The organism is Peribacillus sp. NPDC101480, assembly GCF_050277335.1.
Lineage (GTDB): Bacteria > Bacillota > Bacilli > Bacillales > DSM-1321 > Peribacillus.
Genome location: NZ_JBNNSB010000001.1, coordinates 1 through 431812 on the forward strand (window position 1 = coordinate 1; position 431812 = coordinate 431812).

At 39.3% G+C, this 431812-nt stretch carries 418 protein-coding genes, 16 tRNA genes, 2 rRNA genes, 12 pseudogenes, 6 riboswitches and 4 other annotated features; of the genes and pseudogenes, 338 read left to right on the plus strand and 110 right to left on the minus strand.

The features are described 5' to 3' along the window. The 22 genes from ACQKMF_RS00005 to ACQKMF_RS00110 all read left to right on the plus strand — a co-directional run. Positions 1 to 89 (plus strand): 23S ribosomal RNA (locus ACQKMF_RS00005); the annotation flags it as partial. A 117-nt stretch (positions 90 to 206) separates the two neighbouring features. Further along, positions 207 to 322: ribosomal RNA gene (gene rrf / locus ACQKMF_RS00010) — 5S ribosomal RNA — on the plus strand. 9 nt (positions 323 to 331) lie between these two features. After that, a tRNA-Asn gene (locus ACQKMF_RS00015) sits at positions 332 to 406 on the plus strand. A 5-nt stretch (positions 407 to 411) separates the two neighbouring features. Beyond that, positions 412 to 503 (plus strand) — tRNA-Ser (locus tag ACQKMF_RS00020). Between the two features lie 9 nt (positions 504 to 512). Beyond that, a tRNA-Glu gene (locus ACQKMF_RS00025) sits at positions 513 to 587 on the plus strand. A 15-nt stretch (positions 588 to 602) separates the two neighbouring features. After that, positions 603 to 678, plus strand: a tRNA-Val gene (locus ACQKMF_RS00030). A gap of 105 nt (positions 679 to 783) precedes the next feature. Continuing rightward, a tRNA-Met gene (locus ACQKMF_RS00035) sits at positions 784 to 857 on the plus strand. A 5-nt stretch (positions 858 to 862) separates the two neighbouring features. Further along, positions 863 to 938, plus strand: a tRNA-Asp gene (locus tag ACQKMF_RS00040). Between the two features lie 12 nt (positions 939 to 950). After that, a tRNA-Phe gene (locus ACQKMF_RS00045) sits at positions 951 to 1026 on the plus strand. Between the two features lie 7 nt (positions 1027 to 1033). Continuing rightward, positions 1034 to 1109: transfer RNA gene (locus ACQKMF_RS00050), tRNA-Thr, on the plus strand. Between the two features lie 16 nt (positions 1110 to 1125). Continuing rightward, positions 1126 to 1209, plus strand: a tRNA-Tyr gene (locus tag ACQKMF_RS00055). 10 nt (positions 1210 to 1219) lie between these two features. Next, positions 1220 to 1293: transfer RNA gene (locus tag ACQKMF_RS00060), tRNA-Trp, on the plus strand. A 17-nt stretch (positions 1294 to 1310) separates the two neighbouring features. After that, a tRNA-His gene (locus ACQKMF_RS00065) sits at positions 1311 to 1386 on the plus strand. A gap of 35 nt (positions 1387 to 1421) precedes the next feature. Continuing rightward, positions 1422 to 1496, plus strand: a tRNA-Gln gene (locus tag ACQKMF_RS00070). 3 nt (positions 1497 to 1499) lie between these two features. Further along, positions 1500 to 1574 (plus strand) — tRNA-Gly (locus tag ACQKMF_RS00075). Between the two features lie 8 nt (positions 1575 to 1582). Next, a tRNA-Cys gene (locus ACQKMF_RS00080) sits at positions 1583 to 1656 on the plus strand. A gap of 8 nt (positions 1657 to 1664) precedes the next feature. Continuing rightward, positions 1665 to 1745, plus strand: a tRNA-Leu gene (locus ACQKMF_RS00085). Positions 1746 to 1874: 129 nt separating this feature from the next. After that, positions 1875 to 2804 (plus strand): site-specific integrase, encoded by a 930-nt coding sequence (locus ACQKMF_RS00090; RefSeq protein ID WP_427571214.1) that lies wholly within the window; start codon positions 1875 to 1877, stop codon positions 2802 to 2804. A 169-nt stretch (positions 2805 to 2973) separates the two neighbouring features. Continuing rightward, entirely contained in the window at positions 2974 to 3825 is an 852-nt protein-coding gene (locus ACQKMF_RS00095; RefSeq protein ID WP_427571216.1) for a hypothetical protein, read from the plus strand. 83 nt (positions 3826 to 3908) lie between these two features. Then, a complete protein-coding gene (locus tag ACQKMF_RS00100; RefSeq protein ID WP_427571218.1) occupies positions 3909 to 4358 on the plus strand; it encodes a hypothetical protein in 450 nt (149 codons plus the stop codon). Between the two features lie 145 nt (positions 4359 to 4503). Beyond that, positions 4504 to 4728 carry a hypothetical protein gene (locus ACQKMF_RS00105; protein WP_427571220.1) on the plus strand — a complete coding sequence of 75 codons (225 nt, stop codon included), beginning with the start codon at positions 4504 to 4506 and terminating at the stop codon, positions 4726 to 4728. 234 nt (positions 4729 to 4962) lie between these two features. Then, the gene (locus ACQKMF_RS00110) at positions 4963 to 5637 is read left to right on the plus strand and encodes a hypothetical protein (protein WP_427571222.1); all 675 of its coding nucleotides are present in this window, start codon (positions 4963 to 4965) and stop codon (positions 5635 to 5637) included. Positions 5638 to 5761: 124 nt separating this feature from the next. Here ACQKMF_RS00110 and ACQKMF_RS00115 read toward each other — a convergent pair whose 3' ends face one another. Beyond that, on the minus strand, positions 5762 to 6469 hold the full coding sequence (locus tag ACQKMF_RS00115) for a hypothetical protein (protein WP_427571225.1): 708 nt from the start codon (positions 6467 to 6469) through the stop codon (positions 5762 to 5764). Positions 6470 to 6977: 508 nt separating this feature from the next. Between ACQKMF_RS00115 and ACQKMF_RS00120 the strand changes: the two genes are divergently transcribed. The 13 genes from ACQKMF_RS00120 (at position 6978) to ACQKMF_RS00180 (ending at position 16911) form a co-directional block, all read left to right on the plus strand. Next, a complete protein-coding gene (locus tag ACQKMF_RS00120; RefSeq protein ID WP_427571226.1) occupies positions 6978 to 7706 on the plus strand; it encodes a hypothetical protein in 729 nt (242 codons plus the stop codon). 853 nt (positions 7707 to 8559) lie between these two features. Beyond that, positions 8560 to 9276 (plus strand): HK97 family phage prohead protease, encoded by a 717-nt coding sequence (locus ACQKMF_RS00125; RefSeq protein WP_427571228.1) that lies wholly within the window; start codon positions 8560 to 8562, stop codon positions 9274 to 9276. Positions 9277 to 9320: 44 nt separating this feature from the next. Further along, positions 9321 to 10202, plus strand: a complete 882-nt coding sequence (locus ACQKMF_RS00130; RefSeq protein WP_427571230.1) for a phage major capsid protein — start codon at positions 9321 to 9323, stop codon at positions 10200 to 10202. Between the two features lie 79 nt (positions 10203 to 10281). Next, a complete protein-coding gene (locus ACQKMF_RS00135) occupies positions 10282 to 10404 on the plus strand; it encodes a hypothetical protein (protein WP_427571232.1) in 123 nt (40 codons plus the stop codon). A gap of 173 nt (positions 10405 to 10577) precedes the next feature. Then, a complete protein-coding gene (locus ACQKMF_RS00140; protein ID WP_427571234.1) occupies positions 10578 to 10934 on the plus strand; it encodes a hypothetical protein in 357 nt (118 codons plus the stop codon). 18 nt (positions 10935 to 10952) lie between these two features. Next, on the plus strand, positions 10953 to 11177 hold the full coding sequence (locus ACQKMF_RS00145; RefSeq protein WP_427571236.1) for a hypothetical protein: 225 nt from the start codon (positions 10953 to 10955) through the stop codon (positions 11175 to 11177). 450 nt (positions 11178 to 11627) lie between these two features. After that, a complete protein-coding gene (locus tag ACQKMF_RS00150; protein WP_427571238.1) occupies positions 11628 to 12035 on the plus strand; it encodes an HNH endonuclease in 408 nt (135 codons plus the stop codon). A gap of 199 nt (positions 12036 to 12234) precedes the next feature. Further along, positions 12235 to 13212, plus strand: a complete 978-nt coding sequence (locus ACQKMF_RS00155) for an ABC-three component system protein (protein WP_427571240.1) — start codon at positions 12235 to 12237, stop codon at positions 13210 to 13212. Next, positions 13199 to 13426 carry an ABC-three component system middle component 6 gene (locus ACQKMF_RS00160; protein WP_427571242.1) on the plus strand — a complete coding sequence of 76 codons (228 nt, stop codon included), beginning with the start codon at positions 13199 to 13201 and terminating at the stop codon, positions 13424 to 13426. Before ACQKMF_RS00155 ends, ACQKMF_RS00160 begins: the two co-directional genes overlap by 14 nt. After that, entirely contained in the window at positions 13417 to 15144 is a 1728-nt protein-coding gene (locus ACQKMF_RS00165; protein ID WP_427571244.1) for a DUF2326 domain-containing protein, read from the plus strand. The genes ACQKMF_RS00160 and ACQKMF_RS00165 overlap by 10 nt, the downstream gene beginning before the upstream one ends. Before the next feature lie 207 nt (positions 15145 to 15351). After that, positions 15352 to 16008, plus strand: a complete 657-nt coding sequence (locus ACQKMF_RS00170) for a Panacea domain-containing protein (protein WP_427571246.1) — start codon at positions 15352 to 15354, stop codon at positions 16006 to 16008. Beyond that, positions 16009 to 16404, plus strand: coding sequence for a hypothetical protein (locus ACQKMF_RS00175; RefSeq protein ID WP_427571248.1), 396 nt, complete (start codon positions 16009 to 16011; stop codon positions 16402 to 16404). It abuts the gene before it with no gap. Positions 16405 to 16500: 96 nt separating this feature from the next. After that, the gene (locus tag ACQKMF_RS00180) at positions 16501 to 16911 is read left to right on the plus strand and encodes a hypothetical protein (RefSeq protein WP_427571250.1); all 411 of its coding nucleotides are present in this window, start codon (positions 16501 to 16503) and stop codon (positions 16909 to 16911) included. Between the two features lie 484 nt (positions 16912 to 17395). Here ACQKMF_RS00180 and ACQKMF_RS00185 read toward each other — a convergent pair whose 3' ends face one another. From ACQKMF_RS00185 to ACQKMF_RS00195, 3 genes are all read right to left on the minus strand, one after another. Next, positions 17396 to 17686, minus strand: a complete 291-nt coding sequence (locus tag ACQKMF_RS00185; protein WP_402940034.1) for a hypothetical protein — start codon at positions 17684 to 17686, stop codon at positions 17396 to 17398. A 277-nt stretch (positions 17687 to 17963) separates the two neighbouring features. Further along, positions 17964 to 18170, minus strand: coding sequence for a hypothetical protein (locus ACQKMF_RS00190; protein ID WP_427571252.1), 207 nt, complete (start codon positions 18168 to 18170; stop codon positions 17964 to 17966). A gap of 772 nt (positions 18171 to 18942) precedes the next feature. Continuing rightward, a complete protein-coding gene (locus ACQKMF_RS00195) occupies positions 18943 to 19485 on the minus strand; it encodes a DUF6241 domain-containing protein (protein WP_427571254.1) in 543 nt (180 codons plus the stop codon). A 693-nt stretch (positions 19486 to 20178) separates the two neighbouring features. Here ACQKMF_RS00195 and ACQKMF_RS00200 point away from each other — a divergent pair. From ACQKMF_RS00200 to glsA, 4 genes are all read left to right on the plus strand, one after another. Beyond that, entirely contained in the window at positions 20179 to 21030 is an 852-nt protein-coding gene (locus tag ACQKMF_RS00200; protein ID WP_427571256.1) for a S8 family serine peptidase, read from the plus strand. A gap of 13 nt (positions 21031 to 21043) precedes the next feature. Then, positions 21044 to 21904 carry a hypothetical protein gene (locus tag ACQKMF_RS00205; RefSeq protein ID WP_427571258.1) on the plus strand — a complete coding sequence of 287 codons (861 nt, stop codon included), beginning with the start codon at positions 21044 to 21046 and terminating at the stop codon, positions 21902 to 21904. Between the two features lie 43 nt (positions 21905 to 21947). Beyond that, positions 21948 to 22403 (plus strand): stage III sporulation protein AH, encoded by a 456-nt coding sequence (locus ACQKMF_RS00210; RefSeq protein ID WP_101223432.1) that lies wholly within the window; start codon positions 21948 to 21950, stop codon positions 22401 to 22403. A 375-nt stretch (positions 22404 to 22778) separates the two neighbouring features. After that, positions 22779 to 23720 carry a glutaminase A gene (gene glsA / locus ACQKMF_RS00215; protein WP_427572375.1) on the plus strand — a complete coding sequence of 314 codons (942 nt, stop codon included), beginning with the start codon at positions 22779 to 22781 and terminating at the stop codon, positions 23718 to 23720. A gap of 270 nt (positions 23721 to 23990) precedes the next feature. Here glsA and ACQKMF_RS00220 read toward each other — a convergent pair whose 3' ends face one another. Together ACQKMF_RS00220 and ACQKMF_RS00225 are read right to left on the minus strand one after the other, a co-directional pair. After that, positions 23991 to 24185, minus strand: a complete 195-nt coding sequence (locus tag ACQKMF_RS00220; protein ID WP_053533812.1) for a hypothetical protein — start codon at positions 24183 to 24185, stop codon at positions 23991 to 23993. After that, positions 24172 to 24693, minus strand: a complete 522-nt coding sequence (locus tag ACQKMF_RS00225; protein ID WP_402940186.1) for a tyrosine-type recombinase/integrase — start codon at positions 24691 to 24693, stop codon at positions 24172 to 24174. The genes ACQKMF_RS00220 and ACQKMF_RS00225 overlap by 14 nt, the downstream gene beginning before the upstream one ends. 357 nt (positions 24694 to 25050) lie before the next feature. Between ACQKMF_RS00225 and ACQKMF_RS00230 the strand changes: the two genes are divergently transcribed. From ACQKMF_RS00230 to ACQKMF_RS00245, 4 genes are all read left to right on the plus strand, one after another. Next, complete coding sequence (locus ACQKMF_RS00230) at positions 25051 to 25383, plus strand: hypothetical protein (protein WP_402940018.1); 333 nt, start codon at positions 25051 to 25053, stop codon at positions 25381 to 25383. Positions 25384 to 25830: 447 nt separating this feature from the next. After that, on the plus strand, positions 25831 to 26538 hold the full coding sequence (locus ACQKMF_RS00235; protein WP_402940015.1) for a sigma-70 family RNA polymerase sigma factor: 708 nt from the start codon (positions 25831 to 25833) through the stop codon (positions 26536 to 26538). Between the two features lie 30 nt (positions 26539 to 26568). Continuing rightward, the gene (gene clpP, locus ACQKMF_RS00240; RefSeq protein ID WP_402940012.1) at positions 26569 to 27153 is read left to right on the plus strand and encodes an ATP-dependent Clp endopeptidase proteolytic subunit ClpP; all 585 of its coding nucleotides are present in this window, start codon (positions 26569 to 26571) and stop codon (positions 27151 to 27153) included. Between the two features lie 429 nt (positions 27154 to 27582). Further along, positions 27583 to 28170: a DUF6241 domain-containing protein gene (locus ACQKMF_RS00245; protein ID WP_101223428.1), complete on the plus strand. Its 588-nt coding sequence runs from the start codon at positions 27583 to 27585 to the stop codon at positions 28168 to 28170. 136 nt (positions 28171 to 28306) lie between these two features. Here the strand turns inward: ACQKMF_RS00245 and ACQKMF_RS00250 are convergent, their stop codons facing one another. Both ACQKMF_RS00250 and ACQKMF_RS00255 read right to left on the minus strand, forming a co-directional pair. Next, a complete protein-coding gene (locus tag ACQKMF_RS00250) occupies positions 28307 to 29200 on the minus strand; it encodes a TauD/TfdA dioxygenase family protein (RefSeq protein WP_427571262.1) in 894 nt (297 codons plus the stop codon). Positions 29201 to 29230: 30 nt separating this feature from the next. Then, the gene (locus tag ACQKMF_RS00255; protein ID WP_427571264.1) at positions 29231 to 30220 is read right to left on the minus strand and encodes an ABC transporter substrate-binding protein; all 990 of its coding nucleotides are present in this window, start codon (positions 30218 to 30220) and stop codon (positions 29231 to 29233) included. Positions 30221 to 30604: 384 nt separating this feature from the next. Between ACQKMF_RS00255 and ACQKMF_RS00260 the strand changes: the two genes are divergently transcribed. Continuing rightward, the gene (locus ACQKMF_RS00260) at positions 30605 to 31372 is read left to right on the plus strand and encodes an ABC transporter ATP-binding protein (RefSeq protein WP_427571266.1); all 768 of its coding nucleotides are present in this window, start codon (positions 30605 to 30607) and stop codon (positions 31370 to 31372) included. 23 nt (positions 31373 to 31395) lie between these two features. Further along, a complete protein-coding gene (locus ACQKMF_RS00265; RefSeq protein WP_427571268.1) occupies positions 31396 to 32229 on the plus strand; it encodes an ABC transporter permease in 834 nt (277 codons plus the stop codon). A gap of 61 nt (positions 32230 to 32290) precedes the next feature. On the opposite strand, the gene ACQKMF_RS00270 is transcribed toward ACQKMF_RS00265, so the two are convergent. Further along, positions 32291 to 33517 (minus strand): sensor histidine kinase, encoded by a 1227-nt coding sequence (locus tag ACQKMF_RS00270; protein ID WP_101223424.1) that lies wholly within the window; start codon positions 33515 to 33517, stop codon positions 32291 to 32293. Positions 33518 to 33970: 453 nt separating this feature from the next. On the opposite strand from ACQKMF_RS00270, the gene ACQKMF_RS00275 reads away from it, so the two are divergent. The 6 genes from ACQKMF_RS00275 to thiC all read left to right on the plus strand — a co-directional run bounded on the left by ACQKMF_RS00275 (position 33971) and on the right by thiC (position 40806). After that, entirely contained in the window at positions 33971 to 34891 is a 921-nt protein-coding gene (locus ACQKMF_RS00275; RefSeq protein WP_427571270.1) for a glycerophosphodiester phosphodiesterase, read from the plus strand. Between the two features lie 153 nt (positions 34892 to 35044). Further along, the gene (locus ACQKMF_RS00280; RefSeq protein WP_427571272.1) at positions 35045 to 36184 is read left to right on the plus strand and encodes a zinc-dependent alcohol dehydrogenase; all 1140 of its coding nucleotides are present in this window, start codon (positions 35045 to 35047) and stop codon (positions 36182 to 36184) included. A gap of 341 nt (positions 36185 to 36525) precedes the next feature. Continuing rightward, the gene (locus tag ACQKMF_RS00285) at positions 36526 to 36978 is read left to right on the plus strand and encodes a hypothetical protein (protein WP_101223421.1); all 453 of its coding nucleotides are present in this window, start codon (positions 36526 to 36528) and stop codon (positions 36976 to 36978) included. A gap of 226 nt (positions 36979 to 37204) precedes the next feature. Next, entirely contained in the window at positions 37205 to 37738 is a 534-nt protein-coding gene (locus tag ACQKMF_RS00290; RefSeq protein WP_101223420.1) for a histidine phosphatase family protein, read from the plus strand. Between the two features lie 135 nt (positions 37739 to 37873). Continuing rightward, entirely contained in the window at positions 37874 to 38662 is a 789-nt protein-coding gene (locus ACQKMF_RS00295; RefSeq protein WP_402939993.1) for an HAD family hydrolase, read from the plus strand. 115 nt (positions 38663 to 38777) lie between these two features. After that, positions 38778 to 38892: riboswitch (TPP riboswitch) on the plus strand. Between the two features lie 135 nt (positions 38893 to 39027). Beyond that, complete coding sequence (gene thiC / locus ACQKMF_RS00300; protein ID WP_101223418.1) at positions 39028 to 40806, plus strand: phosphomethylpyrimidine synthase ThiC; 1779 nt, start codon at positions 39028 to 39030, stop codon at positions 40804 to 40806. A gap of 291 nt (positions 40807 to 41097) precedes the next feature. Here the strand turns inward: thiC and ACQKMF_RS00305 are convergent. Continuing rightward, positions 41098 to 41606, minus strand: a pseudogene (locus tag ACQKMF_RS00305) (DUF3231 family protein). Positions 41607 to 41708: 102 nt separating this feature from the next. Further along, positions 41709 to 41852 carry a hypothetical protein gene (locus ACQKMF_RS00310; protein WP_260359199.1) on the minus strand — a complete coding sequence of 48 codons (144 nt, stop codon included), beginning with the start codon at positions 41850 to 41852 and terminating at the stop codon, positions 41709 to 41711. 178 nt (positions 41853 to 42030) lie between these two features. Here ACQKMF_RS00310 and ACQKMF_RS00315 point away from each other — a divergent pair, with 178 nt between their 5' ends. After that, positions 42031 to 42669 (plus strand): spore coat protein, encoded by a 639-nt coding sequence (locus ACQKMF_RS00315; RefSeq protein WP_101223417.1) that lies wholly within the window; start codon positions 42031 to 42033, stop codon positions 42667 to 42669. Between the two features lie 57 nt (positions 42670 to 42726). Here the strand turns inward: ACQKMF_RS00315 and ACQKMF_RS00320 are convergent, their stop codons facing one another. The 3 genes from ACQKMF_RS00320 to ACQKMF_RS00330 form a co-directional block, all read right to left on the minus strand. Next, positions 42727 to 43092 (minus strand): carboxymuconolactone decarboxylase family protein, encoded by a 366-nt coding sequence (locus tag ACQKMF_RS00320; protein WP_101223416.1) that lies wholly within the window; start codon positions 43090 to 43092, stop codon positions 42727 to 42729. A 112-nt stretch (positions 43093 to 43204) separates the two neighbouring features. Beyond that, positions 43205 to 43987 carry a cytochrome c oxidase assembly protein gene (locus ACQKMF_RS00325; protein WP_230178011.1) on the minus strand — a complete coding sequence of 261 codons (783 nt, stop codon included), beginning with the start codon at positions 43985 to 43987 and terminating at the stop codon, positions 43205 to 43207. Beyond that, on the minus strand, positions 43977 to 44495 hold the full coding sequence (locus ACQKMF_RS00330) for a DUF2243 domain-containing protein (protein ID WP_101223414.1): 519 nt from the start codon (positions 44493 to 44495) through the stop codon (positions 43977 to 43979). Before ACQKMF_RS00330 ends, ACQKMF_RS00325 begins: the two co-directional genes overlap by 11 nt. Before the next feature lie 271 nt (positions 44496 to 44766). On the opposite strand from ACQKMF_RS00330, the gene ACQKMF_RS00335 reads away from it, so the two are divergent. From ACQKMF_RS00335 to ACQKMF_RS00370, 8 genes are all read left to right on the plus strand, one after another. Continuing rightward, positions 44767 to 45612, plus strand: coding sequence for a manganese catalase family protein (locus ACQKMF_RS00335; protein ID WP_101223413.1), 846 nt, complete (start codon positions 44767 to 44769; stop codon positions 45610 to 45612). A gap of 187 nt (positions 45613 to 45799) precedes the next feature. Beyond that, positions 45800 to 46198 carry an alcohol dehydrogenase catalytic domain-containing protein gene (locus ACQKMF_RS00340; RefSeq protein ID WP_427571278.1) on the plus strand — a complete coding sequence of 133 codons (399 nt, stop codon included), beginning with the start codon at positions 45800 to 45802 and terminating at the stop codon, positions 46196 to 46198. Between the two features lies 1 nt (position 46199). After that, positions 46200 to 46781, plus strand: coding sequence for a zinc-binding dehydrogenase (locus ACQKMF_RS00345; RefSeq protein ID WP_427571280.1), 582 nt, complete (start codon positions 46200 to 46202; stop codon positions 46779 to 46781). Between the two features lie 200 nt (positions 46782 to 46981). Beyond that, on the plus strand, positions 46982 to 47749 hold the full coding sequence (locus tag ACQKMF_RS00350; RefSeq protein ID WP_230178016.1) for an arylamine N-acetyltransferase family protein: 768 nt from the start codon (positions 46982 to 46984) through the stop codon (positions 47747 to 47749). 375 nt (positions 47750 to 48124) lie between these two features. Next, positions 48125 to 48742, plus strand: coding sequence for a hypothetical protein (locus ACQKMF_RS00355; RefSeq protein ID WP_427571282.1), 618 nt, complete (start codon positions 48125 to 48127; stop codon positions 48740 to 48742). A 382-nt stretch (positions 48743 to 49124) separates the two neighbouring features. Continuing rightward, positions 49125 to 49268 (plus strand): DNA-binding anti-repressor SinI, encoded by a 144-nt coding sequence (gene sinI / locus ACQKMF_RS00360; protein WP_157831045.1) that lies wholly within the window; start codon positions 49125 to 49127, stop codon positions 49266 to 49268. 133 nt (positions 49269 to 49401) lie between these two features. Then, a complete protein-coding gene (locus tag ACQKMF_RS00365) occupies positions 49402 to 49971 on the plus strand; it encodes a YdhK family protein (RefSeq protein WP_230178020.1) in 570 nt (189 codons plus the stop codon). Between the two features lie 277 nt (positions 49972 to 50248). After that, positions 50249 to 50731 (plus strand): GNAT family N-acetyltransferase, encoded by a 483-nt coding sequence (locus ACQKMF_RS00370; RefSeq protein ID WP_427571285.1) that lies wholly within the window; start codon positions 50249 to 50251, stop codon positions 50729 to 50731. A gap of 237 nt (positions 50732 to 50968) precedes the next feature. Here the strand turns inward: ACQKMF_RS00370 and ACQKMF_RS00375 are convergent, their stop codons facing one another. Next, on the minus strand, positions 50969 to 51805 hold the full coding sequence (locus tag ACQKMF_RS00375) for an RMD1 family protein (RefSeq protein WP_101223408.1): 837 nt from the start codon (positions 51803 to 51805) through the stop codon (positions 50969 to 50971). A gap of 206 nt (positions 51806 to 52011) precedes the next feature. Continuing rightward, on the minus strand, positions 52012 to 52866 hold the full coding sequence (locus ACQKMF_RS00380) for a DUF4915 domain-containing protein (RefSeq protein WP_427571288.1): 855 nt from the start codon (positions 52864 to 52866) through the stop codon (positions 52012 to 52014). Positions 52867 to 53292: 426 nt separating this feature from the next. On the opposite strand from ACQKMF_RS00380, the gene ACQKMF_RS00385 reads away from it, so the two are divergent. The 6 genes from ACQKMF_RS00385 to ACQKMF_RS00410 all read left to right on the plus strand — a co-directional run bounded on the left by ACQKMF_RS00385 (position 53293) and on the right by ACQKMF_RS00410 (position 58482). Beyond that, entirely contained in the window at positions 53293 to 54477 is a 1185-nt protein-coding gene (locus tag ACQKMF_RS00385) for a glycosyltransferase family 4 protein (protein WP_427571290.1), read from the plus strand. 20 nt (positions 54478 to 54497) lie between these two features. After that, entirely contained in the window at positions 54498 to 54821 is a 324-nt protein-coding gene (locus tag ACQKMF_RS00390; RefSeq protein ID WP_427571292.1) for a hypothetical protein, read from the plus strand. A gap of 37 nt (positions 54822 to 54858) precedes the next feature. Further along, positions 54859 to 56649: a hypothetical protein gene (locus ACQKMF_RS00395; protein ID WP_427571294.1), complete on the plus strand. Its 1791-nt coding sequence runs from the start codon at positions 54859 to 54861 to the stop codon at positions 56647 to 56649. 244 nt (positions 56650 to 56893) lie between these two features. Next, a complete protein-coding gene (locus ACQKMF_RS00400) occupies positions 56894 to 57379 on the plus strand; it encodes a PaaI family thioesterase (protein ID WP_101223403.1) in 486 nt (161 codons plus the stop codon). A 231-nt stretch (positions 57380 to 57610) separates the two neighbouring features. Further along, complete coding sequence (locus tag ACQKMF_RS00405; protein ID WP_101223402.1) at positions 57611 to 58066, plus strand: LytTR family DNA-binding domain-containing protein; 456 nt, start codon at positions 57611 to 57613, stop codon at positions 58064 to 58066. After that, the gene (locus ACQKMF_RS00410; RefSeq protein WP_260359192.1) at positions 58066 to 58482 is read left to right on the plus strand and encodes a DUF3021 domain-containing protein; all 417 of its coding nucleotides are present in this window, start codon (positions 58066 to 58068) and stop codon (positions 58480 to 58482) included. Before ACQKMF_RS00405 ends, ACQKMF_RS00410 begins: the two co-directional genes overlap by 1 nt. A 192-nt stretch (positions 58483 to 58674) precedes the next feature. Here the strand turns inward: ACQKMF_RS00410 and ACQKMF_RS00415 are convergent, their stop codons facing one another. Both ACQKMF_RS00415 and ACQKMF_RS00420 read right to left on the minus strand, forming a co-directional pair. Next, on the minus strand, positions 58675 to 60033 hold the full coding sequence (locus tag ACQKMF_RS00415; RefSeq protein WP_402939952.1) for an MFS transporter: 1359 nt from the start codon (positions 60031 to 60033) through the stop codon (positions 58675 to 58677). 328 nt (positions 60034 to 60361) lie between these two features. Beyond that, positions 60362 to 61156, minus strand: coding sequence for an IclR family transcriptional regulator (locus tag ACQKMF_RS00420; RefSeq protein ID WP_402939949.1), 795 nt, complete (start codon positions 61154 to 61156; stop codon positions 60362 to 60364). Positions 61157 to 61488: 332 nt separating this feature from the next. Here ACQKMF_RS00420 and ACQKMF_RS00425 point away from each other — a divergent pair, with 332 nt between their 5' ends. From ACQKMF_RS00425 to ACQKMF_RS00455, 7 genes and pseudogenes are all read left to right on the plus strand, one after another. Further along, positions 61489 to 62775: a lyase family protein gene (locus tag ACQKMF_RS00425; RefSeq protein WP_427572377.1), complete on the plus strand. Its 1287-nt coding sequence runs from the start codon at positions 61489 to 61491 to the stop codon at positions 62773 to 62775. A gap of 4 nt (positions 62776 to 62779) precedes the next feature. Beyond that, positions 62780 to 64300: an aldehyde dehydrogenase family protein gene (locus ACQKMF_RS00430; RefSeq protein ID WP_402939946.1), complete on the plus strand. Its 1521-nt coding sequence runs from the start codon at positions 62780 to 62782 to the stop codon at positions 64298 to 64300. A gap of 27 nt (positions 64301 to 64327) precedes the next feature. Further along, positions 64328 to 65443, plus strand: coding sequence for a Zn-dependent alcohol dehydrogenase (locus tag ACQKMF_RS00435; RefSeq protein ID WP_402939943.1), 1116 nt, complete (start codon positions 64328 to 64330; stop codon positions 65441 to 65443). A gap of 148 nt (positions 65444 to 65591) precedes the next feature. Continuing rightward, positions 65592 to 65870, plus strand: a complete 279-nt coding sequence (locus ACQKMF_RS00440) for a hypothetical protein (protein WP_402939940.1) — start codon at positions 65592 to 65594, stop codon at positions 65868 to 65870. Further along, a pseudogene (locus tag ACQKMF_RS00445) lies at positions 65861 to 66517 on the plus strand (lyase family protein); the annotation flags it as partial. The gene ACQKMF_RS00440 and the pseudogene ACQKMF_RS00445, both read left to right, overlap by 10 nt. 177 nt (positions 66518 to 66694) lie before the next feature. Continuing rightward, positions 66695 to 66976, plus strand: coding sequence for a hypothetical protein (locus ACQKMF_RS00450; protein ID WP_427572379.1), 282 nt, complete (start codon positions 66695 to 66697; stop codon positions 66974 to 66976). 79 nt (positions 66977 to 67055) lie between these two features. After that, positions 67056 to 67325: pseudogene (locus ACQKMF_RS00455) on the plus strand (DUF3021 domain-containing protein); the annotation flags it as partial. A 202-nt stretch (positions 67326 to 67527) separates the two neighbouring features. On the opposite strand, the gene ACQKMF_RS00460 reads toward ACQKMF_RS00455, so the two are convergent. Both ACQKMF_RS00460 and ACQKMF_RS00465 read right to left on the minus strand, forming a co-directional pair. After that, positions 67528 to 67722: a hypothetical protein gene (locus ACQKMF_RS00460; RefSeq protein WP_427571299.1), complete on the minus strand. Its 195-nt coding sequence runs from the start codon at positions 67720 to 67722 to the stop codon at positions 67528 to 67530. A gap of 86 nt (positions 67723 to 67808) precedes the next feature. Then, a complete protein-coding gene (locus ACQKMF_RS00465; protein WP_427571301.1) occupies positions 67809 to 69875 on the minus strand; it encodes a Na+/H+ antiporter in 2067 nt (688 codons plus the stop codon). Between the two features lie 435 nt (positions 69876 to 70310). Between ACQKMF_RS00465 and ACQKMF_RS00470 the strand changes: the two genes are divergently transcribed. The 10 genes from ACQKMF_RS00470 to ACQKMF_RS00515 all read left to right on the plus strand — a co-directional run bounded on the left by ACQKMF_RS00470 (position 70311) and on the right by ACQKMF_RS00515 (position 79666). Next, the gene (locus ACQKMF_RS00470; RefSeq protein WP_402940174.1) at positions 70311 to 71834 is read left to right on the plus strand and encodes a spore germination protein; all 1524 of its coding nucleotides are present in this window, start codon (positions 70311 to 70313) and stop codon (positions 71832 to 71834) included. 53 nt (positions 71835 to 71887) lie between these two features. Further along, a complete protein-coding gene (locus ACQKMF_RS00475; RefSeq protein ID WP_427571303.1) occupies positions 71888 to 73075 on the plus strand; it encodes a Ger(x)C family spore germination protein in 1188 nt (395 codons plus the stop codon). Then, positions 73072 to 73293 carry a hypothetical protein gene (locus tag ACQKMF_RS00480; RefSeq protein ID WP_402939928.1) on the plus strand — a complete coding sequence of 74 codons (222 nt, stop codon included), beginning with the start codon at positions 73072 to 73074 and terminating at the stop codon, positions 73291 to 73293. The genes ACQKMF_RS00475 and ACQKMF_RS00480 overlap by 4 nt, the downstream gene beginning before the upstream one ends. Positions 73294 to 73344: 51 nt before the next feature. Then, entirely contained in the window at positions 73345 to 74454 is a 1110-nt protein-coding gene (locus ACQKMF_RS00485; protein WP_427571305.1) for a GerAB/ArcD/ProY family transporter, read from the plus strand. Positions 74455 to 74554: 100 nt separating this feature from the next. Next, positions 74555 to 75667 (plus strand): GerAB/ArcD/ProY family transporter, encoded by a 1113-nt coding sequence (locus tag ACQKMF_RS00490; protein ID WP_402939922.1) that lies wholly within the window; start codon positions 74555 to 74557, stop codon positions 75665 to 75667. Positions 75668 to 76129: 462 nt separating this feature from the next. Next, positions 76130 to 76837, plus strand: a complete 708-nt coding sequence (locus tag ACQKMF_RS00495; protein WP_402940171.1) for an extracellular solute-binding protein — start codon at positions 76130 to 76132, stop codon at positions 76835 to 76837. Positions 76838 to 76858: 21 nt separating this feature from the next. Then, on the plus strand, positions 76859 to 77329 hold the full coding sequence (locus ACQKMF_RS00500) for a COG4315 family predicted lipoprotein (protein ID WP_402939919.1): 471 nt from the start codon (positions 76859 to 76861) through the stop codon (positions 77327 to 77329). A 77-nt stretch (positions 77330 to 77406) separates the two neighbouring features. Beyond that, positions 77407 to 77961: an RNA polymerase sigma factor gene (locus tag ACQKMF_RS00505; protein ID WP_101223393.1), complete on the plus strand. Its 555-nt coding sequence runs from the start codon at positions 77407 to 77409 to the stop codon at positions 77959 to 77961. After that, entirely contained in the window at positions 77962 to 78684 is a 723-nt protein-coding gene (locus tag ACQKMF_RS00510; protein WP_402939916.1) for an anti-sigma factor domain-containing protein, read from the plus strand. Between the two features lie 286 nt (positions 78685 to 78970). After that, a complete protein-coding gene (locus ACQKMF_RS00515) occupies positions 78971 to 79666 on the plus strand; it encodes a YjjG family noncanonical pyrimidine nucleotidase (RefSeq protein ID WP_427571308.1) in 696 nt (231 codons plus the stop codon). A gap of 90 nt (positions 79667 to 79756) precedes the next feature. Here ACQKMF_RS00515 and ACQKMF_RS00520 read toward each other — a convergent pair whose 3' ends face one another. After that, a complete protein-coding gene (locus tag ACQKMF_RS00520) occupies positions 79757 to 81055 on the minus strand; it encodes an MFS transporter (protein WP_402939911.1) in 1299 nt (432 codons plus the stop codon). Between the two features lie 430 nt (positions 81056 to 81485). Here ACQKMF_RS00520 and ACQKMF_RS00525 point away from each other — a divergent pair, with 430 nt between their 5' ends. From ACQKMF_RS00525 to ACQKMF_RS00535, 3 genes are all read left to right on the plus strand, one after another. Continuing rightward, entirely contained in the window at positions 81486 to 81665 is a 180-nt protein-coding gene (locus ACQKMF_RS00525) for an IDEAL domain-containing protein (RefSeq protein ID WP_137019900.1), read from the plus strand. Between the two features lie 286 nt (positions 81666 to 81951). Beyond that, positions 81952 to 82080 carry a hypothetical protein gene (locus ACQKMF_RS00530; protein WP_260359184.1) on the plus strand — a complete coding sequence of 43 codons (129 nt, stop codon included), beginning with the start codon at positions 81952 to 81954 and terminating at the stop codon, positions 82078 to 82080. Between the two features lie 177 nt (positions 82081 to 82257). Then, a complete protein-coding gene (locus tag ACQKMF_RS00535) occupies positions 82258 to 82578 on the plus strand; it encodes an antibiotic biosynthesis monooxygenase family protein (RefSeq protein ID WP_427571311.1) in 321 nt (106 codons plus the stop codon). 714 nt (positions 82579 to 83292) lie between these two features. Here ACQKMF_RS00535 and ACQKMF_RS00540 read toward each other — a convergent pair. Further along, positions 83293 to 84696 carry a sigma-54 interaction domain-containing protein gene (locus ACQKMF_RS00540; protein ID WP_230178038.1) on the minus strand — a complete coding sequence of 468 codons (1404 nt, stop codon included), beginning with the start codon at positions 84694 to 84696 and terminating at the stop codon, positions 83293 to 83295. Positions 84697 to 84999: 303 nt separating this feature from the next. On the opposite strand from ACQKMF_RS00540, the gene speB reads away from it, so the two are divergent. From speB to ACQKMF_RS00625, 17 genes are all read left to right on the plus strand, one after another. Then, positions 85000 to 85998, plus strand: coding sequence for an agmatinase (gene speB / locus ACQKMF_RS00545; protein WP_101223388.1), 999 nt, complete (start codon positions 85000 to 85002; stop codon positions 85996 to 85998). A gap of 99 nt (positions 85999 to 86097) precedes the next feature. After that, complete coding sequence (locus tag ACQKMF_RS00550; RefSeq protein WP_427571314.1) at positions 86098 to 87537, plus strand: sodium:solute symporter; 1440 nt, start codon at positions 86098 to 86100, stop codon at positions 87535 to 87537. 16 nt (positions 87538 to 87553) lie between these two features. Continuing rightward, positions 87554 to 88333, plus strand: a complete 780-nt coding sequence (locus ACQKMF_RS00555) for a class II aldolase/adducin family protein (protein WP_427572382.1) — start codon at positions 87554 to 87556, stop codon at positions 88331 to 88333. Between the two features lie 89 nt (positions 88334 to 88422). Continuing rightward, complete coding sequence (locus ACQKMF_RS00560; RefSeq protein ID WP_427571316.1) at positions 88423 to 89412, plus strand: D-2-hydroxyacid dehydrogenase; 990 nt, start codon at positions 88423 to 88425, stop codon at positions 89410 to 89412. Positions 89413 to 89721: 309 nt separating this feature from the next. Continuing rightward, positions 89722 to 90591 (plus strand): 5-oxoprolinase subunit B family protein, encoded by an 870-nt coding sequence (locus tag ACQKMF_RS00565; RefSeq protein ID WP_427571318.1) that lies wholly within the window; start codon positions 89722 to 89724, stop codon positions 90589 to 90591. Continuing rightward, positions 90588 to 91586, plus strand: coding sequence for a biotin-dependent carboxyltransferase family protein (locus ACQKMF_RS00570; RefSeq protein WP_427571320.1), 999 nt, complete (start codon positions 90588 to 90590; stop codon positions 91584 to 91586). The genes ACQKMF_RS00565 and ACQKMF_RS00570 overlap by 4 nt, the downstream gene beginning before the upstream one ends. Further along, positions 91579 to 91827 carry an acetyl-CoA carboxylase gene (locus ACQKMF_RS00575; RefSeq protein WP_323599577.1) on the plus strand — a complete coding sequence of 83 codons (249 nt, stop codon included), beginning with the start codon at positions 91579 to 91581 and terminating at the stop codon, positions 91825 to 91827. Before ACQKMF_RS00570 ends, ACQKMF_RS00575 begins: the two co-directional genes overlap by 8 nt. Positions 91828 to 91858: 31 nt before the next feature. Then, the gene (locus tag ACQKMF_RS00580) at positions 91859 to 93211 is read left to right on the plus strand and encodes an acetyl-CoA carboxylase biotin carboxylase subunit (RefSeq protein ID WP_402939886.1); all 1353 of its coding nucleotides are present in this window, start codon (positions 91859 to 91861) and stop codon (positions 93209 to 93211) included. A gap of 5 nt (positions 93212 to 93216) precedes the next feature. Further along, positions 93217 to 93981, plus strand: a complete 765-nt coding sequence (locus ACQKMF_RS00585; protein WP_340874632.1) for a LamB/YcsF family protein — start codon at positions 93217 to 93219, stop codon at positions 93979 to 93981. Between the two features lie 375 nt (positions 93982 to 94356). Continuing rightward, positions 94357 to 96396 (plus strand): sigma 54-interacting transcriptional regulator, encoded by a 2040-nt coding sequence (locus tag ACQKMF_RS00590; RefSeq protein WP_427571323.1) that lies wholly within the window; start codon positions 94357 to 94359, stop codon positions 96394 to 96396. An 18-nt stretch (positions 96397 to 96414) separates the two neighbouring features. Beyond that, positions 96415 to 97290: a 5-oxoprolinase subunit B family protein gene (locus ACQKMF_RS00595; protein WP_402939878.1), complete on the plus strand. Its 876-nt coding sequence runs from the start codon at positions 96415 to 96417 to the stop codon at positions 97288 to 97290. Beyond that, positions 97291 to 98268 (plus strand): biotin-dependent carboxyltransferase family protein, encoded by a 978-nt coding sequence (locus tag ACQKMF_RS00600; RefSeq protein ID WP_402939875.1) that lies wholly within the window; start codon positions 97291 to 97293, stop codon positions 98266 to 98268. It begins immediately after the preceding gene. Positions 98269 to 98606: 338 nt separating this feature from the next. Next, the gene (locus tag ACQKMF_RS00605; RefSeq protein WP_220126990.1) at positions 98607 to 98699 is read left to right on the plus strand and encodes a putative holin-like toxin; all 93 of its coding nucleotides are present in this window, start codon (positions 98607 to 98609) and stop codon (positions 98697 to 98699) included. A gap of 253 nt (positions 98700 to 98952) precedes the next feature. Beyond that, positions 98953 to 99525 carry a TetR/AcrR family transcriptional regulator gene (locus tag ACQKMF_RS00610; RefSeq protein WP_137019904.1) on the plus strand — a complete coding sequence of 191 codons (573 nt, stop codon included), beginning with the start codon at positions 98953 to 98955 and terminating at the stop codon, positions 99523 to 99525. Between the two features lie 61 nt (positions 99526 to 99586). Continuing rightward, on the plus strand, positions 99587 to 101014 hold the full coding sequence (locus tag ACQKMF_RS00615) for an MDR family MFS transporter (RefSeq protein WP_101223383.1): 1428 nt from the start codon (positions 99587 to 99589) through the stop codon (positions 101012 to 101014). A 207-nt stretch (positions 101015 to 101221) separates the two neighbouring features. Then, entirely contained in the window at positions 101222 to 102280 is a 1059-nt protein-coding gene (locus tag ACQKMF_RS00620) for an alkene reductase (protein WP_427571326.1), read from the plus strand. 142 nt (positions 102281 to 102422) lie between these two features. After that, positions 102423 to 102944, plus strand: a complete 522-nt coding sequence (locus tag ACQKMF_RS00625; protein WP_402939869.1) for a topology modulation protein — start codon at positions 102423 to 102425, stop codon at positions 102942 to 102944. A 183-nt stretch (positions 102945 to 103127) separates the two neighbouring features. On the opposite strand, the gene ACQKMF_RS00630 is transcribed toward ACQKMF_RS00625, so the two are convergent. The 3 genes from ACQKMF_RS00630 to ACQKMF_RS00640 form a co-directional block, all read right to left on the minus strand. Beyond that, positions 103128 to 104534: a M20 family metallopeptidase gene (locus ACQKMF_RS00630; RefSeq protein ID WP_402939867.1), complete on the minus strand. Its 1407-nt coding sequence runs from the start codon at positions 104532 to 104534 to the stop codon at positions 103128 to 103130. Positions 104535 to 104570: 36 nt separating this feature from the next. Next, complete coding sequence (locus ACQKMF_RS00635) at positions 104571 to 105830, minus strand: amidohydrolase (RefSeq protein WP_402939865.1); 1260 nt, start codon at positions 105828 to 105830, stop codon at positions 104571 to 104573. A gap of 118 nt (positions 105831 to 105948) precedes the next feature. Then, positions 105949 to 107493: an AbgT family transporter gene (locus ACQKMF_RS00640; RefSeq protein WP_402939862.1), complete on the minus strand. Its 1545-nt coding sequence runs from the start codon at positions 107491 to 107493 to the stop codon at positions 105949 to 105951. Between the two features lie 473 nt (positions 107494 to 107966). On the opposite strand from ACQKMF_RS00640, the gene ACQKMF_RS00645 reads away from it, so the two are divergent. The 5 genes from ACQKMF_RS00645 to ACQKMF_RS00665 all read left to right on the plus strand — a co-directional run bounded on the left by ACQKMF_RS00645 (position 107967) and on the right by ACQKMF_RS00665 (position 114240). Then, the gene (locus ACQKMF_RS00645; RefSeq protein WP_402939860.1) at positions 107967 to 109271 is read left to right on the plus strand and encodes a hypothetical protein; all 1305 of its coding nucleotides are present in this window, start codon (positions 107967 to 107969) and stop codon (positions 109269 to 109271) included. A gap of 598 nt (positions 109272 to 109869) precedes the next feature. Continuing rightward, positions 109870 to 111168: a hypothetical protein gene (locus ACQKMF_RS00650; RefSeq protein ID WP_427572384.1), complete on the plus strand. Its 1299-nt coding sequence runs from the start codon at positions 109870 to 109872 to the stop codon at positions 111166 to 111168. Between the two features lie 175 nt (positions 111169 to 111343). Then, positions 111344 to 112531 carry a M20 family metallopeptidase gene (locus ACQKMF_RS00655; protein ID WP_230178052.1) on the plus strand — a complete coding sequence of 396 codons (1188 nt, stop codon included), beginning with the start codon at positions 111344 to 111346 and terminating at the stop codon, positions 112529 to 112531. A 12-nt stretch (positions 112532 to 112543) separates the two neighbouring features. Further along, positions 112544 to 112744: a DUF3311 domain-containing protein gene (locus ACQKMF_RS00660; protein WP_053344651.1), complete on the plus strand. Its 201-nt coding sequence runs from the start codon at positions 112544 to 112546 to the stop codon at positions 112742 to 112744. Continuing rightward, on the plus strand, positions 112741 to 114240 hold the full coding sequence (locus tag ACQKMF_RS00665; protein WP_427571330.1) for a sodium:solute symporter family protein: 1500 nt from the start codon (positions 112741 to 112743) through the stop codon (positions 114238 to 114240). Before ACQKMF_RS00660 ends, ACQKMF_RS00665 begins: the two co-directional genes overlap by 4 nt. Positions 114241 to 114556: 316 nt before the next feature. On the opposite strand, the gene ACQKMF_RS00670 is transcribed toward ACQKMF_RS00665, so the two are convergent. Both ACQKMF_RS00670 and ACQKMF_RS00675 read right to left on the minus strand, forming a co-directional pair. Next, the gene (locus ACQKMF_RS00670) at positions 114557 to 114685 is read right to left on the minus strand and encodes a hypothetical protein (protein WP_290370132.1); all 129 of its coding nucleotides are present in this window, start codon (positions 114683 to 114685) and stop codon (positions 114557 to 114559) included. A gap of 1225 nt (positions 114686 to 115910) precedes the next feature. Beyond that, positions 115911 to 117158 (minus strand): alpha/beta hydrolase family protein, encoded by a 1248-nt coding sequence (locus ACQKMF_RS00675; RefSeq protein WP_402939850.1) that lies wholly within the window; start codon positions 117156 to 117158, stop codon positions 115911 to 115913. Positions 117159 to 117587: 429 nt separating this feature from the next. Further along, positions 117588 to 117753, plus strand: a riboswitch (M-box (ykoK) riboswitch). A 265-nt stretch (positions 117754 to 118018) separates the two neighbouring features. Between ACQKMF_RS00675 and mgtE the strand changes: the two genes are divergently transcribed. The 5 genes from mgtE (at position 118019) to ACQKMF_RS00700 (ending at position 123814) form a co-directional block, all read left to right on the plus strand. Then, positions 118019 to 119377, plus strand: coding sequence for a magnesium transporter (gene mgtE, locus ACQKMF_RS00680; RefSeq protein ID WP_402939847.1), 1359 nt, complete (start codon positions 118019 to 118021; stop codon positions 119375 to 119377). A 378-nt stretch (positions 119378 to 119755) separates the two neighbouring features. After that, positions 119756 to 120784, plus strand: a complete 1029-nt coding sequence (locus tag ACQKMF_RS00685) for an NADP-dependent oxidoreductase (protein ID WP_230178055.1) — start codon at positions 119756 to 119758, stop codon at positions 120782 to 120784. A 240-nt stretch (positions 120785 to 121024) separates the two neighbouring features. Beyond that, entirely contained in the window at positions 121025 to 122977 is a 1953-nt protein-coding gene (locus ACQKMF_RS00690; RefSeq protein ID WP_427571334.1) for an FUSC family protein, read from the plus strand. A gap of 159 nt (positions 122978 to 123136) precedes the next feature. Then, complete coding sequence (locus ACQKMF_RS00695; RefSeq protein WP_063235961.1) at positions 123137 to 123550, plus strand: YbjN domain-containing protein; 414 nt, start codon at positions 123137 to 123139, stop codon at positions 123548 to 123550. Between the two features lie 190 nt (positions 123551 to 123740). Beyond that, positions 123741 to 123814 (plus strand) — tRNA-Gly (locus ACQKMF_RS00700). A gap of 1060 nt (positions 123815 to 124874) precedes the next feature. On the opposite strand, the gene ACQKMF_RS00705 is transcribed toward ACQKMF_RS00700, so the two are convergent. Then, positions 124875 to 125543 carry a B3/B4 domain-containing protein gene (locus tag ACQKMF_RS00705; RefSeq protein WP_402939840.1) on the minus strand — a complete coding sequence of 223 codons (669 nt, stop codon included), beginning with the start codon at positions 125541 to 125543 and terminating at the stop codon, positions 124875 to 124877. Positions 125544 to 125649: 106 nt separating this feature from the next. On the opposite strand from ACQKMF_RS00705, the gene queG reads away from it, so the two are divergent. The 8 genes from queG (at position 125650) to ACQKMF_RS00745 (ending at position 133323) form a co-directional block, all read left to right on the plus strand. Further along, positions 125650 to 126789: a tRNA epoxyqueuosine(34) reductase QueG gene (gene queG, locus ACQKMF_RS00710; RefSeq protein ID WP_260359169.1), complete on the plus strand. Its 1140-nt coding sequence runs from the start codon at positions 125650 to 125652 to the stop codon at positions 126787 to 126789. Positions 126790 to 126989: 200 nt separating this feature from the next. Next, the gene (locus tag ACQKMF_RS00715) at positions 126990 to 127847 is read left to right on the plus strand and encodes an amidase domain-containing protein (RefSeq protein ID WP_101223367.1); all 858 of its coding nucleotides are present in this window, start codon (positions 126990 to 126992) and stop codon (positions 127845 to 127847) included. 67 nt (positions 127848 to 127914) lie between these two features. Further along, positions 127915 to 128403: a tRNA (uridine(34)/cytosine(34)/5-carboxymethylaminomethyluridine(34)-2'-O)-methyltransferase TrmL gene (trmL, locus tag ACQKMF_RS00720; RefSeq protein WP_427571337.1), complete on the plus strand. Its 489-nt coding sequence runs from the start codon at positions 127915 to 127917 to the stop codon at positions 128401 to 128403. 79 nt (positions 128404 to 128482) lie between these two features. Next, positions 128483 to 129232 (plus strand): oxygen-insensitive NADPH nitroreductase, encoded by a 750-nt coding sequence (nfsA, locus tag ACQKMF_RS00725; protein WP_101223365.1) that lies wholly within the window; start codon positions 128483 to 128485, stop codon positions 129230 to 129232. A 290-nt stretch (positions 129233 to 129522) separates the two neighbouring features. Next, positions 129523 to 130371: an ABC transporter ATP-binding protein gene (locus tag ACQKMF_RS00730; RefSeq protein ID WP_101223364.1), complete on the plus strand. Its 849-nt coding sequence runs from the start codon at positions 129523 to 129525 to the stop codon at positions 130369 to 130371. Then, positions 130322 to 131242: an iron-hydroxamate ABC transporter substrate-binding protein gene (locus tag ACQKMF_RS00735; protein ID WP_101223363.1), complete on the plus strand. Its 921-nt coding sequence runs from the start codon at positions 130322 to 130324 to the stop codon at positions 131240 to 131242. The genes ACQKMF_RS00730 and ACQKMF_RS00735 overlap by 50 nt, the downstream gene beginning before the upstream one ends. A 66-nt stretch (positions 131243 to 131308) precedes the next feature. Beyond that, positions 131309 to 132319, plus strand: a complete 1011-nt coding sequence (locus tag ACQKMF_RS00740) for a FecCD family ABC transporter permease (protein ID WP_101223362.1) — start codon at positions 131309 to 131311, stop codon at positions 132317 to 132319. Then, positions 132316 to 133323, plus strand: a complete 1008-nt coding sequence (locus ACQKMF_RS00745; protein WP_260359168.1) for a FecCD family ABC transporter permease — start codon at positions 132316 to 132318, stop codon at positions 133321 to 133323. Before ACQKMF_RS00740 ends, ACQKMF_RS00745 begins: the two co-directional genes overlap by 4 nt. A gap of 83 nt (positions 133324 to 133406) precedes the next feature. On the opposite strand, the gene ACQKMF_RS00750 is transcribed toward ACQKMF_RS00745, so the two are convergent. Beyond that, positions 133407 to 134354 carry a response regulator gene (locus ACQKMF_RS00750; RefSeq protein WP_101223360.1) on the minus strand — a complete coding sequence of 316 codons (948 nt, stop codon included), beginning with the start codon at positions 134352 to 134354 and terminating at the stop codon, positions 133407 to 133409. 4 nt (positions 134355 to 134358) lie between these two features. Continuing rightward, a complete protein-coding gene (locus tag ACQKMF_RS00755; RefSeq protein ID WP_427572386.1) occupies positions 134359 to 135621 on the minus strand; it encodes an ATP-binding protein in 1263 nt (420 codons plus the stop codon). A gap of 427 nt (positions 135622 to 136048) precedes the next feature. On the opposite strand from ACQKMF_RS00755, the gene ACQKMF_RS00760 reads away from it, so the two are divergent. The 3 genes from ACQKMF_RS00760 (at position 136049) to ACQKMF_RS00770 (ending at position 141235) form a co-directional block, all read left to right on the plus strand. Then, complete coding sequence (locus ACQKMF_RS00760; RefSeq protein WP_202190600.1) at positions 136049 to 137038, plus strand: glutaminase; 990 nt, start codon at positions 136049 to 136051, stop codon at positions 137036 to 137038. Between the two features lie 199 nt (positions 137039 to 137237). After that, positions 137238 to 138872: an APC family permease gene (locus ACQKMF_RS00765; protein ID WP_101223358.1), complete on the plus strand. Its 1635-nt coding sequence runs from the start codon at positions 137238 to 137240 to the stop codon at positions 138870 to 138872. A gap of 467 nt (positions 138873 to 139339) precedes the next feature. Beyond that, positions 139340 to 141235, plus strand: a complete 1896-nt coding sequence (locus ACQKMF_RS00770) for a PrkA family serine protein kinase (protein WP_101223357.1) — start codon at positions 139340 to 139342, stop codon at positions 141233 to 141235. A gap of 184 nt (positions 141236 to 141419) precedes the next feature. On the opposite strand, the gene ACQKMF_RS00775 is transcribed toward ACQKMF_RS00770, so the two are convergent. Further along, positions 141420 to 141629 carry a metal ABC transporter ATPase gene (locus tag ACQKMF_RS00775; RefSeq protein WP_034315156.1) on the minus strand — a complete coding sequence of 70 codons (210 nt, stop codon included), beginning with the start codon at positions 141627 to 141629 and terminating at the stop codon, positions 141420 to 141422. A gap of 118 nt (positions 141630 to 141747) precedes the next feature. On the opposite strand from ACQKMF_RS00775, the gene ACQKMF_RS00780 reads away from it, so the two are divergent. The 16 genes from ACQKMF_RS00780 (at position 141748) to ACQKMF_RS00855 (ending at position 160600) form a co-directional block, all read left to right on the plus strand. Beyond that, complete coding sequence (locus ACQKMF_RS00780) at positions 141748 to 141927, plus strand: hypothetical protein (RefSeq protein ID WP_098370934.1); 180 nt, start codon at positions 141748 to 141750, stop codon at positions 141925 to 141927. A gap of 455 nt (positions 141928 to 142382) precedes the next feature. After that, positions 142383 to 143552, plus strand: a complete 1170-nt coding sequence (gene yhbH / locus ACQKMF_RS00785; RefSeq protein WP_101223356.1) for a sporulation protein YhbH — start codon at positions 142383 to 142385, stop codon at positions 143550 to 143552. A 1502-nt stretch (positions 143553 to 145054) separates the two neighbouring features. After that, a complete protein-coding gene (locus ACQKMF_RS00790) occupies positions 145055 to 148264 on the plus strand; it encodes a toxin Cry1Ac domain D-VI-related protein (RefSeq protein WP_427571342.1) in 3210 nt (1069 codons plus the stop codon). A gap of 190 nt (positions 148265 to 148454) precedes the next feature. Next, positions 148455 to 148877: a hypothetical protein gene (locus ACQKMF_RS00795; protein WP_427571344.1), complete on the plus strand. Its 423-nt coding sequence runs from the start codon at positions 148455 to 148457 to the stop codon at positions 148875 to 148877. Between the two features lie 145 nt (positions 148878 to 149022). Continuing rightward, positions 149023 to 149148, plus strand: coding sequence for a hypothetical protein (locus ACQKMF_RS00800; RefSeq protein ID WP_402939819.1), 126 nt, complete (start codon positions 149023 to 149025; stop codon positions 149146 to 149148). Positions 149149 to 149598: 450 nt separating this feature from the next. Beyond that, positions 149599 to 150954, plus strand: a complete 1356-nt coding sequence (locus tag ACQKMF_RS00805; RefSeq protein ID WP_427571346.1) for a nucleotide sugar dehydrogenase — start codon at positions 149599 to 149601, stop codon at positions 150952 to 150954. 58 nt (positions 150955 to 151012) lie between these two features. Then, on the plus strand, positions 151013 to 151705 hold the full coding sequence (locus tag ACQKMF_RS00810) for a YveK family protein (protein ID WP_101223351.1): 693 nt from the start codon (positions 151013 to 151015) through the stop codon (positions 151703 to 151705). Positions 151706 to 151728: 23 nt separating this feature from the next. Next, the gene (locus ACQKMF_RS00815) at positions 151729 to 152436 is read left to right on the plus strand and encodes a CpsD/CapB family tyrosine-protein kinase (RefSeq protein ID WP_427571349.1); all 708 of its coding nucleotides are present in this window, start codon (positions 151729 to 151731) and stop codon (positions 152434 to 152436) included. A 61-nt stretch (positions 152437 to 152497) separates the two neighbouring features. Continuing rightward, positions 152498 to 153229 (plus strand): tyrosine-protein phosphatase, encoded by a 732-nt coding sequence (locus ACQKMF_RS00820; RefSeq protein ID WP_427571351.1) that lies wholly within the window; start codon positions 152498 to 152500, stop codon positions 153227 to 153229. Between the two features lie 26 nt (positions 153230 to 153255). Then, on the plus strand, positions 153256 to 155067 hold the full coding sequence (locus ACQKMF_RS00825; RefSeq protein ID WP_101223349.1) for a polysaccharide biosynthesis protein: 1812 nt from the start codon (positions 153256 to 153258) through the stop codon (positions 155065 to 155067). A 247-nt stretch (positions 155068 to 155314) separates the two neighbouring features. After that, positions 155315 to 155899: a sugar transferase gene (locus tag ACQKMF_RS00830; RefSeq protein WP_427571353.1), complete on the plus strand. Its 585-nt coding sequence runs from the start codon at positions 155315 to 155317 to the stop codon at positions 155897 to 155899. A gap of 82 nt (positions 155900 to 155981) precedes the next feature. Beyond that, positions 155982 to 156602, plus strand: coding sequence for an acetyltransferase (locus ACQKMF_RS00835; RefSeq protein WP_427571355.1), 621 nt, complete (start codon positions 155982 to 155984; stop codon positions 156600 to 156602). A gap of 17 nt (positions 156603 to 156619) precedes the next feature. Next, complete coding sequence (locus ACQKMF_RS00840; protein ID WP_427571357.1) at positions 156620 to 157780, plus strand: DegT/DnrJ/EryC1/StrS family aminotransferase; 1161 nt, start codon at positions 156620 to 156622, stop codon at positions 157778 to 157780. Positions 157781 to 157893: 113 nt separating this feature from the next. Next, a complete protein-coding gene (locus ACQKMF_RS00845) occupies positions 157894 to 158067 on the plus strand; it encodes a hypothetical protein (RefSeq protein WP_402939797.1) in 174 nt (57 codons plus the stop codon). An 84-nt stretch (positions 158068 to 158151) separates the two neighbouring features. Continuing rightward, positions 158152 to 158352 carry a hypothetical protein gene (locus tag ACQKMF_RS00850; protein ID WP_101223345.1) on the plus strand — a complete coding sequence of 67 codons (201 nt, stop codon included), beginning with the start codon at positions 158152 to 158154 and terminating at the stop codon, positions 158350 to 158352. Positions 158353 to 159103: 751 nt separating this feature from the next. Then, entirely contained in the window at positions 159104 to 160600 is a 1497-nt protein-coding gene (locus tag ACQKMF_RS00855; RefSeq protein ID WP_402939794.1) for a BglG family transcription antiterminator, read from the plus strand. A gap of 358 nt (positions 160601 to 160958) precedes the next feature. Here the strand turns inward: ACQKMF_RS00855 and ACQKMF_RS00860 are convergent, their stop codons facing one another. The 7 genes from ACQKMF_RS00860 to galU form a co-directional block, all read right to left on the minus strand. After that, complete coding sequence (locus tag ACQKMF_RS00860) at positions 160959 to 162185, minus strand: CynX/NimT family MFS transporter (RefSeq protein ID WP_427571360.1); 1227 nt, start codon at positions 162183 to 162185, stop codon at positions 160959 to 160961. A 14-nt stretch (positions 162186 to 162199) separates the two neighbouring features. Then, positions 162200 to 162877, minus strand: coding sequence for a FadR/GntR family transcriptional regulator (locus ACQKMF_RS00865; RefSeq protein WP_402939788.1), 678 nt, complete (start codon positions 162875 to 162877; stop codon positions 162200 to 162202). A 446-nt stretch (positions 162878 to 163323) separates the two neighbouring features. Then, positions 163324 to 164655 carry an amino acid permease gene (locus ACQKMF_RS00870; RefSeq protein ID WP_101223522.1) on the minus strand — a complete coding sequence of 444 codons (1332 nt, stop codon included), beginning with the start codon at positions 164653 to 164655 and terminating at the stop codon, positions 163324 to 163326. Between the two features lie 488 nt (positions 164656 to 165143). Continuing rightward, the gene (locus tag ACQKMF_RS00875) at positions 165144 to 165317 is read right to left on the minus strand and encodes a hypothetical protein (protein ID WP_402939785.1); all 174 of its coding nucleotides are present in this window, start codon (positions 165315 to 165317) and stop codon (positions 165144 to 165146) included. Positions 165318 to 165408: 91 nt separating this feature from the next. Next, a complete protein-coding gene (locus tag ACQKMF_RS00880; protein ID WP_427571362.1) occupies positions 165409 to 166803 on the minus strand; it encodes a cytochrome P450 in 1395 nt (464 codons plus the stop codon). Between the two features lie 197 nt (positions 166804 to 167000). Next, the gene (locus tag ACQKMF_RS00885; protein WP_230178076.1) at positions 167001 to 167141 is read right to left on the minus strand and encodes a hypothetical protein; all 141 of its coding nucleotides are present in this window, start codon (positions 167139 to 167141) and stop codon (positions 167001 to 167003) included. 222 nt (positions 167142 to 167363) lie between these two features. Next, positions 167364 to 168224 (minus strand): UTP--glucose-1-phosphate uridylyltransferase GalU, encoded by an 861-nt coding sequence (gene galU / locus ACQKMF_RS00890; RefSeq protein ID WP_101223339.1) that lies wholly within the window; start codon positions 168222 to 168224, stop codon positions 167364 to 167366. 168 nt (positions 168225 to 168392) lie between these two features. Here galU and ACQKMF_RS00895 point away from each other — a divergent pair, with 168 nt between their 5' ends. From ACQKMF_RS00895 to ACQKMF_RS00920, 6 genes are all read left to right on the plus strand, one after another. Then, positions 168393 to 170066 (plus strand): DUF6044 family protein, encoded by a 1674-nt coding sequence (locus tag ACQKMF_RS00895; RefSeq protein WP_427571365.1) that lies wholly within the window; start codon positions 168393 to 168395, stop codon positions 170064 to 170066. Between the two features lie 15 nt (positions 170067 to 170081). Next, complete coding sequence (locus ACQKMF_RS00900) at positions 170082 to 171104, plus strand: glycosyltransferase family 2 protein (protein WP_101223337.1); 1023 nt, start codon at positions 170082 to 170084, stop codon at positions 171102 to 171104. Continuing rightward, a complete protein-coding gene (locus ACQKMF_RS00905) occupies positions 171064 to 171519 on the plus strand; it encodes a GtrA family protein (protein ID WP_402939775.1) in 456 nt (151 codons plus the stop codon). Before ACQKMF_RS00900 ends, ACQKMF_RS00905 begins: the two co-directional genes overlap by 41 nt. A gap of 346 nt (positions 171520 to 171865) precedes the next feature. Beyond that, positions 171866 to 172012: riboswitch (cyclic di-AMP (ydaO/yuaA leader) on the plus strand. Positions 172013 to 172150: 138 nt separating this feature from the next. After that, a complete protein-coding gene (locus tag ACQKMF_RS00910) occupies positions 172151 to 173977 on the plus strand; it encodes an APC family permease (RefSeq protein WP_427572389.1) in 1827 nt (608 codons plus the stop codon). A gap of 265 nt (positions 173978 to 174242) precedes the next feature. Next, positions 174243 to 175097: a RhaT/GlcU family sugar-proton symporter gene (locus tag ACQKMF_RS00915; RefSeq protein ID WP_101223334.1), complete on the plus strand. Its 855-nt coding sequence runs from the start codon at positions 174243 to 174245 to the stop codon at positions 175095 to 175097. Positions 175098 to 175112: 15 nt separating this feature from the next. Then, the gene (locus ACQKMF_RS00920) at positions 175113 to 175898 is read left to right on the plus strand and encodes an SDR family oxidoreductase (protein ID WP_101223333.1); all 786 of its coding nucleotides are present in this window, start codon (positions 175113 to 175115) and stop codon (positions 175896 to 175898) included. Between the two features lie 66 nt (positions 175899 to 175964). On the opposite strand, the gene ACQKMF_RS00925 is transcribed toward ACQKMF_RS00920, so the two are convergent. Then, entirely contained in the window at positions 175965 to 176510 is a 546-nt protein-coding gene (locus ACQKMF_RS00925; protein ID WP_101223332.1) for an NADPH-dependent FMN reductase, read from the minus strand. Positions 176511 to 176933: 423 nt separating this feature from the next. On the opposite strand from ACQKMF_RS00925, the gene ACQKMF_RS00930 reads away from it, so the two are divergent. From ACQKMF_RS00930 to ACQKMF_RS00960, 7 genes are all read left to right on the plus strand, one after another. After that, positions 176934 to 177401 (plus strand): GNAT family N-acetyltransferase, encoded by a 468-nt coding sequence (locus tag ACQKMF_RS00930; protein WP_402939767.1) that lies wholly within the window; start codon positions 176934 to 176936, stop codon positions 177399 to 177401. A gap of 139 nt (positions 177402 to 177540) precedes the next feature. Then, a riboswitch (SAM riboswitch) is annotated at positions 177541 to 177652 on the plus strand. 256 nt (positions 177653 to 177908) lie between these two features. Further along, positions 177909 to 178931: a methionine ABC transporter ATP-binding protein gene (locus ACQKMF_RS00935; protein ID WP_427571369.1), complete on the plus strand. Its 1023-nt coding sequence runs from the start codon at positions 177909 to 177911 to the stop codon at positions 178929 to 178931. Between the two features lie 13 nt (positions 178932 to 178944). After that, positions 178945 to 179595 (plus strand): methionine ABC transporter permease, encoded by a 651-nt coding sequence (locus tag ACQKMF_RS00940; protein WP_053537357.1) that lies wholly within the window; start codon positions 178945 to 178947, stop codon positions 179593 to 179595. 21 nt (positions 179596 to 179616) lie between these two features. Continuing rightward, the gene (locus tag ACQKMF_RS00945) at positions 179617 to 180489 is read left to right on the plus strand and encodes a MetQ/NlpA family ABC transporter substrate-binding protein (protein ID WP_101223329.1); all 873 of its coding nucleotides are present in this window, start codon (positions 179617 to 179619) and stop codon (positions 180487 to 180489) included. Positions 180490 to 180576: 87 nt separating this feature from the next. Next, positions 180577 to 181779, plus strand: coding sequence for a M20 family metallopeptidase (locus tag ACQKMF_RS00950; RefSeq protein ID WP_427571372.1), 1203 nt, complete (start codon positions 180577 to 180579; stop codon positions 181777 to 181779). Positions 181780 to 181973: 194 nt separating this feature from the next. Further along, a complete protein-coding gene (locus ACQKMF_RS00955; protein WP_076372309.1) occupies positions 181974 to 182180 on the plus strand; it encodes a Fur-regulated basic protein FbpA in 207 nt (68 codons plus the stop codon). Positions 182181 to 182205: 25 nt separating this feature from the next. Continuing rightward, entirely contained in the window at positions 182206 to 182400 is a 195-nt protein-coding gene (locus ACQKMF_RS00960; protein WP_101223327.1) for a Fur-regulated basic protein FbpA, read from the plus strand. 15 nt (positions 182401 to 182415) lie between these two features. Here the strand turns inward: ACQKMF_RS00960 and ACQKMF_RS00965 are convergent, their stop codons facing one another. Next, positions 182416 to 183009, minus strand: coding sequence for a dienelactone hydrolase family protein (locus ACQKMF_RS00965; protein ID WP_427571375.1), 594 nt, complete (start codon positions 183007 to 183009; stop codon positions 182416 to 182418). Positions 183010 to 183140: 131 nt separating this feature from the next. After that, complete coding sequence (locus tag ACQKMF_RS00970; protein ID WP_427571377.1) at positions 183141 to 183536, minus strand: SRPBCC family protein; 396 nt, start codon at positions 183534 to 183536, stop codon at positions 183141 to 183143. 183 nt (positions 183537 to 183719) lie between these two features. Here ACQKMF_RS00970 and ACQKMF_RS00975 point away from each other — a divergent pair, with 183 nt between their 5' ends. The 3 genes from ACQKMF_RS00975 (at position 183720) to ACQKMF_RS00985 (ending at position 185294) form a co-directional block, all read left to right on the plus strand. After that, positions 183720 to 184334: an undecaprenyl-diphosphatase gene (locus tag ACQKMF_RS00975; protein WP_427571379.1), complete on the plus strand. Its 615-nt coding sequence runs from the start codon at positions 183720 to 183722 to the stop codon at positions 184332 to 184334. 112 nt (positions 184335 to 184446) lie between these two features. Then, complete coding sequence (gene fabZ, locus ACQKMF_RS00980) at positions 184447 to 184872, plus strand: 3-hydroxyacyl-ACP dehydratase FabZ (protein ID WP_427571381.1); 426 nt, start codon at positions 184447 to 184449, stop codon at positions 184870 to 184872. Then, a complete protein-coding gene (locus tag ACQKMF_RS00985; protein WP_427571383.1) occupies positions 184872 to 185294 on the plus strand; it encodes an NUDIX hydrolase in 423 nt (140 codons plus the stop codon). The genes fabZ and ACQKMF_RS00985 overlap by 1 nt, the downstream gene beginning before the upstream one ends. Positions 185295 to 185366: 72 nt before the next feature. Here the strand turns inward: ACQKMF_RS00985 and ACQKMF_RS00990 are convergent, their stop codons facing one another. Continuing rightward, entirely contained in the window at positions 185367 to 185948 is a 582-nt protein-coding gene (locus tag ACQKMF_RS00990) for a TIGR00730 family Rossman fold protein (protein WP_054399715.1), read from the minus strand. Between the two features lie 315 nt (positions 185949 to 186263). On the opposite strand from ACQKMF_RS00990, the gene ACQKMF_RS00995 reads away from it, so the two are divergent. Beyond that, positions 186264 to 186713, plus strand: a complete 450-nt coding sequence (locus tag ACQKMF_RS00995; RefSeq protein WP_101223321.1) for an NUDIX hydrolase — start codon at positions 186264 to 186266, stop codon at positions 186711 to 186713. Between the two features lie 57 nt (positions 186714 to 186770). On the opposite strand, the gene ACQKMF_RS01000 is transcribed toward ACQKMF_RS00995, so the two are convergent. Next, positions 186771 to 188174 (minus strand): NCS1 family transporter, encoded by a 1404-nt coding sequence (locus tag ACQKMF_RS01000; protein ID WP_427571385.1) that lies wholly within the window; start codon positions 188172 to 188174, stop codon positions 186771 to 186773. 391 nt (positions 188175 to 188565) lie between these two features. On the opposite strand from ACQKMF_RS01000, the gene ACQKMF_RS01005 reads away from it, so the two are divergent. The 3 genes from ACQKMF_RS01005 to ACQKMF_RS01015 all read left to right on the plus strand — a co-directional run bounded on the left by ACQKMF_RS01005 (position 188566) and on the right by ACQKMF_RS01015 (position 190194). Continuing rightward, positions 188566 to 189063: a hypothetical protein gene (locus ACQKMF_RS01005; RefSeq protein ID WP_427571387.1), complete on the plus strand. Its 498-nt coding sequence runs from the start codon at positions 188566 to 188568 to the stop codon at positions 189061 to 189063. 171 nt (positions 189064 to 189234) lie between these two features. Next, on the plus strand, positions 189235 to 189465 hold the full coding sequence (locus ACQKMF_RS01010) for a hypothetical protein (RefSeq protein WP_427571389.1): 231 nt from the start codon (positions 189235 to 189237) through the stop codon (positions 189463 to 189465). Positions 189466 to 189507: 42 nt separating this feature from the next. Continuing rightward, positions 189508 to 190194 (plus strand): MBL fold metallo-hydrolase, encoded by a 687-nt coding sequence (locus ACQKMF_RS01015; protein WP_427571391.1) that lies wholly within the window; start codon positions 189508 to 189510, stop codon positions 190192 to 190194. Positions 190195 to 190509: 315 nt separating this feature from the next. Here ACQKMF_RS01015 and ACQKMF_RS01020 read toward each other — a convergent pair whose 3' ends face one another. After that, the gene (locus ACQKMF_RS01020) at positions 190510 to 190980 is read right to left on the minus strand and encodes a hypothetical protein (RefSeq protein WP_402939733.1); all 471 of its coding nucleotides are present in this window, start codon (positions 190978 to 190980) and stop codon (positions 190510 to 190512) included. 305 nt (positions 190981 to 191285) lie between these two features. Between ACQKMF_RS01020 and ACQKMF_RS01025 the strand changes: the two are divergent. Beyond that, positions 191286 to 191393, plus strand: a pseudogene (locus tag ACQKMF_RS01025) (YjcZ family sporulation protein); the annotation flags it as partial. A 100-nt stretch (positions 191394 to 191493) separates the two neighbouring features. On the opposite strand, the gene ACQKMF_RS01030 reads toward ACQKMF_RS01025, so the two are convergent. Continuing rightward, entirely contained in the window at positions 191494 to 192882 is a 1389-nt protein-coding gene (locus tag ACQKMF_RS01030; protein WP_427571393.1) for a PLP-dependent aminotransferase family protein, read from the minus strand. A 184-nt stretch (positions 192883 to 193066) separates the two neighbouring features. On the opposite strand from ACQKMF_RS01030, the gene azlC reads away from it, so the two are divergent. The 7 genes from azlC to ACQKMF_RS01065 all read left to right on the plus strand — a co-directional run bounded on the left by azlC (position 193067) and on the right by ACQKMF_RS01065 (position 197748). Then, positions 193067 to 193822 (plus strand): azaleucine resistance protein AzlC, encoded by a 756-nt coding sequence (gene azlC / locus ACQKMF_RS01035; RefSeq protein WP_230178092.1) that lies wholly within the window; start codon positions 193067 to 193069, stop codon positions 193820 to 193822. Continuing rightward, the gene (locus ACQKMF_RS01040; protein ID WP_137020649.1) at positions 193819 to 194151 is read left to right on the plus strand and encodes a branched-chain amino acid transporter permease; all 333 of its coding nucleotides are present in this window, start codon (positions 193819 to 193821) and stop codon (positions 194149 to 194151) included. Before azlC ends, ACQKMF_RS01040 begins: the two co-directional genes overlap by 4 nt. Before the next feature lie 62 nt (positions 194152 to 194213). Then, positions 194214 to 194675, plus strand: coding sequence for a PaaI family thioesterase (locus tag ACQKMF_RS01045; protein WP_427571396.1), 462 nt, complete (start codon positions 194214 to 194216; stop codon positions 194673 to 194675). After that, entirely contained in the window at positions 194650 to 195078 is a 429-nt protein-coding gene (locus ACQKMF_RS01050) for a hypothetical protein (RefSeq protein WP_427571398.1), read from the plus strand. The genes ACQKMF_RS01045 and ACQKMF_RS01050 overlap by 26 nt, the downstream gene beginning before the upstream one ends. A 347-nt stretch (positions 195079 to 195425) precedes the next feature. Next, positions 195426 to 195839, plus strand: coding sequence for a YbaN family protein (locus ACQKMF_RS01055; RefSeq protein WP_402939720.1), 414 nt, complete (start codon positions 195426 to 195428; stop codon positions 195837 to 195839). Between the two features lie 271 nt (positions 195840 to 196110). After that, positions 196111 to 196818 (plus strand): DNA alkylation repair protein, encoded by a 708-nt coding sequence (locus ACQKMF_RS01060; RefSeq protein ID WP_402939717.1) that lies wholly within the window; start codon positions 196111 to 196113, stop codon positions 196816 to 196818. A gap of 240 nt (positions 196819 to 197058) precedes the next feature. Further along, complete coding sequence (locus tag ACQKMF_RS01065) at positions 197059 to 197748, plus strand: class I SAM-dependent methyltransferase (RefSeq protein ID WP_427571401.1); 690 nt, start codon at positions 197059 to 197061, stop codon at positions 197746 to 197748. 287 nt (positions 197749 to 198035) lie between these two features. Here the strand turns inward: ACQKMF_RS01065 and ACQKMF_RS01070 are convergent, their stop codons facing one another. Further along, a complete protein-coding gene (locus ACQKMF_RS01070) occupies positions 198036 to 198251 on the minus strand; it encodes a hypothetical protein (RefSeq protein WP_101223304.1) in 216 nt (71 codons plus the stop codon). Positions 198252 to 198624: 373 nt separating this feature from the next. Here ACQKMF_RS01070 and ACQKMF_RS01075 point away from each other — a divergent pair, with 373 nt between their 5' ends. From ACQKMF_RS01075 to ACQKMF_RS01135, 13 genes are all read left to right on the plus strand, one after another. Beyond that, positions 198625 to 199068, plus strand: coding sequence for a MarR family winged helix-turn-helix transcriptional regulator (locus tag ACQKMF_RS01075; RefSeq protein ID WP_230178107.1), 444 nt, complete (start codon positions 198625 to 198627; stop codon positions 199066 to 199068). A 1-nt stretch (position 199069) separates the two neighbouring features. Continuing rightward, positions 199070 to 200146, plus strand: a complete 1077-nt coding sequence (locus tag ACQKMF_RS01080; protein WP_101223302.1) for a threonine aldolase family protein — start codon at positions 199070 to 199072, stop codon at positions 200144 to 200146. Next, positions 200115 to 200834, plus strand: coding sequence for an alanyl-tRNA editing protein (locus tag ACQKMF_RS01085; protein ID WP_427571404.1), 720 nt, complete (start codon positions 200115 to 200117; stop codon positions 200832 to 200834). The genes ACQKMF_RS01080 and ACQKMF_RS01085 overlap by 32 nt, the downstream gene beginning before the upstream one ends. A gap of 161 nt (positions 200835 to 200995) precedes the next feature. Beyond that, on the plus strand, positions 200996 to 201811 hold the full coding sequence (locus ACQKMF_RS01090) for an STAS domain-containing protein (RefSeq protein ID WP_427571406.1): 816 nt from the start codon (positions 200996 to 200998) through the stop codon (positions 201809 to 201811). A gap of 252 nt (positions 201812 to 202063) precedes the next feature. Then, positions 202064 to 203335 (plus strand): MFS transporter, encoded by a 1272-nt coding sequence (locus tag ACQKMF_RS01095; protein WP_402939703.1) that lies wholly within the window; start codon positions 202064 to 202066, stop codon positions 203333 to 203335. A gap of 462 nt (positions 203336 to 203797) precedes the next feature. Then, the gene (locus tag ACQKMF_RS01100; RefSeq protein ID WP_402939700.1) at positions 203798 to 204598 is read left to right on the plus strand and encodes an ABC transporter ATP-binding protein; all 801 of its coding nucleotides are present in this window, start codon (positions 203798 to 203800) and stop codon (positions 204596 to 204598) included. 55 nt (positions 204599 to 204653) lie between these two features. After that, positions 204654 to 205643, plus strand: coding sequence for an ABC transporter substrate-binding protein (locus ACQKMF_RS01105; protein WP_402939697.1), 990 nt, complete (start codon positions 204654 to 204656; stop codon positions 205641 to 205643). Position 205644: 1 nt separating this feature from the next. Then, positions 205645 to 207624 carry a Fe(3+)-hydroxamate ABC transporter permease FhuB gene (fhuB, locus tag ACQKMF_RS01110; RefSeq protein WP_427571409.1) on the plus strand — a complete coding sequence of 660 codons (1980 nt, stop codon included), beginning with the start codon at positions 205645 to 205647 and terminating at the stop codon, positions 207622 to 207624. Positions 207625 to 208109: 485 nt separating this feature from the next. Further along, entirely contained in the window at positions 208110 to 208811 is a 702-nt protein-coding gene (locus tag ACQKMF_RS01115; RefSeq protein ID WP_101223295.1) for a response regulator transcription factor, read from the plus strand. Beyond that, complete coding sequence (locus ACQKMF_RS01120) at positions 208808 to 210151, plus strand: sensor histidine kinase (protein WP_427571412.1); 1344 nt, start codon at positions 208808 to 208810, stop codon at positions 210149 to 210151. Before ACQKMF_RS01115 ends, ACQKMF_RS01120 begins: the two co-directional genes overlap by 4 nt. Before the next feature lie 25 nt (positions 210152 to 210176). Further along, entirely contained in the window at positions 210177 to 210926 is a 750-nt protein-coding gene (locus ACQKMF_RS01125; RefSeq protein WP_427571414.1) for a PepSY domain-containing protein, read from the plus strand. 273 nt (positions 210927 to 211199) lie between these two features. Continuing rightward, positions 211200 to 211781, plus strand: a complete 582-nt coding sequence (locus ACQKMF_RS01130; RefSeq protein WP_427571416.1) for a beta-class carbonic anhydrase — start codon at positions 211200 to 211202, stop codon at positions 211779 to 211781. Between the two features lie 16 nt (positions 211782 to 211797). Further along, positions 211798 to 213555 (plus strand): SulP family inorganic anion transporter, encoded by a 1758-nt coding sequence (locus ACQKMF_RS01135; protein ID WP_260358583.1) that lies wholly within the window; start codon positions 211798 to 211800, stop codon positions 213553 to 213555. Between the two features lie 236 nt (positions 213556 to 213791). On the opposite strand, the gene ACQKMF_RS01140 is transcribed toward ACQKMF_RS01135, so the two are convergent. Next, a complete protein-coding gene (locus ACQKMF_RS01140; RefSeq protein ID WP_427571418.1) occupies positions 213792 to 214451 on the minus strand; it encodes a DUF1796 family putative cysteine peptidase in 660 nt (219 codons plus the stop codon). A 190-nt stretch (positions 214452 to 214641) separates the two neighbouring features. Further along, a complete protein-coding gene (gene blaOXA / locus ACQKMF_RS01145) occupies positions 214642 to 215433 on the minus strand; it encodes a class D beta-lactamase (protein WP_101223288.1) in 792 nt (263 codons plus the stop codon). A gap of 199 nt (positions 215434 to 215632) precedes the next feature. On the opposite strand from blaOXA, the gene ACQKMF_RS01150 reads away from it, so the two are divergent. From ACQKMF_RS01150 to ACQKMF_RS01160, 3 genes are all read left to right on the plus strand, one after another. Next, positions 215633 to 216277, plus strand: coding sequence for an alpha/beta hydrolase (locus tag ACQKMF_RS01150; protein WP_427571420.1), 645 nt, complete (start codon positions 215633 to 215635; stop codon positions 216275 to 216277). A gap of 94 nt (positions 216278 to 216371) precedes the next feature. Next, complete coding sequence (locus ACQKMF_RS01155; protein WP_427571422.1) at positions 216372 to 216758, plus strand: iron chaperone; 387 nt, start codon at positions 216372 to 216374, stop codon at positions 216756 to 216758. 80 nt (positions 216759 to 216838) lie between these two features. Then, a complete protein-coding gene (locus ACQKMF_RS01160; protein ID WP_101223285.1) occupies positions 216839 to 217330 on the plus strand; it encodes a PTS sugar transporter subunit IIA in 492 nt (163 codons plus the stop codon). 112 nt (positions 217331 to 217442) lie between these two features. Here the strand turns inward: ACQKMF_RS01160 and ACQKMF_RS01165 are convergent, their stop codons facing one another. After that, the gene (locus ACQKMF_RS01165) at positions 217443 to 218021 is read right to left on the minus strand and encodes a hypothetical protein (protein ID WP_427571425.1); all 579 of its coding nucleotides are present in this window, start codon (positions 218019 to 218021) and stop codon (positions 217443 to 217445) included. A 578-nt stretch (positions 218022 to 218599) separates the two neighbouring features. Between ACQKMF_RS01165 and ACQKMF_RS01170 the strand changes: the two genes are divergently transcribed. Continuing rightward, positions 218600 to 219016, plus strand: a complete 417-nt coding sequence (locus tag ACQKMF_RS01170) for a VOC family protein (RefSeq protein WP_101223282.1) — start codon at positions 218600 to 218602, stop codon at positions 219014 to 219016. 156 nt (positions 219017 to 219172) lie between these two features. Further along, entirely contained in the window at positions 219173 to 220189 is a 1017-nt protein-coding gene (locus tag ACQKMF_RS01175) for a LacI family DNA-binding transcriptional regulator (protein WP_260358577.1), read from the plus strand. Positions 220190 to 220241: 52 nt separating this feature from the next. Here the strand turns inward: ACQKMF_RS01175 and ACQKMF_RS01180 are convergent, their stop codons facing one another. Continuing rightward, complete coding sequence (locus ACQKMF_RS01180) at positions 220242 to 220757, minus strand: GNAT family N-acetyltransferase (protein ID WP_402939665.1); 516 nt, start codon at positions 220755 to 220757, stop codon at positions 220242 to 220244. 171 nt (positions 220758 to 220928) lie between these two features. Between ACQKMF_RS01180 and ACQKMF_RS01185 the strand changes: the two genes are divergently transcribed. From ACQKMF_RS01185 to ACQKMF_RS01230, 10 genes are all read left to right on the plus strand, one after another. Further along, positions 220929 to 221372 carry an ATP-dependent metallopeptidase FtsH/Yme1/Tma family protein gene (locus ACQKMF_RS01185; protein WP_427571428.1) on the plus strand — a complete coding sequence of 148 codons (444 nt, stop codon included), beginning with the start codon at positions 220929 to 220931 and terminating at the stop codon, positions 221370 to 221372. A 175-nt stretch (positions 221373 to 221547) separates the two neighbouring features. Next, positions 221548 to 222411: an amidohydrolase family protein gene (locus ACQKMF_RS01190; protein ID WP_260358574.1), complete on the plus strand. Its 864-nt coding sequence runs from the start codon at positions 221548 to 221550 to the stop codon at positions 222409 to 222411. Then, positions 222392 to 222721: a UxaA family hydrolase gene (locus ACQKMF_RS01195; protein WP_350300085.1), complete on the plus strand. Its 330-nt coding sequence runs from the start codon at positions 222392 to 222394 to the stop codon at positions 222719 to 222721. The genes ACQKMF_RS01190 and ACQKMF_RS01195 overlap by 20 nt, the downstream gene beginning before the upstream one ends. Continuing rightward, a complete protein-coding gene (locus ACQKMF_RS01200; RefSeq protein WP_427571430.1) occupies positions 222718 to 223881 on the plus strand; it encodes a UxaA family hydrolase in 1164 nt (387 codons plus the stop codon). The genes ACQKMF_RS01195 and ACQKMF_RS01200 overlap by 4 nt, the downstream gene beginning before the upstream one ends. Positions 223882 to 223911: 30 nt before the next feature. Continuing rightward, the gene (locus ACQKMF_RS01205) at positions 223912 to 224727 is read left to right on the plus strand and encodes an SDR family NAD(P)-dependent oxidoreductase (protein ID WP_260358571.1); all 816 of its coding nucleotides are present in this window, start codon (positions 223912 to 223914) and stop codon (positions 224725 to 224727) included. Then, complete coding sequence (locus ACQKMF_RS01210; RefSeq protein WP_427571433.1) at positions 224724 to 225497, plus strand: SDR family NAD(P)-dependent oxidoreductase; 774 nt, start codon at positions 224724 to 224726, stop codon at positions 225495 to 225497. The genes ACQKMF_RS01205 and ACQKMF_RS01210 overlap by 4 nt, the downstream gene beginning before the upstream one ends. A gap of 15 nt (positions 225498 to 225512) precedes the next feature. Then, positions 225513 to 226427 (plus strand): fumarylacetoacetate hydrolase family protein, encoded by a 915-nt coding sequence (locus tag ACQKMF_RS01215; RefSeq protein ID WP_427571435.1) that lies wholly within the window; start codon positions 225513 to 225515, stop codon positions 226425 to 226427. Beyond that, positions 226420 to 226845: an RbsD/FucU family protein gene (locus ACQKMF_RS01220; protein ID WP_427571437.1), complete on the plus strand. Its 426-nt coding sequence runs from the start codon at positions 226420 to 226422 to the stop codon at positions 226843 to 226845. The genes ACQKMF_RS01215 and ACQKMF_RS01220 overlap by 8 nt, the downstream gene beginning before the upstream one ends. A gap of 22 nt (positions 226846 to 226867) precedes the next feature. Further along, entirely contained in the window at positions 226868 to 228208 is a 1341-nt protein-coding gene (locus ACQKMF_RS01225; protein WP_427571439.1) for a sugar porter family MFS transporter, read from the plus strand. Between the two features lie 109 nt (positions 228209 to 228317). After that, a riboswitch (ZMP/ZTP riboswitch) is annotated at positions 228318 to 228396 on the plus strand. Positions 228397 to 228502: 106 nt separating this feature from the next. After that, positions 228503 to 229702: a phosphoglycerate dehydrogenase gene (locus ACQKMF_RS01230; protein WP_260358566.1), complete on the plus strand. Its 1200-nt coding sequence runs from the start codon at positions 228503 to 228505 to the stop codon at positions 229700 to 229702. A gap of 94 nt (positions 229703 to 229796) precedes the next feature. On the opposite strand, the gene ACQKMF_RS01235 is transcribed toward ACQKMF_RS01230, so the two are convergent. The 3 genes from ACQKMF_RS01235 to ACQKMF_RS01245 all read right to left on the minus strand — a co-directional run bounded on the left by ACQKMF_RS01235 (position 229797) and on the right by ACQKMF_RS01245 (position 230990). Next, complete coding sequence (locus ACQKMF_RS01235; protein ID WP_170971670.1) at positions 229797 to 229964, minus strand: hypothetical protein; 168 nt, start codon at positions 229962 to 229964, stop codon at positions 229797 to 229799. Then, positions 229961 to 230122 (minus strand): hypothetical protein, encoded by a 162-nt coding sequence (locus tag ACQKMF_RS01240; RefSeq protein WP_427571442.1) that lies wholly within the window; start codon positions 230120 to 230122, stop codon positions 229961 to 229963. Before ACQKMF_RS01240 ends, ACQKMF_RS01235 begins: the two co-directional genes overlap by 4 nt. A 400-nt stretch (positions 230123 to 230522) precedes the next feature. After that, the gene (locus ACQKMF_RS01245; RefSeq protein ID WP_101223278.1) at positions 230523 to 230990 is read right to left on the minus strand and encodes a hypothetical protein; all 468 of its coding nucleotides are present in this window, start codon (positions 230988 to 230990) and stop codon (positions 230523 to 230525) included. A 379-nt stretch (positions 230991 to 231369) separates the two neighbouring features. Here ACQKMF_RS01245 and ACQKMF_RS01250 point away from each other — a divergent pair, with 379 nt between their 5' ends. The 4 genes from ACQKMF_RS01250 to ACQKMF_RS01265 all read left to right on the plus strand — a co-directional run bounded on the left by ACQKMF_RS01250 (position 231370) and on the right by ACQKMF_RS01265 (position 234256). Further along, on the plus strand, positions 231370 to 232431 hold the full coding sequence (locus ACQKMF_RS01250; protein ID WP_427571444.1) for a M4 family metallopeptidase: 1062 nt from the start codon (positions 231370 to 231372) through the stop codon (positions 232429 to 232431). 32 nt (positions 232432 to 232463) lie between these two features. After that, positions 232464 to 232781 (plus strand): protealysin inhibitor emfourin, encoded by a 318-nt coding sequence (locus ACQKMF_RS01255; protein ID WP_101223277.1) that lies wholly within the window; start codon positions 232464 to 232466, stop codon positions 232779 to 232781. A gap of 482 nt (positions 232782 to 233263) precedes the next feature. Beyond that, on the plus strand, positions 233264 to 233818 hold the full coding sequence (locus tag ACQKMF_RS01260; protein ID WP_427571447.1) for a competence protein ComK: 555 nt from the start codon (positions 233264 to 233266) through the stop codon (positions 233816 to 233818). Between the two features lie 168 nt (positions 233819 to 233986). Then, positions 233987 to 234256 (plus strand): excalibur calcium-binding domain-containing protein, encoded by a 270-nt coding sequence (locus tag ACQKMF_RS01265; RefSeq protein ID WP_101223275.1) that lies wholly within the window; start codon positions 233987 to 233989, stop codon positions 234254 to 234256. A gap of 208 nt (positions 234257 to 234464) precedes the next feature. Here ACQKMF_RS01265 and ACQKMF_RS01270 read toward each other — a convergent pair whose 3' ends face one another. Then, positions 234465 to 234767 (minus strand): hypothetical protein, encoded by a 303-nt coding sequence (locus ACQKMF_RS01270; protein WP_427571449.1) that lies wholly within the window; start codon positions 234765 to 234767, stop codon positions 234465 to 234467. Between the two features lie 431 nt (positions 234768 to 235198). Here ACQKMF_RS01270 and ACQKMF_RS01275 point away from each other — a divergent pair, with 431 nt between their 5' ends. Together ACQKMF_RS01275 and ACQKMF_RS01280 are read left to right on the plus strand one after the other, a co-directional pair. Continuing rightward, positions 235199 to 236512 carry an Nramp family divalent metal transporter gene (locus tag ACQKMF_RS01275; protein ID WP_427571451.1) on the plus strand — a complete coding sequence of 438 codons (1314 nt, stop codon included), beginning with the start codon at positions 235199 to 235201 and terminating at the stop codon, positions 236510 to 236512. Positions 236513 to 236608: 96 nt separating this feature from the next. Further along, positions 236609 to 237586 (plus strand): 2-hydroxyacid dehydrogenase, encoded by a 978-nt coding sequence (locus ACQKMF_RS01280; protein WP_427571453.1) that lies wholly within the window; start codon positions 236609 to 236611, stop codon positions 237584 to 237586. Positions 237587 to 237923: 337 nt separating this feature from the next. Here the strand turns inward: ACQKMF_RS01280 and ACQKMF_RS01285 are convergent, their stop codons facing one another. Then, complete coding sequence (locus ACQKMF_RS01285; protein ID WP_230178133.1) at positions 237924 to 239195, minus strand: cation:dicarboxylate symporter family transporter; 1272 nt, start codon at positions 239193 to 239195, stop codon at positions 237924 to 237926. 195 nt (positions 239196 to 239390) lie between these two features. Between ACQKMF_RS01285 and ACQKMF_RS01290 the strand changes: the two genes are divergently transcribed. Together ACQKMF_RS01290 and ACQKMF_RS01295 are read left to right on the plus strand one after the other, a co-directional pair. Further along, a complete protein-coding gene (locus ACQKMF_RS01290) occupies positions 239391 to 240662 on the plus strand; it encodes a sensor histidine kinase (protein WP_402939629.1) in 1272 nt (423 codons plus the stop codon). Further along, positions 240659 to 241582, plus strand: coding sequence for a response regulator (locus tag ACQKMF_RS01295; RefSeq protein ID WP_137018319.1), 924 nt, complete (start codon positions 240659 to 240661; stop codon positions 241580 to 241582). The genes ACQKMF_RS01290 and ACQKMF_RS01295 overlap by 4 nt, the downstream gene beginning before the upstream one ends. 194 nt (positions 241583 to 241776) lie before the next feature. Here the strand turns inward: ACQKMF_RS01295 and ACQKMF_RS01300 are convergent, their stop codons facing one another. Further along, positions 241777 to 242034 (minus strand): zinc ribbon domain-containing protein, encoded by a 258-nt coding sequence (locus ACQKMF_RS01300; protein WP_230178137.1) that lies wholly within the window; start codon positions 242032 to 242034, stop codon positions 241777 to 241779. Positions 242035 to 242437: 403 nt separating this feature from the next. Between ACQKMF_RS01300 and helD the strand changes: the two genes are divergently transcribed. The 4 genes from helD (at position 242438) to ACQKMF_RS01320 (ending at position 248932) form a co-directional block, all read left to right on the plus strand. After that, positions 242438 to 244774 carry an RNA polymerase recycling motor HelD gene (gene helD / locus ACQKMF_RS01305; protein ID WP_427571457.1) on the plus strand — a complete coding sequence of 779 codons (2337 nt, stop codon included), beginning with the start codon at positions 242438 to 242440 and terminating at the stop codon, positions 244772 to 244774. Positions 244775 to 244900: 126 nt separating this feature from the next. After that, positions 244901 to 245116 carry a hypothetical protein gene (locus tag ACQKMF_RS01310; protein WP_402939620.1) on the plus strand — a complete coding sequence of 72 codons (216 nt, stop codon included), beginning with the start codon at positions 244901 to 244903 and terminating at the stop codon, positions 245114 to 245116. Positions 245117 to 245354: 238 nt separating this feature from the next. Then, the gene (sspL, locus tag ACQKMF_RS01315) at positions 245355 to 245486 is read left to right on the plus strand and encodes a small, acid-soluble spore protein L (protein WP_061464729.1); all 132 of its coding nucleotides are present in this window, start codon (positions 245355 to 245357) and stop codon (positions 245484 to 245486) included. 275 nt (positions 245487 to 245761) lie between these two features. Further along, entirely contained in the window at positions 245762 to 248932 is a 3171-nt protein-coding gene (locus ACQKMF_RS01320; protein WP_427571459.1) for an ATP-binding cassette domain-containing protein, read from the plus strand. 484 nt (positions 248933 to 249416) lie between these two features. Here ACQKMF_RS01320 and ACQKMF_RS01325 read toward each other — a convergent pair whose 3' ends face one another. Continuing rightward, on the minus strand, positions 249417 to 250685 hold the full coding sequence (locus ACQKMF_RS01325) for an ATP-binding protein (RefSeq protein WP_427571461.1): 1269 nt from the start codon (positions 250683 to 250685) through the stop codon (positions 249417 to 249419). Between the two features lie 214 nt (positions 250686 to 250899). Between ACQKMF_RS01325 and ACQKMF_RS01330 the strand changes: the two genes are divergently transcribed. From ACQKMF_RS01330 to ACQKMF_RS01340, 3 genes are all read left to right on the plus strand, one after another. Further along, the gene (locus tag ACQKMF_RS01330; protein ID WP_230178146.1) at positions 250900 to 251358 is read left to right on the plus strand and encodes an SRPBCC family protein; all 459 of its coding nucleotides are present in this window, start codon (positions 250900 to 250902) and stop codon (positions 251356 to 251358) included. A gap of 572 nt (positions 251359 to 251930) precedes the next feature. Further along, positions 251931 to 252608: a cell surface protein gene (locus ACQKMF_RS01335; protein WP_427571464.1), complete on the plus strand. Its 678-nt coding sequence runs from the start codon at positions 251931 to 251933 to the stop codon at positions 252606 to 252608. A gap of 378 nt (positions 252609 to 252986) precedes the next feature. Next, the gene (locus tag ACQKMF_RS01340; protein ID WP_427571466.1) at positions 252987 to 253523 is read left to right on the plus strand and encodes a hypothetical protein; all 537 of its coding nucleotides are present in this window, start codon (positions 252987 to 252989) and stop codon (positions 253521 to 253523) included. A 331-nt stretch (positions 253524 to 253854) separates the two neighbouring features. Here the strand turns inward: ACQKMF_RS01340 and ACQKMF_RS01345 are convergent, their stop codons facing one another. Both ACQKMF_RS01345 and ACQKMF_RS01350 read right to left on the minus strand, forming a co-directional pair. After that, the gene (locus ACQKMF_RS01345; protein WP_427571468.1) at positions 253855 to 254838 is read right to left on the minus strand and encodes an ornithine cyclodeaminase family protein; all 984 of its coding nucleotides are present in this window, start codon (positions 254836 to 254838) and stop codon (positions 253855 to 253857) included. A 33-nt stretch (positions 254839 to 254871) separates the two neighbouring features. Further along, entirely contained in the window at positions 254872 to 256170 is a 1299-nt protein-coding gene (locus tag ACQKMF_RS01350; RefSeq protein ID WP_427571470.1) for an MFS transporter, read from the minus strand. A gap of 164 nt (positions 256171 to 256334) precedes the next feature. On the opposite strand from ACQKMF_RS01350, the gene ACQKMF_RS01355 reads away from it, so the two are divergent. The 3 genes from ACQKMF_RS01355 (at position 256335) to ACQKMF_RS01365 (ending at position 257917) form a co-directional block, all read left to right on the plus strand. Further along, entirely contained in the window at positions 256335 to 256847 is a 513-nt protein-coding gene (locus ACQKMF_RS01355) for a helix-turn-helix domain-containing protein (protein ID WP_427571472.1), read from the plus strand. 560 nt (positions 256848 to 257407) lie between these two features. After that, positions 257408 to 257566, plus strand: a complete 159-nt coding sequence (locus ACQKMF_RS01360) for a DUF2599 domain-containing protein (RefSeq protein ID WP_427571474.1) — start codon at positions 257408 to 257410, stop codon at positions 257564 to 257566. Positions 257567 to 257590: 24 nt separating this feature from the next. Further along, positions 257591 to 257917 carry a hypothetical protein gene (locus tag ACQKMF_RS01365; protein WP_402939563.1) on the plus strand — a complete coding sequence of 109 codons (327 nt, stop codon included), beginning with the start codon at positions 257591 to 257593 and terminating at the stop codon, positions 257915 to 257917. A 205-nt stretch (positions 257918 to 258122) separates the two neighbouring features. On the opposite strand, the gene ACQKMF_RS01370 is transcribed toward ACQKMF_RS01365, so the two are convergent. Next, on the minus strand, positions 258123 to 259313 hold the full coding sequence (locus ACQKMF_RS01370) for an MFS transporter (protein ID WP_350300055.1): 1191 nt from the start codon (positions 259311 to 259313) through the stop codon (positions 258123 to 258125). 423 nt (positions 259314 to 259736) lie between these two features. Then, positions 259737 to 260531, minus strand: a complete 795-nt coding sequence (locus ACQKMF_RS01375; protein WP_427571477.1) for an alpha/beta hydrolase — start codon at positions 260529 to 260531, stop codon at positions 259737 to 259739. 297 nt (positions 260532 to 260828) lie between these two features. On the opposite strand from ACQKMF_RS01375, the gene ACQKMF_RS01380 reads away from it, so the two are divergent. From ACQKMF_RS01380 to ACQKMF_RS01410, 7 genes are all read left to right on the plus strand, one after another. Next, entirely contained in the window at positions 260829 to 261578 is a 750-nt protein-coding gene (locus ACQKMF_RS01380) for a methionine ABC transporter ATP-binding protein (protein WP_427571479.1), read from the plus strand. Beyond that, entirely contained in the window at positions 261571 to 262233 is a 663-nt protein-coding gene (locus ACQKMF_RS01385) for a methionine ABC transporter permease (protein ID WP_101223248.1), read from the plus strand. Before ACQKMF_RS01380 ends, ACQKMF_RS01385 begins: the two co-directional genes overlap by 8 nt. Before the next feature lie 18 nt (positions 262234 to 262251). Next, entirely contained in the window at positions 262252 to 263079 is an 828-nt protein-coding gene (locus tag ACQKMF_RS01390; protein WP_427571482.1) for a MetQ/NlpA family ABC transporter substrate-binding protein, read from the plus strand. A gap of 300 nt (positions 263080 to 263379) precedes the next feature. Next, positions 263380 to 265164: a ribonuclease YeeF family protein gene (locus tag ACQKMF_RS01395; RefSeq protein ID WP_427571484.1), complete on the plus strand. Its 1785-nt coding sequence runs from the start codon at positions 263380 to 263382 to the stop codon at positions 265162 to 265164. Between the two features lie 6 nt (positions 265165 to 265170). Beyond that, positions 265171 to 265608 (plus strand): SMI1/KNR4 family protein, encoded by a 438-nt coding sequence (locus ACQKMF_RS01400; protein WP_427571486.1) that lies wholly within the window; start codon positions 265171 to 265173, stop codon positions 265606 to 265608. A 163-nt stretch (positions 265609 to 265771) separates the two neighbouring features. Then, complete coding sequence (locus ACQKMF_RS01405) at positions 265772 to 266158, plus strand: immunity 22 family protein (RefSeq protein ID WP_427571488.1); 387 nt, start codon at positions 265772 to 265774, stop codon at positions 266156 to 266158. A gap of 178 nt (positions 266159 to 266336) precedes the next feature. Beyond that, positions 266337 to 266846: an ankyrin repeat domain-containing protein gene (locus ACQKMF_RS01410; protein ID WP_427571490.1), complete on the plus strand. Its 510-nt coding sequence runs from the start codon at positions 266337 to 266339 to the stop codon at positions 266844 to 266846. A 268-nt stretch (positions 266847 to 267114) separates the two neighbouring features. Here ACQKMF_RS01410 and ACQKMF_RS01415 read toward each other — a convergent pair whose 3' ends face one another. Continuing rightward, a complete protein-coding gene (locus ACQKMF_RS01415) occupies positions 267115 to 269211 on the minus strand; it encodes a GmrSD restriction endonuclease domain-containing protein (RefSeq protein WP_427571492.1) in 2097 nt (698 codons plus the stop codon). Between the two features lie 383 nt (positions 269212 to 269594). Here ACQKMF_RS01415 and ACQKMF_RS01420 point away from each other — a divergent pair, with 383 nt between their 5' ends. Then, positions 269595 to 272405 carry a DEAD/DEAH box helicase gene (locus ACQKMF_RS01420; protein ID WP_427571494.1) on the plus strand — a complete coding sequence of 937 codons (2811 nt, stop codon included), beginning with the start codon at positions 269595 to 269597 and terminating at the stop codon, positions 272403 to 272405. Between the two features lie 5 nt (positions 272406 to 272410). Here ACQKMF_RS01420 and ACQKMF_RS01425 read toward each other — a convergent pair whose 3' ends face one another. After that, positions 272411 to 272824 carry a (deoxy)nucleoside triphosphate pyrophosphohydrolase gene (locus ACQKMF_RS01425; RefSeq protein ID WP_427571496.1) on the minus strand — a complete coding sequence of 138 codons (414 nt, stop codon included), beginning with the start codon at positions 272822 to 272824 and terminating at the stop codon, positions 272411 to 272413. A 119-nt stretch (positions 272825 to 272943) separates the two neighbouring features. Here ACQKMF_RS01425 and ACQKMF_RS01430 point away from each other — a divergent pair, with 119 nt between their 5' ends. From ACQKMF_RS01430 to ACQKMF_RS01440, 3 genes and pseudogenes are all read left to right on the plus strand, one after another. Continuing rightward, a complete protein-coding gene (locus ACQKMF_RS01430) occupies positions 272944 to 273270 on the plus strand; it encodes a nucleoside triphosphate pyrophosphohydrolase (RefSeq protein WP_098937319.1) in 327 nt (108 codons plus the stop codon). Next, positions 273263 to 275680, plus strand: a complete 2418-nt coding sequence (locus tag ACQKMF_RS01435) for a DEAD/DEAH box helicase family protein (RefSeq protein WP_427571498.1) — start codon at positions 273263 to 273265, stop codon at positions 275678 to 275680. The genes ACQKMF_RS01430 and ACQKMF_RS01435 overlap by 8 nt, the downstream gene beginning before the upstream one ends. Further along, positions 275679 to 276293: pseudogene (locus tag ACQKMF_RS01440) on the plus strand (ATP-binding cassette domain-containing protein); the annotation flags it as partial. The gene ACQKMF_RS01435 and the pseudogene ACQKMF_RS01440, both read left to right, overlap by 2 nt. Positions 276294 to 276359: 66 nt before the next feature. Here the strand turns inward: ACQKMF_RS01440 and ACQKMF_RS01445 are convergent. Beyond that, complete coding sequence (locus ACQKMF_RS01445) at positions 276360 to 276854, minus strand: L,D-transpeptidase family protein (protein WP_101223517.1); 495 nt, start codon at positions 276852 to 276854, stop codon at positions 276360 to 276362. A gap of 205 nt (positions 276855 to 277059) precedes the next feature. Here ACQKMF_RS01445 and ACQKMF_RS01450 point away from each other — a divergent pair, with 205 nt between their 5' ends. The 3 genes from ACQKMF_RS01450 to ACQKMF_RS01460 all read left to right on the plus strand — a co-directional run bounded on the left by ACQKMF_RS01450 (position 277060) and on the right by ACQKMF_RS01460 (position 278816). Further along, positions 277060 to 277398 carry a hypothetical protein gene (locus tag ACQKMF_RS01450; protein ID WP_034309801.1) on the plus strand — a complete coding sequence of 113 codons (339 nt, stop codon included), beginning with the start codon at positions 277060 to 277062 and terminating at the stop codon, positions 277396 to 277398. 156 nt (positions 277399 to 277554) lie between these two features. Continuing rightward, a complete protein-coding gene (locus tag ACQKMF_RS01455; protein ID WP_101223227.1) occupies positions 277555 to 278280 on the plus strand; it encodes a ZIP family metal transporter in 726 nt (241 codons plus the stop codon). A 164-nt stretch (positions 278281 to 278444) separates the two neighbouring features. Further along, entirely contained in the window at positions 278445 to 278816 is a 372-nt protein-coding gene (locus ACQKMF_RS01460) for a hypothetical protein (RefSeq protein WP_101223516.1), read from the plus strand. 125 nt (positions 278817 to 278941) lie between these two features. Here ACQKMF_RS01460 and ACQKMF_RS01465 read toward each other — a convergent pair whose 3' ends face one another. The 3 genes from ACQKMF_RS01465 to ACQKMF_RS01475 form a co-directional block, all read right to left on the minus strand. Further along, positions 278942 to 279811 carry a 5'-methylthioadenosine/S-adenosylhomocysteine nucleosidase gene (locus tag ACQKMF_RS01465; protein WP_427571501.1) on the minus strand — a complete coding sequence of 290 codons (870 nt, stop codon included), beginning with the start codon at positions 279809 to 279811 and terminating at the stop codon, positions 278942 to 278944. Between the two features lie 177 nt (positions 279812 to 279988). Further along, positions 279989 to 280092, minus strand: a riboswitch (purine riboswitch). A gap of 375 nt (positions 280093 to 280467) precedes the next feature. Beyond that, on the minus strand, positions 280468 to 280935 hold the full coding sequence (locus ACQKMF_RS01470; protein WP_268937692.1) for a hypothetical protein: 468 nt from the start codon (positions 280933 to 280935) through the stop codon (positions 280468 to 280470). A gap of 260 nt (positions 280936 to 281195) precedes the next feature. Then, entirely contained in the window at positions 281196 to 282122 is a 927-nt protein-coding gene (locus ACQKMF_RS01475; protein ID WP_427571503.1) for an NAD(P)-dependent alcohol dehydrogenase, read from the minus strand. Positions 282123 to 282334: 212 nt separating this feature from the next. On the opposite strand from ACQKMF_RS01475, the pseudogene ACQKMF_RS01480 reads away from it, so the two are divergent. After that, positions 282335 to 282864: pseudogene (locus tag ACQKMF_RS01480) on the plus strand (dihydrofolate reductase family protein). A 201-nt stretch (positions 282865 to 283065) separates the two neighbouring features. Here ACQKMF_RS01480 and ACQKMF_RS01485 read toward each other — a convergent pair. The 6 genes and pseudogenes from ACQKMF_RS01485 to ACQKMF_RS01510 all read right to left on the minus strand — a co-directional run bounded on the left by ACQKMF_RS01485 (position 283066) and on the right by ACQKMF_RS01510 (position 287240). Further along, positions 283066 to 283698: an NAD(P)H-binding protein gene (locus ACQKMF_RS01485; protein ID WP_427571505.1), complete on the minus strand. Its 633-nt coding sequence runs from the start codon at positions 283696 to 283698 to the stop codon at positions 283066 to 283068. Positions 283699 to 283760: 62 nt separating this feature from the next. Next, entirely contained in the window at positions 283761 to 283994 is a 234-nt protein-coding gene (locus ACQKMF_RS01490) for a hypothetical protein (protein WP_427571507.1), read from the minus strand. Between the two features lie 15 nt (positions 283995 to 284009). Then, positions 284010 to 284084 (minus strand): annotated as a pseudogene (locus tag ACQKMF_RS01495) (MerR family transcriptional regulator); the annotation flags it as partial. Between the two features lie 95 nt (positions 284085 to 284179). Continuing rightward, complete coding sequence (locus ACQKMF_RS01500) at positions 284180 to 284926, minus strand: SDR family oxidoreductase (RefSeq protein ID WP_427571509.1); 747 nt, start codon at positions 284924 to 284926, stop codon at positions 284180 to 284182. Between the two features lie 18 nt (positions 284927 to 284944). After that, entirely contained in the window at positions 284945 to 285796 is an 852-nt protein-coding gene (locus ACQKMF_RS01505) for an aldo/keto reductase (protein ID WP_427571511.1), read from the minus strand. Between the two features lie 73 nt (positions 285797 to 285869). Beyond that, entirely contained in the window at positions 285870 to 287240 is a 1371-nt protein-coding gene (locus ACQKMF_RS01510) for an MFS transporter (protein WP_427571513.1), read from the minus strand. A 796-nt stretch (positions 287241 to 288036) separates the two neighbouring features. Between ACQKMF_RS01510 and ACQKMF_RS01515 the strand changes: the two are divergent. The 3 genes and pseudogenes from ACQKMF_RS01515 to ACQKMF_RS01525 all read left to right on the plus strand — a co-directional run bounded on the left by ACQKMF_RS01515 (position 288037) and on the right by ACQKMF_RS01525 (position 289028). Next, positions 288037 to 288439, plus strand: a pseudogene (locus tag ACQKMF_RS01515) (DUF6773 family protein). Between the two features lie 28 nt (positions 288440 to 288467). Next, positions 288468 to 288665, plus strand: a complete 198-nt coding sequence (locus tag ACQKMF_RS01520) for a helix-turn-helix transcriptional regulator (RefSeq protein WP_034309784.1) — start codon at positions 288468 to 288470, stop codon at positions 288663 to 288665. 108 nt (positions 288666 to 288773) lie between these two features. After that, positions 288774 to 289028, plus strand: coding sequence for a sigma-G-dependent sporulation-specific acid-soluble spore protein CsgA (locus tag ACQKMF_RS01525; RefSeq protein WP_101223217.1), 255 nt, complete (start codon positions 288774 to 288776; stop codon positions 289026 to 289028). 43 nt (positions 289029 to 289071) lie between these two features. Here ACQKMF_RS01525 and ACQKMF_RS01530 read toward each other — a convergent pair whose 3' ends face one another. Both ACQKMF_RS01530 and ACQKMF_RS01535 read right to left on the minus strand, forming a co-directional pair. Further along, complete coding sequence (locus ACQKMF_RS01530) at positions 289072 to 289719, minus strand: hypothetical protein (protein WP_427571515.1); 648 nt, start codon at positions 289717 to 289719, stop codon at positions 289072 to 289074. A gap of 281 nt (positions 289720 to 290000) precedes the next feature. After that, complete coding sequence (locus ACQKMF_RS01535; protein WP_427571517.1) at positions 290001 to 290885, minus strand: LysR family transcriptional regulator; 885 nt, start codon at positions 290883 to 290885, stop codon at positions 290001 to 290003. A 206-nt stretch (positions 290886 to 291091) separates the two neighbouring features. Here ACQKMF_RS01535 and ACQKMF_RS01540 point away from each other — a divergent pair, with 206 nt between their 5' ends. From ACQKMF_RS01540 to ACQKMF_RS01570, 7 genes and pseudogenes are all read left to right on the plus strand, one after another. Then, positions 291092 to 291325, plus strand: coding sequence for a DUF2798 domain-containing protein (locus ACQKMF_RS01540; RefSeq protein WP_427572391.1), 234 nt, complete (start codon positions 291092 to 291094; stop codon positions 291323 to 291325). A 196-nt stretch (positions 291326 to 291521) separates the two neighbouring features. Further along, positions 291522 to 291740, plus strand: coding sequence for a DUF1659 domain-containing protein (locus tag ACQKMF_RS01545; protein ID WP_101223213.1), 219 nt, complete (start codon positions 291522 to 291524; stop codon positions 291738 to 291740). Positions 291741 to 291782: 42 nt separating this feature from the next. Beyond that, positions 291783 to 292001: a DUF2922 domain-containing protein gene (locus ACQKMF_RS01550; protein ID WP_230178192.1), complete on the plus strand. Its 219-nt coding sequence runs from the start codon at positions 291783 to 291785 to the stop codon at positions 291999 to 292001. 40 nt (positions 292002 to 292041) lie between these two features. Next, the gene (locus ACQKMF_RS01555; protein WP_101223211.1) at positions 292042 to 292191 is read left to right on the plus strand and encodes a YvrJ family protein; all 150 of its coding nucleotides are present in this window, start codon (positions 292042 to 292044) and stop codon (positions 292189 to 292191) included. Positions 292192 to 292334: 143 nt separating this feature from the next. After that, positions 292335 to 292532 (plus strand): annotated as a pseudogene (locus ACQKMF_RS01560) (KGG domain-containing protein); the annotation flags it as partial. Positions 292533 to 292709: 177 nt separating this feature from the next. Further along, positions 292710 to 293156: a glucose starvation-inducible protein GsiB gene (gene gsiB, locus ACQKMF_RS01565; protein ID WP_402939495.1), complete on the plus strand. Its 447-nt coding sequence runs from the start codon at positions 292710 to 292712 to the stop codon at positions 293154 to 293156. Positions 293157 to 293293: 137 nt separating this feature from the next. Further along, entirely contained in the window at positions 293294 to 294640 is a 1347-nt protein-coding gene (locus tag ACQKMF_RS01570; RefSeq protein WP_427571520.1) for a DUF3238 domain-containing protein, read from the plus strand. Positions 294641 to 294728: 88 nt separating this feature from the next. Here the strand turns inward: ACQKMF_RS01570 and ACQKMF_RS01575 are convergent, their stop codons facing one another. After that, positions 294729 to 295121 (minus strand): thiol-disulfide oxidoreductase DCC family protein, encoded by a 393-nt coding sequence (locus tag ACQKMF_RS01575; RefSeq protein ID WP_101223207.1) that lies wholly within the window; start codon positions 295119 to 295121, stop codon positions 294729 to 294731. Positions 295122 to 295495: 374 nt separating this feature from the next. Between ACQKMF_RS01575 and ACQKMF_RS01580 the strand changes: the two genes are divergently transcribed. The 3 genes from ACQKMF_RS01580 to ACQKMF_RS01590 all read left to right on the plus strand — a co-directional run bounded on the left by ACQKMF_RS01580 (position 295496) and on the right by ACQKMF_RS01590 (position 299275). Continuing rightward, complete coding sequence (locus ACQKMF_RS01580) at positions 295496 to 296467, plus strand: acyltransferase family protein (RefSeq protein WP_427571522.1); 972 nt, start codon at positions 295496 to 295498, stop codon at positions 296465 to 296467. Positions 296468 to 297371: 904 nt separating this feature from the next. Beyond that, positions 297372 to 298481 carry a D-alanyl-D-alanine carboxypeptidase family protein gene (locus ACQKMF_RS01585; protein ID WP_427571524.1) on the plus strand — a complete coding sequence of 370 codons (1110 nt, stop codon included), beginning with the start codon at positions 297372 to 297374 and terminating at the stop codon, positions 298479 to 298481. A gap of 281 nt (positions 298482 to 298762) precedes the next feature. Further along, positions 298763 to 299275, plus strand: coding sequence for a DUF3189 family protein (locus ACQKMF_RS01590; RefSeq protein ID WP_101223204.1), 513 nt, complete (start codon positions 298763 to 298765; stop codon positions 299273 to 299275). 215 nt (positions 299276 to 299490) lie between these two features. Here ACQKMF_RS01590 and ACQKMF_RS01595 read toward each other — a convergent pair whose 3' ends face one another. Further along, positions 299491 to 299670 carry a small acid-soluble spore protein H gene (locus tag ACQKMF_RS01595; protein WP_101223203.1) on the minus strand — a complete coding sequence of 60 codons (180 nt, stop codon included), beginning with the start codon at positions 299668 to 299670 and terminating at the stop codon, positions 299491 to 299493. 219 nt (positions 299671 to 299889) lie between these two features. Between ACQKMF_RS01595 and ACQKMF_RS01600 the strand changes: the two genes are divergently transcribed. The 5 genes from ACQKMF_RS01600 to ACQKMF_RS01620 all read left to right on the plus strand — a co-directional run bounded on the left by ACQKMF_RS01600 (position 299890) and on the right by ACQKMF_RS01620 (position 303800). Then, positions 299890 to 300336, plus strand: coding sequence for a GNAT family N-acetyltransferase (locus ACQKMF_RS01600; protein ID WP_101223202.1), 447 nt, complete (start codon positions 299890 to 299892; stop codon positions 300334 to 300336). A gap of 156 nt (positions 300337 to 300492) precedes the next feature. Further along, positions 300493 to 301143, plus strand: coding sequence for a hypothetical protein (locus ACQKMF_RS01605; RefSeq protein WP_427571527.1), 651 nt, complete (start codon positions 300493 to 300495; stop codon positions 301141 to 301143). 251 nt (positions 301144 to 301394) lie between these two features. After that, positions 301395 to 302267 carry an AraC family transcriptional regulator gene (locus ACQKMF_RS01610; RefSeq protein WP_427571529.1) on the plus strand — a complete coding sequence of 291 codons (873 nt, stop codon included), beginning with the start codon at positions 301395 to 301397 and terminating at the stop codon, positions 302265 to 302267. Positions 302268 to 302415: 148 nt separating this feature from the next. Then, complete coding sequence (locus ACQKMF_RS01615; RefSeq protein WP_427571531.1) at positions 302416 to 302871, plus strand: SRPBCC family protein; 456 nt, start codon at positions 302416 to 302418, stop codon at positions 302869 to 302871. A gap of 719 nt (positions 302872 to 303590) precedes the next feature. Next, the gene (locus ACQKMF_RS01620) at positions 303591 to 303800 is read left to right on the plus strand and encodes a DUF4083 domain-containing protein (RefSeq protein ID WP_427571533.1); all 210 of its coding nucleotides are present in this window, start codon (positions 303591 to 303593) and stop codon (positions 303798 to 303800) included. Between the two features lie 42 nt (positions 303801 to 303842). On the opposite strand, the gene ACQKMF_RS01625 is transcribed toward ACQKMF_RS01620, so the two are convergent. Next, positions 303843 to 304382: a hypothetical protein gene (locus ACQKMF_RS01625; protein ID WP_427571535.1), complete on the minus strand. Its 540-nt coding sequence runs from the start codon at positions 304380 to 304382 to the stop codon at positions 303843 to 303845. A gap of 326 nt (positions 304383 to 304708) precedes the next feature. Between ACQKMF_RS01625 and ACQKMF_RS01630 the strand changes: the two genes are divergently transcribed. Then, positions 304709 to 304894 (plus strand): YjcZ family sporulation protein, encoded by a 186-nt coding sequence (locus tag ACQKMF_RS01630; RefSeq protein ID WP_286141416.1) that lies wholly within the window; start codon positions 304709 to 304711, stop codon positions 304892 to 304894. A 59-nt stretch (positions 304895 to 304953) separates the two neighbouring features. On the opposite strand, the gene ACQKMF_RS01635 is transcribed toward ACQKMF_RS01630, so the two are convergent. After that, positions 304954 to 305796, minus strand: a complete 843-nt coding sequence (locus ACQKMF_RS01635; protein WP_427571537.1) for an alpha/beta fold hydrolase — start codon at positions 305794 to 305796, stop codon at positions 304954 to 304956. Positions 305797 to 306098: 302 nt separating this feature from the next. Further along, positions 306099 to 306875, minus strand: coding sequence for a 3-hydroxybutyrate dehydrogenase (locus ACQKMF_RS01640; RefSeq protein WP_101223195.1), 777 nt, complete (start codon positions 306873 to 306875; stop codon positions 306099 to 306101). Positions 306876 to 307132: 257 nt separating this feature from the next. Here ACQKMF_RS01640 and ACQKMF_RS01645 point away from each other — a divergent pair, with 257 nt between their 5' ends. The 7 genes from ACQKMF_RS01645 (at position 307133) to ACQKMF_RS01675 (ending at position 315983) form a co-directional block, all read left to right on the plus strand. Then, the gene (locus ACQKMF_RS01645) at positions 307133 to 308080 is read left to right on the plus strand and encodes a 3-hydroxyacyl-CoA dehydrogenase family protein (protein ID WP_427571539.1); all 948 of its coding nucleotides are present in this window, start codon (positions 307133 to 307135) and stop codon (positions 308078 to 308080) included. After that, entirely contained in the window at positions 308077 to 309252 is a 1176-nt protein-coding gene (locus ACQKMF_RS01650; RefSeq protein ID WP_402939463.1) for an acetyl-CoA C-acetyltransferase, read from the plus strand. The genes ACQKMF_RS01645 and ACQKMF_RS01650 overlap by 4 nt, the downstream gene beginning before the upstream one ends. Before the next feature lie 64 nt (positions 309253 to 309316). Further along, positions 309317 to 310987, plus strand: a complete 1671-nt coding sequence (locus tag ACQKMF_RS01655; protein WP_427571542.1) for a sigma-54 interaction domain-containing protein — start codon at positions 309317 to 309319, stop codon at positions 310985 to 310987. 557 nt (positions 310988 to 311544) lie between these two features. After that, the gene (locus ACQKMF_RS01660; RefSeq protein WP_402939459.1) at positions 311545 to 312930 is read left to right on the plus strand and encodes a GntP family permease; all 1386 of its coding nucleotides are present in this window, start codon (positions 311545 to 311547) and stop codon (positions 312928 to 312930) included. A gap of 32 nt (positions 312931 to 312962) precedes the next feature. Continuing rightward, positions 312963 to 313658 (plus strand): CoA transferase subunit A, encoded by a 696-nt coding sequence (locus tag ACQKMF_RS01665; RefSeq protein ID WP_034309718.1) that lies wholly within the window; start codon positions 312963 to 312965, stop codon positions 313656 to 313658. Between the two features lie 17 nt (positions 313659 to 313675). After that, entirely contained in the window at positions 313676 to 314323 is a 648-nt protein-coding gene (locus ACQKMF_RS01670) for a 3-oxoacid CoA-transferase subunit B (protein WP_427571544.1), read from the plus strand. Between the two features lie 742 nt (positions 314324 to 315065). After that, the gene (locus tag ACQKMF_RS01675; RefSeq protein WP_427571546.1) at positions 315066 to 315983 is read left to right on the plus strand and encodes a peptidoglycan-binding protein; all 918 of its coding nucleotides are present in this window, start codon (positions 315066 to 315068) and stop codon (positions 315981 to 315983) included. A 73-nt stretch (positions 315984 to 316056) separates the two neighbouring features. Here ACQKMF_RS01675 and ACQKMF_RS01680 read toward each other — a convergent pair whose 3' ends face one another. Then, entirely contained in the window at positions 316057 to 316902 is an 846-nt protein-coding gene (locus ACQKMF_RS01680; protein WP_427571548.1) for an HAD-IIB family hydrolase, read from the minus strand. Positions 316903 to 317042: 140 nt separating this feature from the next. On the opposite strand from ACQKMF_RS01680, the gene ACQKMF_RS01685 reads away from it, so the two are divergent. Further along, complete coding sequence (locus tag ACQKMF_RS01685; RefSeq protein WP_230178218.1) at positions 317043 to 318032, plus strand: LacI family DNA-binding transcriptional regulator; 990 nt, start codon at positions 317043 to 317045, stop codon at positions 318030 to 318032. 285 nt (positions 318033 to 318317) lie between these two features. Here the strand turns inward: ACQKMF_RS01685 and ACQKMF_RS01690 are convergent, their stop codons facing one another. Further along, on the minus strand, positions 318318 to 318830 hold the full coding sequence (locus tag ACQKMF_RS01690) for a GNAT family N-acetyltransferase (protein WP_427572393.1): 513 nt from the start codon (positions 318828 to 318830) through the stop codon (positions 318318 to 318320). Positions 318831 to 319002: 172 nt separating this feature from the next. On the opposite strand from ACQKMF_RS01690, the gene ACQKMF_RS01695 reads away from it, so the two are divergent. From ACQKMF_RS01695 to ACQKMF_RS01745, 11 genes are all read left to right on the plus strand, one after another. Then, positions 319003 to 320484 carry a sigma-54 interaction domain-containing protein gene (locus tag ACQKMF_RS01695; protein ID WP_230178220.1) on the plus strand — a complete coding sequence of 494 codons (1482 nt, stop codon included), beginning with the start codon at positions 319003 to 319005 and terminating at the stop codon, positions 320482 to 320484. A gap of 269 nt (positions 320485 to 320753) precedes the next feature. After that, the gene (gene ablA / locus ACQKMF_RS01700; RefSeq protein WP_214745095.1) at positions 320754 to 322190 is read left to right on the plus strand and encodes a lysine 2,3-aminomutase; all 1437 of its coding nucleotides are present in this window, start codon (positions 320754 to 320756) and stop codon (positions 322188 to 322190) included. Positions 322191 to 322192: 2 nt separating this feature from the next. Then, positions 322193 to 322459, plus strand: coding sequence for a YokU family protein (locus ACQKMF_RS01705; RefSeq protein WP_063232442.1), 267 nt, complete (start codon positions 322193 to 322195; stop codon positions 322457 to 322459). A gap of 65 nt (positions 322460 to 322524) precedes the next feature. After that, complete coding sequence (gene ablB, locus ACQKMF_RS01710) at positions 322525 to 323388, plus strand: putative beta-lysine N-acetyltransferase (RefSeq protein WP_427571551.1); 864 nt, start codon at positions 322525 to 322527, stop codon at positions 323386 to 323388. A 13-nt stretch (positions 323389 to 323401) separates the two neighbouring features. Next, the gene (locus tag ACQKMF_RS01715) at positions 323402 to 323641 is read left to right on the plus strand and encodes a ferredoxin (protein ID WP_328177501.1); all 240 of its coding nucleotides are present in this window, start codon (positions 323402 to 323404) and stop codon (positions 323639 to 323641) included. Positions 323642 to 323694: 53 nt separating this feature from the next. Next, a complete protein-coding gene (locus ACQKMF_RS01720) occupies positions 323695 to 325062 on the plus strand; it encodes an aspartate aminotransferase family protein (RefSeq protein WP_101223180.1) in 1368 nt (455 codons plus the stop codon). Between the two features lie 10 nt (positions 325063 to 325072). Next, on the plus strand, positions 325073 to 325771 hold the full coding sequence (locus tag ACQKMF_RS01725; RefSeq protein WP_402939436.1) for a CoA transferase subunit A: 699 nt from the start codon (positions 325073 to 325075) through the stop codon (positions 325769 to 325771). After that, a complete protein-coding gene (locus ACQKMF_RS01730) occupies positions 325756 to 326418 on the plus strand; it encodes a 3-oxoacid CoA-transferase subunit B (protein ID WP_427571554.1) in 663 nt (220 codons plus the stop codon). The genes ACQKMF_RS01725 and ACQKMF_RS01730 overlap by 16 nt, the downstream gene beginning before the upstream one ends. 27 nt (positions 326419 to 326445) lie before the next feature. Continuing rightward, positions 326446 to 327771 carry a peptidase gene (locus tag ACQKMF_RS01735; protein ID WP_427571556.1) on the plus strand — a complete coding sequence of 442 codons (1326 nt, stop codon included), beginning with the start codon at positions 326446 to 326448 and terminating at the stop codon, positions 327769 to 327771. Positions 327772 to 327873: 102 nt separating this feature from the next. Then, positions 327874 to 329337, plus strand: coding sequence for an amino acid permease (locus tag ACQKMF_RS01740; protein WP_402939427.1), 1464 nt, complete (start codon positions 327874 to 327876; stop codon positions 329335 to 329337). Positions 329338 to 329697: 360 nt separating this feature from the next. Continuing rightward, positions 329698 to 330297: a DUF7010 family protein gene (locus ACQKMF_RS01745; protein WP_427571558.1), complete on the plus strand. Its 600-nt coding sequence runs from the start codon at positions 329698 to 329700 to the stop codon at positions 330295 to 330297. 44 nt (positions 330298 to 330341) lie between these two features. Here ACQKMF_RS01745 and ACQKMF_RS01750 read toward each other — a convergent pair whose 3' ends face one another. After that, positions 330342 to 330617: a hypothetical protein gene (locus tag ACQKMF_RS01750; RefSeq protein WP_402939422.1), complete on the minus strand. Its 276-nt coding sequence runs from the start codon at positions 330615 to 330617 to the stop codon at positions 330342 to 330344. A gap of 122 nt (positions 330618 to 330739) precedes the next feature. Then, positions 330740 to 330960: a binding site (T-box leader), on the plus strand. Between the two features lie 30 nt (positions 330961 to 330990). After that, positions 330991 to 331212, plus strand: a binding site (T-box leader). A 31-nt stretch (positions 331213 to 331243) separates the two neighbouring features. Continuing rightward, positions 331244 to 331465 (plus strand) — a binding site (T-box leader). Between the two features lie 60 nt (positions 331466 to 331525). Between ACQKMF_RS01750 and thrS the strand changes: the two genes are divergently transcribed. Further along, positions 331526 to 333433 (plus strand): threonine--tRNA ligase, encoded by a 1908-nt coding sequence (gene thrS / locus ACQKMF_RS01755; protein ID WP_427572395.1) that lies wholly within the window; start codon positions 331526 to 331528, stop codon positions 333431 to 333433. 95 nt (positions 333434 to 333528) lie between these two features. Here the strand turns inward: thrS and ACQKMF_RS01760 are convergent, their stop codons facing one another. Then, on the minus strand, positions 333529 to 333972 hold the full coding sequence (locus ACQKMF_RS01760) for a hypothetical protein (protein ID WP_427571560.1): 444 nt from the start codon (positions 333970 to 333972) through the stop codon (positions 333529 to 333531). Positions 333973 to 334105: 133 nt separating this feature from the next. After that, positions 334106 to 334732 carry a LysE family transporter gene (locus ACQKMF_RS01765; RefSeq protein WP_101223172.1) on the minus strand — a complete coding sequence of 209 codons (627 nt, stop codon included), beginning with the start codon at positions 334730 to 334732 and terminating at the stop codon, positions 334106 to 334108. Positions 334733 to 335000: 268 nt separating this feature from the next. On the opposite strand from ACQKMF_RS01765, the gene asnA reads away from it, so the two are divergent. From asnA to ACQKMF_RS01785, 4 genes are all read left to right on the plus strand, one after another. Next, positions 335001 to 335996, plus strand: coding sequence for an aspartate--ammonia ligase (gene asnA, locus ACQKMF_RS01770; protein WP_427572397.1), 996 nt, complete (start codon positions 335001 to 335003; stop codon positions 335994 to 335996). Between the two features lie 473 nt (positions 335997 to 336469). Continuing rightward, positions 336470 to 337702, plus strand: coding sequence for an MFS transporter (locus ACQKMF_RS01775; RefSeq protein ID WP_230176604.1), 1233 nt, complete (start codon positions 336470 to 336472; stop codon positions 337700 to 337702). A gap of 152 nt (positions 337703 to 337854) precedes the next feature. Continuing rightward, entirely contained in the window at positions 337855 to 338487 is a 633-nt protein-coding gene (locus ACQKMF_RS01780; protein ID WP_402939411.1) for a LysE family transporter, read from the plus strand. Positions 338488 to 338678: 191 nt separating this feature from the next. Then, a complete protein-coding gene (locus ACQKMF_RS01785; RefSeq protein WP_427572399.1) occupies positions 338679 to 340016 on the plus strand; it encodes an amino acid permease in 1338 nt (445 codons plus the stop codon). 57 nt (positions 340017 to 340073) lie between these two features. On the opposite strand, the gene ACQKMF_RS01790 is transcribed toward ACQKMF_RS01785, so the two are convergent. Both ACQKMF_RS01790 and ACQKMF_RS01795 read right to left on the minus strand, forming a co-directional pair. Next, a complete protein-coding gene (locus ACQKMF_RS01790; RefSeq protein ID WP_101223168.1) occupies positions 340074 to 341747 on the minus strand; it encodes a ribonuclease J in 1674 nt (557 codons plus the stop codon). Positions 341748 to 341891: 144 nt separating this feature from the next. Continuing rightward, a complete protein-coding gene (locus tag ACQKMF_RS01795; RefSeq protein ID WP_260358477.1) occupies positions 341892 to 342788 on the minus strand; it encodes a TetR/AcrR family transcriptional regulator in 897 nt (298 codons plus the stop codon). A gap of 257 nt (positions 342789 to 343045) precedes the next feature. On the opposite strand from ACQKMF_RS01795, the gene ACQKMF_RS01800 reads away from it, so the two are divergent. Beyond that, positions 343046 to 344494: a DHA2 family efflux MFS transporter permease subunit gene (locus ACQKMF_RS01800; RefSeq protein WP_402940148.1), complete on the plus strand. Its 1449-nt coding sequence runs from the start codon at positions 343046 to 343048 to the stop codon at positions 344492 to 344494. A 475-nt stretch (positions 344495 to 344969) separates the two neighbouring features. Here ACQKMF_RS01800 and ACQKMF_RS01805 read toward each other — a convergent pair whose 3' ends face one another. Beyond that, positions 344970 to 346973, minus strand: a complete 2004-nt coding sequence (locus ACQKMF_RS01805) for a YhgE/Pip family protein (protein ID WP_402939406.1) — start codon at positions 346971 to 346973, stop codon at positions 344970 to 344972. 120 nt (positions 346974 to 347093) lie between these two features. Between ACQKMF_RS01805 and ACQKMF_RS01810 the strand changes: the two genes are divergently transcribed. Next, on the plus strand, positions 347094 to 347996 hold the full coding sequence (locus ACQKMF_RS01810; protein WP_402939403.1) for a LysR family transcriptional regulator: 903 nt from the start codon (positions 347094 to 347096) through the stop codon (positions 347994 to 347996). Positions 347997 to 348152: 156 nt separating this feature from the next. After that, positions 348153 to 348854 carry an alpha/beta fold hydrolase gene (locus ACQKMF_RS01815; protein ID WP_427571565.1) on the plus strand — a complete coding sequence of 234 codons (702 nt, stop codon included), beginning with the start codon at positions 348153 to 348155 and terminating at the stop codon, positions 348852 to 348854. A gap of 31 nt (positions 348855 to 348885) precedes the next feature. On the opposite strand, the gene ACQKMF_RS01820 is transcribed toward ACQKMF_RS01815, so the two are convergent. Then, positions 348886 to 349506 carry a TetR/AcrR family transcriptional regulator gene (locus ACQKMF_RS01820; RefSeq protein ID WP_402939397.1) on the minus strand — a complete coding sequence of 207 codons (621 nt, stop codon included), beginning with the start codon at positions 349504 to 349506 and terminating at the stop codon, positions 348886 to 348888. A gap of 191 nt (positions 349507 to 349697) precedes the next feature. On the opposite strand from ACQKMF_RS01820, the gene ACQKMF_RS01825 reads away from it, so the two are divergent. Continuing rightward, positions 349698 to 350456 carry an SDR family oxidoreductase gene (locus tag ACQKMF_RS01825; protein WP_101223162.1) on the plus strand — a complete coding sequence of 253 codons (759 nt, stop codon included), beginning with the start codon at positions 349698 to 349700 and terminating at the stop codon, positions 350454 to 350456. A gap of 390 nt (positions 350457 to 350846) precedes the next feature. Here ACQKMF_RS01825 and ACQKMF_RS01830 read toward each other — a convergent pair whose 3' ends face one another. From ACQKMF_RS01830 to ACQKMF_RS01840, 3 genes are all read right to left on the minus strand, one after another. Beyond that, on the minus strand, positions 350847 to 351548 hold the full coding sequence (locus tag ACQKMF_RS01830) for a FadR/GntR family transcriptional regulator (RefSeq protein ID WP_101223161.1): 702 nt from the start codon (positions 351546 to 351548) through the stop codon (positions 350847 to 350849). Positions 351549 to 351709: 161 nt separating this feature from the next. Next, the gene (gudD, locus tag ACQKMF_RS01835; RefSeq protein WP_230176611.1) at positions 351710 to 353068 is read right to left on the minus strand and encodes a glucarate dehydratase; all 1359 of its coding nucleotides are present in this window, start codon (positions 353066 to 353068) and stop codon (positions 351710 to 351712) included. A 31-nt stretch (positions 353069 to 353099) separates the two neighbouring features. After that, entirely contained in the window at positions 353100 to 354461 is a 1362-nt protein-coding gene (locus tag ACQKMF_RS01840; RefSeq protein WP_101223159.1) for an MFS transporter, read from the minus strand. A 318-nt stretch (positions 354462 to 354779) separates the two neighbouring features. Between ACQKMF_RS01840 and kdgD the strand changes: the two genes are divergently transcribed. From kdgD to ACQKMF_RS01885, 9 genes are all read left to right on the plus strand, one after another. After that, complete coding sequence (gene kdgD, locus ACQKMF_RS01845; protein WP_101223158.1) at positions 354780 to 355712, plus strand: 5-dehydro-4-deoxyglucarate dehydratase; 933 nt, start codon at positions 354780 to 354782, stop codon at positions 355710 to 355712. 19 nt (positions 355713 to 355731) lie between these two features. Next, positions 355732 to 357195 (plus strand): alpha-ketoglutaric semialdehyde dehydrogenase GucD, encoded by a 1464-nt coding sequence (gucD, locus tag ACQKMF_RS01850; RefSeq protein WP_101223157.1) that lies wholly within the window; start codon positions 355732 to 355734, stop codon positions 357193 to 357195. Between the two features lie 68 nt (positions 357196 to 357263). Further along, a complete protein-coding gene (gene garD / locus ACQKMF_RS01855) occupies positions 357264 to 358799 on the plus strand; it encodes a galactarate dehydratase (protein ID WP_427571569.1) in 1536 nt (511 codons plus the stop codon). A 152-nt stretch (positions 358800 to 358951) separates the two neighbouring features. Beyond that, positions 358952 to 359404 (plus strand): GNAT family N-acetyltransferase, encoded by a 453-nt coding sequence (locus ACQKMF_RS01860; protein WP_402939387.1) that lies wholly within the window; start codon positions 358952 to 358954, stop codon positions 359402 to 359404. Between the two features lie 121 nt (positions 359405 to 359525). After that, on the plus strand, positions 359526 to 359846 hold the full coding sequence (locus tag ACQKMF_RS01865) for a hypothetical protein (protein ID WP_101223154.1): 321 nt from the start codon (positions 359526 to 359528) through the stop codon (positions 359844 to 359846). Positions 359847 to 359958: 112 nt separating this feature from the next. Then, positions 359959 to 360408: an ASCH domain-containing protein gene (locus tag ACQKMF_RS01870; RefSeq protein WP_101223153.1), complete on the plus strand. Its 450-nt coding sequence runs from the start codon at positions 359959 to 359961 to the stop codon at positions 360406 to 360408. A gap of 90 nt (positions 360409 to 360498) precedes the next feature. Next, entirely contained in the window at positions 360499 to 361197 is a 699-nt protein-coding gene (locus ACQKMF_RS01875; protein ID WP_402939383.1) for a polysaccharide deacetylase family protein, read from the plus strand. Between the two features lie 710 nt (positions 361198 to 361907). After that, positions 361908 to 364943, plus strand: coding sequence for an efflux RND transporter permease subunit (locus ACQKMF_RS01880; protein ID WP_402939380.1), 3036 nt, complete (start codon positions 361908 to 361910; stop codon positions 364941 to 364943). 242 nt (positions 364944 to 365185) lie between these two features. Then, entirely contained in the window at positions 365186 to 365839 is a 654-nt protein-coding gene (locus tag ACQKMF_RS01885; protein WP_427571573.1) for a DsbA family oxidoreductase, read from the plus strand. Positions 365840 to 366014: 175 nt separating this feature from the next. Here the strand turns inward: ACQKMF_RS01885 and ACQKMF_RS01890 are convergent, their stop codons facing one another. After that, positions 366015 to 366650, minus strand: a complete 636-nt coding sequence (locus ACQKMF_RS01890; RefSeq protein WP_427571575.1) for a hypothetical protein — start codon at positions 366648 to 366650, stop codon at positions 366015 to 366017. A gap of 292 nt (positions 366651 to 366942) precedes the next feature. On the opposite strand from ACQKMF_RS01890, the gene ACQKMF_RS01895 reads away from it, so the two are divergent. The 5 genes from ACQKMF_RS01895 (at position 366943) to ACQKMF_RS01915 (ending at position 369420) form a co-directional block, all read left to right on the plus strand. Next, the gene (locus ACQKMF_RS01895) at positions 366943 to 367554 is read left to right on the plus strand and encodes a flavodoxin domain-containing protein (RefSeq protein ID WP_402939371.1); all 612 of its coding nucleotides are present in this window, start codon (positions 366943 to 366945) and stop codon (positions 367552 to 367554) included. Then, the gene (locus ACQKMF_RS01900; RefSeq protein ID WP_084786080.1) at positions 367475 to 367642 is read left to right on the plus strand and encodes a Fur-regulated basic protein FbpA; all 168 of its coding nucleotides are present in this window, start codon (positions 367475 to 367477) and stop codon (positions 367640 to 367642) included. The genes ACQKMF_RS01895 and ACQKMF_RS01900 overlap by 80 nt, the downstream gene beginning before the upstream one ends. Then, the gene (locus ACQKMF_RS01905) at positions 367635 to 367784 is read left to right on the plus strand and encodes an FbpB family small basic protein (RefSeq protein ID WP_098186234.1); all 150 of its coding nucleotides are present in this window, start codon (positions 367635 to 367637) and stop codon (positions 367782 to 367784) included. The genes ACQKMF_RS01900 and ACQKMF_RS01905 overlap by 8 nt, the downstream gene beginning before the upstream one ends. Before the next feature lie 440 nt (positions 367785 to 368224). Beyond that, positions 368225 to 368677: a DinB family protein gene (locus tag ACQKMF_RS01910; RefSeq protein WP_402939367.1), complete on the plus strand. Its 453-nt coding sequence runs from the start codon at positions 368225 to 368227 to the stop codon at positions 368675 to 368677. 182 nt (positions 368678 to 368859) lie between these two features. Next, positions 368860 to 369420, plus strand: a complete 561-nt coding sequence (locus ACQKMF_RS01915) for a peptidoglycan-binding domain-containing protein (RefSeq protein ID WP_402939365.1) — start codon at positions 368860 to 368862, stop codon at positions 369418 to 369420. Between the two features lie 508 nt (positions 369421 to 369928). On the opposite strand, the gene ACQKMF_RS01920 is transcribed toward ACQKMF_RS01915, so the two are convergent. After that, entirely contained in the window at positions 369929 to 370375 is a 447-nt protein-coding gene (locus ACQKMF_RS01920) for a hypothetical protein (RefSeq protein WP_260358463.1), read from the minus strand. Between the two features lie 220 nt (positions 370376 to 370595). Here ACQKMF_RS01920 and ACQKMF_RS01925 point away from each other — a divergent pair, with 220 nt between their 5' ends. After that, complete coding sequence (locus ACQKMF_RS01925; RefSeq protein WP_402939359.1) at positions 370596 to 372023, plus strand: phospholipase D-like domain-containing protein; 1428 nt, start codon at positions 370596 to 370598, stop codon at positions 372021 to 372023. 136 nt (positions 372024 to 372159) lie between these two features. Next, entirely contained in the window at positions 372160 to 373011 is an 852-nt protein-coding gene (locus tag ACQKMF_RS01930) for an MBL fold metallo-hydrolase (protein WP_402939356.1), read from the plus strand. A gap of 87 nt (positions 373012 to 373098) precedes the next feature. Here the strand turns inward: ACQKMF_RS01930 and ACQKMF_RS01935 are convergent, their stop codons facing one another. The 7 genes from ACQKMF_RS01935 to kynU all read right to left on the minus strand — a co-directional run bounded on the left by ACQKMF_RS01935 (position 373099) and on the right by kynU (position 379903). Beyond that, positions 373099 to 373443 (minus strand): hypothetical protein, encoded by a 345-nt coding sequence (locus ACQKMF_RS01935; protein ID WP_101223140.1) that lies wholly within the window; start codon positions 373441 to 373443, stop codon positions 373099 to 373101. A gap of 140 nt (positions 373444 to 373583) precedes the next feature. Then, complete coding sequence (locus ACQKMF_RS01940; protein ID WP_402939353.1) at positions 373584 to 374225, minus strand: hypothetical protein; 642 nt, start codon at positions 374223 to 374225, stop codon at positions 373584 to 373586. Positions 374226 to 374732: 507 nt separating this feature from the next. Next, complete coding sequence (locus ACQKMF_RS01945; RefSeq protein ID WP_402939349.1) at positions 374733 to 375365, minus strand: LysE family translocator; 633 nt, start codon at positions 375363 to 375365, stop codon at positions 374733 to 374735. Between the two features lie 165 nt (positions 375366 to 375530). Continuing rightward, positions 375531 to 376157 carry an arylformamidase gene (kynB, locus tag ACQKMF_RS01950; RefSeq protein WP_260358458.1) on the minus strand — a complete coding sequence of 209 codons (627 nt, stop codon included), beginning with the start codon at positions 376155 to 376157 and terminating at the stop codon, positions 375531 to 375533. A 51-nt stretch (positions 376158 to 376208) separates the two neighbouring features. After that, the gene (kynA, locus tag ACQKMF_RS01955; RefSeq protein WP_402939345.1) at positions 376209 to 377063 is read right to left on the minus strand and encodes a tryptophan 2,3-dioxygenase; all 855 of its coding nucleotides are present in this window, start codon (positions 377061 to 377063) and stop codon (positions 376209 to 376211) included. 51 nt (positions 377064 to 377114) lie between these two features. Continuing rightward, on the minus strand, positions 377115 to 378536 hold the full coding sequence (locus ACQKMF_RS01960) for an amino acid permease (RefSeq protein WP_230176625.1): 1422 nt from the start codon (positions 378534 to 378536) through the stop codon (positions 377115 to 377117). Positions 378537 to 378625: 89 nt separating this feature from the next. Further along, the gene (gene kynU / locus ACQKMF_RS01965) at positions 378626 to 379903 is read right to left on the minus strand and encodes a kynureninase (protein WP_402939341.1); all 1278 of its coding nucleotides are present in this window, start codon (positions 379901 to 379903) and stop codon (positions 378626 to 378628) included. 172 nt (positions 379904 to 380075) lie between these two features. On the opposite strand from kynU, the gene ACQKMF_RS01970 reads away from it, so the two are divergent. From ACQKMF_RS01970 to ACQKMF_RS01995, 6 genes are all read left to right on the plus strand, one after another. Then, complete coding sequence (locus ACQKMF_RS01970) at positions 380076 to 380690, plus strand: TetR/AcrR family transcriptional regulator (RefSeq protein ID WP_101223132.1); 615 nt, start codon at positions 380076 to 380078, stop codon at positions 380688 to 380690. 493 nt (positions 380691 to 381183) lie between these two features. Then, positions 381184 to 381531, plus strand: a complete 348-nt coding sequence (locus ACQKMF_RS01975; RefSeq protein WP_427571583.1) for a flagellar basal body rod protein — start codon at positions 381184 to 381186, stop codon at positions 381529 to 381531. 19 nt (positions 381532 to 381550) lie between these two features. Beyond that, complete coding sequence (locus ACQKMF_RS01980; RefSeq protein ID WP_427571585.1) at positions 381551 to 382186, plus strand: PspA/IM30 family protein; 636 nt, start codon at positions 381551 to 381553, stop codon at positions 382184 to 382186. A gap of 157 nt (positions 382187 to 382343) precedes the next feature. Next, positions 382344 to 383090 (plus strand): cell wall-active antibiotics response protein LiaF, encoded by a 747-nt coding sequence (gene liaF / locus ACQKMF_RS01985; RefSeq protein ID WP_427571587.1) that lies wholly within the window; start codon positions 382344 to 382346, stop codon positions 383088 to 383090. Then, the gene (locus tag ACQKMF_RS01990; RefSeq protein WP_427571589.1) at positions 383087 to 384133 is read left to right on the plus strand and encodes a sensor histidine kinase; all 1047 of its coding nucleotides are present in this window, start codon (positions 383087 to 383089) and stop codon (positions 384131 to 384133) included. Before liaF ends, ACQKMF_RS01990 begins: the two co-directional genes overlap by 4 nt. Further along, positions 384126 to 384767, plus strand: coding sequence for a response regulator transcription factor (locus ACQKMF_RS01995; RefSeq protein WP_214744755.1), 642 nt, complete (start codon positions 384126 to 384128; stop codon positions 384765 to 384767). The genes ACQKMF_RS01990 and ACQKMF_RS01995 overlap by 8 nt, the downstream gene beginning before the upstream one ends. A gap of 290 nt (positions 384768 to 385057) precedes the next feature. On the opposite strand, the gene ACQKMF_RS02000 is transcribed toward ACQKMF_RS01995, so the two are convergent. The 3 genes from ACQKMF_RS02000 to ACQKMF_RS02010 form a co-directional block, all read right to left on the minus strand. Beyond that, positions 385058 to 385231, minus strand: a complete 174-nt coding sequence (locus ACQKMF_RS02000; protein ID WP_402939330.1) for a hypothetical protein — start codon at positions 385229 to 385231, stop codon at positions 385058 to 385060. A gap of 17 nt (positions 385232 to 385248) precedes the next feature. Continuing rightward, positions 385249 to 385665: a hypothetical protein gene (locus ACQKMF_RS02005; RefSeq protein ID WP_402939327.1), complete on the minus strand. Its 417-nt coding sequence runs from the start codon at positions 385663 to 385665 to the stop codon at positions 385249 to 385251. A 322-nt stretch (positions 385666 to 385987) separates the two neighbouring features. Continuing rightward, complete coding sequence (locus ACQKMF_RS02010; RefSeq protein WP_427571592.1) at positions 385988 to 387148, minus strand: MFS transporter; 1161 nt, start codon at positions 387146 to 387148, stop codon at positions 385988 to 385990. Between the two features lie 209 nt (positions 387149 to 387357). Here ACQKMF_RS02010 and ACQKMF_RS02015 point away from each other — a divergent pair, with 209 nt between their 5' ends. Further along, positions 387358 to 387594, plus strand: coding sequence for a hypothetical protein (locus tag ACQKMF_RS02015; RefSeq protein WP_260358454.1), 237 nt, complete (start codon positions 387358 to 387360; stop codon positions 387592 to 387594). 380 nt (positions 387595 to 387974) lie between these two features. On the opposite strand, the gene ACQKMF_RS02020 is transcribed toward ACQKMF_RS02015, so the two are convergent. Next, on the minus strand, positions 387975 to 388352 hold the full coding sequence (locus ACQKMF_RS02020; protein WP_402939323.1) for a hypothetical protein: 378 nt from the start codon (positions 388350 to 388352) through the stop codon (positions 387975 to 387977). Between the two features lie 385 nt (positions 388353 to 388737). Further along, positions 388738 to 388974, plus strand: a binding site (T-box leader). Between the two features lie 59 nt (positions 388975 to 389033). On the opposite strand from ACQKMF_RS02020, the gene ACQKMF_RS02025 reads away from it, so the two are divergent. The 3 genes from ACQKMF_RS02025 (at position 389034) to ACQKMF_RS02035 (ending at position 392617) form a co-directional block, all read left to right on the plus strand. Beyond that, the gene (locus tag ACQKMF_RS02025) at positions 389034 to 390383 is read left to right on the plus strand and encodes an amino acid permease (RefSeq protein WP_427571594.1); all 1350 of its coding nucleotides are present in this window, start codon (positions 389034 to 389036) and stop codon (positions 390381 to 390383) included. A gap of 227 nt (positions 390384 to 390610) precedes the next feature. Further along, positions 390611 to 391267, plus strand: a complete 657-nt coding sequence (locus tag ACQKMF_RS02030; protein ID WP_427571596.1) for a phosphatase PAP2 family protein — start codon at positions 390611 to 390613, stop codon at positions 391265 to 391267. 147 nt (positions 391268 to 391414) lie between these two features. Further along, positions 391415 to 392617 carry a hypothetical protein gene (locus ACQKMF_RS02035; protein WP_427571598.1) on the plus strand — a complete coding sequence of 401 codons (1203 nt, stop codon included), beginning with the start codon at positions 391415 to 391417 and terminating at the stop codon, positions 392615 to 392617. Between the two features lie 135 nt (positions 392618 to 392752). On the opposite strand, the gene ACQKMF_RS02040 is transcribed toward ACQKMF_RS02035, so the two are convergent. Then, on the minus strand, positions 392753 to 394141 hold the full coding sequence (locus tag ACQKMF_RS02040; RefSeq protein ID WP_072273439.1) for an L-cystine transporter: 1389 nt from the start codon (positions 394139 to 394141) through the stop codon (positions 392753 to 392755). A gap of 298 nt (positions 394142 to 394439) precedes the next feature. Here ACQKMF_RS02040 and ACQKMF_RS02045 point away from each other — a divergent pair, with 298 nt between their 5' ends. From ACQKMF_RS02045 to ACQKMF_RS02075, 7 genes and pseudogenes are all read left to right on the plus strand, one after another. Continuing rightward, positions 394440 to 394949, plus strand: coding sequence for a GNAT family N-acetyltransferase (locus tag ACQKMF_RS02045; RefSeq protein WP_427571601.1), 510 nt, complete (start codon positions 394440 to 394442; stop codon positions 394947 to 394949). A 16-nt stretch (positions 394950 to 394965) separates the two neighbouring features. Next, positions 394966 to 395109, plus strand: a pseudogene (locus tag ACQKMF_RS02050) (ABC transporter substrate-binding protein); the annotation flags it as partial. Positions 395110 to 395284: 175 nt separating this feature from the next. Continuing rightward, positions 395285 to 395743: a VOC family protein gene (locus ACQKMF_RS02055; protein WP_402939310.1), complete on the plus strand. Its 459-nt coding sequence runs from the start codon at positions 395285 to 395287 to the stop codon at positions 395741 to 395743. Positions 395744 to 395870: 127 nt separating this feature from the next. Further along, positions 395871 to 397475 carry an ATP-binding protein gene (locus tag ACQKMF_RS02060; RefSeq protein WP_101223506.1) on the plus strand — a complete coding sequence of 535 codons (1605 nt, stop codon included), beginning with the start codon at positions 395871 to 395873 and terminating at the stop codon, positions 397473 to 397475. A gap of 2 nt (positions 397476 to 397477) precedes the next feature. Continuing rightward, the gene (locus ACQKMF_RS02065) at positions 397478 to 398182 is read left to right on the plus strand and encodes a response regulator (RefSeq protein ID WP_402939305.1); all 705 of its coding nucleotides are present in this window, start codon (positions 397478 to 397480) and stop codon (positions 398180 to 398182) included. A 173-nt stretch (positions 398183 to 398355) separates the two neighbouring features. Continuing rightward, entirely contained in the window at positions 398356 to 399666 is a 1311-nt protein-coding gene (locus ACQKMF_RS02070) for a CitMHS family transporter (RefSeq protein ID WP_101223119.1), read from the plus strand. A 57-nt stretch (positions 399667 to 399723) separates the two neighbouring features. Then, positions 399724 to 399870, plus strand: a complete 147-nt coding sequence (locus tag ACQKMF_RS02075; protein WP_230176639.1) for a hypothetical protein — start codon at positions 399724 to 399726, stop codon at positions 399868 to 399870. A gap of 174 nt (positions 399871 to 400044) precedes the next feature. Here the strand turns inward: ACQKMF_RS02075 and yyaC are convergent, their stop codons facing one another. Beyond that, positions 400045 to 400617, minus strand: a complete 573-nt coding sequence (yyaC, locus tag ACQKMF_RS02080; RefSeq protein WP_427571604.1) for a spore protease YyaC — start codon at positions 400615 to 400617, stop codon at positions 400045 to 400047. 264 nt (positions 400618 to 400881) lie between these two features. On the opposite strand from yyaC, the gene ACQKMF_RS02085 reads away from it, so the two are divergent. The 4 genes from ACQKMF_RS02085 to ACQKMF_RS02100 all read left to right on the plus strand — a co-directional run bounded on the left by ACQKMF_RS02085 (position 400882) and on the right by ACQKMF_RS02100 (position 404502). Continuing rightward, positions 400882 to 401730 carry a pentapeptide repeat-containing protein gene (locus tag ACQKMF_RS02085; RefSeq protein WP_402939290.1) on the plus strand — a complete coding sequence of 283 codons (849 nt, stop codon included), beginning with the start codon at positions 400882 to 400884 and terminating at the stop codon, positions 401728 to 401730. 486 nt (positions 401731 to 402216) lie between these two features. Next, the gene (locus ACQKMF_RS02090; RefSeq protein ID WP_230176642.1) at positions 402217 to 402954 is read left to right on the plus strand and encodes a MerR family transcriptional regulator; all 738 of its coding nucleotides are present in this window, start codon (positions 402217 to 402219) and stop codon (positions 402952 to 402954) included. A gap of 223 nt (positions 402955 to 403177) precedes the next feature. After that, complete coding sequence (locus ACQKMF_RS02095) at positions 403178 to 403960, plus strand: putative protein N(5)-glutamine methyltransferase (RefSeq protein WP_397315447.1); 783 nt, start codon at positions 403178 to 403180, stop codon at positions 403958 to 403960. A gap of 119 nt (positions 403961 to 404079) precedes the next feature. After that, a complete protein-coding gene (locus tag ACQKMF_RS02100; protein WP_402939286.1) occupies positions 404080 to 404502 on the plus strand; it encodes a UPF0715 family protein in 423 nt (140 codons plus the stop codon). 206 nt (positions 404503 to 404708) lie between these two features. Here ACQKMF_RS02100 and ACQKMF_RS02105 read toward each other — a convergent pair whose 3' ends face one another. Further along, the gene (locus ACQKMF_RS02105; RefSeq protein WP_402939283.1) at positions 404709 to 405389 is read right to left on the minus strand and encodes a copper homeostasis protein CutC; all 681 of its coding nucleotides are present in this window, start codon (positions 405387 to 405389) and stop codon (positions 404709 to 404711) included. A gap of 242 nt (positions 405390 to 405631) precedes the next feature. Between ACQKMF_RS02105 and ACQKMF_RS02110 the strand changes: the two genes are divergently transcribed. The 3 genes from ACQKMF_RS02110 to ACQKMF_RS02120 all read left to right on the plus strand — a co-directional run bounded on the left by ACQKMF_RS02110 (position 405632) and on the right by ACQKMF_RS02120 (position 407462). After that, positions 405632 to 405898, plus strand: a complete 267-nt coding sequence (locus ACQKMF_RS02110; RefSeq protein WP_230176643.1) for a transporter suffix domain-containing protein — start codon at positions 405632 to 405634, stop codon at positions 405896 to 405898. Positions 405899 to 406460: 562 nt separating this feature from the next. Next, positions 406461 to 406934 (plus strand): YjfA family protein, encoded by a 474-nt coding sequence (locus ACQKMF_RS02115; RefSeq protein ID WP_402939280.1) that lies wholly within the window; start codon positions 406461 to 406463, stop codon positions 406932 to 406934. 90 nt (positions 406935 to 407024) lie between these two features. Further along, on the plus strand, positions 407025 to 407462 hold the full coding sequence (locus ACQKMF_RS02120) for a DUF2690 domain-containing protein (protein ID WP_230176842.1): 438 nt from the start codon (positions 407025 to 407027) through the stop codon (positions 407460 to 407462). Positions 407463 to 407522: 60 nt separating this feature from the next. Here the strand turns inward: ACQKMF_RS02120 and ACQKMF_RS02125 are convergent, their stop codons facing one another. Together ACQKMF_RS02125 and ACQKMF_RS02130 are read right to left on the minus strand one after the other, a co-directional pair. After that, entirely contained in the window at positions 407523 to 408047 is a 525-nt protein-coding gene (locus ACQKMF_RS02125; protein WP_101223110.1) for a methylated-DNA--[protein]-cysteine S-methyltransferase, read from the minus strand. Then, positions 408037 to 408639 carry a bifunctional transcriptional activator/DNA repair enzyme AdaA gene (locus ACQKMF_RS02130; RefSeq protein ID WP_397315445.1) on the minus strand — a complete coding sequence of 201 codons (603 nt, stop codon included), beginning with the start codon at positions 408637 to 408639 and terminating at the stop codon, positions 408037 to 408039. Before ACQKMF_RS02130 ends, ACQKMF_RS02125 begins: the two co-directional genes overlap by 11 nt. Positions 408640 to 408808: 169 nt before the next feature. On the opposite strand from ACQKMF_RS02130, the gene ACQKMF_RS02135 reads away from it, so the two are divergent. The 22 genes and pseudogenes from ACQKMF_RS02135 to ACQKMF_RS02240 all read left to right on the plus strand — a co-directional run bounded on the left by ACQKMF_RS02135 (position 408809) and on the right by ACQKMF_RS02240 (position 431637). After that, on the plus strand, positions 408809 to 409735 hold the full coding sequence (locus ACQKMF_RS02135) for a DNA-3-methyladenine glycosylase family protein (RefSeq protein ID WP_427571609.1): 927 nt from the start codon (positions 408809 to 408811) through the stop codon (positions 409733 to 409735). Between the two features lie 368 nt (positions 409736 to 410103). Continuing rightward, positions 410104 to 410486: pseudogene (locus tag ACQKMF_RS02140) on the plus strand (collagen-like protein). A 435-nt stretch (positions 410487 to 410921) separates the two neighbouring features. Then, positions 410922 to 412526, plus strand: coding sequence for an ATP-binding protein (locus tag ACQKMF_RS02145; protein WP_260358440.1), 1605 nt, complete (start codon positions 410922 to 410924; stop codon positions 412524 to 412526). Continuing rightward, complete coding sequence (locus ACQKMF_RS02150; protein ID WP_063232519.1) at positions 412520 to 413209, plus strand: response regulator; 690 nt, start codon at positions 412520 to 412522, stop codon at positions 413207 to 413209. The genes ACQKMF_RS02145 and ACQKMF_RS02150 overlap by 7 nt, the downstream gene beginning before the upstream one ends. Before the next feature lie 350 nt (positions 413210 to 413559). Further along, positions 413560 to 414852, plus strand: coding sequence for a CitMHS family transporter (locus tag ACQKMF_RS02155; RefSeq protein WP_241589136.1), 1293 nt, complete (start codon positions 413560 to 413562; stop codon positions 414850 to 414852). A 201-nt stretch (positions 414853 to 415053) separates the two neighbouring features. Continuing rightward, entirely contained in the window at positions 415054 to 416997 is a 1944-nt protein-coding gene (locus ACQKMF_RS02160; protein ID WP_402939261.1) for a PTS mannitol transporter subunit IICBA, read from the plus strand. A gap of 87 nt (positions 416998 to 417084) precedes the next feature. Beyond that, positions 417085 to 419175, plus strand: coding sequence for a BglG family transcription antiterminator (locus ACQKMF_RS02165; protein ID WP_260358437.1), 2091 nt, complete (start codon positions 417085 to 417087; stop codon positions 419173 to 419175). A 5-nt stretch (positions 419176 to 419180) separates the two neighbouring features. After that, complete coding sequence (locus tag ACQKMF_RS02170; RefSeq protein WP_402939257.1) at positions 419181 to 420326, plus strand: mannitol-1-phosphate 5-dehydrogenase; 1146 nt, start codon at positions 419181 to 419183, stop codon at positions 420324 to 420326. A gap of 266 nt (positions 420327 to 420592) precedes the next feature. Continuing rightward, positions 420593 to 420712, plus strand: a pseudogene (locus tag ACQKMF_RS02175) (TetR/AcrR family transcriptional regulator); the annotation flags it as partial. A gap of 90 nt (positions 420713 to 420802) precedes the next feature. Further along, on the plus strand, positions 420803 to 421165 hold the full coding sequence (locus tag ACQKMF_RS02180; protein ID WP_402939254.1) for a hypothetical protein: 363 nt from the start codon (positions 420803 to 420805) through the stop codon (positions 421163 to 421165). A 16-nt stretch (positions 421166 to 421181) separates the two neighbouring features. Beyond that, positions 421182 to 422012, plus strand: a complete 831-nt coding sequence (locus ACQKMF_RS02185) for a transporter substrate-binding domain-containing protein (protein ID WP_402939251.1) — start codon at positions 421182 to 421184, stop codon at positions 422010 to 422012. 33 nt (positions 422013 to 422045) lie between these two features. Continuing rightward, positions 422046 to 422690 carry an amino acid ABC transporter permease gene (locus tag ACQKMF_RS02190; protein ID WP_214770723.1) on the plus strand — a complete coding sequence of 215 codons (645 nt, stop codon included), beginning with the start codon at positions 422046 to 422048 and terminating at the stop codon, positions 422688 to 422690. Positions 422691 to 422705: 15 nt separating this feature from the next. Continuing rightward, the gene (locus ACQKMF_RS02195) at positions 422706 to 423443 is read left to right on the plus strand and encodes an amino acid ABC transporter ATP-binding protein (RefSeq protein WP_427571614.1); all 738 of its coding nucleotides are present in this window, start codon (positions 422706 to 422708) and stop codon (positions 423441 to 423443) included. A gap of 29 nt (positions 423444 to 423472) precedes the next feature. Further along, complete coding sequence (locus ACQKMF_RS02200) at positions 423473 to 423919, plus strand: OsmC family protein (RefSeq protein WP_402939244.1); 447 nt, start codon at positions 423473 to 423475, stop codon at positions 423917 to 423919. A 587-nt stretch (positions 423920 to 424506) separates the two neighbouring features. Then, positions 424507 to 426033 carry a nickel ABC transporter substrate-binding protein gene (gene nikA, locus ACQKMF_RS02205; protein ID WP_402939241.1) on the plus strand — a complete coding sequence of 509 codons (1527 nt, stop codon included), beginning with the start codon at positions 424507 to 424509 and terminating at the stop codon, positions 426031 to 426033. Further along, positions 426034 to 426987, plus strand: coding sequence for a nickel ABC transporter permease (gene nikB / locus ACQKMF_RS02210; protein WP_427571617.1), 954 nt, complete (start codon positions 426034 to 426036; stop codon positions 426985 to 426987). After that, a complete protein-coding gene (gene nikC / locus ACQKMF_RS02215) occupies positions 426978 to 427817 on the plus strand; it encodes a nickel transporter permease (RefSeq protein WP_427571618.1) in 840 nt (279 codons plus the stop codon). The genes nikB and nikC overlap by 10 nt, the downstream gene beginning before the upstream one ends. Continuing rightward, positions 427814 to 428611 carry an ABC transporter ATP-binding protein gene (locus ACQKMF_RS02220; RefSeq protein ID WP_402939232.1) on the plus strand — a complete coding sequence of 266 codons (798 nt, stop codon included), beginning with the start codon at positions 427814 to 427816 and terminating at the stop codon, positions 428609 to 428611. Before nikC ends, ACQKMF_RS02220 begins: the two co-directional genes overlap by 4 nt. Beyond that, the gene (locus ACQKMF_RS02225) at positions 428608 to 429372 is read left to right on the plus strand and encodes an ABC transporter ATP-binding protein (protein WP_427571620.1); all 765 of its coding nucleotides are present in this window, start codon (positions 428608 to 428610) and stop codon (positions 429370 to 429372) included. The genes ACQKMF_RS02220 and ACQKMF_RS02225 overlap by 4 nt, the downstream gene beginning before the upstream one ends. A gap of 287 nt (positions 429373 to 429659) precedes the next feature. Continuing rightward, positions 429660 to 430064 (plus strand): DoxX family protein, encoded by a 405-nt coding sequence (locus ACQKMF_RS02230; RefSeq protein ID WP_260358432.1) that lies wholly within the window; start codon positions 429660 to 429662, stop codon positions 430062 to 430064. A gap of 4 nt (positions 430065 to 430068) precedes the next feature. Next, positions 430069 to 430917, plus strand: a complete 849-nt coding sequence (locus tag ACQKMF_RS02235) for a VOC family protein (RefSeq protein ID WP_402939227.1) — start codon at positions 430069 to 430071, stop codon at positions 430915 to 430917. Positions 430918 to 430950: 33 nt separating this feature from the next. Next, positions 430951 to 431637, plus strand: a complete 687-nt coding sequence (locus tag ACQKMF_RS02240) for an FMN-dependent NADH-azoreductase (protein WP_427571622.1) — start codon at positions 430951 to 430953, stop codon at positions 431635 to 431637. The last annotated feature ends 175 nt before the right edge of the window (positions 431638 to 431812 follow it).

A 431812-nucleotide genomic window follows, 5' to 3' on the forward strand; every position in this document is an offset into this window, starting at 1 on the left:
CCTGAAAGATGATCAGGTTGATAGGTCAGAGGTGGAAGCGTGGCGACATGTGGAGCTGACTGATACTAATAGATCGAGGACTTAACCAACGCTTTAAAAAATGAAATACCTTCTTATTATCTAGTTTTGAAGGAATGAAAATTTCTTCTTGCATTTTCTCGAAAAGACGTTATAATAATATATGTCTTGAAAAAATGTTAACATTGTTTGGTGACGATAGCGAAGAGGTCACACCCGTTCCCATTCCGAACACGGCAGTTAAGCTCTTCAGCGCCGATGGTAGTTGGGGGTTTCCCCCTGTGAGAGTAGGACGTCGCCAAGCTTATATTGTTCCGCAGTAGCTCAGTGGTAGAGCATTCGGCTGTTAACCGAACGGTCGTAGGTTCGAGTCCTACCTGCGGAGCCATTATTGGAGAGCTGTCCGAGTGGCCGAAGGAGCACGATTGGAAATCGTGTAGACGGGTAACCCTGTCTCAAGGGTTCAAATCCCTTGCTCTCCGCCATTTATACCTGGCCCGTTGGTCAAGCGGTTAAGACACCGCCCTTTCACGGCGGTAACACGGGTTCGAATCCCGTACGGGTCACCATTTAGACAACATATTGGAGGATTAGCTCAGCTGGGAGAGCATCTGCCTTACAAGCAGAGGGTCGGCGGTTCGATCCCGTCATCCTCCACCATTTTTCAATAACATCAAGTTGTTTCTGCATAAAGGATTGATCATTTCAGCCCATTGAAACGCTTAACACGAAAACTTGATGCATAAAAAGCAACATTATTACCGTCGCGGGGTGGAGCAGTCCGGTAGCTCGTCGGGCTCATAACCCGAAGGTCGCAGGTTCAAATCCTGTCCCCGCAATCTATGGTCCCGTGGTGTAGCGGTTAACATGCCTGCCTGTCACGCAGGAGATCGCGGGTTCGATTCCCGTCGGGACCGCCATTTTTATTGTTTGGCTCAGTAGCTCAGTCGGTAGAGCAAAGGACTGAAAATCCTTGTGTCGGCGGTTCGATTCCGTCCTGAGCCACCATAGTAGTGCCGGTGTAGCTCAACTGGTAGAGCAACTGACTTGTAATCAGTAGGTTGGGGGTTCAAGTCCTCTTGCCGGCACCATGTTTCATCCATATGCGGAGGGGTAGCGAAGTGGCTAAACGCGGCGGACTGTAAATCCGCTCCTTAGGGTTCGGCAGTTCGAATCTGCCCCCCTCCACCATCTTTATTACAGGGGTATAGTTTAAAGGTAGAACAGAGGTCTCCAAAACCTCCAGTGTGGGTTCGAGTCCTACTACCCCTGCCAATTTAAATCCTATAATGGCGATTGTGGCGAAGTGGTTAACGCACCTGATTGTGGTTCAGGCATTCGTGGGTTCGATTCCCATCAGTCGCCCCATTTAATAAAATATGATATAATGATTACAACGTTAATGGGCTATAGCCAAGCGGTAAGGCAACGGATTTTGATTCCGTCATGCGAAGGTTCGATCCCTTCTAGCCCAGCCATATGCGAAAGTAGTTCAGTGGTAGAATACAACCTTGCCAAGGTTGGGGTCGCGGGTTCGAATCCCGTCTTTCGCTCCAAAAACGTTGGCGGCATAGCCAAGCGGTAAGGCAGAGGTCTGCAAAACCTTTACCACCGGTTCGATTCCGGTTGCCGCCTCCAACAAACATGCCGGTGTGGCGGAATTGGCAGACGCGCACGACTCAAAATCGTGTTCCTCTGGAGTGCCGGTTCGACCCCGGCCACCGGTATCAAATGGTCGAAAAATGATTATAGAATCAAGGTCTCAACTTAATTGTTGGGGCCTTTTTTCTTTGTTTTAAATACGACAAAAATAATCCAAAATCGTGTGCGTCGAATCGTGTGCGTGGGAGGTTCTTGTGAAAAGGCGAAAAGAGCTATCAAAAGAAGAATTGAGAATTATTAAGAAGAAGATCTCAGATGAAGAAGCTTTTGAAGAATTTTTTAAGGACTGCTATTTGAGAAATTTACGTCCAGCAACAATGGAATATTATAAGAATGAGTTTCATGGTGCAAAGAAAATAATTAATAAGCATTTATTGGAGTGCGAACAAAGTGATATGGAACATTTAATTAAGCAAAGCAAACAGATAATGAAAGTGACATCAATCAATACTCGTTTACGAGCACTAAGAGCATTTTATAACTTTTTAGCCAAGAGGAAGCTTATCGAGACAAACCCCATGAAAAACGTTAAATTGCTCCGAGATAGACAGAAGACAATTGAGACATTAGATACCGAAGAGTTAGAGAAATTAATAAAAGTAATCCGTAAAGAAAAAACATTTGTATCTTTTAGAGATGAAGTAATTATTCTTGTTTTTCTTGATACTGGAGTTAGATTGTCAGAACTTGTAGGTATTAATGTAGAAGATGTAAGACAGAACCTTATCGTTATTAGAAAAACAAAAAACCTTTTCGAAAGAACTGTTTATTTATCAGAGACTACTCAAGAGCAGCTAAGCAGATATATAAAAATAAGAGGAGAACTTGAGGAAACAAACAAACTGTTTATAAGCCAAGATAATAGAGAATTAAATCCTCATAGCATTCAAACTAGGCTTACTAAGTATGGGAAGTTAGCTAAGATAAGTAAACGTGTTAGTCCTCATACATTTCGGCATACGATGGCAAAAAGGATGATCGTTTCTGGAGTCGATGCTTTCTCGCTAATGCACTTACTTGGTCATACAGATATAACTGTTACTAAACGGTATGTAAATTTATGGGGACAAAATTTAGAGCAAAAACATAAATTGCATGGGGCATTAAAAGGATTGAAAATATAGGTAAAATATACCAACTTATATTTTACGAACTAGTATTCGGTATATTATAATAATAAAAGAGATGGCAAATGAGTTTGGCGGCTCTACCATCTCTAAACAAAAAAACAGAAGAATTAACTTCTATTAAATTTTAGCAAGTTTCCTCTTCTGTGTCAAAAGGAGAAAAAACATGAAATTATTATCCATTCTTGGCGGTAATGCATTCGTTATGTTTAATAAAGAATTAGCACATGAAGTATCCGTAAACGGGGCGATAATATTTGGTCAGTTATGTTCCAGTTATGAAAGCTTTGGAAGTAAATATATGCTGACTGTTAAAAATGGAAAAGAATACTTCTACTTAACAAGTGAAGTCATTGAAGAAGAAACAGCTCTCACTTACAGACAACAAGCAAAAGCGATTAAAGACTTAGAAGGAGCAGGATACATTGAGTCTGTAATTATGGGTTCGCCAGCAAGGAAATACTTCCACGTTACTGATAAAATTATTCAACAGTTTCTACCGAAAGAAGACCTCAGCTCTGACAAAAATGCAGACCTAAATGAATCTATTGAACAAGAAAACTCAGAATCTGAGCCTTCTTCTGACTTCGTGAGCTTTCACAAAAGTGCAATCCAAGCATATACAAATGAGCAATCCTTGCCTGAACAAAAGGTACAGGCATATAAAGATATAAATAAAAAAGAACAAGATAAAAAAAATAATCTTAATTTCAATTGTAATTTCAAGGAACCTTTGACAAAAGATAAATTTAAAATCTTATTAACTACTTCCTGTAATGAGTTCTATACAAGATTCTCATTAGGCAGATACTCTAAAAAGCAATGGAATACATTAATAGAAAAATTCGTAAATGACACAATTGAAAGTGAACGTTACATAAATGTTCCAGAGGATAAGATTAAAGGCTTTGCTTACAAATGTCTCGAAAAAATTGCGAATCATAATGAGTATAAAAGGTCTGAAGAGTTCGCTGATTATGAAAATGTGATGTACGAACTAACTAATTTTAATTCCTAAAAAAGAAAAAGACTTCACCTTCTATAACTGGTTAGAGAACTGAATTATAATTCTTTTAACAAATTTTGGAGGTTGTGACTGTTATGGACATTTCTCATGATGTTTTTACCATGGCTAATTTGTTAGGTGTTAGTTCATCTACTGTGAAAAAGTATTATTTACTTTTTGAAGACAATAATTATCGTTTTAAGAGAAATGTGAAAGGAAAAGTAACTTTTACTAATGATGAGTCTAAATTGCTTCAGAGGCTAACTGTTCTAAAGAACGAGCCTGGAATGAACTTGAAAACAGCAGTAGAGCAACTTGTACAAGAAGCAGGGGTAAACCAGCTACAACAACAGGAGAATGTTATCAAACATGAATCAGTAATGAGTGAACGAGACCAACTATTTTTACAACTACATAGAGAAACAATAGAACTCTTAGCAGCTATAAAAGAGGGAGTTAGGTCTAATGAAGAAAGAATTGAAGAGTTGGAAGAGAATATAGATCAAAGGTTTAAAAGAGTCTTTAAAAATTTAAAAACTCGTTAAAGAAAATGAGAGCTCTGCGCTAACTAATAAGTTGCCCTAGAAGTCCATAATGGCTGTGTATGGAACTTTAATTTCTTATATGAAGATATATATAAGACTCCTTCAAAATTCAACACAGAGCAATTTAGAATAAGGAGAGGATTTAATGAAAGCAGAAGAGATATTAAAATTAATTGAAGGTATGGAAAATGGAGAACGTTGGAAGTTGTTGGATATGATGTATGATGAGTATTACAATACAAGAAGCAAACCAAAGTTGGAAGAACGACTTTCTAATCTTGAGAAAGACATCGAGTACATGTCTAAAAAAATTGGAATACATGATATGTACTTCAATCGAATTCATAAAGAAGATGAAGATCGAGCTTAATGTTTGGTCTTTTATTCGATTGTTCTTTATTAGGAACACTAAATGAATAATGTAAAGTTAATTCAACATAAAATTAAAAATTCTTAAATTAATTAAGACCTTTTATAATAAGGTTTTTATTTGGTATTGAAAAATATTTTAAACTTTTTTCTGATTTTGCTTTACGTTCTTAATAACGTCCATATAATTACTCTGTAAGATGAAGAAGAAAACACACTTATGGAGGTATTTATAATGACAACTACTATTCAAATTTCTATCTACGACTGGAGCATTATGGAGGAGCTTGTTTTCGAGGCTCAAATTAGCAGTATCGAAGAGTTTCTTGCTCTAACTTATCGCTTCGATAAAAAAGTAAAGTATAAAAAGGCAACTGATAAAAATTGGTATCATGCTAAAACAATGATTAAGCGACTATTTAAAAAGGATGTTGCTAAAAATCGGCCTGTAATAAAATTTGTGACCACCAACGACTTAAATAAAATTGGGGAAGAGAAACGAAAAGCTGAGGAAGAGAAACGTAAGGCTGAGGAAGAAGCCAGATTAAAGAAAGAGAAAGAAGAGCTAGAATGGGAGCAGTGGAGGAAGGCTAATCCAAAATTCACTATCGAACAAATCAAATCAATGTCTGAAGTTGAACTTACAAATCGATTAGTTGATTTATATATTGAAGACTACTATATTGGGAAAACTGATTACAATTCTTATAACGGACCTTTTAATACTTATCTTACTGAAATAGCTTATATTGAACTTCAGATATCTTCTGGATTAGCTGATCGCGCCCATTATCATGCTATGGAAGCTCTTTGTGGAGGCAAACTTACATATAAAACAAATCGACATCCAATGTCTGAAATCTTTAGACTTACCGACGACTTCGAACTTGTATCTTTAAATCGAGCTTAATGCTTGGTCTTTTTATTTTAAAATCAATATTTTATTAATCACAATAAAAGGACTTTTAGTCCCAAATATTTATAGAACTAAAGGTCCTGTATTAAAATCAATAGATTTATTAAGAGGGAACAAGTTATTGTCCACGATAATTAATATATATAAGATAATTATTCCATGGAACAAGATATACTAGAACTACTATGATTAGGATTAATGGTGAACCTATGGTTAGCCAAGGAATGTTTTCGAAGAAAAAAGATGTAAGATTAAAAATAAGGGCAATAATCACAAAGGCTGCCATAAAAATTTCCTTAGATCTACTTTGTTTGACTTTTGTAATTTCAGATACCCCTACTATTCTCGATGCTACTCTTAATTCATCCTTGTTAAAAGGAGTTTCATCTGAGGACTTGACTAATAACTTAATTATCATTTCTTCTTTACTATTTAGAAGTAAAGGCGAAACAACAACTAGGCCAGCACCTAAATTGTTTATAGATACGCGCAGATTTTTAGGGGTAGTTTCTTTTACTTCTGCAATAAGTATCTTGCTATTATTAGTCTCAATAGTTATGTCCTGATTAAAATCTTTTTCCTCAATTGGTACATTTCCCGTGTTAATAATTTTCAATAGTACTAAGAGAACATTTTCTTTTATTTCTTTATCCTCAAAGAAAATTTTAAACTTTTTACCTAATTCATCATGTTTCTTTAATAATGAAGTTGATGAAATTATATCGTAACTTAACGCCTTACGACTTCGTCCTTTTCTCCACAGTATTATTGAAACTGTAACACTTATCGCAGTTAAGATAATAGGAATTAATATTTTTAAATCCATCCACATTCTCCTTCGATTGATCCTTATGGGTTTAATTTACTAGTAATGTTTATTCTACCAAAATTCATGTAGTAACAAAACTAGAATATTAAGTTTTTCATTGATAGAGTAAAAGTAATAAATTTCTAATTTTATTACTCCTTAAAAAACCCTCATACCTATCTTCAGAAGCTCCAGATTGACCCATGTTGATTTTAAAATATCAAGATGGAGTTATTATATTAATCCACCCTAAAAGGTCTCAGAATTCATTCTCTAACTATCTATTCTTATTATTTATATGATGGTCAAAGGCGGAGCCTTTGCCATGCGACAAGCGAAGCTTGATCGCAATAAAAGTTCTAAATTCTTAGTAGCTAGTGAATGTAAAAATAAACCAGCGTTGATATTGTATATTAATAAATAGTATCAAGTGTGGTTTATTTTAAACGGTTTAATTTTTTGGTTTACGTTTTAAATCGAGCAGATAGAATACTTTTGTGAGTAAAAACAACGGAGGTATTTTATTATGATAGAACTAAAAACTTACACGGACAATGAACTTATTGAAGCTTTAGGAATAAGCCCCAACACTTTGAAAAAGAAACGGAAAGTTACAGAGCAACGTCTCTTAAAAGATTATGAATGGTCAAGAGAGAAAAAAATAAAACTGTATACTGTTCATTCTTATAAAGCTCAGACGATTGAAAAAGTTTTATGTGATACCTTTGAAACTATGATTTCTGAGTTCAGTTCAAAGAATGTCGCAATGAAAAACACTGAAAAAGCGTTGAGGATATTGATAGCATTGTACTTTACTAAAGAAAACAAACCCTCTAGGCTTTCTGAGATTACTAATGAAACAACTTTAGAAATATCAAGATACGTAAAGAAGTTGCAATATTTAGACATTTTAGTCTCCGAAGAATATGACTACTACTTGGTAGATAAAAAGACATTGGTCTGGAAATTGATTGATGATGCTGAACGAGAAAGCGTTAAAAAGTTCTGGACTCGAGAATTCTTCAGCTGGATCGATAAATTAAATGTTGAAGCAATCAACTCTGATATGGATAAAGTAAGAACTTGTAAGCAGAAAGCAAGCTTTGAGACTGTTAATGCTTTTGGCTTCTTAAGAAAAGTTAGCAAGAAAGATATGACTGATAAAGCAAGAGAATATTTTGGTCCATTCTTAAGATACTCAAATGAGCAGTTAAATATGATGTTCGAGGAAGAAATGGTTGTTACAGTAGATTGATTTTAAACCAAACCTGATACTATACCAAAAGTAATTCGAGACTCTATATCAAAAAAATAGTTATGCATTAGAGCTACCATTAAAGTCTATAAGTGGAAAGAAGTAACAAGTATGGCAGTTCAATAAGATTTAAGGCATCGAAAGATGTCTTGTTTTTTTGAGGAATTTTCAAATATCATTTACGTTTTATAATGAAAAACTTTTAGAGAAATTGTCTAGTAACTAGCATTCGTATATATATGAATTAGGGAGATAAAAAAAGCTTTAAAAGCAATTATTTTCCCAATATACGTACACAACTCGGTTGATTTATATATTTATAGTGCGAGGTGTTTCTCCTGCACCTCTTCTCTTTCTTCAATTTCTTTAATTTGTCGTCATCGGAAAGACGTTCTCTTTAAGGCTTTTAGATTCAAAATGATTTAAAGTTGAATGTTTAGTTAGCATCTTCTTTCAGACTCCTTTCTGTGAGGTTAGCTAGTCATTCAACCTCCTATTTTAAATTCAATAAGAGAGCAAGTCAGTTACTCCGATTATTGACTTATTCTCTTATTGAATTTATTAAATTTCTCAATTTCATCCGAAAAAGTCATAACGTTATGGCTTTTTTTTTACGATTTTTCAAGTTTGCTTTAAAAGCAAAATATTAATTCGAAGGAGTCATTTCATGTCGAACTTAAATCACGAAAATGCTTATAGATGGGTCAAAAACGAACGAATATATACCTTAGTAAATTCAGAAGGAAAAGTTCTTCATACAGCAGAAGACCGAACTTGCGATGGGAACTTTATCACAGATTCCATACTAGAAGATTTAGCTGCTGAATGAGGAACTAGAAGGGAAGTAGAAAATATGAAAATGGAACTGCGTGTTCAAGATTCCGAATTACGTGCTAATTCAGATGAAACATTAACTGTTTCTGGTTATGTAAATAAGACTGGTCAACTAAGTAATATCTTGGGTGTTACTAAAAGGTTCGTTGAAAAGATTGCTAAAGGTGCTTTCACTCGTGCAATTCAATCTTCTTCGAGAGATATTGAATTTCTCGCAGAACATAACAGCAAATTGATCCTGGCATCCACTCGCAATGACTCTTTGAAACGTACTGAAGACGAGCAAGGGTTGTATATGGAAGCAACAATCACCCCTACAACATGGGGAAAAGATTATTACGAGTTGATCAATTCTGGTATCCATCGAAACATGTCGTTTGGTTTCCGAACTATTAAGGACAGCTGGAAATTAATTGAGACTAACCTTTATGAACGTACTATCGAAGAGCTTGAACTTTTTGAAGTAAGCGTGGTTAAAAACCCTGCGTATAGCCAATCAACTATTGCTGCCCGTGGTATTGATCTTGTAGAAGACGTTGAAATTCCTGCTGAACCAGAAGTTGAAGTTCAAGAAAGTGAAGAAGTTCGAAAAGAACAAGACATAGACCTTCAAATTCGAAAAACTCAAATCGAAGTTGAAAAACAAAAAGCTAGTGTTTCTAGTGCTGAACGAATGGTTAAGTTGCTCGATACTAATAGTAGTAAGTCCTTTCTGAACGAACTAAGAAGGTATTAGAAGAAAAGAGAAATGAACTTTCCAAATTACAGGAGGAACAAAAAATGAGTAATGAAGAACGTGCACTACAAACAAAAACAACAGTAGGTACTTCAGCAAAACCAAAGCTAGTTGATAGTATTGTTGAAAGATTAGAAAGTACATCATCCGTATTTTCGAAATCTCGTAAGATTCCATTCAATGCAGAAGAAATGAAGATTCCTTATGAAACAACTTTAGATGATGCAGCGTTTGTTGATGAAGGTGGAAGCGCTCCGGAAATTGCATTAAACTTGTCTAACTTCGCTGTAATGAAGCAACGTCGAGTTGCAGTAGCTATTTCTATGTCTAAACAGTTCATGTTTGATTCTGGCGTTGATTTGTCTCAACATGCTAAAGACTTAGTAACTCGTCGAGTTATTAAAAGAATTGAGAAGTCTATCTTGGCTGGTACTGATCCAAACGAATTTAAAGGAATTGCTCCAGATACGAGTGTTACTTCTAAAGATATTTCTTTAGGCGCACCTACTCAGCTAGTCGATAATCTGCGGAGTGTATACCTTGCTGTTCATGAAGATTTCGTTGGAGCATCAGTTTGGTATATGTCTCGCCCATTCTTCGAAACAGTAGTGGACTTCAAAGACGCTAACAATAACTACTATGTAAAACAAATTGAATTAAAAGGAAAAATTGCTTATACGTTGTTTGGTGCTCCAATTGAAGTTTCTAATGCTTTATCAACTGGTGATACAATCGGACAAGTTCCAGTATTATTCGGTAGTATTAAAGATTGTTATACAGTCGGTGTTTCGAAAGAATTAGAAGTTAAAGATATTGTAGGTACTCCGAACGTTCTTGCCGGTACTGCTGGATTCCTCGCAGAGTTTTATGGTGATGGCCGAGTTCACAATTACCAAGCAATTGCTAAAGGAACAATTGTGGCATAATCGTTTATGTGAAAAATTTTACAGACTAAGAGACCAGATTAACTTCTGGCTCTTATAAAATTTTTAGGAGGTACTTAAAATGGAAGTACAAGAAAAAAGTCATATTCAAGTAACTGGTGGAAGATTTGTAATTTTTAATGGTGTTATTGAAAAAATCGATTACCACTTAGTGATATCGATAATTCAGTATTGGATGAAGTAGCAGGAAATATAACAGTTAACTTTAAATCTGGCTCTAAGTTTAACTTTGTTGGAGACAACAGCAAATTAGAAGAGATCCATAATCTGCTAGTGAAGTAAAGATTATAAGTTTTTGAAGTCAGGTTAATTCTGGCTTCTTTTTATTTTTTATAATTGAAAGAAGGTAAATATAGAATGGCAAAAAAATCAGGAATAAGATGCAAAGTATACATCCATAAAGCGGGAACAAATATAGCATTAGCTGCCCAACGAAATGCTACCTTAAGTCATTCAGTAGAAAGCACTGATACAGAAGTATTCTCAATAGCCTGTAATAAAGCATTCGTTACTGATAGTGAGGCATATGCAACATTAAGGGAAGAGCACGTTCAAGGAAATAATGTTGATGTATATATCGACCTACCATCTGGAATGAAGTACTTTGGTAACTGCACAATAATTACCTTTGATAATGATATTCCATATGATGAGTTAGGTACCTGGTCCATATCATTACAGGGTTTAAGAACTCAATTAGCAGTAGTTAAGTAAGAGAGGATGGTACATCAAATGAAAGAGAAACTAAATCATTTACAAATAGTACGAGGAATCATAGATGAAGATAAGTTTAGGTTAGCAGCTGCAACAATCTTAATTGATTACTACTTAGATGAGATGAAGAACAAAGGTAAGTATATGCCACGAACAAACCTATTGGATCGTGTGAACTTAGCCTTAAGGTCAATGGGGAATGCCGAAGTTTCTTATGGATTCATTAGAAGATGGTTTGAATAGAGAATTTATTTGGGATGAGGAGTACCGCCTAGGCGTTTTGAAAAAAACGCTAAAACTCTTTAAACCACGGGGAATATTTCATTTTTAATGACTGTCCCAATTGGCCCAAACCCCGTTGAAGCTTTATTTGCATTTTTTAAAAAAATTTACAACCAAAGAGCACATGAAATGACGAAGAATTTTACAATTTCCTTTTGGAAGGAAATCTTATCACAGTTGAAGAAAAATATGCTGAGATTGCTGAGCAGAGAGCTCATGATTTTTTAAAGGAACTAAAAGAAACACAGAAATAGTCTTGCTTCTACGGACTCCTCAGGCAAATCCACTAATACCAACTATCTTACTTCAACAATTTAATTTCAATACAGAGCTATTCTCAGCACGTGAATTCAAGGTGAAGTGAATATGAATTCACAGTGAAGCAATGTTCATACGACAGGAGGAATTAGCATGGCTAGTAAAAAGAAATTTTGTGGTGGCTGTGGCAAGAGAATAGACGTCAATTCAGTCTGTGAATGTCGGAAGAAGGCAGCAGCAGAAGGAAGTAAAAGGTCTAAAGATAAGTTCAAACAGAATCATCCAGAAGTTTATAAAGCTATCAATTCGAAAAGATGGCGAGACAAAAGACTGCACATTATTCGAAGAGACAAAGGTCATTGTCAAAGGTGCAAAATCCGGTTTAGCCTAATTAATACAGATAATTTAGAAGTTCATCATATCAAGGCAAAGACTCTGTTTCCTGAGAAAATATTTGAAGATTTGAATCTTATTACATTATGTAGAACTTGCAACTTGCAGCTTGGTCAAAATGGAATAGATTTTTATTGGAAGCCAGAAGAATATGAATATAATCTTTAACACTAGCGGTCATACTAATTCGGTAAGTTGAAAAATGTACTACCCACAAAGAAAAATCTAATTGCACCAACCCCAATTCTAGCAAAATTCCACTACAAATCATTAGAAATGTTACTAAGTTCATAATATTACCTGTAAAAAAAATAGTTTTGTAGTAAAATTAGGTAAAAATACTAGTTATTTCTCAAAGGAGAAGCCTATGAATAGGGATTTTTATTTTACTTATATATCTGAAAAAATTGAGCTCTTATGTTATAAAATAAAGAGTATGGGCAAATTGAATATATTAAATCTTAATATACATGCCGAGTTCTTTTATAGGGATTTATGTAATTTGATATATGGATTAACTTTAGAAAATGCAAATGTAGAAAAACAGAATATGGCTGCTATTGACTTAATTGATAAAAGTAATAAAATTATGATTCAAGTTTCTTCTACTTGCACTAAACAAAAGATTAACAGTACACTTTCAAAGAAACTATTATTGGAGTATAAAAACAAAGGTTATAGTTTAAAGTTCCTTTTCTTTTCAGATGCTAAGAATTTGAGGGATAAAGCATTTGAAAATAAGTATGATATTTCATTCAATCCTAGTGAAGATATTATGGACAAAGAAACCTTATTAAATAGTATATTGGAGTTTCAAGTTGACAAACAACGAGAAGTATATGAATTAGTTAAAGCGGAGCTTGGAGAAAAGCAAGATCCATCAAGAATTTCAACAAATTTGGCTGATTTAATACACTTACTTTCTGAAATAGACTTAGGCTCAACAGAAAAAGCAGATAATCTAAATGAATATAATATCGATTGCAAAATTAAATTTAATAATTTAAATAAAGTAAAGAATTTAATAACGCAATATAAAATATACAACCATAAACTAAATGGTATTTATAAAGAATTTGATATGCAAGGAAAAAATAAAAGCCTCTCGGTATTTAATAAACTCACACGTTTTTATACTGAGGAATTAATGAACGACGATTCAAATGAAAATCAAAAATTCTTCAATATAATTAATAAAACCCTCACGCATATTCAAGAAAGTAATAATTATAATGTATTACCCGCTGAAGAACTTGAACAGTGTGTTTCAATCATTGTTGTTGATGCGTTTATAAGGTGTAAAATATTTGAAAGTCCGGAGGGTTATAATCATGTTATTGCCTAGAGATATTAATCCTGAATTGAGCATATACTACAATGGATCATTAATTTTAAAACAACTCATTAAAGAAGATTATGTAGATATAATTAATTTATACAAGTTTGTAAAGAGTGAAAGCAACATGTCCTTGAATACTTATATGCTTTCATTAGATTGGCTCTTTCTATCAGATATTGCTGTTGTTACTGAAAGTGGTGAAGTTAAGTTGTGTTCATAAAATACTTAAGAATTGAAGATATAAATGGAATCGTTAGAAAAATTAAGTTCCATAAGGGAATAAATCTAATTGTTGATGAAACTGTGAATGTTACTGAAAAAGAAACAGGAAATAATGTTGGAAAAACCACTGTTCTTAAATTAATTGATTTTTGTCTTGGAGCAGATCCAAAAATCATCTATACAGATAATGAAAATAAGAAGGAAATCGATTTAGTTAAAAACTATTTAATTGATAATCATGTTTTAATAACACTAATAATGAGCCAAGATCTTAATGATGAAAAATCTCCGGAAATTGTAATTGAAAGAAATTTTTTAAGTCGAAATAAGAAAGTAATGCGCATTAATGGCGAGAATTTAACTAAAAATGATGGGAAAGATTTTGAAAATAAGCTGGATAAACTAATACTTGGCGGGAGACAAGAAACCAAACCATCCTTTAGGCAGATAATTTCACATAGCATTAGGTATGCTGACGAGCGTATTAATAATACCCTAAAAGTTTTATCTGCATTTACTTCTTACGCCGAATATGAAACTTTATACTTATACTTATTTGGAATCTCGATAGCGGACAGATCTAAAATACTTAGGAAGATAAAAACTGAAAAAGATTTTAAAAGGAGAATTGAAAAAAAACAAAGTAAGACTGAATTAGAACTATCTCTTGCAATGATAGATGATACAATCTCCGACCTTGAGCAAAAGAAAAAAACTTTAAATATTAACTATAACTACGATAAAGATTTAAGCAATTTAAATGAAACTAAATATCAAATTAGCAGTATTAGCTCTAGAATAAGTGAATTAAGCCTTAGGAAGAAAATAATAAGTGAAGCTGAAGAAGAGCTTTTGGAAAATAAATCAAATATTGATTTACAGCAATTAAAGAGAATTTATAGTCAAGCAAAAGACATGACTAAAATCCAAAAAACATTTGAGGATTTAGTTAATTACCACAATAATATGATAGTTGAGAAAATTAGATTTATTACTCAGGACATACCTGAAATCGAATCGGAGATTTCAAGTTTGGAGAGTAAATTAAAGAGATTCTTATCACAAGAAAAAGAGTTAGCAATTAAAATTGCAAAAAGCGACACTTTTAAAGATTTAGAAATTATTATTACTGAGCTAAATGAGGTTTATCAGCGGAAAGGAGAAATTGAAAATACACTTTCTCAAATTAAAGAAGTTGCTAATAAAATGACTTCTTTAGAAGAAGAACTTTCTGCAATTGATCAAGGATTATTTTCTGAAAAATTCCAAGAGAAATTAAAAAATCAGTTAATCAAGTTTAATAAGTATTACTTTTCTGAAGTATCTAATGAACTATATGGTGAGCAGTATGGTATTTCTTATGATGTTAAAGTCGAGAAGAAGACAGGCAAAAGTGTGTATGTATTTGATTCTTTTAATGCTAATAGTAGTTCGGGTAAAAAACAAGGAGAGATATTATGCTTTGATTTAGCATATATTTCATATGCAGATGATGAGGAAATTCCGGTATTGCACTTTATCCTAAATGATAAAAAAGAACTCATGCATGGGAATCAATTAATTAAAGTATCTGATTTTATTAAAGATAAGGACATCCAGCTGATTTTCTCGATATTAAAGGATAAACTTCCTGATGAATTGAATAATGAGGATAATATTATTTTAAGACTTTCTCAAAAGGATAAACTTTTCAGAATTGAAAATCGTAAAGGTTAAAACTGGCATAGCATAAGCTATGTCTTTTTTAGTATAAAATATCAATTTTATTAATGTTTGTTAATAAATCGGAAACCGACAGAATAAATGCTGCATAAAATGGATATATATAAGTAGTAAAACATCTGAAAATACAAATTTTGGTATTCAATTGAAGGACTTTGTGTTATATTTAGGGTAAATAATTTAAAAATAGGCGGTGATTCCGTGCCCCAAAATGTTATCGACATCAGTAAATGGTTTATCCAAAATAATTTTGATGTTTCAAGACGATCTTTTAATGGTCACGTAAAATTACAAAAATTACTTTACTATTCTCAAGCCATGAATCTTGCTGTAAAAGATGAAATTTTGTTTAACAACGAGATACAAGCTTGGGAGAATGGTCCTGTAGTAAATTCGATTTTTAGAGAGTATGAACATAATGACTTAATTGAAGACACTTTTAATAAACAAGAATTTGATTATTCTTCAGTTTTCGATGGAAAAACATTAAACATTCTTCAAACAGTAAATTATATTTATGGAAATCATACTGGAGATCAGCTAATTGAATTAACACATTCTGAAGATCCTTGGAAAGAATTAGAAGACGAAGCTAATATGAGATTAAATCCTGAAATAGAAGTAGACCGAATTAGGGATTATTATAGTGGGTTAAAAGATCTGTTTGATTTATATGAAGATTACGATTTCTCTAGTGATTCTAAGAAGGAAATAAACGGTAATGTTTTTGTATATAATCGTAATGAAACTATGTTAAGTCGCCAAGATATTGATTCTCTTCGTGAAATAGGAAATCAAATTAAGGGCGAAAAATATTTTGTTTCTAAAGATGAAGAGAATGAATTGGTGGTGTTCTAGTTGCACTATTATGAGGGAACAGTTATAAAGAAAAAAAATATACTTTTCAAAGGAACTGACAAAATTGATTTTAGGATGGGGGGCCATCCTATTTTGCTCCCTATTCCCTTTGATCATGATGATGAGTATATATATTATTTAACTTTGTCTAGCCAAGTGGAACGTTACCCTCATGATAAGGAACGATATGCTTTGGTAAAAAAAGTTCGTGGCAGTGGTTTAGATACTAACTCTATTGTGGATTTAAAATACGTATATAAATGTCCTAAAACTAACAACGTTCCAAAAGGATGTTTAGGTCCTGAGGCACTGCAAGAAGTAGTAACTAAGTTTTTAAATTACATCGGAGTTGTTAAAGATAGTGATTGTAACGAACTCCTTGCTCTAATTCCATAGTATACTCTAGCCTAATAGAACTTGAATCCTTTATAAAAGTTTAAAATAGATTTACATTTTTAATCACCAAGATATAAAAATATCGAGGTGATTTTTATGTTGCCAACAAAAGAGCAACTAATTCAACATTTATTAGATAAGATGACAAACCAAGACATTGCAATAATTTATGGGACAACTTTTCAAAAAATCATCCAATTAATAAAGAAAAATGATCTCAATCCAAATGAATTAAGAATGGTAAATAAATTTATTGTATATGAGCATTGGCTTAATGGGGAAATCATTTATGTAGGTAGTGGGCTATGGTACAGATGCAGAAGATATTCTAATAGAAGAAACTCGGAACATAGGGAGCTTATGCAAGAAGGAAAACTTGCTTATAAAATTATAGGAGAATTTGAAAATGAAGTAGATGCAAGAACATATGAAGCTGAACTAATTAAAAAATATAAGATAATAGGTCAGGTTAAATTTAACAAAAAAGTGGGAAAAGGATTGACTTAAAAGAAGCGTAAAGGCATAATTAACGGTAATCGTATTACTCGAAATTCAAGAAAGTACAACTAATCGTTGATACTTATGATTATACAATCGTTTTGTCATTTGTTGGGACTCAAAATCGTGTTCCTCTGGAGTGCCGGTTCGACCCCGGCCACCGGTATCACCAATAGCGAAGAATCGCTATTACATCAAGCTTCACACTTAATTGTGTGAAGCTTTTTTGTGTTCATGACGCATTATAGAATATGTACAAATAATGTGCGGAGGTAGTGTGCAATGGTTTTTAATCACTCTAGAATGAAGGAAATTGAAACCAAGGAACATACAAAATCGAATCAAACAGTTTGGCAGCTTATCGGAGTTTGAATGGTGATAGAATCTTATGCACAGAAATCGTTTATTTTATCAATGTTTGTTCTTACGATTAAAAATAAAAACGAATGGGTCAAAGAGTATTAACTCTACCATTCGTTTTAAAAAAATAAATTTAGATTTCAATATTCATAGCACTTAGGTCTGCTTCCGTATAGCCAGAAGAGGATAGTGCGATTTCAATTTTTTCAGCAGCCTTATAATCAAATAATTTAAATTTAGACATTAATGCGAAAGCATTTTGATTTTCAATTGCCAAGGCAACAGCTTCCACGTCTTGCAGTAATTTCAGGTCTTCAATGTAGAATTGGGCGGTTCTCATCGCTAAATACTCATTCATTGTAGTCGAACTGTAGAAAAGTCTTGTTAATGTGGCGATTGCGTTAGGAACGAAAACCTTATTCATAATTACCCCTCCACTATTCGTAATATTCTGTCATTTGAGTCACCACTAGTATGAGGCACACTAAAAACGTTGTCAATCTTTATCTTTCGAGCATTTTTACTCACCATTTGAATCTGTAATCAAATTAAATAAATAGAAAACAGACACTTTTCCAGAGGCAAAGTGATTGCACCAAAGTGCACTAAGTAAGCAAAAGAATGAATGTTGCTGAGTTACGAAACGAAGATCCTTTCTGTGTTCTAACAACATTTCAAAGGGCTTATGAAACAACAGGTCGTTATAAACTGTGAAGAAGGCGGGCTTCCACGTTATGCAGCTCTCCAGATGAAACACTATCAGCCACAATTATTTGCAATGTTCTCGTAGCTGTCATTCGTTTGTCTGGATGCTTCATTTGTAGATGCTGTTGTATCGCTCGGAAAAGTTCATTATTTTCTGGACGGTTGGCGTTATAAATTTCTTGTAAACTCTTCGATTTTCCCATGGCTTTTCCTACTTTCCATCAAATGTTAAATACATATGAAAGCTTATGCAATAATATATATTTCCGTCTAAGCGCTTCTAATTCCTTCTTTTTTTAAATTAAATCTTCTTTAAAGAACAGTGAAGTTGCTCCGTTTTTTACAAGGGGTGATTTTCCTCGTTTTCATCAAACTATGAGGACGAGCTCTGCCTAAATTGGCGGGGGGGGTGGTTGATATTGGTTTTGTATATTTATCTTTAAACATTTTAAATGAAAATCCCCCATTTAAACGTACTGACACGACGTTTTAATATCCTTCATGAGGGTTTATGTATCGAATGTGTTAAAACGCATTAGAACATAATAGCGCCAGCGGCCTTTCTAACGGAAAGCACTAATATGCTGCGTGACTTAGATAGGGAGTATATCAACAACAAAAGCCGATAATAGACGAGTTTCAATCCGAAAAATTCGACCAACGGATTTGCTATGCGATGGAATAAAACTATGCGGGGAAGATTACGAAGTGGAGCGCTTAAAGATATCGGAAATAATTGCGTTGTTCATGCAATGAAATAAATAAAACGATTAAAGCAACTCGCATGCCAACAAAGACATACTCGTGTGTATACGGAAGGGGCAGCCGGAGCATACCCGTATTACCCCAAGCTATCCGCCTAAATCCTCTCTTCTGCTGTACCAAAAATCCGCGAATCAAATTTTTACTGTTGGCGAAAATAGGCCATTGTTTTGATTAATAAAAATACTCGATGGCCTCGATTTTTAATGACTATTAAAAGTTATCTTTTACAAATTCTGCTTCTTGTTCAGGAGTAAGAACTCCGGTAGCTTTACCAACATTTCCATTTTGAGCACCCCAAAGGTAGTTGTGATCTTCCACTATATTGTCGAAGTTTCCTTCTTTCCAGTTTCCTGCGATTTTTAACAATTCTCTTTTAAGTGTGAAGCCGATGTCGCTGTCTTTAATAAATTCATAAACTGCACTGATGTTTTCAGGAGCCATCTCAAGGTTGTACCATTTTTCTTCAGAAATTACTTTTTGATGAGTCATACTATGCATAGTTTTCATAACGTCTTCTGCAGTTGAAGCTGGGCCAAGGCCTAATTCATATAGAATTTGTTCTTTTTCTGAAATTTGCTCTTCCAAATCTTTATCTTTCTTAATTTTCCCCGTAACATCCATAACAGAAATATCGGTATTTGGTTCATTATGCGTTGCTTCATACTTTTTGGCATTCTGCTGTAATGTTATTACCACTGCAAGAACTGCTGCAGCAACTATAATTGAAACCATTGACCATCTAAATTTATTCATGATAAGTTCCTCCGAGTCATAGTTCGATTATTCACTGATTTCGGTTACATCCTTTTATGGATAAGCTAACCATTATGATATTAACATAAAACATTAACAAATAATCTTAAACTATTAAGTAACCATATATAGATAAATTTTTTTTATTGGTAACCAATACAGAGTATCCTGAGACCACTGTTGACTCTATGAACAGGGGCATTGGCGATACCTCAGTGCAAGTAGAAAAGGCAACCGCAATTGGTCGCCTTTTTTCTATAATTCCACAAGAAGGTCAATCTGTAAAAACTGTTTAGCCCTATAATATGGACCAACCCCTTAGTTAAAGAAATAACCCTGCGTTTATTGGACTAATGATTCGATGTAATAAATATTTTAGATAAATTGATTTCAATATTAAATGCAACTATTTCAAATTAAAGAATATATAGTTTAAAAAAAGTCATAAATTCAGAAATTAATATTGATTCATGATGCATAAGTCACGTTTCTCCTGTTTTATGACTTATTATTGATGTGTTTTGATTCATAAAAGAAATTTATTAAAAAGAAATAAATGGTAAACTACGAATTATTCAATCTTTTTGATATCTCAAAGTTAAATAATAAAATTGTATGTTGATTAATTAATCTGTTTATTAAGAGAGGTGGTTGTAACTTAGATAAATGCAGTTGTTGATTTGAGGTGTAATCATGAAAAAATCTATTTATTACTTGATGATTATGTTTATTTTATCAGCATGCGATTCTAGTAATGAAGAAATTAAGATGAAATTTAATGAAGTGGAATGTCAAAAAAACTGGGCAATGTGTTTAGTATTTCCTGATAAAGAATATACAATTAATAGATTGGATAAACCTAAAAAAGTTGCAATTTTAGACAGCGGTATTAATGATAAACACCCTGCATTAAGAGGACAAATTGTTGCAAAATATAATGTAATCAATAAAAGTAAATATACAAAAGATAAATATGGTCATGGAACTTCAATTGCAGGCATAATTGCAGCAAAGCAAAATGATGAAACTGTGCAAGGAATTAACCCTTTAATAGAAATATACGATGTAAAAGTAATTGATGATCAAGGAGGGGGAGAAGTTTCTCATGTTATAGAAGGAATCAAATGGAGTATGGATAAAAAGGTAGATTTAATTAATATTAGTTTTGGATTTAAGCAAGATGTTCCTGAGTTGAGAAAAGTAGTTGATGAGGCCATAGAAAGAGGGATAATTATTATAGCTTCTGCAGGAAATAATTATGGACTAAACTTAGATTTTCCTGCCAGATATGAAAATGTTATCTCAGTTGGTAGTATAAATAAAAAATTAGAGTCTAGTTCATTTAATTCAATTGGGGAGATAGATATATTTGCACCAGGTGAAGGAATACTTGTATTTCAAAATGATAATAAGGCTGTTTTAGAAGATGGATCGTCACTAGCAACGGCCTATGTTACTGGAGTTTTATCACTTAATTCAATATTAAAACATAACAAACAAATCAAAAAAGAAAATAGAATTAATGTTATCACCTATTATAGATAGGAGGATTTTAGTTATGAATACAAATAAAAAAAAGAGTATGATAATTTTGTTTATTACAAGTTTAATTTTTTCTCTAATAGTACCTTATAATAATGTATACGGAGCTACGCAAAAAGGATCAATTACTTCTACTGAATTATATGAAGAACTGTTACTAGATGAAAATATTGATTTGGTTAATATTGATTATTCCGCGGATAATGTTGGTATAGAGGTTTCAGTGGATAGTGAAGTTGGGGAGATTAAGGACACAACGGTAGCAATTGATATTGATCCGGGGAATAATCAATTAAGTGTTGTTAGTGAAAATAGTGAAAATGAAATAGAAGAATATAAAGTCGTAATTGAAAAATTAGATGAGTACGGAATGCAAGCGACATATACGTCCATGGAAACTGGAGAGATATTTATTTATGATTCTTCTGTTGCTACACCAACTGTTCTGTTTGCTATACCTTGGGGAATAACATTATCTGCAAAAGCTATCTCAGTTTTATATGCTGCAGGTGCTGTACTCTTAGTAGGAACTGTTGCATATATTGAAGTTAATAATTTTATTAATAAAGAGAAAAAAAGATATAATCATTATGTTGCTACAGTAGATAAAAAATCTAAAAAGTTATTTATTGGATCAGGTCTTAGCAAAACCAGTGCAGTTAATAGACTAAAGAGTAAGAATAATACTTGGTCAACTTCTAAAACTAATGCACAGACAATCGCTAAAGAAGCAAGTCCAATTAAGAAAGTGACAGCTGCAGAAGTTTCAAATGGAAAGAACATGGTTTGGCACTATCATCCACTCTCTGGATACGATAGAAATGGTAAAGGTATTCGGATTGAGGGTGCACATGCGTTCTATGGCAGTGCAAAATAATCTCGTATTGTAATATGCTTGATTTATAAATAGGGGGGACAAGATGTTAAGCGTTGAAAGGGATCCAAAAAATAGAGTTTATCAGGAACTAATTGATTTATGCTTTGAAGTATGTGATGAATTTCATCTAGTTATTAGAACCGATATGGGTGCAATAAAAGACTTAGAGGAAATCATAAATAAGTTCAAAGCATCATTAAAAGAAATGAGAAGCGAATCAACATGGGCTAGTACAACTCTTGGTGATAATCAAACTGCAAATGTTTATTATTTTTATGCTGATGGGAATGCAAAATCAATAATAAAAATGATTGCAAAATCTCTTTTTCAGTGGGAAATGCCTAATTTGCCTGAGGATTTGTCTTTTTTTAAACAAGGAAAGGTCTGGCTGGCTACTTCTTCTCATGAAAAACAATGCTTCATTTTTCCTGAGAATGAAACCGAAGCTTCAAAAATTATGGGTATTGAAGGTTTAAGAGTTGAAGAATTGGATGATTAACCAATGATATGTCTTTGAATATATACACATAACAAAAAAAGATGAACCCTATTTGATTCCAACGCAGCATTAAAATCAAGATCTCAACGATTATGTGAGGTCTTTTTTCTTTAAACACGACGAAAATAATTCAGAACCGTATGCATTTAGATTAGGGGAGTATGGTTAGACCTTATAATGGGTGAATTAGTATCAGTAAGAAGCATATGAAAATTTCTTTAAAGAATTATTATTTAAGAAATCTAAAACCAGGAAAGTGCCGCTTCGTAGTTTTTTAAATAATATCGATGAAATATGGTAATAAATAATAAAACCACTATCTAAAAGAACACTTCACAAAACAAATTTTCTAAGGGGCGGAAAATTGTGAACAATATGGGATGTCAATGCAGTTCCAATGAAGAATTACAGCAACTGGTCGATGAGGCAAAAAAACATACAAATATGGGAACAGTGGCAGACTATATACCGGCTCTTGAGAAGGCGAATCCTGGGGATTTGTCTGTTGCAATTTACTATCCTGACGGAAAAGGATATTGTGCTGGGGATGTAAGAGGTAAAATGACCCTGCAAAGCATATCAAAAGTTTTGACACTTGCTTTGGTATTAATGGAAAAGGGAGAGGAATATGTCTTTTCCTATGTAGGAAAAGAACCTACCGGCGACCCTTTTAACTCGATTGCCAAGTTAGAGACAAACAAGCCATCCAAGCCGTTAAACCCGATGATCAATGCAGGAGCATTGACTGTGACCCATATGATTGCAGGTAACAGTGTAAATGAGCGATTTCAGCGTATTTTACATTTTATCCGGGAGTTGACGCAAAATCCTACTATCGGTTTTAATGAAGATGTTGCCCGGTCAGAATACAATACAGCAGACTTGAATAGGTCGTTAAGCTATTTTTTAAAGCAGCATAATGTAATAAATGAGGATGTGGAGGATTTAATTGAATTGTATTCGAAGCAGTGTGCCATTGAAATGGACAGTCAGGATTTAGCGAGGATAGGCTGTGTGCTTGCCATGAATGGGAAAGATTTGTTGACGGGAAAGCAAATCATCCCCGGGGACATTGCCCGTATTTGCAAGACATTCATGGTTACTTGCGGCATGTATAACGCATCAGGTGAATTTGCCATTAATGTTGGCATACCGGCTAAAAGCGGTGTGTCAGGGGGAATCATGGGAGCCGTCCCCGGAAAATGTGGGATTGGAATTTATGGTGCAGCGCTGGATGAGAAGGGGAACAGCGTTGCCGGGATAAAAATCTTGGAAATGATGGCGAAAAAGTATTCCTTAAGTATGTTTAATTTGTAAACATTGAAACCATTACCGAGTGTACCGGATGATATTAATTAACTTTTTTATTCGAAAGTTGTCTGGAATTAAATCTTAAGCATACGGCTTAGGAGAGTCAGAGAAGAGAGGGAATGAAGTTTGGAATAGAGCTTTTTCATTGTGTTATGTTGTGGTGTTACAGGAAGATGAAAAGTGCCTATCAGATGCATTATAAATGAGGTTCAGTTTAAAGCTTTAACTTTCTAGGAAAAAAAGACCTCTGCACATAAGGGCAAGGTCTTAAGCTGGTTATAACAAGTTGGAGAAAAGAGATACTTTTTTATATAAAGCATTTACCTCTTTATTTCGATGTTCCCCGATTTCATTTTTTAGCTGGCCTTCCATATCGGTCATTAGATCAGCTAACTTCAATGCCTTTTGTCTGTCGGAAATATTGCTGCGAATGATAGATTCATATTTTGCATTGTATTCAGTCAGTGACATTTCTTCCGTCCTCCCATAGTGTAAAGTCATTTAAGCTGCCCTCTGTTCCTTCTTCAGCAACCCCAATGTACTTAAGTGTAATTACAGGGTGTGAATGGTTAAGGATCATTTGTAACTCAGCGAGGTTCTTACTTCGTTTAAAGTGCCAGTACCCGAATGTTTTCCGCATGGTATGTGTACCGACGCCCTCGATGTCCACCATGTCAGCTGCTTTATTAAGCTGTCTGTAAGCTTGTATCTTACTTATTGGCTTATCGCCCTTGCGTGAGGGGAATAGCCATTCACCATCAATGGTGGCTATATAGGCGGCCAATTCATTACATATAGTATTAAGCTGTATCATTCTTGGCTTTTTTGCTTTCCCTTCCTTGATGATGACCTCCATCTTGCCTTTAATGTCCTTTATCTTCAGCGATAATAAATCAGTTACACGCAATCCGGTATTGATGCCTAACAAGAACAATATGTAGTCTCTCTCGCTGCAATGTCTTTTCAATGACCATTTCATATCATCTAATTTTTCCAATGATCTGATTGGTTGAACGTCTATTAAATGTTCTTTCGGCAAATGTGTTCACCCTTAATTCACACTAATGGAATCAGTATTTTGAATGTATACTTTTAAGAGTAACACTGAAAAAGGATGGAAGTCAATTTGAGGAGTATACTGATATTTTTTGGACTGTCCTTTTTATAGGGTTCGGAGTATTTTAGTTGTTTATTGAATAATAGCATAAAAAACTTCTGGAACTTGATATACTGAAAATAGTAATATTTTTCTAAACTAGTGTTATTGATGGATATTTAATAGATGAATTAATTCATTCTGAATTTATTATGCTTTAGTAGGATTGGGGAAACCGCCATGAAGAGAGTTTTAGCTATATTGAAAAAGGTACTGCCTTTAAGCTCAAGGTTGATTACTATGGCAATTATGATAGCCGTTTTTTACTGCATGTTCATGTTCGCAGACCTGGAGAATGAAAAGGTAGACAGAGAGCGTCATAACGAGCGATCGGTGAATTTTGAAGAGATGAGCGATCAAGAGTCTGAATCTGAAGATAATCCAGCAGGTTCTATGGTGAACTATTGTAAAGATAGCGCTAATGAAGGTCGCACTTCCAATTGGTTTGGTATCGAAGAAAACGACATGGAACCTAGCGAATACACGGTCGAATGCATTGAACACTTGGAATAGCAGCTGAGTTCCTATGGATCATCCGGAAATTTGAAATTCAGGATTCACTACAAGGACATCCGGGGAGGTCAGGGATATCGGAACAAGTTGAGAATTGGGAAAAGGTTTGGATATATACGAAACATTCCTGAAAGTCACTTCCAAAGATTTTGCTGGTTGGCTTAATGGCGTGTACGGAGAATAATAATTGGTTTGGTAAATAAGGTCTTCACTGAAATGCTTGGTGACGAACCGGGTACACAGCGGGGGAGGCCTTATTTGTTGCATACAGAACATTGACATTAGCCTGTTTGGAGCTTAACCAAACAGGTTTTTAGTATGAAAGGAAATCCAATGGAAAAAATGGAATAGGATATAAAGAAGAATGAAGGAAAATTTTTCACCCCCATATCTTTTTCTCTTTCTGAAACGTTTATAGGATAGAGGGTGTTGAAGGAGTGAGAAAAAATGATAAATAAGTTAAGGGAAGATATTTCTGAAGAAAATGATAACGATGCGATTTTGCGTGAAGTCTATCCTGAATTGCTGCGGTTTTGCCGATTCCTGACCCAAAATAATTGGGATGGGGATGATTTGGCACAGGAAACGATATTGAGGGCAATGCAGGGCTATGGAAAGAAAACGGAGATAACAACCGCTCTATTGAAGACGATTGCCCGCCATTCCTGGATTGATACGATTAGAAAAAGGAAAAAAGAATCCTTAGACGATCTGTTGGATACCGAACAGCAGGGGGCAGGAGGGGAAAATGTTTTTGAAACGGTTGAATATATAATTAAATCCCTTACCCCGAAACAAGCTGTAGTGTTCATATTAAAGGAAGGGTTCCTCTATCGGTCAAAAGAAATCTCAGATTATTTGAACACCACGGAAACAGCAGTAAAAGCCATCTTGAACCGTGTGAAAAAGCGTTTTGACAATGACGTTGATGAGCGTATGTTGTCTTGTGTGGAAGATTGGCAGGATGAGGAGGAACAGCGGCTCATGTCCCTGATGACACAGGCTTTAAAAGCCCAAAATCCTGATATCCTTATTAGAAACATCCCATCTTTCAAATCCCTGAACAGTGAATCGATGATTCCTAAACTGATGAATCGTCCGATTCTTTCTCAATCAAGCTTCACTCCTTCAAACACACTCTCAATGGCTGCATAGCCAATTATATTGTTAGGAGGAAGAAGAGATATGACCACCATTCCATATGTAATTGAGCAATCAAGCAAGGGTGAGCGCTCGTACGATATTTATTCCAGACTTCTAAAAGACCGTATCATCATGATTGGGGAAGAGATCACCGATCATTTAGCCAATAGCGTGGTTGCCCAATTGTTATTCTTGGCAGCGGATGCACCTGATAAAGAAATTACCATCTTCATAAACAGTCCAGGGGGATCGACCAGTGCCGGTTTCGCCATTTATGATACGATGCAATATATTAAGCCTGATGTCCGGACTGTATGTACGGGGATGGCTGCATCATTCGGTGCCATGCTTTTATTGGCGGGTACGAAAGGGAAAAGGTGCGCTTTGCCAAATAGTGAAATCATGCTTCATCAACCGCTTGGTGGGGCGAGGGGGCAAGCCACGGAGATTGAAATTTCTGCCCGAAGGATTTTAAAGCTAAAGGATCATATCAATCAAATCATCTCGGAAAGGACCGGTCAGCCTATCGAAAAGGTGGCGAGGGACACAGATCGTGATTATTTCTTAAGCGCAAATGAGGCGAAGGATTACGGTATAATCGATGAAATAATCGTTCAGGCTAATTAATCCTGATAAAACGCCATCAGTAAGCCCAAAAATTTGCTGGACGAAAACGAAAGGAAACTGCCGATTGCATATCGGCAGTTTCTTTTTACCCTCTTACATTAATCCATATATTTATCCACAAACCCCATACCTTGTTCCCATACTATTCCGGATCCACTACCTCAGCTTCACAATGCCCGGCACCCGGTATTATCAATTTTTCTTTGTCTACTTTTGCTGCATTAAATATGTCATCCAGCATGGAATAAGTGACGAATGAATCTTCTTGAAAAAATAGAAAGGTACCTTGGAGAAATATCGATATCTGAAACTACTGTAATTCTTCTTGAAGGGATGAGAAGGTTGGATGTCTACCTTTTCTGGATAGTACATCCATTTAATATGTTAAAATAAATATTATCTGACATTATCAATCTTGGAGGAAGTTTTATGAAGAAAACGCAAAAGGTTTTACTTGTTAGTGGAATCTCTGCTGTTGCATTATTCGGGGTGGGGGCTGCTTCCTTTAAAATCATGGAGAACTCCAATGAGTACGAAAAAGCTCAACTGGTAATTGAAGCCAGGGAAGCCAAAGAACAAATTGAAAGAGAAAGAGAAGATGAAAAAATCGAAGCCCAAAGGGAAGCAAAAGCGAAAGCTGCGGAACTTGAGGCCAAAACTGCGATATATGATGGGATCGAATTTGAAACAGGACTTGATGAAGGCTCAACCGAAATGGAAGTCATGGACGTCATGCATAAAATGACTCATCAAAAGGTTCGCTCGCAAGATAAATGGGGAGCTATACCGATGTCCCCTAAGATTATAGAAGAAGTTTATAAAATAGTGGATTCAAGTGATTTTCAGCATAGAGATAGATTGCTGGCCATCGCTGCCCGGTGGCGAGACTTTGATTTTAGCACGATCGTTCAGGACCATAACTTCTTTTGGGAAGACAAAGAAGGCACCGTTGGAAAAGCCCATGGAACATTAAGTCGGGCAGAAGAGGTTGAATTCATTGAAGTTAATTTTAAATGAGGGGATAGAAAGTACTGAAAATGCCAAAGGGCGAGTGGAAAGACCTGTTCAAAAAGAAAATACTCAAACCTCCTGCACTAAGGCCAGTTCCTCAGGAGGTTTGAGTATTTTCGAACCTTTCAATCGATACAGGGGTTTATTTTTTAATAATTAGTTTGCTTGACTCGTTCTCCTTGTTTACGGGAACGTCTTTACCTACAGTGACCCTGCGAACGACGCGATGCTGTTCCCCGTAATCGGCAATAGCATAATGCTGCGTGGCCAGGTTATCCCAAATGACCACGTCCCCTTCACTCCATTGCCAACGGACGGTATTTTCTAAGCGCGTGACGTATGAATCGAAGATACTTAATAATCTTTCAGATTCACTTGTTGTATATCCTTCCACTCTTCCAGCAAAGCCACCTAATAACAAATGCTTTTTTCCTGTTTCTGCGTGCACGTGAACGACTGGATGCCTTGTTTTATAAATGGTGGATTCGAATATATCACGATATTTCTTTTTAACCTCATCATCAATGTTTTCGGCTGGTTTGAATTGTGCATAATCATATTCATTTGTATGGATTGCCCATAGTCCGTCAGCTAATTTCTTCAATCCATCCGGCAGGTCCTCATATGCTTTATTGGTATTTGCCCAGACTGTATCGCCGCCAACATCAGGGATGGTTACACCTCTTAAAACAGAGTATTTGGGAACTTCTGGAACAAAAGTGACATCAGTATGCCAATGGTTTGCTTTAGCACCCCGTTCGGAATCAAGTTCGAAAATATAGTTAGTATTGTCTTTGACCGGTACTGTAGGATGTGCATAAGGCTCACCCAATAGTTTGGCAAATGCTTCTTGGCTGGCATCGTCCAAATGGTTTTGACCTTTGAAGAATACGACTTTATGATCATTTAACGCTTGTTTGATTTCACTGAAAATAGCTAAGTCCAAGTCTCCGCTTAATTGGACTCCTTGAATTTCCGCTCCAATCCTTCCTGCTACCGGTACCACTTTTAATTGTTGTATTTTAGTTTCCGTCATAATCAATCTCCTCCTGTAAAGTATGTTTTTTTATTTTTTAAAGGCTTCATCAATGTATTCATTGTGGATCTGATTTTTAAAATCAAATGATTTCTTGATATAACCCACACCAGCTAAAGTATCGATGGATTCTTGTTGTGCTTTGATGGCATCTTCGGTAAAGAAGATATTTGGTTCTTCGGCCGTTATTATTGTCTTGACCGTACCCACAGGCAATTTAGTTTCTTTGGAATAAATTTCAGATGCTTCATCTGGATTTTCAATTTGCCAGTCGGCAGCTTTTTTATAAACCTTTAAATATGCTTCTACAATTTCAGGATGCTCTTCGGCAAAGCCTTTACGTGCAATGATAGCTCCAGGTGCTAATATTTTTCCTTTTACTTTAAGCGCGACAGCATTCCCTTTTTCAATATTATTAAGGTAATAAGGGTTCCATATCGCCCAGGCGTCCAATTGTTTGGTTTCAAAAGCTGCTTGAGCATCATCCGGTTGTAAATTGATCAGTTTAATGTCATCAGTCGTTAAGCCATGGGCTTTCAATGCCTTGATTAAATACACATGACCCGTTGTCCCCGAGGCAACACCGACCGTTTTTCCTTTTAAGTCTTCAATCTTCTTTATGTTACCTTCTGCTTGAGCCAGGATCCGGACAGATGACTCACCCCGTCCTGTTTGTGCAATCACTTCGAATGGCAGATTCTTATCAATGCCGGCAATCAGTGCACCATCCCCTAAAAAAGACAGGTCAACCCGATTGGAAGCAAGGGATTCCAAAAGCGGGGGACCACTCGAGAATTCACTCCACTCGATTTGGGCATCCAGTTTAGAAAACTCTTCGTTGAACAATCTCTTTTCCTTTGCAATGACCAATGGTCCCATCTTGCCATTTAAGGCAATATGAACTTTCAGTGGATCACTTTTCCCGGAAGCTTTGCCGGCATCGGAATTACAGCCTGCCAATACAGCGATGCTAATGATGGCAAGTAGTAATGCGGTTAATTTGTTACGATATTCCTTCATGAATTCCCTCCTTCTCTAATACACTTACCACATCTGGATAGTCTGATTAATGACAAAAAAGAGATTCAACGAAGAGTATGCCGGGGTTACTCTTCATTGAATCTCCGGTAGTCCAGTTGATTCACATGACCTTTATTTAATTGGCTCCTGTGTGAAGCGGATTTGTGTATGAATGCATCTTAACAGCTGTTAGAATTATCTGTCAATTACTTTTTCACTATTAATCCGATAAAATAAATTGGTATTAGGTGTTGATTATAAATAATCGATAAGTTAATATAAAATGAAATATTGAATCGACTAGTTAACTAGAGATTCAGCAAAGGGACAATATGTGCCTTATTGCTGGATCTCTATTTTTTTATTTGAGAAAGGGTGAGGGTATTGGTTGCGACGTTAGAAATTAATCAAGTAAGCAAAACATTTAAGAATGAGAATGAAAGTGTCCATGTTTTGGATAATTTAAATCTGACCGTCAACAATGGTGAATTCGTCACCATCATTGGTCCGAGCGGCTGCGGGAAAAGCACATTATTAAAGTTGATCGCAGGACTTGATTCAGACTTTGACGGAGCAATCATGGCAGGTGATCATCCGGTTAGCGGCCCTTCTAAAGACCGTGGTTTCATTTTTCAGGAGCATCGCTTATTTCCATGGCTAAACGTGGAGAAGAATATTGCAGGTAACCTTCCATTAAAGAAACCGGACATTCGAAAAAGGGTGGATGATTTGATTTCACTTGTTAAACTAAAAGGATTTGAAACGGCGTATCCACGCCAATTATCCGGTGGAATGTCACAGCGTGTTGCCATTGCCAGGGCTTTATTACGTAATCCGGAAGTATTATTACTGGATGAGCCATTCGGGGCGTTGGATGCATTCACGCGAACGCATCTTCAAGAGGCTTTACTAGAAATATGGGAGAGGAATAAGACAACGATGGTGCTTGTCACCCATGATATAGATGAATCCATCTTTTTATCGAGGAAAGTGGTCGTCATGGATGCAAAGCCTGGACGGATTAAAGCTATCGTTCCAATTGATTTGCCATATCCAAGAACTCGAACAAGCAAAGCGTTTCAGGAATTCAGGTCCGTCATATTAACCCAACTTGATCATCATCAAGTAGAAGTGGAAGATTGGAGCATTTAATTAAATTTTTGAAAAAAGGAAGGATGAAAATTATGTCTACACAGACCGTTGCTCAAAACAAGCCGCTTGTCATTAGGGAAACGACAAAACAATCCAAACTCGCCAAATCGGCATTGCGGGGTTCGGTCCTTCCCGTTGTCGTGTTGATTGCATGGCAAACATTAGGATCGGTTGGCATCCTGCCTGCCCAATTATTCTCATCACCTTTATTGATCGTCACGACTTTCATTGATCTCGTTCAGTCGGGGGAAATGGGCATGCATTTACAAATCAGTTTAACGCGGGCTATTCTAGGCTTTGCATTAGGTGGTTTTTTAGGATTATTGTTTGGAGTCATCGTTGGCATGCAAAAAAAATCCGAGGAATATTTAAACCCGAGCATTCAAATGTTACGAACGGTCCCTTTACTTGCTATTACCCCTTTATTTATTATGTGGTTCGGATTTGGTGAACTATCCAAAGTGCTGCTTATCGCTTTAGGTGCTTTTTTTCCTTTATATTTACAAACTTTTTTGGGACTTCGGAATGTGGATAAAAAACTGTACGATGTTGCCCTAATATTGGAGTTTAGCCGACGGGAACAAATAACGAAGCTCATGATTCCTGCAGCTTTGCCAAACATATTACTTGGTATCCGTTTAGCCTTAAGTGCGGCTTGGATGTGCCTGGTCGTGGCTGAATTGCTGGGTGCGGATAGAGGAGTGGGCTTCATGATCCAGGATGCCCGTTCATTCATGCAAACGGACGTCGTATTCGTAGGCATCATCATTTTTGCCCTCGCTGGTAAAATCTCAGACTCGTTTGTCCGCTTTTTAGAAAATCATTTGCTGAAATGGCAAGATAGTTTTAAAGCCTAATTGAAAAAGGATGACCGCCCGGTGATGGGTGGTCATCCTTTTTCTTATTAGGGATATATATTTAATCTATTTTTTTATATAAGGGCAAATAAATGGTGAACGATGTTCCTCTGTTCACTTCGCTCTGTACCACGATTTTCCCTTTGTATTTTTGAACGATGGAATAACAAACGGTCAGGCCGATACCGGTTCCCCTATCTTTAAGTGAATAAAATGGGGTACCTAGAATTTCAAGCTGTTCTTTTGAGAGACCTATTCCTGTATCCGTTATTCGTATTTTTGCCATAGTGCGTTCCTGCTCTGTTTCCACCTTGATGAATCCAGGTTTGTTCATTGACTCAATTCCATTTTTCATGATATTGACCAGTATCTGTTTAAGTTCGATGGGATTCATGTTAATGTGCAGGTCGTCACGGAAGTCCAGGAGAAAGCCTATGTTACGATTATTGGCGAAACTGGTTAATAAATCGGAAATCTTTTGGATTTCATAATTTAAAGGTATGACCTGTACATTATCCGTATGCGGTTTTGCCAAAGACAAATAGTCATTGATTATCACTTGTGTATATTCAAGTTCCGTAAGCATGGTCTGTACATAAAATTTTTCCGTTTCATTCAGTTCCTTCTCTTGATCTAATAACTGGGCAAACCCTTTAACGACTGTAATCGGATTACGTATCTCATGTGCAATGGTGGCAGCTAGCTGTCCGACTGAGTTCAATTGTTTGGCCTGCTGTATTTCCTTGTGGAATGCATTAGTGGATTCCATCCTATTATTGGTGCCTATGAACACGAATACCAATATGATTTGAATGGCGATGAAATTAAGCGTGTTGCCGAAACTATCCAAAGCGACATATTCATAAGTGTATTGAAGATCCGTTTTTGAAATGATCATGATGGAAGCGGGACCTAATATGATATTTAAAGTGGCCACAACATAAAACCCGATTTTATCAAAGAGAAAAATGGGAAACAAGGGTGCTATAGCAAATAAAGAAAGCATGATTGCTGTATCTGGAAATATCAAAAATTTGCTATATAAATAAACAGTAATTAAGAAAATGAATAGGGTCTTATAAAAATTGACTTCTGTTTTTAAGAAAAATAACAGAGAAATTATCATCCCCGATATTAAAATGACCTGTAATGTCATCTCGTAGGGATTATCTTTCCAACTTATAGGTGATACAGAAATCCCAACTAATAGTAAAAAGGATATCATTGCCATGAATGCTTTCAGTATAAATCGGTGTTTGTTTTGATAATATTGATAATTTTTTAACATAATTCCCCTTAGGATTAATATTCTGTTTGTTTAATAGTAATATGATACTAGTTTTTTGTAAATCAGAAAAAGATAGATTTTGTATTGATAGTCTTTGTATCTATATTTTAGAAAAGACCATACTCCAGGCATGGGTCGGGTGGAATTCAGTACCTGAAGGTCAGGGCAAGGAGTTAAGGGGCAATTCTGTACAGGTCCTCTTGGTATGTCAACATTGGAATATCTGATCTAATATCTGGAATTTATCGGCTTTGAGTTTGATTTAATATGGGTCTGGAAGGCTTAAAGTGTCAATGAAACGGTTAATCAGGTAGAAAAAACTACATGAATGCCTTGTATTTGATAGGTTATTTTAACCATTTTAGATAATATATTATTTCTTTACATTATATTTGCTGTAAGTTCACAATCCCCTTCTAAAATGATGGTAATAGTAGGAGGGAGAGAGGGAAAATGAAAACGAATATAAAGAAATTCAGTTTTTGTATGATGAGTGCGGCTTTTATATGGCAGGCTACTTCCATCGGGACCCTAGCTGCAAATGGAAATCATACCAATTCATCTATTTATGAGAAGAAAATCGTGAATATTGCACATCGGGGAGCTTCTGGTTATGCACCTGAACATACCATTCCAGCTTATCAAATGGGAGAACAAATGAAAGGCGACTACATAGAAATCGATCTTCAAATGACCAAGGATGGTAGATTGATAGCAATGCATGATGAAAAGGTGGATCGTACAACGAATGGTACTGGTCTGGTGAAGGATTTAACGCTGACAGAAATCAAGAAACTGGATGCCGGTACATGGTTCAATGAAAAATATCCGCAATTGGCAAAAGAGGTATATGAAGGGTTAACGGTTCCCACTCTTGAAGAAGTCTTTAAGAAGTTCGGAAAGCAGGCCAATTACTATATCGAAACAAAGTCTCCTGAAGTATATCCGGGAATGGAAGAAGAACTTCTGCAGGTTCTGGAAGAATATAAAATGGTGGATTCAAAAGGCCGAACCAAGAATGTATTAATTCAATCGTTCAGTAAAGAAAGCCTTATGAAGGTTCATGACATGAATCCAAAGTTACCTCTTGTGCAACTTTTTTCTTATAAGAACCCAGCAACCATTTCCGATGAAGAATTGGAGTCCATTAAGGAATATGCAATTGGCGTTGGGCCGAACTTCAATAAGGTGGACGGACAATATGTGAAGATGGTTCGCGACCATGACCTCCAATTCCATCCATATACAGTAAATGAAAGAGCGGATATGAAAAAGGCTCTTGAATGGGGTGCAACGGGGCTGTTTACGAATTATCCCGATGTATTCAACGAGGTACTAAGTGAGTATAAGCACAATAATAATGTTCCTAAATAATGGTTTCATAGGTGAGTCCCGGTTTCCGGGGCTTTTTTTGTCATCCTGGTGCAGCATGATGAAGAGATTCTTGGGAAATTAGATGTTCATAGGCTTAGTAGCCTTTTTTGACGGGTATATCAAATGTATAAAGAATATTTTAGGAGGTTGAATATGAAGGCTGTAACTTTTCAAGGAGCAAAAGATATACAGGTAAAACAAGTTGAAAATCCGAAACTTCAGCAAAAGGATGATATCATCGTCCGAGTGACTTCAACGGCTATTTGCGGGTCCGACCTCCATATATATCAGGGTGCTTTGCCGACGCATAAAGATTATGTCATTGGCCATGAACCGATGGGCATCGTCGAAGAAGTGGGTCCGGAAGTAACAAAGGTGAAAAAAGGGGACAGGGTTGTCCTGCCTTTCAACATTTCTTGTGGGCACTGTTATTACTGTGAACATGATATGGAGAGTCAATGTGATAATTCCAACCCCAATGAAGCGGTGGATACAAGCGGGTACTTTGGTTTTACGGAACGATATGGGAACTATCCAGGCGGGCAGGCAGAATATTTAAGGGTCCCATATGGAAACTTCATGCCGTTTGTCATCCCAGAGTCATGTGAACTTGAAGATGAAGCGCTTTTGTTCATGTCCGATGTGCTGCCAACCGCATATTGGAGTGTAGAGAACGCTGGCGTCAAGAAAGATGATACGGTAGTGGTATTGGGCTGTGGGCCGATTGGGTTGATGGCTCAGAAGTTCGCTTGGATGAAAGGAGCAAAAAGGGTCATTGCCATCGACAATCTTCCTTATAGACTCAATAAGGCTAAACAGATGAATAAGGTTGAGGCGTATAACTTCGATGAATATAACGATATGGGCAGCTACATTAAGGAAATCACTTCTGGCGGGGCAGATGTGGTCATAGATTGTGTAGGAATGGACGGCAAGAAATCAACGATAGAAGCGATTGAGCAAAAGCTGAAACTTCAGGGTGGAACGTTAAGTGCGATCGAGATTGCACTTAACGCCGTACGTAAATTCGGCACGATCCAACTGACTGGCGTATACGGATCCAAATATAATATGTTCCCATTAGGCAATTTATTTGAGCGGAACATTAATCTTAAAATGGGACAAGCACCGGTCATTCACTACATGCCCAAGCTTTTTGATAAGATCACGGCTGGAGAGTTCGACCCCACGGAAATCATATCCCATAAAGTCCCTCTAGAAAAAGCGAGTGAGGCTTATCAAATCTTTAACGATCACGAGGATGAATGTATTAAGGTGGTGCTAAAGCCATAATGTGAAGCTTATAAAAAGTCCAATGTCCTGAGCGGCATTGGACTTTTTAGTTGAGTTCATAAATCGATCAAAATTAATGGTGTATTATCGATAAACGTATAAATGAGGTATGAAATATGAATTTATAATTATGCCCGTGAACTGAGAAAATCAGGATTCGTGGCTTTCGTATCAGGGAAATCCTCGAAATATGACGATTGACCCTTCAGTGATGAAGGAGCGTATGAATTGAAAAAGAGTCGCTATAAAAATAAGATGCAAGTGAACTTGAATAAGGGTTTTTGGTAATGAAATGTACTATTTTTATTATATAATGATAGTGTCAAAAGGAGGACGTACAGATGGTATATAATTCGGCAACAGAACTTTGTGAAGGGTTTGGGTATCCGCCTGTTCATGTTAAATTGACGATAGAGATCGTCGATAAGAGATTGGGACCTGTAAAGGCGGAAGCAGAGATTGCCATCAAGCCTGTTAAGTCAAAGGAATATCTGGAAGTATTGGTGGAGGAATTGGAATCGGATCATATCTTTGCTGATGAAAATGGCAGTATCTATGGCAGCTTCGGCATCGATCAAAGCATCCAGATATATGATGAAGTCCTGACTACCATTCCGTTCGATGAGTTGATCGGAAATGAAAATTGGAAAGAGACAGTTGAGGAATCCATCACTGTAGAGAAGCTTAGGGAACAACTGGGGAAATCTCTCAATGATTATCAATTCAGTGATTTGAGCGGGAAATATAAATTCAGGAAAAGATGTACGATAACAGAACTACAATTCATAGATTAAACGATAAATGGAGAAGGCGAGATGCTTTCTCTTTTTTCGATGCTATCATAATTAAACGCTGGATCTTTAAAAACTTTTAAATATATACACAGTGTCAAGGAGAGTTCAGTAAGGTTTTAATGGTTTTAACATACTTTTTTTTATAGTTTTACATAGGGTAATATATTGATAAGGGCTGTTTACAAGAAAAAGAAACGTATATTTTAAAAGATAAAAAGGAGAAGATATGAAAATTGGTTTGGTACGGCATTTTAAGGTGGCACATGAATTTCCTACTGGGAGATCAGTGACGGCGGATGATATGAAGCAATGGTTTAAGGACTATGATGCAGCGGATATTATTTATGGAACGACTTTATTTGGCGCGGAGGAATGGGAGGAGTGTTATTGCAGTGATATGTCGAGAGCTGTCAAGACAGCGGAACATATCTATCCAGGTCCGGTTCACCGGATGGAGGAGCTGCGGGAAATACCTTCCCCGCCTCTTAAAGGAAGGGTAAAGCTGCCATTCATCCTTTGGGCTATCTGGATTCGCTGCTGCTCGGTGTTAAACAAGCAGACAAGGGCGGAAATTAAGATCGCAGAGCGAAGGATCAATAAAGTATTGGATGAAGTCTTTGCAAAGGGGGAAAGGGATGTTTTGATCGTGAGTCATGCCGCCCTCATGGTATATATGAGGAAAGAGCTGATCCGACGGGGGTTCACCGGTCCCAAATTCAAGATTGCCAGTAATGGAAAGCTGTATGTATTTGAAAGATGATAAGTGGATAAGAGTTTCCCACTAGAAAAGGTAAGTCATTTTCCGAATAGTTATTCTTTTTTTATTGGTTGTGGTTTATTATTGTAATAGTGTAATTTTTACGAATTCAATAATAGGGAAAGAGGGGTGGACATTTTGCTGAAGGCAGTTTTTTTTGATTTAGATGATACATTACTATGGGATCAGAAAAGTGTAAAAGAGGCTTTTGTGGCCACATGTGAAGTGGCCAAGGAGAAATATGATCTGAATGTCGAGGATTTTGAAGAAGCTGTGCGAAAGGAAGCGCGTGAGCTTTATTCTTCTTACGATACATATGCATTCACCCAAATGATCGGAATCAACCCATTTGAGGGGCTATGGGGAAATTTTCAGGATGATCATGATGAATTCAGGAAGATGGCCGGGATTGCACCGGCTTATCGGAAAGAAGCGTGGACGAGAGGGTTATTGGCATTAGGGATCGATGACCCGGAATTTGGACTTGAACTGGCAGAACGTTTCCCTGCGGAGAGACGCAAAAAGCCATTTATCTATGAAGAAACATTCCGTGTTCTGGATGAATTAAAAGGGAAGTATAAGTTGCTATTGCTTACGAACGGATCTCCTGAGCTGCAAAATACGAAACTTGAAATTACGCCTGAACTGGTTCCTTATTTCGACCAAATCGTGATTTCAGGCGCATTTGGAAGAGGTAAACCGGATGCCTCCATTTTTGAGCATGCTTTGGGGATCATGGAGCTTGATAAGGATGAAGTATTGATGGTCGGCGATAATTTAATGACGGATATCCTTGGAGCATCACGGGTAGGCATAAAGTCGGTTTGGATAAATCGCCATGATAAGGAACGGAATGAAGTGATTCCAACCTATGAAATCAAGCATTTAGAGGAGCTTTACCCTATCCTTGAGAGCCTTGGAAATTAATTAACGGCTCTTCTTCAAATAATAAATTTTGATAGTTGTAATGAAAATATTAGGTCTTTCAAATTATTTACAGAATGAAAAGGGTGAGATATAGTTACCCTGTAATCAATTAAATTATTCAGACTAGGGGTGTCCAATAAAAGTTGGGCTGAGAGAGAAGCGCTTAAGCTTCTTAACCCTCAGGACCTGATCTGGTTCATACCAGCGTGGGGAAGTTAGAATCTACTAAACAATGACATTTCAATTGGTCATTTCTGTAGCCATACTAACGTTAGCCAGGTCTTAAATATGAGATCTGGCTTTTTCGTGCGAAATGGATTGGATTTTGTCCTTTTTAAATGAACTTAAAAAGGAGAAATGAAATCATGATGAGTAATTCAGTAAATGACATGAACGTTTCAATTATGTCCAGTTTTGCCGGGAGTAAAAAAGTGTATGTTGAGGGATCTAGACCCGATATTAGGGTGCCCATGCGTGAAATTAAGCTAAGTCCGACTACAGGTTCTTTCGGCGAAGAGGAGAATCCGCCTTTACGAGTATATGACACAAGCGGCTTTTATACGGATTCAGAATATCCCATTGATATTCATAAAGGTCTTGCCCCGATTAGACGCAGCTGGGTTCTGGAAAGGGAAGATGTTGAAGAGTATGAAGGGCGTGAAATAAAGCCCGAAGATAACGGGTATAAAAAAGAGTCACAAACGAAAGCAGAAATTTTTCCGGGATTGAAAAGAAAACCATTGCGTGCAGCGAAAGGGCAAAACGTAACCCAGCTCCATTATGCCCGAAAAGGTATCATAACTCCTGAGATGGAATTCATCTCGATCAGGGAAAATGTAGCCCCTGATTTTGTAAGAGATGAGGTAGCTAGCGGGAGGGCGATCATTCCGGCAAATATTAACCATCCTGAAAGTGAGCCCATGATCATTGGACGTAATTTTCATGTGAAAATAAATGCGAATATTGGAAATTCCGCTGTTAGTTCATCGATTGAAGCAGAAGTGGAGAAAATGACTTGGGCTACACGTTGGGGTGCAGACAACATAATGGATCTTTCCACCGGTAAGAATATTCACACGACCCGGGAATGGATTATCAGGAATTCTCCTGTGCCAGTTGGGACGGTTCCGATATATCAAGCATTGGAAAAAGTGAATGGAGTCGCGGAAGATTTAAATTGGGAAGTTTTCCGGGATACATTAATTGAGCAGGCTGAGCAAGGTGTGGATTACTTCACGATACACGCCGGAGTGCTTTTGCGATACATTCCCATGACAGCAAAGCGAGTTACGGGAATCGTTTCCCGGGGGGGCTCCATCATGGCACAATGGTGCTTGGCCCACCACCAAGAAAGTTTTCTCTATACTCACTTTGAAGAGATTTGTGAAATCATGAAGGCGTATGATGTCTCTTTCTCATTAGGTGACGGCCTCCGTCCTGGCTCCATTGCAGATGCAAACGATGAGGCTCAATTTGCTGAATTGGAAACACTTGGGGAACTGACGAAGATTGCTTGGAAGCACGATGTTCAAGTCATGGTGGAGGGACCCGGTCACGTACCGATGCATTTGATTAAAGAAAATATGGATAAGCAGCTGGAAGTCTGTCAAGAAGCACCATTCTATACCCTGGGACCATTGACAACGGATATAGCTCCTGGATACGATCATATCACTTCTGCGATTGGTGCTGCCATGATTGGATGGTTTGGAACGGCCATGCTTTGTTATGTGACACCGAAAGAGCATTTGGGGCTTCCGAATAAAGAGGATGTTCGTGTAGGGGTCATTACTTATAAAATTGCAGCCCACGCAGCTGATCTTGCTAAAGGCCATCCCCAGGCACGAAAACGGGATGATGCCCTTTCGAAGGCTAGATTCGAATTCCGTTGGAGAGATCAATTCAATCTTTCCCTCGATCCTGAAAGGGCAGTTGAATATCACGATGAAACACTACCGGCTGAAGGTGCCAAGACAGCCCATTTCTGTTCAATGTGCGGACCCAAATTCTGCAGTATGAGGATTTCTCAAGACATCCGTGATTTGGCGAAGGAAAAGGGTCTGGGCTTTGAGTCGGTAATCGATGAAGGTCTTAAAGAAAAAGCGAATGAATTTAGGAAAACGGACGGGGAAATCTATTTATGATTCCGATGAGAGGGAGAATTCGATGAATCGGGTAATCCAAATAAAAGTTGAAATGAAACAGTTGGAAACTCAATTGGAACAGCTGAAAAGGGAGCTGAACATTTTTCGCGAGAAGTGTAATCATGAATTTGTAAAAACTGATTATAGTCAACAATGCACAAAGTGCCACTTAATCGAAAGTCTGCAATGGTAATGATTCCTTAATCGTCCTTTCATTATCGGAATTAATCCCTTAATCATGTTGGGCATCCAATCACGATGTCAACATGATTAGGGGATATTTCATTATATTTACATTCTTGTTTTATTAATATGAAGAGGAGGAGGGACAAGCCAGTCCTTTCCTTATTCAATCTTAGGAAGTCAGCACCCAATGCAGCTTTATTCGTATGGAATTGTGCGAACATCTGTGCAATATCTTCTCTGATGCATTGACCCATGATTTGGCTGCAAGCAACTAATCCTGCATTAATATCGATTGATACTGAAGCAGAGATTTCAGGATCTTGAAAACGTGCCCCGACTGGAATATCCTCCAAATTAGCTTTAGGCGTTTCAGGTGGTGACGGAGGCAGTCCTACGTTATTTTCTTTTAATAATGATTCAAGTTGGTCATGTTCCTGTTTCCCTTGATTGATCACTTCAACAAGTAATTTATGCTGGCCCTTGTAGCCAGCATGATTAAGCATAGTTTGATGACAGGCAATCAGTCCTTTTGTAGTTGTTAGAAATGCCCATGTTCCAAATACCTCTCCGTAATGCATTGGCTCTTCTTTCGGATTACCGCTTAAAATTCCCATAACCATCCTCCTTGAAATTCACTATTTAACGGATTTAAGTTACCCTGAGTTCATCCAAGTATGCATTGTTGATGTTTGTGAAATGTTAGAGGGCTTTAACGCTTAACCTTTTATTCCTTGTAGCCATTCTTGATAACATTCATCACAGAGCATTTCATTTCTATCCGTGTCAGAAACTTGAAACGTTACCACATGGATTTTTTTTTCTTCCGTAACATCACTACAATAGAAGCATTGATGTGTCATTGGAAATCCTCCCATACATATAAAGTGTCTATAGTTTAAAACGCCACGTTTTTTTTATACAGAAAACATGATGCAGCAGCTTATTGGTCTTCTTGGAAGAGTTTAGATTGAATAATCCAGTTGGGGTTTAACATACTAAACTTGTTCGCATCATTGATAAAACGAGGAGGGAAATACAATGCAAAACCAATATCAACAAGGTCAAGTACACCAGAACATGCAAACGGGTGCCATTCCCCCACAAATGAATCACGGTGGTCACGAAGTATTCGATGTACATGAAGTGTTGTCGGGAACGATTGGTACTTTAAACACGTATACTCTTTTGCGTCAGCATATTCAGGATCAGGAATTACTTGATATTCTGGATCGTCAATATCAGTTCATCCAAGATGAATATAATATTTCACTGGAGTGCTTCCAATCGGGCCAGGATCCTTCTAAACGGACTGAGAGCTACAAAATGAATCAAGGTAACGATTTTATATATGGATTGACACCAACTCAGCCAAAGAAACCTTTGCAATCCGTATCGGAAATTACGGATGAATGCATTTCAGGTTTGATGCTTGGAGCTGTTAAGTCTGCTGCATCCATGAAAGCGATGGCAGCGCTTGAAATAACGAATCCGGTGGTTCGCCGCGTATTTGCAGATTCCGTTCCGAACTGCATTGAAATGGCATATGAGATTTCGATATATCAAAACAAACATCATTACTATCAAGTTCCGCAGCTTGCACAGCAGGATATGCAGCAAATGTTGAATTCATATGCACCAGCACAAGGAAATAACAATAACAACAACATGAGTCATTAAAAGCATTTGTCAACAACAGAAAGAAGGGATAGGACTATTTGTCCTATCCCTTCTTTCTTACTGTTTCATCTGATTTATATCTTGGATGCATTCCTGGACGAGTGTTACAGCCTGACTCATGGCGGCTCCTCCGCCAAATGCTGCGGTCACACCAATGGCTTCAAGAATTTCCTGTTCGGAACAGCCTTGATCAAGACATCCTTTTGTATGGTAGATAATACAGTATTCATCTTGTGAATATAAGCTTATTCCTAATGCGATAAGCTGTTTTTCTTTCTGGGATAATTGACCTTCTTTAAAGCACTCTTCCGTAAACGAATTGAATTTCTCTGCGAGAACAGGCATTTTATGCGTAAAGGCACCGATTCCAGCTTTATAATCACGAAGAGCATTTTCAGTAGAATTGTTAGCTTCAAATTCCATTTTCCATTCAGCTCCATCCTAAATTTTTTTCATCAAAAATTAGTATGAGCTAAATGTTGGACGATTAAACAGAAACATAGGAGTTTAACTAAGTAATAAGTAGCCTTCCTTCCTACAAGGCAAGTGATTCCTTAGGCCGGGTGGCTTTGAACCATTGATAGCAAAGGATGAAAATAAGTGCAACGTCAATGGCATCGCCGGCATAGTACATTAACATTCCTCCATTTTCCGCTTGTTCCTTTGTGACTCCGCTTGGAGGATGGGCAAAAATATACTTAGAAAGGATATCATGGCCGGCCAGTGAAATTGTAAATACGACAGCACGAAACATGAAGCTGAACCTGTGGGGCGTCGGGTCCATATAAATCATAGACGCAGTGAATAGATAGCCCGCCATGAACACGTGAAAATGCACTAATGCATGTAGAAGGGCATTCTGATGCATCAACCCATATAACTCAGTCGTATAAAGAATCCAAAGCCCCCCAATATTAAGCACAGAAGCAGTGATTGGATTGCTTATAATGCGCAGCGGCCAACTTTTCAACACCTTTGAAAGGCGTCTTGCTGATTGTACATCAAGTGTTCGCAGTGCAAGAGTAATAGGTGCGGTAAACACGAGTAGGATGGGTGCAATCATTCCAAGCAGTAAATGACCAACCATATGCGCCGTGAAATCCATATTCGCGCGATTGGCTATGGGACCTATAATTGCAGAGGCTGCACAGATGGTGCCAAGAATCCAAAAGAGCGTACGGTATAAGGGCCATTTTTTATAGCGGCGGTTTGAAATTACGGCAGCTGCGATATAAATCACTATCACAAGCGCCAGAAGAATCAATAAAATCGGTTCAAAACCAGCCCCATTATCATGAATATGTCCATTACTGTGCATTGCTGGTATCTTCTTTCATTTTAAGTACGCTGCGCCTTGTTTGAATGATAAGGATAATGCCGATCAAGATCATGATTGTGGCTGCAATGTTCCAAATCAAGTCGTATGGGAGAATATCGACATTGTAGCGGATTTGATGGAGACGCATGAGCTTGTGCTGGATGATCCCGTCATATAGCTGGAAAGAACCTGCCCCGAGCAAAACTCCCCCTATCCACCTTTTCAGCCATAATCCCTTTCGACGGCGAAGGTCAGCGTACATGAATAACGACCCGACCGTTGCGAACCAGCTAAGGGCATGAAATAAACCATCCGAGATAAGCCCAATATTGGATGTGGACTTGTCATAGAAATGGTGCCAATGCAATAGTTGATGAAAGATGGACTCATCAATGAATGCCACCAATCCGATCCCGAATAGAAAACCGGACCATAGATTACGAGCGGAATAAGTATAACGTAATTGTGAAATAGATTGATCTTTTTGATTTCGGGGCTTGAAATCCATTTTCCATCCTCCTTTTTAAATTTCCTATATATGGTTCTTTCTACTTTACCCTGTATTGTAAAGTTATAGACAGTAAATGGACCTTTTATAAATCTTATTTATTGAGCGATACATAGCCCAAAGATAGTCCTTGGCTTTTTAGTTCAGTAATCATTGTTAATGGCATGTAAATTTTTTCTAATTACTGTTCGTTATAACTGAATTCAGGTTTCAAGCATGGACAGGCGGGTAATAAAAAACCGTACATCATATAAAAAAAGGAGGAGTTAATATGTTTCGCCATCAAAAAGAATTGCAATTTGAAGTTAAGGTAGATCGACCAGATCCGATGCTTGCCCGTCAAATTCAGGAAGTGTTAGGTGGACAGTTTGGGGAAATGACTGTCATGATGCAATATCTTTTTCAGGGTTTTAACTGCCGTGGAGAAGAAAAATACAAAGATATGCTGATGGATATTGGTACAGAGGAAATTGGACATGTAGAGATGCTTTGTTCGCTCATTAGTCAATTGCTTGATGGCGCTTCTCCGGAAGATCAAGCAGAAGCCGCAAAAGATCCTGCTACAGCAGCCATCATGGGTGGAATCAATCCCCAGCATTTGCTCGTAAGCGGTCTTGGGGGACTGCCAACCAACTCGAATGGGGTGCCTTGGAACGGATCTTATATTGTAGCCAGCGGAAATCTATTAGCGGACATGCGATCGAATCTTCATGCTGAAAGCCAAGGACGCCTTCAAGTGGCCCGTTTATATCATATGACCAAAGATGAGGGGGTACGTGCCACCTTCCGTAAAATGTTAGCCCGTGATCGTTACCACCAATATCAATGGATGGCGGCCATTGCAGAACTTGAAGAAAAAAATGGCGTTGTCGTTCCCGCGTCATTTCCACCGGAAGCGGAAATGGAATCTCAACCGGAAGCGTACGAATTCTGGAACTTGTCAGAAGGTAATGAATCAGCAGACGGACTATGGGCAACAGGAAGCGCCCCAGATGGTACAGGAGATTTTGTTTATGTAGCTGAACCAGTTGCAAAAGGGCAGATTCCTAACCCTAAGGTTCCGGCAGCGCAATTGCATCATGACCTGGATAGAAGTCAAACGCTTAATAAAAGATAATAATAGGAAACTTTTCAAAAAAAGCTCGATGGCCCCTAATGGGACATCGGCTTTTTTTATTCTATCAACATGTTTACAAAACCTAATTATTTGCTTGTGGATATTTTTTGGAGTAGCATAGTTTCCATCTTCAAGACAAAACATTTTAAAAGTGTGGTCACTAATTTAATAGTAAGGAGTGGGACAAATGAAAGCAGTGGTAGTTAAAGAACCGGGTGGAGCAGAACAATTACTATTTAAGGATTTTTCCAAGCCCATCCCCGGAAAAGGGGAAATATTAATTAAGGTGAAAGCCTCTGCTATAAATAGAACGGATATTGTTTCACGAGAAGGGAAATCCGGTTATATGGCCAATCCAATATTGGGAATTGAAGTTTCTGGGGAAGTTGTGGAAACAGGGGAAGATGCAAATTTACAATTAGGGACAAGGGTGATGGGACTTGTAAACGGCGGCGGTTATGCTCAATATGCCTTGATGCCGGCTGATAGAGCAATGAAGATCCCGGATAACTTGTCATTTGAAGAAGCGGCTGCGATTCCTGAAGTATTCTTGACGGCGTACCAAACCTTGTTTTTGGTTAGGTGAATTGACGGATCAAGATACGGTATTGATTCATGCTGGCGGAAGCGGAGTAGGCACAGCAGCTATCCAACTGGCAAAAAAACTGACAAAAGCGAAGATCATCACTACAGCCGGCTCAAAGGAAAAATTGGATTTCTGTCACTCATTAGGGGCGGATATCTGTATCAATTATAAAGAACAATCTTTTGATGAGGAAGTAATGAAAGCTACAAATAATCAAGGAGTGGATGTTATCCTGGATTTCATCGGTGCTTCTTACTGGGAGAAAAACCTTAAAAGCATAAAAACTGATGGACGCTGGGTACTGATAGGGATTTTAGGAGGAACAGTAGTCGAGAAGGTGAACTTGATGGAACTTCTCTTAAAAAGAGTTCAATTAAAAGGAACTCTTTTAACTCCTCGGAGTGATGAATATAAAAAAGAGTTAACTGAAGAATTCATTACAAAAGCCATGCCGTTGTTCCTCCAACATGAAATCAAGGCAATCGTCGATCATGTCTTCCCTTTTGAAGAGGTACAAAGGGCGCATGAACATATGGAAGCAAATAAGAATTTGGGTAAAATCATTTTACAAGTAAATGAATGATTAAAGCAGCTTTGAAGCATGTTTGGAGACAGTTACCCAAAATTGCGACATTATTGGGCGGCCTATTTTTCATGGTGCTAGGTGGAATGTGGGTTTTGTTAATGGCATATCGTTGAAGAATGAAATATGGGCAAAGTATAATGAATATATACAAAGTCAAGATGCTCTTCATTGGTATCTGTTAAAATGGGGGAATCGTAATGAATGAACTGAATGCATTATTCAGGAAAAGAATAGGGCTCCAGGAAGATGTGAAACTGACATTTGGAAAATTAGATGAAATTCTGGATAAAACTGCGAAAACCATTCCGTTTGAAAACTTATCAATCATGGCCTCCCATCTAAGTGATATCAATAAAGCCAATATCATGAACAAAGTCCTCGTGAGGAATGAGGGTGGATTATGCTATGAATTGAATGCAGCTCTTTATTTTTTCCTGAAGGAAAATGACTTTGATGTATTCTTGGTTCGAGGTGTCATCTATAATCAGGGGTGGATGACCATAGGAAGGACCCATGTTACCATTCTATTGAACCATGTGGGCCAAACCTATCTGATCGATACGGGTTTTGGCGGGAATCTGCCTTTAAAACCAGTTCCGCTGAACGGAGAAACGGTCGTTTCCCAAAATGGTGAATTCCGAATAAAAAAAGAAAGTACCGACCATGGAGATCATGTCCTTGAATTAAAACTGAAACATAAAGATCGCGATTGGAGAATTGGGTATGCTTTCGATTCTTCAAAACCCGTAGGAAATGTAGCGGAACTTAATGAGGTCCAAACGATCATCAGGGAACATCCCCAATCGCCATTCAATAAGCATCCATTAATCACCCGTTTGACAAACAGCGGGAACATCACTTTAACTGATACATCCTTTACCCGGTGGGAAGATGGGGAAGTGACGAAAGAAGAAATAGATGGAACACGATTTAAAGAGTTAATGAAACAGCACTTCGATAGATAGTGGAAAAGGACTGAATATCAAAGGCGTCCATACCGAAAGACTGTCCATTCTTGACAGTCTTTTTATGAATAAAATGATTGTCGAGACCGCGCAGGTATACTGAGGTGAAGGAAGAAACAATTGAGAACGGTCGAATAAAGTGCGTTGAAGGTTGAATAAGTCCGAGAACGGTCGAATAAAGTGCGTTGAAGGTCGAATAAGTCCGAGAACGGTCGAATAAAGTGCGTTGAAGGTCGAATAAGTCCGAGAATGGCCGGATAAAGTGCTGTTAAGGACGAAAAAAATCGAGAACAGCCAAAAAAGGCTCCGGATGAAATCAACTGGATGTTTTTACTATTCACTAAATAGATATGAATTCAGTGGGGTGAGAAGGATATGGAGAGGAAGAATCGATTGGTTTTTACTAGATCGAATGCTGCTGCTAAACGAAAATTCGATGAAGCTATCACCATTTTGGAATATAGCATAATGCTCGTTGAGATCTTTGGATTAGAAGAGTTCAATAATATAATTGCCGGACAGTTAAGGCTGATTTTATGTGAAACGAAGAATACGCGCATAAAGCGGGAAAAGGTCACGATTGATCAATCCTTAATAAAGAAAATCAATCCTAACCCAAGATTGTATCCTATTAAGGACTCCATTCAAATGAGCAATGTTCATATTACGGAAGACATCTTCGATTATACTAAACAGAGGATTGAGTTAAAGCTTTGGAGAAATCAAATTATCTATAAAACCGATATCGAAGGTAAAATACAGGAAATTAAAATCATTGATTTTATTAAGGAAACAGCTAATAAGATTGGCGGTGCACAAGCTGAATCAAGTTTCCCTAATAAGTCCATTATTTCGGATGGTCATACCAAAATCATGTTAAGAGGAATAGCAAAAGGATTATTCAAATCCATAGGCAGGGATTATAAAAGACATGCCTCCATGAACCTTTCACATATCATGCAAAAAATCGAACAATCAGCTTTGGGAGAGTAAACATAAGAAGGACTTTTACCAAAGTCCTTCTTGCTTGGTTTCCAAGCAATATCCGTTTGGATTGAATACCCCTCATATAACCTCTATCAATAAACCATCTCTTTTTACTTCTGTTAAAACACTCCCGATAGCATGCTGTTCACTTTTATAATTAAAGGTATATAGAAGAATGGGGAATTCCTTGATTAGATAACAAACAAACATTGAGGCCTTATATGTAAATGTAAAGACTTATTAAATTTACACTAAAATCCAGCTATGGACGCTTGAGATAATTTATAATGATATTCCGAATATAGTTTCACGTGGAAAAATAGCCTCAATATTGAACCTTACCCCATACAGTTAAAATAACTAAAGATAAAAAGAAAGAGATGATGAAATGAAGGATTTTGATGAAAACCTTCCTGACGAATGGCTGGAACTAGTAATATTGGCAATGAAATCGGATGTTACAAAAGAGCAATTCAAAAAGTTTCTTCAAGAAAAATCGAATAGCAATAAAAGTAGCGATTGTGGTGGCTAATGAACGCTTAAATTGAGGCAGGACTATTCCTAAAAAAGTATGAGGCTTCATTTCTTTTGCCACGAGTGAACTCCATATTTTCTGCATATTTAATTGGTAAGATGGATGTAATCATAAGGGAGGTTTTATTAATATGAAAAAAAGAACAAAATTGCCTATCATCTTATCATTATTAGCAGCCCTGTTTTTAGTCCTTGGCGCATGTTCCAACAGCGATGATAAAAACAAAGAAGAAAAAAAAGAAAAGGAACATAGTGAAATGGACATGAACCATTCTAGCACGGGTGAAGTTCCAGAAGGATTAAAAGCTGCAGAAAATCCAACCTATGAAGTTGGAAGTCAAGCGATTATCGAATCAGGTCATATGGAAAGCATGAAGGGGGCGGAAGCAACAATAGTGGGTGCCTTTGATACGACTGCTTATGCAATTTCGTATACGCCTGCAACTGGCGGAGAAAAAGTTGAAAATCATAAATGGATCATTCACGAAGAAATCAAAGATGCAGGTGAGAAAGCATATGAACCCGGAGCGGAGGTCACAGTAAATGCTTCTCATATGGAAGGAATGAACGGGGCTGTCGCTGAAGTTGAATCTGCTGAAAAAACGACTGTTTATATGGTCGACTTCACACCGACTGCGGGAGGAGAAAAAGTGAAGAATCATAAATGGGTAACGGAAAGTGAATTATCAGCGTCTGAATGATTTAACATCTTCATGGTTATGAAACTCTTAATAGGTTGAAGAAATTTGCGATACACCTGCCGAATAACTGGTCTGCCAGTACCCCATAGCCGCTTCCTTTGATGAGGCTGGCAGACTGTCGGCGGAAAGGGAGTGGATTCTCGCCGCTTTATCTCAAGTTCGTCTACAGTCTGAAGGAATGGTAAACAAACCATTCCTTTTTTTATTTTGCAGTGAATTGTAAAACTTTAGTATCTGTTAATATGGATTTATAGAAATGTAAAAATGGGGTGCAAGTATGATGACTGGATTAACTATCAGACCTTTTATGGAAAATGACTATGAGGCGCTGAGCAATTATTGTTTACCTATAGAACAAGCAATCTATACTTCCTTACCTTTGAAAGTTATTGAAGACTTCAGGAAGGATAAATATAACTTCCCCATGGTCATTTATTTAGATAAGGATTTGATTGGTTGTTTTGCCTTATATACGGATAAAGCGGGAAATCAATATACAAGTAATGAGAATGCGATTCTTCTAAAATCATTCTCCTTGGATTTGCGCCATCAAAAAAAGGGTCTAGCTTTTGAGACTTTAAAAGTGTTGCCTGATATGATCAAACTAAGTCATCCAGATAAAGATGAGATTGTTCTAACAGTGCATCATACGAATGTTCCAGCGATAAATTTATATAAAAAAGCAGGATTCATTGATAAAGGATATAGATTCAATGGGGAAGAAGGGGAGGAATTAATTTTCCACTTTGCCCTGGATTAAACAAATGAAATACTTTGGGAAAGTAAGATAAAAGAAAAACAGGCACCCATGAGACGACCATCAGAAAACTTAGGAAATGAACAGTCCACGGAAAGGGAGCGGATTATTGAAATCAATGGGAACGTTTTTCAAAGAAAAAACTGTAGGCAAACCCGTTTTTCGAATTTGTCTACAGTCTGAAGCACTTAAACGATGCTTATTTTTTTGGAAGGTATTCCATACGATATGATTCAGAATTCATGGAATCCATCCTGCAATTTCTAATAACGTCAGAACGATCTCAAAGACAATGAGGATTACAATGATCCATTCAACGAATAGTCCCCTGATCGAATGGCTGATGTTAGAAAACCCATCCATAATGTTATATAAAATTTCGGTTTTACTTTTCAGGATTTTATACCGATCATTCAATTCAAAAAAATCAAGCATTCTGTCATAAAATTCGCCGGCAATGCTGCTTGTCCATGTAATATCAGGTTTGTCCAGAATCATGATGTACGCTAGGGTATTATACTCGTGACGTACGATTTTGGCAGTCGTCCTCGCTAGTTCCTTATTACCGATTCTCAGCTTGCCTTTTTCCAGTCGGTCTATCATGGCTTCGAGCTTGTCGTGGATTTTTCCTAGCTGTTCCTCAGTTTTTTCAAGTGCCACCGATTTTGCGAGAATGGTGGAAATTAATTCAGGGTAGAAAAATTCATATTTAGGTACAACTACATATTCGTCTGTCAAATTGATGCTTCCGGTTTCACTGAAGTGAAGGCTGTAATCGTCTGTATATCTATCTAAATTGTCGAGATCAATAACCGGCTCGAAAGAATGGATAAAGGATGAAAATTCCTTAATCTCATTTGCGTGTGAGTAATTGATGAAGACAATGCTGCCAAAGGAAAAAACCAGCACCTGCTGCGATTCGTCCACATTTTTATTTAGGATGGAACTTAGAAAATCGCCTTTAAGGATTAAAGGCTCTTCCCAGGTGAATTTTTTCGGTATGCCGCAATGAATGGCGATTTTATTCAAATCGATTTCATTAGTGATTGCAAATGCTTTAAAGGTAATTGGTTCCATCTATATCACTCTCTTCAGCAAATTGGTCTTTTTTCGATTCTATTCTATTCTTACAAAAACATGCTTGAATAATTCTTGAAGGTAGAAAAAAGTTCACTGACTGTTCAAGTGAATAAGGAAAGATATCCTTATGATCTGGTAACTAAACGAATAACTTACATAGGATAAAAAAATTTCAACAACTGAAAAATACGATTTCACTGTTTTTAAATAACCAATATTCCATAAATTTCTTCAGAAGGTATATGGATGAAAGATGAAAGTTTCGTAGAGATGTCATGAACATAAATCCCGCAATCCAGTAATATGTTCGTATGTTTTTTTAGTAAAACCGGTATGTGCCTACTCTCACTTTGACCAATGAACATCGTTTGATTTCTAACTGCTAAACCGCGAGTATAACCAAGGCATTTAAAAATATCTTCCTCATTTCTTTTTACTAGGAATTCACCTGAAACACAATAATACATCTTATTATCATAATGAAGTACGCTGTGAGGTTGAAGTAATTTATCATGACAAATCTTAACCACTTTTCTTTCCTGTAAAGAATATTCAAGGATCACACCTTTGTGGATTGTTTTATTAGGGAAATAACTTGCTAAAGAGAGGAAACTTTTCCTTGGAGGATATGAAAACATCGATACATATAACTTATCATTTGCTATATACAAATCGTTGACGTGGCAAACATCGTCATTTTTAGGTGAAAATCTAAGTTCATCAATTCTTTCCAAATCGTTTTCCAAATCATAAACACCAATTGAGTTAGTTTTGGTTTCAATAATATAAGCTTTATCTTTATCTACTGCTACACCATGTAAATCTAATTCTGTAGATAAAGCTTTATTCTTTATAACCTTTAAGCCTTCATCCAAAATGAAGATTCCATGAGAATTGGAAATTACGACAAAAGAGCTGCCGTATTTTGTAATGCCTGTGCATCCAACATTTAAAATCTTTTTTATTTCATGTTGTTGTTGTTTAAATTGGACTAAATATAGACCGCCTTTATGATTGCAGCATGAAATTAATAATTTACAATCATCTATGGGTATCATGTAAGATCGCACCTCTTTTTTAGACAATTCCTTTTCTTATATAATATGAATTTTTATTGTAATGGTGTAGACAAGTTATGGGGGGGAATAGTGGACACTTTATAACTGATTAATGCCGGAGGGCGTTTCCGCTAAATGGAACGCCCTCCTTCTCTATGTTGCTGTTTATTTGCCATCCACCTTCATGCTATTACTGATGCTCCCAGTCATGAGATTAATGAAGCTTCACAATAGCCTATAAAAGTTCATGAAAACTTTACTTTTATTTACAGAATTCTCATATTGATGTCAATATTCAGTAATACATGTTTGTTATAATCGGTTGACGGTTTTAAAGGTGATTGGAAAAGAGTCTCTTAAAAATCCTTCATTTACAGATAAGTAGCAGGCCGATTGAAGATGACTGAATAGTAGGAGTGAACAAAAATGGAGGAATATGTAAATCTATATGAGCTTACATTTAGTGAAAAAGATAGATATGTAATCATTACGAATGCTTATCCACATGAAAATCAGTTATATCGGAATGGGTTTATCCACCGAAGAGTCAAGGCCTATCTGGATGAGGGTTTGAAAGTTGATGTTTTTGTTTTGCATCCTGCCTATAAAAAAGCAGAAAAGTATACGTATGAAGATGTGCCTGTTTATCGTGGAACTGAACAGCATCTGCGCATTTTCTTAAATCATAAAGTACATAAAAAAGCGCTCATTCATTTTGTTAATCCAAAAATGGTACAAGCGATAAAAGAAACGAACACAGATTTACCGATTATTACCTGGATACATGGATTTGAAACGGAGGCATGGCATAGAAGGTGGTTTAATTTTCTTGAGAGCCCTGAAAGCTTGCGGAAGATACTTGAAATGTCCGACGACTATTATGTAGCTCAGCTTTCTTTCATGAATTGGTTTTATCAAACGAATGAGTTGGATACAACCTTTGTTCATATTTCCAAATGGTTCAAAGAACATATAGCGGAATGTGATGCAAGAGCAGAATCGAAAAATTCAGTAATCATTCCTAATGTAATAGATGACAATCTTTTTACCTTTATTGAAAAGCCAGTTGAAATGCGGACAAAAGTCCTTTCAATCAGGCCATACGCTTCGCGAAAATACGCCAATGATTTATCGGTGAAAGCAGTTATTGAACTATCGAAGCGACCATACTTCGATAAGTTGGAATTTGCATTTTATGGTGATGGAAAATTATTCGATCAAACCGTTGAGCCAATCAGGGATTTTGAGAATGTAACGATTCATAAAGGTTTCCTATCTCAGGATCAAATCGCTGCATTACATAAGGAGTATGGAATTTTCCTTTGCCCGACCCGTTTGGATTCTCAAGGGGTTTCAATGTGTGAGGCAATGTCGAGCGGGCTAGTGCCGATTTCAACAGATATTACGGCAATCCCGGAATTCGTTAAACATGACGTTTCTGGCCTTCTAACAAAACCTGAGTCTCCTATCGAAATTGCCGATGCAATAGAGCGCTTATATTACAATCCGGACGTATTTTTAAGAGTGTCAAAACAAGCTACTCAGTCGATTCGAGAAAAATGCGCAGTAGATGTTGTTATTAAAAGAGAATTGGAGATTATCCAAGGTTAATCGAAGGGAGTTTTTTCAATATGGAAGAACGAAACGAATATTGGAAAACTATGTACGAGGAACTCGAATTACAAATGAAAGACATGATGTCCATGACATTGGAGCTCATAGAGGGCAATGGCACTGAAAAACAAAAAATCATTGAGAACATTACAAAAGAAAATAATATACTGCGAGAAGAATTAGAAAAAAGTAAGATCGCACAAAAAGAAAATATTAAGCTTAACAAAGAAATACGAAGACTTAAGCTATTAGAACACAAATTCAACGTTACATATGCAGGAAAATTCACGTTAAAATATCTTGCGCTTAAATCATCTATTAAAGAACAAATAAAAAAATAAAGATTCATATCAGATTTCAGTCATTGGAGTGAAAACTTTGAATTCACATGAACTAGTTGAAAACAGAAAAATGAAGGTACTTCTATTTGGCTTTATTGACATGAATTCAATGGATGGATCTGCAGTATTTTTATCTTCCTTAGCATCGACCATTGCGCTAGATTCCAACATCGAAGTTGACTTACTTCTAGCTAGCCCGGTCAAACGTGATATCTTAATTCAGCCTCTTGAGAAATTTGATAATATAACCATTCTCAATCCTTTTGTTGATCCTTTTTTCAGTGCCACCGATGATGAATGGGTAAAAAAAGGTGTCATTGATTTTGATATAGCTGAAATGCTCATTACTCACTATTGGAGTCAAAAGGGATATGATTGGCTATTTGTTAGAAGCATTGAGACTGTTGAAAAAATAGCAAAGCATAAGCATATCATAAAGAATACTTTAGTTTATGCTACAGGATTGACTCACATAGGCCAGGATGTTGATGAAGAAAAATTTGAGAGCATCAAAAATATATATGATCAGTGTGCGTATTTCTTATGTCAAACAGAAGAGATGTGCGAATTTGTCATTGAGATTCTTAATTTGAATAAAGAAAAAAACAAAGTTTCCCTGCTTACCCCGATGATACCAAACATTGAATCAGCAGAAAGGCAGACCCGGTTAAAAAACAAACTTGTATATACAGGGAAGTTCGACCCTGATTGGAAGACCATTCCGATCATTACTGCTTTTAAAGAATTAAAGCGCGAAATTCCGAATCTTTCACTTGATGTTGCGGGGGATAAATTCAAATGGGTTAAGGATGATTCTCAGTTTAAGGAAGAAGCGGCATACCTTCTTAAAAATACAGAGGGTCTTACATGGTACGGTGCATTGACAAGGGAGAATGCCCAACAATTAATCGTGAACAGTGATATTGGGATAACCTGGAGAAGCGAGGAAATGGACAGCAGTCTTGAACTGTCTACAAAGCTATTGGAGTATGGGATTTTAAGGAAGGCTGTAATAATGAATCCAACCAAAATGCATATAAAGCTTTTTGGCGAAGATTACCCGTTATATGCTGTTACAGAGAAGGATTTTCGTGACGCTGTCAAATTAGCACTATGCAATAAGGATATATATGAGTTTGCGGCAAAACGAATGTATCAGGTCAGCAGGCAGTTTTTATTTTCGGAAGCCATAAAAAAACTGCAAGGACTATTGTGGAGCAAACGTATTACAGATTTTGTAGAGCAAAGCACAAATATGTTTTATGTTGATGTAGATGACTTTGATGAACTGACTAAGCATGCACCATCAAATAAAGTGAAAAAATTGCCTGCAGAGTTAAGTGCTGACGAAGTTTTCACCTATATCGTCAAAAACATACCTGAAGAAATAAAACGAGTCGAAAAACTGTTTAAACTGTCTGGATATGGGCAAATCATTTCAGCAGAAAAAGCCGGATGTTATTCATTTCTCCACATCCATAAAAGTTATGGAAACTTTGAACAAAATTTTCAAAATAACATGCCATATTTAAAAACTATAGGATTTGAAACCTATGGAAATCCTAAATTAAAGCCAAAAGATGTGGAAATTTCAATGAAGGGACGGGCAACTGCTGATAAAGAAAAATATGATATGAAAGGGAAAAATAAAGAATTAGCTAAAGAAGTAAAGCAATTAAAAAAACTGAACACGGTTCAACTGAAACAAATTACTAAGCTAGAAAAACAAAACCTGGCACTTGAACGTAAATATAATTCACTTTCGAAGTCGAAAATGGGTAAAATGACATTCAAGTATTGGGATTTAAGAAAAAGGCTTAACTTTTAAGAAGGTAAACCTGCAACAAAATAATAGATACACTTCTTAACTATATATATTTTCAAATGAAAGCCCCTGAATGCTGCTTGCTAACAGGGGCTTTTGTCATTTATCGAGAAAAGGAGCAAGGATTCTTGCAAACTTTTTATGTATGTTATCGATTTCTGCAGTATGTATAAAGCTGAAAGCTCAATAAACTTTCTGGGAATTCTCTTTAGTGATGTTATAATATTCTGAAAAAGGAGGAGAGATGATGGAGGAGATTGTGATAAAAGCGATTCAAGATGATTATCCAGATGCATTTGCATGGTGTTATGGATGCGGTCGTTTAAACGAAGAGGGTCATCACTTTCGAACCGGTTGGCAAGGCGAGCAAACAAGGACAATTTATACACCACGTCCAGAGCATATCGCAATTCCTGGATTTGTTTATGGAGGCTTGATTGCTTCTTTAATTGATTGTCATGGAACAGGCTCCGCTGCATTGGCAATGCATCGTAAAAATGGGCATGAAGTTGGAGATGGAGTGGAGCCTCCCAGGTTTGTGACTGCATCACTGAAAGTGGAATTCGTAAAGCCAACCCCAAATGATGTGCCATTAACAGCCGTTGGGACCATTCATGAGGTTCATCCAAAGAAATGGAGAATCGAAACAGAGGTATTTGCCATCGATAAACTTTGCGCTCGTGGAGAGGTAATCGCTGTGGTGATGCCAAGCACTTTTACAAGCAAAGAGTGATCCGGACCCTTGGAACAGGTCAATAGTAAGCTGATTGATAAAAACGGATTCAAAAGCAGAACAAGTTTTTTTGTATTAAAGGGCCGTCCAATTATTTGGACGGTTATTTAGTGTATCTGAGTATCCATTTCAAGCATGTTATCACTGTAAAGTTACATGTAACCGGAAATCACAAGCGAATTGTCAAAAATATCAATATACTTACATTATAAGCAAAGGGAGGTCGCAGAGTTGAAAATAAACGTAGAGATAGATAAGGAGATCAAGGCGATAGAGGTGCTTATCAGAAATCACGAATGGAATGAGGAAGTCCAGGAACTGATGGAGCGTTTGAAGGAAAAGAAAAGACCGTATTTTGTCGGCAGGAAAGAAGAAATGCAGCACGTATTTCGGGCAGAGGAAATTATCTGTTTATTTACAGAGCAAGATTCCATAATGGTGCGGACGAAACAGGGGACTTTCGAAATGAAAGAAAGGTTATATGAACTGGAAAGGGACCTTCCTGGTAATCAATTCGTGCGATTGTCCAAGTCAGTGATTGCCAATTTAGATGAGTTAAGCAGATTCGAGGCATCTTTCAACGGGACCTTATGTGTGTATTTCCGATCAGGGGAAAAAGAATATGTTTCTCGGCACTATGTTCAAGGAATCAAGAAAGCATTTCAATGGAAAAGGAAGGGATTATGATGAAAACACTATTATTCCGTAGCTTTGTTGGGATTTGCTTTGGGGCACTCGTGATGGTGCTGACGTGTTTTGGAGTGATCGCTTTTGGGGAGGTCACTGCATTAGACAGTGGAATATTTGTAAAAAACGCGATAGGCTGCATATTATGTGGCTGGTTCTTCAGCACGGCAACAATCTTCTTTGAAAATGAAAAATGGAGTTTGTTATCTCAAACCATTCTGCACTTCCTTACTGTCAGCATTCTTTACTTCCTATTATCTTTCTTTGTTGGTTGGATTCCATTCAGCTTAAAAGGATTGGCTATAGGAATTGGGATTTTCATACCTTTCTATATGTTCATCTGGACCGTATTCTATCTCTACTTTCGCTTCCAAGTGAAAATATTGAATGATGGACTTGATAAAAGAAGGAATTGATGGAGAATGGCCAGTAAGTTTTTAGGTAGGAGAAGTAGAGCGTTTCAGATGGCAAATGCATAGAAAATATTCTCAACGAAATGCCTCAAAATAGAGAATGAAGGAAAGGTGCAGTAGCTTAAATAGAAAGAATAAGAACCAGGCCCAGCGAAAAAATCAGCTGATGCCTGGTTGGAAAGGATGTTTATTTACTTATGAATTGGTCTTCCCACTATTACTTGCTTCACTAAGCGATAGTGATTTAGTTTCAGGGGCCCAAGCCATTGATACAATTGCTCCAATAATAAGTACACCTGTGAGACAAAGCATGGTAAATTGAATTCCAATACTTGCAATACCAATTGGAAGTAGGAACGTACCGATTGCTGATCCTAATCTGCTTATGGCTGTCGCAAGTCCAACGCCGGAAGATCGAATCTCTGTTGGAAAGCTTTCGGCTGGAAATACGCCGACCAAGTTGCTGACAGCAGACATAATCAAGGTGAAGATGGCAAAGGAAAGAATCATTAATACTGTTGCACTGCTAGGTAAAACACTTAAAAAAGTAAGAGTGACGATCAATATCATGAATGAGCTGATCAAAAATCCTCGGCGAGTAAATTTAACCGTAAACCAAATACCTAAAAGGGCACCTATAATGAGTAGCCCATTTAATAGAAAATCGGTTCCATAACCTTCACTCAGTCCAATTGCATCTAGAATGCTTGGCAAAAAGGTGTAAATGGCGAAGTAAGGGATAACGAGACAAACGAAAAATATACAATTGAAAGCCGTGCGTTTTCTTATATCTTTACGGAATAAAGTGGCAAAACTGCTATTCGTTTGTACAGGTTTTTCATCATCAAGCACTATATTGGGACCGACATGTTTCTTGACAATTTCCCTGGCTTCTTTAATCCTGCCTTTACTAATCAGCCATCTAGGTGACTCAGGTGTACCCATTCGCAAAATCAAAATGATGACAGCTGGAATCGCAGATGAAGCAAGCATCCACCGCCAAGCGTCTGGAGCGGAGTCAACCGCAAGAATACCGATCAAGTTTGCCACTACGTAGCCAAACGTCCAGACTACACTGAACGCTCCTAATAAAACACCTCGATGTTTACGCGGTGAAAATTCAGCTAACATCGTGTGTCCTACGCTATAGTCGCCTCCAAGGCCAATTCCAAGCAAAATTCTGTATAATACAAGCTCTGCAGGGCTGTCTGCGAAAAACTGTAAAATGGATGCAGCAGTAATGACAATGAAACTAAAGACAAATATTTTTTGCCTTCCAACATAATCAGAGACCCATCCTAATACCAAACTGCCTAGAAAAAGCCCTATTAAAGCAGAACTTCCGATTATCCCAATCCAAAATGGAGTTAAATCCATTTGCGGTGTCAGGAGGGATAGCGCAAATGCAATTATCCCTAAAATATATCCGTCAGTGAAATGCGCCCCGAATGTAAGTCCTGCAATTTTAATATGGAATTTATTTAATGGTGCATCATCTAGTTTAATTGTATGGCTACCGGCATTATCAGTAATTGCTACATTCTTATTTTCCATTGAATCTCCTCCTGATTGATGATGCTAGACCTCGACGGTTATTTGTAGATGTAAAAAAGGTGTATATGAAGCCGCTTATAGAGGGAAGCGTTTTCATTATGGAGAATAAAAAGTTCGTAATATGAACCCTAAGTACGTTATATGAATACACTTGAATTATAATTGCGTATTCGAGTTTTTGTCAAACTTTTATAATAAATTAAAAATCTTCAGTTTAAGGATTGAAATGAGAAAACCGAACAAAAAGAAAACGATGCAGCCATTTACAATCAGTAAATGGCTGCATCGTTTATTTTGTTTCAAATGCGATTGTTTAACCCCTTTTAGCTCAATCTAACTGCTCTTCAATTTTTTTAGCAGCTTCTAGCATTCGATCACTTAAAAGTAAGAGATCTTTTTCTGTTAGGCGAAAACTCGGACCGCCTAGCGTGATGAAAGCGACTAGATTCTTTTTCCTGTCAAAAATAGGAGCTGAAATGGCATTTTCATTTTCATCTAGTTCACCAATCGATGTTCCAACCATTTGAACGGAAATCTTATCAAGTTCTTTACGCAGCTCTACGGGATCCGTAATTGTATATTTGGAAAATGGTTTAAGAGTCTGCTCTAAAAAAATGTTCAACTCCTTCTTGGGTAGCATACTTAATAATATTTTTCCATTGGATGTGCAATGTAAAGGTGACATGGTATGGGTATAGTCGACTAATCTAACGCTATGGTCGGTATCTATTTGATCAATGGTAAGAGTCCCATCATGCTTAGGGACACTAAGTAGAACAGTTTCCCCCACTTCTTTTTTCAATTCTTCCAGCGTTCTTCTAGCTCTTCGTATAAGTGAACCATAAGGATCATTTTGTGAAGTTAAACGATAAAGGGCATATCCGAGCAGGTACCCTTTTGAAACAGGATCCTTTTCTACAAAGCCCTGATTTTCGAGTGTGCCAATCAAACGCCAGGCCGTGGTACGATTCAGGTCAGCTTGTTTGGCCAAATCACCGACTGAAATGGGTGAGGGGCTTTCTCCGATAAACTTCAAAAGCGATAAAGCACGTTCTACGGCCTGTACAGAAGAACTTTCTTTATTATTGGTTTGTTTAGTTGTGGTCTGATTATTATTTTCCATCTTTTTATTATAGCGTAAGAGAACAAAGGAATGTCAATCATTTCAATTTGAAAAGAAGGGCATTTAATTCACCCTAATCAAAAATATTTAGAAAAATTCATTAATTGTCATTGACTGATAAATTACCTGGTCATATAATAGCTATAAGTTCTCGATATGAATTTTATGTTCGTTATATGAACATAAATGGTGGTTATAGTCATCTTGTAGAATAGAGGCTGCAGCGATGACATCGCCTATAGAATAAAAGAAGTTTTGTAGGAGGGATTTCAATCAGTCAGAGTGACAAGTTTGAAAAACGGACAGAAAGAGATAACTTCGGCAAGGTAGATATTCCTAAAAATTCTTTATACGGCATCCAAACAATGAGAACAGTAAAGAACCTGTCTTTCTCGGGTCAATTATTAAAGGATTTTCCTGAATATATTGTGTCACTAGCCATGGTAAAGAAAGCGGCAACATTAGCTAATCTGGAGGCTGGCATTTTAGCTCCATCTATTGGAAGCGCAATTGTAAACGCTTGTAATCAATTAATTCAAGGGGATTATCATGACCACTTTATTGTAGATATTTTGCATGGAGGAGGTGGGATTGGTACGAATATGAATGTTAATGAAGTATTAGCTAATCTAGCAAATCAATCTTTAGAAGGATCTTTAGGTATATATACGCCAGTTCACCCTATAGAACATGTAAACGCTTCCCAGTCTACATCTGATATATGTCATACATCTATCCGGCTGGCAATCGTACGCGGATTTGAACGGTTGGATCAAGAATTAATAAAAATGCACGTTACGATGGATAAAAAATCAAAAGAGTTTATGGGGGTTACCACCATTTCACGAACTTGCCTACAGGATGCGATGCGTGTTCAGCTGGGCGAGGTTTTCAGTGGTTTTGCATCTGTCCTCAAAAGACGTCACCATTCTTTGAAAGAATCCGTCCTATCATTACTCACTGTTAACCTTGGAGCGACGGTTATTGGAAATGGTGTAGGAGCATCGGGGAAATATAAAGAAGTGGTAATCCGGAAATTGAATGAAGTCACAAATATGAATGTAAAACTGCGTGACAATCTATTTGATGCAGCGCAAAACATCGATGACTTGGCTCACATGTCGAAACAATTAAGTTTATTAGCAACATCTCTAATTAAAGTTGCCAAAGATTTAAGATTACTTTCATCTGGCCCGGAAGCGGGATTTTCAGAAATTACCTTACCATCTGTTCAGGCTGGTTCTTCCTTTTTTCCAGGAAAAGTGAATCCAGTCATCCCTGAAACGATGATTCAAAGCTGTTTTCAAGTCCTAGGGTGCGACCGTGTCGTTCAAGCAGCAATGGAACATGGTGAGCTTGATTTAAATATTTTTGAAGGAATGGCCGGTGCCAATATATTGAATGGGTTACAAATGCTGACGAAATCTGCTCATTCCTTTACGGAGCGATGCCTTAAGGACATAGCGTCTAATGAAGAAAGGTGTACAGAGCTTTCAAATACATTTATTCCCGTCATCACGGAATTGAAGGAGAGATTGGGATATTCGGCAGTTTCTAAATTAATGTTAGAGCATGATCGGGAATCTATTAAAAACTTACTAAAAAAAATGGAGGTCTAGACATATGATCCAAGAAAACAAACAGTTTGAAGGAATTGAAGGGCCTAAACTAGAGTGGGCATATGAGTGGCTTAAAACAACGAAAAAACTTTATATCAATGGAAAATGGATGGATAGCTCAGGCAATAAAGTGATTGAATCCATCAACCCGGCTAATGGAGAAATTTTAGGTAATTTTCAACAAGCAGAAGTACAGGATGTAGATACAGCTATACAAGCAGCTAAAGCAGCGTTAGAACAAGGTTCATGGAAAGAAATGAGCAGTAAGGAAAGAGGAAGGGCTTTACTTAAAATCTCAAAGCTTATTCATGAGCACCATGCAGAGCTTGCAACACTGGAAGCACTTGATAACGGAAAATTATATACAGAAGCTTATAACGATGATGTGCAAGAAGCAGCGGATTTATTTGAGTATTATGCAGGATGGACTGATAAGTATTATGGTGAAAATAATCCAGTAGAAGGTAATTTCCTAAGCGTCACTACGAGAGATCCAATCGGTGTATGCGGACAAATTGTACCATTTAACTTTCCAATTCAAATGGCTGTCTTAAAACTATCACCTGCCTTATCGATGGGTAATACGGTTATTTTAAAACCAGCCGATAAAACCTCTTATTCTGCTATTCGCTTGTTTGAGATTATTGATGAAGCAGGCGTATTACCAAAAGGAGTTATTAATCTAGTCCTTGGAGATGGTGAGGTTGGTTCATATATTAGCCGTCATATGGATATTGATAAACTTTCATTCACCGGCAGCACAAATATCGGGAAAAAGTTAATCCACGACTCAGCGGATAGCAATTTAAAACCAGTGACATTAGAACTTGGCGGTAAGTCACCAAACATCATTTTTAGTGATTTTCAAGATTTGGATGCAGCGATCGAGCGTTCTTTTTATGGGCTATTTACACATAAAGGGGAGAAATGTTCAGCACCAACCCGGTTATTTGCCCAACGTGAAATCTATGATGAAGTTGTGGGGAAAATTGCCGAATACGCTAAAAATTATAAATGTGGCGATCCTTTCGACCCAGCAAGTGATCAAGGTGCACAAGTGTCCGAACAGCATATGGAGTCCATATTAAATTACATTGAAAGCGGCAAGGAGCAAGGCGCACGAATTGTAGCTGGAGGAGAAAGGGATACAACCGGATCAAATGCGAAGGGCTATTTTATCAAACCAACTATTTTCGCTGATGTTGATAATAAAATGAAAATTGCACAGGAAGAGATTTTTGGACCTGTCCTTTGCATCATCCCATTTGAAACAGAAGAAGAAGTTGTCAAGAAAGCAAATGATACGATTTATGGACTTGGTGCAGGCCTCTGGACAGGTGATGTTTCCCGTGCGCATCGTGTAGCTAATCAGCTTGAAGCAGGTATGGTGTTCGTTAATAAATATGGATGCTATGACTTTGCAAGTCCATTTGGCGGGTTGAAGCAAAGTGGATGGGGCAAGGAATATGCCATTCATTCATTACAAGCATTTACAAAAACAAAAGCTATTTGGTTCGCATATTAAAAAATACACAAAAAGAGGGATACGACAATGAAAATTAAAGCAGCTATCATGACTGAAGTGGGCAAACCATTATCGATTCAACAAGTAGATCTAAGTGAACCAAAAGCGAATGAAGTTCTGGTGAAAATAAAAGCAACAGGGGTTTGCCATAGTGATTTAAATGCTCTAAATGATCATACGACCCCAACACCGACTATACTTGGGCATGAAGGTTCAGGAATTGTTGAAGCGGTTGGGTTTAATGTTACAAGTGTCAAAGCAGGTGATAAAGTAGCCTTGAGCTGGGTTCCGTATTGCGGGAAATGTGAGTTTTGTGTAACAGGAGATGTGCATTTATGTGAGTCGGCATTTGGCCCAATGTTCGAAGGAACGCTGCTTGACGGTACTTCAAGGCTTAGTAAAGATGGTGAGCAAGTATACCACAACTCTTTATTGTCAACGTTTGCAGAATATGCAGTTGTTCCCGAAATGGCATGTGTAAAGCTACCGGATGAAATGCCTTTGGCACAAGCCTCCTTAATCGGATGCGGAGTGGCGACAGGTTATGGAGCCGCTGTGAATGCAGCCCGTGTAACACCAGGTTCTACAGTCGCCATCTTCGGTATTGGCGGAGTAGGGGTAAATGCAATTCAAGGAGCGCATATAGCTGGTGCCTCTAAGATTATAGCCTGTGATGTAAAACCTGCCAATTTGGAAATTGCTAAACAGTTTGGTGCTACGCATACGATCAATTCAGCTGAAGTGGATGTAGAAGCAGCGCTAAAAGAACTGACAAAAGGTTTAGGGGTTCATTATGCTATTGATTGTTCGGGGCATACTGCTGCGACCGAAAGTGCTTGGAAGAGTACGAGAAAAGGCGGTACTGTCGTTGTCGTTGGCGCATTTAATCCTGAAAAAACTTTGAATCTTCCAGCGGGAGGTTTTCATAGAGTCGGGAAGATATTAAAAGGAAGTTTTTATGGAGACACGCAGCCATTCCGTGATTTCCCGTTGATTGCACAAATGTATTTGGATGGGAAATTTAAATTGGATGAGCTTGTGTTAGATCGTATTGAATTAGAAAATATCAATCAAGCTTTTGACTCTTTCCATGACTGCAGTTGTGTCAATGTGGGAAGAGCAGTGATCGAGTTTCACGATTAATTTTAATACTTAACTCCTTAATTAATTTCACAAAAGTGAAGGTTGTTTAAATTGCTGTCATGAATCAATTTAAACAACCTTCTTTTTTTCTAAAAGAAAAATGAGGTGATGTTGAAAAATGCGTGTAGAATAAGATTTAATGGGAGAAATGGAGATTGATGAGGATATTTATTATGGAATACAAACGGTTCGTGCTTGCCAAAACTTCTCAATTTCTGGTCGGTCGATTGAATCATATCCCCACTTAATTAGAAGTATGGCTTATATAAAAAAAGCGGCAGCGATTTCTAATCACAGTGTAGGGGTCCTTGATCAAGAAAAGAAAGACGTAATTTGCAAAACTGTAGATGAAATAGTGAATGGGGAAAGAAAAATCAATTTCCTGTCGATATTTATCAAGCTGATGGCGGAGTCTCCATTAATATGAACGTCAACGAAGTCATTGCTAACCGGGCAAATGAATTACTGACTGGTAATAAAGGGTATAATTTCGTCCATCCGAATGAACATGTTAACATGTCTCAATCTACGAACGATGTGCTTAAAGTGCAATGAAGATGGCTTGCTTTTCCTATATAGATGATTTATTAATCAGTTTAAATAAAATTGAATGCTCATTGGCGAATAAAACGAATGAATTTTCGAGCGTTGTAAAAAATGGCAAGAACATGCCTTCAAGATGCTGTACCCATTACTCTAGGTCAACAATTTAGCGGGTATCATACTTTTATCAAGAGACAGATAGAAGAAATGAAGAAACTTCAAAAAGATTGCTGGTCTATCGTAATTGGTGCAACGGCAGTGGGGACTGGTATTGTAGCTGCTCCTGGTTACACAGAGAAGATGTATGAATATTTGCCAGAGGTATCACATTTAGCTGTTATCAAAGAGGATAATTTCTTTGATGCCCTGCAAAATGCAGATTTTTATTAAAAAATATCTTCTTGCTTAAAAGGATTATCGAGTGGATTATCAAAAATGGCCAGCGATTTAAGATTACTTTCGTCAGGGACAAGGGCAGGATTTGCTGAAATCAATTTGCCAGCGGTACAGCCGGGTTCCTCCATTATGCCAGGTAAAATCAATCCATGTATACCCGAAATGATGATCCAGGTTTATTTTGATGTATATGGAAATGATCAAACGATTACTTTCGCTGTAGATCGAGGTGAACTGGATTTGAACATCTGGGAACCGATTATTTTGAAAAATATCTTTGACTCTTTTTCTATTTTAACAAATTGTATTACGATGTTTACTGAAAAGTGCCTAAACGGTATTGAAGCGAATAAGGCGGTTTGTTTGAAGAACGCAGAGAATTCGTTATCTTTGTCCGTCGTAATTTCTTCTAGATTCAGGTATAAAACAGCCAATAATATAGCCTTGGAAGCTTACGAAAAAAATATTACAGTAAAAGAAGTAGCGATAGCAAAAGGTTTATTAAATGAGGCGGGAGCGGCTGAATTGCTTAATCCTGAAAACTTAACTGATCCTGTAAAAATGAATCAAGTATTAAACTCAAGAACTCATTAGATGGATTATGACCACGGTTCTTGACCGGGCAAATTAAGACGAATAAGAGAGAGGTAGAGCAGCCAGTGGCTGCCTAGTATGCGGCTGGTTCTTCATCACGGCAACAATCTTCTTTGAAAATGAAAAATGGAGTTTGTTATCTCAAACCATTCTGCACTTCCTTACCGTCAGCATTCTTTACTTCCTATTATCTTTCTTTATTGGTTGGATTCCGTTCAGCTTAAAAGGATTAGCTATAGGAGTTTGGATTTTCATACCATTCTATATGATCATCTGGACCGCATTCTATCTCTATTTTCGCTTCCAAGTGAAAATATTGAATGAAGGAATTGATAAAATAAGGAATTGAGAAGGATCGGCACAGAGGATTGATCAATCAGAGTAAATTGGAAGGGGAATTCGGCTTCTACTGGCAAGTTTAGAGCGAATACTCGTGAGTTTGGCGCTTTTACTAGTGAGTTTGGGCAAATACTCGTGAATTCGGTGCTTTTACTCGTGAGTTTGGAGCAATTACTCGTGATACACAGAAACGAACATGCTTTTTATCTTTGTTATGTACGATGTATCTTGAATTCAAGGAAGAGTTCGTTGTATTGACCTGTCAGCTTCAAGATACTTGTATTAACTGATTTAGGTTCAATTGTAAAAGCTGCAAAACTGAGAGCCATAAAGAATAATGGGAACAGATGCCATGAATCCTCTGGAATTTCGACGAAAGCCCTTATACCTGCTCTATCTACGGTCATTTCATTTTTCCAGAGGTATACATCCTTGCTTTGGAATGTAAATAAAGAGACACCGCTCCCTGTCGTAACGGTGTCTCTAACATTTCTTAACTTTGTATCATTATCATTTCATCATAGATTAAGTTTTGTCTAAGCTCAGTTGCTGTTTGCATGGATATTTGATCATCTTCAACCATTTGTTGAATGATATCACGTTCGATTTGCATTGCAATCAACTGAAAATGACTCACCATCTCTTCAAAGCGATGTGCTTCTTTTTCACTTAATGTTCCGAATGGATTCAAATAACGATTATATCTTTGAATGACAAGCATCACTTCATGACGGTTTTCAGGTGTAGTTTGTTGTTTGAGCAATGAAATGGCTTCCTTTGAAGCTTCTTTTTGGGCTTTACGAAACTCCCGGATCAGGTCCGCATTTTTAACGATGGAGTCCTCTACTTTCGCTTCCCATTTCTTATCCCATTTGACATTGATCTTTTTCTTGAAAAGAATCGCCTGCAAATTGATCCAAGCCCTTTTCAGCGAAGATTTTTGCATATAATTTATGGTTCTTGAAAGATACACTTTATAAAGTTCTAAGGCTGTTTCAGATATAGTTCCTTTTTCGACTAATCCAGAAACGACTTCCAATTCCTTGTTGGTCCCTTGCTCCACTAAATCGCGTATTGTTCGATTATCGGGTCTGTTCGTGATTCCCCGTTCCAAATCAATCAGTTGTTCATTCAAATCTTCCATCACTTGATTGATAGCTTTCTGATTATCCATGGTTGCTTCTTTGCTTAGCTGATCGATCGTTTTATTTAAAACAATTTCATAAGCCTCCTCAGAGGTTAGGCGTTCATCTTTGAATTCAATCGGTGTCTTTACCAGTAATGGCAAGAGAACCGTAGCCAATGTGACGCTTAACAATATAACGCAAGCTGCGATGAACAAGACTGTATTACGCATCGGGAATAAAGTGTCATCTGGCATAAAATATGGTATGGATAAAGCTGTAGCTAATGTAATGGTTCCATGAATGCCGCTAACGGATGTCAAAAATGCAAATCGTGGTCTTGAAACATTCTCCTCATCAGTGTCCTCGCTATCTTCTGGGTGAACCCTGGACATAATGAATTGCTCTAATGGATTCACTCTGTTTTTCGTAAAAGTATCATGCAGGATGTATACCCATATAAAACGGATCACCAATAATAAAAGAACGATCAAGACACTTATCCCAAAAAGAATGCCCCTATTTAAGTTGGACTCAATTTCCTGATAAACACTCGGCAACATAAATCCTAACAAAGCAAATACAAGTCCATTCAAGACATAACCTAATACAGACCATGTATTAGATGATACAATTTGCAATTTAGTTGTGGAATTCTGAAGGCGATCCCGCTCGATGCCATGAATTACACCTGCGGCAACCACTGCCAAGATTCCGGAAACATGGAATTCTTCAGCTACCATATATATGACGAAAGGCGTAATTAGTTCAATGACAATGGACATTGGGATTTCTTCAAGTCCTTGAACCCGTAAAAATAATCGTAATTTAACGATTAAATAGCCCAATAGGATTCCTATAAAGATACCGCCTAATGCTACAAATATAAAATTAAGCGAAGCATCTTTTATAGAAAACACTCCAGTTAAGGCAGCTGCCAGGGCAACTTTAAAAGCGACGATTCCAGCAGCATCATTGAAAAGTGATTCACCCTCAAGGATGGGCATCATGTTTCCAGGCAATTTCAATCCTTTTGTAATCGATTGTACCGCTACCGCATCCGTAGGGGTAATGGTTGCTGCTAAAGCAAAAGCCACAGCCATCGGCATATCAGGTATTAACCAGTGAATGAAAAAGCCTCCTGCAAAAACCGTCACAAAGACTAACCCAAAGGCTAATAACAGAATGGGCTTACGCAATTCAAGCATTTCTTTACGAGACGTATTTTTTCCTTCTGTAAAAAGCAGCGGAGCAATGACACAGATCATAAATAATTCTGAATGAAAATCAAATGATAATTGAAATGGTAATAATGAGAACACTGCTCCCATGGATATCTGATATATCGGAAGTGGGATACGAGGCCATATAGCATTTAATATTGTAGCGATTATTGTGGACACCAATAATCCGAGCAATGTGATTAAGAATGACATAGAATCTCCCTTATCTTCTAATGTTTTAGTCTATTGCCCATGCAATGTATAAAAAAACAGAGGTGTTTAAAAAGCAATATCCATCCTTTAAAAAGTAACCCCTACTTTATGGTCCTGTGTAACTTATTCAAAATACAATACTTAGCCATAGACAGTGTTTTCGACTAATATATAGCCTCGGTTTTTGATATACCCCTTAGTCATTAATTACAAACAGGATATCACAAGAGTTTACGGTTTATTCAAAGCCAACTTATAACATAGCTTTTCCTTGAAAATTAGTTCATGTCGGAAACAGGATTTCCTGTATAAAATACCCTTAATGAAGAAACATAGAAAAATGGAGTTAGAGCGACCTGCAAAAAAATGGGGGTAACCAGCTTGATTCGTAATATAGGCAAATTATTAAAAAATAAGAAAGTAAAAAAATCCCTGATGCAAAATAATTACCTAGATTCCAAGCCTGCAGATGCACTTGATGTGAATTTTAGCCAAAATGTAGAAACACTTCGTTCAGTTTATGATAATTCCTCGGATGTCATGTTCCGCTCGTTCTTACTTTTCGGAAAGACGCGGGCGATGCTTATTTACATTGCGGGACTCTCGGACATCGAGGCAATAGAGCAATATGTGCTATCTCCACTCATGCAGGAGTCATCAAAAGAACCACAACCATTACATGAGTTTATTGAACATAAAATGCCTGTTCCTAAAGTGGTGAAAGTGAATATGTTGGCGGATTGCATTGAATCGATTTCCTCTGGAAACCCGATCCTTCTATATGAAGGGGAAAGTGATGGATTTTCTTTAGGATTGTCCAAATGGGAAAAGCGGGCCATTGAAGAACCTGTGGCAGAGGGGGGAGTTAGGGGGTCGCGAGAGGGATTTATTGAATCTCTAGAGGTAAATACGTCCCAATTGCGACGTATTATTAAAAGTCCTGCCCTTAAAATACAATCGATGAAGATTGGAACCCTTACCAGGACGAATGTTTCAATTGCTTATATTGATGGACTTGCGGATAAAACACTGATTGATGAGATTAAAACTCGGTTGGAACGAATTGAAATAGACGGTATTTTAGAAAGCGAGTACATCGAGGAAATGATCGAGGACAATCCGTTTTCACCTTTTCCTCAGATCATGTCGACAGAACGGCCGGATGTAGCCTGTGCTAGCTTGCTGGAGGGACGGGCTGTCATTCTTGTGGAAGGAACCCCTTTTACTTTAATTGCACCAATATCCTTCTTTTCTTTGATTCAATCACAAGAGGATTATGCTCAACGTTTTATGGCAGGCACTTTTATCCGTTGGTTACGATATTTTTTTATGGGATTATCTCTTTTGCTTCCTTCCCTTTATGTTGCTATTTTGACGTTCCATCATGAGGCGGTCCCGACCGCACTCCTGCTAAGCGTAGCAGCATCCCGGGAATCGGTCCCTTTTCCTGCAATAGTAGAGGCATTGGCTATGGAAATTACGTTTGAAGCACTAAGAGAGGCAGGGGTTCGCTTGCCGAAGCAGGTAGGTTCTGCCGTCAGCATTGTTGGAGCGCTGGTGATTGGTCAAGCTTCCGTACAAGCGGGCTTGGTGTCAGCCCCAATGGTCATTGTGGTTGCAATTACGGGAATTGCTTCTTTTATGATGCCTCGCTATATTGCCGGAATTGCTTTCCGGATGCTGCGTTTCCCGATGATGCTGCTTGCTGGTACTTTAGGACTGCTTGGCATCATGATGGGGATCATCGCCATAGTCATTCACTTATGCAGCTTGCGTTCTTTCGGTGTTCCCTACTTAACGCCACTGGCACCGTTAAAAGGTAAAGAGCTGAAAGATGTGCTGTGGAGAGCTCCTTGGTGGATGATGGATACACGCCCGCATCTAACAGGGGATTCTAATGCATACCGTCAAGCCCCGGAACAGAGTCCAAATCCAAAAAGGGGGAGTGAAGAGGAGTGAATAATGGCTGGAGGCGAAAAAGCATATTAGAGAAAGGAAAGAGGCGTCATTTCATGAAAAGCGTCCTTCTTTTGCTCGTTATTTGTGGAACCACGACTTTTCTAAGCGGTTGTTGGGATCGAATAGAAATCACTGACTTGGCGATTGTCACAGCCGCCGCCATCGATAAGAAGGGTAATGATCAAATCGAACTATCCGTCCAAGTCTTTATTCCAAGTTCAATAACTAGTGGAGGCGGTCAAGGAGGGAGCAGTCAGGGGGGGAGTGGGGCTACGACAATGGTGAGATATGAAAAAGGCGCCAATATTTCAGATGCATTGTCTAAGCTGCAAAGCAAGCTTCCGCGAAAAGTATTTTGGGGACATTGTAAAGTATTTGTATTCGGTGAAAAGTTAGCGAAGGAAGGAATTCAAGAGCAGCTTGATTTTTTGCTGCGCCATCCGCAGCCAAGAGAGAAAGCAAATGTGTATGTCAGCAAAGGGGATGCAAAGCCTATCCTTGAATCTTTGCCACCCCTGGAAAATTATTCAGGGGAAGTGCTGAGAGAACTATCTGATTTACATATTGGGATGCTGGTCACACTGCAGGATTTAGATGAAATGTTAACCGGTAGGCCTCAGGCGGCCGCAATTCCAATCGTTAAAATATTGCCGCCGGGGAAAGGGCAAACGAAATTACAGGGAATTCCTTACATTGTTGGGACAGCCGTGTTCAAAAAAGATAAAATGACTGGGACGATGACTGAAAAGGAAACCAGAGGGCTATTGTGGTTAAGGGATGAGGTGGAATCATACACCGTGACCTTCCAACCCAAAGGGGTGAAAGGGAAAATATCTTTAAGTCCAGTGTCAGCCAAAGTCAAGATCATTCCGCAAATCATCAACGAAAAATGGAAATTACTGGTTAAAATAAATACAGATGGAGCTGTTATACAAAATGGAACGAATTTGAACCTTTCAAATCCAAAGTCTCTAAAAGCTGCAGAACGAGCATATCAAACAGATATTGAAAAACGCATCGAGATGGCCTTTATGCATACTCAGGATAAGAAAGCGGACATTTTAGGATTGGGTAAAGATTTCTATAGGAAATATCCTAAACAGTTTAATAAGGTAGATAACCACTGGGATGAGATATTCGCGAAAATGGAAGTGGAAGTTGATGTTGCGGCCCATATTAGAAGACAGGGCTATATAAACAAACCGGCGGGGTTGTCAGAGAAAGAGGTGAAGGACAAGTGAGATGGGGTGCCTTTTTGTTTACAGCTGCGATTGTAACGCTAATCATTTTGTATGAATGGCCGAAAATGAAACAAAATCCTAAAAAAGATAAAGTGGCATTTCTTACATTGCTCCTCACTGGCTTGGCTATGTCCATGTTCAATCTCCCACAGATGTCAGGACCCACTGAATGGATTGAAGTTCTTTTCAGGCCATTTGGAGAGTTTATGGAAAAGTGAGTCTATCAGTCGGTTGCGTGATTTCAAATTATCACAGAAAGGAGGAAGCAGATGGAGAAAGGGAAAATTTCATCATTACAGATGGCATTCTTGATGTATCCGACGATTGTGGCAACGGCCATTCTCGGGGTTCCAAGCATCACAGCGAAATATGCCAAAACTGATTTATGGCTGTCCCCCATTTTTGCTGCGCTCATAGGGTATCTGACGGTGTATATCGCTTATAAACTGCACCAGCTTTATCCAAAACAAACGGTTTTCCAATTCACTGAAAAGATCATTGGTCGGATTCCGGGTAAAATTCTCGGTTTTTTACTCTTGTTTTTTTATATCCAGAACACGGGGCTACTCGTCAGAGGCTACGCAGATTTTCTTGTCGGCTCTTTTCTGGTACGTACCCCGATTGGTGTGATCATGGCATCGATGGTGCTTCTGTGTGCTTTCATTGTACGTGGGGGAATAGAAGTGTTGGGGAGAGCTGCTGAATTGTTTGTACCTGTTTTCATTTTTCCAATCTGTATCTTAATCATCTTGCTGATTCCTGATCTTGAATTCAAGAATATATTCCCGGTATTGGCGGATGGTATAATCCCTCCAATCAAGGGTGCGATTGTACCGGGTGGATGGTTCAGCGAGTTTTTCCTGATCATTTTTCTTCTTCCTTTTTTGAAGGATATGAAAAAAGGGATGAAATCCGGGATGATGACTGTGTTTGCCGTGATGATGACGTTGATTGTGGTGAATCTTACGGTTCTTTTTATACTCGGGGCAACCACATCCACAAAACTTTACCCACTGATGAGTGTATCTCGATACATCAGTTTTGCCGACTTTTTTGAACATGTAGAGTCCGCCGTCATGGCGGTATGGATTGTAGGGGCGTTTGTGAAAATTTCCGCTTTTTATTATGCATGTGCTTTAGGTACAGCGCAGTGGCTGAATCTCTCCGGCTATCGACCTATTGTATGGCCGGTTGGGATTTTTATTGTCATATTCAGTTTGTGGTCGTTGCCAAGCTCCATGGAAGTCAGTCGTAATGATGTCAACGTCTTTCCGTTACAAGGAATGTTGATGCAAACGATTATTCCTCTGTTATTGTTGGTGATTGCTGTTGTAAGGAAAAGAAATCGTAAAGGAACCGAAACCAGCCGAATGGATTGAAATTCTTTTTTAAGCCGATTGAAGAATTTATGAAAAAGTAAAACTATCAGTGGGCTTTGTGATTTCAAATTTTCATACTATCACGGAAAGGAGGAAGATGATGGAGAAAGGAAAAATTTCATCTTTACAGATGGCATTCATGATGTATCCAACGATTGTGGCAACGGCTGTTCTCGGTGTTCCAAGCATCACAGCGAAATATGCTAAAACTGATTTATGGCTTTCCCCCATTTTGGCGTCTCTCATCGGGTATGCGACGGTGTATATCGCTTATAAACTGCACAAACTTTATCCGAAACAAACGGTTATCCAATTCAGTGAACAGATCATTGGTCGGATTCCGGGGAAAATTCTCGGTTTTTTATTCTTGTTTTTTTATATCCCGATCACAGGGCAAATCCTAAGAAGTTACGGAGAATTCATTGTCGACTCTTTTCTGGTCAAAACCCCGATTAGCGTTATCATGGCATCGATGGTACTCCTTTGTGCCTTTATCGTACGCGGAGGGATAGAAGTGTTGGGGAGAGCTGCCCAATTGTTGGTTCCCGTTTTTATCTTTCCAATCCTAATTTTAATCGTCCTCCTAGGCCCTGATCTTGAGTTTAAGAATATATTCCCGATTTTGGGGAATGGAATTATGCCTCCAATCAAGGGCTCGATTGTACCGGGTGGATGGTTCAGCGAGTTTTTTCTGATGATTTTTCTCCTCCCTTTTTTAACCGATATGAAAAAAGGGATGAAATCCGGGATGATGTCTGTTTTTGCCGTGATGATTACGTTAATTGTGGTGAATCTTATGGTTCTTTTTATACTCGGGGCAACAACATCAACAAAGAATTATCCCGTGATGAATGTATCTCGGTACATCAGTTTGGCCGACTTTTTTGAACATTTGGAGTCCGCCATCATGGCTGTATGGATAGTAGGAGCGTTTGTCAAAATTTCCGTGTTTTATTATGCGTCTGCTTTAGGTACCGCGCAGTGGCTGAATCTCTCCGACTATCGTCCTGTTGTATGGCCGATAGGGATATTGATTGTAGAATTCAGCTTTTGGTCGTATCCTAGCTCTATGGCTGTCAGTCGATATGATGTCATCGCCTTCCCATTTCATGGAATTTTGATGCAAACGATTATTCCTCTGTTATTGTTGGTGATTGCTGTTGTAAGGAAAAGAAAAAGAAAAAGACAGAGAAAGGGAAGCAATTCAAGCTAACCTTTTCTGCCACTTGTTTTAAGAGACTTGAAAGAGTATGTGCATGAAATCTGGTAGAAAGAGCTCTATTTTAATTTTGAAACAAAGGTGATTTGAGCGGGTGTTCGAGACACCTGAGTGGGGAGGATCGCCCGTGGAAAGCAGGGCTCTACATTCCAAAACGTCAAATTTTTATAAGCCAAATAGTAGACAAACTCAATTACTAAGGAGTTTGTCCACAGTCTGCAACCATTCCGTTTTCGAATGGTTTTTTTGTTGAGAGAAAAAGTGAAAAACTAGAAATCATCAGTGTGCTTTGCTGCAAGTTATAAATAATTAACATTTTTTTCAAACCGTTTTGAAGTTTGTCCCGTTATCTATAGTACAAAGGCTTTTTAGAAGGGAGAGAGAAAAGACTTGAAAAAGGTTCTTATTGTCGGGTGGATATCATTGATGCTAGTACTGTTAGGATTTTCATCGGAAATGGGTGCGAAACGGGGGCAAGCTGTCAACGACGTCGTAAAAGTATATGGACCAGGTGGACCTCTTGGACCAATCAAGGAAGTGGCGGAACAATTCACCAAAGAAACCGGGATAAAAGTTGAAGTAACAGCGGGACCCGAAGAAAAATGGATTGATCAAGCCAAACGGGATGCGGATATCATTTACGGAGGGTCAGAGTATATGCTAACAGATTTTATGCATGATCATCCAGGTATCATTAATGAAAAGAGCCGCACTGAATTGTATACACGGTCAGCTGGCATCCTGGTTAGAAAAGGAAACCCAAAGAATATACAATCCCTGGAGGATTTATCGAAGAAGGGCGTAAAGATTGTGGATGTTAATGGAGCCGGGCAACTGGGGCTATGGGAAGATTTGGCTGGAAGGAAAGGATTGATTCCTGGAATTACCAGGAATATTGACATTTCAGTGAAGTCCAGTGCCGAAGCTATCGATCTATGGAAGGCAAATTCAAAATTGGACGCTTGGATCACATATGAATCCTGGCATTACCGTCTTGCGGATGTGACGGACCTGGTTCAGCTCCCTGAGGAAGACAAGCTCTATAGAGGAACCCCGATAAGCATAACGAGTAAGAGTGAAAACAAGAAAAAGGCAAAACAATTCATTGATTATCTTAAAACGGAAGAATCCCATCAAGTATTTCAAAAATGGGGATGGAAGTAAATTGACGAGGAGTGAGAGTATATGAAAAAGTGGATGGTATTTTCAGTTTTTATGATGGTTCTAGCTTTGGCGGCATGTGGAAATGAAGCTAATGATTCATCCCAAAATGATCAAGTGGTTAGTGGTACTGCCGATGAAAAAGCAGAAACCCTAAAACTAATGGAAAGTGAAACAACAGGCGAATACTTGGCTGATTCGAGGGGAATGTCACTTTACTTTTTCAAGAATGATAAATCAGGAAAAAGCAATTGCATCGGTGATTGTCTGAAAAAATGGCCACCGTTCATGGAAAGGGATTTTGCTGTTCCAAAAGGATTTGAGGAAAAAGACTTTGGAACCATTGAAAGGGAAGATACAGGGGAAGAGCAGGTAACGTACAAAGGTTTTCCGCTCTACTATTTTGTGAATGATAAGGCAGCGGGAGATGTCAATGGCGAAGGAGTGAAAAATGTTTGGTATATTGTAAATAACAAGACGGTTTTTCCAAAATAAGAAAAAGGGACGATCATTGATGGTCGTTCCTGTTACACGTTTTTTCCAAATTTACTGGTGAGGAGTTGCAGGTGCGATTGAAAGAAAAACTTGATAAGGAATTGATGGCATTAGTAATGAAAAAGCATCGTCCTGCTCTGGAAGAACTTTATGACAGGCATATTAAATTAATCTATGGTTTTATTTTTAAGTTCACAAATGGAAATCCTGATAAAACCAAAGAGATTGTGCAGTTGGTCTTTTTAAAGCTCTGGACCACAAAAAGCAGCTACAATTCCGAAAAGGGGCACTTTGTAAGCTGGCTTTTGACCGTTACACGAAATGTGTGTGTGGATTATGTCCGTAAAGACAGCGTTCATATTCGGAATAATAAACACATGGACATGAGTCGTCCAATTGACATAGAAGATCCGAATAATGATATAGAAAATGGGCTATTACACAGTGAAATTGCCAATGCAAAAAGTAAGTTAAGCAAGCCGCAAAAAAGACTGATTGATTTACTGTATTGGAAAGGGTACTCGTTAACCGAAATTGCCAAAATTGAAAATGAACCGATTGGTACCATCAAGAGCAGACTTCACCAGTCGCTTAAATTATTGAAAAAGCATTTGGAAGTAGGTGGTTTGTAAATGAATACAGAGTGCGCTAACCTGCTTTCATTTTTATCGGGTGAACTGGGTGAAAAAGAAAAAAAAGCATTCGCGGAACACTTAACACAATGCTCTGAATGCACTAGGGAGTATGAACAAATGACGGAAGCCTGGAAGTCATTGAAATGGGATTTCGAAGAAAAAGAACCCTCTTCTTCCCTGAAATCAGAGGTTATGAATTTTGTCTTTGAGACGGATGATGAAGTTCCGGTGAGAAGGGAAAAGAATTGGAGGCGTTTTTTCTTTAAGCAGTTTACACCAGTAACTTCAGGTCTTTTGTTGGCAGCGCTAGTTTTGGCGTTTGTGCTGTTATATTCCAATATTCAACTGAAAAAAGAACTTGCGGCCATCAATCTGCCAATGGAGGTTAAAACGTCGCTATCTTTGCAGCCTGTCGATAAGACGGCTGTAAATATGAATACGGACGGTGCTGCATACATTTTGCAGCAAGGAGAAGAAAGACGGTTAATCGTGCAAATTCAGAATTTGCCTAGCCTTCAAGAGTCCGAGGTGTATCAGGTTTGGTTGCTGAAAGATGGAAAGCGGACTAATGCAGGAACTTTCAAGCCTGATGATGCAGGCACAGGATCATTGACATACAAACTGTCCATTAATGATAAATTCAATCAAATTGGCATCACAAGAGAACCAGACTCAAATAGTACAAAGCCGAGAGGAGAGAAAATAGTTGGCTCTTCATAAAAATAAGAGACTTGCCCGCAAAGGGAAGTCTCTTATTTTCTGTTGGTATTTAAAATGATAGCTGTGCGTCATAGAATAAACGCCATGGTCATGACAGAGTAAATATGATAACAGTTTGCCATTAGGAGTCATCCTCCATAAAGAACCATACAAAAAAGGATAGCCTTTGAAGCTGTCCTTTTTGTAGTTTTCCAAGCTTGCAGTATTTATTTAGCATGTATCTAATAAGTTATACGTAATTAAAGGAAATGTGTTAAGTTGGACTAAAATGATAATGGAGGCAGCGATGAAATACGAGATTATCTTATTTGATGTTGATGATACATTGCTAGACTTTGGAATATCGGAAAAAAATGCACTGCATGAAGCTTTCTTAGAGTTCGGTTTGCCTACAGGGGCGGAGGATTATGCGGGATGCTATCAAGAAATCAGTGAGGTATTATGGAGAGATTTGGAACAGGGGCTTATAGATTTAACAAATCTGGGAAAGGAAAGGTTCAAGCGGTTGTTCCTGAAGCATGGGCTTGATATTGATGCGGATGCATTCAGCCGTAGGTACCTAGAACATTTGGGAAAGGAAATACATCTTCTGCCCGGGGCTTTGGAGGTTTGCGAGAAGCTTGGAGGATGCCGGCTGGCCATTATAACTAATGGCTTCACGACAGTGCAGACAGCAAGAATCGATGGGTCACCCCTTTGCAATACCTTTGAAACTTTAATAGTTTCCCAAGAGGCTGGGTTTCAGAAGCCTGATAGAGGGATTTTTGATTATGCATTTACGAAGTTAAAGATTACAGATAAATCGAAAGCGTTGATAGTGGGCGACTCCTTGACATCAGATATACAGGGCGGCTTGAATTATGGAATGGATACATGCTGGTACAATCCCCATCAAAAGGATAATAATCTGGGAATCAGCCCCACCTATGAAATCCGGACGTTGACCAATCTTTTGGAGATTGTGGGAATTAAGGAAGTTTAGACAGGCATGTGCTTTCTAAAAAACAGAGGCCGGTTGTCCAAGTGAAAGGACGTGCAGCCTCTGTTATTACTTATGCCTGGGATTTTAGAATCAGTTCAAATCCAGCTCTTGTGGATTGAGTGTTTGATCACTTTTGATCCTTCTGCTGAAATGCGGTGATAATATACAAAGCGCCAGGGAAATTGCGAGACCTGCCATCATGAATCCGCCAAATACCAGAGGGGATGGGCCATATGATTCCGCCATCGTGGTCCAGATCAGCGGGCCGAAACCTGCAATGGCTGCCGCGACCTGATAACCGACAGATAATCCAGTATAACGCACCTTGGCTGGAAAGAGCTCCGAGAATAACGTCCCTTGTGTAGAAAAAATGGCTCCCCAGATGACACCGAGTACAACTGCCTGCATAAAGTAGAACCAGCCGGCTCCTTGCCCGATCATTGTGAAATATGGGATGGCCAAGATGAAAAGGAGAATCAGGCCCCCAAAATAGATGATTTTTCGGTTGATAAAATCAGAAATGTAACCAATGACAGGAATGGTTACTAGCATTGTAGCGCAGCCAATCGTTAAACCGGTCAAGGCTGAATCTTGGGAATAACCAAAATACAGTGTAGTAAAGACGAGAACATAGGACATGATGAATACATTGAAGAACCCATCCCCAATTTTTAGTCCGATCACTTGCAGCACACTTCTCCAATCGTGTTTCAACGTTTCAATAATGGGAACTTTCGCAAGATCGCCGCTATCTTTCTGTTGTTGGAATTCCGGCGTTTCTTCAATGCCACTCCTTACCCAGATTGCCAATGCAATCAGTACACCGCTTAAAAGGAATGGAATCCGCCAACCCCAAGATAAAAATTGGGCATCGGTTGTCAAGGAACTGATAAGGGTCAGGCTGAACGAACCGGCAACCAAACCGATGGGGACCCCTAATTGGGGAATTGATCCATATAACCCACGGACACCCTTTGGAGCAGATTCCGTTGCCAATAGGATGGCTCCGCCCCATTCACCTCCCAAGGAAATCCCTTGAATCAATCTCAGCACCACCAAGATGGCGGGGGCTGCCAACCCAACCTGGGCATAAGTGGGCAGAACACCGATAAGCATTGAACTCCCTCCCATACCAATAAGGGTGAACATGAGTGCTGCCTTCCGTCCGATGCGATCACCCATATGACCGAATAGGATACTCCCGATTGGACGGGCTGCGTAACCAGCCCCGAAAGTGACAAAGGCGAGAAGAAGTGAAATGGCAGGGTCATGATTGGGGAAGAATAGAGTTGTAAAAACCAGGCCAGTAGCTGTCCCGTATAAATAGAAATCATACCACTCAATAACGGAACCGGCTAAACTTGCGAAAAGAACTCGACTTTTTTTCATGATAAATGCTCCTTTAATGCTAAGTTTTTCATCAAAATTGTTTTCAACAATAATAAAGCCGAAAAGAACAAAAATGATGGTTAATGAATATAAGTAAAAAACTGGATTATTTAGATTATTTTAGAGGGCTTATCCATACTGGTCAATATATTTCTGACTTTTCTGAAAAAATGAAGCGAATAACTTAGCTCCAATCACCTGTTATGGAATATAATTAATTCTAAAGTAATGGAAATAAACGATTCGATATTCCCGGATAAAATGAAAAGTTTTAAATTCAAATCATTTAGTATTTTTTATGTATGGAAGAGTGGCAAAGTGGAAATCATGTGGATAAGGAAATAAAAAAGAGGAAAGGAGAAGTTAATAAATAATAATAATCTCCAAGTTATTTAGTATAATAGAAAAAAGGTTAAGGAGTTGGTTTCGTATGGAGAAGCAATTGCCAGGAACATCGCTTGAACCTGAAGAGATGGCTGAAATGGTTTTGAAAAAGGCCCTTAGTGATTACCGGAAAGCACAAATCGAAAAAGAAATCGATCACTCATTAAGAAATCGTGATAAGGAAGAGTTCCTGCGATTAACTGAAATATTGAAGGGCATTTCATGAAATTTTATACACTGTGAACAAGACAAGTAGTAATTGATTAAGAAAGTGCACCTAAAAAGCCAGCATAGTTTAAAAATATAAATATGTAGCTTTATATAACTGGAACATTCTAATTAAATAGCAATCTTTAGTATTATAATATTTTACATTGTAAGCGCTTTCTTGTATAATCAAATAAAGAAAACAATGGAGAGAAGTTATGGATTTCGGCAAATGGCAGAATTCACTGGTATTAGTGCCCTGAAAAGGTTTAAGCACCGGGATAAAAACTAAAGGGGGAAAAGTTATGAAAAAGAATGGAGTGTCGTTAGTTGAATTTGTTCAGGAGGATCGTTTCGAACTCAGCTCCTACATTACTTCTTTATTTAATAAACTGAATGACTATGTTCCCAAAAGTCTTAAAGATAAAAGGTGAATGACAATAAAAGATGGATCAGGAAGATATGCCATAACTTCCTGATCCATTTTTTATTTTGTTTTTGGATTTGTAGTTTTAAGTAGTGCTCTTAAGTCAAAGTCTCAATAATTGACAATGAGAATCGTTATCGAATAAAATGATTCATTATAAGTATATCGATTGGAGTTGTTCAGATTGTTCGTCCAGTTGAGAAAAATGGTGGTAAAAGAAGGTAATGCCGAACAAGTAGTAAAACGGTTCAGTGGGGAAGGGATCATAGAAAAGCAGGAAGGGTTCATCGATTTAAGTGTAATGGTGAAAAAAGTGCGTCGCGGGGATGAAGAGGTCATCATTATGATCAATTGGGAGTCGGAGGCGCATTGGAAGCAGTGGGAAAAGAGTGAAGCCCATATCGCAGGCCATAAAGCGAACCTGGGGAAACCAAAGCCTGAATATATCGTCAGTTCGGAAGGATCATTATATGAAGTGAAAGCTAGAAAAAAGGCAGTGAAATAACCGACTATAAGCTAGCCTGTTTTAAATTCGATACAATAGAAAAGATATTCCTAAGTTACTGGGTGGAATATCCCATTTCTCAATCATCGTGTTAGCATAAGGATCCCGGAATGGTTACCGTTTACATATAATGGCTTACCTTCACTGAAAATTCAGGCTCCCATTATGGGTGCCTCTTTTTTTTATTCAATTCAAAATAGGATATATGTAATTCCAATTCTGTTGATATAGTAAAATATCTTTTATTTTCATTAAAATGGAGACAATCATGGAAATGTGAAGAAAAGGGAGCAGGAAGTAACAGGTGCAACCGTAGCAAAGGGAATAATGAGCTACTGGATCAACCGGTACAACAGGTGAAGTGGGGGCAATCGGTTTACGCTTCCAAGAAACCAAAATTCAGGTCATTCACAGTGAATGGAACCAACACTGTGTTTACCGTTGTGACTGATCGCTAACAGTTGGTAAGGGGCTTCACTGACGATCATCCGTTTGAATTAATGTGAGATGTAACTTTAATAATTTGGAAACGTGATATTTTAAATCCCATTCAACTTGAATGTGGATTTTTTTGAGGGGCTTTTTATTGGTATTATGGTCGATAATCTTCATAGTTTCACTTCGAATTGCTGTCATAAAACGCTTCAAAATGCACCCTTAGCTTTAATTAGCTAAGGGCCATTCATGGTTTACAGGGATTTTAGTAAGATGCATTTACAAATACTCTTTGTATTTCTTTAATTTATAGATGACTGTTGGCTGGCTGATGCCTAAATGTTCTGCCATTTCGTATGTGGTTTTACATTGTTTCCATGCTTTTGCAATCAGTTGCATTTCAACCTTTTCCAGTGTCTTCTTTAAATCGAAATTCTCTTCACATTCCTGTTCGATTGCCAGGAAGGTGGAATCTTCAGGCTGTTCTATTTGCCCTGTGATGGATTGGGGAAGGTGTTCGGGAAATATAATGGGCTCTTCGATGGTCAGGATTAGCCGTTCAATTAAGTTTTCTAATTCCCGTATATTTCCGGGCCAATGATAATGAGTCAAAATTTCATAAGTCGATGGATGGATTTTTTTGAATTTCTGGTATTTATCATTGGTTTTCTGTAAGTAATGCTGAATTAAGAGAGGGATATCTTCTTTACGTTCATGTAATGCCGGTATTTGGATGGGAATAACATTCAAACGATAAAATAGGTCCAATCTGAACTTACCTTGACTTACCATCTCCTTCAAATCTTGATTAGTTGCTGCAACCAGGCGGAAGTTAATATGGTTTTCTTTTTTTCCGCCGATGCGCTTTATCTTTTTTTCCTGTAATACTTTCAGTAATTTAGCTTGCATGGCAAGTGGGAGTTCCCCGATTTCATCTAAGAAAAGCGTCCCGCTGTCAGCCTGCTCAATCAGGCCTTGCCTCCCTTGTTTATTTGCCCCTGTAAATGATCCCGGCTCATAGCCGAATATTTCTGATTCAAACAAACTTTCAGGTATCGTGCTGCAATTCACTTCGATAAAAGGCTCTTTCTTTCGGTTGCTTTGGTCATGAACAGCACGGGCAAAAGTGCTTTTCCCTACACCGGAAGGTCCTAATAAGAGAATCGTGGCATCGGTTTTTGAAACATTATGGATCGTTTTTAAAATATGCTTCGTTTCATTACTTCTGGCAATCAAATAATGGTAATCCAGTTCCTTTTCTCTTAAATCCTCGACTTCCGTTTGATAGCCTTTTATTTTTCGTTGTAATTGCTCAAATTGATCCTGCAATTGCAAAATCTCGGTTTGATCCTGACCATAGCTGATTACCCTAACGAGAAGTCCTTCCTTATTAAAAATGGGATAGCCAGTCGACATGACAACATGACCCGTTTTCGTTTCTTGCATTATGCGCTTCGCTTTCTTTTCTTTTAAAACGATCGCATTGATGGAAGGCGTGAGAAGGCCTTCACTTTCTAATTGATAGACGGAGGTACCGATATAAGAGTCACTTTTCATACCATAAATCTCCCAAAGCTTTGGGTTGGAATATAAAATGATCCCATCTTGATCGGTAATGAGAATGTTATTATTCGATGTTTCAATAATCTTATTTAGTTCTTCCTCCAGCATATCATCGTACATAAGTTCCGCTCCTTTGGGTTTTGGGATGCTGTTTAATTAAAATATAAATCAAAAAGTCTAAATAATCAAAAAATAAATCAAAAAACAAGAAAATGATTAAGTTTTTAATCAGTTGAATGAAACAAAATGACGAAAAGCCCTATATTCCACAGCAAAATAGTTGGCCTGAATCTTGCTTATGTAATAGATAGAAATAGAATTTCCATAGCCATTCTATTAGAAAAGATGAAAGTTTGTAGGGCAGCTGCAATTGCAGTGGTGTGAAAAAAATTATGGCAGAATTAGAATTTAGGAGGATGTTACATGATGAAGTATCAACCGAAAGACTCATTCAAATCACCCCGTTTTTGTGGAGTGCGTACGTTTATGCGGCTCCCATTTGTTGAACGGGTAGATGAACATATGGATTTTGTCATTACGGGGATTCCTTTTGATTCCGGGCAATCATTTAGAACGGGTGCGAGATTCGGACCGGAGGCCATTCGCGATTTTTCAATCCTTTTACGTCCTTATAATCCAGAACAAGATATTAATATTTTTGACTATATATCAGGAATAGATTATGGGGATATCCCGATCATTCCGGGGTATATTTCTGAAACATATAAAAAAATCGAAGCAGAGCTTACCCCCGTCATTGAAAAAGGGATCATTCCCATTTCATTGGGAGGCGATCATTCCATTACACTAGGGGAGTTACGTGCGATCGTAAAAAAACATGGACCTGTTGCCCTGCTTCAATTCGATGCTCACTCTGATACCTGGGATAGTTATTTTGATCAAAAGTATAATCACGGAACCGTTTTTCGCCGTGCAATAGAAGAGGGGCTCATCGATGTATCGCGATCTCTTCAAATTGGTATGAGGGGCGGTCTGTACGGACCGGAAGATCTTCAAGATGCCCGGGATTTAGGTTTGGGCGTTTATACGACAAACGATTATAAACGTCTCGGGGTTGAAAAGATGCTGGGGGTCATTCATGAGCGTGTTGCGAATGGTCCGGTGTTTTTATCTTTTGACATTGATTTTTTAGATCCGGTCTATGCTCCGGGAACGGGGACCCCTGAAGTGTCCGGTGCCAGCATTGATGATGCCTTGGCTTTGGTGAGGGGCTTGACGAATATAGATTTTGTTGGATTCGACCTTGTTGAGGTTTTACCATCATACGATCACGGACAAATCACGGCTGCCGCAGCCGCTAATATTGTCTATGAATTCATCACACTCATCGCTCTTGCAAAAAAAGGGAAACTGGAGAAAAAAGAGAGAGTCGGAGATTTGGAGACCCAGCTTAACAATTAGTTCCTTCATCTAACTGTAAAGAAGGAAGGAATCGTTGAAGTCCTTTCTTCCCTCTTTACAAAGCGAAAGAACAATACAAGCCCAAAAGGAGATGTGTAAATGCATATTTTGGATATATCGATCATGATTCTATATTTTTCTGTTTTAATCATTGTGGGAGTAATCGGATCCAAACGGGCAAAAACAGCAGATGATTTCATTGTGGCAGGACGTAATCTTGGTCATTTTATGTATTTATCCTGTTTAGCTGCTGTGATATTAGGGGGGGCTTCTACTCTAGGAACAGCAAAGTTAGGTTATCAGTTTGGGATATCCGGTATTTGGCTAGTGGTGATGATCGGCCTCGGCATAATCGCTATCGGGTTATTTTTAACAAATAAGATATTTAATTTAAAAGTATTGACGATCAGTGAAATGCTTGAGAAGCGCTACAACTCTCAGACAAGATTGATCAGTGCACTTGTCTCTGTTATCTATACATTCATGCTGACTGTAACGCAAGTGATTGGGATGGGGACGATTTTACATGTTTTGGCTGGCTGGAATTTAACGGTTTCCATGATAGTCGGGGGTGGGATCGTATTATTTTATACAATATTAGGAGGTATGTGGTCAGTCACCATGACTGATGTCGTGCAATTCGTCATCATGACGATCGGCATTTTCTTTGTCATGCTTCCGATGAGCATCTCTAAGGCAGGAGGGTGGGGCTCGCTTAAAGAAAATCTCCCTGCCTCACATTTCGAGTTAGGCAACATTGGCGGAGAAACAATTTTTCAATATTTCCTACTATTTACTCTAGGGGTAGTTGTTGGCCAAGATATTTGGCAGCGTCTTTTTACCGCACGAACCAAAGCTGTTTCTCGTGGCGGAACGGTTGGAGCGGGAATATATAGTGTTTTTTATGCGATTGCAATCAGTATCATTGGAATGTGCGCTTTTATTATCCTTCCTGATTTAGGCGATCCCCAAAATGCATTTACCAGTATAGCGATGGAAACTTTACCTGCTGGCCTATTGGGGGTTGTCATTGCGAGTGTGGTTTCGGCCCTAATGTCCACAGCTTCAGGAACTTTGCTCGCTTCGTCAACTTTAGTTGTTAATGACATTATTAAAAAGTATATCGGTCCGGGAATGAATGAACGTCAATTTTTAAAAACATCCCGAATTACAACTTTAACGATTGGTGTATTGACCATAATCGTTTCGATATGGATTCAAGATATTTTAGTTGCATTGGATGTAGCTTACGCAATTTTATCCGGTGCTGTGTTCTTTCCGATCATCCTTGGCTTCTTTTGGAAAAGGGTCACGGCTACAGCGGCATTTTACTCGATTCTGGCCAGCATGATCGTTATTATTGTCGGATTGGTGATTAATGGACCTTCCTCCACTCAACCAATCCTGTACGGGCTCGCTACTAGTTTTATCGTCATTACTACGATCACTCTCCTAAGTCCGAATAATGATCACAGAAACAAAAGTGAAGTGAAGCAAGATATAAAGGGCAAAGCGGACATGGACACAATGGCTAATTGATGGTCCGGCAAAAAAACTGAGGAGGAAAGTAAAAATGACAAAGACAATTTCCCTGCAACCCGCAACATTCAATACATTGGAAGACGAGCGCATTCACAGGAAGGAACGGTTGGCAGCTTCTTTCCGTCTTTTTTCAAAGTTTGGTTTCGATGAAGGGATAGCCGGCCATATTACGGTCCGTGATCCTAAATATACAGACCATTTCTGGGTTAATCCGTTTGGGATGCATTTTAGTCAAATTTCCGTTTCGGATCTAATATTGGTCAATCATAAAGGTGATATTGTAGAGGGTGAACATTCTGTGAATGGTGCTGCCTTTGCCATTCATTCTGAAATTCATAAAGCGCGACCGGATGCCATTGCAGCTGCACATGCTCATTCAGTCTATGGAAAGACATGGTCTTCCTTAGGGAGATTGTTAGATCCGATTACGCAAGATGCCTGCCAATTTTACAGAGATCATGCATTATTTGATGATTTTACGGGTGTGGTTTACGCATCCGAAGAAGGGAAACGCATTGCTAAGGCTTTAGGTCAATGCAAAGCTGTCATCCTCCGTAACCATGGATTGTTAACTGTAGGCCAGTCTGTAGATTCAGCTGCGTGGTGGTTCATAACGATGGAACGTTCATGTCAAGCACAGATAATGGCTGAGTCTGTAGGTAAGCCTATTTTTATAGAAGAAGAGTATGCAAAGTTAACGGCAGAACAAACGGGAACGGAATATGAGGGATGGCTGAGTTTTCAGCCTCTTTGGGACAGAATCAGAAAAGAGCAGCCAGATTTCTTGAGGTGACCATAAAGCAGGCATGGTCTAATCTGCAACGGATTGTTTTCCCATAAAAGAGGGAAAAGGGTATCGTAGGTTCTTGAGGAGGTTTTATAATGTCCGATTCTAAGAAAACAGCACCTTCACTCTATATCAGGGTCGATATACCGGAAAAATACATCAATCAGTTTAAGGAGATTTGTTCAGAAGTTGTTGTCGAGCCATGGGAGTTCGGTGAACCTGAACCACAACCAACAGTTGATCTATCGAAGTTTGATGTCATTTATACGCTGGGGCTTCATGATAATCTTAACATTATAAAAAAAGCTCCAAATATTAAATGGGTCCATTCAGACACTGCTGGAGTGGAGGCCATGCTGAATGAAGATATACAAAACAGCGATGTCATCATCACCAATGTCAAAGGCTGCACATCTGTCCCAATAGCGGAGCATACCATTGCGATGCTGTCTTCATTAGCAAGAGGTGTACCGACAATGATCAGAAATCAAATAAACAAAACTTGGGTTGAAATTCCTGTGAAAGATCTCGAGAATGCGACAGTGGGGATAATTGGATATGGGGATATTGGCTATGAGATAGCAAAGAGATGTAAAGCACTTGGTATGACCGTTATTGGGTGCCGCCGGAATCCCTCCAAGAGGAACACGGAATATGAACCTGCTGATTTGATAATGGGAATGGATCAAGTGGATGAGGTCCTTTCCAGTTCCGACTTTGTCGTCTTGGCCCTTCCGTTTACAAAAGATACATCATACTTTTTTAATAAAGAACGCTTAAATAAAATGAAAAAAGGCAGCTATGTAATTAATGTCGGCCGAGGTAATACGATTGTTGATGAAGATTTAATTCATGCCTTGAGCAATGGGCACATAGCAGGAGCGGCTCTAGATGTGTTTGAAGTAGAACCTTTACCTAAGGACCATCCTTTCTGGCAGCTGGAAAATGTCATGGTTTCCCCACATAATGCTTACAACTCTTCCAAACACCTAGATCGTGTTATGGAATTATTCCTGAAAAATTTAAAGCTTTATTCTGACGGTAAACCCTTAATGAACGTTGTAGAAAAAAAACTTGGTTATTAGTAGTAATGGACTCTTTGTAAGAAAATACTTTATAGATAGTTTCATTATTGTTGATGAGGACATAAATTGAGAGACCGCAAAAGCCTAGAAAGCTTTGTGGTCTTTTTTATATTTTAGACATTATGAACTAGTAACCAGTTGATTTATTTCATTTTTGAAAGATTATATTTCATTTTTGAAATATTAATAAACGGATTTAGACGATTTGCCATTTAAATAGTCTGAATAATCAACAAATATTATCGTTTTCCGTTTTGGCATGAGAATTGCAATGGTTTAGTATAAATCCAATAAATGAGGTGAAGTCCATTGACCCGTTACGAATATGGCGGTGATGAGTTTATTTTTGTTGAATTAGCTGAGGCAATGAGTCTTGAAACAAATTTTCAAGCAATGGCCATTACTAAGGCGTTACGAAAAGAGAAAGTATCAGGAATTTTGGATATTTGTCCTTCCAATGCTTCCTATATGATTCGGTTTAATCCAGATCTCATTCATCCAGATGACTTAATTTCAAAATTGAAAGAACTTGGACAATCTGTTTCCTTGGAAAACTTTGAAATAACTGCACGTGCAGTAGATGTACCCATATTATTTGAAGATCCTTGGACACATGAGGCATTAATGCGTTTTAGAGATCGACATCAGGATCCAACATCGACAGATATTGAATATGTGGCACATACAAATGGCTTTCAAACAAAAGAAGATTTAATTAAATCAATTACGGATGCCCCTTATCTGGTTTCGATGATAGGCTTTGTACCGGGATTGCCATGGTGCTATCAAATGGTTCCAAACGAGCAGCAAATCGAAGCACCTAAATATGTCCGTCCTCGAACATATACGCCAGAGAGAGCATTCGGATTCGGCGGTTCATTTGCCGTTATATATCCGGTTCAAGGTGCAGGTGGTTATCAATTGTTTGGAACTGCTGCAGCACCGATTTTTCAAAAGGAGCAACGTTTACATGATTTTAAAGAGTCAATGACCTTCCCGAGACAGGGGGATGTTTTTCGATATCGAAGCATTTCCATGGAGGAGTACGAAGATATTCGAAAACAAGTTGAAAATGGGGAATTCCGTTATTTGACGAAGGATATTACCTTTAAACCTAAAGATGTTCTCGAAAATCCAAATGCGTTTTCAGAATCTGTGATTAGGAGGTTATATGCATGATTAAAGTTATTAACCCTGGCCTTCAAACGACTGTTCAAGATTATGGGAGAATAGGCTTTTATGAAGTGGGTATGCCGCCATCGGGAGCCATGGATAAATACTCCTTCAGGGCATGCAACTTTCTTGTTGGGAACGATGAAAATGCAGCTGTTCTCGAGATTACTTATATGGGGCCAATCTTAAAATTCCAACAAGATGTAACCATTGCTATTGCAGGAGGGGAAATACCACCAAAAATTAATGATCAGTATGTTCCAATGTGGGAAACATTAGAAGTTAAGGCTGGAGATGTTCTGTCCTTTGATTTTGTTAAACAAGGAGCCCGGGTGTATTTAGCGGTAGCTGGCGGAATTGAAGTGCCGCTTATTATGGAATCACGGTCCACATATACATTGTGCGGAATTGGAGGTTTCGAAGGAAGATCACTTCAAGCTGGGGACTTTTTGAAAATCGGTAATGCAAACCAATCAAAGATTGCAATCGGAACACGCATAAGTGATGAATTAATTCCGGTTTTCTCAAAAACGAATATAATACGTGTTGTTGTAGGATTGTGCAGTTATCGCCTTACTGAAGAAAGTAAAAGACGCTTTTTCTCCATCGATTGGACGGTTACACCGGAAGCAAACCGTGTTGGCTACCGTTTTAAAGGGGAGCGTTTGAATTTCGTAGAGCGTCAACAACCATTTGGAGCCGGCAGCAATCCTTCAAATGTTGTGGATTTAGGGTATCCTATCGGATCGATTCAAATACCAGATGGTGTCGAACCGATTGCTTTGTTAAACGATGCTGTGACAGGTGGAGGCTATGCGACGATTTGTACAATTATCAGTACGGATTTAGACAAAATGGCACAAATCAAAACAAATGAGAAGGTACGCTTTGTGGCTGTTGACATTAATGAAGCCCTCGAGGCAAGAAAGGAATACAAAGAAAAAATCAATCAAATGAAAAAACAAGTATTAGGACAAATAGGGGGAATCAATCATGGCTGAACAAAAAACAGTTCTATCACCAATTCCAGGAGTATTTTATCGCAAACCCGCTCCTGATAAGGACGTGTACGTAAAAGAAGGAGATACAGTTAAGACTGGTGACGTTCTTGCTATGGTGGAAGTCATGAAAAACTTCTATGAAATTAAAGCAGAAACAGATGGAGTTCTTGCACAATTCTTTGTAGAGGACGAGGACATTCTAGACGCAGGACAGGAAATAGCGGTAATCATTGAACAGTAATCAATTTTGAAGAAGGAAGGAGGAAAAGTAAATGGGCTATTTTAAAAAGGTGCTGATTGCAAACCGAGGGGAAATTGCTAGGAGAATTATTCGTACTTGTAAAAAGGAAGGTATTCAAACAGTCGCTGTCTATTCTGAAGCCGATGCAGAGGCTCCTTATGTCAGTGAGGCGACTGAAGCTGTATGCATCGGTCCTGCTCAAGCGAAAAAGAGTTATCTTGATATTGAAAAAGTGATTCAGGTAGCAAAAGAAACACATGCAGATGCTATTCACCCTGGGTATGGATTCTTATCTGAAAATGCGGAATTTGTACGCAAATGTGAGGAAGAAAATATTGTCTTTATCGGACCTTCTGCGGAAACGATACACATTATGGGCAGTAAGCTTGAAGCTCGTACCCAAATGCAAAAGGCGGGCGTAAGGGTTGTGCCAGGTACGGATAAAAGCATTGAGTCAGTTGACGAAGCATTGCTGATTGCGAACGATCTTGGCTATCCACTCATGTTGAAAGCTAGCGCCGGTGGTGGTGGTATTGGGATGCAGCTAATTCAAGATGATGATGAGTTAATAAAGGTGTTTGATGCGACGAAGCAACAAGCTAATTCATTTTTTAATGATGGTACCGTCTTTTTAGAAAAATGGATTTCAAAACCTCGGCATATAGAAGTGCAAATTGTCGCCGATACACACGGGAATGTCTTGCATTTATTTGAAAGGGAATGTTCGGTCCAGCGTCGAAATCAAAAGGTTATAGAAGAAAGCCCTTCGCCATTTCTAAATGATACCCTTCGAAAAGAATTGTTGGAAGCAGCCATTCGAGGTGTAAAACAAATCGATTATACAAATGTAGGCACAATGGAATTTATTTTTGATGAAAATGAAAATTTCTATTTTCTTGAAATGAATACTCGTCTGCAAGTGGAACACCCAGTAACTGAAGAAATAACGGGACTAGATTTAGTTGAACTACAGTTGAAAATAGCTGCGAAGGAAAAACTGACGATTACACAGGAAGAGATAAACAAAACAGGACACGCGATTGAAAGCAGACTTTATGCAGAAGATCCTAATACTTTCTTTCCTAGTCCTGGTGTAATTTCTAGGTTGAAATTACCCGAAAACGATGTAAGGTTGGATTTTGGCATCGTGGAAGGCAGTGCGGTGACCCCTTTTTATGATCCGATGATCGGTAAAATTATTGTTCACGGAATAACACGTGATCAAGCAATCACAAAAATGCAGAGAGTGCTTGAAGAAATTGAAGTACAGGGAGTTAAAACAAACCTCTTGCTTCTCAAACAAATCATGAAAAATAACCAGTTTATTAGTGGTAATTATACGACTCAATTTTTAGCAGAAAATAAAGTTCAAGTTGAGGGGTGAAAACTATGTATAAGGTAGATTTGAACTGTGATATGGGTGAGAGCTTCGGCCTTTATGAATTAGGCAATGATGAAGAATTAATGCAGCTTATTACCTCAGCTAATATTGCATGTGGTTTTCATGCCGGAGATCCCCATGTTATGAGAAAAACAGTGGAAATAGCAAAGAAATATGATGTAGGGATTGGTGCACATCCAGGTTTTCCAGATTTATTGGGTTTCGGTCGTCGCTTCATGACCTGTACTCCATCAGAAATAAAAGACTATGTGATGTATCAAGTAGGTGCCTTAAGAGAATTCAGTGCAGCAGCAGATGTCAAAATCCAGCATTGTAAACCACACGGAGCTTTATTTATGAAAGCAATGGAAGATAAGACTATAGCACGAGCAATATTAGAAACAATTCATGAAATCGATCCAAATATGATCATATTTGCGCTTAGCCAATCGGAAGTGATGGAAGAAGCGATAAAAATGGGTGTCCCAGTTGCAAAAGAAGCTTATGCTGACAGGGAGCATACTGAAAGCGGATCCATTTTGCTAACGAGAACAGGCGCACGAATCAATGATTATGAAGAAATGGCACAGCGAGTTGTTCGTATGGTCAAAGAAGGAAGAGTCATCACACACGATGGAAAAGACGTTTCCATTAAAGCAGAGACCATTTGTATTCATGGAGATACACCAGGAGCGCCGACTCTGGCTAAAAAAGTTGTAGAGGCTTTAAAAGGGAGTGGCGTCGAGATTGTCCCTATTAATAAGATCATCTAATAAGATACTTGTCCTAAAATGTATATTGGTATAGTAGTGGGGGTCTAATTAATGAACGATGCTCTTTTAAAAAGGACAGTCCTAAAAAAGGATTTATAGATAGTTGACTAGTAAATGACTCCGGTATTGTATGCCGGAGTCATTCTGTTTAGATCCCAATATAACGAATTGTATTGTAATCGCCCTCTAGACTCTCTTCAATTAATTTGTAAACTTCTCAAACTAAGCCGTAGTTATTTCACTAGTTGTTGAAAAAAATTATAGATATAGTTATCCAAATAATCAAAATTATTTTTATATTAAAATACTTCTAAATCCTTAACTGAAAAAAAGTATAATAAAATAAAGATTTCTTAATCGGGAGGGGTGAGTAAGTTGATTATTTGGAACGATATTCTTAAACCGATTTCAGTGTATGTTAATATACATTGCACTATTGGAGCCGTCATTCAAAAATTATCAAATCAAAAAGCGAATATTGTGTTTGTAAAGGATAAGGGGTCTTTAGTTGGCTATAGTACTATTGAGATTCTAATGAACCAAATTGCTCAAAATGAAGACTTATCAAAGCCAATTATCTATAAAAATGATATTTTAAAAGTCCCACAGTTTTCGCCTGTTGAATTTTTCCATAACGTTACTCTTATTATAGGGGAAGATGCCAATGGAGAAATTATCGGCTTCACTACAATTGAACATGCCCGAAATCAAATCAGTGAGCTGAATTTGAAGGATTTAAATATCCTTTTACATGGAGCTGGGGTAGGAATTGTCCGAACGAATATCGATTACCAAATAGAATATATTAATGAAACAGCAGAAAGTATTTTAGGTCTCCACCGCTCATTTTTACAGTTTCGAGACTATAAAGTGTTATTAAGTATCGATAAAAACCTTGATAAAGTAATGACTGGGGAAACTCTTATAAATGTGAACGCTTCTATTAATTTTAAATACACAGTTGGGAATTTTTACCCTTTAAAAATGGAAGATAAAATAAAAGGACTCATTCATATTTTTTTCTCGCGTGAAGTTTTCGAGGATTCTGTTAAAGAATTAGACTTTGTACGAAATCTGAATTCTGATTTACAAACGGTATATGCTTCTTCCCAGGAACAAATTCTCGTCATTGACGAAAGCGGAAAAATCATTCGAGTAGCGGGAATGTTTCTTAACGATTTTTGGAAAGTGGAAAATCCAGAAAACATAATTGGTAAGCATATAAGTGAGTTTACAAGAAAGAACATTTTTCAGCCTAATGTTTTTGAACTATGTCAAAAACAAAAGAAAAAGGTTACATCGATTCAGGATTCTATGGGAAAAAGTAGAGTCTGGTCTGTCGCTACCCCGGTGTACCATGAAGGGAAATTAGAAAAAGTAGTTGTACTTTCAAGGGATATTACACAAGAAAGTCCCTCAATTCATTATCAGTCGGACGAAAGTTCTCAAACTCTACAAGATCATGATGATTTTAACAATAAACAACTTGTTTATCGTTCGAAAACAATTGAGCGCTTAGTAGTAGAGATAAAGCGAGTAGCCCAATTTAATTCGACTATTCTACTGGAAGGTGAATCCGGTGTTGGGAAAGAAGTATTTGTCCACCAAATTCATTCAGCCAGTCCTCGGAGTAACCAGCAGCTAGTCCGGATTAACTGCGGTGCTATTCCAGAGAATCTAATTGAAAGTGAATTGTTCGGTTATGAAAAAGGGGCATTTACTGGTGCAGATAAAAATGGGAAAGCAGGGTTGTTTGAAATTGCTAATAACAGCACGCTTTTTCTCGATGAAATTGGTGAACTTCCTTTAAATATGCAAGTGAAGCTATTACGTGTGTTGCAGGAACGAGAAGTGACTAGAATTGGCGGGACCCATCCGAGACCTGTAGATGTTCGGATTATAACAGCAACCAATAAGGACTTACGAGAGTTGGTGAACCAAGGTGAATTCAGGGAGGATTTATACTACCGATTATATGTTATTCCATTCAGTATTCCGCCATTACGTGAACGAAAAGATGATATCTTTCCCCTCGCCATTTATTTTTTGGAACAATTTAAAAAAATGTATGATATCAAGAAAAGTTTCACCCCAGAAGCCATTGAAGTTCTAGAGACATATTCATGGCCGGGAAATGTAAGGGAGCTTCAAAATATAGTGGAGCGCTTAACATTATTGGGCGAGGGAGAATGGATTAAACGGGAGCATGCATTGAAATTTTTGTACGGGGAAGTTCAAAAAAGGAAAAAACAACTATTAGTTTTAGAATTAATGCCGCTTAAAGAAGCGGTAGAAGAATTAGAAACTCAACTTATTCAAAGAGGGATGCAAAAATACGGCACTGCCGATAAATTATCTAAGGTACTAGGTGTTAGTCCTGCGACAATAAGCAGGCGGATAAAAAAGCTGAAATAACAAAGGGGGCGACAATTATTGTTTAATTTACCTGAAACTCATTTTAATTTCGGAGGAGACGAATACATTTATGCTGAAATTTCTCGTGAAATGAGAATTGAGAGTAACTTTAAAGCAATTGCGGTGACTGAGGAGCTGAGAAAAAGAGAAATTCCAGGCATTATTGATATTGTTTCATCCAATGCCTCCTATTTAGTTCGTTATAATCCGGACATCGTCTCAGCAAGAGATTTATTGGACTATTTAAAAGAAATAGATTTAACGAAAAGTAATCCTGAAAAATTAAATTTATCAGTACGAATAGTAGAAATTCCAGCATGGTACGACGATCCAGTGTCAAGAGAATATTCCCTGCGTTTTAAGAGCAGACACCCGGCCCCTGACTTAACAGATTTTGAATATGTGATGAAAGTAAATGGGTTTACAGACAAAGAATCATTTATTAAAACACATTCAGATACACCCTATTTAATTACGATGGTTGGATTTCTGCCTGGAACGGGTTGGCATTTTCCGCTTGGATTAAAGCCAAATGAGATCATTCAAGCACCAAAATATAATAGTCCCCGTACAGAAACGCCGGAAAGAAGCATTGGTATAGGTGGTGCATTCAATGTGATTTATCCAGTCAATGGACCAGGCAGCTATCAACTAATAGGACGATCAGCTATCCCTTTAGTAGATAAAATAAACCCTTTAGAAGAGACTTCCTTTTTGGCAAGACCCGGAGATATATGGAAGTATCGTCCTGTTAAGGAATCTGAATATAATGAGATCGAAAGCAATGTAAGTACTGGAACGTATATTAATAAAGTAAAAGAAATTGATCTTTCGCCACTTGAATATGTACAAAAAGGAAAAAAGTATATCGATGAGCTCATGGAGGGTTTTTAAATGATAGAAATTAAGGAGCCTGGGTTATGGAACACGGTACAGGACATGGGACGCGTCGGAAAGTATCATCTGGGTGTACCGCCATCAGGAGCAGCTGATAAATATTCATTTATTATCGGAAACCTACTAGTAGGAAATCCAGCTGAATTTGCATCACTTGAGATGACATTATTAGGGGGAAAGTTTGAAATTCATAGAAATCTAATTATCGCCCTCACAGGTGCTCCAATGGAAGCATACTTAAATCACCATCGATTATCTTTCTGGGAAGCCCATAAAGTAAAAGAAGGAGACATCTTAACGATAAAAGCTTGCCAACAGGGGGTGAAAAGCTATTTAAGTATCTCTGGTGGCATAAAGGTTCAAGATGTTTTAGGTAGTAAATCAACCTATGAACTAAGCCAGATTGGGGGCTTTGATGGCAGAAAGTTAGCTGTAGGCGATAGAATACAGATTAATGAGCCACTGCCGGGAGCTTCAAAGCAGGTTGGTAAATCTGTTCCACTAGAATTCGTCCCAACCTTTAATGACTTTCAAGAATTACGTGTCACGATGGGGTTATCAGGTTACTTGTTGAGCGATCAGGGGTTAAAAACTTTTCTCAATTCGGAATGGATCGTTTCGCATGAATCCAACCGGGTCGCTTACCGATATACTGGCCCAAGTGTGACATTTACTGAGCAATACCCACCATTCGGTGCAGGAACTAGTTTTTCGAATGTAGTTGATTTTGCGTATCCTATAGGATCTGTTATGTTTACAAATGAGGAAGAACTGATTGTTTTACATAATGATGCAATGACAGGTGGTGGTTTTGTCACAATAGGCACCGTCATAAGCCAAGATTTAGATTTAATTTCTCAATCTAGACCTTTATCGAAATGTCACTTTATCACAGTTACCATTGATCAGGCCATCCAAGCGAGAGCAGAAAGAAGAAAAAATATGGAAAAGTTGTTCGGCCTTATTAAAAGGTAAGTAATGACTTAAACTTAAACTTTAACTTTGGACCAACATAATAAACTCATTCTATAACAGGAGCAAAGTGTATGAGTGTATATGATGTGGCTCAAAAAACACTCGATAACAGAAGCGGAAATCAAGAGCTTATTGTCAATAAAGAGTTTAGATTGAAGTCGTTCCAATAAATATGTACTTTTGATTCCAAGGAATATGATTACTACGTGAGCACCTCTTACTGGGGTTGCTCTTTTTTATTATTAATGCATATACCATTGAAAAGCCAGTACTTTATGTTTTCTTGTATAGGACAATCTCTGATCAGGAAAAGCTGGATATAAGGAGGCGATGTATGAATGGGTACTTTCGAAGTTATTTCCCTGATGCTAAGCTTTGGCATGTTTGTAATTGCTATTCTTGATTTCAAAAATCATGACAAGAATCCTTGAAGATATTGAGCCAGGACGATGTGTTTGATTAATAATGGAAGCGTTTTAAAAAATGCCGGGTTGTTTAAGAAGGTATTGATTTTCTCGATTTTTTAAACTTGCAGAGAACACCATTAGGAGGTGTTCTTTTTTGTTTTCAATGAGTTTTAATCGCATATTCAATGCATACATAAGTATCATCTTTGACAAAACAATGATATACAAGTATAGTCTCTAATAGACCGGTTGATATAATTCAAGGAGTGATCCAGCTATGGCAGAGAAACGAAACTCTAAAGACATTCTTATTGAAGCTGCTTCCCGACTTTTTCGAATACGTGGATATTATGGTGTAGGGCTTAAAGACATTATTGAGGAAAGTGGAATCCCAAAAGGTTCTCTGTATCATTATTTTCCGAAAGGCAAAGAAGAATTGGCGATAGAGGCGATAATTCATACTAAAGAATTCGTGATAGATGAAATTCAACGGGGCTTTGATGAAATCGATGACCCCATCAAAGCCATTCAGGCTCATATTTTTCAATTATCCGAGGTATTTGGGGATAGTGAAAATCTATTAGGACTGCCAATCGGAACGATTGCAGCGGAAACATATACGACGAGTGAGCAGATAAGAACGGCCTGCCAAGAAGCGATAGAAGATTGGCAATCCATATATGTGAAGAAATTACTCGAGGCGGAATTCAGTGAGAAACGGGCAAAAGAATTGAGTATCGTAATTAATGCTTTGATTGAAGGAGGTATCCTTTTATCCTTAACGGCCAAAAGCGGGGAACCTCTCCAAGCCATTGCCGAACAGATACCATTATTGCTGATAAATAAATAAGTCATGCGGAAAAATTATCTTAAGCTTAGGTCGAACAGTTAGTAATTGGAGGAAATATTTTATGTCTACAGATGCAACACAGCAACAAAAACCAGTCATTAGAACGACTCCCATTTTAATTGCATTTTTAATTGCAGGGTTCATTGGGTTATTCAGTGAGACGGCATTAAACATGGCTCTGGGTGATCTAATACAAGAGTTCAATGTTAGTCCTTCCACCGTGCAATGGCTGACAACGGGTTACCTATTAACATTGGGGATATTGGTTCCCGTTTCGGGACTCTTGATTCAGTGGTTCAATACTCGTCAATTATTCATTGCCTCAATGGTATTCTCCATCATTGGGACGCTCATTGCAGCAATTGCACCTGGGTTCGGCATCTTGATGCTAGCCCGTGTCATCCAGGCAATCGGAACGGGTCTTTTATTGCCTCTCATGTTCAATACCATTTTATTGATTTTCCCTATTCATAAAAGGGGAGCGACGATGGGATTGATGGGGCTGGTGATCATGTTTGCCCCAGCAATCGGGCCGACAGTTTCAGGTTTGATTATTGAAAACCTGAAGTGGAATTACATTTTCTGGGTGTCTTTGCCGTTCTTTGTGATCGCTTTACTATTCGGTCTCAAGTATATGCAAAACGTTTCAATAATCACCAAACCTAAAATTGACGTACCATCCATTATTTTATCAACCATTGGTTTTGGCGGAATTGTTTATGGCTTTAGCATTGTCGGAGAACAAGGATGGAGCAATGCGATAGTTCTTTCCTCTATCATTGTCGGACTTATAGCGCTCTTCCTGTTTGCTGTAAGACAATTCAACATGGATAAACCGATGATTGACTTGCGCGTTTTTAAATACCCGATGTTCACATTTGGTTTAATAACCGTCTTCATCACCTTCATGATCATCATGTCATCAATGATTCTCTTACCGCTATACCTGCAAACCGGGCTTGCATTAGCTGCATTTTCTGCTGGGCTGGTACTATTACCGGGTGGAGTGCTTAATGGTATCATGTCTCCGGTTACGGGGCGCATTTTTGATAAGTTCGGGCCAAGAGGGTTAGTGATCCCTGGCTTCATTATCATGATTGTCATGTTATGGACCTTGACGAACGTAACGACTGAAACGACGATCATTATGGTAGTCGTCATGCATTCCCTCCTTATGATTGGTGTTTCGATGGTCATGATGCCGGCCCAGACAAATGGGCTGAATCAACTGCCGAAAAATCTTTATCCGGATGGAACTGCTCTAATGAATACATTGCAACAAGTATCAGGGGCTATCGGTACAACCGTTGCCATTACAATCATGTCAGCATCCCAAAAAAATTATATGGCAAATGCAGAAGATCCGTTCGATCCATCTGCCATTAGCGGTTCATTGACTGCAGGCGTTCAAGATGCCTTTATTTTCGGTCTTGTCCTTGCAATCATTGGTTTGATCGTGTCTTTTTTTATCAGAAGAGCACGAGACTGATAAGATATTAATGAAGAAAAATAAATTAGCCAGCAGGGAAAGTAATTTTCTCTGTCTGGCTTTTTCATTGGTCTTTATTACCATATTTTATCAAAAGCGCTAAAATCAGAGTGAATTATTTGAAAATTAACCACTTATCGGATAATCTTACACAATGAAAGTTACTAAAATTTAGCTCAGGTAAAGCGGTTAACGGGAGGAACTTATATGAAAACAATAAAAACCAAAATGTTTGAACCTGTAACAATAGGTGCATGGAACTTAAAAACAAGAACGGCTATGGCTCCTATGACACGTTCGTTTGCCGATAACGAAACTGGTGTTGTGAATGACCTGACCGTAGAATATTACCGAAAACGGGCTCAAGATGGAATCGGACTTATCATTACTGAAGGTGTAGTGATTTCACCAAGAGCAAAGGGCAATCCTGGAGTTCCCGGTATATATACTCAAGAGCAAATCAACGGCTGGAAAAAAGTAACGGAAGCAGTACACGCTGAAGGCGGAACGATTATTGCGCAAATCTGGCATGTGGGCCGTGCAAGTCACCATGAAATTGCAGGAGGACTTCCTCCGCAGGCTCCGTCACCTATCGCTGCAGAAGGTAAGGTTTCACGATTCGGCAAACCTTTTGACACTCCTGAAGAAATGACAGAGACGGATATTGCAGAAGTTGTGAACCAATATAAACAAGCTGCAAAGAATGCAATGGTTGCTGGTTTTGACGGCGTTGAAATTCATGGTGCACATGGCTACTTAATAGACCAGTTCAATTCTGACACCTCCAATGAAAGGACCGATCGGTACGGTGGTGATTTAAAACAGCGTCTGACATTTATGAAGGAAGTGCTAAAAGCAGTTATTGATGCGATTGGAGTGGAACGTACCCTTATTCGTTTCTCGGCTTTGAAAATTGACCAGCCGTCTTACATGTGGGAAGACCCTGAAAAAGCGATCCAAACATTTATTGAAGCGTTCAATGAAACAGGAGTCAAAATGATTCACCCATCCACGATGGAATTTACCAAACCGATTGCAAGAGGATTGACCATGCATGAATTGGTACGCAGCCACTGGGATGGAATCATAGTCGGTGTGGGCGGGCTTGATCCTGAAACAGCAGAAGCAGCACTGGAAAAAGGCATCATTGACGTTGCGGCGATTGGCCGTCCGCTTATAGCCAACCCGGATTATCTGGCACGAATTAAGAAAGATGAAAAACTTGTTGATTACGAGGTAAAGAAACATTTAGGGCATCTGATTTAATAGAGATAAAATGTAAGGCTGGCTTGTTCTTTGACAGGACGCCGCAGCAACCATACTTCATTTTCTAAAACTGATGCGATTCTTCTTCAAGAAGGGTCGCCTTTTCTTATGAACATAAAAGGGGAGAGTGGATGGTATATCAATGGAACGTATCATGGTTATCGGAGTGTCCGCGGGTGTCGGAAAATCTACTTTTGCAAGAAGGCTTGGAGATCATTTGAATATCGAAGTATATCATTTGGATACATTCTACTGGAGGCCTGGCTGGGTGGAGGCTCCTTTAGAGGCTTTTATTTCTGCCCAGAAGAAGGTATTAAGTCATGACAAGTGGATAATGGAGGGCAACTATAGTAATTCTTTTAATTTACGTTCGGAGCTTGCCGATACGATTATTTATTTAGAACTTCCTCTCCGTGTTTGCCTTTACCGGGTTATAAAACGTTGGTTGTCTAATATAGGTAAAACAAGGCCGGATATGGGCAAAGGCTGCAATGAAAAATTAGACTGGCAGTTTATTAAATTTATCATGACCACCTATTTTCCTCGCAAGAAAGAAATGAAAGCCAGATTTGCCGATCTTCAAAAGAGTGACCCTGAAAAGCTAATAGTTATTTTAAAAAGCAAGCACGAAATTGAAGGATATCTGTTGAATGTGATGGAATAAGCTTTTTTACCACTTAATTTTAATGACACTTAGAGATGTTAGAAACTGCTCTTAACAAAAATTTGGAATTAATATAAAGACCAAACGGAAAAGGGATCTTCCAATCGAAGATCCCTTTTTATACCATGAACTAAATGGCCGTATATGCAAGGGGCGATTACGGTAACCCACTAATCTAGTCTATCATCTTTTAACTAAAGGCTTTACATCTTGCGGAATAGGGGAGATATAGCTTTTCCCTTGTAATCGTTCTTTTAGCTCCGTTTTTGCCTTTTCAACTAATTCTGGATTTTGAAGCACTTCTACTGCAGTTGCCGCAATAACCTTGCCAGCATGAAGCATTCCTTTATGGGCAATGGATGTTGATCCTAGTGTAACCCACTGCCAGCTATGCAAAGGTGACCCAAGAACAAAACAAGCTGTTGTGCATTGGGCAGTAGGAACAATCCAACTAACATCTCCCACATCCGAGGAACCTGTTAATGGCGCTTGGAGGCCCTCGATGGGTTCTAACCAATTTGCCAATGCATCATCTTGATTATCTTTAAAAGGATTGATTGTACTGTTCCTTTCTTGTTCGGTTAAGGTGGCGCGGACTTCTTTGGCAAGCTGTTTTTCCTTATCATCGTGTTGTGGAATACCTAATTCTTGAAAATTCTTGTACATGACGGATTCTAGCACATTGTTTTGGATAACATTGGAACAGGCTTTGTCGAAAACGATTTCTAATTCAGTTCCTGTCATAAGGGCAGCTCCTTTAGCAATATTACAAACTCTCAAGTAAATATCTTGAACTTGTGAAACTTCTGGAGCTCGTAATAAATAAAGAACTTCTGCATCTTGTTGGACAACATTAGGCGATAATCCACCTGAATTCGTTATTGCATAATGGACTCTTGCTTCTTGGATGATATGCTCTCTTAAATAGTTCACACCAACATTCATAAGTTCTACCGCATCTAAAGCACTCCGTCCCAAATGTGGTGATGCTGCTGCGTGGGAGCTTTTCCCTTTAAATTTATAATACACTTGGAAATTTGAAAGCGAATCCATCGACATAACGCCGTTAACATCCAGTGGATGCCAACAAAATGCAAAATCAACGTCATCGAACAAACCTTCTCTGACCATGAAGGTTTTGCCTGATCCGCCTTCTTCTCCAGGACATCCATAATAACGAACTGTCCCATTTATATGATTCTCTTTCATATAATCCTTCACTGCAACAGCTGCAGCTAAAGATCCCGTACCAAGTAAATTGTGGCCACATCCATGGCCATTTTCACCTTGTACTATTGGCTCTTGTTTAGCTGTAGCTTTTTTTTGACTCATTCCTGACAGCGCATCAAATTCCCCCATGATTGCCACAACGGGTTTACCAGTTCCAAAGCTGCCAATGAATGCCGTTTCTATGTTTCCAACACCTTTTTCAACAGAAAATCCTTCGTTCTCTAAGGTGCTGCATAGCAATTCAGCAGATTGATACTCTTCAAAGCGTGTTTCAGCAAAATTCCATATACGATCACTGACTTCAATGAATTTTTCTTTTTTTTGTTCAATGATTTCCGATAATCTATTTACATCTGTCATTTTACACTCTTTCCTTCCTATATATATTCTGAAGAATTATTTTAATAGGCGTCTTGCAATTAGATTCAAAAGTTCTGCACACCTTGGTAAAACCTCTTCTTGAATATCAAATTTAGGGTGGTGATGTGGTGCAGGAATATCAGTCCCGATAATCATATATGTCCCTTTTCCGCCATTATCCTGTACTCTTCGAATCATAAAACTTGCATCTTCGCTACCAGCAGAACCGGATTCCCTGCAAGCTTTTATTGTTGAAAAACCTTCTACATTCCTGGCTTCTTCCATGGCCAGTTCGATAAGTTCTTGATCACAACGAATCGTAATTGCTTGACCTATAATTTCAATTTCATGTTCAAGCTCATGCATACCTGCACTATGAGCCACGATATTTCGAACACGTTGCTCCACTTCAGCATTTGTTTCTTCGGATACAGAACGGGTTTCAATGATCATTTCTGCATGCGCTGGAATAATATTAGCGGCTGTTCCTCCATTAAGAACACCTACGTTCACGCGGGTAGAGCCTGAACTGAATCTTGGAATGGCATGAATATTTAACAATGCGGTGGCTGCTCCTAATAATGCATTTTTACCTTTTTCAGGAGAAGCACCTGCATGAGAAGATACCCCATGAAAATGGGCAGTCATTTTCGTACTTGCTAAAAAGCCGGAAGACCCACCGTGAAATTCTCCCAGAGGGACATCTGTGCCAAGGTGCAGACAATATATATGATCCACATCATCCAAAATTCCTTTTTGTACAATTGAATAGGCACCACGTACACCTTCTTCAGCTGGTTGAAAAATAAGCTTTACCGTTCCTGCGAAATTGCCATCCGCTAATTTTTCAGCAAGCCCTAAGCCAATTGCCGTATGGCCATCGTGTGCACAGGCATGCATATTGCCCTCATATTTGGAACGAAAACCGTTTATTTGTGGGAAGTGGTCAGAATCAGTACTTTCCGTAACAGGCAATGCATCCATATCAAATCGGAAAGCGACAGTTGGGCCATCAGTTTTACCTTTTAATATACCGATGACGGCAGTATATCCGCCCTCCATTTCTTGGAGGATTTTTGGATTGGCGCCATCTTGTAATGCTCTATTAAATGTTTCCTCTAATACTTCTATAGGGGGGACTCCACGGCGAGAATCACCATCTAAAGCATCTTTGCCAAATATCACGTTATATTTCAGAGAAGTTAGTGCTTCTACTACCTTTGAAGCAGTTCGAAATTCCGTAAAGCCAACTTCTGGATGTTGATGAAGATCACGTCTTAAAGAAATAATATCCAATTCGTTTCACTCCTAATTTATTTGATGATAATTCATATAATACGATTTGTTGTTTAGACCAAGCAGCACAGCCCCTCAAGTCGCTTAAGGGGCATGCGAGGCGCTTGAGATTTTTAAATTACGGTAATTTCGGATATACTCCGGGACCAATTGGGAGGCCAAGGAAATACCAAACAACTACCAATAGCGTCCAAATGATGAAGATGATAATCGGATAAGGCAATATAAGAGAATAATAAGTTCCTAGTTTTGCATCTTTTCGATACTCTTGTAAGAAACTTAAGAATAGTGGGACAAATGGAGATACAGGAGCCAATGGCAGTACAGATGAATCTGCTACCCTGAACAACATTTGGGCGAAGGCAGGATGATAGCCTAATACCATGAACATTGGGACAAAAACGGGTGCCAATATAGACCATATTGCAGATCCGCTGGCAATGAACATTGAAAGAAGTCCAGATAAGAACATTAGCCCAATTAGGACAGGTGCACCTTCTATGTTTAGCTGTTCCAAGAGATCTGTGATGGATAAAGCCAAAAATTTACCCATATTACTCCAGTTAAAGCAAGCGACAAACTGGGAAAGCGGGAAAACCATGATAATGAATCCGGCCATTCCTTTAATTGGGTCTACTAATAATTCCGGAATGTCATTTTGTTTCTTAATCGCTCCCACCTTAACTCCATAAGTAATAGAAACTGTAAAAAAGAAGAGTAAGATGATTGCGACAATTCCAGACATGAATGGCGAGGGGAGAATCGCTCCAGTTTCTGGATTTCGTAATAGAGCTCCTTCTGGAACGACTAGAACGGCCATAACAGCAATAAAAATCAATGCTGAAATACCTGTAGCCAGGAGTGCTTTGTTTTGTTGCTTCGTTAATTGCTCCAATTTCTTATGCTGACCGCTACCTTCATACTTTCCTAAGCGCGGCTCGACAAATTTATCTGTAATCAAGGATATAACTACCGTGAGTACGAGAACGGAAGTCGCCATAAAGAACCAGTTATCAGTAACATTAACGGTCAAATTTCCATTCATGCCTTTCGCTACTTCCGAACTAATTCCTGAAAGCAGGACATCTGTTGTGACGATTAATAAGTTGGCAGTGAAACCTGAACCAACCCCAGCGATGGCAGCAAGCAACCCAGCAACAGGGTGCCGTCCCACAGCAAGGAAAATTAGAGCACCAAGGGGAGGCATAATAACAAGCGCTGCATCAGAAGAAACATGACTAAAAAAGGCAACAAATACAACTAAATAACTAGCGTATTTCCCTGAGACTTTTAACGACATTTTCCGAATCAAAACTTCTAACAATCCAACTTTTTCTGCTAATCCTACTCCTAGCATAAGAGCTAAAATAGATCCCAGTGGTAAAAAGCCGGAAAAGTTTTTAATCATATTCGGCAAAATCCATTGGATGCCTTCACGGCTTAAGAGGTTTTGAACTTCCACTCTCTCTCCACTTATGGGATCCGATGCCGAAACATGGAAAACTGATAAGAGAGCGGTTACAACAAATAAAAAAGCAATCATATAAATAAATAAGATAAAGGGGTGGGGGATTTTGTTTCCTATTCGCTCTACTCGATTGAAAAAACCACCCGTTTTATGATTTTGAAGATTAGTTGTATCTTTAATTACTTTTTGTTCCATTACATTCTCCTCCTAAACCTTCTTCCATTTGTAGTTTGTGCGTTTTGCACCATTCCATTTATAAACTTTTTCTCTAAACATGCCTTAAACTCAAATTACCGTCTTTCATCCTTTGAGAACTTCATTAATTCCTTCCAATATACTGATTTTTAATTAACGAATATTTAACGCTATTTTCGTTAAATGTATTATATAATTAAGAATAATCTATTTCAATAAAATTTTCAGAAAAAAGAGAAATTATTTTCTGGTAATTATTGTTAAAGAAACGATAGGATTCGAAACCTTTGAGTCAAAAAGTCCTGCCACTCTTGAACTCACGATAGATAGGAAAGCATATTAAGCAGCACCGTTTATTAATGTCAAACGGTGCTTTACATGCTTTTATATTTGGCTCTCATTTTTATTCCCTGATAGGGGTGGTTATTTTGATATAATAAAACTAATAGTATGATGTAGGGGGTTAAATAAACTTGTATAAAATTGGGGTTGTAGGTCCACTTTCATCTATAAAGAAAATTCGGGATGTTACTAATGAATTTGAACATGAAATAGATTTTATTGATTTTCCATATGAAGATGCACGTGAGGTAACGGACATTATAAAGAAACACCAAAGTACAGTAAATGGTTGGTTTTTCTCTGGACCAGTTCCTTATAGAATAGCAAAAGGAATGTTGGATTCAGAGGCCAATTTTACATATTGTCCTCCCGTAGGATCTAGTTTATATAGATGTTTATTACAAATGTCTGCAGATCAAAAACATTTTTTCGATAAGTTATCCATCGATATGATTCGATTGGAAGACTTTTTTCTGCATGAGTCACTGCAAGAGCTAGGGATTTCCACCGAACATATTTATGTAAAAACATTTGATGAACAATATGATTATCAAGAAATTGTTCAATTTCATCTTCAGTTATGGAGGGAAGGGGAGATACATGCTGTCCTAACCGTTTTACAATCTGTATATGAGGCCTTGAAAAAAGAAAATGTTGCTGTCTACAAAATAAATATGACAAAGATGGAAATTCGGCAAGCGGTCAAGATTTTGATTGAAAAAGCAAAAAGCACCTATTTTAAAGATAGTCAGATAGGTGTAGAGATTATTGAAATTGATCAGTTTGATCAATTTGTGGACGAGGTTAATATTCGTTATCATCTTCAACATTTGGAGCTGAAAATTAAACAAACCTTGCTTTCATTTTGCGAAAAATTAGATGGATCACTCATAGAAAATGGAAACGGCCGCTATCAAATATTTAGTTCACGCAAGGCAATTGAACGGGAAATTGGCAGCTTGCAAAGTACTGTTCAATTACTGGCCCTTGAAATGGATGTCTCAGTTGCAGTGGGTATTGGTTTTGGCGAGACGGCTGCATCGGCAGAAATCAATGCCCGCAAGGCAATCCGTCATTCGAAGAAGCAAGACAGTTCCGGAATTGTTGTTATCCAAGAAGATGGTGTAATGATTGAATCCGTAGGTCAAGAAGAACAATTGGCATATACCTTCCGTTCTAATGATAAAGAACTGCTGGATAAATTGAATCAGGCTAACATTAGTATAAAAACGTATAAAAAGATAGAAGCATTGGTTGATCGTATGGGCTGGGACGGCTTCACCTCCTCAGACTTAGCTTCTCATTTATCCATGACCGTTCGAAATGCCCAGAGAATTATGAGTAGTTTGAGTGAAAGCGGTTTAGTGGAGTACAAAGGAGAAGAACTTCAATCACCTCGGGGAAGACCTCGTAAAATATATATGTTAAAGAAGTAACACCTCGACCTTCTTATTATCATGTAAATGCAATCGATTTATGGTGAAAGTTTTGAAGGGGATTCTCATTAGTAATGAGTTTGATTATCTGGATCTAGTCATTTAAACTTTATTTTAACCTAGAGAGCTGAAAATCAGCTCTTTTTCTTATGGTGCAATATCAAAAAGATGTTCCTCTATCATTCGTATATGTAAAAATACCAGAACAGTTATAAATGATAGTAATATCGTTATTCAATTTAGGGAAAGTAAACGTTGATTTGCAACGAACTATATAGAAAGCTGACTTGTAAACCTCTCATTAAAAGCTTATACAACGTATTTTTCCTTCATGTTGCATGATAAAATGATACATAAGAGAAAAAATTTGGCGTGGGTATGAATACAACTATATATTATACCATCGCTACCACTCTTTTCTTTTTTCTGCTGATATGATCAAGAGTAACAAAAGAAATAATAACCAGGGCTCATACAAATTGAGCAATATTTAGACAGCAGAAAAATTAGGATTACGATATCATGACTTGGATTAAACCAGGATATTCTAGAAAGAACAATGAATCTATTACAGATGGTAAAGGAAGTCGATTACTGGATGTATAAAATCGGACTTGTCGGTCTAAAAACTTCTATAGAACAAATTTTAGTTTTGGCAGAAGAATATAAACATGAGTTGGAATTCATCTCATTGCCCTATGTAAAGACCGAAGAGGTGGAGAATATTGTAAAGGAACATGAATCTCACGTACATGCATGGCTTTTTTCTGGTCCACTTCCCTATGAAATTGCAAAAAAAACATTAGGTACAGATAAAATGATGGTCCATGTTCCTGCCACGGAATCAGGTTTTTATAAATCTTTTTTAGAGATGATCTACGAACAAGGGAAAATCATTGAGCATCTAAGTATCGATACTATGTCCTCAAATAATATAAGTGAGGAAGCTTTGTCACAGTTGAATATAAAAACCAAAAAGATTTATACGAAAGTGTTTGAGACAGATGTTGATACGGATGAATTGGTACATTTTCACTTGGATTTATGGAATACGGGAAAGACAGAAGGAGCATTTTCTTGTTTTCCTTCCGTGTGTGAAGCTTTAAGGGAATATGGCATTCCAGCTTACCGAATGTCGATGAGTAAGATGGAAGTGAGGCAAACGCTTCGAATTCTTTCTGAAAAAGTAAAGACTTCCTACTTTAAGGATACACAAATCGGAGTTGAAATCATTGAAGTCGAATATTTTAACAAAGTTGCAGAGGAAATGAAAACTCCTTATCATTTACAATACTTGGAGCTACGGCTAAAAGAAATGTTGATTCAACTTGGAGAAAAAATAAATGGTTCCTTTTCAGAGAAAGGGAATGGAAGATACATGATTTTTAGTTCTCGCGGCGCAATTGAACGAGAAATCATTACCCTCGAAGATACCATTCAAAAATTGGCTTTTGAAGCAGATACAACCGTTGCCGTCGGAATTGGCTTCGGTGAGACTGCCTATTCGGCGGAAATCAATGCTTTTCGTGCTATTCAACATTCAAAAGAGATGAAGAAGCGAGAAATTGTGATTATTCAAGATGATGGAAAAATTATCGAATCACCAGGCAAAAAGAAAGAACTGCAATATGATACCCGTACCCACAATAAACCCCTTATAGAAAAGTTGAAAAACGGAAATATCAGTGTTAAAACGTATAAGAAGATATCGGCTCTTGTTCAAAGAATGGGCTGGAGTGATTTTACTACAAAGGACATAGCGACACATCTTGAGATGACAGAGCGGAATGTACGGCGTATTGTTGCGGATATGTGCGAAGTTGAGTTGGCACAATGCGTTGGTGAAGAGGCTAATGCCACCCGTGGAAGACCGAGTAAAATTTATCAATTATTATGAATTACAGGCACCCATAATTTGGGTGCTTTTTTAGTGTGAAAAAATAGTTTGGAATTTTCAAAAAATATTGTAATAAAGACCGTGTGAGATTATACTCTATTTAAGGAATTTTTTCCTTAAACTATCCTAAATTAAGAAATGTTATGTAAGTTTAATGAAAAAGGAGTTGTAGTGGATGTCTCAAACGATAATGATTCATGATTTGATCGAGGCTGTTAAAGATGAAGTGATTGCTTGGAGAAGATATTTACATAAGTATCCGGAGCTTTCTTTTCAGGAGGAAAAAACAGCACAATTTGTTTATGAAACGCTGCAAACTTTTGGTGAATTGGAAATTTCACGTCCGACAAAAACGAGTATTATGGCCCGTTTGATTGGTCAGCAGCCTGGGAAGGTTATTGCACTGCGGGCAGATATGGATGCGCTTCCAATTGTAGAAGAGAATGATTTTGACTTTGTGTCACAGAATTCAGGAGTTATGCATGCTTGCGGACATGATGGGCATACGGCGATGCTGCTTGGCACAGCAAAAATTCTTACACAGTTAAAGGATCAAATTAAAGGGGAGGTGCGCTTTTTATTTCAACATGCTGAGGAACTGCCGCCCGGTGGAGCTCAAGAAATGGTGAGAGCCGGTGTGCTGGATGGGGTGGATATGATCATTGGATCCCATCTCTTGTCGACTCTTCCTTTAGGGAAAATTAGTTTGGGTTACGGTCCAGTGATGGCTGGAGCTGATACTTTTAACATTACTGTGGTGGGTAAAGGGGGGCACGCCTCACAGCCTGAACTTACCGTCGATCCCATAGCAATTGGAACTCAGGTTGTATCAAATCTCCAGCACATTGTTTCGAGGTATCGAGATGCCCAGGAAGCCCTGGTGATTTCAGTGACTCAGTTCCATGCGGGAAGTGCGATTAATGTTATTCCAAGTAAGGTAAGCATTGGTGGATCAGTTCGCAGCTTCAATCCGGAACTGCGGGAAGAAATCCCGAATTTTATCGAACGGATAGTAAAAGGGATTACTGAAGCGCATGGAGCTACTTATGAATTCGATTATCAGTTTGGTTATGCTCCTACCATTAATGATGAAGAAGTTACCCGGTTGATGGACGAAACGGTCTGTGAAATATTTGGTGAAGAAAGTCGAGAAATTTCAAAGCCAATTATGGGAAGTGAAGACTTCTCTGCTTTTCAAAAAGTAGTTCCGGGATCTTATATTGGAATAGGAGCTCGTAATGAAGAAAAAGGGATTATATATCCTCACCATCATCCCAAATTTACAGTCGATGAACAGGCTCTACAAAATGGGGTGAAGTTATTTGTTCATGGGACTTTAAAAATGTTAAATCTAACTTACTAGGGGGTTAAGAGTTTGAAAAAAATATATTGGCTCGGAATTATCCCGTTTCTTGGCTTTATTGTGGGCGCTTTGTTTACAAATAAAGTAACTCCCTATGTTCTGGGTATGCCATTTTTTCATTTTTGGATTGTACTTTGGTCTGTGCTGACCACAGGTATAATGGGGATTATTTATCTACTCGATCCTGCTAATCAGAAGGGAGATTCAAGATGAACATTGCCGTTTTTTTCATCCTGTTTTTTTTCGTCATTTCCGTTTTGATTGGTATCCAGGCTAAAAAAGGGAAAGAAATGAACTTAGAACAATGGTCAGTTGGAGGTCGCGGAATGGGAGCCCTATTGATTTTCCTCTTATCCGCAGGTGAAATGTATACTACCTTTACCTTTTTAGGTGCAAGCGGATCAGCGTATGGGGACGGAGGTTCCATCTTTAGTATCGTATCATACGGCTGTCTGGCTACAGTCATCTCCTACTGGACATTTCCTGCTATCTGGAGGTATGCAAAGAAACACAAATTAGTTTCCCAATCTGATTTTTTTGTGAAAAAATATCAAAGTCCATATCTTGGTGTGCTTGTTGCTGTAATAGGTGTTATAGCTTGTACCTGCTACTTAGTCCTGCAATTGAAGGGTTTAGGATATATCGTTTCTGCAACATCCTATGGGGTCATTTCTTCTACAGCTGCCATTTGGGTTGGAGCAATTGGTGTTACCATTTTTGTAATGGTTTCCGGTATTCACGGTTCTGCCAGGACAGCTATTTTGAAGGATATTCTGATTCTTGGCGTTGTTGTATTTTTAGGAGTTTATTTCCCACTTCATTATTATGGCGGTCTTCAACCTATGTATGAGGCCGTTGAACAGGCAAAGCCGAACTATACCATACTCCCAGATCAGGGAATGAGCGTTTCATGGTATATTTCGACCGTTGTATTAAGCTCTATTGGATTTTATATGTGGCCGCACGGGTTTTCTCCTATTTATGCTGCCTCTAGCGAGAAAGCACTGCGAAAAAATGCAATCCTAATGCCAATGTACCAATTGATTTTATTGTTTGCTTTTTTTGTCGGGTTTGCAGCGATCTTACAGATGCCTGGATTAAAAGGCGGCGACGCCGACCTTATCTTGCTGCAGCTTTCTAAACAAGAATTTGATCCATGGTTTGTAGGCTTAATCGGTGGTACTGGCGTGTTAGCCGCTCTAGTCCCAAGTTCCATGCTGTTGATGTCTATATCAACATTGCTTGCGAAAAATGTATACAGCGTATTCACTCCATCTGCAACGGAAAATCAAATTGCAAAACTGGTAAAATATTTGGTTCCGCTTATTTCTCTAGTAGGGATTTACTTGACCTTTAAAGGTGGAAACACCCTCTTTAGTCTCGCTTTAATCGCCTATAATTTTATTACACAACTTGCTCCTGCCTTTTTCGCAAGTTTGATGAGAAAGAATTTTGTAACCAAACATGGAGCATTTGCAGGGATAATAACAGGAGGAGTACTAGTTTCCATCATGGAACTGGGGAATATAAAAATTGGACAACTGTTTCCTTATCTTCCTCAAGCAATAAAAGACCTGAATGTGGGTATTATCGCCCTATTTGTTAACATTGTTGTTTTAGTGGTGGTCAGTTTGATGACAAAAAACTTTACTTATACTCATCAAGATACTGATGATTTGGAGACATCAACACTAGAGCAGAAGATCTAATGCAAAAAGAATCAAATAGCTAACGCAACATGATTTTTTACATTCACTTCCGGTATAAATATGTACACGAATTCCTTCCAATTAAAACTTTCCTGGGGTCAGTTTTGCAGCACTCCATATACAGTTTGGAACGCTTTTAAAGAATTGGGCTTTTGGAATCAAAGTTGGTCCAGTGGACACAGGATAATTCAATGATCGCCCTTTTTTGAAGGGGACCTTTGAGAATTGTCCTTTTTAATCTCTTTCTGCCAAATAACTAAGAAGATTATCTGCAAAAAAACAACCGGTCTGAATATGACCGGTTTGTTTCATTTACTTACTCTGATTTAGAGCTCTGATCTTTATTTCTTTTATTTCCTTTGCTGTTGTCCCCGCTAATAGGAGTTTGTCCGTGTAATTGCGGTGAATTTTGGTTACCGCTGCCTTTATTGAACTTTTTTGTCATGTCTCACATCTCCTTTCTTTTTTCAAATACAGTTTGTCCCTTTTTGGTGAACTTATGTTTTTCACTTGTAAGGAACATCCTTATCAAGTGATCTTTTTCATTCACGGCTAGTAAGGTAGCTCGGTAGGAGGATAGATAGAACAATCATTGCCTGTTGAAAAAGGAGCTCAGCTGCATATCGATCTGCATTTCGCCCTTGAGGGATTTTACACAGACAAAGTGTGCAAACTGGCTGTTATGACTGTTGAAAGTTCTAATTATGAAGATGAAATAAAAAATGTTATGGAATGTTTGGGAACTAGAGGGTCTTTTTAACATAAGTTCATACAAGAGGGTTAAATTACATAGTTCTTACTTTATTTTTAATAAGCTTGCAGTAGTGGTTTGTAGCTCTGAAAAAAAGAACAGTATATACAGATAAATGATTTCAAGGATACATGTAGTATTCTTATTTAAAGCATGTATAAGCATCTTCATAGTGATCTTTCCTTTCTTATTGTAATTTCATCAATTATACTAATGATTTTATACAAAATCTTCCTCTTTGTTAGATTACCTGCCATTGTTTTTCTGGATGTAAGTTTTTATTGAAAAAGGATTGTTTACCAGGTGAACCTTCAGGTAAATGATTGAAGTCATTTCTATTACCTCGATAGAATATATTTCACGTGTATTTTAGGAATCCAATAACTGATTTTGGTATGTACTTTATGAAGGATCAGTCGAATATTTGCTTCACAGTTACTAGCGCTTGTACCATAAATTCGATATGAGGGAGCTTTTCTGGTTTCTGCGGGGCAGGGTAGCTCGGAGAAAATATAAAAAACAAAAGGCAGAATTATTCTGCCCTTTGTCTACAGTTTTTTTTTGATTTGTACAATTTGAACGTCGATTTCCTCTCCGGGCACTCGCTTTCCGCGGGCGGTCCGGGAGCCTCCTCGGCTTGCGCCTGCGGGGTCTCCCCTGGACGCGCTTTTCCCGCAGGAGTCTCGCACCTTCCGTTTCAATCTACTTTGTTTTAATTTTTAGATAGAACCCTTTTGTTTTTAACTCATCCAATAAACTATTCAATTCAAATTCTTAATGATCTTAATTTCTTTTAGTAATACAAACACATATGAGATACCCAGGGCTAAGATGATACAACCTAAAAAGAATATTCACCTTAATATTGGGGCACGAGGATCATTTGGGTGATCTTTGCAAACCCGGGGAGACACGACTCTTAATTGTTATTTTTACTGGTAAAGTCATTTTTGTTTAAAAATTCTATGATTCCATTAATTAAACCAGTGGATAGTGGTAGTTCAGGATTTGTATAGGTTGCTAAATTTCCCGCTCGATCTGCAGGGGCTTCTTTCAATACATGATTCATCTTTTCGAGTATAAGTAATTCAGAATCGCTTTTTTCCGTATGTAACGCTTTTGCGTTAGTTGCCGGCACTTGAATGTCTCTATTGCCGTTTACGATCAGAACAGGGATATTCAGTTCCTTTACTGATTCTATCGGGTTATATTGAATCCAAGAAATCATGTAAGGTTGAACAGAAGGGCGGAATACATTCTGCAAATCTGCACTGACAGTCTCGACTTGTTTTCCTTGTTTAAGCTTTGCCAGTATATCTTTCGATTCCGTTAATAACTTCGGTGTCAGTTGCTCTTCAAGCTGTTTGATGAGTACCTGGTCAATAGGTTCGCCTGGACCTGCCAATGAAATGAATATGTCTGTTTCTGTTTTCTTAGCTGCTTCCATTCCTATTAAAGAGCCTTCGCTATGGCCGATGATGCCGACTTTGGAAAAACGGCCATCCTTTTTGGCAAATTGAATCCAGGCAGCTGCATCATCAATATACTGTTCAAATCTCAGGTCCGCTTCTCTTCCTGCCAATTGCATATTTTCACCAATTCCGCGCTTATCATATCTAATGCTTGCGATACCTTTTTCTGCAAGACTCTCGGCTAACATTTTCAAACTATTATTTTTTCCCGGATTTCCAATGGTGTTACCATCTTTATCGGTCGGACCAGAACCCGCAATTAAAATCATCACAGGAAAAGGCCCTTCATTTTTTGGTGTTTCTAAAAGGCCTTTAATGGTTCCGTTCTTTAAGTCGGCCTGCACGATTTCACCTGATTCTTTTTCTTCAACTGCCTGATCGGAGTTCTTGACCAATTCAAAGGGGAACTTTTGCCCTTTTTGAACAAATGTTCCTGAAATCCTTTTCTGATCTACTTTACCATCAAACGTTATTTGCTGATTTTGGATCTTCATATCAAAAAACAAGTCTGATTTACTTAACTTTACACTTGTTAAGGGGAATTCGTTCAACCCTTGTACAGGAATACTTATGGTTCCACCTTTCTTCGTAAAATGAACAATGATTGGAAGTGGTTGATTTGGAATTTTAATATCTCCCTCCCATCTGCCTTCAATAGCTTTCAATGAGCTCACTTCCTTTGAATTCTCTTCCACCTGTACCGCCTCCTTGGTTCTGCAACCTACCATTAATACAAAAGTACTTACGAAAATACATATAATCGTCAAAAGTTTTTTCATTCGAGCGATTTCCTTTCTAAAGTAATTAGAGATAAAAACAATTTCATGTAACGTTTTTTTGTTTCAGACATTCATATCCGTCTTCATTATAAGTAAGTTTTAATATCAAATTCCAATATTTTCCCTTGTGGTTGCGTTTATTTTTCCATTGTCCCTTTTTAAATAAGGTGGCAATTGTGGAGGGATTTTTTAATTAAGAGAACAGACCGTCTTAATCGAGAGCGCCTAAGTCGGTGCTGTTTTCACGTTACCTTTTTAAATGTCGGGATATTAGGTCAAAATTAGAATTATTTGAATCAAACATTGACATCTAAAAGAAACTCTTTTAGAGTGGATGTGTAAATTAAATATCCTCGTTAGGTGAGGCTCCTGTGTAGGAGATACGCTACTGCCCAAAAATGTCGAAAGACGCCAATGGGTCAACAGAAACCATCGACATAAGGTGGTTTTTAATGTAGCTGGCTTTGTCCTATGCCACACAGTGCTAAAGCTCTACGAATGGAGGAACTGGATTTATGCTTGTATTTGTCATTCAGTCTTATACGACTGTTGTATTTGTCATCCAGACAATGTACGCATATATACCGTATTTAACACCTTCATTTGTAATGGAGGTTTTTTTATTTTTTTCCTGGGGGTGAGGAATTTGGATAACTATTCACGTCGACATACACGTGAATGAAAACAAGATTTTGGAAGGGGAATAAATATTTTTTTTACTCTTAGTATTTAAGGGAAATATTTTTTTGCTCCCCTAAAAAGGAGTGAGTGACAAGATGAAAAAAGTCCTGACCGAAGATCAAATGACTTTACAAATCATAAAAGTTTTAAAAGAAGGAAAAAAGAATGAATTTTTAGCAATATTAGAAGAACTCCAACCTTATGACATTGCGCGAATTTTTGAGGGGCTACCAGAAAAACACCATACACGTTTCCTGTTGTTACTTGATTCAGAACAAATCGCTGAACTGATTCAAGAAGTTGAGAAAGTGCATCAATTAAAAATCCTTAGTAAATTAGGAATAGAGAAATCCGGTCATGTAATGGATCTAATGGATAATGATGATCTAGCTTCATTGTTAGAGGACCTATCCCCTGAAAAAATTGAAGAACTTCTTTCAGGCATGAAACAAGAAGAATCAAAAATCGTTCAAAACATCATGAATTATCCCCCTGAAACGGCCGGGCGAATAATGACAAACCGTTTTGTCTGGATCCCCCAACATTATACAGTTCGTGAATCAGTTGAAAAACTGAAAATCTTTGCGGAGTTTTCGGAAACGATCAATTATCTTTATGTAATAGATAATGATAAAAAATTAGTAGGTGTTGTCTCATATCGGGATTTAATAATAAATGATGAATCTGAAAAAATTCAAGATATTATGTATAGCCGGGTTATCTCGGTTACTGCTTATGAAGACCAAGAAGAGGTAGCTCGTGTTATTGAGCGATATGATTTTTTAGCAATTCCTGTAGTTGAAAAAAATAATGAGTTATTAGGAATTGTAACCGTCGATGATATTATTGATGTTGTCATTAAGGAAGCGAATGAAGATATTGAAAAATTATCGGCATCCGGTAAAGCTATAGACTTTGATACGAAGGCGCACGTGGCCGCATATCGTCGGCTTCCCTGGCTTATTCTACTTTTATTTATCGGATTGGTGTCTGGAACCATTATAAGCGGTTTTGAAGAAACATTGTCCAAAGTTGTTGCACTTGCCTTCTTTATGCCGATGATCGCAGGGATGACTGGAAATACAGGTACACAATCTTTAGCTGTTGTTGTAAGGGGCCTAATCACTAGTGATACTGATAAAGGAGTCGTGACCAGACTTATTATACGGGAATTGAAAGTTGGATTGATAATAGGCGTTACCTGTGGAATATTGATTTCCATCATAGCTTATGTTTGGCAGGGAAATCCCGTTCTGGGATTAGTGGTTGGAAGTTCGTTAGTGATGACCCTAATTATCGGAACTTTAGCTGGGACCATTATTCCTTTGATATTATATAAATTCAACATCGATCCTGCAGTTGCTTCTGGTCCGCTAATTACAACACTAAATGATATCCTCTCGTTACTTATTTACTTTGGAATTGCCACGATGTTTATTTCAAAATTGATGTAGACTATCCATTAAGCTAGTAGTTTTTTCATGGGCGAACATAGTCTCAATGATTGCAGTACAAACTGTCCAGGCTGATTTTTTAAATCGGGATAGTGCGGAGGTTGATCATCTGCCAAGCAGACAATAAAAATAGAGTTTTAAGCTGCGGCCTTTTCTCGGTATCCAATCGGGGAAAGGCCGTTAAATTTTTCTGGGAGTGAACCGTATATTGAAATGAAAAACATGGGACATAATAGGCTGTAGCAAGTTTGGGGTTTATAGGAAAGACTACATAAGAGTGTTATGGAAGCAAAAACCAATCATATTCTTTGACCTATAAACTTCATCAGTGATACGCTTCTTTTCGAAATTACGTATTCAAACCAAGGAGGAACAATGATGACACAAACTAAACAACAAATAATCACCCTGGCAAACCGTCCAAAAGGTATGCCATCGAAAGGGGATTTCAACTTTGTTGAGAGTGAAGTTCCCACACCAAAGGATAATGAGATTTTAGTACGTACACTATATTTATCTGTCGATCCATATATGCGTGGCAGAATGCAAGATACCAAATCATATATTGCTCCATTTGAATTGAATAAGGTCATCACTGGCGGCGTTGTTGCTGAAGTTGTTGAGTCCAAATCGAATTCCTTCAAACAAGGGGATGTCGTTGTTGGGAATATCGACTGGGCAGAATACACAGTTGTCACCGAAAAAGAAATCCGCGTGATTGATCCCAAGGTGGCTCCGGTCACAACTCATTTAGGGATTCTTGGAATGACCGGTTTAACTGCTTACTTTGGTTTGCTTGATATTGGTAAACCTCAAGAAGGTGAAACGGTAGTCGTTTCAGGAGCGGCTGGAGCAGTTGGTTCAGTAGTCGGACAAATTGCTAAGATTAAAGGTGCGAAGGTTGTTGGCATCGCTGGTTCAGATGAAAAACTTGAGTATTTAACGAAAGAGCTGGGATTTGATGGAGCCGTAAATTATAAAAGTGATAGTTTTGCGACAGATTTAGCTAATGCTGTTCCCGATGGAGTCGATGTTTATTTCGATAATGTGGGCGGCGAGGTGTCCGATGCTGTTTTCACACTTTTGAATGCGAATGCCCGAATACCATTATGCGGAGCGATTTCCTCGTATAACGCAGAAGGAAAAGATCTAGGACCGCGTCTGCAATCGGCGATGATCAAAACGAGTGCACTAATGAAAGGTTTCACAGTTGGAAATTATGCCTCTAGATTCCAAGAGGGTGCTACGGATTTAGGTAAGTGGCTTCAAGAAGGAAAGCTGAAGTATGAAGAAACGATTATTGAAGGGTTCGAAAACACGCCTGATGCATTTTTAGGCTTGTTTAAAGGAACGAACCTCGGTAAGCAGCTTGTAAAAGTTGCGGAGCCTGAATTCGCTCAACTATAAGTTTTCTGGAAATAAAGCTGAGGAAGGTCCTTTGTTGGGATTTTTAAGCAGCTTATGACAAAAGCGGCCTTTTTTCGATTTAAATCGGGGAAAGGCCGTTTTCTTTCAAGTTATATGATCCTTCATTACCTTAAGTGGTATCTTTTGATCCATATGAAGGATATTAATTATGAGAAGTCACTTCATCAGACATAGCATTCACTACAGAGTTGGAATCTTTAATGAAAGGATAAATTGAAAATGAGTGAAAATAAGCAAAGGTCCTCTTCGGAATCTCTGAAATTGGATACGATACATACGACATTTAAACAGGCTTTTGAAATAAAAAAGATTCCATTTCCTTGGATAAAAGCACTAAGTGCAGGTATAGCTGCTGCACTACCTGTTTTCATTGGCTTATTATTCGGAAATTTATCGTACGGTTTACTTGCAGGGATAGGAGGTTTCGCTTATTTATACGTGTTTAACCAACCGTATCGCCAAAGAGCTAAAAAGATTTTCTTTGTGATGGTGGGTCTTGCTTTATCTGTTGTTTTAGGGACGCTTTTGGCTCCATACCAATTAGGAACAGCCATAATGATGGGTATCATCGGGGCCAGTGTTTTTTTTGTATTTGGTGCATTAAAGATAACCGGTCCTTCGGCGGTATTTTTCGTCTTGAGCTTTGCGCTTGCGACAGGTATGCCCGTTGAACAAAGTCTTGCCCCATTGCGTGGTGGCCTCGTTTTAATAGGTGGGGCACTATCATGGATAATCTGTATGTTAGGCTGGTTTTTCAACCCTCATGGACCAGAATCGCTTGCGGTAGAAAAGGTGTACAGAGAATTGGGGGCATTCTTTGATTCCATGGGCACCGAGACATTCAATAAAGCAAGACAAAGAACCGTATTGGCGATGAAACACGCTGAAGATACACTGTTAGCGGGGGTTTCAAACAGGCGAAGTCCAGATGAGTTGAAGCGATTATATCTATTGAATGAACATGCCAATGCCATATTCTTGGAGGCTCTGGAGATTACCTTGAACAAAAAGATCGTGATGCCGCCAGAATTAGGTCATTCCGTTCGTGCCTTGGCCGGTTCCATTGCATCTGGAAAAAAGAATAAAAAAAAGATCCTTCAACCTGACCAAATGACTGATGAGGTGGAAGCGTTATTCATGATGATATACAATGCAGATGCCATCATGAATGAACCTGTACAAAAAATCGATCAAGCAGCAACCATCTCCAAGCCTTCTTTAAAGACCATTTTTCTTGGGGCGTTCGATAAGAATTCCATTGTTTTCCTCTCTTCCATTCGATATGGAACAATCCTTACCATTGCGGCGATCATCGCCTATTCCGCCGATTTTAACCGTTCGTACTGGATTCCCTTATCCTGTGCTGCCGTTATGTCGGGTCCGACCATCATCTCCACATTCCATCGGGCGGTCCAAAGGACTTTCGGGACGGTCATCGGACTCCTGATAGCAAGTTTAATTCTAGCAGCCGTTCATAACGAGTTCATCATCGTTCTGATCATTTTATCTTTGACATTCATTACAGAGCTTTTCATCGTTCGGAATTATGGATTGGCGGCGATGTTTTTTACCCCTTCAGCATTGATCATGGCGGAATATTCATCTCAAAGCTATGATTTCGGTTTTTTTGCGACTGTAAGGATAACCGATATTGTCGTTGGTAGCTTGATAGGGCTTATTGGGACGCTGTTACTCGGAAGTCGTTCGGCATCCAGTCTTCTCAATCATTTAATAGCCAAAACGATTCGTAGCCAGGGGCAGCTATTATTGATGGCGTTCTCTGAAAAAGATAATGACCTTGCAATTGATGAAAGCAGTGAAAGGAACAAAATGCAAACAAATATGGTGAATCTATTAACCGTCTACAATGCATCCCTTGGTGAGATATTCAAAAACAAGGCTAGATTGGAATCTCTTTGGCCCGTTATATTTTCGATAGAACAGTTGGGATATTATCTAAATGCCAGCTTAAAATCCTCTGAACGGCCAATCCTTTCAGAGCGGGAGCTTGCTCAGTTGCTGTATGTTTTCGAAAACATGGCGATAGCGGCCGATAAAAGTCGATCACATACGAATAAAGAAGTGCCAGAAATAGAAGGATATTCAAAAATCCGTCAGGAAATTTTGGACCTACAAGATGCGCTTCAGTTTTCCGGAGAAGCAACTGGCTAATCAATCTATTGATCCGGGAGATCATATTTGAATCCCTTTCTTTAAATGAGTGATTCTTCGCCCCTATTAATAGGATGAAATTGGAAGGTTTATAGAAAAGTCTGTAAAAATGCCAGTTTTCATTATAAAATGTAATTACAAAGAGAAAGGTGATGAACCATGTCAAACGTTGCTAAATTTCGTGATTTTTTAACTAGTGAGAAAATCTATATGAATGAGTTGAATGAAGATGGCACCACCTTTTTTAGGGCTGAGCAAAAGTTAAAGGACGGCTGGAAGGTCCTTTTAGTATTTGCTTTCAATCAAGATGAAAATGTGGCGGACTTATTTTGCTTTAATGTCGCCGAGTTGAAGAATCCTGAAAAGAAACAGGATGTACATACACTGTTGAATGAATATAATGCTAATTTTAGGTATTCTAAGCTGTATGAGGAAAATGGGACCATTTCCATTCGGTATTCATACTCCATTGAGGGGGACATCGTACCGGATCTGGCGTTCAGGAAGTTAATCATGCTGCTTGAAACGGCACAGCAGGTTTATCCGCGGTTAATGGAAGTCATTTGGTCTTAGATCATCATATAGGATGAAAAAGTTCTCTGATTCAGAGGACTTTTTAACATTTTTACTAGAGTGAATGAATATATTAACGTTACAATACGTTAATTATTAATTTTTTTTAAAAGAACTATTGCATTTTTTCACATTAAACTATATAATTAATTTTGTTGATTGGTAATTCGACAAACTTCTACAAGAATATGCGGGTGTAGTTTAGTGGTAAAACCTCAGCCTTCCAAGCTGATGATGAGGGTTCGATTCCCTTCACCCGCTCCAATACATACTCATAACGTAGGGTTTCGTTACCTGGAGAACGAAGCTTTGCGTTTAAATATTATTACAAGAATTCTACTGTTTACAGTGGGATTTTTTTTATTGTTCAAATTGCCTGCAGTAAGTATGTTATGCCCGAAAAATTTTTATATTATCCTCCATCCTGGAGAGTGGGGATTTCGATTCAGCACTAACTTAGTCAATGTGATTAACTACGTAAGTAGAATCAGTTTGACTAAGTGTGTGCTTTTTTTTGTCCAAACTTGCAAGTTATGTAGTTTAGGTCTGTTTAGACACTGTTAATGGGGAAGAGCAAGGTGTGCGGATATGTAATAACCATTGTTATGGTTGCAGTTTGGCGACAAAAAGGGATTGGGAGTCGGAATAGTGAGGTGTAGGTTGAAACAAAAGTGCTCCGGCTGAAAACAGCAAAAACATTTTTTTGGATAAAATTGTAGGCAATCTCGCTCTTTGTTTTTTTATTGTTTTATGAAACCCTCACTGGTTCGAAGAAATTTGCGACACTCCTGCCGAATAACTGGCTAGTCGAGACCCCACAGGCGCTTGCTTTGATGAGGCTTGGCAGACAGTCGGCGGAAAGGGAGCGGGTTTCTGGAATCACTGGAATGTAATTTAAGAAAAGTCCGTAGGCTAGACTCATCCCGAACCAAGTTTAAGACTAGGTGATCCTTGATGTTGTTTTACTGTAATCCTTAATGGATGGAAGAAATTTGCGACACTCCTGCCGAATAACTGGCTAGTCGAGACCCCACAGGCGCTTGCGCCGAGGAGGCTTGGCAGACAGTCGGCGGAAAGGGAGCGGATTTCTGGAACCAACTGGAATGTAATTTAAGAAAAGTCCGTAGGCTAGACTCATCCCGAACCAAATTTAAGCTAGGTGATCCTTTATGCTCTTAAAATCCAGGAATCATTTTATCGCTTTTTTCAGGGTATGGATCGATCGGTTGAATAAAAGGATACTAGAGGACTGGTTTTATTAATTGGAAAAATCATAAAAACCCCTTCCGATTGTGGAAAGGGTTTAATTTCGTTCGAATTTTAATTATCCTTCTACAATCGAGTAAGTCCCTTCACCACCATGGATTTCAAGGAACATGTCCATCAGGGATTTCGTCAGCTGATCTGCTTCCGTGATTGGAGTATTGGGTTGTAAATAAATGATTTGGATAGCTTTTTTCGTTTCTTCGGTGACTTTCGTGCGTTCTGAATCAACGTAAGGACTTCCGAATGCGCCCACATGATCGGCAGATGTAATCATATTCTCCATGGAATTCAAGCGGCCGTTCAAACCTTCATAACCATCTGACTCCTCGCCGATCTTAATCGAGATGTCCCCTGATAATTTTTCCGCATCATAAATGCCAATCGGAACTTCATATAACAGCGAGAAGAAGTTATTTAAATCGATGGCTGAGTGAATGGGTGTCAAGTAATTCTGTTTTTTTACTCGACGGTAAAGGGCTTCCACGGAGGGGCGGTACCGTGACGGATTTGTTCCAGTAGCCTTGAAAATCTCCCGCCACACTTTAATGCCGGAAAAGTCGGCCAATTCCTTTTCTTCAAGATCGAAGAAAAGAGCTTCCTGAAATAATTGAAGTCTTCCTTTCACCATTTGCGGGGAGGGACCTACTTCGATGTTTTCATATGTAATGATCCCAACTTTGAATTGAGGGATTTTACTGCTAAGATTAGCTGATACGGTAATTTCCAACGGTTTCACCTCCAAAAATGATTGCAATTAGTTTATCATAGATAGCAATGGTTTGAAAAAGATTCAAGCTTTCAATGGGAATACTGAATGAACGTAGGTGATTAATATGGATATGAACACATTCAAGCAAGAAGTGATTATATATAGTAAGGAAATCGGCATCGATAAAATCGGCTTTACATCGGCCACGGCCTTTACCGAATTGAAAGGTCGGTTGATACGTCAACAGGAGCTGGATTATCAGTCAGGGTTTGAAGAAGCCGATATAGATAAAAGGGTAAGGCCTGAATTGATATTCGATAAACCGCAATCCATCATTTCGATTGCGCTTGCTTATCCTTCTAAATTGAAGGATGCTCCGCAAAGTACAAAAAGTGAGCGCCGGGGGATTTTTTGCCGGGCGTCTTGGGGAACGGATTATCATACCGTTCTTCGTAATAAATTGCAGTTACTTGAGGATTTCATCAGTGATAAGGTGCCAGGAGCAATGATGAAGTCCATGGTTGATACGGGCGAGTTATCTGATAGGGCAGTGGCTGAGCGTGCAGGTATTGGCTGGAGTGCAAAAAACAGTATGATCATCACACCGGAATTCGGGTCTTATGTATACTTGGGAGACATGATAACCAACCTGCCATTTGAACCGGATCAACCGATGGAAGATCAATGCGGGACATGCAATAAATGTGTCGATGTTTGCCCGACTGGAGCGCTCGTTCAGGGCGGGCAGCTAAATTCCAAGCGTTGCATTGCGTTCTTGACGCAGACAAAAGGTTTCCTTCCGGATGAGTTCAGGACGAAAATAGGCAATCGTTTGTATGGATGTGATACATGCCAGACCGTTTGTCCGAAAAACAAAGGAATGGATTTTCATTTTCATGAAGAGATGGAACCCGACCCGGAGCTGGCGAAACCTCTGTTAAAACCGCTGCTTACGATTTCGAATAGGGACTTCAAAGAGACATACGGCCATGTATCTGGCTCTTGGCGCGGTAAAAAACCAATCCAACGAAATGCCATTTTAGCATTGGCCCATTTCAAAGATGAAACGGCATTGCCTCAATTGATACAGGTCATGAAGGATGATCCGCGGCCTGTCATCAGGGGGACGGCGGCCTGGGCAGTTGGGAAAATTGGCCGGGAGCAGGCTGTTTCCGCATTGGAAGATGCAAGAATGAAGGAAACGGATGAAGAGGTATTGGCGGAAATTGAGAAAGGACTGCAGTTTACCTTGGAAACTAAATGATATCTAAAATGCAGCCGCCCGGTAAATATTAACGGGGCGGCTTTTTTGGCTTAGAATATTCCGTTACCTTCAAGGAAACCTTTTTAAAAGTATCATTATATATATATAAAGTTGAAACTCCCACATTTTATGAAATTGTGTTTTTGTCCATGCCCTCATACATACACATTAGCATAGATGGTAAGAAGGAGGGCATGAACTTGAGGGAACAATTGCAACGCCTTTTACAAGAAAGAGTGGAGTTTTATACTTCCGATGATCTGGAACGGGGTGAAAGGAAGTTACATTTGAAGAAGGAAATGATGAGAAACCGTGCTGCGGAAATTGTTCGGGTGAATGCGGCAGGCAAGGTACATTCAAAGAGAAAGGAAGACAATGATACAGTTCTGACATATCACGTGCACCTGCAATATTTATTGAAACAGGAGGATTCATTTTATATAGAAGAAGAAATGGAGGAAAGGGAGGCCCGGTTTCGAAATGGTTATATAGTGGATGAAAGTGAGCTGATTCCGAGCTTTGAAACCGAAGGGGCACCGCCAAAATGTGATCCAGGCGCAGAGCGTCTCGCATATAAATATGATCGGATGAAGGCTGTCCAATATGCCGAGCGTTGGTGGAACGAATTCAATCCCGCTTATCATAAATTCACTGATGATTGTACGAATTTCATTTCACAATGCTTACATGCAGGAGGAATACCGATGTGGGGGGCCCCAAATAAAAGTAAGGGCTGGTGGATAAGAGGGAAAAGCTGGAGTTATACATGGACGACGGCCCATTCTTTATATCATCTGCTTAAAGCCGGGAATGCCATCAGGACAAAGCAGGTCGAGTCGGCCAAGGAATTGAATTTGGGAGATATCCTTTGTATAGATTTCGAAGGGGACGGACGGTTTGATCATAACTTGATCGTAACGGCGAAGGATCAGGACGGGATGCCGCTAGTGAATGCACATACGATGAACAGCCGTCACCGGTATTGGACATATGAGGATTCAACGAGATACACACCGAACATCGTTTATAAATTTTTTGTGATTTTGGATGGAGGGTGATTGGTTTTTAGTCTTTTTTGTTTAATGCTATAATTAAGGTGAAGTTCAAACTAGAGGTGAAAATGAAGTGTCAATACATGTAGTTTTATATCAACCACAGATTCCAGCAAATACAGGAAATATCGCAAGAACATGTGCAGGGACGGATACGTCTTTACATCTCATTCGCCCGCTCGGTTTCTCGACGGATGACAAACAGCTCAAACGGGCCGGGCTCGATTACTGGGAGAATGTAAAGATCCATTATTATGATTCGTTAGAAGAGTTTTTTGAAAAAAATGCCGGCGGTGAATTTTATTACTTGACGAAATTCGGGGAGCAGCCGCATTCCTGCTTCGATTACAGTGATCAAGACAGTGAGATATTCTTCATTTTTGGCCGTGAAACGACGGGGCTCCCGAAGGATCTGATCCAAGAAAATATGGATCGGTGCCTGCGGATTCCAATGACGGATAAAGTACGTTCACTTAATCTGTCGAACACGGCTGCCATCTTGGTTTATGAAGCACTTAGACAGCAAAATTACCGTGAATTGGATTTGAAAACAAAAGGTTGAGTTTCATCATTACTGTCATCGGGGGCATTATTTCAGCCCCGATGATGGATACTTTACATATTCTTTAGGGGTGGGAGCATTGAATAACATTATTGAGAAGATTTTAGATCACCGTTCCATACGTTCTTTTGAGGACAAGTTATTGTCTGAGGAGCAAATCAATACGATTGTGGAATGTGCCCAAGCGGCATCGACTTCAAGTTATATTCAAGCGTATTCAATCATAGGGGTAACCGATCCGGAAAAGAAAGCCAAGCTTGCTGAACTTGCCGGACCACAATCATATGTAGAGAAGAATGGACATCTATTCGTCTTTTGCGCCGATTTATATCGTCATGATATGGTTTCCGAAATGGAAAACACTGACCTGTCCGAATCAATTGAAAGTACGGAGAAATTCATGGTTGCCTGTATTGATGCTGCTCTTGCGGCTCAAAATGCGGCATTGGCAGCAGAATCGATGGATCTTGGCATTTGCTATATAGGCGGGATCCGCAATAATCTCCCAGAAGTGTCAGCAATATTGAATATACCGCATCGCGTTATACCATTATTCGCTCTAGTGGTCGGATATCCGAAAAACCGTTCGGATAAAAAGCCGCGTTTGCCGCTGTCCAATATTTATCATGAAAATGGATATCAGGAGGATAAGCAAGAGTTCATCGGACAACTTGAAGAGTATAATGAAACGATTTCCAGTTATTACGAGCGTCGGACTGAAGGTAAACGAAAAGACACCTGGACCGAGCAAATGGCTGGAATGCTTGGAAAGAAAAGCAGGTTGTACATGAAAGATTATGTTGAGAAGCAAGGATTTAAGAAACATTGATTGATGGTAATGGCTTATTGCCCTTCCCATAAGGGACATCTTCCAAAGTCCTGAGTATGGACCTAGCAGTAAAGATCCCGGAAATATTTCCGGGATCTTTACTGTGTTCATTTGTCAGTCGGTAATATGGACCGGCCCAAAAAATCCTGTCAGAATTTCTTCTTATATGCCCATGAAATTACCATTGACAATATATTTAGATAGAATTATAGTAATTAAGTAGTGGATAATGATAATCATTTTCATTTGAGTTTTTACTTACCTATTTTTAAGTAAATGGAGGTTAAAAAATGGTTCGCCTATATACAGAGGATTTGAATATTGGTTATGGTGAACGTTTAATTGTAAAAGATCTCAGTGTGGAAATTCCAGATAAAAAAATCACGACGATCATCGGTTCAAATGGGTGTGGGAAATCGACACTTTTGAAAGCGATCACCAGAATCATTTCTAATCAATCAGGTACGGTTGTTTTAGATGGGGTGAATATTTCAAAAGAAAGCACTAAGATCCTTGCAAGAAAAATGGCCATACTTCCGCAGACACCCGAGAGTGCAAGCGGTTTGACGGTTGGGGAGCTCGTATCATATGGGCGCTTTCCCTATCAAAAAGGTTTTGGGCGCCTGACCCAAAAAGACTATGATGTGATTGATTGGGCACTTGAAGTGACCGGTACGAAAGACTTCAAGTTCCGTCCGGTGGATGCTCTATCAGGAGGTCAGCGCCAGCGTGTTTGGATTGCGATGGCACTTGCCCAGGAAACGGAAATCATCTTCCTTGATGAGCCGACCACCTATTTGGATATGGCGCATCAGCTGGAGGTTCTAGAATTATTACAAAAGCTGAATGTAGAACAGGGACGTACAATTGTCATGGTTCTTCATGATTTAAACCAAGCTGCTCGCTTTGCCGACTATATCATTGCCTTAAAGGACGGGGAAATAGTCAAAGCAGGAGATTGTGAAGAAGTCATCACTCATGAAGTGCTTAAGGAAGTATTCCATATTGATGCGGTAATCGGACGAGATCAACGAACAAACAAACCAATGTGCAGTACATACAATTTATTAAAAGGAGATTTGACAACAAATGAAAAAGATAATGATCCCGTTTATACTGCTGTTAGTGTTAATTATTAGTGCTTGTGGTAACGAGTCAACCGAAAAAGAAAAAAGCTCCGCTTCCAAAAAGGAAAAATCAGGTACCATCACATATCAATCTGAAAATGGTCCTGTTGAAGTTCCGGCAGATCCTCAACGTGTTTTAGTACTATCTTCATTCGCAGGTAACGTAATGGCTTTGGATGTTAACCTTGTAGGTGTCGATTCGTGGTCTAAAATGAACCCGAACTTTAAAGAGTTAAAAAATGTCGAGGAAGTCACGGACGAAAACCTGGAAAAAATCATTGAGTTGGATCCGGATTTAATCATTGGTTTATCAACGATTAAAAATGTCGATAAATTAAAGGAAATTGCTCCGACTGTAACGTATACATACGGAAAAGTGGACTATTTAACACAGCATGTAGAAATTGGTAAACTTTTGAATAAAGAAAAAGAAGCTCAAGCTTGGGTGGATGATTTCAAAAAACGGGCAAAAACAACCGGTGATGAAATTAAGGCTAAAATTGGAGAAGATGCTACCGTTTCCGTTTTCGAAAAGTTTGACAAACAGTTCTATGTATACGGCGATAATTGGGGCCGTGGAACGGAAATCCTTTATCAAGAAATGAAATTGGGCATGCCTGAAAAGGTAAAAGAAGTGGCATTGAAAGATGGTTACTTTGCCTTATCATTAGAAGTCCTGAAAGACTATGCCGGTGATTATGTGATTTTGAGCAATAACAAAGATCAGGACAATTCATTCCAACAAACAGATACGTTTAAAAACATACCTGCCGTTAAAAACAATCAGCTATATGAAGCTGATGCAAAAAAATTCTACTTCAATGATCCAATAACATTAGAATACCAATTAGACTTCTTTTCTAAAAGTTTTCTTGGAAAATAATACAGTGAGGGAGAGGGATTCCAATTCCTCTCCTTTTATTCTATAAAAAAGAGATGAGAGAGACAGATGACTAAAGAAAATCAACGTTTCATCCCATTTATATATAAACTGCTCATAGGGATTGCTGTATTCATAGGCATGTTCATTATTTCAATGGCATTTGGGGCGGCGGATGTTACTGTAAAAGATGTCTGGCAAGCACTGACATCAAATGCTGTCGGTGAAAAGCTTTCAATCATCCGGGAAATCCGTTTCCCTCGTGAAGTGGGCGCAATCTTTGTTGGTGCAGCACTTGCCGTTTCTGGTGCCATCATGCAGGGAATGACCAGGAATCCACTTGCCGATCCGGGGTTGCTTGGATTGACGGCAGGAGCCAATGCAGGTCTCGCCATTACTTTGGCATTTATTCCAAATGCTAATAATTTAGGGATCATGATTGCGTGTTTTATAGGTTCCGCTGTCGGGGCAACCATGGTTTTCGGAATTGGTGCGATCAAAAAGGGCGGATTTTCACCTTTGCGGATTGTATTGGCTGGTGCTGCAGTCTCTGCATTCCTATTTGCCGTTTCGCAAGGGGTAGGCATTTATTTCAAGGTATCAAAAGATGTATCGATGTGGACAGCTGGCGGGAATATCGGAACTTCATGGGAGCAGCTTCGGGTAATCGTCCCGTTCATTTTGATAGGCATCCTGATTTCCCTTATCTTTTCCAGACAGCTCACCATACTTAGCTTAAGTGAAGAAGTGGCAGTAGGCTTAGGGCAAAAGACAACACAAATAAAGGCGGTTCTTTTCGTAGTCATCATTCTCCTGGCAGGTGCTGCCGTTGCACTTGTTGGAAATATGGTGTTCATCGGCTTAATGGTCCCCCATATTGTTCGGGCTATCGTGGGTACGGATTATCGATTCATCCTTCCTATGTCTGCGATTTTGGGAGCCACTTTCATGCTGCTTGCCGATACAATCGGCCGTACCATCAATTCTCCATATGAAACACCTGTGGTAGCGGTTGTTGCGATGATCGGTTTACCTTTCTTCCTCCTAATCGTGCGTAAAGGGGGTAAAGCATTTTCATGATCCAGTCATCATTAGTCAAAAAACAGCGATGGATAATAGGTGCATTAACTGCACTCATCATCGTTACGATCATTATTGGGACGTGTTCGGGATATTCCAATCTTTCTTTAGGGCGACTGATTCCCACGCTTTTCGGGCAAGGGACGTTTAAAGAGGAATTCATTTTATTTTCCGTAAGGTTACCGCGAATCATCATCACCCTTTTAGCAGGCATGGCCCTTGCACTGTCGGGAGCCATTCTGCAAGGGATCACACGTAATGATTTAGCCGATCCCGGAATCATCGGGATCAACTCAGGAGCAGGTGTTGCCATTGCAGCTTTCTTTCTGTTTTTCCCGCTTGATGCTGGTTCTTTTGTTTACATGGTTCCGCTTGTCGGTTTTATCGGAGCGTTACTGACGGCCTGTTTAATATATATTCTCTCATTCAAGAGAAGGAGTGGCCTTGAACCCGTTCGGTTAGTGTTGATCGGCGTAGGTTTTTCAATGGCGCTTTCAGGCCTGATGATTGTCCTCATTTCATCAGCGGAACGAGAAAAGGTCGATTTCATCTCAAAATGGTTGGCGGGAAATATATGGGGCACGGATTGGCCTTTCGTTTGGGCGATTATTCCATGGTTAATCATCCTCATTCCATTCACTTTATATAAAGCGAATCGTTTGAATCTGCTTGGTTTAAGTGAACCGGTCGCAATTGGGGTCGGTGTATCGATTGAAAAGGAGCGGATCGTACTGCTAATCACGGCTGTAGCACTGGCAGCGGCTGCCGTTTCTGTTACAGGCGGAATTGCATTCATTGGACTTATGTCCCCGCATATAGCGAAATCCTTGGTAGGACCTCGAAATCAACTATTCATTCCGGTCGCCATTTTAATCGGTGGATGGCTATTGCTGCTTGCCGATACTATAGGCCGTAATATAATTGAACCCGAGGGGATTCCTGCAGGTATCATGGTTGCATTGATCGGTGCTCCTTATTTCATGTATTTATTGTTGAAAAAATAAGAACTTGCTAAAATCCCCTGAAATCCTTCAGGGGATTTTATGTTCCATTAAGTGCTTCCGTAGTTTTTTGTTTTAATCATTGATTATCTATATCTAATTATTTCATCAGGATTCAATCGTTTCGCTTCGAAATAAAATACTTGAATAAACTTTTTTGTATTTACCCGGGTAGGTGTAAGAACTATTGTTGAATCATTTTGCAATTCTTTCATTTTTTGGCGTACGACTGTGAAATCAAAAAATTTGGAAGCATAATTTTCAAACTTCGGATTTGAAAAATCCGTTAAACCGAGCGAGGCAAAATGATTTAAGGAATGGTTAATCGTTCTGCGTATTCGCTGTTCGGCAGCTTTTATTTCTCGATTGATATCAGCCTGCAAAGCTGATGTACCGAGCTTTTTTTTGGTGATTTCTACAAAGATATCTTTAAGGGTAGGGAAATGCTTTCCAAAAGTAAAAGTCCTTTCATACATAAATAAATATTGAAGCATCTCCATTAAATCTTTTGCGCCATTTTCTCCAACGATCCCTAATTCCGATAGTAGGAATTCACCTACCTCACTTATACTTTTTTCATTAAAACTATTGGATTTATCAACTTTTGGCTGTTCAAAATTCAATACACTATTCAAAGAAGCTTGGATATTTGTGATCGATCTTTCTAAATGAATCCGTTCCATAACTTTTCGGATAACTGTTAATATCTCAATACGATTGATTGGTTTGGTAATATAATAATCTATTCCAAGTGAGTATGCCTCACCAATCAGCTCCTTTGATTCAACCTGCGAAATCATTATTATTTTTCCGTTAAATGTACTTTTTATATGACGAAGTGTCTCAATGCCATCCCGGATGGGCATTAATAAATCAATGAATAATATATCAATTTGTTTTAAATTCAGAATATGGCCTTCTAATAGACTCCCATCCTCGGCTTCCTCCACCACTTCTCCTAAATCTTCGTTCTCTATAATTTGGCTTAAGTTCGAACGTATGGCACAATCATCATCTGTTATAAAAAAACGCATGGAATCATCCTTTCTGGATCAACTTATGAATGGGTAATTTTATTGAAAAAACAGCGCCGTTAAAACTATTCTCAAACAGGATATCGCCTCCCAGTTCTTTTACGACCTCTTTAACATATGAGAGACCAATCCCCGTTGAAGGTGTCCCGAAATGATCATATTTTGAAGTGAACCCAGGTTTGAATATGACAGTCTGATATTTTTGAGGAATTCCAGGTCCAGTATCAGCAACTTTAAATTCCACATTGTCATGGATTTCACACAAACTTAAACGGACGATTCCCTTATCTTTAATTGCTTCAACTGCATTTGCGACTAAATTATTGAAAAGAGATAACACGGTATACACATGATAATGTGAATCATTTTTTTGATCCAATGAGTATTCGAATTGTATATCCTTTCCTAGAGATAAGGCATATTTTTCATTAATTCGGATAATTAAATGAAAAAGTTCAGCAGCATTCATATAATCCTTAAAACTCTCATTGGAAATCAATTTGGAAAGACCGGCAAAAATTCGTTGATTATCTTTCTTGACTTCATGCATTTCACCCGCGATGCGCAATGCCTTTTGACTATATGGCTCTGTATGAACATGAGGTTGCTTTTCCCGTTTTTCCAGAGCTTTTAAATCTCGATACAAATCATACGATTTCTTTGTAATATTCTCAGCATTTTTTAATGTTTTTTTTAAATGAATCGTTTCCTCGTATAAGTTGGAAATGAGCATCAGCATATGTTCATTTTGTTTTCTGATTTGTCGTTCCCTTGATTGTGCTTCATAAAGCTTCATCATATTAAAAAAACTTAAAACAATAAAACTGTGGGCGAATGCGATCATGATCATCTCGTTCAGTGAACCTAGCGTAATTGTTGTTTCCAATACAATATATTGAAAGATTAATTCTACTGAGTCAGACAATATTTCGATAATGAGACCAATAAATCCAATAATCAAAGATCGGTTTTGAAAGCGATTGATTTTCACTAAATAAAAAAGAAAGCAGTAGGTGAAATAAAAGAAAAAACTTGGATAATGAACTTGGAAAGCGGAAGCCCAGGAAAAACTATCATGAATGAAAAAATCTATAAGAATACGAAATACCACAACCATTGTTCCTGTCAGGAAGCCCGAAAGAATGGCAGGTGTTTTCTGTAATAATAGTAAAAAGAAGAAAAGTACAGGTGGACCAAAACTTACCCGAAACGTTTCATTTAAAGGATAAAAACTCAATTCGCCTGCTAATGGGACTGTTAACAACATCAAAGCAAGGATATTGACCTCTTTTTTCATTAACGTACTCAGATTCAAGTCGTCACCTCCCAATTTGTTTAAAAAATCAGTATACAGTTTCATCAGCTTCAATACAACGCTTACTTTGTTCCTGAATGGAACGGCTTAAAACCAATTATCGCAAAACCAATCTGTTTTTCTATCCACAAAAAATGGTAACGGAACATGTGAGATGATTCCGTTTTTTTAGTGGATTTTTATTTTTTAGATTTTGTAGGTTTTCGTATGATTATGTAGTTCCCAATTTAAAATTAACGGTAGATAGAATTTTTTGAAAGCGCTTAACAATTATTAGAATATTCATTATGTTTTCATCTAATCTATTGCAGCATGATGGCATTCGGTAAAACGCTCATTTTGAATAATGATACAACAACTGAAGAGGTGGAAAAATGTGATTGAAGAATTGTCAAAAGAGTATGACATTCACGTTAGTAGTCAAAAGCAAGCCGACTTAGATGAATGGGTGGCACATTACAGACCCTATGCTACTGAAGGGCAAACCGCCAATTATATACCTGCATTGAGGAATGCACACTTATCGCAATTAGGCATTTGCATACTGGAGCCTGGTGGAACAATGATCAAGTCAGGGGATTGGGAAGTCCCATTCACGCTGCAAAGTATTTCAAAAGTGCTCAGCTTTATAGCCGCGTGCTTGGGTTGTGGCATTTCTTATGTGTTAGAGAGGGTCGATGTGGAACCAACTGGAGATGCTTTCAATTCAATTATTCGTTTAGAAATGCATAAGCCGGGAAAGCCATTCAATCCGATGATAAATGCAGGGGCGATTACCATAGCTTCGCTTCTCCCAGGTGATACTTCACGAAAGAAATTAGAATTTCTCTATACATTATTTGAAAATTTGTTAGGAAAGCGTCCGGCCATCAATGAAGCAGTGTATCAATCTGAGTGGCAAACCTCTCATAGAAATAGAGCCTTGGCTCACTATTTAAAAGAGACGAATTATTTAGAATCGGATGTAGAGGAAGCTTTAGAGGTTTACCTCAAACAATGTTCCATAGTAGTAACCACAGAAGACATAGCCCTGCTTGGGCTGATTCTTGCACAAGATGGATACCATCCCATCCGTAAAGAACAAGTACTCCCAAAAAAAGTGGCTAAGCTGGCCAAAGCATTAATGCTTACTTGTGGTATGTACAATGCTTCAGGTAAATTTGCGGCTTTTGTGGGGGTGCCTGCCAAAAGTGGAGTATCTGGCGGGATCATGGCACTTGTTCCTCCAAGTTCCAGAAGCGGGCTTCCCTTTCAAGATGGATGTGGCATTGGTATATACGGACCTGCCATTGATGAATATGGGAATAGCGTAACAGGTGGTATGTTATTGAAACAAATGGCACAGGAATGGGATCTTAGTATTTTCTAAAAGCAGAGAAAATCTGTTCATATTAAAAAAGCAATATAGGGTACATCCAAAATTTGCATTACAATTCACTAAACTTAGCAAGAGGTGATGCAATTCAGCAATCACTTCAAGAATCAATTGGACGAACTTGAAACAATTGATAAATCAGTTAAGAACGTCATTATAAAGAATGAAATTTGGAAAGCATGGTGATGAACATATGAATAATTTGCAGCGAAAGATGGGTACGTTTTCGTTAACGATGGTAGGACTCGGGTCAATTATTGGCTCAGGTTGGTTATTCGGAGCATGGAAAGCGGCACAAATCGCAGGACCGGCTGCCATTATCTCCTGGATTATCGGGATGGTTGTTATTTTATTTATCGCACTATCTTACAGTGAATTAGGGGCAATGTTTCCTGAAGCTGGGGGGATGGTAAAATATACGCAATACTCTCATGGCTCGTTTATAGGTTTTCTTGCAGGTTGGGCAAACTGGATCGCAATTGTTTCTGTAATTCCAGTCGAAGCGATTGCTTCTGTTCAATATATGAGCTCATGGCCATGGAAATGGGCGGAGTGGACACATGGTTTAGTAGAAAATGGGAGTCTAACTGGGGCAGGCTTGGCAATTGCTTCTGCATTATTGGTCGTCTATTTTTTATTGAATTACTGGACAGTTAGTTTGTTTTCAAAAGCAAATTCATTTATTACAGTCTTTAAGGTTATTATACCTGGACTGACGATCGGCTCACTTTTATTTGCCGGTTTTCATGGATCTAATTTTACCTCTGCAGGAAGTATCGCTCCTAATGGTTGGGCAAGTGTGCTTACTGCTGTAGCAACTTCTGGTATCATCTTTGCATTTAACGGTTTTCAAAGTCCGATTAACATGGCAGGTGAGGCAAAGAATCCTGGACGTTCGATTCCATTTGCAGTAATAGGCTCCATCTTAATTGCAACGGTTATCTACGTTTTATTACAGATTGCATTTATTGGGGCCGTTGATCCGTCCATGATTGTGAACGGATGGCAACATTTGAATTTCAATTCACCGTTTGCTGATTTAGCAATAGTCCTAGGTATAAACTGGTTAGTTATTTTACTATACGTTGATGCTTTTATTTCTCCTTCCGGGACGGGAATAACATACACGGCGACAACGTCAAGAATGCTTTATGGAATGGAAAAGAATAAATATTTGCCAAGCGTATTTGGAAAACTTCATCCACTTTATGGTATCCCTCGTCAAGCCATGTTTTTTAATCTAGGTGTATCCTTCTTATTTTTATTCATGTTTAGAGGCTGGGGAGTATTGGCAGAGGTTATTTCGGTTGCGACATTAGTTTCTTATATTACAGGTCCAGTTACTGTTATGACATTAAGGCGCACCGGTCAGAATTTATACAGACCATTACGTCTAAAAGGATTAAGTATCATTGCACCGCTTGGCTTTGTTTTTGCTTCTTTGGTTTTATATTGGGCAAGGTGGCCACTGACAGGACAAGTATTATTTATCATTATGATTGGTCTCCCAGTTTATTTCTATTATCAAGCAAAAATCAATTGGAAGGGATTCCGTCAAAACTTCTTGGCTGGGGTTTGGATGGTTGTTTACTTACTCTGTATGATGACCATTTCATACTTAGGCAGTGAAAAGTTTGGTGGACTAAACATAATCCCATTTGGTTGGGATATGGTCCTCATAACATGTTTATCTCTAGGGTTTTATAGTTGGGCAATAAAGAGCGGATTCCAAACAGAATATTTGGAACAAGGACAAAAAGTAAATGAAGACTTGAGATCGATGGAGAATAACATTGCCGCTCACACTGAAAAAAAGGACGCTGTATAAATGGTGTAGCCATTTCATTGATTGGCATGCTCTAACTATTAATATCGATGAGGGTGAAAAAAAGGGGGACGGCAAATTTAATTTGCTGTCCCCTTTTTGGATTTAAGAAAGGCTGTTATTTTTTTATTTCACACCTGGTTTATCATTATACCCGGCAGTGAAGATAGCGGCTAAAAATGTAATAGCAACCCCAACGATAATAACTGTGCCCATGCTGTGACCTCCCTTTACCCATATTGTCCCACTTAAGTATAGGCTTAGTATACCCTAATTTTTAGCAGGAGTGCACACAATTTTTCTTGTCAGCATAATTGTCCTCAATTCTTCAATGATTAAGCCTTTTTCGATACTGGAGAGCCAAGGGCTATTCGAAACAATGGCCGGCGACTTTTTAAAGTCTGACATGTTTGTCAGACTTGGAGCATAGATTTAAGTATTCTCTGAAAGTGACAGGGGGAGGTTCCTTAATGGATATTTTAAAGAAAATCGAAAAATTTAGAGAAGATGAACAGAAGCTGAAGTGGGAAGGCACCTTCGCAGAGTACTTAGAAATATTGAAAGAAACGCCTTTAGTTGCTCAATCTGCTCATTCACGTGTATACAACATGATCAGAGATGCAGGGATAGAGGAAGTAAATGGGACAAAGAAATACAATTTTTTCAGCGGTCAGTTGTTTGGCCTTGAAGATTCACTGGAAAGGCTCATCGAGGAATATTTCCATCCGGCGGCAAAGCGGCTCGATGTCCGTAAGCGGATATTGCTTCTAATGGGTCCTGTGTCAGGCGGGAAGTCCACACTCGTTTCTTTACTGAAGCGTGGACTTGAAAATTATTCATTAAAAGACACTGGTGCCATTTATGCAATAAAAGGATGCCCGATGCATGAAGATCCACTGCATCTCATTCCTCAATATTTACGGGATGATTTTTTTGAAGAATATGGAATAAGGATAGAAGGAAACCTATCGCCGCTGAATGTAATGAGGTTAGAACAGGAGTATGGAAGCAGGATTGAAGATGTGATGGTCGAGCGTATTTTCCTTTCGGAGGATAAGCGTGTTGGAATTGGAACGTTCAGTCCTTCAGACCCAAAATCACAGGATATCGCTGATTTGACGGGCAGCATCGATTTTTCGACCATTGCCGAATACGGATCCGAATCAGATCCGCGGGCCTATCGTTTTGATGGTGAGCTGAACAAGGCGAACCGCGGGATGATGGAGTTCCAGGAGATGCTGAAATGTGATGAGAAGTTCTTATGGCATTTGCTATCATTGACACAAGAGGGGAATTTTAAGGCAGGACGTTTTGCATTGATCAGTGCCGATGAACTCATTGTGGCCCATACGAATGAAACGGAGTATAAAGCGTTCATTTCCAATAAGAAAAATGAAGCATTGCATTCCCGTATCATTGTCATGCCGATTCCATATAATCTGAAGGTTACCGAAGAAGAAAAGATTTATGAAAAAATGATCCGTGAAAGTGATGTCTCGGATGTTCATATAGCTCCGCATACATTAAGGGTGGCGGCAATCTTCAGCATCATGACACGATTGAAGGATCCCAAAAAGGGCGATATCGATTTAGTGAAAAAGATGAGGCTTTATGATGGGGAAAATGTCGAAGGATTTAATTCCGCAGACATCAATGAATTGAAAAAAGAATATCAGGACGAAGGCATGAGCGGAATCGATCCGCGTTACGTAATTAACCGGATTTCCTCTACGATCATTCGTAAGGAAAACCCGTCCATTAATGCGTTGGATGTACTTATGTCATTAAAAGCAGGTCTTGACCAGCATCCGTCCATTACGAACGAACTTCGGGAGAGGTATTTGAATTTCATTTCACTGGCACGTAAAGAATACGATGCCATTGCAAAAAATGAAGTCCAAAAGGCATTTGTCTATTCATATGAAGAGTCGGCGAAGATCCTCATGGATAATTATCTGGACAATGTCGAAGCATACTGCAATAAATCAAGGCTGCGTGATCCATTGACTGGGGAAGAAATCAATCCAGATGAAAAACTGATGCGCTCGATTGAAGAGCAAATTGGAATTTCCGAGAATGCAAAAAAAGCATTCCGCGAAGAAATATTGATTCGCATTTCTGCATATGCGCGTAAAGGTAAGAGATTCGATTATAATTCCCATGATCGTTTACGGGAAGCAATCCAGAAAAAACTATTTGCTGATTTGAAGGATGTCGTAAAGATCACTACTTCAACGAAGACACCAGACGAAAGGCAACTGAAGAAAGTGAACGAGGTCATCACGAGACTTATCGACGAGCACGGTTATAATTCCACCTCAGCCAATGATTTGCTGCGCTATGTGGGAAGCTTGTTAAATCGGTAATCCATACTTTTTTGCCCCTGCCCCAATCGGGCAGGGGTTTATTGCCTTTTGCGGAAGGTAAATAAAAGAAAGGTGGACTTCTGAATCCCCTGAAATCATGCATCTTTTGTTAAAGGGTGATTATAGAAGGCAAAGATTAAAGCACCGGGCCCTTCTGAATGGAGGGAGTCCGGTGCTTTAATTTCTATTTAGTTACATTCAAACCATACTGTTCAATAAGTGTAATAAGTTGATTCGGTGATAGTTTTTCTTCGCTATGATCGATTTTAATTTCCCCATCATCAACATCGATGATCGCTCGTTCCACACCTTCCGTTTTCAAAAGTATGGACTCCAGATTTAAAATCGGACCTTCTGACGTTGCTTCCTTTACATAAAGGGTAGTTGTTTGCATACTTCTTGCACCTCCTTACATTAGCTCATAATGTCTTATCTATACCCCATATTTCCATTGGATATGTTACGTTTTGGATTTGGAAATATTGGGTATCAATAAGTAGAGGTGATGGCAAATGAGTAAAGAGGAATTGAAAAAAGAACATGTTCCGGAAAATAGCTCCATGGCTAAGGATTATGAAGAGATGAAAGAACTTGGAAAGCAGATGGAAAATCAAAGGACGAATGAAGAATTGAAAGAGTGGGATAAACGCCCAGGTACAGTTCAACATGAAATAGAGGAAGATGAAGATTGACGAATATCACAACCAGAATCCTTCTATCTGTGTAAAAGGGTGTCCAGAAAAACTGCTGGTGCACCCTTTTTGTTGTATTTCATTAATTACGCTGGCATTTTAATAATCCTATTATCCGAAAAATGAAACCCGCTTAAAGCGAACAGACCTGAAGATCATCAGGTCTGTTCGTTTTCTTGAAATATTTATTTTGCAGTGGCATTTTTAAAAAAACTTTAAAGGGCATCTAATGCCCATGTCAGGACTTGTCTAGTTCGTAGGTAAACGTCCATTATTGAATTTTGTTGTAAATTATCCAGCATCGCTGCATAAGATAGAGTAATACTTTTCTTTTAATCCGTTTTTTCGCACTGTATTTTTGATTGGAAAACCGGAATGATGTGGGCTTTCCCACACTAATTTATTATATGAAGGAATGATGAAAAGCGTGCAAACATTTTTAAGGGGGGAAGAGAATGTCGGAAGAGAGTAATCAACAGTATGTTATCTCACAGGAAAATTGGTCCCTCCATCGGAAAGGCTATGATGATCAACAACGTCATCAGGAAAAGGTGCAGGAAGCGATCAAGAATAATTTGCCTGATCTAATTTCAGAAGAAAGCATCGTGATGTCCAATGGCCGGGATGTTATCAAGATTCCCATTCGCTCCTTGGATGAATACAAAATTCGTTATAACTATGATAAAAACAAACATGTAGGGCAAGGCGATGGAGACAGTAAAGTGGGGGATGTAGTCGCGAGGGATGGCTCACCGTCCGATGCCGGGGCTGGTAAGGGCCAGGGTGCAGGTGACAAGGCTGGCGAGGATTATTATGAAGCCGAAGTATCGATGATGGAATTGGAGGAAGCCCTGTTCAGCCAATTGGAACTCCCTAATCTTCAGAAGAAAGAACACGCGGAGCACACGCTTGAACACATCGAATTCAACGATATCCGCAAGACAGGCCTAATGGGAAATATCGACAAAAAGAAAACAATGATATCGGCTTTCAAACGGAACGCTTTAAGGGGGGACCCAGGTTTTCATCCTATTTATAAGGAAGATTTTAAATTCAAAACTTGGAATGAGATTCAGAAACCTGATTCCAAAGCAGTTGTACTGGCAATGATGGATACTTCCGGAAGCATGGGGTTATGGGAAAAATATATGGCTCGAAGCTTTTTCTTTTGGATGAACCGCTTCTTGCGGACAAAATATGAAACGGTGGAAATCGAGTTTATAGCCCATCATACAGAAGCGAAAGTTGTTCCGGAAGAGGATTTCTTTTCAAAAGGGGAAAGCGGCGGTACGATTTGTTCGTCCGTATACCGAAAAGCATTAGAACTTATTGATCATAAATATGACCCCGCGAAGTTTAATATCTATCCGTTTCACTTTTCCGATGGTGATAACCTAACATCCGATAACGTCCGCTGCGTTAAGCTTGTTGAAGAACTCATGAAGGTTTCCAATATGTTCGGATACGGGGAAGTCAATCAATACAATCGTCATTCGACATTGATGACAGCTTATAAGAACATCGATAATGAAAAATTCAGGTACTATATCCTTAAACAAAAGGCTGACGTTTTCCATGCAATGAAGAGCTTTTTTAAAGACGAGGAAAGTAAGAAGTATGCTTAAAGAAATAAGTTAGCTTGTTCTGGATTGTAGGGAAGCGTCATTCTCTCTACAATCTTTTTTTATTTATCGATTAATCTGATTTAAAATCATTCAGTTCAAGTTGGTGACTAATCGAAGGATTCTAAAAAAATCTCCCTATGAGGCAGATGAATAGCATTCGCTCATTAATTCATGATATGAAGTTACGGTTTTCGTTCATGACACTCCGTTCCACCCCTTCTTCACCTGCTAAGATAACTTCTTACGGGAAGGCGCAATATAAAAAATGGTTTATCTCATTTCATTTTTGAAACGTTATGACTTGGAATATATTATAAAATAAAGTAGCAGTGAGGATCCTTCCCAAAAACCCCATTGCAGAAGACCCATACTCTGAGCGGTTCCAAAACATTGTGCCTTTGATAACCCCTCTGGCAGCCTGTTCCCTATGATCCCAGGGGGCAGGCTGGTTTTTTATGAGTAATTTTTTCGGTCCTTTAAGAAATAAAAAGTACAGGTGAATTGAATATTAGTAGGTCTGTTTTACTCAGTAGCCATTCGATTTTATTTGCTATGCCCACTCCTCCTTTTTATCCTTATGCCATTTAATCCAACGCTAGTTCTTCGGTAGTAAAATCAGCCGCCCCCTAATCTGCACCTGCTTTTTCGAAATCCAATGAAGAATGGACTGCATTTCTTTTCTGAACGAATGATTTTACTTTATGAAATACCGACACTAGCCTTTTTGTATATAATGATGCCAGAATCTAAATCTGGATAATATCAACATCATGATAAAGGAGAAAGATGATGTCGAAGCAATATAACTTTTTATTACTATGGGTGTCACAAACTTGGTTCACTCTATTGAAATACAGGATCTATTTTATTCAAGCCTTTTTAGTCTTACTTCTGATGTATCTTTTATTAAATAAACAGGAAATAAATACGCTGAAAATCACCCTCATTTTAATAACTTCACTATCCTTTCTTAAAAGTGCCCATGGAAAAAAGGGTGAATAAAAGTAAAAGTGGTATGTAAGGAGATTACGGTGAAAGGTTCTATGGCGTGTACCAAGTGCGTTAGGTGATATATATGTTCATGTAATCCGACGGAACGTTATGACAATGAGCTATAAGAAAAATAGAAGAAACTCTTCAGGGAATGTAAATGATAAATCCTTTCATGCGTAAATGTGATAAGACGGAACCGATGGTTTCTTTTATCACATTTTTTTAGTTATGTAACCATAATGATTGTAGCCCTAAAAGAATCATTAAATTTTATGGAATTTAAACGAGGAGATTTGATGAGAGGACCTGCTTTTATAAAATGCAGGATCATTTCACCCGATGGAACTCATCACCATAAATGAAAATAATCACATTAAAATTGACGTTTAATGCCCAAATGTGGTTCCTAAAATGATTTTTTATGGATCATTATTGGAACGAGGTACTTCTCGAAAAAAAGTATTATTGATCTTGTAAGTAAAATTTTTTTTTAGAGGAGCGTTTCTTTTATGAAGAAAAGTAAAATGTTAAAACCTATTAACGTTATGACAACATCATTTCTATTAGCAAGTTCTCTATTAATGCCAAGTGCAGGTTTTGCAGAAGAACTATCCACACCAAAGAATGAGGAAAGTTCGAATTCACAAGAGTCTGGGGTGAAAAATCAAGAAGCTCGTACACAAACAAACGAAACTCAATCTTCTGGGAAAGCAGCTTCAAAAATGATGGTAAATGAAGCAGTCGTCAATAATTTTCAAGAGTTGAAGGCAGCCTTAGAAACGGATAACGGAATTACTGCGATCCATCTTGGACAAAACATTGATATCAGCGGAGCGATTAAAATTCACCCGGCAAAATCGGAAATCGTGATCGAAGGTAATAACCATATAATAACGGAAACAGGGTCAACAGGATCAAAAGGCGGTATTTATGCCAACGGTAATATTTTAAGCAGTGTCCATGTAAAAAACGTAAATATTAAAGGGAAGAACTATTACGGTCTCATTACAATACATGATGTAACAAAAAATGTAGAGCAAATATTCGAAAATGTAAACTACAATGGGCCACAATTAATCTGGAACCGTAACGGGAAAGCTGTTTTCAAAGGAGTAAACGACATTTATATTCAGGATAATGCAGTATCAGGCTCATCCATAACGCACGAGATGGCGGAAACTGGAAGTGTGGAAATTGATGGTGAAACTCATATTAGCCATAATAGTGGCCATGCTCTTATTTGGTCGATTTCAAAAGAACCTCAATTTAAGATCGCACCAAATGCGAATGTGAAAATTTTTACAAGTAAGAGCGGGTATGGAATATTTTATGCAACAGGCGGTGATGCAGATTTTTCCATTGGGGCTAATGCAAAGCTAGAGATTGATGGAAAAAAAGGAGTTACCGAATCTGGGAAGTTTAAGTCATTTAACGTGGATGCCGGTGCAGATGTACAGATGAATAGATCTGGTACGGATTCATACCCAATGGTTTCGCTTTATGGACCGGCACAGATCAATAATCAAGCAAAACTCCATGTAACTACAGAAGACGGTCATGCTTTGGAAGTGGAAAATAAACCAACCACCATTGATTTTAATACTCCTGAGAATGTTGTCTTGTCCTCAGTGAAAAAACAAGCATTAAATAATTTAAGCACCTCCCTTACGATGAGTATGGATACAGGCATGTTAAAGCTCTGGACGAGTCCGACAGGCGATCCTGCAAATAGTCATGTGGGCAAATCCGGTGGCAATCTTACTTGGCAAGGTATATATAAATATAACGTAGCTCAATCAATTGGTGGCAATCCAGAGAATTTCAATATTGAATTTAGTAAAACAAAAAAGATTGAATTAGGAAAAGATGTAGATGGGCAGGCAGAAAAAGACCTAACCGATGCGAAGAACAAAGTGGAAGATCTGTTCACGGACGGTAAGTTCGATACATTGGAAGGAACGACAGATCAAGGGGCGATTGACGAAGCCCAAAAAGCGGTCAATAAGCTTCCTGAAGGTGCAGAAAAAGACCGTCTTCAAGACTTATTGAACAAAGCGCAAGATTTATTGAACAAAAAAGAACAAGCAGAAAAAGACCTAACCGATGCGAAGAACAAAGTGGAAGATCTGTTCACGGACGGTAAGTTCGATACATTGGAAGGAACGACAGATCAAGGGGCGATTGACGAAGCCCAAAAAGCGGTCAATAAGCTTCCTGAAGGTGCAGAAAAAGACCGTCTTCAAGACTTATTGAACAAAGCGCAAGATTTATTGAACAAAAAAGAACAAGCAGAAAAAGACCTAACCGATGCGAAGAATAAAGTGGAAGATCTGTTCACGGACGATAAGTTCGATACATTGGAAGACACGACGGATCAAGGGGCGATTGACGAAGCCCAAGAAGCGGTCAATAAGCTTCCTGAAGGTGCAGAAAAGGACCGTCTTCAAGACTTATTGAACAAAGCGAAAGATTTATTGAACAAAAAAGAACAAGCAGAAAAAGATCTAACCGATGCAAAGAACAAAGTGGAAGATCTGTTCACGGACGATAGGTTCGATACATTGGAAGGCACGACGGATCAAGGGGCGATTGACGAAGCCCAAAAAGCGGTCAATAAACTTCCGGAAGGTGCAGAAAAAGACCGTCTGCAAGACTTATTGAACAAAGCGCAAGATCTATTGAACAAAAAAGAACAAGCAGAAAAAGATCTAACCGATGCAAAGAACAAAGTGGAAGATCTGTTCACGGACGATAAGTTCGATACATTGGAAGACACGACGGATCAAGGGGCGATTGACGAAGCCCAAGAAGCGGTCAATAAGCTTCCTGATGGTGCAGAAAAAGACCGTCTTCAAGATTTATTGAACAAAGCGCAAGATTTATTGGATAAAGATATAACGGCTCCAGATGCACCGAAATTGAATGAGGTTACAACAAACAGTAAAGAGGTAACAGGAAGCGGTGAACCTGAAGCAAATGTGACCGTCACCATTAATTCCAAGAAATATACCGGAGTTGTAGGTCCTGAAGGGAAATTCAGGGTTGAGATTCCAAATCAACCAGTCCATACGGTTATTACTGTTACCCTTACCGACGCGGCTGGGAATGTCAGCGAGAGTTCATCTGTCAGGGTAGTACAGTTTATGCCAAGTGAACCTGTAAAGATCAATCCTGTGTACCCAATTGCAGAGGTTATAACTGGAACTGCTCCTGAAGGGGCAACTATCGTTCGCTTATTGGTAAATGGCGAAGCACTGCGTACGGCACCTGTCAATGAAGATGGAACATTCAGTATATACAGTAAGTATGTAGGAGTAGATGAGAATGGAAATAATAAAACCCTACAAGTAGGCGATATCGTAACGGTTGACTACGGTGTTCGGACTCCATCGAACCTACAGGCTCATACTACGGTAATCAAGGAAGCGGAGAAACTGCAGGTGAATCCTGTAGCTCCTAATGCCGATCATGTTACGGGCAAGGCATCGGAGGGAACTAAGAGTCTCCGTTTGCTAGTGAATGGAATAGCGCAGAGAACAGTGTCTCTAACTCAGACTGGGGCAGGATTCATTAATCCAGATGGAAGTTACCAAATTTACAGCCGGTTTATTGTGGATGAAAATGGGGTTACTCGAAGATTGCAAGCAGGAGATGTCATTGAAGTTGACAATGGACCTCTAGTAGTTGGGGGAGAAATAGCAAAAACAGTAGTGAAATAATCAATTCGATAATGATGTAAGAAGGCCTCTCCTATTGGAAGTGGGTCCTTCTTACATGTTTGAAAACGCTTCTTAAAGTGTTTGAGTATTTTTTCGTTACAAGGAAAGAAGTCCAATTTTTAAATGAGATAAAAGGTACTGAAGAATCTCTCTTTAAGAAGGGTTTATATTTTTTAAAAGGAGTGGAATCATGATATTGAAGAGAAGGTTCAGAAGTATTGGAATCTGTATATTTACATTAAGTATATTTTTGACAGGCTGCATGTCAGGAGAAAAGGAAGTCCAGAAAGAAATGCAAAAGCAAACGAATACTTCTACTAAGGACGAAACGGATAAAAAAGAAACAGGACAAGAGAAGACCGTATCTGGCGTAAGTATTGGGATTGAAGAAGCATTGCAGCTCGAGCATCCAGATCAAAAAGGAAAAAAAGTTTTACAGTTACAGCTGAAGGCAACTAATAAAACGGCAGAAGAAAAATTTGTAGACGTTTTTGAAATGTCGGTATGGAATCAAGAGGATAAAAAACTACGTATCTATCCAGGAGATAATCTAGGCACGAAACTGGCTCCTGGAAAAAGTGTAAAAGGTAATGGGTACTATGTGATTGAATGAAAGGGACCTTACAAGGTGCAGTATGAAAATACTGAAACGAAAGATAAGCAGGAATGGACTATTAACAAAGTGAAGGACATGACAGAGGACGAATCTGAAAAGTAGTATGTTATTTACATTTTGACTGAACATTGGAGTTCCCCCGATGAATGGCCCCCTGGTTAAAGGTCATCAATCGGGGGATTTGTATTTCCTGAACGATATGAAGAATGGAGTATGGATAGAAAAAGACTATGTTCGTTTTTATCAGCTGATTGCTAATTTATTTTGAGGGACGTCCATTATAAATGTGAAATGCGTGGGATTAAGTTTTGAATCAAAATGAGATATTTAATTATGAAAATAGGTGTTTTGGCTAAAAACAGAGTTTTACCCTAACCATGCACTTGTAACTCATGTCAAAAGAACAGGTGATTCTGGTTAAATAGGGTAGATGAATCAAAAACAGAACGCTTCATTCGAAATCTGGAACCAGCAACAAAAATAATTATGATAATTTATTAATGCTGACGATAAAAATTAACGGGAAACTTACAAGGCGACTTTTCAAGGCGGAACTCTAGGTATGTATTTCATTCATAAAAAATGATGTATCTGGTCAACTTTGCTGATTAAGAAAGATAGCGTTAGGAATTTGCTGGTTTTTTGTAGTGAATTTTCATTGTGGCCTAATAATTTAAATGTTCGTTATGTTCTGATAAGGAAATGGAGGAGTTGAATCATGATAACAGCGACAACGCAAGAAAGGCAGCAACAAAAAAATACTGCCCAATACTCGCACAAATCTGCTCTGCAAAGAGAATTAAAGAACAAGACCGCTAAAGTCGGAGTGATTGGATTGGGTTATGTTGGTCTCCCGACAGCTTGTCATTATGCATCTAAAGGTTATACGGTGACAGGATTCGATGTCTCTGAGACAAAAGTGGAAAGTTTAAATAGCGGAATCAACTATATCAATGATGTAGATAATGACGGGCTTAGAGATTTGATAAACCAAAAGCGGTTTACAGCGACGACGGATATGAAGCAGCTAGGAGACATGAATGTCCTTTTGATTTGTGTCCCGACCCCAGTTAATAAGTTGAAGGAACCTGATATCTCGTATGTGAGGGATGTAGGGAACATTGTCGCTGAACATGCGAATGAAGGTACAATGGTTATTTTGGAAAGTACAACATACCCAGGAACGACAGAAGAGTATATCTGTACACCATTGACAGATAGGGGATATGTGATAGGTGAGAACCTTTTTGTAGCTTATTCCCCGGAAAGAATAGATCCAGGAAATAAAAGTTTTAATATAAGCAACACGCCAAAAGTTATTGGGGGGATGACGGAAACCTGTACAGACCTAGCGTGCAAGTTCATCGGTTCGACAGCTCATCGTGTTAAGGGGGTTCGTGTTGCAGAATTAAGCAAAATCTTTGAGAACACTTTTCGATGGATTAACATGGCTTTGGTCAATGAAATGACGGTACTATGCAATGAGTTGGAAATTGATATATGGGAAACAATCAATGCGGCTTCTTCAAAACCATACGGGTTCATGAAATTCACCCCAGGCATTGGTGTCGGGGGACATTGCATTCCGGTAGATCCATACTACTTGCTCTATAAGGCAAAAGAACATGGTCATCGGACAAAAATGATTGAACTGGCAGGGGATATCAATGATGGAATGGTTCACTATTCATATAACCGCTTACTTGAATTGCTTGCAGCCAATGACAAGCTCATGAAACACTCACATATTGTGGTTTTAGGTGCAACTTACAAAAGTGATATTGGTGATTTAAGGGAAAGCCCGGTCGTCCGCTTACTTGAACGATTACAAAACAAGGTCCAGAATCTAACCGTAATCGAACCCTATGCAAAAGAAATCCGAATCAATGAACAGGTTCTACAGGTGGAAAAATACGATGCTGCCATTCTTCAAAAAGCCGATTTAGTTGTCATCGGAACACCACACAATTGTTTTGACTGGAAAAGTGTCCATGATCATGCTTCATTAATATTCGATTCCAAAAATGTGATGGAGGAAAATGGATTGCTTTCTGATAAGGTCATAAAATTATAGGCCGAGAACAAAAAAAGTGACAAACGAAAAGGTTTAAAGATGGATTGGAGTTGATTGAATGGCGGAGACACTCAATATAAAAGATCTTTTTCAAATGGTGAAAAAACGCATCGTGCTCATTATTATCATCACAACCTTATTAACGGCAATGACGGGAATCGTTAGCTTTTTCATTCTTTCACCTGTTTACCAAGCTTCTACACAAATCTTAGTCAATCAATCTAAAGAAAAGTCAGAACTTTACAATGTAGGTGAGATTCAAACCAATATTCAATTGATTGAAACGTACAGCGAAATCATAAAAAGTCCGATGATGTTAGAAAAAGTCAAAGAACGACTGAATCTTGATATATCAAATACAGCATTATCGGAACAAATCAAAATTGTAAGTAATGGGAATTCACAAATTTTCACCATTAAAGTTGAGGGTGCTGACCCTAAAATTACCGTTAGTGTCGCCAGTGCAATTACGGACATATTCCAAGATGAAATAAAAACGCTTATGAATGTGGACAATGTCAATGTCTTATCCAAAGCAACTATAGGAGATAATTCCTCACCTATAAAACCGAACCCGATCATGAATACGATCGTTGCATGTTTTGCAGGGTTAATCATAAGTTTATTTCTTACATTAATGATCGAATTTTTCGACAAAACAATCAAAGTTGAGTCTGATATTGAAGAACATTTAAAGATTCCGATGCTAGGCATCGTGAATTTAATGGAAAATAAAAAAAAACGGAAATGATAGTGTAATTACAACCTCAAGAGGTGAAAAGCTTGACACGCGATAAACGGCATAAAAAGACGGAGATTAAAAAAAGAAGCAGTATTTCCATGTTGAAATCGAAGTCACCTGTTGTGGAGCAATATAGGACAATTCGAACGAACCTTCAATTTTCCGCTGTGGAAAAAGACATAAAGACGATGATTTTCACCTCTGCAAATGCAGGTGAAGGAAAATCGACGACTTCAATCAATGTCGCAGCAGTTTTTGCTCAGCAAGGGAAACGCGTTCTCATCATAGATGCAGATTTGAGAAAGCCTAGTGTTCATACTAACTTTAATATGGAGAACTACTTGGGGTTAACGAATATCATATCAAAGCAAAAACAATTACTCGATGCTGTACAACCTTCCTTTTACCCTAATTTAGATGTGCTGACAAGTGGGCCAATCCCCCCAAACCCATCGGAGTTGCTTGGGTCTAACGGAATGGTGACAGTGCTGGATGAAGCAAAGCTAAATTATGATTTAGTAATTCTGGACACACCGCCTGTTAATGCAGTCACAGATGCTCAAGTATTAGCGAGTATGACAGACGGCGTGGTTTTGGTGGTGAGCAGCGGAAGCACTGAAATACAGCAAGCACAAAAAGCGAAGGAATTACTTGAGAATGCAAATGCAAAGCTTTTGGGTGCAATCCTAAATAAGAAAAAACAAAAATATCCTGACGAATACTACTACTATGGTAAATAAAATAAGTAGTTTGGAAGTTGTATAAGTTTAGCATTCGTGGTTAGGAAAAAGAGGGATAACGATGATTGATATTCATAGCCATATTTTACCGAAGATGGATGATGGTGCTGGAGATATCCATGAAAGTATAGAAATGGCGAGAAAAGCTGTAGAACAAGGAATTTCCAACATCATAGCAACCCCTCATTATAATAAGGGGATATATGAAAATGATAAGGAAATAGTCGTGAATGAAACAGCAAAATTAAACCTAGTGCTAGATGACCTGGATATCCCGCTAAAAGTATGGCCTGGGCAGGAAATAAGGATATCCGATGAACTTTCGGATGATTATGACAATAATGAAATCATGTGCTTGAATGGTTCGCAGTACATCCTTCTCGAACTGCCTTCAAACCATGTGCCAGTGTATACGGAACGATTAATTTATGATCTGCAAATGAAAAGGATGACACCGATCATTGCTCATCCAGAGCGGAATTTGGAAATAATAAAAAATCCGCAACTTCTAAAAGAACTGATTTGGAAGGGTGCTTATTCACAAATAACTGCAGGGAGCATCACGGGCAAATTCGGCTGGAGAACAAAAAGGTTTTCCAAATATTTAGTTCAATCAGGTCTTACTCATTTTATTGCATCAGATGCTCATAATGTTGGAAACAGAGGTTTTCAACTCAGGGAAGCACATAAGTTGATTGAGAAGAATTTCGGTCAAGAAATAGTCGATGCCTTTAATGAAAATGCCGAGAATGTTTTGTACGGGATGAAAGTTAAAGAACTCTTGTTTGACTAAAAATATTAATATGGGGAGAAGTAGATTTGACATATTATAACCGGCTTTTCACATTAGTCTTACTGGACGCTGTGATTGTTGTGACGGCTGTATTTTTAAGTTATTGGTTATTACATCCGTATAATGAAATATCGGCATTTATAATGACAATTACACTTATTTTGCTTATGTGTCATTATTTCTTCACTGCTTATTTAAAACTCTATAAAAAGGCTTGGGAATACGCCAGTATCAAGGAAATGTTCAATATATTCAAAGTAACGGCCTTTTCTATTACGATTACTGCCGCCTTTCAGCTATACTTTACCCATTTTCTATATATTAGAGAGCTTTTCATTACTTGTATTCTATATATTGCCATGATTGGGTGCTCACGTTTGGCATGGAGGATCTATTTTGAACGATACATTAAGCAATCACCCAATAAAAAAAGAACGTTGATCGTTGGAGCAGGGTCTGCAGGGACGATGATAACGAGTCGGTTGTTAAAATCCAGCAATATAGACTTAGTCCCGGTTGCATTCGTTGATGATGATAAAGCGAAGCTTAGTTTAGAAATCTTCAATATACCAGTTGTAGCAGCAACAAAAGATATTTCTCAAGTGGTTGAACAATACAAGATCGAACATATCGTGATTGCGATTCCTTCTTTGAAAAGAGAAGAAATAAATTCCATATTTTCGGAATGCACCAAAACTTACAAAAAGACTCAAATTGTCCCTAGCCTGGAAGCGATTGTTCAAGGCAAGGTTCCAATTAATCAATTGCAGGATATCCAGATGGAAGACTTATTGGGTCGCTTACCCGTTCAACTTGATGATAAAGGGATTTTAGAAAAGATTGTTGATAGCACTATTTTAGTAACCGGTGCCGGCGGTTCAATTGGATCGGAAATCTGTCGTCAGATCATGAAGTATAATCCAGCTAAAATTGTATTGCTCGGGCATGGTGAAAACAGCATTTATGCGATCGAGTTGGAATTGCGAGAGGCTTATGCAGATACAATTGAGATCGTGACCGAAATTGCAGACATTCAGGACCGCCGGAGGATGTTTCAGGTAATCGACCATCATCGGCCTAATATCGTCTACCATGCAGCCGCCCATAAACATGTACCGCTTATGGAGTCCAACCCTAAAGAAGCGGTGAAAAATAACATGATAGGCACGATGAATGTTGCCGAGGCATCAGAGGCTGGCATGGTTAATATTTTTGTCATGGTTTCGTCAGATAAAGCCGTAAATCCGACAAGTATAATGGGTGCCTCTAAATGTTTGGCCGAGATGATGATCTGGTATAAGAGTTTGTCTAGTCATACTAAATTTGTAACGGTCCGATTTGGAAATGTCCTTGGCAGCAATGGCAGCGTCATCCCACTCTTTAAAAAACAAATAAAAAAAGGGGGACCTTTGACAGTCACTCATCCGGATATGATTCGCTATTTCATGACAATTCCGGAAGCTTCAAGATTAGTCATCCAGGCAGGGGTCCTGGCCAAAGGAGGAGAGGTATTCGTACTTGATATGGGCGAACCGGTCAAAATTGTCGATTTCGCTAAAAAGCTTATCCAACTGTCAGGTTACAGCGTTGAAGAAATTGGAATAACTTATACTGGAATCCGGCCAGGTGAAAAATTATACGAAGAATTGCTTGGGGAAGACGAAGTTTACTTGAATCAGATTTACCCGCAAATCCATATTGGAAAACCAAGAGAAGTAAATTGGAAAGCGATAAAAGAGATTATCACAACATATGAAGACATGAGCGAAGAAACGTTAAAAGATAGAATGCTGAATTTGGCGAATTACAGGAAGAATAACAAAATTCCCATACCGTGAAAATGCCTCAAATCCGGGTGATGTTAGCAATTAACAGAAAAAGTAAAGCAAGTGTCACAATTTTGATGATTTGCGTTTTTCAATGAAGGAAATTGGGCAATATATTCACCTTTTAAAAAATGTTAAAGAGAAGTAAGAATAATAGATGCGAAGAAATTTTCAATTAATCACTAGAATTCTGTATAGCTATCTGAAGAATTCCTTCGTTACTTGATAACGATACACAATGATAATTTGGGAGGAAAAAATGAAACGGGCTTTTGAATTTTTGATATCTTGTCTGGCGCTTATATCCTGTTCACTTCTTATGCTGTTTATCGTCATCCTAATCCGTTTAAAATTAGGTTCACCTGTCATTTTTAAGCAGGAGCGGCCAGGATTTAATGGCAAACCATTTTATCTGTATAAGTTCAGAACGATGACAGATGAAAAAGATGAAAAAGGGGATTTGATTCCTGATGAGAAGAGATTAACTGATTTTGGGAAATTGCTTAGAAAATTAAGTTTAGATGAATTACCTCAATTATTTAATGTCATGAAAGGCGATGTGAGTTTTGTAGGCCCACGGCCATTATTAATGGAATATCTCCCATTATATACTTCCGAACAAGCAAGGAGGCATGATGTCCGGCCTGGAATGACGGGGTGGGCCCAAGTGAATGGGCGAAATGCAATCTCGTGGGAGAAAAAGTTTGAGCTTGATGTCTGGTACGTTGAAAATCAATCCTTTTTACTGGATATGAAGATCTTATACCATACCTTGATTAAGGTATGTAAACAAGAAGCCATTACCCAGGAAGGACATGTCACAACCCAAAAATTTGTTGGATAATGGGATGAATGATATTGATTTAAGGTTTACCATCTCGAGGAAACGGAAACCCCAAATTTGATGATGTGAGAAGTGATTTGAATTGAAGAAAATCGTAATAATCGGTGCGGGCGGGCACTCAAAAGTTGTTCAAGATATTGTTGAAGCAATGGGTGAATATCGGCTCATGGCTATTTTAGATGATCAATACGAAGTGCTGAAAAGAAAAGGAAATGTATATTTTGGCCCCATCTTAAGCTATAGAAGCTTATTTATTCATTTTGAATATAAGGTAATTATTGCGATAGGCAGGAACGATTTAAGATTAAAAATCGTAAACGAACTGAATTTAGATGTAATGGATTATGAGACAGTCATTCATCCAACTGCTATAGTGGGTAAAAATGTTTCGATAGGTAAAGGAACGGTCATTATGCCTAATGTCGTCTTGAACGCTGGCGCTAAAGTGGGGAATCACGTCATTGTTAATACGTCTTCAGTCATTGAGCATGATACCCATCTTGATGACTATATCCATATAGCACCAAGTGCTACCCTGACAGGAGCTGTCAAGGTAGGAACTGGTAGCTTGATAGGAGCTGGATCTACGGTCATACCAAGCATAACGATAGGGGAATGGTGTACGGTTGGTGCCGGGTCAACCGTTATTAAAGACATTTCTGATGCATCTACCGCTATGGGGTCCCCAGCTAGGATAATATAATAAGGAGTGTGTGTGGGATGGAGAATAAAAGATTGTATCTTTCGCCTCCTCATATGAGTGGGAATGAACAAATGTACATTAGACAAGCGTTCGAGACAAATTGGATAGCGCCACTAGGACCGAACGTAAAAGCTTTGGAAGACGAATTTGCCAAATATGCGGGCACTAAGGGAGCGTTGGCAGTAAGTTCAGGAACTGCGGCCATTCATTTGGCATTGCAAGTATTGGGAGTCACCACTGGTGATACTGTATTCTGTTCTTCATTAACTTTTATAGCCAGTGCAAATCCTATCATCTATCAAGGTGCGAAGCCTGTTTTTATAGATTCTGAATCTGATACATGGAATATGTCACCTAAGGCATTGGAACTGGCTTTGGAATATGCGAGGAAAAATCGGAGAATTCCAAAAGCTGTAATTTTGGTCCACCTATTTGGACAAAGTGCAAAGGTAGATGAGATCAAGAGCATTTGCGGGAAATATAAGGTTGCTTTAATAGAGGATGCGGCCGAATCCCTTGGTGGATCTTACAAGGGGAAGCAAACAGGAGCGTTTGGTGATATAGGGATTTATTCGTTTAATGGAAATAAAATCATAACAACTTCTGGAGGGGGCATGCTGGTTTCAAATAACGAGGAATACTTACATAAGGCTCTCTTCCTATCTACACAAGCACGTGATGCAGCGCTTCATTATCAGCATAGCTCGATTGGATATAACTATCGTTTAAGCAATGTTCTAGCTGGAATCGGCCGTGCCCAATTAGAAGTATTGGATGACCGTGTTAAAGTTCGGAGAGAAATTTTTGATCGTTATAAAAAATCTTTAGGGAACATTCCTGGCATTACCTTCATGCCTGAATTAAAAGATACGATGGGGAATCGCTGGCTTACCGCATTAACAATAGACGACAAAATCAATGGAGTACGATCCAGTGACGTGATTAATGCGTTAGAAGCAGAAAATATTGAGTCCAGACCAGTATGGAAACCATTACATTTACAGCCTGTCTTTAAAAATGCAGCATTTTTTACAGAAAGCGGCGATAAAAGCATTTCAAGTATGTTATTTGAACAAGGTTTATGTTTGCCGTCCGGTTCGGGTATGACATTTGAAGAACAAGAGCGGGTCGTGGAAATTGTAAAGGAAGTACTTGAACCGTCCAAATTAGCCCAATGATTCTTTAGTCGTGTGATACGAGTTAATTCATTAAAGGAACTGTTGCATGCAGTCACATTTAGCAGATATACCAAAGCCCGTTTTCTTACAATGAAAAGGAGGCAAACCAAAATATGAGAATTACATTTAAACAGATTTATCAAGATATCGACAATTTAGTATGTTTATCCAATAACCGAAATGGTTTGAATTTCAGAGAGATTGAGCTTATAAGAAAAAGACTGGTTGAAAATATAAAAGCGATAGAACTGCATACCATCATTTTAAAAAAGAAAGATCCTGGATGAAAATCCCCATATCATCCTTACGTTTTAAAAATGATTTCATTTTTTAGGAGCCTTTTTAAATCCACATTAGAAATGAGGGTGCTTATGAAGATTGGTGATAAAGTTATTTATAAATCAAGGGAATATAAAATTATTTACATCTATAGAAATGATTTAAAAGCCGAGCTTCTTTCCTTTGATGCTAAGCATGAGAAATTCGAATTAGCGCATATATCACATTTGATAAAGACTAACCCGGCTTATGTAGAGAATCTACAAAAGGTGTCCCCTTATGAAAATTGTTGAGGAGCGGTTGTTGAATAGAATGCAGATGACACACCACCCTGGCGTTTGGTCAGTCTGTCGAGCAATTCAACACTGTCTTTTTCTTGACTTATGCAATCAACTTATAAAGATGATGTATCTTCAATATTCTATTGAACCTTGTTGGGGTAGGTATTAAACCTATGAACAATTTTTTCTTCCTCAATATGGATGCCTTCTATGAATTTAACTTTTCATTTTCATAAACCTCTTTACTGACTTTTTACATGGGAGCACTGCTTTTGAGGCGTTGCTCATTTAAATAGTAAGCACTGCATTCTTTTAAGGTATATTCCCTTAAATCCTCTATAAAAGAATGAGGTGTTTTTTTTTGTCCGGAACAAATGAATGCTGTAAAGAAAACCATTATTGCTTAACGATTGATAAAGCAAAAGAAATTGTTTCTAAAATGAAATGCTTCATTGTTAATTTGGGTTATATTACTAACTGCATTTACATTTTAAACCTTACAACTATACATAGCTTGTTGATAGTATTCGACGGGTCATGCTTGTTACATCAAAGATAAGTTTCAATTATTGATTTTCACATACCACTTATGAAACGACGCAGGAATAAAATTATGGTAAATTTGGGTAGTAAGTAGTGTGTATTTTCTGTTATTTTTTAAAAAAGAGTGAGGGGATTTTTAATATTAGGTATTAATACTCAACTTATATATTAATAGTTTTAGTAAGAAAAGATATGAAAATCAAAAGTTAAAGGTGATTGTATGAATCGATTTACTGACCGCTATTCAAAACTGCTGTATCATTTATTTTATGAGGATAACTGGTGTAGTTTAACGGAGCTATCAAAAAAAACAGGTTATTCGAAAAGCACATTATGGCGGGATATATTGCATATGAGTTCAAATCTTCCACCTGAATGGAAAATTGATAAGAATGAAGTGCAGGGCGTAAGGTTAATGAAACCTAAAAACGGCACCTTGGAAGAGCTTTGGTTTCATCTTAAAAGTGAAAACACCTATTTTCAAACCTTGGAATTAATTCTTTTTAACAATGGAGTAACGATAAAATATATTACTCAAAAAGTGCATATTAGTCGCTCTTCAGTGTACCGACAGTTAGAAAAAATAGAAGAAGTATTAAAAAATGCCGAAGTTCATTTATCAAATAGTCCGTTTAAAATTGTTGGGGATGAAATAAAGATTAGAAGATTCATCATGCAGTATGTAGAGTATATGTCCGGCAATTTAAATGATTTTATTACTTCCTTTAATCTTAAGGAGTTTCAAGACACTTTATTGGAGCTATTGAAGGAACATTCAACTTCTTTACACATGGGTGCCATACAAAGACTAGCGATAATCCTTCATATCTCCAACATTCGAATAACCCATAATTGTTTTGTGACATTCCCAAAAGTGGTTATAGATGAAAATGAAACATCCACAGCATTCGAAATATCAAAGAAACTATTTAAATTCATGGTGAAATGTCCAAATAGGGAGAAACAGATTTCTGAAATTTTATTTTTTTCTTTATATTTTATGAGCGAAGAAATGTCTTTAAATCGTACCCAAGAACTTCGGTACATTCGTTCCAAATTTAATTCGGATAGCGGTAAGCCTTTAGGTCAATTTTTAAGTAATCTATCAAAGAAAATTGGGCTGGATGTTTCTCAGGATGATATTTTCATGTACGAATTTGCGCAAACTCTTCGTGGGATATCGTTTGACTTACAGTTAAAAACGGATACGAGAATAAATAATATTTTGCAATTCGTTCCTTATTTTGAGAATAATGAGTTATTTGTGATCATTGAAGAAATAGCAAAATACATATCGGATGAATTTGCTATTTCTTTTGAAAATATAGAAGTATTAGAGATATTCATGTTGGTCCAAGCTTCAATTTTAAGAAAACAAAACCAAATGGTTATAGAGACTGCATTAATTTGCCGATCATATGTAGAGAAAGATTATATTCGTGAGGTATTGAAACATCATTTCGGAAACAAGCTAAATATTTATGTTATGGATTTTTCCGATATAGACTCACTTTTCAGAAAAAATGGGTTTGATATCTTAATAACCACAGATTTAGGGCAGTTAATTAATATTGAACACATTCCTGTATATAAAGTTTCTTCATTTCCAACTCCCTCTGAATTAAAAGAAATTAAGATGTTCACTCGAAAGAATTTCATTGATCGGTATGGTTTAAATCCAAATATTTTATATCCATTTGAAGAAGACATTGATTGAGATCAGTCTTAAGGCATTTATTCACTTTGTACTTTACCCCACTGATAACGAACAGTAATATGCAGTAAATAATTTTACCTCTTCTAAGCCTAGGTCATTTCTTTTTTCTCCAAAAGGAGAAGGTGGAATTTACTTATCTGACAGAGTTTAAGGTTGATAATTTACTTAAGGTAAGGGATCCACGAAATTACCGAAGCGAGAACGCCATACATTCCTTCTCAATTTATACCACAGACCATTCTCTTTATTCGAAACTAAAATCACGAAATAGGAACCTGTCGTACTGCTATCAGTGGCTGGTATGTAAATGGCCCCGGTACAATACCGGGGCCATGGCCGTTTAGAACCTTTACTGGCTTTATTGAGTAGTTACATATTCATTATTTCCTGCACGCATTCCAACAATGAAAATAAGTGCCGATATTGCGGCCAACATCAATAAGGGAACTGTCCAGCTGTGTGTAATGTCATGAAGCAAGCCGAATAATACTGGTCCAATGGCAGCTAAGAGGTACCCGAATGATTGAGCCATTCCTGATAATTCCGTCGCCTCATGGGTGCTTTGTGTTCGAAGACTAAAGAACATCATCGATAAACTGAATATGGTTCCAACTCCAATCCCAATCAATATCATGCATACTGGTATGAAGAGAGTGCTTCCATATAATATGCCGAATATCCCTGCAATAAGGAAGACGACAGGCGGGACCACTAACTGACGCTGACTTTGTAAGCGTCCAGCTAAAATTGGCACAAGGAATGTTATTGGGATGACTGCAAGCTGCATGATGGATAGCATCCAACCAGCTTCATCAGCGTTCAGGCCTTTTTGCTCCAGGATTTCCGGCATCCAGGTAATTACTGTATAGAAAATAAACGATTGCAAACCCATGAAGAATGTTATCTGCCAAGCTAAACCAGAACGCCATAAGTTAATCTTTTTATCCTTTTGTGCCGTTTGTACATCCTTCCCTGACTTGGATGGCCGCCTTAATTGCGGCATCCATAAGAAAACTGTAATAAGCGATAAAATTCCCCAACATCCAAGGGCCCCAGCCCATCCCAATCCCGAGGAAGAAGCAAGGGGAATGCTGATCCCGGAACCTATTGCGCCAAATAAATTCATGGAAACAGCATAGGTTCCTGTCATCAAACCGATGTTCCTGGCAAAGTTATGTTTAATCAGACTTGGTAACAATACATTGCCGATTGCAATGGCTAACCCGATTAAAATGGTCCCAATGAACAATGTCGGCACTCCGCCAACTGAGCGTATTCCTATTCCGATTGTTAGTAATATCAAGGAAAGGAAAAGCGTAAGCCCCATTCCAAAACGCCGTGCTATCCTAGGTGCAAACGGTGATAATAAAGCAAAGGAAAGCAAAGGCAATGTCGTTAATGAACCTGATAATGTATTAGATATCCCCAAGTTATCACGGATCGAAGTGACAAGGGGGCCAACCGATGTTAAGGGGGCCCTCAGATTTGCTCCAAGAAGAATGATTCCGATGATGAGTAGTCCAACTCTGGGTTTAATATCCATTTTTGTTTGTTCTAGTTGATTTACCGCTTGATGAATGCCCATAGTCTCCTCCTTACTTACTCTATAGATTTTTTGAATTGTGCAATGTATTCATTCACTGTTTCGATTGCCCGGTTCACATCTTGTTCGATGATGGCATCTACAAGTTTGCAATGAATGTTCAAATGAAAGTTCTCATCAGAACTCATCTCTACTATCTGATGGATGGATTCATGCAGGGAGTGTTCCATATGTTCGTACAAATCAATCAATAAATCATTATGTGATGAAACCATAATCGATTTATGCAACTTTATATCGGCTTCTTCGTAAGCCTTGATATCCCTTGCTTCGGCAGCTTTACTGCATGCTGATATATGAAACCGCAATTGTTCTATATCTTCTTGATTACGTCTTAATGCCGCTAACTGAGCTCCCTCTCTTTCAAGGGCATGACGGACCTCTAACGTTTCTAATAAACTTGACTGCTGGATCCTTCTTTCAAATGCTGCCCCCAAGGCACTTGATGACCTTACGAATGTCCCCTTTCCTTGTTTCGTTACTAATAGCCCTGCATAAACAAGTGATCGTACAGCTTCCCTTAATGTATTTCTGCTTACATCGAACTGTTGGATCAAGTCCATTTCAGGGGGAATTTGATTTCCAATTTTCCATTCACCTGATTCGATTAACGATTCGATTTGGGAAACCACTTGCTCTACAAGTGATAAGCGATTTGTTTTAGATATAGACAAGATAACACCTCTAATTTGTAGGATGATTGGGTCATTGGCTATTTTAACATATGTATGTTGAAAATGGAGCAAACGAGTATTTTAAATCCAAATTTGTTTCCTTTTATTCTTCAGAAAAAAATTTCAGAAATCCGCTCCCTTTCAGCCGACTGCTTGCCATGCCTCATCAAAGCAAGCATCTAGCGGGGTCTCGACTAGCCAGTTATTCAAAATTCTTCAATCCAAGTGGGTTTCATCCAAAACTCGTAACCCAAGTTTGTTTAAAATCATTGTGAGGGGTGAGACCATTTCAATTGATGGAACCGCCAGTTGGTCCATAGTTTTAAAAAAACATTCCAATCGACGTTCAAATTGTACTAGCACTAAAAAGACTGAAGGCAAACTCGACTTTCTTCGAGTTTGCCTTCAGTCTGAAATCCCCATTAAAGTCAGGGAGGATAATATTTCTATTTTTTTTGTTTGACAATAAAGGAAAGAAGGATAAATATCACTAACGTGACAAGACATACTGTAGTCCCAATGATGTTTTGCTTATTAAAGATAAATGCCAAAAAGATAATGCTTAATGCCGTGATGGCTAATATAGTTGTATATGGGTACCATTTTACCCGGAAACCTGGTTTGCCAATGTATTGCTTACGCAGCTTCAATTGCGCTGAACAAATACTGATCCATAATAATAAAACTGTGAATCCAGGAATGGCCATAAGGTAGCTTAAAATCAGGTCGGGGTACAAATAGGATAAAAACACACCAGCCAATATGCATAATGTAGTTAAAAATATACCATTAAGCGGGATACCCTTTTTTGTTGTTTTTAAAAATGCCTTAGGCGCTTCCCCATTATGGGAAAGAGTGAACAGTGTCCTTGAAGTAGCGTATATACCTGAATTTGCAGCTGATAAGACAGCGGTTAAAAGAACGAAATTCATGATATCGGCGGCTCCGGGAAGACCCGATAAGCTGAAAACCTGAACGAAAGGACTTACCTCAGTGCTTACTTGGTTCCAAGGTATTACCCCGCAAATAATAAATATCGGCAAGACATAGAAAAGAATCACCCGCCATACTGTTCCTTTAATGATTTTTGGTATGACTCGCTGACTATCTTTTGTTTCCGTAACGGCTACACCAATTAATTCTGCGCCACCATATGAAAACATTACCACTAAAAGTGCACTTAACATTCCGTCAATTCCTTTTGGGAAAAAACCACCATGTTCCGTGTAATTAGAAAATGAAGCAGTACTAGGAAAAAGTCCTAGCATGATCAAAGCTCCTAAAATAATAAAGGCAATCAAGGTTATTATTTTAATTCCTGCGAACCAAAATTCGAGTTCTCCATAGTATTTTACTTGAAACAAATTAATTCCTATAATTACTGAAGCGCAAAGTATACTTAACAGCCATAATGGTACTGTAGGAAACCAATATTGTAGAAAGCTTCCGGCTGCGACTATCTCTACAATGATCACGATAATCCAGTTAAACCAATAGAGCCAACCGACTATGAAGGATAGTTGAAACCCAAAAGCTTTATTAATGAGATGCTGTACGTTCAAATTAGGAAAAGCGGTTGCCATCTCTCCTAATGCGGCCATTACAATAAATAACAATAGCCCCCCTATTAAATAGGCTATTACAACACTTGGACCTGCCATATTTAATGTATCGGAACTCCCCTTAAAAATCCCTGTTCCTATCATTCCGGCTAGAGCAATGAACTGGACATGCCTCGGCAATAGGCCCTTTTTTAAATCTTGATGAGTCTTCTCCATTTTATTCATGCCTTTCCTTTTAATAAAATAGTCTATAAGTAAAACTAGGAAGTTCTTCTTTTATTGAACGCTTTCACGTACTAAAGTACAATATCAATATATCATGAATCGGAAAAATGTCAATTTAGGCAGGTGAACTGGAATAGATTCCTAATCAGCAAAACAGGAATAGTTTTTATTATCTAAAAGTATTTGGATTCTATGAAATAAATCAAAGGAAAAATTAACAAATCGGCGTAAGGCACTATAATGAAATAAATACATATTGTAAAGAGAGAAAAATAATTCTGTTTAATCGCAGTATTTCTGACATTTTGTTGGTAGTGAATAAGATGATGTAATCAGTTCAAGTCCTTCCATAAATATGAGGTTGTGATGGCGGTTTTGGATTTGGGGTTATGGAACATACTGCTGAATAACAAAAAACCGACCTTGAATGGTCGGTTTTTCTTTTAATATAAGGTACGAAGCGGGAGAAGCTAACGAGACTATCCGTTTTCATTTAAAAAGGGGAGAAGGGGCGGCTGTAGGTGTTCGGTTTCTTGTATCGGGTCAATTTCGCTTAGAAATTCCAAATAACCGGAATATACCTGCGAGGCCATCCCTAAATAGTGCAATTCAGTGTGGATGATTCCCTTCCGTGGTGAATGGAGCATATACATTTTTTCATCCCTCCTTTCCAAAAGAATAGGCAAGCCTGTTATAGGCGGTAATCGAACCAATGAAATGTTATGTTTATATGAGATTTTCACTTTAAAAATTGGATGCGCCAGGTTCGAAGGCTTCTGAATCTCTTTCTTCTATCACCATGCGCAGTCCACTCTTAGGTCTGAGTGTAAGGGATGGAAGGGGGGTTACTTCATGATGATCATGTGCAAGCTTTATCCTATACCGCTTTGCAATGCAGGCCAGGACAAACACCGCTTCCATCATCGCAAAATGATTGCCGATACAAACCCGCGGCCCTCCGCCAAACGGAAAGTAAGCGAACGCAGGCAGGCTTTTCATGAAGTTATTTTCAAATCTTTCAGGAATAAATGATTCCGGTTGATCAAAATACTCTGGATCATGCTGCATCACATAAGAACTTATTAGAATCATATCGCCTTTTTTAAAGCGATATCCTCCTATTACGACATCCTCCGTCACATCACGGGATAGGATATACAGTGGCGGGTACAGGCGAAGTGTTTCATGAATGATATTTTGAGTGTATGGTAATTTCATGAAGTCTTCAGGCTTGGGTGTCCGGTGACCGATTATGCTATTCACTTCACTGAAAAGCTTGACTTGAATTTCTGGATGCTTCGAAATTGCGTACAGTGCCCAGGAAAGAGCATTTGCTGTCGTTTCATGACCAGCAAGGAAAATAGTCATCAATTCATCACGGACCTGATGGCTTGTCATACCCAATCCGTCGTCGGCATCACGTGCGTCCATCAGGATCCCAAGCATGTCTTCATGCTTTACTGTGTCGTTCTTCCGTTTTTCAATAATGCCGTAAATCACTTTATCAAGTCTTTGTATCGCCTTTTTATATTCACGGTTGATTTTGGTAGGTACCCATAATGGCATACGGAAAATCTTTCTCATCCTTTTGACTGTAATTCTCAAAGCGGTTTCCAGCGGTTTTCCAACAATTTCATACCCATCCTTGAATTCCATGCTGAACATCGTCTTGCTGATTATCCCGAGAGTGATGTCCATCATATCCTTCGTTATGATCCGTTCTTCATCATGTTGCCAAGTTGATATATAATCCATTGTGGTATCAATCATATCCTTGGCGTATTGGCTAATATGATTCTTTTTGAAAGAGGGTTGGATAAGCCTTCTCTGTCGCATATGAAAGTCTTTTTCGCTTGTAAGCAGACCTTCACCGATAAGCGGTTTTAAAACATTGAAGTCCTTGGATTTGATGAAGGATTTTTGTTTTGTTACGAGTATTTGTTTTATTAAATCAGGATTTAAAACGTGATAAACATTTTGGAATGGGCCCAAACGGAATTTAGCGACTTCTCCATATTCCTTGGCCAATCGGGTCAGAAAACCAATGGGATCTGCTTGAAACTCCTTTGTATGTCCGGAAATCACCCTTCCTTTTGGAACCTTTGGAGAAGTGCGGAAGACATCATCAGCGTGGCTCAATGTGGTTTTTCCCCTTTCTTTAAAATAATTACATGTAATCATTCTATGAGGATCAGTTAAATTGGTTTGGACAAGTCGTTAAAGAAAGGGCGGATAATTCTATGGGAGTAATAAGGTTATATAAGAAGCCATAAAAAAACTCTGGCTGAATAGAGCCAGAGTTTTTCATGAAAGCTTTAGATTTGATGATGTGGGATTTACCTTCTTTCTTCATCGTCCCTATGTTGGAAGCGATCATTTTTTTCTTTAATGGGCCCGCCAAATTCTGCATTGATTTCCTTTACCACTTGATCTAGGAATTCATCTGATATTATTGGATTATTAGTTTTTTTATGCATGTACAATCCTTTCTGGATATCGTTGTTTGGATAAATAATGAAGTATACGTTATCAACATAACCTCACTTTTAATAAATTATTCTTTCTTTGTCCAACATTTTCACTTGCATTTACATTTCACGGAAGCATTTATAAAAGACTGTTATATCTAGTTTAGTGATGATGGTATGTGGAAATAGCCCAATCACCTCTAGGTAATTGGGCGTGGGTTATATACTTGATTAAGGGAACAACTGCCTTAAATATGTTATTAGCTGATCACGAAGTTCAGGTCGTTTCATGGCGAAATCTATTGAAGCCTGAAGGAAGCCGAATTTATCGCCGACGTCATATCGATTTCCTTCGATGATATACGAATATAATGGTTCCTTTTCTAACAAAAGGTCTAAAGCTTCGGTAAGCTGGATCTCCCCCTTCCGGTCGGGCTGTACGGTTTCAAGGATTTCAAAAATCTCAGGTGATAAAATATATCGGCCAATAATCGCCTGTGTTGATGGTGCATCCTCCACTTTTGGCTTTTCCACTAAGTTTCTTACCAGAAATAAATCCTCATATCGTTCTTGGAAATTTACGATCCCATACTTGGAGACATCGGCAGGTGACACTTCCTTACATCCGATAATGCTCGCTTGAACCTTGTTATACCGTTCCATCAACTGCTTCAAAGCTGGAACCTGGCTATCCACGATATCATCCCCTAACAGGACGGCAAAAGGTTCGTTTCCGATAAAAGTTTTGGCACATAATACTGCATGCCCGAGACCTAAAGGTTCCTTTTGTCTTACATAGTGGATATCCACCATGTTGGAAATGTTCTCCACGATCTTAAGCAGCTCATTTTGACCTTTCATTTGCAGAAGCATTTCCAGTTCAATGGATTTATCGAAATGATCTTCAATTGCACGTTTGTTTTTACCCGTAACGATGATAATATCTGTAATCCCTGATTGAACCGCTTCCTCGATAATATATTGAATGGTCGGCTTATCGACAATCGGCAGCATTTCCTTTGGTTGAGCTTTCGTAGCAGGTAAAAATCGTGTTCCTAAACCGGCTGCTGGAATCACCGCTTTCTTTATCATAGCCCAGCCCCTTTTTAAGGTTCTTTTATATGCTTTTAGTTCTACCCTTCATTTTATGTGGCCATTGGTTGACCTATATCAAAATAGGTTAAAATAAATTCCTGAAAAAGAATAGATTTACCTTTGAAGCAAATATTATGGATATATGAATTTGGTCAAGAGGTGTATATGTTGCCAATTGAAAAACAAGAGAGAACACAAATCCTTTTTGCCTTACTCGTCATTGTTTTATATCTTTCTCCTTTATTCATCCTTGGAGAAAATGCGCATATTCGCGTACATGATAATTTGGACTCCAACATTGCCTGGTATAAAGTCCTTTCAGAAAGCGGTGAGTTATTCGGTGCGATAGACGCCAAAATTCCCCAGATCATGAATGGTCTGCCCCGAAATGCCTTTGGCAGTGAGTTCAGTATTATCGTGTGGCTTTACGCACTTTTTCCGACAATGGTTGCATATGCAATAAGCCAGGCATTAACAAGATTTATTGCATTATTTGGTATGTATATCTTATTAAAGAAACATTTGGTTACAGGAAGCCAATCAGGTTGGATCAGGGTTGGAACATCCTTGGCCTTTGCCCTTACCCCATTTTGGCCGTCGGGAATGCTCAGTACACTTGGGATGCCGCTTGCACTTTGGGCTTTTTTGAATATTCGCAGCAAGGATCATTCGTGGAAGAATTATTTGGTCCTTACACTTTTGCCGCTTTATTCAAGCATCGTGCTTGGTTTTTTCTTTTTCCTTGTTGCAATGGGCTTTCTTTGGTTAACGGATGTGATCAGGAGAAAAGGGTGGAATATAACGTTTCTTCTTTCGATCGTGTATATGACCTTCATTTTTGGTTTGGTGGAGTATCGTTTGGTGTCTTCATTCATTTTTGATTCGGAGCCAAATAGCAGAGATGAATATTTTCACGCAAGGCTGCCGCTTGATTGGGTCATCAAGCTCACTTTCAAAAATTTCGTTCTTGGACACACGCATGTCATGACTGTACATGCGCTTATTATCCTGCCGATTACAGTCTTTGCTCTTTATATCATTCTGACCAAAAAACTGTGGCGACAGGAAAAGGTATATGTATTTTTATTCGGCTTGAACTTTATACTCTCAGCATGGTACGCATTCTGGTTTTATAAAGGCTGGGTTCCTTTGACGGAAAGGTTTCACACCCTGGATACCTTTAATTTTGCCAGATTTCACTTTTTAAGGCCGATGGTGATTTATTTGGGCTTTGCCCTCGCGATAAAAATCATTTGGGAACACAGCGATTATGCTAAGAAAACCCTTTCCATTTTCATCGCCGTCCAAATTATGATCTTAATGGGCTTCAATGAAGAAATCACTTACAATAAAAAACCATCTTTTAAAGAGTTCTATTCAGAAAGCCTTTTCCAGGAAATAAAAGATCATATTGACCTTCCACAGGAAGAGTATCGTGTTGCTAGCATTGGGCTGCATCCTGCAATCGCACAATTTAATGGATTTTACACGCTCGATAGCTATAACAATTTCTATCCGCTTTCTTACAAACATCAATTTCGTCAAATAATTGAAAACGAATTGGCTAAGAATAAAAACATCAGAATCTACTTTGATGAATGGGGAGGACGTTGTTACCTATTTACCGATGAGCTTGGGAAGCATTATATGTTCAAGAAAGGCTCGAAGAAAGAGCTGGAAAATTTGGATCTTAATATGGATGCCTTTAAAGGATTAGGTGGCAAATATATATTTTCTGCCATCCCAATCAACAACGCGAAGGAGAACGGATTGGTGCTAGATGGGGTTTTCACAAAGAAGGGAAGCAAATGGAAAATTCATTTATACAGAGTCATGTGAAAAGGGGGGAATAGAATGAATTCACCGATAGTAACGATTGTTGTACCTTGTTATAACGAAGAAAGCGTTTTGCAGGATACCATTTCCCAGCTTTGTGGATTGATGAGGGGATTAGTCGAAGAAAACGTTGTTTCTGGTCAAAGTAAAGTCCTGCTGGTTGATGATGGAAGCAAAGATCAAACTTGGAAGATCATTTATAAGGAAACGATCAATAATGAATTGGTTCGCGGGCTAAAGCTTTCCCGGAATGCAGGACATCAAAATGCACTCCTGGCAGGATTGTTTACAGCCAAGGAAGCCTCGGATTGTGTGATTTCCATTGATGCAGATTTACAGGATGATATTCAAGTCATCCCTGAATTCATTCGGAAATTCAATGAAGGATGTGAAATCGTATATGGTGTCCGCCAGAAAAGGGACCTTGATTCATTTTTTAAACGGACATCTGCAACTGGTTTTTATAAATTGATGAACAAGATGGGGGTTAACCTTGTCTATAATCATGCCGATTTCAGGCTGATGAGCAGAAGGGCGATCGCGGAGTTGGAACGATTTGATGAAACGAATCTCTTTTTAAGGGGGATTGTCCCGCTTATTGGGTTTAAGACGGATTCTGTTTATTATGACCGAAAAGAAAGATTGGCTGGGGAAACGAAATATCCATTTAAGAAGATGGTTGCTTTTGCGCTTGATGGCATTACTTCCTTTTCAGTTACACCGATCCGGCTTGTATTATGGCTAGGATGTCTTTCCTTTTTCATTAGCTTACTCTTTGGGTCTTACTTTTTATGGTTAAAGTTTTATGGGCAGACCGAAACTGGTTGGACCTCATTAATCACCTCCATATGGTTGATCGGCGGACTGCAGTTGATTGCTGTCGGCTTGATTGGGGAATATATCGGAAAAATCTATAATGAATCCAAACGCCGGCCTAAATATATTGTTGATCTTGATTTATTTAATCCGCTCGATTTAAAAAAACGGGAGCAACTAGATAATGAACGGAACAGTATTGAGAAACTATCTAAAACACACTAACTCCTTTATCCGCTTTTTATTGGTTGGGATAGTCAATACAGCGGTTGGACTTTCCATCATGCTTTTTCTTATGAATGTTCTTGAATTATCTTACTGGGTCTCCACCTTTTTCGGCAATGGAACGGGAGCAGTAACGAGTTTTCTTTTGAACAGGACTTTTACCTTTAAAAGTGATATAGAATGGCGGCGAGGAGTTGCCCGTTTCTTATGCGTCATCCTGATTTGTTATTCCGCCGCTTATTCTATAGGCCAAGCCATTGCGGAATCACTGGAAGGATCCGTCCATTTATCCATACAACAAAATTTGGCTGTTCTCATAGGAACAATCTTTTATACCGTGCTTAACTATATTGGCCAGAAATACTTTGTCTTTAAAAAAAGCAATCTGAGACCAATTCAAGAAGGAAGGAACTAATTAGGTGAATCAGTGGAATAGTGCCCCTATTGGACGGGAATAAAAGCGGAATTTGATATTTAATGCAAGTTTACCCTTTTAATGACGATCCGAGCTGGGGCAGATCTGGTTAATTCATCGCATTCTTCATGAAGGTGATTTTTTTCCTTTTCGGACCACCTTTTGTTCATATGCCCCTGGATTTTGACCTTTACTTACCTCCTTTCCTACCTTCGAATCATGTCATTGCATGACTTATGTTATATAAGCCAAGAACAAAACCTCACTTACAAAGAATTATTTATTTTTGAGCAAAATTTTCATTTACATTTCCATTTCACGGGAGTATGATAATCAACAGTTTCATATTTCTAAATCGCTTAAACCTTATGGTGCGGGGGACCCGTTATTGGGATTGTTTACAATCCAAGGGGTGAATCCTTTTTAAAAAGGTAGGGCTACTCTTAGGTCCGAATCCGACAGCTAACCTCGTAAGCGTTATATGAGAAGGAAGGTGGAGCTTGTTAGACAAAAAAATTGATGTCTACAGGTCTATTTAGCTATGACTTGTAGGCATTTTTATGTTTCGTCTAGTTTTTTGCTACAGCTGGGTAACATAAACTTATAAATTAACTATGGTGGTGAAATCTTGATGTTATCTTCTATAAAGAGGTTCTTGATTGGGAGACCTTTAAAGTCAAATGCACTTGGTGAACAAAAGCTTAACAAAACAAAGGCTTTGGCGATATTATCTTCTGATGCTTTGTCTTCGGTTGCATATGGGCCGGAGCAAATATTGATCGTCCTGATCACGGTCGGTGCTGCAGCATTCTGGTATTCCATCCCTATCGCGATCGGAGTATTGATCCTCTTAACTGCTTTGATTTTGTCTTATAGACAAATCATTTTCGCTTATCCGCATGGCGGGGGGGCCTATGTGGTTTCAAAAAACAATTTAGGAGTCAATCCAGGGCTGATAGCTGGAGGATCTTTATTGGTAGATTATATATTAACTGTGGCTGTAAGTGTCTCTGCAGGTACAGATGCAATCACGTCCGCTTTTCCTGGCCTGCATTCCTATAATGTCGTCATTGCCATCATATTCGTGATTCTACTTACAATCCTGAACCTTCGGGGGGTTACGGAGTCAGCCTCTGTTTTGGCCTATCCGGTGTACCTATTCGTTTTAGCCTTGTTCATCTTGATCGGTGTTGGAATTTACAAGATTTTAACAGGAGGAGTTTCACCTGAATTGCACACATCAATCGGGACTCCGGTAGCGGGCATCAGTTTATTTATACTGCTAAGAGCATTTGCATCAGGAAGCTCCGCCTTGACAGGAGTAGAAGCAATTTCCAATGCAATCCCGAACTTTAAAGATCCAGCCCCGAATAATGCTGCGAAAACTTTAATAGCGATGGGTTCATTGCTAGCTGTATTATTTTCAGGAATCGTATTCTTAGGCTATTATTTAAGCATTGTTCCCAGCGCAGAGGTAACTGTCGTCTCCCAGATTGCTGAAGAGATCTTTGGACGGAATTTCATGTATTTCTTCATTCAAGGTACGACTGCCCTGATCTTGATACTTGCGGCCAATACTGGCTATTCGGCTTTCCCTCTGCTTGCGGTAAATCTTGCGAAGGATAAATTCATACCAAGGGCGTTTACGATCAGAGGGGACCGATTAGGGTATTCCAATGGAATCATCATACTGGGACTTGCATCCATCATCTTGATTGTCGCATTTGAAGGACATACTGAAAATCTCATTCCGCTTTATGCAGTAGGGGTATTCATTCCATTTACGTTGTCCCAGACTGGCATGATCGTTAAATGGGTTCGCGAAAAGCCAAAAGGCTGGAAGATGAAATTAACCATAAATTCAATTGGTGCCATAATTAGCTTTATCGTCACGATGATATTCTTTTTAACCAAATTTACTCAGGTTTGGCCTGTTTTGATTTTTTTACCTATCATCATTTTAATTTTTCATCGGATTAACAAGCATTATGAAGCAGTTGGTGACCAACTAAGGATTACAACATGCGAGCCGATCTTACCAATTGAAGGAAATATCATTATCGTACCTGTGGCAGGTATAACTCATGTGGTTGAGAACTCTTTAAATTATGCAAAATCGCTCTCAGCAAATCAGGTCATTGCCGTTTATGTTGCTTTTGAAAGAGAAGATGAAAAGAAATTCGGAGAAAAGTGGAAAAAGTGGCAGCCGGATGTCAGACTCGTTACACTGAATTCTTATTATAGAAGTATCATTCAGCCACTAACTAAATTTGTGGATACAGTTGAACATAAGGCGAGTGAATCCAATTATAAAGTTACGGTGGTCATCCCCCAATTCATTCCGAAGAAGGGCTGGCACAATATACTTCATAACCAATCAAGTTTACTGATTCGCGCCTACTTACTTTATAAAAGAAATGTGGTTGTAACGACAGTGCCATATCATTTGAAGAAATAAGTTCCATATCTATAACTGGAAGCAAACCTGCATAAGGTTTGCTTTTTTTATAATCTTATAAAGGGAAAGACCGCAGTACAGCTGTCTTTTCTCCAACTAAACGCTCCCGATATTATTAGCATCGGAAGCCTTCTTTGTGTTGAACACTATTTTTGCAAAAATACTTCATAAAATTACCAAGGGTCAATTCAAATAAAGCGAACATATTAAAAAGAAGACAAAATGAAATTTATTAGCTTTGAACTTACATATATGGGGGTTGAATATGGATATATTATTAGCTCTCTTGCCGGCACTATTCTGGGGAAGCATCGTTTTATTTAATGTGAAACTCGGGGGTGGGCCATATAGTCAAACACTGGGTACAACCATTGGCGCATTGATTTTTTCAATAGGTGTTTATATTTTTGCCGATATTAAGTTGTCATTTCTCGTGTTTGGAGTCGGGGTTGTCTCTGGATTGTTTTGGGCCGTTGGACAAGCTAATCAGCTTAAGAGCATTGATTTAATGGGAGTATCCAAAACGATGCCGATATCTACTGGAATGCAGCTCATTTCAACGACTTTATTCGGGGTCATCGTTTTTAACGAATGGTCCACAATGAAAGCGATCATTTTAGGCGTCTTGGCATTAGTTTTCATTATTATAGGAATCGTCTTGACCTCACTGGAGGATAAAGAATCAAAAGAGGGCAAATCGGGAAACTTGAAGAAAGGAATTGTTATTCTCCTCATCTCGACATTCGGTTATTTGGTTTATGTGGTCGTGGCCCGTCTTTTCGATGTTGATGGATGGTCAGCGTTGTTCCCTCAAGCGATAGGGATGGTGATAGGCGGTCTGTTATTGACTTTTAAACATAAACCGTTTAATAAATATACGATTCGCAATATCATTCCGGGATTGATATGGGCTGCAGGGAATATGTTTTTATTCATATCCCAGCCCCGTGTGGGAGTGGCCACTAGTTTTTCCCTTTCGCAAATGGGCATTGTCATCTCAACTCTCGGCGGGATCATCATTTTACGTGAAAAGAAAACGAAACGCCAACTAATTGGAATCATAATCGGAATTATCTTGATCATCATTGCTGGGATTATGCTCGGGATGGCAAAAAGTTAATTGGAGGGTGATTAAATGTATACAGATTTAGAAGGTAAGGTCGTTGTTATAACCGGTTCATCCACTGGTTTAGGGAAAGCGATGGCCATTCGCTTTGCCAAGGAAAAGGCAAAGGTCGTGGTTAATTATCGCACTAAATCAGAGGAAGCGGATAGTGTAATGGAGGAAATCAAAACAAATGGCGGGGAAGCAATTGCAGTAAAAGGCGATGTCACCGTTGAAGAAGATGTGATTAATCTTGTTCAATCAGCGATAAAGAATTTCGGGAAACTCGATATATTCATCAATAATGCAGGAATTGAAAATCCGGTTCCGTCTCACGAGATGCCGTTAAGCGACTGGAATAGGGTAATCAATACCAACTTAACGGGAAATTTCTTGGGCTGCCGTGAAGCTATCAAGTATTTTGTCGAGAACGACATTAAAGGGAATGTTATAAACATGTCCAGTGTACATGAGATGATTCCCTGGCCTTTATTCGTTCACTATGCAGCAAGCAAGGGCGGGGTGAAGCTGCTTACGGAGACACTGGCTCTTGAATATGCACCAAAGGGAATCCGTGTGAACAGCATTGGTCCTGGAGCCATCGCCACGCCAATTAATGCCGACAAGCTTGAAGATCCCGAAAAGAAAAAGGATCTTGAAAGCATGATTCCGATGGGGTATATCGGAAAGCCTGAAGAAATTGCTGCGGTTGCTGCATGGCTGGCATCTTCAGAGTCCAGTTATGTAACGGGCATCACTCTATTCGCTGACGGAGGAATGACGAAATACCCTGCATTCCAGGCGGGAAGAGGATGAATTTTGTTTAATGATGCAAAAAGACTCCCAGCAGGCTCAAACCTGCTGGGAGTCTTTTTTTAAGCATTAACGAGTATGATGATTATACCAGCTAATGAAATTATCGACGACCGTATCGATAAACTGGACAGTCGACTCATGTGTAAGCCTGCCTTCGTTATCGATTTTGTCATGCACTGCACCAACATATACTTCATTCCCTGGAAGGAGTGGGGAGGCGATGCCTATTGCGAATAAGATTTCACGCAAATGCAATTGAGCTTTAACCGTTCCTAATTGCCCCATTGAAGCACCCATGATCCATGATGGTTTGCCGATCAAGACTTTATCGACACGTGATAACCAATCGATTGCATTGCCCAATACACCTGGAATCGTACCGTTGTATTCAGGAGTTACCCACAAAACTGCATCTGCTTCGGCCACTTTGCTTTTAAATTCTTTTACAACTGATGGAGGGTCATTTTCAATATCTTGATCATAAAAAGGTAAATCCCGAATGTTCAATATTTCAAGATCGAACCGATCTTGATATCTAGATTGAATATATTTGGCAAGCTTAAGGTTGTAAGACTCTTTACGGATACTTCCCACTATTGCAACAACTTTCATCTTCAATACCTCCAATGATTTTTATAATGGATAATCATGTAAATGTATTCCACTTACCTATTATAATTGGAATGTAAATGAAAGGGAAAAAGGATGCTTGGGAAAAAGTTGAGTTAGAGCTTAATAAACAAATTCCTCTCGAACATTCATTCACTTAGGGTTACCCTGCAAAGTTAGACTCGAAAATTAAATAGATTTGTTTGTGCCAATCCAATCCCCATTACTAGAACTCACCAAACAATATTGCATTTGTTTTTAATTTAATATTATGGCCATTCCTATAGGGATTAAGGAAAAATCCTTTCAGAGAAAATGAAATAAGACGCTTGAAAAAGTAAATAATGAAATATCATGAAGACCGTAAGTGAAATGTGTTTTTTTTGCTTGAAAACTATTTCACTAAAATGACAGGAGAGGATGAAGTTGATCTTTCGTACCATTGATACGGACAAAGATAAAGATATTATCGTTAAATTCAGGAAAGATTCCTTTGTTGTAAGTTTTGGATCTGAGGCAGGTTTTGGAGATGAAAATACATATCTGCAACGAATGGAAGAAAGGGTCCGCAAATTCCCGGGGGGACAGGTGATCATTGAAAAGGACCAAGTACCGATTGGGCAAATGGAACTTCGAATTCGGGCGTATGAAGGAACTGAGATCGGCTATGTAGATTTATTTTATCTTATTCCCGGATACCGCAGTAAAGGCCTTGGCAAGGAATTGGTTCGCTATGCAGAAAACTTTTTCGGGCGATTTAATGTATCCGAATATCATTTAAGGGTTTCTCCGGATAATCAAAGGGCGATTCGCTTATATAAGAATTCAGGCATGATGAAGATAAGGGAAGAAAATGAAATATACCCAGTATGGAGAATGGGCAAATCATTATAGAATATAAAATTTAACTATATTAATATAATTAAAAAGCGTCAATCACTATACTGTGAAAATATTTTAACCGATGAAAAATAGGGTTGACTTTAGAGAAATTAGAATATATAGTGAAGGACATAATTAAATATAACGTTAATTCTTATCAAGAGATGTGGAGGGACTTGGCCCTATGATACCTCGGCAGCGGGTTTTTACTTTTGTAAAAATACTGTGCTAATTCCAACGGACGAAAGTTTGAAAGATAAGAAGGAGCTTTTCTTAGATAATTAATTTAAGAGTTTACTCTTTTTTATGTCTAAAGAGGCCTCTTCTGTCTGATGACGGAAGAGGCCTCTTTTGTTTATTCAAAATGTATATGGTTATTAGGAAATTTGGTGCAATTACTCATGAGTTTCGCAGATTTACTCGTGAGTTTCGAATTTAACCCTATCATTATGAAGCGTTGCAAAGCTCTTCTCTCTGGATAATGAATTCGTACAAATAAACAACATGGGGGGAGATTGGATGATTGAGTTTCAAAATGTTAAAAAGGTATATCAAACAAAGAAACAGACTGTCGAGGCTTTGAAGGGCATTAATTTGACAGTGGAAAAGGGGGATATATTCGGTGTAGTCGGTTATAGCGGGGCCGGGAAGAGTACGTTGATCAGGTTGGTCAATTTGCTTGAACATCCTTCAGATGGTTCGGTGATTGTTGGGGGCAAGGATTTAACCAAATTGAGCGCGAAGGAATTGCGGGCAGAAAAGAAAAAAATCGGGATGATCTTTCAGCATTTCAATTTGCTAAACTCAAAGACCGTTTTTGATAATATCGCCATGCCGCTGATTTTATCGGGAACCCCTGGTAAAGAAATCAAAAAGCGGGTAGGCGAGCTGTTGGAGTTCGTTGGCTTATCGTGCAAAGCAAAGAGTTATCCGGAACAATTATCCGGCGGTCAAAAGCAGCGGATCGGCATTGCGAGAGCATTGGCTACCAATCCATCGATCTTATTGTGTGATGAAGCTACCTCGGCATTGGATCCGCAAACAACGAGTGCTGTTCTGCAGCTCTTAAAGAAAATCAATAAAGAATACAATATTACCATTCTACTAATCACTCATGAGATGTCTGTCATTCGGGAAATTTGCAATAAGGTAGCGGTCATGGAGGGCGGATGCGTCGTTGAACAAGGTTCGGTTTTCGAAGTTTTTGCGAAGCCGCAAACGGATATTGCAAAAAACTTCGTGAGAACGGTCATACATGACGAAATTCCACAAAGTTTCCTAAAAAGCATAGGGTCCCATATCCCGATTATTTGGAAAATTAATTTTATTGGGACTACTTCGGGTACTCCTTTGCTTTCAACCATCTCGAAGAAATATGATGTTCATTTAAGTGTTTTATCAGCCAATATTTCTGAAATTCAGGAAACGCCTTTCGGGAATTTGATCATCGAAGTGACCGGGAATAAAAATGAGGTGGACAAGGCTTATCAGTATATTAAAGATGAGGGGATTCTCGTCCAGGAGGTGCAGATAAATGGGTAATACGCTTTGGGGAATGGAAATAACGGCAGATCAGCTGTCGACAGCTTTCGGTGACACACTTTATATGGTAGCCATCTCATTGGTATTTTCCGGATTGATTGGTCTTCCGCTTGGTATCCTGCTTGTCATTACAAGAAAGGGCCATATCCTGGAGAATAAATGGGTCTTTAATGTATTGAACCCGATCATCAATATATTGCGGTCGGTTCCTTTCATCATCTTGCTAGTAGCACTTATTCCGTTTACCAGAATGATTGTAGGCAGTGCGATCGGAACGAATGCGGCCATTGTTCCGCTAATCTTTTACGCGGCTCCTTATATCGCCCGGCTTGTGGAGAACTCCCTGTTGGAAGTGGACAAAGGGATCATCGAGGCAGCTCAGGCGATGGGGGCGACGACATGGCAAATCATTTATCGTTTTTTGATTCCTGAGGGACTTAGTTCGTTGATCCTTACATTTACAACAGCGACAATCGGGCTTGTTGGATCTACGGCCATGGCAGGTGCCGTCGGTGCAGGCGGGGTCGGAGATTTAGCTTTGGCTTACGGTTATCAAAGGTTTGATACGATGACGATGATCGTCACAGTGGCGGCGCTCGTGATCATCGTTCAATTACTGCAATCCACCGGGAATTTTGTTTCAAGAAAAATCAGAAGAAGATAAAAATAACAGGAGGTAGGAGAAATGAAGAAAATCTTATTAACGATCATAGTATTGGCATTGGCCATCTTGTCTGCAGCATGCGGGAAAGAAGAAGGTGCATCAGGCGGTTCGGATGATGTGAAAACAGTAAAAGTCGGTGTCAGCAGCGGGGATACAAGAACATGGGAATACATTGTCGACATAGCGAAAGAGGAAGGGCTTAATATTGAACTGGTCACTTTCAATGATTATATCCAACCGAACCTTGCTTTAAGTGAAGGTGAAATTGATGCCAATTCATTCCAAACGGTCGCATACTTCGATGAATTCGTTCAAGACCAAAATCTGAAATTAGAGGCCATCGGGTCGACTGTCATTGCTCCTATGGGCCTTTATTCGAAAAAACATAAAGATCTCAAGGATCTTCCGGATGGCGCTACGATTGCCGTTCCGAATGAAGCAACGAACTTTGGCCGTGCACTGCTTCTTCTTCAGGAAGCTGGATTGATTACATTGAAAGAGGAATTCAATGGATCGGGATCATTGGAAATCATTAAGGAAAATCCGAAAAACTTGAAAATCCAACCTGTTGCTGCCGGCAATACACCGCGTCTATTGGATGATGCCGATGCTTCAGCCATCAATAATAACTTTGCCGTCGAAGCAGGCCTTACTTTAAAAGATTCTTTATTCCATGAGAGTAAAACGGCGAAACCATATATTAATATCATTGCAGTTAAAAAGGGTAATGCCGATCGTCCTGAGCTGCAAAAATTAGTGGAGCTTTATCAATCGAAAAAAGTGGAAGCGTTCATTGAAAAAACGTTTAAAGGAAACACCATTCCTGCATATGTTTCTGTAGATGAATTAGTGAATTACCAGGATGCTTGGACAAAACCAGCTAATGAAAAATAATGATTCAGATTCAAAACGAGTGAAGGAATGCCGGATGGATTCAAGATGCCTATCCGGTTCCTTAAACCAAAAAGGGGAGATAAGAATATGGCGAGAGAATTAGTGCAGAAGCAGCATCAGCAGATCATTGAAGATCACATCGACTTTCATTCCAAATTATATATCGAAACGAGTCAAGCCATTCATGCTAAACCCGAAATTGGGAATCAAGAGTTTTTCGCTTCGGATACATTAACCGGAATACTTCGAAATGAAGGATTTGAAGTAACCCGCAATATTGCCGGGCATGAAACAGGGTTCATCGCCAAAAAAACCTCTTCAAAGAAAGGTCCCACAATTGCCTTTTTAGCCGAGTATGATGCATTGCCGGGTTTAGGCCATGCTTGCGGCCATAATATCATCGGCACAACGAGTGTTGCAGCGGGCATTTCCTTGGCTCAAGTGCTGGAGGAAACGGGCGGAGAGGTGATTGTTTTCGGAACACCGGCAGAAGAGGGCGGGCCGAATGGAAGCGCAAAAGGCAGCTTTGTGAAGCACGGTCTATTTGATGGGGTTGATGCGGCAATCCTTATCCATCCCGGCGGGCAAACGCGTGTCACAAGTCCATTTCTGGCAGTCGACCCCCTAGATTTTCATTTTTACGGGAAGTCAGCACATGCAGCAGCAGCACCTGAAGAAGGCGTGAATGCACTTGACGCGGTGATTCAGCTGTTCAATGGCATTAATGCTTTGCGTCAGCAGCTCCCGGCCGAGGTCAAAATTCACGGAATCATCACCAATGGCGGGGAAGCTCCTAACATCATTCCCGAATATGCTTCAGCCAGATTTTACATTAGAGCAACAACATGGAAACTTTGCCAAGAGGTATCCAATAAAATACGTGCTGTTGCCGAAGGGGCAGCACTTGCCACAGGAAGTACGGTTAAAGTTGAACGTTTCCAAAATGAAGTACTCGATTTTGTCATTAATCCAGTTCTGGATGAACTGTTAAAAGAAGAGCTCTCTCAATTAGGGGAAGCAGTGGGTCCTCGAAAAGAGAGTGGCTTTGGCTCGACGGATGCAGGTAATGTAAGCCATGTAGTGCCGACAGCACATCCTTATATAAAAATTGGCCATGATGAGCTGATTGCCCATACGAATGAATTCCGCGACTGTGCCAAATCTCCTGCTGGAGACAAAGCCATCCTGACCGGAGCAAAAGCGCTTGCACTTACAGGTTATAAACTGATTACGGATAAAGACCTGTTGGATAAAGTGAAAGCAGCATTTCATGAAGCGAAGCAAAAATAAATAAGATGTACGAAAAAAATTGTTGACTGCGGATCACAGAGTTAGTATTATAAAAACAATAATACCAAGTAATTTAATAAGGATTATAGGTTAATTGACCGGAAAACCGGAGACTTTTCTTTCATGTAAAGAGGTGTCTTCGGTTTTTTTTTGTGAATGGGCAAGTCGAAAGATTATCAAAAGGAGGATTTAGCATGGGGATATTATTACGTAAAGCCATTGAGAAAAAAAGAAACTTCCTGATAAACAAGTTGATTAACAAGGGAATTTATAAAAAGAATGACATCCATCTTTTTGAATTAACCTTAACCGATTTAGAGAATGAATATATTAAAATAAGCAAAATCGAAGAGAAGGAATCCGACGATCATTCCCCCTGTCTAAGGATACATTTCATATAATATCAGAATAAAAGGAGAGGGTGAAATGAGGAAGAGTGTGGAAGAAAGGCGGAAGGAATTAATCTTTAAACTTATGATCCATACTGTAAATAAGACTGTGGAACAGCTTATGAAGTTAACCTTAAAAGAATTGGAAACAGAATATAAAAAGGTTCAAAATGAATGTCATCCCCATAGTGATGCGGGTTCGATACAATGGATCAATACAAAACGGCATTAGGTTGAATGTGTAACCTCAATGTTGCATAAAAAATTTCATCATTTTGCTAACGGCAGCCTGGGCTGATTCTGCATGATATTTTGAATTGTAAGGATCACTGAATCCGTGTTCTCCGTTGAATTTATGAACCTCGACATTCGTTCTTTCTAAAACTGAAATTAACTCGTCCACATTAAATGATGGCTCTTCTAGTGGGAAAAATAGCAGTGCGGGGCATCGTGGCGCCAATTCTGCATAATTCCTAATACGCGAACCGTAGTATCCAACAATTCCATCGACACACTCTTCCTCACTGCACAGCCAAGCTACAGTTGCCCCTGCACTGAATCCAAGAATGAAAATCTTTTGGTATTCATCTTTTATATCCAATACTATATCCTTTATCTTATATGAAGCACCCGTGAAACCTACGTTCTCCATGAAATGTCGATAAGCAGCATCCTCTTGGGAATAATCAAATGGCATCTCGCGGTCTAACAAATCCGGACAGATCACATCAAAACCTTGTTTTGATAATAACTCACAATAACCCTGCATATGTTGATTCAGTCCATATATTTCGTGAATGACAATGACGACAGTATCGGACTTTTTCTGTATGTGCAGCATTTTTTACCTCCTTATGCGAATTTCTTCTATTATAAATACAGCCGTCTCCCTTCAGACGCTATATACGAAGGGGGATAGCACCGTTTTTTAATAAACATGGAAATGAACTAGGTTCTCTTTCAAATGAATGATTAGGTATAGGGAAGTTCTTTTCCTTCTAAACATGCTTTTAAGTTAGCCAAACTAAGTTCATATCCGTTCATGTTAATGGATACTCTAGTGCCTTCGGATTCTGGGAATATTTCAAAAGTGAAAACGAGTTTATCCGAATCCGAAGAATAAGAAAACCTTTCGCAAGGGATTATCTCTTGGATTGTAAAGCTCATTGGGATGCTTTCATTCTCTTTAAGATTGTTATGTGCACTAGGCATTAATACGAAGATTGCCTTCTCTCCAACCTGGAGCTTAGGAATATTCCATTTTGAACCCGGGGCATACCATTTTGAAATGATTTCATCATTCGTGATCGCATTCCAAACCGTATCTTGGTTTTCATGAATTAGAACAGAGTTCCTATCATTATTCATTTGACTAACCTCCGTATTTTTCTTGGATTATATAGAAAGTTCAGGAAATATACAAGACCCCACCAAGCTTCTTTAACCGGGTGACAATATTGTAAGACGGCAGCTTAAACTGTTAGGAAGAACGATGGCGATATATTTTCTTTCTCTTTAATATGTAAGAAAAAGAGGAAGGTTGGGTATGAAATGGACTTTTTTGAGTTGAATACCAATGTATTCAGAATGATCAATGACTTAGGGAAACAGTACGATTATTTAAACCCTTCTGCCATTTTCATTGCCGAGTACATGGTATTTTTATTAGCTTTGGCAGTCATCGTAATATGGTTCACTCGAAATGAACAGAGTAGGATGATGGTTGTTTGTGGGATGATTACGTTTGTAATAGCTGAAGTGATGGGGAAAATGGCAGGGAGATTACATCATAATAATCAGCCATTTGCCGAATTGGCCAATGTTAATCAGTTAATTGAAAAAGCAGTGGATAATTCATTTCCAAGCGACCATACCATCTTGTTTTTCTCGTTTTGTGTATCTTTTTGGCTTTTCAAAAGAGGATGGTGGTTGTTATGGATCATGCTGGCTTTCCTTGTTGGCATTTCCCGTATTTGGGTAGGTGTCCACTTTCCGGCGGATGTGCTGGCAGGAGCAATACTGAGCACCATTTCAGGATTGGCGGTTTACCTTGTTGTTCCTAAAATAAGCGTGATTCATAAACTATTAGGGGGATATGAGAGGTATGAACAAATGGTTCTATCCCCGTTAACTAAATCGAAGGAAAAAAAATCAAAGGATTTGTAAGCGAAAACAGGGTTGCTCAGGCAGCCTTTTTTTTATAATACAAAAATATCCATATGATGATTCTGATGGTAAAATTAAGTAAAAGCAATCCATCGCAATGGGGGACTTAATATTGATTAATATTCAAGAAATCAAAGACATTATCAGGCATCGCTATCCATTTCTTTTAGTTGATAGAGTTTTGGAACTGGAAGAAGGAAAGAGGGCGGTGGCCATTAAAAACGTAACGGCAAATGAAGAGTTTTTTTCTGGTCACTTTCCCGATTACCCAGTGATGCCAGGTGTGTTGATCGTGGAGGCATTAGCACAGGTAAGTGCTGTTGTCATGCTTACAAAAGAAGTAAATAAAGGGCGGATCGGGCTTTTGGCCGGGATCGATGGATGCCGTTTTAAAAGGCAAGTAAAACCAGGGGACCAATTACGTTTAGAAGTGGAGATTACTCGCTTGAAGGGTCCTATCGGTAAAGGAGTAGGAAGGGCTACTGTCGAGGGGGAAACTGTATGCGAGACAGAGCTCATTTTTGCTTTTGGTGATTGATGGTGATACCGATAAAAAAAGCTTACGGGTATGTGACAAGAATCAATAATGGAGAAATACAGGTATTGGTTTTTCAACATCCCATTAAGGAAGCGGGCATACAGATACCTAAGGGAACAGTGAAGCCCCAAGAAGATGCATACCAAGCAGTGATTAGGGAAATGAAAGAAGAAACAGGTCTGGAAAAATTTCATGTGGAGAAATTAATTGCAGTAGATTTTTGGGAGAACGCAGATGGTGCCATACATAATAGATATTTTTATCAAATAATTGTATCGAATGTTCCTGATGAATGGGACCATCAGCCGACGGGTGGAGGAGATGAAGAGGGACTGACATTCCACTTTTTCTGGATTTCATCCCAACATGAAGTCCAACTTATTAAAGGGCATGGAGATTATTTAAACCGGATATTTACCTAACCCTTTAGTGCGCAGCATCTTATCACAAGCGGCCAAGATCATTATTGATCTTGGCCGCTTGTTTTTTAATGATCAGGTTTGTTTTTCGGTAATGAAAGTTTTTACGGTTGGCGGTTCATATGTAATGAATTGATCAAGAAGTCCATTTGGTTCAACATCCACCAGCGCCATGGAACGGAACTTTTCATGCAGGAACTGTTCGTCGGACATGTGGTTGAATAAAGCGACCAAAGGATCATAATAGTGATTGATATTTAAGAGTCCGCAAGGTTTTTGATGAAGACCAAGCTGAGCCCAAGTGAAAATCTCAAAGAATTCTTCCAATGTTCCTGGCCCGCCTGGCAAGGCCATGAACCCATCTGCAAGCTCAGCCATTTTTGCTTTTCTTTCATGCATGGATTCCACGACGATCAGTTCGGTTAAATTCTTATGTGCTATTTCCTTTTTTTCTAGAAAATCTGGCATTACGCCAATTACATTTCCGCCTGCTTCCAAAACGGAATCTGCAACTGCACCCATGATCCCTACACTTGAGCCCCCATAGACAAGGGTAATCTTACGTTTTGCAAGTTCCGCACCCAGTTTTTTAGCCTCTTCTACATAGATAGCAGATGCACCTTTGCTCGATCCACAAAATACAGCTAGACTTTTCAAAATATCACATCTCCCATTTAGTAATCTTCCTTTCTTATCATACAAAATTCAAGGGGATTTGTTAAACTTGAATTATCTAACTCACGAGTAAATAGCGCAAACTCACGAGTAAACCAGTGAAACTCACAAGTAAATAGCTCGAACTCACGAGTAAATAGCGCAAATTCACGAGTAAAACAGTGAAATTCATGATTAAACAGCGCAAACTCACGTGTATATCGCGCAAACTCACGTGTATATGCTCAAACTCACAAATATTTCGCTCAAACCCATGAGTAAACAAGCACGAACTAACGATAAAGGGGTTCTTAATAAATGTTTAAGTATACAGTCTGTTTTGTAAAGAAGAATAATGAACTTCTCATGCTTAACCGGGAGAAAGCTCCAATTATGGGTGTTTGGAACGGGGTGGGAGGCAAAATCGAGAAAGGTGAAACGCCCGATATAGGTGCACAGCGTGAGGTATTTGAGGAAACTGGGATAGAGGTGGAGCCTTTTTTTTCTAAAGGAACGGTAACCTGGGAGACTCCAGAAGGTGAAGTGGATGGAATATATGTATATTTGTATATGGCGGATGAGGATTTAATATATGAAACACCGAAAAAAACGCGGGAAGGCATTCTTGATTGGAAATCCATTGATTGGATACTTCATCCACTTAATCTCGGAATTGCTGAGATGGTCGCACAGTACTTGCCGGTATTAATGAAAAAAGAAGGAGACTATACATTCACTTACAAAAATGGTCAAATATATAATTCCTGAAATCAACATTACTTAAAAAGGGATACTGCCATTTTGAGCAGTATCCCCTTCAATAAGTTAAAACTCATTCTCGAATATCGTCCCCTTTTTGAATCTTGAATCCTTAAAGGCGAACTTCATCAGAATAATATAGGCGATGCCTGCCACAATAACGCCGATGATCCAGGCAAGCTCGACTTTAATAAAGGCAGCGCCGGCACCGATAAGCATGGCGAGCAGTGCGCATGGATTATATCCTGCAAATGGCCCGTCTTCTCTGTACAAATCGGCAACATTCATTTTTTGCTTTCTTAATATATAGTATTCGACTAATAAAATCGAAACGATCGGACCTAAAAAAGCGGAATAAATCAGAATGAATAAACCAAGGCCCTTCGCCGAAGAATCCTGTACCAGCACCCAAGGGAATGAGCAAAAGGCAAGAACACCGGTTATGATAACGGCAACCTTATATTTCAACTTTGTAAGCAAAGTAATCACATATGTTGGCGGAATAATATTGGCAACCATATTTACCGCAATTGCACCTATGACGATAAATGCCGAAACGCCTACTGTGATATAAGGATTATCCACCACAATGGCAAACGCCTTAACTGGATTGGAAATGCCGGTAGCGGAAGCGAGCATTACACCGATTGTCAGTACGAAGCCGTATGCTAGTAAAATGGGCGAAAAATACAAAAATCCTCGTTTTGCATCACTGATGCCAGACTTAAGCTCTCTTGAATAGTCCCCTGCGCTTAAAAAGATAGCCGCATAGTTTCCTAAAAACATCATGATGAAAGCAAAGAACGGCAAGCCCCAAGAGCCTTCAGCGTGTACCCATTTTTCCGCGATGACCTCGCTATGTGATGTAAGAAGAATACCAAATACATAGACAAGCGCCAGCATGATAACAATGGATGCAAGCATTTCCACCCATTTGATGGCATGGAAGCCATATAGCGAAAGCAAAATTTGCACCAATTGAATCGCGACAAAGCAAATGACCGTATTATCAAAAGCACCACCCGTAATGATCTTTACGATTTCGTTTAAGGCAGTACCGCCAATCCAACTTTGAAAACCGTACCAGATTATGGCCGGAATACCACGCAAAAGTGATGATATGATGGAGCCTTTCATCCCGAAGGACATTCTGAGCTGAACAACATAGGGAATACCGGTCCTGTATCCAATCCTATCATTTAAAGCGAAAATCACGGAAATGATAGCGATGGCAATGGCAGCTGCGGTAAATGTCTGAAGAATATTCAACGTAGCGGTTCCCGCTACGACCAAGCTTGCCCCAAGTGTCATATTCCCTAAATTGACGCCGTCCCCGATCCACATGAACGTATAGGATATCGGGCCAACCGTCCTATCTTCTTTTGATCTCGGCTTCAGAGATTCATCCAAATCCGCAGCATGGTGGAACTCCGCCTCTTCTAAAGCATGGCTTTCTAGATATGTAGACAATTTACACTCAACTCCTATTCATAGTGTGTTATATGATATGACTATTGATGTGATAAAAACTAACATGAGAAAAGTATACAGGTTTCGCATTTAGGAATCATTAGAAGAAGTGTGAAATTTCAGATATTATTTTGTGCTTTTTAACTAAATGAAGGTCAAATGAACTCTTGTTCTGCTGTATCGTGATTTGTTTGCAGTAAGTAAGGTTGCTGCGGCAGCCCTTTTCGGGAAAAACGACGCAGCATAGGTAAGATTAAGCATTGAAATTCATTGAATAGAAGTGATAAAATTGTTATATCAGTGTGTAGAGATATTGGTCTTTTTTATTGACCAAAAATATATGTCTCACGATACGTCTGCCATCTGAAATATTTTTAATGGGGATGATCATATGCACGATGAAACAAGATTACCGCGAAATGGAAAAGACTTTGTATTATTTTTAGCGATTATATCAATACTTTCAGTCAACATTATTGCACCACTTATTATGGGATTTAAATTTGGATTCAGTAAAGAAGTGTATTTTGAAACCTTACGAGTAATTCCATTTGTATGGATTTGTGTCATTTTATTAGTAACACTTGTTGTAAATCCTCTGGTTAATAAACTCGTACAAAAGTTTATTGAACCTACGGACGGTTTTAATGCAAGAGTGTTATTCACGATATTATTCAGCGTAACCATCCTGTCCATTTTACTGACGGTTATCGGATCTTGGATTGGCATGAGAGAAATTAGTATGGAGCCGATTCAGACGTTCTTTTATGAGTGGCCACGTAACTTTTTCATCGCATTTTGGGTTGAAGTACTGATCGCACAGCCGATAGCAAGACTTGCAATGATAAAATTACATGCAAGTCAGGCCCGGAAAGCAGTAAATGCGTAACATTCAAATAAATTAAAAGCCCATATAGCCGACTGGTTTTATTAAAAACCAGTCGGCTTTTTCGTGCAGAAAAGCGGGGTAATTAATGAAGAAATTTCCATTTTTCACACAATGAAAAGCTGTCAAATGGTATGATTAAATAAAAAATTGTACTTAAGGGGAAATAATTTCTTGAAAATAGTTAAAATCATCTTAGCAATAATTGTAGTTGCTTTATATGCATATCAGCTAATTACTGGAAGTGTTGAGTTGATGCCATATTCTATGTTGTTTCTCGCGGTAATTATGTTAATAACAGGATTAGAGAAGCCTCAAAAAGATAGAAAAGGAGGTTTTTTGAGGTACGTTGTTGTCTCATTATTTCTTTTCTTGGTATCCATGCTGGGTTTCTTAATGAACTAAAACGTGAGCTACTATTACCTCTTTAGTAGGTGAGGAGGAAAAATGAAGATAATAGAACTGCCGATTGAATTTGAATTTAATGGACAAAAAAATCACATAAATCCTAGCTTGATTATTTTGAAGAATGAACTAACCTTGGTCGATACAGGGTATCCTGAATTTTTACCTTTAATTGAAAATGAAATTATAAAAAGTGGTTATGAAATGAAGAATTTAAAGAATATAATCATTACTCATTATGATATTGATCATATAGGCTCCTTATATGATTTTAAGGAAAAGTATCCTTTGATTAACATTATGGCAAGTAAAATTGAATCAAAATATATTAGTGGTGAAATGAAGTCAGAGAGATTGGTTCAAGCCGAAGAAATGCTGAGAAATATGCCAAATCAAGAAATCGAATTCGGAAAATGGTTTATACAACAATTAAAGAATTTGAAGCATGTTTCAATTGATGAAAAGGTACATGATGGTGATTTGATTTTAGATAACGAATGCAGGGTAGTAGCAACACCAGGTCATACTTCAGGGCATATTTCATTATATTTTCCAAGTTTAAAAAGTGTAATAGCAGGTGACGCAGCTGTTATAGAGAATCATGAATTGGTCATTGCTAATCCGCACTTTTGTTTAAATGTCGAGGAAGCAGAACAGTCCTTAAGAAAGATTAAAGATCTTGAAGCTGTAAATTACTATTGTTATCATGGTGGGACATTCACTTTATAATTGGGTTTTGCTTAAGATTGGGGCTGTCTTTAGGCAGCCTTTTCTTATGAGCTAAAGGGGCAGGATAGTTAAGGGCTAGAAATGAAACCCCCATCTAAACCAGGAAGGGGGTATATGTGTTGAAGTTTTAAAATTAAATAACTTATTGTAATCTTGACATTTCTTTATTGCGGGCGGTGACAGCTTCGCTGGTACTACCCATTTATACAGAAAAAACCGAACTTTTTACAGTTCGGTCAAGCAAAGGTGGGGGAATATATCCTTTGGAATCTATATTGTTTGCTAGTTTGAAGATTTTTGTAGAATCATAATATATTAATAATTCTGCTGTTCACTTCCAATAGGAAATGAAACCCCCATAGTTCGTAAAGCTTCTTTTGCTTGATTTAAATAGGATTCCGCTTGTTCTTGCCATTTGATAATCACTTTAATAAAGGCTATATATTCAGGTCCTGCGTTTTCCTCCATTACTTTTAATCCTTCATGTACTTTTTTATCTTGGGTTTCAGCGTTTATTATACAAGCTGTCATTGTTTCTACAATGGTTTGCTGTTGCTCGCCATTTTTTAGTCTTTGGGCTGACCCCACTGCGGTTACACGGTGATATGAAGCAGGGATTAGATGGTTATGCATCTCGCGACTTCCTTTTAAATCTTTGGTTTCGGGTATATGGAAAAGCTCACTGCTCATGGCACATACCATTTCTTCAGCATATAAACTTTGATGTAACACATATAAAATAGGTTCCCAGTTGTTTACTCGATAATAATAATCATTCGGATACAAAAAAACATCTCCTCTTTCAGTACATTTTATCGTTATAATTTAGGATTGAAATTAATGAAATTGTGTTTTCCATCATATGTTTATTAATGTTGTCCAGTTCAAATAATAATGCAAAGGTTAAACATGGATAACTTATTCCTAGATGTCAACTGAATATGTACCTTTGGCCTATATGAGAAAATACATATAAATCCAACATTTTATCCTCTGAACAGAGATGGAGACTATTGGTGTCATCTTCCTGATTAGAGCATAAGATGATATTACCCATTTATTCCTCCTTAAAAAAAAGGAGATGTTTCTATATGTCAGGTTGTGAACATGATTTTGACCGCGGTTTTGGATTTGGTGGAGGTTTCGCTTTTATAGTCGTTTTGTTTATACTCTTAATCATTGTTGGGTGTAGTTGTTTTTAAGGCGGGAAAGGGCGGCTTCTGCTAAAAAAGTATAAAAATGCCTGACCGTATTTGGTCAGGCTTTTTATATTTAATCTAAGTATCATCAATTTTTGAATCAGCCTAGATACTGCTTTAATATATCTAATCCTATTTTTAACTCATCGAATGAGTTTGTGGAAGAAAGTGCAATACGCAAATACATATCAGGGGTGGTCTGCCCGCTTTGAAAACGATTGGAATGGAATACCCGAATACCGCGCCTTTTCAAATCCGTTTCCAGCTGTAACGCATCGTTATGTCCTTTAATTGGAAGCCAACGATAAAGACTGAGAGGATGTCCAACATCCATTCTTAAAGGAAAATATTCCGAATAAATATCATTTGCAGTTTGTGCAAGCTGTTTCTTTTGGAAAACAATTTCATGAGCCTTTCCTGATAGGATTAACTCTGTGATAACCTCTGCATCAAAAGAAGAGGTCTTTACATTAATGTTGAAAATGGCTTGGGCAATTTTCTCGCGAAAGGCCTCCCCATAAACCATATAGGCAACTCTTAATCCAGAACATATTGACTTAGAGGTGCCGCAAATATAAACGCTCTGTTCCGGAAGCAAGTGGAACATCGGCTGCCGGTAGTCGGAGATAATGCCTGCAGTCAGAAATGCATGAATATCATCCTCAATCAAAATTAAACGATGCTTACGGATGATCGCAGCTAATTCCTGCTTTCGAAAATCTGACATCATGACTGTAGTTGGATTGTTGCAAGAGGGCATCAGGAAAATGCCGTCAATATTTGTTTGAGAACACTGCTTTTCAAGTTCATCTGGCAGCATTCCATAATGGTCTCCGGGAATGGGCACTAACTTAATATGAAACATCTTTGCCAGCTCGATAAAGTTTGAATATGTGTATAAGTCGGTTGCAATTCTATTACCAGGCTCAAACAAAGCTGCCAAGGCTATGGCCAATGCATTTTGGGCACCGGAAACGATTGCAATATGCTCTTGATCCGCGTGAATGCCGAAAGATTCCATCCAGTTTAGAGCAGCTGTTTTTTGATGTGGAATACCAGTCGGGTCGTTGTAATTCAGCAGATGCTCCAAATAACTTTTGTTCACAGTTTTTTGTAAAGTTTCTGAAACAATATCATTGGTTTGCTCAAAAGATGCCACAAAACCAAGATCAATGCTGTTTGCCGCTTTATCCGCGGAAATGGTTATGGAACGAGTGGCATTAGGAGCCACAAAGGTTCCGCTTCCCGTAACAGCATATATCAATCCCTTTACTTCACATATTTTGTAGGAACGAGTAATCGTGGTGAAGTTTAAGTCTAGAAAATCCGCCAATTCTCGTTGTGGGGGCAACTTGGTTCCAGGCGCTATAAAACCATTTGTTATATCTTGTTCAAGTAATGAAGCAAGAGATTTATAAAAAGGACGCTTTAATGCTTTCTTATCAGGTTTCCAAGACATTGGATAATTGTCAAATGAATTTACGGGCATAGTTCACCTCTACTATCATATTCCATACAATCATAACATTTTTTGTATGGAACTCTAATGGATTTGAGCTGGCTTTAAACGAATATAAGGTGATAAGCCTATCAGTCCGCCCGTTTTATGAAATGTGCGAATTTTATTTTAATTGTAATCCATACAATTAACTTGTTTTTTGTACGGATTTTGTATGTTAAGTTTAAATAAATTTAGTCATCAGGATGTGAATTATATGAAAAAAAGAACTCAAATGCTAACTGCATTTCGTGCGGCTTTTCCGTACACAGTGCCCATTTTGGCAGGCTTTTTATTTCTAGGCATCGCTTATGGAATCTTTATGAATTCATTAGGGTTCAGTGCGATTTACCCGATATTGATGAGTCTAACAATATTTGCAGGATCGATGGAGTTTATTGCAGCCAATTTATTGCTTGTCGCGTTCAATCCGATTAACGCCCTTTTTCTAACATTAATGGTGAATGCACGGCATTTGTTTTATGGCATATCAATGCTGGATAAGTATAGGGGGACCGGTAAGAAAAAGCTGTATCTGATTTTTGGGCTTTGCGATGAGTCTTTTTCCATCAATTGTACCGTTGATGTTCCGAAGAATGTAGACAAGGGCTGGTTTATGTTTTTCGTGACAATGCTCAATCATTGCTATTGGGTGATAGGATCAACGATTGGCGGTATTTTTGGCTCTTTTGTCAAATTCAACACAGAAGGACTCGATTTTGTTATGACGGCTCTCTTTGTAGTGATTTTCATTGAACAATGGATGAAAGAGAAAAAACATCATAGTGCTCTCGCTGGGCTTGGGCTGTCAGCTGTCTGCCTTATTATTTTTGGCGGAAGCAATTTCATCATCCCTGCCATGTTTGCCATTTTGGGGGTACTCACCTTACTTAGAAAGCCGTTAGAGAAAGTTGAGGTGAGAACCATATGACAATGACTTTAACGCAGCAAATCATTACAATCGCGATGGTTGTTTTAGGCACAATGCTTACAAGATTTCTTCCCTTTATCGTTTTCCCATCAGGTAAACCTACACCGAAGTATGTACAGTATCTTGGTAAAATGCTGCCATCTGCAGTAATTGGGCTTTTGGTCATTTATTGTTTAAAGGATGTGAGCTTACAATCCGGAAGTCACGGCATCCCTGAATTTATTGGGGTGGCTGTAGTTGCCCTGCTTCACCTTTGGAAGAAAATGATGCTCCTCTCCATAGCGGGGGGAACGATTGTCTACATGATGCTGGTTCAATTGGTTTTTTAAATTGATAATAATCAGCTCAACCAATTCATGTCACAATTATATGGTATTGGAAGGGGCAGGTAATGGTGAAGAAGCAAATTGATGAATATCAAATTTATGAAAAACACTATGAACAAATTCATGAGCAAGTGAAAAACGATCCGTATGCAAAGTCGTTAGGAATTCAGTTAACAAAATTCGAGGCAGGTTTTGCAGAAGCAACGTTAGAAGTGCAAAGCACTATGGTAAATGCATATGGAACTGTTCACGGGGCAGTTATTTATGCTGTAGCAGATCATGCTTTTTCCGCAGCCTGTAATGCCTATGGAAAAACATCATTAGGACTTTCGACAACCATCCAGTTTATTGAATCAGCTAAACCCGGAGACAATGTAGTAGCCCGTGCAACTGAAGTCAAACGAAACTATCGGACAGGATTTTATCGATTAGACGTCTTGCATGAGCAAAACCTGATCGCGACCATGGAGGCAGTGTCATACCGTAAGGACCATTATTTTATTGAACTTGATGATGAACAAGATTAATCAGTTTAATAGTTTACGAGCAGAGCTGTCTTTAAGACAGCTTTTTCTAATTGAGGTAAAGGGGCAGGGAAATCCGGTAACTTTATTTGGAAACTATGTTAAGATTGGGGTATTGATTTTTGAAAGGCGTTGGAATATGAGTCAAGACAATCCAAAAACAAAGATATACCTCTGGCTATCTGTTACGCTTTTACTCTGTGGAATTGTTTCTTGGATTCCTTATTTGGTCTTTAAAATTGAAGTATCTTACGGGATGCTAACATTTGTTCTTAACCCAATTGGAGTAATATTAGGTTCATTTTCAAACAATAGATTAATAGCCTTTAGCAATTTATTTATGGTCTTTAGTTTTATTCCTGTTATGATATTTGTATATCTAACAAAAGGGTACATTCCTATGTGATTGGCAGGGGGTTTTTTGACACTCCATCAAACGTTATATAGAAGTAATAGATGCAAGAGCAGTAAATCAGATCTGTCATCTATATAGGTTTAGTTATGTGAAAATGATACTCCATCTAAAAAATAATAAAGAAAAAGTTATTGTATCGCAGTTCGATAGAATTGTGGTAAAAAATAGGATGATAATTGTTCAACTAACAGGTGCTTCACTTCACTAAGAAAGGTTGCTGCGGCATCCTGTTTCATATGAAACTAACGGGGTCAGGTTAGTTCAAGAAGGTAAAGGGAAGATACTAATCAATTAGACTTCCTCTTTATGTAATAACGGAATAGAATATAAATAAAAAGGTGATTACAATTAAAAAAGTAAAAAGTATCCTATTTTTTCTTCTTGGATCCATATCTCTTTTGATTGGTATTGCAGGAACTGTGTTACCAGTTCTGCCGGGCGGTCCATTTTACTTATTTGCTGCTTTTTGCTTTGCTAAAAGTTCCAAGTCGATTGAAAACTGGTTCAAGAGCACCTCATTATATGAAAAATACGTTGAAGCATTCCTGCAAAAAAAAGGTATGACCCGAAGAGAGAAAATCAGAATCAATATAATTGCCGATTTCTTCATCGTAATTTCTGTATTTTATGTGGACATCCTATTAGTGAAAATCTTATTGGTCGTGCTAGCCCTCTACAAACATTATTATTTCATTAAAAAAATTAAGACAATTGACCGAAAAAGTACGGAAAAAAAGCTTTTTGAACCTTAATTAACGGAGTTGCTTCGGCAGCTCTTTTTTTATGGAGCTAAAGGGGCAGTATAGCTAAATAAAAACAAAGGGGAAATCCCCTGATCCCAAGCAAATGTAACAGAAGGCATTGATTCTTGCCATAAGTTAACAAAGTGCCAACATGCATTCCTGCGTAACACTCATGTGCTTAGACGGTGCTGACAAATGGCAGTCTGTTATAGGATAATGGTGATATATATTGATGGGCAAAATATTAGGGAAAACTCCATAAAAAAGGAAGTGCTAAACGATGAATTTAGAAATGGTCATGCAGGAGCTTGAAGCCCTTGGCAAGGAACGAACTAAAAAAATGTACATATCCAATGGGGCGCATGAGCCGCTTTTTGGCGTGGCTACAGGCGCCATGAAACCAATTGTAAGGAAAATAAAAATAAATCAGCGTTTAGCTGAAGAGCTTTATTCGACAGGTAACTATGATGCCATGTACTTTGCAGGCATAATTGCAGACCCAAAAGCCATGACTGAGTCTGATTATGATCGCTGGATGGATGCTGCGTATTTTTATATGCTGTCCGATTATGTAGTGGCTGTAACTTTATCAGAGTCAGATATTGCACAAGAAGTTTCCGATAAATGGATTGCAAGCGGTGAAGAGCTGAGAATGTCAGCGGGCTGGAGTTGCTATTGTTGGCTTTTAGGAAATCGAAAAGACGTTGAATTTTCAGAAAGCAAAATTTCCGATATGCTTGACCTTGTGAAAAATACGATTCACGATTCGCCAGAACGAACAAAATCCGCTATGAATAATTTTCTATACACCGTGGGGATTTCATATTTGCCGCTCCATGAAAAGGCAGTCGAGACCGCAAAGGCAATAGGAATCGTAGAAGTCAAACGGGACAAGAAAAAAAGCAGCTTTCTAAATGCTTACGAAAGTATTCAAAAGGAAGTCGGTAAAGGAAAGCTTGGTTTTAAGCGCAAGCATGTAAGATGTTAAAATTGGTTTTGCAAAATTGAAGTGTAATTTCAATAAAGGAGGTTGCTTAGGCAGCCTTTTTCTTTGTTGATGAACCAATACACAATAAATGTGGGGTGAATTATACTTGAAGTCATTTCAACTGAACGAAAAAACAAGATCTTTTTATCGGAATATCAATTATTTGAAGATGATTTGATACAACAAGTTCAGTTGCAGCACCGTTTGGAATTAGTATCGGCATTTGGGATTCATAAAGGAATGCGTGTATTGGAAATAGGTTGTGGTCAAGGGGATACAACCGTTGCTATAGCAGACGCAGTAGGGGAAAGCGGATCTGTTGTCGCAATAGATATTGCTAGTCCTGATTACGGCGCACCGTTAACATTAGGTCAAGCAGCAGAACGTATTAAGGAATCTTCATTAGGAGAGCATATTGACTTCCATTTTGAAATGAATTTTAATTTTTTTGAATCACCTATACCATTTGATGTGGCGGTATTATCCCATTGTTCATGGTATTTCAAGCAACCCGAAGATTTATTGAAATACTTTAAAAAAATTCGTAAATTGGCAGAACATATATGTTTTGCAGAATGGGACCTCGATTTTACCTGCATTTCTCAACGTCCCCATTTTTGTGCAGTTTCCATTTTGGCATTGTACTCAAACTTCGTAAAGAATGAAGGAAATATCCAAAACTTGTTTCATAAAACTCAAATTCACCAGCTACTCCAGCAGGCAAATTTTGAAGTGATAAAACAACTTACCGTAGATGCAGCATTTTTACAAGACGGTCAATGGGAAAAAAGTTATGCAAATAGTATCCGTGCACAATTTATTAAAGTTCCTTACATGATGCAAACGTTGATAACTGGTTATTATGAACAGATGAACAATTCGAATGAAAAGGAGAATTCATTAAATGGTTTCATTGTTTGTGCAAAGTAATGGGTTACTAATTTGCGACCGTCACAGCTCATTAAAGCTATAGTACCTTTTAGTTGAATTAATCAAATTTGATGTTTTTTCTCCTTTTTCAGCTTAAGCAAAAAGGAAAACAATTAGGCAGCTCTGATTTTGACCTCGTTTGTTGAAGTACCAAAAAGCATATCTTCAAATAATCAAACTGAATACTGAATCACAAGAAAATCCATTTTGATCATCTTTCTCAAAATGGATTTTTTTATTTACGCTCGTTAAAGAGGACATTTAGATTTATTTCAAAGCTACAGCAGTTAAAACATTTCATTAACTTCCCATGATTCGACTATTTGATGCGCCAACCTTGGATCATATCCTTTACCCATCAGATAGGCAATAGCTGCAATTTCCATCATTGCATGAGGGACAGATGTTTTTTGAGCTTCGTTTAAACCATACTGTACCCAAGGGCCAACCTGTGACAATGTCTCTTGTTTGAGCTGGTGTGGGTTAGTGTAAGAAGGATACACAATATTACATCCTTTCAAAAAATATAGTTAAATATCACAATTCCATTTTATGCACCTTAACTCATCCCGTGTTCGATAATCTCTAATTTTATAGATAAAAGTTATGGGTCAAAGGATGTCCTTCTTCAACAATGGAGGGAGGGGAGTTTAAGTTGGAAATTGCACAAGTGTTTCTAATTAAAGTATTGTAACTTCCTCGAGAAGAAACAATCAGCCTAAAGAATATAAACTAAATCAGGAAAAGTGAATTTTTTGAAATTGGTTAAACTAGGGGTATCTATTAATCATTCAAAGATTTATAAAAAATGTTGACAAAGTCCACAAATCACAATAAAGTATTAGTGGATAAAGTCCACTAAAAAGGAAGTCTATAATGAATATAAATAAAAATACCATTGCAGATATCCGGCAATTCAATAGATTTTATACGAATATACTTGGTGTATTGGATAAGCATATTTTGGATACCGGATATTCTTTCACTGAGGCACGGGTAATTTTAGAAATCGGTTTGATGGAGCAGTGTATAGCGAACAATTTAGTTGATAAACTGGAAATTGATCGCAGCTATATGAGCAGAATAATTAATAAGTTAAGCAAAGATGGACTGGTTATGAAGGAAAATTCGGCCTTGGACAACAGAACTAGTCTAATTCGGTTGACTCCTGAAGGGTTGACTCTTTTTGACCAGCTTAATGAAAGATCTGATGAACAATTAGTGAGGTTATTCCAAGGATTATCAGAAAACGAAATAAAAGAAATCCATGCTTCTATGATGTTCATTCAGAAGAAATTGGATAGTTTGGGGAGATTATAGGATGATACGTTTTGAAAATGATTATACAGAAGGTGCTCATAAGCGAATTCTGAAAAGGTTAATAGAAACCAATGAAGAACAAACACCTGGATATGGAGTGGATGAACACTGTGAAAAAGCGAGAGCCTACATTCGAAAAGAGTGTGATGCTGCAAATGCAGATATACACTTTTTAGTAGGAGGAACACAAACGAATACAACTATTATCGCTTCAATTTTGCGGCCGCATCAAGGTGCAGTTTCTGCAATTACCGGTCATATCGCGGTACATGAAACAGGGGCGATTGAAGCCACTGGTCATAAAGTGCTTACTCTGCCGAGTGATGATGGAAAAATTCAAGCTGGACAGGTGAAAGAATTATATGATGCTCACTGGAATGATGTTACTCATGAGCATATGGTACAGCCAGGCTTGGTTTACATTTCTAACCCTACAGAAAATGGAACGACTTATAGTAAAGCCGAATTGGAAGCATTGAGTGAAGTTTGCCGGGAATGTGGTTTGCCATTGGTATTGGATGGAGCTAGATTAGGGTATGGCTTGGCTTCGAAAGACAGCGATTTAACCTTGGCGGATGTTGCCAGGCTATGTGATGTGTTCTATATAGGGGGAACGAAAGTTGGTGCAATGTTTGGTGAAGCGGCAGTCATCATGAATGATGCCCTGAAAAAGGATTTCCGCTATTTCATCAAGCAAAAGGGAGGCATGCTGGCTAAAGGGAGACTTTTGGGGATCCAGTTTGAAACCCTATTTGAAGATGGCTTATATTATGAAGTTTCTAATCATGCCGTGGAAATGTCAATGATGATTCGAGAAGCATTTGTTGAAAATGGATTTTCATTACGTTATGACTCCACATCAAATCAGCAATTTCCCATCTTGCCCGAAGATGTAATTTTGGAATTGGGCAAAAAGTATTCATTCTCCTTCTGGGAAAAAGTCGATGCTACACACAGTGCTGTGAGATTTTGTACCAGTTGGGCTACGAAAAAAGAACATGTTGATATGCTCGTAGAGGATATTAACGCAATTAAAGGAGAAAAAAATGGCCACGATAGAGTTATATGTAGAGAATAGTTATCTAAAAGAATGTTCGGCAAATATTGTTTCCATACAAGACCGATTTGTTGTGTTCAATCAAACCATTTTTTATCCTGGCGGCGGTGGGCAGCCTTGTGACCGGGGGATCATTAAACAAGGTGATGAAAGCTATAATGTATTAGCAGTAAAAAAAGTAGATGGTGAAATTATTCATGAACTAGAACGTCCATTACAGGACATTGATCAAACAGTAGAAATGCAGATTGACTGGTCTTGGCGGTATCAGAATATGCAGTATCACACATTATTGCATGTCATTTCAGGTTATTTATATGAACATTACAATGCTTTAGCTACAAGCAGTCAAATTGAAAAAGAACATGCGAGATTAGAGCTGTCTTTTTCTCCTGAAATAATACAAGAAATACCATTCGATCAATTAGAACAAACGATAAAGAAGGTACTGGCCCAACCCCATAATGTTGACACGAATACAATTAGCAGAGCTGAAGCAGAGCAAAAAGAAGGGGTTATTAAAACGGTCATTAATTTACTTCCAGCTTCTATTAACGAAATTCGAATCGTTCAAATAAATGATATTGATGAGCAAGCATGTGGCGGAACCCACGTCAACAACACTAATGAAATTAAAGACTTTTCCATTATGAAAATTCAAAAAAAAGGTCCGACGAAAAAAAGGATCAAAATTCAACTATTGGATTAAATTTAATGAGGAATATAAATGGCAGAGATACGTCCTTGTAATTTGGTATTAAGCTAAGTCGGAAACATCGTCCGTGTTTTTTAATTCAATTGACTATCAATGATGTAAATGATTATTATTACTACAAGAGTTTATTCGCTTAAAGAAGGTGTTGGACTAATATGACCTGGGTTTTGAATGTTTCAAACCACCTAACCGATAATGCAGAATCTATAGCTGAAGAAATTGTTGAAGGTGTTCTGCATAGTATGGAATTAAATATTCCACTGTGGGAAAAAGAGCAAGCAATAAAAATGTATATGGAATTTATAAATTTTTTAGGTGAATCACTTTTGGTCATGGATGAGGGAGTGCCACAGACACTCATTGAATGGAGTAATAAGAACGCAGCTGGACAGGTATCTCCCGAAGGGGCAATTTCAGAGATAATTGTTCGTTATCCGCCAACGAGGGACATTTTTACCGACATTATTACGAAAATCAGCTTAGAGTTTCAGCTTTCATTAAAAGATCATTCCTTCATTATTAAGAGGATAAACAATATGTTGGACATAAGCCTTAATGAAACCATTTTTGCTTTCGAACGCCTTTCCGACGAATATAAGGAGAAAACGCAAAGAGAACTGGATGAGCTTTCAGCACCCATTGTAATGATTAAAGATGGTATTGCGGTACTCCCATTGATTGGTATTATAGATTCATATAGGGCGAATTACATTATGGAAAAAGTCGTACCAAAAATTTCTGAACTACGGTTAAACTATGTGATTGTTGACTTCTCAGGCATATTGAAAATAGATACAGATATTGCACGTCATCTTCATCAAATAGGACAAATGCTTGATTTGCTAGGAATACAAACCCTTACAACAGGGCTACGCCCTGAATTAGCCAAAACCGTTGTAAAAAGCGGAATTAATATGTCGGAAATTACTTCTTTCGCAAACGTTAAGCAAGCATTAGAAAGCATTAAATAAAACTATTATACCAGCAATATATCTGCTGGATTTTTTTATACAATGGATCGGTTAAAACAATTATGTTGAGTTTCTTCTTAGTCTAACGGGGCAGGTCAGTTCAACAAGCGATTTCTTATTGTCGTGTTGTTACTGTTTAATGTCAGTGGAGGCTGTTGAACTTCTAAGATCCGAAGGTGTTAATGCATTTCGTTTAGAGGAAGGTGTACATGATTGGAAGAAATTACAGAATTATAAATGAGGTCTTAACAAATGTCCAGTAAAGCTTTTCAAAAGAACCAGAGTTATGTAGATTCTCAAGAAAAACAAAAGATGTTATACAAACGCACATTAATTATTGTAAGTATTTCACAAATTTTTGGCGGTGCTGGGTTAGCGGCTGGAATTACGGTGGGGGCACTTCTTGCACAACAAATGCTTGGCACAGATGCATTTGCTGGACTTCCTTCTGGTTTATTTACTTTAGGGTCTGCAGGGGCTGCTTTAATCGTAGGTAGACTTTCTCAACGTTACGGTCGTCGTACAGGTCTAACAGCTGGTTTCATGATAGGGGGACTTGGAGCGCTAGGGGTCATAATCGCAGCTATAATAAATAGCGTTTTCCTTTTATTTGCTTCCCTTCTTATTTATGGTGCAGGAACAGCGACAAATTTACAAGCTCGTTACGCTGGTACGGACTTGGCAAACAATAAACAACGCGCTACTGCTATTAGTATTACTATGGTGTTTACAACATTTGGTGCAGTTGCAGGTCCGAATTTAGTGAATGTAATGGGGGATTTTGCTCTTTCCATTGGCGTTCCATCACTAGCTGGTCCTTTCATTTTATCAGCAGCAGCATTTATCTTAGCAGGTCTTGTACTTTTCATTATGCTTCGCCCAGACCCATTAGTTGTAGCAAGAACAATGGAAGCGTCCAACCAGGAAAGTAATCGAATTGAGTATTCGATTGATACTGAACGAATAGAAAACAAAAGAGGTATTATGGTTGGTGCGACAATTATGGTTCTTACTCAAATTGTAATGGTGGCTATTATGACAATGACACCAGTTCATATGAGACATCATGGACATAACTTGGGTGAAATAGGTCTCGTTATTGGTTTTCATGTAGCTGCAATGTATCTTCCTTCACTGGTTACAGGTGTCCTTGTTGATAAGTTTGGCCGTACTGCCATGGCTATTGCCTCTGGAGCTACGCTGCTTCTGGCAGGTTTAATATCAGCGATTGCACCAGGCGATTCTATGATTCTCCTAGTTATTGCCCTTTGTTTACTTGGATTAGGATGGAATTTTGGTTTAATAAGCGGGACTGCTCTTATTGTTGATTCAACTGACACTTCAAACCGGGCTAAAACTCAAGGTACAGTGGATGTTTTAATAGCCTTATCAGGAGCTTCTGGCGGTGCCTTATCAGGAATGATTGTGGCCGGTTCAAGTTATACAACATTATCATTTATTGGAGGTTCATTATCTTTATTATTGATTCCAGTGGTAATCTGGTCTCGGGGAAGTAAAAAATAAAAAACTGATTTCTCTACGAAATCAGTTTTTTTGTTGATCTAACAAGTGCTATACTTCATTGCCAGGAGCTGATCTGCAGCTCCTTTTCTTATGCAACAAACGTGGCATAATCCTTCCTCATATAGCAACATTTGTGGTACCCCAACCACCGTGTAATACTTGCCCCCTTATTTTCTTCAGTATCGACTTCAATCGTTCAATTTTGGAATTCACCTTCACTGTATATCCGTATTGCATATAAACCCGTTTTTCAATTCATATAAAAGGCTTGAAAGCGATTCTAGTTGCTATGCTGCCGTGCTTATTTTCATATATTAGGACAAGTCACCATGCAATGAAGGACTCTCCTTCATAACATATAACAACTTGAAAAAATGGGTAATGACAGGTTGTTAAAAGGACCATTCGAGTTCCTTTTTTATTTATTATATTAAGTTCGGAAGCCATACTAGGAGTGATAACATGCATTTGGAAGCAAGATCATTAACGTTAGCCTATGGAGAAACAATAATTATTGACCAACTAAATTTACAAATTCCAAATGGGGAAATCACGGTTTTTATAGGTAGTAATGGTTGTGGTAAATCAACCTTGCTTCGTTCTTTAGCACGTCTATTACGCCCTAAGGAAGGTTCTGTTATTCTCGATGGGAAAGATATTGAAAAATGGCCGACAAAAGAAATTGCCAAACATTTGGCTATTCTTCCACAGGGACCAATTGCTCCGGAAGGACTTTCTGTCACTCAATTGGTAAAGCAAGGGAGATACCCTTATCATAATTGGCTGAAGCAATGGTCGGAAGAAGATGAAATTATAGTGAATAAAGCATTGGAAGCTACAGGAATGAAATCTTTAGCAGATCGTTCGGTTGACTCCCTATCCGGGGGACAACGACAAAGAGCCTGGATTGCCATGACACTTGCGCAAGAAACAGACATCATTCTTTTAGACGAGCCAACCACGTATTTAGACATGACCCATCAAATCGAAATACTTGATTTGCTGTTTGAATTAAACGAGAAAGAACAGCGTACTATCGTGATGGTTCTTCATGATTTAAATCTAGCCTGTCGATATGCTCAACATATTGTAGCGATTCATAACCGAAACGTTTTTGCTCAAGGAAAACCAGAAGATATTGTAAATGCCGATATGGTTCGTTCGGTTTTTCAAATAGAATGTGAGATTACTGTCGATCCATTGTTTGGGACCCCTTTATGCATTCCATATGGCAAAGGGAGAAAAGTAAGTGATGGGAAGTAATATGCTATTCATTATTGGGTATCTACTATTCTTGAAAAAATCGGGGGAATGAATTATGAAGAAATTACTCAGGGTGCTGTTGTTAGTAACATTTGCAACTATCTTGGCAGCTTGTAACCAATCACAAATGGATGGGACAACTCCTGATGGGCAAACATCCAATGAAAATGAACCAGTAACGATTAAGCATGTATTAGGAAACACGGAACTACACGCAAAACCGAAAAAAATTGTTGTTTTAGAATGGACATACGTAGAAGACTTGTTAGCTCTTGATATACAGCCTGTTGGTGTTACAGATATAGAAGGGTATAACAAATGGGTACAAATCGATGAAGAGCTATCAACTGATGTAACAGATGTGGGCACCAGACAAGAACCGAATCTTGAGGCTATCGCTCAGTTGGAACCGGATCTAATTATTACAACAAAGTTTCGTCATGAGGGAATTAAAAAAGAGTTGGAATCAATTGCCCCTACTATATTCTTTGAACCTTATCCACAAGATGAATCCATTAGCCAATACGATGAAATGGTAACAACCTTCAAAACAATTGCAAAAGCAGTTCAAAAGGAAGATCAAGCTGATATCATTTTAAATGAATTAAATGAAAAATATAAAGAAACAAAAGAGAAAATCCAAGCAGAAAAATTAAAAACAAATCAATTTGTGTTAACTCAGGCTTATAGCTCGAATCAAGTACCTGTTCTTCGGGTATTTACACCAAACTCAATGGCATCAGTTATTTTGGAGAAGGTAGGGTTACAAAACGCTTATCAAAATGAAAACTTTGAAGTATATGGTTTCTCTACAGTCAATGTGGAGGCACTTCCTGCCTTAGAAGAAGCCAACTTCATTTATGTCGTTCAAGATAATGATAATATATTTGAAAACCAATTAAAGGATAATGACGTTTGGAAAAACATAGCGTTCGTTAAAGAAGATCGTACGTATTCATTAGGGGAAGATACTTGGTTATTCGGGGGCCCGCTATCTGCAAAAGTACTCGTAGATCAAATTGAAAACGCATTGGTGGAAGAATAAAATGGCAAGTTCAATAAAAAAGAGTTCCCCTTGGCTTTTCATTGGGGGCCTCCTTCTATTGTTTGTACTAAGTATCTTACATTTATATCAAGGCCAAGCAGATTATACGATACGAACATTGATGACAGAGGTTTGGTATGAAGGAAACGTTCAGAATATAGTACTAGGGCTAAGGCTTCCCAGGGTCATTATCGGTATACTTTCCGGGGGAGCATTAGCAGTTGCTGGTGTACTTTTACAAACATTAACGAAGAACCCTCTTGCTTCCCCCAGCACTTTAGGAATTAATTCGGGAGCCTACTTGCTCACTGTTATCGCTATGGTCTTTTTTCCACAATATATAGGGGATTATCCCTTTGTAATTTCCTTTCTCGGTGCAGGGTTATCTGCTGTTCTGTTGATAGCTTTAGTAGGAAGAGTTATGGAGCCAGTTCGTGTCGCTCTTACAGGTATGATTGTTGCCTTACTTTTTTCTTCTATTACAGGAGCTGTACAGCTCCTTTTTGAAAATGAAACAAATGGATTGTTTTTATGGGGATCTGGAACTCTTATACAACTAGATTGGTCTGGTGTGAAATTTTCAATATTTTTCATTTTGATTGGCTTTATTATAGCTTTAGTTCTAGGAAAGTCACTTGATCTCCTATCCCTTGGGGATGACTTGGCCACCTCGTTAGGACAATCGGTAAACCGTGTAAAGGCATTTGCCTGGTTCACGGCTATTTTACTTTCTGCTGTGACCGTTAGTGTTGTCGGTCCCATCGGCTTTATCGGTTTAATGGCACCACATTTAGTTCGGTTAATGGGGATACAAGGGCACAAGTTGTTAATACTTCATTCTTTCTTATGGGGAGCCAACCTTCTTGTAGCTGCAGATGTATTAGCAATGTGGATTCAACCCGGACAAGAAATTCCGGTTGGGGCCATGACGGCTTTAATTGGTGCCCCTTGGTTAATGTATTTAGCCTATAAAACTGGAAAAAGACAAACAAGGGGAGAAAGCCGTCTCGGCAGTTCACTTCTCCCGATATCATATCGCTGGATCTTGTTTGGATTATTTGGATTGACCATTATGATTATATTAGTTTCAGTTTCATATGGAGCAGGAAGTTTTTTTACATTTCAAGACTGGCTTGATAAGTCATTTAACTCACCGTTTGTTATGCAATTCCGTATTCCGCGGATATTGACTGCTTTTCTAGTTGGGATGCTATTAGCGACAAGTGGATTATTCATACAAGCTGTATTAAGAAATCCTCTAGCTGATCCTTCAGTTTTAGGGATCACTTCTGGTGGTGGAGCTGGGGCATTAATTTTCCTAGTGTTATTTCCTGCTGTTTATATACAATTTCTTCCTATTGCAGCTATGGTTGGTTCAAGTATTTCAATCACTATCATTTTAATTCTGTCATGGAAAACTCAATGGCAGCCGATCCTACTTGCGTTAATGGGGGTAGCGGTTTCTGCATTTGGTTCAGCCATTATACAAATATTGATTGTTAAAGCGAATATTGGCGTAGCCCCTGCCCTAGCATGGCTAGCGGGAAGCACCTATGCCAAGGGCTGGGAAGAATTGAAACTTGCTGGCATTGTCGCTCTCATTACGATTCCTTTGAGCATTTTATTAATTAAAACATTTGATGTGATTTCCTTTGGAGATGAAGTTGCTGAGGGACTGGGAGTAAATATTATTATGACGAGGCTTTTAGCTATTATGTTAGGAGTTTGTATGGGGGCAGTCAGTGTATCTATTGTAGGAACAGTCGGGTTTATAGGTTTACTAGCACCTCATGCAGCTAGGAGAATGGTTGGATTTGAACATGGAAAGGTTATTCCAGTCAGTCTTTTTCTTGGAGGAATCCTTTTAACCTCGGCTGATCTTATAGGAAGAATTGTTTTAGCCCCTAAAGAAATTCCTTCTGGACTTGTCGTTGCACTAATAGGCACTCCATATCTCTTATATTTACTGAGAAAAATATAGAATACGCCTCCTTTTTCTCTTGAATTTTTCTTTAATAACTTCGGTATACCTTATATAAATTTAGGTGAAGACTTGTAAATTAAGGGGTGGAAAATACTTAAAGTAAATAGGGCTTTTAACATGAGAGTTGCTCTGGCAGCTCTTTTTTTTATGGAGAAAACTGGGTCAATAGCGTCTTTATTTTTGAAATTTTACATGCAATAATTTGTACATTCGTAAAAATAACAAAAAAGTACACGAGGGGAAGTTTAATAGCCAAAGAGATTATTTTTCCGAAACTGCCTTTATCTTGTCTGATTCAAAAAATGATGGCGGCTATGTTGTTCGGATTTATACACCTGATGAAAGTTTCCTTTAAAGAAGGTTGCTGAGGCAGCCTTTTTCTTATTGAACGAACAGGTATACTTACCGATAATCCAATCCATTTAATTTGAAAATGAATGAAACAAAATGGGGACAGTCCCACCCAAAAGGAGGTCTTCCAAATGAGTAAAGAATCAATACTAATCGTAGAGGACGAAGAAAAAATCTTAAGATTGCTTGAATTGGAGCTTGAAATCGAAGGCTACCAAGTCGGAAAGGCAATGGACGGAAAGGAAGCCCTTGAAGCGTATCGATCACGAAAGTGGGATTTGATCTTATTGGATGTGATGCTTCCAGGCATAAGCGGGATTGAGCTGCTTCGGAAAATTCGTACGAAAAACAATTTCACCCCTGTCATCCTGTTAACTGCAAAGGGCTCGGTTGAAGATAAAGTTTCCGGTCTTGATCGCGGTGCGAATGACTACATCACTAAACCTTTCCAAATTGAGGAATTGCTTGCCCGAATTCGTGCGGTTTTAAGAATGCGGACTGCTGCACCTTCAATGGAAGATGAATACGATGGATGGCTGAATACTGCTGATTTAAAGGTGAATGTCAAAACACGTGAAGTCATTAGAGGTGAAAGCGAAATTGACCTAACGCCAAAGGAGTATGATTTACTTCTTTATTTACTGAAGAATAAGCGTCAAGTGCTAAACCGGGATCAAATTCTCGAAGCGGTTTGGGGGTATGATTTCTATGGAGAAACAAACGTGGTGGATGTGTATATCCGATATGTTCGCAAAAAGCTCGAATATGGCTTTGATACGCCGCTTATCCATACTGTAAGAGGCGTTGGCTACGTCCTGAAGGATGCAAAATGAGACTTCGCAAAAAAATAAATTTATATACAGCGGTGCTATTCATTTTCCTGCTCCTATTGATGAATGTTTCCATTTATTTTGTTTTCAGTAATCTGATGATGGTGAACGAACTTAATCGTGCGAAAGCGGAGACAGAGAAAATTGCCTTTGATGTTAGTGAAAATGTCAATAATATATCTCCAAGTGATTTACTTCGATCCTATCTGCCTATAGATGGCATGATTGGTATTGTAAAAGAGGGTCAACGAAAAGGCACAGCTGTTACATCCAATTCTGAAAAACAATTAAGCAATCGCAATAGCAGCTTTTATCCCGGTGAGAAGAGTGCGATCATCACTTATCATCAGAACAAGTATGTATTCGTTTCAAACCCGATCATTTGGGGGGATGGAAGTGTAGTTAATCTTCAAATCACCAAAAGCATTTCAGCAACCGAGGAAATGCTCGCTGTTCTGCGCATCGTATTAATCGCTGTAACCATCATTGCCATGATACCTGTTCTGATATCAAGCACTATTCTTAGTAACTTCATCGCCCGTCCGATTCGATCGATGATTGATACGATGAAGGAGATTCAAACAAGCGGCCAATTTAAGCGACTTAGCCTGGAAGAAAAGGCAAAAGATGAACTTGTGGAAATGGGGAAAACCTTTAATCACATGATTGATTTGCTGCAAGCTAACTTCGAAAAACAGGAGCAATTCGTATCAAATGCCTCACATGAATTAAAAACACCGCTAACTGTCATTGAAAGCTATGCAAGCCTTTTGAAAAGAAAAGGCTTGGAGCGCCCTGAGTTGTTTGATGAATCAATAGAGGCCATTCATTCTGAAGCCATTAGAATGAGAGAGATGACAGAGCAAATGCTCCTGCTAGCAAAGCATCAGGAAAAATGGAATATAGAGAAGGAAAACGTCAATCTGACCGATATCATGGCAGACTTAGCGAAAGTATATAAAAATGCGTACAATCGAACAGTGGAGATTTATAGTGGCGATGCAACTGAAGCACTTACGGACGTGCAAAAGTTAAAACAGCTATTGTTTATTTTTTTAGACAATGCAAGAAAGTATAGTGACGAGCAAATCTCAGTCTATATAGGACAAACTAGTAGAGAAGCATATATCCGCATCGAAGACAGAGGAGATGGGATTCCCCAGGCCGAATTGCCAAAAGTGTTCGATCGCTTTTATCGTGTAGATGAAGCAAGAAGCAGAAAGCAAGGCGGATCAGGTTTAGGGCTTTCCGTGGCAAAGGAAATTGCTGATGCAATTGATGTACGGATTGAAATGGATAGTCTTGAAGGCAGGGGAACGAACGTTACTCTTTTATTTAATTAAGCCAGAATGACGTTGGATGGGTGATATGATGAAGAATGGAAAAGTGCTGATAACAGCTGGATCAACTCTCGTTTTTGGTCTGCTATTATTCTTCGGATTTCAATGGGGGGCTCCATCGTTATCCGCGGAAAGCTTGACGGAAGAAGAAGTGAACCAGACAGCAAAGGATAAATATCCTGGAACCATTATAAAGACAACGAAAACTGAAGGTGAAGAATATCAGATTGAAATGCAGCTTGAAACCGGGGTATATCTTATTAGTATGGATGCGAAAAGCGGTGAAGTTCGTTCTATAAAAAAAGAAACCATAGGTCATGCAGCAGAAGAAACGGCAGAAAAAACGGCAGAAAAAACACCCCAAAAGCAACTAACCCAAAATGAAATAAAGGCGCGTATTTCCTCACAAGGCGATCTGGAACAAATTGATTTTGTGCAGGAGAAAGACAACTCCCATTATAAAGCAGTGGTAAATAAGAACAATGAAAAAATCACATTAATTCTCGACCCATATACAGGAGCTATAATTGACTCGACAATGGTAGCAGATAGTATCATTACAGAAAACGAAGCAATCGCGATTGCCGAAAAACATGTAAAAGGAACAGGTGACGATACAGAATTTTATCAACCATCAGATCAGACACCTTATTATTTGGTCGAAGTTGAATTAGAGGACGATCGAGACGCAGTCGTCCAAGTGGACGGCTACACAAAAGAAGTAAAAACAATCACATGGGAAGATGATGAAGTGGATGATAGAGATGGCCACGAATAATAATTGTATAAAACATAAAAAAGGGTGATGCATAGTTAACTATGCATCACCCTTTTTTTTAGTAAGAAAAATGCCAAAAAAAAGAGAAGGAACTGTAATAATTCTCACCATTTTCTAATCCTTCTATCATTTAACTCTAATTTAATATCTCTAACATGGAATAAAGCACCAAATGATAAAACAGAGCCAAATAAGACCGTTTATGAAAGGCATCTGGATTATTGTACATAGAACATATCCATCATATTTCAACACGAGAAAGGAGAATAAATAATGTCAGTCATTTCTAGCATTCTGGATTACAACCAGACGTTTGTCGAACAAAACAAATATAAAGAGTTTCAAACGACAAAGTATCCAGATAAAAAGATCGTCATCATAACATGCATGGACACCCGTCTGTTGGAATTGCTTCCAAAGGCGATGGGGTTAAGAAATGGAGATGCGAAAATCATTAAAAACGCTGGAGCTATTGTTTCTCATCCCTTTGGCAGCATTATGCGCAGTATCCTTGTCGCTGTTTATGAGCTAAAAGTGGAGGAAGTGTGTGTGATCGGACATCACGGATGCGGTATGGTGGGGCTTCAATCCACTTCACTTCTTGATGCTGCAAAGGAGAAGAAAGTCACTCAGGAGCAAATTGATATCCTAACAAACTCTGGTATTGATTTATCAAAGTGGCTGACGGGTTTTCAATGCGTTGAGGAGAGTGTAACGAATAGTGTCCGTTTGATCAAAAAGCATCCATTATTACCGGATTCCATCGCCGTTCACGGTATGGTCATCCATCCCGAAACGGGTAAATTGGATCGAATCATAGATGGATATAGCAAGGGTGAAATACAAATTCAATAAAAGAAGGAGCGATAAAATGATGAGTTCTAGCAGGCTTGAAGGGTATAACTTAGGCCATTTTCAGAAAGACCTGGTTGCAGGGGTCGTAGTTGGGATAGTAGCAATTCCTTTAGCGATGGCTTTTGCCATTGCTTCCGGAGTAAGACCGGAATATGGACTGTACACATCAATTATTGCAGGAATCATGGTCTCCCTTTTTGGTGGATCGAAATATCAAATTGCAGGTCCGACTGGGGCCTTTGTCCCGGTCTTGTTAGGTGTGGTCATGCAGTACGGATATGAAAAACTGTTAATCGCCGGCTTCCTGGCAGGTATCATGATATTTCTTATGGGTGTCCTCAAACTGGGAAGATTCATCAAGTTTATTCCCCGTCCAGTTACGATCGGCTTTACTGCTGGAATTGCTGTGATTATCTTCTCTGGCCAGATTGCCAATTTCTTTGGACTCAGTAACTTAAAAAAAGAAGAGGCCTTTCTTTTAAATATGAAGGAAATCTTATTGAACTTCAATACAGTGAATATCTATAGTGTACTGGTAGCTATCATAAGTTTAACTCTCGTCATATTAACTCCAAAATATTTACCGAAAATCCCTGGAGCATTGCTGGGATTGATTGTATCAACTCTAGTCGCCAGCTTATTCTTTCCAGGTCAGGTAGCGACAATTGGATCGGCCTATGGCGCCATTCCTAATGCATTGCCCCAGTTTCAGTTTCCCCAGATCACTGGCGGTTTGGTGATTGAACTCCTTCCGGCTGCTTTGGTCATTGCCATGCTAGGAGGAATTGAATCACTATTATCCGCTGTGGTTGCAGACGGCATGACCAACAGTAAACATAACAGCAATAAAGAGCTGATGGGACAAGGATTGACCAATATGATTACGCCTTTATTTGGAGGCATTCCGGCTACAGGTGCCATCGCCCGTACCGCAACGAATATTAAAAACGGTGCTGTCTCCCCCATATCAGGCGTGATTCATGGGCTGGTGGTATTGCTCGTGTTAGTCAGTTTGGCTCCTTATGCTTCGGCCATTCCTTTGGCCAGCATGGCCCCCATTCTTATGTTTGTCGCCTGGAACATGAGCGAACGCAAAGAATTTTCGCATATCTTAAAAGCAAAAACCATGGACTCGGTTGTATTGATCGTTACCTTCGTGTTAACCGTATTGATTGACCTGACAACAGGTGTAGGGATCGGATTACTATTAGCCATCCTGTCGTTCGTTAAACTGATGAGCGGTACATTGAAATTATCAAAGGTATTACCAGATCCAGCTGATAAATTAGTTAAACCAGAAATGGTGCAACAAGGTTCAAGCTGCCCGCAGATTAACATTTATACGATAGAAGGACCTTTATTCTTTGGTTCAATCGAAAGGCTGCAAGAAGAAATCGAAGATATGATGCGTTCTAAACCAAAAGTCCTTCTATTAAGAATGAGCAATGTGTCATTCATTGATACTTCGGGAGAAGCACTTCTCACAGACATTGTGAAGCGATTCAAGTCCCACAAACTACAAGTGTTGATTTCCGGTATTCAACAGGAACCTAAAGAAATGCTCGAAAAAACCGGTTTTACTAAACTGGTTGGTGAAGAGCAGTTCTTTTCCAGTACGGGTGATGCCATTAATATGGCTTTATCCAAACTGGATGAGAATCGTTGTAAAGGGTGTAAACAGTTTTCATTTGCTGAATGTACCGCACTCTCACAGCAAGTTCAAAAGCCAGCGTTATTAAAACAGAAAAGAAAACGGGAGATAGGATTAACTTGACTCCTAAAGAAGAGAAAGGCATCCGCTTTTGGCAGATGCCTTTCTCTTAAACCTTTTTAATTAATTCACCATCACCAAGGGCGATTAATGTGATTTATGATTGCCTAAACGATATTTGCTTAAAAAAACTAAATAAGGATGCGAAAAGGCGTTGATGACCCGATGAAAAATTTAAGACAATAACTAAAATCGTCCAATTTGAAATAGTTAATACATTAGCGTTATTAGCTCAGTGATTAATCAAGACTATTCAATTGTATGCCACTATAAACATGATCCCAAATGGCCTCATCCCAAATTTGGTTAGGAACTTCTAAAACACAAACATTTTCCAGGTTCCATTCTAATTCAGAAATACTTGTAGCATCATCCGAGGGGACTAATATTAATACATTAAATTCTTTTTCTTTTAACATGTCCTGCATTTCTTGGTGAAACAAATAGGCTTGGTCATATTTTGTTGACCATCTTACAAATAGGATTGAATCACTATTGTTAATCGTTTCATTGAATCTTGCAATTCTTTTATCTAAATTTTCTTTGAAATAAGGATATGTTTCAAACCATTCTTTATCAGGCAGGATGGGGAAATCGTGAACTGAAGTAACTTTATAATGGTTATCTCTGACCAAATAGGTATTTACAGCATTTATATCCACGTCATCATCAAAATAAGTACCGGAACCATCTACTAAAGTCAAATTCCTCAATTCCATATATTCCTTGAACTGATTTTTATATAGCCTGGCCACTTCTGCAAATGACTCAGTATAGACCCAGTCAAGAGGCAAAGAGAATCTTCTTAAACCAAGTCTTCTTAGGTTCAAAGTGGGAGTGCAAGCACTGCCACAAGGAATGATTACATCATAAGATTTCTTGATTTCGGTTAATTTCACTATTAATCCCCCTTTCTATATTATCAATACTATATTAGATGAAAATTTTCTTTTTTTTGATTGGACAAACCCAAAAAAGGCTTCAGAGCATTCAATCCAACTTGAATATTTGTAGGTATTAAAATGGTTTTAAATATCTTTTTAGACAAAGCAAAACGCATGCCCAAGAATTAAGAGCATGCGTGAACTTTTATTCTTCTATGATATCCAACTCTTTCAGGGCATCCAGCGTAATCGTTTTGGCTTTGCTTCCGCTGCCGTCGATGTTCGTTGCGAAGGCCCATTTTCCTTTGTCCGTTTCGATGTAACCCACATACCAGCCCAACCCCATATCAGAAAGGCGTGTCCCGGTTTTTCCATGGAGGACATATGAGTCTGCTTCTTCATTGATCATGATTCTCTTAACGGTTCTCATATGCTGCTTATCGATAGGCAGTTTTTCTTCTACAAGGTTTTCGATGAATTGGACTTGTTCCCGGGCAGAAATCCTAATGCTGCTGTCGAGCCAAAACTGGTCGATCCCCCCGGAGATATCATGATTCCCATAATCTATCAGGTTCACATATTGCTGCATATCTTCCGCCCCGATATCGCGGGCCATTGCTTGATAATACCAGATCACTGAATGCCTCATGGCTGAAGCCAGCGTATGATCTCTGTTCCAATCCTCAAATTCCCTGATTACACCATCCCACCGCTTCACTTCATATTCATCGCTTACCGCCTTTGTCTGTAAGCCGATTAATGCATTCGCCACTTTAAATGTCGATTCTGGAGTGTAGCGTACCTTACTTCTCTGTTTATCATAGATAAACACTTTATCATTTTTTAAGTTTTGGAGAACCATTGTACCTTCCGCACCATCGAAAGACTCCCCGATATCCAGTTTTTTCACCTTTTGATCGTTTGCACTTGCATGAATCGTACTCATGGAACCAGTGACTAGCAGGACAAGAATGAAACATAACGCTTTGATTTTCATTACACACTCTCCTTCAAGGCTGGATTGATCGATCATCAGAGTAATTTCCATAAAATAGGTTGATAGCTAAAGTATACCTATTCCTGATAACAAACGAAACCTAATTCTTGGAATCTATCTAGATAGTATCGATCAAGGAGGAATTCAGCAGGTAGCTAATGAATATAAAAAGCAAACGATAGAAGGGGAGGAATCTATCATGGAGGTTAACCAAAGAAAAATAAATAGTATTGAAAAAGAAATTACATACACACATATTGAAAATGGAAATCCAGCAGTTTGTTTTATGTTTTCAGGTGCGGGGTACACGTATGAGAAGCCGTTATTCTATTATTCGACGATGATCATGCTTCAAAATCAGTATGATGTCGTACATATTCATTACGCTTACGACCAGGATATTTTCAAGCATCCATTGGTAGATATCACAAAAGTGATCGTTAATGATATCAATCCCGTCATTACGGAAGTACTTCAAAATCATGAATATAAAGGAACAGTATTTCTAGGCAAATCACTTGGCACCATACCCATCATCAATGGAATCATAAAAAGTGAGCGGTTTATGAATGCCAAAGTGATACTGCTCACTCCGCTATTGAAGTTCGATTCGGTTTTTGAAGGATTATTGAGCAGTAATCATTCAGCACATATAGTTATAGGAGAAAAAGATCATCATTATATTCCAGCTAAAATTCAAGCGATTGAAAATAAAACGAATATAAGCATGGATAAAATCCCACATGCAAATCATTCATTGGATATTGAACCTTTCGATACCTCAAGGACGATTATCATGCTAGAAGGTGTAATGAATAGAATGGAAGAGTTTTTAAAAATATAGGTTAGCGAAATGCAAAAGGGATTCAATCCATGGATTGGTGGGGGAGAATGTTATAATAAGAGTATTGTAGTTTGGATTTAAGAAGGGAGAAAAGATGGAGGGTACCAATACATTTCATTCAATTGATGAATACATTATACAATTTCCCGAAGAAGTTCAGGAAATATTAAAAACGTTAAGAAAAGTCATAAAGGATGCAGCACCGGATGCAGAAGAAAAGATAAGCTATCAAATGCCTACCTTTGTTTTATATGGAAATCTGGTGCATTTCGCTGCCTATAAAAAACATATAGGATTCTATCCAACTCCAAGCGGGATCTCTGCTTTTGAATCTGCTTTATCTGAATATAAATGTTCAAAAGGGGCAGTTCAGTTTCCGCTAAACAAGCCAATTCCTTATGAATTAATAACCGAGATGGTTAAATTTAGAGTGGAACAGAATAAAAAGAAAGCAGAAGGGAAATTGAAAAAGAAAAAATAACAAAAACTATTATCGGAATTCACCAAATATTTAACTATTGATTGTGAGATTCAAGAACGAAAGGGAAAGGTGGAAATATTATGTTCAAAAAATTATTCGGTAAAAAAGAGAGTGTGGAACAACTGCTTGCTCCTATTAATGGACAAGTAATAAATATTGAGGATGTTCCAGATCCGGTGTTTTCCGGTAAAATGATGGGGGACGGAATAGCAATTCTTCCTGAGGAGGGGTTGGTTGTATCTCCAATCGATGCAGAAGTAATCCAGGTTTTTCATACTAAACATGCGCTAGGCCTACGCACAAAGCATGGCATAGAATTGTTGATTCATATTGGATTGGAAACAGTTAACCTTAATGGTGAGGGATTTGAAGTCCACGTTGCAGAAGGGCAAAATGTAAAAGCAGGAGACAAGCTAGTTACATTTGATATCGATTTTCTAAAATCAAAAGCTCCAAGCATCGTAACTCCGATCGTTATCACGAATGGCGAGCTAGTTGAAAAACTGGAAAAAACAAATAGTACCCAGGCAAAAATTAAAGAAACACAGATTATGAGTGTTTATTTGAAATAACAAGAAAAGGCCATTAGACTTCAGGTGCCTTCTAGTACATGAAAAGCAGTCCTTGCTGGCGAGTGCCGGCAAGGACTGTTTTAATATAGCTGCAAGACTTCAGCACAGTGTACTAATCCAATTGCACATGTCCTAAATCACTATTAAATGATTTAAGATCGTTAATTAACTGGTTAATATTTTGGCTTGGACCGCTATCATATAGAGCATTTCTAAATCTTAAGAACTTGGTTCCCTTTTCTATTAAATTATTCAATAACACATTTTCAGGGAATCTTATTGTGGATTTCTTAGGAATATCATTCCATTCTTTGTTAGCTAAACCATGGTACCATGTGAATAATATAGCAGGATTCTTTTCTTTTAGCCTGTGCATTTGCCAACCCATAGAGCGTTCAGAAAAGCCGAAGTTGCCAATATCGGTATTTAAACAATCATACATTGCCTGTAAAATTGAAAACCAAATACCATCAACCTCATCCCAATCATAAAAGCTCGAGAGAAATTGATTTTGATAAGATATAATGACTGTGCCGTATAAGGAAGTTCCTTTTGAAGTAAATAACTGTTGATTTCCCAGTTGGTTAGCGCTTGAGTGATGGATTGGGATAAAATCTTCGTTAGCAAATAAATGTTTATTAACAATGGCATCATAACTATTTTTTGATATATATGTTTGAATGGTAACCATTTATGAACCACCTATCCCATAGGGTAATGTTGTTTCCCATCTATTTTTTGAACTTGTATTGCATTTGCAAAACGAGGATTTGCGCTACTTGCATAATAGGGCATGGCTATTGGAGGACGAAATGATTGGGATCAATCTTGGTAAAACAACTGAAATCAGAAAATTTTCCGGATACTTCATGTTTTAATACTAATTTTCATATGCATGCCTCCTTAAGAGTAATTAATTTTAGTAAAGCATGGAATTATATAATTTTTATTTCAAAAAAGAGAAGAAGTGTTTTAGTTATGAAACCATCCGGTATACGAATTTCAATTTTTATGCACGATCCAATGTTGAAGTAGCAAGGGGAGAGGGATATACTTCTTAAAAGTTTCTTAAGGTAAACTCCCAGGTTGTTTTAAAATTGAATCAGCCTGTTTAATATTTGAAATACTTTAAGTAGGTGAATTAGAATGTTCCCCGTGACTAAGGTTGTATCTGTTCAATGTGAATGCAATCACTGCTGCAAGCAGGATAATCGAAAAATGCAGCGAATAGTAGGTGAGTGAACAAATAAATCAAGTGAGGGTGATTGGATGGGAGTTCAAGCAGAAAAGATCTTTGTAAACTTGCCTGTTAAAGATTTGGATGCCTCAGTAGAATTTTTCACAAAGGTCGGCTTTGAGTTTAACGAGCAAATGACCAATGAAAATGCGACATGCATGGTTATCAGCGAGTCCATATATGTCATGTTATTGGTGGAAGACTACTTTAAAACGTTTACCAAGAAGGAGATCCCGGATTCTGCAGCGAGTACCGAAGCCATCGTCGCCCTTTCCGTTAAAAGTAAGGAAGAAGTCGATGAGATCGTGAATAGGGCACTGGATGTTGGCGGAAAGCCTTTTAACGAAGCCATTGATCATGGTTTCATGTATGGTTGGAGTTTTCTGGATATCGACGGACATTCTTGGGAAGTATTTTACATGGACGAAAGCGGATTTAACCAAAATTAAACCAAAAGCAAGGCACAATCCTTCACGAAGGACTGTGCCTTTTTTGAAGTTCAATGCCGTATCCGGGTCAACATGATCTTCCAAGTGCTAAAGTATAAAATAACCATTTATACTTATGATACAATATAAGGGATAATGTAAAGGCGGGTACAAAAAGTGACGACAATTTACGATATTGCGAAAAAAGCGAATGTATCAACGATGACTGTATCGAGAGTTATTAATAATAAAGGAAATATCAGTGAAAAGACAAGGGAAAAAGTTGAAGCGGTCATTAAAGAGTTGAACTATATACCGAATTCCGCAGCCCAAAGTTTGAATATTAAAAGAACGAAGCTGCTTTCATTAATCATAACCGATATCACCAACCCTTTTTTCACCCAAGTAGCGAGAGGGGCCGCAGATAAGGCCAATCAAATGGGGTATCAGCTCATTTTATGCAATACCGATGAGGATTACGAAAAAGAGAGTGAATATATCGATGCATTGATTTCAAAACGGGTGGATGGCGTCATTATTGCCCCAACAGGCGATCAATCGACAAAAAATTTGAAGAAATTAATTAAAAACAGGATTCCATTTACATTGATAGATAGGCAAATTCAAGATGTTTCATGTGATCGGGTGCTTGGTGATAACTATGAAGGAACGAAAAAGCTTCTTCAGCATCTTATCGATTTTGGACACGAACGAATCGCGATGGTTCATGGTCCGCTAACGATTTCCACTTCGAAAGAGCGTTATCAGGCGTATATTGAAACGCTGAAAATAAATGATTTGAACATCGATCAGTCTTTCGTAATAGAGACTCATTACAAACAGGAAAAGCAATGGAACGGTATTGACGGATTGATGAATGTTCCGCCCTCTGAGCGTCCAACAGCAATTTTTGCCGCCAATAATTTCATTGCCATCAAAATTATAAAAAGTTTACGAGAAAAACAGATTAAAGTACCTGAAGACATTTCTGTCGTTTGCTTTGACGACTTAGAATTATTCTCGGATTTCGATCCCTTTTTAACCGTATCTTCACAGCCCGCTTACGACTTCGGATATTTAGGAACACAATTAGTGATCGAGCGAGTGGATGAAGTCGGTCCTGCCGACTATCGGACGATCAATTTAAAGCCAGAATTGGTAATCAGGAAATCATCTGGAGCTCCTATAAAATAATAGGAGTTTTTTTTTGGCCAAAGAATAAGTGGCCTCTCCAGTGGCATGTCGCTCATAACAATACTTGGCTAATATCCTTCCACACATAAACCAATAGATTCAATTCAGCACCAGCCATTTTGATTTTTTCGGTTTTAAGCAATTCAGCACCAAATGCCTCATAGAAGAATCGAGATTTATTGTCTTCAAGCACTTCAACGAATATTGTCTTAAATCCCAGTGCCTCGAATTTTAAAAATAACTCTTTGATGAGTTTCTTACCTATCCCCATTCTTTGAAAATTTTCGAGGATATATATAGCAGTTAAATCACCGGAATTCTCAACTTGATTCGTATCCCTTTTCCCGCCATCTATAAATCCAACTATTTTTCCTTTGTTATTTTCTGCGACATAAACATAATTACCATCTCTATTAATATTCTTTATCCATATGTCTTTCCTTTTCTCATAAGACAGATTATCTAAAAAATCACTCGGCATTATTTCTTTATAAGTAGTTCGCCAGCAATCCACGTGGACTATTGCAATACCTTCCGCATCTGCAACCGATGCCTGTCTTATTAGCATATTAGTTCCTCCTTTTTTAAGTTTGCTATATCCCCTATATTTTACTAATATTATCCATTTTGCAACTGATCGGCCTGATATATTCCAAGAGTATCCACAGTTTGATTTCTAATAATTAACTTTTTATGTTACTATTTCCTATAGTTTGTTTAATGTGGAAGAAGGTATGAGATGATGCGGAATTTCCCTAGTAAAGTATTTTATTTATTAATCTTCTTGGTTACCTTGGGGGTTGTGCTAGTTTTTTATAATGACGAAGAACCGACTGAGAAATTAACTGAGGATGAATTTTTTACAACTTTAGAGGATGGGAAAGTGACATTTTTAAAGGTGGAGTCACAAAATAGTGTTTATGAAATTAGAGGTCGGCTGGTAGGGTATGAAAAGGATCAATACTTTATCGCGTCTGTAACAAATAGTGAAATATCGCTAGACAGAATGAATAACGCCATAAGGGAACATGATATAGGGAAAATTGAGTTTATCCCAGACACAGAGACAAGCGGATGGGTCACCCTTTTAACAACGACCATTCCGTTCATGATCATTTTTATCCTGATTTTTGTTAGTTTTCTATTTCTATTTGTCATGAAAAGAATGAAACATTCTAAATGATTAAAAACTCGCCGTTCCAATTGGGAATGGCGAGTTTTCTTATTAACAAGAGTTGAAAATGGTAATTCCGTTTTAGATAGTTTAAAAGATTTCGTTTAATTTATTGACAATTTAAAATATTGCTGTTATTTTTATGTTACCGGTAACATAAAAATAACAAGAGGAGGTCAGCCTGATGATTGATGCACATCAGCATTTTTGGAGAATTGACCGAGGTGATTACTCTTGGCTTACAAATGATATGGGAGTCCTTTATCGGGATTATCTTCCCGACGATTTATCGCCCTTAATACATAAGAATGATATTTCGGGGACCGTCCTTGTACAAGCGGCTCCAACCTATGAAGAGACTTTATTTCTATTATCCTTGTATGACCGCCATGACTGGATATATGGTGTGGTGGGCTGGCTTGACTTATCTGCTCCATCATTCCCGGAGCAATTGGATTCTTTAATGACAAGACCGGGAATTGTTGGTTTACGTCCCATGTTGCAGGATCTGGAAGACAGTGCTTGGATTTTACAGGAACAAGTTGTGGAAAATTTGAAACAGCTTATTCGATATGATCTTCCGGTGGATTTGTTGATTAATCATAAACATATTTCATCTGTTTTAACATTGATGAAAACGCTTCCTAACCTAAAGGCCATCATCGACCATATGGCTAAACCGAATATATCAGCAGGGGAATTAAACAAATGGCAAGAAGAAATGAATACTTTGTCACAGTTTCCGAACATTTGGTGCAAACTGTCGGGTTTATTGACCCAAGCAGATCCTGCAATGTGGAAGGCGGAAGACTTTAAGCCATACATACAACATATTGTTCGGGCATTCGGGCCGGACCGTTTACTTTTCGGCAGCGATTGGCCTGTATGTTTATCAGCTGGAGGCTATGAAGACGCAGTGAGGGTCATTAAAGGGAATTTACCGGAAACTTTAACACAAGCTGAAGTGGATGGGATATTTTCTGGAAATGCTGAAGCCTTTTACAAACTAAAAGAAAGGGGAGAGCGAAATGGGCCAGTTAGCTTATGAACAGGACGTTACAAGCATCGTCATGTCTGATCAGGATAATGTAGCGACTTCATTGAAAGATGTAAAAGAAGGGGAAACATTACTCTATGTCATCAATGGACAAAAAATGGAAGTGGAAGCAAAGCGTTCGATTCCTTTTGGGCATAAAATCGCAATCAAACCGATTCAGCGATCGGCGACGGTCATCAAATATGGAGAAGTAATCGGTGCAGCCACGATGGATATCGAGCCTGGTGAACATGTCCACATACATAATATTGAGGGAATCAGAGGAAGAGGAGATAAGGCGGAAGGGGAGCAAACACAATGAGCAGGATAAAAGGGTATCGCCGTTCAAATGGCAAATTTGGAATCCGTAATCATCTATTGATCATCCCTACCGTCATTTGCGCCAATCATGTGGCCAACAGAATCCAGCAAGCTGTACCGCAATCAGTGGCCATTCCGCATCAGCATGGGTGCAGCCAGATTGGTGATGACAAAGAACGTACACATAAACTTCTTGGCGGAATGGGGAAAAACCCGAACGTTGGTGCGGTTCTGTTGATCAGCTTGGGCTGTGAGGTGATTGATGCCAAAGTATTGAAACGGGAAATCGAAGAAGAAACGGGAAAACCTGTGGAGTGGCTTGATATCCAAGATGCAGGCGGGACGATAAACGCGATTAAGAAGGGGACTGAAGTGGCGAAGGGTTTATTTCTGGAACTCGAAAAAGTGCCGCAAGTGGATGCCCCCATTTCAGAATTGATAGTAGGTGTGAAATGCGGCGGTTCCGATGCTACATCCGGTCTGTGCAGCAATCCCGCTTTAGGGAAAACCGCTGATCAGCTCTTGAAACAGGGCGGTACAATCGTAATGGGTGAAACCACGGAAATCATCGGAGCTGAACATATTGTTGCCCAAAAAGCAGTGAGTGAAGAAGTGGCCAATAAACTATATGCATATGTTGATAGATTCGAAAAAGAAGTGGAACGCATCGGGGCAGATATGCGTGGCGGAAACCCGAGCCCGGGCAATATTGAGGGAGGGCTCTCGACCATCGAGGAAAAATCGCTTGGCTGCATTAGTAAAGCAGGTACGGCCCCCTTGAACGATGTCTTATCATTTGCGGAAGAGATCCCGGGTAATGGCTATTACTTCATGGATTCCCCGGGGAATGATATCGAGTGTGTTTCAGGCATGGCGGCCGCGGGTGTACATATGGTCTGCTTTACGACAGGAAGAGGGACACCGACAGGAAACCCGATTATCCCGGTCATCAAAATAACGGGAAATGAACATACGGCAATCAAGATGATCGATAACATCGATATTGATACAAGCCCAGTCATGAAAGGGAAAGAAACGACGGAGGATGCAGGAAATCGCATTTTTGAAACGATTGCTAGAACAGCACAAGGTGAACTGACAAAGGCGGAAATTCTTGGACATCAGGAATTTAGCATCAGCCGGATCAGCATCAGCCTTTAGAAACAGATAGGAAAAGGGAGGAGAATTCATATGGGTAAATTGAATAATCGAACAGCACTTGTCACAGGAGGCAGCCGGGGAATCGGTGCAGCGATTGTCATGAGATTGGCTGAAGAGGGTGCCAATGTGGCGATCAACTATACATCGCCGGGGTCATTTGAAAAAGCGAATGCGTTAAAAGAAAAAGTAGAATCCGAATTTCATATCAAAGCGATCGTCGTGAAAGCGAACGTTGGGGTGAAGGAAGATGTCGATGCCATGATCAATGAAGTGGAAAAAGAGTTGGGAACGGTGGATATTCTAGTGAATAATGCTGGTATTGCACCGTTTGAGCCTTTTTTGAGCCTTTCGGAAGAGACATGGGATGATACGTACCGAACAAATGTGAAATCAATCTTTTTGACGACACAAAGAGTGGCGAAGCGAATGATTGAAAATAAATATGGCAAGATCATCAATATTACATCAACGGCTAGCGTCCTTGTCACGAGTCCGGTCATTCCCCACTATATTTCATCGAAAGCAGCTGCTTCGCATTTAACGAAGGCATTGGCGATTGAGCTAGGCAAATACAATATCAATGTGAATGCTGTCGGCCCAAGCACCGTTGCGACGGATATGTGTGAGGAATATTTGGAGGATCCGCAAATTCTCGCAAAAGAGATTGAAGCCAATCCGATGAAGAGACTTGGGACCGAAAAACAAATTGGCGACTCCGTCGTATTTTTGGCTTCCGATGAAGCCATGCAAATCAACGGGCATCTGTTAATGGTGGATGGCGGTTTAACGGTGAAAGCGGCGCAGCCTGAAGATCATATGAATCATGAGCAGGAGGTAACGTCATGAGACTGCAAAATAAAATCGCTGTCATCACTGGCGGTGGAAGCGGGATCGGGAAGGAATCAGCCCGTTTATTTGCTAGTGAAGGCGCATTTGTCATCATTACCGATATTCATGCTGAAAACGGGCAGGGCACCGTTTCTGAAATAGAGGAGGCTGGCGGGAAAGCGGCATTTTATGAGGTGGATGTAACGAATCCGGAAGCGGTTCAATCCGCAATCTCCCAGATAATCGAAACCTATAAGAAAATAGACATATTATTCAACAATGCCGGAATCTCAAACGTAGGCAGGGTGGACGAAGTGGAACCGGATGTGTGGGACCGCATCATGAGCGTGAATGTGAAGGGGGTTTATCTGCCTTCTAAATACACGATTCCTTATATGATGGAACAAAAAAGCGGGGTCGTTATCAATATGTCATCATGTGCAGCGGAAATGGGTCTCGTGAAACGTGCCGCATACTCTGCAACGAAAGGAGCCGTACTGGCTTTAACGAAAGCGATGCAAGTGGATTATGCACCTTATAATATTCGGGTGAACGCTTTATTGCCGGGTACGATCTTGACACCGTTCGTCGAAAATTACTTGAAAACTTCATATGACGATCCTGAGGTTGCCATCGGCACGATCAAGAAAAGACAATTGAGCGGCGATTTGGGCAGACCTAGTGATGTAGCAAAAGCGGCACTGTTCCTAGCTTCGGATGAGTCTGCGTTCATGATGGGATCGCCTTTATATATCGATGGTGGGGTTGTTTTTGGGAAAAATGCATAAAAGGGGGAAGAAACGATGAAATTGGCTACTTTTATTAAAGACGAACAGCAAAAACTTGCCGTTCAAGTTGAGGATCATTTAATAGATATCGAAGAAACGGCGAAGAGGAATGAATGGAACCAAATCGTGTCGGATGTGATGCAAGTGATAAACTTCAGCCAATCCGAACGGGACGAATTTGAAAATAAGGTCCATGAAGCTGTCAAAGAAGGAATGGCTGAAGTAATTGAAGAGAAAGGGCTCACATTCGGTCCCAGTATAACAAAGCCGCATAAAATCATTTGTGTTGGGTTGAATTACAAAAGACATGCAGATGAAACCAATGCACCGTATCCTGAAGTGCCAATCTTATTTAACAAGTTTGATAATACATTAACGGGTCACGGATGTGAGATTGCCATACCAATCGTAACGAATGAACTGGACTATGAAGTGGAACTCGGAATCGTGATCGGCAAAAAGACAAAAAACGTTTCCGAAGAAGCAGCACTCTCCCATGTGTTCGGGTATTGTACGGTCAACGATTTGTCGGCAAGAGATCTGCAAATGAGGACGCCGCAATGGCTGCTTGGGAAAACCTGTGATGATTTCAGTCCTGTTGGCCCTTACCTGGTAACAGCGGACGAAGTGGGGAATCCAAACGACCTGCAATTGAAAACGTATGTTAATGAAGAACTAAGACAGAATTCCAATACATCAGATATGATCTTTTCATGCGCGGAAATCATCAGTTATATTTCCAAGCATATGACATTGGAACCGGGCGATCTTATATTGACAGGTACACCTGAAGGAGTCGTATTGGGTTTACCGGCCGAACAGCGTGTTTATATTCAGCCAGGGGATGTGGTCACCGTTGAAATCGAAAAACTGGGATCACTCACGAACACATTTGTCGCTGAAAGCGAAGAGGCTTTGACGAATGCTTAAAGGAATTCCGCCAATACTTTCTCCTGAATTGATGAAGATCATGATGGAGATGGGGCACGGTGATGAAATCGTACTTGCAGACGGGAATTATCCGGCTGCAAGTCATTCAAGCCGGATCATCAACGGCCATGGACATGGCGTGGCCGACTTCCTGCAAGCGATATTGGCATTCTTTCCACTCGATACGTATGTGAAACATCCCGTCATATTGATGAATCCTGTGGAAGGTGATGAAAAAAGCCCTGCAATCTGGAAGAGTTATGAAGATATAATGAAAAAAACGAACGATATTCCTATCAAAATCGGAAAACTGGAACGAATGGACTTTTACGAACGAAGTAAAGCGGCCTATGCCATTATCGCAACTAGTGAACGAGCACAGTATGCAAATCTCATATTGAAAAAAGGTGTACTTTAATTTACTAAAAGGAGTGATTGCTTTGCAAAAGATTCCGAATATTATGTATGTTTATGCGATTTTTGGCGGGTTGGCCGGACTATTATATGGTTTCGATTCCGGTGCCATTTCTCCAGCGATTCCATTCATCACCGAAGAGTTTGGACTAAGCCCGTCGGGTCAAGGATTGATAGTAAGTTTCCTGTTATTAGGGGCATTGCCTGCTATCGTCCTTTCCACTTCACTATCTAAGGTGCTTGGAAGGAAATCACTCCTGATTGGAGCGGGCATCACATTCATCGTCGGGTCGATTGGTTGTGCCTTCGCTACAAATGTAAGCGTTTTAATTGCATCGCGGTTCATCCTGGGAATCGGCTGCGGAATAGCCAATATGTGTTCACTTATTTATTTGGTGGAATTGGCTCCTCCTAAAATCAGGGGATTGATCGGCGCTTTATATCAACTAAGTGTAAACGTCGGGATATTGAGTGCTTACATAGTGGGTGCTTCCTTCTCCGCTAGCGGATCTTGGAGAATCATGCTCGGAATCGGGATCATTCCAGCAGCAATCTTCACATTTGGAATGCTTATCTCACCGGAAAGCCCACGGTGGCTCATGGCTGCAGGAAAGGAAGACCGTGCAAGGAAGGTCTTGATGAAACTAAGGGGAACGAAGCAAGAAGTGGAAGATGAAATAAGTGATATCAATCATTCCCTTAAACAGCAGAGCGTAGGATTCAAACATTTAGTGCACCAATATAAAAAAATATTGAATATGAATTTCATCTTAACATTCTTCCAAGTCTTCACGGGAATCAATGCCGTTGTATACTTTGCCCCGATCATTTTCGAAGGGGTTGAAATCAACGGATGGAGCGGTTCCAATATAGCAAACTTCGGAATCGGGACGGCCTTGGTCGTTTCCACTGCCATCTCGTTATTCATCGTTGATAAACTAGGCAGAAAAACGCTGCTAATCTACAGTATTGGCGGTCAGGTCCTGCCACTGATCGGATTGGCACTATTTTCGGATTATACGATCTTCAGCATGGTTTGTGTGTTCTTATATGTCTTCGCATTCGGAATCGGCCTTGGCCCTGTCTTCTGGCTATTCATACCGGAAGTGCTGCCATTGCAGGCAAGAGCGATCGGAATGGGAGTCATCACCTTTTTACAATACACATTGAACTTCCTTTTTTCATACACGTTCCCGCCACTGTTAAGTGTCATTGGCAATAACGTCTTTCTCATCTATGCGTTCTTATCAGTGGTAGCTTGCGTATTCATACACTATAAAACTCCTGAAACAAAAGGGAAATCATTGGAGGAAATTGAAGAATACTGGCGTGAACAAGATTTGGCAAAAGCGATTAAACCTGCTTGAGTCCGGCATTCGCAGTCGTGGTGAGTTGTGGATTCTGCAAAAAAAGGGATAAACATATAATTTGATATTGAAGATTGCAGAATAGTTTGATAGAATGAAATAAATGAAAAAGACTATGTGCAACTGGCGAAACACGGATAACCGTGAGGGAACACATAGTGTCGTAGCCGTTCGCCTGGGCAGAGGTAAGGGATTTTATCCCTTGCCTCTTTCTGTATATTAACAGATAGTGAAGGTTTAAAGTCAGTATTTTGAAATTTCAAAACTATCATATTCAAAAGAGGAGCAAACAAAATGAGCACAATTCTTTTAGAAAAAGTGAAAACGATCAAGGCGTTAAATAATATTGCCGAAAGCGGACTGAATGTATTCAACAAAGGGGATTTTACGGTTGATAATGACAGTGAAAACCCTGATGCAATCGTTCTTCGCAGCTTTAACATGCATACTATGGAATTCGGCGATCAGTTAAAGGCAATCGCAAGGGCAGGGGCTGGAGTCAATAATATTCCGGTCGACAAATGCACCGAGCAGGGAATTGTCGTTTTCAATACACCTGGGGCTAACGCAAACGCTGTAAAAGAAATGGTTCTGACGACATTAATGGCTTCATCTCGTAACCTTTTTGCCGGTGTGGCTTGGACAAAGACGCTTGAAGGCGAAGGAGAACAAATTCCGAAGCTTGTTGAAGCAGGAAAGAAACAATTCGTTGGTAAGGAAATCAAGGGAAAAACACTTGGCGTAATCGGTTTAGGAGCGATCGGTGCACTTGTAGCGAATGATGCGCTTGATTTGGACATGGATGTCATTGGCTTTGACCCGTTCATCTCTGTTGATACAGCTTGGAACTTGTCACGCAATGTACAGCGCGCCATGACGATTGAAGAATTGTTTGCAGAATCTGATTATATTACAGTACACGTTCCATTAACTGACGACACAAGAGGAATGTTCAACCAAGAAACATTCAGCATCATGAAGCCGGGCGTACATATCTTGAATTTCTCACGCGGCGAGCTAGTGAATGAAGATGATATGCAAGCTGCACTTGAAAGCGGAAAAGTAGGCAAGTTCATTACAGACTTCCCGAATGAAAACGTGTTGAAAATGAAAAATGTCGTTCCAATTCCGCATCTTGGTGCCTCTACGCTAGAGTCAGAGGAAAACTGTGCCATCATGGCAGCTCGTCAGTTGAAGAGCTTTTTAGAAACAGGGAATATCAAGAACTCTGTGAATTTCCCGAACACGTCCCTTCCTTATACAGGAAACCGTCGTGTGGCAACTTTCCACGAAAACGTTCCGAACATGGTTGGGCAAATCACGCTGGCTGTATCTGGCTTTAATCTGAACATCGCTGACATGGTTAACAGAAGCCGTGGGGGATATGCATATACGATCATCGACATTGACGGTGAAGTAAACGGTGATATCATTCCTGGCTTGGAAGAAAAAATCAAACAAATCGAAGGCATCGTTACAACTCGTATTATCTAATTGGAAACGGAAGAAAGATGATTAATAGTGAAAGCCTCAATTCCTTTAAGGAGTTGAGGCTTTTTTAGGCTTTGTATATTAAACTAAAAGTCTGTCAGGGTTTCACCTCCGTTTTTTCTTCATAATGTACAAACAACATTAAGTAGAGTGCGAATAGAAGATGCAAATAAAGTGGAATATCCTTATCGTTTTGAATGGCAACAAATACGTAGATTCCATATAGCAATATAGGAATGGTTAAAAGGATTCTGAGCTTAGTCATATGCCACCCTCCCATTTACCCTCAAATATTAATACATCAGGAATTTGGGCCACTTGGAAATCCTTTTCTGCTGTTGCGTTTATAAAACTTGTACAATTATTTTCCCTGAGAACATCTGCTAATAATTGTAAATCCATTGTCATTTTTGCTGGTTTCATTGATTCATCCTCCTAATTAACCAAATATTCAGTCACTTCTATTAATACAATAGTATGAAGTACTGAGAAAATGCTGTCAATCTATATTCCATCTGTACTCATTTTAAGTTAATGGATTCATAATTTATCTACCCAAATAACTATCTCTTATAAATATCTACTTAGTGAGATAGGCAAAACGGTACCCAATAGGGGAAGCATTGCGATCAGCTGAACGCCAGGGAGCAACTTGTTGCGAACCTAAATCAATGTAACCTTAAATTCTCAGCCAACCTTTCAGTTCAATATGACTTTTGTTAATTTCCTCTAAGTAAAAGAATCGTCCCTATGAAATACAGAGACGATTCCTAATGTGAAACACCATTTCTACACAGAATGGATTACCCTATACTGTTCTTCCTCAAAAATTCTGATGCTGATGAAGGATATTCGATGTTAAAAAAGCTCCAACAGGAGGTAATTGCCCGGAATAGGCATTACCGCTAACAGGATATTCATTCAGAGCTATATCAGTAGTGGCAATCCATGATCCAGACTCACCTGCTTGCAGAGAGGGAGGCTTCATAAGAAAACGTCCTTGAAGAATGAAATGTCGAATCCTAATCTGGAAATCATCCATTATGGTCAAGTTGCCAGAGAATGTGGCATAGGGTGAATCAAATGCGATTTGTTTGGTGCTTTCATTCCATAATCCATTAATCGGAATGGGTCTGCCACGAAAATTAACCGTACCAACCACCCTATTATTTGTAATAGAGTCAATGATGAGTGTGCCCCAAATAATCGTCCTGCCAGCTATTGAAGAGTGGATACCCCAAACAGATGGGAATGGAAAGCTAATTGAAGCAGTTCCCTGTGAAGTTACCAATGCTATGCACTCCCTTGAAGGTTGTTTATGTTCTGAGGAAGATTCCTTGTTTAAAGCAGTATATGCAGCACGAGCAGAATAATTAAATAAACAAAGGGGAAGTACTGCATCCCCTGCCTGAAGTTGCATTCCTGATGAGTTAACAGTACTGCTGGAAAAAAGGAATGAACGGGTCAGAGGAAGGAATGGAGGGAAATGAGGTATTTACGGCGAAAGTAATCTATAGAAATGTGTTGAAAATAGGAAGAGCATCAAGGTAACCATGTAAACGGATTTAAACTGCTAATGAACCGTTGTTGAAGCCAAAAGCATTAAGAAAGCAGCACTCTTGAAAAAAGAAATCGTAATAGATCGTAAAAAACATGAAGGAGTGACGGATATGCACAAAAGAGATTGTTCTAAATTGAAGTGTCATTGTTTCATCGTACCAAACTATATTCTTGAGAATTTGGCACAAAATGAAGTGGAAGAAGCACGGATCAGTTTAGCGAAAAGCCGTCAAGTGCGCAGGCGCAGAATTATGAAAGAATACGATATTGACGGTGTTGTCGCTTTAACGGATGCAGGATCTGGTCGTCAAGGTGAATCTGCCCGCCATGTTTATGATTGCAGGGGGGGGACGAAACTCCGGGAGAATGAGGCAAGAAAAGAAGGAGATCGATCAAGTGCAGATCCTGTTGTTAACGCTGCATATGATTATAGCGGAGTTGTGCGTGATTATTTCAGGGATGTCTTACACCGTAATTCAATTGATAACCAAGGCCTTGATCTCATTCTGAACGTTCATTATGGGAATAAATTCACGAATGCTTATTGGGACGGAGATGAAATGGTATTTGGTGATGGCGATGGGGTCATTTTTAGCAATTTTGCCAATTCACTCGATGTAATTGGACATGAACTGACACATGGGGTTACGCAGTTCACAAGTGGATTGGAGTATGAAGGCCAGTCCGGGGCATTGAACGAACATCTTTCAGATGTGTTTGGAGTTGCCATAAAACAATTTCATTTAAAGCAAACAGCAGGTGATGCCGATTGGCTAATCGGAGCTGATATAATGGGACCAACACTGAAAGGGCAGGCCCTCCGTTCGATGAAAGCGCCAGGTACGGCATTTGACAATAAGTTAATGGGTAAAGATATTCAGCCTGATCATATGAAGAACTTCTATAAAGGAGAACGCGATAATCATGGTGTCCATATCAATAGCGGCATACCAAACAAGGCCTTTTATCTAGTATCGATGGAAATCGGAACAGACAAAGCGGCATTGATCTGGTTCAATGCGATGCAGAATTTATTTGCGACGGCGAATTTCAATCAATTCGTGCAAATTGTCATCAAGGCAGCGCAAAAACTTGTTGATAGCGGAGAAGTTACGAAAACAGCCATCAAGACAATTGAAAATGCTTTTAAAGCGGTTGGACTGCCTGAGTAGTCATATTCCATGAATAGGAGGCTCCATCTACCATGCATATCAAATTTAGCTGCATAGGGGGATTTGCCAACCTCGACTTGAATTTTCAGATCGATACAGAGAAATTGCCGAAAGAGAAAAATGAGGAATTGCAGAACTTAATGAAGACAGCTGACTTACCTAATGCTAGCCAAAGTATAATGTCAGGAGCTAAAGCGCAAGGGTTCGACGCATTTTCATACCAGCTGGATATAGCCGATGAAAAGAAGAAGCAGTCTTACTCATTCACTGACATAACAGCTCCAGAGGAAGTAAGACCCTTATTGGATTATCTACGGAATTTAGCAATTGAAATAAAGATGGCAGAATAACCAAGAAAAAAGTCTATCATCACGATAGACTTTTTTTGTGTTCTTAAAATTTCACAAAAATGTCATTTCATTTCACTTTTATATGAATTTTGGCTGTTTGTTCGCTAAATGGACACATATTAACAAGAAAATAGCAATTTAGAACAGCAGATTTTAAAAGGAAATTCGAAAGTATAGACCTTTAATGGGATTTTGTAAAGAGTCAGCCAATCAAACAGGCGATACATTCAAAAAAGGGAATCAATTTTGAAAGAGGTGAAATTAGCTGGATTTTACAAAAAAATCATAAAATAGGATAATAGTCGCATGGAGGTGAATGACATATCAAGAAATGAAAGTGACGATAGACGGAAATCAAAAAACCCCTAGGTGAGTACGTCCTGGAAGACATCACCTAAGGGCTTGCGAGCAGGAGTATACCTGCCTCTATATCCAGTATACTCCAAAAAATATGAATAGGGAAATGGGGAGTGAATGGAAGGATGATACGAAAAAACTATTTATTGAATAAGGAAACGGTGGGATTGATGGAGCGTTACGATTCCAATGGTGTGGAGATGTCCACGGTAGTGGAGGGAGAGAACACATTCCATGTTGCCCAATCGCGCCAGGAAATCCTGAATAACACGTTAAACTACTTTGGGTTGAATCTGGATGGCGGACTAGCAGCAGCCAAATCCGTGCTTGGCGGAAAATATAGGCTGCCAGTCTGCATAAACGCCCAGCAGGGAATGGTCTGGTTCTCCTCCCGCTCATTCCGGAAAAGAGGAGGAATCTGGTTTTCCTACATCCACATTCGTGACTTGGAGGAAATGAACGAAAAAGAAACGCTGGTCCACACAAGCTATGGACATTGCCTTCCTGTATCATTAAGCAAAAATCAGCTCGCCTTCAAAAGGGACCAAGCGTCCTATCTGCATACTACCTTCCATGAACGTTCATTGGGAAAAAAGACCTTTTATTACGAACCGGGAAGCGGAATCACCTTTTGCAAAGAACCCGGGGAGGCCCATTACAGGGTGAAAGGGAAGGAATAATAAGATGAGATGAAAACCGCCGAATTGGCGGTCTTTTTTAGGATTAGATAAAGTGAGAGCGGGTTTTATTCAAGTAAACTCTAACTATAGAAATATAGTTATTGTAAAAAAAGAAATGATACATTATGATTAGTAAATAGTTAATATTTAGGAAAGGTAGTAAGTATTTTGAAAAGATTATTTGCTATTTTACTATCTTTTGGTCTAGTATTGGGTCTCTCGTTTGGCGCGAATGATGTTGCCAGTGCCAAAACAAAGGTGAAGACGTATAAAAACTGTACAGCATTGAATAAAGACTACAAAGGAGGCGTGGCTCGTACATCTTCCGTTAAAAATAAAGGAGGAAAAACGAAATACAAACCTCACGTTTCAAAGGCGCTATATGATGCCAATAAAAAAAGCGATCGTGACAAAGATTTGATCGCTTGTGAAAAATAAGAATTATTCTGAGGGACCTTTTATAGGAAGGTCTCTTTAATTTGTAGATAAAAGGTGTTCCATCTGAATTATTAAACAAAGTTGATTGGAACGGAAGGTGAGAGACTCCTTCGGAAAGCGAGTGCCTGGAGAGGAAGGTTCATTTTTGTACAAAACTAAAAAAACGGAAGCTAAAGCCTATACAGGTCTTTAGCTTTTTTCTCGTGGGTTATCTTTCAAACCGTCCAAAATGTGTATTTTCCCGATTTATAAGTGCATCCCCAAGATTGATTCTGCTCATAAGTCTTTCATGGTCCGAAGGAAAACGTTCTTTAATGTTTGCAACTCCCTCTATTGTTGGGATATTACCATTAGGCATAGGACGTTCTTCTCTTTGAAATCCGGGGTTCAAACTATCATTAATCATTACGGGTCTGTCAATGGTATCGTTGTCATCATTATTAGTAGTGGGATTATTAGTTGGGTCTCTATCTACATTATTAAATGGATCATTGTTAGTATCTTGTGGCATATATTTCACTCCTTCGCTTATATTATCCGCTGATAGCATTAATCTATTCGCACGCTGTACTTATCCTTTTTTATATAGTAACAACAATCCTGAATTTTCTAATCAGCAACAACTTGAATTTATCAACAAGTACGAAAGGTCAAAAAAAACTTCTAAATATTATGATTGACTTACATTTTAATTTGTCTTACAATTTCAATGTAAATAGTCAAAACATTCAATTAAATGGAAGGGGAGCTTTTTTAACATTTTTGATTCACTTCAACATGAAGCATGACAACATAAACAGCATCGTAAACTTTATGTCAGTTTCAGAAATGACATAAAGCTCTGTCATAATTTCAATAACTGTTTGTCCAGAGTTATCAAAGTATTAATGCTTTAGAAAAAAATGAAAGCGAATACATACTCTTTGGGATGGAGTGAATAACATGAAAAATCAATCAAATCTTGCTGAATCCACTGTGATTGTTCCTGAGGTCGTAAGTAAGAAACCAAATTTCATCACGAAGTTTAAAACATCCTATGGTCCGGGGATCCTTGCCGTGTTGACGTGGCTTGGAGCCGGGGATCTGGTGACTTCTTCTGTTGCCGGGGCAGATTATGGATATAGTTTAATGTGGATTTTAGCACTGTCATTAATCCTTCGTTTTCTAATCGTTAATGTTATTGCCCGGTTCCAGCTTTGTAACACAGAGGGGTTAACCATACTTGAAGGATATGGACGTATCCACCCATTTTTCGGTTACTTTATGTTTGGTTATGCATTAATCATGGGTCATCTTTTTAATGCCTATATGATTAAGGGAGCGGGAGAGGTATTATCGACCCTATTCCAAGTTAATCAGCCATTCTTAGCTTCAATGGTAGTTGTAGGATTAGTTTTTATGCTTATTGGCAGGAATATTTATAATAGAATCGAAAGTGTAATGAAAGTGCTTTTGGCATTATTGACGATTGCTTTCTTGTTCCTCGCCATTCAGGCTACACCGGATGTGGGGCAAATCATTAAAGGAACAGTTGGGTTTAGCATTCCAAGTGATACTGGCGTTCATGGAGCATTATTGGTAGCAGTTTCAATTATCGGTGCAGTGGCAGGATCGATTTCGAACTTTGTTCATCCATATTTCATGAGGGAAAAGGGCTGGACGAAACCGAGTCATCTAAAGGTTCAAAGAAATGATTTGCTGTTTGCCATAGGAGTTTGCATTGTAATCAACTTGGCCATTTGGGTTGTTGGGGCAGAAATTTTAAAACCGAATGGAATTCATGTGGAAACGATTGATGACTTGGCAATGGCGTTACAAATGTCGTTAGGAAAATTTGGCTGGTACATTTTCTATCTCGGTGTTTTTGGGGTATTATTCGCGAGTGTAGTAGGCAAGTCAACTGGTTTTCCAAGATTGATTGTAGATGCCTTTTACGTAATAAATAAGGATCGTCGTGAAAAGTACAATGGTAAATATGAAAAAGATCCAATGTATAAATGGGTTATGATTTTTGTATTGGTCACCCCAATCATTTGGTCCATTCCCGGCATGCCTGGTTTCATTGCATTGACAATTGGAGTTAATGCAATAAACATAATCGGTTTTCCGGTAATCGCAATTGGCATGCTGGTGCTATCAAATAAAAAAAGCTTGATGGGAAAATATAAAAACAATTGGTTTGAAAATATTATTCTATCCTTAGCATCCGTTTTAGCGGTTTGGTCCGCCATTCAATTAGCTACAACCTTTTTTTAAATAATGGTAGATTATAGATAGAGGCGTAAAACATAAAGGTTATGTCGACTTTTGATCCCGACGGGGTCCTACTTTATTGGAAGTGAGGTATCAGTGATGAAACCGAAAGTAATTGTTTATAAGAAAGTGGATCAGGAAGTGCTGCAATATATTCGAGAGACTTGTGATGTTGTTTATTTTGAAGGCCTTGACTCACGAAATCACTCTGAATTCCTACAAGAGCTGAAGCACGCACAAGGTATATTAGGGTCAGGATTAAAGGTGGATAAAGCTTTACTGGATCAAGCACCGCAATTAAAAATCGTCTGTAATTCATCGGTTGGATACGACAATTTGGATGTAACCGAGCTGTTCAATCGCGGAATCATGGCTACGAACACTCCCGAAGTATTGAATGAGACAGTCGCAGATACGATCATGGGCTTGATGCTGTCCACAGCAAGAAGAATGCCAGAGTTGGATCAAATGGTAAAGTCAGGGCAATGGACATCGAACATCGGAGAAAAATCGTTTGGGTTGGACGTGCATCATAAAGTATTAGGCATAATCGGCATGGGCGGAATAGGCTCTGCCGTTTCGAAAAGGGCTCGTTTTGGATTCGATATGAACATCTTATATCACAACAGATCCAGAAATGAAGAAGCGGAACAAAAGTATGGAGCTACATACTGTTCTCTGGAAGATCTGTTAAAGCAATCTGATTTTGTCTGCTTGATGACACCGCTAACTCCCCAAACTGAAAAAATGATGGGAGAAAAAGAATTCAAGCTCATGAAAGAGTCCGCTATCTTCATCAATTGTTCAAGAGGGAAAACGGTGGATGAAGAAGCCTTGATCACTGCGCTTAAGACTGGTGAAATTTATGCGGCAGGACTGGATGTCTTTGTACAGGAGCCCGTCAAGGAGGACAATCCTCTGCTTTCCATGAAGAATGTCGTCACTTTGCCTCATATCGGTTCCGCAACATATGAAACCCGCAAGAAAATGGCTATGCTGGCAGCAACCAACCTTGTAGCAGGATTACAGGGAGAAACTCCGCCTACCTTAATCAAAGCTGGGGTAAAGGTAAAGTGATTTTTTAGACAGCATTTATAAATTAAGCTGGATAGCCTTATTTGGGGCTATCCATTTTTTTGATCTCGCATTATTCAATATTTTTACTTATTCTGCAAAACAAAAAAGCCCTCTCTATAAAGGAGGGCTTTTATATGTAATTCAATTACTTCAGCCATTCCATCAATCAATCTTAATTACGGCTCAGCCCTGAAAAACCTGGGTTTGTCATCTCGTAAGGATAACTTGTAATCGGAAGGTTTTCAACTGCATGCAATGTTTGGATACCTTACTATGCATGCACTGGTACTTGTTATATCTTTCTCAATACGTACGGTATGATTTATATGGATATAGTTTATGCTACGTCTGATTGTTTAATGGAATCAACGTAATGGTTTGCTTTCTTCTGGTCAAATTCTCCTTCCCACTTCGACATGACAATCGCCGCCAATGAGTTCCCCACGACATTAACCGCTGATCTTCCCATATCCAAAATTCGATCGATACCGGCAATGAACGCAACACCTTCCACCGGCAGTCCCATCGAACCAAGAGTTGTTAAAACAACAACAAATGACGCCCCCGGAACGCCAGCCATTCCTTTTGACGTTAACATCAATACTAGTAACAAAGTAATCTGTTGTGTAATGGATAGATCAATACCATACATTTGTGCTACGAAAAGTGAAGCAAGTGCTTGGTAAATCGATGAGCCATCTAGATTAAACGTATAGCCTGTTGGAATAACAAAAGAAGTAATGGATTTCGGGCAGCCAAACTTCTCCATTTTATCCATAAGCCTTGGTAATACCGACTCTGAACTTGCTGTTGTAAAGGCCAAAATCAGTTCATCCTTTAACACTTTCAGGATAACAAAAATGCTTGTCCCAGACATTTTCGCTATAATTCCAAGAATGACGAACACGAAGAATACCATCGTCACATAAACAGCAACTACCAGGTTCCCTAAAGGAATTAATGTTGCGATACCAAATTTTGCAACGGTTACACCAATGAGTGCAAACACACCAAAAGGGGCAAATTTCATGACTAGATTCGTCACCCAAAACATAACTTCCAACACACCTTCAAAGAATCCAAGAATAGGCTTTCCTTTTTCGCCTATCGCAGCCACACCTAAGCCGAATAAAACAGAAAAGAAGATAATCGGTAATAAATCCGCTTGAGCCATTGATTCAAATACATTTTGAGGAACAATATGAGAAATTGTTTCACCAAAGCCACTGCTTCCAGCCGTCTTTGTTGTTTCTTCATATTTTGAAATATCACTTTTTTCAAGACTGCTTGTATCTAAGCCAGCCCCCGGATGGAACAAGTTTGCCGCCAGTAATCCAAGAACAATGGCAATTGTAGTGACAATCTCGAAATAAAGAAGGGTCTTCCCGCCTAATTTCCCTAGTTTTTTAATATCGCCGACTCCCGCTATTGAGACCACTAATGCAGCCATGACGATCGGGATGACAATCATTTTAATTAAATGAATGAAAATATCGCCGATAGGTACCATAATGGCCATGGCTGCTTCATTACCATGGAATAAAGCACCGACAACGATACCTAGTACAAGTGCAATGAAAATTTGAGTAGCTAAGCCAAACTTTTTCATTTAAATCCCCCTTTTATTTTGTTAACGCTTTCAATTTTTAGATTATTTTAAGTTTATGATCATCCTACCGGAACCTACTGAAACCTACTGATATTTACAAGTGATAGAAAAAATAAAAATTTCAGTTAAAAGCCCTCTCTCTTTTTAATCATTTCATGTGTTATGTTTTTATAAAGTGACTGGGGAGGGACCGTGTTGAAAAAGAGTATAAGGATATTATTATTGATTATGATTGCGGTGCCTCTTGCGGGTGAATTCAAGTTTTATCCATTCGACGGTACTTTCAGAGTCAGTTTGGGAACTCCCGTCTTTTTCTTGTTTTTGCTATGGGGGAGGGGGATCCACCCGATTATTGCAGGTATTTTAACGGGGATGAGTGTGTTTGTTTTTCGTTTTTCAATGGCTGTCGGAATACGGGACATATCTGTTGAGGAAGCGATGTATCTTCATTTTCCCGCCTTTTTCTATTATTTCATCTACGCGTTCGCATTTCATAAGACTAAATTGAACGAACGCCACGATCAGCCTTTAATGGTCGGGCTTTTAGGGGTATTGATCGAGCTTTTTGCAAGTGTATCGGAAATGGCGATCCGTTCCTTCTTGGCGAATCAGGACACACCCTTGCTAGCCATTGACCAACTCGTTTTAATCGCCTTTATTCGAAGCTTTTTCGTCCTCGGCTTTTTTAATATATTAAAGCTGAGAGAAGCAAAGTTAGCAGAAGCGGAACAGCGCATGCAAAAGGAACAAATGCTGCTTTTCATTTCAAGTTTGTATGAAGAATCGGTTCAACTGAAGAAAACGATGCAAAATGCGGAAGAAATCACCCGCACTTGTTATGACTTTTACCGTCGGTTAAAATCAGAGGGTAATAATGGAAGCGATCCGCAAACTGCGTTGCAGATTGCAGGTCTCGTGCATGAGATCAAAAAAGATAACCAGCGGATTTATGCGGGGCTGTCGGAACTCATGTCTTCCGAAAACCTGCAGGAATATATGAATATCGAAGAGCTTGGTAACATCATGATCGTGTCCAATAGACGATATGCAGAGTCCCTTCGCAAAGATATTTCATTTTCCTTGCATATAGATGGTGACCATCCGCCCTACCATGTATATATGGTATTATCATTAATAAATAATTTATTGGCCAATGCAGTGGAAGCCATTAAAGAAGAGGGATACGTATCTCTGCATGTGAAAAGGAAAGATCAATTCGTGGAGTTTTACATCAGTGACAATGGCCCCGGCATTGCACCGAAGCAGAAGGAAGTCATTTTTACAGCAGGATATACAAAGAAATTCGATGCGGCGGGAAACCCTTCGACGGGAATCGGTTTATCGTATGTGAAACAAACTGTTGAAAAATTTGGAGGACATATCAGGCTAATGGATAACTATAAAGAAACCGTATTCATCGTTGGACTTCCGATTGATGCGATTATGGAGAAAGGGTTAACGAGATGAATTATTTCATTATAGATGACGATCCTGCCATTCGAGGAATGCTGACAGAGATGATTGAAGATGAAGATTTAGGCAAAGTGGTGGGAGAAGCGGAAGACGGATCGATAGTGAATAATGGCTTGCTGTTTTTAAAGAAAGCAGACGTTGTCTTAATTGATTTGCTCATGCCAATAAGGGACGGAATTGAAACGATCAGGGCTCTTGCTGATGGATTTCAAGGAAAGTTCGTGATGATTTCGCAAGTGGAATCGAAGGAACTGATTGGAGAGGCATATAGATTAGGGGCGGAATACTACATTACAAAACCGCTGAACCAAGTTGAAATTTCATGCATATTAAACAAAGTGAACGAGCGAATACTGGTGGATCAATCGATCCAGGGCATTCAAAAATCGTTGAACGTGTTTACGGGACGCCCGAAGTCTTCGAAAAAAGTGTCCTCCTTTCATACAAAAAATATCATGGAAGCCGGACGTTCCTTAATTTCTGATTTAGGTATGATTGGCGAAGGGGGAAGCGAGGATTTACTAAACATTTTAGGGTTCCTCCAAAATGAAAAGCAAAGGCTCGGTCCAGCCTATACGTTTCCATATTTAAAGGAAATTTTTGCTGGGATTGCTGCTGAAAAGCTGGGAGATCAAGCGAAAGAGGCCGAAATCCAGAAAGAAATGAAAGCCTCTGAGCAGCGTGTCCGCCGTGCTCTTAATCAGGCCCTCATCCATATCGCTTCATTAGGATTGACGGATTATATGAATCCAAAATTCGAAGCCTATTCATCCACATTTTTTGATTTCTCGGAAGTCCGCAAAAAAATGCTGGAGCTAGAAGACAAAAGCAAAAAAGTAAGCAGCCAGAGCCGTAATAACATGAAAAAGTTTATCCAAGTGCTGTTTATGGAAGCAAGACAGATGATGAAATAATAAACCGGAAACACAAGTTGAATAGATCGAAAATTCACAAAAACATTTTCGTATTATTCAATTGAAGAAACAAAAAGACAAATCCGTTTATATGGATTTGTCTTTTTGTTTCTTCGCATTTTTATAAACAGTACGACTTTCTTTCAAATCTACAGAAAAAAGATAAAAAAGTTCATTCGTTTTCTAATAGTTGATTAATTCCATCGCTCTAACTTTGGGATGCCTCTAGTGAAAAACTTAGCAATAAATTTAGGCATTTTCATATTTTCCATCATATGATTTTGAACAAATTTTTGCATTTCTATCGCAGTAATATTTTGAGTGAAGTCACCATTTATATAACAATGACTGCAATATTTAGTACTTTTACTACCGTCTTTTTCAGTTCCTCCACCTAATTCATCCTTAGATAGCGGCATTCCACAACTTTGACATGCTTTATATTTTTTCATTATAAATTCTCCTGCAAAAAGTTTTATTCTAAACATTATCTAACAAACAATATTAAGTCAAGACAATATCACATGTCATCGTTACAACGAATCAACCGTTAATGTGAGTGTTGCAGCAAAAACAGGACTAGGCTTTCGAGGTGAAAATAGTCATAAAAAAATAACCAGTCAAGCTACTTGCTCAAATGGTTATTGACTTTAAATGTTAAATTAGAGTTTAAAATGACGATTCATTATGGCAACTGTTATGAAATATACATTGATATAATTCAGTAGTTATGATAAATTAGTATAGAAACACATTTAATTATATACGAAAACAGTTTACCCCTTACTATAAGTATAAGGTAAAACTCACCTCTAGTCAACCCCTAATTTCTCATTTTTTAAAGGAGTGTCTGTTATGACCAATGAAATTCGGCAGGAGCAAGAACGTTTGGATGAGGTGATAGAAACAATCACGAAACAAATCAGCAAAATAGAAGGAGAGACTTCACAGCGCAGAAAAGAAGTTGTTAATATCCGTAAACATTTCTGGGATGACCTCAAGGTTAATATCGATACTTTCGATGATTACCTCGAGACGATCATTGGCTTAAGGCAGCAGGCTCAAGACTTGTCACAAAGCGAAGGCGCACATAGATATTCCTTCAAGAGGTTGTCAACACTGCGCCGCATGCAGGAAGTGCCTTATTTCGGTCGGATCGATGTCACTGAAGAAGGGTCATCCCTTACGGAACAAATTTATATTGGGACCTCCACTCTTACTGATACAACAGGAGAAAACTTCATTATCTACGATTGGAGGGCTCCGATTTCGAGTGTTTATTATGACTATCCTCCTGGTCCCGTAGAATACTCCACTCCCGGTGGCATAATTCGGGGGATGCTGGAGAACAAGTGGCAATACATGATCAAGGGAGGCGTTATCGAATCAATGTTCGATACGAGTCTCACCATTGGAGATGAGATACTGCAGCAGGTGCTTGGCAAGGGAACGGATAAGCATATGCACAGTATTGTTGCCACCATTCAACGGGAGCAAAATAGGATCATCCGGAACGATCGCGGACGTCTGCTCATTGTTCAAGGTGCAGCTGGCAGCGGCAAGACATCAGCTGCCCTTCAACGGATCGCTTACCTGCTCTACAAGAATCGAGAAAGGCTGAAAGCGGATCAAATCATTCTATTCTCTCCTAACTCAATGTTTAATAACTACGTATCCAATGTGTTGCCCGAACTTGGCGAAGAGAATATGCAGCAGGTAACATTCCAGGAATACCTGGATCATCGTCTGACTGACTCGTTTCAAGTTGAGGATCCTTATGAGCAATTAGAATTTTTGTTGACTGCAGCGGATGATCCTTCCTATAGCACTAGGACAGCGAGTATCCAATTTAAGGCATCGATTCGCTTCTTTGAAATCATCAAAACATACAGACAATCATTGGAGCAATCTGGAATGATCTTTAGAGGGGTAAAGTTCCGAGGGGAAACGCTCGTCTCGGCCAAACAAATCTCAGATAGATTTTATAACACAGACACCACACTAAGGTTTCACAATAGGATTGAAAAGTTGAAAGAGTGGTTATGTGAGATGCTTGATGAAACGGAAAAGTCCGAGTTGGAAAAACCATGGGTCCAGGAGGAAATCGAGTATCTTAGCAAAGAGGACTATCAAAAGGTATACACCTACTTAGAGAAAAAACGCGGCCTTAATGAAGATTCCTTTGACGATTATGAGATAGAAAATAAAATGCTTGCGCGAATGATTGTTCGAAAGAAATTGAAGACGTTGCGCAAACGGATAAAAGCACTTCATTTTATCAATATTAAGGGAATATACAAGCAACTTTTTGACGAACAAATAATGATCGAACTGTGGAATGAAGGTGAAACACCTGCAGAAAAGGAAATTTGCTTATCAACGCATAAAATGCTGGACGAAGGTAAACTGTATTACGAAGACGCGACTCCGTTTTTGCTGCTGAAGGAGTTAATACAAGGATTTCAGACGAATACCGCTATAAAATACGTGCTTGTCGACGAAGCACAAGATTATTCCCCGTTTCAATTCGAGTTTTTGAAACGGTTGTTTCCTTCAGCAAGGATGACCGTGCTCGGTGACTTTAACCAAGCAATATTTGCTCATGCCAGCGAACGGGTGGATTTCCAGACTCTTACCAGTTTATACGGGATAGATGAAACCGAGAGTATAACCTTGGATCAAAGCTACAGATCCACAAAGCAGATTATAGAATTCACACGTGAACTAGTTCCTGAAGGCCATCGAATTAAGGCATTCGAACGTGAAGGCGAGAAGCCTGTGCTGACTCAAGTGTCCAGCCGTGATGAATTGCACCGTAAAATTCTGTCTAAAGTTAAAGACTTTCAAAGCCGCGAGTACAATACAATCGCAATAATCTGTAAATCTGCTGCCGAAAGTGCCGCTGCATACGATGCCCTTAGTGTACACGGTGAAATTAAACTCGTTCAGAAAGGCACAAATGAATATGAACAGGGTGTTGTTGTTATTCCGGCTTATTTGGCCAAGGGTATCGAATTTGATGCTGTCATCATTTATGATGCATCTGTGCAAACATATGGCGATGAGAGCCTGCGTAGATTGTTCTATACCGCATGCACCAGGGCAATGCATGACTTACAAATATATACTGTTGGCGAACCAAGTCCTTTCTTGCACGATGCAACGAAGAGCTTACTTCTGACTTTGGAATAACAAAGTGGAACTTTTCAGGTTTATCTGAATGGATTAAGTATTAGTGGTGCTTCCTTTTTTCTCCTTTAATTTTATTATTCTTTTATCAAATACTATAAAAGAATCTTTAGAAAAGGAGGAGATGAATTGAATAACGAGAAAGAACAGGTGGAAACGGGAGGAAGCCAGGCGACTGGTGAATCAACAACTCAATCAGTTAATGATGGTCACTATCATTATCCAGGGCCCATGGAAGAAGGCTATAGCGGAAATACAGGAAGAGCAGTACAGCCTGCCGGGAAAAAAGATCCAGATGTTCCTCAAAACAAAGACACATTTAATTACACTCGTAATTTAAAGTAGCTCCGTCCCACATTGTAGGTGTTTAAGGACATTACATGATAGGATTTCATGGATATACAAATTCCATATTAGAAATATGGAAAACAGATTTTGAAACCTGTGTAGAATTTAGTTCTATGCAGGTTTTTTATTGGGGTAATTTTTATAAGTTCCTGATTGCAGGAAGACATTCACAGAAAGAAACCACCTCGTTTTTAATTTATAACAGTCGGACATAATATACTTGGAGGTGAAGGAAATGAGTAAAAAGACAGGAAGAGGTCGCATCGCACCAAGTGTTAACCCGCAGGGACATGGAAAAGATGTGGAATTCTCCACAGAGCCAAAAAGCGAGCTTGAAAACAAGGCAAAAAAGTCCAATACAAAATAAGCGTATTGGTCAAAATTATGGTCATACTTTATAAAGAATGCCCTTCTCTTAATGGAGAGGGGCTTTTATAATCTAAAAGAAGGCTCAATCTGCAGATGATTGAATATCCAACCCTATTTCGTATCACTCCTTGTTTTTTGTCGATGAATCATACGTTTTTGAAGAAGTGGAATGTGAAAGAATAGAAGGCTGTAGTTACCGTTAAAAAAATACCAAATACATATACCGCTATGCTAATATGAAAGACTGAGCTTGAAAAATGAGAGGAGTTACAAATGAAAATAAATCGATTAATAGCTAACAATATAAGCCATTTAGATTCATCACTGCCAGACGACCAATCATTAGGAATTGCTGGTTTATCAGGTTCCGGGAAGACGACTTTTTGTCAAACCATTGGCGAAGAATCCAAGAAGCGTCTCGTTTCCTTATTGCCGAAGTCTGAATATCAGTATTTATTCCCTAATATTATGGAAACCAACTTCAGTGCCATCAAGATGGAGGAAATGCCGCTGGTCCTTTTTCTCGGCAAATCATCCATTTCAGCTAATCCCCGTTCGACCATTGGCACACATACTGGTGTGTTTAAAGAGATTCGTGTTTGTCTTGCAGAAAAATTCAATCTTTCTCCGGAAGTTTTTTCATTTAATAATGCCTTAGGCTGGTGCCCCACTTGTAAAGGACGCGGTACGACGAAAAATATCGAATGTCCAAAGTGTGAGGGGAAGCGCTACAATCAAGAAGTCGAGCAATATACCATCGAATTATTAGATCGCCCGCATACTATTTCCGATATTAACAACTTAAGCATCGAAACGATCCTTTCACTCTCAGAGACCTTACATATTAGTGAAGCTAAACAGCATATTCTCCAAAATATAATCAATATGAATATTGGTTATTTAGGCTTGAATCGTATTATGGGGACAGTGTCTGGGGGAGAATTAACCCGGCTTTATTTAGCCGAATTCATGGCAACAAGTGAAAATACCGTTATCATCATCGATGAAATCTCCGTCGGTCTTGATCATCAAACCCTTTTGAAAATTTTGGAACAGATTAAGCAATTAGGTTATAAAAATCAAATTTGGCTCATTGATCACTCAGACACGGTGCTGGATAGCACTGATGACCAATTGTTCTTTGGACCCGGCAGCGGAAAATATGGCGGGAAAATCGTTGAGGAATCACCGCGGCCCAAACCAATCAGCTGGGAACGAAATGAAGCAGCACCAACGGAATACTATCAATTTCAGGATCTTTACTGCCGTAATATTCAAATGGAAGAAATTCGGATTCCCAAGAATAGACTCGTTACCTTTTCGGGTGAGTCAGGCTGCGGTAAATCTACACTAGTCAATGAATGTATCTCCAAAGATTTTCAGAAGAGGTATCCAAAGGATAAGCTGGTCATGGTCGGGCAGGATCGAAACAAATCGATTACAAGTCGTTCAACCGTTGCGACGTTTCTTGATATTAAAAAGAAGCTAACCAAATACAGTGATGAAATTGATGATATTTTTCAGCGTTCGATCGAAGATATCATTGAAGAATTGCCAAAAGAAGACATCGCTCATAAACGCTTGAGCTTATTGATCAAACTTGGGCTTGGTTATTTGACGTTAGAAAGAAAAACACAAACACTATCGACGGGTGAATTTCAATGTGTCCACTTAGTTTCCGAGCTGTTTGCGAAGACAAGAAACCCGCACACGCTTTTCATTTTTGACGAGCCTTCAAAAGGGTTATCGCAAAATATTTTAAATCAATTCATTGATAGTGTCAGGGTCATTCTGGAGGATGAATCCGTCTCCATCATCATGATTGAACATAATGCCTATATGCTGGAAAGTTCGGATTATATAGTGGATTTTGGCAAAAGACAGCTAACACCTGTCCAGCATCTTGACGTTGTCAGTCATGATGATTATTACAGTCACAAAGGCAATGACGATCGAGTGGAGTCGTTGCATATCTCTTCGACGCTCCGGTCAAAAACTGGTATTAATTATTTACAGGAAAATCATCTGGACTATTTCAAAAACGCAGAGAACGTCTATAAGGGCGGCATTTTAAAAAGCTTATCACCAATCGCTCGTGTGATTTATGGGGAGTATGAGTCCGACACGATTGCACCTGTCATCGCCATTGATCTTGAACGGCACTTGTACAGCCAATATACGTTTCTTTATGAATTGGGCGGAATGATTAACCATATAGTGGCTGCACATCCGAACAATAAGGATACAAGAAGCTTCGATTTCTATTCAGCAGAAAATCATTGTCCAAGCTGTTCGGGACGCCGGGTCATTGAAAAATTCGATTTCGATGTAGTCATACAAGACAAAAACGTGCCATTCTGGGATGGTTTATTACATCCAGACGTGATGGAAGTATTAAAATATTATCAGCATTCAAAACTGCAATTCCTGTTTGATGAGATCAAGAATGAACTCGGTCACGACATTAGTAAAAGCTATAATGAGATGACAGATGCCGAAAAGCATACCTTCTTATATGGGTATTGGGAAAAGTCCTTTTACGATAAAGCAGGCAAGGCATCGCGAATTTGGGAAGGGTTCAATTTCATCATTGGGCGCTATATCTTCGTATCGAAATCAATCATTAAAGAGCAGATGAAAGAAACAAAAGAGATGATCGACTGTCCAGTCTGTCATGGAACGGTTCTCAAACATCATAAAAAGCTGATGTTTGGTGATACGGACATTCGCGAAATAATACAACAGCCAATTGATCAAGTCATCAAAATTGTAGGAAAGCTGCCGGAACTGGAAAAACTAAAAGCGATTGTGGGCGGCGATACCGCACTCACTGATGATGTGTCATTCCTTCCACGTGAAACAAAAGCGGCGTTGAAAATGCTCGAACTCGAACTAGCAAGCTTCGTCGGCTATGAAGTGGTTTTACAAAATACCCAACCATTCTGGGACAGCATTAAAGGCAATATCGAAGCAATCAGCAGCAAAAACCAGATCACCATCTGTGACTTTGCCAATATTAATGAAACTAGAGAAACCATTATTGATAAATATTTCACCAATGGCAAATACAAAAAACTAACCTATGTCTATGAAGCATTTGGCTACAAAAAAATCGTCACCCAAATCAATAAAATTAAAGCAAGTCATAAATGCCCATTCTGTAATGGCAAGAAAGTCATTTCAGAAGATAACATCCATGACGGTGTATATAAATTAACAATCCCTTGTGTGAGCTGTCATGCCAGTGGCATCGATGATGAAGGTCGTAAAGAAATCGTCGAAGACATTGACGTGCAGACCTGGCTGACAGGGAAAGTGAAGGATGTCGTGGCTGAAAGTGAACGTACCGAGGCCGTTGCCGATATCCCCATTTTCGCCCGGATTCGTGAATTGAACAAACGAGACATGATGGCGGTTTATCACTGCCTTGACCAGAAAAAATAAAGTAAAAAGTCCGCCGATAATGGCGGGCTTTTATTTTGCGGACATAAGGGGCTAAGAGTCCGAATAGTGAGGTGAAGGTCGAAAAAAATTCGCAAGCGGTCGAATATAGTGCAGGGTAGGTCGAATACTATGTGGTTTAGGTCGAATACTGTGCGTGAACGTCGAATATTGTGTAGTTCAGGTCGATAAACTTCGTCAATGACCCAAGACAGTGTAGCTGGTCGTATAAAGTGCTCCGGTTTTTATGGTTTTTTACTTTAATCCTTATTGGATGGAGGAAATTTGCGACACTCCTGCCGAATAAACTGTCTAGCCGAGACCCCACAGACGCTTGCGTCGAGGAGGCTTGGCAGACAGTCGGCGGAAAGGGAGCGGATTTCTGAAATCAACTGGAACTTCTATTAAATAAAAAAACTGCAGGAAAATTCGCTTTTCTTCGAGTTTGTCTACAGTCTGAAGTCCGCCATTTACGGCGGACTTTTTATTATTTTCCAGAATAATCTTCATGATAAACGGGGAGTGTTATTGAAATCGTTGTTCCCCTATTCAAAGCGCTTGTTATATGAAGTGTACCATTCATCGTTTGGATGGTCTTGACAGCCACCATTGATCCCAACCCAGTTCCTTTTTCTTTGGAACTGTAATAAGGCTCGCCAAAACGATTTATTTGTTCCTTGTTCATTCCCACTCCATTGTCACTGATTTCGATAATGATATCGAAATTATTTACATAAGAAACAATATTAAGTTCCCCGCCGTTTGGCATTGCCTCTATACCATTCTTGATGAGGTTTAGGAAGCATTGCTTGAAATGTTGAATATTCCCCCGGGTAATGCCTGGAGTCAACTGATTAGATATAGTAACTAAATTCATGCTAGCCAATGGTTTGATCATTTCAATTACATATCCTATTTCACGGTTAATTGAAATAGGATCCACTTTCTCAAGTGCAGGTTTTGCAAATGCTAAATATTCACTAATAATGGATTCTGCACTATTAAGCTCCCTGACAACATGCTCTATATATTGTTCTTTTACTCCCTGAGTAAGATCAGGAGTCTTCAGCAGTTGAACAAATCCTTTCACAACCGTTAAAGGATTTCTAACTTCATGTGAAATGCTTGCTGCAAGCTGACTGACTACCTCCATTTTTTCAAGCCTTATCATTTGCGTCCGGATTAAAATGGCATCTTTTAAAATTTCCATTATATATACAGCTAAAGCAATAATGAAAGGAGGGAGGATAATAAAGTAAAATAAATAAGCCTCCGTTATTCGAAAGTAATCAGACATAGCGAGTGAAATAAAGCTGGTTAGGATTCCTAGAAACAATATTAATAGTATGGAGCTATTTAGCTTATTTTTTCGATTGAAATTTTTGAATTTGGAAGAAAATAGAGCCGTTATAATATAGATAACGATATATACAATTAACGTAAGTAAATTGAAACCATAAAAAGCAAACCTAAAAGATAATATGATGACTAACAGGGCAGCGCCTACAGGCCATCCACCATAAAGGGTTCCTATTATAAAAGGGATTTGCCGGAGATCATGGACACAATATTCATCAATATAAATAGGAAACTTCATACATAATATAATAGGAAAGCTCATGCATGCAGTGATAAGGGTCTTACCATATTGACTTAACTTTTTGCCATGATCTAATAAAATGTAATAAATCAAAATGCTTACTAAGATATAAAAGAGATTATCTAATATGTTTTGATTAATATAAATAAAATTCATAGGATTCTCCTAAAAAAGTAACCGTTTGGTTTATTATACAAGAATAACACTAAAAAAGAGAGTCTTAATAAAGTAATTTATTTACAGAAAGACATTTAAATTCTAAAAGAGTTGGTTAATGTATCTAATTTTATTAGAATTATTTAACGATTTATCAGTTCGAATTTGGTTTTACATAATATAGGAAATATAATAGAGGCAGAGGTGATTTTCATTGAAAAAATGGACAAAAGAAATAGAAATAAACGCTCCAATTGAACAGGTATGGAAGTTTCTTGATGGTTCTGTAGAAAATATGCAAAAAATCATGCCTCAAGTAGTTGAACAAAAGCCCGTTAAAATAACGGAAGAAGTGGTTGGAAGTGTATATCGCCAAAAATATAGAGAAGGAAAACGAACAGAAGAGTATGATATAGAAACATTGGAATATTTGAATGAGACTAATGAGAAAAAGCTTAAAGTAGGATTTATACTTGCTAAAATGTTTGAAATTACAGCTTTTTATGAACTAAATAAAATCAATGACAATAGAACTTCCTTTACATATACAGTCACCAGTCGCCCGTTAAAGTGGTTTTTAAAAATATTATTATTATTTGCTACCGATAAAGTGGTCGTTGAATTTTTAGACCGTGTCAAAAAGGTAGCTGAAGCAGAAACGGGTAACAACTAGCTCCTCTTCGATAAAGCCAGAAAAATCTTCCCAGCCGTGCACGATTGTGGAGGAATACAGATAGAAAATGATCCAGCTTTTTTGTGAAATTGTGACGTTCATTTCCACTCCAGGCAATCGCTTTCCGCGGGCGGTCCGGGAGCCTCCTCGGCGCTTTTGCGCCTGTGGGGTCTCCCTTGGACGCGTATTTACCGCAGGAGTCTCGCACCTTCCGTTTCAATCAACTCTGAGTGAAAACTAAGTCGGCAAAGTAACACAGATAGGAAATGATCCATCTTTTTCAAGATGGATTCTTTTTGATTTGTCGTGTATTAATCTTTCGAACCTTGGTACCATTGATGTCATTTTTTTTATTTGTATGAAAAAGGTATCACAGAGAGGAGTAACTGGTTCACATCTTTTTTACCCATCTAATTTGTGAATGAACAGAAAGAAAGGGGAATATTTCATATGTGAAAATCCTGAATTCAATTTTGGAATCTTTTAATCTGAGATTTTGGTTATTATGCCATTATGATAGAGCGTCTTACCGCTGCTTATAAGAAATACTAACAGGAAGAGGAGGGGGGAAAATGGGTAAGAAAAAAGTTCGGTTACTTGCTTCACTATTATTTATAGTTAGTCTTTCTTTGATAGCTTCAGCTTGTTCTAATTCCAAGAAAGATGTAAATTCGGAGGATAAAAAGAATCTAAAGGTAATTCAAATGGATGGTACTTTTGCTGTAGATGTGGATGATCCAAATGAAACTGTAGGTGATGCAGATTACGTTTTTATAGGCCGAGTCGATGAAGATGTTGACACTCTATACAAAGATCCTGTAACAATTGAAACTAGTGACAGTGCTAAAGAGGTTTCAACACCGTATACAAATTACGAAGTTACTGTTCTGCAAAATATAAAGGGTAATCTAGTTACAGATACTTCCATACCTATTCAAAAGGCTGGAGGGATAAATGAAGATGGCTCTTCTGTTGTTTTGTATGAAGATGATACATTACCGGAAGAAGGAAAATCATATGTGTTTTTAGCGTATGCACAAGATGATGGTTCATTATTAGTATCTGGTCCAAATTCGAATGAATACGTTGAAGGTATTAAGCAGGATGTGACTAGTGAAAAAATGGAAAAAGGTAAAGATTCTTTGAACGAGGAAGCCACAGAGGTAGTTTTTGAGTATGAAAATGCATATAAAAATGAAATACCTACAGATAGAGACCGTTCAGAATCTGAATTTGATGCTGAGCAATAAAAATTAAAAAGCAGGTGCATTATGGGTAGCAAGTAAGGTAGCTAATGATAACACAAAAAATAAGAGGTATGTGCATTATGAAGCAATGAGAACTTCAAACTATAAGGGGCTATGGGTTGGTCCAGGTAGATCTAAATCGAAAGTAATTTCAAGATAAAAAAAGTGGATTAGATACTTGGAGTATTGGCTCATCAAATGCACTCAGTATAGCAAAAGGTGCTTCACCAACTGGACGATATAGATTTGATTCAGCACATACTGCTGGTAAAGGAAAACGTATATTTGCACATTACCATCCTCATGAATATGGTACTCACTCATTCTACGGAGGAGGTAAGCTCTGGTAATTTATCAAATTTATTTATAAAGGAAGATTCTATGGAAAAAAAATACGACTTCGCAAGGTTATTCCCTCCTAAAAGAATTGAGGAAGTAGCCTATATTTTAGGGCATAATTTAGAGGGAATAGAGATTCCTAAAGAAGATGAACGTATAAAATATATACTGGCTGATCCTTATGCTCCAGAAATGAAGCTGATTAAAGAAGTATATATAATCTATAATAAAACGATATTAGAATTACTCACAGGAAAAATTCATTCTATTAATAGCTATGAATTTAAATACCCTAAGAAAAAGAATAGAGAGATTTCAGATACAGACATAGAATATGCACTGGACATGGCAACAATTGTACTACTTGCAAGCACAAATAATAAAATACTCACGACCTATTTTATTAGTGGTTCTGCTGAAAAACTAAACAGTATATTAAACTTATGTATTGGCTACTCCAAAGATTTAGAATGCGATGAATATAAAGCTAGTTTACAAAATTTTAAAAATGATATTGAAATAGTTAGTCAGATGGGATTATTAGAGAAAATACTTGGAAATGATTCTGGCGTAAGTTAAGTAATTAAAGATTTCTGTATATTAAATTGTTAAACACATCTATTGCCTTACAATCCTAAAACCAACTGTTGTAGCAATGGATGAAAATCATGCGTCTGTAGTGCCGACGCCATGAGCAGTCCGTACCATTCGCCGATAAATAAAGAAAAACTAGCCGCCGAGACTTGGTGAACATCACCATTCTTTGCGGCTATTTTAATGATTAACGATCCATCGTTTCTATTTTTTCAATGCCAAATAACCGACGAGGCGACTTAATGAAGTAATTGAAAAGAATAAGTTATCATGAATTTCTTCTGGATTTAAATCAAATAATAGACCGCAGCTTCTGTTATACCTCAATCTCCATCCCGATGTTCCGTTCTTTCGATTGGCGGTAAACACCTTTTGCGACAGCGAGGTCAAAGTAAGCAGCACCGACAGATTTAAAGAAGGTAATTTCCTCTTCATTTTCCCTGCCTGTTTTGGTCCGCATTACAAGTTCATAAAGCTCCCCATGGATATCATTAAACGACCAATCTCCCCGATCGGCTGCATGTATGAGTTCTCCTGCTTCATCCTTCACGCCCGCAAAATCGTCGACGATAATTTTAGCAGCGCGTGAAACCGTGGTATTATCCACTTCTTTCATATCCGGCAAATAAGAACCGACCCCGTTAATGTGTGTGCCCGGCTTTAAATCCAGCCCATTAAATACAGGCTCGTTCGAGCGGGTTGCACAGCAAATTATATTTGCTTGACGAACAGCTGCTGAAACATCTTCGTAAACTTCAAAAGGAACGGTTACTCCGAATGCGCGCAGCTTTTCACCGAATTTCTCCGCTTTCTCTCGTGTGCGATTGACTAATAAAATACGTTCAATGTCCCTTACGGCTAACACACCAATTGCTTGTTCAAATCCCATAGCTCCCGTTCCAATAATCGTGAGAACCCGGGCGTCTTTACGAGCAAGAAAGTCTGTGGCAATGCCGCTCAATGCCCCCGTTCTGAGACGTGTTAAATAGGAGGCATTCAACAATGCTAAATGTTCACCATTTTCTGCATCTGACAGCAAGATGACTCCCTGTGTCGTTGCCATCCCCCTTGAAGGATTCTTTGGAAAAATGGTAACGACTTTGACCGCCGAAACTTCTTCAGATAAATCAGCGCTTGGCATGTAAAGTGCCGATGCCTCGTGTTGAGGGAAAGCAAGAACTGTGCGATGAGGGTTGTCTATTTTTCTAGCACCATGTGCACGTAATACTGCGTTTACATCCGAAATTGCGTCCTTCATTCCATATGATTGTTGAATTTCCTTTTCATTTATAACCAACATTCAATTGTCCTCCTTGAAGTAAAAAACCATAGATTACATGGCGCTACTATTATGCGTTTCGTCTAATTTCTGATTGCTGCGATCCTTAACTGCCCAAATCGCCACTAGGGAAAGGACAGATGCAAAAATAATATAGATGGCGACAGGAACATAGGAGTTATTAAACTTATTAAGTAAAGCAGTTGCAACTAGCGGCGCTGTTCCTCCTGCCAGAGCTGCCCCGATTTGATATCCAAGTGTGATGCCGGTATAACGAATCCTTGCATCGAAAATTTCCGAGAACATCGTTCCAAGAACAGCTGTGATGGGAGCCCAAATTACCCCTAAACCTATCACTGTTGCAATGATTAATAGGAGTACCGATTTTTGCTGCAGCAACCAGAAGTATGGGAATGCAAACAGTGCCATCCCAATCGTTCCGCCTATAAACAGCTTTTTGCGGCCAATTTTATCAGATAACATCCCCATGAATGGTATTAAAATTGTCGTTATAATTGTTGCAATCATGACTGCAGTCAATGTAGCTGTCCGTGAAAAACCGAGATTCGAAGTAGCATATGATACGACAAATGTGCTGAAAATATAAAATGGCGCTGTTTCTACCACCTTGGCTCCCACGGCGATAAGCACTTCACGCCAATAATTCTTAAGAGTTTCTACAATCGGCAGCTTTGGAACTTCTCCAGATTCCTTTACTTTTTTGAAAGACGGTGTTTCATCGATTCCTTTACGAATCCACAGGCCAAAAAATACAAGGAAAGCACTAAAAATAAATGGTAAACGCCATCCCCAAGTCATGAATGCGCTTTCGGGAAGCAGTGTCATAATAGATAAGGCAATGGTTCCAAGCAGCATTCCTATTGTAACACCCATCTGGGGAATAGATCCGAACAAGCCCCGTTTTTCAGCGGGAGCATATTCAACGGCCAATAAAAGCGCGCCTCCCCATTCACCGCCAATTCCCAGACCTTGAACTAAGCGCAACGTGATTAATAAAATCGGCGCCCAAATACCAACGGCTTGATACGTAGGAAGAAGCCCCATCCCAAATGTTGCGACCCCCATTAAACTAAGTGTTATAACAAGTGTTTTCTTTCTCCCGATGCGATCGCCAATATGACTAAAGATCACTCCGCCAAAAGGGCGGATGAAGAATGCTAACGCAAAGGATGCATAGGAAAGCAACAGCCCTATTGTCGGATCCTCATTCACGAAGAATAGCTGGTTAAACACGAGAGCTGCAACGGTTCCATATAAAAAATAGTCAAACCACTCAATCGAACTTCCGACTAAACTCGCAATTAAAATTCGCCGCATTTGTTTCTTCTCCATCTTGAGTCACCCCATTAAAATTGAAGTGTCACTTCAATTTGTTATTTCCTTCATTGTAAATAATTTTAAATTTTCTGTCAATTATTTTATTAATGACGGAACATTCATCAAAATTTGTACTGTATAATGTAGCTAGATACTATGTAAAAAAAGGGGGCATCTCTATGCCTTTTGATTCAATCGGGGAAAAAATGAAGTCATTGAGGAAAGAACGAAAACTAACATTAAAGAGCCTTGCTGAACAAACAGGCGTTTCGATCAGCTTTTTATCACAAGTAGAACGAGGAAAATCAAGCGTCACATTAGAGTCATTAAAAAAAATCGCCGATACATTAGATGTCAGCCCAAGCTTCTTTTTTTCTGAGGACCGCTCCCAAGAAAATTCAGATTACAATCATGAACAATTTCATTATCAGAATTTATCCAGCGGCATTCGTGATGCTGTTTTTTCGCCTATTCTAGTCACGTTAAAGCCAGGGGAGAATAAAGGAAGCGCTTTTTCTCATAGCGGACATGAATTCTTATTCATTATCGAAGGGAAGTTAACAGTGGAAATAGAGGGGGAAAGAATAGAACTCCATGAACAACAGTCGTTCATGTTCGATGCTAGAAAAGCCCATTACTGGTTTAACTTCTCGGATCAAATTGTCCGGTTTTTGGTGGTGTCGTCGAAATAACGTCACGGTATATGTCCAGTTAACGAAATAGTTGGTTGTTGTTGTAAATGAGGTTATATGTCGTACAAAAGGATAGATGTTAACAGGGATTGCTCACTGTTCATCTATCCTTTCTTTTTACCTTGTTAAATGTGAAAAAGTAAATCAAATCATTAAAGTAATAAATTATTTATCAAAGAATGCGGAGTTTTCCATATTTGAAAATCCTGAATTCAATTTTGGGATCTTTTAATCTGGATTTATGGTTATTATACCATTATAAAAAATTGAAAATGGATGGAGAGAAGAAAATGAAAATCAGTGGAGGATTTGCCTAAGGAGTTACTCGAGGAACTTGAAGGTATTTATACCTTTTAAGAGAACCATGTATGAAGTAGAGTTTGAACAATTTTAGAGATGAAGATAGATACTTTGGATAATATGAATTAAGTTTCAGTCTCACTCTCACTCATATTTACTAAGGGTCAGGGGGATAACATATTGAAAAAGTTTTTATTATCATTATTAGGTGAAAACGACTCCGCCATTTTAATTGGCAGTGTTTTTGGATAGTCATAATTGTGAATAAAAGTAATTTTAATAGGGTTACAGGGTCAATACTTGGACGGCAACATCGGAATAAATATCTTCCACTTTATAAAAGTTCATGGAATTTAGAACCGTGGCGACCGGATAAAACAAAGGCTGGTATTTATATTAATACTTGTAATCCAACATAATTAATTTTTTGAAAGGGATATAAGATGCTAATTGAAAGTATGAGTGACTATTTTTATGAGCCATTTTACATACCGATTTTATTGCTGCTGCTTGGATTGTTATATGTGGGTATTTTAATACATAGTTTTACAATAATTAAGTTTAATTTCATAGGCTATGGTTTAATAGGAATATCTATAATAACGTATCTTCTTGTTGGCTTGTATATGACCGGAAAAGGATATTATTCAGACGGACACGCGCCAGAGCTATTTCTTTTTGGAAGTATGGGTTTTTTAGAGCTTACTTTATTAACTTATCCTTATATATTCCTTACTTTGGCGGTAACTCTAGGTAAAAAGGGAGTATAATTCAGGCAGCGTAAATCGCATTTATCCTCTTGGTTTTTTAGAGGTAAGCCACCTAGTTTTTTTAAAAAAGAAGTATCAAAGAACAACTAACGTTCTTGATACTTCTTTCTCCATTTTATTTGAAGGATTAACTGTAATCTCGTTTATTATGCCATGAAATGATGAGGTACCAAAGGAAGCATACCAAAGCGTTCTTAGCTTTCTCTTATGCTGCTTTCTTTTGTTTTTGGTCTAAGCGATAACTTAGGAATGTTAGAAGACTTGCAAAGATTGCAACCAGCCCGCCGACCCATGTCACATTCAGCAAATTTCCCTGATGGTAAACAACTCCGCCCAGTGCGGAACCAAAGGCGATACCGACATTGCTTGCTACTGGCATCAGTGAAGCAGCTAGCCCTGTAGCTTTTGGTTGATAAATACCGGCAAGGTCTATCAAATAAAGCTGGGTGGATGTTGTTAAAAGGATGGCCATTAACGACATCAAGCCAATGTTAATCAATCCAAAGATAAAATGATTTGTCGTCCAATATAAACTGATCAGAACGATTGCCTGCACGAGGAAAACAAACCGGAGGCGTCCGATAGCATTGTAGCTGGCAATTTTACCAGCAAGTATGTTGCTGAAAATGGAAATGAATCCGTAGCCAAACAAGATCAAACTGATTGAACTGCCTGGTGCTTCCATTCCTTTCAGGATCGGAACAAGATACGTATAAACGGCATACGTCGCTCCAAATCCAAGAGATGGAATGAAAAAAGCCATTAAAATTCGCGGGTGTGTTAACAAAGAAAATTGATCACGCATCGAACTGCGAATTGTACTTTGCATAGTAGGCAATACGAAGAAGGATGCCAAAAACGCAATAGCCCCGAGAAAAGTCGTTAACAGGAAGGATGCATTCCAGTCGTACCATTCAGCGATGACAGTGCCTATCGGTACTCCAATCACGTTTGCAAGCGTAAAGCCACCGAAAACGAATGAAATAGCAAGTCCGCGTTTAGCGATCGGCATGGTTTCACTTGCAACAACCATGGCAAGGGAAATTAAAACCCCTGTTACAATCGCAGTCAGCATCCGAAGTGCAAGGAGCATGATGTAGCTCGTCGAAATCACGCACAAAGCATTCAGGACGATGAACGAACCTATCAGAAACAACATCCATTTACGCTTTGGAAAATGACTCGTTGCCGACATCACGAGCGGTGTGGCAACGGCAAACGTAAGCGCAAACGCAGAAACGAGTGTGCCTGCTTTGGCATTTGTGATATGGAGACTCGAGGAAATATCGGTTAAGATCCCGACGATAACAAATTCGCTTGTCCCGAGAACAAATGTTAATAAAGTAAGTGTTAAGATGAGCAACCAATGTCGCTTGGTTAATTCTGTGGCGTGCATAAATACCTCTTTTCTTAGATGAATGTAAATGTGTCACAGGGTAGATAAACAATTTAACTATCATACCACAAAACATTTTTACGAGGAAAACCCTTGCTTGGTTATCGTTTGTTATTTCTTGCTAGAAAGCTTGTAGCTGAATCATTCACTAATTTTACCGTAACAGAACGAGCATGAGGTTACGCTGCATGCTGATTGCGATCATTGTATCGATCAAACGCGTTTGATAACTGTTGGAAGTATGAAGGGTTTATGGTAGGGGATGCAAGGTTATATATGCCATGCTGAATAGACTATCATTAAAGGAATTAGCAGTTGAGCTGTATGTTTCGCCAATAGATAAGGACCTTTGAAAAAGCAGTCCCCAAGACTGGAGGAAATTATCATTCTTGGGGGCTATTGTGATGCAATCGATAAGGCCAATTAACGATCCAACTTTTCGTTTTTAGTTTCTCTGCCATATAACCAACGAAGTGACTGAATGAAGTAGTTAGTAAAGAATAGGTCATCATGAGTTCCTTCTGGATCTGACGCAAATAATAGATTAGATTCCAAATAGCCTTCCTTGATAAATTCTAGGTGGGCTTTCTTCGTGTAGTCAACCATATGCTTTTGTATCGTTTCTTTATAAATTCCCTCTAATTCCCCGACATATAAATAGAGCTGATGGCTTTGACGATTCACTGATGGTTTTAGATGGATATTTCCTTGTCGTTCAATCTTTTCTCCTTGAAGATAGCGAAGAACGTCCTCGTACCAAAAGGAAGCAGATAATGAGATAAATTGATGGAATACCTCTGGATAATAATAGGAGGCGAAAATCGAAACAAGTCCTCCAAGTGAGCAGCCGGAAATAGCTGTATGTGAAGGCTCGGGATTGGTAGCATAATGGGCATCTATATATGGCTTTATTTCGGTTACGACAGTATGTAAATAAACCTGCGCTCGTCCTTCAAAGGTGGAAGCATGCGGTGCAAGTGATGGTGCTTCCCATGGCGTATAGTCATTTTTGCGATCAATGGGTTCAATTCCAATAACGATAAGCGGTTCAATTTGCCCTGAAAGAATTAAATGATCGATATAGTTTGCAGCTTGCTTAGCAGTTTCACCGCCATCATGCATATAGATCGTTCGGTATGTCTTGGTTTGATCGTAACCTGAGGGCAAGATGACACATACCTCATAGTTGGCAATTTTCTCATCAAGGTACTGAATCATGTATTTTCTCCCCGTCCTTTAAGAATAATCATATTTTGAAGATTAGAAAACAACATTTGATAATGATAACCATTATCAATTATAATGTACACTCTAATATTTTGAAAGGAATAATCCGATTAATAGAAAAATCTAGTCATAAGGATGATAATAGGGTTGGAAGTCTTTAACTGTTAATTTGTGTCTTTGCATTAGGTCCTCATTAGTTGATAAAATGATTTATCAGCTGTGTTTCTTTGATGAAACGATAATGTGGAGCGCTATACTTACCTTTCAACAAACAGAAAGTGGGATTTTATGATTAACCTGCATCAAGTGAGTAAAAAATTTTCACAATTTCAGGCTATTAAGTCTGTTACTTTAAAAATACCTAAAGGTGAAATTCATGGAATAATCGGAGCAAGTGGAGCAGGGAAATCAACCTTGCTGCGGCTAATGAATTTGTTGGAGACCCCAGATGCGGGCGAAGTGGAGGTAAACGACCAAAGATTGACCACATTGAACAAAAAAGCACTTCGAGGGGCACGGAAGTCGATTGGCATGATTTTTCAGCATTTTAATCTTGTGGCAAATAAAACGGTTTATGACAATGTGGCAGCCTCTTTAGAGCTGGCAAATTATCCAAAGAAGGAACGTCGGAGCCGTGTTGTAGAGTGTCTCCAATTTGTCGGATTGGAGGGTGAGATGGAGAGATATCCTGCACAATTAAGCGGAGGACAAAAGCAGCGTGTTGCCATTGCAAGGGCATTGGCAAATAACCCGCAAGTGTTGTTATGCGATGAACCAACTTCTTCCCTTGATCCAAATACAACGGCTGAAATATTAGATGTGCTAGAGAACATAAACAAACGCTTCGGTGTGACGATTGTCATTGTTAGTCATGAGCTGGATGTCATTAAAAGTATATGTAATCGTGTATCGATCATGGCAGATGGAGAGATTTATGACACGGTCTTAATCGAACCAACTGGGATTCAAAAAAGGAATAATCGTCCAGAATACTTTATCGAACAATTAGCAGAGAATGGTGGGCTAGGACATGCCTGAGATTTTAGTTCAATATGAGGCAGAAATTTGGCAGTCTATTGGAGAAACCATTACTATGGTTGGTGTGTCCATTTTAGCTGCGATTTTAATTGGATTGCCAGTCGGGACCTTGCTATTTCTTTGTAGGAAGGGTCATTTGCTTGAAAATCCGTGGGCTTTCTCAATTTTGAATTTATTGGTCAATATTATTCGTTCTTTTCCATTTTTGTTATTGGTGGTTTTTTTGATTCCGTTTACAAGACTCATAATCGGCACAGCCATTGGTACAGCAGCTGCTTGCGTTCCATTAGCGATCATTGCCATTGCCCATTATTCGCGATTGGTCGAGCAATCTTTATTGGACGTGCCAAAGGGTGTGATCGAGGCAGCCATTTCCATGGGGGCTTCTGTAAAGGATGTCATATTTAAATTCCTTTACGTGGAGGCTCGTTCAGGGCTTGTCCTCGGACTAACAACATCGATTATCAGCTTTATTTCCTATTCAACAATCATGGGAGTGGTCGGAGGCGGCGGTATCGGCGACTTTGCCATCAGGTATGGCTATCAGCAGTTTAAAACAGAGCTAATGATTTATATGATTATCATTATGATTATTCTAGTACAGCTTATCCAATTTATTGGCACGGCAGTAGCCAGAATGATTGATAAAAGATAAATAATGGAGGGAAACATCATGAAAAAAGTACTCTTTCTCATGGCAGCAATTATGTTGTTTTTAGTAGGATGTGGAAAGACGAATGAAGTAAAAGAGAAAGAAAATGCGCAGAATCAGGAGAAGGAAGAGGTAACATTGAAAGTGGCCTCACTCATTCCCCCAATGACGGAAATTCTTGAGCTAGTTAAACCAAAGCTGGCAGAGGAGGGCATTAACCTGGAAATGGTTGTATTAGGTGATAATGTGCAGCCTAACACCGCACTAGCGGCAAAAGAAGTGGATGTGAATTTCTTCCAACACGTTCCATATATGGAGGAATTCAATCGAAACAAAAATGCCGAGCTTGTACCGGTGAAACCAATTTATTTTGCCAATTATGGGGTGTATTCCAAAGAATACGATTCAATGGATAAATTGCCAGAGGGTGCCGTTATTGCCATTGCAAATGATGTGTCGAATATCGATCGTTCATTGGCATTGCTGGCACAGCATAAAGTCATCACTTTAAAGGAAAAAAAGGGTCCATACTATACAATGTCTGATATCACTGATAACCCTAAAAACTATAAGTTTAAAGAAGTCGATTTATTAATGCTAGCGAGAACGTATGATGAAGCAGATGCGATAGTGATAACACCTGCTTACGCTGCACCGCTTGGTTTGACACCAAAAAATGACGCCCTTCTCACAGAAGGTGTTGAAAATGACTTTGCGATTACATTAGTGGCACGCAAGGATAACGTGGATTCTGAGCCAGTCCAAAAGTTGGCCAAGGCCATGACAAGCCCAGAGGTACGCAAATTTTTAGAAGAGAAATATAGTGAAACGGCCATACCGGCATTTTAATTTTGATACAAAGAAAGGGCTATTCCTTCAACAGGAATAGCCCTTTTTTTACGTGTCGGTTTAACTTTGTGATCGCCCATTGTCTAGCTGGCTCCTGGACAGCATATTTTTGTTCAAAGCTTAAGGAAATACTCTATTATCCTACCTTCTTTATACTAATAAATCCGTTTAGTAAAAAGTCCCTTCATTTCTTGAATAAATATAGAAACTCTTCTAAAATATATTTAGTCCATAATTTTACAGTGAATAAAAATATTACATAGAAATGAATAAGAAAAGAAGTTGAAAGGACTTTCCATTATGTCGATGATTTACGAATCTCAAACACTAGTTTCTGCCATGGAAACGCGTGTCGGACAATATAAGGACCTGAAAGAACAGCTCACGGAATTAAAAAAAGGATTTGAGAGTATCGTTCATTTGGATGATGAGCTGCAGGGGCAAGGCGCAGAGGCAATCAAAGGGTTCTATAAAGCACAGATCGATGTCGTGGATTCTTGGCTGCGCCTGATCAATCGGCATGTTGCCTTTTTAAGTGGAATTCAAGGAGATACAATCGAAGCTAACCTGAGTGAAACCGTGGTTACGGTTCCTTTTTTAGAGGAAGAGCTGGAAAGCGCCAGTCGAAATTCCAAGGAAATGGTCACAGCCCAAAAAAATGATCTGAAAAAAATATTGGCTGGAATTGATGATATCATTCAATTAGAACCTTTTTCCGATGATGTGTTCTTTGAGAATATGGAGAAAGCTGAAAGGAAACGGAACCAAACGATAGACAAAGTAAACGAGATTGATCATAAGTGGACGGCTGAATATGCTAAATCCGAAGCAGACCAAGCGGCAGTGACGGCACTCATGGAGCAATTGAAAGTATCCAGTACAAGGGGAGGAGTAGTATCCCCGCTCTATTTTAATGCAGCAGCTTATAAAAATAGTGAAGCCTATAAAAACCTGGAAGTAAGGAAAAAAGAAACCGCGCAATATCTCAAGGTTAAGAAAGAAGAAGCGGAGAATCGCCGGATCAAAGACTTGAAGGCACAACTCGATCATGTAACAGATCCAGACGAGTTCCTCAAAATCGCCAAGCAGATCGGGTATGAAAACTTAGCGCCCACCCAGCAGCAATATGTCATGCAGCTAGAAGCGTCCAAGCAAACCGCAGACATTACAAAAGGAATCGGCGTAGGCCTTTATGATGTAGGTAAAGACTTCGTGACAGGAGTTTGGGACTTCGTCACAGATCCTGGGGAAACGGTTGAAGGCGTAGCAAATTCAATCATGCACCCGATAAAAACCTATAAATATATATCCAAATCCATCTCCGACTCATATGAACGGGATATGGTAAATGGCGATGCCATTTCGCGGTCTCATTGGGTAACTTATGCCCTTGGAACAGTCGTCACATCGGTGGTAGGAACAAAAGGCGCTGGTGCTGTAACGAAAACTGGGGTAGCGACAACCAAAGCCGCTGCAGTTAAAGGAGTTGCGAAAGCAAAAGAATTAGCCTCTATCCCTAACTTATTGCCATACAATCCAAAAAAACAACTGTCGTTGGCAGGGGCAGTACCTTATAATGTGGTTAATGGTGCGTGGTTAAAAGAACAGCTAATTTCGATGGCGAAAGTGGAGTCGGAAGTTAGTGGTAAGCGTACGGGTAAAATTGATTACGATTTAGCTAAAGATTATATTAGAAATGTCGAGACAATAACAGGATTAAAGATTCATAAAGCACAAACGGAACAATTAAAGGAAGCTTTAAGGAATCATAAATTTGAAAAAATGACACCACTTGATACTATGAAACATAGAAACAAGTTTAACAGTGTAAAAGACAAACTAATAAGTGAATGGGAAGGAAAAACAGGTCAAAAATGGCCCCGTTATACTGAAGAAGTTTATGATAAGAACGGTAGAGTCGCAAGAGATATCGGGCAACCTTATGATGCGCATCATATTATAGAAAATAATTTTGGTGGTCCACATGAATGGTGGAATATACATCCTGCCAAATTTCCTGATGAACATCAGGCAGGCATTCATGGTAAAGGATCTCCATCAAATAAATTGTTTCCAAGGAGGTAATTGATGGTGGCTAAATTTGATTATATTAAAAATAGTAATCATAAGTTTTTTCCATTAAAAGAAAAAGACCTTATAAAAGCAGAGGAAAGACTCGGATTTAAATTTCCCCCTGAACTAAGGGAGTTTTACTTAGAAGTTGGTTATGGTTTTTTTAAAGGCAATAATGAGAATTCAATAAGTAGATTAATGGATCCTGATACTATTGCAGATATTACACTAAGGAAAGGTATCTATGAGTATGACCCTGACTTAGAGGGGATATATGAAGAAGCAGACAAACTTGTTTTTTATGAAGTAAACGAGGGTGTATATTTAACACTTGATTTAAATGATACTCAAAGGACCTCTGTACACTTCTTTGACAATAAAATAGCTGATTCATTAGAGAGTTTTATAAAAAAAGTTGATGAAGACAATGAATACTTTTTTGATATGATGGAGTAATAACTATTGAAACTTATCCTTGATTGGCAAAATGCCTTTCAAGGTTCCTTTTTTTGTAGGGCTTCCCAGTGAACCGTTTATAATTTAAAGAATAGAAATAACTCTACTACTGAATGTCAATGTCTATCACTTAGGTGGATTGAAACCAAATAGGAGGTAGCTTATGCAAAAAGAAGGATTTGTATCATTTTGGGTAGGGAATATTAACACATCAGAGGAATTAGACAATTTACTTGAAATTTCTTATACAGAGGATGGGGATTTTATTCCAACAATGTTTGCTCGAAGCTTTGGCATCGATAGATATGACGACGCTGTTAGAGAAGCAGATTTTTATGATGAAGCTGATAACTCGCTTAGTCGATTATTAGAAGGCTTCTCTTACGATGATGACATTATTCCTAAATTTTCTTCATTGTGTGGCGCACAGTTGCCAAGACAGTATAATGTTGTAATTCTTTTATACAACTTTAAATATGAGGGAATAAAAAAGAAAACTACAATTAATAATAGTAATTTAGAGTTTTTAGGTGCAGTAGAATACTTGTAATTTAGATAAAAAACCTTGATTAGCTTAAGCTTTTCAAGGTTTTTTATGTCAATGCCGTAATAGGACGACATAGTATTGATGCTCTAGGAAGTAGTGAATCGGTTAAGGGCTGTTGAAGCTCTTGACGATTTAGGAGACATAGCTAGTACAAGTTAGTAGAAATACAGGAGGTAATGTTATGGATGAAAAAAGTCTAAATAAAACTATAAGAAATGCTATTAAGCTTGGTGATATTAATGAAGTAAAACGTTTAATAGGCGATAATCCAGAATCTTTACATACAATGACACCATTTGGTACGTGGTTACATGTAGCTGCCAAGAAGGGACACCTTGAAATGGTTGAGTACCTAATTATTAAAGGGATAGATATTGATGCTAGAGGTGGTACATTTGATGCTTCGGCATTAAATTTGGCAGCAGGTGCGGGGCATTTGGAGATAGTAAAGTATTTAATAGAGGCTGGCGCTGAATTAGATGAGAACTTAGCAAAAAGAAATCCATTATTTGGAGCAATTTATGGTGGACATAAAGAAGTTGTGGAGTTTCTAGTTGAAAATGGAATAGATATTTCAATTAGATATACGGGAGAGAGTATAAAGAATATGGATGCATATGAATATGCTAGAGAATTTGGGCAAACAGAAATTGCTGATTATTTAAAGCTGAAGATGGATGAAAAAGAATAGAAAAGAAAAGAGACTTTCTGGTTAATAGTATTTGCTATAGGTAAATACAAACCCCATGTTTAAAAGGCAGTAAATGATGCAAATAAAAAAAGAGAGTGTGATAAAGACTTGATCGCTGATGAAAGAAAATTATTCTTTATTATTAAAAGGACCCTTCCGGAAAGAAGGGTCACTTTTTATTTCTTTAAAGACTAAAGGTTACTGAATCTAAAATGAAATGAATATCAATCAAGACTAACTTCTTAAACTAGAGCACAGATTTGCAAATTTATTCTGAATCAGAGTTTAATAAAAATGACTGCTGAATAAGGTCCATAATAAGTTCTATATCAGTCTCAGATTTTAAGCTGATTTCAATGTCTCCATTTCCCCGGTGGCCAATATCTGTCACATCTCTTCCAAGATGATCAGGATCATGTAATTCACCGAATTTACAATTTAGCCAAATCTTTATAGTTTGTTTTGCTGGTAATAAATCTACGAAATTTCTATTCCCATACTTAAAGGCAATATAAAATTTCTTTACTTCCTCATGTACGGAGCTATCTATGTTTAAGATCCGGGTTTTTAATAAGTCATATAACTTATGGGTTTCAGAACTAAATGCATTGGCATGATGTTCAATTGAATAATCTGTTTTTGATTTTGACTCATTTTCGTTTTTCTTAAATAGTTTTAAAACATCTTCGGAAAGAGTCGGAGACTGCCAGACAGTAACTGCTCGTTCTGCTAGGATATTTGCTCTTTCTTCAATCGATTCTTTTTTCCAAGTTGAAAATTTGGAAACGCTACGATTTAACCATAATGGGCTATCCTTGAAGCCGCCTACAAGAGATAATTTTTCAGAAAAACTTCGATCGCTTAATTCAGAATTATATCCAGTTAAAGTTAAATTGCCTAAAGTATGAAGGTAAGAAAGTTGGATTGCTTCCCAATCTGATCCTAAAGCTGTTTGCCATTCAACTGAAAGATTTTTGTTTTGTGGCATTATATGTTCAATAGTATAATTTTCAACATTAACAATTTCTTTTCGATTATGATTTTCCAGCTTTCGTAACAGATAAGTACGATTCCTGAAGTTGTATAGGTCTTTAATTAATAAGTCCCGACGAAATTCCTCATTAGATGGGAAGCGCCGATAGGATGTCTTAAATATAAATGCTGCTTTTAAGCTATTTAAGTAGTCAGTTTTATCAATCTCTTTTGACAAAGATGCGAATGTATTATTTAACGAATTTGTTGGGATACTGCAAATTGCGCGTCTGAACACGTAACTTTCAACTAATCTAAAAACAGTAATTAGCTCGTCTTTATTAATAATATTTTGTATATAGTCATTGTAGACTTGCATTAAGAATGGATTTGCAGTATCCACTCTAAGTCCACGTATATCACGAAATACATTTTCAAGAACGGGATCTTTATCACGCAAATTAAGATTTACATAATATTGACCATAAGAATAAACATCAACAATTATTTCTTCAGTTGATAGGTGAGCATGTTCAGTTACATAGGATTTAAATGCCTCGTATACAAAACCAATTTTGGGTATTACTCCTGTTTTAAGTGTTATATAATCCCTAATAAAGCGGTCAAAATCGCTTGTATCAGGTAGTTTGTCGAACTTCATTTCAAGCTTATACCAATATTTGTTGTATAGGTATTCCTGATCTTTTGGTTGTAACCCCATCAGGAAATAGTTTCGAATTAAATCAGCTTGCGATAAATCAAGCCCTGTGGAATTGAGACTCTCAAAGATTAATTGGGGGTTATCTTTATCACGATCTAAAGCTATATCCACAACAATAAGTTTATTAAGAGCTTGATAAATTTCATCCAAAGTTAATTGACTTTTCATTATCTTATCCTTAAAGTACATCTGATTCTCTACAATTCTTTTTGAATAATCATCCTCGAATTCATTTCTTTCAAGTAAATCAATATAAGTTTGACGATCTTTTTGGGTTAATAATAGCTTATACTGGGTGTCATCATCTTCTTCAGCATTAAATAGGAAGTAATTACGGACTTTCTTTGAGGTAATGGATTCACAGGTTTTAATCTGTTCTTCCATTACCTCAGAAAACGCAGATAATATTAGACTTAAGGTTGTTAATCTTTGCTGACCATCAATTACTAAAAGTTGGGGCACAGAAGTTACATGATATAAACCTTTCTCAACATAAACTATTGAACCCAAGAAATGTGCTGATAGATTCATATCTTCAGAGATTCGTTCAATATCGTCCCATAACTGAGCACATTGTTTTTTTGTCCAACTATATGTCCGTTGATAAATCGGAATAACGAATTGCTTTGGCCCTTTTAGAAATTGTAAAAAGTTTGTCTCGGTGGCTTTCATAAATGTACCTCCAATTTTCTTTACATACTACATATTATAACCAAATATGGATACTGGGTATAATTAAACAGGATGAGGGTTGAAACATCAGGTTTATTTTAGACTTATAGTTGCCGATAATTATTTAGGGAGCAGGGGAGGTAATGTGATAAGGTGAACCGTATTTATAAGTGATAGAGTGATGGTATACAAAAGAAATTATTCCTGAGAAAACTTAACATTTATTTTTGGGATTATTTGGGAATATTTGCACCTGGCCTTAAAAACTATTTTTATAAAATTCTATGCTATCATTATCTAAGCACTAATGTTCGACAAATTATTCAATGTATCTTGAGATATCTGAAACATTCTCTTATATAACCACAGTCAGGAGCAAATCATTGAGCATCGAGAAAAAGCTAATTGTCAATTCAGACAAGGGTAATTTATTAAATGAGTTAATCTCTTCTATAAATGAGTGTGAAAAGTTTTATTTCAGCGTGGCATTTATTAATTATAGTGGTCTTCAGCTGTTGTTGGATACTTTTAAGAACGCCGAAAAAAGGGGAGTAAAGGGGAAGATTATTACTTCTACTTATCTGAATTTTACTGAAGCGAAGGCTTTAAAGAAAATAAATGAGTTTAGTAATATCCATTTAAAGATTTTTGAAACAGATAAGGCGATTGGTTTTCATACGAAAGCGTATATTTTTGAATTTAAGGATAGTTATAAGGTGATTATTGGTTCTTCTAATATTACTCAAAGTGCACTTAAGAGTAATATTGAGTGGAATGTTGAGATTATTGCTAAAGAGGATGCTCAATTTCTGAAAGATGTTTTAAAAGAATATGATGGATTATGGAATAGTAGTGTCATAGCGGATGACAATTTTATTAGTAAGTATGAAGAGTTTCTGAGTAAATTAAAGGGCTATACGAATACACAGCAATTTATTTATGAAAGCTCTGAATATATCATTCCTAATAACATGCAAAAACGTGCGGTTGAAAACCTTGAAAGAATTAGATCGTTTGGGGAAAAGAAGGCATTAGTTATAGCAGCAACAGGTACGGGTAAAACGTATATGTCTGCTTTTGACGTAAAAGGATTCAAGCCTAAAAGATTACTGTTCATTGTACATAGAGAAGAAATATTAAAAAAAGCAAAAGAGACGTTTGAAAAGCTCCTTCCTAATGAAAAACTGACATTTGGTTTACTGACTGGGAATCAAAAGCAAAAAAATGCTGATTATATTTTTTCTACCATTCAAACTATGTCTAAATGTTACGAGGAATTTAAACGAGACGAATTTGATTATATTATTTTTGACGAGGCCCATCATGCAACAAGCCCTAGTTATCAAGCCGTTCTAGAATATTTCGACCCACAATTTATTTTAGGGATGACAGCTACTCCAGAGAGAAGCGATCAACAAAATGTCTTTGACCTATTTGATAATAATGTTGCATTAGAAGTTCGTTTACATGAGGCTTTAGAGGATGAACTGGTTATTCCCTTTCATTATTTTGGTATTACCGACATTGAGGGAATTGATTTAAGTGATGTAGATATTGACGATGTAGCGGAGATAACGAAGAGATTAAAGGTTAACGAGAGAGTCGACTTTATTATTAAGAATATGAATTTCTATGGCCATGACGGTGAAAAAAGAAAAGGTCTAGGTTTTTGCGTAACCGTTGAACATGCACAATATATGGCACAAGAATTTAATAGTAGAGGTATTCAAAGTATCTGTTTATCTGGTAATGATTCAGTCGAGCAGAGATCGTATTATATAAATAAGTTAGAAGATGACCATGATGATTTAGAATTTATTTTCACGGTTGATATTTTTAATGAGGGTGTTGATATTCCTTCAGTAAATACCGTATTAATGTTAAGACCTACTAATTCTCCGATTGTTTTTATTCAACAGCTGGGAAGAGGCCTTCGTAAACATAAAGACAAGACTTTCCTAACGGTACTTGATTTCATCGGGAATCATAGTAAAACGTTCTTAATTGCCATCGCTTTGAATGGTAGTCGATATTATGATAAAGAGAGCTTGAAGGTTACTATAGCGACTGGCTTTGCAAATATTCCAGGTTGTACGCATATTCAAATGGATAAGATCTCTGAAGAACGGATATTAGCGCAGATTGATAAGGAAAACTTTAATTCTTTGAAGTATTTGAAGGAAGAGTACTTTGAATTTAAGAAAATGAATCAAGGTAAAATTCCCTTATTATTAATGGATTATATGAAATTTGATGGAGCTCCAGATCCGATTAAGTTTATTAATCGAGATAAAACCTATTTGCAATTTGTAGCAAAGGTAGAAAAAGAAGATTCCTTGAAAAGGATATTACTAGACGAAGCTTTTGAAGGAGTATTAAGGGAGCTATCGAGTAAGTTACCTTTAAAGCGAGTGTATGAATTTGCTATTGCTAAATATCTATTGGATCATGATGAGATTTCTTTAGAAACCGCAAAACGTGAGATATTGAAGTTGGTTAAAGAGGTAGATGAAGATAGCGTATTGCATACCTTGCAGTGTCTAAATCAGGATTTTTATGATCCTGGTCAGAAAAAGAGGAACTTTAAGTTATTTGCTCTTGAAAATGGTCATTTAACTAAGACAACTTCTTATCAAAAGGTTCTACAGAATGAAGAATATAGGACGTATATCGAAGATTTGATCATTTATGGAATCTTTAGATATGAAAAAGAATTTAAAGAAGACTACTATGGTGTGCCACATTTGAAGCTGTATGAACAATATCAAATGGCTGATGCTGCATTACTCTCAAATTATCGCAAAAGCCACAGTGCTTTTAGGGGTTCTGGTCTACTTTCAAATGGAAATGACTATTTCTTATTTATTGATCTGCACAAGGAAGAAGATATTAAAGAGAGCATTAATTACCACGATGAATTTATAAATGAACGCATTTTTCAATGGCAGACTCCAAATAGTACTGCCCCAAGTTCTGAGAGAGGAAAGAATATTGTATTCAATCAGGATAGAGGGATAAATTTACATTTATTTATTAGAAAGTATAAAGAAATAGACGGAAAGACAGAACCTTATATTTATATCGGTAAGGGTAACACGGTGGAATATGAAGGGGAAAAGCCAATTACCGTTACAATGGAATTAGAGAATGAAGTTCCGGCTAGCTTATATACTGAGTTCACTAAAAGAGTATAGTCTTCTCATTTGAGAAGACTATTTTTTTCATTGATCAATTGTTCCACTGCTGGAATGTCAGCAGGAGCCCATTTTAGAGAGCTTAGATTCTCGCGCTTTAACCATATAAGTTTAGAATGCTCATTGGCTGTTGGGGTACCTCCAATGATTCTACATTTTATAGACAGTAGGTTAATGATGAAGGTTTCATATTCATGCGTATTATCATTAAAGATTGAAGTATCTGTTTCAACTTTACATTGTAATTCTTCATCAATCTCCCTTTTTAATGCAGTAAAAATATCTTCGCCTTTTTCTACTTTTCCACCTGGGAATTCCCACATGTTCGGGATGCTCATATCTGGAGAGCGTAACGCACATAATATTTCATCTTTTTCATTTTCAATAATGGCTGCAACTACTTTAACTTGCTTTTTCATGTTATCCTCCTATAGGTTTGCTATGATTAAATAATATCATGATTAAGTGGGGTTTGTTATAAATACAAAATTTGGGTAAGTGATATAATTGTAAGATAAACTTTGAAGGAGGCCACTTTATGCCAGTCCACAATAAATTAGTCCGTGATCGGATTCCAGAAGTGATTGAAGCTACAGGTAAGAAGTTTACAACAAAAGTGTTAAATGAGAAGGAATACATAGAAGAATTGAAAAAGAAGAGCTTTGAAGAGTTACAGGAATATGTAGAGACAGAAAGTAAAGAGGAAGCGATTGAAGAGTTGGCGGATGTGTTAGAAATCCTTCATGCTTTGGCTGAGTATCATGGAGCTTCTATTGAGGAAGTGGAGAAAGTAAGGAAGAATAAAGCAGATAAACGCGGGGGGTTTAAGGAGAAGATTTATCTAATTGAGGTTGAAGATGAGTAAGGTCCAATTAATTGCCGGTCACTTAGGGACACACCTATTGAAGCAGATTGATTCTGCTTCTTCTATTTGTATTTTGACCTCTTTTGTGATGAAATCTGGTGTTCAATACTTGAGAGAAGCATTAAAAGCAGCTGCTGAACGTGGAGCGGAAATTAAAGTGTGTACAGGCGATTATTTGTTTGTGACCCAGCCAGAAGCATTAAGGATATTATTAGAGATTGATTCAAGGATTGAGGTCAGATTATGGAAGAGTAATGGGGTGTCCTTTCATCCTAAAGCTTATCTTTTTCAAAAAGAAAACCAAGATAGCCTGTTTGTTGGCTCGTCCAATCTTTCACGTTCTGCTTTAAGTAATGGAGTGGAATGGAGTCTTTCTGTTAGTGATGATGAAGAAGTATTTTCTCAAGGACTGCATCTATTTTTAGAAACGTTTTATAGTGATCAAACAATTTCTTTAAATCAAGAAACGTCGAAGAATTATGAAGAAAGCTATGAGAAGTTTCATATAAATAATCCAAATCTTCCTCAAAAGTGGACGGAAACAGAGGAAATGGATTTAATGCTTCTAAGTGATGTTGATGAGTCTATTCCAACAACGGAGATTATTCATGAACCATCTGCACCATATGGGGAAATCTATCCTCGCTTTGCACAAATTGAAGCATTAGAAGAGTTAAATAAAACAATGGAAGAAGATTATGATAAGGCGTTAGTTGTGATGGCCACCGGATTAGGAAAGACATATTTAGCCGGGTTCCTTGCGCGCAATTTCAAACGGGTGCTGTTTATTGCTCATCTTGAAGAAATTCTATATCAGGCTAGGAAGTCATTCCAAACGGTTATGCCGGCAGAGAGCTTTTCTATTTATAATGGCAAGGTGAAGGAGAGGCATGGACATACCATTTTTGCTTCGATTTACACGTTAAGCATGCAGCGGCATCTTCAAGTGTTTGATCCTGAAGAATTTGACTTGATAATCGTCGATGAGTTTCATCATGCAGCGGCTGAATCTTATCAAAGGGTACTAGATTACTTCAAACCTAAATTTTTGCTTGGAATCACGGCCACACCTGATCGAAATGATAACAAGGATGTTTATGCTATCTGTGATGGAAATGTAGCATTCCGGATGGATTTCCTTGAGGCTATTCAACGGAATTGGTTAGCTCCGTTTAAATATTTTGGTGTGTATGATGATACAGATTATAGTCAGATTACTTGGCTCGGAAATCGGTATGATGAAAATGAGTTGCTACAGCTTCAATTACAGGATGAGATGGCTCAAAAAGTATTGAATGCGTGGAAGGACAAAAGAAAAACACGGACAATCGGTTTCTGTTCATCCATTAGGCAAGCAGATTTTCTTTCTGACTTTTTTAATCAAAAGGGTTTTAGGGCAATTAGTCTGCATTCAAGGAAAAAAGACATAAATAGAGATGATGCAATAAGTCAGCTTGCAGCTGGAGCCCTCGATATTATCTTTACGGTCAATCTATTCAATGAGGGAGTCGATATCCCGGCTGTTGATACGCTTTTATTTGTTAGGCCAACAGAATCTTTAACGGTCTTTACCCAGCAGATTGGCAGAGGGCTAAGACTACATGACTCCAAGGATCATTGCGTTATTATTGATTTAATCGGTAATTATAGAAATGCAGATGTTAAATTAAGTTTGTTTGATACAGATTTGAGCAAGAAAAAGACGAAAACCATTGAGCCGGTTGTTCCTGAATTATGTGATATAGAATTAGATATTCATGTTATTAATCTCTTAAAGGAAATGGCGAAAAAGAAGCAGCCTAGACGAGATAAATTAGTAAATGATTATCTCATATTAAAACAGGAATTAGGAAGGAGACCTTCTTATTTACAACTACATCTAAAAGGTGCCTCTGAATCCCCGCATTATCGTCAGGAATTCTCTTCATATTATGGATTCTTGGAGTATGCTAATGAGCTTTCAGAAAGTGAATCCGAAATCTTTCATCGCTATGAACAATGGCTATTGGAAGTAGAGAAAACGAGTATGGCAAAGAGTTATAAAATGGTCGTTCTGCTAGCGATGCTAGAGCGTGGAGAGTATAGTTGGTTCAAGCCAATCACTTCTGAGGAAGCAGCACCATTTTTTCATAGCTACTTAACAGAAACAGAGTATCGAAAACAAATCGACTTTGCTGACAAATCTTCTAAAAAGCTATGGAATTACGATAAAGCAGGAGTTAGTAAATTGATTTCGTCTATGCCTATGTCTAAGTGGAGCGGCAGCTCTAATGGGTTAATTACTTACGAAGATGATATTTTTAAGCTGAACTTTGATGTCAGACCAGAAAACCAGAGGGTTCTGTTTAGTATGACCAAGGATATTTGTGAATATCGACTTCATTATCACTTTGAGCGGAAGGCTAAATAAAACAAAGCAATTGGAATTGCATAATAAGTTCCCGATAATGGCGGACCGACTGACTCTTCAAGTGAAGGAGAAAGTATTATTGGATGAAGTGAGTTTTCAGCTGCCGCTCGGTAACAAAATAGCCATCACAGGCAGCAACGGCAGCGGTAAAAGTACTTTGCTGCATCATATTGCGAATAATGGTGCCGGTTTAACGGTTTCTCCAAAAGCAAAAATGGGTTACTTCCGTCAAATGAGCTATAGATTTTCCAGTGATGAAACGGTTCTGCAATTCCTGGAGAATCGCTCAGAATATGATGAAGGATTTTTAAGAAGCGTCCTGCATTCGATGCAGTTTACTGGGACGGATATACTGAAAAGCGTTCAGTCCTTAAGTGGCGGAGAAGCGATTCGCCTCCAGCTTTGTCAGTTGTTCTTAGGGGAATACAACATTCTGTTATTGGATGAACCGACCAACTTTATGGATATTACTGCCATTGGAGCATTGGAACGATTCATAGCTGGATATGAAGGCACGATCATATTTGTATCCCATGATTCAGCGTTCATAAAGCATGTTGCCGATATTCAGTATCAACTTCAGGCGAAAAATTGGTTCAAGTGTGATTTTTAAGATTATGGCAAAATAAGCCGATGGAACAATTCCGTCGGCTTATTTATATAAGAGTAACTAAGCACATTAAGGATGAATCGTAACCGGTGTCCCGATTGGAACAATCCTTGATAATTCCTCCACGTCCCGATTATGCATGCGAATACAGCCTTTTGAGACGGCTTTACCAATCGAGCTGGGGTCATTCGTTCCATGAATGCCGTAGTGCTCCTTGGATAGACTCATCCACATTGTACCGAATGGGCCTCCGGGGTTGGGGGCTTTATTAATGATGATGAATTGTCCTACTGGTGTACCGAACAGCATTCTTCCAACGGCGATTGGATATTGTTTCTGCAGTACTCCATTTTTAAGCAGCCTTAGCTTACGATTATTAACGGACACATCGATCTGAAATGGAATGGTATCAGCAGGAGGAAAACCAGGGATCATGATGGGTTGACCAGGATAAATGACATTTGGGTTTATTGTCGGGTTAGCAGCGATGATTGCCGATAGCGGTTTCCGGTAGTCCCTGGATATCTGTGTCAGTGTTTCACCTGGTTTAACTGTATGAATCAGTCTGAACACCTCCATAGGTTATAGTTGTCATGTTTCATTCTATGTGATTTTTCAAAAGTGTTTCGTAACTCGTCGTAAGCTGTTATCTATTTTTAATAAAACTTATATGTTAAGTAACTAAGCCGAAAAGAAACCGAAATGAACATTTGATAAAATAAGTTTTTATGGAGAAGATTTTTTTGTTAGTTAAAGAGGGGGAATAAGGGTGGAGGAACATGTGAAAAAGGCTTTAATCGAATGGAATGAAGAAATTAGTGATGTATTAAATGGGATAGAAAAAGAGTATGAAGAAGTTAAGCGTGACCTTCAGGTTTATTCCTATAAATTCAATATCACCAAGCAAGTTGTACAATCCACTATAAATGATGAAATTATTCGAAACATCCGCGAGCTCTATCATAAACCTTTTGAACAAAAATTGAACGAATTGAAAGAGTCTATAAAAGAGCTGGAAGAAAAGAGAAAGGTTTTTCAAATGTTTGTCGATAAAATCGAAAAGGTTAGTGAAAGAGAAGAAGGAAAACCGCAAATATCAGTCATATAAGGCAGCGAGGAGCAGGATACTCTACCATTCTATACACAAAAACCATGGCAGCGAATATAACTGCTTTTTTTTGCTGGAATTGCCAAAAGCGCCCCCTTGTTTACCCTAACATCAACCCGGGTACACTATCCTATAAAAAGGAAATGGGGGAGTTCTATGTGGAATGCGGTCTTTTGGGGAGGGGTTTCGGGTTCTGCCGTCCTGCTTGGCGCACTTGCCGCAATCTTCATACCGATCAAGAAAAACATCATTGGCTATATCATGGCTTTTGGTACGGGTGTATTGATTGGTGCCGCGGCATATGAGCTGCTTGCTGATTCGGTGAGTGATGGTGGAATCTGGGCGACGGGGATCGGATTCATAGCAGGGGCCGGCGTGTTTACTGCCTTGGATTTTCTTATTTCCAAAAAAGGTGCGGATAAAAGGAAACGGTCCAATAATAACTCTTCGAAGGAAGCGGGCCTAGCCATTTTCATCGGAACCGTGATGGATGCCATACCGGAGTCGATCATGATCGGCGCAAGCTTAATAAGCGGTGGCTCGGTAAGCTGGCTATTGGTCATTGCCATCTTCATCAGTAATATTCCGGAGGGGCTCTCAAGTACAACAGGTTTGCTCAAAAGTGATTACTCCAAGAAGAAAATCATGCTGCTGTGGTTTTCCGTCCTGATCATTTCGGCATTATCCTCGATGTCGGGCTATCTATTCCTCGATCATGCCCCGGACTATGTCCTGGCAGCGATGGCAGCCTTTGCAGGCGGGGGAATCATCGCCATGATTGCCTCAACGATGATGCCTGAAGCATATGAAGACGGAGGGCCGATCACGGGCATATTCACCGCTGCCGGCCTGCTTATATCTTTGGTTCTGGATTCGATGTGAGATTGTCCCCTTGGAAGGAAGGGGGCAATTTTTTTTGTGAAAATTCTATCATAGAAGGAAATGCACAAGGAATCTATCTCGAAAAAAGAATTGTTGGTGTTAAAATATCATTTCAAATCATACACTCTTCATATAGATTTTTAGACATTGAGGAGATGTTAGAAATGAACTTCGAGATGCAAATAGCGAATATGTTAGCTGATAATTTAAAAGGGTTCATTACATTTGTCCGGGAAAATCATGAAAATGAAAACAACTGCTTTTGTTTAAATAAAGATAAATTGTATCAATTGAAGCTTCTTGTTGACGAGTTTAAATTTCAAGTATTGGCAGATGAACTTAAACGAATCAATCGGTTTACCTGGGATGAAAACTACACGCATTTATTAGTTGATAGATTCAGAAAAGGGATGGAGATCATTGAAGAGTACGTTGAAAATAACTACAGCGATTTATTCATTTTCACCGCTAGACTTTACACATTGAATAGTCTCAGCTTAACCTTTTGCAAGGAGGAAGAATCAATAGTCCGCTAATTTGGGCATCCGCGAATAAAAGAAGAGCACATATTATCGTATATAATATGTGCTCTTCTTTTATTTTTTTATAGGGATAGGTGACCAAAAAGATTCTAATTCTTATATATGCTCCGAGCCCGCTCTTATTTGCTTGGCATCGCAGAGATATATTTTTTAACCACTTCATACACATATTCTTGATTGGCTGCTGCTGTATTAGGGTTATATTTACCGCCGTTCACTTTATTATTGGATAGCACTCGTATGCCTAAGAAGGGCACATCGTAAGCTTTGGCGATTTGTGCTGCCGAAGCTCCTTCCATTTCTTCCACGGATGTACCATATTTCGTATGGAACCACTTAATCCGATCCACTTCATTATTCCAAACGTCTGCAGAACCGATAGTACCATCGACAATCTTACCTTTTGTGTAGGTATCCTTAACTGCATGAGCAGCTGCGAGTAAATCCTTATCTCCCTCGAAGAAGCGTGGTTTTTCAGCATTAGGATCTTCTCCTGCACTTCCTTCAGAAGCCATTAGGTCCATTGGTTTCCATATGGTTGGATCGATTCCTTCGTTTTCAGCTTTATCTGCCGTTTTTAATGAACCTAGGTTTACCGTTCTTTCTCCTAAAACAATATCAAAAACGTTTAAGCTTGGGTCATGTCCACCTGATGTCCCTTGATTGATGATGGCAATAGGGTTATATCTTTCAATTGCCACTGCTGTAGCCGCAGCTGTATTTTCCATCCCTTTACCTGTTTTGGCAACGATTACAGGATAATTGTCTAAAGTTCCAATATAAAATACAAAATCTCCTGATTTTTCTTCTTTAACGTTTTTTAACCTTTTCGCGAAATTTTCAGCTTCAATTGGCATTGGACCTTGAATCATGATAGGCCTTTGAGTCTTTTTTTCGACCGTTTCATTTTTGGAAGCAGAACTGCATGCTGCAATTACCGACACGAAAAGTAATGTAATGATTCCTAATAGAGTGTACTTTTTTAACATGATTTTTCTCTCCTTAAAACGAATTATCCGATTGTTTGAAGCACTCGCAGTTGTGGTCAAAGAAAAAGGTCCAGAACCGCAGAATGATTACTGCATACTAGACCTACGATAGTTAAAGTATAGATAATTAAGCAAAAATGAAGCCAATGCTAAATCATTAGCTACTCAAAAAGCGGGCGGCCGAATACTTTAACTCGTAGTCTAGTTCTTTCACTGGGAACCAGGTAGAAACGCTCAGACCATATTTCCGAGCATATACGAGTAATGATATGTACGATTATTACTTTGCTAATATAACAAATAAACGATAGATAATCAATGGAAAAAGTGAACATTAAAAAATAAATATAATTTAATGTTCGTGTTTAAGGGGGTCTAATTCGATAATAACGTTGATTTCCACTCCAGGCACTCGCTTTCCGCGGGCGGTCGTGGAGCCTCCTCGGCTTGCGCCTGCGGGGTCTCCCTTGGACACGTTTCTCCCGCAGGAGTCTCGAACACCCGCTCCAATCAACTGGAACGTTTTTAAAATAAAAAAATATAGTCAAACTGACTATTCATCTAGTTTGACTATAGTCTGGAGAGGGGGGGGAATGGCCTCATCCCGAACCATATAGGGATGAGGCCAAAAAGCTTCTAATTCTTTATTAAAATAGTTAACCTTTTAAAGGTACTTTCCCTATGAAAGTATTCATTTGAATATCATAATGATTTTCAATATCCCTCCCAAGCCTGTTTGTAAGTTGGGTGAGCTTTTGTACTATATAGCTTAATTCAAAAACATTGTATAATTTATTCACTTCCCAAATGGATGCTAGTCTTGCGCTATTTCCAAAGGGAAGTAAAGAAATTATTGCTTCATCTTCATCAAATTCCAAAGAATAATATTTGAATTCTTGTACGTCCCTACCTTTTTTGTTTGTTTGTACCCATTTTAGTAAATAGAGATAAAATTCTAACAATGCAATATCCGCTTGGAAATATATATCATTATTTATTTTAATTGTAAGAATCCCCTCAACCCTTAATGCAACGGCAGGAGAATGCCTTAAATCAAAGGGAATAGAGTCTTTATCAGTTGTAAACTCATATTCAAATTTTACGCTATTGGATAACTTGTCCATATTTTACCATCATATCCTATCACAATTTTTATTATTACATGGAAACTAAGGTTATGCTTACCATGCTATATTAAAACCATTAAAAATAATAGAGATTTATAGTTAAGAATACCTAGATGGTGTAAATTAATATTTAGGACTAAATGCAAAAACTCCTACGGGAAAATCCATAGGAGTATGAGGTTTGGTTTTCCGATTATCGGAAAAATGAAACATTGGTTATAAAAAGTTCTTAAAAAGCGGCGGTGTGCAAAGTGCTATCAGCGCTTATCATCATCAACCAAAGTTATCACGACATTTCCCTTTTTATGTCCTAGTTCAACGTATCTATGAGCCTCGGGTATCTGTTCCAGCGGGTAGCGTTTATCAATGACCGATTTTATCTTTTCAGTTTCGAATAGCTCCTTGAGAAATAGTAAATCTTCCGTGAGTACCTTTGCTATTCCTTGTCCTTCAACGGACACGTATCGCCCGTTCGGGGTTAGTGCTTTTTTGCATGTGGCTTTTGAGCTTTTCCCGACTGCATCAAAGATGATGTCATACCGCTCTTGTCTTTCCGTGAAATCCTCTTCTGTGTAATCAATCACTTTATCGGCTCCCAATGATCTCACCAAATCAAAATTAGCGGCACTGCATACTCCGGTAACTTCTGTTCCAAAGTATTTGGCAAGCTGTACCGCGGAAGTCCCTACAGAACCGGATGCACCGTATATGAGGACTTTTTGTCCGTCCTGGATATTGGCTTTTCTAAAAAAATGCAGAGCTGTCGTTCCCCCAAAAGAAACGGCGGCGGCTTCCTCATAGGTCACATTGACGGGCTTTATTGCGATTGCTCCGTCTTCAGGTAAGCATGTGTATTCGGCATGAGCCCCAAAATTCATTCCAGTCATGGCAAAAATCTGGTCGCCTTTTTTGAATTTTTTCACATTGCTCCCTGTTTCCTCTATCCCCCCGGCTAGCTCCACTCCGAGTATCGGTTTTCGCGGTTTTCTAAGCCCCAGAAAGATCCGCATCGGCAGCCATAATAAGAAGGGGCTCTTGAAGCTTCGGACTCTTATGTCCCCTGAAGCCACTGTTGCCGCATGAACCTTCACCAGAACTTCGTTTTCCTTGGGAGTTGGTTTTGCTACATCTTTGAGTTCCAGTACATCGGGTGATCCGTATTTTGTGCATACCATTGCTTTCATCGCAAGTCTCCTTAGTTTTTGATTCAGTCTTTTAATACTATGATTTATGCTGAACTATAAAACTACATGTAAACGAAACTGAAGAAACTTTTGTATGAAGCTTAAAAGCATTAGGTATTTGTCCGGCATCGGTCAGGTGCTGTAACGCTGAGCGGTCGAAACCTTATGATTTTATAACAAGGGACATTCTATAAGACAAAGGAGATAAAAGTATGGCCATTAACGAAAGACCGAGAAGTATAGTTTTAGATTTAGCAGTTACTTTAGATGGATTTATTGAAGGGCCGAAAGGAGAAGTTTGACTGGTGCATTATGGACTCTATTTCTTAAATGATATGGATACTATTTTTTATGGGGACAATATACTCCGTAAAATAAGGTATCTAATACTGAAAAAGAAATTTGGAAATTAGTTCATGGCAAAGAAAAATTCATGTTTTCCAAAACAAAAAAAGCATTGATGATAAAGTAACAATCATAAATGATAATATTGTTGAAGAAGTAAATAAATTAAAGAAAAAGCCTGGTAAAGACATCTGGCTTTATGGCGGGGCAAGTCTTATTACATCTTTTATAAGATTGGGGCTGGTTGATGAATTTAGGTTATCTGCACCCTGTTATTTTAGGGGAAGGAAAACCTTTGTTTGTTGACATAAAGGAGAGATTGAACCTAACACTGGTTGATACAAAAAGCTTTTACCCTGGCGTTGTTCAACTTTGCTATCATCTTAATGAAGGATAATTGACTTTATGAAAAATTCATAATTAGATAAAAAAAGTAACTCCACTTTTAAAAAAATGGAGTTTTTGTATTTGCTGTTAATGGAAGGGGATTTATAATCAATCTTTATTCTAAAGCTACATTTTGGACCAATTTGCCTTGCTGGTCACATCGAGCTGTAACCTTTTCTGTTATAAAGAATTTCCCTTTTTTGAATACAACCTAATAGAAAGACGGTTTTTCAAAATCGGTTTCTGGTTCGCTGACTCCTAAACTTTCGCAAATATATTTCGTGTTATCAGCAAGTAAATCCATAATCAAACGAGATACAGCCTGACGTGTAACTTGTGCACCTATAAATGGTTCACCTTTTTCTGTCAGTTCATATTCTTCATTACCTTCTTGGTCGTAAAGCCAAGTTAAACGTAGTAGTGTGTAATCAAGGTCTGAATCTTCGACTACCTTGGCTGCAGATTTGTATAAGGGTGCACTGGATCCAACCATTGCATCATTCCAGCGGCCAAATGCACCAGTGACTTCATCATAAATACCTAAAACTGTTGCACCAATGAGACGTTTTACGCCAGCTTCATCCATTGCGGAAACAATAGATTGTGTTGCTTGAGCGTCACGCATATCATTTAAATAAACAATATCTATTTCAGACATTGCTTCGACAAGTTTAGATTTATCATGAAAGTCACCATCGATTATTTTTACTCGTTCACTAGATACTTTTAAACGAGAATTTGCCTGTCTCGCATATAAAGTGATTTCTGTATCTGATTCATTGAGCAAGCGTTCAGTTAACATACGAGAAACTTGACCAGCTGCACCTAAAATCAAAACTTTCATTTATCCTTCACTCCGTTTCGCATATAGTTGAAGCATCGAAAATGATTTTTCGTGTGCAACTATCATTCATCAAATTCACGAAGCCCTTTTTCAGCTGGAACAACATGACTTTCATAGTTATCAATCTTATAATTCAATCGATCGAGTGCACTTTGCATTAAATCAATACGTTTTTGCATCTCGTCACGTTCGTCACATAAAATTCCCACACGAGCTGGGATATTAGCATCGTCACCATTTTTGAACAACTCAATGTACTCGATTAGAGCTTCAATGGATACCCCTGCTTCACGCATATGACGGGAAAACTCGATCCAACGGATGTCCTCATCGTCTAAATCACGTACACCGTTCTTATCTCTTTTTACTGGTGGTATTAAGCCGATACGTTCTTAATAACGAATCGTATCAGCAGACACACCAGTTTTTTCACTTACAACTTTGATGTTCATGTAAAATCCACCTTCTTATGTTTTTTATATTAAGGTAATTGGATAGTTGGACGAATAATAATTTCATTCATTGCAGTATCTTCAGGAGTATCTATTACAAAGGCTACTGTTTCAGCAATACGTTCAGCTGGAATGGCCACTGCACTGTAAAGTGAATCGATACCGCCTTTAAGGTCTGTATCTGTAATTGTGTTTGGCAATTCCGTTGCTACGGCACCTGGTGAAAGAATTGTCACACGGATATTGCTTCCTGCCTGAGCTTCTTCCTGACGAAGTGCTTCAGAAATCGCACGTACTGCGTATTTAGTACCACTGTATACACCGCCACCTGGGTGAGTCTGGTGACCGGCAACAGAAGAAACATTAATGAAGTGACCAGATTTTTGTTCACGCATAATTGGAAGACCAGCTGCGATTCCGTAAAGGACACCTTTAATATTTACGTCGACCATTCGTTCCCATTCGTCCACATGAAGTTTATCGAATGTTGAATGGGGCATAAGACCAGCGTTGTTTAACCAAACGTCGATTCGTCCAAAAGTATCTACCGCGAGTTTTGCGAGAGCTTCAACGTCACTGCGTTTTGTTACGTCAGTGCTGGCGTAAATTACTTCGCCGCCTTCAGCTTTGATTTTGTCTGCCAATTTTTGAAGACGTTCTTCACGACGAGCACCGAGAACAACTTTGTCTCCGCGTTTTGTTAATAATTTTGCAGTTGCTTTGCCAATACCTGATGATGCTCCTGTAATAACGATTACTTTGTTAGGTTCTATCATTTTATTTTCCTCCAATTCTTAACGTTCTGCTTTCATTGAACCAAGTGCTTTTACCATCACTGGATCTCTGTGTGAGAAGAAGCTGCTTTTATTTGTATCAAGTGTGGCAATTGTTTTTATATCGTTTTCGCTTAATTCAAAATCGCAAATATCGTAATTTTGAGCGATACGTTCTTCATGAACGGATTTAGCAAGAGCTGAAATTCCGCGCTGGATTAGCCATCGAAGGACAACTTGAGCGACTGATTTGTTATATTTTTTACCAATTTCAATTAACACTTCATTTGTGAAGAGACCGTTTTTTCCTTCTGCAAACGGAGCCCAAGCTTGTACAGCTACATTGTATTCTTGGTGAACTTTTAAAGCTTCTTCTTGCTGTAAGAAAGGATTCACTTCAATTTGGTTCACTTGTGGAGTTATTTCATTATGAAGAATTAAATCAACCAAACGATCAGTATGGAAGTTACTTACACCGATTGCACGAATTTTCCCTTCTTTATAAAGTTCTTCAAGTGCACGCCATGAGCCATAAATGTCTCCATATGGTTGGTGGATTAAGTACAAATCAAGGTAATCAAGCTGCATGAGTTCAAGCGTTTTCCCAAATGCTGTTTTTGTCGCTTCATAGCCTGTGTCATTCACCCAAAGTTTTGAAGTGACAAATAATTCTTCACGAGGTACACTACTTTTCTTGATTGCATTACCCACAGCTGATTCGTTCATGTAAATTGCAGCTGTATCAATCAAGTGATAACCAGCTTTAATTGCTGTAAGAACACTTTCTTCTGCCTGTTGAAGATCAGGGATTTGGAATACCCCAAAACCGTTAAGTGGCATTTTCACGCCATTATTTAATGTCACATATTCCATATTTTTTACCTTCTTTCTTTTAAGTGAAGTTCAGTATAAACCTTGGAGTTCACTCCAAGGCAAGGAGACATATTCAATTTTTTATTTCTTTCTTAATAACTGGAAGTATCAGTGCAACTACAAGAATAATTGCAAAAAACAGCATGACACTACCGCCTTTTAATGCGACATTTACTTGAGTTACTAATCCGCTACTGGCTGCTATACTTGAAATTGCTACTAAAATTGCAAGACCAAGTGATCCGCCAACTTGGTGTGCTACGTTTACGACACCGCTTGCAGCTCCAGCATCACTAGCTTCAGTATGAGCAATACCAGCAGCAGTTAAAGGACTAAGTGATAATCCTTGCCCGAAACCAATGAAAATCATTGGAAGTGCAACGCTAGCAATATAACTACTATTACCAGAAACAAAACTTAACCAGAACATGCCGATCGTTGTAATTATTAGACCGCATAGTAGAACACGACCATTGTTAAAGCTTCGAGTAAAAAGCGGCACAAGCATAGCTGAAATAAAATTAGCGACTGTCATTGGAAAGAATCCTATACCGGCTTGTAATGGTGAAAATCCATAGATAGATTGTAAAAATTGAGTTATAAAGAACCAAAATGCCATCATGGCACCCAAGAATAGCATGCGTGCTAAGTACGCACCATTGCGTTCACCACTCTTAAATAGACGGAGTGGCATGATTGGTTGATCTGCACGTTTTTGCGTGTATACAAAAGTAATAAGTAAAATTCCTCCCACGGCAATAGAAATGAGAGCAATCATTAATTGAATCTCTAAGGTTACAATTCCATAAACAAGTCCCACAATCCCCAATAAAGAAGTAGCTGTCCCTGCTATATCGAATTTTCCTGCAATAGTAGCAGATTCCTTGATATGCTTTTTCGTTAGAATGTACATGACGATACTAATTGGTACATTAATGAAAAATGCGTAACGCCAAGATAACCAACTGGCAAAAATACCGCCAAGAACTAAACCGGCACTTGCCCCGATACCAGCAACTGCACCATAATAAGAAACAGCCTTCGTACGTTCTTCACCTTCCTCAAAGTTATCCATCAATAATGCAAGCGTGGATGGAGCAAGAAGTGCCGCACCAGCACCTTGAAGTGCACGTGCAATAACTAACCAAACGGCATTCAGCGCTGTACCAACTAATAGTGACCCCAAACCAAAGATAATTAATCCAAGTATAAACATTCTTCTACGCCCGAAAATATCTCCGGCACGTCCACCAAGCAGTAACAAACCACCAAAAATTAATGTATAAGTGTTTTGAACCCAAGTTAGATTGCTTTGAGATAAGTGAAGTGATTCTTGAATTTTAGGTAAAGCAGTAATTACTACAGATATATCTAAAACAATAACGAAATAACTAATAAGAATAATACCTAAAATAATGGATTTGTTTTTCGCCTTCTTTACCATTTTTCTTTCCTCCGTTTCAATTACATGTATCACTTTAAACCTTGGAGTTCACTTCAAGACAAGAGAAAAGTTTAAAAAAGGTGAAAGAAATTCTTAAATAAAAAACGAAGATAATTAAGATTGCCATTGTAGAGATGGATCGCATTTGACACTTAGCCACCCAATAAATATCCTTGTTAAAAGTATTATTTTTCACTAGACATTTTTCCTTATTTACCTATACTGTCCTGTTACTATAAGTACATTCCTTCACAACAATGATTAAAATCATGAATTCACGAGTAAAACCCAAAAACTCATGAGTTAAAGCTTAGAATTCACGAGTAAATCCCCAAAACTCACGAGTAAAAGCTTGAAATTCACGAGTAAAACTCCAAAACTCACGAGTAAAAGCCTAGAATTCACGATATCGACGAAAATACAGGTTTATCTCCGAATATAGAGATATATCGACGAAAACTGCAGGTTTATCTCCGAAAATGGAGATATATCAACGAAAATTGCAGGTATATCTCCGAAAATGGAGATATACGAGTAAATCCCCAAAACTCACGAGTAAAACCCTAAATAAGGCTAGTAAGGTATCCATACTTGATGTATGGGTACCTTTTTTTACACATATTGCAATTTATAAAATATAAAATGTAATATATATGTTGCAAAAAGTTAAATAAATCATATAATAAGGGTAAGCGATGGAATTATTGGAGGTCGATCAGAGATGAATCTATTCAAACGAACGAAAAAGATCACGGATGAGCGGGTTGAGAATGTTAGAAATAAAATTTATAAAGAAATGTATTACGTCATTTTGGCCATTTGCCTGGTGAGTGGACTTTTCAAACTATATAAATATGGTGCAGGCAGCGGGGAGTTATATCTGGAATTCGCGATCCTTGTTGCAGGAGGGCTGTATTACTTAGCTCGTTCCATTTTCTTAGGTGTATTCTGGGATGAGGTGGAGATGCATGACCGCACAAGCAAAACACCGATGAGCAGGAAGACGATTCTTGGGACGGTTGCTTTAGCACTCATCATCGCTATATTCATGGGGGTGAATAGTGCTGTATCCTTCCCAGGGCGTATGGTATTTTGTATTGGTATCGTTTGTATCCGTCATGATCTATTTGCCGATTTTACTTCTGTTTTTTGGTGGTATATACTTGCTGGCGAAGAAAATCGGAATGAAGAATAGCTAAGATAATAAGAAATAGTAGGTGCTTTCCCTTGAAAAATATAAAACTGAAGCTTGCGAGAGTAGAAAAGGACTTGTCACAAGAAGAACTGGCCAAGATTGTCGGCGTATCCAGGCAAACGATAGGATTGATTGAATCCGGAAAGTATAATCCCTCATTAAGTTTATGTGTCGGAATTTGTAAAGCATTATCCCGCACATTGGATGATTTATTTTGGGAGGAAGACTGATTAGGGTATCCATTGATTTGGATATCTTTTTTTTAGGAATTTATCATCAAAAAATGGGGGAAGGTATAGCATGTAAGCAAAAATCTAACATTCGAGAGGGATGGTTTGATGGATCGTACGATTGGCTACTTACGTGAGATATTGTCTAACTATACGGACCAATATCCTGAAGCGCAGGAAATTTATAATAAAATCAAAAGCGGACATTTTCATTCTGAAGAAGAACTCGTCAATAAACTATCCGGTAAAGAAGCCAGTCTCCTTAACCATATTCTTCCTCAGGAAATTAAACATGCGAAGGAAGCTAGTGATACGGAACGGGTCACGCAATTATCAGAGGTATATGAACTGATTATTATATGATAAAACCTTGTCCATGATGATCATGGACAAGGTTTTATTGGTTTTATTCCATTTCACTAAGTGAATCCATATGACTGGCTATCATGGCGATGATCGTGCTTGCTTCTTCTTTGCTGAAAATGAAATTCGTTTCATCCTTTATCAGGTCATCATCAGCTGTCCGAATCCGATTGATCCGTTTCAGTACACCATCACCTGTTTCCTGGACGATACCGAATTGATAGGTGACCTCGACCTCATTATCCTGGATATAGGCAGTCACTTCAGGCGTTTCCCAATCTACATCGATTTCGTATATTTCGGAATCGTTGCCGTCTGGATCATACAAATCATCATTATCATCATCCATATCATATTCGTAATCATCATCATCATCTTCCTCTTCCAAATAGTTATGGAAGCTCTCATGGACAGCATCGACGATATCTTCAATGTCCGAAAGGATGACCTTGCTGATCTGCCCTAAATCAGGCTCGAACGATTCCATATAAAATTCTTCATTGTACGGATCAAAAAACAGCGTGGCAAAATAATCCCGCTCATTGTCATCCTGCTCTGTATAAAACTCGATGCGTGGATGCTTAGACCCGCGCTCCACGATCAAACTGCCATTGCGGTCGTATTTTTCACAAATTGATTTAAGATGATCCTGCAATTCCCCGCTTACTCTGTCAAACCATTCTAATGACATCAACATCCACTTCCTTTCGTGATTATTATTTCCCAGAAAAGGCGAATTTGACGTGCCATTTAAAGCCAACTGCTATTTATCTTCGCATCAAAAAGGTCAGTTATAAAAATTAATTTAAAGGGAAAATTAGATGAAAAGCAAGAGCGATATCCAGGATTTATGAAACAAGCAACCAGGCAGGATAAGGCTCAGGACTTCTGCAGTAACATAGTTAAGAGGTTTTTATTTAGGAATGCAAAAGTTCAAAGGTAAAAGTTTGGAGAGGTTAGGAATTCTCTTCATCATTTTAGAAGGGAATTTTTATTAAGCTTCCGATACCTTTCAATAATAAAGTCAATAAAAAACCTGCTTGCTATTGGCAATACCCTTTTATCTTTGTATGCCAATGTAATTGTTCGGATAATAGAAGGGGAGATGGCTTTCGTTACAATATTATAGGGACATTTAGTTAAGAGCAGTTTCGGTAAAATCGAAATGCCAAGCTTTTGTTCAATCATCGACATAATCGCATAAGGATCATAGACCCGGTATTGTGTATCAGGTTCAAAATTGTACTGTTTAAAAATTATTAATGGTTCATGTATAACTCCCTCATCCAACAGGATATAAGGATCTTTTAGCAATTCCTCCAAGGAGACTTCTGTGGATGATGCTAAAGGGTGATCTACTGGCATTACAGCCACCATTTCATCTTCTTGCAAGGGAATCGTAGTTAAATCCGTAACATTTGAATTCACAAAGCCAAAGTCTACGCTGCCTTCTTTAATCCAGTTTGAGATTTCCGAATAATTTCCTTGATGTAATTCAAAATGAACAGTCGGGTAAAGTTCCTTGAAATCCTTGATCAATCCCGGTATCCAATGACATGTAACACTGGAAAAGGTGCCAATTCGAATAAGACCGCTTTGCAGTCCCTCCATCTCTTTATGCTTTTCAGTCAGTTCCCTATGTGAATTACAAATCTTCCGGATATATGGCAAAAATTCCTCGCCATCTGGTGTCAGAGTAATACCCTTTCGAGAACGTAAAATAAGAGTGGTGGAAAGCTCTTCCTCTAATGAATGCACCATTTGGCTAATGGCGGACTGCGTATAGCCAAGTTCTTCAGCAGCTTTTGTAAAACTGCCTGTTTCTATAGTTTTGATAAATGCATAATAAGAATTCAATCTGACTAACCCCTTTGTATTAGTAATTCTAATAGACCTATTATAAAAATTGGTTTTACTAATGTAAATGGAAGAAATAAAATATAGTTGGGAACAGAACAACAGTAAATTAAAAATATCAAGGAACCTAAAATTAGATCAGGAGTTGAAGTAGAAAAATAATGAATATAAACGTTAAATACAGAAATATTATTTATGCATTTTTAATGGCATTTAGTATGTCCTTTTTTATTTCATTCATATTAGTCTCAATAAATAGGGGTTATGATCATCTATTCCTAGCTACTTGGTTAAAAACTTGGTCACAGGCTTTTATCTGTGCTTTCTTTGGAGCTTACTTTTTCCCGAGAGTAATACAACAAATAATGAGAAGAATTGATTTTGTAGAAAAACCGTTAATAATTGAGAAAGATTTTTTAGTGAGAGAAGAAGACAAATAATAATTGCCAGTAGATAATAAAAATGTGGTTTTAAAGGATTTCCTTAAAAACAGTAAAGAATATGGATTTTAAAAAATACTGATATAGAGCTGCCCAAATGATGGGGAGCTTTTTATGCGTTTCCCGAAAAAGTTTCAAGACCATGCTACTTTCATCCTGTAAAAGTTTATATAGAGTGTGAAAGGGGGTGAGTGGTATGGCAAATCAAATTCCAGTATCAAGTACGTTGCGGATCGATTTTGAGACGGGGTTAAATGAAAAAGGCGCCCTCGTTTTCAAGCGGAGGACATTTTCAAACATCAAGGTCGAGGCGACGGCGGACCAGTTGTTTTCGACAGCAGTTGCAATCGCAAGTGTACAGGATTATCCAATGGGTGAAGTGACCCGGGTGGATACGTATTCTTTGATTGGCTAATCGGTTTTCGAAAGATGTCGGAAGAGGGGGAGGTGATTTGAAATGGCTAAAGTATTGGAATTGATTTTCGTTACAGCGGAAGGAAAGTCAGCGACGATTTCCGTTGATAATCCGAAGGATCCGGTCGGAGTAAACACGGTTAAACAGGCAATGGAAAAAATCATTGCGGGGAATGTGTTCGTTACATCCTCCGGGAATTTCGTCGATTTGAAGGCGGCGCGCCTTGTCGAGCGGAATGTGGAGGAAGTGGAACTTATTTAACGAACGGGAGGTTACACACTTGAAGTGAGGTGAATAAAAAGTGGATCAAATTCTGCCATTTGTCAGTGATATTGGGTTCCCAATCATTGTTACCCTCTATTTGCTTCATAGAATTGAAACGAAATTGGATACTTTGAATGAAACCCTTGTAGAGCTGCCAAATCGCTTGAGAGAAGGGATTCCGAAGTAGGTTAGGAAGCATCATGAGTGATATCATTCATGATGCTTTTCCTTTTGAAATTTTAATAGATTCTAGTTTTATATCAAAACTATCGGGTATACATAAAACTGTAGCTAGTTCTTAAAAAATCCAAATAATAAGGAGGAGTTTTAATGACTAACAACAATGAAAAAATGAGCAGGGAAGAAGCTGGCCGCAAAGGCGGGGAAGCGACAGCAAAAAATCATGATAAGGAATTTTTCCAAGAGATTGGTCAAAAAGGCGGAGAGGCCACTTCCGAAAATCATGATAAGGACTTCTATCAGGAAATTGGCAAAAAAGGCGGAGAGGCTAGAGCCAATCAACGTGATGGTTCCGATGATTGAAAAATGAGCAGGGAAAAGCAGGACTTAATGGCGAGGGAAAAAGTCGCCGCTAAAAAAACGATCTGAAGTTTTTAGCTTAATCTAGTTTTATAGCTGTTCAAGCGAGTACATGTCACATGTAGCTAGTACATGAAAAATCCAAATAATAAGGAGGAATTTTTAATGGCTAACAACAATGAGAAAATGAGTCGTGAAGAAGCAGGACGTAAAGGTGGAGAAACAACAGCAAAAAATCATGATAAGGAATTCTATCAAGAGATTGGCCAAAAAGGCGGAGAAGCAACATCCGAAAATCATGATAAGGAATTCTATCAGGAGATTGGCCAAAAGGGCGGAGAAGCGACATCCGAAAATCATGATAAGGAATTCTATCAAGAGATTGGCCAAAAGGGCGGAGAAGCGACATCCGAAAATCATGATAAGGACTTCTATCAGGAGATTGGTAAAAAAGGCGGAGAAGCGACATCCGACAGTCATGGCAAGGAATTCTATCAGGAAATCGGCGAAAAAGGCGGAGAGGCACGGGCCAATCAACGTGATGATTCCGATGATGGAAAAATGAGCCGTGAAGAAGCAGGACGCAAAGGCGGGGAAAAAAGCCGCCGTTAAAATATAATCCAGTGAAACTTATAAATGACCGAGGGAGTAACCATTCCCTCGGTTTTGTTATGCCCAGCACAGCACATTGCAAAGTGTGCTTGGAGATTAAAGTGGGTAAAGAATAACACCTAGAAAAGGAAGAGGTGATGAAGAAGTTGATTGCTCATTATTCATTTCCCCGTTTAAAAGTAGGCGGAGTTACATTCACTGCACGGCATTCATTGCTTGCTCTTGGTCTTGCGGGATTCGCTTATCTGGTCTCCAATAAGAGGAAGCATCAAGCGGTATTCAAAACGGCTTCATTGATGTGCAAGATCGAACGGAAAGAAGATTCCATAAAACTTATTTGGCCGGATGAAGGCGGTTTCTATCGGGTATTCAGGGGGAAAAAGCTGATTTACAGCGGCTCGGAGCCAAAGATTGCAGATCGGGGTCTGACTCCAGGAACCATCTATACGTACACGATAGATAGTTTGAATGAAAAAGAACAGGCAGTAAACAGGATGAAAATACAGACATCAACGACCGCCGAGAATAAAAAAGAAGATAATATCCTTTTGGATTTGGTATTCACCACGATTGTCGCAAAAGGCCAAGCCACCCTGGAATGGGAGCCCATCAAAGGAATAAAAGAGTATACGATTTACCGAAACGGCGTGGATATTGGGAAAGTGGGTGGATGTTCCTTCAGTGATCGAAGTATTAGTGAAGATCAGGAATACACATATACCATTAAAGCAAAGCGGCCCCTTCCGCGTTCGGAGCAGGAGTCCTATGCCGTGAAATCCCTTCTAGCGAGTATTGTCGGAGCCGTAAAAAAAGGTTCCTCCCAAGCAAAGGCAGCGATCGAGGAAATAACGAATACGAAAAAGATTGGGCCTGTAAAAAAGCTTTTACAGCCAGTTGAAAACGATGTGGACGGTAAAAAGAAAAGAAATTGGCAGCTGCGCTATACCACCTTTTTACCGGAAGAGTGGCTGAAAAACCCCAATCTTGCATCGAAGGTTCCCATTTTTAAAGGTGACAATCGCGGGTTTGATCCTGAATCACCCCGTTTCCGGACTAGAGTCGATGTGTATATTCACGAAAAGGAACGAAAGGCCGAGATTGAATTTTCCAAAGCGGTCGGGAAAAGTGAAGCCTACAATCATGATGGCGATTTCCTTGAGGAAGGAGTGGCCTCGGATGAAGACATTGTAGTGAAGCGCGTATTATCCAATCATGAAAAAACGACAATTCAGATGACACACTCTGTAGGCAACCCAATCATCATTTCTCCTGCCGTGGATTATAAAGTGATTGGGACCTTTTACCGAAATGGCGAAATCAATATAGCAGGCTATCATGATCAGGCACCGCATCACGAAGTCTACCTCAAGGAGGCAGATGACCCAGACTGGGAACCCCTGCACCTGGCGGAAAACAAGGGGCTCGAAATGATGGCGCATCCTACGGCCAATCATTTATGGAGATACTCCACATTTACACAATGAAAAGGACGAAAAGCCGTGAGTGCTGATCGTCCTTTTTTTTGTTGATACTAGAAAGTTGACCATTTCCAATCCAACAAATACATTTTCTTTATAAAAATCGCTTTCGAACACTTGGCGACGGCAGCATACAGCTTTCTTCTTTCTTTCCGAACCATTTGTAACGGTTTCTGGCAATGAAATCATAAACGAAGTTCCGGATGAAGCTTGGAACGATGATGAAGCCGTAAAGCAGTTTCCATGCCCCTTGTAAGCGACGGCAAATCCTCAAGGCTGCAGACGATTTATAGTAGGCCTTATCCCTTTCAATCAGGACCATGCTATCTATATCTGCTGGAACATCATACTTCTTCAGCAACTCTTGTCCCGCCTCACTTTGAAGCGAAGCGTAATGAAAAAGCCCCTGTGGATCCCGCTTTATAATGAACTGGACACTCGAATCGCAAAAGTTGCATTCACCATCAAATAATATGATTGGATTCATGAACATTCCTCCTATAGAGAGACGTTATCATACTCATGCTTATATAATACACTACCCGTTCTGCTAAGGCGAAAACGTCTGGAACTGCTTGGGATTTGATTTTGAAAGTGATTGTCCGTTCCGGCAAGTCATTAACGGGTGCGATAGCGCGTCTCGATTGGCGGGTGGAGTTTTTTGTTTAAGTCTCTGTTATCAAACTGTTATTTTCCATTAACTATACTGTAAACAAGCTATGATATGGTAGATACTCCAATGAAGTTCCGTAAATAAACAGCCGGCAATCCTATATTAGGGGAAAGCCGGCTTTTTCATTCAAACCATAATTGAGGATCAGAAGATATAACTAGCAGTTTCTTTATAGGGGGTAAGATTTCATGAAGCGTGATCCGTATTTTGATAATGCGAAAGCTGTTTTAATCGTACTAGTTGTTTTGGGACACACATTAGCAAGAATGGTGGAAGAAAACGAATGGATTTTAACAATTTATTTGTTTATTTTTTCATTCCATATGCCAGCTTTTATTTTAGTATCCGGCTATTTTTCAAGAAAGATAAAAAGTAAAAAGGACCTCTGGGGGCTAATTAAGAAAATATTAATTCCCTATGTAATATTCCAGATGATTTATACCTTCTATTATCAGAAGGTATTTGATGAACCAATTGAATTCACAATTTTGACTCCAAGATGGGCTTTATGGTTCTTAATAAGCTTATTCTGCTGGAATATATTATTGTTTATATTTTCCTCGAGGAAATATGGAATTGTTCTTTCAATAATTGTCTCGCTAATAATCGGTTACTTTGGTGAAGTGAATGAATGGTTAAGTTTGTCGAGAACGTTCTTTTTCTTTCCTTTCTTTTTAATTGGTCATTTTTTAGAAAAAAATCATTTTGAATGGGTTAAAAAGAAAAGTAATGCCCTAATAGGCTGGGCTGTACTAGGGTTGATCTTTATCGGTATTTATTTCTATGGGGAAATGACTTGGAGGGAATGGTTTTATGGCCGTTTAGGTTATAAGGAATTAATGGAAGGCCCCATTGCCCTCGGTTTTATATATAAGTTTCTCGTTTATTTAATTATGGGAGCAGCAACTTATTGTTTTTTATGTATTGTTCCTAAAAAACATACTTTTTTTACTGAAATAGGATCAATTACATTAGGTATTTATCTTTTTCATATGTTTTTTCTGGAATATGTTTATAACTCATTTATATATGATTGGATCAAAGAAAGTGGCCAGTACTATGTTTTATTAGTCATACCTGTAACCATTATATTTATATTATCAAGAAAACCGATAGTAAAAGTGGAATGTGTGTTAATAGGAATGAAAATGAAAACATAACAGAATTTTAATACCTATAAAGTGACCAGCCCTCAGTTTGAAGGGTTGAGACAGTAGACAAACTCGATGAAAATCAAGTTTGTCTACTGTTTTTATGAGGGTTTGTAAAAACTGGAACGTCGATTTCCACTTCAGGCACTCGCTTTCCGCGGGCGGTCGGGGAGCCTCCTCGGCGCTTTTGCGCCTGTGGGGTCTCCCCTTGACGCGCTTTTCCCGCAGGAGTCTCGCACCTTTCGTTCCAATCAACTCTGTTTTGAAATTTAGATAAAGCCCCTTTTGTTTACAGTTTTTATGAGGGTTTATTAAACCTGGAACGTCGATTTCCACTCCAGGTACTCGCTTTCCGCGGGCGGTCGGGAACGGTCTCATCTCGAACTATGATTTTAATACAAGACTAGATTATCCTTCATGTTTTTTTACTGTAATCCTTATTGGATTGAAGAAATTTGCGACACTCCTGCCGAATTACTGGCTAGCCGAGACACCGCAGCCGCTTGCTTTGATGCGGCTTGGCAGACAGTCGGCGGAAAGGGAGCGGATTTCTGAAATCATCTGGAACGTTTTTTAAATAAAAAAACTGCAGTCAAGCTGGCTTTTCTTAGATTTTATCTACAGACAGAATCCCTTCAGTTTGAAGGGATTTTTTCATGAAAAGAAATTGCCAGATATTTAGTGATCTACAAAAAAATCTATTTAATGGAGATTAAACGGAGGCTCCACTAAAAGGGTTACAACCCTTATAAAGTTATTTCAGGAAAGAAAATGAAGTCCATTCCCCGAAATGTTTCCAAAATTATTAAGGGGTAATTACTTTTGTATTTCACTTTCAATAAATCAACTCTAAACATTCAGATTTATTTTATTATGACTATATAGGATTTTACTATCATCAAAGGAGCGGCATATGAAAAAGTTTTTCTTCATCTTCATTTTGGCTTTAATCCCCTTCGCCTCTACGACTGTAAGTGCAGAATCTGACTTACCTCTCAATAGTGAAGCCGGTATCATTATTGATGCGAAAAGTGGAAAAGTATTATACGAAAAAAACATGAATAAAAGTATGTATCCAGCCAGTCTAACGAAAGTTGCCACGGCTATATATGCTATAGAACACGGGGATATGAACGAACTAGTGACTGTAAGCAAGAAAGCAGCGAAGGCAGACGGGTCTTCGGTATTTATTGAACCTGGGGAGGAAATAGAGCTTTCCAAATTAATTGCAGGAATGCTAATCAACTCCGGAAATGATGCAGCCATGGCAATTGCCGAGCATATGTCTGGCAGTGAAAAACTGTTTATGGAAGATTTGAATGAGTTTTTAAGAAAAGAAGTAAACGTCACCGATACTCATTTTACGAACCCCCATGGATTGTTTGACAAAGACCATTTAACTACAGCCAGTGACCTTGCGAAAATTACCCAATATGCAATGAAAAATGAAACTTTTCGTGAGTATTTTGGGAAGAAGGCTTTACCATGGGAAGTGGAAACATGGGACACGACTCTAATTACCCATCATAAAATGTTAAAAGGAGAACTCCCCTATAAGGGAATAACCGGCGGGAAAACCGGTTTCGTCAGTCAATCCGGCTACACCCTGATTTCCACTGCCACCAGAGGTGATCAGGAATTGATTGCTGTCACTCTAAAAGCTCCTTCAGACAAGATTGCCTACGCTGATACCAAGCTTTTATTCAACTATGGCTTTGATAACTTTATATCAGGTAAAATTGATAAAAAAAGCAAACTTTATTCAGCGGACTACTCTCATTCCTACACGCTGAACGAAGACTTATACTATACTCATTCAAGCAGTGATCAACCTAGTCTAAAAACGGGTAATGATGGAATTCTCTCAATCATGAACCAAGAGGGGGAAGCAATAGAATCCTTTGACCTTAAAACGGTCGCTGATGTTAGGAACACAGTATTGCCAGCCCCGATTAAAAAAGAAACAACCAATGATAAGCTAATTAAATTATCTGTCCCATCCCTAGGATTGGGAGGGTTTTAGAACTCGTTACTATACATACCCCAGTTTATAAATAATAAAAACAATAAAAGAGTGCCCTTATCATTTATTACTGATAGGTGTATTCTTTTATTTTTATTGATGATTCGAGCACAGGAATATTCTTATCTACTGCAAAACGATCTTGTTTTTAGATAGGACAACTTTATTATGTCAAATAAGATCATATTCCTGAATTCGGATATTTCCCTAAAATAATCAACCGAATTGGAAATGGAGTATATGACCATAATAGTATTAAAAAAACTATTAGGGATGATTTCATGATGTATATCTATAATGATTATGGGGGTACACATACCACGTCTATGGCTGCCGCATATCATTTAAAACAATTACCTCAATCGGAAAGAAAACTAACAAAGGAAGAAATATTAAATGTAAAATATTTCAATAAATTAACGAAAAAAGAGTTTGGAAAGCTGATTTTTCGCGGGACCGATGAAGATGGCAACTCAGTTTATACAATTGGACATAAAAGAGAAAAGCTTGTGGTTCCAGCATTAAAAGAATTGACATTACTACTAGAAGAGAAATTTCATTTTAACGAAAAAATAGTATTCTCCAATACATCACCAACGGTACCTATTGCTATGTCTATAGGGGGTTACCTATCAAGAGCATTAAAAATTGATTTTATAGGTGTACCATTATTAGTTATAGGTGCAAAACAATGCTGTGATAATATTTTTCGGTTGGTTGAAAATACGAAACAAATAGGAAAAGCAGCGAATGGGGAAAAAGTGATTATATTAGAGAATGAAATATATAAGTAATATTAATTATTGTAAAAGATTGCTTAGCCCATCGAAATTCGTTTTTGAAAGTGCAGTTTGTAACTTTATTTAGGAATTAAAGTCAACGATTGATGTTGGCTTTTTTTTAGCTTCTGGGAGAATATACGCTATATAGACGTGGTGCTTGTTCAATGAACTTAATCGAACAATAAACCACCACCCGAAAGTGGAGGTCTATTATTGAATCGAGGAAATTACTGCTCCTTTAAGCTGGTTACAGAAACACTTTGTTTTTTATTTGGATCATCAAGGGGATGGATTGTAGCTGTTCCATTTTGTTCATCGACGTGCTCGATATAGATGCTTTCCTCATTATAGGTTACATTAACCATATTTGGTGAAGAAGCAATTTCTTCTGCTCGTTGTGCTTTCATTTTAGCCACCTCCTTTGATTTTGCAATATGTATAATATTTGTTTCGGGTTACTTAGTTATACTTGTTGTATTAAAATTCTTCCAAGAATTCCTTAAACCTTACTTAAAATCGAGTTATATTTAAGGCAGCTTTTAACATTTCGGCAGGTTAGTTCAGAAGATTAAAATCAGTGATTTGGTATAATTACAGAAAATTAAAAAAGGTCAGGGAGATGTAAAATGAATATTAAGGGGTTTTCGATTTCCACTAATAAAAAGCATTTAGATGTGGATTTAATACATAATTTTTTGAATCAGGAAGCTTACTGGTCAAAGGGAATACCCAAGGAAACAGTAATAAAGTCAATTGAAAATACGACCTTATGTTTTGGGGTTTATAAAGGTGAAATAGGAAATGAAGATATTGAACAAGTTGGATTTGCAAGGGTAATAACCGATTTAGCAACCCATGCGTACCTTTGCGATGTGTTTATATTACCTGACTATCGTAAATTAGGATTATCAAAATGGTTAATGGAGGTTATCACCAATCATTCCGAACTAGAAGGGGTTCGCAGGTTTATGTTAGCTACCAATGATGCACATTCATTATATAAAAAATACGGTTTTAACCAGATTGATAATCCAGAGCTATTTATGCAAAAAGTCCGTAAATCCCCATCTTAACAATAAGAGTATTTACATTAACAGGTGCGAAAGTTCTCTAAGGGGCAGTGACGAATTGCTCTTTTCTTATAGAGCAAAAGGGGCATTAGCTGAAGTGGGAATTCTGACTTATATGCAGGAATACAGTAAATTTACGAAAAGATATGAGGAATTAAAATGGAAAAAATTAATTTGATCAAGCAAAATCATAATGTAGTTCCAAATTATAAAGTAAATGATAAGGAAGTTTCTTTTGAAATATACATTAGTCCCAAACAAGAGGTCTGCATTATTGGGAAATTAGATAATAACTATATATGCTGGTGTTCTATAACTCCTATTTCTGACTATGAAAATAATTCTGCTATTTTTCAATATGTATCGAATCTCCAAACCAAAACGATATCAAATGATTATAAAGCTTTAGGAGATCGGTATAAAGAAGTGAAAAATTGGCATAGAATGCAGATTAGTAAGAGACCTTATCAAGATCAGTATCTTTATTATTCTCCAGTAAATTCTTCTTTCTTTACGGAAGGTAAATTTTTCGGAAGAGAAATCTATACATTTTATAAACAAGAGAGAGCCAAATGTGATTACAGGTTAATTGACGATGCTTATATAACTATTTTAAAAAGATATAAAAGCATTTTAAATAAAGAAAATCAAGAATATAGTTATTATCATGAAATGAACCCACTAATTAAGATAATAAAAGATGAAAGTTACATAAAACTATGTCCAATATCAGAAATCAGACAATTATATTTAGAATGCCTAGAAAAATGTGATGATATATATAACCGATATATGACAGAGGTTCGTTAAAAAATATTTTGCGGATTGGTTTTGAGGGTAGTCCTATATAAAAATTAGAAATAATAAAATGACTTACAGAGTGTTAGTTTTCATTACTTTTGTAAAAGGAAGTAATTGCATTTTCATTGAAAGTCTATAAGAAATCGTGAAGGTTTGTAATTAAACTAACGGAAAAGTTTATATCCTGCATAATCGTGCACAGAATGTCGGATGATTAGTTTCAACTCCTGCTATTCTGTTGATATAAGGGAGGTCATTGAATGGATTTGCTCAAAAATATGAATGGTGCCATTAAATTCATTGAAGAAAATCTTACGAACGAAATTGACTTTAAAGAGGTTGCAAGGATAGCTTATTGCTCGGAATATCATTTTAAAAGGATGTTTTCCTTCCTTGCAGGTATTTCACTATCCGAGTATATCCGCCGAAGACGGCTTACACTTGCAGCGTTTGAGCTTAAAGATAACAACATGAAGGTCATTGATATAGCGATAAAGTACGGGTACAGCTCACCGGACTCTTTTGCGAGAGCGTTTCAACATCTGCATGGCATCACACCATCTGAAGCGAGAAGTAATGGCCATTCACTTAAAGCCTATCCACCGATGTCCTTCCAATTATCCATTAAAGGAGGCAGTGAAATGAACTATCGAATTGAAGAAAAAGAGGCGTTTCACATAATTGGAATTAAAAAAAGAGTTCCAATCATTTTTAACGGGGTTAATCCAGAGATTGCATCGATGTGGAAAAGTTTAGACGAGAAAACGATAAATGAACTTAAACACCTATCGAATGTCGAGCCATTAGGACTGCTTAGTGCATCTGCGAACTTTTCCGAAGGCAGGTTGGAGGAAAAAGGGGAGCTTGATCATTATATCGGCGCAGCAACAACGAGGGAATGTCCAGAAAACTTAACACAGCTGAAAGTGGATGCATCTACTTGGGCGGTATTCGAAGCAGTCGGACCCTTTCCTGAAACACTGCAAAATGTATGGGGCAGGATTTATTCCGAATGGTTTCCATCCTCTAACTATGAACAAAGAGAAGGGCCGGAAATCCTTTGGAACGAAAATAAAGATATAACCTCACCAACATTTAGAAGTGAAATATGGATCCCCGTTATGAAAAAGTAAATATGGGCAAAAGATTTATTCGAAGAGCTGTCTTAAGGCAGCTTTTTTCTCGTGAAAAAAAGGAAGGATAATGAGGGAGAGCTAGGTAATATTTGCTTTAACGAGCTATAATGATGGATAGAAAGTGCTTATATAAGGAGATTGAAAAATGCCTGTTATTGAGTATCAACAATTTATTAAAGCACCAGTTGAATTATGTTTTGACCTAGCGAGGAGCGTGGATATCCATACTAAAACGACAGCGAAAACAAAGGAAATTGCTGTTGATGGTGTGACAGAAGGGCTTTTAGAAAAGGGAGATACTGTTACTTGGGAAGCCATTCACTTTGGTATTAAACAAAGGCTGAAAGCCAAAGTGACATTAATGGAAAAACCATATAAGTTTGTGGATATTATGATGAAGGGTGCCTTCCATTCATTCATACACACACATCAGTTTATAGAAGAACAGGGCGGAACTATAATGATGGATAAATTTCAATATAAGTCACCGTTCGGTCCGATTGGAGTTTTAGCTGATAAGGTGTTTTTAGAGAAGTATATGAGAGCATTTATCGTTTCTCGTGCAAAGGCACTGAAAAAGATTGCCGAGAATATGAACTAGGTTAGTGGCAGGTCAGTTCATAAAGAAAGCAGGTAGAAGCAAGAAATGTTGAATTTGACCAAACTATCACACTTAATAATTATGACATTTGTGAAATTGAACTACATGAGAAAACACTACTGGTAAGTAGTTATAGAACTAATGGGTGCTTTAGCTGAAGTTCGTAGCTGTCTTTATCACCGGCACCCTGAACATTAGCAATTGGCTCGGCTCAGCGGTACAACCGTGTTAGGCCCGCGGATACAACCGGCCTTTATTTATAATTACGGATCAAATCGTTTGGCTGCGATTTGATCTTTTTATTTGTTTTTATAAGAATAACACAGGTAGAACAAATGTTCCAGTATAAAAGTGTAAAATTATTACTTTTTTTGAAAAATCAGCTCTGATAAAAAGTATTGTTGATTTTCTTAAAGACTAAAGGGGCAGGTTAGCTAGGGAGCCGTAGTGTTTTCCAAACTTTTTAAGAGTCATATGATATAATTATCCAAAAAAGGATAATTTTATTTGAGCGCGCTAATTATCTCTATATATTTAACTATTACACTTTTATCGCTTACTTTCGCTGGACCTTATTCTCCATTGGTGGGACTTGCAGTTGGATTGCCATTACATATACTAATATTACTTACACAAATATATAAAGAATTAAAAGTGATATCTAAAAAACTATACGAATAATTTTGTCAACTCTACGTTCTGTGCAGTAGACATGAGCTATGGTTAAACCAAAAAAAGAAAGGGGTGAAGTTCTTTGGGTTACAAGTGATATGGTATATCAACTTATTATGTTTGTTTTGTTGATTGGGGGGATTTTTGCTGTTTACTTTTTTGTTCGTTCTCTTCTTACAAGGTCAAAACAAACCAATAAAATAGAACAAAAACTTGATAGAGTAATTGAGATGCTTGAAAAGGATAAAAGAGATTAATTTCTTTTAATCCTTTTCTTTTTTTGTTCCACACAGGCCACTCTATCGGCGCAGGTTAGTCCAATAAGAAGCCGAATATACTCTAGTGATTTCATCTAGTGCAAAAAAGATTATTGAGCAAATAACCGCAAAGATAAAGAAACCTCCTGGGTCAATAAAGTATGTAGCCAATCCAAAACCAATATGTATTACTCCAGATAACCAGAAACGAATATTGAAATACTTCATTGAAATAAATTCAGCAATGAGTGAGACTGGTAAGCCATAAAAGAAATTTCCCATTAAACTATAAAAAAGTACAATAAGAATAATCTGAAAGAAATCTCCATCTAATTTAAAGGATGGTTCTTCAAAAATCGAGACAAGAAATAAACCAATAGTAAAGGTTAATGATGAGTAGAATGCCACTTTAATTTTTCTGAAATGGTCTTTAAACAGAAGCTTTCTAATCACAGGAAATAAAAACGCAATCGTTATTAAAGCAAGTAAAGTTTTAATTATGATCGGTGTAGTTGAAACTAGTACTATTGTCAACAGAACAAGCATGGAGAAAACAAGAATATAAGAATTTCCTTTTATCATAAATACCTCGAACCTTTTTACCTTCATTGTACAATAAGCTGAAGTTAGTAGGATATTACAAAACAATTATCATCTTCACAGAGATAAATCCTTTTTGAATGTTCGTATTATTAGTGATAAGGTGTCCGGCAGTTCGACGCTGCGTCAGGTGAAGGTGTATGAAATTTCAAAACAGTAAAAATACGCTGTTAAACTGTTTTATTTCGGATCAACTAAGGGTGGATAAAAAAGTTTTCGGTGATTTTGTGTCAATATCCTAATTAGAACATATGTTGAATTAACCCATTTAATTTTTTCCTCCTAAAACAAATAAGGAGATGTTTCTATTGTCAAATTGTGGTCATGAATCAAATTGCGGTTGCGGTAACGATGTTGGTGGATTTGGTGGCGGTTTCGCTTTTATAGTCGTTTTGTTTATCCTTTTAATCATCGTTGGAGCTGCTTGTTTCGGCGGCGGCGATGGAGGTAATGGTGGCTGTTATCCCGTTCAAGGATATGGCGGTTTCTGCTAACAAATGTATAAAGAAAAGCCGACCTTTATTGGTCGGCTTCTTTTATTGCTGATTTTATACTATCGCGAAGTAAGCTTTATGACTGATTCGATAATCATATCCCAGTCTTCACTATGAATCTCATGCCCTGATCCATCAAGAGTCACTAATTCAGCGTGAGGGATGGCTTTCGCAAGAGCAAGTCCGTGCTCGTATGGCAGGGCTGGATCTTCTGTGCCGTGAATGATGAGGACAGGTATGGAAATCTCACCCATTCGATCGAAATATTCGTCTCCGCCAGCAAGCATGGCATGATTGAATCTGCTCGGTAGCTGTTTGGCACGGTCAGCCTCTCTTTTTGCCAGTTTATGCATTCTTTCCTGCTCATAAGGTTTGGAACCGGCTAAAGTTTTCCAGCCATCCGCAAGATAAGCGATGACCGTCTCCCGATTTGACCAATCAATGGAAGCACTTTTTGCATGATGATCCAATATGCTCTGATCCATTGGAGGCAGTTTTTCCATTACTGTCCCGAACACGCTTGATGCAATTAGCGTAAGCGTATTTACGCGTTCCGGATATCTTAAGGCAAGAATCTGGCCGACCATACCGCCTAGGGACATTCCAACGATAGAAGCCCGCCCTATGGAATAAGCGTCCAGGACACCAGCGGCATCGTCAGCCAAATCCGTTATTGTATAGTTGGAGGTACCGGGTTCATAAACGGTAGACCGGCCCAGATCCCGATGATCGTAGCGAATGACAAATCTCCCCGAATCGGCAAGGCGGAGACAGAAGTCATCATCCCACCAGTCTAATGAAGACATCGCTCCCATGATCAAAAGCACGGCAGGGTCCTTAGGGTTTCCAAAACTTTCAGTACATATATCCACTTTATTTATTTTCAGTATCTGTTCACTCATGTTTTTTACCTCCGTATTAAATATTATCCAATAGCCGTTACCATGGCGCAGATCAATATATACTTTCCGGAGCATGATGATTGGCCTGCGCTTTTAATTATCGCAGTCTAACCCACTTAATAATCATGACGAGGCCTCCTTTTAATAGTTGTAAAAATGGGAGGTCTCCCTATATTACTGTAACATGGGGGATTTCTTTACGCCACCAAATTTTCCCACATTTCCATGCGGACAGAAAACCCCGAATACAGAGCACCTTTTTTGGTGCAATTTATTCGGGGTTTTTAAAATGCATTTTCGTTTTATTGAGCTGTATATCCGCCATCTAACACGACTGCCTGGCCTGTGACGCCCCTTGCTTTGTCGCTTGCTAGGAAAATGGCGTAGTCGGCAATTTCACTTACATCGAGTAAGCGGTTTTGTGGGACAAGTGGATAGATGACCTCTTCCAAAACGCTTTCCAGAGGAACTTGTCTTGTTTTCGCCAGGTCCTCCAGTTGACCGCGGACGAGAGGCGTGTCCACGTATCCTGGGCAAAGGGCATTGACTGTTATGCCAAAAGAGGCGCTTTCCAAGGCGGCTACTTTCGTCAATCCGATTACACCGTGTTTGGCACTGTTGTACGCTGCTTTGTTGGCGAATCCAATCAGACCGTTAATGGAAGAGATGTTGATTATCCTGCCGAAGCCCTGTTCTTTCATGATGGGCAAAACGTTCTTAATTGAAATGAACGGCGCGGTCAGCATGATTTTGATCATCAGTTCGAATTTTTCAGTTGGAAACTCTTCAATTGGTGCAACATGCTGAAGGCCGGCGTTATTGATGAAAATATCTATTCGTCCGTATTTGTCTTTAGCTTGTTTGATTAGTTGGATAATATCATCTTCACTTGTTACGTCAGCTTTTAAGCCGATAACCTCCAAGCCGTTGTTCCTAAGGTCTTGAGCAGCTTTTTCAACTGTGTTTTGATCAAGGTCGGACAAAACGACCTTTGCACCATTTTCAGCAAATATCTTTCCAATCTCAAAGCCGATCCCTCTAGCGGATCCGGTAATTATCGCCACTTTATCTTTAACCATATTACATTCCTCCAATAAAAAATGTAATGGTCCAGGTCTGTCATTTTATGTCGTAAACAGGGAATATTTCACAGAGTAAGCTCCATTGGAAATATAAAGGGAAGGTTATTAAAAATATGATTTAGGTTAATGAGTAAGAGTCTATCATGATTTTCTTGATAACAAAAGAATTTTATTTCCCCTTATCGTTGGCATGGATATTGCATATATAAAAAGGCGAGTAAATAAAGGTAATTGAAACGGAAAGGGGAAGCTGGATGATTAAAAAAATAGCCATTATCGGTTCTGGTGTAATGGGGAGTGGAATCGCTCAGTCTTTTGCAGTTAGCGGGTATTTCGTCACCATTAACGATATTAAGGATGAGTTGCTACACCGTGCCCAAAATCGAATTTCTGAGAATCTATCATTGCTCATCGAGGAAGGGGTTTTGACTGATCAGGAAAAGCAAGTAGCTTTAGCCCATATTACATATAGCGTGGATTTGGAAGGGGCAGTAAGAGATGCTGATTTTATCATTGAGGCCATTCCGGAAGTCATCGAGCTGAAGTTGAATCTATATGAGCAAATGGAGGAAATAATCAAACCGGATGCCATTGTTGCCTCCAATACATCGACCTTTCCAATTTCTCAATTGATGGAGAAGGCATCGTTTGCGGACCGAATGATCATCACGCATTTCTTTAATCCTGGCCATTTGGTTCCATTGGTTGAAATTGTTAAGCATGACGAAACAAAGCCGGAAATCGTAAAGACAACAATGGATTTGATGCGTAAAATCGGCAAGTCTCCGATTCTCTTGAAAAAAGAAATAGCAGGATTCATTGCCAATCGTCTCCAGACTGCCTTGATGCGGGAAGCCTTTTATCTATTAAAAGAGGGCGTTGCCAATGCTGAGGATATCGATACAGCGATAACGGCTGGACCAGGTTTTCGATGGGCATTCACCGGACCGATCGAGATTGCTGACTTTGGCGGTCTGGACACTTGGCAGCGTGTTTTCGATAATGTTGCACCGGCATTGGATCAGAGTAAGGAAGCCCCTGATTTGATTAGTGATTTGGTGGCCGAGGGAAAGCTTGGGACGAAGTCGGGAGAAGGGATTTTTACGTATGAAGAATCTACCGTTTCCCAGAAAATCAATGAGCGGGACCGTAATTTTATTAAACTGGGAAAATTAAAAATGGAGAAGGAGGAAGTGTTATGAGAGAAGTAGTGATTGTAGGGGCAGCAAGAACACCAGTTGGTGCGTTTGGAGGCAGTCTTGCCAATGTTTCAGCGGTCGACTTGGGAGTCGTGGCAGCTAAGGAAGCGATTAAGCGGGCAAATATCTCGGCTGATTTGATCGATGAAGTATTGGTTGGGAATATTCTCTCTGCTGGATTAGGGCAAAATGTGGCACGTCAGGTTGCGATTCATGCAGGGATTCCGGAAACAACGCCGGCCATGGCCATTAATAAACTTTGCGGATCTGGCCTTCGTACAGTCATAATGGGAGCGCAATTCATTGCCCTTGGAGATGCTGATGTGATTCTTGCCGGGGGTATAGAAAGCATGAGCAATGCTCCGTATTTACTTCCAAATTATCGTTTTGGGCAGAAAATGGGTAATGCCGAAGCGGTGGATTCAATGACTTATGACGCCTTAACGGATGTGTTTAATCAATATCATATGGGTGTGACTGCAGAAAATATCGCCGAGCAGTGGGAAATCAGCCGTGAAAAGCAGGATGAATTTGCTTTAGAGAGTCAAATGAAAGCTGAAAAGGCGCAGCTTGAAGGACGATTTGCAGATGAAATCGTACCTGTTGAATATAAACGCAGAGGAAAGACGATCTTGGTTGACCAAGATGAACACCCGCGTCATGGGCTGACGTTAGACCAACTTACGAAGCTGCGTCCTGCTTTTAAGGAAAATGGAACGGTTACGGCAGGAAATGCATCCGGAATCAATGATGGGGGTGCGATGTTGGTCCTGATGTCTAGAGAAAAAGCAGACGAGCTGGGATTGGAAGCATTAGCAACCATCAAGTCATATGCAAACGCCGCGCTTGATCCGAAAATCATGGGATACGGTCCAGTTCCTGCGACAAGGAAAGCTTTGGCAAAAGCAGGATTGACAATAGAAGATATTGATTTGATGGAAGTGAATGAAGCCTTTGCGGCACAGTCACTCGCCGTGCTTAAGGACCTTGAACTGCAGCCGGAGAAAGTGAATGTGAATGGAGGGGCGATTGCCCTGGGTCATCCGGTAGGCGCTTCCGGTGCCCGCATCTTAGTGACTTTATTGTATGAAATGAAGCGCAGGGATGCAAAAACCGGCCTTGCCACCTTATGTATCGGTGGCGGGCAAGGAACTGCGCTGATTGTGGAGCGGTAATGACTTGGCCTCATTTTCCTATGATATAATGGAGGAAACTTCAGACGGGTTAAGGAGAATAGGAATGGTCAGCGATAATAAAACTATTCAATTGGAATTAGTGAAAGCGATATTGGAAGAATTGCCTTTTGGTGTTTTGGTGACGAAAAACGAAAAAGAAATCGTTCTAAGCAATCGCGTATTATCTGAGGCTTTTGCTGAGAATCAATTTGAGATGCAAATAAAATTGATTTTAGAAAAAAACCTTGTACCAGTTGTAAATACTCCGATCCGCTTGAATGATAATAATGGGATTGTCAGAAAAGCCATCATTCAAATGGGTGATGAGGAGTATCAGATTTACCTCCTATTGTTTACAAATAATAAAAGTGATTTTCTTAATATCGATAATCATGAAGAACTTCTGTTTAAGGATATTATCGAGTTTGCTTATGATGGCTTGGTGATGGTTGATACGGAAGGGTATGTCCAAATGCTGAGCCACGCTTATGCGGATTTTCTTGGGGTCGATCAGGAAAGCTCGATAGGGAAACATGTAACGGAGGTCATTGAAAACACCCGTATGCATGTGGTCGCCAAAACTGGCAAGCAAGAGGTCGCTGAATTACAAAAAATTAAAGATAATTATATTATTGCGACCCGCTCCCCGATACGGAAACAAGATAAATTAATAGGAGCGGTCGGAAAGATCCTTTTTAAGAATGTCGGGCAATTTACCGCTCTTTCCAAGCGGATAAATTCACTTGAAGTAGAGCTGAAAAAGTACAAAGGCGATTTTCGCGAGAGAAATAAGGCCTCATATACGTTTGATCATTTGATGGGAAGAAGTCCTGCTTTCATGGAAGTGAAAGGTCAAGCCAAAATTGCAGCTAAAAGCGACTCGAATGTGTTGATTTTGGGCGAAAGCGGAACAGGTAAGGAGCTGTTTGCCCATTCCATTCATAATGATAGCAGACGCTCCATGGGCGTGTTTGTCAAAGTGAACTGTGCCGCCATCCCGGCAGAGCTGCTGGAGTCAGAGCTTTTTGGTTATGAAGAGGGTTCTTTCACTGGTGCAAAAAAGGGCGGAAAAGCAGGTAAGTTCGAAGCGGCTGAAGGCGGAACGATTTTTCTCGATGAAATCGGTGAGCTGCCACTGCATATGCAGGTGAAGCTGCTCCGTGTTTTACAAGAAAAAGAGATTGAGAGAGTAGGTTCTACGGGAAGTATTCCGATTGATGTACGGGTAATCGCTGCAACGAACCGTAATCTGGAGGAAATGGTCTCGAAAGGGGAATTCCGGCTTGATATGTATTACCGGTTGAAGGTCTTGCAAATCCAGGTTCCTTCCTTAAGGGAGCGACCGGAGGACATTGAAATACTGGGAAATCATTTTGTTGAAAAGTATCAGAACCTTATGAAAAAACGCGTAATGGGAATGAGTGATCAAGCATTACGGCTGCTTCGTCTTTATAAATGGCCGGGGAATATTCGTGAGTTGGAGAATATCATTGAACGCGCAATGAATATTGTTGAAGAAGGGGAAATGATACGTTCCAAGCATCTCCCTAAAGAAATAACGGGTCATAAAGAATCAGTATCGATCCGTACCTTAGCTGAAGTAATGGATGAAACGGAACGGGCTGCAATCGTTTCATGCTTGGAAATGACCTCAGGCAATAAATCAGAAACGGCAAAGAGACTCGGAGTTAGTCGAACAACGCTGTATGAAAAAATGAATAAATATGGTTTATGACTGCAGAAAGTGCCCTTTAGCTCAAGGGCACTTTTTTTATACTTTTTAACCTCCTCTTAAGAATAGATACACATTTGTGCATATTTTTCACTAGCAAATATTTGCGTGTGTTAGGAAATCCGTACATAAAACGAAAGGAAATTTGAAAGTTGTAAGAAAAGTCTTACACTTTTTTAAAGTTAATACTTAGGTGTACTGAAACCTTGACAGTTTTAAGGGACTTTAGCTCTTAAAAGGGAAATAAACTGTTGGAAAAGGCTTTAAAGATGAGATTTTTCATTGCATTAAAGTTGGCACAATAATTGCATAATTACTTAGTGAATGGCCTATCTGTCATTTTATACTGTTTTTTCACGTAAAATGAAGAGGGATTTCGTAATTCAGCAAATTGTTGAAAGCGTTCTCAAAAATTGGAAGATCATTCAGCCTGACTTGGGGAAGGCAGGCTTGGATGGTAAAAGCGGAAAGATTAAAAATGTGGAATTTAGGAGATTAATAGTTCTATTTAAATGCTGCCGAAATAATTTTGGGGCAAGGGGAGAAAAGGGGGAATTGAGTTGGTGATTCAAATTTTAGCCATTGTTGTGGCGCTGGGACTTTTAATCTTTTTAGCCTACCGGGGCTATCCGGTCATTATCATAGCGCCGGTTGTTACTTTACTGGCGGTCATCTTATCCGGTGGACACTTGCTGCCGAGTTACACAGAGACATATATGACGTTTGCGGCTAACTATATAAAAGCGTTTTTCCCGATATTTTTATTAGGGGCCGTATTTGGAAAAGTCATGGAGATGAGCGGTGCAGCTGCATCCATCGCCAAGACCATCGTAAAATCACTAGGCTCAAAGCAGGCCATTCTTGCTGTAGTGCTGGCGTGTTCGGCGCTGACATATGGCGGGGTTTCATTGTTTGTAGTGGCATTCGCCGTTTATCCATTCGCAGCGGCAATTTTTAAAGAAGCAGACATTCCAAAAAGATTATTGCCGGGAACGATTGCATTAGGTGCTTTCACTTATACGATGGATGCCCTTCCTGGAACACCTCAGATTCAAAATATCATTCCAACGAATTATTTCGGAACAGATACGTATGCAGCTCCAGTAATGGGGATTATTGGCGCGATCATGGTATTTACAGGAGGAATGATCTGGTTAGAGCGTCGCCGTAAACAAGCGTTGGCAAATGGTGAAGGATACGGGGAAGGACATATTAATGAGCCAGAAAGTGCAGAACAGCAAAACCTGCCTAACTTTTGGCTGTCCATCGTACCGCTCATCCTTGTCGTAGCATTTAATTTTGCTTTCAGCCGCAGTGCCATTTCGGTTAAGCACTGGTATGATGCATCGATGTTGAAGGAAACTTTCAACATTGCGGATGTAAGCACTGTCACTTCAACCTGGTCTTTGATTGTGGCACTGACAATCGGTATCATTGCAGCGATGCTTCTGAATGTTGGACGCATCAAGGTCAAATTGGCAAGTGGATTAACAGCTGCGGCAATGGGATCATTGCTTGCGATATTCAATACCGCTTCTGAAGTTGGTTTTGGGAATGTTGTGAAAACGCTACCTGGATTCTCGGTCATTCAAAACTGGGTGTTCAATGCAAGCGGTAATCCACTTGTATCCGAAGCTATTGCCGTCAATGTGCTGGCAGGGATTACCGGATCTGCATCTGGTGGACTTTCGATTGCGTTGGAAGTAATGGGAGGTCACTATTTGCAGGTGGCCCAAAGTGTCGGAATCACCCCGGAAATGCTTCATCGAATTGCATCCATGGCATCTGGCGGAATGGATACACTGCCGCATAATGGTGCCGTCATTACCTTACTTGCCATTACTGGACTGACACATCGTCAATCTTACAAGGATATCTTTGCGATTACGATTTTAAAAACAGTGACCGTGTTCATCATAGCTTTTGCAACATCACTGTTTATTTAATAGAATAGTATTAAGAATGGAGATGATGGAAAATGAGTAAATTATTAACATCTTTTGATAGCGCTATTCAACAAATCGAGGATGGAGCAACCATTATCGTAGGCGGGTTCGGATTAAGCGGAATACCAGAAAAACTGATCATTGCTTTGCGTAACAAAGGTGTAAAGGATTTGACGATTGTCAGCAACAATTGCGGTGTCGATGACTGGGGTCTGGGTCTATTGCTTGAAAATAAACAAATCAAAAAAATGATCGCTTCTTATGTTGGGGAAAATAAGTTATTTGAACAGCAATTTTTAAGCGGCGAGCTGGAGGTCGAACTAGTTCCCCAAGGAACGCTGGCCGAGCGTTTAAGAGCGGGCGGAGCGGGAATTCCTGCCTTTTATACAGCTACAGGAGTAGGGACGGAAGTGGCAAAAGGTAAAGAACATAAAGAGTTTGATGGCCGCACATACATTATGGAAAAAGGAATAGTCGGAGATTTTGCCTTTGTAAAAGCCTGGAAAGCAGATCATTTCGGTAATCTTGTATATCGGAAAACGGCAAGGAATTTTAACCCTGTCGTTGCCACCGCAGGGAAAGTCACGCTTGTCGAAGTGGAGGAGCTTGTGGGCACAGGGGAGCTCGATCCGGATGAAATTCATACTTCAGGAGTTTATGTACAGAAAGTGCTTGTAGGGAATGACTATGAAAAACGAATTGAAAGACTTACAACTGCTAACGCATAAAAAAGGAGGAGTATCGAATGACTAGACAACTAATTTTAGAACGGGCCGTTAAAGAAATCCAAGACGGTATGTGTGTAAATTTAGGGATTGGAATGCCGACCTTGATTGCCAACATGATCCCGAATGACTTTAATGTCATGCTTCAATCGGAAAATGGCTTACTGGGAATCGGTCCTTATCCACAAAAGGATGAAGTCGATCCGGATTTGATCAATGCAGGAAAAGAAACAGTAACCGCAAAAGCAGGGGCATCATTTTTTGATAGCGCTGAATCGTTTGCAATGATTCGCGGCGGCCACATCGATCTAGCCATTTTAGGCGGGATGGAAGTTTCCGAAAATGGGGACTTGGCAAACTGGATGATTCCAGGGAAGATGGTAAAAGGAATGGGAGGAGCGATGGACCTCGTCCAAGGCGCAAAACGTATTGTTGTCATCATGGACCATGTGAACAAGCATGGGGAATCCAAAGTGAAAAAAAGCTGTACATTGCCATTGACGGGAGAAAAAGTCGTCAATTGCCTGATTACCGAACTGGCTGTTTTTCAATTTACAGAAGCTGGCATGGAATTGATTGAACTGCAAAATGGCGTAACACTTGATGAAGTGAAAAGCAAAACAGAGGCCGACTTTACAGTTAGCCCCTCTATTGAAATTAAAGCGTAAGTTAAAGAGAATAATAAAATAATACATGATTAGACTGCTTTCATTCGCAAACGGGCGAACGGAAGCAGTCTAATTTTTTTTGTGGAATTCCCTTTCTATAATGATGGAACGACAGGCCTTTTCACCTCAGTTATCAATACTTGGCAGACAGTCGGCGGAAAGGGAGCTGGTTACTGAAAGAGGGTATTTATAATGGATTTCCACTCCAGGCACTCGCTTTCCGCGGGCGGTCCGGGAGCCTCCTCGACGCTTCGCGCCTGTGGGGTCTCCCTTGGACGCGCTTTTCCCGCAGGAGTCTCGTACCTTCCGTTCCAATCAACTGGAGCTTCTTTTTTAAGAAATATTGTAGGAAAACTGGCTCTTCTTCTCCAATTCGTCTACAGTCTGGCGGTTTCATCAATTTTTCGACAAAAGGAGTTTCGAATTGCACTCGCCCCGAACCAAGATTTTAAAAGTAAACTTGATGTTTTTTACTAGTCTATACCGATGCAACCCTCAATAGATAGAAGAAAATTGCGACACTCCTGCCGAAAAACTGGCTAGCCGAAACCCCGCAGCCGTTTACCGGCGAGGAGGTTTGGCAGACAATCGGCGGAAAGAGAGCGGATTTCTGAAATCAGCTGGAACGTTTTTTACATATTACTTCTCTTCTCTAATAAATGAGATATTTTCCTAACTCTGCTACTTTTCCGTCAAAAAGGCTTATATAGAGTCTGATGGGAATTTAAAAGGAGGGATGACAGTGAAAGTAGCATTACGGACATTATTGGAGCGATCAGTGAAAAAGATGGGCAAAGGGATGAATCCTGTTGTGAAGGCATCAGCATTGGAAATGGTCGAACGTGCTTATAATGAAGGAATCACGGTACAGATAAGTGCAGGTTATCGCTCTTTGGAAGAACAAGCCAACCTTTATGGTCAAGGACGAGTTTACAGCTACAAAGGAAAAAACTATAGTAATCTAGCTAAACCGATTGTGACGAAGGCTAAGCCTGGGCAATCCTATCATAATTATGGACTGGCTATTGACTTCTTCATAGTGAGTGATGATGGCAGGAGAGCGATATGGACAGTTAATTCAAAATGGCAGCGAGTGGCTGCCATAGGTAAGGATTTAGGATTTAAATGGGGCGGCGATTGGAGTTCATTCAAGGATTACCCCCACTTGGAGATGACAGGCGGGTTATCATATACACAGTTACAAGCAGGAAAAGATCCCCGCCTTACCTTCAAATTAGAAAAAAGGGAAATGCAGAAAACCGGCAAAGGAGATAATCATATCATTTCGATTCAACAAACGTTAAATGGCCGATATGAAACGAATATTGAGTGTGATGGGTTTTATGGTCCCAAAACTCGAACGGCCCTTATAATAGGTTTCCAAACGGAATTGAATAAGCAATTCAATAAAAAGCTTGTTGTCGATGGAAAATGGGGACCTAAAACCAAAAATGCGATCGTCACCATAAAAAAAGGCGCAAGCTGCAATATCACATGGATCCTGCAAGCAACTCTCAATATGAAAGGATATAACCCTGGGCCCATTGATGGAGAATTCGGAAAAAATACCGAGACGGCATTATACAAATACCAAAGAGCAAGCGGGATATCCGCAGATAAGCTTGCAGGTAAAGAAACATGGAATGATTTGTTTGCTTGATATAGAATCCATACTGTTAGCAGAAAGTTAAAGCTGTGGCAAGAGTGCACCAACTGCCTTTTTTCATTACTTACTAAATATTAATTATGGATTGCAAAGTTCTTAATATTCCTTTAGAGTACGTACCTGTCGCTATTTTAGTATGAGCTTCCTTGGCTTCTTGAGTTGCATTCCCTACAAGGTAGCCATGTTTAACACTTTTTAACATGAGCAAATCATTTCCGCTATCCCCGAAAGCAAGGGCATGCTCCCGACTCAGCCCGAATTTGTCTAGCATAAATCGTACAATCTCATTTTTACCAGTACCTAATGGGATAAAGTCTATATCATAACTATCTTCAGGATCGCCGGCAAGGGGATTACAACGATTGATATTTACCCCTATCCCATACTCTTTGGCCACCCTCTGGATGGTGGATAGGTTCTTCTTGTCGACAGATTCATGTTGTATTTGATAATAATAATTTCTTTTATAGCGTGAACTTCCCATTTGAGTCTGAGGAATCAATGGTATATTGCCGTTGAGTAGAACATTATAAATTTCATCGACTTTCCGTTTATTAAATTCTTCGATATTAATCTGTGAATGCCAATCTGGATCATTTTCCAAAAAGTTATTTTCTGAGAAATAGGTGATTTCGGTACCTAAGTCACTTGCAATAAAATGGGGAAAAAATCTGAATCCACCATGTTCCATTTTATGTAATATTGATTCGATACTACTCCCTGTGACCCAGCCAAAGACAAGTTCTTCATCATTACTTTTTGCTTCTAAGTAATTTTCAAGTTCATATAAATCTTCCTGTCTCTCGTGACTCATGTGAGGATAATAGGTTTCATCAAAATCACAGAATACAATGTATTTTGGGTCATCAACCTTTGGCAATAACTGAAACCCGCCCTTTTTATTCAATAACATAACAATCCCTCCATTAGCTAAAAATATAACTTTTTAAAATACAACTCATCAGTAAAATTTTGTTAATATATTAGGAACGGTTTAATAATAACTTCTGAAATCGATAACATGTCAACCACTTATTACAAGGATGGGATTAAATGACGAGAATTAGCGAGATAGCCAAGATATGTAATGTCTCTAAAACAACGGTATCCAGAGTCTTAAATAATCATCCATATGTATCGAAAGATAAAAGGGAACAAATCTTAAAGGTCATGGAAGAGCTTGATTATGCACCAAGTTCACTAGCCCGGAATTTTAGGACAAATAAAACCCAGACCATTGCAATATCAGTCCCAAGTTTCGATCATCCATTCTTTGCCCAATTGGTTAAAGGAGTATCTCTAGCAGCCTTGGAAAATGATTATAAAGTGCTTATTTTTCAAACCTTTTATGATGCGAAAAATGAATTAGATGTTATGGGAAAATTAAAGAATAGAGAAGTAGATGGGGTTATTTTAGGAGCGTTAGAAAATGAATGGAATGTAATCAAGCCTTATTTGAAATACGGCCCAATTTTACTGTGTAATGAATACCATCATTCCGCCTCTATACCAATTATTGGTTATGATGAATTCGAAGCGACATACAAAGCTGTTAATCATTTAATAAAAAAAGGCCATAGGAAGATAGGTTTTTGCTACGATACTTCTTATAGTCAGGCTCAGATTCAAAGAAAAGAGGGGTTTTTAAAAGCTTTAGCGGATAATAATTTACTACATAATGAAGACTGGATATTTGGGCATGGATTTAATATTGAAGATGGATTCCGTATTTGTGATGAAATATTAAAATTAAAAGAAAAACCTACTGCTTTATTTACTGGAAATGATCAGGTCGCAGCAGGAATTATTAAAAAGGCAGCTATGTTGGGCTATAAAATACCGGAATACCTAGCTATAGTTGGTTATGATAATCAATCTATTTGCCAAGTCACAACCCCCACCATAACCACAATCGATATACCAATTATGGAATTAGGACAACGCACTGTAATAGAATTGATAAAATATTTAAGTAATGATTTGAAATTAAAGCGAGACGTTATTAAATTGCCTACCAAACTTAAAATCAGAGAATCAACCTAACCATCATTAAGATATAAAACTTCATATTCAGGTTTTATCCTTTGAGCAGTATATGAATGGTTAGCGGATGGGGTGTAATCCGACCTATCTCAGGAAAAATCCGACCTACCCTGGCAATAATCCGACCTATCTCAGGAAAAATCCGACCTACCCCGGCAATAATTTGACCCACGCGGAAATAATTCGACATACTTCAAGCTTATCCGTCCTACCCGGGAATAATTCGACTTTCCCGGGAAATAATTCACCTAAACCCAGCATAATTCGACTTCCCCTGGCAAGAACTCATTCAAGTTCGAGGCACCAATCATTGCATCGCATAAAGCTCCCCAGTGGGTATTCGAATTCACATTCGGAGATGAGGATGAAGCCGAGCTTGCGGCAAATCGCGTTTGATGCAGGATTATTGATGGAAGGGAAAGCGTGAATATATTTGTATTTTCGTTCGGCTATGATTTTCTCTATCAGTGCCTTCACGGCATGAGATGCGATTCCTTTTCCTTGGAAGGAAGGGAGGACGCTCCAACCGATTTCATACACATTTTCATCGTTCCACACTTTTTGCCAGTAGCCAACGGAGCCGGCCGCCGCTGCTTCTGGAAATGAGTTGATGCTAAACATGCACCCTTTATCTCCAATCTGTAGATACCGTTGATGGCGTTTCAGGATTTGTTCATTACTTTCTGGTCCGCCAAGATGTTCCATCATTTCTGGGGCATTTAGTTGAAATAGTAATTCAAGGTCTTTATCTTCCCACGGTTTAATTTCTATTTTCGTTTCTTTGCTTCGTTCTGTAATCCGACTCACCCCTAGAATTTTATATTTTCTTATATAATCTTCTTGGCTTAATGCGAGATTCCTTTATTTGACCTTAGTATTCTATTGCCTTTGTGTTGAAGTTTGATTTTAATAAGATTAAAGAGATGAATGTTTCCCATTAAATGCTATAATTTACAGGTGATTCTATCAAATGGCAGAGAACGGAGATGAAGAAATGAAATCTTCAGTAAATCAGTTTTCCACTCAATTTGAATGGATATTGAATGTGATCAATGTGGGTGTCCATATTGTGAATAAAGATGGGGATACGGTTTTTTACAATGAAATGATGGCACATATCGACGGGCTTGATCGTGAGCAGGTGCTGGGGGAGAATATTTTTCAGCTTTATCCTTCATTGACTGATGAATCCAGTACGCTGCATGTAGCATTGGAAAAAGGCAATGAAACGATTGAGTCCATTCAAACATATGTCAACTTAAAGGAGAAAAAGATAACGTCCATCAATAGTACGTATCCTTTGTATGAGGATGGTGAAATCATTGGTGCAGTGGAAATCGCAAAGGATATTACGAAGGTCATGAATATGTATGACCAAATTGTCGATTTGCGTTCCCAGCTGGCCGAGACCCATAGGAAAAATAAGTTCTCTGAAGGGACGGCGACCTATCATTTTAGTGATTTGATTGGTAATAGCCCTGCTTTTCAGCAAGCGATTTCCTTGGCGAAAAAAGCGGCCCGTACACATTCCCCAGTCATGATTTATGGACCAACAGGGACAGGGAAGGAACTTGTCGCTCAAAGTATACATAATGTAAGTGCTCAGCGAAATCAGCCATTCATCGCGCAAAACTGTGCGGCTGTTCCCAAGGAATTGATGGAGGGGCTGCTGTTCGGTACGACGAAAGGGGCTTTTACCGGAGCGATGGATCGCATGGGCATTTTTGAACAGGCAAATGGCGGTACCCTTTTCCTTGATGAGCTGAATAGCCTCGACCTCGGCCTGCAGGCAAAATTGCTCCGAGTGCTACAGGAAGGTGAGGTGCGCCGTGTTGGAGGTTCGAAAGAGCAAAAGATTAGTGTGAAAATCATTGCTGCGATGAACATTTCTCCAGAAGAGGCGTTGGAGCGGGGAATCATTCGCTCGGATTTATTCTTTCGCCTCAATGTCGTGACAATCCAGATGCCTTCTCTTTCGGAGCGTAAAACGGATATTCCGGAAATCGTCAATCACTTTATTCTAAAATTCAACAAATCATTTTTTACGGAAGTGCGCGGGATCAGTCATAAGGCGATGCAGCGGCTTCTTCAATATCCATGGCCAGGGAACATTCGTGAGCTGGGACATGCCATCGAGTTAACCTTTAACGTCATGGACGCTGGGGAAGATATGATTGATGAACATCATCTTCCTGCTTATCTTTTCCCGTCAGGAAATTATGCTGCAGCAAATGCGCAGAGCCAGCCTTCCCCATTGAAAAACAGGATTGATTTACCTGTCGTTCTTGAAGAAATGGAAAGGGAAATGATCATCAATATGTTCGAGAAATATAACGGGAATATCAGCAAAACGGCAGAAGCCCTCAATATTAAAAGGCAGGGATTGCAATATAAGTTAAACAAGTACGGCATTGAAAAAGTTTATACGGCAGGGTCGAAGGAAACCAAGTGAATTCAGGTTTTTTGGAAACGCTGTCACTTTCTTGATCATGATGTAACGTGAAGAGGGCTCTTGTGTAAAGAGAGCCTTCTTTTTTTATTGCCTGGTGCAAAGAATCTGGCTGCAAAAAATTATGCATAATGAAAAATATCTTGCGATTTTCAGCTAGGTTTACCCCCATTTGCTTATGATTTCCTTGTTATCAATGTTGGCATCATTCTTGCGAGAGTATATAGATAAGTTCTTATAATAAGGGGGCATTATTAATGAATTTGATGGGAATGGATGTAAAACATAAAGAATACCTAGGTGGACGCAGGCATTATAATGATATCGAATTGTGGAAGGATGTAACGGAAGAGCAGTGGAATGATTGGATCTGGCAATTGACCAATACGATTAAAACACTGGATGATCTGAAAAAGGTCGTCAACCTGACACCTGATGAAGAAGAAGGAGTCCGGATTTCGACTCAAACGATTCCATTGAACATTACACCTTATTATGCATCTTTGATGAATCCCGATGATCCTCGCTGTCCGATTCGTTTACAGTCGGTACCGCTTTCGGCAGAAATGAACAAGACTAGATATGATTTGGAGGATCCGCTGCATGAGGATGAGGATTCCCCAGTTCCAGGATTGACGCATCGTTATCCGGATCGCGTTCTGTTCCTTGTAACGAACCAATGCTCCATGTACTGCAGATATTGTACGCGACGCCGTTTTTCAGGTCAGGTTGGCATGGGTGTTCCCAAGAAGCAGCTTGACGGGGCGATTGAATATATCCGGAACACTCCGGAAGTGAGGGACGTACTGATCTCTGGAGGAGACGGCCTGTTGATCAATGATAAGATCCTTGAATACGTATTGAGTAACTTACGTGCCATCCCGCATGTGGAAATCATTCGGATCGGCACACGTGCACCGGTCGTTTTCCCGCAGAGGATTACCGAAAATTTATGTAATATTCTGAAAAAATACCATCCGGTTTGGCTGAATACGCATTTCAATCATTCACTTGAACTGACGGATGAAGCGAAAAAAGCATGTGATATGCTCTCGATGGCAGGAGTGCCGCTTGGGAATCAGGCAGTCATCCTGGCTGGTATCAACGATAGTGTCCATATCATGAAAAAGCTTATGCATGACTGTGTAAAAGCAAGGGTAAGACCTTATTACATTTATCAATGTGATCTATCTGAAGGGATTGGCCATTTCCGGGCGCCGGTTTCAAAAGGATTGGAAATCATTGAAGCGCTGCGCGGCCATACATCAGGATATGCAGTGCCAACCTTTGTGGTGGATGCTCCTGGCGGTGGCGGAAAGATTGCCTTGACTCCGAATTACCTTCTTTCGCAAAGTCCGGATAAAGTCGTTTTACGGAACTTTGAAGGAGTAATCACAAGCTATCCGGAGCCGAAGAATTATGTTGCCGGCAGTGCGGATGCTTACTTTGATGAAGTGTATGGTACTGCGGATAGGAAAGAAGCCGTCGGGATTTCCGCTCTTATGACGGACGAGAAATTCAACTTGGTGCCGGAGGGCCTTCGTCGTCTTGACAAGAGAAAAGCGTATGAAAGCACTGATGAACATGCTTCCTTGAAGGATCGCCGTGATAAACGGGATGAAATGAAGGAAAAATTAAGGTTAGCCCAAGAAAAAAAGAACGCCATGGCCGCCAGTGGCTCGGTGAAATCTGATGGCAAGGAGGAATGAAGATGGACTGCTTATGGTGCAATGCCCCAAACGTAGAAGAAAGTGAAAAGAAGGATTGTTACTGGATCATGCCTGACGGGAAACGCTCAATAAAAGTCCTTCAAGTTCCAGCCTTGAACTGTCCTGAATGTGGAATTTATGTATCTGATTCGATGAATCAAAAGGTGGATGAAGCCTTATCCATATATGATGTGAGTGAATATCCTGACGAATTTACGTATGATCAGCTTCTTCAGGCACCTGTCAAAAAATTATTCAATTGGAAATAAAATGCCGGGAGAAGCGGATGATATGCATCTCTTCTCCCGAATTCTTTAAATAAGGGGGGTACATAATGCCTGTTCAAAAGCTGCCTTTTTTCACCCAAATGGAGACCGGGGATTGTTATACGATGGAGCTCTATCATGATCATGCCAATCAGCGCTTGCGTATGGATGATTATCGGGGAAATATCAAAAAAGGGATCGATCGGGCCCTTGCCATTGCAAAGGAGCAGGGCTTTACAAAAGTGATACTTAAAGCGAGGAATGAAGATTTATCAGCGGCGTTGGGTAAAGGATTCATGCTGGAAGGAATATTGAGCAAGTATTTCAAAGGGAATGATGCTTATTGCATGGCCTTCTATTTAACGGATGAAAGGCGAACAAGCGACTTTTGGGTCAAGGAAGATAAAGTAATCCAAGATGTAAGTGAGATTTCTAGACTGATTGAATCTCAGCAAATACCTAAGGATTATATCCTCCGGTTTGCTACGGTTGAAGATGCAAAAGAGTTGGCGAATTTATATGGTGCCATCTTTGAAACCTATCCTACACCGATGAATGATGAGCGATATATCAAGAAAGTGATGGAGGAAGGCACGATCTTTAGTGTTATCGAATATGAAGGAACCATCGTGAGTGCTGCATCCGCTGAAGTGAATGAGATGTATCACAATGCTGAATTAACGGACTGTGCAACAATTCCCCAACATCGGAAGCATGGTTTCATGAAGGTGCTCATCTCCGCCTTGGAACAAGAATTGTTCAGGAAAAACATTTATTGCTCTTATTCGTTAGCGCGTTCATTGTCAATGGGCATGAACGCCGTCTTTCATCAGCTGGGATATGAATATGGCGGCAGATTAACGAAGAATTGCAATATTTGGGATAAGTATGAGGACATGAATATTTGGGGTAAAGATTTATCCCTCAAGTAGGAGGATTATTTTTATGGCTAAATACACTTGGGTCGATAAAGAAACCTGTATTGCGTGCGGGGCATGCGGTTCAACAGGTCCTGAGATTTATGACTATGACGATCAAGGGATCGCTTTCGTCATCTTGGACGATAATCAAGGGATTGCCGAGGTTCCTGAGATTCTGCATGATGACATGCAAGATGCTATGGAAGGCTGCCCTACAGAATCCATCCTGATTCAGGATGAGCCTTTTAGGATAGGTTCCTTTTAAAAACTTAATATATTGATAGATAATGTGTACGAACGTTAAAAAGGAGAGATGACATGACACGCAATTATTTGATTAAGCCTACTTTAGATCATGACTATCCCACTATCTCTCATGGGAATGGAATTTATCTTTATGATACAGATGGAAAGCAGTATATAGACGGATCATCAGGTGCTGTTACGGCAAGTATTGGCCATGGTGTAATGGACGTTGTCGATGCAATGACGGAGCAGGCCCGCAAAGTTTCTTTTGCATACAGGTCTCATTTTACGAGTGAAGCCGCAGAGGCATTGGCCAAAAAGCTAAGTGATTTGGCTCCAGGGGATTTGAATTGGTCATTTTTCGTGAATAGCGGATCCGAAGCGACCGAAACGGCGATGAAGATAGCGATTCAGCATTGGCAAGAAAAAGGATATGAGCGTAAAAATCGTATCGTCTCCAGATGGACGAGTTATCATGGGATTACGATGGGCGCTTTATCGATGTCAGGTCATGTACCGAGGAGAAAGCGTTTTGTTCCGCTATTGGAAGATTTCCCTAGCATTTCCGCTCCCTACTGTTATCGATGTCCTTATAATAATGAATTTTCCGGCTGCAAGCTTCAGTGTGCAAATGAACTGGAAACAGCCATTCAAAGGGTCGGCTCCGAGAATATCGCAGCCTTCATCGCAGAACCGATCATCGGGGCATCCGCTGGTGCTGTAACACCGCCGGATGGTTACTATCAAAGGATTAAGGAAATCTGCGAAAACTATGACATTCTCTTTATCGCCGATGAGGTAATGACGGGAATCGGACGGACAGGAAAAATGTTCGCTATGGAACATTGGGGAGTCGACCCGGATATCATCGCATTGGGTAAAGGAATGAGCGCCGGTTATACTCCAATGGCAGCCACAATGGTTAGTGACCGTGTCATGGAGCCTATTTTAAAAGGCTCGAATTCAATCATGGCTGGACACACATATAGTGCAAATCCTCTATCTGCAGCCGTTTCATTGGAAGTGCTTTCCTACATTGAGGGAAATGACCTGGTTCAGGCAGCGGAAGAGAAAGGTCAATATCTATTTAAGAAGCTGCAAGGATTGGCTGGGAAATTCGACATCATTGGTGATGTACGGGGGAAAGGGCTTCTCCTCGGACTTGAGTTTGTCTCCAATCGGATTTCAAAAACGCCATTCGACTTGCAAATCGGCCTGACCACTAGGCTTGTCAATAAGGCGTTTGCTAAGGGATTGTTGATCTATCCTGCTGCAGGTGCGATTGAAGGAATCGCTGGTGATGCGGTTATCCTATCTCCGCCATTAATCATTACGAATGAAGAAATCGATCGCCTCGTCAAGATACTGGAAGCTTCCCTTGAAGAGTTGCAGCGTGAATTGCACTCGGAAGGTTTGATTGAGGACATGCAGGCTATTTAGGAGGAACGGTATGAAGCAGGTCATTACGAAGAAAAACAAAATTGTGACCCTGGAAGAAGCACTGGAGCATATTTCCGATGGATGCACGCTCATGTATGGCGGATTTGGCGGAGTGGGGACTCCCCCCACGCTCGTGCAGGGTATCCTGGCCAAGGGTGTTAAGGATTTGACCTTGATTGGCAATGATACAGGATTTCCTGACATTGGCATAGGCCGGCTTGTGACTGCTGAAAGGGCAAAGAAAGTGATTGCCTCGCATATCGGATCCAATCCTAATGCCGGCAGGCTCATGACTGAAGGGAAGCTGCAAGTCGAATTTTCACCGCAAGGGACATTGGCTGAACGGATTCGTGCTGGCGGTGTAGGCTTAGGCGGGATTTTTGTCGATGTCGGGATTGGTACGATAGCCGAAGAAGGCAAGAACAAGATTGTGATAGAAGGAAAAGAATACTTGGTGGAAACCGCTTTGACGGCTGAAGTAAGCATCGTCCATGCCAAAAAGGCTGATTCGCTGGGGAATTTAGTGTACGACAAGACTGCATGTAATTTCAATCCGCTGGTCGCGATGGCTGGAGCCTTTACGATTGCTGAAGTGGAGGAAATCGTTCCTGCAGGCGAATTGGATCCGGAATGTATTGCCACACCAGGCATTTATGTAGATATGGTGATTCCGACAAAAGGGGTGAATTGGAAATGGGCATGGCAGTAGATGTACGAAATCGCATCGCGAAACGCGCCGCCAAGGAAATCCATGATGGACTGATCGTCAATTTAGGCATCGGCATCCCTACCTTGGTGGCAGATCACATACCTCAAGATATCTCTGTGCTGTTCCATGCGGAAAATGGAGTTCTCGGTACCGGTCCAAGTCCTGATCCCGGGAAAGAAGATCCTGCCCTCTGTAATGCGGGAGGTTTCCCGATCACCACTGTACCGGGAGCTTCTTACTTTGACAGTGCAACGGCATTTGGAATGATCAGGAAAGGATACATCGACATCACCATACTTGGAGCCTTGGAAGTGAGTGAAAAAGGGGATTTGGCGAATTGGATCGTCCCAGGAAAGCGGGTGCCGGGGATGGGCGGGGCAATGGAACTTGCCCAGAAAGCCAAAAAGGTGATCGTCCTGATGAATCACGTGAATAAGCAGGGTGAATCGAAGATCTTGAAGACATGTACGCTTCCATTGACGGCAAAGCAGAGTGTGGATTTAATCATTACGGAAATGGCAGTCATGGAAGTTACATCGGAAGGATTGGTGCTGAAGGAAGTCATGACGCCATATACCGTGGATGATGTGATAAGGAATACAGAGGCAACATTGAAAATCCAAGCTGCCGTCACCACCATTGAATAAGATTATGTGTAATTAAGGAGGATAAACGTGCCGGATATAAAAAAACGGATAAACCAATGGATCAAGGATAATCGGGAAGAAGGAACAAACCTTTTGCAAAAAATGGTACAAGCCCCGAGTACGCAAGGAAATGAAGCAGGGGCACAAGCCATCGTCGCCCAAAAGCTGCAGGAAATGGGTTTGCAGATCGATAGTTGGGAACCTGACGGCGGCGAGCTGAAAAAGCATTCTTATTTTTATTCCCCGCGCAGTGAATTTTCCAACAGCCCCAATGTGGTAGGTATCATGAAAGGGACTGGAGGCGGACGTTCCATCATACTGAACGGACACATCGATGTGGTTCCGGATGGAGACCGGGATCAGTGGGACGACGACCCATATAGCGGAGCCATTAAGAATGGAAGAATGTTTGGACGCGGAGTAACCGATATGAAGGGTGGAAATGTATCGCTGATCCTTGCGATGCAGGCATTGAAGGAAAATGGCATCCAATTAAAGGGAGATGTCATTTTTCAAAGTGTGATTGAAGAAGAAAGCGGCGGGGCCGGAACATTAGCAGCCGTCCTGAGGGGATATAAAGCCGATGCTGCCCTGATCCCTGAGCCGACGAATATGAGGATTTTCCCGAAACAGCAGGGTTCGATGTGGTTCCGAATCTCTGTTAAAGGACGGTCAGCCCATGGCGGAACAAGGTATGAAGGCGTTAGTGCGATTGAAAAAAGCATGACCGTAATCAATCATATCCGTGCCTTGGAAGAAAAGCGAAATGCACGTATCATTGATCCGCTTTATCAGAACACGCCTATTCCGATTCCGATCAATCTTGGTGTCATTGAAGGCGGTAATTGGCCGTCATCCGTTCCCGACCTTGTGAAGGTCGAAGGAAGGATGGGCGTTGCGCCAGAGGAAACGATGGAGCAGGCGAAGGAAGAAATGGCCGCCTGGTTATTGCAGCTGGAGGAAGTGGACCAATGGTTCAAGGAAAACCCGGCCGTATTGGAATGGTTCGGGGCACGCTGGGTACCAGGTGCAATTGATGTAGAGCATGAACTGATGAATGCGCTTGTTCATCAATATCGGCAAGTTGCCGGACAGGACCCGGTCATTGAAGCATCCCCTTGGGGAACGGACGGGGGATTGCTGACACATGTCGGTGAAACGCCTGCAATCGTTTTCGGGCCAGGAGTAACCGAGGTTGCCCACTATCCAAATGAATATATCCTGCTGGACAACGTATTCTCCACAGCGGAGATCATTGCCCTTACTTTAATTCAATGGTGCGGAATGGAGACTGAGCAGGATGGGGTCACACAGGCAGGGAATAGGGAGACGATACCAGGCAATGGCAATTAAACTGGATAATATCCCAGCAAGTAAAGCGAAAAGCGGTTATTAAAAAAACTTTTTACTATTTCTTGAACTTTTAACTTTAAAAGAAAATGAGGTAGGAACCATATGGACATGAATCTCATTGATAATCAAGAACCGACAGTTAAAAGGCAACTGAAAGCAAGGCATATGACCATGATTGCCATCGGCGGTTCAATAGGAACCGGATTATTCCTGGCAAGCGGGGCAACCATCCAGAGTGCAGGGCCCGGTGGTGCCCTCGCTGCATATGCCTGCATTGGAATCATGGTTTATTTCCTGATGACGAGCTTAGGGGAAATGGCGACATATATGCCTGTGTCGGGATCATTTTCCACCTACGCCACACGCTTTGTTGATCCCGCATTCGGCTTTGCACTTGGCTGGAATTATTGGTTTAACTGGGCAGTAACCCTTGCTGTGGAAATAGCTGCAGCAGCCATCATCATGAAATTTTGGCTCCCTGATGTACCCAGCCTTATATGGAGCGCATTGTTTCTTGGAATCGTCTTCACCCTCAACGCCCTATCCATTAAAAGCTATGGTGAATCTGAATATTGGTTTGCCTTAATAAAAGTCGTCGCCATCATTTGCTTTATCATTATTGGTTTATTGACCATATTGGGGGTTTTTGGCGGAAAGGTGATCGGATTTGAAAACTTCACCATGGATGAGGCACCATTCAAGGGAGGATTTTTATCGATCATCTCAATCTTTCTAATCGCGGGATTTTCTTTTCAAGGCACAGAACTGGTTGGTATTGCTGCCGGAGAAAGTGAAGAACCCGAAAAAAATGTTCCGAATGCGATCCGCCAAGTATTTTGGCGCATCCTCTTATTTTACATCGGGGCCATCCTGATACTCGGTCTCTTAATACCTTATACGAGTCCAAGTTTGTTGAACGGAGATGTCGAAAACATTTCTGTAAGCCCTTTCACACTAGTCTTTGAACGGGCAGGACTGGCATTTGCGGCATCAGTCATGAATGCTGTCGTGTTAACCTCCTTACTATCTGCAGGGAACTCGGGGCTATATGCATCAACGCGGATGTTATGGTCGATGGCAAAAGATAAACAAGCTCCCAAATTCCTGGCCAAAGTCAACCGCAGGGGAATCCCGATGAATGCTTTGATCATCACGTCCTTAATTGGAGGACTCGCCTTCTTGACCTCCATTTTCGGGGACCATGTATTTACATGGCTATTGAATGCATCCGGGCTGACTGGTTTCATCGCCTGGATTGGAATCGCCATAAGCCATTATCGCTTTAGACGTGCCTATGTTGCACAAGGTGGTGACCTAAACGAATTGAAATATAAAGCAAAATGGTTTCCATTCGGTCCGATTCTTTCATTCGCCCTGTGCATGCTCGTCATTGCAGGACAGAATTATGAAGCATTCCTAAGCGGCAGCATCGACTGGTATGGCGTCGCTGTCTCCTATATCGGATTGCCGATATTCCTGGTAGTCTGGTTAGGATACAAGTTTTATCATAAAACCAAATTAATATCATTAAAAGATTGTCAATTCGATAAATCAGATGTGGCTTGATACCAATGGAAAAAACCTGAGACCCCTTTAGGGACTCAGGTTTTTTTATGGGGATTTGTATCGAAATCCGGTTATATCTGCGGAAATCCGGTTATATCTCCGAAAAACGGAATATATCTGCGAAACCCAGTTATATCTCCGAAAATCCGGTTATATCTCCGAAAATCCAGTTATATCTCCGAAAATAGGAATATATCTCCGAAAATCGAAATATATCTCCGAAAGCGGAAATTATCTATTAAAGTTCGCGATATGGTAATTTTTTCAATAAAATCATTTTATTGCAGCTGAATAATCGGGGAGGGTGCGCAATACTATTATTCTATGTATGATAAAACTTTGCATGAAAGGAAACTGATGATGAAAGAGGCGTTTCGCGGTTCTGGAATTGGAGTCATTTTCATGGCGTTCTTCGGTACACTATGGGCAGGTACCGGTGTAATGGGATTGCAGGGGTGGGGGTTTCCCTACGTGGAACTCGCAGCCATATTGGTCGGAATCATAATGGTTATCGGAGGCATATCATTAATTCATGCATCACAAAAAATGTCCAATCAAGTTTCAGAAAATGGGGCTAGGCGTCTGAAGCGTATCGGATTTTTGTTTAATATGGTTTTCATTGCCGAAGGTTTGCTGATTGGAATTGCCATTGCCATCTGTAACTTGATAGATCAGATTGATCTTATACCAGGCATCATCGCCATTATTGTTGGGATTCATTTTTTACCTTTGGCGTCACTTTTCCAAATCAAGGTTTACTATGCAACAGGAGTGCTTCTCTGTTTATTGGCGCTTATCACATTGCTTATTGTGCCAGACACCGTCATGTTTGGGGAGCATCAAATCCTTGCACCGTTATCATTGCTCGGCTTCGGATGTACGCTAATTCTCTGGACCACTGGACTTACGCTATGGCTTGGAATAAAGAATTCAAGTCGAACGATAGCCGATGAAGATTGAACTCATCAAAAAACCCGTCATGAAGAACGGGTTTTTCATTTCGATTAATTTTTCATCCAGGTCAAGAGCCTGACAATTTGAAATGGCTCATTCCAAACGAGAATGAAACTTAAAAGAAAAAATGCAGCCACAGCCAAAAACTTCAACTTCCCTTTTTCGTTGATAAACATGGCCCCTAAACTGCAAAACATACCAATAAGCAACGCACCGAATCCTGAAATCATAAGCAGCTCGGAGGCTTTTGCTAAAGCAAGGGAACAGCAAAATGATAGTGTACCAATCACTGCAAATACGATAGACCAATTGCTTAAACTTTTCATAGAGACTCCTTTTTTACTAATTATACCAATTTAGTGTTTGTAATGAAATTAATAAATTTGAGGTTGTCACTTATGGGAATATATTGTAATATATATAACAATATAAAAATCCATTTACATTTTTAGAAGCATTGATAAGGACATGAATCATTTTTACGGTCTGCAGAGAGGGAAGGGCAGCTGCGAACTTCCTGGCTTAGGAAACTGATTTACCGCCTTTGAGTTATATCGGTGAACAAGAGTAACTGATATCGTCTAAGCTGCGTTACAAGCTCCAGAGCCATGAGTGTTTTTCGCTTATGGGAAATTGGGTGGAATCACGGGTAACGCACTCGTCCCTTACTTAGGGATGGGTGCGTTTTTTATTATTATAATTATTGCCATGATAAGGACATGAATCATTTTTACGGTCTGCAGAGAGGGGAGGGCAGCTGCGAACTTCCTGGCTTAGGAAACTGATTTACCGCCTTTGAGCTATATCGGTGAACAAGAGTAACTGATATCGTCTAAGCTGCGTTACAAGCTCCAGAGCCATGAGTGTTTTTTGCTTATGGGAAATTGGGTGGAACCACGGGTAAACGCACTCGTCCCTTACTTAGGGATGGGTGCGTTTTTATATTATTATAATTATTGCCATGATAAGGACATGAATCATTTTTACGGTCTGCAGAGAGGGAAGGGCAGCTGCGAACTTCCTGGCTTAGGAAACTGATTTACCGCCTTTGAGCTATATCGGTGAACAAGAGTAACTGATATCGTCTAAGCTGCGTTACAAGCTCCAGAGCCATGAGTGTTTTTTGCTTATGGGAAATTGGGTGGAACCACGGGTAAACGCACTCGTCCCTCGCATAGGGATGAGTGCGTTTTTTTATTATTAAAAAAGGGGTGTTTATGTGATGAGTGAAAAAATGATTAAAGTTCAATTCCCGGATGGGCAGCAAAGGGAATATCCGCAAGGGGTGACGGTGGAAAGTGTGGCAGGGTCCATCAGCTCAAGTTTAAGGAAAAAGGCAGTAGCAGGAAAACTGGGTAAGCAACTGGTTGATCTAAGTCACAAGCTTAATAAGGATGCCGAACTGTCGATCTTGACTCTGGATTCGGATGAAGGATTACAAGTGTTACGACATACATCGGCACATGTTTTGGCGCAGGCTGTGAAAAGATTATACCAAAACGTGGAATTAGGGATGGGGCCAGTAGTGGAAGATGGTTTTTACTATGATTTTAAGTTAGACCATCCTTTGAGTTCAGAAGATCTACAAGCCATTGAAAAAGAGATGGAGCATATCATAAGTGAAAATCTGGAAATTAAAAGGGTCGAAGCGACTTATGATGAAGCTGTAAAGTTATTCGTGGGCAGAGGGGAGTCATTCAAGTTGGATATAGCAAAGAACATCCCTAATGGTGAAAAATTAACGCTTTATCAACAAGGGGAATTCGTCGATCTTTGCAGAGGGCCGCACCTTCCATCCACTTCATTTGTAAAATCGTTCAAATTGACTCGTGTATCTGGTGCCTACTGGCGGGGAGACAATCAAAATGAAGTGCTTCAAAGGGTGTATGGCGTTGCTTTCCAAAAGAAAAAAGATTTACAGGAGCATTTTGAATTTCTGGAAGAAGCGGCTAAACGCGATCACCGTAAATTAGGGAAGCAGTTGGAGTTATTCATGTTTTCGGAGGAAGCCCCTGGAATGCCGTTTTATTTACCGAAAGGACAAATTGTTAGAAATGAATTGGAGAAGTTCTCACGGGAGCTTCAAACTGAAGCTGACTACGACGAAGTTCGCACTCCTTTCATGATGAACCAGCGGTTATGGGAACAATCGGGTCACTGGGATCATTACCATGAGAATATGTACTTCACTGAGGTGGATCAAACAAAATTCGCGATGAAGCCAATGAACTGTCCGGGTCATATGCTTATATTCAAAAACAGTCTTTATTCTTACAGGGATTTACCCATCCGGATGGCCGAATTCGGTCAAGTCCACCGTCATGAATATAGCGGTGCATTGAACGGGATGCTGCGTGTCCGTACATTTTGCCAGGATGATGCCCACATTTATGTTCGGAAGGATCAAATCGAAAGTGAAATTAAACAAGTGTTTCATCTGATTGATAAAGTGTATCGCACTTTTGGATTCGAGTATTCCGTGGAGCTCTCGACTCGTCCAGAGGATTCAATGGGCGATGATTCCCTTTGGGAAGCTTCTGAAACAGCCTTGAAAAATGTTCTGGAAAGCATCGGGATACATTATCAAGTAAATGAAGGGGACGGGGCATTTTATGGACCAAAAATTGATTTTCATATTAAAGATGCATTAAAAAGAAGCCATCAATGTGCAACAATCCAGCTTGATTTTCAAATGCCCGATAAATTTGATCTGACTTACATTGATGAAAATAATGAAAAAGTCCGTCCGGTCGTCATTCATCGTGCCATTTATGGATCGATCGATCGTTTTTTTGGAATTCTGATAGAACATTTTGCCGGTGCATTTCCCGTATGGCTCGCTCCGGTGCAAGTACAGATCATCCCTGTCTCACAGGTTCATTTGAACTATTGTTTAAAGGTTCAAAAAGAACTGAAGAATAAAGGCATAAGAGTGAAAATCGATGATAGGAATGAAAAGCTGGGGTATAAAGTCAGGGAAGCACAAATGGGAAAAATCCCATATATGCTGGTTCTTGGAGATAAAGAAGAGAAAGAAAATGAAGTGAATGTCCGGAAATACGGGGAACAAGCATTTGAAAATGTCGCAATAGAAATGTTCATTAAGAAAATGGTACAGCAAATAAAAGAACGCGGCAACTAACAAAAAAGCAGCTTAATCCGGAACTCACGAGTAAATGCCCATTGGATTAGATTTGGATAAAAAAAGACAGCCGGAATATTTCGGCTGTCTTTTTTCTATCTACAAATCCATACCCAGCCAACGCCCTGAACGAACTGCTGGAAACAGTTACCGCCCGGTCCGCCTTGACCGCCACCTTGTCCGCCACCTTGACCGCCACCTTGACCGCCGCCACCGACAGGGCAGGTTAATCCTAGATATTGTAATCCGACTATATCTGTATGATGAATCTCATTCGGGATGCCACCTTCGAGTATTTGTACCATACCAGTAGCAGCATTGAACCCCATCAAAATAAAGGTGTGCTCGGTGTTACCCCAAATACCTCTGAAACAATGACCTTGTCGGCCTGCGTTTAAATGACTCTGAATAGTAGCTAATGGAACCAGTGTTTGTACTGGCATTCTGTGATCATAATAAGGCAAATTGGCATAAGAATTATCATAATAATATGGATCATTATAATATGGAACATTATAAGGGTAATAATTATTATACATTTAAGAAATCCTCCCTTTGTGTTTACCCTTTGAAAGCTATGAACAAAGAGGGATAAGTTTCCGACATGGGCAAAGATGGACATTAAAATGGGCTGCCTATTTTATATATTTAATGAATGTAAGAGTAAACTCTTTATGTAAATAAAGCCTTGGCTGCTTGGATTGCAAAGTAAATGCCAATCCCTATAAGGGATATTCCTGAAATGATCGAGATGCCCATTAGAATGGGTTTGGATAAAATGCGTCTGAAGGTGCTGGCGATGATGGCCATTGCGAAATCCCAGGTTAAGAGGCCGACAAGGATCCCTGAACTGTATAAAAGCAATTGATCCATATCATATTTTGAAGCGGAGTTTGCCAGAATGGATCCATAAATTCCAAGCCAAAACAAAATGGATAAAGGATTCGAAAGGGACATGATGAATCCTGTCAGGAATGAAGAAATAAGGGAATCTTTCGCTTTTCGCGCATTCACTTCAATCTTACCTGCACTTAACAGACTTTCGATTCCGGTATAGGTCAGGACGAAAAATCCAAACAGCCATAAAAATGTCTTCATGAAGGAGTTGTCCAAAAAGTGGACGACACCGAAAAAGACGAGGGCTATAAATACAAAATCAGCTAAAATGGCACCCCAGCCAAAAACCCAGGCATGCCAAAAACCCTTCTTGATTCCTTTGTCCAATTGAGCAGCATTTATGGGACCGATAGGAGCCGCCAGTGATAAGCCTAATAATACATAGCTGAAAAAAACACCCAATTCATCACCTCATCGTTTGTTACATCTTCACTTATTTGAATGTATTCAGATAATTGGACTTGTACCACATTTTTGACCCTTTTTTTGAGTGGATATGGTGAATCATTGTCCGGTTTGCTGCTTATGGATGTACCTAGTCGTGACATGGTGTTTTTGTAACAACACAGAAAACTCCTTCATAATGTAATTTAGTCAAATGGAAAGACGCCAATTTTAATGCATGCGCTATTCAAAGCGGAATTGGAGGATAATTATGCCTGAATTATCGATGCCGAATAAATACAAAACAATTCTTGATATCATGCATACGGATATTGCAATAAATGAAATTAAGAATCATTTTGAAGAAGGAATTTCAAATGCGTTAAACCTGATTAAAGTATCAGCACCTATTATTTTAAATGAAGGTAATGGCATAAATGACAATTTAAATGGTGTGGATCGGATTCTTACCTTTGAAGCTCTGGATATTAAGAATAAACAAATCGAAGTGGTTCAATCTTTGGCGAAGTGGAAAAGAATCACTCTATCTAGGTATGGTTTGGCGTGTGATGAAGGCATTTACACAAATATGAATGCGATAAGACGTGATGAAAAACTTGATCATTTACACTCTTTATTTGTGGATCAATGGGACTGGGAGAAAGTCATAACGAAGGAACAGCGTAACGTAGATACATTAAAATCTGAAGTGAAAAAAATATATAGAGCCATTAAATCGACCGAATGTTATATGTTTGAATTCCATCATCTGCTTAAGCCTGTGTTACCTGATGACATTCACTTCATTACGACCCAGGAGTTGGAGGATTTATACCCGAATCTGACTTCGAAGGAAAGGGAGAATGTGGCAGCGAATAAATATGGTGCAATTTTCATCATGAAAATTGGCGGAGAGTTACAATCGGGGGAAAAGCATGATGGACGTTCACCGGATTATGATGATTGGGACCTAAATGGAGATATCATTTTATGGAATCCACTCTTGGAATGTGCTTTTGAAGTTTCTTCAATGGGAATTCGAGTAGATGAAAAGTCACTGTTAAAACAATTAAGATTATCCAAAAACGAAAATCGTAAGGTGCTCGATTATCATAAGGCCGTATTGGAAGGAAAGCTTCCGTATTCAATAGGTGGAGGAATAGGGCAATCCAGATTATGCATGTTTCTGCTGAAGAAAGCACATATTGGCGAGGTTCAGGTTTCGGTATGGAATGACCAAATATTAAAGGATTGTGAAAAAAGGAATATTATTCTTTTATAAAGACGAAAGGATGAAACCCATTATTAAACAGAATGGGTTGAGTTTGTAGACAAAAGGGGCTCCAATTGCAATTTTAACAAAGTTGATTGGAACGGAAGGTACGAGACTCCTGCGGGAAAAGCGCGTCCAAGGGAGACCCCACAGGCGCCAAGAGCGCCGAGGAGGCTCCCGGACCGCCCGCGGAAAGCGAGTGCCTAAAGTGGAAATCATCGTTCATATTTTACACTCCCTCAAAAAAATGTAGGCAATCTTAATTAATATCGAGTTTGTCAACAGTCTGACCCATTCTTAAACAGAATGGTTTTTTTGTTTTAAAGGTAATAGGGGTAATTTTGGGTAAAGCGCTACTGAATAAATCTTTCTGCGCTATAACATAATAATTGAAGACATCTATAATGATGCAAAACAAATTAGTTTCACAATGTTACCTTTTATGCAATAAGTTGCTTTTATAATGGATGAGGAGTGTAAGTATGGAAGGTCATGAGAAGCAAAATAAAGATGTAAGCGTATGGTGCCTGATCAGTATGGCATCGATTCCATTGGTAATGACACTTGGAAATTCAATGCTTATCCCGGTTTTGCCCATTTTCGAGGAAAAGGTGGGAATATCTTCATTTCAATCAAGTATGGTTATAACAAGCTATTCCGTAGCATCCATTTTTTTAATTCCTATAGCGGGTTATTTATCAGATAGATTTGGACGGAAAATGGTGATTCTGCCAAGCTTGATCCTAGCCCTTATCGGCGGCTTGATCGCAGGTTATGCATCATGGAAAATGGAGAATCCATACACATGGATCATCATTGGGAGGGTATTGCAAGGGATTGGGGCGTCTGGGGCCTCGCCCATCATTTTGCCTCTGGTGGGGGATCTATACAAGGATGATGATGAAAAAACCAGTTCTTGTTTAGGAATCATAGAAACCTCGAATACATTTGGGAAAGTACTGAGTCCAATACTGGGTTCCCTGTTTGCTGCATTTATCTGGTTTTTACCATTCTTCTCAATTTCATTCTTCAGTTTAATATCTATTGTCTTGGTCTTTTTCTTTATAAAGGTACCAAAGGAGAAGGATGATCCGAAGAAATTCAAAGAATTCTGGCATGATACGAAAAAAATATTCAAGCAGGAAGGGAAATGGTTATATACAGTTTTCCTGATTGGTGTATTTGTCATGTTGGTTTTGTTTGGTGTTCTTTTCTTTTTGTCTGATAATCTGGAAAAAATCCATGATTTGCATGGAGTTAAAAAAGGTTTAGTAATAGCGATCCCGCTGTTTTTCCTTTGTGTATCTTCTTATGTTGCCGGGAAAAAAATCAAGGGTGAATTACCAATCATGAAAAAAATCATCATGATCAGTATAGCTGTTCTTTCAATCAGCCTTGTATTTGTCGGTTTTACAAAAAACAAGGTTTTCCTTTTATTACTCGTAACGAGTTTGGTGGGCATAGCGATTGGTGCGTTATTGCCGACACTCGACGCAATCATCACTCAAAATATAAAAAAGGAACAGCGGGGTACGATAACTTCCTTCTATATGTCATCAAGGTTCATTGGAGTTGCGGCAGGCCCTCCGGTCATGTCCCTTGTCATGAAAAATCATATCAATTTGACCTATATCATTTCAGGGATCATTGGTATAGGCATCGTTTTGATTGTTATGAAATTCATTAGCTCAGATAAAAAAGAAGCTGCTGCCTAATAGGTTTCTATAGAAGTTCTCCGAAAAAGCCGGGCTTTCCCACGGCTTTTTTTGTTTGTAAATCGGGAAATTTTTTATGGCAAGTGGTTATAGGCCGAGGGTTGTCACATAAAATGTACAAGTCATGAACTAGCTCGAAGGAGTGATGCTTTTTGAGTGTACATTTACTGCTGAGTTACTTTTTCTTGGGACTTACCCTTGCAGCACCGATCGGTCCGGTGAACTCTGCTCGTATCGATAAAGGAATCAAGAACGGGTTTTGGCATGCCTGGATCGTTGGGGCAGGGTCGATGATTGCAGATGCCTTGTTCATGATTTTAGTGTATATAGGTATGGTAAGGTTTTTAGAAATTCCGATTGTCCAGATTTTTCTATGGCTTTTTGGGGGATTCGTGCTTATTTATTCTGGGGTCGAAAGTGTTTTGCGGGTCAATACGATATTATTAAATGAATATAGGAATAAAGATTCTTTAATTTCCTGTTTTTTGACAGGGTTCATCATGTCTGTGACCAGTCCATTATCCATTTTATTTTGGTTGGGGATATATGGATCTGTTTTAGCTAAAACAGCTTCAAGTTATGGGACATCCCAACTTTTCATTTATAGCGGGATGATCTTCCTTGGGCTTACCTGTTGGGATTTTTTTGTAGCGGCATTAACGAATGGATTTCGCAGGTTCTTAAATGAAAAAAGCTTAATGGCCATTTCGATCATCTCTGGATTATCATTGGTAGGCTTTGGGGTTTATTTTGCATATCAAGGTATTTCTGCCATCATATTATAAAGCACAATGCTTTAGTTTATTACATAAGGTAGGGTATTTGAAAACTTCTTCCTTGCATAATTCATTGTGGCAATATCAACACTATGAATGATGGAAGGAGGAGGAATGTCATGACGACAAAAGCCAATTGCAGTTCAGCGAAAGGGAAGGCTGTCCAAGATTCTAATGCATCAGGTGAACAACAAGGCGATATGAAATGGTGGCAGCTATCATTGGTCGGTGTAGGCTGTACGATCGGGACAGGGTATTTCCTTGGATCGACTATAGGGATAAAAACGACGGGGCCATCCATTGTATTTTCATTTGTATTAGCTGCACTAGGTACCTACATCGTTTATAATCTGCTTGCCAAGATGACTGCGGCCGATCCTCAAGAGGGTTCTTTTTGTTATTATGCCAATAAAGCATTTGGACGATGGGCTGGCTTTAGCTGTGGCTGGAATTATTGGTCCTCCAATATATTGATCATGGGAAGCCAGCTTACTGCGCTTTCGCTATTATCTCAATTTTGGTTCCCGAAAGTACCGCTGTGGCTATTTGCATCCGGATTCGCAATTGTTTCAATCGTGGTGGTATTGTTGGGAACAAAAGGGTTCGACAGGGTGGAAAACATCCTTGCGGTAATTAAGACAGCAGCAATCATAATGTTTATCATTATAGCAATATGTGCCGTTTTCGGCTGGTTTGGTCTTGATGGAGGGAAACCGCCATCCTTTCCGAATAAGTTCAATGAATTATTTCCAAAAGGGTTAAAAGGGTTTTGGACATCACTAATCTATGCTTTTTATGCGTTTGGCGGCATTGAGGTCATTGGACTGATGGCGATGCAGCTTAAAAAGAAAGAAGATGCGCCAAAGGCAGGGACGATCATGCTCTTGGTTCTAACCATCATATATGTGGTTTCATTGGGGTTAGCCGTAACCATGATATCGTTAGGGGCATTCAGTGAAAAAGAAAGTCCATTCGTTTCGGCATTGGACAGCTATCATCTGACATTTTTCCCGCACGTATTTAATGGTGCAATTATAATAGCTGGTTTCTCGACGATGACCGCTTCACTTTTTGGTGTAACCAATCTTTTGGTAACACTCTCCAATGACGGGAACGCACCCTCATTATTCATGCAAAAGATCAAGAAATTCAAGGACCTTCCACTGCCTTCACTTGGTCTTGGAGCCTTAGGACTTTTAGGGTCAATCATCACTGCCTTGCTCCTGCCAGGCAAGATTTATGAATACATCACAACATCTGCTGGAATATTACTTTTGTATAACTGGGCATTCATCATTCTTTCTTCATTTAAAATCTTGGAAAATAAGATTTGGAGTAAGATCACGGCCGTTTTCGGACTTCTTTTAATTTTAGCGGCGGTCAGTGGCACTTTGCTTGAAAAAGAAATACGTCCAGGTTTTTTCATCAGCCTTTTATTCATCGTGATCATCGGTCTTGCCGCCGTTTTCATGAAATTCAAGGTTTGGAATAAGAACAAGGCGATGGCCGCAAAAGCCAGTAAATCAGAACTTGATTGAAAAAAAGGAACTCGACTAACGAAGTCTAGTTCCTTTTTGTGTGCTTTCGATTTGGTGCTAAATTTCAATGATGATCGGAAGGATCATTGGCTTTTTCTTAGTTTGAGTAAAGAGATAGTGCCCCAATTCCTTCTTTATGGTTTGTTTGATGATGTTCCAACGGTATATCTTTTCACTTTGTAAGTCGTTGACCGTTTTCGTGACAAGACGATTCACATGTTTAAGGAGGTCCTCGGAATTTTGAACATATACAAATCCACGGGAAATTGTATCGGGTCCTGATACTATTTTTCGTTCCGACTTGCTTAATGTTATGACGATTACGAGCATGCCATCTTCGGAAAGCTGCTTACGGTCCCGCAGAACGATTTCTCCAACATCACCAACGCCGACACCGTCAACAAAGGTATTGCCGGCAGCCACCTTTCTCGTTTGACGGGCAACGGAGTTTTCAATATCCACCACATCGCCATTACTGATAATGAAAGTATTGCCCTTCTCTACCCCGACAGACTCAGCCAGTAATCGATGTTGGTGCAACATCCGATATTCACCGTGAATTGGAATGAAATACTTCGGTTTCATAAGGGTAAGCATGAGCTTCAACTCTTCCTGATAGGCATGTCCGGATACATGCATGCCTGTTACAGTCCCAGAACCGTAAATGACTTTGGCACCAAGTTGAAATAGGTTGTCGATGATTCGTGAAACATCCCGTTCATTTCCGGGTATTGGAGTGGAGGCAAGAATCACTGTATCATCAGGCAGTATACTCATATCCCGATAATTTGAACTGGAAAGGCGGGAAAGGGCAGCAAACGGCTCTCCTTGACTTCCTGTACATAAAACCGCGATCCTTTCAGGCGCATAATTATCGACTTCATGTGGTTGGATAAGCATCCCATCAGGTACCTCGAGGTAGCCGCGTTCAATGGCAACGGATACGACGTTCACCATGCTACGTCCAATTAGGGCAAGTTTCCGGTTTGTCTTCTGTGCAGCGTTCACAACTTGTTGAACTCGATTTACATTTGAAGCGAAGGTCGAAAGAAAGACTTTCTGTTTTGCCTGCATGAAGGCCTCTTCGATATGGCTGCCAACGAGATGCTCCGAGGGACTGGAGCCGGGACGTTCAGCGTTCGTGCTTTCCGATAATAAAACCAAAACACCTTCACTCCCGATCTTGGCCATTTTATGAATATCGGGATACTGATCATTCATGGGAGTCAAGTCAAACTTAAAGTCCCCTGTATGAACGACCGTGCCTTCTGGCGTTCGCATGGTGACACCAAGGCAATCGGGTATACTATGATTCGTTTTGAAAAAGTCGAGAACCATCTCTCCGAATTCCAATCTTGAATCCGAGTCGATCTGGATTAACTTCGTATCACCCAAAAGGTTATGTTCTTTTAATTTCAATTCAATCAAACCTAGTGTTAAACGTGTGGCATAAATGGGTACATTCAATTTTTTTAAGAAATAGGGGATACCGCCAATATGATCTTCATGCCCATGAGTAACAATCAAAGCCCGGATCTTCTCCTTATTCTCCTGGAGAAAGGAAATATCAGGAATGATTAAATCGACTCCTAATAAACTTTCATCAGGAAACTTGGCACCACAGTCAATAATGACGATATCGTTTGCATATTGAACCACATACATGTTTTTACCGATTTCATTCACTCCGCCCAGAGCCAGTATGGACAAAGCATTCTCTTTCACACTCAAGTGGGTAGACCTCCCTTTATTATGATAAGGATAGTGTTTCCTTAGGCACCTTTTATAAAACCACTCTTTTTATAAAATCGGGGCAATGCAAGAAGCCGTAAAAAAACACCTGCCGATTTCGGTAGGTGCGTGTGTCTTCAATCTTCAACGGCTCAAGCAAGAGTTGATGCTTTCTTCAAAAGAATCAATGTATGCTTGGACCTGAGAAGCATATCTAGTCTTCAAAGTGGCCAGCAAACTTTCTATCAAGAATTCTCGCGGTTTGTCAGACTGCATTAGCTCATCTTGGATGAAGTCGACCAATTCAATGGCTCTTGTTCGATTTTCATCGCAAGGAAAAGCTTTGTTTATCGCTTTTTTCAATTCCGTGGTGGAATGAAGCAAATCATTATGGCAAGGTTCAAGGTGGTTTGTAAAGTTTGGAAACCATGTGTCCATTAGTTCCGGATCGATGATCTGTTCCCCGCTTTCAGCCACTTCATTGACTAAATGGACAATGCGGTTCATGCAATAGCGGATAATTTGTATGTCCGGTGTACCGGCCGGATTAGCACGATAACTAAAATGATTCATGTGGGTCATCATCGAATGAAAGATAATGACGCTATCTAAAAGATAGGGTTTTTTGCTTTCCCCGAAGATATCGATAAAACGGTTATACATCCAGCGTAAGCTCAACAATAGCGTTTTATTGATGAATTGTTTTAATTCTTCATCGTTGGAAACACGGACTTCTTCAATCAGGATAAGCAATTTGCTTTGCTTGTTCACCATTAATTGCAGTTCTAGCTGCCGGATGAAAATTTCAATATCGGCGGAATCTTGACCAATCAACAGTTTTTCCCGTTCATGGCGAATCTTTGTATAAAAGGAACGGAAAATGGCTATAAATAATTCACCCTTCGAAGGGAAATAATTATAAAATGTACCTTTTGATATACCGCTGCCGTCTAGAATGTCCTGGATGGACGTCGCTTGGTAGCCTTTGTCAATAAAAAGCTTATGAGCCGTATCGATGACATTCTGCCTTCGATTATTCATCATATCACCTAATTTTCATTATACTGCTTGTATAAATTTAATCGTACTCTATTTTTCATGACAGCACAAACCCTTATTTAAACCAGTAAATTTCTATTGCAAAAATTGAACTAGGGGTATATTATTGATTTTGTGAGATTGGAATATACCGCTCGTATAATTAAATGAACCAATAGTTTGAATGGAGGAATAGATAAAAAGTGAGTACTGCACAAATAAATGAGAAAAAGGGTTCGTATGGCATTTTGGCCATACTGATGGTCGGGGCGTTCATATCGATACTGAATTCAACCCTTTTAAATATTGCACTGCCATCAATTCAAATAGACCTGGGAATAGAGACTTCCACAGTTCAATGGCTGACAACTGGCTACATGCTCGTGAACGGAATCATGATTCCGACAACTGCCTTCTTAATAAGAAAATATTCGGTACGTAATCTGTTCCTGACAGCCATGCTCCTATTCTCAATCGGGACAATCGTGGCAGGTGTAGCGCATGTATTCCCGCTATTATTGAGCGCACGTATGGTTCAGGCTGCCGGTTCGGCAATCATGATGCCATTATTAATGAACGTACTTTTAACTTCTTTCCCTGTTGAAAAACGGGGCTCGGCAATGGGACTATTCGGTTTGGTCATGATGTTTGCCCCTGCAATCGGGCCGACGCTTTCAGGCTGGATCATCGAACATTATGATTGGAGAATGCTATTCCATTTCATTACTCCGCTAGCTTTACTTGTTCTTATTTTCGGCTTCTTTAAACTTAAAGACCACAAGGAAAAAGTCAATATCTCAATCGATAAAATATCGGTCATCCTTTCAAGCTTAGGCTTCGGCGGTTTGCTTTACGGATTCAGTTCGGCAGGCAGCAAAGGTTGGGATAGCCTTGAGGTATACGGCACACTGATTGTCGGTGCCATCTCCCTGATCCTTTTCATAACACGCCAGCTTAAAATGGAAACACCAATGCTTGAGTTCAAGATCTTCAAGCACCCGATGTTCGCTTTATCCGCAACGATCTCAATCGTACTGAACATGGCGATGTTCTCGGGGATGATCTTAATTCCGATGTACACACAAACAGTACGTGGCATTTCACCATTCGATTCTGGATTACTGATGCTTCCAGGTGCGTTATTAATGGCCCTCATGTCACCGGTCACCGGTAAGCTTTTCGATAAGTTCGGTGCCCGCATCCTTGCTTCAATCGGATTGCTTATCACCGTGGTAACTACGTATTTGCTAAGTAAATTATCAATGGAAACTACGTATACAGAAATTGTAATCCTGTTTTCCGTTCGTTCCTTCGGGATGTCAATGTCCATGATGCCGATCATGACAAATGGTTTGAACTCGCTGCCAGCCCGCATGAACCCGCACGGTACAGCCATGAATAACACACTGAACCAAGTTTCCGGTGCGATCGGTACGGCATTGCTCGTTACGGTCATGTCTAACCGTGCAGCTTCTACTGCCGAAGATTTAATGACGAAAGCGATGAGCAAATTAACAAGCCAGCCCACCGCTGAGGTGATGGGCCAAATGAAAGCCCAAATCGGGATGCAGGCAATGCTGGATGGAATTAACTTCTCCTTCTTTGTATCTACCTTCATTGCCGGTGTGGCGCTGATTCTGGCATTATTCATTAAGCGTGCATGGCCAGCTGAAGAAAAACCAGCTATGAAAAAAGATCAAACCGCTTAAATGAAACATTAAAAAGCCCTATGCCGCCTGAATCGTTCAGGCAGCATAGGGCTTTTTTTAATAACATCAGCCATCTAGTTTGATTTACAGCGGAATTAATTCAGGCTACAGCGAATTATTCGATCTACGCTGGAGTAATTCGACCCCCGCTCGAGTAAATTCGACCTACCCCTGATTTAATTCGACCCACGTTGGAATAATTCGACCTACCCCCGATTAAATGCGACCCACGTTGGAATAATTCGACCTACCGCCGATTAAATTCGACCCCCGCTGGAATAATTCGACCTATCACCGATTAAATTCGACCCCCGCTGGAGTAAATTCGACCTACCGCCGATTAAATTCGACCCACGTTGGAAATATTCGACCTATCACCTATTTAAATCGACCCATGAATCAAATATGTTTTACCCGGTGATTTCACTTTTATACAAAAAAGTCGCAGTGCCATTTGCACTGCGCTTTTTTTACATCAAGATGTCACTTCCTCTGAAGTTACTTTTGCATGCTGGATATGACTGGCTATCCAGCCAATGATCGCGGCAGAAACGAGATAGGCAAGTAGGATCCACATCTGCACCTGCAAGTTTTCCCAGCCGCCTAAGGAGATGACCTCTTGAAGTTCCTTTAGTGAATGGGCCATAGGTAAAAATTGACCGATTTTCGTCAATAGCGACATGCCCAGTTCGTCTGGGAATGTTCCGCCGCATGTAGCCAATTGGAACACGAGAAGGGTCACGGCCGCGAATTTTCCGACCACTCCGAATACGGTCACCAGCATAAGAATGAACGTCATGAAGGTAAATGAAACGATGATGCTAGATAGAATGAATACAGGGACACTTGCTACATGTAAATGGAATCCAAGCAGGACCACTGCATCCACTAGCACTGCCTGAATCAAGCCGATTACATATACTAGCATTAATTTATTCGTGAAATGAACGGTTCCGGTAACCCTAAGATTCTGCCTGCGGCCAAGCGGCAAGATATTGGAAGCCATGATGCCGCCTACATAAAAGGCCAAAGACAGAAAATAAGGGGCAATTCCGGTACCATAGTTAGGAACTTCGGATAAATTGGATTGGACCAATTGCACGGGTTCAGAGAACATTGAAGTGGTCGAATCGTCGTACTGAAGACTAGCCGTTTTATCGGCAGCTTCATTAAGCTTGGAGGATAACTTGCTTGAGCCCGTTTCCAGCGAAGCCAGTCCTTCTTGTAGTTCCGTTGATCCACTGGCTAGTTGGCTGCTTCCGCCAGCTAGCGAAACGATTCCGGCATTTAAAGTGGAGAAACCATTTGTCCAATTAGAGAAACCATTCGCGAATTCTAGAGACCCCTCGTTTAATTGCTTGGCACCTGAAGTAGCTTGTGCCATTTTATCACCAAAGGCATTCATCCCGGTTTGAATGGTCTCTTGTCCATCAGCCACTTTTTCAGCACCTTCTCCCAATTGCCTTTGACCGGCATTTAAAGTGGCGGCTGTTTTGGTTAACCCTTCTGATAGGGCAATGATTTGCTTGAAGTCTTGATCCTTTATTGCATCAGGATGACTTTTCATATAGGCATCCAATTGTTTCTTAAGAGTATTCGCTGTATCGGCAGCCTGTTCTTGCCCTTGCATCAATTTTTTATTTCCGGCTGACCAGTCCTCAACACCCTGACTTACTTCATTCATCCCACTTTCCAATGAGTGATGTCCATCCGATAGCTGCTTCATGCCGGAATACAAGTTCTTCGAACCTGATGTTAATCCTTTCGCACCATCAGCTAAGGCTTCTTGTCCATCCAAGAGCTTGGTGCTTCCTGTGTGCAGTTTCTGGGCGCCATCATTTAAATCCTGAATGCCATCATCCAATTTTTCACTGCCGCTTTTCGCTTCCGCCGTTCCTTGTTGAAGCTCTTCTGCTCCATCCCCGGCATTCGCCAAGCCTTTAGAAACCTCCTGGAATTTTGAAAGGATGCCTTCAGAATAGACTTTCGTAATGCTTGCGTTGATTTTTGCAGTCATCTTTTCAACAGCAGTTGAGCTGATTTGTGAGGCAACGAAGTTTTTACCTGGATTGACAGTATACAAAAGTTTAGCTCTTTCCGGTTTTTCATCCATTAAAGTCGTGACATTTTCCGAAAAATCCTCCGGAATCGTGACAACCAAATAATAGGTACCTTCTTCAAGACCTGTATTAGCCTTTTTTGCCGTGACAAAGTGAAAGTCCAATTCTTTTTGCTTTTTTAATTCTTTAACGAAATCATCTCCAGCTTGGACTGGCTTATCGTCCATTTCCGAACCATTATCGAGATTGACCACTGCTACAGGGAGCTGATCCAACTGTCCATAAGGATTCCAATATCCAGCCAAGAAGAAACCAGAGTAAATCAATGGAACGACCAAAAGGAAAATCAAGGCGATTCTCCCGTGTTTATGTTTCCACATTGCTTTAATATCTTGCAATACAAGTTGTAAACCTTTCATTATTGAGCCTGCCCTTTCTAAATAAGAGATTATTTCATGATAATGGCTTTTTTAGATACTGTATAATACATAATTGATTATGTAATAATAGATTTAAATCTATGCGAAAAGAGTGGGAAAATGGAAATATTACAGCTGCAGTACTTTCAAACTGTAGCACGACTGGAACATATGACGAAGGCTGCGGAACAACTTCAAATAGCTCAGCCATCCCTCAGTAAAACCATATCCCGGCTTGAAGAGGATTTGGGTGTCGCACTTTTCGATAGGGAACACCGGAAAATCAAGCTCAATGCAGCCGGCCGAATATTCTTGAACCGGGTCGAACGCGCTTTTGCGGAACTGAATGAAGGAAGGCGCGAAATAGTGGAATTAGCAGATCAAGACCAAAAGAACATCACTTTGGCCGTTACCATTCCCAGGGTCCTGCCTGATTTATTGGGTGCATTTTTATCTCAGTACCCGGATGTCCGTTTTCAACAATTCCTAAAATCCATATCATCAATGAAGCAGCTTTTAATTGAAGGAGAAATCGATTATTGCATATCGTCCGTTCCGATCGAAGGACCAGACTTAAGGTGGGAACCGCTGATCACCGAAGAAATATACTTGATCGTGCCTCCCAATCACCGGCTGGCTGGCAGGGAAAGCATAACACTCAAAGAAGTGAAAGATGAACCATTCATCAGTATGAATACAGGCTTCGGGTTCCGCAGCCTAACCGACCAATTTTGCCTCGAAGCGGGATTCGTCCAGCACATCGCCTTCGAAGGAGATGAACCAGCTGTCATCTCGGACCTTGTCAGGAAAGGGTTGGGGATCGCCTTCGTATCCGAATTGACATGGCTTCATCAAACCGGATCATTATCCCATAAAATCCGAATAACAGAACCTGTTTGTCAAAGAACAATAGGGCTTGGCTGGTCAGAAAAACGCTACTTCACCGCAGTAGCCAAGCAATTTCGGTTATTTGTCATGGATTACTTCGCTGCCGTCAATTCCGCTAGGCTAAAGGATGAATAAATGTGGTAAAGGTCGAATAAATCGCCGGTTAGGGCGAATAAATGGGTGAAGGCATAAAAAGTATAATTTAATTATAGAGAACATAGTATTCTAGGAGGTTTTTATTAAATATATCGGGTTCAAAATGACGAATCCGATCCTAGGAGATGAATGGAGATGGAAATACGGGTTAATCAAATTGAGTTGAATGGCCTCACGTTTCAATATCGGGAGAGCGGGGATGTTTCTGCACCGCCGCTTGTTGTTCTTCACGCGATGGGGAAAAGTGCAGATTCATGGGATCAAGCGGCTGCCGCATTAGGAGAAAATTATCGTGTTTTAGCCTTAGATCAACGGGGCCACGGTGGGAGTGCGAGAACTAATACATACACTTTTGAATTGATGTGCGATGATTTGCTTCATTTTGCGGATGCGCTTAATTTGGGAAGGTTTTCGCTAATGGGGCATTCCATGGGGGGAACAGTTTCCTATCTGTTCTCGCAAACTTATCCTTCGAGGATAGATAGGTTGATTGTCGAAGACACGCCTCCTCCTTTTTCGGATAAGCCAATGGAGGTTCCTTCCAAACCTGCTGTCCCACTGCCGTTTGATTGGCAGGTAGTGCCTTCGATTCTACAGCAGCTTAATGAACCCGATCCCAAATGGTGGGCGCGCCTTACCGATATTATGATGCCGACGCTTGTTATAGGGGGCGGGTCGAGCCATATTCCCCAAAACAAATTGCAGGAGGTTTCCGAGCTTATTCCGAATTGCGAATTGGTGACGATAGAGGATGCCGGACACTTTGTCCATGAAGATAATTTACCAGCTTTCTTGGCTGCCGTAACAAGGTTTCTTTCCAAAGGACAGGCGTTTTAATAGGCTTAAGAGGGTTGCCGATGCAGCCCTCTTATTCCTGCTTTAAAATGTTATGGTTTATTTTAAAGACGGAATTTACCGATTTATTATTCAGGATTTCAAGCAACTGTTCAGCCATATAGCCAGCGCTATATTTAAAGCCAGTGTTGACCCATTCGATGATCATGCCTAATATCGCATACGCTTGGTAGCTGGAGGCAAGTTCTATATTGATCTTAGGGTTCGGCCGGTAATCTTCCAGGTCCTCCAATGGAAGTTTCTTTAACTCATTACAAATCCTTTCCAGTAATGTAGGCCATGCATTCGTCTTTAGGATAAGGGTATAAATGTTTGCATAGTTAGCTACATGTTCAAATATTTTGATGACTGAAGCGGTTAGTTCATTGATGGTGAAAGTATCAACGTTCTTATAAGGTTCCCGGTAAGATATGATCAAATCGGCAATGACATCTTCCATGACCTCTTCAAGCAGTTCCTCTTTGTACTGATAGTGTTTATAAAATGTACCCCGATTAAGGTCGGCGAGTTCTACAATGTCAGTAATCGATATATCCCTGAAATCCTTATTTTGCATTAATGATATGAGGGATTCTTTCAAAGCCATTTTGGACTTCCTGATCCTTCTATCAATCCCAGTGTTATTATCAGTCATTTTCTTCACCCTTTGTTCGTTATTGTGCTTTTAATGAACATAATGACCACTTTCTGTTCATTGTTCAACATCGAGGTCATCATTTGCTGATTGTATAAGCCTACTGAAACTAATTATACTATAAAGGAAGGTAGTTAATGAACATCTGTACAATAAGTATCACTTCACTAGAATGAATGGGGGAGTTCATAATGAAATTACAAGACAAAGTTGCAGTAGTGACAGGTGCAGCATCAGGCATGGGAAAACAAATTGCTATAGATTATGCTAGAGAAGGTGCGAAAGTCGTCGTATCGGATTTAAATCTTGATGGTGCGAACGAAACGGTAGAAGAAATAAAAGCGAATGGCGGAATGGCCTTTGCCATTAAAACGAACGTGGCGGTGGAGGAAGATATTCAACATTTGATCGATACCACGGTCAGTACTTACGGTACGGTGGATATTTTGGTGAATAACGCGGGTATCATGGATGGCATGGAACCGGCTGGAGACATTGAAGACTCTAGATGGGATCGGATTTTTGCCATTAACACGACTAGCGTCATGCGTTCGACTAGAAAGGTGTTGCCGATCTTTTTAGAAAAACAAAAAGGGGTCATCATCAATATTGCTTCTGCTGGCGGTTTGTACGGTGCTCGAGCAGGTGCAGCATACACTGCCTCTAAGCACGCAGTCGTTGGGTTCACAAAAAACACGGGCTTTATGTATGCCAATAAAGGGATTCGCTGCAATGCAATAGCACCAGGCGGAGTTGAAACCAATATTGGTTCCAGCATGACGAATATCAATGAGTTTGGCTTCTCTCGCCAACAATTGGGTATGGCTATCAATCCACGCAATGGCAAACCTGAGGAAATCGCTAAAGTGGCATTATTCCTTGCTTCAGACGATTCCAGTTTTGTTAATGGTACTGTCATCACCGCAGATGCTGGTTGGAGTGCATATTAAGCCCGTAAATTAAAAAGAATGGTCAAGAACTTAGTGACTGATATATTTTCCTGCTAGTTAGCAGGGATGCATTTTTTTGAGTGGAGCATAGGCGGGATCATTGTAGGGGGAATTTGGTTAGCCAGACAATTTGCTAGAGGAAGTTTCTACTTCATTCGGTAGTCCTGACATTGTCATTTCAATCGAAAGTGGATAAGTGGGGGCTGGATAGTTCGAACTACTATCCAGTTTTTCTCTCAAAAAGAATTATGCTATCAATTGGATTTAAAAGATAAGTTGAACTCTGAAATCTTGGAAGCAAAATAGGTTCCCAGAAAAAATCCACTTTCCCTATGAAATTGGATCACTGAGTGATCCATCAGTTTGCTGCGATACCTCTCAAACGATATATTAATTGGCGTGAGAATATTGAAGGACTTTCTGACGGACGTAATCAAGGTGTTTGTACATTTGGCTAAATGCTTCATGAGGATCATGTGCTGCAAGTGCCGCATAGATGGCTTTATGATACTTTACAGTCAGTTCCCGTTCTCTGAATTGAATCAGGCTATTAATTTTATTATGTGTAATCAATAAAGAATCGATCATGCCTTCAATAATGGGATTGTTTGCACTTAAAGCTATGATCTTGTGGAATTCTTTATCGGCCTCTCCATAATCGTTGTCTTCACTATTGGCAATCGTCTCAATCGTAACTTGCAGTTTCTCCAATTGTTCGTCTGTGATCTTCTCGGCAGCCATCGTTACTAATCCCAACTCCAAAGCCATTCGCGCTTCGATGATCGCTGGTAAATTATCTGTAGCCAGCGCCAGCATGACAGAGAATGGATGTGTACCGATTTTATCGTTAAAAAAGGTTCCTTCACGTGTTTTTCGAGTAATGACACCTAGTGTATCAAGTGCACTGAGCGCCTCACGTAAAACAGGCCTGCTTACTTCAAGTTCTTTCATAAGTTCCATTTCAGGAGGCAGTTTGTCGCCCGCTTTCATTTGTCCGCTGACGAGCAGATGCACAATTTGATCCACGACTTGTTGTGAAAGAGTGTTGCGATGTACCGATTGTACGCCTAATTTCTTTGACGATTCTTCCATTGTGTAACCCCTTTTCTGTTAAATCCTATATGTATTCATACTGTAAGACTAATTATATAATATAATACACTTATTTGCATGTGAGTATGAGAAGACCTACGTCCAAAAAAAGTAAAATGCGCCTCTCTAAAGAGAGAGACGCACGCAATGTAGGAAAAAAATCATCTCACAAGGCAAGGAGATTTTGGATTGAACTTCCATCCGGAAACCAGGTATTGCATCGCCATTGAATCATCACGGGCACCAAGTCCTTTTTGTTTATAAAGCTGGTGTGCCTTCTCGATTTGTTCCATATCCACTTCAATTCCAAGTCCAGGTTTGGAAGGGACATCGACCATACCGCCGACAATTTTAAAAGGTTCTTTCGTCAAACGCTGCCCATCCTGCCAAATCCAGTGGGTATCGATTGCAGTGATTTTTCCTGGTGCGGCTGCTGCAACGTGTGTAAACATGGCAAGTGAAATGTCAAAGTGATTATTCGAGTGTGATCCCCATGTCAATCCCCAGTCGTTGCACATTTGAGCGACACGGACGGAGCCCTGCATCGTCCAAAAATGAGGATCGGCAAGAGGGATGTCCACGGATTGAAGTTGAATGGAGTGCCCCATTTGCCTCCAGTCCGTTGCAATCATGTTCGTTGCGGTTGGAAGGCCCGTTGCACGCCTGAATTCCGTCATGATTTCCCGGGCGGAAAAACCATTTTCCGCTCCGCATGGATCTTCCGCATAAGCTAAAACATGATGCTGATCCCTGCAAAGTTTAATCGCATCCTCAAGCAGCCAGCCGCCATTTGGATCAAGCGTGATCCTGGCTTCAGGGAAGCGTTCCGCAAGTGCCGTCACCGCTTCGATTTCTTCCTCCCCGCGTAAAACCCCGCCTTTCAATTTAAAATCATTGAATCCATAGCGAGAATGGGCGGCTTCTGCCAAACGGACAATCGATTCGGGTGTCAGCGCTTCCTCATGACGGAGGCGAAGCCAGTCATCTTCCGCTTCCGGTTCGCTTAAATAACCAAGATCTGTTTTATTGCGGTTACCTACATAAAATAAGTAGCCCAGCATTTCCACCTTATCACGCTGCTGTCCTTCACCGAGAAGGGCTGCGACAGGAACACCTAAATATTGGCCAACTAAATCAAGAAGTGCCGCTTCCAATGCTGTTACGGCATGAATGGCAATACGGAGATCGAACGTCTGAAGGCCGCGCCCTCCAGCATCGCGGTCCCCAAACTGCTTACGGATGGTATTCAGAATGTTGTTGTATGCCCCAATGGACTGGCCGACAACCAATTGTTTGGCATCTTCTAGAGTTTGGCGGATTTTTTCGCCCCCAGGAACTTCACCTACACCTGTATTACCCGCATTGTCTTTTAGAATGACAATGTTCCGGGTGAAATATGGAGCATGGGCACCACTTAAGTTCAGCAGCATGCCGTCATGGCCCGCAACTGGAATAACGCTCATTTCTGAAATTACCGGTGTGCCGACTTTTACATTATCCTTAAGCAATTGATTGTTCATAATTTTTCCCCCTACTAGAATATTTAGTTGACTATGATTTTAACTCTACACGTTTAATTTCACCAACCAGGAATAAGTAACTTAAAATAGCGACAAGAGCATTGGCACATACGAAGACTAGCGCCCCATTGAACGACCCTGTCGTGGCAATGATATATCCGATGATGATCGGTGTTGTAATGCCGGCAATGTTACCGAATGTGTTGAAAAGCCCGCCGCTGACACCGGACATTTCTTTTGGTGAGGTATCGGCCACAACCGCCCAGCCTAATGCCCCAAATCCTTTACCGAAAAACGCAAGGGCCATAACGAAAATGACAACCCATTCCGTATCTACATAGTTTGCTGCTACCAAGCTCATCGATAGAATCATCCCAACAACAATTGGCATTTTTCGGGCGACAGTCAATGAGAATCCCTTCCGTAACAAGAAATCCGAGAATGTACCTCCGAGAATACCGCCAAAAAATCCACAAATGGCGGGAAGGGAAGCGACGAATCCAACTTCAAGAATGGTCATGCCTCTTTCTTGTACAAGGTACACAGGAAACCATGTAAGGAAAAAGTACGTTAACGTCGTAATGCAATATTGTCCTAGATAAACACCTAACAGCATGCGGTTTGATAAAAGCTGCTTAATATGATTCCAGTTGACGCCTTTCTTTTCCTCCTTATTTGCACTGGTTTGATCCATATTGATCAAAGCGCCGCCAGCTTCGATATATTCAAGCTCAGCTTTGTTGATACGAGGATGTTCTTTCGGGCCATAAATCGTTTTCAGCCAGATGAAAGCAACGATGATTCCTAAAGCACCCATAAAGAAGAAGACATATTCCCAACCAAATTTATACGTAATGTAACCCATGATCGGTGCAAAGAGAACGGTTGCAAAATACTGGGCGGAATTGAAAGTGGCAGCCGCGGTTCCGCGTTCATGGCTTGGGAACCATGTAGCGACGATGCGGCTGTTGGCCGGGAAGGAAGGCGCTTCTGCCAATCCAACTAAAAAACGCAGGCCGAACAATACGATGACAGCTGTTCCGGCAGAACCGAAAAAACCTAGAAACCCTTGTAAAAGCGTAAAGGCAGACCATAACGTGATACTCCAAAAGTAAACCTTTTTTGAGCCAAAACGGTCTAAAAGCCATCCGCCTGGAATTTGTCCTGCTACATAAGACCAAGCGAAAGCGGAGAAAACGTAGCCCATCATGACTGAATCGAGACCAAGCTGACCAGACATGTCCGTACCCGCAATTGATAGCGTCGCACGATCCGCATAATTCAGAGCAGTGACCAAAAAGAGCATAAAGACAATGAACCATCGTGTGCGTGTTTTTTTCTGGGCACTTGGTAGTTTAGGAGATGGTTGAAAAACTTTTTCTTCAGCGTTCATATACTCACTTCCTTAATCGTATTTAATTATATTTTCATTTGATACCGCTTACAATGTTAACTGTTCCTCCTTCGTGAAAATTCTTAATATTTAGTTTTGTCCAATGGTAAGACAAATAAAATTGTTTGTCAATGGCTTTTTTTCGTAAATCATTTTTCATTTTAGCTCCTTAATTATCGTGTTTTTTTGTATATAGTAGAAGTGAAATTATTGAGGTTTAACGTAATGTTAGTTTTTTCAGAAAATAAAAAAAATACGATTGACCAGAAGGTCTATTTGTCTTACAATAAAACAATAATACACAAGGGGGAATAAATAATGAATAAGACTCGCAAGGCACCTAAAGGAATACTCGGATTTCCCGTGGCACCATTCACAACGAGTAATAAGCTTGATGAACAAGCACTCGCCCAAAATATCCAATTTTTATTAGATGAGGGACTCGAGGCTATTTTCGTGGCATGTGCAGCAGCGGAATATCCTTCGTTAAGTAAAGAGGAATATGAAGCGATGGTAGAGGTAGCCGTATCCGTCACGGCTGGAAAAGTACCTGTATACACAGGGGTAGGCGGGAATATTCAAACTTCCCTCGAACTTGCCAGAATATCAGCGGATAGAGGGGCAGACGGTTATTTAATATTACCTCCATATCTCGTTACTGGAGAACAGGCAGGTCTGGCTGCTTATTTCAAAACCATCGCAGAAAGTACAGACTTAAATTCCATAGTATATCAGCGTGATAATGTTTCATTTTCACTTTCAACTTTGGAAGCGCTTGCTGAGGTCCCGCAGGTGGTCGGCGTCAAAGACGGCCTGGGCAATATGGAGTTGAATGGACTCCTTACACAAACCTTCGGAAAACGTTTCGGCTGGCTGAACGGAATGCCGCTTGCGGAAGTTACCATGTCGGCCTACGTTCCACTTGGCTTTGACTCATATTCATCGGCGATATCCAATTACATCCCGCATATCTCACGAAAATTCTATAATGGCATTTTGAGCGGAGATCAGGAAACGGTCAATGAAATTTACCAACAGGTCATCATGCCAATCAACAATATTCGCCGTCAGAGAAAGGGATATGCCGTTTCGCTCATTAAAGCAGGTATGGAGATTATGGGAATGCCGGTTGGGCAAACAGTCAGATTACCAATTCTTCCGGTGGAAAAAGAACATTATGCAGAAATGCAAACGATATTAGAGAATGCTTTAAATCGTTTTCCAAAAGAAACACCAATTCAATCAATCTAATAAGGGTGGGGATTATAATATGATAACTACAGTTCAAACAAAAACGTATCTTAACTATATTAACGGTGAATGGGTTGCTTCTATTTCAAATGAAGTTGAAAAAAGTTTAAACCCGGCAGATAAACAGGCAATTGTCGGATATGTACAAAAATCTACCAAGGATGACTTGAACCTGGCTGTGGAAGCTGCGAAAAAGGCGAAAGAAAAATGGCGCAAACTAGCTGGTTCAGAGCGCGGGGAGTATCTATATAAAGCAGCGCAAATTCTTGAAAAGCGGATTGATGAAATTGCAGAATGTGCAACACGGGAAATGGGAAAGACCTTTGCTGAAACAAAAGGGGAAACGGCACGCGGCATTGCGATCCTGAAATACTATGCAGGAGAAGGAATGCGTAAAGTGGGGGATGTCATTCCATCCACCGACAGTTCAGCGCTTATGTTCACGACGCGAGTCCCGCTTGGCGTTGTGGGCGTCATAACACCTTGGAATTTCCCAATCGCCATCCCAATTTGGAAGATGGCTCCTGCTCTCGTATATGGGAATACGATTGTGGTCAAGCCAGCCACCGAGACGGCTATCACCTGTGCGAAGATCATGGAGTGTTTTGAAGAAGCGGGTTTACCGGCGGGTGTAATCAATATGGTCACAGGACCGGGCAGTGTCATCGGGCAGGGCATCGCTGATCACGAAGATGTAAACGGCATTACCTTTACCGGCTCAAACGGCGTTGGAAAAAGGATTGGACAAGCGGCGTTAGCACGCGGAGCGAAATACCAGCTTGAAATGGGCGGGAAAAACCCGGTCATCGTTGCAGCGGATGCGGATCTTAATCTGGCTGTAGAAGCCGTCATTACAGGTGCGTTCCGTTCAACGGGGCAAAAATGTACCGCGACAAGCCGTGTCATCGTTGCAGCTGAAGTTTATGAAGAGTTCAAGCAGCTGCTGGTGAAAGAAACGAAAGGCATTTCCATTGGGGATGGATTGGACAGCGGGACATGGATGGGACCATGTGCTAGCGAAAATCAATTGAATACGGTTCTTTCCTATATTAAAAAAGGAGTGGAAGAAGGCGCTGAACTTCTAATTGGCGGGAAGCGTGCTGAAGAAGGCCCTCAGGCAAATGGCTTTTATGTAGAGCCTACTATTTTTGATAACTGCACGTCAGATATGACGATTGTACAGGAAGAAATTTTTGGTCCGGTGATTGCTTTATTGAAAGCTGATTCAGTTGAAGAGGCCCTGCAACTTGCGAACAGCGTGGAATACGGCCTTAGTGCTTCGATTTTCACAGCGAATATCAAACATTTGCTTTCATTTGTTAACGATATGGAAGCGGGATTGATCAGGGTCAACGCTGAGAGCGCTGGCGTTGAATTGCAGGCGCCATTTGGCGGCATGAAAAACTCCAGCTCCCACTCCAGGGAACAAGGAGAAGCAGCAAAAGAGTTTTTTACATCCATTAAAACGGTGTTTGTAAAATAATAACCCTCTCGTGTATCGTGTATCTTTAGTGATGACTGTTTGCTTTTTTAGAATGAAGGAGTGGTAAAGTGGATACGAAAACGCAACTGACGGAGGTTCCGCTTTATATTAAGGTAAATAAGATTGATAATGTCGCCATCGTGGTTAATACGGGGGGCTTGGATCAAGGAACCGTTTTCTCTTGTGGGCTTGAATTGAAAGAAAGAGTACCACAAGGTCACAAAGTGGCTTTGACGGATATAGTCGAGAATGAAGCCATCATACGCTATGGGGAAGTTATCGGTTATGCGGCTGAATCCATCAGTAAGGGCAGTTGGATTGACGAGTCGTTGGTGATACTGCCGGCTTCTCCAGATTTAAAGGCATTACCGGTAGCAAATGATATACCGAAAACTTTACCCCCACTTGAAGGGTATACATTTCAAGGATTCCGCAATGAAGACGGCAGTGTTGGAACCAAGAATATATTAGGCATTACAACTAGCGTTCAATGTGTTGTGGGCGTTCTGGATTTTGTCGTGAACCGGATAAAAAAAGAGCTACTCCCGAAGTATCCCAATGTTGATGATGTTTTCGCCATAAATCACAACTATGGGTGCGGAGTCGCTATCAATGCACCGGAAGCGGTTATTCCCATTCGCACGATACAGAACCTTGCGAAACACCCAAATTTCGGCGGGGAAGCCTTGGTAGTTGGATTAGGGTGTGAAAAACTTTCTCCAATGAGAATAAATCCAAGCGGGGATGATTCAGATATCATTTCACTTCAGGATCAGCAGGGATTTGCGGGAATGGTCCAATCCATTATGGAAATGGCCGAGGAACGTTTAATCAAGTTGAACCGCAGGCAGCGGGAGACATTTCCGGTTTCCGAATTAGTCATCGGTACACAGTGCGGAGGAAGTGATGCCTTCTCTGGTGTGACAGCTAACCCTGCAGTAGGATATGCTACAGATCTGTTAGTTAGAGCAGGGGCAACCGTTCTATTCTCTGAAGTCACAGAAGTACGGGATGCGATTCATCTATTGACGCCTCGAGCGGTGAATGAAGAAGTAGGAAGAGCCTTAATAAAGGAAATGGATTGGTATGATAACTACCTTGCTTTAGGTGATGCTGATCGAAGTGCCAATCCGTCGCCTGGAAACAAAAAAGGCGGATTGGCCAATGTAGTGGAAAAATCATTAGGCTCCATTGCCAAATCCGGAGGCAGCCCCATTTCAGGCGTATTGGCTCCAGGTGAAAAAGCAACGGAAAAAGGGCTGATTTTTGCAGCTACACCAGCTAGTGACTTTGTTTGCGGAACACTGCAGCTCGCTTCCGGTATGCACCTTCAAGTTTTTTCAACTGGAAGAGGCACACCTTATAATCTCGCAATGGCTTCCGTCATCAAAGTATCTACACGAAATACATTGACAGAGCAATGGAAAGACCTGATCGATATAAATGCTGGAACTATCGCTACTGGTGAAGCGACGATTGAGGATGTTGGATGGGAAATATTTCACCTTATTTTGGAAGTGGCCAGCGGTAAAAAGAAAACCTGGGCAGAGCATTGGGGCCTGCATAATGATTTGGCATTGTTCAATCCTGCTCCAATTACTTAATAATGATTTACTGGACGGACTTCCTTTTAATAGAGGAAGTCCGTCCTTTTTTCTTCCAGAAAAGAGGACCGCTGGACTATTAGCAGAAGTTATTAATGAACGTTTGGTTTTCATCATGACGAGATACTGAAGTACATATCAGGAGGGATAGCATGGTCACATTCAGGAATGCGACGGCAAAAGATTTAAGTGAAATAGTACAGATGCTTGCGGATGATGTTTTGGGGAGGGAAAGGGAGCGCTATGAAAATCCCCTTCCTGAAAGCTATATAAAAGCATTTGAATCCATTGATGCAGATGGAAATAATGAATTGATCGTAGCATGTCTTGGTGAGGAAATCGTTGGGGTACAGCAAATCACGTTCACTCCTTACATTACCCATCAAGGCGGTTGGAGAGCTACGATCGAAGGGGTTCGGACGGCATCTACAGAACGAGGGAAAGGTATTGGAAGCAAGTTGATTCAATATGCGATTGACCGTGCAAGGAAGCGGGGCTGCCATATCATTCAGCTGACGACCGATAAAAAGCGGGAAGAAACGTTGCGTTTTTATGAACGTTTAGGATTTAAAGCCACTCATGAAGGCATGAAAATGAAGCTTTAAATTCACGGTCTTTTGTCCCCTTTTTTTGTGCACAACAACTTGTCTGGTATTATATGTTAAAATTATTCGTGGGATATTAATAGATGTATAGGATTTAAAAACTTATGAAAGGGTGAGCTCGATGGAAAACGAAGCATGTATTCAGAAGAGGTATGGTGTAATCAGTTTTACTTCATTCATCATTGGAATCGTTTGCTTTTTTACTGTTTTTATTACACCTATCAGAATCGCAAATTTCGGGAGCCTGACGGGTGATTATATCACATTTTTCCTTACGATTACCGGTATCGTCCTATCTGTCATGGGAATTTTGAAGAAAACGGAGAAAAAAGTGATTTCTATCGTTTCTTTGGTTTTTTCCTCATCTTTCTTTATATTTTGGGTTATCGTCATCACTTTGCTGTTAACTGGTGAAATAGAATGGCCACGTAGATCAAATTAGCGGTTGCAGTGATAGAGTTTAATGAGTTTTGCTTGAAGATAGTTTGGAGTTGAACCAATTGAACCTTTCGTGATGCTCAGGGGAGCTGAAAAATAGAATGGAGAATCATAGAATGAATGTCAAAGCGGAGTTATATTGGAATGAATTTTGGCAGGGGAAAGAAGAAGAAAAACCCCAGTCAGTCAGTGCGTGGCAATTCGGGGCCGATCCCGATCAATTGGCTCGATTAGTGATGGCTGGGATAAAAACGGCTACATGCTCTGGGTATATTTTTTATGAAGAAGAAAATGAACCATTACCATCCGTGGGTGATTACAGCATTATTTTAAGCGGTGAGGATGAGCCCTTAGCCATCATCCAAACAGTGAAAGTCGAAGTATTGCCCATGAATGAAGTGAGCGAAGAGTTTGCAATTGCAGAAGGGGAAGGCGATCGAACATATACATACTGGTGGGACGCACATGAAAAATTTTTTAAAGAAGAATTGGACAGAATCGGACACACCTTTCAAGTAGATATGCTGCTAGTGTGTGAGCGTTTTGAATTGATTCATGTAAAGTGAGTGTAGACGGCTAGCAATAAGTGCTTTCTTTCAGTGATTTGCTATAATAGGTCATTGGATTAAAAAACTTATAGAAAGATAGGTATTTGCATGAAAAGGAAACTGATATTCATTGGATTGGGAATCCTGGTTGTTTTCCTGCTATTGTTTGGTACGTATAAATTAATGAATTCAAGAACATATCAGTTATTCGGTGGATTAACGGATAATGTCGAGACGAATGAAAAAGTGGTCGCTTTGACTTTTGATGATGGCCCATCGAACAATGTAAATCAAATCCTTCCGTTATTGGATAAATACGATGTAAAGGCTACATTCTTCCTGATTGGTAACGAAATCGAAAAGTATCCAGAGGAAGCGGATAAAATAGCGGAAGCAGGACATCAGATTGGCAATCACACGTATTCCCACAGGCGAATGGTTTTTAAATCGCCCTCTTATATCAAGGCGGAAATCGAGAAAACGGATACATTAATTCAAAACTCCGGATATAAGGGTGAAATTGATGTCCGGCCGCCAAACGGGAAAAAAATCTTAGGTTTGCCTTATTATTTAAATAAAAATGATAGAGAGACCATTACTTGGAATCTGGAACCAGATAGCTATTACACTTCAGCTTCTGACAAAGTGAAGTATGTGAAGGAAAATATAAAACCAGGTTCGATCATCCTGATGCATCCGATGTACGATGATACGGGTAAAGAACTTCAAGCGATTGAAGGGATCTTACAAGAGTTAACGAACGAAGGGTATAGGTTTGTAACGGTCAATGAACTTCAGGAAATGTAGTTTCATTTTTCGTCCAGACGATTTTCGAAGAATCGGGTTGCTGCGGCAGCCCTTTTTTATTTGATATACAGAATAGTACAAAACATGGGCTGCATATTGTTTCTTAATGGAAGGTTGTTGTTAGGGCATGCATTCGCATGAATTTTTCCTTAGTGGAAATAAAGCTATTAAAATGGGGCTGGTTACTTGTATCGGAATAAAAACACCGCTCTGATCATGATTTTATGTTTCCTGTTATTCCTATTTCTTGTGGTGCTCATTTTTCGCCACATCACGGTATACTTCGTGTATAGCTCGGGCATCGGCCCGTTATTGCTTATCGGGGTAATGGTTTTTGCTATCGTTATGCTTTTTTTCAAAGGATATAAATAATCGAGTCTGTCTACTGGTTTTAAGGATTTGTACAATTTGAACGTTGCTTTCCTCTCCAGGCACTCGCTTTCCGCGGGCGGTCCGGGAGTCTCCTGGACGCGCTTTTCCCGCAGGAGTCTCGTTCCTTACGTTCCAACCAACTTGGTTTTTAAATTTAGATAGAACCCCTTTTGTCTACAAACTGAGGCTGCTGCGCAGCCTTTTTTTGTTTCTATGTATAGAGATACATAAAAAAATATAAAAATCAATAAAAAATTAACACTACGACATTAGTAATATATGGTAATATTTGAAATGGGATTATTTTCTTATAAATTATAATCAGGGGTGATATGTACGTGGAGTTTTTTACTAAGTGGGCGTTTAAGAACAAGGCTGCCGTTTCATTGGTAACCATATTTATTTTGTTGATAGGAGTTGTCAGTTATTTTAAACTGCCGATGGAATTTTTACCATCTGCCGATAATCCTCAAGTTACGATTATCACAATGGGTCAGGGCACTGATTCGAAAACGATGGAAGCACAAGTTACAGATCCAATTGAAAGAGCAGTTACGGGAGTTAAAGGAAAGAGTTCAATATACTCCACCACTGGAGATGGATTTTCAAAAGTAGATCTATTCTTTGAAGCCGGATCGGATATGAAACAAGCGAAACTTGATGTTCAAGAGGCTCTTGGCAGTGTAGCGCTGCCACAAAGCATGGCAAAGCCAACTGTTACACAGTTAAATACATCAATGATTCCCATCTCATTTGTAGCTGTTACTTTTAAGGATGGATTAACAGCTGAAAATATAGACTTTACCAAGAAAGAATTAGAGCCTCTGTATAAAGATATTAAAGGGGTTTCGGATGTACAGACATTTGGAATTTCGCAATCCGTTCTTTCAGTCAAAGTGGATAATGAAGAATTGGCTAAAAAGAAAGTCTCCATTCAAGATGTCATGAGCGTCCTTAACGGTCAGAATGCAGCTCTGGCCGTAGGCGAAAAAGTGATTGATGGGAAGGCAAGTAACATCAAGGTTATCGGTGATTTAACAAGTATTGAAAAATTAGAAGCACTAAAGGTCACTCCGAATGTCGCACTTGGAGAGATAGCAAAAGTTGAAGAAGCGAAGGATGGCAACCTCATCAGTCGTTTTAATGGAAAGGAAAGCATTGATTTAAGCATTATCAAAGACAGTCAATCAAATGCGGTCACAATCAGTAAAGAGGTTGAAAAAGTAGCAAAAGAAATTAATGAAAAGTATAGCGACCAGAAATCGACCATTTATTTATCTACAGCTGATATGGTGGAGACTTCCGTTCAGACGATGGTAAAAGAAGTTCTGCTAGGTGCGTTATTCGCTACGATTGTAATCATGGTCTTTTTACGGAATGTAAGATCTACATTCATTACAATCGTATCCATACCGCTATCTCTTGGATTTACGTTATTTTTGCTGTCATTGTCGGGAGTGACGCTGAATATTTTGACGCTGGGCGGTGTCGCTGTAGCGATCGGGCGGTTGGTGGACGATAGTATAGTTGTTATTGAAAATATTTTCCGGAAAATGCAGCAGGAGAAGATTTCAAAGGAATTGGTGATGGATGCAACGAAAGAGGTGGGAGTGGCGATAACAGCTTCAACCCTTACTACTGTAGCCGTTTTCTTGCCAGTTGCTTTATTGAATGGAGGGCTTCAAGAGTTTCTTCTTCCTTTCGCATTGACGGTAACTTATTCTTTGCTGGCTTCTTTAATTGTGGCATTGACGGTTGTTCCGTTAATGAGCGCAGGATTGCTGAAAAGGACGGAGCTGCCAAAACATCGACCGGCCAAGCGTTTTACCAAACTGGTTACTTGGTCATTAAATCATAAATGGGTAGTCCTGATTATTGCGATGCTGTTGTTTGTCGGTTCCATTGGTACATATTTTGCCATGCCAAAAGGGGCGATTGATAATTCTTCAGCAGACTATGTCTCCGTGACATTAACTTATCCAAATGATCAGCCTTATGAGAAAGTAAAGGAAAAAGCGATTGAACTCGAAGAAACGATGCAGGATATGAGTGAAGTGGATAATATTTTCATGCAATTAGGAAACTCAGCCGAGACGGCCCAATATGGAGCAGTCACATCACCTACAGAAGCAACTTTCGGCATCCTCGTGAAGGATAAAGCAAATGTAGATTCAATCCTGGAGAAAATGGAAAAGGAACAAGAAAACTATCCTGATGCGAAGCTTACGGCCCAAGCCTCTTCATTTATGATGGGGGCATCAAAGACGAACATTACGTTAGATGTGATCGGCAGTAATGTTGAAGATTTGGAACTGACGGCCAATAAGGTCAAAGAAAGTATTCAGGATATTAAAGGAATCGAAGAGGTTACAACAAACCAAGACGAAAAGAAAACGATTTATTCATTCAAGGTAGATCCGGCTAAAGGCAATACAGAACAAATCGGTCAACAATTAGGTATCATGCTTAATAAAACTCCTATTGGCAATATAACCTTGCAGGATAAGCAGACACCTGTCGTCCTTGAACCCATCTTTGATCCTAAAAAACCAGAGGATTTAAAAAGTATCCCGATCATGACAGACGGCGGTCTAGCTCCGGTGTCTAAGGTTGCATCTTTAAATAGTGAAGAGAGTGCAACAACGCAGTTCCATAAAGATGGAGAAACGTATCTTCAATTAACGGCAACGGTCGATCCGACTAAGCTTTCCGATATTGCAAGCAAAATAAATCTTGAGATATTTGGAGATAAAGAGAACAAAGGTCTTGATATTCCGAATGATGTAGAGATTTTAGTCGGCGGGGCCAGTGCTCAGCAGACAGATGATTTTTCCGATTTATTCCTTACGATGTTAATATCGATCGGCATCGTATTTTTAATCATGGTAATAACATTTAAATCAATCAAAGCACCGATCGCCATTCTATTTTCCTTGCCATTCGCTGCCATTGGAGCGGTATTAGGATTGGTTATCAGTCGAATTCCAGTTGACATTACAGCACTGCTGGGTGCTCTCATGTTAATAGGAATTGTTGTGACAAACGCGATTGTACTTCTGGATCGAGTCAAACAAAACGAAGAAAAAATGATCATCCGTGATGCGATCGTCGAAGCGACGGCTACAAGATTCCGTCCGATCATAATGACGGCTGTAGCAACAATTTGTGCCATGCTGCCGCTTTTATATAAAAAAGCGGAAACAGGAAGCTTGGTTTCACAAAGTTTAGCGATCGTTGTCATTGGCGGGCTAGCTGTGTCTACACTGCTCACACTTATCGTCATTCCATGTATATACGAATTACTATACTATAAAAAATCGAAAAAACAGAGAAGGAAAAAGAAAGAACCCGTTAACGAACAAATCGAGATGTAGGGAAGCTTAATAAAAAAGTTTGTAGAGAAAAGCAACATTTTCTTTACAAACTTTTTTTCTTTTAAAATAATGGTTGACTTTCCTTTAACCTGTAACTAAAATTATTACAGCAGGTGGTAAAACAATTGCCGAAAGCTATCGACTACTGAATGCCATGTTCTTATATTAATATTTTTTTTGCTTTGTATTGTAACTATTACGGTTACAAGTTGAGCTGATAATGAAAAGTGAGGGAATATATTATGACAGTGAAAATTAAAGCGTATTCTGATTTTATTTGCCCATTTTGTTTTTTAGGTAAAGGTCCTTTGGACGAAATCGTGAAGGATAAGGATGTAGAAGTGGAATGGATGCCATTTGAATTGCGTCCGAGTCCACATGCCAAAATCGATCCATGGAAGGAACCCGATAAGTTGAATTCATGGGACTCTTACATTCTGCCTGCTGCGAAAAAGCTAGGGGTTGATATGCGTTTACCCCGTGTCTCCCCGCATCCATATACACATTTGGCATTCGAAGGCTGCCATTTTGCAAAGGAGCACGGAAAAGGGAACGAATTCCACAACAGAGTATTTACCGCGTTTTTTCAAGAGGAACAAAATATTGGAGATATTGAAGTATTGACAAAATTAGCGGGTGAAGTTGAGCTTCCTGTAGAAGACTTTAGAGAAGCGCTAGTGTCACGGAAGTATCGGGAAGTGCACCAACAAGCACTCAAACATGCCTATGAAGAAGCAGATATAAGGGCTGTCCCGACGTTTATTATTGGTGATGAAGTTATTCAAGGACTAGCCAGCAAGGAAAGGCTGGCGCAAGTCATTGAGAAGGTAGAAGCAAAAAATAAACGGAATGAATTTGATGGCTTGCAATGTGATGGTAAGGGGAATTGCCAATAACGTTTTTACTGTCAGGCAAATACGGATTTACTACTGTAATGTCATTTCACGCCCCTCCTTAAAATAGGCTTGATTAATTTTTAGAGTACTTAAATATTACAGAATAACCCCTTTTATCAAACAATAAAGCCTTTCTTTTTACTGTTTAATATAAAAGGGGTATTTTAATGTAATTCTATAACTCTAGTTGAATTGTAGTAACAATATTAGAATCATCGACCCATAAATAAGCATTTTTACATTTATGTGTGAAATATCTAATGGCAAAAGTATCTTTTAAATAATCTTTTAAAGTCCAATTGTATAATGAGAGCGAGATTTTTGGCCCCTTTGATGTGTTTTTTAAAAAATCTAACACCTTATCGAACTCCATATCTTCGTATTTCTCTATAAATTCAGGTATTATCTTGTATGATTTTTGTGGTTTCCATTCATATTGTGACTTGCTCATTGTCCCATATAGATTTTTTATTATTGGATTTAAATGATTCCACCTGATCAAGGAGAGAGATTCTTGATTCGGCTTACTTAAGATTATTTCTGATGGTAATTCGTTTTCTAATACAATCTTTGTGTTGTCAAAATGCATAATAATTACTTCGATTACTTGATAATCAATTCTAGTATCGACAAATAACGAAGTAACACTATTTTCATCTTGGCAACCCAACAGTAAAAAGAATTGAGTTAATAGTGAATATTTTTTTTGGACATTGGAATTGGGGATAAATTCCCTGATCTTGAAATCTGAAAAACTGTCTGTATTGTCTAAGAACTGATTATTAGCTTCAAAAGATTTCAACCATTCCATTAGTAGCCCACCTAGTGTTTTTTTATTTACCTCAAAATAACTATAACCATTTGCAATGGCTGAATGAGTTAAATTATTTCATAGTGTATCATGGTTGTTTGTGAAAAAAACAGGCTTTTTTACCTAGATATTTTGGTTTTTCACTTGATTTTTAGGATATTTATATTATTTTTAAGATGAGGAACGGACTGTTTAATATAATTACCGGAGGTAAATAATTGACAATGAGAATCATTTTCATTTATAGTGAGATGTGTAATGAAATTAATTCTCAATTAGGAAGGTGATATAGATGAAGGTATTCATTGGTTATGTCAGTTTATCCGGTAATACCGAGAAAATGGCTATAAACATAAAGAACAGAATGAAGGCTGTCGGCTGTGAAGTATATATGGAAAGATTGGATACTGTTGAAGTTGATGCTTTAAAGGATTTTGATTTGGCCTTTATCGGTTTATATACATGGAATCTAGAAGAGTTACCGTATGAAGCAAACGAGTTTTATGAAGAAATTGATCAAGTGGACTTTACTGGAGTGAAAGTTGCATTCTTTGGTGCCGGCGACCTGACCCATTCGAAACCCTGCGCTGGGATAGATATCCTTTCCAATAAAATGAAGAAATTTGGATTTGATGTATATGATCAAGTGTTGAAAATACACCATGAAAGCAGTACATACGAACAATTAAGCAAATGCGAAGACTTTGCAGAGCATGCCCTTATATGGGGAAGCAATAGGAAGAAGTGGAGATTCTTCATGTGGGATCGGATGCTAGGCAGCCCCAAATACCAAAAGTCTGTATTTTTGTTAAGGAGGGTCCTTGATGATTACCCAATTAAGTACAAAGGGAGAAGCAAAAAAAGAGGAACTTATACAAGAACTTCTGAAATTCGGGATTTTTAAAAAATATAATAAACAACTTTACGAGCTTCCGATAGTAGTTTTACAGAAGGAATTCAATCACTTGAGAGGTGAATTAAAAAATGTCTAGGAGAAGGAAATCATATACTGAACTTCTAAAAGAAAACCGCGAACTTCTGTTGCATGACAAAATTGAAGTGGAACGCATCTATACAAAGATCGATCAAAAAGCCATCAATGAAAAAAAGGGCGGTAAGCAAGTACAATCATGACTGGTTAAAATTTGAACGTTGATTGAAACTTGGCACTCGCTTTCCACGGGCGGTCCCGCACTCGGAGCTTTTTGCGCCTGTGGTTCTTTTATGAAACGCTCGCTAGATTGAGGAAATTTGCGACACCCCTGCCGAAAACTGGCTAGCCGAGACCCCGGAGTCGCTTGCGTCGAGGAGGCTTGGCAGACAGTCAGCGGAAAGGAGCGGATTTCTGAAATCAACTCGAGTATTTTTGAAACTTCAGGCAAACTGACTTTTCTTCAAGTTTGCCTGAAGTCTGAGCCGAAATCCATTTTTGATTTGGTTTTTTCTTTTGGGTCTATAATTAAATGCTGTTGGTTTCCATATTCAGCAAACAATGCAGTCAGTTGAAGAAGAAGGTATTTTCCGGTTGGTTGCCGAATAAAAATTCTTTAGGTAAATCTTAGGGGGAGTGCAAATTGAAAAATGTAATAAATGGAATCAATCATTGGATAGGTTTTATACCTGAAGAGTTCAACCGGAGGACAGAAAAAGAAATAAATCATCGACCAATGCCACACAAATGGTCCAAAAAAGAGATTTTAGGACATCTATGCGATTCTGCATTGAACAATATGGATAGGTTTATCAAGATTCAGTACGAAGTACAGCCATATGTTATACAACCATATAATCAAGACCAATGGGTATTGATTCAGAATTATCAAGAGCGGCCAATGGATGAGATCGTTAATCTTTTTTGTTCTTTAAATAAGCAAATCATACATATAATAACGAATACACCAAATGATAGATTATCTAATCTTTGTGATATAGGAAATAATCAACTAAAATCATTGGAGTGGCTAATAAAAGATTACCTAGAACATATGGAACATCATATTAACAATCAAATTATAATAAAAAAATAGTGATCCATAGGTCACTATTTTTTTATTCAATTTTTCACATTTGCACTCCATGGATCGTATTTACCATTTTTTATAATTAAAGTAATAAATAACTAATAAGATAACTCCATACGTTATAATGAATGGGCTCCAAGGGAAGTGTCAGAAACCTGCAGGAGTGATCATATGAATGGAGGTTATATGTGTTGAAGAAAAAATTATTGGTCATGATTCCAACAGTTGCCTTGATGTTGGCCCCTCTAGGAACGGTTACTTCAATTACCCACGCAGCATCAAAGGGCAGTGAAATCCAGAAATTCGAAACGAAGGCGGAAACACGCCCGACCCTCAGGAAAGGCTCACGTTCGAGTTATGTAAGAGACTTACAGCAAAGCCTTAAAGATGTTAAATATAATGTAGGTGTTGATGGGATTTTCGGTACCCAAACACAAAATGTGGTAAGGGAGTTTCAAGTGGATCATAACTTGAGTTCGGATGGTATCGTCGGACCGAAGACATGGGCTGCTTTAGATGAAAATAAGGTGGAAAGAAGACAGTTCACGGAGAAAGACGCGATCGCGTTAGGTAAGAAGAAGCTGGGTAACAACATCGTATTCAGCGGTGATGGCAGATTGCTGAAAGATGGTAAAGGAAAATCATATTACAATTATAAAGCAGCTAATAAAGATTGGATCGATCAAGGCGGCACAGGAACGATTGGGTGGTTTCACATTTATAAAGATGGCCGTGTAGTCGAACAATAAAGGGATATACATGCAAAAAATGTTCTCACTTTAAGTGGGATTTTTTTTATGGATATTAAAGTAGACTAAATACAGCTATTTTTGGCTATAAATAACAAGTAAATACAGATATAATAGTAAATGGACAGCAATTTGGTATAGTGGGCAGCGGTCACTCCTTTTCAGAAAGGGGGTGTCGCTGGTGATTTCTATTATGGACGGACTGATGCTAATGATTTCATTCGCCTCTTTAATCGTCGCAGTAATCGCGGTTACATTAAAAAAGTAACCCCCTCCATACCATCCGGCCAGATGTATGTAGGAAAAGGGTTACTTTCATGATCGAGTAGCAACTGACTTACCACAGAAAGCCGCTGCTCTTTATGCAGTTTGCTGTTCATTAAGACGCTGGTTAAACCAGTGTCTTTTTTTATTTATTAGTTATCAATATTATATCCTCATTTTGCCTATACATTCAACTAAAAAACATGGGTGAGATATTGCTTAACGAAGTCTTTGGTAAAATCAATTAGACTTTAGTTAAATCCTTGCCGGAATCCAGTTTGAATAATTTCATTCCTTTATAAGAAACAATTGAAGGAATCATACAAAGCAAGGCCATCGGTAAACAATAAAGCAGATAGAAATGCCCTCCGTTGTCAAGCAAAGGAATATAGGCTAAAGCAACAAAAAGTAAAGTGAAAAAAATGATCGTGAAAATCCCGAAAGATTGATGATAGAAGGCATGAATTTCCCTTCTTTTTTCATCTTGGTTGGGTAAGGTCTTTACTGCTTTGTGCGTTCGAAGGAATAGGTACAAGGAGAACATTAGAAATAAAGCGGAAAATGGCAAAGCGATTGCAAATAATGAAACGTCAAGAATGGAAAGATAAAAGCTGGATAAAAAGAAAACTTCAGATACCCCTAATGCAAAACAATAATTGAAGATACTTATTCTATCAGGTTGTTTAAGCATGAAATCCCTCCTTCTATATCATATTATGCAACTGCTTTCATGTTCACCACTTTGTCACATTTAAAAGGAAAATAAATGTTCCAAGTTCCACCCAGGATCAAGCAGATGGGTAAATGGCATCGCTCGATGGTAGTCAGATTTATCAAGCCTGCAGATTTTGAATAGAGTCTTTGCATATTACGAATAGTAATAAAATATCGCTTAAAGGGGGGAGTGCTCAATGTCTGTAAAAACGGCAATTAAAGGATTTTTGCTTGTTCTTCTATTATATGTCCTTTATGTAGTGGTGACGGCTGTTGTTCTTTTCCCCAAAGCAGAAAAAGAAGAAAACAGGCCGATTAAACAAGTAAGTGAATATATGGGGGAGAAGGAAGCCACCGTGGATCGTGTCCTGCTTTTCGAAGACGGTTATGAGTCGGGACTCGCCAGAATGCGAATGATCCAGGAAGCCCAGCATTCAATCGATATCGCCTACTATGCTTTTGGAAAAGGCAAATCAACAGAGCTTTTTCTTGGAGCCTTGATTGATGCGGCTGACCGAGGTGTCAAAGTCCGAATCCTTCTGGATGGAATATCTCATGGACTCAGAGGTCAATTAAGCAGTGCCCGTTATGCATTGGCTTCGCATGAAAACATTGAATTAAGATATTACGAAACCTTTAAGCCATTTAAGCCGTGGACCTGGCATAATCGCCTTCATGACAAGATTATCACTGTAGATGGAAAGTTAGGCATCATCGGCGGGAGAAATATTGCAGATAAGTACTTAGCAAGCAAGCCGCCGAGGAACTTTGTCTATGACAGGGATGTACTCATTTTCAATGCTAAAGAGGAGAAAGATAGTGTAATCGTTGAAATGAAGGACTATTTGAATCAATTATGGAATCATCCGTATACGAGCGATGTTTTTTCGGACCTCTCGAAAAGGCAAACGAAAAAAGGAGAACGTGAAAGAGATGCATTAGCGAAACAATATAGCAAAGCATTGCAAACTGAAGCTGATTTCGTTAATCCAGTCGTCGATTGGAACAAGGCTACAACACCTACAAAGAAAGTGTCCTTCATTCATAATCCAATCGAACGTTTCAACAAACACCCTATTGTGTGGAGATCCCTATTGGATATTGCTGCGAACGCCAATCAATCGGTATACATCCAAAGTCCCTATATTGTTCCTGGGGATGCCTTGAAGGATTATGTACCGAGGCAAATGGATCCAAAGGCTGATTGGACAATACTTACCAATTCGGTGGCGTCAACACCGAATGTTATCGCCTTTTCCGGTTATTTGGCGCTTAGGGATAGCGTCGTTGAGACGGGGGCAAGGCTTTATGAATATTCAAAGCCTTATTCTTTGCATGGTAAATCGGTTGTCTATGATCGACGATTAAGTGCAGTGGGCTCCTATAATTTGGATTCCCGATCTGCCTTTCTGAATACAGAATCGATGGTGGTCATCGATAGTGAAAGATTTGCAACGCAGTTGATAGGTGCCATCGATTCGAAAATCACAAAAAGTACACTCATTGCGGACAATAAAAAATATATACAACCGCCTGAAGATCAGAAGAAGGAAGAGTCTTTTTTTAAAGCCACCTTTTTAAATGCCCTCTCGAAAATCACGGTATATTGGAATAGGTTCATTTGAATGATGACGAAAAAGACAGCAATCACGGAGATTGTTGTCTTTTTTGCCTTTAGCGGAGATTATGTAATGAATACATGTGTAATTTGCTATACTTGAGCAAGCTAATCACAACAACAATCGTAAGGAGAACAGAAACATGCAAACATTACAGCACCTATCGAAACGTATTGTCTACCTGCCGCCAGTTCAGGAAACGGATCGCCCGGTTCTTGCCGCCGTGACGGGAAACAAGAAAACGCTTATCATCGATGCCGGTAACTCAGTCAGGCATGCACAGCTCTTTAAGGACGAATTGCTTCGTAAAGATATTAGCGGGAATTTCCTCGTTCTTACCCATTCACACTGGGACCATGTTTTCGGACTGGAGAATATCGGGATTCCAGTGATTTGTCAGGAAAAAACATACACCAACATTAAAGATATGCAGCAGCTTTCATGGGAAGATCGGGCCCTTGATCAACGGGTCGAAGAAGGGACGGAGATTACCTTTTGCGCCGATGCAATCAAATTGGAGCATGGGACGAATAGAGAGATTTCCTTTCCTCTGCCCGATATCATCTTTGAAAGAACGATGACGATCGATCTCGGCAATATAACCTGTGTCATTGAGCATGTAGGGGGCGATCATGCTAAAGATTCCTGCATCATCTATGTACGGGAGGAAAAAACATTATTTCTGGGAGACTGCCTTTATGCCAATCTTTATGCTGAAAAATGGAATTATACGCCTGAACAGGCTTCGCTGCTCATTAAGAAAATTGAAGCCTATGATGCCGAAACCTACATACTCTCCCATCATGATAAGCCTTGCACGAGACTGGAAATGGAGGCGGAGCTTAAGCTAATGAAAGAATGTGCCAGAGCGGTGGTCGAACACCGGGGAAACCGAGCTTTAATGGAGCAGGAACTGGCTAAAGAACTAAAGCGGGATCTAACTGAGGACGAACGTGAAACAATTGGATTTTTCGTGAATGGTTACTTTGAGTGATTGAAGACCATAGGGGTGGCTTGGGGTATGAGGTCGGTAATACTGGGCTCATACCCTTTAATTTGGCCTTAGTTCTCAAAGGCTCATTCAAGGTCCCCACACCAAATCGATAATAATAGTTAATAGTACTGAAACTATAAGAATTGATAGGAAACCTGATATGATTTTCCCTGCTTTTGCTCCTCTGTTATCGGGATAAATATGACCAATGATAAAGGAAGGGATGAAAAATATAGCCGAATAGAACATTGTATAATGAATACCTGAATCTCCATTTGACCATGCGCTTAGTCCGATATTATTTAAAATATCATCTCCTATGCAAGGTTTATCGCCAAATTGAAAGGTAAACAATATTCCGATTAAACATAGTGCAAAAGAAAGGGAACCTAATCCGATATCCTTTGTTTTCCTAACTTCAATAGTTTTCATTTCTATTCTCCCTGTATAAAAATAACAAAATATGTTTTTTATATTGTAACATTCATAGCCTTATTTCTGGTCCGTTTAATATAACTTTTATATAGCTTGTACATGTATCACGAGGGAGGATTCATCATTTCTATCGGGCTTCAAATTCTGTAAACATAAGGTCTTTTATAGGCTTTTGCTCTTTGCTTGGAGGTAGTCATAGCCCTTAGTTGTCTTTGTGAGATTGGTGGTACGATTACTGTCCCTGAGGGATACATAATGTTGTTTTTATCATTTAAATGACGTGCATTGACTAACAAGGCATGTCCGAATTCATGAGCCAAGATATCCATATTTTTTTGTTGGAATGTATCATATGTCATGACGATATTACCCAGTGTTCCTTTATTATCCCAGCTGACGTTAGCAATAGCCTTTCCATCTTTAAGGTCTTGTGCATTAATGTAAAACACAGCAAGTCCAGTTTGACGGCCACGATTACCTTTTCTTAAGGCTCTAAAAACTTTCTCCCGTTGTCTCATCCGCAAAGGTACGGAGATCGTTGCTATAGTGGCATCAGTTTTCAAACCACACTTCCGTGCTCCTTCTTTAGTTCTTAAATCACAAATATTAGGCCGAAAATCAATTCCCCATATGTCACTGGCGTATTTAAATTGTGTTCTTATATCTTCTTCTCTTACTTCAGCAGCGTTACCTAAAATGAAAACACAAACATCGGTCGTATACCGAGTACTCTGACCGTTGTTATTCTTACTGGTTTTCTTATCTTTTTTCTTTGACACAGCGTTCATCCTTTTTTTTATAAATTGCCACATGATAATAAATGCAGAAATTCCTCAAGATGTTTGGACAACCCTAAACAAAAAGTTGAATGACCAAAGAATTTAAAAAATTCCAATTTTCAGAAGCATGTAAGGCTCCCTTAGGGGAGTTCATAATATTTGAATCGTATATACTGTGTTCAAAAGCGTTGTTTGTGGTGGTTTATGGTAAAGTGCAGAAAAACAATAATAGGGGGATGGAAATGAAACTTTTACTAAGATTATCTTTAGTAAGTATTTGTGCATTGTTTTTAATCCCTGCTAGCGAAGATTGGAAAACTGGTAAACTGTACATTCTGTTGTTCGGTGACGGGGGGAAAATAGTGAAGTGAACATATGATTCTCTTTTGAAAACATTATCGTTTCATTTATTGTGACACTAACTCAGCAAGTACCTTAATCCCTGTTTCTGTAAAAAACTGCACCTCTGATTGTTAGGTGTTTCTAACAATTAGGGTGCAGTTCAGATTAATTATGAGCTTTTTCCAGAGCTAGCTTTAACCCGAAACCAATCAAGACCGTCCCGGTTATACCCTCGAAAATCGCTTGGGTTCTAGGCTTTTTCATGAAAGCACTGATCTGGTTCAGCAGATAGATATAAAATACAAACCACAACGCAGTTAAAACGGTGTACGTCATGCCCATGATCAGGAACGGAAAAAACGTATCATTTCCCGGGTTCACGAACTGAGGCAGGAACGTTAAAAAGAAGACGGCCACTTTAGGGTTCAGCAGATTGGTAAGGAAGCCTTGCTTAAAGCAAGACTGGTTTTCGTACTTACTTTTGACTGATGTTTCCGCCGCTGCGGCCACTTGTTTATTCCTTAATCCCCATAGGGTCTTGAAGCCTAGATATACTAAGTAAACGGCACCGACATATTTGAAGATGGAAAATAGTAAAGCGGATTTCACAATGATTGCCGAAAGTCCGAACACGGCAGCTGATGTATGAATAAGCAGGGCACAGCACGTGCCGAACATCGTTTTAAAACCTCCCGACGTCCCTACGGTAACGGTGTTCCTTGTGGCTATTGCTGTATCTGGACCGGGTAAGATGATGAGAAGGATGCACATGATGATGAACAAATAAAAGTTTTCCATATTCGGACCTCCACTCTTAGTGATGAATTCTGAAAATTATAACATAAATGCACTTGGTTTAGGGAGATAAATTTGATAGTTAATGGTTACCTCAATAGAAAGGGAGGCAATAAAAAAAACAAGCCAAATCATTTTTTGATCTGGCTCGTTTTTTGAAAAAATTTGTTAGGGTAACTTTTTCAACACAGCACGTACCGGACTTCCATCTGCTTCAACTAAAGGAAGAGGGAGGGCTGCCAGCTCATAATTACCCGGTCCTATATCGTCTAATACAAGTCCTTCCAAAATGTGAATTCCATGACCGGCAAGTTCATGGTGGGCAGACAGTTCTTTACTATCCAGTGGATCTACTGATGGTAAATCAAGACCAATAAGACGGACGCCCATTTCTGAAAGATATGCCGCTAATTCTGGCTGGATAGGAGGAATCGTTTGTGGAAACACACTTCGATCCTGCCATGCATCCGTCCGTATTAACAGACGGGTAACGCCAGTTAGATCTATACTGGATAATTCATCGACTCCGATGCTTGTCTTGTTTGGTAAATGGATAACTCGGGCAATTCCCATATATAAGTCGAGATCCAAATCAATCACTCTTTTTCCATCGTCATCAAAATGAAAAGGTGCATCAATATGGGTACCGGTATGGATACTCATATTGATTTGACCAACATTGACAGATCCACTTTCTTCTTTACTCCAATTTACTTTATAAGAGAAAGGTGTATCTCCAGGCCAAACTGCAACGTTATCATCCAGACGTTGTGAAATATCAATCCATGTCCCCATGCATTTACCTCCATCTCTGCTGGCTGTTTCTCTGCTGCTTATTATATTACATCATAGCTTCGTTCTTAAACTCCATAGTTCTGGGAAAAAGTGTTGATCAAGTGCCCTTTTTAAATACGTTACACCTGATGATCCGCCAGTACCTTGCTTATTACCAATAATCCTTTCCACTGTGGTCATATGATTAAAACGCCATAATTGCTGTTGGTGGCCAATGTCCACTAACTTTTCGCCCAGCTCATATAAGTCCCAATATTGCTCAACATCGCGATAAACAGTCAGCCATGCCTCTTCTACACTCGAATTTGGTTCATATCTTTGTGACCAATCCCTGCTGATGGCTCCTTGATCAATAGGTAATCCACGGGCTACAAGAGCATTAATCGCCGCGTCATAAATACTTGGCTCATGAAGGGCCTGCTGCATTTGCTCGTATAACTCTGTTTGGTGCTGATAGACTGATAGCGTATGGACATTTTTGTTTCCTAATGCAAATTCAATCAAACGATTCTGATAAGATTGGAATCCGGAAGATTGTCCCAGTTTATCCCTGAACTCCATGTATTCAGCCGGCGTTAAGGTTGAAAGGACATTCCATGATTGAATCAATTGCTGCTGGATCCTTGAAACGCGAGACAGCATTTTAAACGAAGGTTCCAGCTTGTTTTGGCGGATAGACTCAGTCGCTGCTGTCAACTCATGTAAAATGAGCTTCATCCATAGCTCACTCGCTTGGTGGATAATGATAAATAGCATTTCATCATGATGATCGGAACATCTATGTTGACTGGTTAAAATCTTATCAAGGTGGAGATAATCTCCGTAAGACATCGATTTTTGAAAGTCGGTTTGAATTTCTTTCTCTAGACCCGTTATTGTTTTTTCATTGTTATCCACATTTTTCATTCCGCAATCTCCTCACTTTTCCATATGCAAAAAACTATTTATTTCGTCATTCTATTCTATCTTCTTTTCCAGAGATTCTTCCATTACATTATGGTTAATATTTCTTCTTTTTGAAATAAAATAAGCAACAGCTAAAAATAGTAACCAAGGAATCCCGAATTGAAGCATGATTTTGAAATCCGTAAACCATGACGTAATCATCAAACTAAATAGAAGAACGGCTCCTAGTATCGTTAAATAGGGAAAACCAATCATCCTTACTGGTAACTTGCGTCCGCCTGTTTTATCCCATGTAACCCTGAAAAACAAATGGGAAATGAAGATCATGAGCCATGTGAACATAGCACCGAACATGGAAATCCCCATCATGAAGGCATAGGATGAACCAGGAAGTAACGCATGAACGCCTGCAGCGATGAAAATTCCCGTTGAAGAGACTGCAAGTGCTTTTGTAGGAACACCCCTTTTGTTTAACTTTCCTAAAAAGCTAGGTGCATTTTTCCCACGTGCCAATGAAAACATCATCCGTGTTGAAGCATAAAGCTGAGCGTTCATGGCAGATATGGCAGCCGTTAAAATAATGAAGTTCATGATCCCGGATGCACCTGGAATGTTCAATATTTCCATCACTTTTACGAATGGACTTACCTCGATCCCAGCCGTTTTCCAAGGAACGATCATCAGCATGATGCCGATTGTCAGCACATAGAAAGTGGATAAACGGAACACGGTTGCTTTTAATGCTTTTGGGACAGCTGCATCTGGATCTTTTGCTTCCCCTGATGTAACCGCTATCAATTCAGTTCCAAGAAAGCTGAATAAAGAAATAAATACGGCTATCCACATCCCCTTCAAACCAAATGGGAAAAAACCGCCTTCATTCACGAAGTTTTCCGGTCCTATATGTGGCTGTTCGGATGAACCGAATAGTACATAGGCTCCAAGAAGGATAAAACCAACAATGGCACTTATTTTAATAAAGGAGAACCAATACTCAAATGTCGCGAATGTATTCACGCTGGTAGCATTTACATAAATCAGGACCCCTGCAAACAGCAAAATCCATACGATTCCCGGAACGCTCGGAAACCAATAATTCATATATACGCTGACTGCACTTACTTCAACCCCAACAGCCAAAACATTGCCAATCCAATAAGAATAGCGGACAAGATAGCCTGCCATAGGAGTCATGTACTTTTCCGCAATGGCTCCAAAAGATCCGGAAGTAGGATGGGCAACCGTCATTTCGGCTAAACAGCCCATCAACAGTAAAACAATGAACGCCCCAAGAGCATAACTGAGCAATACACTTGGCCCTGCCGCTTGAATCGCAAGCCCGCTGCCAAGGAATAGCCCTGTCCCGATGGCACAGCCCATCGCGATCATGGAAAGCTGATTTGTTTTCAGCTCACGTTTTAATCCTTTTTCTGGCTCATCTTTAAAGTTCAATTGAGTATTTTTGTTCTCCATAGTTCATCCCCTTTTTATCAAAAAAGATTTTAGCCTGCCGTAATTAACTAACCATTTGAGGGATGAGCCCCATTTGGCGGAATTCCATGTTATGCGACCACTTCACGCTCATTCTTGAATTTTTCATATTGTTTTTCCGACATGATTTTCTTGAGTATTTGTACAACTTCCCAAACTTCTGCGTAGGAAGTATATAGTGCAACCGGAGCGAGACGAATGATGTTAGGTGCCCGGAAATCTGGAATGACACCGTTCTCTTTCAGTGCCTTGCATATCCGTGCAGCTTCTTTATGCTCAAGGCTTACATGACCTCCGCGGCGTATGTCTTCACTAGGAGTTCCAATGAAAAATCCCATGTCTTCCAATTCGAATTCGACTAAATCCATTAAATATTGATTGATTTTAAGGGATTTTTCGCGAATATTCTCAATTCCAGCTTCTATAAAAATGTCCAAAGACCCAATCAAAGGCGCACAACTTAACACATGCGGCGTGCCAATTTGATACGCTCCTGCTGATTCAGCTGGTGTTAAGGTATGTTCCATATCGAATTGTTTATCTTTTTTTGAGCCGAACCATCCAGCCAATCCAGGCATCGTTCCAAAATGTTTTCGATTTACATATAAACCGCCAACACCGCCAGGACCGCCATTTAAATGTTTATAATTGCACCAATACGCAAAATCCACATCCCATTCGCTGAATGAATGCGGGATGGCACCGATGGAATGGCATCCGTCAAATCCGATTACAATTCCTCTTTTATGGGCCTCATCAGTCAATCGTTTCATATCCAATATTTGACCGCTGCGATACAGGACCGTTGGTAAGATGATTAAAGCGATGTCATCGGTCATTGCTTGGATAATGTCATCTTCTTCAAGAAATCTGCCATCGCGGCTTTTCACGCGGATGAGATCGGTTTCCGGATCGTATCCATGTGTACGCAGCTGACTTTGAAGAGCATAAATATCAGTCGGAAAGGTTAATTCATCTGCCAAAATTTTTGTGCGCATTCCTTCAGGCTTATAAAAAGTAGCTACAAGCTGATGCAGATTCACGGTTGTGGAGCCGGTTACAATAACTTCCTCGGGAGAAGCTCCGACCAATTGGGACATCTTCGCGCCCAATTTCTCAGCCATGAAAAACCATGGGTGATTCCCTTGCGTCCATCCATCGATCCCATGCTCTTTCCAATCTTCCAAAGACTCCAGAAGAGTGCGTTCAGCCCTTTTCGAAAGAAGCCCCAATGAGTTTCCATCCATATAGATGGAATCCGGCTTTAAATAAAACTCTTCTCGAAAACCTTTAAGCGTATCATTCTCATCCATTTGTTTAGCGTGATCCAATGTATATTCAGAAACCATAATCATCCTCCTATATTAGTATTTTAATAATTCTAGGAGAATCGTACCAAAGAATATGACATCGTGTCAATAAGTTGATTCAGAAAATTATAAACATTGAAATCGAACTTTCCAACAAATGTTTTTTATTTTATGGAAATCCTTTATGCTAGAAGATAAGGGAGGAATAAGCATGGAGAATGGCAAAGTAGGGGATAAACGGCATTTACGCTCGATCATGACACGACAAAAGTTATTGGAAGCTGCAAAGGAAATATTTCTTGAAGAAGGTTATCAAGCTGCGCTTATTTCCCAAATGATCAAAAGGGCAAACATCGGATACGGAACGGCCTATGTTCATTTTAAAGGGAAAGAGGATCTGTTAATTGTATTAATGGAGAATGTAATGGAGCAATTCTATGAAATTGCCGAGACCTCTTTCTTTCCAAAATCAAAAGACGAAGCAAAACATATCATAAACAGACAAGCTAATTCATTTTTGAAAATGGCAGAAGCTGAACGCAACATGATGCAAGTTTTCGAACAGGCCATTGGGATATCAACCATTATTTCAGATAAATGGAAAGCGATTCGCATGAAGTTCATTCAGCGAATTTCAAAGGACGTCGCCTATGCCCAGCAAAATGGTCTGGCAAGGGCTGAACTAAACCATGAGCTTGTGGCAAGAGGGTGGTTTTTCACAAATGAAATGTATCTATGGGAAATTGTCCGAAACGAACACCAAAGCACTGTCGAAGAAATTGCTCAAACCATCACCTCAGTTTACGTCGAAGGCTTGTATTTGTAATGATAATGACAGTACACCAATCTTCCGGTTTTATCGGAAGATTTTTTTTATTTCAAAACTCACGAGTAAACCCGCAGAATTCACGAGTAAACCGTTCAAACTCACGAGTAAATGCAAATTCACGAGTAAATAGTGCAAATTCACGAGTAAATTGCTCAAACTCACGAGTAAATAGTGCAAATTCACGAGTAAAGTGCCCAAACTCACGAGTAAAGTCGCAGAATTCACGAGTAAAGCGCAACTCACGAGGATATAGCTCAAACTCGGAGTATATCACGCAAACTCTGGTATATATCGATCAAACTTTCGAATATATCACTCAAACTTACAAGTAAGTGCAAATTCACGAGTAAACCAAACCGCCAAAACTCTCTCATTAGCATCGGACTTACAGCGTCTACGCCTTAAGTCTTACTAGAAAATATAGCTAAGGCTCATTATACGAACTTGTAAAAGTAGATAAGATATAAACATAGAAAGGAGGACGAAAACAATGAAGAAATTTGGTTTATTTATTGTAGGACTGATCGCACTTTTCCTGTTACTGGCGAACGTTGGTCCACTGATCAGCCTGGCGATTTGCTTGGCGATCCTATACTTTGGGTTCAAGCAGTTCATGAAGTCCGAATCGACAGGGGCGAAGATTGCGTGGGGATCAGTCTCCATTATCGTGCTGATCGTTTCTATTTCCCATATCCCGGCAATATTGGGACTGGTGGCGGCTTATGTTCTTTACCTGGTTTATAAAAATTGGAATGAAAATGATGAAAGTGAATCATCGAAAGAAAATGACCCGTTCTCAAATTTTGAAAGAGAGTGGAAAGAGTTGAATAAGAACTAATAGAAGGGACGGAATTGAAATGGGTAATTTATTTTCAAGAATGAAACAAACGATTTCAGCGGATTTTCATGACTTGTTGGATAAGAAGGAGCAAAAAAATCCGATTGGAATGTTAAATCAATATTTGCGCCAATGTGAGCAGGAGACAGAAAAGGTCGGTAAGCTGCTTGAACGTCAATATCTTTTGAAAGAAGAGTTTACGCGTGAATATGATCAAGCGCAAAATCTAGCTGAAAAACGTAAGCATCAGGCTGAGATTGCTAAGCAGTCAGGAGAAACCGATCTAATGGAATTTGCTGTCAAGGAAAGCCTGCACTATGAAGATCGGGCGCTAAGTTTGAAAGAGGCGCATAAAAGTGCAGAGGTTCAGTTAGCTGAACTGGAACGGAAATATGAAGAAATGAAGCATAAGCTGAAGGATATGCATCTAAAGCGGTTGGAACTGATGGGCAGGGAAAATATTGCCCGGGCAAACAACCGGATCAATCGGGTATTGGACGGAGGCAATTCCGAAGCCAAACCGGTAGCGATGTTTGAAGAAATGGAGCATTATATCGATCGCATCGAGCACCAGGTCCATACAGATTATAATCGGCATACGATCGATGCCAGGATTGTCCAGCTTGAAAAAGAATTGGAACAGAAAGAAGCGTAAAGTTTTTTTAAGGCATCGCTGTTATCCCCTGACCTTTTGGAATGGAGGGCGGGGGAAAACGGGCTGTCAGAAAATGATAATTTCATGGTATTCTTAAAAGGCACGGGTTCCTGTGCCTTTTAAGAATATCGTGATCATATAAAGGGGAGGCGAACCGATGTTGAACAAGATGAAGACGGACTATATGGGATGGATACTTCTCATCGGAGTCGTCCTGATTTTTTTAGAGATTGCATTTACGGGTGGAGGTCTCCTTTTTTCCCTCGCTTTTTCAATAGGATGCATCTATTTAGGCAGGAAATTCACAAAACGGACAATCGGGAAAATCCTATTTTTTATAGGGTTGATTTCGCTTATCATCAATGTCTTGAATATGTTCGTCTTTAAATTTTTCCTAATGGCGATCCTCATTTATCTTTTGTTTTTATATTATCAGTCCAAAAAGAATCCTGATTGGGTCAGTCCCATTTTAATCAATGATGATTCGGACGAAGAAAAGATCAATAAGGAACAATTGCTGAAAACCGATTACCTTTTTAAAAATAAGTTTTTCGGTCATCAACAGACGGCCGAGCAAGTATATGAATGGAATTCCGTGAATGTTCAGGGCGGGGTCGGTGATACGGTTATCGATTTAAGCAAAACGATTTTACCGAAAGGCGACGCTGTCATTTCCATCAGGAATATCATTGGCAATATCACTGTTCTCGTACCATATGGCATCGAAATCAGGGTCCATCATTCTGTCATTGCAGGCAGAGCGAGGATTTTTGAAAATAAGCCTGAATCCAGGGTCTTTAATCAAATTTATTCCTACCAAACGGAAGGGTTCAATGAAACGGATCAAAAGGTTCATATCATCACTTCAATCTTAGTTGGGGATTTAGAGGTGAAGCGGATATGAGTATACTGACACGGCAGATATTGACTGCCCTTGGTGTTGCTTTCGTTCTTTCCCTTGCCTTGCCGGCGGCGGTTTTCTTCATCTTTCCTTTATCCGACTGGAGCTTATTGTGGGAGAAAGTTGTCATGGGCTTACCCTTCGTCATATTCCTGCCAAGTCTGGTCATGACGGTAGGGCTGATTTATGGAGTCGTTTCGGGAATGTTTTGGAAGAGGCAGCTGGAAAGGATGGATGAAGGGCTGTACTTACTTGAACAGGGCCGCTTACCTTCGCAACAGGAGACGTATCCGGTCCAAGAGATGGCTAAAATGGTGGAAAGGATGCATCTAATCCATAAGCAAATCAATGAGCAGACAAAATTATCACAAAAAATGGCGAATGAAAAGGCCATTGATCAGGAGAAACAGATTCAGGAAATCGTTTCCCAGGAACGAAACCGTTTGGCGCGGGAACTGCATGATTCGGTGAGCCAGCAATTGTTTGCCGCTTCGATGTTCATGTCGGCCATCACCGAGTCACAATCCGATATGGAAAAAACGGAAATGAAACAATTCAAGGTAGTGGAAGAAATGATCCATCAATCCCAGCTTGAGATGAGGGCGTTATTGCTTCACTTGAGGCCTGTTGCATTAAAGGGAAAATCTTTACATGAAGGAATGAAGGAGCTTCTTTTGGAATTGGCCCAAAAAGTGACGATGGATATAAATTGGAAGATGGAGCCTGTCACTTTGGATAAGGGGATTGAGGACCATCTGTTTCGGATTTTACAAGAATCGATTTCCAATACACTGAGACATGCAAAAGCCAATTCGCTTGAAGTGCTATTGATCGTTCGGGATGGAATGATCATTTTACGAATAACGGATGACGGCATCGGTTTTAACGTCGAGGAGTCGAAAACGGGATCATATGGTCTGCAAAACATGCATGAACGGGCTGTTGAATTAGGCGGAACGATGCAACTTGTAAGCGTTCCGAATAAAGGAACGAAACTTGAAGTGAAAATCCCATTATTAAATGCTGGAGGTGATCATGATGATTAAAGTATTATTTGTCGATGACCATGAAATGGTAAGGATAGGGGTATCGGCTTATTTATCCGCACAGTCGGATATCGAAGTGATCGGGGAAGCGGACAATGGTTTGAAAGCTGTCGAACTGGCAATGGAATTGCGTCCGGATATCATTTTGATGGATTTGGTGATGCCAGAAATGGACGGCATAGAAGCGACGAAACGAATTATTGAAAAATGGCCAGAAGCGAAAATCATCATTGTGACAAGCTTCCTGGATGATGAAAAAGTGTATCCGGCATTGGAAGCCGGAGCGACGAGCTATATGCTGAAAACATCAAAGGCCAGTGAGATTGCGAGAGCCGTTCGTTCCACTTTCCAGGGTCAAAGCGTACTTGAACCTGAAGTGACGGGAAAAATGATGGAAAAGCTGCGTCGCCCAAAAATCACCCAGCTTCATGATCAATTGACAAACCGTGAAATGGAAATTTTACTGCTGATGACACAAGGGAAAACGAATCAGGAAATTGCCGATGAACTATACATAGCCCTGAAAACAGCCAAAGTGCATGTTAGCAATATATTAAGCAAGCTTGCCGTGCAGGACCGCACGCAAGCAGTGATTTACGCATTTAAGCATTCGCTCGTTCACGACGAGCAATGATGCAAAAAAAGGGGCTTTCCCAAAAGGATAAAACCAGCCAAAAAGAAGCAAATAAAAAAATCAAGAATGCTGTTAAATCAACATCTTGATTTTAAAGATGGGGTGTCAATAAGTCTAAATTGGACTTATGAGACAGCCCCCTTTTTCTATGGTTCTAGACAGAGACTAGAGAAGGCGAGAAATCGCCATATAACGTCTGTGAACGGGAGAGGATAAGGAGTTGATAGACTCGCTGCTGTACCAAGACCCTCTTGGGGTCTCAAAAGGACATTACCTTGTAGCCCCAGTCTTTATGTTTCACTCTTTTTATTCATCTTATGATTAGCCAACAATAAACCTATTCCCACAATCCCACCAATAATGGTTACTGTGAAACTTTCAGGTGTTCTGGTGGTGACACCATATAGAAAGCATCCGAAGAATATGACCACGATAAGAGTGTGGAATAAACGATATTTTGACATCAAAACACCTCTTTTATTTAGTTGTGGTACTTGTACTTAGTCGTAGTCTTACCTTTGTAGTTGATCTTTTCATAGTATACTGTTTTTGACTTAAATTTATAAGCTTTAAGGTCACTTTTCTTAATGTAGTTTCTAAATGAAAGACTACCATGATATAACTCTTTCCAACTAGTATATGTAGCAACTGCAAAAGAGCCGACACCTGCAGTAGTCCCTAAAAATCCTACACCACCCAATACAACCCCACCAATAATAAGACCTTTACGCCTATCTGAATTTTGATAGACCAATGAATAGTTTTTTGGAGGTACTTTCATACATGTATATGCAGGATAACATGCTGCTGCCGGTTCTGGTTTTGCCAGTGATGTAATACTGAACATGCTGGTTAATAGGATAACGGACAATAAGGCTTTTAAAGTTTTACTTCTCACGAACATTCCCCTTCCAAAGACAAATTTAAGCTCACTTTGTGTTTAATAGATATTTTAATTCATAACTTTATAATAATACAAAGTGAGAGGAACGAAATTCCAATTTTGAAATGGGGCATTGCTGTTTTGGTATGCTTATTTATTTGTTGAATGGAAAAGCTATTGCTTACCGTCTACCTCACGAACAAGTTGGATGGTTTGAATCGTTTAGACTTATTTGTAGTTAGTTATTGTAACTGCCCTTAAAATATCTGGCCAGATAAGTGTAGACAATTCAGTGTTTTCTACAATGACTCTATTCCAGAGAATCCGTAGAATTAAATCAAGCTTCCTCTGCGGTATCGAGCCTCGTTCCGTATATCCGATAAAGAACCAAAGCGAATACCATTCCTATAAAGGAGATGGAGGAGATGAACAGGTAAAGGGTCTTGCCGCCGTAAGCCCCATATATGGCTCCGCCTATATAAGAAGCAATGATTCCCGAAACCCCGAAGAATAGCAGCGCCAGTACGGTCTGGCCTGTGGCACGCCATTCCACCGGAACGATCCGATACAGATATTGGATGGCCGCCGAGTAGAAAATCGGGAAAGTCAATATCTGCATGACTTGCAAATAAGCTAATAGTTGTGGATCGGTAATCCACGCAGAGATGAAATAACGGATAAAGAAAAACGCTGCTGCAAACGAAATGATGATGATTTCCTTACCTTTGCGCAGCCACCAAAAGCTTAGGGCGAATACAACGATTTCACTTCCCGCCGCCAAGAACCAGGTCAAGCCTACAAGCTTGGCACTTCCTCCAAGTTCCCGGATATATACTCCAAGGAAGGTATCGTTCATCCTTGCAGGAACAGCACAGATAAAGACCAATAACAGAAAGAGAAGCGTCTCTTTATTGCTGAAAAAATGCTTAAGGCTGCTTAAGGTGACAGGTTTCCCTGAAACGGGAGCATCAGGCATCATCCAGCTGACAATGAAGCTGATCAAACCTATTCCTGCAAAAAGGAACGCAAGGCTGTTCGCTCCGAAATATGACATAACATAGCCGGTGATCAGCGATATGACCGCATAACCCAATGCACCATATGTCCGGATGGAGCCGTAGCTGATCCCGGATTTCTCTGCCATCGTAAAATTGAGGCTTTCCGTCAGGGGATCGATCGGCATCAGAAAGAAATATAGCAGCATGGCAAACAGGATGAGCTGAAGATAACTGCCTGAATCATAGAGGAAATAACCAATTACGCTCGAGAAAAAGATGAGTAACAACAGGACTTTTCGTATAGTCCTTGTTTTGTCGCTGATCATTCCCCATAAAGGCTGGGTGATGAGGGTGACAAAACCTCCTGTACCGACGATGAATCCGATTTGGGCTGGACGCAAACCTTGATCAGCCAGATAGACTGGGAGAAACGGAATGAAAATGGCAAGCAGTCCAAAATATAAAAAGTTAAAACTCTTTAATAATCGTATTGCTTTCATAAAAAATATGATACCTCACGTGTTCTATAGATTGAATTGATTTCAGACCATGTTATTGTATCATTGATGACAGAATTTGAAAAAATAGTTTAAATTTTATGGATGAAAATAGAATGATAGAGTTGGTTTCGAGGTTAAATTTCACTTTTTAAAAATGGATGTAAATGATAGAATTAACACTTATTGTTAATTGGGGAGGGTGGTAATTCATGGACCAGGACACAAAAGTAATTCAAGAGTTGCAGGAATTGAAGCAAAAAGTCGGTCATCTGGAAGACTTATTAACGCAGCAAAAGAATAAAAAGGAAAAAGCAGGACCATTTCGAATCTTCCTGGACGCAGTAGGCTCACTGCTATTTGGATTAATTGTTGTAGGACCGGTTATTGTGATTGTCGTTGGGGTTCTGATGGTGGCTGCATCATGGTTAGGGATGGAGTTTTTTTAGGAGAGTCTAGGCTTTTATGAATAGATTAATTGATTAGGTAAACAACAGGAGCTGTGATCGTTTTTTTTCAGTGGGAATTATTGACGATGGATAGGGAAAAGACCTTTAAAATCCGTCCATTCGGATATAACGGTTCCATTTTGTTAGTTAGGATATTAGAGGGTATTTATCCTATAATTATATAAAAATGAATTTGTTAAAATTGACCCAGAGAAATTCGAACTAATTAAAAAGGTATCATTAGTAAGTTGTTATTCTTGAAGCCTTTTCGTCATTGCTTATACGTTGGCTACTCATTTCGGTGATCTAGTTCAGATGTTAGCAGCACTTGTAAACAAAGGGAATTAATTTGGTCTAGAGGGGCGAATACGCCCTCTTCTTTATTTGCTTTGCTTTAAAGTAAAGCTTTCTTCATTACCATCCCAATTAATTGTTATATGTATAGGCATACTTTCATTAGTTACTGAACAGCCGCTACATGCAGTTTGAATTTCAACTGTTGATTCGTTGTAGTTTGTCGTTTTCTGCTTAGTTTCACCATCATTAATTGAAATCTCCAAAGTCTTGAAAAATACATCGCTGGCTACATCTTTATATTTAAAAGTATAGGTTCCATTTTCCGACTCTTCGGTAGCGGTTGCAACATACTCTCCTTTCCAATGATCGCTCTCCCCAGAAAGATTCATGTATTTATCACCGTTACTACACCCAACCAAAACAGATAATAAAAAAAATATAATAATTAACGTTTTTTTCATTATGTCCTCCAAACAGATAGTGAGTTATTCGTTAGATTTATTTCCTGTATAAATACTATAACATTGAATATATGGAAAAATATAGAGGAAACCGAGTGCGGGAAGAAGGTCACGGTTTTGCTTTTCCATCTAATTATAGACGGGGAAGGAGGTGACCTCATGATACATTTCTAACAGATAAGCTGCCGTAGCAACCAGTCTTATCGCTTGCGTTTGCCAAGAAACGGAAATAGAACCACTCATCCTCACAAGATCGTAATAGCTGGCTCACGTTGATTTCCCCTAATTTATTTCTTTGAAAATATTATCCTAAGAAAGTTATTGACAAATTTACCTTGAGTCCGTATAGTATTGGATATTATTAAAAATATTCAGATATAATTTTTGAAACGCAATGAACAGGAGTAGTAAAAGCTCATTATTAGGTGAAGAGAGCTGCGGGTTGGTGCAACGCAGTCCAATGATACTTTGAACTTGCCTGGGAGTGGTAAAGCGAAAGATAGGAATGATTCCATTCTTTTGTTTTAACGATTGACCTTCGTTACAAGGTTTTTAAAGCAGGGTTCTTTAAAGAGCCAATAAGAGTGGTACCGCGGTAAGCTTAAGGCATATCGTCTCTTTCTTCATTTGATTATGAAGGAAGAGACGATATGCTTTTTTTGATTTTTGGGGGGTAAGGATATGGAAACGGACAAACGGAATTTACAGAGGACAATGACTTCAAGGCATATAACGATGATGGCATTAGGAGGTGCCATCGGGGCAGGTTTATTTAAAGGAAGCAGTTCAGCCATTGATATGGCGGGTCCTTCCGTAATCATTGCGTACTTGATAGGAGGCATAATCCTATTATTCATCATGCAAGGTTTAGCTGAAATGGCGGTCCGCAATAGCGGTGCACGAACATTCAGGGATTTGGTCGAATCGATCTTAGGAAAGTATCCTGCCTATTTCCTGGATTGGATCTATTGGAAAATGTGGGTATTGAATATCGCGGCCGAATCAGTGGTTGCGGCGATTTTCCTTCAATATTGGCTGCCCGGATATCCAATCTGGATACTGGCATTAGCTGTTTCGGTTTTAGTTACTGCGGTTAACTTGCTGTCGGTAAAGGTTTTTGCTGAAACGGAGTACTGGCTTGCTTTAATTAAGATTACCGTCATCATTGTGTTCATCATGGCTGGATTATTGTTGCTGCTCGTTACTTTTGGTGATCATACCGCGGTCGGTTTTTCTAACTTGACCGAGCATGGCGGTTTCTTTCCGAATGGATCGACGGGTTTGATCACGGCGATGCTGGTGGTAATCTATTCATATGGCGGTACGGAAATCATCGGGGTCACATTAGCTGAAACGAAAGATCCTGAAAAAGTGGTTCCCAAGGCCGTTCGCAGTACATTGGTCAGGATCATTTCTTTCTATATCATTCCTTTTTTCATCATCGTTAGCTTAATTCCTTGGAACGAAGTAAACGGGGTGAAGGAAAGTCCGTTTGTGATGGTCTTTCAAATGATCGGTATTCCAGGTGCCGACCATATCATGAATGCCGTCGTTCTATTAGCGATCATATCATCGATGAACTCCGGGTTGTATGGTTCATCCCGCGTTCTGTATACACAAGCCGTGGATGGTCGCGTTCCGAAAATCTTTTCCCGTTTATCCAAGAAGAAAGTACCTGTTCCCGCAATATTAATATGTACTTCCGCTTTATATGGCGGTGTATTGATTTCCTTATTTGCTGGAAGCAAGACCTTCGACTTCCTAATGGGTTCGCTTGGATATACCGTATTATTCATCTGGTTGATCATTGCTTTCGCCCATTTGAAATCACGTAAACAACAGTCCGGAAAAACAAGTGCCTATTCGGTAAAATGGTTCCCGTATACGACTTGGGCTGCGATCATCGCTTTAATAACGATCCTGATCGGAATCATTTTAACGACATCCATAGTCGTTACGATCATTACACTTTGCATCTACATCTTCATTTCCTTAACGTATGTATGGAAAAAACGCCATAACAAAATCTAGAGATGGCGGAGTGATCACTTTTGCCTTCCCGCATATAAGTTTCATATCGAGCCGTGGTATATGCCATGGCTTTCGTTATGTATTCTTAGTCGGATGAAAAGTAAGAGATATCCATTTTACTAGTTCATGGGAATCATTAACTTTAGCGATTAAAGAGTTAATCTAGTGAAAAATGTAGTATAATAATCTTTGGAAAAAAACCAATATATTGAAAGCCGGAGCGAACTATGAAAAACAATTCCATACTATCCTTTCACCCGTTATATTATTTATTACTTTTGATGATTACTAGTTCCATCTATTCAATCATCAATCAATCTTCAGGTCATGCTGTCGATGTTACGACTATAATAGATGGGGAGATTCCCTTTATTAAAGAATTTGCCGTTCCTTATTTACTTTGGTATCCGTATATTTATGGATTGCTGATTTACTATTGCTTTGTTGACCGAAAGCACTATTTCGTAGGATTAGGCAGTTTGATATCGGGGAAACTTCTCTGTTTTCTTGTATATTGCCTTTGGCAAACGACAGTTCCGCGTCCAGAAGTCGTGGGCAACGATATCTTTGCCCAGTTAATGCGGTTCATCTATAGTCATGATCAACCTGTCAACTGCCTTCCCAGCATTCATGTACTGACCACATTCATCATGATGATCGTTGCCCATAAGCGGAAAGAAGAGCACAAATGGGAGTATGCCAGTGTCACTGCATTCGGAACACTGATCATCCTCTCCACGCTATTTACGAAACAGCATGCTGTATTGGATGTACTCGCAGGAATCCTCCTTGCATGCGGGGTATATGCAGCCGTCCAGTATATGTTCCAAGCACTATCGGCTATTCAGGCCAATCATTACACAGCGAGGCAAATTAAAAAGTGACCACAGGAAAAAGCCACTGTAAGAATATTCGCTCCCATGAGTTGATATGTAACAGCGGCTTTTTTTTATTGAATGATTGGGTATTTATGTAAATTATATATGGTATTATGTTTTTAATCGAATGGAAACAGTGGAGGGAGGAAAAGAATGCCTCATCATCTTGATCGAATGGCTGAAGACTTGGTTAAAGCAAAGTTGGAAAATTATTGGCCGGATTTTGAACTTGTTGCCTATGCAATATATGACAAGAGTAATGTTTATCTATTCAATCATCCTAAATTCAGTAACAATTCACCATGTACATATCATATTTTAAAGTGGGATACCGAGTTTACTGCTGACACAATCATTATGTATGAAGAATATCCCACTGCAATTGTTAATATGGATCACTATAAGAAATATGAAGATTTGTTTTCAATACTGGTTCATGAATTGTTTCACGGCTATCAATATATAAAGGATGAAAAACGGTTTCCCGATGAAATGCTGGGAATCACATATCCGCTGTCAAAAGAAAATGTGGAATTAAGAAATCAGGAACGAGCAAATCTTTATTGTGCAATGTTGGAAAGTAACCTAATTAACAAGAAACAATACCTTAATGCCTTCATTGCCCTTAGGGAAAAAAGAGCAGCCAAGATTGAGGAGTACCTGACATATGAAAATTTGATTGAAACCATCGAGGGACCTGCGTGGTATGTCGAATTGAAGGCTTACTCGGAAAAAAGCCCGCTTGATTACGATTCGGTTTTAAAAAAGTATGCACAACAACTAACAAACAAATATGAATCTACTTCTCGCATTAGAAGAAGTTGTTATAGTTCCGGTTTATTTATGTGTTTGTTACTTGAGGAGCTTTCACCAGGCTGGATGGAAAGTTTTTTTGATAGAGAAGATACATTATATGACCTATTAAAACAGCAGTCCGGTGACTATATGGAGCATTCAATGGCTGATGTGAAAATAAGTCCTGAAACAGAGGAAGTCATTAATTTTGCTATGGAAAAGAGAATGAAAGCATTTGAAGAGTTTAATAAACAAGCAGGCATTCATTTATATATTGAAGGGAAAATAACTGCTAAATCCTTTGACCCGATGAATATGATCTCATTAGAAGATAGACTGTTACATAAGAGCTTTATAAGAGTAAGGATGAACAATGAAGATTTTCTTATTCAACAACCGGTTATTGCCCATGTTGATCATGGAATTCAAAACATAAATAAATTACATCTGATAATAGAGAATGAACCATTTGAAACCAATGGTTCGCTAACCATTGATGGTGTTGGAGAAATAAAGGGAAGATATAAGAAACAAGAAAATATCTGGCATGTACTTATTTAAAATGAATTTTATCTTAACTGGGTTTCAATCATCATTCCCTTATTACTTTTTGCACCAAGAATTTTGGTTGAATTGAATGTACAGCCTATGTAAAAAAGCATCGAACCTCCAATGGAAGTCCGATGCTTTTTTATTTTACATTTCAGCTTCGATTTTCAAAGATGATTCTTCACTGAACTGTTCCTTATCCAGGTCGCCCGTTATTTTACTAGTCAGAATACCGGAAGTCATGCTTCCGCTGACATTCACAGCCGTTCTTCCCATATCGATCAATGGCTCGACGGAAATCAGCAGACCGGCCAAGGCGATTGGCAAGTTCATTGCAGATAATACTAGGATGGCAGCGAATGTTGCTCCTCCGCCTACACCTGCAACCCCGAATGAGCTAATGGCCACGATGGCAATCAACATGGCTATAAAGGAAGGATCTAGCGGGTTGATCCCAACCGTTGGAGCGATCATGACCGCTAACATGGCCGGATAGATTCCGGCACAGCCGTTTTGACCGATTGACAAGCCGAAGGATCCGGCAAAGTTGGCAATACCTTCGGACACCCCTAGTTGTTTCTGTGTTTGGATGTTCAATGGCAGAGCTCCTGCACTTGTTCTTGAAGTGAAGGCAAATGATAATACCGGGAAAGCTTTTCTCAAATATACGATTGGATTCAATCCTGCAAGCATCAGCAATAACAGATGGATGAGGAACATGACAATCAGGGCGACATAAGAGGCACCGACGAATTTCCCCAATTTCAGGATTGCATCCAAATCACTCGTAGCTACAGTCTTCGTCATGATCGCCAAGATCCCGTACGGTGTTAAACGCAGGATCAATGTTACTACGCGCATGATGATGCTGTGCAATGTATCTACTATTTTAGCAAAAAATTCAGCATGTTCAGGCTGTTTCCTTTTGACCCCTAAATAGGCAATCCCAAGAAATGCAGCAAAAATTACAACGGAAATGGTTGATGTCGGACGTGCACCCGTTAAATCAAGGAACGGATTGGACGGAATCAACTCAAGGATTTGCTGAGGCATCGTTTTATCCTGAATCGTACCGTATGTTTCCGATATTTGATCCCCGCGGCTTAACTCCGCTTCCCCTTGCTCAATTTGAACGGCTTCCAAATTGAATACAGTTGCCGAGGTGATCCCGACAGCTGCTGCAATCGCAGTCGTTCCAAGCAGGATTCCGATGATCAGGACACTGATCTTTCCAATATTGCTAGTCAGTTTCAATCTTGTGAATGCGGATAAGATCGAAATGAAGACAAGCGGCATGACGATCATTTGCAGGAACTTGACATAGCCTGAACCTACGATGTTAAACCAATCGACCGATTTAACGATCGCTTCTGACTGAGGTTCATAGAAATACTGCAAAAGAAGTCCGAATACAATCCCTAAACCAAGTCCAGTAAAGACCCTTTTTGTAAAGGAAATATGCTTCTTATTCATGTAAAATAATACGCCTAAAAGAACGAGCATTATGGCAAGATTTAAAAACACATAACCAATCATATATATTCCTCCTAATTCCGATTAACCAAATGAGAATAATAAATATCTGATGCCTATGATACATCATCCCTTGATTTTTTACCAGAAGAAAATAATTTATTTTTGACTTTTCAAGTGATTCATGTATTTATCTTTATTCAGGAACTGAATTAGAGGGAACAATATGGTGCCTGGAACAAGTTGGGAATAAATCCTTCCATTATATATATATATTATCAGGAAGGATAAGCACTTGGTTTTCTTGAATGATATAACAGGCCGCGTATGCTTAGCGTTTTTTTGAAAGGATGAAGAATAAGTGGATATATACATTAACAGGCTTAATGAACAGGATGCACAAGAGTTATTTGCATTTGAATGCAATAATAGAAGGTTTTTCGAGCAAACGGTCCCAGGCCGGGGAGATGATTATTATAGCTTTGGATCGTTTGGAATCAGGCATAAGGAATTATTAAAAGAACAAGAAGATGCTATCTCTTCTTTTTATTTGATTAAGGATGGTTCAGGCATAATCGTCGGCAGGATTAATCTATTGGATATCGACCCCGTTAATGGTACGGCTCATGTCGGTTATAGAATCGGTGAAGCGTTTACGCAAAAAGGGTTTGCGAATGAAGCTCTAAAGCTTTTGGTTAATCTGGCGCCGGAATTGAATGTGACTCAAATACATGCCAAAACTACAAGCGACAATATCGCTTCCCAAAAGGTTTTAGTGAAAAACGGTTTTGAACGGATTTCGATTGATGAGGAGTTTAGTGTGGATACGGGTCAAAAGCTAACATTCTACCATTATAGAAAGAAACTTTAAATCCATTTTCTTCTATTTAAATAAAAGTGAACTGGCGGATGTACCGGCCATTCGAAATAAAGCAATCATCGTGCTTCCTCTTTCAGCGGGCGCGGAAGGGATTCGTGCACCACTAGCCTTACGGACAGTAGCGGAAGGACTCTATCCCGAGAAGTTTTGAACCGACCAAGCGGATGCTGAACAAATGACCCGAATAATTGACACGAATGAGACGTGTTCTTGTTCGGGTTTTACTATATCCAATTAGAAGGATAATAGGATCGGTTTCTTGAATTATTTTGTTTGGCAGATCATAATTCGTAAAAATGAAAGTTATAGGAGAAGGAGAATCTAATATGATAGAAGGTTTATATGAAGCCCATTTACCAGTCAAGAACCTGGAGATCTCTATGGATTATTATAAGAAAATAGGCTTGAAACTAGCTTGGAGGGATGAAGATACTGCCTTCTTTTGGATCGAGGAAAACAAAAGCTGGGTCGGCTTATGGGAAGGGAAGGAATATCAAACTCCATACCACCCTTCACTAAGGCATATCGCCTTTCGGGTAACTTATGATAATATGAAAAATGCATTAACTTGGCTTCAAACCTTGCAAATTGAAGTCGTCCCCTTTGGAAAAAGGACAACGATTGAACCATTTGTGCGTCCGAACCAAGGAAACGCTTCCGTCTATTTCAATGATCCCGATGGCAATAGTCTGGAACTTATGTGTTCGATAAAAGTCCCTGATGCATATAAGCATATTACCGAAAAACTATCACTTGAAGAATGGGAAGAACTATTAACCAGGTGAACTTTGTAAAGTTACTTAGGATTTTGCAAAATTTTATTCAAGTCCATTTGATAAGAAACAAATCATTGTTTTGATGAAATATACTATACGAGTATGAGCAATCAATACGGAAAGGCTTGGCATGTGGATGTTTAAAATTAGAGTGAACCTATTAACTCAAATGACATTACTTATCATATTCGTTGTTTTTATCAGTACCTTACTTGTGAGCATCCTATTCTCTACACTGCTGGAAGACATCGTCGAAAACCATATGGGTAAGCAAGCAATGACGGTGGCCAAATTAGCGGCTCAAAATCCAACGATCATCCAGGGATTTGACGATGAACAGCCCTCAGAGGTGATTCAACCCGTATCAGAAATGATTCGTCAAACAACAGGTGCAGATTATGTAACCATTGCGGACCATAAAGGACTTCGATACTCTCATCCTAATCCAGAATATATTGGTAAGCCTACGGCTACTAGTAATGATGCAGTACTAAATGAACACAAATCAATCATTTATCAAGGAAATGGGATATCGGGGCCAGCGATTAAAGCTAAGGCTCCTATCTGGAATGATAAAGGGGAAGTTATCGGTGTTTCATCTGTAGGATTTTTGGTAGAGAATGTACAAGATCAAATATCCAATTATAAAATGAAGATTATTCATTTGTCACTTATCCCGATCAGTGTAGGAATCTTATGGGCAATATTTATAGCGCGACGCTTAAAAAAGCTTATTTTAGGTCTGGAGCCTGAGGAAATTTCTTTTCTTTTTCAGGAAAGGGAAGCGACACTTGATGCCATCCGATATGCTACCGTTACGATTAATATTGAAAAACAGGTTACTTCCATGAATAAAAGAGCACGTGAATTGTTTCATGATCATCAGCTTATGGTGGGAAAGAGAGTTGTAAATGGGCATTTAGAAAAACTCATCAAAATGGTAATCAGCACAAAAGAGGGGCAGTTCAATCGTAAGTTACTTTTAGGCCAACAGCTATACATTTTGGATTTATCCCCGATCCTAAATCATAATGACGTCAGAGGTATCGTTTTAACAATAAGAACAGTATCAGAAATTGAACAATTAACTAATGAATTTTCAGAAATCAAGGCCTTTTCAGAAAATATGCGGGCACAAAATCATGAGTTTTTAAATAAATTAAATACCATTTATGGATTACTTAGTTTAAAACAGTATGATAGGGCAATGAACATCATCTCTTCTGAAGTGAGGGAGAGGCAAGATATCATATCGTTTCTTATGTCATCGGTTAAAGACCCTTTAATCGCCGCCTGTTTACTTGGAAAGATAAACCGTTCAAAAGAATTGCAGGTTATTTTAGAAATAGAACAGGAAAGCAATTTAAACAGTACATTAAAACCTGAGGATTCCCATCACTTGGTTTCCGTTATTGGTAATGTCATCGATAATGCGATGGAGGCAGCGCGGCAAAAGAACAAAAGTGGGGGAAAGGTCAAAGTTTCGTTTACGGATTTAGGAAACGAAATCATATTTGATATCGAGGATAACGGTCCAGGTATCCCTCATGCAATGGAAGATATTATTTTTTCAGATGGTTATACGACTAAAAATGGGGAAAATCATGGGATCGGCTTGGCCATTGTAAAAAACTCCATTGGTCTTTTAAGCGGTGAAATTTATATTGATCGCAGTTATTTGGGGGGAGCAAGATTTACAATCGTCTTCCCGAAGGATATAAAAGCAGAAAAGGAGGCGTGAGAATGTCCAAAGGACCGATTACAGTCGTCATTGTTGAAGATGATGAGAATGCAGTGAATATATATAAACAATTTACGAATCAACTAGATCAATTCACTGTCATAGCTACAGCTAGCACAGGCAAGCAAGCGCTGAATATACTGCATGTCGCACAACCGGACTTAATTTTATTGGATATCTTTTTACCTGATATGAATGGAATTGACCTTCTTCGGGAAATTAGGAGGGAATACCGGGGGATTGATGTAATCCTGATCACCGCCGCGAATGATACCGAAACAGTCAGTGAAGCGATTAGGGGAGGGGCTTTTGGTTACCTTATAAAACCGATCATTATCGATAAGCTTCTTGCGACGCTCAACCAATACGACCTGACGAGACGGCAGCTGCATAATGGCAATTTAGTAAATCAAGATAAAGTGGATACTCTTTTTCGGACCATAAGTAATTCAAATACAGCAAATGATGTCCAAATAAGTTCTCTTCCCAAGGGAATTGACAAACATACCTTGAAAATGGTCAGAAGCAAGATTCAAAACGTCAATGGCAGTTTAAACGCTGATGAACTAGGTCAACTCGTTGGAATTAGTTATTCAACCATGCGAAGATACCTGGAGTATTTAGTTTCTTGTAATGAAATGGAAGTTGAGGTTTTGTATGGTGGTATAGGAAGGCCTGAAAGAAAATATAAAATAAAGCACATGTAAATCCCAGTTGATGAAATTCGTTTTCATCAATGGGATTTTTTCTTTTTTAGGCGTGAAAAAAATGAAAAAAACTCTTTTTACTTTCTTTATATGTGAATAAGGCATAATGGATGATAGTCTCTAAAGAAAGCGCTGTCAAAACGAGATGGTGATAAACAGAAGGGGGCTTGAAGATGTTATCCATTTTAGGATTTTCCATGATTGCAGTATTCATGTATTTAATTATGTCGAAGCGACTATCGGCACTAGTGGCCATTATGCTCGTTCCAATCATATTTGGAGTGATTGGAGGATTTTTTACAGAGCTGGGACCCATGATGCAGGATGGTGTTGAAGGTATAGCTTCAACAGCCATAATGATATTGTTTGCGATTTTATATTTTGGAATAATGATAGATTCCGGTTTATTTGATCCTCTTATTTCTAAAATATTGAAAATAGTAAAAGGAGATCCATTAAAAATAGTTTTAGGAACCGCTATTCTCTCAATGACCGTCGCATTAGATGGGGACGGGACAACTACTTACATCATTACTGTCTCAGCACTTTTACCCCTTTATAAGCGTCTGGGCATGAACAAAATAATATTAGCCACTGTAGCCATGTTATCTATGGGTGTAATGAATATGACACCGTGGGGCGGAGCTTCCGCTATGGCGATGGCCTCGTTGAACCTTGACGCATCGGAATTGTTCTTGCCGATGATTCCTGTCATGGGGTTTGGCCTAATTTGGGTTCTTGTCGTGGCTTTTATATTGGGAAAAGGGGAACGAAAGAGATTGGGCGTAGTGGAGATCCAGCATAATCACACTAATGAAATGAATTCGGAGGCCAATTCCGAGTTAGCGGCAACTACGGTCTCCCGTGATTATCGCAGACCGAAATTGGTCTGGTTCAACTTCATTTTAACGATTGTGCTCATGGCATCATTAATCATTGATTTTATGTCTTTGACCATTTTATTCATGATTGCTTTCGCCGTTGCGTTATTGGTCAATTATCCTGATTTGAAAGATCAGCAGGATCGAATCGCCGTTCATTCGAAAAATGCATTGGCCGTCGTTTCAATTGTCATTGCAGCCGGGATTTTTACCGGTATCATGTCTGGAACGAAAATGATCGATGCAATGGCCATTACGTTGGTCTCATTAATCCCGGAATCTTTCGGACCATTTTTACCGGTTATTGTTGCGTATGCCAGTGCCCCTTTTACTTTCTTTATGTCAAATAATGCATTCTATTTTGGCGTACTTCCTATTATCGCACAAGCCGCTGATGCTTATGGAATTAGCGCGGCAGAAATAGGGCGTGCTTCATTAATAGGGCAGCCGATACACGTATTGAGTCCTTTGGTGGCCGCAGCACATTTGCTAATAGGTTTAGTTGGCACTGACTTCGGGGATCTACAGCGGTTTGCCGTGAAATGGGCATTAGGGACTGTCACTGTTATGACAATAGCCGCGATAATCTTGGGAGTCATTTAGTAAAAGGAATGGTTACTCTATCTTGCAGAAGGATATTTTAAAATTGGAGGATTTTCAATGTGGATCATCACACTCTATAAAAGCAGAGGTATTGTAATGTATGAATTTGAAACAGAACAAGCAGCAAGGGAAGTTTTCTGTAATATTCGGGGCAATAAGGTTCTATCAGAAGTTATTTACTTTAATGACCCATGTTTAGCATAATGATAGCAATGAATAGTAGGGTGTTTAATAAAAAAAGGTTATTGCAAAAGAAAAGTGGAACTTTACAAAATATGATGTATGTTCAAAACGCAAATCATGGGAGTGTCCTTCAAGGTTATGCATTTCATTGTTTACCCCGAAAAGCTAAGGCTTTATTGGGGTTTTTCTGTTGCTCTAGCCGCTTTTAACAATGATTCTTGTGGTAATCTTCGCCAGATTCATTACAGTAAGCAGTCTCGTATCATTTAAAGATTGTCGGGGCAAAAGGGGATCTAAATAATTTACGACGGCTTTTAGGTGATAATCACCCAATTCAGGTAAGGATTTATTCATCGCTTCACCAGGGGTAAAAGGACCTTTTGTCAGAAATATATAACCGATTTGATGATAACCACCCAAACAAGCATCTATACCAAAAATAAAGGGATTTTTAAATTGCTTTTTTATTTCTTTCAAAACACTTTTCAAATTATGGGCGTGAACAGGATCTGCGAGTGTACCGAAGACATGATAAGGGACTTGGTTTTCTCTAAGCATCGTCCCTACTAAAGGCCCGAATGAATCTCCTGTGGAACGATCTGATCCAATACATAAAAAGATGATCTCTTTGGACATTGGCCGAAGAATTCTTGCGATTTGAAAAGACATTTCGTCTATTTCTCCTTCTGCATTTGTATCCAACGTATAGCTGCAACGCTGCATTTCAATTTTTGTCTCCCTTTTTTTCCTGCCATCAAAAGGATACATGCCTACACCCCCTAGAGTACCGTGATCTTGAATAAATTATAACATGATTAATTATTCTTCAAAATATTATGGAAATCACTTGCTTCCCTCTAATGATCAATTTCAGCCGCCGTATCAAGTGGAATATCATTTCTTGTTTATTTGTATTTTGTTAATATATAGATAAATTGGTTTTTTTGATAAAATGAAAACAAAAAAATATACTGTATGAAACTTTTGATTATAGAAAGGCAGAGCCAGTGTTTTATAGAAGGAAGTGTAAGAATGTTTAATCAATTAACGAATAACGATAGTATCCTTAATCAATTACGTGCAGACTGTGAGAATTGTTTTGGTTTGTGCTGTGTGGCTTTGCCTTATGCAAAATCTGCTGATTTTGCATTTGATAAAGAGGGAGGTACACCATGTTCAAACTTGCAATCAGATTATCGTTGCGGCATCCATGAAAATCTCAGAGCTAAAGGGTATAAAGGCTGCACGGTATATGAATGTTTCGGTGCCGGTCAAAAGGTATCTCAACTCACCTATGATGGAAACGATTGGAGGAACAACCCAGAGTCAGCAAAGGAAATGTTCGATGTATTTCCTATTATGCAACAACTTCATGAAATGCTTTGCTACTTAAATGAAGCACTGAATTTAGAAGATGCGCAACCTCTTCACCGAGAATTGCAGACCGCTTTTGAAGACATGGAATATCTCACTCAACAAAGTCCAAAGTCTATCATGGACCTGAATGTGCCAGCTCATAGAGCGATCGTTAATGATTTACTTCTGCGCACAAGTGAACTGGTACGTGCAAAGGTTTCATTTAAGAAAAATAAAAAAAAGCCGAACAAAATAGGCAGGGGAAGTGACCTGATCGGTGCAAAGTTGAGAGGAGCTGACCTTAGGGGAGCGAACTTAAGAGGAGCTTTGCTTATTGCATCTGACCTCAGAGAAGCCGACATGCGAGTGACGGATCTTATTGGTGCAGACTTTAGGGACGCTGATTTAAGAGGTGCCGATCTCACCGGAAGCTTCTTTATCACACAAGCACAGATTAACTCGGCTAAAGGCGACACAAAGACAAAATTACCACCTTCATTAAGCATTCCCAATCATTGGAGATAGAAGTTTAGCCAAGATTGGAGCAAGATTTCTTGCAGAGCAAACGCTTAACGAATAATGAGATTGTTTAATTCACGAGTAAAAAGCGGAAACTTACGAGTAAAAGCACGAAACTCACGAGTAAAAGGCGGAAACTTACGAGTAAAAGTGCCAAACTCACGAGTAAAAGCGTCAAATTCACGAGTAAAAGCGCGAAATTCACGAGTAAATCACCATATTCATGAGTAAAAGCACGAAACTCACGAGTAAAAGCGCCAGATTCACGAGTAATGGGAAATTTACTACATAGTGTATGAACATCAATAGCGGACAAGTAAATTAGATGTGCTTTAATCCGAAGCTTTTACAAAGAGTGAACCCTGCTAACATGCGATTCTTCATTAGGAAGGATCGTCTTTTAAATTTGGGAGGGAAATTTTCATTTTTCCATTTGACTCTGACGTTGCGTAATACCTTACTGTTAATGATATCGGAAGGAGGTAAAGAGCAGTGGCAATGAAAGTGAAGGAGTTAGCCGATTTGGTTGGCATTAGTGTGCGGACGCTGCATTATTATGATGAAATCGGGTTATTATCGCCAGAGGAAATAACCGATGCAGGTTATCGCCTTTATTCGAATGATAATCTTGAAATGTTGCAGCAAATCCTGTTTTTCAGGGAACTTGGCATGCCATTAAAGGAAATAAAACAAATGATTAGCAGTTCTTCGTTTGATAAACAAGATGCGTTAAAGCAACATCAAAAAATGTTGCTGGAGAAACGCAGTCAGCTCGATAAATTAATTAAGACGGTCGAAAAATCGATTAAACATATGAAAGGGGAAATTCAAATGACGAATAAAGAAAAATTTGAAGGGTTTGACTTCAGTCAGAATCCATATGAAGAAGAAGCTCGCAAGCTTTGGGGGGATAAAGCTGTCGATGAGTCGAAGGCTAAAGTGGCGGGCATGTCCAAAGATGCACAGAAAGTTGTATCAGCAATCTATTTAAAACTTGCGTCAATCCGAAATGGCTCGCCAAAGTCGGAGGAGGCACAAGAGGCAATTAAAGAATGGTATGATTGTTTGAACAATAACTTCGGCACATACTCGCTGGATGCTTTCAAAGGATTAGGACAAATGTACGTGGACGATCAACGCTTCACCAAAAATATCGACCAATATGGCGAAGGGTTGGCAAAATTCATGTGTGATGCGATGGGGCACTTTGCTGACGCTAACAAAAATTAAAACTCAAGTTTGAGAGATTTCATGATGGAAGGTTGCTGCGGCAACCTTTTTATTTTGGTGCTAAGGGGACGGTCAGTTTAAGAAGTTGTATACTGTGATTATGGAAATATTTAGAATTTAAGAGAACAGGAGGAAACTTATGGAATTTAGGAATGATTCCTTTAACCTCGGGAAAATCAATGATGTTGATGGAAGTAAAGTTGCTGTTTTTAATGGAGATACCATTTATACAAGTATCGTCACTAAACTTAGGGCCGCAGGTTGTGTTTTCGCGGAGGAAGAGGCCCGTTTGCTTATCAACGCGGCAGGGACAACGGCCGAACTGGCTGGGATGGTGGATAGACGGATAGCGGGTTTGCCCCTTGAACACGTCATCGGTTGGGCGGAATTCTGCGGTATCCGGATAGAGGTTCATCTCGGAGTTTTCGTACCCCGCCGACGGACCGAGTTTTTGGTCCGCCAAGTGACAGCACTCGCTATGCCAGGAGCAGTCGTAGTGGATTTGTGCTGCGGCACGGGCGCGGTTGGCTCCGCGGTTGGCGATGTTCTCGAAGGTATCGAGTTGTACGCAGTCGACATTGACCCAGCCGCGGTGCGGTGCGCGCGTCGTAACGTCACTTCAATCAATGGTCGGGTATACGAAGGGGACCTCTATGAACCGCTTCCAGCAAATTTACGGGGACGTGTTGACGTCCTGGTCGCAAACGCACCATACGTCCCCACTGAGGGAATCGGTCTATTACCCCATGAAGCGCGCATGCATGAGGCGAGGGTGGCATTAGACGGAGGGGCGGACGGGCTTGATGTCCAGCGAAGGGTGGCGGCCTCGGCAACACTTTGGTTGGCGCCGGGCTCCCATTTGTTAGTCGAGACGAGTGAGCGGCAAGCGATGCAGACCGTTGAAATCTTTGCTGGATACGGGATGATGCCACAGATGGTAAAGTGTGAAGAACTGGACGCCACTGTCGTAATTGGAACCAGGCCCGCACTCAAAAGAAATGTTTGAGGGCACTTGTTAAGTTAAGGCTGGGGAAAAAACCGTGACCTTCAATAATCAAATTTTTGCAACAAAATGAGGCAATCGAGCAATAAAAAAATCCAAGTCATCTTGAGGTGTCAGTTTAAATGGAACTTTGGAAAATGAGTCAAAAGGTATCGGAGCTAAGCGATGTGATTCCTTATTATTTTTTTAGTCTAGTCTTTTCCTGTCTGTCGACTTCCACGATGTTGGTTATATTTAGCTTCGGTACCTGGGGGGTGCTTGGCATTATCGTGTTTTCTTTTTATGTTGTTATCCCTTATTTATTATTTGCTGTTCCGGTACAGGTCCTTTTCAATAAACATCCTAAAAAATTCAGTTTAATTTATTTTAGTTTTTATATTTTTTTCTCTTTGCTCGCTGTATTCATTTATAGTGCGGTGCTTAATTTTGACTTCAGTATGGATGTTTTAACTACAAAGAATTACTATGCAATAAGCCTTTCTGCGGCACTGTTTTTTTGGTTTTGGGACTCGGTCTTTTTACAAAAAAAGAGCCCTGTATCTTGAAATGGGACCTTCAGATTGTAGACAAATTCAAACGTTGCCTCCAGGCACTCGCTTTCCGCGGGCGGTCCGGGAGCTTCCTCGGCGCCTTTGCGCCTGCGGTCTCCCCTGGAGGCGCTTTCCCACAGGAGTCTCGCACCTTCCGTTTCATTTTGATAGAACCCCTTTTGACAAACAAAAGGGACCAGTTAAATGATCCCTTTTCGACATTATTTCTTTAGCAAGTTTACGATTTCTTTTGCTTTTTCTAATGTAACACCTTCAATGATACTGTTATTTTTTCGAACAGCCGTACCGAAATGATAGTGACCGGTATGCAGTTCGGAATGGATAGAAAGGATATTATCCTTATTTAAGCCGCTTCCAACCAGTATGGCTATGTCGCCGCTGACTCTTTTCATTTGTTGAATCGTTTTCATGCGGCTGGGGAGTTCCCCATTACCTCCTGAGGTCAATATCGTTGTGATTTCTGGATATTGTGCTAGCATTTCAGCTGAAATGACCGGGTCGTTTGTTTCATCGATGGCTCGGTGGAATGTAATCTCCAAACCTTCACATACCGTCAATAATTCTTCGAGATATGGTCGATTGATTTCATTATTTTCATTTAATGCACCCAATACAACCCCGTTGGCTCCCAGTGATCGAATGATTTCGATATCTTTTTTCATTATTTCCAAATCATTTTTCGTATAACTAAACGACTGGCTATGAGGCCTTACCATCACGTTGACTGGTATCTTTACTGAATTGACGACAGCTTCTATCAGGGCGTGGCTGGGAGTTAATCCCCCCTCGGCTAAAGAACTGACAAGCTCGATTCGGTCTGCGCCCGATTCTTCGATAATAATGGCATCCTCTATCGTTGTGGCAATGAATTCAATGTACATTGGATTTTCCTTTCCTTCATGCAAGTGTTATAAGATTATTAAATCCATTAAAAATAGTAAAGTCAATTCATTAATAGATAGTTTTCCCTAGCTTTCCTCAAATGGAATATCTTTATTTCGCTATTTATGAAACGAAATGAACTTTCAAACGTATAAAAAAAGAATATATTCAATGGTATATTTGAAAGTGGAATGTTCGGCAGTGTAATTAAATGAAAATCATCATGACGGAGGTTATTTAATTGGATAAAGAAAGTAAGGAAATAAAGAAATCGAGGTTTTACAAAGTAGGGATGGGGTTCCTGATCATTTCCCTTCTCACTTGGATCATTCCTGTCGTAGCTCCTTTTACCCCATTTTCGACTGCGGTTAAAGCGGGGGTCATAACAGGTGCAATCGTCTTTGCGGAGGTCATGTTTTGGGCAGGAGCACTTTTGGTCGGGAAAGAAGTGGCTGCTAAATATAAAGGTTATTTAAACCCGAAAAATTGGAGAAAAGAAAAAGGATGAAGCTGTTTTATAAAAAGGGCTGGGAGTAAAGCTCCAATGGAAACTGAGTTGTTGAAAGTTTTCGATTCCAATCACATTCAAACCGTCGTGAGGTAGTACATAGATTGGGATATTGGCCTGCTGGTTCGCAAGTAGTGAAACGGGATTGGATTACTATTATGAAAGCACCATTAGATTGATCAGAGAAAACCTCGTTAATTGAAAATAAAGCCCCGACAAAACGATTCGAGTTTTGTTGGGGTTTTTCTTTTTTCTTGAAAAAAACATTAAGTACATCGACCTGTATCCTTACCAATCAACTGCAGCCTATTGGCTCGTTTTGTCTCAGCTCGATACGCATATGTCCTTAGTTGTTACCTTATTTGTCCTGAATTGCTCATAGGGATAATGACTTTGTCTCTGTGCTGATTCAGTTGATAAAGCGAGACATACAAGACTGTAATAGTGATGGCAGGCTGCAACTTTAAGGCGGGGATGTAGTTTTTCATGAACTAGGGAATTTATCACTTGTAAGAATATTACAAAATTGTAAGATGAACAGTGTATAAATTTTGTTAAGGGGATGAGTGAAATAATGAAAAAAGTGGTTTTATGCATTTCATTTTTTGTAGCTTCTTTAGTACTTTTTGGCTCCCTTGATTCTTTTGTAAGCAAAGCTTCAGCAGAAACACACACCTATGATGGAAAAAGTCCTTACTATAATAGTTGTGCGAATAGCGCTGTCACGAAGAAGTCAGTGAAAATTTATGCCAATGGCGGTTCTGCCAATTTGGAGTTGAAATTCAGCACTGTCTGTAAAACCGCATGGGCGAAGATCACTCTAAGCCGACCAGCTAAAACAGACGGGGAAGCAACGGCATTGGTTGTCCGAAATACTGATAATAAACAATTTAGCTGTGCATCTCCTGGAGGAAATGGTGAAATAAATAAAGGTCAAACGTCATGCTATACACCAATGGTATATGATTTAGATCCGCGAAAAGCAAAAGCGGTCGCTTTTTGGCCATATACAGCAGGTGAAACCGATTGGTATTAATGAAAAAGGAAAAACCTTCATCTATATTTTTGCAAAGAAAGGATGAATGTATTGAATAAAAAGCTTAAAATGATAGGTTTATCCATTGTGATGACACTGTCGATGTTTCTTGTCGACTTTGGTTTTGGAAAAAATCAAGCACTGGCCGAAACACACACCTATGATGGAAAAAGTCCTTACTATAATAGTTGTGCAAGTTCGGCGGTAACGAAGGATAAAAAATGGATCGATTCCAATTCGTACGTAGAATTGAAATTCAGCACTGTCTGTAAAACCGCATGGGCAAAAGTGACCGTAACACGGCCCGCGGTATACAACCATGAAGCGGATGCCAGGATCGTCCGAAGTACTGATGGTAAGGCCTATACATGCGCCAGTTCTGGGGGCAATGGTGTTGTGAATATCGGGCAGACCTCGTGCTATACACCAATGGTATATGATTATGATCCGCGAAAGGCACAGGCCCAAGGGATACATGCGATACCTAATAGTGATGCATATAAAAAAGCGGTGACCATTTGGTACTGAAAAACAAAGGCAAAAAAAGCATCCTTATGGTCGGATGCTTTTTTTGCGGTCAGATTGTACTCACGCTTTCATTTCTGCTTCCAATTGAAGTAGATATTTTTTCATCTCCGTGCCTCCCCGGTAACCGGTAATGGCCCCGTTTTTTCCGATAACCCGGTGACAGGGCACTGTGATTAGAATAGGATTGGCACCAATGGCCGTACCAACCGCCCGAACAGCTGCAGGTCTTTGGATGATTTGGGCTATATCGGAATAGGAACAGGTTTTTCCATAGGGTATTTGATTCAGCGCTGCCCAAATTTCTTGTTGAAAGGGCGTGCCTTTTACATCTGCGGGAAGAGAGAAAGTCTTCCTGGTTCCTTCGAAATATTCTTGTAGTTCTTTTAGATAGGGATTTAATGCTTTCTCATTTTCAACAAGGCTCGCCATTGGAAAGCGTTTTTGTAGCCAAGACTTCAGTTCTTCATACGTTTGATCCGGAGAGCCTACATAGCAAAGTCCTTTTTCCGTCTTGGCCACATATAATTGCCACTTATCATAATGCAATATGGCCCAGTCAATGGTTTGTTCTTTATCATTCTTCATTTTCTTCACGCTCCAAAGCTTTGAGATAAGCATTCCGATATTCTGAAGGGGTATTCCCCATTTTTCTTTTGAACAGCGTCAAGAAATAGGGTGTACTAGAGAACCCCACAGCCAAGCCTATTTCGGTTATCGGCTGTTCGGAGTTTTCCAGCAGCCTCGTTGCTTTTTCAAGGCGAAGCCGTTGAATGTATTCAGTGGGCGATATCCCCTTCACGCGCTTGAATGAACGTTGTAAATGATAGGGGCTGCCGTGAGAAATATCCGCCAATTTGTTCAAAGTGAGGGGTTCGCTGTAATGGGTGTCGATCCATTCGGTTATTTGTTCAACCCATTCTTCCGTCGGCAAATTCATTCCTTCCGGTTTACATCGTTTACAAGGCCGGAAATCTTCTTCCAAAGCCATCATGGCATTTTTGAAAATCTTCACGTTTTCCTTATTCGGCACCCTGGATTTACAGGAGGGCCTGCAAAAGATGCCTGTCGTAATTACTCCGTATAAAAAATGATCATCATATGCGGCATCACAATCTATAATAGCTTTCCAATATTCATTCGGGAAAAGATTCACTGCATTCACCTCTTCATTTAGTATACAAGAAAGGGTTGATATACAACCATTTTGATAATATAAAAGCAAGATAACGTAATTGTTCGAGTTGGAAAAGAAGACTATTGGTCTGTTAAAATAAGGGAGTTGCATGAAGGAAGGAGCGAGATAACGTACTCACCTTTCATTAGAATAAAGCTAAAGGAGGAGCGGAATGAAAGAGAAATTATCAAATGATGAAGTCAAGACTGAATTGAGAATTCGTGCACCAAAGGAGTTCAGTTTTTCGGAAAATCTTAAATACTTATCACGATCCTCCAATGAATGTCTGTTCGATATTGTTGATCAAAAAATTTATCGAGCACTTGTTGCCGAAAACGAGACTCTTTTAATAGAAATCAGTGCGATGAATGAAACGGAGCTGACCGTTCGATTTCCAGGACGAACTGCACCGATGGATAATCAGGTAAAGAATGCTGTTTCCCAATACGTTCGTCACTGGTTCGATCTTGAGACAAATCTGCTTCCTTTTTATGAGCTGGCCCAAAATGACGCTTTATTGCAAAAGCCTGTAAGCCAATTCTTCGGTTTGAGAAATATGGGCATCCCTGATTTATTTGAAGCGATTGCCTGGGGAATACTTGGACAGCAGATTAACTTGACTTATGCCTATACCTTGAAACGGAGGCTTGTGGAGGGATTTGGTGATTTTGTAGAATTCGAAGGAAAGCAATATTGGCTGTTTCCGACGCCTGAGGTGATCGCGAAATTGACGGTCGAAGATTTTGCCGATATGAGGATGACGGTGAAGAAGTGTGAATATTTAATAGGTGTTGCTCAACTGATTGCAGAAGGGGAACTTACTAAAGAAAAGCTGTTGATTGCAAAGAATGTAAAAGAGGCTGAAAAAATGCTGACCAATATACGGGGAATCGGCCCGTGGACAGCGAACTATGTCTTAATGCGCTGTTTACGTTTTCCAGCAGCCTTTCCCATCGATGATGTCGGGCTGCATAATTCCATGAAACTGGTCATGCAAACGGAAGCAAAACCAACGAAAACGGAAATCCTGAAACTTTCGGAAGCGTGGGCCGATTGGGAATCCTACGCGACCTTCTATTTATGGAGATTGCTATACTGAATACCGCTTCGGAGATAAACCTACAAGTAACGTCGATAAAACTCCATATTCGGAGATAAAACAATAAATTTCGCCGATATATTTCCATATTCGGAGATAAAACTGTAGAATTCGTCGATATATCTCCATATTCGGAGATAAAACTGTAAGTATCGTCGATATATCTCCAATTTCGGAGATAAAACTGTAGAATTCGTCGATATATCTCTAATTTCGGAGATAAAACAATAAATTTCGTCGATATATCCTTTTATTCGGAGATAAAACTATAGAATTCGTTGATATATCTCCATTTTCTAAGTTAAAGCATTTCCGTTGAGTTCATATATCATAACTTTTTACATTCAATCTTATAGAGATGAATGACCATGTATATGTACCCAACGTATCAATATGAAGATCAAGCTTTTCTTGAACGGCAGTTTCCCGGTCTATCCGGCTTTCCGGGCATACCTGGTTTACCTCAATTTCCAGGGCAGCCAGGACCGCCGCCGGGTTCGCAAGCACCAACAGCTCCCGGCCAGCGTTTATCCCCCAACAGCAATCTACTTCAACATTTGCCGTAGATCCAGGTGCGATTTCATTTTGCCTTTTCAGGAACACTTTTATATGGCTAAACAATGGTGCGCGTTTCTGGTATTACCCCATCTTCGTCGGTCCGCGTTCTGTTGCCGCCTTCAGGTGGAATGGCAGGTTCTGGACGATTTTTGGCAACGATACAAGACAAATCAATTCATTTAGCTGTTTTTGAAAAATGCTCAAAGGAGATGTTTCCTTTGAGCATTTTATGTTTCAGCTTGTTTTGCTTTCCTCCAGTATGAAAAGATATGGCAGCAATACAGAAGCAGTACTATCCAAAGAAAAACATCATTAAGAGAAATGCCTATCGTGGATCGACCCCCTAAAGCGGTCATCATTCCGACTAGGGAAAGGAGATACAAGGTGTAAAACAACTTAAATAGGACACTGAGAAATAAACCGATAGTACCTCAGGTGGAAACGTTATCATTTGAAAAGGATTCAAGAATTTCATTTCTCACTCCCTTTTTTGTTACTTAAATCCTTTCATTTTTGAATGTGGCGAAATAAACGGCCAACAATGTTCAATATTTAATAGAAATGGTAAAATCATTATGCTCCTATAAAATTTAGTGAATGAAAATGAAAATAGAGGATGCTGTTGAAAATGAGGAAAGTATCGCTGGAAACCAAGATTCTCGGGTTAGTCTTATCGTTGAGCCTTTTTTTGATTATCTTATTGACTACTTCTTTTTCCTATATGGAAGGAAGGCAAATAGCGAAGGATAAAGGTCAATTGGCGTTGGAGCTTTCAAAGACGGTTAGCTTCATGCCTACAGTTACAGATGCCTTTGAAACTGACGATCCCGCTGGCATAATCCAGCCGATTGTCGAAAAGATCCGCAGGGAAACAGGGGCTGAGTTCATCGTTGTAGGGAATGCAGAGGGAATTCGCTATTCCCATCCGCTGGCTTCTGAAATTGGGAAGCGGATGGAAGGCGGGGATAATAGCAGGGCCATTCGGGAAGGCGAATATTATGTCTCCGAGGCGGCAGGATCACTCGGACTTTCCATTCGGGGGAAGTCACCGGTATTCAATGAGGCTGGAAAAATAATTGGAATCGTCTCCGTCGGTTTTTTAGTGGACGATGTCCGCGCCCAAATTTTCAAGGATTTGTCCAAAGAGATGATTGTATCTTTAGTGGCCATCATGATATCGATCATTGGCAGTTATATGCTGGCAAGGAGCATACGTAAAGATACATTGGGGCTGGAACCATTTGAAATCGCCAATTTATATAAAGAAAAAAATGCAGTGCTGCATTCGGTGAAAGAAGGTATTCTGGCCATTGACCAAAATGGGTCGATTACCTCGATGAATCAGCCGGCGAAAAAATTGCTGGATATTAAAGAGTCAGTTCGCCATTTGAACGTGGATAACGTGGATGGCCTATTTCCTTCGAAATATTTATTCGAAGTGCTGAAGTCCGGTGAACCGCAAGTGGATAAGGAGATTTCATGGAAAGACAAATCCGTTATCGTTAATTGCACGCCAATCTTCGATAGTGAAGGGGTAAGCGGTGTTGTCGCTTCGTTCCGTGATCGAACGGAAATTGAGGAAATGGTCAACACATTATCTGAAGTGAAGATGCATTCAGAGGATTTGAGGGCACAAACCCATGAATTTACCAATAAACTATACGTCCTTTCAGGGTTGATACAATTAGGAGAATACGATGAAGCGATAGAAATGATTCAAAGCGAAACATCCGAATTGCATTCCCTGAACCGTGTCGTTTTCGAACAGATAAAGGATACAAAAGTACAAGCCCTGTTACTTGGTAAGATAGGGAAAGCATCGGAGAAGAAGATCATCTTTGAAATAGACGCACAAAGTTACCTAGAGAAACTGCCGGATCATATAAAATTGTCACAACTAACATTGATTCTAGGCAACATTATCGATAATGCACTTGAAGCGGTTTCAAGCATGGAAGAGCCGCACGTGAAATTTTTCGCCACAGATATCGGAAATGATATGGTATTTGAAGTGAGTGATAACGGAAAAGGAATACCTGAGGATGCCATCGCCCATATTTTCGATCGGGGTTTCACTTCGAAAAACAGCGGAAGTCCGAGTGGTTATGGACTTTCGAATGCTGATCATGTCGTAAAAGAGCTGGGCGGCATCATCGAAGTTCAAAGCGAGGATGGAAACACCATATTCACAGTGTATCTTCCTAAAGAACAGAGAGGAGGGAAAGGATGCTGAAGATAAGAGCAGTCATCGCAGAAGATGATTTTCGTGTAGCGGATATCCATGAAAAATTCTTAAAAAACTTTGATGAAATAGAAGTGGTCGGAAAAGCTGTCAATGCCAAAAAAGCGCTTCGTATCTTGGAACAAAAAAGTCCGGATCTGCTTTTGCTTGATGTTTATATGCCAGATCAGCTTGGTACAGACCTTCTTCCGGACATACGTAAAAAATTCCCGAATGTGGATATCATCATGATTACCGCGGCAACGGATAAAGAACAACTTGAAAAGGCCCTTCACTATGGTGTAGAGAATTATTTAATTAAACCAGTGGAAATGAAGCGCTTCAACCAAGTTATTGAAGAGTATCTGAAGAAAGTCCATCTGATGAAATCCAAACAAGAAATAGATCAGGATTTTGTTGATCTCATTTTGAAAAAGGGATCTTCCGTTTCGGAAACGAATGATGGGCCGTCCTTACCGAAAGGGGTCGACGAAATTACTTTGGCGAAAGTGATCGAGGTACTCGAAGCAAGCGATATCGGTTTGTCGGCTGAGCAAGTGAGCGGTCAGATCGGTGCTTCCAGGACAACCGCGAGACGCTATCTGGAATACTTGATATCCGTTAAGAAATGTAAAGCGGAAGTCGTATACGGGGTAGTGGGAAGACCTGAACGAAGATATTATAAAATTCAATAGAATTAAATGTGGAACACCTTCACGATTGGAGGTGTTTTTTTATGCATGCTGTACAACGGTAAAATGGTTTGAAAGATTTCAAAAAAAGCAATGTGAGTTAGTTTAGAAATCCTCTGCAATGCATAAAGATTTAGTCACTGTTTGCTTAATAATCGTATTTTTTCCTTAAAGAACCCGCCATTCAACCCGGGGAATGGAGTCTGGTTCACTCTGGAAAATCGCCTCCGTGAACACAATGAACACAATTAATTTAATAGTTTTAAAACACAATAAATTGAAAACGCTTACAGATAAAGTGATTTCATATACAATTTAGAAAATTAGAAAATTAGAAATTAAGGAGTGATCATATGCTCGCTTTATTAGGATACTTGATGATAGTAGTGTTTATGATTTTAATTATGACAGGGCGACTTTCAGCCATGATAGCTTTGATTGCAGTACCAAGTGCTTTTGCACTTATTGGCGGGTTTGGCGGTAAAATGGGTGAGATGGCGTTGGAAGGAATCAAAGACGTCGCGCCAACGGGAATCATGATTTTATTTGCGATCCTTTTCTTTGGCATTTTGATTGATGCTGGGGTTTTTGACCCGATCATCAATACGATTCTTAAGGTTGTAAAAGGCGATCCGGTGAAAATTGCCATCGGCACGGCAGTCCTGGCCTTGCTGATTTCCTTGGATGGAGATGGTACGACAACATATATGATAACGATTTCAGCCATGCTTCCGCTATATAAACGGATTGGAATGAGACCGCTAGTATTGGCCGGTATTGCTGTTTCGTCATCTGGAGTCATGAACCTTCTTCCTTGGGGAGGCCCTACAGCACGGGTAATGACTGCTTTAAAACTTGAAATGTCCGATGTTTTCACCCCTGTCATTCCTGCAATGATTGGCGGAGTCCTATTCGTCCTTTTCATGGCATATTGCCTGGGTAAAAAAGAAAGAAAGAGAATTGGAATCATTGAAGTCGATTATCGGGCTGTGGCACAGCACGCGGCTGCAACGGAAGATGCTTATCTTAAGCGTCCTAAATTGATAATATTCAATTACGCATTGACTCTTACACTTCTGGTTGCGTTGATTATGGAACTTATGCCTTCAGCAGTTCTGTTCATGGTAGGTTTCGCAATTGCCATTACGGTTAATTATCCGAAACTCAGTGATCAGAAAGAGCGTGTGGCAAACTATGCGGACAATGCTTTATCTGTAATTTCGATGATTTTTGCAGCAGGTGTCTTCACTGGAATCCTTGCCGGTACGGAAATGGTCGATGCCATGGCAAACTCTTTGATTCAGCATATTCCAGATCAAATGGGCGCACATTTTGCTGTCATCACAGCCATCATCTCAGCACCTTTTACGTTCTTCATGTCTAATGACGCATTTTATTATGGTGTGCTCCCATTACTTGCTAAAGCGGGAGCTGCTTATGGAATCGACCCTGCCCTGATCGGCAGAGCTTCACTATTAGGATTGCCCGTCCATCTATTAAGCCCGCTTGTTCCATCCACCTATCTATTGGTTGGAATGGTAGGGGAGGATTTCGGTGCATTGCAGCGCACTTTCCTTAAATGGGCATGCGGTTCGACGCTTGTCATGATAGTGGTATGTGTCCTATTGGGAATCATCCCACTATAAGATTCTAAAGAGTCCCGTTCGTCAAGTTGCGAACGGGGCTCTTTTCTGTCTGCATCAAGCGCTGGATAAATCTGGAAAAGTGAGATACATTATGTTTGTCTTCTCCTTCGCGACAAAGTTAGCTTTTTCTTTTATTGAATGCGGAAGGTACGTACCTTAAGATTAGAGGAAACTATATTAATATGAAGGGAAGGGAGCAAAATGGCTCACTTTAATATAAAAGTTGCAGTTCAAAAGTTCGGTAACTTTCTAAGTTCAATGGTCATGCCGAATATATCAGCTTTCATAGCATGGGGGCTAATCACTGCCCTATTCATTCCATCTGGTTTCCTGCCAAATGAAAGCCTTGCCAAAATGGTTACACCGATGGTTACGTTTTTACTGCCGCTTTTAATTGGGTATACGGGTGGTAAGCTAATCCATGACCACCGAGGCGGCGTAGTCGGTGCCATTGCGACAATGGGCGTCATCGTCGGATCTGACATCCCGATGTTCCTTGGAGCCATGATTATGGGACCGTTCGGCGGTTATGTCATCAAGAAATTCGATCAATTGATTGAAGGGAAAATAAAAGCCGGATTTGAAATGCTTGTTAATAATTTCTCAGCAGGAATTATTGGCGGCCTATTGTCCATTCTATCCTTCTTGGCCATCGGTCCTGCTGTAGACGTATTTACAGGCTGGCTTGTTGCAGGAGTAGATTGGCTTGTCGGTACAGGTTTACTGCCGTTGACTAGTATCCTGATCGAGCCTGCCAAGGTATTGTTCTTGAACAATGCCATCAATCATGGTGTACTATCACCAATCGGTGTAGAGCAAGTTAAACAAACAGGGGCTTCAATCCTGTTCCTTCTGGAATCGAATCCTGGACCAGGTATCGGCGTACTGCTTGCTTATTGCTTTTTTGGAAAGGGAACGGCGAAGAAATCGGCGCCAGGAGCTGCCATCATTCATTTCTTCGGCGGGATACATGAAATTTATTTCCCTTATATCCTAATGAAGCCGATGTTATTCTTAGCAGTCATTCTTGGAGGCATGAGTGGAGTCTTCACTTTGGTCCTTTTAGGCGGAGGATTGTTCGCTCCAGCATCTCCAGGAAGCATTCTTGCCATTACAGCGGTAACTCCGCATAATGCGGGAGCATATATTGCTAACTTTGCAGGCGTGATCGTAGCGGCCATCGTTTCATTCATCGTCGGTGCATTCATCCTGAAAACAGGAAAGCAATCTGAAGAGAATATTGAAGATGCCGCGAAAAAAATGCAAGAAATGAAAGGCAAGAAAAGCTCTGTTGCCGATGTATTCGCTTCAGATCCGGGTACGATGCCAGCAAACGTCAACAAAATAATATTTGCCTGCGATGCTGGGATGGGATCAAGTGCGATGGGGGCTTCGCTGCTTCGCAAGAAGGTGAAGGAAGCCGGATTGAATATCACTGTTACAAATACGGCGATCTCAAACATTCCTGCAGATGCACAAATCGTCATTACACAGGAAGAGCTAACTCCAAGGGCACAGAATAAAGTCCCTAATGCATATCATGTATCCGTCGATAATTTCCTATCGAGCCCTGAATACGATTCATTGCTTGCACGGCTTCAGGATGACGGTACCGATGAACTGCATGAAATCGTCGAAGATGCTGAAGAGAAGGTTCCCGGTGTTCGTGAACATTCAATCGAGCCTGGCATCAACGAGGAGGAGCAGGATGATAATGAATTGCTTCGTGAAGAAAACATCTTCCTTAATCAACAATTCGCCAATAAGGAAGAAGCGATCCGCTTTGCGGGAAGAGCTTTGGTTAATGCAGGTTACGTTAAGGAAAGCTATATTGAAGCGATGATTGCCCGTGATGAATTGACTTCAACCTATATGGGGAATGATGTAGCCATTCCGCACGGAACCGAGGAAGCTAAGAAAGATGTCCTTAAATCTGGATTTACCGTTTTACAAATTCCTGATGGTGTCGACTTTGACGGCCAAAAGGCAAGATTGATATTCGGCATTGCCGGCAAGGACGGGACACATCTTGAAATTCTATCTGGCATTGCAGTTACCTGCTCTGAGATGGAGAATATTGAAAAGATGGTTAAAACCACATCAGCCAGGGAATTGATGGATATTATAAATGTCGAAAATAATTAAATACTCTTAAAACAAGAATAGAAAAGCGTTTTACGCTTTTCTATTCAGTATTTTCTCGTGTTACTCCACCTGAAATGAGTTGGTAGCATGTATATTACTTCAAGGGAAAAATCAATCATAGAATTGATCATAAAAACTTCAGGAAAACATACAGCCTTATCCATTGCGACACAATTGAATGTTAGTGTCCGGACGGTTCAACGCGATCTGAAGTCCATAGAAAAAATCCTGCAATCATTTGAGTTGAATTTAACACGCAATACACATGAGGGCCTGTCCATCGACGGGAAGAATGAACAAGTCTTTCGGCTTGTACAGCACCTGATGGGCAATCATCCGATCGATCAAACGCCACAAGAAAGAAAGCTGCATCTCCTTTTAGCTTTACTGCAGGAAGAATCATATAAAACTCAAGTTCTTGCGGGGGATCTCGGTATAAGCATAACGACTCTTACAACCTATTTGGACGAACTGACTGAATGGTTAAAGAATTTTAATATCGTGATTACCAGAAAAAGGGGAGTCGGAATAGAGCTTGCCGGTACCGAAGAAAATAAACGGAAAGCACAGGCAGCCTATTTCTTGCACTTCTTTAATGAAGAGCTGATTGAAAGTTTATTTTTGCTGCAAGAAGGAAAATTTCCAGAAGCGAAAATCCTCGACTATTTCGATCCCGAATATCTTCTGGCTATCGATGGGGTGCTGAACTCAACTTTTAACCGTGTCCATTCCCGTTTGGCGGATAGCGGGTATATAGGGTTAATAGTACATATTTATGTAACCCTGCAAAGGAATGAAAGCCAATTTTTTTTGGAGAAGGACTTCAAGAAAATAAGCGAACTTTCCGATGAGAATAATCTCATGAATAAAATAGGCAAGGAACTCAGCACAAAGCTGGAAGTCTCTTTTACCATCGATGATATAAGCTACCTGGCAGCCATCCTTAAAGGGTCCAAGCTTCATGCGGCAGATGCCGTTCCATATGACAGTGTGTTGCTTGGTCAGTTGATAAGAAACCTGATAAAAGATGTTTCGGCACAACTGCAAATCGATTTGACCAAGGATTTCCCATTGTATCAGGGGCTCCTTGCCCATATGGAACCATCGCTTTTCCGGATCAAACAGGAAATGGGATTGTACAACCCCTTAACCGAAGATATTAAGCGAAAGTATCCGGTTCTCTTTTTGGCAGTGAAGACCAGTCTGGAAAAGGGATTCACAGAAATAAAAGAATTTCCTGAAGATGAAATAGCCTTCATCGTCCTTCATTTCGGATCTGCATTAGTGCTCCGGGAGGAAGAAATCTCAATAAGGGCTCTCATCGTTTGCCCGACAGGTATCGGTACATCGAAGATGCTTGCAAGCCGGATCAAAAAAGAAATAATCGAAATCGAGACTGTAGAAATCAAGACGATCAAAGACATCCAGCAGCAAGGCAGCCTGAAAAACTACGATGTGATCATTTCTACCGTCCGGCTTCCGTATATCGATAGTGATTATATCCTTGTATCCCCTCTTTTGAGTGAAGAGAATATATTGAACATCAGGAATTATTTAAGGAAGAATATCGAAAACTTCACGAAGAATAAGCGTTATGGCAGTCATTCAGCCCATAAGGATACCGTGACAAAAAAAGAGGATGGCGAATTGAAAGAAGTGCTGCAGGAATTGAAGTATGCCCAGCAGAGCATCGAGTCGATCATGGATAATTTCCGGTTTTATCGGCTGCCGCATCTGAAAGGACATCCAGAGATCATTGAAGAAATGGTCAGGATGGCAGAAGCGGAAGAACTGCTAATGGGTGCGGATGATGTGGTCGAATCCTTGAAGGAACGGGAAAAAAAAGGCGGTTTAGGCATTCCTGGCACTGGAATGGGCCTTTTCCATACGAGACATAAGAATGTAAAAGAACTGATATTCCAGGTGGCCCACCTGGATGAATATCGTCTGGTCAAAGGTATGGACGGAAATGACGTCCATATGAAAAATTTACTGCTGATGCTGGCACCTGAAGAATTAAGTGTGAAGCAGCAGGAAATCGTCAGTTTAATAAGTTCAAGCTTAATTGAAAGCAATGAATCCATCATGATTTTTTCATCTTCAGACGAAGAAATGATTAACAGAAGGCTGGAAGCCATATTTTTGGATTATTTATATACTAACTTGATAAAGGGATGATTGTAATGAAACAAGCAGTACATTTCGGTGCAGGAAACATTGGAAGAGGCTTTATCGGAGCGCTCTTTTCACAATCTGGATATCATGTGACATTTGTAGATATAGCTGATCAAATAATCGACCAGTTAAATGATAAAAAGCAATATCAAGTCAAATTGGCCACTGATCAACAAGAATCCGTCACAGTAGAAAATGTTTCGGGTTTAAACAGTTTAAAGCAGGAAGAGGAAATCATAAAAGCAATTTCCGAAGCAACCTACCTCACCACTGCTATCGGTCCCAATATTTTGCCTCATATCGCTCCTTTAATTGCAAAAGGATTAGCGTCAAGAGTGAAGGAAACCGATGAAAAACTATATGTGATCGCTTGTGAAAACCAAATATCGGCAACAGACCTTTTAGAAGGCTACATTCTAGAAAACTTGGATCAAGATACAAAAGAAAAACTAACCGATAAAGTCTACTTCTTTAACTCAGCAGTCGATCGCATTGTTCCTATCCAAAATAACGAAGGATCACTCGATGTTTTGGTGGAACCTTATTATGAATGGGTCGTTGAAACGAAGGAAAGCATTCCTGCCGTTGAAGGGATGACCATTGTAAAAGAACTCGCTCCATTCATTGAAAGAAAACTTTTTACCGTTAATACAGGACATGCCGTAATTGCTTACCTCGGTTATCTCAAAAATAAAAAATCTACGATTGACCAGTCATTGGAGGACGCAGGCATTGTAGAGCAAGTCAAGAAAACCCTAGGGGAAACGGGCGCTTATTTAATAAAGCAATACGGTTTGGACGCAGATGAGCATCAGCAGTATATCGAAAAAATCATTAATCGTTTTAAAAACTCCTACCTGAATGACTCGGTGAATAGAGTCGGACGTTCACCGCTGCGTAAGCTCGGGCCAAACGACCGTCTCGTGCGCCCTGCCGTAGAAGCAAAGAAAGCCGGCCTTTCCTATACTAATCTGGCGAAAGCGATAGCGGCCGCTTTACTCTTTGATTTTAACGAAGATGAAGAAGCCCTTAAACTGCAAACGATGATCAAAGAACACGGTGTAGCGTCAGCACTTAAGGAAGTTAGCGGATTGGATGAAAGCAATGAAATAACAAAAGAGGTTGTCAATCATTACAATGCGTTGAAAAAATAAATAATTTAAGTTAAAAGCTCCTGAAATGAATTTTCAGGAGCTTTTAAAAATAGGAAAATTGTTAAAAGGGCTTATTGTGCTTACTATCGTGATTGAATGCGGTTTACAATGCTCAGAAGGAAATAATACAATACCAACTAAACCACTAAAGATAATTGACTACAGTGCAGGAATTTTATATGATAATACTGACTGACTAATCAATCGGGAGGTGAGAAAGAATTTCTACTCAAGAAAAGCCGGATAGAAGAGGGCAAATATTAGAGATATCACAACAACTTTTTGCGTCACTTGGTTATCATAAAACGAAGATTTCTGACATCGTTCGAGAGGCGGGCATTGCACAGGGTACTTTTTATTGGCATTTTAAAAGTAAAGAAGCTATTGCTTTAGAAATTATTCAACAAGGGCGGATCGGACTTCTGGAAGTAGTAGCACACGGACATCGGAAATCTCCTGGAACAGTTCAGGATGTTTTGAATTCCTCTGAAAAGTTATTTGTGGAGTTGTTTGATTTTTCGGAATCTAATCGATATATAATGGAAATGATATTCAAGGGAATTGATGGTGAAGGGTCACTTAAACAGGCGATCATTGATACTCGATTGAAGGTGGAAGAAGCTTTTGAGAATAATATTAAAAGAGCAATGGAGCTAAACATTCTACCGGAAAGGGATTCTGGTTTACAAGCTGCATTATTAATGAGTTTATTTGAAGGAATCCTATCTAGGTGGTTATTCGGGCCGGTCTCAGATGGTTCGCATATCCGAAGCAGAACAACGGCTGAGCTGGCTAAAGAAATGGTTAGATTCGAATTTTTTGGATTATTAGGAACATAAAAGGAGACAGATTATTATGAAGAAAAAATATTCATACCTTACATTAGTTTTATTAGTAGCATTTACTTTGATATTAAGTGCATGTGGTACGAAAGACGATAAGGCAAGCGAAAATAAAGAAAGCAGTGCAGATTTATTACAACAAATCAAAGATCGCGGAACCCTTAAAGTAGGGCTTATGGGTACATATCAGCCATACAATTTCTTAAATGAAAAAAAAGAGATGGATGGATTTGATGCTGATATCGCGAAGGAATTGGCCAAACGACTTGGAGTGGATGTTGAATTTGTTTCCCAAGAATTTTCAGGTATGGTAGCAGGATTACAAACTAAAAAATTTGATGCAGTTATCAGTCAAATGACCATTACTGATGAACGCAAAAAACAAATGGATTTTACAGAACCATATATCACAAACAATGTGAAGGTAATAGTTCAAGAAGATAATAATACGGTTAAGTCTGTAAAAGATTTCAAAGGCAAGAACATTGGAGTGGGGCTAGGAACTAATGATGAAACATATCTTCGTACAGAGCTGCTTCCGGAAGTGGGAGACTTTACGATTAAAACATATGATGACGTGATTACATCATTAAAGGATTTGGACTCTGGAAGAATCGATGCAACCATCAATAATATGTATGCGTTGAAACCAGTTGTAGAGAGTAATGGATTTAAGATCAAGGCTGTTGGTGATCCGGTTAAATCTGATAAAGCAGGAATCGCGATTCGTAAAGGCAATGAATCATTATTGAAAGAATTGAACAAACATCTAGCTGATATGAAAGAAGACGGCACATATAAAGAGATTTTTGTGAAATGGTTTGGGGAAGAGCCACAAGAATAAACCGATAGTAGTAGAAAGGATACAAGCAAATTTATGGATGTTATTTGGATTAACCTGCCATTTTTATTGAAGGGAGCATACTATACGCTCCTTATCACCATTATTTCAATGTTTTTTGGATCGATTATTGCTGTGATTGTGGCGGTAGCAAGATTAAAAGGTAATAAATTTATTAGATGGATGGCTCGTGCATATGTTTCCATCATAAGAGGTACGCCCACTTTGGTGCAAATTATTATTGTGTATTATGGACTGGCTGATTACGGCTTTAATCTTCAACCACTAACAGCGGCTTATATTGCGTTAAGTATCAGCATCGGGGCTTACCTTTCTGAAACATTGCGCGGGGCGATTCAATCCATCCCAAAAGGGCAATATGAAGCGGCATATGCATCTGGAATGACACCATATCAAACGATGCGCAGAATTGTTTTTCCGCAAGCGATTAGGGTAGCCATCCCGCCAGCTGGTAATACATTCATTGGGATGTTAAAAGAAACATCGCTTGTCTCCGTTATAACGGTTACCGAATTATTGCGATCTGCTCAATTATTAATTGCCCAATACTATGTGTACATGCCATTTTATTTAGCAATTGCACTAATGTATTGGATCATGAGTACAGGATTTTCCTTTGTGTTGGAAAGAATTGAAAAAAGGTTATCAATATATGACTAAGTATGGAGAGGTAGAATGATAAACATCAGTAACCTATCGAAGAGTTTTTCAACCTTAGAAGTGTTGAAAGATATTAATTTACAAGTGAACAGCGGCGAAGTTGTTGTGATTCTTGGGCCGAGTGGTTCAGGTAAAAGTACATTGCTTCGATGTATAAATGGACTGGAAGAATTGACGAGTGGAACTATTGAAGTGAGCAACATTGTCGTTGATGCGAAAAAAAGTCATAAAGTGCGCAATAAACAAATTAAAAAGGTCCGTCTACATACGGGAATGGTTTTTCAACAATTCAATTTATACCCGCATAAAACGGTATTGGAAAATGTTATCGAAGCACTGTTAATTGTGAAAAAGTGGTCGAAAAATGATGCAGTGATAAAAGGGGAAACGCTGTTAAAAAGAGTAGGTTTGATTGATAAAAAAGATGTGTATCCTTCGCGATTATCTGGAGGTCAGCAACAAAGGGTCGCGATTGCCAGAGCACTTGCAATGGAACCGGATATCTTATTGTTCGATGAACCAACGTCTGCATTAGATCCAGAGTTGGTAGATGAGGTGTTGGCTGTAATAAAAGAACTCGCTCATGATGGAATGACCATGGCTATTGTTACTCATGAGATGACATTTGCTCAGGAAGTCGCTGATCGAATCGTCTTCATGTCAGATGGTGTCATCGTTGAAGAAAGTTCACCAGAGGAATTCTTTTCACAACCAAAAACTGATCGAGCCAAGAAATTTTTGAAGAAAATGTAGTTAATATAAGGAAAGCGGGAGGAATTATCATGAAAGTGGTAACAAAATGGAATGGCCAGCGTGCTTTCACAGCTGTTGGAGATTCAGGTTATGAAGTCAATATGGACGCAACACCTGCATATGGAGGCGAAGGTAAAGGGTGTACACCAACAGAAATGCTTTTAGCTTCCCTAGCTGGATGCATTGGAATAGATGTCACGATGATACTGAAACCTTATTTGTCATCTGTGGACAAGCTTGAAATTGAAACAGATGGTACGAGAAAAGAAGAATTGCCAAAAGGATTCACATCCATTGTTGTGACTTTCATAATTGATGGACAAGTGGACAGTAAACGAATTTGGAGAGCAATCGATCTAGGAAAAGAGAAATACTGTGCAGTATCGGATTCCTTGAAAGCCAATATCTCATTCCGGCTTATTTTAAATGGAGAAGAGAAAACGAAAGTGGTAACTGATCAGAACGAAGCAGAATAATATTTTTAACCTTTCAAAAGCGCTGTAGAGAAATCTCTACTGTGCTTTTGTGGTTTTTAAGGAAAAAAAGGGAACGAATAATTTTTATCAAATTAAAAAAAAACTTGTAAATAGTAATCATTACGTTTTATAATGAAAGACAGCCAATACAAGAGTGACATGTAGATTTTTTTAAAGAATAAATCGTAATCATTTTGATTTATTAGACGAAAAGCACTGAAAGAATGAATTGAAAAAGGAGGATTCGTGCAATAAATAGAGAATTTGGTGCATTTTTTAATAATTTGGTGATATTGCAAGAGATTTAGAGCTGTTACTCAAGGGTTTAGAGCAAAAACTCGTGAATATAGAGCAAATCATCGTGAGTTTAGAGCAAAAACTCGTGAATTTGGAGCAAATACTCGTGAGTTTAGCACATTTACTCGTGAATTGATGTTTACTCTCGAGGAGGATTACATAGTTTGATTTCTGATAAGCATTCGGCGATGTGTTACGTCGTTTGTCATGATGGTAAAGCTGCAATCTAAATCGTAATCAATACGATTTTTTGTCGGCCAAAATAGTTGAGGTAATGGAGGAAATATATCGTGTTCAGGAAATGTATATCAATTTTTATTGTTTGTTTAGCATTCTTACTTTTGGCTGCTTGTTCCACCGAGTCTGCGAATGAAGTGGGAGGGGAGAAGGAAGTGAACTTGCTTTTTAATTTTGCGACTAGCTCGCTTGATCCGAATGTCGATACTAGTTATGTGTCACTAAGGGCTGGGATCACTGAGACATTGGTGCATCTCAATGATGAGGATCTGACCATCGAACCTTGGCTGGCGAAAAGCTGGGATAGCAAGGACGGTCAATTATGGAATATCGAGTTAAGGGAGGGTGTGACTTTTCAGAATGGAAAGCCGATGGATGGCAAAGCGGTGAAGGCTTCGTTGGAGAGGGCGGTGAAAGATAGTCCGGCGATCAAGAATGCCTTGCGCATTGAGTCGATTGAAGCGGACGGAAATGCGCTGACGATTAAGACGGAGGTTCCTTTTCCTGAGTTTCCTTCTGAATTGGTTCATCCAAATACATCGATTATTGACGTGAAGGAAAGTGACTATATAAACAAGCCGATAGGTACAGGGCCATTTGCCGTTTCGAAATTCATACCAGGTACGGCTGTTGAATTAATACGTTATGAGTCTTACTGGCATGGGGCCGCAAAGCTTGAGAGCGCCAGGTTTTCGTTTAATGAAGATGCCAATGCACGGTCTCTTGCCCTTGAATCGGGAGGCGCCGATATTGTTTTCCGTCCGGAAGTGGAAAGCCTGGAAAATTTAAAGGCGATAGATGGTGTGAAGGTTGAATCGACATCCACTTTCCGCGTCCATCAAATGACGATGAATTTGGAACGTAAAGCATTGCAGGACATACACGTCCGAAAGGCGATAGATGCCTTGATCGACCGTTCATCCATTGCGGATACGATTTTACATGGTCATGCAGAAGTGGCAACTGGGCCATTTCCATCAACATTCTCTTTTGCTCCGGACTATCCGAAAAAAGAGAATGGAATGGAAGCGGCTAAGGAGTTTCTTGATCAGGCGGGATATAAGAAAGTGGATGGTGTCATGCAAAAAGACGGCAAACCGTTAACGTTTACACTTCTTACATACAGTTCACGTGCCGACCTGCCGTTAATTGCCCAAGTTTTTCAATCGGATGCCGGCCAGTTGGGGATTGATGTGAAAATCAAGCAAATAGAAATCCCTGAAGAGTATATGGCTGCCAATCGCGATTGGGATTTAACGACCTACAGCAATTTAACGGCTCCGCGCGGGGATGCTGGTTATTATTTAAATGCTACTTACCATCCAAAGGGAGCCTTGAACTTCAGTGGGGCCGATGATGATCGCCTGACGTCCCTGATTGATGAGCTGAACGTAACGGTCGGACAGGAGAAGCGCTCGGATTTAGCTGAGGAGATTGCGATGTATGTGGATGAACAGGTGTATAATTCATTCATTTTACATCCGAATACACTTGTTGCTTATGATGCCGATAAAGTTGAAAACTGGATCACTTCGAGAAGCGAATACTACATGCTGACGAATGAACTGGATGTGAAGTGAATGTTGCGCATCTTAGTCCGGCGATTCATTGAGGTCGTGATTTTTGTCCTTGTAATTACATTCATCTCTTTCCTTTTTGTTCGGCTTGCTCCAGGGGACCCGGTTCTCTCGATACTTCAAGTGGATGATGTGTCGATCACAAACGAGCAAGTCAATGAGCTTCGTGAAGAATTGGGGTTCAATGATCCGCTGATAGTGCAGTATGGCGATTGGTTTATGGACTTTATCCAATTGGATTTCGGGCATTCCTATCTGACGAATCAGCCTGTGATGGAGATGATCATGAGCGGACTGCCTGCAACACTTGAGCTGACGATTGGCGCATTGCTTGTCATGCTTGGTATAGCCATTCCATTAGGTTCGCTTGCTGCCTTGTACAGGGGAAGCTGGATTGATCAGATAAGCCGTGCCGTTTCTTTGTTGGGCGCAGCCATTCCTAGCTTTTGGCTGGGGCTGCTCTTGATAGATTTATTTGCGGTACGATGGGGGGCCCTTCCAACAATGGGCAGGGACGGATTTCGTTCTTTGATTCTGCCGTCAGTCACGCTGGGACTGGCCATCACAAGTGTGTACGTACGTTTGCTGCGTTCGAGTTTAATAGATTCCCTCAGTCATGATTTCATCAGGGCTGCCAGATCTAGGGGGATATCAGAAATACGGATATTCTTTGCCCATGCATTTCGTTATAGCTTGCCCCCGGTCATTACCGTATTCGGTGTCAGCCTTGGCAGCCTGATCGGCGGTGTAGTGGTGATCGAAGTGATTTTTGCCTATCCAGGCATAGGTAAGATGGTCGTGGACTCGATTCGGTCTCGGGATTATCCAGTCATCCAAGGGTACCTGTTGGTAATGGCCATCACTGTATTCATGGTTAATAGTGCCGTGGATTTATCTTATCGGTATTTAAATCCGGAGCTAAGACTGAAGGAAAGGAAGCATGGAAAATGGAGTTAGTTATCAAAAAAAAATCCAAAAGGCGTTGGAGAATGACAGTCCTTTTTACGGTGATGGCTACAGTCCTTGCCGTTACGGCTTATACCTTTCTTATTCTGGAACATGATCCGGCTCTGGTAAATCTGGGAGAAAGGCTACGGCCGGCAAGCATGGAACATCCGTTAGGGACAGATCATCTAGGGCGTGATGTATTGACACGTCTTCTGCTTGGCGCACAGCTGACGGTTGGCTACGGTCTCTTATCTTTGTTTGCCGCGATTATCATCGGCGTCCCGTTCGGTGTGATTGCCGGTTTTAAAGGAGGTCTGATCGATCGGATTTTCATGCGAATTGCAGACGCGTTTCTCGCATTCCCTGATACGATTGTTGCCATTGTGCTTAGTGGTTTATTAGGACCAGGAATCGAAAATCTCCTGTTGGCGATCGTTCTAGTGAAATGGGTGAATTATGCCCGGCTTGTACGAAGTGCGGTGATCACCGAACGTCAGGAGGACTATGTCACAGTTGCTAAAATCAATGGATTAAGTTCATTTGGAATCATGCGGAAGCATCTATTTCCGCACCTTATCGGGAACGTGCTGGTCCTTTCTAGCCTTGATTTAGGAAAAATCATTTTGCTCATATCTTCCTTATCATATATCGGGCTCGGGGCGCAGCCGCCGGCACCAGAGTGGGGAGCCATGCTGAATGATGCCCGTCCATACTTTCAATCCAATATGTTGCTGATGATTTACCCAGGGCTAGCCATCGTATTTGTCGTCCTTCTATCCAACATGCTCGGTGATTATTTGCGCGATGCATTCGATGTGAAAAAGGAGGTGGAATCATGAGCATTTTATCCGTGAGGCATCTAAATATCATGGGGAAGCAAAATCATATCGTCAAGGATATTTCATTGGATGTGCAGAAAGGTGAATGGTTCGCACTTGTCGGACAAAGCGGGAGCGGCAAAAGCATGACTGCCATGGCAATATGTCAGCTGCTTGCACCCAATCTCCAAGCGAAGGGAGAAATATGGTACGGGGAAAAGAATTTATTAACGCTATCTTCCTCAGAAATCAGGAAGATTCGCGGAAACCGCCTGGCTTATATTTTTCAAGATTACCAGGGTTCATTTACACCGTTCCTTACCATCGGTAAACATTTCGACGAATATCAGCGAACACATTTGAACCTTTCCAAAAAGGAGAGGCGCAAGCAAGCGGTCAAGGCGCTCATTTCGGTGGGCCTGAATGAAGATATCTACAGCAGATACCCTTTTCAATTAAGCGGCGGGCAGCTTCAACGTGTATCCATTTCAATAGCCCTGCTGCTTGAGCCGGATATATTGATAGCGGATGAACCGACCACAGCCTTGGACAGTGTATCTTCATTTAAGGTCTTACAGCTGTTATCAAGGCTCCAAAAAGAAACCGGATGTGCGATCTTGTTCATTACCCATGATTTACGTCATGTCAGGAAGTATGCGGATCGCATTGCGGTCATGAAAGACGGGGCCATCATTGAGACCGGTGATAAAAATCAGGTATTGAATCATCCACGGCACACTTATACGAATGAACTGATTCAATCATCACCATCATTGAGCAGAATTCCATTTAAGCTTGAAGGAGTGTCAGGATGAGTTTATTAGACGTACGCAATGTCCATAAAAGCTATGATAACGGAGTGGAAATACTAAGGAACGTGAATTTCAGCATCGAAAGGAAGGAATGCCTTGGATTAGTGGGAGAGAGCGGGAGCGGAAAAAGCACATTGGCAAGACTCATCCTTCAGGTTGAATCTTTTGACCAGGGCAGCATCCTATTTGAAGGAACGGCGCTGCAAAACAAAAGCGAACGCAGTTTAAAACCGTATCGTAAGGACATCCAGGCTGTTTTGCAGAATCCTGCATCGGCTTTGAATCCAAAACTAAGGATTAAAGATTCACTAATGGATCCATATCTTCAATTTGGCAGCCAGGTAAATCTGAAACATTTTACTTATACAAGTGAAGCGAACTTTATCGAACAGCTCCTGGAAACTGTGGAGCTTCCAAGGAGTTTTGCTGAACGTTACCCGCATGAGCTAAGCGGCGGACAAAAGCAGCGGGTGACCATTGCACGCGCAATCAGCATTGAACCGGCCCTCATTATATTGGATGAACCGGCTTCAAGCCTGGACGTTCTGTCTCAAGCGGCGGTGCTGAAATTGTTAGGCGGGCTGCGGGAGACTTTGGACATTTCTTACCTTTTTATTTCCCATGATCTATCGGCTGTACAGGAGATGAGCCAACGGATCATGGTGATGAAAGGGGGTATTATTGTGGATTCTTTTGAAAAAGAACAGCTTTTTTGCAGCGATCGCCATTCATATACAAAAGAACTGATTTCGATGTTTGAATAATGAAGTTGTGTTTATTTGAGTTTTAAATAGTGATGATTTCGATTAAGTTTGATACTTAAGGAGGAAGTAAGGTGGCATGTGAGGAAGTCGGGAGAACGATTGCGGATTCTTTCATCATCAATTCAACCATTTATTACACATTTAAATAGTGACACCTTATAACGAATTGCTTTCGGCAATTCGTTTTTTTAGGTAAAAAAATGAATTCCAATAAACTTACTTGACATTATAAGCTTATGAAAATATAATTACTTACATAAAGTAACTAATAAAAGGAGAATTCATAAATGAATAAAAATGATGCAGGTCAAGTTTTTTTAAGGGTGATTTTAGGTCTTACTTTTTTCATTCACGGCGTTTCAAAGTTTCAAGGGGGCATAGGAAATACGGCGGGATTTTTCGATAGCCTTGGCATTCCTGGCTTCATGGCATACATCGTTGCAGGAATCGAATTGATTGGAGGACTTGCGGTTATACTGGGTTTGGGAACACGAATCGTATCCGTCCTATTTGCGGTCATTATGGCGGGGGCGATTTTCACGGCTAAATTACCTGCTGGTTTTCTTGGAAACGGGCAAGCGGCGGGTTACGAACTGGACTTGGCACTGCTTGCCATGTCTGTCTATCTAGCGTGTGCAAACCGCACGGTTCTTTCTTTGGATCATGTGATTTTCAATAAAAAAGGGAAGTGACAATATGGATAAAAATTTTCATCAAAAACCGATTACCTATGTTGGCGAGGTCAGTATAAATGTATTGGATTTAAATAATGCCATTCTGTTTTATCAAGAAATCATCGGTCTTCAAGTATTGAATAAAACCGACCGGCAAGCTGTTTTGACGACAGACGGTAAAACCCCGTTGCTGACACTTGAGCAGCCTGCAGATGTGATTCCGAAAGAAGGGCGGACGACGGGCTTGTATCACTTTGCCCTTTTACTGCCAAGCCGTGCTGACTTATCGATATTTTTACGCCATTTACTTCAAACGAAATATCCATTTGGAGCGGCTGATCATGAAGTGAGTGAAGCGCTGTACATTACCGATCCGGATGGCAATGGGATTGAAGTATACTCTGATCGGCCATCAACTGATTGGAGATGGGCCGGAGGGGAAGTCGCAATGGGCACGGATCCGCTGGATGGGAATGACCTTCTGAAAGAAAGCGATGGCAAGTGGAGCAAACTGCCTGCAGGTACCTTAATGGGGCATATACATCTGCATGTAGCGGATTTACGTAAAACGGAGGAGTTTTACATGCAAGGTCTTGGGTTTAGCGTCGTGAATCGATATGGTGGAGCGCTCTTTACTTCAACCGGTGGATATCATCATCACATAGGGTTGAACACTTGGAATGGCGTTGGCGCCCCTGCTCCTAAGGAAAATAGTGTAGGGCTAAACTGGTATACTCTCGTTTTTGCAGACGAAGAAGCGAGAAAAAAAGTAACCGAACAACTGAAAGGAATCGGGGCTGTCGTCACGGAAAAAGAAGGGTTTTTCGCTGTAACAGATCCATCAGGCAATGAGATTCATTTAATCGTCTAAATATTATAAATCAGAAAGCAATGGTGAGAGGATATGGGATTCTTAAGTAGATTATTTAGAAATAAAGAAACCGCGGCAGGGGAGAATGGAAAAATGACAAAAGTATTATTCGTAAAAGTGAACGATCGTCCTGCAGAACAGGCAATCAGCTCGAAAATGTATGACACCTTCTTAAAAGCATATAAAGAGACACACCGTACAGATGAAGTGACAGAACTGGATTTATTTAAAGAAGAACTTCCTTACTATGGAAATACGGCAATTACCGGTTTGTATAAACGTAACCAAGGTCTTGAACTGACAGCCGAAGAGGAAAAGGCGGCCGATCTGGTTGACCAATATTTAAATCAATTCCTGGCCATGGATAAAGTGGTATTCGCTTTCCCTCTTTGGAATGCAACGGTTCCTGCGCCGCTTATCACATATCTTTCCTATTTGGCACAAGCAGGTAAAATGTTCAATTATACGGCAGAAGGTCCTGTCGGGTATGCTGGTGATAAAAAAGTCATGCTATTGAATGCCCGCGGTTCTGATTATGCATTAGAAGGAATGGCTTCTGCTGAAATGGCCGTGAATTTAGTGAAAAATATCATTGGCCTATGGGGAATTAACAATCCGGATGTCGTGGTCATTGAAGGACATAATCAGTATCCGGATCGGACACAAAAAATCATCGCGGATGGTTTGGAAAACGTTGTAAAAGCGGCTGAAGCATTCTGATTGCGAAGTAAAATGAATAGAAGCAAAAAAAGGCCCTCATTATCAATGAGGGCCTTCAGACTGTAGACAAATTCGCAGAAAGTGAGTTTGCCTTGATCTACACGGCATTATTCGGCAGTTCACGCATTAATTCGACCTTTAATTCGCCCGTTGATGCATTAATTCGACCTACACG

What these genes read in the sequence shown, in the direction of transcription:
- ACQKMF_RS00095 (WP_427571216.1), top strand. Translation starts at nt 2,974, where the DNA reads ATGAAATTATTATCCATTCTTGGCGGTAATGCATTCGTTATGTTTAAT.
- ACQKMF_RS00100 (WP_427571218.1), top strand. Translation starts at nt 3,909, where the DNA reads ATGGACATTTCTCATGATGTTTTTACCATGGCTAATTTGTTAGGTGTT.
- ACQKMF_RS00105 (WP_427571220.1), top strand. Translation starts at nt 4,504, where the DNA reads ATGAAAGCAGAAGAGATATTAAAATTAATTGAAGGTATGGAAAATGGA.
- ACQKMF_RS00110 (WP_427571222.1), top strand. Translation starts at nt 4,963, where the DNA reads ATGACAACTACTATTCAAATTTCTATCTACGACTGGAGCATTATGGAG.
- ACQKMF_RS00115 (WP_427571225.1), bottom strand. Translation starts at nt 6,469, where the DNA reads ATGGATTTAAAAATATTAATTCCTATTATCTTAACTGCGATAAGTGTT.
- ACQKMF_RS00120 (WP_427571226.1), top strand. Translation starts at nt 6,978, where the DNA reads ATGATAGAACTAAAAACTTACACGGACAATGAACTTATTGAAGCTTTA.
- ACQKMF_RS00125 (WP_427571228.1), top strand. Translation starts at nt 8,560, where the DNA reads ATGAAAATGGAACTGCGTGTTCAAGATTCCGAATTACGTGCTAATTCA.
- ACQKMF_RS00130 (WP_427571230.1), top strand. Translation starts at nt 9,321, where the DNA reads ATGAGTAATGAAGAACGTGCACTACAAACAAAAACAACAGTAGGTACT.
- ACQKMF_RS00135 (WP_427571232.1), top strand. Translation starts at nt 10,282, where the DNA reads ATGGAAGTACAAGAAAAAAGTCATATTCAAGTAACTGGTGGAAGATTT.
- ACQKMF_RS00140 (WP_427571234.1), top strand. Translation starts at nt 10,578, where the DNA reads ATGGCAAAAAAATCAGGAATAAGATGCAAAGTATACATCCATAAAGCG.
- ACQKMF_RS00145 (WP_427571236.1), top strand. Translation starts at nt 10,953, where the DNA reads ATGAAAGAGAAACTAAATCATTTACAAATAGTACGAGGAATCATAGAT.
- ACQKMF_RS00150 (WP_427571238.1), top strand. Translation starts at nt 11,628, where the DNA reads ATGGCTAGTAAAAAGAAATTTTGTGGTGGCTGTGGCAAGAGAATAGAC.
- ACQKMF_RS00155 (WP_427571240.1), top strand. Translation starts at nt 12,235, where the DNA reads ATGAATAGGGATTTTTATTTTACTTATATATCTGAAAAAATTGAGCTC.
- ACQKMF_RS00160 (WP_427571242.1), top strand. Translation starts at nt 13,199, where the DNA reads ATGTTATTGCCTAGAGATATTAATCCTGAATTGAGCATATACTACAAT.
- ACQKMF_RS00180 (WP_427571250.1), top strand. Translation starts at nt 16,501, where the DNA reads ATGTTGCCAACAAAAGAGCAACTAATTCAACATTTATTAGATAAGATG.
- ACQKMF_RS00185 (WP_402940034.1), bottom strand. Translation starts at nt 17,686, where the DNA reads ATGAATAAGGTTTTCGTTCCTAACGCAATCGCCACATTAACAAGACTT.
- ACQKMF_RS00190 (WP_427571252.1), bottom strand. Translation starts at nt 18,170, where the DNA reads ATGGGAAAATCGAAGAGTTTACAAGAAATTTATAACGCCAACCGTCCA.
- ACQKMF_RS00195 (WP_427571254.1), bottom strand. Translation starts at nt 19,485, where the DNA reads ATGAATAAATTTAGATGGTCAATGGTTTCAATTATAGTTGCTGCAGCA.
- ACQKMF_RS00200 (WP_427571256.1), top strand. Translation starts at nt 20,179, where the DNA reads ATGAAAAAATCTATTTATTACTTGATGATTATGTTTATTTTATCAGCA.
- ACQKMF_RS00205 (WP_427571258.1), top strand. Translation starts at nt 21,044, where the DNA reads ATGAATACAAATAAAAAAAAGAGTATGATAATTTTGTTTATTACAAGT.
- ACQKMF_RS00210 (WP_101223432.1), top strand. Translation starts at nt 21,948, where the DNA reads ATGTTAAGCGTTGAAAGGGATCCAAAAAATAGAGTTTATCAGGAACTA.
- glsA (WP_427572375.1), top strand. Translation starts at nt 22,779, where the DNA reads ATGGGATGTCAATGCAGTTCCAATGAAGAATTACAGCAACTGGTCGAT.
- ACQKMF_RS00220 (WP_053533812.1), bottom strand. Translation starts at nt 24,185, where the DNA reads ATGTCACTGACTGAATACAATGCAAAATATGAATCTATCATTCGCAGC.
- ACQKMF_RS00225 (WP_402940186.1), bottom strand. Translation starts at nt 24,693, where the DNA reads ATGAAATGGTCATTGAAAAGACATTGCAGCGAGAGAGACTACATATTG.
- ACQKMF_RS00230 (WP_402940018.1), top strand. Translation starts at nt 25,051, where the DNA reads ATGAAGAGAGTTTTAGCTATATTGAAAAAGGTACTGCCTTTAAGCTCA.
- ACQKMF_RS00235 (WP_402940015.1), top strand. Translation starts at nt 25,831, where the DNA reads ATGATAAATAAGTTAAGGGAAGATATTTCTGAAGAAAATGATAACGAT.
- clpP (WP_402940012.1), top strand. Translation starts at nt 26,569, where the DNA reads ATGACCACCATTCCATATGTAATTGAGCAATCAAGCAAGGGTGAGCGC.
- ACQKMF_RS00245 (WP_101223428.1), top strand. Translation starts at nt 27,583, where the DNA reads ATGAAGAAAACGCAAAAGGTTTTACTTGTTAGTGGAATCTCTGCTGTT.
- ACQKMF_RS00250 (WP_427571262.1), bottom strand. Translation starts at nt 29,200, where the DNA reads ATGACGGAAACTAAAATACAACAATTAAAAGTGGTACCGGTAGCAGGA.
- ACQKMF_RS00255 (WP_427571264.1), bottom strand. Translation starts at nt 30,220, where the DNA reads ATGAAGGAATATCGTAACAAATTAACCGCATTACTACTTGCCATCATT.
- ACQKMF_RS00265 (WP_427571268.1), top strand. Translation starts at nt 31,396, where the DNA reads ATGAAAATTATGTCTACACAGACCGTTGCTCAAAACAAGCCGCTTGTC.
- ACQKMF_RS00270 (WP_101223424.1), bottom strand. Translation starts at nt 33,517, where the DNA reads ATGTTAAAAAATTATCAATATTATCAAAACAAACACCGATTTATACTG.
- ACQKMF_RS00275 (WP_427571270.1), top strand. Translation starts at nt 33,971, where the DNA reads ATGAAAACGAATATAAAGAAATTCAGTTTTTGTATGATGAGTGCGGCT.
- ACQKMF_RS00280 (WP_427571272.1), top strand. Translation starts at nt 35,045, where the DNA reads ATGAAGGCTGTAACTTTTCAAGGAGCAAAAGATATACAGGTAAAACAA.
- ACQKMF_RS00285 (WP_101223421.1), top strand. Translation starts at nt 36,526, where the DNA reads ATGGTATATAATTCGGCAACAGAACTTTGTGAAGGGTTTGGGTATCCG.
- ACQKMF_RS00290 (WP_101223420.1), top strand. Translation starts at nt 37,205, where the DNA reads ATGAAAATTGGTTTGGTACGGCATTTTAAGGTGGCACATGAATTTCCT.
- thiC (WP_101223418.1), top strand. Translation starts at nt 39,028, where the DNA reads ATGATGAGTAATTCAGTAAATGACATGAACGTTTCAATTATGTCCAGT.
- ACQKMF_RS00310 (WP_260359199.1), bottom strand. Translation starts at nt 41,852, where the DNA reads ATGACACATCAATGCTTCTATTGTAGTGATGTTACGGAAGAAAAAAAA.
- ACQKMF_RS00315 (WP_101223417.1), top strand. Translation starts at nt 42,031, where the DNA reads ATGCAAAACCAATATCAACAAGGTCAAGTACACCAGAACATGCAAACG.
- ACQKMF_RS00320 (WP_101223416.1), bottom strand. Translation starts at nt 43,092, where the DNA reads ATGGAATTTGAAGCTAACAATTCTACTGAAAATGCTCTTCGTGATTAT.
- ACQKMF_RS00325 (WP_230178011.1), bottom strand. Translation starts at nt 43,987, where the DNA reads ATGCACAGTAATGGACATATTCATGATAATGGGGCTGGTTTTGAACCG.
- ACQKMF_RS00330 (WP_101223414.1), bottom strand. Translation starts at nt 44,495, where the DNA reads ATGGATTTCAAGCCCCGAAATCAAAAAGATCAATCTATTTCACAATTA.
- ACQKMF_RS00335 (WP_101223413.1), top strand. Translation starts at nt 44,767, where the DNA reads ATGTTTCGCCATCAAAAAGAATTGCAATTTGAAGTTAAGGTAGATCGA.
- ACQKMF_RS00340 (WP_427571278.1), top strand. Translation starts at nt 45,800, where the DNA reads ATGAAAGCAGTGGTAGTTAAAGAACCGGGTGGAGCAGAACAATTACTA.
- ACQKMF_RS00350 (WP_230178016.1), top strand. Translation starts at nt 46,982, where the DNA reads ATGAATGAACTGAATGCATTATTCAGGAAAAGAATAGGGCTCCAGGAA.
- ACQKMF_RS00355 (WP_427571282.1), top strand. Translation starts at nt 48,125, where the DNA reads ATGGAGAGGAAGAATCGATTGGTTTTTACTAGATCGAATGCTGCTGCT.
- sinI (WP_157831045.1), top strand. Translation starts at nt 49,125, where the DNA reads ATGAAGGATTTTGATGAAAACCTTCCTGACGAATGGCTGGAACTAGTA.
- ACQKMF_RS00365 (WP_230178020.1), top strand. Translation starts at nt 49,402, where the DNA reads ATGAAAAAAAGAACAAAATTGCCTATCATCTTATCATTATTAGCAGCC.
- ACQKMF_RS00370 (WP_427571285.1), top strand. Translation starts at nt 50,249, where the DNA reads ATGATGACTGGATTAACTATCAGACCTTTTATGGAAAATGACTATGAG.
- ACQKMF_RS00375 (WP_101223408.1), bottom strand. Translation starts at nt 51,805, where the DNA reads ATGGAACCAATTACCTTTAAAGCATTTGCAATCACTAATGAAATCGAT.
- ACQKMF_RS00380 (WP_427571288.1), bottom strand. Translation starts at nt 52,866, where the DNA reads ATGATACCCATAGATGATTGTAAATTATTAATTTCATGCTGCAATCAT.
- ACQKMF_RS00385 (WP_427571290.1), top strand. Translation starts at nt 53,293, where the DNA reads ATGGAGGAATATGTAAATCTATATGAGCTTACATTTAGTGAAAAAGAT.
- ACQKMF_RS00390 (WP_427571292.1), top strand. Translation starts at nt 54,498, where the DNA reads ATGGAAGAACGAAACGAATATTGGAAAACTATGTACGAGGAACTCGAA.
- ACQKMF_RS00400 (WP_101223403.1), top strand. Translation starts at nt 56,894, where the DNA reads ATGGAGGAGATTGTGATAAAAGCGATTCAAGATGATTATCCAGATGCA.
- ACQKMF_RS00410 (WP_260359192.1), top strand. Translation starts at nt 58,066, where the DNA reads ATGAAAACACTATTATTCCGTAGCTTTGTTGGGATTTGCTTTGGGGCA.
- ACQKMF_RS00415 (WP_402939952.1), bottom strand. Translation starts at nt 60,033, where the DNA reads ATGGAAAATAAGAATGTAGCAATTACTGATAATGCCGGTAGCCATACA.
- ACQKMF_RS00420 (WP_402939949.1), bottom strand. Translation starts at nt 61,156, where the DNA reads ATGGAAAATAATAATCAGACCACAACTAAACAAACCAATAATAAAGAA.
- ACQKMF_RS00430 (WP_402939946.1), top strand. Translation starts at nt 62,780, where the DNA reads ATGATCCAAGAAAACAAACAGTTTGAAGGAATTGAAGGGCCTAAACTA.
- ACQKMF_RS00435 (WP_402939943.1), top strand. Translation starts at nt 64,328, where the DNA reads ATGAAAATTAAAGCAGCTATCATGACTGAAGTGGGCAAACCATTATCG.
- ACQKMF_RS00440 (WP_402939940.1), top strand. Translation starts at nt 65,592, where the DNA reads ATGGAGATTGATGAGGATATTTATTATGGAATACAAACGGTTCGTGCT.
- ACQKMF_RS00450 (WP_427572379.1), top strand. Translation starts at nt 66,695, where the DNA reads ATGTTTACTGAAAAGTGCCTAAACGGTATTGAAGCGAATAAGGCGGTT.
- ACQKMF_RS00460 (WP_427571299.1), bottom strand. Translation starts at nt 67,722, where the DNA reads ATGACCGTAGATAGAGCAGGTATAAGGGCTTTCGTCGAAATTCCAGAG.
- ACQKMF_RS00465 (WP_427571301.1), bottom strand. Translation starts at nt 69,875, where the DNA reads ATGTCATTCTTAATCACATTGCTCGGATTATTGGTGTCCACAATAATC.
- ACQKMF_RS00470 (WP_402940174.1), top strand. Translation starts at nt 70,311, where the DNA reads ATGCAAAATAATTACCTAGATTCCAAGCCTGCAGATGCACTTGATGTG.
- ACQKMF_RS00475 (WP_427571303.1), top strand. Translation starts at nt 71,888, where the DNA reads ATGAAAAGCGTCCTTCTTTTGCTCGTTATTTGTGGAACCACGACTTTT.
- ACQKMF_RS00485 (WP_427571305.1), top strand. Translation starts at nt 73,345, where the DNA reads ATGGAGAAAGGGAAAATTTCATCATTACAGATGGCATTCTTGATGTAT.
- ACQKMF_RS00490 (WP_402939922.1), top strand. Translation starts at nt 74,555, where the DNA reads ATGGAGAAAGGAAAAATTTCATCTTTACAGATGGCATTCATGATGTAT.
- ACQKMF_RS00495 (WP_402940171.1), top strand. Translation starts at nt 76,130, where the DNA reads ATGGGTGCGAAACGGGGGCAAGCTGTCAACGACGTCGTAAAAGTATAT.
- ACQKMF_RS00500 (WP_402939919.1), top strand. Translation starts at nt 76,859, where the DNA reads ATGAAAAAGTGGATGGTATTTTCAGTTTTTATGATGGTTCTAGCTTTG.
- ACQKMF_RS00510 (WP_402939916.1), top strand. Translation starts at nt 77,962, where the DNA reads ATGAATACAGAGTGCGCTAACCTGCTTTCATTTTTATCGGGTGAACTG.
- ACQKMF_RS00515 (WP_427571308.1), top strand. Translation starts at nt 78,971, where the DNA reads ATGAAATACGAGATTATCTTATTTGATGTTGATGATACATTGCTAGAC.
- ACQKMF_RS00520 (WP_402939911.1), bottom strand. Translation starts at nt 81,055, where the DNA reads ATGAAAAAAAGTCGAGTTCTTTTCGCAAGTTTAGCCGGTTCCGTTATT.
- ACQKMF_RS00525 (WP_137019900.1), top strand. Translation starts at nt 81,486, where the DNA reads ATGGAGAAGCAATTGCCAGGAACATCGCTTGAACCTGAAGAGATGGCT.
- ACQKMF_RS00530 (WP_260359184.1), top strand. Translation starts at nt 81,952, where the DNA reads ATGAAAAAGAATGGAGTGTCGTTAGTTGAATTTGTTCAGGAGGATCGT.
- ACQKMF_RS00540 (WP_230178038.1), bottom strand. Translation starts at nt 84,696, where the DNA reads ATGTACGATGATATGCTGGAGGAAGAACTAAATAAGATTATTGAAACA.
- speB (WP_101223388.1), top strand. Translation starts at nt 85,000, where the DNA reads ATGATGAAGTATCAACCGAAAGACTCATTCAAATCACCCCGTTTTTGT.
- ACQKMF_RS00550 (WP_427571314.1), top strand. Translation starts at nt 86,098, where the DNA reads ATGCATATTTTGGATATATCGATCATGATTCTATATTTTTCTGTTTTA.
- ACQKMF_RS00560 (WP_427571316.1), top strand. Translation starts at nt 88,423, where the DNA reads ATGTCCGATTCTAAGAAAACAGCACCTTCACTCTATATCAGGGTCGAT.
- ACQKMF_RS00570 (WP_427571320.1), top strand. Translation starts at nt 90,588, where the DNA reads ATGATTAAAGTTATTAACCCTGGCCTTCAAACGACTGTTCAAGATTAT.
- ACQKMF_RS00575 (WP_323599577.1), top strand. Translation starts at nt 91,579, where the DNA reads ATGGCTGAACAAAAAACAGTTCTATCACCAATTCCAGGAGTATTTTAT.
- ACQKMF_RS00580 (WP_402939886.1), top strand. Translation starts at nt 91,859, where the DNA reads ATGGGCTATTTTAAAAAGGTGCTGATTGCAAACCGAGGGGAAATTGCT.
- ACQKMF_RS00585 (WP_340874632.1), top strand. Translation starts at nt 93,217, where the DNA reads ATGTATAAGGTAGATTTGAACTGTGATATGGGTGAGAGCTTCGGCCTT.
- ACQKMF_RS00600 (WP_402939875.1), top strand. Translation starts at nt 97,291, where the DNA reads ATGATAGAAATTAAGGAGCCTGGGTTATGGAACACGGTACAGGACATG.
- ACQKMF_RS00605 (WP_220126990.1), top strand. Translation starts at nt 98,607, where the DNA reads ATGGGTACTTTCGAAGTTATTTCCCTGATGCTAAGCTTTGGCATGTTT.
- ACQKMF_RS00610 (WP_137019904.1), top strand. Translation starts at nt 98,953, where the DNA reads ATGGCAGAGAAACGAAACTCTAAAGACATTCTTATTGAAGCTGCTTCC.
- ACQKMF_RS00615 (WP_101223383.1), top strand. Translation starts at nt 99,587, where the DNA reads ATGTCTACAGATGCAACACAGCAACAAAAACCAGTCATTAGAACGACT.
- ACQKMF_RS00620 (WP_427571326.1), top strand. Translation starts at nt 101,222, where the DNA reads ATGAAAACAATAAAAACCAAAATGTTTGAACCTGTAACAATAGGTGCA.
- ACQKMF_RS00625 (WP_402939869.1), top strand. Translation starts at nt 102,423, where the DNA reads ATGGAACGTATCATGGTTATCGGAGTGTCCGCGGGTGTCGGAAAATCT.
- ACQKMF_RS00630 (WP_402939867.1), bottom strand. Translation starts at nt 104,534, where the DNA reads ATGACAGATGTAAATAGATTATCGGAAATCATTGAACAAAAAAAAGAA.
- ACQKMF_RS00640 (WP_402939862.1), bottom strand. Translation starts at nt 107,493, where the DNA reads ATGGAACAAAAAGTAATTAAAGATACAACTAATCTTCAAAATCATAAA.
- ACQKMF_RS00650 (WP_427572384.1), top strand. Translation starts at nt 109,870, where the DNA reads ATGTATAAAATCGGACTTGTCGGTCTAAAAACTTCTATAGAACAAATT.
- ACQKMF_RS00655 (WP_230178052.1), top strand. Translation starts at nt 111,344, where the DNA reads ATGTCTCAAACGATAATGATTCATGATTTGATCGAGGCTGTTAAAGAT.
- ACQKMF_RS00665 (WP_427571330.1), top strand. Translation starts at nt 112,741, where the DNA reads ATGAACATTGCCGTTTTTTTCATCCTGTTTTTTTTCGTCATTTCCGTT.
- ACQKMF_RS00670 (WP_290370132.1), bottom strand. Translation starts at nt 114,685, where the DNA reads ATGACAAAAAAGTTCAATAAAGGCAGCGGTAACCAAAATTCACCGCAA.
- mgtE (WP_402939847.1), top strand. Translation starts at nt 118,019, where the DNA reads ATGAAAAAAGTCCTGACCGAAGATCAAATGACTTTACAAATCATAAAA.
- ACQKMF_RS00685 (WP_230178055.1), top strand. Translation starts at nt 119,756, where the DNA reads ATGACACAAACTAAACAACAAATAATCACCCTGGCAAACCGTCCAAAA.
- ACQKMF_RS00690 (WP_427571334.1), top strand. Translation starts at nt 121,025, where the DNA reads ATGAGTGAAAATAAGCAAAGGTCCTCTTCGGAATCTCTGAAATTGGAT.
- ACQKMF_RS00695 (WP_063235961.1), top strand. Translation starts at nt 123,137, where the DNA reads ATGTCAAACGTTGCTAAATTTCGTGATTTTTTAACTAGTGAGAAAATC.
- queG (WP_260359169.1), top strand. Translation starts at nt 125,650, where the DNA reads ATGGATATGAACACATTCAAGCAAGAAGTGATTATATATAGTAAGGAA.
- ACQKMF_RS00730 (WP_101223364.1), top strand. Translation starts at nt 129,523, where the DNA reads ATGGTTCGCCTATATACAGAGGATTTGAATATTGGTTATGGTGAACGT.
- ACQKMF_RS00735 (WP_101223363.1), top strand. Translation starts at nt 130,322, where the DNA reads ATGAAAAAGATAATGATCCCGTTTATACTGCTGTTAGTGTTAATTATT.
- ACQKMF_RS00740 (WP_101223362.1), top strand. Translation starts at nt 131,309, where the DNA reads ATGACTAAAGAAAATCAACGTTTCATCCCATTTATATATAAACTGCTC.
- ACQKMF_RS00745 (WP_260359168.1), top strand. Translation starts at nt 132,316, where the DNA reads ATGATCCAGTCATCATTAGTCAAAAAACAGCGATGGATAATAGGTGCA.
- ACQKMF_RS00750 (WP_101223360.1), bottom strand. Translation starts at nt 134,354, where the DNA reads ATGCGTTTTTTTATAACAGATGATGATTGTGCCATACGTTCGAACTTA.
- ACQKMF_RS00755 (WP_427572386.1), bottom strand. Translation starts at nt 135,621, where the DNA reads ATGTTGTTAACAGTCCCATTAGCAGGCGAATTGAGTTTTTATCCTTTA.
- ACQKMF_RS00765 (WP_101223358.1), top strand. Translation starts at nt 137,238, where the DNA reads ATGAATAATTTGCAGCGAAAGATGGGTACGTTTTCGTTAACGATGGTA.
- ACQKMF_RS00770 (WP_101223357.1), top strand. Translation starts at nt 139,340, where the DNA reads ATGGATATTTTAAAGAAAATCGAAAAATTTAGAGAAGATGAACAGAAG.
- ACQKMF_RS00775 (WP_034315156.1), bottom strand. Translation starts at nt 141,629, where the DNA reads ATGCAAACAACTACCCTTTATGTAAAGGAAGCAACGTCAGAAGGTCCG.
- ACQKMF_RS00780 (WP_098370934.1), top strand. Translation starts at nt 141,748, where the DNA reads ATGAGTAAAGAGGAATTGAAAAAAGAACATGTTCCGGAAAATAGCTCC.
- yhbH (WP_101223356.1), top strand. Translation starts at nt 142,383, where the DNA reads ATGTCGGAAGAGAGTAATCAACAGTATGTTATCTCACAGGAAAATTGG.
- ACQKMF_RS00790 (WP_427571342.1), top strand. Translation starts at nt 145,055, where the DNA reads ATGAAGAAAAGTAAAATGTTAAAACCTATTAACGTTATGACAACATCA.
- ACQKMF_RS00795 (WP_427571344.1), top strand. Translation starts at nt 148,455, where the DNA reads ATGATATTGAAGAGAAGGTTCAGAAGTATTGGAATCTGTATATTTACA.
- ACQKMF_RS00800 (WP_402939819.1), top strand. Translation starts at nt 149,023, where the DNA reads ATGAATGGCCCCCTGGTTAAAGGTCATCAATCGGGGGATTTGTATTTC.
- ACQKMF_RS00805 (WP_427571346.1), top strand. Translation starts at nt 149,599, where the DNA reads ATGATAACAGCGACAACGCAAGAAAGGCAGCAACAAAAAAATACTGCC.
- ACQKMF_RS00810 (WP_101223351.1), top strand. Translation starts at nt 151,013, where the DNA reads ATGGCGGAGACACTCAATATAAAAGATCTTTTTCAAATGGTGAAAAAA.
- ACQKMF_RS00820 (WP_427571351.1), top strand. Translation starts at nt 152,498, where the DNA reads ATGATTGATATTCATAGCCATATTTTACCGAAGATGGATGATGGTGCT.
- ACQKMF_RS00830 (WP_427571353.1), top strand. Translation starts at nt 155,315, where the DNA reads ATGAAACGGGCTTTTGAATTTTTGATATCTTGTCTGGCGCTTATATCC.
- ACQKMF_RS00840 (WP_427571357.1), top strand. Translation starts at nt 156,620, where the DNA reads ATGGAGAATAAAAGATTGTATCTTTCGCCTCCTCATATGAGTGGGAAT.
- ACQKMF_RS00845 (WP_402939797.1), top strand. Translation starts at nt 157,894, where the DNA reads ATGAGAATTACATTTAAACAGATTTATCAAGATATCGACAATTTAGTA.
- ACQKMF_RS00850 (WP_101223345.1), top strand. Translation starts at nt 158,152, where the DNA reads ATGAAGATTGGTGATAAAGTTATTTATAAATCAAGGGAATATAAAATT.
- ACQKMF_RS00855 (WP_402939794.1), top strand. Translation starts at nt 159,104, where the DNA reads ATGAATCGATTTACTGACCGCTATTCAAAACTGCTGTATCATTTATTT.
- ACQKMF_RS00860 (WP_427571360.1), bottom strand. Translation starts at nt 162,185, where the DNA reads ATGGGCATTCATCAAGCGGTAAATCAACTAGAACAAACAAAAATGGAT.
- ACQKMF_RS00870 (WP_101223522.1), bottom strand. Translation starts at nt 164,655, where the DNA reads ATGGAGAAGACTCATCAAGATTTAAAAAAGGGCCTATTGCCGAGGCAT.
- ACQKMF_RS00875 (WP_402939785.1), bottom strand. Translation starts at nt 165,317, where the DNA reads ATGTATATGCTCCATTCACCACGGAAGGGAATCATCCACACTGAATTG.
- ACQKMF_RS00885 (WP_230178076.1), bottom strand. Translation starts at nt 167,141, where the DNA reads ATGCATAAAAAAACTAATAATCCAATAATATCAGATGAATTCCTAGAT.
- galU (WP_101223339.1), bottom strand. Translation starts at nt 168,224, where the DNA reads ATGATAAAGAAAGCGGTGATTCCAGCAGCCGGTTTAGGAACACGATTT.
- ACQKMF_RS00895 (WP_427571365.1), top strand. Translation starts at nt 168,393, where the DNA reads ATGTTGCCAATTGAAAAACAAGAGAGAACACAAATCCTTTTTGCCTTA.
- ACQKMF_RS00900 (WP_101223337.1), top strand. Translation starts at nt 170,082, where the DNA reads ATGAATTCACCGATAGTAACGATTGTTGTACCTTGTTATAACGAAGAA.
- ACQKMF_RS00905 (WP_402939775.1), top strand. Translation starts at nt 171,064, where the DNA reads ATGAACGGAACAGTATTGAGAAACTATCTAAAACACACTAACTCCTTT.
- ACQKMF_RS00910 (WP_427572389.1), top strand. Translation starts at nt 172,151, where the DNA reads ATGTTATCTTCTATAAAGAGGTTCTTGATTGGGAGACCTTTAAAGTCA.
- ACQKMF_RS00915 (WP_101223334.1), top strand. Translation starts at nt 174,243, where the DNA reads ATGGATATATTATTAGCTCTCTTGCCGGCACTATTCTGGGGAAGCATC.
- ACQKMF_RS00920 (WP_101223333.1), top strand. Translation starts at nt 175,113, where the DNA reads ATGTATACAGATTTAGAAGGTAAGGTCGTTGTTATAACCGGTTCATCC.
- ACQKMF_RS00925 (WP_101223332.1), bottom strand. Translation starts at nt 176,510, where the DNA reads ATGAAAGTTGTTGCAATAGTGGGAAGTATCCGTAAAGAGTCTTACAAC.
- ACQKMF_RS00935 (WP_427571369.1), top strand. Translation starts at nt 177,909, where the DNA reads ATGATTGAGTTTCAAAATGTTAAAAAGGTATATCAAACAAAGAAACAG.
- ACQKMF_RS00940 (WP_053537357.1), top strand. Translation starts at nt 178,945, where the DNA reads ATGGAAATAACGGCAGATCAGCTGTCGACAGCTTTCGGTGACACACTT.
- ACQKMF_RS00945 (WP_101223329.1), top strand. Translation starts at nt 179,617, where the DNA reads ATGAAGAAAATCTTATTAACGATCATAGTATTGGCATTGGCCATCTTG.
- ACQKMF_RS00950 (WP_427571372.1), top strand. Translation starts at nt 180,577, where the DNA reads ATGGCGAGAGAATTAGTGCAGAAGCAGCATCAGCAGATCATTGAAGAT.
- ACQKMF_RS00955 (WP_076372309.1), top strand. Translation starts at nt 181,974, where the DNA reads ATGGGGATATTATTACGTAAAGCCATTGAGAAAAAAAGAAACTTCCTG.
- ACQKMF_RS00960 (WP_101223327.1), top strand. Translation starts at nt 182,206, where the DNA reads ATGAGGAAGAGTGTGGAAGAAAGGCGGAAGGAATTAATCTTTAAACTT.
- ACQKMF_RS00965 (WP_427571375.1), bottom strand. Translation starts at nt 183,009, where the DNA reads ATGCTGCACATACAGAAAAAGTCCGATACTGTCGTCATTGTCATTCAC.
- ACQKMF_RS00970 (WP_427571377.1), bottom strand. Translation starts at nt 183,536, where the DNA reads ATGAATAATGATAGGAACTCTGTTCTAATTCATGAAAACCAAGATACG.
- ACQKMF_RS00975 (WP_427571379.1), top strand. Translation starts at nt 183,720, where the DNA reads ATGGACTTTTTTGAGTTGAATACCAATGTATTCAGAATGATCAATGAC.
- ACQKMF_RS00985 (WP_427571383.1), top strand. Translation starts at nt 184,872, where the DNA reads ATGGTGATACCGATAAAAAAAGCTTACGGGTATGTGACAAGAATCAAT.
- ACQKMF_RS00995 (WP_101223321.1), top strand. Translation starts at nt 186,264, where the DNA reads ATGTTTAAGTATACAGTCTGTTTTGTAAAGAAGAATAATGAACTTCTC.
- ACQKMF_RS01005 (WP_427571387.1), top strand. Translation starts at nt 188,566, where the DNA reads ATGCACGATGAAACAAGATTACCGCGAAATGGAAAAGACTTTGTATTA.
- ACQKMF_RS01015 (WP_427571391.1), top strand. Translation starts at nt 189,508, where the DNA reads ATGAAGATAATAGAACTGCCGATTGAATTTGAATTTAATGGACAAAAA.
- ACQKMF_RS01030 (WP_427571393.1), bottom strand. Translation starts at nt 192,882, where the DNA reads ATGCCCGTAAATTCATTTGACAATTATCCAATGTCTTGGAAACCTGAT.
- azlC (WP_230178092.1), top strand. Translation starts at nt 193,067, where the DNA reads ATGTTAAGTTTAAATAAATTTAGTCATCAGGATGTGAATTATATGAAA.
- ACQKMF_RS01040 (WP_137020649.1), top strand. Translation starts at nt 193,819, where the DNA reads ATGACAATGACTTTAACGCAGCAAATCATTACAATCGCGATGGTTGTT.
- ACQKMF_RS01045 (WP_427571396.1), top strand. Translation starts at nt 194,214, where the DNA reads ATGGTGAAGAAGCAAATTGATGAATATCAAATTTATGAAAAACACTAT.
- ACQKMF_RS01060 (WP_402939717.1), top strand. Translation starts at nt 196,111, where the DNA reads ATGAATTTAGAAATGGTCATGCAGGAGCTTGAAGCCCTTGGCAAGGAA.
- ACQKMF_RS01065 (WP_427571401.1), top strand. Translation starts at nt 197,059, where the DNA reads ATGCGTGTATTGGAAATAGGTTGTGGTCAAGGGGATACAACCGTTGCT.
- ACQKMF_RS01075 (WP_230178107.1), top strand. Translation starts at nt 198,625, where the DNA reads ATGAATATAAATAAAAATACCATTGCAGATATCCGGCAATTCAATAGA.
- ACQKMF_RS01080 (WP_101223302.1), top strand. Translation starts at nt 199,070, where the DNA reads ATGATACGTTTTGAAAATGATTATACAGAAGGTGCTCATAAGCGAATT.
- ACQKMF_RS01085 (WP_427571404.1), top strand. Translation starts at nt 200,115, where the DNA reads ATGGCCACGATAGAGTTATATGTAGAGAATAGTTATCTAAAAGAATGT.
- ACQKMF_RS01090 (WP_427571406.1), top strand. Translation starts at nt 200,996, where the DNA reads ATGACCTGGGTTTTGAATGTTTCAAACCACCTAACCGATAATGCAGAA.
- ACQKMF_RS01095 (WP_402939703.1), top strand. Translation starts at nt 202,064, where the DNA reads ATGTCCAGTAAAGCTTTTCAAAAGAACCAGAGTTATGTAGATTCTCAA.
- ACQKMF_RS01100 (WP_402939700.1), top strand. Translation starts at nt 203,798, where the DNA reads ATGCATTTGGAAGCAAGATCATTAACGTTAGCCTATGGAGAAACAATA.
- ACQKMF_RS01105 (WP_402939697.1), top strand. Translation starts at nt 204,654, where the DNA reads ATGAAGAAATTACTCAGGGTGCTGTTGTTAGTAACATTTGCAACTATC.
- fhuB (WP_427571409.1), top strand. Translation starts at nt 205,645, where the DNA reads ATGGCAAGTTCAATAAAAAAGAGTTCCCCTTGGCTTTTCATTGGGGGC.
- ACQKMF_RS01115 (WP_101223295.1), top strand. Translation starts at nt 208,110, where the DNA reads ATGAGTAAAGAATCAATACTAATCGTAGAGGACGAAGAAAAAATCTTA.
- ACQKMF_RS01120 (WP_427571412.1), top strand. Translation starts at nt 208,808, where the DNA reads ATGAGACTTCGCAAAAAAATAAATTTATATACAGCGGTGCTATTCATT.
- ACQKMF_RS01125 (WP_427571414.1), top strand. Translation starts at nt 210,177, where the DNA reads ATGATGAAGAATGGAAAAGTGCTGATAACAGCTGGATCAACTCTCGTT.
- ACQKMF_RS01130 (WP_427571416.1), top strand. Translation starts at nt 211,200, where the DNA reads ATGTCAGTCATTTCTAGCATTCTGGATTACAACCAGACGTTTGTCGAA.
- ACQKMF_RS01135 (WP_260358583.1), top strand. Translation starts at nt 211,798, where the DNA reads ATGATGAGTTCTAGCAGGCTTGAAGGGTATAACTTAGGCCATTTTCAG.
- blaOXA (WP_101223288.1), bottom strand. Translation starts at nt 215,433, where the DNA reads ATGAAAATCAAAGCGTTATGTTTCATTCTTGTCCTGCTAGTCACTGGT.
- ACQKMF_RS01150 (WP_427571420.1), top strand. Translation starts at nt 215,633, where the DNA reads ATGGAGGTTAACCAAAGAAAAATAAATAGTATTGAAAAAGAAATTACA.
- ACQKMF_RS01155 (WP_427571422.1), top strand. Translation starts at nt 216,372, where the DNA reads ATGGAGGGTACCAATACATTTCATTCAATTGATGAATACATTATACAA.
- ACQKMF_RS01160 (WP_101223285.1), top strand. Translation starts at nt 216,839, where the DNA reads ATGTTCAAAAAATTATTCGGTAAAAAAGAGAGTGTGGAACAACTGCTT.
- ACQKMF_RS01165 (WP_427571425.1), bottom strand. Translation starts at nt 218,021, where the DNA reads ATGGTTACCATTCAAACATATATATCAAAAAATAGTTATGATGCCATT.
- ACQKMF_RS01170 (WP_101223282.1), top strand. Translation starts at nt 218,600, where the DNA reads ATGGGAGTTCAAGCAGAAAAGATCTTTGTAAACTTGCCTGTTAAAGAT.
- ACQKMF_RS01180 (WP_402939665.1), bottom strand. Translation starts at nt 220,757, where the DNA reads ATGCTAATAAGACAGGCATCGGTTGCAGATGCGGAAGGTATTGCAATA.
- ACQKMF_RS01185 (WP_427571428.1), top strand. Translation starts at nt 220,929, where the DNA reads ATGATGCGGAATTTCCCTAGTAAAGTATTTTATTTATTAATCTTCTTG.
- ACQKMF_RS01190 (WP_260358574.1), top strand. Translation starts at nt 221,548, where the DNA reads ATGATTGATGCACATCAGCATTTTTGGAGAATTGACCGAGGTGATTAC.
- ACQKMF_RS01195 (WP_350300085.1), top strand. Translation starts at nt 222,392, where the DNA reads ATGGGCCAGTTAGCTTATGAACAGGACGTTACAAGCATCGTCATGTCT.
- ACQKMF_RS01200 (WP_427571430.1), top strand. Translation starts at nt 222,718, where the DNA reads ATGAGCAGGATAAAAGGGTATCGCCGTTCAAATGGCAAATTTGGAATC.
- ACQKMF_RS01205 (WP_260358571.1), top strand. Translation starts at nt 223,912, where the DNA reads ATGGGTAAATTGAATAATCGAACAGCACTTGTCACAGGAGGCAGCCGG.
- ACQKMF_RS01210 (WP_427571433.1), top strand. Translation starts at nt 224,724, where the DNA reads ATGAGACTGCAAAATAAAATCGCTGTCATCACTGGCGGTGGAAGCGGG.
- ACQKMF_RS01215 (WP_427571435.1), top strand. Translation starts at nt 225,513, where the DNA reads ATGAAATTGGCTACTTTTATTAAAGACGAACAGCAAAAACTTGCCGTT.
- ACQKMF_RS01220 (WP_427571437.1), top strand. Translation starts at nt 226,420, where the DNA reads ATGCTTAAAGGAATTCCGCCAATACTTTCTCCTGAATTGATGAAGATC.
- ACQKMF_RS01230 (WP_260358566.1), top strand. Translation starts at nt 228,503, where the DNA reads ATGAGCACAATTCTTTTAGAAAAAGTGAAAACGATCAAGGCGTTAAAT.
- ACQKMF_RS01235 (WP_170971670.1), bottom strand. Translation starts at nt 229,964, where the DNA reads ATGACTAAGCTCAGAATCCTTTTAACCATTCCTATATTGCTATATGGA.
- ACQKMF_RS01240 (WP_427571442.1), bottom strand. Translation starts at nt 230,122, where the DNA reads ATGAAACCAGCAAAAATGACAATGGATTTACAATTATTAGCAGATGTT.
- ACQKMF_RS01250 (WP_427571444.1), top strand. Translation starts at nt 231,370, where the DNA reads ATGCACAAAAGAGATTGTTCTAAATTGAAGTGTCATTGTTTCATCGTA.
- ACQKMF_RS01255 (WP_101223277.1), top strand. Translation starts at nt 232,464, where the DNA reads ATGCATATCAAATTTAGCTGCATAGGGGGATTTGCCAACCTCGACTTG.
- ACQKMF_RS01260 (WP_427571447.1), top strand. Translation starts at nt 233,264, where the DNA reads ATGATACGAAAAAACTATTTATTGAATAAGGAAACGGTGGGATTGATG.
- ACQKMF_RS01270 (WP_427571449.1), bottom strand. Translation starts at nt 234,767, where the DNA reads ATGCCACAAGATACTAACAATGATCCATTTAATAATGTAGATAGAGAC.
- ACQKMF_RS01275 (WP_427571451.1), top strand. Translation starts at nt 235,199, where the DNA reads ATGAAAAATCAATCAAATCTTGCTGAATCCACTGTGATTGTTCCTGAG.
- ACQKMF_RS01280 (WP_427571453.1), top strand. Translation starts at nt 236,609, where the DNA reads ATGAAACCGAAAGTAATTGTTTATAAGAAAGTGGATCAGGAAGTGCTG.
- ACQKMF_RS01285 (WP_230178133.1), bottom strand. Translation starts at nt 239,195, where the DNA reads ATGAAAAAGTTTGGCTTAGCTACTCAAATTTTCATTGCACTTGTACTA.
- ACQKMF_RS01295 (WP_137018319.1), top strand. Translation starts at nt 240,659, where the DNA reads ATGAATTATTTCATTATAGATGACGATCCTGCCATTCGAGGAATGCTG.
- ACQKMF_RS01300 (WP_230178137.1), bottom strand. Translation starts at nt 242,034, where the DNA reads ATGAAAAAATATAAAGCATGTCAAAGTTGTGGAATGCCGCTATCTAAG.
- helD (WP_427571457.1), top strand. Translation starts at nt 242,438, where the DNA reads ATGACCAATGAAATTCGGCAGGAGCAAGAACGTTTGGATGAGGTGATA.
- sspL (WP_061464729.1), top strand. Translation starts at nt 245,355, where the DNA reads ATGAGTAAAAAGACAGGAAGAGGTCGCATCGCACCAAGTGTTAACCCG.
- ACQKMF_RS01320 (WP_427571459.1), top strand. Translation starts at nt 245,762, where the DNA reads ATGAAAATAAATCGATTAATAGCTAACAATATAAGCCATTTAGATTCA.
- ACQKMF_RS01325 (WP_427571461.1), bottom strand. Translation starts at nt 250,685, where the DNA reads ATGAATTTTATTTATATTAATCAAAACATATTAGATAATCTCTTTTAT.
- ACQKMF_RS01335 (WP_427571464.1), top strand. Translation starts at nt 251,931, where the DNA reads ATGGGTAAGAAAAAAGTTCGGTTACTTGCTTCACTATTATTTATAGTT.
- ACQKMF_RS01340 (WP_427571466.1), top strand. Translation starts at nt 252,987, where the DNA reads ATGGAAAAAAAATACGACTTCGCAAGGTTATTCCCTCCTAAAAGAATT.
- ACQKMF_RS01345 (WP_427571468.1), bottom strand. Translation starts at nt 254,838, where the DNA reads ATGTTGGTTATAAATGAAAAGGAAATTCAACAATCATATGGAATGAAG.
- ACQKMF_RS01350 (WP_427571470.1), bottom strand. Translation starts at nt 256,170, where the DNA reads ATGGAGAAGAAACAAATGCGGCGAATTTTAATTGCGAGTTTAGTCGGA.
- ACQKMF_RS01355 (WP_427571472.1), top strand. Translation starts at nt 256,335, where the DNA reads ATGCCTTTTGATTCAATCGGGGAAAAAATGAAGTCATTGAGGAAAGAA.
- ACQKMF_RS01365 (WP_402939563.1), top strand. Translation starts at nt 257,591, where the DNA reads ATGCTAATTGAAAGTATGAGTGACTATTTTTATGAGCCATTTTACATA.
- ACQKMF_RS01370 (WP_350300055.1), bottom strand. Translation starts at nt 259,313, where the DNA reads ATGCACGCCACAGAATTAACCAAGCGACATTGGTTGCTCATCTTAACA.
- ACQKMF_RS01375 (WP_427571477.1), bottom strand. Translation starts at nt 260,531, where the DNA reads ATGATTCAGTACCTTGATGAGAAAATTGCCAACTATGAGGTATGTGTC.
- ACQKMF_RS01380 (WP_427571479.1), top strand. Translation starts at nt 260,829, where the DNA reads ATGATTAACCTGCATCAAGTGAGTAAAAAATTTTCACAATTTCAGGCT.
- ACQKMF_RS01385 (WP_101223248.1), top strand. Translation starts at nt 261,571, where the DNA reads ATGCCTGAGATTTTAGTTCAATATGAGGCAGAAATTTGGCAGTCTATT.
- ACQKMF_RS01390 (WP_427571482.1), top strand. Translation starts at nt 262,252, where the DNA reads ATGAAAAAAGTACTCTTTCTCATGGCAGCAATTATGTTGTTTTTAGTA.
- ACQKMF_RS01395 (WP_427571484.1), top strand. Translation starts at nt 263,380, where the DNA reads ATGTCGATGATTTACGAATCTCAAACACTAGTTTCTGCCATGGAAACG.
- ACQKMF_RS01405 (WP_427571488.1), top strand. Translation starts at nt 265,772, where the DNA reads ATGCAAAAAGAAGGATTTGTATCATTTTGGGTAGGGAATATTAACACA.
- ACQKMF_RS01410 (WP_427571490.1), top strand. Translation starts at nt 266,337, where the DNA reads ATGGATGAAAAAAGTCTAAATAAAACTATAAGAAATGCTATTAAGCTT.
- ACQKMF_RS01415 (WP_427571492.1), bottom strand. Translation starts at nt 269,211, where the DNA reads ATGAAAGCCACCGAGACAAACTTTTTACAATTTCTAAAAGGGCCAAAG.
- ACQKMF_RS01425 (WP_427571496.1), bottom strand. Translation starts at nt 272,824, where the DNA reads ATGAAAAAGCAAGTTAAAGTAGTTGCAGCCATTATTGAAAATGAAAAA.
- ACQKMF_RS01430 (WP_098937319.1), top strand. Translation starts at nt 272,944, where the DNA reads ATGCCAGTCCACAATAAATTAGTCCGTGATCGGATTCCAGAAGTGATT.
- ACQKMF_RS01435 (WP_427571498.1), top strand. Translation starts at nt 273,263, where the DNA reads ATGAGTAAGGTCCAATTAATTGCCGGTCACTTAGGGACACACCTATTG.
- ACQKMF_RS01455 (WP_101223227.1), top strand. Translation starts at nt 277,555, where the DNA reads ATGTGGAATGCGGTCTTTTGGGGAGGGGTTTCGGGTTCTGCCGTCCTG.
- ACQKMF_RS01460 (WP_101223516.1), top strand. Translation starts at nt 278,445, where the DNA reads ATGAACTTCGAGATGCAAATAGCGAATATGTTAGCTGATAATTTAAAA.
- ACQKMF_RS01465 (WP_427571501.1), bottom strand. Translation starts at nt 279,811, where the DNA reads ATGTTAAAAAAGTACACTCTATTAGGAATCATTACATTACTTTTCGTG.
- ACQKMF_RS01470 (WP_268937692.1), bottom strand. Translation starts at nt 280,935, where the DNA reads ATGGACAAGTTATCCAATAGCGTAAAATTTGAATATGAGTTTACAACT.
- ACQKMF_RS01475 (WP_427571503.1), bottom strand. Translation starts at nt 282,122, where the DNA reads ATGAAAGCAATGGTATGCACAAAATACGGATCACCCGATGTACTGGAA.
- ACQKMF_RS01485 (WP_427571505.1), bottom strand. Translation starts at nt 283,698, where the DNA reads ATGAAAGTTTTGATTTTAGGTGCAGCTGGTCAAGTTTCTCGTATGTTA.
- ACQKMF_RS01490 (WP_427571507.1), bottom strand. Translation starts at nt 283,994, where the DNA reads ATGCGTGAAGCAGGGGTATCCATTGAAGCTCTAATCGAGTACATTGAG.
- ACQKMF_RS01500 (WP_427571509.1), bottom strand. Translation starts at nt 284,926, where the DNA reads ATGATAGAACCTAACAAAGTAATCGTTATTACAGGAGCATCATCAGGT.
- ACQKMF_RS01505 (WP_427571511.1), bottom strand. Translation starts at nt 285,796, where the DNA reads ATGGAATATGTGACATTAAATAATGGCGTGAAAATGCCACTTAACGGT.
- ACQKMF_RS01510 (WP_427571513.1), bottom strand. Translation starts at nt 287,240, where the DNA reads ATGGTAAAGAAGGCGAAAAACAAATCCATTATTTTAGGTATTATTCTT.
- ACQKMF_RS01525 (WP_101223217.1), top strand. Translation starts at nt 288,774, where the DNA reads ATGGATCGTACGATTGGCTACTTACGTGAGATATTGTCTAACTATACG.
- ACQKMF_RS01530 (WP_427571515.1), bottom strand. Translation starts at nt 289,719, where the DNA reads ATGTCATTAGAATGGTTTGACAGAGTAAGCGGGGAATTGCAGGATCAT.
- ACQKMF_RS01540 (WP_427572391.1), top strand. Translation starts at nt 291,092, where the DNA reads ATGGCATTTAGTATGTCCTTTTTTATTTCATTCATATTAGTCTCAATA.
- ACQKMF_RS01545 (WP_101223213.1), top strand. Translation starts at nt 291,522, where the DNA reads ATGGCAAATCAAATTCCAGTATCAAGTACGTTGCGGATCGATTTTGAG.
- ACQKMF_RS01550 (WP_230178192.1), top strand. Translation starts at nt 291,783, where the DNA reads ATGGCTAAAGTATTGGAATTGATTTTCGTTACAGCGGAAGGAAAGTCA.
- gsiB (WP_402939495.1), top strand. Translation starts at nt 292,710, where the DNA reads ATGGCTAACAACAATGAGAAAATGAGTCGTGAAGAAGCAGGACGTAAA.
- ACQKMF_RS01570 (WP_427571520.1), top strand. Translation starts at nt 293,294, where the DNA reads ATGAAGAAGTTGATTGCTCATTATTCATTTCCCCGTTTAAAAGTAGGC.
- ACQKMF_RS01575 (WP_101223207.1), bottom strand. Translation starts at nt 295,121, where the DNA reads ATGAATCCAATCATATTATTTGATGGTGAATGCAACTTTTGCGATTCG.
- ACQKMF_RS01580 (WP_427571522.1), top strand. Translation starts at nt 295,496, where the DNA reads ATGAAGCGTGATCCGTATTTTGATAATGCGAAAGCTGTTTTAATCGTA.
- ACQKMF_RS01585 (WP_427571524.1), top strand. Translation starts at nt 297,372, where the DNA reads ATGAAAAAGTTTTTCTTCATCTTCATTTTGGCTTTAATCCCCTTCGCC.
- ACQKMF_RS01590 (WP_101223204.1), top strand. Translation starts at nt 298,763, where the DNA reads ATGATGTATATCTATAATGATTATGGGGGTACACATACCACGTCTATG.
- ACQKMF_RS01595 (WP_101223203.1), bottom strand. Translation starts at nt 299,670, where the DNA reads ATGAAAGCACAACGAGCAGAAGAAATTGCTTCTTCACCAAATATGGTT.
- ACQKMF_RS01600 (WP_101223202.1), top strand. Translation starts at nt 299,890, where the DNA reads ATGAATATTAAGGGGTTTTCGATTTCCACTAATAAAAAGCATTTAGAT.
- ACQKMF_RS01605 (WP_427571527.1), top strand. Translation starts at nt 300,493, where the DNA reads ATGGAAAAAATTAATTTGATCAAGCAAAATCATAATGTAGTTCCAAAT.
- ACQKMF_RS01610 (WP_427571529.1), top strand. Translation starts at nt 301,395, where the DNA reads ATGGATTTGCTCAAAAATATGAATGGTGCCATTAAATTCATTGAAGAA.
- ACQKMF_RS01615 (WP_427571531.1), top strand. Translation starts at nt 302,416, where the DNA reads ATGCCTGTTATTGAGTATCAACAATTTATTAAAGCACCAGTTGAATTA.
- ACQKMF_RS01620 (WP_427571533.1), top strand. Translation starts at nt 303,591, where the DNA reads ATGGTTAAACCAAAAAAAGAAAGGGGTGAAGTTCTTTGGGTTACAAGT.
- ACQKMF_RS01625 (WP_427571535.1), bottom strand. Translation starts at nt 304,382, where the DNA reads ATGATAAAAGGAAATTCTTATATTCTTGTTTTCTCCATGCTTGTTCTG.
- ACQKMF_RS01635 (WP_427571537.1), bottom strand. Translation starts at nt 305,796, where the DNA reads ATGAGTGAACAGATACTGAAAATAAATAAAGTGGATATATGTACTGAA.
- ACQKMF_RS01640 (WP_101223195.1), bottom strand. Translation starts at nt 306,875, where the DNA reads ATGGTTAAAGATAAAGTGGCGATAATTACCGGATCCGCTAGAGGGATC.
- ACQKMF_RS01645 (WP_427571539.1), top strand. Translation starts at nt 307,133, where the DNA reads ATGATTAAAAAAATAGCCATTATCGGTTCTGGTGTAATGGGGAGTGGA.
- ACQKMF_RS01650 (WP_402939463.1), top strand. Translation starts at nt 308,077, where the DNA reads ATGAGAGAAGTAGTGATTGTAGGGGCAGCAAGAACACCAGTTGGTGCG.
- ACQKMF_RS01655 (WP_427571542.1), top strand. Translation starts at nt 309,317, where the DNA reads ATGGTCAGCGATAATAAAACTATTCAATTGGAATTAGTGAAAGCGATA.
- ACQKMF_RS01665 (WP_034309718.1), top strand. Translation starts at nt 312,963, where the DNA reads ATGAGTAAATTATTAACATCTTTTGATAGCGCTATTCAACAAATCGAG.
- ACQKMF_RS01670 (WP_427571544.1), top strand. Translation starts at nt 313,676, where the DNA reads ATGACTAGACAACTAATTTTAGAACGGGCCGTTAAAGAAATCCAAGAC.
- ACQKMF_RS01680 (WP_427571548.1), bottom strand. Translation starts at nt 316,902, where the DNA reads ATGTTATTGAATAAAAAGGGCGGGTTTCAGTTATTGCCAAAGGTTGAT.
- ACQKMF_RS01685 (WP_230178218.1), top strand. Translation starts at nt 317,043, where the DNA reads ATGACGAGAATTAGCGAGATAGCCAAGATATGTAATGTCTCTAAAACA.
- ACQKMF_RS01695 (WP_230178220.1), top strand. Translation starts at nt 319,003, where the DNA reads ATGGCAGAGAACGGAGATGAAGAAATGAAATCTTCAGTAAATCAGTTT.
- ablA (WP_214745095.1), top strand. Translation starts at nt 320,754, where the DNA reads ATGGATGTAAAACATAAAGAATACCTAGGTGGACGCAGGCATTATAAT.
- ACQKMF_RS01705 (WP_063232442.1), top strand. Translation starts at nt 322,193, where the DNA reads ATGGACTGCTTATGGTGCAATGCCCCAAACGTAGAAGAAAGTGAAAAG.
- ablB (WP_427571551.1), top strand. Translation starts at nt 322,525, where the DNA reads ATGCCTGTTCAAAAGCTGCCTTTTTTCACCCAAATGGAGACCGGGGAT.
- ACQKMF_RS01715 (WP_328177501.1), top strand. Translation starts at nt 323,402, where the DNA reads ATGGCTAAATACACTTGGGTCGATAAAGAAACCTGTATTGCGTGCGGG.
- ACQKMF_RS01720 (WP_101223180.1), top strand. Translation starts at nt 323,695, where the DNA reads ATGACACGCAATTATTTGATTAAGCCTACTTTAGATCATGACTATCCC.
- ACQKMF_RS01725 (WP_402939436.1), top strand. Translation starts at nt 325,073, where the DNA reads ATGAAGCAGGTCATTACGAAGAAAAACAAAATTGTGACCCTGGAAGAA.
- ACQKMF_RS01730 (WP_427571554.1), top strand. Translation starts at nt 325,756, where the DNA reads ATGGGCATGGCAGTAGATGTACGAAATCGCATCGCGAAACGCGCCGCC.
- ACQKMF_RS01740 (WP_402939427.1), top strand. Translation starts at nt 327,874, where the DNA reads ATGGACATGAATCTCATTGATAATCAAGAACCGACAGTTAAAAGGCAA.
- ACQKMF_RS01745 (WP_427571558.1), top strand. Translation starts at nt 329,698, where the DNA reads ATGAAAGAGGCGTTTCGCGGTTCTGGAATTGGAGTCATTTTCATGGCG.
- ACQKMF_RS01750 (WP_402939422.1), bottom strand. Translation starts at nt 330,617, where the DNA reads ATGAAAAGTTTAAGCAATTGGTCTATCGTATTTGCAGTGATTGGTACA.
- thrS (WP_427572395.1), top strand. Translation starts at nt 331,526, where the DNA reads ATGATTAAAGTTCAATTCCCGGATGGGCAGCAAAGGGAATATCCGCAA.
- ACQKMF_RS01760 (WP_427571560.1), bottom strand. Translation starts at nt 333,972, where the DNA reads ATGTATAATAATTATTACCCTTATAATGTTCCATATTATAATGATCCA.
- asnA (WP_427572397.1), top strand. Translation starts at nt 335,001, where the DNA reads ATGCCGAATAAATACAAAACAATTCTTGATATCATGCATACGGATATT.
- ACQKMF_RS01775 (WP_230176604.1), top strand. Translation starts at nt 336,470, where the DNA reads ATGGAAGGTCATGAGAAGCAAAATAAAGATGTAAGCGTATGGTGCCTG.
- ACQKMF_RS01785 (WP_427572399.1), top strand. Translation starts at nt 338,679, where the DNA reads ATGAAATGGTGGCAGCTATCATTGGTCGGTGTAGGCTGTACGATCGGG.
- ACQKMF_RS01795 (WP_260358477.1), bottom strand. Translation starts at nt 342,788, where the DNA reads ATGAATAATCGAAGGCAGAATGTCATCGATACGGCTCATAAGCTTTTT.
- ACQKMF_RS01800 (WP_402940148.1), top strand. Translation starts at nt 343,046, where the DNA reads ATGGTCGGGGCGTTCATATCGATACTGAATTCAACCCTTTTAAATATT.
- ACQKMF_RS01805 (WP_402939406.1), bottom strand. Translation starts at nt 346,973, where the DNA reads ATGAAAGGTTTACAACTTGTATTGCAAGATATTAAAGCAATGTGGAAA.
- ACQKMF_RS01810 (WP_402939403.1), top strand. Translation starts at nt 347,094, where the DNA reads ATGGAAATATTACAGCTGCAGTACTTTCAAACTGTAGCACGACTGGAA.
- ACQKMF_RS01815 (WP_427571565.1), top strand. Translation starts at nt 348,153, where the DNA reads ATGGAAATACGGGTTAATCAAATTGAGTTGAATGGCCTCACGTTTCAA.
- ACQKMF_RS01820 (WP_402939397.1), bottom strand. Translation starts at nt 349,506, where the DNA reads ATGACTGATAATAACACTGGGATTGATAGAAGGATCAGGAAGTCCAAA.
- ACQKMF_RS01825 (WP_101223162.1), top strand. Translation starts at nt 349,698, where the DNA reads ATGAAATTACAAGACAAAGTTGCAGTAGTGACAGGTGCAGCATCAGGC.
- ACQKMF_RS01830 (WP_101223161.1), bottom strand. Translation starts at nt 351,548, where the DNA reads ATGGAAGAATCGTCAAAGAAATTAGGCGTACAATCGGTACATCGCAAC.
- gudD (WP_230176611.1), bottom strand. Translation starts at nt 353,068, where the DNA reads ATGAACAATCAATTGCTTAAGGATAATGTAAAAGTCGGCACACCGGTA.
- ACQKMF_RS01840 (WP_101223159.1), bottom strand. Translation starts at nt 354,461, where the DNA reads ATGAACGCTGAAGAAAAAGTTTTTCAACCATCTCCTAAACTACCAAGT.
- kdgD (WP_101223158.1), top strand. Translation starts at nt 354,780, where the DNA reads ATGAATAAGACTCGCAAGGCACCTAAAGGAATACTCGGATTTCCCGTG.
- gucD (WP_101223157.1), top strand. Translation starts at nt 355,732, where the DNA reads ATGATAACTACAGTTCAAACAAAAACGTATCTTAACTATATTAACGGT.
- ACQKMF_RS01860 (WP_402939387.1), top strand. Translation starts at nt 358,952, where the DNA reads ATGGTCACATTCAGGAATGCGACGGCAAAAGATTTAAGTGAAATAGTA.
- ACQKMF_RS01865 (WP_101223154.1), top strand. Translation starts at nt 359,526, where the DNA reads ATGGAAAACGAAGCATGTATTCAGAAGAGGTATGGTGTAATCAGTTTT.
- ACQKMF_RS01870 (WP_101223153.1), top strand. Translation starts at nt 359,959, where the DNA reads ATGAATGTCAAAGCGGAGTTATATTGGAATGAATTTTGGCAGGGGAAA.
- ACQKMF_RS01875 (WP_402939383.1), top strand. Translation starts at nt 360,499, where the DNA reads ATGAAAAGGAAACTGATATTCATTGGATTGGGAATCCTGGTTGTTTTC.
- ACQKMF_RS01885 (WP_427571573.1), top strand. Translation starts at nt 365,186, where the DNA reads ATGACAGTGAAAATTAAAGCGTATTCTGATTTTATTTGCCCATTTTGT.
- ACQKMF_RS01890 (WP_427571575.1), bottom strand. Translation starts at nt 366,650, where the DNA reads ATGGAATGGTTGAAATCTTTTGAAGCTAATAATCAGTTCTTAGACAAT.
- ACQKMF_RS01895 (WP_402939371.1), top strand. Translation starts at nt 366,943, where the DNA reads ATGAAGGTATTCATTGGTTATGTCAGTTTATCCGGTAATACCGAGAAA.
- ACQKMF_RS01900 (WP_084786080.1), top strand. Translation starts at nt 367,475, where the DNA reads ATGATTACCCAATTAAGTACAAAGGGAGAAGCAAAAAAAGAGGAACTT.
- ACQKMF_RS01905 (WP_098186234.1), top strand. Translation starts at nt 367,635, where the DNA reads ATGTCTAGGAGAAGGAAATCATATACTGAACTTCTAAAAGAAAACCGC.
- ACQKMF_RS01920 (WP_260358463.1), bottom strand. Translation starts at nt 370,375, where the DNA reads ATGCTTAAACAACCTGATAGAATAAGTATCTTCAATTATTGTTTTGCA.
- ACQKMF_RS01925 (WP_402939359.1), top strand. Translation starts at nt 370,596, where the DNA reads ATGTCTGTAAAAACGGCAATTAAAGGATTTTTGCTTGTTCTTCTATTA.
- ACQKMF_RS01930 (WP_402939356.1), top strand. Translation starts at nt 372,160, where the DNA reads ATGCAAACATTACAGCACCTATCGAAACGTATTGTCTACCTGCCGCCA.
- ACQKMF_RS01935 (WP_101223140.1), bottom strand. Translation starts at nt 373,443, where the DNA reads ATGAAAACTATTGAAGTTAGGAAAACAAAGGATATCGGATTAGGTTCC.
- ACQKMF_RS01945 (WP_402939349.1), bottom strand. Translation starts at nt 375,365, where the DNA reads ATGGAAAACTTTTATTTGTTCATCATCATGTGCATCCTTCTCATCATC.
- kynB (WP_260358458.1), bottom strand. Translation starts at nt 376,157, where the DNA reads ATGGGGACATGGATTGATATTTCACAACGTCTGGATGATAACGTTGCA.
- kynA (WP_402939345.1), bottom strand. Translation starts at nt 377,063, where the DNA reads ATGAAAAATGTGGATAACAATGAAAAAACAATAACGGGTCTAGAGAAA.
- ACQKMF_RS01960 (WP_230176625.1), bottom strand. Translation starts at nt 378,536, where the DNA reads ATGGAGAACAAAAATACTCAATTGAACTTTAAAGATGAGCCAGAAAAA.
- kynU (WP_402939341.1), bottom strand. Translation starts at nt 379,903, where the DNA reads ATGGTTTCTGAATATACATTGGATCACGCTAAACAAATGGATGAGAAT.
- ACQKMF_RS01970 (WP_101223132.1), top strand. Translation starts at nt 380,076, where the DNA reads ATGGAGAATGGCAAAGTAGGGGATAAACGGCATTTACGCTCGATCATG.
- ACQKMF_RS01975 (WP_427571583.1), top strand. Translation starts at nt 381,184, where the DNA reads ATGAAGAAATTTGGTTTATTTATTGTAGGACTGATCGCACTTTTCCTG.
- ACQKMF_RS01980 (WP_427571585.1), top strand. Translation starts at nt 381,551, where the DNA reads ATGGGTAATTTATTTTCAAGAATGAAACAAACGATTTCAGCGGATTTT.
- liaF (WP_427571587.1), top strand. Translation starts at nt 382,344, where the DNA reads ATGTTGAACAAGATGAAGACGGACTATATGGGATGGATACTTCTCATC.
- ACQKMF_RS01990 (WP_427571589.1), top strand. Translation starts at nt 383,087, where the DNA reads ATGAGTATACTGACACGGCAGATATTGACTGCCCTTGGTGTTGCTTTC.
- ACQKMF_RS01995 (WP_214744755.1), top strand. Translation starts at nt 384,126, where the DNA reads ATGATTAAAGTATTATTTGTCGATGACCATGAAATGGTAAGGATAGGG.
- ACQKMF_RS02000 (WP_402939330.1), bottom strand. Translation starts at nt 385,231, where the DNA reads ATGTCAAAATATCGTTTATTCCACACTCTTATCGTGGTCATATTCTTC.
- ACQKMF_RS02010 (WP_427571592.1), bottom strand. Translation starts at nt 387,148, where the DNA reads ATGAAAGCAATACGATTATTAAAGAGTTTTAACTTTTTATATTTTGGA.
- ACQKMF_RS02015 (WP_260358454.1), top strand. Translation starts at nt 387,358, where the DNA reads ATGGACCAGGACACAAAAGTAATTCAAGAGTTGCAGGAATTGAAGCAA.
- ACQKMF_RS02020 (WP_402939323.1), bottom strand. Translation starts at nt 388,352, where the DNA reads ATGAAAAAAACGTTAATTATTATATTTTTTTTATTATCTGTTTTGGTT.
- ACQKMF_RS02025 (WP_427571594.1), top strand. Translation starts at nt 389,034, where the DNA reads ATGGAAACGGACAAACGGAATTTACAGAGGACAATGACTTCAAGGCAT.
- ACQKMF_RS02030 (WP_427571596.1), top strand. Translation starts at nt 390,611, where the DNA reads ATGAAAAACAATTCCATACTATCCTTTCACCCGTTATATTATTTATTA.
- ACQKMF_RS02035 (WP_427571598.1), top strand. Translation starts at nt 391,415, where the DNA reads ATGCCTCATCATCTTGATCGAATGGCTGAAGACTTGGTTAAAGCAAAG.
- ACQKMF_RS02040 (WP_072273439.1), bottom strand. Translation starts at nt 394,141, where the DNA reads ATGATTGGTTATGTGTTTTTAAATCTTGCCATAATGCTCGTTCTTTTA.
- ACQKMF_RS02055 (WP_402939310.1), top strand. Translation starts at nt 395,285, where the DNA reads ATGATAGAAGGTTTATATGAAGCCCATTTACCAGTCAAGAACCTGGAG.
- ACQKMF_RS02060 (WP_101223506.1), top strand. Translation starts at nt 395,871, where the DNA reads ATGTTTAAAATTAGAGTGAACCTATTAACTCAAATGACATTACTTATC.
- ACQKMF_RS02065 (WP_402939305.1), top strand. Translation starts at nt 397,478, where the DNA reads ATGTCCAAAGGACCGATTACAGTCGTCATTGTTGAAGATGATGAGAAT.
- ACQKMF_RS02070 (WP_101223119.1), top strand. Translation starts at nt 398,356, where the DNA reads ATGTTATCCATTTTAGGATTTTCCATGATTGCAGTATTCATGTATTTA.
- ACQKMF_RS02075 (WP_230176639.1), top strand. Translation starts at nt 399,724, where the DNA reads ATGTGGATCATCACACTCTATAAAAGCAGAGGTATTGTAATGTATGAA.
- yyaC (WP_427571604.1), bottom strand. Translation starts at nt 400,617, where the DNA reads ATGTATCCTTTTGATGGCAGGAAAAAAAGGGAGACAAAAATTGAAATG.
- ACQKMF_RS02085 (WP_402939290.1), top strand. Translation starts at nt 400,882, where the DNA reads ATGTTTAATCAATTAACGAATAACGATAGTATCCTTAATCAATTACGT.
- ACQKMF_RS02100 (WP_402939286.1), top strand. Translation starts at nt 404,080, where the DNA reads ATGGAACTTTGGAAAATGAGTCAAAAGGTATCGGAGCTAAGCGATGTG.
- ACQKMF_RS02105 (WP_402939283.1), bottom strand. Translation starts at nt 405,389, where the DNA reads ATGTACATTGAATTCATTGCCACAACGATAGAGGATGCCATTATTATC.
- ACQKMF_RS02115 (WP_402939280.1), top strand. Translation starts at nt 406,461, where the DNA reads ATGAGTGAAATAATGAAAAAAGTGGTTTTATGCATTTCATTTTTTGTA.
- ACQKMF_RS02120 (WP_230176842.1), top strand. Translation starts at nt 407,025, where the DNA reads ATGACACTGTCGATGTTTCTTGTCGACTTTGGTTTTGGAAAAAATCAA.
- ACQKMF_RS02125 (WP_101223110.1), bottom strand. Translation starts at nt 408,047, where the DNA reads ATGAAGAATGATAAAGAACAAACCATTGACTGGGCCATATTGCATTAT.
- ACQKMF_RS02135 (WP_427571609.1), top strand. Translation starts at nt 408,809, where the DNA reads ATGAAAGAGAAATTATCAAATGATGAAGTCAAGACTGAATTGAGAATT.
- ACQKMF_RS02145 (WP_260358440.1), top strand. Translation starts at nt 410,922, where the DNA reads ATGAGGAAAGTATCGCTGGAAACCAAGATTCTCGGGTTAGTCTTATCG.
- ACQKMF_RS02150 (WP_063232519.1), top strand. Translation starts at nt 412,520, where the DNA reads ATGCTGAAGATAAGAGCAGTCATCGCAGAAGATGATTTTCGTGTAGCG.
- ACQKMF_RS02155 (WP_241589136.1), top strand. Translation starts at nt 413,560, where the DNA reads ATGCTCGCTTTATTAGGATACTTGATGATAGTAGTGTTTATGATTTTA.
- ACQKMF_RS02160 (WP_402939261.1), top strand. Translation starts at nt 415,054, where the DNA reads ATGGCTCACTTTAATATAAAAGTTGCAGTTCAAAAGTTCGGTAACTTT.
- ACQKMF_RS02165 (WP_260358437.1), top strand. Translation starts at nt 417,085, where the DNA reads ATGTATATTACTTCAAGGGAAAAATCAATCATAGAATTGATCATAAAA.
- ACQKMF_RS02170 (WP_402939257.1), top strand. Translation starts at nt 419,181, where the DNA reads ATGAAACAAGCAGTACATTTCGGTGCAGGAAACATTGGAAGAGGCTTT.
- ACQKMF_RS02185 (WP_402939251.1), top strand. Translation starts at nt 421,182, where the DNA reads ATGAAGAAAAAATATTCATACCTTACATTAGTTTTATTAGTAGCATTT.
- ACQKMF_RS02190 (WP_214770723.1), top strand. Translation starts at nt 422,046, where the DNA reads ATGGATGTTATTTGGATTAACCTGCCATTTTTATTGAAGGGAGCATAC.
- ACQKMF_RS02195 (WP_427571614.1), top strand. Translation starts at nt 422,706, where the DNA reads ATGATAAACATCAGTAACCTATCGAAGAGTTTTTCAACCTTAGAAGTG.
- ACQKMF_RS02200 (WP_402939244.1), top strand. Translation starts at nt 423,473, where the DNA reads ATGAAAGTGGTAACAAAATGGAATGGCCAGCGTGCTTTCACAGCTGTT.
- nikB (WP_427571617.1), top strand. Translation starts at nt 426,034, where the DNA reads ATGTTGCGCATCTTAGTCCGGCGATTCATTGAGGTCGTGATTTTTGTC.
- nikC (WP_427571618.1), top strand. Translation starts at nt 426,978, where the DNA reads ATGGAGTTAGTTATCAAAAAAAAATCCAAAAGGCGTTGGAGAATGACA.
- ACQKMF_RS02220 (WP_402939232.1), top strand. Translation starts at nt 427,814, where the DNA reads ATGAGCATTTTATCCGTGAGGCATCTAAATATCATGGGGAAGCAAAAT.
- ACQKMF_RS02225 (WP_427571620.1), top strand. Translation starts at nt 428,608, where the DNA reads ATGAGTTTATTAGACGTACGCAATGTCCATAAAAGCTATGATAACGGA.
- ACQKMF_RS02230 (WP_260358432.1), top strand. Translation starts at nt 429,660, where the DNA reads ATGAATAAAAATGATGCAGGTCAAGTTTTTTTAAGGGTGATTTTAGGT.
- ACQKMF_RS02235 (WP_402939227.1), top strand. Translation starts at nt 430,069, where the DNA reads ATGGATAAAAATTTTCATCAAAAACCGATTACCTATGTTGGCGAGGTC.
- ACQKMF_RS02240 (WP_427571622.1), top strand. Translation starts at nt 430,951, where the DNA reads ATGGGATTCTTAAGTAGATTATTTAGAAATAAAGAAACCGCGGCAGGG.